Raw genomic sequence first — 455,300 nt, 5'->3', positions numbered from 1 at the left:
TGCCGGCCCGGCCGGTGCGGCCGATACGGTGCACATAGTCCTCGGCCACGTTGGGCAGCTCGAAGTTGACCACATGGGGTAACTCCTCGATGTCCAGGCCGCGGGCGGCGATGTCGGTGGCTACCAGTACCTGAAGGTCACCGGTCTTGAAGGCGGCCAGTGCCTTGGTGCGAGCCGTTTGGCTCTTGTTGCCGTGAATCGCCATGGCCGGGATGTCCTGCTTGGACAGCTGTTCGGCCAGGCGGTTGGCGCCGTGCTTGGTGCGGGTGAACACCAGCACCTGCTGCCAGTCATGCCGGGTAATCAGGTGGGCGAGCAGTTCGCGCTTCTTCTCGCGGTCGACACGGTAGATCGCCTGGTCGACGAGCTCGGCGGTGGTGTTGCGACGTGCCACCTCGATCATCGCCGGGTCGTCGAGCAGCTTGCCGGCCAGCGCCTGGATCTCGTTGGAGAAGGTGGCCGAGAACAGCAGGTTCTGGCGTTTCTCAGGTAGTGCACGCAGGATCTTCTTGATGTCGTGGATGAAGCCCATGTCGAGCATGCGGTCGGCTTCGTCCAGTACCAGTATCTCGACCTTCGAGAGGTCCACGTGCTTCTGCTGGTGCAGGTCGAGCAGGCGACCGGGAGTGGCCACCAGCACGTCCAGCCCGGCCCGGATGGCATCCACCTGAGGCTGCTGGCCGACCCCGCCGAAGATCACGTGTGACTTAAGCGTCAGGTGACGACCATAGTCGGCCACGCTTTCGCCCACCTGGGCGGCGAGTTCGCGGGTCGGGGTCAGCACCAGGGCGCGGACCTGGCGCTTGGCCGGACGAGGGCCCTCGGCCAGGCGCTGCAGCATCGGCAGGGTGAAGCCGGCGGTCTTGCCGGTCCCGGTCTGGGCACTGGCCAGCAGATCGCCGCCCTTTAGAACGGCGGGAATCGCCTTGAGCTGGATCGGGGTCGGGGTGGTGTAGCCCTGTGCCTCGACGGCACGGAGCAGTTCGGCACGCAGGCCGAGGTTGGAAAAGGTCATGCGGTCTCCGCGGAGACGCCTCGGTCGCGCCATGTCGCGTTGCGACACGGTCAGTCCCTGGCCAAGGCGTGTAAAAGGAATCTGGCGCGGCAGGAGGGACCATCGATCGCCGCGGCGCTCATTATGCCACAGCGCCCGGCTCAACGCAGCCGTTTGATTTCCTCGGCGATCTCCTCGGCCACCATGTCCCAGCCGCGGCCCAGTGCGCGCACCATCGCAGGATAGCCGTCTCGTGTCAGAGGGACCTCGACCGCAAAGGGCGACAGGACCAGGAGCTCACCCTGGGCATCGCGTAGCTGCCACTGGCCCGCCACGACGGCCTGGCCGTCGTGACGTCCATGGAAGCGGTCTACTTCCAGCTGCAGGGTGGTGGCGTCATCCCTGCGTCCGCCCGCGTCTTCGCTCGTTACGCGGGTGTCCGGCAGGCGAGCGGCCAGGCGCTCGCGCAGGCTGCGCTCCAGCTGAAGCCCGAGGGGCTCGGCCCACTGGTGCTGGCTGGCTTCGTTGAGGGTGATGTCGTCGAGCTGCAGGACCAGGCCATCGACTTCCAGGAACCGGGCCAGCCGGAGTTGGTTGACGACCAGTCGCTGGGTGGCTTCTGCCCCGGCGATGCGTGCGGAGGCCGCCATGGCGTCGCCGGGCAGCGTGTAACGGGTGGCCGTCGGGCCGACGGCGGCACAGCCGGTCAGCCACAGTATCGCCAGGGTGGCGGCCAGTCCTTTGGTCGCTTTCATGGTGGGCTTCCTTGCGGGCTTGCGGTCGGCGCCCTGGGCTGAGGATCCTCGGCGTCCAGGCGGTCGAAGATCAGGGCACTGGGGTTGTCGCGCAGGGTGCGTGCGGTGGGCTGGAGGTCACGCAGCAGGTGCTCTAGCTGTTGCAGGGTCGAGGTGAAGTCGCGGTAGGCGCGGGAATCCGGCGACAGCCCCTCCAGGGTCGAGCGCAGCTCCTTCAGGCTCGTGTTGAGGGTGCCGGGAAGTTCGCGCATGCCGGGGTCCTCGACCAGCGAACGAACGCTGGTGGTGAGCTCATGCACTTCGCCGAGCATGGCCTGCGACGCAGTCAGGTTGCGATCGAGCCCAGCCAGCAGCGGTTCGAGCTCCAATCCATTGAGCTTGTCGAGCAGGGCCGTCACCTGGGCCTCGATCTGGGCGAAGCCGCTCGAGGTGGTGGGAAAGACGGTGCGCTCGGCAAAGGTCTCCGCGACGTACTCGCCTGCCTGGTCGGGCTGGAAGTTGAGGTCGACGAACAGCGCTCCAGTGATAAGGCTGCCGCTCTTCAGCGCGGCCTTCAGGCCCATATCGAAGAGCCCCTCAAAGCGCGTTCGCCACTCCTCGATTTCCAGGTCCTCGGGGGCGATGCCCAGGCGCTGGGGTTCGATTCGGATCAAGATCGGGATGGCGAAGTTGTTACGGGAGTCCGGTTGGGGGGCGGTGAAGTTCCAGGGTACCGCCGCCACGGTGCCGACGCGAACGCCACGGAACTCCACCGGGGCACCTCGGGAAAGGCCGCGCACGGTGTCGTCTACCAGCAGCACGTATTCCAGATAGCGACTGAAGGTGCCCTGACGGGCGCTTTCCTCGTCCGGGTAAAGGTTGAAGGTGCTGTCCGCCTGCACGGGCTTGCCGCGTGGCAGGTCATCGGGCGCGCCAAAGGTGACCCCCCCGCCAAGCAGGGTCTCCAGGGAGTCGATGTTGATCAGGAAGCCCTCGGAGTTCAGGCGCATGTCGAAGCCGCTGGCCGCCCAGAAGCGAGTGCTGTCGGTGACCAGGTCATGGTAGGGGCTCTCGATGAAGATGCGGTGGTGCATGCGTCGGGTGGCGCCATCGAAACTGGCCTCCTCGACTCGGCCGACGATGAGGCCCAGGTAGGTGACTGGGTCTCCGACGCTTGGCGAGTTGCCCAACTGGCTGACCAGATTGATGCGTAGCCCCTCGGCCCCGGCCGGGGAGACCGGGGGCTGGTCGCTGATCTCGAACTCCCTTGAATCGATCCCGCTCTGTCCCGGCTCAAGCTGGATGTAGGCACCGGAAAGAACCGTTCCCAGGCCGCTGATGCCCTCGCGGCCGATACGCGGCCTGACCACCCAGAATCGACTGTCCTCGACCAGCATGTCGTCGGTATCGGGGCTCATGCGAGCGGTGATCACTGCCCGGGAGATATCTTCCGACAGGCTGACCCGCTCGACCCTTCCCACCTCGACATTGCGAGTCTTGATCAGGGTGCTGCCCGCCTCGATGCCTTCCGCACTGTCCGTGACCAGGGTGATCTCCGGTCCTCGGCTGCGGTAGTTGTCGAAGACCAGCCAGGCGCCGATCAGGATCGCCACGATGGGTACGATCCATATCGGCGATAGCCGGGCCTGTGACGTGGTTCGGGCGCGGTGTGTGTCCCGTTCGGTCGCGTCGGTCATGGCGGACTTCCTTGTGTGAGGCCGGCCTCACGTGGCAGCGGTGTATCCCACATCAGCCTGGGGTCGAAGGTCATGGCGGCGAGCATCGTGCTGACCACCATGGCCCCGAAGGCCAAGGCGGCGGGCCCCGGCGCGATCGACATCAGGTTGCCGGCCCGAATCAGTGCCACCAGGATGGCCACCACGAAGATATCGACCATCGACCACCGGCCGATAAATTCAGTCAAACGGAATAGCCGGGTGCGCGACAGCGCAAAGTGCTTGTTGGCACGGGGCGCCACCAGGCACAGCCAGGCCAGGGCCAGTAGCTTGCCCACCGGCACGATGACGCTGGCGACAAAGATCACCATCGCCACCGGCCAGGAGCCCATCTCGATCAGTTCGACGATGCCGCCGATGATGGTGGACGGGCTGCTGCTTCCCAGGCTGGTGGTGGTCATGATCGGGTAGAGGTTGGCCGGCAGGTACATCACGGCGGCAGCCGCCAGCAGCGCCCAGGTGCGCTGAAGGCTGTTGGGCAGACGTGCATGCAGGCTCTCGTTGCAACGCCGGCAGCGGCCATGACCATCGGCATCCAGGCGGTTGACCAGGCCGCAGGTGGCGCATCCGGCCAGTCCCTGTGGTGCAGCGGACTCGCCGGTCTGCGAGCCTTCAGGGGCCAGGGGCTCGCCGGCCAGGGAGAACCACATCCAGTCGGCGTCCAGTGACTGGGTGGTGAGCAGCAGCAGCAGGGCGAAGATGCAGAAGGCCCAGAAGGAGATGCCCAGCCCGACCTCGGCCATGCCGGCGATCTTGATCAGGCTCACCAGGGCCCCGATGATGAAGACGTCGGCCATCATCCAGGGGTGCAGATGCGAGAGTGACCTTGCAATGCCGCGGCTGGCCGGCAGCGGGGCGCCGCGCAGCAGCCCGGCCTGCAGCCATATCACGCTCACCAGGTAGACGGCAGGCAGCACTCCGATGGTCAGGATCACGGCGATGGCCACCAGGGGCTGCTGGAAGCCGATCAGGGTGGTGGCGGTCTGTGTGAGGTCGATGCGGTTGCCGAATCCCCCGATGCTGAAGCTGATGAAGGGGAAGGAGACGGCCAGCGCCAGGGAGACCAGCGCCGCCAGCGCCAGCGCCAAGCTGCGCTGTGCCGGGCGGTGGTGGCGGCTGGCAAGGGTATGGCCGCAACGTGGGCACTCGGCCTTCTCGCCGGCGTGCAAGGGGGGCAGCGCCACTACCCAGTCGCATTCATGGCAGGCCCGCAGCCGTCGCCGCGAGGTGCGAGTCTCCGGCGGCGAGCGATCCACCAATGGTTCGCCCCGAAGCAGGGTAGGGGCGCGTAGGGCAGGCCTGGGCACCGCGATGTCATCTCCTTGATGTCGGGACTGGGCCGAAAGGCAGTGTGGCACGTTGACGCAAGGCACACCATATACAAACATGCGGGCCTGAATGTTCCCGAGGAGACGATATGATAGTGCCTGCGATGGCAGTGGTGGCAGGCCTGGTCCTGCTGGTGTGGAGCGCCGAACGCTTCGTCGACGGGGCGGCTGCGACCTCTGCCCGACTGGGGCTTTCGCCACTGCTGATCGGCATGCTGGTGATCGGCTTCGGTACGTCGGCCCCCGAACTGGTGGTTTCCGTTCTGGCGTCCAGCCAGGGCAATCCCGGCCTGGCATTGGGCAATGCCTACGGCTCCAATATCGCCAACATCGGCCTGATCCTCGGCCTGGTGGCGCTCATCTCGCCGCTGGCCGTGCATTCGAGCGTGGTGCGTCGTGAGCTGCCGGTGCTGGGGGGCGTGACCCTGCTATCCGCCCTGCTGCTCTGGGGAGGCGTGATCGAACGGCTGGAGGCGGTCCTGTTGCTTGTGCTGCTGGCCGCGTTCATCGGTTATAGCGTCTTCCTGGGGCTTCGCAATGGCACTGACGCTCTGGGGCCCGAGGCCGAGGAGAGCCTGCGTGTCCATCCCATGTCGCTGAAGGCCGGGCTCGTCTGGACGGGGGTTGGCCTGTTGTTGCTGGTCATCAGCTCGCGCATCCTGGTCTGGGGAGCGGTGGCCATCGCCCAGGGATTCGGCGTCAGTGACCTGGTGATCGGCCTGACGGTAGTGGCCGTGGGCACCTCGCTGCCGGAGCTGGCCTCGTCGATCAGTGCCCTGCGCCGCCACGAGCACGACCTGGTGCTCGGCAATGTCGTGGGCTCGAATCTCTTCAATACCCTGGGGGTGGTGGGCCTGGCCGGGGTGATCGCGCCCATCGAGGCTGGTCGCGAGGTGCTGCTGCGCGACTGGAGCCTGATGGCCGCCATGACGGTGATGCTGTCGGTCTTCGCCATGGGCTGGCGTGGCCGTGAGGGTCGCATCAACCGCACCGAGGGTGCCGTGCTGCTGGCGATGTTCATCGGCTACACCGCCTACATGGTCAGCATGGTGGTCCGGGCGGCAGGCTGAGCCGCCGCGACCTGAACCGCTGCGACAATGCGACACGTGACGCCCGCCCGGAGTCGACTGACGGCGGGTATCCTCCGGTCGTAATATTCTCAACGGTTTTTCCTGGTCCATCCGCCGGGTATTGATCGCTGCCTGACCCTTCGCGATGGACGGCTTTGCACGACTGACCAGGTTGTTTCAGGATGAGACCAACGACTCCCCGACGAGGTGTGCCATGCGTGACTTTCTCAGACGCCTGCCCAAGGCCGAACTTCACCTGCACATCGAGGGCACGCTGGAGCCCGAGCTGATGTTCTCTCTGGCCGAGCGCAACGGGATCAGTTTGCCCTTCGCCTCGGTGGAGGAGGTCCGCGAGGCCTTTGACTTCAACGACCTGCAGTCCTTCCTCGACCTCTACTACCAGGGCATGAGCGTGTTGTGCACCGCGAAGGACTTCCATGATCTGGCCATGGACTATTTCCGCCGGGCCAACGCCGAGGGGGTCGTGCATGTGGAGATGCACTTCGATCCCCAGGCCCATCTGGCCCGTGGTGTCGAGCTGCCGGTCGTGATGGAAGGGCTCTCCCTGGCACGCCGCCGGGCGCAGCGCGAGCTTGGCATGTCCACGGCGCTGATCATGGCCTTCCTGCGCGACCGCCCGGCCGAGGAGGCCATGGAGGTGATGGAGAGCGCGGCTCCCTACTGGGAGATGCTCGATGCCGTGGGCCTGGACAGCGCCGAGCAGGGCAACCCGCCTGCGAAGTTCGTCGAGGTGTTCGAGCGGGCACGCGAGCTCGGGATTCCTCGGGTCGCCCACGCAGGGGAGGAGGGCCCCCCCGCATACATCCGCGAGGCGCTGGACCTGCTGGACGTCTGTCGCATCGACCATGGCGTGCGCTGCCTGGAGGACCCGGCCCTGGTGGCCCGCCTGCGCGACGAGGGCGTGGTGCTCACCGTTTGCCCGCTCTCCAACGTGCGCCTGCGAGTGATCGAGCGCATGGCCGACCACCCGCTGCCGCAGCTGCTCGACGCCGGCCTACGCCTGACCCTCAACTCCGACGATCCGGCCTACTTCGGTGGTGGCATGCTGGCCAATTTCGAGGCCTGCGCCGAAGCCTTCGGCTGGTCGAGGGAGGTCTTCGTCCAACTGGCCGGTACGGCCATCGAATCTGCCTTCATGAGCGACGATCGCCGTCTCGCACTGCATCGTCAACTGGCCCAGGCGGTCTGAGGGCCCCTGGTTCGTCCTGCTGTCATCTGCCGGCGGTAGCGACGTGCCGAGGCCTGTTCCCTGGCCGAGGCCCTGATGATGCCCCTGCGGGCATCAGGCCTTAAGTTCCTGCAAAAGAGCTATATCAGCGTTCACGAAGCGGATGATCAGGGGGAATCGTGCTTGAGTCTCAAGCCCCGTTTCCTGCTGCTGGCTGTCTGGAGCGCCTTCCAGCGCACGGTGCTGGGCATCATCGAGCAGCGGGGCGAGCGCGTCGCGGCCATCCAGGTCCAGTACGACACTGCTCTCGCCTTGCGACGAATCGACCCTTGCCCTGGTCGCCTAACGGCTGCGGTGCGGGGTGGCGGCGATCGAGGTTCAAGGGGTTCCGGTGACCGTCAGTGCAGTAGCCTGCCTGGCCGTTGCCGGGGAAAGCCTCGATGACATCCTCAAGCGGGCCAATGTGGCGCTCTACGAGGCCAAGGCCGAAGGCCGCAACCTGGCCCGGATCTCCGTCTGACCTCCCGACTTCACGCCCGGCGGTGTACTCTGCGTCCCGCCGCCCAGGTCTCGGCCACCGTTCGGTCGTCGCCGAGCATCATCATCGCGAAGAGGGTCTCGGCCAGGCTCCGACTGCGCGCCGTGCGCCTCGCCATCAGCGGGGTGGCGGCCGGGTCGAGCACAACGAGATCCGCCTCCATGCCCGTAGCGAGCCGGCCGATCCGTTCGTCCAGCGACAGCGCCCTGGCATTGCCCAGGGTCAGCCCGTAGAAGCCCTGCCATGCGGTGAGCGGCTGGCCGCGCAGCTGGCCGACCTGGTAGGCGGCCTTGAGCGTGGCCAGTCCCGAGAGGTCGGTGCCGCCGCCGACATCGCTGGCATAGCTGATGGCGAGTCCGGCCTCGCGGGCGGCGAGGCGGTCGAACAGGCCGCTGCCCAGGAAAAGGTTGGAGCTGGGGCAGAAGGCCAGGTTGGCCCTCCGCGCCGCCAGGCGTCCCCGCATCTCCTGGTCGAGGTGGATGCCGTGGGCGAAGGTGCTGCGAGGCCCCACCAGCCCCGACTGTTCGTAGACCTCGAGGTAGTCGCGGCTCCCCGGGAATAGCTCGGCCACCCAGTCGAGCTCGTCGGTGGTCTCGGCGAGATGTGTCTGCAGCCAGAGGCTCGGGTCGTTGCGCACCAGCCCCCCGGTCGCATCGAGCTGTGCCCGGGTAGAGGTGGGGGCGAAGCGGGGCGTCAGGCTATAGCCGAGCCGGCCCTTGCCGTGCCAGTCGCCGATCAGTCGCTCGGTATCGCGGATGCCGCCGTGGGTGTCGTCACAGAGCGCGTCGGGCGCATGGCGGTCCATCAGTACCTTGCCGGCGAGCATGCGCAGGTCGCGTTGGCCGCAGGCCGTGAAGAAGGCGTCCACCGAGACCGGGTGGCTGGAGCAGAACACCTGAGCGGTCGTGGTGCCGACCCGCAGCATCTCGTCTAGGAAGGCATTCGACAGGGCCCGGGCATGCTCATGGACGGCGAAGCGACACTCCTGTGGGAAGGTGTAATCGTTGAGCCAGTCCAGCAGCCGACGTCCGTATGACGCCATGATCTCCAGCTGAACATAGTGCACATGGCTGTCGATGAAGCCCGGAGTGATCACTTTTCCCCGATGATCGATCACCTCGATGCCCTCGGGCAGCTTCGGGAACAGGCGCTCGAAGCGGTCCAGGGCACGGATGCGACCGTCCTCGATCCATAGTGCGCCATCCGTGATATGGCGCACGCTGCCTGCGGCGGGGGTGTCATCCTCGCCGGGATCGGCATCGAAGCTCAGCAGGTCGGCGCGCAGTACGCGCGAATCGTTCATGGTCGTCTCGTCAAGGCTTGTCAGGTCTTTTGTATGAGTATCCCGGCAGCGCTGCCTTCAGCGCGATTGGCTCCGGGGCTATCGCTTTAGAGCTATCGCTTTAGAGCTATCGCTTTGCAAGCTTGGCTCCTAGGTGGCATTGGCGGTGATGATACGTCTCAGCTCGGCCGGGTCGAGCCCTCGCCGATCGCCTCTCGCGGGCGACACCACCAGCGGCAGCAGCTCGGCGATGGCGGCGATGGCGATGGCATAGGGTGTCTTGTCGCCGCCCCTGGTCGCTTCCCCCCCGTTCGTTTCACTTCTGTTCGTTTCACCCCCTGGGCCGAGCGTCATGCCGATGGGGCAGCGCACCGCGTCGAGGGCCTCCTCGGCATGGCCGGCATCGTGCAGCCGCCGGCGGAAGCCGGCCCACTTGCTGCGCGAACCGATCAGCCCGAGGGACGCCGTGTCGCCGCGGGTGAGCAGGGCATCCACCAGGGCCAGGTCCTCACCGTGGTCATGGGTCAGCACCAGAGCATGGGCCCCGGGCGGCAGTGCCGCCACGGCCGCGGCCGGGTCCGCCGAGGGGTGGCACTCGAGGCGCGGTTGCCCGGCCGCCCAGTCGTGGAAGATGCCCGTCCGGCTGTCGTGCCACAGTACCCGCCAGGGCAGCGGGGCGGCCATGCGCACCAGGGCCTGGCCCACGTGTCCCGCACCGAAGACGGCCAGCGTCATGGCACTGCCCGGGAAGATCTCGAGCAGCACATTGACGAAGCCGCCGCAGCACTGGCCGCTGCGTCCGCCCAGGGAAAAGGCCTCCAGGCTCATGCCGGCCTTGGCGGTTCCATCAGTTCCTGCCAGGCGCTGTCGTGCGGCCTTGATCGTCTGCCACTCGAAGGTGCCGCCGCCCAGGGTATCGAACACCTCATCCGCCGTGATCACCATGCGTGCGCCGGGCTCCCGGGGCGTGGAACCGGCGCTGGTGACCTGGGTCGCCAGCGCATGGGGCACGCCGTCGCGCTGCAGGCGATGCAGGGCGGCGTGCCAGCGCTCGGTCCCGAGATCGTGGCTGTCCATCAGGCGTCTCCTGCGTTCGACACCCTGGCGCGCAGCGCCTTGGCGGCCATCAGCACGCGCTCGGGGGTGGCCGGGGTGTCGAGGCGCGGAGCCTCGCGATAGTCGACCAGGCTCGAGAGGGCGTCGCGCAAGGCTGACCACACCGAGATGCCTAGCATGAAGGGCGGCTCGCCCACCGCCTTCGAGCGGTAGATGCTGGCCATGGAATTGGGATGGCCCTCGAGCAGCGCCACATTGAACACCGCCGGCAGGTCGCCATAGGTGGGGATCTTGTAGGTGGCCGGGCCATCGGAGGTCAGCCGACCTGCGTCGTCCCACCGGAGTTCCTCGCTGGTGAGCCAGCCCATGCCCTGGATGAAGCCGCCTTCCACCTGGCCGATGTCGATGGCGGGGTTCAGGGAGTCACCCACGTCATGCAGGATGTCCACGCGGTCCACCTGGTACTCCCCCGTGAGGGTGTCGACGCTGACCTCGGATACGGCCGCGCCATGGGCGAAATAGTAGAAGGGTCTGCCCTGCCCGGTCACGCGGTCGTAGTGGATCAGCGGGGTGGCGTAGAAGCCCTTCTCGGACAGCGAGATCCGATCGAGATAGGCGGCCTGGACCAGCTCACCCCAGGGGATGCGACGCTCGCTCTCGCCCTCTTTGGACACCAGTTCGCCGTCGGCGAGGTTCATGCCTTCGTGATCCAGGTGGTAGGCCTCGGCGGCGAAGTCGAACAGACGCGCCTTGAGTCTCAGGCAGGCGTCGCGGGCGGCCATGCCGTTCAGGTCGGCGCCGCTGGAGGCGGCGGTGGGCGAGGTGTTGGGCACCTTGTCGGTGCGCGTGGCGGTGATGCGCACCGTCTCGATGTCCAGCGACAGTTCCCGGGCCACCACCTGGCAGATCTTGGTGTGCAGGCCCTGACCCATCTCGGTGCCACCGTGGTTGATCATCACGCTGCCGTCGGTATAGACGTGCAGCAGGGCGCCGGCCTGGTTGAGGTGTCGGGCGGTGAAGGAGATGCCGAACTTCACCGGAGTCAGCGCAAGGCCCCGCCTGATGATCGGGCTCGTCGCATTGAACTCGGTGATCGCCCGGCGTCTCGTCCAATAGTCGCTGTCGGCCTCGAGCCGTTCGACAACATGGTGCAGCAGGGCGACCTGCTCCACGGTCTGGCCATAGTGTGTGATGTCCCGACGGGTCGTGTCTCGGACCTCGCGGTAGAGGTTGCGCTTGCGGATCGTCAGCGGATCCTCGCCGAGGCGCCGAGCGATGTCGTCCATGGCCGGCTCGATCACCATCATGCCCTGAGGACCGCCGAAACCGCGAAAGGCGGTGTTGGAGGCGGTGTTTGTGCGCGCCCGCTTCCCGGTCACCCGCACCTCGCCCAGCGAGTAGGCATTGTCGGCGTGGAACATGGCGCGGTCGACGATGGCGTCGGACAGGTCCGGGGAGTAGCCGCAGTCCCCGATCAGCGTGAGGTCGCCGCCCTGGATCACCCCCTGGGCGTCCACGCCCAGACGGTATCGGTTGTGGAAGGGGTGTCGCTTGCCGGTGGCTCGCATGTCATCCCCGCGCGGCAGACGCAGGCGGGCAGCGCGACCGGTGCGTCGGGCGATCAATGCGGCGATGCAGGCCCAGGGCGATGCCTGGGTCTCCTTGCCGCCGAATCCGCCGCCCATGCGGCGCACTTCCACCATCACCGCGTTGAAGGGAACGCCGAGGACCTCGGCGACCAGTTTCTGGGTCTCGCTGGGGTGCTGGTTGGAGGTATGAACGACCACGCCCTCGTCCTCGGTGGGCATGACCAGGCAGGCCTGGCCCTCGAGGTAGAAGTGCTCCTGGCCGCCGACGAACTGCTCGCCCTCGATGACATGTGCGGCACCCCTCAGGGCCTGTTGCCAGTCGCCGCTCTGCTGAACGTGGGTCGGTCGAACGAAGACCTCACTCTCGGCCGCGGCCACCGGGTCGAGGCAAGCCGGCTGCTCCTCGATCCGGGCGATCTCCCGAATGACCGAGGGGCGGGTGGCCTTACGCGCCGCCTGCTGGCTCTCGGCGGCCACGGCGAACATCACCTGGCCGGCGTAGCTGATCTCGTCCTCGACGAAGATCGGATCGCCGGGGAAGACCGGGCCGATGTCGGTTTGGCCCGGAACATCGGCGAAGCCCACCACGTCCACCACGCCGGGCAGGGCGCGGACCCTGTCCAGGTCAAGGCTGGTCAGGCGGCCGCAGGCGACCGGCGAGAGTCCCAGCGCCACATGCAGGGCATCGGCGGGTGCGGGGATATCGTCGATATAGGCGGCGCCCCCCGTGACATGCTTGACCGCGCTTTCATGGGCCTGTGCCTGACCCGCGATGCCACGGGGCGAGGGCGTCACGACCTCACGGGCCAGGGGACCATCCCCCTGGATTCGGCCCTGCTGCTGCCCTCTGGCTATGGCCTGAGCCCTTGAGGTGGAAGAGACGTCAGTGAGCGAACGCATGGAGCATCACCTGCGGGTCGAGGTCGTGCATTGACGGGTCCTTTGTCGCCCTTGGTTGGTCTGTGCGACACGCTACCAGGCGCAGGCGTTCCAGCAGGTTGGCGGCCCCGAGCCGGCGATACTGGTCGCTGCCGCGCACGTCACTCATGGGCTGGAAGTCCCGGGACAGTGCCCGTCGCGCGGCCTGGAAGGCGGCAGTCGTCGGGGCCTGTCCCTCCAGGGCGGCCTCGGCGGCCCTGGCCCGAGTGGGTGTCGCCGCCATGCCGCCGAAGGCGAGGCGCACGTCCCGCAGCATGCCACCTTCGACCCGCCAGGCGAAGGCGCCGAGTAACGCGGAGATGTCATCCTCCCGGCGTTTCGAGAGCTTCCAGACCTTGAGGTGCCGGCCTGTCTCGGCACGCGGCAGGAAGATTGCACGGATCACCTCGCCTTCGCCAAGGGCGGTTTGCTTGTAGTCGAGGAAGAAGTCGTCAAGGGGCAATTCGCGATCGCCCTCGGGGCCGCAGAGCCAAAGCCGAGACGCCAGGGCCAGCAGTACCGGCGGGGTGTCGCCGATGGGCGAGGCATTGGCGATGTTGCCGCCCAGGGTGCCCCGGTTGCGTACCTGAGCCGAGCCCAGGCGATGCAGCAGGTGGGCAAAGGCCTCGTGGTGCTCCTCGAGGAGTGGCTCGAGTCGTGAGTAGGTCACGGCGGCCCCGACCCACCAGCCCGCGCGGCCGTCTGCCAGGATCGTCTCCTCGATGGCAGTGAGCTCGGCGACGCGAGTGACGTCGACCAGCCGCGAGAAGTGCTCCAGGCGTTGCGTTACCTCCAGCCAGAGGTCGGTGGCGCCGGCGACGATCGGCACATCGGGATGGCGGCGGCGCAGCTCGATCAACTCGTCGAGGGTCCGGGGCTGGGCGAAGGGGGCCTCCTCAGCGGGTCTCGCGGCGAGCCCCGTCCTGCTAATGACAGGGGTAGCGGCATCCAGCCACGCCGGGCGTTGCTCGGTGTACTCGCCCATGGAGAGGGCGGCGTCACGGATGGGCCGGTAGCCGGTGCAGCGGCAGAGGTTGCCTCCCAGTGCCGCTTCCAGTCGCCGCGGCGAGAAGGGCGCCGGGCGTTCGTCGCCGGCCCCTCGCTGTGCTTCATGCAGGGTGAACAGCGACATCACGACCCCCGGGGTACAGAAGCCGCACTGGCTGGCGTGGCACTCGACCATCGCCGCCTGGGCGGGGTGAAGCGATTCGCCCCGGGCGAGGCCCTCCACGGTGACGAGCTGTCGCCCCTGGAGCTGATGGGCGGGCATGATGCAAGCATTGGCGCTGTGGTAATGCACGCGGCCGTCGGACCGAGTCTCCCCGATGGCGACGGTGCAGGCGCCGCAGTCACCTGAGGCGCAGCCCTCCTTGGTGCCTGTCTGGCCCAGCGTCACGCGCAGGAGCTCGAGCACGCTGGTGTCGGGCGAGACGTCGCAGTGGCGGGGCTGCCCGTTGAGCAGGAAATCGATCATCGCCTTGTCTCTGTCTGTCGGTGGACGTGTCGCTGGAGATGCGTGGGCGACTCGCCGGCATCAGGCGATCCGATGTATTGACCATTCGGTCAGGATATTGAAAGATTGGTTCAGATTTCTGTGCATTGCAAGCCCGTTTGCACCCGTTACGGGGGTGGGGCACTATCCTTGGCTTTTACCCACTTGGGTGCAGCGGACAAGGTGCAGCGGCCAGGGCGCAGTGAGGGTGTCGATGACAGAGCGGAGTGCGCCCGTGGACAAGAGGGCGAAGGTGCGGGGCGAGACCAGTGGCGTGACGCGACGGCGTAACGAGCAGGAGATCCTGGTCGCGGCCGAACGGGTCTTCGCCCGCCATGGCTATCGGGGAGCGAGCCTGCAGGCCATCGCCGAGCAGGCCGACCTGCCCAAGTCCAACGTGCTCTACTACATGGGCTCCAAGCGTGGCCTCTATGTGCGCCTGCTGGAACGGATGATGGAGCGCTGGAACGCGCTACTCGATGACATCTCCGTGGAGGATGATCCAGCGGAGGTCCTCGAGGCCTTCATTCGCAGCAAGATGCAGCTCTCCCGCCGGCATCCAGAGGGCTCTCGCCTGTTTGCCGCCGAGATCCTCGGCGGCGCCCCCTTCCTTCATGAATACCTGCGCGGCGAGCTGCGCGACTGGGTCCAGGCCCGGGCGCGGATCCTCGAGCAGTGGTCCGAGCGCGGGCTGATGGATCCCGTCGATCCGGTGTGGCTGATCTTCCTGATCTGGTCGGCCACCCAGCACTACGCCGACTTCGAGGCGCAGGTGCTGGGCATCACCGGCCGTGACGAGCTCACCGATGCCGATGTCGAGGAGATCACCGCCTTCCTCACCCGGGTGATCCTCAAGGGGTGCGGGGTGAGTCCTTCTCGATGAACAACCTACCCATCGAATCCCGACTGTCGGCGATCCACGAGGCCCTGGACTCTCATGTCAGGGCGCTGCTGGTGGCCGAGCCCGGTGCCGGCAAGACCACCCGAGTCCCCCTCGCACTGCTCGATGCCCCCTGGTGTCGCGAAGGCCGGCTGCTGCTGCTGGAGCCTCGCCGCGTGGCGGCGCGCCTGGCGGCCGGCTTCATGGCCGAGTCCCTCGGCGAGAAGGTGGGCGAGACGGTGGGCTACCGGATGCGCGGCGAGAGCCGGGTCGGGCCGACCACCCTCCTCGAGGTCGTCACCCAGGGCGTACTGACCCGCATGCTCCAGGAGGACCCCATGCTCGAGGGGGTCTCCGGGGTTATCTTCGATGAGTTCCACGAGCGCAGCCTGGAGGCCGACCTTGGACTTGCCCTGACCCTCGATGCGCAGCAGGGCCTGCGTGACGACCTGCGCCTGCTGGTGATGTCGGCAACCCTGGACGTCGATGCCCTGCTGGGGGTGCTCGGGGAGACCACTCCGCTGATCGACTGCCCGGGGCGCAGCTTTCCCGTCGAGACCCGTTATCGTCCGCTGCGCCTACGCGAGGACATTGCCCGCCAGCAGGCCGTGGCGGTGCTAGAGGCGCTGGATGACGGCGAGGTGGGCGAAGACGAGTCAGGCGATGCCTTGGTGATCCTCCCCGGGGTGGGCGAGATCCGCCGCCTGGCCCGCGAACTGGCGGGGCGGGCCCCAGGGCTCGCCGTCATGGAGCTCCATGGCCGCCTGCCGCTGGATGCCCAGCGGCGCGCCCTGCGACCAGATCCGAAGGGCCGGCGCCGGGTGGTGCTTGCCACCGCCATCGCCGAGTCCAGCGTGACCGTGGACGGTGTGCGCCTGGTGATCGACGCCGGCCAGGAGCGGGTGCCGGTCTTCCAGGCACGCACCGGTCTTACCCGGCTGGAGACCCGACGGGTCAACCGGGCCAGCGCCGACCAGCGCCGCGGGCGTGCCGGCCGCCAAGGTCCGGGGCGCTGCGTGCGCCTGTGGGCCGAGGAGCAGCCGCTGATCCCCCACGGCGAGCCGGAGATCCGCCAGGCGGACCTGGCGCCATTGGCCTTCGAGCTGGCGCGCTGGGGCATCAGTGACCCGGATGAGCTCGCCTGGGTGACGCCGCCTCCTGCTGCGGCGCTGGCGGCTGGGCGTGACCTGCTGATCCGTCTCGGCGTGCTGGATGCGGCCTTCCATCTCACCGCGCTGGGCCGTGCCTGCGTGCGCTGGCCGACCCATCCCCGCCTCTCCGTCATGCTGGAGCGGTCCGCCGAGCTCGAGGCCCGGCCGCTGGCCTGCGCGCTGGTGGCCGCCCTGGAGGGGCGCGACCTCGACCAGGAACGGGATCTGGAGCGGGCGCTGGCCGCTCGGCTGTCCGACCCGCGGGAGCATCGCCAGTGGCATCAGGAGGCTCGACGCCTGGCCCGGATCGCCGGTGACGGCCTGGACAAGGGGAGCCTGGACAAGAGGGGCGTCGAGGTGACGAGCCTGGCGCCGCTGGGCGAGCTGTTGGCACTGGCCTACCCGGAGCGCATCGGGCAGCGACGCGAACCCGGTCGCTTCCGCCTGGCGGGCGGGACCCTCGCCACGCTGCCCGAGTCCCATCCCCTGGCTCATGCCTCCCTGCTGGTGGCCGCCGAGCTCGACGGCGAAGCGAGCGGTGCCCGCATCTTCCGCGCTGTGGCGCTCTCCTCCGAGCGACTCGAGGCGCTCTACCCGGAGACCCGCGAGTGGCGCTCAAGCCTCGAGTGGTCCGACGCCCAGGGCCGGATGATCGGTGAACAGGTGCGGGGGCTCGACGCCGTGGTGCTCGAGCGCCTTCCGCTCGGCCGGTTGCCGCCGGAGGCGGTGCGCGCGGCGTTGCTGGCGGCCCTGCGGCGGCGTGGATGGCTGCCCTTCGACGACGAGGCCGAGCAGTTGTGTGGTCGGGTGGCGCTTCTGCGAAGAGAGCTGGGCGAGACGTGGCCGGACTGGTCGACGTCGGCCCTGCTCGAGGACCTGGAGCAGTGGCTCGCGCCCTACCTCGACGGTGTGAGCCGCCTCGAGGCGGTGGAGAAGCTGCCGCTTTCACGCATACTGCTGGACTCGCTGGACTGGCCCCTTCGCGCACGCCTCGAAGAGCTGGCGCCACCGCGCCTGGCGGTGCCCAGTGGTGCACACCATCGGCTGGATTATACGCCCTGCATGTCGGGCAAGCCGCCGGTGCTGGCGGTCAAGTTGCAGGAATGCTTCGGCTGGCGGGCATCGCCGCGCGTGGTGGAGGGGCGCGTACCGGTATTGCTGCACCTGCTCTCGCCGGCACGCCGGCCGTTGCAGGTCACAGGCGACCTCGAAAGCTTCTGGGCCAACGGCTACCCGGAGGTGCGCCGCGAGATGCGTGGCCGCTACCCCAAGCACCCCTGGCCGGAGGATCCCTTCTCCGCCGAGGCGACCGCACGAACCAAGCGACGGGGCTGAGCGTCGCTCTCGGCGTTCCTCGGTACGGTGCCGTCGGTCTTCAGGGCCATCGGCCGTTTAGCCATTCACAGACCCGTGGGGACGGTTCGAGGACTGCCGAGATGGCACAATGGCACCATGTCACCCAGCCAGGAGACTCGTGATGACAACAGCCCAGGCGTGTCCTTGCGGCAGCGGCAAGACCCTGGCCGACTGCTGTGACCGCTATCATCGTGGCGAGGCGGCCCACACGCCCGAGACGCTGATGCGCTCGCGCTACAGCGCCTTCGTCCTGAACCTCACCGACTACCTGCGCGAGACCTGGGCCGCCGGGAGCCGGCCAGATAGCCTGCCGCCGGACGAGACCACACGCTGGGTGCGTCTGGATATCCTCGATCACGGCGAACAGGACGACACGGGTTGGGTGCAGTTCCGGGCCACCTTCCTTGAAGGACGCCGCTGGGGCGTGCTGGAGGAGGCGTCACGCTTCGTGCGCGAAGGGGGGCGCTGGTTCTACCTCGACGGCCGCCCAACGGTGACCCGGCTCAAGCCCGGCCGGAATGCGCCTTGCCCCTGCGGCAGCGGGCGCAAGTTCAAGAGCTGCTGCGGCGCGGGTTAGCGCCGGTTGGCCGCAGGGCGGAGTAGCCCTTACACTGCCCGGCCAGGGCCCGCCCCAGCAAGGCCCATTCATCCCGTTTTACGCTCCCGGTAGTGATCCCATGGCCCAGACACTCTCGAAACGCATCAACAAGTATATCCGCGAGAGCGGGATGTGCTCACGGCGGGATGCGGACCGCTACATCGAGCAGGGCAATGTCTTCATCGACGGCCAGCGCGCCACCCCCGGCGATCAGGTCTTCCCGGGCAGCGTAGTCAAGGTCAACGGCCAGTTGGTGGAACCCCTGGAGGAAGAGGACCTGGTGTTCATCGCGCTCAACAAGCCGGTCGGGATCGTCAGCACCACGGAGTCCAGCGAGAAGGCCAATATCGTAGATTTCATCAAGCATGGGGCCCGCATCTTCCCCATCGGCCGCCTGGACAAGGACTCTCAGGGGCTGATCTTTCTGACCAACAACGGCGACCTGGTCAACCGGATACTGCGGGCGAGCAACCACCACGAGAAGGAGTACCGGGTCACCGTCAACAGGCCCATCACCGATGAGTTCATCGCCGGGATGGGAGGCGGCGTGCGGATACTCGGGGAAACCACCAAGCCGTGCCCGGTGGTGAAGGAGTCTCGGTTCGTGTTCAACATCACCCTGGTGCAGGGGTTGAACCGCCAGATCCGTCGCATGTGCGAGGTGTTCGGCTTCGATGTGGTCAAGCTCGAGCGCATCCGCATCATGAACGTGTCGCTCAAGGGTCTGGCGACGGGTGACTGGCGCGACCTGACGGAAGCCGAGGTGGCGACTATCATGGCCCAGACCGAGCATTCGACCTCCGAGGCGCAGGAAAGCGATCGCCAGTCGAGCAGCACGAACAAGCCAGCCGCCAAGAAGACTGGTGCCCAGAAGCCAGGAGTAAAGAAGCCAGGAGTAAAGAAGCCAGGAGTAAAGAAGGTAGGAGAAAAGAAGGCAGGAGTTAAGAAGCCCGGCGGAAAGAAGGCCGGCAAGCGCGGTGCCACTGCCAAGGGGACTGGCGCTAAAGGGAATGGCGCGAAGCCTGCCGCCAGGAAGGCGCCGACCGGAAAGTCCGCCCGTCAGGTGAAAGGCGGCAAGTCCTCTCCCTCAACGAACCGGCGCCAGAAACCTGGTAATGCGGCGCGCAAGGCCCGGGGCAGGAAGTAGGTTCCGCGCCACCAGGAGGCAGCATGAACGATCAACGACTCCAGAGCCCCGCCGCGGCGCGCAATCGCCAACCGATCCTGGACGTGCTCATGGCGGTGCTGCCGAGCGATGCTCGGGTGTTGGAGATCGCCAGCGGCAGCGGAGAGCATGCCGTCACCTTTGCCGGCGCGATGCCGGGCTGGTCGTGGCAGCCCAGCGACCCGAATCCCCATGCGCGCCGCTCGATCGAGGCGTGGCGCGAGCATGCCGGCCTTGCCAACCTGCACCCACCCATGGCGGTGGATGTGACTGCCGTCTGCCCGGCCGGGCCCCATGACGCCGTGGTCGCGATCAACCTGCTGCATATCTCGCCCTGGGAGGTCACCGAGGCCCTGCTGAGCTGTGCCGGGGGGCAATTATCCGGCGGCGGAGTGCTCTTTCTCTATGGACCCTTCAAGCGCAAAGGCCGCCATACGGCGCCCAGCAATGCGTCCTTCGATGCCGACCTGAGACAGCGCGACCCCCGCTTCGGCATCCGTGACCTCGATGCGGTCGTGGAGGAGGCCGCTCGGTGCGGCCTCCTCCTCGAACGGCTCGTGGACATGCCCGCCAACAACCTCAGCGTGGTCTTTCGCCGGGCATAGCAGCGGCCCGTGATACCGGCGTTATTCGGGTATCTCGCCCGGCACCCGATATTGCACGCCTTCGGCCTGGCGTTCCTCCCGGGTCTTCGTGTCGTCCTCGGTGGGCACGCCCCAGACGGTTTCCCGGCGACCATCCTCCCAGGTGTAGGTGGTGCAGCCGGCCAGCAGGGTCATGGCGAGCGTGCTGGCGATGAGGGAGAGCGTTAGCGTTCGAGGCATCGTGGGTTCCTTTTGCAGCGTGACCTAGCCTGAGAGGCCGATCAGTATCGGGACATAGACCACCAGCAGCAATACCGTGATCAGCCCCAGCAGATAGGGGAGGATGGCACGGGTGATGCGCTCCAGCGGCAGTTGCGTCACCGAGGAGGCCACATAGAGGTTGATCGCCACCGGTGGGGTGATCATGCCGATGGCCAGGCCCACCACGATGATCAGACCGAAGTGGATCGGATCGATGCCCAACTGGGTGACCAGCGGCAGCAGTACCGGTGTGAGGATGATCAGGGCACTGGCCGTCTCGATGAACACACCGGTGAGCAGGATCACCGCCACGACCAGCAGCATGATCACGTAGGGATCGGTGGAGATCGACAGTACTGCCTCGGCGATGGCACCAGGAACCTGCCAACTGGAGAGCGTCCAGCTGAGCACCGCCGAAGTGGCGATCACGAGCATGATCACCGAGGTGGTGATCGCCGAGCGGATCAGGATGCGATAGACATCGGCAAGGCTAAGGTCTCGGTAGACGAACAGCGACACCAGCAGCGCGTAGTTGACCGCCACCACTGCGGCTTCACTGGGCGTGAAGATACCCGAAAAGATACCGCCGAGGATGATTACCGGCGTCGCGAGCCCCCAACTGGCGCTCTTCAGGGTGCGCCAGATGGTCGCCGCCGAGAAGGCCGTGCCGCGCGGATAGTTGCGCCGGTAGGCCTGGACGATGGCAATGGTCGCGAGGCCCACCCCCATGGCGAGCCCGGGCAGGAAACCGCTGAGGAACAGCTGGGAGACCGACTGCTGGGCGATCACCGCATAGATGATCATCGGCACCGAGGGCGGGATCACCACCCCGATGGTGCCGCTGGCGGCGATCAGGCTGGCCGCCGAGGCAGGCTCGTAGCCCTTCTTGCGCAGCTCCGGTACCAGGGTGGAACCCACGGCGGCGGTGGTCGCGGCCCCGGAGCCGGAGATGGCGGCGAAGAACATTCCCGCCAGGACCGAGACGATGGAGAGCCCGCCCTTCAGGAAGCCAAACAGTGCATCGGCGAAGTCGACCAGCTTCTCGCTGACCTTGCCCTGGGCCATCAGGTCGCCGGCCAGGATGAACATGGGCACTGCCACCAGGGCGAAGGAGTTGATGCCTTGGAACATCTGCTGGGTGACCACCATCAGCGGCACGCCCTGGGCATTCAGGGCCAGCAGGGTGCTGGCGCCGATGGCCAGGGCGACCGGCACGCCGATCAGCATGAAGACGAAGAATAGAACGAAGAGCAGGGCGGTCATGCCGGAGGCTCCTCGGGGGTATGGGGGGCGGGTTCACCGGTGGCGTTGCCCTTGATGATCAGGCCGACCAGGTCGACGAAGGCGTACCAGGCCATCAGGGCGGCGCTGACCGGGATCACGGCGTAGACCCAGGTCATGGAGAGGCGCAGCGACGCGGACTTCTGGAAGCTCTGCACCTGCATGTACTGGTAGCCGATGACCACCAGGGAGACCATGAAGCCCAGGACCACGAGCACCGCGGTGATGCGGATGATTCGCTGCAGCCGGCCGGGCAGGGCCTCAACCAGGAAGGTCACGGCGATATGGCGGCCACGCTGGAAGGCCAGCGTGGCGCCGAGGAAGGTGATCCAGACCAGCAGGAAGCGTGCCACTTCCTCGGTCCAGCCCACCGCATTGAAGAATACTCGCGAGACGATCTGCAGCGTGATCACGCCGATCAACGCCGCCATGCCCGTGAAGACCACGGGGCGAAGGGCGGCGTCGATGACATTCTCGATGCGTTGCAGGGCCGTCAGCACAGACAGGGGTAGACCCGACAATTACTTCAGCGCCTCCTGGATGCGTGGCAGGTAGTCGCCGAACTGTTCGCCGTACTGCGTGTAGACCGGGGCCACGGCTTCCTGGAAGGCCGCAATGTCGGGCTCCGAGACGATCTCCATGCCGGCCTCGCGCAGCGCCGCCAGCTGTTCGGACTCCATCTCTGCGTTGACACGCCGCTCGTGCTCGGAGGCCTCCTGGGCGGCATCGACCAGCACCGCCTGGGCGGCCTCGGGCAGTTGGCTCCAGGCCGGCATGCCCATCACGAAGATCGCCGGCGCATAGGTGTGCCGCGACAGCGTCATGTGGTCCTGGTTTTCATAGAGCTTGAAGGAGTGAATGACGTTGACCGGGTTCTCCTGACCGTCGATGGTGCCCTGCTGCATGGCGGTCAGCGCCTCGGTCCAGGCCATGGGGATGGCGTTGGCGCCCAACTCGCGGAAGGTGTCGACGTAGACCGGGTTCTCCATGACGCGGATGCGCAGCCCCTCGATGTCCTCAGGCGAGGTCACCGCACGCTCACTATTGGTCAGGTTGCGGAATCCCCGCTCGGCATAGGCCAGGCCCTTGAGATTGACCTCGGAGAGCTTGTCGAGGAGCTCCTGGCCGATCGGGCCGTCCAGCACCTCGTAGGCGGCCTCACGCGAGGGGAACAGGAAGGGCAGTTCGAACACCGCCATTTCCTCGACGAAGTTGGCCACCGGGCCGTTGGTGATCACGCCCATGTCCACGGTGCCGATCTGCATGCCTTCCAGGAGGGTGCGCTCGTCTCCCAGGGTGGCATTAGGGTAGAGCTCGATGTCGACCTTACCTTCGGTGCGTTGCTCCACCAGCGTCTCGAACTTCTCGGCGGCGATGTGGAAACCGTCCTGCTCGTTGACCACGTGGGCCAGTCGCAGGGTGACCGGATCCATGTCGGTGAACTCGGAGGCGCTGGCCCCGGCGGCCATGGCCAGTGAGACAGAGAGTGCCAGCGTGCTGCGTGCAAAACCTTTCATTATCGTTTTTCCCCAATTGTGTCAATTGCTTGGTGAGGATGCCCGAGGCCCGTGCGGGGGTCAAATGGCTCTCATGCCCGGCTCACAGCAGCCGATACATCACATGGGCATCCACCGGGCCCAGTACGGAGTGGCGGAAGGCGCGGGGCAGGGTGCCGATGATCTCGAAGCCGTGCTGCTGCCACAGCCGGATGGCGGTCTCGTTGCTTTCCACCACCAGGTTGTACTGCATGGCAACGAAACCCAGCTGCCGGGCCAGGGTCAGGGAGTGGTCACACATCTCGCCGGCGATGCCCTGGCCGCGGGCATTCTCTGCCACCATATAGCCACAGTTGGCGACATGATCGCCGGGGCCAGGCTGATTGGGCTTGAGGGCGTAGGACCCGGTGATGCGGCCCTCATCGTCCACGGCCACGCGCACCGCCCGCGGCAGCTCGATCCACAGACGGTGTGCATCCTGCTCGCTGATGTCGCGGGGCACGGCATAGGTCTCGCCGGCGCGGAACACCGGTTCGAGAATGGCCCAGAGGCCATACCAGTCGTCAGGCTGATAGGGGCGGATGCGGATCATTCGGGAATGGCTCCTTGCCGAGAGGGAGTCATGGGTCGCGGATGTGGGCTCAGGGGTCGATGGCCCCAGCCGTCACGAGGATTCCCTTCACTGGTTAGATCAGTGAGTCATGATAAAGGGAATTCTGGCTGGGTCATACTAACTGGGGGTCATACGAACTCAGGGTCATCCGTCCTGACGGTGGTCGCCTCACCCTCCCCGGGAACCATCACGGCGAACTCGCCGCCCCCGAGGTGACGGACCGAGTGGCCCTCACGGGTTCGGAAGGAGGGCAGGCCGCCTCGCGTGGTGCCGGCGTGCTGCAGATCGGAGAGGTCGCGGACGCTGAGGAACATGTCGATGAAGTACTCGTTGCCGGCCTCATCGAAGGCCAGGATGGTTTTTTCGTGCTCGGACACGGGCATGACCTCTCTTTGAGTTTCCTGACGATCAGTCTAGGCGGCGAGCCCCGGTTTTCGCGAGGGTCGTATCACCCGGTGGGCACCGGGTATCCTTATCAGCATCTGAACTCAGGAATGTTCCAGCTCGTCCGCATGATGTCGGCACCAGGCATGGTATTCCGTGTCGGGCAGGTCCGCTGTGTAGTGAAACCCCTGAGCCTGGTCACAACCCAGCTGGCACAGGACCGCGGCCTCCTCGCGGGTCTCCACGTCCTCCGCCGTCACTTGCAGGTCCAGGGCGTGGCCGACATCGATCATGCCTGATGTTTGCCATATCGGTGATCTTCGCCTCCACCAACGCGGTTGCGCTGCTGGCCAGGGCCGATCGCGATATGCACAATTCAAGATCCTGATCGAGAGCCACCTCGTTGCCGAGACCCGAAGAGTCATCGATGCGGCCGATGGCTATCTGGGTGGCGAAAGACTGATGTCGCAGATGGAACAGCCAGCTCGCAAGCCCACCCAGCAACAGATATAAGCCAATTCTCAGCGATTAGTTGGAGGTGTTCTGCTCGCTGCCAAGGACCGCATGCTGGGGCATGAACGCCACCATGATACCCGCGGCGAGGGCCGTGAGGGGGGCATGAAGGGGCCTAATAAGGGGAGATTCGGGCCTCACACCTTCTAGGGCGGCACATATCGACCCGCGATGATTCGATATATGCTGCACGTTCTAAGGCATTGGCAAGATGACCACAATTGGAGTGACCCCAGACATCATGGACACGGCACAACCCGCTATTGATACTCGCCGGGCGATCGAGCATTTCGACGCGACACTGGAGCGCTTCCGGCAGGTCCGCATGACCGAGCCCAAGGCCTCCAGCGACGGAGTACTGGAAGCGGCCAGGATCGTCATGACGACGCGCGAGGGGCTCGATGCGCTCTACGCCCGCGTTGCCGACGTGGAGGCGGCGGGGGTCTTCACCGGCCGGGACTGGGCGCAACCGGCCATCCTGCAGCCGGTGTTGGCGGTACGTTCATTACGTCAAAGCAAGGCAGAGATCACGGTCATCGAAGCGCTCAGTGAGCTTCGTCTGCTGGCGGTGGCATCAGGTGACTACTTTCATCCGGGTATTTCCGCCGAACAGGCCAGGAATTTCCTGACCCAGGTGATGGCGCTGAACCTGGACCTGCTGTCCGGACAGATGAGCGAGGCGGACCGCGAGCGACCCCAAGCGTTGGGTGCCATCGTACAGTCGCTGTATCAATACCTGCTTGCCCGTCTGGGCTACGAGAGCATTCTCGCCAGTCTGGTCAACGAGGTCAGGCGCCTGCTGTCGCAACGCCCGATCCAGACCAACAGCATCAAGGAAATGATCAGCCAGATTGCCAAGTGCCTCTTCGATCCGGACATCGAAACCGCCGGTACGGAGGGTGCGGCGCGTCTGGTCAGCGCGCTATTCGGGCCGACCAAGGGCTGCCGTGAGGATCCCGGCGTGACGACATATGTCGAGCGTCTGTCGGCCATGGACCGAGACGCGCTGGCCGAGGAGGCCAGCGGCTTCTCACGAGCGATGCATGAAACGGGTCTGGTATCGGCGTATCACGCGGTTTTCCTGCGTCACCTGCGCGGCCGCTTTGACGATTTGATCCCTGAAGCCCTGGGACTGAGCATGACGGGCATCGATGCCCTGCAATGTTACAGCGCACTGGTCTACCGGCTGATCGATGAGGCTATTTTTCCGGCAACCAGCCAGGCGGTCTATGGGTTGGTCATGCTGCTCGAGCGTGGCACTCTCTTTACGTCACCGGTCGCAGCCGGTCTATGGCGGCAAATCGAACTGAAGTTGTCCGTCTCGACCTCGCAAACCTTGAGAGAGGTCTTTGGCGACGCGCATCCTCCACGGGTCTTCCTGCTCGCCGGTGTGCTGAGCATCCTGGGCCTGCCACTAGGCGTCGGGCAGGGCAACAACCCCACCTGTCAATCGGTGATCGGCCTGTCCATGTGGGCCGAGAATGACGCGGATTACCTGTTGCAGCTCGTGGCCTGGGCCGCGCGTGACGATGAGGTCCTCACGCGGTTCGAGGGCCAGCGGATCTCGTCCAAGGGGTTGGAGTCAGGCCTTGCCAAAGAGCCCCCGCTGGATGTCGATGCCGTTTCCCTGATCCTGGTGCCGCATCTTGATCGCATCTACATGGAAATGGGCCGCCTGTGCGGTGATCGTGATGATGACCTGCACCGCTGGATCAACCCAGAGTTCTACGGCTGGTGGGTGGGCCATGGCTTCCGGGTGGTGGTCGACATGCAGACCGGAAAGCTCGACGACTACGCGGGCTTCATTCGACAGTTCTATGCCAGTTACCATCCCTATTACAACGGCCATATGCCGGTGATCCACCCTCAACCTGCCGGCATTGCCGTCACCGATAGCGGGGGACGCTATGTCGGCCGACACGCCATCACCATACTGCGTGTGGCGCTGGACGCCGAGGGCGAGATGCGCGTCTACTTCTACAATCCCAACAACGACAGCGGCCAGGACTGGGGCCAGGGCATCGTCTGCTCGATTCAGGGGAATGATGAGCTGAACGGGGAGGCGTCTCTACCTATTGCCGAATTTGCCTCGCGGCTCTACGTATTTCACCACGATCCGCTGGAGCTCGGCGACGTGGAGGCCGTTCCCGCTGAGGAAGTGGCTCGCGTGATGGAGCTTGGACGTACCAGCTGGGCGGTGAATAGTTAATGTAACTGATTTCGACCTGTCTATATATCTCAACCCTTCGTTTACTTTGGAAAAAGGAGAACCGTATGATTCTACGACTTGCCGATGATAGAGGTTATGGAGATCATGGTTGGCTGCGCTCTCGACACACCTTCTCATTCGCCGACTATGTCGACCCCGATCACATGGGGTTCAGGAAACTTCGTGTCATCAACGAAGACCGTGTCAAGGGCGGCACTGGCTTTGGGGCCCACCCGCATCGGAATATGGAGATCCTTTCCTATGTGCTCGAGGGCTCCATGGCCCACAAGGACAGCATGGATAATGGGGCGGTCGTGCGCCCAGGTGATGTACAGCGAATGTCGGCCGGCACAGGCGTAGTGCACAGTGAGTTCAATAACTCATCCAGTGAGGAACTCCACTTCCTTCAGATCTGGATCGAGCCGCTGAAGCTCGGCATCCCCCCCAGTTACGAACAGAAGACATTCCCTGCGCAGGAGAAACAGGGGCATTGGTGTCTGGTCGTTTCCCATGAGGGGCGTGACGGCTCTGTCAGCGTGAACCAGGACATGAACCTCTATGCAGGGCGATTCGATGCCGGCGAACAGGCGGAGACGCCGGCCGTGCGCCATGCCTGGCTGCAGATGGCACGTGGCGAGGCTATGGTCAACGGCCAGCGGTTGTCGGCCGGGGATGCCGCCGCCTTTCAGCCGGGTGAATCCATCGAAGTGGAAGGCATTGAAGGGTCAGAGATTCTGCTGTTTGACCTTGCATAGTTAGGTAGCTAACAAAAAAACCGCCACTCGGAATGATCCCTAAGTGGCGGTTTTTCTTTAAGTCTCTGGTCGGAGCGACAGGATTCGAACCTGCGACCTTTGCAACCCCATTGCAACGCGCTACCAAGCTGCGCCACGCTCCGACGTCGTTTTCGGGTTGGTTTGGCCGTCTATCCCGGCCCCCGAGAACGAGGCGTATACTAGCGCGTCCCGTGGCAAATGAAAAGTCCCTTTTGCGCTTTCTTTTCAATTGCTTGGCTGGCCGATTCGGCAAGGCCCCAGGATCTCGCAGCTTCTGTCACACTATCACTAACGAGGGCCTGCTCCAGAGAGCCGTGCCGCATGGAGGAGAGTGACGATGCCGTTGATCATGGGGATGAGCATGCTGCTGGCATGTCAGTTCGCAGGCGAGATGGTGGCGAAGGGGCTTACGCTGCCGATACCGGGACCGGTTATAGGCATGGTGATCCTGCTGGTGGCGCTGTTGATCCATGGCAAGGTGCCGTCAAGCCTGCGTCTGGCGGGGGAGGGGTTGCTGCGCTATCTGACGCTACTTTTCGTGCCTGCCGGGGTAGGGCTGATGGTGCATTTCGAGCTGATCGGGGCGGATCTCTGGGCGATTGCGGTGACACTGCTGGTGTCCACGGCCATTACCCTCGGGGTGACGGCCTGGGTGCTGGAGCGGTTGCAGAGGCGTGTTGTCATGCACCTCGGCGGCGCGGAGGATGACACATGAATGTCGCATCCTTTGACCAGCTGTGGGTCTACCTCTCGGGCAATCCGCTGCTTTCTCTGCTGGTGACCCTGCTGGTTTTCATCCTGGCGGTACGGATCAATGAGGCCGTGGGTGGCACCGCGCTGCTGCATCCGGTCACGCTGTCCATCGCGATGCTGATTTCCCTGCTGCTGCTGGTGGACATGGACTATTCCACCTACTTCGAGGGGGCTCAGTTCATCCACTTCCTGCTGGGACCGGCCACGGTGGCGCTGGCGATTCCGCTCTACGACCACCGCGAACGAGTTCGCCGCTTGCTGTGGCCGTTGTTGCTCGCTTGCGGGGTAGGGGTCCTGACGGCCGTGGGCTCCACCCTGGGGTTGGCCACGTTCCTCGGGGCGGACACCAAGACACTGTTGTCGCTGGCTCCACGCTCGGTGACATCGCCGATCGCCATGGGGATCGCCGAGCAGATCGGCGGGATCCCCTCGCTTGCAGCCGGCCTGGTTCTGCTGACCGGCTCTATCGGCTGCGCCCTGGGCCCATGGATCTTCCGTCTATTGAGGATAAAGGATCCTGCGGTGCAGGGCTTCACCCTGGGGCTTTCGGCCCACGGTTTCGGTACCGCTCACGCCTTCGCTCGCATTGGAGCCGTGGCTGGCGCCTTTTCGGGGCTGGCCATGGGGCTGGCGGGCCTGGTGACGGCCTTCCTGTTGCCGCTGATCACTGGGATCCTCGGCCTCGGCTGAATCGACCTTTCGCCTGTCTGGGGCATAGCACGTCTCGGCCATTTCCTGCATGAGACGAAATGACCGGGAAGGCATTGCTGCCTTCCCGGTCGTGTCTGCACTGTCATGGTATGCAGGGCTTAGAGTTGGCCAGTCGAGATCGGCTCAGATCTCTTCCCAGACGTTGCGGCGAAACTCAAGGGACAGCTCCGCGGCCTTCTGCATGCGCTCCATCTGTGCCTCGCTGATCTCCGACATGATGGCCTGGTAACGCTCGTTCATCTCGGCCGGAGTCTGCGGAGTTGCGCCATCGAAGGACTTGGCGAGTCTCTGTCCGCTCTCCGCGAGCGTCTTGAGGAACTCTGCCTCGAACTGCAGGGCATCGGCCATGCTTTGCATCCAGGCCAGCTGCATTCGTGCCATCGGCGTGGCTCCCTGGCTCAAGTGCTTCTGCCACCACTCCATCATGGGTTCTGTAGCGGCCAGGGCGGGATGAGTCGCGGTCTGCTTGGGCTTGGTCATGTTAGGTGTCCTCCAGAATCCAGAATGGTCGGCATCAAAATGCCCGCCTGCACTTCGAGTATAGAAGGTGACTGGAGGATTTCGCGTTGCAGCGAAGTCGAGTCCGTCATTTTTCTCGTCCCGTTAAATAGGTCAGTGAAGAATTCACTGACCTCTACCACTTGCTGGAGTAGGGTCGGGACATCATCATGGCCAAGAGGAATGCGAGATGTGGCGAGCGATCAAGTCGGTATTGGCAGCTTTTCTGGGTGTGCAGAAGGAGGAGCGCCGGCGAGAGGATTTCGAGTCAGAGCGCCCCGGGACCTTCATCGCGGCGGGGGTGATCATGGGGGTGGTGTTCGTGTTGCTGGTGGCCTTCGTGGCGGTGATGGCGTCTCGTTGATCCCTTGAGCGTTGACGACCGCGTTTACCGCTCTATCCAGGTACGCGTGACGAACCGTCGCACTATTGTATACTCCGGCAACCGCTAGCTAATACAACAATGAAATGAGGAGGCGCCGATGCGCACGCTGCTCGTGTGGATGGCGGGAGGTCTCGCCTCCGCAGCCCTGACCCCGATTGCGCTGGCAAGTGGTTGGAACATGCCGGAAGGCGTCACGGCAGTCAGTCGAGATATCTACTCCCTTCACATGATCATCTTCTGGATCTGCGTGATCATCGGGGTGCTCGTCTTCGGTGCGATGTTCTATTCGCTCTTCCGCTACCGTCATTCGCGTGGTGCCAAGTCGGCTACCTTCCACGAACACACCACCGTGGAGGTCATCTGGACGACGATCCCGTTGCTGATCCTGGTGGCCATGGCAGTGCCCGCCACGGCCACTCTCAAGACCATGTATGACGCTTCGGAAGCCGACCTGGACATCATGGTCACCGGTCAGCAGTGGCGCTGGCGCTATGAGTACCTGGGGGAGGGAGTGGCCTTCACGTCCAACCTGGGTACGCCGCTTGAGCAGATAAGCGGCAACAGCGAGAAGGGTGAAAACTATCTGCTCGAGGTGGATGAGCCTCTGGTGTTGCCGGTAGGCCAGAAGGTGCGTCTGCTGCTGACGTCGGATGACGTCATCCACTCCTGGTGGGTGCCGGAACTCGCCGTCAAGCAGGATGCCATTCCCGGTTTCGTCAACGAGAACTGGGTGCGCATCGAGGAGCCTGGCATCTATCGCGGACAGTGCGCTGAACTCTGCGGCAGGAACCATGGCTTCATGCCGGTGGTGGTCGAGGCCGTCGAGCAGGAACAGTTCGATGAGTGGATGGCCGGCCGCAAGGAAGCGGCTCAGCAGGAGGCCATGAGCGCCGATCGCGAATGGGGCCTGGATGAGCTGATGTCCCGCGGCGAGCAGGTCTATGGGGCGGTATGTGCCGCCTGCCACCAGCCGGATGGCAGCGGCAACATGCCCGCTTTCCCCGCCCTGGCGGGTAACCAGGTACTGTTGGATGAGCCCGAGCGACACATCACCACCGTGATCGATGGTGTTGCAGGATCCGCCATGCCGGCGTTCCGCAACACTCTCAGCCCGGTGGAGATTGCCGCTGTGGTTACCTACGAGCGCAACGCCTGGGGCAACGAGGCCGGCGACAGCGTGCAACCGTCGGAAATTGCCGAGCGTATCGCCGGCCAGGGCGAATGACCTGTCTTTCCGCTTCTCTTTCGTGATTGCCAACAGGGAGATTTCCGATGGCTTCCCACCTGCCACCTAAGCCGACCCCGCAGCACAGCACGGCCACCGCCGGTGGCATGGCCGATTCCGGGCATGCCCGGCCGCGTGGCATGATGCGCTGGCTGCTGACTACCAACCACAAGGAGATCGGGACTCTTTACCTGCTCTTCTCTCTGACCATGTTCTTCATCGGCGGCATCTTCGCCCTGGTGGTGCGTGCCGAGCTCTTCCAGCCAGGTCTCCAGTTGGTGCAGCCCGAGTTCTTCAACCAGATGACCACCATGCACGGTTTGATCATGGTGTTCGGTGCGATCATGCCGGCCTTCGTCGGTCTGGCCAACTGGATGGTGCCGTTGCAGATCGGTGCGCCGGACATGGCCTTGCCACGTCTCAATAACTTCAGCTTCTGGCTGCTGCCGGTGGCGTTCCTGCTGCTGCTCTCGACCCTGCTGATGCCGGGCGGCGGACCCAATTTCGGCTGGACCTTCTACGCGCCGCTCTCGACGACCTACGCGCCGCCCTCCACCAGCTTCTTCATACTGTCGCTGCACCTTGCTGGCATCAGTTCGATCCTGGGCGCCATCAACATCATCGCGACCATCCTCAACCTGCGGGCGCCGGGGATGCGCCTGATGGACATGCCGCTGTTCGTCTGGACCTGGCTGATCACCGCCTTCCTTCTGATCGCGGTGATGCCGGTGCTTGCCGGTGTGATCACCATGATGCTGATGGACATCAACTTCGGGACCAGTTTCTTCAATGCCGCCGGCGGCGGTGACCCGGTCCTCTTCCAGCATCTGTTCTGGTTCTTCGGGCATCCCGAGGTCTACATCATGATCCTGCCGGCCTTCGGCATCGTTTCGGCGATCATCCCGACCTTCTCCCGCAAGCGCCTGTTCGGTTACGCGTCCATGGTCTACGCCACGGCGGCCATCGCGATCCTCTCCTTCATGGTCTGGGCACACCACATGTTCATCGTGGGGCTACCATTGGTCGCAGAGCTGTTCTTCATGTACACCACCATGCTGATAGCCGTGCCCACCGGCGTGAAGGTGTTCAACTGGATCGCGACGATGTTTAGGGGCTCGATCAGCTTTGAACCGCCCATGCTGTTCGCCCTGGCCTTCGTGGTGCAGTTCACCGTCGGCGGCTTCTCCGGGCTGATGCTGGCGATCGCACCCGCCGATTTCCAGTATCACGACACCTATTTCGTGGTGGCGCACTTCCACTATGTGCTGGTTCCCGGCGCGCTCTTCGCGATTCTCGCCGGCGCCTACTACTGGCTGCCCAAGTGGACCGGCCACTACCCGTCGGTGCGCCTGTCGCAGTGGCACTTCTGGTTGTCGGTGATCGGCGTGAATCTGACCTTCTTCCCGATGCACTTCTCGGGCCTGGCCGGCATGCCGCGACGCATTCCCGACTATGCGTTGCAGTTTGTCGACTTCAACATGGCCTCGAGCATCGGCGGCTTCCTGTTCGGCATCTCCCAGCTGCTCTTCGTGCTGGTGATCATCAAGTGCGTGCGTGGTGGCGAGAAGGCGCCCGCCAAGGCCTGGGAGGGCGCTGAAGATCTCGAGTGGAGCGTGCCCAGCCCGGCGCCGCTACACACCTTCGAGACTCCCCCGGAGTTTCATCCCCAGCAGCACTGAGTGAGGCCCGTCAGGGCAAAGGAGGCAGGCATGAGCAGTCGCGACGAGCACGCCACGGGGCAGGAAGGGGTGCGTCGGACCGTGACACGCACCCTGGTGGTGCTCGCCGGGATGTTTGCCTTCGCCTTCGCCCTGGTACCGCTCTACGACGTCTTTTGCGATTTGACCGGCCTCAACGGCAAGACCAGCGCTCGGGCACAGTCGCTGGTCGACCAGGAGGTCGATGCCTCGCGGATGGTCACGGTGCAGTTCATCACCCGCGGCAGCCAGGGGCTGCCCTGGCATCTCGAGGTGGATACTCGTCAGGTGCGGCTGCATCCAGGGCAACGTGAGGAGGTGTTCTTCAGCTTCCGCAACAATGGTGAGGAGACGACCCGCGCACGTGCCGTACCCAGCGTCTCGCCGTCAGAGGCATCTCTGCATCTGCGCAAGTTGACTTGCTTCTGCTTCCAGGAGCAGCAGCTGGCGGCCGGTGAAGGGCTGAAGGCTCCGCTGGTGTTCCAGTTGACCCGAGACCTGCCACCCGACATCAAGACGGTGACCCTGGTCTACACCCTCTACCCCGTTCAGCCGGCGCAGGCAGAGGTATCGCTGCATGAGCCGATCACAGAAGGAGACAGCGCATGAGTGGTGGCAGCTACTACGTTCCCGAGACCAGCAAATGGCCCATTCTGGGGTCGCTCTCGTTGGGCGCGATGATGGTCGGGGCAGGCACCCTTCTGGTGCATGGCCTGGCGGGGATGCCGTTGATGGTGATCGGCCTGTTGTCTATCCTCGCGGTGATGACCCTGTGGTTTCGCGACGTCATCCGGGAATCGCGCAAAGGCCTCTATGACGCCCAGATGGATCGTTCCTTCCGATGGGGAATGGGCTGGTTCATCTTCTCGGAAGTGATGTTCTTTGCCGCCTTCTTTGGTGCCCTCTATTATGTCCGAACCTTTGCGTTGCCGTGGCTCGATGGGGAGGGTGCGAAGGGCGTGGCGGCCCTGCTGTGGCCCGACTTCACCGCTTCCTGGCCGCTGATGAACCCACCGGATGCGGCCATCGAGGGTCCCCAACAGACCTTCAGCCCCTGGCATCTGCCGCTGGTCAACACCCTGATCCTCGTGACCTCGAGCATTACCCTGACCATCGCCCACGAGGGCCTCAAGGAGGGCTTCCGCGACAGCACCCGTTTCTGGCTCACCGTCACGGTGCTGCTGGGGCTCTGTTTCATCACCGTTCAGGGGTTCGAGTATTACGAGGCGTATGCCCATTACGGCATTACCCTGCAGGCCGGCATCTACGGGGCCACTTTCTTCCTGCTTACCGGCTTCCACGGCCTGCACGTGATCATCGGTACCATCATCCTGGCGGCATTGCTGTGGCGCGTTCGTCAGGGGCACTTCACGGCCGATGATCACTTCGCCTTCGAGGCGGGGGCATGGTACTGGCACTTCGTCGATGTGGTATGGATCGGCCTGTTCACATTCGTCTATGTCTTCTGACAGCTCGTCTTCTGACTGCTTGTCTTCGGACTTCTTGCCAGCTGACATCTTGTGTTCGGTTTCCGGGTCATCTGCATTCGCGGCGTCTGATAGGGCTCAGTTGCCGAGATCGCCGATGTAGAAGCCGAAGACAAGCAGGGCCAGCAGCAGCGCCGCCAGGCCCACGCGCAGCTTGAGCGAGACCAGGACACGACGGGAACGTCCACCGTCCTTGATCAGGAAGCCGGCGCCGGCGGCCAGGCTGATCACCATGGCGAGAAAGACTAGGGCAATCAAGATCTTGAGAAACATTCACGGCTCCATTAAAGCGTCGGTATCGGATGGGCATCGTCGTCCTGCCATGGCGCGACGGTTCGGATGGTGGGGGTTCTGGTCCTGCCTGGTGGTGCTGGGCATTGCCCTTGGACTATGGCAGTGGGAGCGTGCCGCCGACAAGCGGGATTACCTGGCCCGACTGGAGGCTGCACCGCGGCTGGAAGCGCCGTCCGAGCCCCCCCCGCTCGGCTCCCGCCTGGTCCTGAGGGGTGAATATCTCGCCGGGGAGACGCTGTTTCTGGACAACCGTACCCATGAGGGGCGCCTCGGTGTTGCGCCTCTTACCCCCTTCCGTGATCTTCAGGGCCGGCTCTGGCTCATCCAACGAGGCTTCCTGGCGACGGGCCCGAGTCGTGACGACCCCAGTGTCGACACGCCCGAGGGCGTGGTGATGCTCGAGGGTCGCTGGCAGGCGACCGGCGACTCGGCCCCGCTGTTCGGCCCCAACCACGAGGGAAATCGTCTGCAGCGCATCGATCCTTCTGCCTGGTCCCTGGGCCAGGGCTTTGCACAAGCAGGCTGGCTTCACCTCGAGCAGGGGCCGGGCCATCTAGAATCCTGGTGGCAGCCAAGCGTCGTGCCTCCGGAACGCCACCTGGGCTATGCCCTGCAGTGGTGGGGGCTTGCCCTGGCCGCTCTGGTGATCATGCTGGTGGGCGCGCGGAGCCAGGCGCGTGATCCCGGCCCGCTATCAACCTCTCACAAGGCTATCAAGGAGAGTCCTCGATGACCCACGTCGCACGCCAGCGCCTGAAACTGATGGCCTTCTTCGCGATCTTCGCCCTGCCGGTCGCCGTGGCATGGGGAATGGTGGAATGGCGCATCGGTATTCCCGAAGCCCGCACCGCCCACGGCGAACTGCAGCCCTCGCTGCCCGTGCTGGCCCAGTGGCCGCTGACGGCGGTGGAGAAGGACGGCGAAGGCGACTGGCTGCTGGCGTTCGACTGTCCCCAGGCCTGTGCAGAGGATGCCGATCGCTGGTGGCGCCTGCATCGCGCGCTGGGGCGTGAGGCCGACCGGGTCAGCCGCCTGCGTATCGGTGGTGGCGGTAAGCCGCTGCCCGGTGCCGCCCTGGCACAGTGGACGTCCTCTCCCGAATGGCGCTCTCCTCATCGCCTGTGGATCCTGGATCCCGATGGACTTCCGGTGCTCGGCTACGAGCAGGAAGTGGCGGCGTCCGATGTCCTGGACGACCTGCGACGCCTGCTGCGCATGAACCCCGAGCCCCCCTTGGCTAAGTATGACCAGGCCTCTAGCGTGGTGGGAGGCGACGCCGATGGCCAGTAGCGGGCAGGCACCAGGACAAGATGGCCGCTATCGCTGGCTGGTGAGGTTGAGCTTGGTGGGAGTGGTCTTCACTGCCCTGGTGGTGCTGGTGGGGGCCTGGACGCGGCTGGTGGATGCGGGCCTCGGCTGCCCCGACTGGCCGGGGTGCTACGGTGCCCTGGTCGTTCCGGATGCCGAGCGTGCCCTGGCCCATTCGCCGGAAGTGCCATTGGAGTCCACCAAGGCCTGGATGGAGATGATCCATCGCTATCTGGCCTCCACCCTGGGGCTGCTGGTCATCGGCCTGGTCGTGCTGGGTGCTCGTTGGCGCCGCGAGGCGGGGTATCCTTGGCGTATCAGTCTGGCACTGCTGGCCGTGATCCTGATCCAGGGTGCCTTCGGGGCCTTCACGGTGACGCTCAAGCTGTGGCCCCAGGTGGTTACCCTGCACCTGCTGGGCGGGCTCAGCGTGATGGTGTTCTTCCTGTGGTTGCATCTTCGCCTGCGCCGTTTCAGGCCCGGGCAGGGTGAGCTGACATCCCGTCGGAACCTCACGCCGCTTTGGGGCCTAGCCCTGCTGCTGCTGGTCGGTCAGCTGGCGCTGGGTGGCTGGACCTCGAGCAACTATGCCGGGATCGCCTGTCAGGGCTTTCCCACCTGCAATGGCCAGTGGTGGCCGACCATGGACTGGAGTGAGGGCTTTCATCTGACCCAGACGGTGGGGCCCAACTACCTGCATGGCCAGTTGCATGCCGAGGCCCGCAGTGCCATTCAGGTCGGTCATCGGCTGGGGGCCATGGTGCTGGGCATCAGCCTGCTGCTGCTGGCCATGCGTTACCGGGGAGCGACCGGCATGCGGCCCTGGCTGATGCTGGTGGTCGGTGCCTACGGCGCGCAGCTCGTGTTGGGCATCGCTAATGTGCTGGCATGGCTGCCGCTTTGGCTGGCCCTGCTGCATACTGCCGGGGCGATGGCGCTGGTGGCGGCAATGACCCTGGCGCTGTGGCACTGGCGCTGGTCGACGGTGGAGTCGACCAACTACACGACGGTCACGGGCGTATCTGCAACGAAGGAGGAGTTGGTTCATGTCTGAGGTCATGATGGAGCGTGCGACGGTCGGCCACCTTGCCGGCTGGGGCTGGCGCGACCTCTACACGCTGTGCAAGCCCCGTGTCGTGATGGTGATGCTGGTCTGCACCCTGGTCGGCATGCTGTTGGCGGCGCCGGTCCCAGGCGCGCAGGCCGTGTTCTTCGGACTGATCGGAATCGGACTGGCGGCCGGTGGGGCCGCGGCCTTCAACCATGTCGTCGACCGCCGCCTGGATGCCATGATGCTGCGCACCTCGGGCCGGCCGCTGGCCACCCAGCGCATGCCCACCGCGCTGGCGTTGGGATGGGCGATGCTGCTCTCGGTGTGTGGCATCGGGCTGCTGGCCTGGCAGGTCAACCTGCTGACGGCCTGGCTGACTCTCGGCTCATTGATCGGCTATGCGCTGATCTATACCGCCTTCCTCAAGCATGCCACGCCGCAGAACATCGTCATCGGTGGTGTGGCGGGGGCGGCGCCACCGTTGCTGGGCTGGACGGCGGTCACCGGACAGCTGGGGCCCGAGCCGCTGCTGCTGATGCTGATCATCTTCGCCTGGACACCACCTCATTTCTGGGCGTTGGCGATCCACAAGCGGGACGAATATGCCCGAGCCGGCGTGCCCATGCTCCCGGTCACCCATGGCGAAGCCTTTACCAGGCTACAGGTCTGGCTCTACGGCTGGCTGACGGTGGCGGTAACGCTATTGCCTTTCACCATCGGCATGAGCGGGGCGCTCTACCTCGTCGGGGTGATGGCCCTCAACGTCCGTTTCATGGTCTGGAACTGGCGGGTCTGGCGAGGCCATGACCCGAACGCTCCTCTGGCGGCCTTCTGGTTCTCCATCCGCTATGTTCTGGGCGTCTTCGGCGTACTGTTGCTCGATCACTATGCGACTGCCTGGATGCTCGCCACCTGAGTCCGTCGAGTCTCTCGGCCCGTGACGCGATTGATATCAGCCCGGCCATATGGCCGGGCTGATGTCATTTCCGGGGCTCTTCGAAAGCGGAATCTCTCACCAGAAGGTGATGATCAGGAAGTAGGCCATCAGGGTCACCACTAACGTGCTGATCAGGTTGAGCACGAAGCCAGCCTGGATCATCGACTGAATCTTCATGCGACCGGTGGCGAAGACGATGGCATTCGGCGGGGTGGCCACCGGCATCATGAAGGCGCAACTGGCCGCGATGGCCGCAGGGACCGTGATCAGCACGGGGGAGATGTCCATCGACATCGCCAGCGCGCCGAGCAGCGGCAGGAAGGCCGCAGCGGTGGCGGTGTTGGAGGTTACCTCGGTGAGGAAGATGATCACCAGTACCACCACGCCGACCATCGCCAGCAGCGGAAAGGTAGCGAAGATGCCGAGCTGCTGTGCGATCCATTCCGCGAGGCCCGAGCGGCTGATGGAGCCGGCCAGCGCCAGGCCGCCCCCGAACAGCAACAAGATGCCCCAGGGGAGCTCACGGGCGGACTCCCAGTCCATCAGGCGGGCCCCGTCGTGACGGCCGGCGTTCAACAGGAACAGGGCGATGCCGGCGATGATGGCGATGCCCGTGTCGGAGAGCCAGGCGATCCCGGCGTCATTGAGCAGCGGGCGCAGCATCCAGGTCAGCGCCGCCAGCAGGAAAATCACGCCCACGCGGCGCTCGGGAGCGCTGATTCGGCCCAGTTTCTCCAGTTCATCCCGTACCATACCGGTGCTGTCCTCGCCGGTATTCAGGTCGAAGCCGCGACGGGTCAGCCACCACCAGGCGCTGACCATCATGACGACGCTGATCGGCAGGCCGATGACCATCCACTGGGCGAAACCGAGGTCGATGCCCCGGTCCTCGGCCAGGTAGCCGGCCAACAGGGCATTGGGCGGGGTGCCAATCAGGGTCGCCACGCCGCCGATGCTGGCGGAGTAGGCGATGGCCAGCAGCAGTGCCGTGGCGTAGCGGTTCAGCTCCTCCGGGTCGCCGTCATCCAGCAGGCTAATCACTGACATGCCGATGGGCAGCATCATGATTGCGGTGGCGGTATTGGAGACCCACATGCTGAGAAAGCCGGTGGCCAGCATGAAGCCGCCGATCTGGCGGCGAGGCTGGTGGCCGACCAGGCGCAGGACGTGCAGGGCGATTCGCCGGTGCAGGTCCCAGCGCTGCATGGCGATGCCGAGCAGGAAGCCACCAAGGAAGAGGTAGATGATCGGATTGGCATAGCTGGCCGCCGTCTCCTTCATGTCGCCGATGCCCAGCGCCGGCACCAACGCCAGCGGCAGCAATGAGGTGACAGGGATCGGAATGGCCTCGGTGGACCACCAAGTCGCCATCAGCAGCGCCAGGCCCACGCAGGCCCAGGCCGGTTCGGACATCCCGTTTGGCGCCGGCAGCACGAGGGTTATCAGTACCCAGAACGGCCCCAGCCACAGGCCGATTCGTGCGGATCGGGCAGGTCCCGGGGGCGTGTCGTTGGACTGATCGGTGGTGGGCATCAGCACTCCTTGCTCAATGGGTGATGGTGATACGTTATGCGAGGTCTAGCCTGTCTGCCGAAGGCTTCAGGACTTGATGCCACTGTCCGCCCGGGGCCGTCAAGATGGTTATTTCGGGAGCGACCCGGCGGCGTGTAGAATGTCGCCTCTGACATACACCCACATGGATACGCCCATGACCGATACTCTGGCATTGATTCTTGTCGGCTTGGGGCTGGCCATCATCGCCGGTCTCGGAGCCTATGCCTTCAAGCTCTGGAAGGAAGTCCAGCGACGCCAGGACTTTCAGAAAAACGAGCTGCGGCGCGCCCATGACAACTGTCTGGAGAATCTCGAGCTGGTGGCGTCGGCGCTGGCGCAGGAGCAGGTCGATATCACCGAAGGAGCCTGGCGCTGCAAGGTGCTGCTGGAGATTCTCGATCAGAACCTGACCCAGCGTCCCGACTTCCAGGCCTTCGAAGAGGTCCATCGCCGTACCCGACATCTACATACCCATTCCGCCCGCAAGGCCTTGAGTCCCCGTGAGCGAATGCAGGAGGATCGCGAGCGTCTGGTGGTCGAGGATGAGATGCGTGAGCCAGTGTTGAAGGCGGCGACGGCGGTGATCGAGTTTCGTCGCGGCTGGCCGGATAGCCTGCATTGACGTCCTTGTCCTGACGCTGTTCGAAGGGGAGGGGAAGAACACCAAATTCTGCATGCCGAGTCCTCTTTCGATTGCATCCTTGCGGGCTCTGCTGCAAGATGTTACGTCACGCACATCGCTGATATGTGGTCGGGTCCTCGACCTGACTGGCCGAGAAGGCACTTGCGTGCTTTCTTGAAAGATGAAGGACGCGGTTCGGGGGCCGCTTCCTTCGGGTCATACCTCGGAACCCGTTGTCGATGGCAGCAGCGAGCTGTCATTACAGGATGAAGTCACGAAGGAAGGAGTTTTACATGAAAATATCAACGACTGGATTGTTGCTCGGTTCAGCTCTGGTGGTCGGTCTGTCCGGCTGTGCCAGTTCCGCGTCCCAATCCGGCGCTGGTTCCAGTGCCTCAGGGGATGCCTGGTACCAGACGCCTTTCGTCTGCGGCCTGGCCGGTGGACTGATCGGCGGCGGCATCGGCTATGGCACTAGCGGTGAATCTGACGAGGACCAGGGAGGCGCGATCGGGGCCACCGTAGGGGCGACCATCGGTGCCATGCTGTGTGCCGACACCTCTCCGGCCCCGGCGCCGCTCGACACCGACGGTGATGGCGTCATCGATGCCAACGACCAGTGCCCGGGGACTCCGGCCGGCGTAGCCGTGGATGCCGTGGGCTGTCCGCTGGACAGTGACGGCGATGGCGTGCCGGACTATCAGGATCAGTGTCCGGGTACCCCGGCCGGTGCCGTGGTCAACGCCCTGGGCTGCGAGGAAGACCTGGTGCTGCGTGACGTCAACTTCGAGTTCGACTCCGCGACCCTGACCATGGGTGCCGAGAACATTCTCGATGGCGTGGCCGAGAAGCTGCTCGCCAACAAGAACGTCCGCGTACGCATCGAGGGTCACACCGACTCCATGGGTAGCGACGCCTACAACCAGCAGCTGTCCCAGGAGCGCGCGGATTCCGTCGCCACCTACCTGGCCGGTGAGGGCGTCTCGGCTGATCGCATGCGCACCATCGGCTATGGCGAGTCCCAGCCGGTGGCCAGCAATGAGACCGACGCCGGCCGTGCCCAGAACCGTCGCGTGGAGCTGGGCGAGTGGGAGTGATCCTGCCCTGACCCGACCCACCGCCCCGGCAACGCCCGGGGCGTGACGGAAGAACGACAGAAGGCGCCTTCGGGCGCCTTCTGTCGTCTCGGCCCTTTATTGCTTCTTCTTCCCAGCCGTGGCGCCGAAGGGGGCGCTTCTGCTAGGCTATTCGGCTTTCAGACCACGACCATTCTTCTGGCGACACGTGATCCCTGGTATGGATCACCACTGCGCACAAGGAACCCTTCATGCCCATCGTGACCCTGCCGGACGGCAGTCAGAGAACCTTCGACGACCCTCTCACCGTGATGCAGCTGGCCGAGAGCATCGGTCCCGGTCTCGCCAAGGCCTGTGTGGCCGGCAAGATCGATGGCGTCCAGGTGGATGCCGCCGATGTCATCGACCATGACGCCGAGGTGGCGATCCTCACCGCCCGTGACCCGGAAGGCCTTGAGATCATCCGCCACTCCTGTGCCCACCTGATCGGCCACGCCATCAAGCAGCTCTATCCCCAGGCGAAGATGGCCATCGGTCCGGTGATCGACGACGGCTTCTACTACGACGTCGACTTCGGGCGCTCGGTGACGCCGGACGACCTCGAGGCCATCGAGGCGCGCATGAAGGCTCTGATCGACCACGAGTACGACGTGGTGCGCGAGTATGTCGACCGCGATCACGCCATGCTCCAGTTCCTGCATCGGGACGAGCCCTACAAGCAGGAGATCGTCCGCGGGATTCCCGAGGGAGAGACCATCCGTCTCTACCACCATGAGGAATACCTCGACATGTGCCGGGGGCCTCATGTACCCAATACCCGGCATCTCAAGGCGTTCAAGCTGACCAAGCTGGCCGGGGCCTATTGGCGCGGCAATGCCGAGAACCCCATGCTGACTCGCATCTACGGAACGGCATGGGGCGACAAGAAGCAGCTCAAGGCCTATCTCATGCGCCTCGAGGAGGCCGAGAAGCGCGATCACCGCAAGCTGGCCAAGAAGATGGACCTCTTCCATCTCCAGGAGGAGGCGCCGGGGATGGTCTTCTGGCACCCCAACGGCTGGACGATCTACCAGGCGCTCGAGCAGTACATGCGTCGGATTCAGATCGAGCATGGCTATCAGGAGATCAAGACCCCCCAGGTGGTCGACCTCTCGCTTTGGAAGGCATCGGGGCACTGGGGGCATTACAGCGAGCTGATGTTCACCACCGAGTCGGAGAAGCGCGAGTACGCGGTCAAGCCGATGAACTGCCCCTGCCACGTGCAGGTGTTCAATCAGGGCCTGAAGAGCTACCGTGACCTGCCGCTGCGCCTGGCCGAGTTCGGCAGTTGCCATCGCAACGAGCCTTCCGGCTCGCTGCACGGCCTGATGCGAGTGCGCGGCTTCACCCAGGACGATGCCCATATCTTCTGTACCGAAGGGCAGATCCAGTCAGAGGCTGAGGCCTTCATCGCCCTGACTCTGCAGGTCTACAAGGAGCTCGGTTTTGAGGATGTGGAGCTCAAGCTCTCCACCCGTCCCGAGGGCTTCATGGGCAAGCCGGAACTCTGGGATCGCGCCGAGGCTGGCCTCGAGGCGGCGCTGGATGCCACCGGCCTCGACTGGGATCTGCAGCCGGGAGAGGGCGCCTTCTACGGGCCCAAGATCGAGTTCTCCCTGCGCGATTGCCTCAATCGGGTGTGGCAGTGTGGTACCCTGCAGCTCGACTTCAACCTGCCGGGCCGCCTGGGTGCCCAGTTCGTCGATGAGGACGGCGTGCGCAAGACGCCGGTGATGCTGCATCGGGCGATCCTTGGATCCTTCGAGCGCTTCCTGGGCATCCTGATCGAGCACTATGCCGGCGCCATGCCCCTGTGGCTGGCGCCACAGCAGGCGGTGGTCATGACCATCACCGATGCCCAGCGCGATTATGCCGTGTCGCTGGTCCAGCGGCTGCAGAAAGTCGGTCTTCGCGTCAAGTCGGACTTGAGGAACGAGAAGATCGGCTTTAAAATCCGGGAGCATACGTTGCAGAAGGTCCCCTATCTCCTGGTGGTGGGAGATAAGGAAGTCGAGTCCGACTCGGTGGCCCTGCGCACCCGCAGCGGCGAGAATCTCGGGACGATGACGGTTGATGCCTTCATCGAGAGGATTCAGACCGAAGGGCAATAGCGACATCTTCCAAGCGATAGTGGAGACGAAACCATCAAGCGAAGCAACCCCAGAGGGCGCGTTCAGGATAAGCGCCCCCCGATGAACGAGCGCATTACCGAGGATCAGGTTCGCCTGATCGATAGCGACGGCGAGCAATTGGGCGTCGTGCCCACCAGCGATGCGCTGGAGCGAGCCGAAACCGCCGGTATGGACCTCGTGCAGATTTCCAACGCCGATCCCATCGTCTGCAAGATCATGGATTACGGCAAGTTCGTCTTCGAGCAGAAGAAGCAGAAGTCTGCTCAGAAGAAGAAGACAAAGCAGATCCAGGTCAAGGAAGTCAAGTTCCGGCCTGGCACCGACGAGGGTGACTATCAGGTCAAGATGAAGAACCTGGTGCGATTCCTCGAAGGTGGCGACAAGGGCAAGGTCACCCTGCGTTTCCGCGGTCGCGAAATGGCACACCAGGACATCGGTCGCAAGCTGATGGAACGGATCGCCGCCGATCTCGATGAGATCGGGACCGTGGAGTCCTTCCCCAAGATGGAAGGGCGTCAGATGATCATGATCATTGCCCCCAAGAAGAAGTGATTCGACGGCCCGTCAAACGGTCGGAAGGCCTCGATGCCCTCCGATGGCCCCGAATTTTCTAAAAAAACCTCGAGCGGAGTTATTCTCATGCCGAAGATCAAGAGCAACAGCGGCGCTGCCAAGCGCTTCAAGAAGACGGCCAACGGCTTCAAGCACAAGCAGTCGTTTCGTAGCCACATCCTGACCAAGAAGTCCACCAAGCGGAAGCGTCAGTTGCGTGGGATGAAGCAGATCCACGATGCCGACAAGCAGCTCGTTCAGCGCATGCTGCCGACCCTGTAACTCCCCGGGTGAACCCCTCTAACGTCAGGAGAAAGCCATGACTCGTGTCAAGCGTGGTGTCGTCGCACGTCGTCGTCACAAGAAGATTCTCAAGCAGGCAAAGGGTTACTACGGTGCCCGTTCACGCGTCTTCCGCGTGGCCAAGCAAGCCGTCATCAAGGCCGGTCAGTACGCCTATCGTGACCGTCGCCAGCGCAAGCGCCAGTTCCGCGCCCTGTGGATCCAGCGCATCAACGCCGGTGCCCGTCAGCATGGTCTGTCCTACAGCCGCTTCGTCGGTGGCCTGAAGAAGGCCGGTATCGAGATCGACCGCAAGGTGCTGGCCGATCTGGCCGTTCACGAGAAGGCTGCCTTCGCCGCCATCGTCGAGAAGGCCAAGGCTGCCCAGTAAGGGAGTCGACCCTGGCCGATGGGCGGCACGCGCCGTGTCACTTGGCCATGATCGTCGCAGGGGAAGAGCAGCCGCTCTTCCCCTGTTTTTTTGAAAGACGTCTTTGAAAGACTTCGGAGCTCAACGGATGGACCACCTTCCCACTCTGGTTGCCGAGGCCCGCGATGCCATCCACGCAGCCGACAGCCTGGCCGCACTGGACGAGTTGCGCGTACGCTATCTCGGCAAGAAGGGCGAGATCACCGCACTGCTCAAGGGGCTCGGCAAGCTGCCCGCCGAGGAGCGCCCGGCCGCCGGTGAGCGGATAAACGAGGCCAAACAGGCGCTGAGCCAGGAACTGGATGAGCGCCGCCAGGCGCTGGAGAAGGCGTCCCTCGAGGCTCGCCTGGCCGCCGAGCGCCTCGACGTTACCCTGCCCGGGCGCGGCCAGCCCAGCGGTGGCCTGCATCCGGTGACCCTGACCCTGGAACGCATCGAGAGCCTCTTCACGCGAATCGGCTATGACGTGGCGGTTGGCCCCGAGATCGAGGACGACTACCACAACTTCGAGGCCCTCAACATTCCCGCTCACCACCCGGCGAGGGGCATGGCCGACACCTTCTACTTCGATGCCACCCGGCTGTTGCGCACCCACACCTCGCCGGTACAGGTGCGGACCATGAAGACCTCCGAACCGCCTATTCGCATCGTCTGTCCCGGCCGCGTGTACCGCAGCGATTCCGACCTGACCCATACGCCGATGTTCCACCAGGTCGAGGGTCTGCTGGTCGATGAAGATGTCAGCTTCGCCGACCTCAAGGGCACCATTCAGGATTTCCTGCATGCCTTCTTCGAGCGCGATGACCTTTCGGTTCGCTTCCGCCCCTCCTATTTCCCCTTCACGGAGCCCTCGGCGGAAGTCGATATCGAGTGCGTGATGTGCAGCGGCGAGGGGTGCCGGGTCTGCTCGCACAGCGGCTGGCTTGAGGTGATGGGCTGCGGCATGGTGCACCCCGAGGTGTTCCGCCATTCCGGCATCGATACCGAGCGCTTTACCGGCTTCGCCTTCGGCATGGGCGCCGAGCGCCTGGCCATGCTGCGCTATGGCGTCAACGACCTGCGGTTGTTCTTCGACAACGACCTGCGCTTCCTGCGCCAGTTCGCCTGATCGCCCACCGGATAAGCAGAACACAGGAATTGTCATGAAATTTTCCGAACAGTGGCTGCGTGACTGGGTCTCGCCGGCACTCTCCACCCAGGCACTTGCGGACCAGATCACCATGGCCGGTCTCGAGGTCGACGCCGTGGAACCCGTGGCGGCGACGTTCAGTGACGTGGTGGTCGCCGAAGTGGTGGAACTGGCGCCGCACCCGGATGCCGACAAGCTGAATGTCTGCCAGGTCGATGACGGCAGCGGCGAGCCGGTGCAGGTTGTCTGTGGCGCGCCCAACGTGGCCGCAGGCCAGAAGGTGCCGTTCGCTCGGGTCGGTGCCGTGCTTCCGGGTGACTTCACGATCAAGAAGGCTAAGCTGCGCGGCGTGGAATCTCGCGGCATGATCTGCTCCGCCTCGGAGCTCGGCCTCGCGGAGGAGACCTCCGCCGGCATCCTCGTGTTGCCGGTCGATGCGCCGGTGGGCCGGGTCTTCCGCGACTTCATGGGGCTTGATGACCACACCATCGAGGTCGACCTCACCCCCAATCGTGGCGACTGCCTGAGCCTCAAGGGCCTGGCCCGCGAGGTCGGTGTGCTCAACCGCCTGGCGGTCGAGGAGCCTTCGGTCGCTGCGGTGGCGCCTGTCCATGACGAAACATTCCCGGTGCGCGTCGAGAACACCGAGCGCTGTCCGCGCTACATCGGCCGCCTCATCAAGGGGGTCGATGTCAGCGCCGAGACCCCGTTGTGGATGGTGGAACGGCTGCGTCGCAGCGGCATCCGCTCCATCGATCCGGTGGTGGATGTCACCAACTACGTGATGCTCGAGCTCGGTCAGCCGCTGCATGCCTTCGACCGCGCGAACCTTAATGGCAGCGTGGTCGTGCGCCTGGCGCGAGAAGGCGAGCGTCTGGTATTGCTCGATGGCCAGGAGATCACCCTGGATGGTGACACCCTGGTGATCGCCGACGAGCGTGGCCCGCTGGCCATCGCCGGCATCATGGGCGGCGAGCAGTCGGGGGTGAGCGTCGAGACCCGTGACATCTTCCTCGAGTCGGCCTTCTTCTCGCCGCTGGCCGTGGCTGGCCAGGGCCGCCGATACGGCCTGCATACCGATGCCTCCCATCGCTTCGAGCGGGGTGTCGACCCAGAGCTCGCTCGCGATGCCGCCGAGCGTGCCACCGCACTGTTGCTGGGGATCACCGGTGGCGAGCCGGGTCCGCTGGTCGAAGTGGCAAGCGAGTCGCACCTGCCCGGTGCGCGGGAGGCGATCCTGAGAGCGGCTCGACTCGAGCAGGCACTGGGCAAGTCACTGCCCGCGGACGAGGTCACCGAGATCCTCGAACGCCTGGGCCTCGTCGTCGAGGCCGACGGAGAGGGCTGGACGGTGAAGGTACCGAGCTGGCGCTTCGATATCGCCATCGAGGAGGACCTCATCGAGGAGGTGGCGCGCATCCATGGCTACAATCGCCTTCCGGTGCGGCGCCCTCAGCTTCGCCTGGCCCTCCGCCCCGCCCACGAGGCCCATACGCCGCTTGGGCGTCTGCGTCGCCAGATGGTAGCCCGCGGCTACCAGGAGGCCGTGACCTATAGCTTCGTCGCCCCGGAGCTGCAGCAGGTGCTGCATCCCGAGGCCGTATCCCCCATGCTCGCCAATCCCATCTCTAGCGACCTGTCGGTGATGCGTGCGAGCCTGTTCCCCGGGCTGGTGCGGGCGCTCACCCATAACCTGAATCGTCAGCAGAGCCGCGTGCGACTGTTCGAGACCGGCCTGGTGTTCCGGGGTGAGCTTGACCACCTGCAGCAGATCCCGATGCTCGGGGCACTGGTCTGCGGGCCCCGCGAGCCCGAGGGCTGGGCCGGCGACAAGGCACCCGTCGATTTCTTCGACCTCAAGGGCGACCTCGAGAGTCTGCTGGCCCTGGGTGAGCCCGAGGCCTGGCGGTTCGAACCGGGTGAGCATCCGGCCCTGCACCCCGGCCAGTGTGCGCGCATCCTGCATCGGGGTGAGGAGGCCGGCTGGATCGGCACCCTGCACCCGGGGGTGCGTGCCAAGCTTGGCCTCAAGGTCGACGCGCTGCTCTTCGAGGTGCGGCTCGATGCGCTCACCCAGGGAGAGGTGCCGGCCTTCACGCCTCTGTCGCGTCATCCCGAGGTGCGTCGCGACCTGGCCTTCCTGGTTGACGAGGCGCTGCCGGTACAGTCCCTGCTCGATACCATCCGATCCCAGGCTGGCGAGTGGCTGGTGGAATCGCACCTGTTCGATGTCTACCAGGGCAAGGGCGTGTCTGAAGGGCACAAGAGCGTGGCCCTGGGCTTGACCTGGCAGCATCCTTCGCGCACGCTTAATGACGAGGAAATCAATCAGTTGGTTGATGCTATCGTCGCGGAGTCACGGCAGCACCTGGGTGCGGAGCTGCGTGCATGACGACTTCGAACATGGTGGCTGCGCGCAGTGGAGTGGCGCGCGTGAGCGCCGAGCAGCTCGACGATCGGCAGGACCGGCGCCATGAGGATGACAACATGGGTGCGTTGACCAAGGCGGAACTGGCCGAACATCTGCACGCCGAGCTTGGCCTGTCCAAGCGCGAGGCCAAGTACATGGTGGAAGCCTTCTTCGAGGAGATTCGTGGCTGTTTGCGCGAGAACGAGCAGGTCAAGCTGTCCGGCTTCGGCAACTTCGACCTGCGTGACAAGCGCGAACGTCCCGGTCGCAATCCCAAGACCGGAGAGGAGATTCCCATCTCCGCCCGCCGCGTGGTCACCTTCCGGCCTGGTCAGAAGCTCAAGTGCCAGGTCGAGGGCCATGACGGCGAGGTGCACTGAGACCTCTTCATCGCTTCGAAAGGCGCATCGCTTTGAAAGACGCCACTCCCGGGAGTGGCGTCTTCTCGTTGGATCGTCAGTCGGCGAGGCGTCAGACGCCGTTGCCGCCCTCCAGTACCCAGGTGATCACCACTTTCAGCACGTAGCCCAGCATCCCGGCGCCCAGCACCACGAACAGCATGATGGTGCCGAAGCGACCGGCTCGGGACTTCTTTGCCAGGTCCCAGATGATGAAGCACATGAAGAGGATCAGCCCACCGATCATGATCGGGGTGATCCATGTCTCGAAGGTGTGCCGCATGGTATCTCCCTGCAGAAATGGTGAAATCCCGACTATTATACTCGGACTCCTCCTTCTCGGCAGCCTTCCCGACGTGGCCCCATGCCGCACCTTCGTGTTAATATCCGACTGAAATTTTCAGGTAAATCCATGACATGCCCATGCTCAAGATATTCGTAGGCACCATGTATGGCGGTGCCCTGGACGTCGCCGAACAGGTCAAGCCGCTTTTCGAGGAGGCCGGCTACGAGGTGGCCATCTTCGATCAGCCCACCCTCGACGATCTCGTCGGCTCACCCACCGACCTGGCGCTGTTCTGCGTCTCCACTACCGGAAGCGGGGACCTGCCCGGCAACATCGTGCCCTTCGCCCGGGAGCTCGAGGAGCAGAGCCCCGGCCTGCCCGAGCTCCGCTACGGCCTGATCGCACTCGGCGACAGCTCCTACGGCGAAACCTTCTGCGGTGCCGGGCGCCAGCTCGACGAACTGCTCGAGGGGCAGGGTGCTCGCCGGCTCGGTGAGCGACTCGAGGTGGATGCCATGGAGACCTTCATGGCCGACGATGAGGCCCTTCCCTGGGTCGAGGAGTGGATCGACGCCCAGCAGTTGAAGGTGGCCTGAGATGGGGGCCACGCCGACCGCGGAACGCCTGAGCCTGCTGCTGGGGCTCGGCGTGATGATGCTGGCGACCCTGCCGCGCTACCTCGTTGCGGGTCTCGAGACCCGCCTGTCGCTGATGCTGATGGCGATCGCGGTCGTCGCGATCGTGACGCTGCTGCAGTGGCGGCTGCTGGAGCGGGAGGCCCGCTTGCGCCTTCCCCGTCTGATGCGCCGACTGGCCCTGTGCCTGGCGGCGGGTGTGGTCGTCATGACGGTCTGGCATGCCCTGACCAGTGACTTCTTCGGCTGGGAATTGCTGGCCTCCCACGGAGCCACCCTGGGCCTGCTGCTGCATGCGCTCTGGCTCTGGTGGCGACCCGCCAGCGTCTAGCGGGGCAGTCAACGAACCGATCAGGCAGCTTGAGGTAGACGAATCCCCACTTGTTCTGACTCGACTCCAGTGGGGTTTTCCTTGTGTACGGCCCTTCACGTCAGGTCTTCAAAGGACAACATGCTGCTTGGCGCTTGGCGCTAGCCCAGCGTATAGCAAGGCACGTAATCACCGGCGAGCTTCATGCGGCCCTGATCGACGAAGGAGGCCAGCAGCTCGTCCAGGCGTGCCATCAGCTCGGCTTCGGCGTGCAGCCGGAAGGGGCCGTGGGCCTCGATGGCCCGGATGCCCTTTTCCTTGACGTTGCCGGCGACGATGCCCGAGAACGCCCGACGCAGGTTGGCGGCCAGTTCATGTACCGGTTGGTCCCGGTGCAGCGCCAGGCCTGCCATGGCCTCGTGGGTGGGCTCGAAAGGCTCCTGGAAGTCTCGTGCCACAGTCAGGCGCCAGTTGTAATAGAAGGCATCCTGACGGCTACGGCGATATTCGGTGACCATATCGATGTTCTTGCGCATGGTGCGGGCCACCTCGACGGGGTCTGCGATGATGATGCGGTAGTGGCGGCGCACCTCCTCGCCCAGGGTGTAGACCAGGAACTCGTCGATGCGCTTGAAGTAGTCGGCGGAATTCGCCGGTCCGGTGAAGATCACCGGCAGCTCCATGTCGGTGTTGTCCGGATGCAGCAGGATCCCCAGCAGATAGAGAATCTCCTCGGCGGTTCCCACGCCGCCCGGGAAGACGATGATGCCATGTCCCAGGCGTACGAAAGCCTCCAGGCGCTTCTCGATGTCGGGCATTACAACCAGCTCGTTGACGATCGGGTTGGGCGCCTCGGCGGCGATGATGCCGGGCTCGGAGACACCCAGGTAGCGCCCCTCGCTGCGTCGCTGCTTGGCATGGGCCACATTGGCGCCCTTCATGGGGCCCTTCATGGCGCCCGGCCCGCACCCGGTGCAGATGTCCAGCTCGCGCAGGCCCAGGTGATAGCCTACTGCCTTGGTGTAGTCGTATTCCTCGCGGGAAATCGCGTGACCACCCCAGCACACCACCAGGCTCGGGTCCCGGCCAGGCTTGAGGGTTCCGGCCTTGCGCAGGATGTGGAACACGGCATTGGTGGTGCCTTCGGCGGTTTGCAGGTCGAAGCGATGGCGGGTCTGGATCTCGTTGTAGACATAGACGATATCTCGCAGCACCGCGGAGAGGTGCTCGCGGATGCCGCGGATCATCCTGCCGTCGACAAAGGCCTCGGCGGGGGCGTTGGTGATCCGCAGGCGCACGCCACGGTCCTGCTGCAGAACCTCGATGTCGAAGTCCCGATAGGTCTCCAGCAGGGCCACGCCATCGTCGGTGGGATTTCCGCAGTTCAGTACCGCCAGAGAGCAGTTGCGCAGCAGGTCATGAAGTCCGCTGCGGGAGGTGTCGTGCAGACGTTCTACCTCCTGCTGGGAGAGGATCTCGAGACTGCCTTCCGGCGAGATGGTGGTGGAGATGGTGTCAGGCATCCGTGGCGTTCCCTGTCGTCATGGCCGCAATGGTAGTTTCGCGATGCTACCACGCTGGCCGGCGGGCGGGCATCGCTGCGGCGCCGGCGTCCAGCTGATAGAATCATCGGTGCCCGGCCACAGCCCTCGACGTGACACCCCATGTTCAACGCCCGCTACTTCCGCACCTTCATCACACTGGTCGAGACCGGCAGTTTCACTCGCACCGCCCGGCGCCTCGAGATGACGCAGCCCGGGGTCAGCCAGCATGTCCGCAAGCTCGAGCAATACCTCGGCAAGTCGCTGCTCGATCGCCAGGGCCGGCGGTTCGTGCTCACCGAGGCCGGTCGTCGCGCCTACGACTATGCGCTCAAGCTGTTCGCCGAGCATGAGCAGTTCCGCCATTCCCTGGACAACGACAGCTTGGACAGAGGCGAATGTCGCCTGGCCTCTCCGGGCAGCGTCGGGTTGATGCTCTATCCCTTCATCCTCGGGCAGCAGCAGATGCAGCCGGGTCTCACCGTCAGCTATAGCTTCGCCTTCAACAACGAGATCGTCGCCGATGTGCTGGCCGGTCGCCATGACCTGGGGATCGTCACCGAGCCCGTGCGCCACCCTGACCTGGACTGCGAGGCCTGGCACCAGGAGCCGCTGTGCCTGGTGGTGCCGGCGGACTTCGCCGGCAACCGGTTGACCGACCTGATGGGCATCGGGGTGGTTCGCTATGCCGGCGGTGACGACCATGTCGGGGTCCTGCTGCGTGCCAATTACCCGGATTTTCGCTCCATCAGCCACTTCACGCGCCAGGGGTTCACCAACGAGGTGAGCATGGTGCTGGATGCGGTGGCCCGAGGGCTCGGCTTCGCTGTGGTTTCGCGGGTAGTGCTGGAGACCTCGCCCTGGCAGCGCCAGGTCAAGGCGCTCTCCCTCCCGCGGCCGGCCCATGAGTTCCTGTTCCTGGTCACGCGCAGCGGTGCGCAAATGCCGCGACGCTATGTGCGGCTTCTCGACGGCTACCGCGAGCAACGCCGACATGAGCGGTTCGGCTATGGGGAAACGACAGGGGAAACGACAGCAGATTCGACAGGGAAGAGGCTTGGGTAGACGACCGGAGTCTGAACGGTAAAGGCCCCGCCTGCGCAGGGCCTTGCTCAACCGATGGCGCCTGGTCGCCGGCGCCCGTCACGCGTTTTCAGTCACGGCTCTCAATCACGATATTCGTCGATGCTCGGGCAGGAGCAGATCAGCTGCCGGTCGCCGAAGACGTTGTCTACCCGGTTGACCGCCGGCCAGTACTTGGCGGCCTTGGTCGCCTCGGAGGGGAAGGCTCCCAGCTCACGGGAGTAGGGGCGGTTCCAGGCCTCGTCCATCAGGTCGGCCATGGTGTGCGGGGCATTGACCAACGGGTTGTCTTCCGCCGGCCAGTCGCCGCGCTGCACCGTCGAGATCTCCTCGCGGATCGCAATCATGGCGTCGCAGAAGCGGTCGAGTTCGTAGCGCGACTCCGACTCGGTAGGCTCGATCATCAGGGTGCCGGGTACCGGGAAGGACATGGTCGGCGCATGGAAGCCATAGTCCATCAGGCGCTTGGCGATGTCCTCCTCACTGATGCCGGACTCGGCCTTGAGGGGGCGGATGTCGATGATGCATTCGTGGGCCACGGTGCCGTTCTCGCCCTTGTAGAGCACCGGATAGTGCTCCGCGAGGCGCCGGGCTATGTAGTTGGCATTGAGGATGGCGAGTTCGGTGGCCTCGCGCAGTCCCCGTGCGCCCATCATCTTGATGTAGGCCCAGGAGATCGGCAGGATCGAGGCCGAGCCGAAGGGCGCGGCCGAGACCGCGCCGCAGCCCGCCTCGACCCCCTCGATAGGCATCACCACGTGGTTGGAGACGAAGGGCGCGAGGTGAGCCTTGACTCCGATCGGGCCCATGCCCGGACCGCCGCCCCCGTGAGGGATGCAGAAGGTCTTGTGCAGGTTGAGATGGCTGACGTCGCCGCCGAAGTCGCCGGGGCGTGTCAGGCCCACCTGGGCGTTCATGTTGGCGCCGTCGATGTACACCTGACCACCGTGGGCATGCACAATCTCGCATACCTCGCTCACGTTGGCCTCGAATACGCCATGGGTGGATGGGTAGGTGATCATGATTGCCGAGAGGTCATCGCGGTAGCGCTCGGCCTTGGTACGTAGGTCCTCGATGTCGATGTTGCCATCGGCGTCGCACTCCACGACCACCACCTTCATTCTCGCCATGGCGGCGGAGGCCGGGTTGGTGCCATGGGCGGAACTCGGGATCAGGCAGACATCGCGGTGCCCTTCGCCCTCGGCCGCCTGGTAGCGGCGGATGGCCACCAGGCCGGCGTACTCTCCCTGAGCGCCGGAATTGGGCTGCATGGAGATATGGTCGTAGCCGGTCACCTCCACCAGGAAGGCGGCCAGCTCGTCGATCATCTGTCGGAAGCCGGCCACCTGGTCGCGGGGCGCGAACGGGTGGATGCGGGCGAATTCCGGCCAGGTGACAGGGATCATCTCGCTGGTGGCGTTGAGCTTCATGGTGCAGGAACCCAGCGGGATCATCGCATGGGCAAGCGACAGGTCCTTGTTCTCCAGGCGCTTGAGGTAGCGCAGCATCTCGGTCTCGCTGCGGTAGCGCTTGAAGGTGGGGTGAGTCAGGAAGTCGGATTCCCGCGCACAGCCGGCCGGGATGCCGGTCAACCCCTCCGCCACCACCTGCTCGTCGAGCTCGCGCACCCCGAGGCCGTGCTCCTCGCCCAACAGCACGTCGAACAGCACGTCCAGATCGTGGGCGGTGGTGGTCTCGTCCAGGCTCAGCCCCACGTCGCCGCCCTCGAAATAGCGCAGGTTCACGTCTTGGGTCATGGCGCGGCCGTGGACCTTGCCGGCATCCACGCCGGTCAGGCGCAGGGTGTCGAACCAGCTGTCGTGGGCCAGGGCCACGCCCTTTTCCTGCAGGCCCGTCGCCAGGATCGTCGTCAGGCGATGGATGCGAGAGGCGATGGTGCGCAGCCCCTCCGCGCCGTGATAGACGGCGTAGAAGCCGGCGATATTGGCCAGCAGCGCCTGGGCGGTGCAGATGTTGGAGGTGGCCTTCTCGCGGCGGATGTGCTGCTCGCGGGTCTGCATGGCCATGCGCAGCGCAGTATTGCCGCGGCTGTCCTTCGACACGCCGATGATGCGCCCCGGGATCGAGCGCTTGAGCTTGTCGGTGGTGGCGAAGAAGGCGGCATGCGGGCCGCCGAAGCCCATCGGCACGCCGAAGCGCTGGCTGTTGCCCACGACCATGTCGGCGCCCAGGGCGCCCGGCTCCTTGAGCAGTACCAGGCCCATGATGTCGGCGACTACACAGGTCATGACCCCTCTCTCGCGGGCAGGTTCGAGCAGCGGTGCCAGGTCGCGCACCAGGCCGCTGCCGCCCGGGTACTGCAGCAGGGCGCCGAAGACGTCATGCTCGGCGAGTTCCTCGGCCGGCGCCACCACCAGTTCGAAGCCGAACCAGGCCGCGCGGGTACGCACCACGTCCAGGGTCTGGGGGAAGACATCCTCGGCGACGAAGAAGGTGTCGCTCTTCGCCTTCTTGTTGGCTCGCCTGCACAGCGCCATGGCCTCGGCGGCGGCGGTGGCCTCGTCGAGCAGCGAGGCATTGGCCAGCTCCATCCCGGTCAGGTCCATCACCATTTGCTGGAAGTTGAGCAGGCCTTCCAGACGCCCCTGGGAGATCTCCGGCTGGTAGGGCGTATAGGCGGTGTACCAGCCCGGGTTCTCCAGCACGTTGCGCTGGATCACCGTCGGCAGGTGGGTGTCGTAGTACCCCTGGCCGATATGGCTGCGGGCCACGCGGTTCTGGCGCGCCAGGCGCTGCAGGTAGTCCAGGGCTTCCGCCTCGCTCCTTGGTGGGTCGAGGTCCAGCTCACGGCCCAGACGGATGCCGGAAGGCACGGTGGCCTCCATCAGTGCGGGGAGGCTCTCCATGTCCAGTTCGGTGAGCATGTCCGACACATCGGCCGCGTTCGGTCCGTTGTGGCGTTGGAGGAAGGCATCGTGAGCGGCCAGATCGGCCAGACGGCGGTTGTCGAAAGCCATGGAACACCCTGTTTGCATGACGGGGCGTCGCCCCGGAATTCAATGAAAAATCGGCCCCGTCGAGACGGGGCCGGGGAGTGGCGCACGTCAGCATCCCGCCGGCAGGGGATGCCGGGGCGGACGAGGTCGCCGCGGCTGGTATCAGTCCTCGGCGGCAGCCACCGCCTGGTAGGCGTCGGCATCCAGTAGCTTTTCCATCGCGGCCTCGTCGTCGAGGCGGACCTTCATGATCCAGCCGTCCTCATAGGGCGACTCGTTGACGGTCTCCGGTGCATCTTCCAGGGCTTCGTTGATCTCGATGATCTCGCCGGCGACCGGTGCATAGAGGTCGGAGGCGGCCTTGACCGATTCGATGACGCCGAATTCGTCGCCGACGGCGAGGGTGCTGCCGATCTCGGGGAGCTCGACGAAGACCACGTCGCCCAGCGCCTCCTGAGCGTGGTCGGTGATGCCGATGGTCACGCTGCCGTCACCGTTGTCGAGGACCCATTCATGGCTTTCGGCATAGCGCAGGTTGGCGGGGATAGTGCTCATCGTGTTTTCCTATACGAAAAAGGTTTTCGGATACGCGAATGCTAACGCCATTGGCGGCATTTGGCGAGTCCTCCCGGCGGGTCGAGTCGCTGGCAACCGTGCCTCGACCCGTTCACAGGGTGGTCGGCCGAGCCCGGTTCGTCCAGTGTCGAGCAGCGGGCCAGCCCCGGCGTCCTCACAGTCTCGGCCGGGGGGCGCCTTCACCCGAGGCTCGCCAGCCGGCGCAGTGAAGAGGCCATGCCGGAACTCCGACGCCTCTTGACGCCTGCCTCCTGTCTCTTGCCCCCCGGCGGCGCCGACAGTAGGCTTCTTGCGTTTCCTATCGGAAACGCGCACCAGGAAGCGGCTCTCCGGTAAGCCTCGATGATGTTTTTGATTTCCGTTGAAGGCAAAGTATGGAATGTCTCCCATCTGATCGCCCTGGCGCCGCTGTCGCCGGCGGTCTTCACAGAGGCCTGTTTCTGCTTTGAAGGTACGTAAATCCCGCCGGACGAGCAGCTGGGCCACGACAAATCCCGAGGGGTGCGTCCGCCGGAGAGCCGGAGAGGGCACTTCTCCTGCGTCGCCCCGAGCCAAGAGTGATAACGACATGAGTGAACTCAAGCATACCCCTCTGCATGCCCTGCACCTGGAGCTGGGGGCCAAGATGGTGCCCTTTGCCGGCTATGACATGCCGGTTCAGTTCCCTCTGGGGGTAAAGCGCGAGCATGAACATACCCGCAATGCCTGCGGGCTCTTCGACGTCTCCCACATGGGGCAGATCCTGCTGAGCGGCCCGAACCCCGCACAGGCCCTGGAGACCCTGGTGCCGGCAGACATCGTCGGCCTGGCCGAGGGCATGCAGCGCTATGCGCTGTTTACCTCGGAGGAGGGCGGCATCCTCGATGACCTGATGGTGGTCAATGCTGGCGATCACCTCTACCTGGTGGTCAATGCCGCCTGCCGGGAACAGGACATCGCCCACCTGCGTCGCGGCCTGGCCGATCACGAAGTGCAGGTGGTCGACCGTGGCCTGCTGGCGCTTCAGGGGCCGGCAGCGGCCGGGGTGATGCAACGGCTCTGTCCCGAGGCCTGCGAGATGGTCTTCATGCAGCACGGGCACTTCACCATCGACGGTATCAACGTCTGGGCCAGCCGCAGCGGCTATACGGGGGAGGACGGCTTCGAGATTTCGGTGGCTGCCGAGGATGCCGAGGCCCTCGCTCGTCGCCTGCTGGCGGAGGAGGAGGTCGAGGCGATCGGCCTGGGGGCGCGGGACTCGCTGCGTCTCGAGGCGGGTCTCTGCCTCTATGGCCATGATATAGACACCGAGACCACGCCGGTGGAAGCGGGGTTGATCTGGGCCATTGGCAAGCCGCGGCGTCACGGCGGCGAGCGGGTCGGAGGCTTCCCCGGTGCTGACCTGATCCTGCACCAGGTGGCCGAGAAGGACCACCGCCGCAAGCGTGTGGGGCTTCTCGGTGAAGGGCGCGCACCCGTCCGCGAGGGCGCCGAGCTGTTCGATGCCGAGGACCGCCGCCTGGGCCACGTGACCTCCGGTGGTTTCGGCCCCAGCGTCGGCCGTCCGGTGGCCATGGGCTATGTGGCTATCGAGGCCACCGAGATCGGTACCACCGTCTATGCCGAGGTGCGTGGCAAGCGCCTGCCGATGACAGTGAGCAAGACACCCTTCGTCACCCCCGGCTACCATCGCGGTTGATGGACTCGTGATCTCGGTGTGTCATCTTATACCGTTATCATGCATTTGCTCAGCAGACGCCGGCCATCCCCGCACGGGGGTGGCCATTTTCTCATGGGCGTGAGAAAGGGCATGAGAAAGAGCGCGAGAATGGTTCTGGTAACGTTTGTGGGAACGGATGCAGGAACGCAGGGTGAGCAACTCAATCCCCGGAAGTCTCCGCCTTCACTAGGCGGAAGGTCAGGCTGATGCGCAGGCCCGGAAGCCGGCGCGGCAGCAGGGCATGCTGCAGTCGGCGCTGAACGCCGGGGCCCATCAGCAGCAGGCTGTCATGGGGCAACCAGGCATTGAAGGCCTCGGCCTCTCTGGTCTTCCAGCGAAAGCGTAGCGGCCGTTCGGCGCCCAGACTCACCGCCGCGATCAGCGGGTCGAGCCCCAGTTCGGGCTCGTCGTCGCTGTGCCAGCCCATGCGCTCCTCACCGTCGGCATAGCGGTTGAGCAGCACGCTGTTGAAATGTGCGGTGATGCCGGCGGCGTCCAGGCGCTCGACCACGGCATCGCGGATGGTCGCCACATCGGGGTGCCAGGCCTCGGGGGTGAAGTCGCGTCCCGAATAACGGTAGCGGGCCTCGGGGCTGCCCATCCAGACCTGATGGCGAGGGATCGGGTGCTCGCGGCCGAAGAGGCGCAGGGTCGGACGCTGCCAGGCGAGATCCTGGGCGAGCCTTGCCAGCGCCTCGGTGGCGACTGGCTCGCCGAGTAGGCCGGTGAACACCGCCAGTGGCGGCGAGTCGAGCAGTGTCTCGGCCGCTTCATCGGTCGTCGTGGGCAGGAAGCCAGGAGACCACACTTACTTGAGCACCCGAACGGGGTCGATGGGCTTGCCCCCGTGGCGCATGTCGAAGAGCAGACGGGGACCACCGTCTCGACTTCCGACTTCGCACACGGGGGTGCCGCGAGTGACCCTGTCGCCGCTGGCCACCAATGGCTTACTGCACAGGGCATAGACGCTCTGCACGTTGTCGGCATGGTGCACGATCACCACCTGACCGAGCTGTCGCATGCTGTCGGCGAAGCGTACCTCCCCATTGGCAACGGCTCGGGCGCGGCTGCCCGGGTCGGTTGCGAGCAGCATGGGCTGCAGGGTGCCGCGACCATCGGTACCGTAAGGACGTGCCACACGGTAGTTGTCGAGCGGCCAGGGCCAGTTGCGTGTGGAGGCGGGCAGGTCACCGGGGTCCGGCAGGCTCCTGCTCGCCGGACGAGCGGCCTTGGGCTGGCTGGACCCTCGGGCCTTGCCAACGCCGCTCGCCTGAAGACCGTGCAGAGGCACCTGGATCAACTGGCCGACCCTGAGATTGGTGGGAACGATGCCGGGATTGGCCGCCTGTATCCGCTCCGCGCGTCCCCGGAAGTGTCGGGCAATGGCGCTGTAGGTGTCGCCGGGACGCACCCGGTAGCGATAGGGGCCGCCGGAGGGGGCCCGTTCGTCGCGCGTGGGCACCATCAGGCGCTGGCCCACGGCCAGTCGCCTGGCATCCACGCCGGGGTTGAACCGCTCCAGGCGGACAAGGGGAACGTCCGCCTGGCGAGCGATCTCCCCCAGGGTGTCGCCCCGCTGGATGGTGATCCATTCGCCGGCGATCCCCCCCGCTCGTCCTGTATCGCCTCCTCGACCGGCGCAGCCTGCCAGCAGCAGTACCACCAGTGTGATCAGCAGCCGGGTCAGCGGAGTGCGTCTAGACGTCGATCCTTGTCCTGCCACAGGGCATTGAGCCATGACTGGAAGCGTTCCTTGTAGTCCGTGTCGTCGTGATAGTCCCCCTCGAGCATCCAGGCGGGCACCTCCCGTCGTCGTGCCTCCAGCACTACCCGGCCTGCTCGGCCGCAGAGGAACCCCCAGAAACTCGGCGCAGGATTCTCGTAGTACAGGGTGACATCCAGGATGCCGTCCAGCCGGTCGCCCAGCAGGCCCAGCACCTGGGCGATGCCGCCGGCACGAGGCCGCAAAAGGTGTCGATAGGGAGCGCCCTGGGCGGCATGCTTGGCAGGCGTGAAGCGAGTGCCTTCGACGAAGTTGTAGATGGCGATAGGCCGTTCTTGGGCGTGTCGGCACATGCGTGCGGTGGCCTCCTGGTCGCGACGTGCCAGTTGGGGGTTGCGCTCGCGCTGCTGGCGGGTAAGGCGACGCAGCATGGGGAATTCCAGGGCCCAGAAGGCCAGACCGACGATGGGCAGCCAGATCAGCTGTCTCTTGACGAAGAAATGCGGCATCGGGATTCGCCTGTGAAAGGCGAAGAAAAGCATGAAGATGTCGATCCAGCTGCGGTGGTTGGAGAGCACCAGCCACCACTGGTCGCGAGACAGCCCGTCGGGCAAGTGCATCTCCAGGTTGGGGCTCAGCCAGCGACGCATCCACCACAGGTTGCTGCCCACCCAGTTGAGTGCCACGGCGTTGAGAGCCATCAGTACCCGGCGGCGCCAACGGCGCCTCGGCGTCACCAGCTTGACCAGAGTGAGCAGGATCAATGGGACACCCCACGTCAGGGTGGCAAGGCTCATCAGCAGGATGCTGACGAGCCCCCGAAGGGTCGACATGCCTGTCTCCTTGGCGGGCTTCATTAGTCGTCCATGCTAATGGATCGGCTGCTGGTTGCCCAATTGCCGGGATCAACGACGCTGTGCCAGTTCGGGGGTGTGGATGGTCTCGGCCAGGACCTTCTGCAGCGCCAGGGCGGCCACCGACAACTCGTGACTGTTCCAGGTCAGCACACCGACGTTATGCTCGATGATCGGGTCCTCCAGTGGCACACAGACTGCCCCGAGTTCCTGCATCTGGGAGATGCACAACGAGGGCACGGCGCTGACCCCCAGGCCGCTGGCGACCATGCGTCCCACGGTGGCTAGCTGGTGGCATTCGAAGGCTGCAGGGAGGGCGACTCCTTGGCTTTCCAGCGCTTGTTCAAGCAGGCGACGCACCATGGAGGGGCGTTGCAACGCGATGAATTCACGGGTCAACAGGGTCGGCCAACCTAACCGTGGTCGCTGGGCCAGGCGGGATTCGGGCGGAACCACGGCGACGAAGCGGTCGCGGAAGAGCGGTGCGAAGGATAGGCTTCCGGTAGCCTCGGGCTCGAACACCAGGCCGAGTTCGACCTGGCGGGCACGCACCATCTCGATCACCTGCTCGTTGATCACGTCATGGACCGTGACATTGACCCTGGGGTGGCGCTGGCGAAAGACTCGCAGTGCCGGAGGCAGCAGGTTGCTGGCGAAGGAAGGCATGGTGGCCACCGACAGGCGACCTAGCTGAAGGGTGAAACGCTGGCGAAGCAGATCCTCTGTGTTGTCCCACTCGGCGATCAGGCGCTTGGCCAGGGGGACCAGCGACTCGCCTTCAGGTGTGAGGCGAACGCTGCGGGTGCTGCGGATCAGCAGGCGGCCGCCAAGGCTCTCTTCGAGCCCCTTGATTGCCAGGCTCAGTGCCGGCTGGGAGAGGTGCATGTGATCGCAGGCCTGGGTGAAGCTCAGCGTCCGGGCCACGGCGAGGAAGGCGCGCAATTGCTTGACGGTCATGGCATGCTACCAAGGTCAAATTGATCAGCAGAACATATCAATCAATAAAAAAAACAAACTTAACAAATATATTGGCAGAGGTAACACTGGCCTGACATCCTGACCACACAACCCTGACAACGCTCACTCACACAACAACACGAGGCGCCACTATGGCTGGATTTGACAAGCGTGTGTATTCCTATGAAGAGGCAATGGACGGCATCGAGAGCGGCATGACCGTGATCGCCGGCGGTTTCGGCCTCTGCGGCATACCCGAAAACCTGATTGCCGAGATCAAGCGACGCGGCGTGAAGGACCTGACGGTATGGTCCAACAACTGTGGCGTCGACGGCTTTGGCCTGGGACTGTTGCTGGAAGACAAGCAGATCAGCCGGATCCATGCCTCCTATGTCGGCGAGAACGCGCTCTTCGAGCGGCAGATGCTCAACGATGAGATCGAGGTGGTGCTGACTCCCCAGGGGACACTGGGCGAGAAGATGCGCGCCGGCGGCGCCGGTATCCCCGCCTTCTATACCGCCACCGGCTACGGCACGCCGATCGGCGAGGGCAAGGAGGTACGAGAGTTCAACGGGCGCCACTATATCCTCGAGGAGTCGGTGGTCGGCGACTTCGCCATCGTCAAGGGCTGGAAGGCCGATCGCTACGGCAACGTCTGTTATCACGACACCGCCCAGAACTTCAACCCGATGGCCGCCACCGCGGGCAAGATCACCGTGGTCGAGGTCGAGGAGATCGTCGAGCCGGGTGAGCTCAAGCCGGACCAGATCCACACGCCGGGCATCTACGTCGACCGCATCATCCAGGGCACCTTCGAGAAGCGCATCGAGAAGCGCACCGTGCGCAAGGGCTGAACGCCCTTCTGCATGTGACGACCGGCGACGCCGCCGGCGCTTCCCTCACCCGCTTCTCCACCGAACACAAGAGGCAACAAGATGGCACTCACTCGCGAACAGATGGCAATGCGCGTGGCGCGCGAACTCGAAGATGGCTTCTACGTCAACCTGGGGATCGGCATACCGACCCTGGTGGCCAACTACATCCCCGACGGCATCGACGTGATGCTGCAATCCGAGAACGGCCTGCTGGGCATGGGGCGCTATCCCACCGAGGACGAAGTCGATCCGGACATGATCAATGCCGGCAAGGAGACCGTCACCGCCCGCCCGGGCGCGGCGATCTTCTCCTCGGCAGAGTCCTTCGCCATGATCCGCGGCGGCCACGTGGACCTGACGGTGCTCGGCGCCTTCGAGGTCGACCAGAACGGCAACATCGCCTCCTGGATGATCCCCGGCAAGCTGATCAAGGGCATGGGCGGCGCCATGGACCTGGTGGCCGGTGCCGAGAACATCATCTGCACCATGACCCACGCCTCCAAGCATGGCGAGTCCAAGCTGCTGGAGTCCTGCAACCTGCCGCTGACCGGCGCCGGCTGCATCAATCGGGTGCTGACCGACCTTGCCTATCTGGAGATCAAGGACGGTGCCTTCCACCTCAAGGAACGTGCTCCGGGCGTCTCCGTGGAGGAGATCCAGTCGCTCACCGCGGGCACGTTGGTCGTGCCTGACCATGTCCCGGAGATGACCTTCGACGAGTGAGCATGGTGTTCAACTCGACGACAACGGCCCGGACCCAGTGTCCGGGCCGTTGTCGTCAGGAGGCAAGGATCGTACTGCCGAAAAACTGACCACGAAGGGCAAAGGCCTCAGGCATCCCGGTTGGGATGGCATTGCTCGGGGCGGTGCATAGCGTTATCCACAGATTCTGTGGATGACCCGGTTCAGGAGAGCTCGCAGCGGGTGTGGTGTGGCAGCAGCAGCTCGGCGGCACGCTCCTGGTTGGCGCTGACCTGCTTCTGGACCAGCGCCAGACCGCCAAGGACGATGCGATGCTCGTCACCCTCGGCGAAGGCCAGGCGTTGCGAACTGGTGGCATAGAAGCGGTAGTCGAGCAGCGGTGAGACGGGGAAGAGACCGTGATGACGGTCGCTGTTGCCCATGAGGCCGGCCTGTTGCAGCTGCTCGTCGAGTGTCTCGATGCCTTGTCCCAGGCGTTGGCAGTCGAAGCCGACGTGATGCACCCGCGGCCCCATCACCGAGAGCCAGCCGGCCAGGGGATGAGCCTGGTGCAGGTCCTGGTAGGTGCTCCAGTCGGGCATTGACCAGGGGCGGCCGTGCAAGAGCATTCCCGGGCTATGGGTGTAATCGGGAGCTGCGCCGGCCACCAGTTGCTGGAGGCATTCGCGAGGCCGGCGCGACAGGGTGCCGAGCTGCAGCTCGGCGAGCAGCATCCAGGCCCCATCGTCCGGCGCGGCGAGCAGGGTGGCGAGCAGGCCGCGGTCGGCCATGGCATAGTGCTGTTGGGGACGATAGCCGATGCGTTTCAGCGCCGGCATCAGGGCATCCTTGGCCCAGGGGCCGTGGTTCAGGGTCAGGATCGCCAGATACTCCGCCGGCGCCTCCACGGGCCATAGCCGCAGTCCTCCGACATCCGGGTGATGGTGGACATAGTCCAGCCACAGCTGCTGGACGAACTCTTCCCTTTGCATCGTGCCGTTTCCCTCCGTCGTGATGCCCTGTGCGCGCCAGTATAGGCAGCGAGGTCGGGGGGGCATTCAACGCGGGAAAGACGTTCCCTCACGATACCGGCGGCCGCCGGCCGCCTCGATTCAGACGATGGCTGACAGCTGGTCGCTGTCGCGCACGTAGCGATCGAACTCCGTGAAGCCACCGACATGGGTCTGGTCGACAAAGATCTGCGGCACGGTGCGCACCGGCTGGCCGATGGTCTGTTCCAGATCGGCCTTGGTGATGCCTTCCTCATGGATGTCGACGTAGCGGTGGCCCTCGATGGCTCCGGCGCTCTCGAGCCTTGCGGCCAGCGCCTTGGCGCGGTCGCAGAAGGGGCAGGCGGGACGGCCGAAGATGACGATGAACATGAAATGACTCCTTGCACGGCGGGGTGCGTGGGAATGGACGATAGGGGGAATCGGGGCGCCATTGTGAAGGAGCGCGCGGTCTTTCTCCAATAGTCGCCTCCTTGTGGGGTGATGGGAGAGCGCTATCGATGAACGTCATCGCTGAGCCTTATCGGTGACCCTCGAAGGCTTTACCTCAGATGTCGATCTCGCCGGCATCGGCCCTGCGCAGCAGGTCGCCGAGCTCGACGTGGACCTCGGGGGCGGTCACCAGCAGGTTTTCTCCGTAGAGATCCTCGGGAATGCCTGCCGGGCCGGGATAGAGGTGACCGGTCCGGGCGCCGGCCTCGCGGGCGATCAGCCAGCCCGCGGCGCAGTCCCAGGGGGATACGCTCTCGTAGTAGGCATCCAGCCGGCCGCAGGCCACGTCGCACAGGTCAAGTGCAGCCGAGCCGTTACGTCTCACGTCCTGGCAATGGGCGAGTACCGCGGTGAGGCGACGCATCAGCGGCGGCCGGCTGTCGCGGCGGTAGGGGAAGCCGGTGCCTACCAGGCAGTTCGTCAGGCTGCCGGTGCGACTGGCACGGATCGGCGCGCCGTTGCACCAGGCTCCCTGGCCATCCAGGGCGGTGAAGGTCTCGCCAAGGAAGGGGGCATGGACGACACCCAGGCGAGTCTTGCCCTGGCTGGCCCAGCCGATGGAGACCGCCACGTGGTTCAGGCCGTGGGCGAAATTGACCGTTCCGTCGATGGGGTCAACCACCCATAGGGCATCCGGAGTCGACAGCGCCGCTCGGTCCGGGGCCAGTTCCTCGCTGAGGCGGGCCTCATCGGCGAAGTGCTGCTGGAGGCGTTCGCTGATCCGGGTGTCAACCTCGACATCGGTATCGGTGACCAGCTCATGGCCATGCTTGTAGCGATGGCCGAAGGTCTGACCCTGCCGGGCCTCGATGATCATCTGGCCGGCCTCCCGGGCGATATCGACGGCGATCTCAAGGCGCTGTGCGGGGGTCATGGCGGCTCCTCGGCATGGACAACGGCCCTTCATGCTAGCAGCTCGCCATGTCCGTGCCGAATGCCCGCGGCGGATAACAGGGTGCGAAGGCCTGGTGCCGAGGATCAAGTGCGGCGGCTATACTGGGCGCCTCGCCGAACCGGAGGACACCATGCAGGCATTGAGTGCCGACCAGTATGCGCGGCTGAGCCGCCTGGCCGAGGCCTGGAACCGCTGTTACCTCAAGGCCGCCAAGGGCCAACCCCAATACAACCCCAGGCTGGGCGTCGATGCCCTCTGCTTTCAGCCCCACATCCTGACGGATGGTCGCAGCGGCCTGCTCGGCGCCCTGGTCACGCCCGTGTCGCTCTCGCTGGCGCTGGTGATCGACGACGAGGCCACCGCGCATTCCGACGAGCAACGCCTGACATTGGCACTGCCCTCCGGTCGCTATCCCTTCACCCGGGAGTGCCTCGGCGAACCGGGCGTCTGGTGGCGCTGCGAGCTGATGGACGACCTGTCCGATCTCGACTCCCTCCAGGCTGCCAGCCGCCTGGCACAGCAACTGATGGAGCGGGTCATGACGCCCGACGAGTCCATGCCCTGAGTCGATGCCCTGAGTGGATGACGCGCTGCGTCATCCGCCTTATGCTGGTGCCGGATAGCGATAACGCCAACCACACCCATCAGGTGCCTGCCGGCGGGGCACGCCGCCTCGTCCCGCAGAACCCTGGATAACCGTACAAGAGGAGTCACGCATGACCGCCAACGCTTCCACCCCCCGCGTCGCCCTGGTCACCGGGACCAGCAGTGGCATCGGGGAGGCCGTGGTCCGCCATTTCTGCGAGTTGGGCCATCAGGTACTGGCCGTGGACTTCAACCCGGCCGGCAAGGAGGTCGCCGAGAAGGCCGGTGCCGCCTTCTTCCAGGCCGACCTGACCGATGGCGAGGCCTGCAAGGCGGCGGTGGCCGAGGCGATCAAGCGCTTCGGTCGCGTGGACATCCTGGTCAACAACGCGGGCATCCAGCACGTCTCGCCCATCGAGACCTTCCCCGAGGAGAAGTGGCGCCAGATCATCGACCTGATGCTCACCGCACCCTTCCTGCTCACCCAGGCGGCCTGGCCGAGCATGCGTGAGAACGGCTGGGGGCGCATCGTCAATATCGCCTCGGTGCACGCCCAGGTGGCCTCGCCGGGCAAGGCCGCCTACATCAGTGCCAAGCACGGCATGATCGGCCTGACCAAGACCGCGGCGCTGGAGGGCGGCGAGCAGGGCATCACCGCCAATGCCATCTGCCCGGCCTATGTGAAGACCGCGATGGTCGAGGGCCAGATCGCCGACCAGGCGAAGATGCACGGCATGCAGGAGCAGGAGGTGATCGAGAAGATCATGCTCAAGAATGCCGCCGTGAAGCGCCTGATCGAGCCCCATGAGGTCGCCGAGCTGGTCGGCTATCTGGCCTCAGACCTAGCCGGTGCCGTCACCGGCGCCAGCTGGAACATGGACCTGGGCTGGACCGCACAGTAATAGCGCCGAGCCACAAGCGCAGAGCTAAAAGCAACCCCCGAGGCCATGACCTCGGGGTTTGCTCTTGTCGGTTGCGACACACGGTCTTGGCCGCTTTAACGCCTCACCGGCCGTTTCTGCAGCTTGCGCTGCAGGGTGCGCCGGTGCATCCCGAGTGCCCGGGCCGTGGCGGAAATGTTGCCATCGTGCTCCTGGAGCACCTTCTGGATATGTTCCCAGGTGATGCGATTGATCGACGGCGGGTTGTCGGCCACTTCCATCTCCGGATCGCCCTTCTCCCGTGACAGGGCGGCGAGCACCTCATCGGCATCGGCTGGCTTGCAGAGGTAGTTCACCGCGCCGAGCTTGATCGCCTCCACCGCGGTGGCGATGCTCGAATAGCCGGTCAGTACCACCACCCGGCACGACGGCACCAGTTCCAGCAGTTCGGGCAGCAGCTTGAGGCCCGATTCGTTCTCCAGCTTGAGATCCAGGGTGGCCAGCTGGGGCTGGTGGCGGCGCGCCAGTGAGAGGGCCTGGGTGACATCATGGGCCACCAGCACCTCGAAGCCGCGGCGAGTCAGTGCCCTGTCCAGCACGTGGCAGAACATCTCGTCATCATCGACGATCAGCAGGCGTTCGGCGGTCTCTTGCATCTCGTCCTCGCAGGGTCAGGGACTCCCGTAGCCGTCAGGTCGAAGGCTGGCTGCGCGGCAGGGTCACCTCGGTCAGGGTGCCGCCGTCGGGATGATTGTACAGGCTGACGCCGCCACCGAAGCGGTTGATGGTGGCATGGGTCAGGAAGAGGCCGATGCCCAGCCCCTTGCTCTTGGTGGAAACGAAGGTCTCGCCCAGCTGGTCGGCGATGGACATCGCCACCCCGGGGCCGTGATCGCGGATGTCGATGATCACCTCGTCGCCATTCCAGTCCAGCCGGATGGTGATGTCATCCGGGTTGGCGTCGGCGGCGTTGTTGAGCAGGTTGGTCAGCGCCTGGTCTAGGGTGGCGTCTACCGCCAGCCAGGGAGGGTCGCGCCGCTCGGCGATCCCCAGGCGGTGACTCACGTCCGGGCGCAGCACCAGCCAGCGCTGCACCACCCCGGCGAGCCAGGCCTGGGCCTCGCGCGACTCGGGTTCGGCCATGCGTCGGCGGTCGGCGTTGTCCACCAGATGCCGCAGCCGCGACTTGCAGGTGTCGACCTGCTGGCGCAGCAGTTCCAGGTCCCGGGTCAGCGCCGGGTCGCCGCCGGCGTCCTCGCGCATCTCGGCGAGCAGCACCGCCATGGTGGAGAGCGGCGTGCCGAGCTCATGGGCGGTCCCCGCTGCCTGAGTGGCCACTGCCAGCACCTGTTCGTTGCGCAGGGCCGCCTCGCGGGTTCGCGACAGCGCCTGGTCACGTCTGCGCAGCGCATGGGCCATCTTGTAGATGAAGAAGGTCACGAGCCCCGCTGAGAGCGCGAAATTCATCCACATGCCCAGCACGTGGAGGCCCAGAGTCGTCTCGCCGAAGCCTTGGGCGAATTGCGGAATCGGCTGATAGCTCACCATCAGGAAGCTGTAGGCGGCCATCGAGGAGGCCGCGACCAGCCAGGCATGTCGCCACGGCAGGGTGGCCGCGGCGATGGTCACCGGGACCAGGTAGTAGTTGATGAAGGGGTTGTGAGAGCCGCCGGTGAAGTAGAACAGCAACGTGAGCCCTGTTACGTCGACCATGAGATGGCCCAGATACTCCTGATGCGTGACCGCCCGGGGACGGCCCAGCCGCCACCAGGTGGCGATGTTGATCGCCCCCATGGTAACGATCACCGCGATCACCGCATGCACCTGCAGCGAGAAGTCCAGCACCTCGATGCCGATGATGATGGCGGCCAGGAAGCCGGTCCAGGTGATGCCGCGCACGATGGTCAACCGCACCAGGTTGCGGTTGGGGGTCGAGAGCGGCAGGGGGAGGGCGGCTTGCATGGCGTCTCCGCGAGGTGAATTGGGGCCGATGATACCCGATTCGAGGCGTCTCCTCGCCGACAAACACCGCCAGATGGCTGTATATTGAAGGTTGTTGATATGCCCGGTGGGACCCAGCACGATGCTCAGACGCCTGCTTCCTCTGTTGATCCTTGCCCTCGGTGTGGCGGCCTTCCTGTGGCTTCGCGCCACCGGACCCGAGACCGCAAGCGTCACCCCCGAGGAGCGCCGCTGGCGGGTAGAGACCCTGTCGGCCAACCTGCGGCCCCATGCCCCCGCCTTGCCGCTCTATGGCGAGATCACCGCTCCCGAGATGCTGACCGTCACCGCCTCCCTGGCAGGAAGGATCGCCGAGCGGCCGGTGCGCGAGGGTCAGAGGGTAGCCCGCGGTGAGAGGTTGGTGGCCCTGGACGAGGCCGACGTGCGCCCACCCCTGGAACAGGCCGAGGCCGAAGTGGCCGATCGCGAGGCCCAGGCGGAGAACGAGCGAGTCCGCCACGAGAGCGACCGCGAGACCCTCGCGCGTGAGCAGGAACTGGTCGACAATGCTCTTCGCCAACTGGAGCGTACCCGCTCGCTGGTGGGCCGCAAGCTGGCCTCCCAGTCCGACCTGGATGCGGCGCGCAACGAGCTAGCCCGCGCCCGCGTGACGGTGGCGACCCGTGAGCGGGCGATCACCGAGCATCCCGCCCGGCTGAGGTCGCTCCAGGCCGGGCTGGCGCGTGCCAGGGCCATGCTGGCCGAGGCCCGCCGCGATGCCGAGCGCAGCCGGGTCGACGCCCCCTTCGATGGCACCGTCACGCGCATCCAGGTGGCCCCGGGGGACCAGGTCGCCGCGCACAGCGAGCTGCTGTCCTTCTATCCCGAGAAAGGCCTGGAGCTGCGCGCGCGTATCCCTCATCGCCATCAAGCCGAGCTGATCAATGCCCTGGCGCGGGGCGAACGGCTCCAGGCTACCAGCGACGGCGGCGCACGCTTCGTGCTCGACGGGCTGGCCGGCGAGGGCGACCCGGCCGGTACCGAGGCGATCTTCCGCCTCGAGGAGGGCGGTGAGGGACTGCGCCCCGGCAGTCTGCTGGCCGTGTCGCTGGCGCGACCGGCGGTGCCCGACAGCCTGGCGGTGCCCTACAGCAGCCTCTACGGCAACGATGCCCTCTACCTGATGGACGATTCGGGCCGCATGCGGCGCCTGGCGGTGACCCACCATGGCGACGTGGTCCGAGCCGACGGGGAACGCTGGGCGCTGGTCACCGGACAGTCGCTTGCCGACGGCGACCGGGTGATCACCACCCACCTGCCGAATGCCATGCGAGGCCTGCGGGTCGAGGTCGGCGATGATGGCAACGACGACGTAAGCGATGGCGTGGATGAGGCGCGCCCATGAGTCGCCGGCGTGGCCTGATCGGCTTCTTCGTCCACCATCGGGTCGCCGCCAACCTGGTCATGCTGATGATGCTGCTCGGCGGGGCGCTGGGCCTGTCGCGCATGAACATCCAGTTCTTCCCCTCCTTCGCCCTGGACGTGGTCAGCGTGCGCACGGTGTGGAGCGGTGCCTCGGCGGAAGACATCGAGCAGGGCATCACCATCCCCCTCGAGCAGCGCCTGCGCAGCATCGATGGCCTCAATCGGATGACATCAACCTCGGCCCAGGGTGTCTCCAGCATCACCCTCGAATTCACCGAGGGCAGCGATCCGATCCTGGCCCTGGACGATGTCCGCCAGCAGGTCGACCAGTTCACCAACCTGCCCTCAGACGTCGAGACGCCGCGGGTCGCCCGGGCGGCCCGCTACGAGCCGGTGGCCCGGCTGCTGGTGCATGGAGAGGTCAGCCACCAGGAGCTTCGTCACCTGGCGAACCGCTACGAGGACCAGCTGTTGCAGCGGGGCATCGACCGGGTGGAGATCAGCGGCCTGCCCGAGCAGCAGATCAGCATCGAGGTCCCGGCGGAGCACCTTCAGGGGCTGCAGCTGAGCCTCGGGGAGATCGCCGAGCGGATCGAGGCGATGTCACGTGACCTGCCGGCGGGCCTGCTCGGCCAGCAGGACAGTACCCGCGAGTTGCGCGCCGTGGAGCAGCGCCGCGATCCGCTGGCCTTCGCCGACCTTCCGGTGATCAGCGGTGAACGGGTGCAGCTGCGCCTGGGCGACATCGCCACCATCCGCCAGGAGGCGCGCGAGTCATCGGTGACCCTAAGCCGCGATGGCCACCCGGCGGTGGAGCTGATGCTGCAGCGAAGCGAGGACGGCAATTCCCTTGCCGCCGCCGACGTGCTCACGCGCTGGCTCGAGGAGACCCGTCCGCAGCTGCCCCCGTCGGTAGAGCTCGAGGTCCACGACGAGACCTGGCAACTGATCGCCGAGCGCATCTGGCTGCTGATCAGCAACGGCCTGGGCGGCCTCGCGCTGGTGCTGCTGCTGCTCTACTTCTTCCTTCCCGCCCGAGTGGCGCTGTGGGTCGCCATCGGGATTCCCACTGCCTTCCTCGCGGCCATGGCGGTGTTCTGGGGGATCGGTGGTTCGATCAACATGATATCGCTGTTCGCGCTGATCATGGCGCTCGGGGTGATCGTCGACGATGCCATCGTGGTGGGCGAGGACGCCGATGCTCATTTCCGCATGGGCGAGCCTGCCCGCCACGCCTCCGAGGGGGCTGCGCGGCGCATGCTCTGGCCGGTGGTCGCCTCGTCGCTGACCACGGTGGCCGCCTTCATGCCGCTGCTGCTGGTGGGCGGGGTGATTGGCAACATCCTCGGCGATATCCCGGTGATCATGATCTGTGTGCTCGTTGCCTCGCTTCTGGAGTGCTTCGTGGTGCTGCCGGCGCACTTGCGCAACGCCTTCGTACCGGGCAAGGCGTCAAGGCTCCACCTGCTGTCGCGGCCCCGCGATCGCTTCGAGGCGGCGTTCGAGCGCTTCCGCGAAGGGCCTTTCCGGCGCTTCTCTGCGCTGACCCTGCGCCACCGCGGCGCCACCCTGGCCTCGGCGCTGGCGGTGGTGCTCTTCACCCTGGGCCTGCTGGTCGGGGGGCGCCTGGAATTCAACTTCTTCCCCACGCCCGAACCCAACATTCTCTACGCCAATGCCAGCTTCGTGTCCGGCACCGACCGCGGCCGCGTCGATGCCCTGCTCACGCGGATGCAGGCTGCCCTGGATGAGACGGAGGAGGCACTGGGCGGAGGCCTCGTCCAGAACGCCGTGACCCGACACGGGGGCACCATCTCCGGCGGCCAGCAGGGGCGTGGCGGGGACAATGTCGGCTCGATGATGGTGGAACTCACCGCCTCCGACGACCGCGACGTGCGCAATGCCGAGTTCATCCGCGTCTGGCGCTCGCGGATGGTCGAGCCGGCGGGCCTGGAGAACCTTTCCATCAACGAGCGGGCCGCGGGGCCGCCCGGCAAGGACGTCAACATCCGGCTGACCGGCGAGTCGGCCGGCGACCTCAAGGCCGCCGCGGTGTCGCTCACCCGCTCGCTGCGTGAGCTGCCCGGTGTGCTCGACACCGAGGACGACATGCCCTGGGGACGCGAGCAGCTGATCTATCGGGTCAACGCCCACGGCGAGGCCCTGGGGCTGACCACCCTCGACCTGGGTCGTCAGCTCAGGGCGGCCTTCGACGGCCGCCTGGTGCAGATCTACCAGGACGGCGCCGACGAGATCGAGGTGCGGGTGCTGCTGCCCCGGGAACAGCGCGAGCGGCTCTCGACCCTGTCGCGACTCAGCGTGCGCGTGCCCGATGGTCGCTTCGTGCCCATCGATCAGGTCATGGCCCTGGATCATCGTCAGGGCTTCGAGGCGCTGCGCCATGCCGATGGTCGCCTGGCAGTGGAGGTCACCGCGGAGCTTGATACCGAGATCACCAACGCCGAACGCGTCCTCGGCGCGATCTCCGCGGAGGTGTTGCCGACGCTGGCCAGCACCCACCGGCTGCGCTACAGCTTCGAGGGGCGCGCCGCCGACCAGCGCGAGACCTTCGCTGACATGCGCACCGGGCTGATGATCGGGCTGGGGTTGATGTACGTGGTGCTGGCCTGGGTCTTCGACTCCTGGAGCCTGCCGTTGATCGTCATGACGATCATTCCGCTGGCGCTGGTCGGGGCCCTGCTGGGGCACTGGGCGCTGGGCCTCAACCTGACCATGCTCTCGCTCTTCGGGCTCTTCGGGCTCTCCGGTATCGTGGTCAACAACGCCATCATTCTGGTGGCCTTCTATCGCCACCAGCGCAACAAGGGGCTGGCCATCGAGACGGCCCTAAATGAGGCGGTGGTGCAGCGGGTACGGGCCGTGCTGCTCACCTCGCTGACCACCATCGGCGGGCTGTTGCCGCTGCTCTTCGAGACCTCGCTTCAGGCGCAGTTCCTGATCCCGATGGCCGTCTCCATCGCCTTCGGCCTGGCCTTCTCGACCCTGCTGGTGCTCGCCGTGATCCCGGTGCTGCTGAGCTACCTCGAGCGTCTTCGCGAGCGGTTCGGGCGTACCGAGCAGGAAGGGCAAGAGGCGCACGCCGGCAACTGACGGGTCGTGAATCGTGCACCGTCGCGGGGAGGGCGGGAGGATGCTCAGCCGTGTTCCACGATGGGGCCAGAGAGCTGGTCGAAATCCGGCTCGATGCCAAGCCCCGAGCGGTCGTTGACGGTCATGGTGCCGTGGCTGACCTCCGGGGCGCCGTGGGCCAGCTGGGTGGTATTGTAGCGGTGCAGGTCGGTGGTGTTGAGCAGGTAAGGCGTGGGCGTGCTGGCTGCCAGTTGGGCATAGGCGGCGGTGGCGATACCGCTGCCCCAGGCGTCCTCGATGGTCATCGGGATCCCGGCTGCGACGCACAGGTCGCGGATGATGCGGGAGGGCGTCAGGCCGCCGAACTTGCTGACCTTCAGCGCGATGGCGTCCATGGCATCGTCGCGCAGCGCCCGTTGCACGTCCGCGATGCTGTTCAGGCTCTCGTCCAGCTTGATGGGGTGGTGCGAGCGCTGGCGAAACGACAGGCACTCCTCATAGCTCGCACAGGGCTGTTCCAGGATCAGGTCGAGATCCGACAGCGCGCGGGAGAATCGTGCCACCTGGTCCCTGCGCCAGGCGCCATTGATGTCGCCCACCCAGACCTCGCCCGGCGGCCGGCCCTCGGCAAGCACCCGCATCATCGCGATGTCGTCCTCCACCTCATGGCCCAGCTTGACCTGGAAGTGCCGGAAGCCCGCTGCGCGGTAGGCGGCAAGGGAATTCGCCATGGCCTCTGGCTCCGCCAGCGGGACGATGCGATGCAGCGGCATGGTCTCCATGAGCCGCCCGCCCAGCAGCACATGCACGGGCAAGCCCGCCGCCTTGCCCAGCAGATCCCAGCAGGCAAGATCGATGGCGGCCTTGGCATAGGCATGGCCATTGAGCGCCTGGTCCATCTTGCGGGCCAGGCGCGTGGTGTGTCGGGGGTCTTCCCCGATCACGTGGGGTGCGAGTTCCTCCAGGCAGGCGGGCAGGCCCCCGGCGAAGGCGGGCATGTAGCTCGGCCCGCAGGGACACACCTCGCCCACGCCGGTCAGCCCCTCATCTGTGTCGAGCACCACCACGGTGCTGGTGAACTGCTGATACGAGCGCCCGCCGGCGAAGGCGTAGGCCGTGCCGTCGTAGTGGAGCTCGCCGGTGTAGGCCGTCAGGTGGGTAATGCGCATGGTGCGTCCTCGCCGCATTGAAAGAACCCCCAGCATAGTCGAGTCCCCGGCAGGCCGTATGGGTCGGGCCGGGGTCTGCCGCGTGCGTTGGCTCCTATCGGGCTGTTCGCCGCGGCGGTCGTGTCGCGCCCCCTGCCACCCGACGACAGTGGGCTAGACTTCCTGGGTAGGCCTCGACGCGTTTTCCGGAGGTGCCCGTCATGACCACCCCCCTTGCCTGTGTGCGGGACCTGGCCATCCGGCTGGAGGGTCGCACGAGCGACCATGATGCGCTGCTCGACCTGGTCGGCGACCGGCCCTTCGTGCTGCTCGGTGAGGCCTCCCACGGCACCGCCGAGTTCTATCGGACGCGCGCGGAGATCACCCGGCGGCTGATCGAGGAGCAGGGCTTCGAGGCGGTGCTGGTGGAGGCCGACTGGCCCGATGCCCTGCGCCTGGACCGCTACGTACGGGGCGGGGGCGAGGACTCCCTCGCCGAGGCCTTCGAGGACTTCCAGCGCTTTCCCCACTGGATGTGGTGCAACCATGAGGTGCGCGACTTCATCGCCTGGCTGCGCCAGTACAACGCCCGCCAGCCCCTGGCGAAGAAGGTGGGCTTCCACGGCATGGACCTCTACAGCCTGCACCGCTCGGCGGAGGCGGTGATCGAGTATCTGGAGGGGGTCGACCCGGAGCAGGCCGAGGTCGCCCGCCGGGGTTACGCCTGCCTCGATCATCGCGGCGACCCCGTTCACTACGGGCGCAACGTGGCCTTCGGCCTGAGTCCCTCCTGCGAGCGGGCGGCCGTGGGGTTGCAGGTCCGGCTGGTGGAGAAGGCCGCGGCGTACCTGGCGGCGGACGGGCGCCGGGCCGTCGATGCGCAGTTCTTCGCCGAGCAGAATGCCCGGGTGGTGGTCAATGCCGAGGCCTACTACCGCGCCATGTTCGGCGCCCGAGTGGATACCTGGAACCTGCGCGACGACCACATGACCGAGACCCTCGCCGAGCTGCACGACCACCTGCGCCGCCAGGGAGGCGAGGGCAGGGTGGTGGTGTGGGCCCACAACTCTCACCTGGGCGATGCCCGAGCCACAGAGATGGGGTGGAGCCAGGGGCAGCACAATGTCGGCCAGCTGGCGCGTCGGCGCTTCGGTGCCGAGCGGGTGCTGCTGGTGGGCTTCACCACGCATACTGGTCATGTCACCGCCGCTCGGGATTGGGACGGGCCGGTCGAGCACCGCTGCGTACACCCTTCACTCCAGGGCAGCATCGAGCGCCTCTTCCACCAGAGCGGACTCGATCGCTTCTTCCTGCCGCTCTTGCCGGGGTGGACCGACCCCCTGCAGGTCTCTCTGCTGGAGCGGGCGATCGGGGTGATCTATCGCCCGGAGACGGAACGGGGCAGTCACTACTTCCAGGCCCGCCTGGCAGAGCAGTTCGATGCCCTCTACCACCTGGACGAGACCACGGCCGTCGAGCCGCTGGAACCGGGGTCAAGCTGGCAGCGCGAGGCCATCCCCGACACCTATCCCTTCGGAGTCTGAACCACGCCCGGCCTCACGGCTAATGGCCGATCACCACCTTGCAGATGTCGGCGAAGCTTCTCGCCTCTGGCATCCCGCGCGGGCCATAACCGATGACACGGCCGATGTCTGCCGCCGAGATCATTCCGCGGATGCGGACTCCCTTGTGTGAGGTGGGCTCGGTCACCAGCATGTGCTGCTCACCGAAGCTCTTCAGCGTCCGGATAAGGTTACCGATGGTCAGCGAGGCCAGGGTTTCCATGGTCAGGGTCGGGGTCTTGTGAAGCGGTGTCTGGATCATGCCGCCACTGACCATCATCTGGCGGGCCTCGTCGACGGGGTGGTCTTCGTTGACGGTCTGCGGTGTGGTGCGCGCCAAGTCGGTGAGCACCATCATGGCCGGGCGCTGGCGGTCGGGGGCGGAGTATCGGGAGGGTTTCTTAAGGGTTTCTTAGGGGTTTCTTAAGGGCGTCTCAAGGACGCCCCCGGGAGACGCCGACCGCGGCGATGCCGGGCATCACGTCCCGGCGTCGGAGGCGCTCTCGGCGGGCACAGACGGCTTCATCGGCGGGTACTCGTCGGCAGTGAGCGTCTCGCGCTCGAGCAGCAGGGTGGCGCCGGTCTCGAGATCCTGGCGACGTCGGGTCAGGGTCTCCCTGGCCAGGGCATAGGCCTCGTCAACCAGCTGGCGCACCGACAGGTCGATTTCGCGGGCGGTGTCCTCGGAGTAGTCGTGGGGCTGGCTGATACCGTAGGTATCGCCCAGGAAGGCCTGGCGATCCTTCTCGTAGACCACCTGGCCGGCGTCGTCGGCCATCCCGAAGCGGGTCGCCATGTCCCGTGCGATCTCGGTGACCTTGGCCAGGTCGTCGGCTGCGCCGGTGGAGATCTCATCGAAGATAAGCTGCTCGGCGGCGCGCCCGCCCATCAGCACGGCCATTCGGTATTTCAGGTCACTGGTCGTCTGCAGGAAGCGGTCCTCTGTGGGCCGCTGGATGGTATAGCCCAGGGCGCCGACGCCGCGGGGGATGATCGACACCTTGTGCACCGGGTCCATGCCTGGCAGGGAGGCGGCCACCATGGCATGCCCCATCTCGTGGTGGGCGACCACCGCGCGCTCATGGGCATTGAGCAGCCGGCTCTTCTTCTCGAGGCCGGCGACGATGCGCTCGATGGCGTTGGTGAAGTCCTCCATGCCGACCGTCTCGCTGTCGCGGCGGGTGGCGAGCAGGGCCGCCTCGTTGACCAGGTTGGCGAGGTCGGCGCCGGTGAAGCCCGGGGTCAGCGAGGCGATGTGGTCGAGGTCCACGTCGGGGCCCAGTGCACGGATCTTGCCGATGTGCACGCGCAGGATCTGCAGCCGTCCCTTGCGCTCGGGGCGGTCCACCAGCACCTGGCGGTCGAAGCGGCCGGCGCGCAGCAGGGCGGGATCGAGGATCTCCGGCCGGTTGGTGGCGGCCAGCAGCACGATGCCCGTGGAGGGGTCGAAGCCGTCGAGCTCGGAGAGCAGTTGGTTGAGCGTCTGCTCCTTCTCGTCCTGGCCCCCCATGGCGCCCGGTCCCCGGGCTCGTCCCAGGGCATCCAACTCGTCAATGAAGATGATGCAGGGCTTGGCCTTGGAGGCCTGCTCGAAGAGGTCGCGGACCCGGGCGGCGCCGACCCCGACGAACATCTCGACGAACTCCGAGCCGGAGATGGAGAAGAAGGGCACGCCGGCCTCACCCGCCACGGCCCGGGCCAGCAGGGTCTTGCCGGTTCCGGGTGGACCGACCAGCAGGATCCCCTTGGGGATATGGGCGCCGAGACGGCCGTAGCGCTCGGGGTCGCGCAGGAAGGCCACGACCTCCTGGAGCTCGTTCTTGGCCTCGTCGACCCCGGCGACATCCTCGAAGGTCACCTTGGTGGACGTCTCGACATAGACCTTGGCCTTGGACTTGCCGATCGACATCATGCCACCGATACCGCCTCCGCCGGTCATGCGGCGGATCAGGAAGGACCAGATGACGAACAGCAGGACCAGCGGGATGAACCACGACAGCAGCACGTTCAGGAAGGGGTTCTTTGGGCGGCCGTCGAAGGTGATGTCGTGCTGTGAAAGACGCTCCGCCAGGTCGGGGTCGACGCGGTTGGTGGTGAAGGCGATACGTCCGTCGGCCTGGGGAGAGGAGTAGGTCCCGGTGAGCCGGTCGTCGGAGACCTCCACCTTGGCGATCCGGCCTTCCTCCAGCAGCTGGGTGAATTCCGAATAGGGGATGGGATCGGTGGTCCGCCAGTTGTGATAGACGTTCTGGAACGTCAGGAAGAGCATCATGGCGATCAACACGTAGACCACGTTGAAGCGATGATTGGGTTCCATGCCGATTTCTCCTGGGGGGGGGCTGGTCCACGGGGGCGGGCGTGGCCGGATGCCATGATGATGGCATCCAGTGTAGGCCAGGCCCCGGCCGGCCGGGGTGCGTCAGGTCAATCACGGGCCCCTCAAAGGGATAGCCTCGGTGAGGCGAGCCGGCCGCTAGCTGTACAATCGCGGAGAAGGGGCCCTTGAAATCGACGCGCCCTCCCGCACCTAGACAGGAGAGCCACGGATACCGCACGCGACGAGAAGGAGATCCCATGAGCACGACCTTGCTGCCCAACCCCGGCCTCGGCACCTTCCGCCTGAAGGGCGATACCCTCAAGCAGGTGATCCACGACGCCCTGGCGATGGGCTATCGACACATCGACACCGCCCAGATGTACGAGAACGAGCAGGACGTGGGGGCCGCCATCGCCGAGAGCGACGTGCCGCGCGAGTCGCTCTTCCTGACCACCAAGGTGTGGCACGACCGGCTCGAGCCCGCATCGCTCAAGGCCAGCGTGCAGGAGAGCCTGGACAGGCTCGGCACCGACTACGTCGACCTGCTGCTGATCCACTGGCCGTCGCCGGAGGATGAGGTGCCCATGGCCGACTACCTGAACGCCCTGCGCGAGGTGCAGCAGGCGGGCCAGGCACGCCATATCGGGGTCTCCAACTTCACCATCGCCCAGGTTGACCAGGCCCTCGATATCCTCGGGCCGGAGGCCCTGCTCACGAACCAGGTCGAGGTCCATCCGTTCCTGCAGAATCGCGACGTGGTGGCGCACTGCCACTCACGCGGCCTGACGGTGACCGGCTACATGCCGCTGGCGGTGGGCAAGGTGATGGAGGATGCGACGCTCAAGCACATCGCCGAGGATCATGGTGTCACACCGGCCCAGGTGGCCCTGGCCTGGACCCGGGCACGCGGCGTGGTGACTATCCCGTCCTCCACCAGGCGTGACCACCTGGCCGGCAACCTCTCCGCTCTGGACCTCACCCTGAGCGAGGACGAGCTGGAGGCCATCGCCGCCCTGGAGCGTGGCGAACGGATCGCCAACCCCGGCTTCGCCCCCGACTGGGACTGATCCCGGCCGGTGTTTTTTTGGGCCGCCCCTTGCGGGCCGGTTCCCTCTTTCTTCGAAGGAGATGTCTTCGAAGGAGATGCTGTCGAAAGGAGATGACATGGCTTCCACCGTATTGATCACTGGCGCCAATCGCGGCGTCGGGCTGGCGCTGGCCCGCCACTACCAACAGGCGGGCTGGCATGTGATCGGCGTCTGTCGCAGCGCCTCCGATGAGCTCGCCGAGGTGGCCAGTCGGGTCATCGATGGCATCGACATCACTCGCGAGGAGGATGTCGCGCGACTCGCCGAGGCGCTGAGGGACCCGCCGCTGGATCTCTTGATCAACAACGCCGGCATGCTTCACGACGAGTCGCTTGGCGAGCTGGATTTCGATGCCATCCGTGCGCAGATGGAGATCAATGCCTATGCCCCGCTGCGGGTGACCGAGGCCCTGTTATCGAGGCTGGACGAGGGCGCGAAGATCGCCAACATCACCAGTCGCATGGGCTCGATCACCGACAACGACTCTGGCGGCCGCTATGGCTACCGCGCCTCCAAGGCGGCGCTGAATGCCTTCGGCAAATCACTGGCCGTGGACCTGGCGCCCCTCGGCATCGCCGTCGCCCAGATCCATCCAGGCTATGTGCAGACCCGCATGGTCAACTTCGGAGGCCTGATCACCCCGGAGGAGGCCGCCGCCGGCATCGCCAGGCGCATCGAGGCGCTGACGCTGGAGACCAGCGGTGGCTTCTGGCACAGCAACGGCGAGACACTTCCCTGGTAAACGCTTGAGTTGATCAGCGCCGGAGATTGTCGATGGGTCCGCGCCGCAGCAGGCGCAGCAGCATCGCCCGGCCCGCCCGCAGCCAGGGATAGAGCCGTGCGGTCCGGCGCGGGGAGGCGAAGAGTCGGGCCATCAACCGGTTGAAGAGGCCGCTGCCCGTGCTCATGAGGGCCAGGTGATGCAGGGCCTCGCTGCCGTGGACCCAGTGCTCGCCGATCCGCAGGGCGAAGCCGTCGTCCAGATCGATGCCGAGTGTGCTCAACTCGCGGCGGGCAGTACTCTCCTGCCTTGCATCGATCAGCTCGAGGTCGCCGACGTCCCGACGCAGCCGATGCAGGCGCACGAACTGCCGGCACATCGGGCACTGGCCGTCATAGACCAGCGTCATGGGGGGCCGTGACCGCTCCTGTGGCGTCATGCCAGGGCCTCCAGGCTGGCGACCTCCAGCCGGAAGTCCCCCTCCCGGCGGTCGGCGATGAGAAAGCCCAGCTGGCGAATCTCCTGCGGCGCGAGCGGCGGGGCGTCGTCCAGCCGTCGGCCCCGGTAGACCGTCTCGAAGTCGCCCCAGGTCAGGTCGAGGGTCTGCCACTCGCCCGAGGTGGCGAAACGGGCGCGGTAGGCCGCGCCATCGGGTAGCCGGTCGGTGCGCAGCCGTAGCTGGTAGGTGCGGCCGTCGCCGCGGACCCGCAGGCGAATCCCTCGGGCTTTGCCAAGCGCCGGGTCGCCGGGCTCGCGGCGCACTGAGGCGAAGCCGCCACCTTGGTCGAGGGAGAGACGCCCGGCAAAGACCCCGAGGCCCTCCTCGGCATGCAGTCCTCCCTTGGAAATGCCGCCCATCACGCCATCGTTGACGGCATGCCAGCGGCCGGCCTCGTCGGCCTCCCCGAAATCGACTCGAAGTGACATGGCGGGTCCTCGCATGGTGGGTGGGTCAGAGGGACAGGATGGCGTGCCTGTCGATCTCTGGCCAGCCTGGAACGGCCATCGGGGGCGCCGCCGGCGCCTGGCAGCTAGACTGGCCAGGTACCGCCGCCGGGGCGGCACGATGCACTCCGTCACCGGCAACCCCTCCCTGACAGCCGAGAGGTGGGCAATGTCCCCTTTACTCACCGCCACTGTCCTGTTCGCGGGCAGGCCCTCGTCCTCGCCGTCGTCGCACCGGCGTCGCCCGTTGGCGATCTGGCTGCTGGCCCTGCTGCTGGCGCTTCCCGTGGCCCCGGTCGCCTCATCGCCCGGCGACGACATGGCCGTGGCGCTGGCGCGGATCACCCGGGAGCAGAGCGCCTGGCTGGCGGCGAGCACCGAGTACCGTGAACCCGACCTGCCGGGGGTCCGCTTCGAGAGCCAGGCCGCGCTGCAGCAGCGCTGCTTCCCGGCCTTCCCCGAAAATCTGGACGTCCGGGTGAGGGGGGCCTACGACCCCGCGGAGGGCAATATCTACCTGGACGACGACCTCGACCTCTCGTCGCCCGTCGAGCTCAGCTACCTGCTCCATGAGCTGGTGCACCATTTCCAGGTCCACAACCGCGAGGACATCAGCGCCCGGGCCCGGGGACGCCTGGAGGGAGAGGCCTATCGGCTGCAGCTGCGCTGGCTCGGGGAGTCGGGAGTCGACGACCCGTGGGGTGCCCTGGGCATCGACGAGAAGACCGTGCAGATCATCGAGCGCAGCACCCGCTAGCCGGCGCTCATGAAGGGTGCCGACGGGCCTCCCGGCGTGTCGGGGTGCAGGCCCCCGGCCTGTCGCGGTATCATGTCGGCCTTTCGCACTCCCATTCGCGTCCCGATCAGGCACCGCATTGATGTCAAACCCCACCCTGGCCCGTGAAGTCGGGCTGCGCAGAACCTTCGCGATCATCTCGCACCCCGACGCCGGCAAGACCACCATCACCGAGAAGATGCTGCTGTTCGGCAACGCCATCCAGCTGGCCGGTTCGGTCAAGAGCAAGCGTGACGACCGCCACGCCACCTCCGACTGGATGAAGATGGAGCAGGAGCGGGGCATCTCGGTGACCACCTCGGTGATGCAGTTCCCCTACGGGGGGCGCATCGTCAACCTGCTCGACACCCCGGGCCACGAGGACTTCTCCGAGGATACCTACCGCACCCTGACCGCGGTGGACTCGGCGCTGATGGTGATCGACGGTGCCAAGGGCGTCGAGGCGCGGACCATCAAGCTGATGGAGGTCTGTCGGCTGCGCACCACGCCCATCCTGACCTTCGTCAACAAGATGGACCGCGACATCCGCGATCCCGTGGAGGTGATGGACGAGGTCGAGGAGGTACTCAACATCCAGTGCGCCCCCATGACCTGGCCGATCGGCATGGGGCGCCACTTCAGGGGCGTCTACCACCTCTACAACGATATCGTCCACCTCTACACCCAGGGGCAGGGCAGTCGCATCCCGGAAGACCGGCACATCGAGGGGCTAGACAACCCCGAGGTGGACGAGGTGCTTGGCGAGGACCAGGCCGAAGAGCTGCGCATGGAGGTCGAGCTGGTGCGCGGTGCCTCCCACGCCTTCGACCGCGAGGCCTACCTGAGCGGCGAGCTGACGCCGGTCTACTTCGGTACCGCCATGGGCAACTTCGGGGTTCGCGAGATGCTCGACGGCTTCGTGGAGTACGCGCCGCCGCCCCAGCCGCGGGAGACCGATACCCGCGTGGTGAAGGCGGATGACGAGCGGTTCACCGGGTTCGTCTTCAAGATCCAGGCCAACATGGACCCGAACCATCGCGATCGCATCGCCTTCCTGCGCGTCTGCTCGGGCAAGTACGAGAAGAACATGAAGATGCGCCATGTGCGCATCGGCAAGGACGTCAAGATCGCCGATGCCTTGACCTTCATGGCCTCGGATCGCTCCCACGTGGAGGAGGCCTGGCCGGGCGACATCATCGGCCTGCACAACCACGGCACCATACAGATCGGCGACACCTTCACCCAGGGCGAGGACATGCGCTTCACCGGCATCCCGCACTTCGCCCCGGAGCTCTTCAAGCGCGTGCGCCTCAAGGACCCGCTGAAGATGAAGGCGCTGCAGAAGGGCCTCCAGCAGCTCTCCGAGGAGGGGGCGACCCAGGTCTTCATGCCGATGGACAACAACGACCTTATCCTCGGCGCCGTGGGCACCTTGCAGTTCGACGTGGTCGCCCATCGTCTCAAGGAGGAGTACAAGGTCGATTGCGTCTACGAGGGCGTGAACGTCAACACCGCGCGCTGGATATACTCCGACGATGCCAAGAAGCTCGAGGAGTTCAAGCGCAAGGCCAGCACCAACCTGGCCATCGACGGGGGCGGCTACCTGACCTATATCGCCCCCACGCGAGTGAACCTGCAGATGACCCAGGAGCGCTGGCCGGAGATCCGCTTCCAGCCGACGCGGGAGCATTGAGCACCAAGCATCGTCCAATAGCGTGACGCAGAGTTGTGACCCATTGAGCGGCGCCGGAGTCGGAACAGCCTTGTCAATCGCGGCTGTTTCGGCGACAGGCCTATGAGGAGGCGCTGTGAACCCGTCCATGGGCGCTACATTTGCCATCCATGGCATATGACCTCCACGCCGGCCTGTCCCCGACGCCGCGGCCAGCTTGCCTCTGCTTCCTGATTCCTAGTAGCGTTTGCCCATGCTCATCGACGCCCACTGCCATCTGGACTTCCCCGACTTCGACGCCGACCGCGAGGCGGTGATCGATCGGGCCAGGGCGGTGGGCGTCACGCGTTTCGTGGTGCCGGGCACTACACGAAAGCGCTGGTCGAATGTGCTGGCGCTGGGTGAACGCGACGACGTCAGCGTATGTCTGGGGCTGCATCCCTATTTCATGGACGCGCACGGCGAAGGCGATCTGGATGCCCTGGCTCAGGCCCTCGATGACCATCCTGAGGTCGTGGCGGTGGGGGAGTGCGGCATCGATGCCCGCTTCGACGAGACCCTCGAGGTCCAGTGGACGCTCTTCGATGCCCAACTGCGCCTGGCCAGGGACAGGGCGCTTCCAGTGGTGATCCACTGCGTGCGAGCTAACGATCAGGTGGCCAAGCGCCTGCGACAGCTCGAGCTGCCGGCGGGTGGGCTGATCCACGCCTTCGCCGGCTCGCCCGAGCAGGCGCGCGTCTTCCTCGATCTCGGCTTCACGCTGGGGCTCGGCGGGGCGGTGACCTTTGACCGGGCCCGGCGCGTGCATCGGGCCGTGACCTCTCTGCCGGACGATGGCTACGTGCTGGAGACCGACAGCCCCGACATGCCGCTGGCAGGCCACCAGGGGGAGCGCAACGAACCTGCGCGGGTCGCCGAGGTGTGCCGCGCGGTGGCCGAGCTTCGCGGCCAGTCGGCACGGCAGGTGGCGGTGGCCAGCACCGCTGCCGCGCGTCGCCTGTTCGGGCTCCCTACTTGACCGCCAGCGCTTCGGGGTCCAGCCGCTCCACCGGGTAGGGCAGCTTCAGCAGCTTGAGCTTCTGGCCGGCGCAGCGCAGGGGCAGGGCGGGCTCCCTGGTGCTCATCACCGCCAGCACCTCGGCCTCGCCGTAGGCATCGAGCTCGGCGCAGAGCACCTCGCCGAGGCGCTTGTCTTCGGCGTCCTCGATGGCGCTGCCGGGTTCCGGCAGCAGGCCGCCGTCGAGCTGGGCGCGCACCAGGCGCTTCTTCACCTGGCCGCGGAAATGGGCGCGGGCGACCACCTCCTGGCCGGTGTAGCAGCCCTTCTTGAAGCTGATGCCGCCCAGCGCCTCCCAATTGATCATCTGCGGCAGGTAGGTGTCGCGCTGGTCGGCATCGAGCCAGGCGAGCCCCGCCTGGATGTCGTGCAGCTGCCAGACGGCGTTGTCCACCGGCGTGGCGTGCTCCCTGAGCCACTGCCAGTCCCCCTCGACCCGGTCGACCGGCAGGCTGACCAGCAGGCGAGGGCGCGGCCCGGGGTGGGCCAGCAGCTGTATTTGCTCATCGCCGGCCTGGTGCCAGGGCCGGGGTGCCGTATGATCGAAGCGCACCTCGGCCAGCGCCGAGGCTTCGCGGCCGATCAGCCCGAGCAGGGCCAGGTCATCGCGCACCTTCAGCTCGACCTTGTAGAAGGCGGCGAACTTCTTCAGGTGCTCGGCCAGGGAGGACACCAGGCTCGCATGCATCACCAGGCGGTAGTGCGCCGGGGCGACGCGCATCAGCTGCGCGTTTGCCAGCACACGTCCCTTGGGAGTGCAGAAGCAGGTCAGCGGCGCGAAGGTACCATCGGCCAGCGACACCTGGGCGCTGGTCTGGCCCTGCAGGAATCGCTCGGCATCGGGACCCTCCACGTCGAGCACCCCGAGGTGGGCGAGGGGCGTCATCACCGTGGCGTCCAGGGCGACACGTGGTGCATCGGCTGTCTCGAACATCATCCGATGGCCGGCCTCCTGCCGTCCGCCGGTGGCAGCGGTCCAATCCATCATCTGCGGGGCTCCTCGTGGTTCGGTGTCGTGCATGATCCTGCCGTCTAGATGCGGGCGATGGGGCGGCATTGCAAGCGCTGCCCGGTGCCCGGGTGTCGTGCTAGACTCGGAGCCTGTTTCCATAGATGGATTCGTCCATCCACGCCATGCCAGGAGGCGTCCATGGCCCAGCAATCACTGAGCTTCGAGGGTGTCGAGAACGCCGATCAGGTCAACCGCATCACCACCGCCCTGATGATGCTCGACGCCGTCGACAGTGTCGAGGTGGGACGCCACGGCGCGGAAGTCGAGGGCCAGGCCCGGCGTGACGCATTGATCAAGGCGGTGAAGGCTCTCAAGCTTGGCATCGAGGTGAAGTGATGAAGAAGACCATTGAAGTCGTCAGTGAACGCAACCATATCTACCGCCAGCGGGTCGAACTCGACGGATTCGAGGATCTGTTCGTCGATGTTCCCGAAGCCTACGGTGGCGAGAACACTGGCCCGGATCCCCACGACTACTTCGACCTTTCCCTGGGCGCCTGCAAGGCGATCACCGCGATGATGTACGCCCGGCGCAAGAAGTGGCCCCTCGAGGGGGTGAGCGTCACGATCAATCGCGACGACAGCCAGGAGCGTCACGGGACCTATCGACTCGAGGTGGTGATGACCTTTCACGGCATCGATGAGCCTGAGCAGCGGGCCCGGCTGGAGGAGATCAGCCACAAGTGCCCTATCCATCGGCTGATGACCACCTCCACCGTGGAGGTGACCACCCGCACCGCCGACCTCAGCGTCAACAACAGCGCCGACGCCTGATTCCGCGCCCGGCGTCGTTTCACTCCCGGGCGCCTTGATGGTGTCCGTTTCGTCAACGGAGCCGCCATGAGCAAGCCCTTTCGTCTGCAGTCCAAGTTCCAGCCCGCCGGCGACCAACCCTCGGCCATCCAGGGCCTGATCGGCGGGCTCGAATCGGGGCTGGCCCACCAGACGCTGCTGGGCGTAACCGGCTCTGGCAAGACCTTCACCATGGCCAACGTGGTCGAGCGCCTGCAGCGGCCGACCATCGTGATGGCGCCCAACAAGACACTGGCGGCGCAGCTCTATGGCGAGTTCAAGTCGTTCTTTCCCGATAACGCCGTCGAGTACTTCGTCTCCTACTACGACTACTACCAGCCCGAGGCCTATGTGCCGTCGTCGGACACCTTCATCGAGAAGGATGCCTCCATCAACGATCACATCGAGCAGATGCGACTCTCGGCCACCAAGGCGCTGCTGGAGCGTCGCGATGCGATCATCGTGGTCTCAGTGTCGGCGATCTACGGCCTGGGTGATCCCGACCAGTACCTGAAGATGCGCCTGCACTTCACCCGCGGCGAACTGATCGATCAGCGCCAGTTACTGCGCCGCCTGGCGGAACTCCAGTACACCCGAAATGACATGGACTTCAAGCGTGGCACCTACCGGGTGCGCGGCGACGTGATCGACATCTTCCCGGCCGATGCCGAGGACGAGGCGGTGCGCGTCGAACTCTTCGATGAAGAGATCGACACCATCAGCCTGTTCGATCCGCTCACCGGCGAGGTGCGGGGCAAGGTGCCGCGCATGACGATCTATCCCAAGTCGCACTATGTGACGCCGCGGGAGACCATCCTCGGCGCCATCGACGAGATCAAGGTGGAACTGGTGGAACGCCTCGACCAGCTCCGCAGGCAGGACAAGCTGGTCGAGGCCCAGCGCCTGGAGCAGCGCACCCTCTACGACATCGAGATGATGCTGGAGCTTGGCTACTGCAACGGCATCGAGAACTACTCGCGATACCTCTCTGGACGCAACCCCGGCGAGCCGCCGCCGACCTTCTTCGACTACCTTCCCAGTGACGCGCTGCTGTTCATCGACGAGTCCCACGTCAGCGTTCCCCAGGTGGGCGGCATGTATAAGGGCGACCGTTCCCGCAAGGAGACCCTGGTGGAATACGGGTTTCGTCTCCCGTCGGCGCTGGACAACCGTCCGATGAAGTTCGACGAGTGGGAGCGAATCTGCCCCCAGACGATCTTCGTCTCCGCCACGCCGGGCCCCTACGAGGCCGAGCATGCCGGTCAGGTGGTCGAGCAGGTCGTGCGCCCGACCGGCCTGCTTGACCCTGAGATCGAGGTGCGACCGGCCTCCACTCAGGTCGACGACCTGCTCTCGGAGATTCGGCTCCGTAGCGAGGTAGAGGAGCGGGTGCTGGTCACCACCCTGACCAAGCGCATGGCCGAGGACCTCACCGAATATCTGGACGAGCATGATGTGCGGGTGCGCTACCTGCATTCCGATATCGACACCGTGGAGCGGGTGGAGATCATCCGTGACCTGCGTCTTGGCAAGTTCGACGTCCTGGTGGGGATCAACCTGCTTCGCGAGGGGCTCGATATCCCAGAGGTCTCACTGGTGGCGATCCTCGATGCCGACAAGGAAGGCTTCCTGCGCAACGAACGTTCGCTGATCCAGACCATGGGACGCGCCGCACGCAATGCACATGGCAAGGCGATCCTCTACGGTGACCGGGTGACCGACTCCATGCGGCGTGCCATGGAGGAGACGGATCGGCGGCGCGGCAAGCAGGTCGAACACAACGAGGCTAACGGCATCACGCCGACCAGCGTGACCCGATCGGTTGCCGATATCCTCGAGGCCGCCCAGGCCCCCGGGAAGAAGGGCAAGGGACGTCGTGGCGAGCGCAAGGTCGCCGAGCGGGAGGCCGTCTACGATCCCGCCGAGATGTCGCCCCAGGAACTGCTGAAGGAGGTCTCCCGGGTCGAGGATTCCATGCACGAGGCGGCACAGAACCTGGAGTTCGAGGAGGCCGCCCGGATGCGTGATCGGTTGCATGAGCTCAAGGACCGTCAACTGCTCCTGGGCACCGCCTGAGGGATCATTGCCATGTCCTGGCAAGGATTGCCGTTTCCGTACACCTTTATACCGTTATCTTTCTTTAAGGCAAAGCAGCAGCACCCGCTTTGGTGGTAGACCTGACGAGGCGTTACGCAGCTGAGGTATACTACCGGCCGTTCGAGCCCACCCATGAAGGAATGCCTTCCAGGGCGGGCATGCCGACAACGCCAAGGAGTCCCTTGCCCATGACCGTGATTCGCCAGGACGACCTGATCCAGAGCGTCGCCGATGCCTTGCAGTACATCTCCTATTACCACCCGAAGGACTTCATCGACGCCATGGCGGAGGCCTACGAGCGGGAAGAGAACCCTGCGGCCAAGGACGCCATCGCCCAGATCCTCATCAACTCGCGGATGTGCGCCTTCGGCAAGCGTCCGATCTGCCAGGACACCGGCATCGTCACGGTCTTCGTCCATGTCGGAATGAACGTGCGCTTCGAGGCCGACATGAGCCTCGACGACATGGTCAACGAGGGCGTTCGCCGTGCCTACCAGCTGCCGGACAACGTGCTGCGCGCCTCGGTGCTGGCCGATCCTGACGGCAAGCGGGCGAACACCAAGGACAACACCCCGGCGGTCATCCATCACAAGCTGGTGCCCGGCGACACCGTCGAGGTGCACGTGGCGGCCAAGGGCGGCGGCAGCGAGGCCAAGTCCAAGTTCGCCATGCTCAACCCGTCGGACAACGTGGTCGACTGGGTCATGGAGCAGCTGCCCAAGATGGGCGCCGGCTGGTGCCCGCCCGGCATGCTGGGCATAGGCATCGGCGGCACCGCCGAGAAGGCCATGGAGCTCGCCAAGGAGGCGCTGCTCGACCCCATCGACATCCAGGACCTGCAGGCGCGCGGCGCCTCCACCCGGGCAGAGGAGCTGCGCCTGGAGCTGTTCGACAAGGTCAATCAGAGCGGTATCGGCGCCCAGGGGCTGGGCGGTCTGACCACGGTGCTGGACATCAAGGTCAAGGACTACCCGACCCATGCCGCCAACAAGCCGGTGGCGATCATCCCCAACTGTGCCGCCACCCGACATGCACACTTCACCCTGGACGGCAGCGGCCCAACGGCACTGCCCGCGCCGAGGCTCGAGGACTGGCCGGAGATCACCCGCGAGGCGGGCGACAACGTCAAGCGCGTCGACCTCGACAGCGTGACCCCCGAGGAGGTCAGGACCTGGCAGCCCGGTGACACTCTGCTGCTCAACGGCAAGCTCCTCACCGGCCGTGACGCCGCCCACAAGCGCATGGTCGACATGATCGCCAAGGGCGAGCCGCTCCCGGTGGACATGAAGGGCCGGTTCATCTATTACGTGGGCCCCGTGGATCCGGTGCGCGACGAGGTCGTCGGTCCGGCCGGCCCGACCACCGCCACACGCATGGACAAGTTCACCCGCACCATGCTGGAGGAGACCGGCCTCTTGGGTATGGTCGGCAAGGCAGAGCGTGGCGAGTCGGCCATCGAGGCGATCCGCGACAATAAGGCGGTCTATCTGATGGCGGTGGGGGGCTCCGCCTACCTGGTCGCCCAGGCGATCAAGAAGGCCCGTGTTGTCGGCTTCGAGGATCTCGGCATGGAGGCCATCTACGAGTTCGAGGTGGAGGACATGCCGGTGACCGTGGCGGTCGACAGCCAGGGCACCTCGGTGCATCAGACCGGCCCCGCCAAGTGGAAGGAGATCATCGCCGAACGCGTCTGACCCCCCACCCCGAATCGCCGATGGTCCCGCCACCTGGTGGGGCCGTCGGCTCTGGGGGTATGCTGAGGATATGCGTTAGGGCATTGCTTTCATGGACGGCCACGCCGTCGTCCCACGGAACGGGAATCCGACCATGACCTCCTGGCTGATCGGCCTGGCGATCTTCCTGACCCACCTGCTGGGTATCCTCTCGGCCGTGCTGGCCCTGATGTCCAGCCGCACCTCCCAGGGTGCCATCGCCTGGATCATCTCGCTCCTGACCATGCCCTACCTGGCGGTGCCGGCCTACTGGATATTCGGTCGACCCCGTTTCTATGGGTATGTGTCGGCCCGTGGCGAGCGTGACAGCGTGTTGCGTCGCCAGTTGCACCGTTATCGTGATCGTTTCGCTCCCTATCTGTCGGCCAGCAATGATGCCGACATCCGTGCCGTGGAGCAGCTTGCCCTCATGCCACTCACTGGCGGCAACCGGGCGGAGCTACTGATCGATGGCAAGGCGACCTTCGAGAGTCTCTTCGCAGGCATCGACGCCGCCACTGAGTACATCCTCATCCAGTTCTTCATCGTGCGTGATGACGCCCTGGGCCTAGAACTCAAGCACCGCTTGCAGCGAGCTTCGGAGAAGGGGGTGCGGGTCTGTTTCCTGTACGACGAGATCGGCTCTCACGGCCTACCCGATCGCTACCTGCGCGACCTGCGCGAGGCCGGCGTGGAGGTGAGCGCCTTCCGCTCTTCGCGGGGACTGAAGCATCGCTTCCAGCTCAATTTTCGCAATCACCGAAAGGTGCTGGTGGTGGACGGGCGTTTGGGCTGGGTAGGTGGCTTCAATGTGGGCACCGAGTACCTGGGACAGAACCCCCGTTTCGGCCACTGGCGCGACACCCACCTCAAGCTCACCGGCCCCAGCGTGCTGGGACTTCAGGAGGCCTTCTGGGAGGACTGGCACTGGGCCACCGGCGAGATGATCTCGCTGACCTGGACGCCCGTGCCGTGCCCTACCGGCAGCCAGAAGGTGGTGATCGTGCCCTCGGGACCGGCCGATCCCCAGGAGACGGCGAGCCTGCTGGTGCAGCATTCCATCCACAGCGCCCATGAGCGACTCTGGGTGACCAGCCCCTACTTCGTGCCCGACCAGGGGGTTCAGGATGCGCTGCGCCTGGCCGCGATGCGCGGGGTGGATGTGAGGATCATGATGCCGGAACGCCCCGATCACCTGCTGATATTTCTCTCTGCCTTCTCCTTCCTGCCCGACATGCTGCGCGCCGGTGTCCGAGTCTATCGCTACCAGCCGGGTTTCCTGCATCAGAAGGTGATGCTGATCGACGATGTCGCCGCCAGCGTCGGCACGGTGAACCTCGACAACCGCTCCTTCCGCCTCAACTTCGAAATCACCGCCGTGGTGCCCGACAGGCAGTTTGCCGGCGAGGTGCGCAGGATGCTCGAGCACGATTTCACCGACTGCCGGCGGGTGACGCTGGAGGAAATCACCCGACGTCCTCTGTGGCGCAAGCTGCTCTCCCGCGCGGCCTATCTGCTCTCGCCGATCCAGTGATGCGGCTTGGGTCCCGCCCGACGCTGGGGTACATTAGCGGGCTTCGAGGGCTCCCCGCTGGGGGGGCATGCATTAGACATCCAGGGGAATTGCTGTGAACCTCGAGACCAAGTGGCTGGAAGACTTCGTTGCCCTGGCAAGCACGCGCAGCTTTTCGGCCTCGGCCCGTCAACGACATGTCACCCAGCCGGCCTTCAGCCGGCGCATTCGCTCCCTGGAGCAGGCCGTCGGCGTGACCCTGGTCGATCGCTCCACTACGCCGGTGGACCTGACCCCGGAAGGACAGCTGTTCCTGGTCACCGCCCGCAACATCGTCGAGCAGCTCAACGAGAGCCTCGGCCACCTGCGTGGCCTGGCCATGGCCAACGAGGCGCTGGATATCGTTGCCGCCCATTCCCTGGCACTGAGTTTCTATCCGCCATGGATCTCCCGACTCCAGCAGGGCCTGGGGGAACTGCCTACTCGGCTGGTGGCCATGAACGTAGGGGAAGCGATCCATGTGCTGCGCGAGGGCAAATGCGACCTGATGCTGGCCTACTACGATCCCTATGCCAGCATGCAGCTCGATGCCGAGGTCTTTCCCTCCTTCTCGATCGGCCAGGTGAACATGCTGCCCGTCTGCCTGCCCGACGAGCAGGGCAGGCCGCGCGTGACCCTGGAAGGTCAGGAATCGATACCCTATCTCGCCTATACCCAGGGTGCCTTCCTGGGCCGCAGCGTGCGGATGCTGCTCAAGAACGACCCGGTGCGCATGCGCCTGCGCACCGTCTACGAGACGGCCATGGCCGAGGGCCTGAAGGGCATGGTGATGCAGGGCATGGGCATGGCCTGGATCCCGGATTTCTGCATTCGCCAGGAACTCAAGGATGGTCGCCTGATCCGCGCCGGCGCCGAGAAGTGGGACGTGCCGCTGGAGATCCGCCTCTACCGCTGCTCGCTGGTGCACAAGCCCGGCGTCGAGAAGCTCTGGCGGCAGATGATGAAGTTGCCGAGGGACTTTCTACAGGCCTGACGGTACCCCCGGTCTCCAGGCCCAACGGGGCGAGCCCGCTAGCGGCCGCCGAAGTCCGCCGGAAGCCCAAGGAAGTCCTGGATGATGAAGAAGTGGTCCTCGAACAGGCTCTCGGGATCCAGCTCGGCCAGGGGGACCCAGCGGGCGTGATCGCCGCCCTTGACCGGCTTGAGCTGGGGGAGCTGCTGCTCGGGTCGCAGGGCGAAGTAGAAGGCCTCGGCCAGCGTTCGTCCCCGCCAACTGCGGTGAGGTTCGTCGAAGAGGCGCTGACCTCGTAGCGAGCCCTTGAGTACCGCTTCCGGCACCTTGAGACGAACCCGTTCCCGCAGCTCCCTCAGACAGGCATCCATCAGGCGTTCATGGGGACTGACGAACCCCCCGGGCAGCGCATAGAGTCCCTTGCCCGGCGCAGCGGTCCGCCTCACCAGCAGCACATGGCCGGATTGCACCACCACGGCGTTGACGGTGACGAAGATGGGCGGATAGGGAGCCTGCGCCCAGGCCTGGCGGTACTGATCGAGCAGGTGCTGCTCCTCGACCAGCTGGCCATAAGGCATCTCCTCCAGGAAGGTCCGGATCCGCGTCACTACCCCGGGGGGCAGGTCATGGGTCGCATGGGTGCTCAAGTAGTCTTCCGCCGAAGCTGCCGAGCGGAACAGTCGCTCACGAATCCGGTTGGCCGAGATGCCTTCCACCAGCGACACACTTACCGACTCCCACTGGGGAAACAGCGAGAGGTAATAGCTGGACTGGCCGCGACTGGCCCCGATCAGGCCGATGCGCGGCAGTCGCGCATGCTCAGGGCTGGCGATGTCACGAACCTTGCGCTGCACGTCGCGGACCCAGACATCGTTGTTGTAGAGGGCGTCGAGCAGCGGCACGACCTTCAACCGGGCGTTGTCCTCCTGCTCGAAGGCACTGCGCAGCATGCGCAGGCGCTCTTCGTAACGCCAGGGGTTTCGCAGCGACCGCGCCTGCCAGGCGGAACCTACCAGCACGATGACCTGGCGAGCTTGCAGCAGGGCCTCGCGGATCACCGCCAGGTGTCCCAGGTGGGGCGGCTGGAAGCGGCCGATGAACACCAGACAATCGAAGTCGACAGGGCTGTCGTCGTCCGGTCTTGCAGTCATGAAGGCTCCTGACGGGCGATGGGGTGGGCCGGGGCCATTATGGTCAGGCCGGGCAGCCGCTGCAATCGCGGCCGCCATCGGCGAGATGACGTCCATTCGGGTATGCTGAAGAAAACGACAGGGACTCGGGGAACAGGGTGATCAAGCCAAACGTGACGACGATCCAGCAAGCGGTGCTGTTCTGGTGGGAGGTGGTGCATGGCGCCGTGAAGCTTTGGCTGGAGCGCAATGCCTTCAGTTACGCCGGTTCGCTGGCCTTCTATACCCTCTTCTCGCTGGCCCCCACGATGATCATCGCGGTCACGGTGATCGGCGTGGTGCTCGGTGAAGAGGCCGCCCAGGGTCAGATCGTCGCCCAGCTCCAGGGCACCATGGGCCATGACGCCGCCGCCGCCATTGAACAGGCGGTCGCCCAGTCGCGCATCGAGGAGTCGGGCGTGCTGCCGACGTTACTCGGGATAGGGGCGCTGCTGGTCGGTGCGACCACCGTGTTTGCCCAGATGCAGTTCTCGCTGAACACCCTCTGGGGTGTCACGGCACGGCCGAGCAGCAACAGTGCGCTCAAGTTCGTCAAGAATCGTCTGCTGTCACTCACCGTAGTGCTGGCCATCGGCTTCATTATGCTGGTGTCGCTGGTGTTAGGGGTGGCGGTACGCGCCTTGCTGAAGGCGGGAGATGACCTACTGCCCTTCGTTGGTCTGCTGACCACCGCCGCCGAGTTCCTGGTGTCGCTGGCGGTGATCGTCGCGCTCTTCGCCACCATCTTCAAGGTGTTGCCGGACGTCGTGCTGCGCTGGAAGGACGTATTGGTCGGCGCCGTGGTCACCGCCGTGCTGTTCGCCATCGGCCGCTGGGTCATCGCCTTCTACCTGGCCTACACGGCCACGGCCTCCACCTATGGCGCGGCCGGGGCGGTGGTGATGATCCTGCTGTGGGTCTACTACAGCTCGCTGATCCTGCTGTTCGGGGTCGCCTTTACCAAGTGCCACCTGCTGGCCCGAGGGCGGAGCGTGGTGCCGCGCAACTCCGCCGTTCTAGTGCGCCACGAGCTGCTCGAGAGCCATGAACCGAAGGTGAACTGAGCGCCGCCATCCCCCATGAGCACAACGATTCCGCCAGCCTCGTCGCGCTCGGTGACGATCCGCCGGTGGTGGTCGACGATGGACGCGGTGACACTCCCTGGTGAGGGTGTTGGCCAGTGCGTGGCGCGAGACTGGTCGCGAAGGCGGCCATGCTGGTAGAAAGGGTATCGATATCGATCGTTGCGACCAGGAGATGGCCATGGACATGTGCTGCGCGAAGGCGCTGGTGACCGGCAAGGTGCAGGGGGTCTGGTACCGCCGGGCGGCCCAGGAGCAGGCCCTCAAGGCTGGGATCACCGGCCATGCGATCAACCTCACGGACGGCCGGGTGGAGGTGCTGATGTGCGGCGAGCGCGAGGCTGTCAAGCGGCTCGCCGAGTGGCTCTGGAAGGGCCCGGACCATGCCCGGGTCACCCACGTGGAATTCGAGGTGATCGAGACCCATGCCCCGGACGACTTCCGTACCGGCTAGCACGAACGGTCGCTCAGGACAGGGCTGTCAGGACAGGGCTATCAGGACAGAGTATCGGCGATCCAGTCGCTGACGGCCGCCCCGTCGACGGACAGGCAGACTTCCACGAGCGGAGTCCGCGACCAGCGTGACTCGATGAAGTCGCGTCCCTCGGGGGCGAAGATGGTCTGGCCCCGGGCATCGCCGGCGGTCGCCACGGTCAGGTGGCCGCGGGCCGTGGTGAAGAGCTCCGGGCGCAGCAGCCAGGCCAGGGCACAGCTGTCATGGGGGCAACAGCCGTCGATGCCGAGGAACTCGCGGTAGAAGTCCCGATAGAAGGCGAAGCTCCCCGCCAGCACCTTGCCAAGCTCGCCCTGGCCGGCCTCGATGCGGGTCATGTGCGCATCGGTGAGCACGCAACGGTGGGTGACGTCCAGGCCCACGAGTGTCAGCGGCCAGCCGGCGGTCAGCACCCGGGATGCGGCGTCCGGGTCGTTGAACATGTTGGCCTCCGCCACCGGGCTGACGTTGCCACCCTCGCGGATCGACCCCCCCATGATCACCACGTGCTTCACCCGGTCGATGATGGTCGGATCGAGTTGAAGGGCCGCGGCCAGGTTGCCTACCGGGCCGACGGCGACAAGGGTGACCTCGCCGGGCCGAGCATTCACGGTGTCGACGATGAACTGCGGTGCGCTCACCGCCTCAGCCTTCCCCTTCACGGGCGGCAGCGTGATGTCACCCAGGCCATTGGCGCCATGGATATGGGCGGGCGGCGGATGGCGATCCTTGACCATCGGTCCCGCGGCACCCTGAGCGACCGGGATATCCCGCCCGGCCAGTTCGGACAGCAGCAGGGCGTTGTGGGTGGCCGTCTCCACGTCGACGTTGCCATAGGTGGTGGTCAGGCCCAGCAGCTCGATCTCGGGATGGCGCAGGGCGATGGCGATGGCCTGGGCGTCGTCGACGCCCGGGTCGGTATCGAAGATGATCGGATGCGACACGGTCGGATTCCTCTAACGGTTCAGCGGGCGATGGGGGCGTCGCGCATGGCGCGCTCGACCTCGTCGCGGTGGGGAATGCTCTCGGCTGCGCCGTCGACCTGGACGCCCAGAGCGGCGGCCGTGGCGGCGAGCGTCAGGCAGTCTGCGACGGGCTGTCCTTCCTGCAGGGCGGTCAGGTAGTAGCCGATGAAGGTGTCACCGGCGGCGGTGGTGTCTCGTGGGGTCACCGCGAGGGCCGGCTGGAAGCGGCGTTCACCACCGCCCTGGAACCAGGCGCCGTCGCCGCCCAGGGTCAGCACGGTGTCGGTCTGCGGAAGTCGTCGGCCCAGGCCCTCGAGCAGCGCCTCGGGGGTGGCGGCCTCGTCGACACCGGCGAGCCAGGCGGCCTCGCCGCGGTTGACGAAGAGCAGCGCGCAGCGTTCGAGGGGAAGGCTCATGACCTCGGCACCCATGGGCGCCGGATTGAAGGCGACGTGGAGGCCTCGCTCCGCGGCCTGCTCCAGCACCTGGGGCAGGGCGTTGGTCTCGTTCTGGGCCAGCAACCAGTCGCCGGGACGCGTCGACGAGAGGCGGGTCTCCAGATCAGCCTCGTCGAAGCCATGGTTCGCCCCGGGAAAGAGGAGGATGGCGTTCTCCCCCTGATCATCCACCTGGATGATGGCATGGCCACTGGGCATCTCCACCAGCGAGATGCCGGCCACGTCCACCCCGGCCTGGCCGAGCAGTTCCCTGGCCCAGGCGTCCTGGCGGTGGAGGCGGCCCCAGTGGCTGACCCGCCCCCCGGCACGAGCCATGGCAAGCGACTGATTCGCGCCCTTGCCTCCGAGCCCTACGCGATAGTCACGGCTTGCCAGGGTCTCGCCGGGGCGAACCAGGTGAGACACGCGATAGAAGTGATCGAGGTTGATGGACCCGAAATTGTGCAGCATGTCGTCCCCCCTCGTCTCAGCCGGCCTGCCAGTGGCTCAGGTTCTCGGCGGTCAGGGTCACGATGCGCTGGCGTGCCTCGGGCGTGATCCAGGCGTTGTGAGGCGTGACGATCAGGTTGAGCGGCTCGTCCAGGGCATCGAGGAGCGGGTGGCCATCACGGGGCGGTTCCACCGGCAGCACGTCGACCCCGAGCCCCCCGAGGTGCCCCTTGCGCAGGGCCTCAAGGGCCGCCTGTTCGTCGATGATCCCGCCCCGGGCACAGTTGACCAGCAGGGTGCCGGGCTTGAGGGAGCCCAGCAGGCTGGCGTCGACCAGGTGGCGAGTCGCCTCGGTGAGCGGGCAGTGCAGGCTGATCACGTCCGCCTCCGGGGCGAGTTCGCGCAGGCCCGGCCGGCTGTCGTGCGCCTCGTTGCCGGGGCGGGCCGCGAAGTCCACGTGCATGCCGAAGGCCTGGGCGAGGCGGGCGACCTTCGAGCCCAATTCACCCTGACCGACGATCACCAGGCGCTTGCCCTCCAGTTGCAGGGTGGTGTGGTCCATCAGGCAGAAGAAGGGGCCCTCGTCCCAGCGTCCATCGGCCACGTCACGCTGATAGCGGGGCAGTCGGGTGGCCAGGGCGAGCATCAGCATCAGGGTGTGCTGGGCCACGCTCGCCGTGCCATAGGCATTGACGTTGCGCACGTCGATGCCCAGGCGCTCGGCGGCGGCCATGTCGATGTTATTGGTGCCGGTGGCCAGCACGCAGATCAGCTTGAGCTCGGGCAGCGCGTCCAGGGTGTCGGCGTCGAGCACCACCTTGTTGACGATGGCGACCTCGGCGCCGGCGAGCCGCTCGATGGCTTGATCGCGGGTGCTCTGGTCATGCACGTCGAGAGCGTCGAGATGCTGGCGGATCGGGGTCAAGTCGATGCCTGGTCCCAGGCTGGCAGCGTCGAGAATGACGGCTTTCATTGGTATTTCCTTGTCGAAGCAGGCGCGTCGGATACAGGACGTGGCAGGGCTGGGCCTGGCACGGCGCGACAGGCTATAATAGCCGGCTTTCGAGGCAGGCTTGGATTATCCGCGGGCCGGCCCTATATCGCACAACGGAAGCGCGACTCGGCGTATACCCTGGCCCGCGCTTGACTCATGGGTAGTGTCAGACCATCGGGAGTGTTCAAACCATGCCCATCTACGAATACGAGTGCAAGGCCTGCGGGCACCGCCTGGAGAAGCTTCAGAAGATCAGTGCCGAGCCACTGACCGACTGCCCGGCCTGCGAGGCGGCCGAGCTCCATCGTCTGGTATCCGCGGCTGGCTTCCGCCTGGCCGGGGGCGGCTGGTACGAAACCGATTTCAAGACCGGCAGCAAGAAGAACCTGGCCGGCGGCAGCGACGCCAGCAAGACCGACGCCAGCAAGACCGGCAGCAGCGAAGGCAGCAAGGCCGCCGCGTCCCCCGGCAAGGACGGAGCGGTCGCCTGAGCCGCTCACGCTGCCTTATTCATCTCTTCACGCAACGGAACAGGATACGACATGCGCAGCCATTATTGCGGCCAGCTCAACGAGACCCTGGTGGACCAGACGGTCAGCCTGTGCGGCTGGGTACATCGCCGCCGTGACCACGGGGGCGTCATCTTCCTCGACATGCGCGATCGCGATGGCATCGCCCAGGTCGTGGTAGACCCCGATACCGCCGAGGCCTTCGCCAATGCCGACCGTGCCCGCAGCGAATTCGTGCTGCGCATCCAGGGCCGGATCCGACTGCGCCCGGAAGGCACCCAGAACCCCAACATGCCCACCGGAATGATCGAGGTGCTGGCCAAGGAAGTCGAGGTCCTCAATACCGCCGCCACGCCCCCGTTCCAGCTCGACGAGCATGGCAAGGTAGGTGAGGAAGTGCGCCTCAAGCATCGCTACATCGACCTGCGTCGCCCGGAGATGATCGACAAGCTGCGCCTTCGCTCGCGCATCTCCCACAACGTGCGCGCCTTCCTCGAAGGACAGGGCTTCCTGGACATCGAGACCCCGATCCTGACCCGTGCCACGCCCGAAGGGGCCCGCGACTACCTGGTGCCGAGTCGCACCCATCCAGGCAGCTTCTTCGCCCTGCCGCAGTCGCCGCAGCTGTTCAAGCAGCTGCTGATGGTGTCCGGGTTCGACCGCTACTACCAGATCGCCAAGTGCTTCCGCGACGAGGACCTGCGTGCCGACCGGCAGCCGGAGTTCACCCAGATCGACATCGAGGCCTCCTTCGTCGAGGAAGAGGACATCATGGGGATCACCGAGTCGATGATCCGCCAGCTCTTCCAGGAGGTTCTGGACGTCGAGCTTCCCGATTTCCCGCGCATGCCCTATGCCGAGGCCATGAACCGCTTCGGTTCCGACAAGCCGGACCTGCGCATCCCACTCGAGCTAACCGACGTCGATGACCTGATGAAGGACGTCGATTTCAAGGTCTTCTCCGGGCCTGCCAATGCCGAGGATGGGCGCGTGGCCGCGCTGATGGTGAAGGGTGGGGCTACCCTGTCGCGCAAGGAGATCGACGAGTACACCAGGTTCGTCGGCATCTACGGTGCTCGCGGCCTGGCATGGATCAAGGTCAACGAGCGGGCGAAGGGCCTCGAGGGCCTGCAGTCACCCATCGTCAAGTTCATGGAAGGCGTGATCGAGCAGCTTCTCGACCGCGTCGGCGCCGAGGATGGCGACATCATCTTCTTCGGCGCGGACAAGGCGCAGATCGTCAACGAGGCCCTGGGCGCGCTGCGCGTGCGTCTCGGTGAGGACCTGGACCTGTATACCGCCGAGTGGTCACCGCTGTGGGTGGTCGACTTCCCGATGTTCGAGGAGGATGGCAACGCCCGCCTGCAGGCGCTGCACCACCCCTTCACCGCACCGTCCTGTGATGTCGAGACCCTCAAGGCCAATCCGGGCTCGGCCCTCTCGCGGGCCTATGACATGGTGCTCAACGGTACCGAGCTCGGCGGTGGCTCGATCCGTATCCACGATCAGGCGATGCAGCAGACCGTGCTCGAGGTGCTGGGCATCGACCAGACGGAGGCCCGCGAGAAGTTCGGCTTCCTGCTGGACGCCCTGCAGTATGGCGCGCCGCCCCATGGTGGTCTGGCGTTCGGCCTCGATCGCCTGGTGATGCTGATGAGCGGCGCCCGGACCATCCGCGAGGTGATCGCCTTCCCGAAGACCCAGAGCGCCTCCTGCCTGTTGACCGAGGCGCCGGGCGAGGTGAGTGCCGATCAGCTCAAGGAACTCAACATCCGCCTGCGCCAGAAGGCCAAGGCGGATACCGCCGGCGAATAGGCATCGCATCCCGAACCAGAACCATCTCACCGGCGCCCCAGGGCGTCGGTGGCGGCTTGACTCCTAGCGAGAAGAGGCGCCGAGGACAGGGCGAAGAGAAGGTCCTACGGCAGGGGTGAGGAGCATTGCTCCGAACGGGCTGACCATGGATGGTCAGCACCGGCCCTGCAAGTGGCGCAGGATGCAAGAACGCCGCCGGGCGTCGGTAGCGCCCAGGGAGGGGTTTACAGCGCCTCCTCGAAGAACTGTCACCAGGAAGCCTCGCGAAGCAGAGGAGATTGTCATGGCAGGACACAGCAAATGGGCCAACATCAAGCATCGCAAGGCGGCCCAGGATGCCAGACGTGGCAAGATATTCAGCAAGCTGATCCGTGAGCTCACGGTGGCGGCCCGCCAGGGCGGTGGCGATCCCGCCGACAATCCGCGCCTGCGCGCCGCCATCGACAAGGCTCTGGGCAGCAACATGACCAAGGACACCATCCAGCGGGCGGTCGATCGCGGTGCCGGCAATGCCGAGGCCGACGAGATGGAGGAGATCGTCTACGAGGGCTACGGGCCGGAAGGCGTGGCCATGCTCGTGGAGTGCATGACCGACAATCGAAACCGCACCGTCTCAGAGGTGAGACATGCCTTCAACAAGCAGGGCGGAAACCTGGGGACCAGCGGTTCGGTGGCCTTCATGTTCCACCACCAGGGACGGCTGCAACTCCCCGATGACGTGACCGAGGAGGCCGCCATGGAGGCGACGCTGGCGGCCGAGCCCGATGACATCCAGGCCCTCGAGGGGGGCGGCCTCGAGGTGGTCACCACGCCGGCGTCCTTCGGCCGGGTGAAGGATGCCCTGGTGGCGGCGGGTATCGAGCCGGTGGCAAGCGATGTCGGCCTGTATCCTGACAGCTACACCTCCGTCGCCGACGTGGAGCTTGCCCACAAGGTGGTCAGGTTGATCGACATGCTCGAGGACCTGGATGATGTCCAGAACGTCTATACCAACGCGGAGTTCGACGACGATGTTCTCGACCAGCTCGACTGAGCCTTGCAGATGCTGATCCTCGGCATCGATCCCGGTTCGCGGATTACCGGCTATGGGGTGCTGGATGTGAGTACCACTACGCCGAGATACGTGTCCAGCGGCTGCATCCGGATCCAGGCCGATGACCTGGCCCAGCGCCTGGCTCAGGTCTATGCCGGCGTCAGCGAACTGATCGCCGTACATGCCCCCGCGGAGTTCGCCATCGAGCAGGTGTTCATGTCGAAGAACGCCGACTCCGCCCTCAAGCTCGGCCAGGCCCGCGGCTCGGCGATCGTCTGTGCCGCCAACCACGGCCTGCCAGTCAGTGAGTACGGCCCGCGGCAGATCAAGCAGGCGGTGACAGGAGGCGGGAACGCCAACAAGGCCCAGGTGCAGCACATGGTGACGGCCATCCTGGGGCTCTCGGCAACGCCCCAGGCCGATGCCGCCGATGCCCTGGCCATCGCTCTCACCCATGCCCACGCGCGGATGGGGTTGCTCAAACATGGCAGCTATGGCGGCCACGCGAGCCGCCGCAAGGGAGGCGGTTGGCGTGATTTCCGCCCCTGAGTCCGTCGCCATGCCGCGACGGAGACTCATTGTCGAACGCTGTTCATGCGGGCTGGCAAGCCGCCCGGGCGAACAGTATAGTGGCTCGATGACGGCCCCTGTTGCCGCGAAGGATACCAACCCAAGGGACAGCGAATTTCCATGATAGGACGCCTGCGAGGCACCCTGATCGAGAAACAGCCACCCTGGCTGGTGGTGGACGTGGCCGGCGTCGGCTATGAACTGGAAGCCTCCATGACCACGCTGGTGGCCATGCCCGGTACCGGCGAGCCGGTGTCGCTGCATACCCACCTGACCATCCGTGACGATGCCCACCTGCTCTACGGCTTCGCCCGCGAGCAGGAGCGTGCGCTCTTCCGGGCCCTGATCAAGGTCAACGGCATCGGCCCCAGGCTGGCCCTGGGCATCCTCTCCGGCATGGACGAAGACGCCTTCGTGCGCTGCGTGATGGACGACGATGCCAAGGCGCTGACCCGACTGCCGGGCGTGGGCAAGAAGACCGCCGAGCGACTGATCATCGAGATGCGCGATCGATTCCCCCACTGGGAACACCGCGGTGCGCTGTCCGTGGGCGCGGGGGGAACGGCGACGGGCGTGCCGTCCGGCGCTAAGGACCCCGTCGTCGACGCGGAGGCTGCCCTGGTCAGCCTGGGTTACAAGCCCGCCGAGGCGGCGCGCATGCTGGCCGGCCTCGAGGACGCCGAATCCACAGAGGCCATGATCAAGGCGGCACTCAGCCGTCGCCTGGCGGAGTGAGCCGATGCCGCAGCAATCCTTCAATCTGACACCGGGTGGTCACCATGCTCGAGACTGATCGCCTGATCGCCGCCGACCCCCGCGAGGGAGAAGGCAGCATCGACCATGCCATTCGCCCCAAGCGGTTGACGGACTACATCGGCCAGCCCCGGGTACGCGAGCAGCTCGACATCTTCATCAGTGCGGCCCGCGGGCGTGAGGAGAGCCTGGACCATACCCTGGTCTTCGGGCCTCCGGGTCTCGGCAAGACCACCCTGGCGAACATCATCGCCGCGGAGATGGAGGTGGGGCTCAAGTCTACCTCCGGTCCGGTGCTGGAGAGGGCCGGCGACCTCGCCGCCATGCTCACCAACCTGCAGCCAGGCGATGTGCTCTTCATCGACGAGATCCACCGGCTGTCGCCGGTGGTCGAGGAGATCCTCTATCCCGCCATGGAGGACTTCCAACTCGACATCGTCATCGGCGAGGGGCCCGCGGCACGCTCGATCAAGCTCGATCTGCCCCCCTTTACCTTGGTGGGGGCGACCACCCGGGCGGGGCTTCTGACCTCGCCGCTTCGCGACCGCTTCGGCATCGTGCAGCGTCTGGAGTTCTACAGCGTCGACGAGCTGACCGAGATCGTCACCCGCTCGGCCCGGCTACTGGGTGTCGAGAGCGACCGAGAGGGAGCCCGTGAGGTAGCCCGCCGTTCCCGGGGCACCCCGCGTATCGCCAACCGGCTGCTGCGCCGCGTGCGCGACTTCGCTCAGGTTCGCGCCGAGGGCCGGGTCAATGCCGAGATCGCCGACCTGGCCCTGAACATGCTGCACGTCGATCACCATGGCCTCGACCACATGGATCGTCGTCTGCTGCTGGCGATGATCGAGAAGTTCGACGGCGGTCCGGTGGGCATCGACTCCCTGGCGGCCGCCATCGGCGAGGAGCGCGATACCATCGAGGACGTGATCGAACCCTACCTGATCCAGCAGGGTCTGATGATGCGCACCGCCCGGGGCCGGGTGGTAACCCGCCAGGCCTGGGAACACTTCGACCTGGCGCCCCACGAGCGGGCGCCCCAATAGCACACTTTCCCTACCTGTCACGACTGACCAAGACCGACGAGGATGCCCGTGAACGACTCCCTGTCCATACCCCACCTGATCATGAACGCCAGCGGCGTCGTGCAGATCGTGATGCTGATCCTGATGATCGGCTCCCTGCTGTCCTGGGTGGTGATCTTCCAGCGCACCTTCGTGATGCGCCGGGCCCGCAAGGCGCACCGTCATTTCGAGGAGCGTTTCTGGTCCGGTGTCGATCTCCACGAGCTCTATCGTGAGACACCGGCCGAGCAGGATGCCCAGGGGTCCGAGCATGTCTTCCGTGCCGGCTTTCGAGAATTCAACCGCCTGCTGGCCAAGACCCGCAGCCCCCAGGCGATCCTCGAGGGCGTCCAGCGCAGCATGCGCGTGGCCTGGTCACGCGAGGAGGATCGGCTCAGCCTGCACCTGGTGTTCCTGGCCACGGTCGCCTCGTCCAGCCCCTACATCGGCCTGTTCGGCACCGTCTGGGGCATCATGGGTTCATTCCAGTCGCTCTCCATGGCGCAGCAGGCCACCCTGGCCACCGTGGCGCCCTGGATCGCCGAGGCGCTGATCGCCACCGCCATGGGCCTGTTCGCGGCCATTCCTGCGGTGATCTTCTACAACCGGCTGTCCGCCGAATCCGGACGACTGCTGGGCAAGTACGAGGACTTCGCCGAGGAGTTCCACTCCATCCTGCACCGCAATCTGCAGGGCCGGACCGATACCGGCGCCGACTGAGGGAGATGCCTTGATGCTGGGACCCTTCAAACGCTCGGGTCGACGCCCGCCCATGGGTGAGATCAACGTCGTGCCCTTCATCGACGTCATGCTGGTGCTGCTGGTGATCTTCATGATCACCGCCCCCATGCTCACCCAGGGCGTGCAGGTCGACCTGCCCCAGGTCACCTCCGAACCCATCGATGACACCGAGGACCGCGATCCCATTGTCGTCTCGGTCGACCGGGACGGCCAGTACTTCATCTCCCTGGGTGGGGACGAGTCGCCGGTCAGCCTGGACGAGGTCAGCGAGCGGGTGATCATCCTGCTGGAGCGCCAGCCGGGCACCCAGGTGATGGTGCGCGGTGATCGCAACGTTCCCTATGGCCAGGTCGTTACCCTGATGAGCACGCTTCAGACGGCAGGAGTGAACAATGTCGGGCTGATCTCGGAACCACCTCCCGGGGACCGTTGAGGAGCGTCCATGGCCAGACATGACCGACGCGTGGGCTATGGCCTGCCGCTGTTGCTCGCCATCGCGCTGCACCTGGCGATCCTGGTGGCCAGCGTGCTGCGCTTTCCGGAGCCTGAGGTCGCGCCTCCGAGCACGAACATCGTCCAGGCGACCCTGGTGAGCACCGAGACCACCACCGACCAGGCCCAGCGCGCCGAGGAGGCGCGGTCTCGGGCGGCGGCCCGGCAGGCCGAGGAGGAGGCCGCGGCACACGCCCAGGAAGACGCGACTCGCCAGGCTGACGCACAGGCCACCGAGGAAGCCGAGCGTCAGCGACAGGCCGAGGCCGACGACCGTGAGGAGGCCCGCCGGAAAGCCGAGGAGCAGGCCGCTCGTCGCGCCGAAGAGGCCGAGCAGCAGGCCCGTGAACGCGAGGCCCAGGCCGAGCGCCGGCAACGGGAAGAAGCCGAGCGCCAGGCGGAGGCGGAGGCTGAACGGAAGCGCCAGGCGGAAGCGGAAGCCGAACGGAAGCGCCAGGCGGAAGCGGAGGCCGAGCGAAAGCGCCAGGCGGAAGCGGAGGCCGAACGGAAGCGCCAGGCGGAAGCGGAGGCCGAACGGAAGCGCCAGGCGGAAGCGGAGGCTGAACGGAAGCGCCAGGCGGAGGCCGCTCGCCGCGCCGCCGAGGCGACAAGCCAGGGGCTGGATCGCGCCATCGAAGGGGAGAGCGACAACGTGGCCAATGCCCGTCAGGCTTCCGAGGCCGCCAACAGCTTCATCAACCTGGTGCGTCGTGCGGTGGAGCAGGCCTGGGTGATACCGGCCAATGTCCCGTCGGGTACCTCCGCCGAGGTCAGGGTGCGATTGGGGCCATCCGGGGAGCTATTCTCGGCTTCCGTTGGTCAGAGCAGTGGTAACAGTGCCTTCGACCGTTCCGCGGTCCAGGCCGTGGAGGCCGCCGCACCCTTCGCCGAGCTTCGCCAGTTGCCGGACGAGGTACAACGCGACTACCGTCAATTCAATCTGCGATTCAGACCCGGGGAAATCCGCTGATGAATGTCCTGAAGACCACCTGGCTGGCCGCCATGCTGATGCTGTTAACCAGCCTGGCGCAGGCCGCCGACCTGACCATCGAGATCACACGCGGCAGCGACAGGGCCACCCCCATCGCGATCGTGCCCCTTGCCGACGCTGACGACCTGCCCCAGGACATCGCGCAGATCGTATCCGATGACCTGGAACGCAGCGGTTATTTCGAGCCGCTGGAACGTCGCGCCATGTTCGATCGTCCCTCCTCGAGTGAGGAGGTTCGTTACGGCGACTGGCGCGCTCTTGATGTTCGCTACCTGGTGGTGGGGCGAGTCAGCCGCGAAGGCGAGAATTACCGGATCCGCTACGAGCTGATGGACGTCAGTGGCCAGAGTCGCCTGCTTGGCGAGACCGTGACCGCCGACCGGCAGGAGCTTCGCGATGCCGCGCACTACATCAGTGATCAGATCTTCGAGGAGATCACCGATATCCGCGGCGCCTTCGCCACTCGCATTGCCTACGTGACCTCCATCGGCGTGGGCGACAGCATCCAGTATGCGCTCCACGTGGCCGATGCCGATGGGCGCAACAGCCAGCAGATCCTCTCTTCCGACGAGCCGATCATGTCGCCGACCTGGTCGCCGGATGGCGGCAAGCTGGCTTATGTCTCCTTCGAGACCGGTCGCCCGGCCATCTACTTCCAGGACATTGCGACTGGCAAGCGAGTGCGCGCCACTTCCTTCGAGGGACTGAACAGCGCCCCGGCCTGGTCGCCGGACGGCCGGCGCCTGGCGATGTCGCTCTCCAAGGATGGCCAGCCCGACATCTACGTGATGGACATCGGTTCACGCAATATCCAACGGATCACCAACAGCTCCAGCATCGAGACCGAACCCGCCTGGTCGCCGGATGGTCGCAGCCTGGTGTTCACCTCGGATCGCAGCGGTGGGCCCCAGATCTACCGCCTCGACCTCGACAGCGGTGAGGAACAACGCATTACCTTCACCGGCAACTACAATGCCCGGGCACGCTTCGCGCCGGATGGCGAGTCGCTCTTCCTGATCCACCGTGGCAACAACGGCTATCAGGTGGCACGTCAGGGCCTGGAAAATGGGCGGCTGGTGGCGCTGACCGACACGCGACAGGATGAATCCCCCAGTGTTGCGCCCAATGGCACCATGGTAATCTTCGCCACCCAGCAGGGAGGTAACGGCGTGCTCGGCGGGGTATCCGCCGATGGTCGTGCCTCCTTCCGGCTGCCGGCGGCACGGGGTGATGTCCGCGAACCCGCGTGGTCACCATTTCTGAACTGATGTCCCCAACAAGGAGTTTCACGATGCAGCTCAAGCCCTATGCCAGAACTCTGGCCATCGCCCTTTCCCTGGCCTTCGTGGCCGGTTGTTCCAGCAAGGGAGGCAGCCAGGACGCAGCCATGGATGGTGCCATGGATGGCGGCATGTCGGGCAGCGATCGCGGCGGCGTCTCGACCGGCACCGTTGACGGTCGCGGTGTCAGTGGCGGCCGTGCCGGCCAGATGGCCGATGCCGACGGTCGCATCCCGGAGAATCGCACCATCTACTTCGAGTACGACAGCGATACCATCCGCAACGAGTTCGAACCGGTGCTGACCGCCCATGCCCGCTTCCTTCGTGCCAACCCCAATGCCACCGTGATGCTGCAGGGCCATACCGATGAACGGGGCACCCGCGAGTACAACCTGGCCTTGGGCGAGCGTCGTGCCGGCGCCGTGAAGCGGTATCTCAACGTGCAGGGCGTCTCTCCCTCCCAGGTCGAGGTACTCAGCTACGGCGAGGAGCGCCCCGCGGCGCGTGGCCAGAATGAGCAGGCCTACGCCCAGAACCGTCGGGTGGTCTTCGCCTACTGAGCCGGACCGACAGGACCAGGGAGAAAGCAATGAGACACGGTCTGAAGCGACTGTGCGGTGCGGGAGCTATGGTGCTCCCGCTGACCGTAGCGGCGCCGGTTGTGGCGCAGCAGCCGGTGATCGAGGACCTGACCCAGAGCAGTGGGGGAAGCGGCTTCTATAGCCAGACGGCGACCCGCGAGGAGGCCGGCGGCAGCCTGGTGATCTTCAATCAGGTCCAGGAGCATCAGGAGGAGATCCGCCAACTGCGTGGGCAGGTGGAGGAACTCCGCCATCAGCTGGAGCAACTGCGCCGCCAGACCCGCCAGCAGTACCTGGACATCGAGGATCGCCTGATGGCGGCGGGTAGCGGTGTTGATCAGGCTGCACCACCCGTGGATGAGGAGAGCGCCCGCGAGGTGGCGGAGGCGCCTTCACCGAGTGGCGACGATGCCCTTACCCAGCAGGCCTACCAGGCCGCCTTCGCCCATGTCCAGGCCCGCGAGTTCGGCCAGGCCATCGCTGCCTTCGAGGCCTTCGTCACCCAGCACCCCGACAGTCGGCTGACCGCCAACGCCTTCTACTGGCTCGGCGAGCTGCATTCGGCAGAGTCGAACCTGGAGGAGGCCGAGGCCGCCTTCCAGCGGGTACTCGATGACTTCCCCGAGAGCAGCAAGGTGCCGGACGCCCTCTACAAGCTCGGCCTGCTCGAGGCTCGCCGCGGGCGGCCGGAAGAGAGCCGGGCACTGCTCGAGCGGGTGCGCGAGGAGCATCCCGACAGCAGCGCCGCCGGACTGGCCGATGACTTCCTGCGCCAGGCGGGTAACTGACGGATCGAGGAACCGAGATGACCTGCAAGATCGACTACCAGCCCGCGGCCGACCTGCTCGACGGTCGGATCATCCTGGTGACCGGTGCCGGTGACGGCATCGGTCGGGCCGCGGCCCTGGCCTTTGCCGCTCATGGCGCCACCGTGATCCTGCTCGGGCGAACCATCGCCAAGCTGGAGAAGGTCTACGACGAGATCGAGGCCGCCGGTGGGCCCCAGCCGGCGATCTTTCCGCTGAACATCGAGGGGGCCACCCTCAAGGACTATCATGAGATGGCCGAGACCCTGGACAAGGAGTTCGGCCGTCTGGACGGCATCCTGCACAACGCTGGCATGCTGGGCCGTATCACGCCCTTCGAGCAGTACAATCCCGAGCTCTGGGAACAGGTCATGCAGGTCAACATCAATGGACCGATCTGGATGACCCAGGCACTGCTGCCGTTGCTGAAGGATTCGGCGGACGCCTCGGTGGTGTTCACCTCGTCAAGCGTAGGCCGTCGTGGACGAGCCTACTGGGGCGCCTATTCGGTATCCAAGTTCGCCACCGAAGGCTTCGTCCAGGTGCTGGCCGACGAGGTCGAGCATATGGGCACCCTGCGCATCAACAGCCTGAACCCCGGTGCGACGCGAACCGCCATGAGAAAGGCCGCCTATCCCGGCGAGGATCACCTGGCCCTGCGGACTCCCGATGAGATCATGCCCTGCTACCTGTGGCTGATGGGCCCGGACAGCAAGGGTCATAACGGCGAGCAGTTCGACGCCCAGCCGCCGAAGCAAGGCTGAACGGTCTGACACCGCGCCCCGGGCTCGTTTGCCCGGGGCGTCACCCTGCTCATCACCGGTCTTTCCTAGTCGTCCAGCAGTGCCGCGACCAGTGCCTCGGCGGTATCGAACCAGAGGTCGGCCGGCCAGCGACGATAGTCGTCTCCTTCCCCGATATAGCCATAGCCCACCGCCACGGCGTGCATGCCGGCTGCCCGGGCCGCCTGGATGTCGCGCAGGTGGTCGCCGATGTACCAGCAGTTGCCGGGTTCCGCCCCCAGGCGTCGCGCCGCCTCGTTAAGGGGCTCGGGATCGGGCTTCTTGACCGGCAGGTCATCGGCGCAGAGCAGCGCGCCGGGACTCAGCCCGAGGGCCGTGACCAGGGGCTCGGCATAGGCCCGGGGCTTGTTGGTGACGATGCCCCAGAGGAGGTCGTGCGCCGTCCACTGGTCCAGCAGCCTATCCAGCGGGGGGAAGACCCGGCTCTCCTCGGCCAGCGCCCGGCCATAGGCCTCGAGCAGGAAGGTTCGGGCCTCGTCGTGGCCCACCGCCTCCTTCTCTAGGCCCAGTGCCAGGGTCACCAGGGCGCTGCCACCATTGGATACCTGAGCCCGGATCACCGGATATGGCAGGGCGGGCAGGCCGTGATGGTCGCGCAGGGCATTGGTGGCCCGGGCCAGGTCCGGCGCGGTGTCCACCAGGGTGCCATCCAGGTCGAAGAGCAGGACCCGGGGCCGCGGGCGAGGCATCACGTCGTCTCTCGGCGACAGTGCATCAGGTAATTGACCGAGACATCGCTTGTCGAGAGGGAATATCGGCGGGTCAAGGGGTGGTACGCCAGCCCGTTCTGTTCACAAAGCTCCAGGCCGGCCTCGCGGCACCAGCCGGCGAGCTCCGATGGCCTGATGAAACGGCTGTAGTCATGGGTGCCTCGGGGCAGCATGCGCAGCAGATACTCGGCACCGAGCACCGCCAGGGCATAGGCCTTGGGGTTGCGATTCAGGGTGGAGAAGAATACCTGGCCACCGGGCTTGACCAGAGACGCGCAGGCACGCACCACGGAGGCTGGGTCGGGCACATGCTCGAGCATCTCCAGGCAGGTGACCACGTCGAACTCGCCGGGGTGCTCCTCGGCCATGTCCTCGGCACTGATGCGCCGATAGTCGAGGGTAATCCCTCGCTCCCGGGCGTGGAGCCGGGCCACGGCCAGCGGGGCCTCGCCGAGGTCGATGCCGGTGACGTCGGCGCCTCGATGGGCCATGGCCTCGGTCAGGATCCCTCCACCGCAGCCCACATCCAGCACTCGGCGCCCGGCAAGCCCCGCCCGGGCATCGATGAAGTCCAGACGCAGTGGATTGATGTCGTGGAGCGGCTTGAACTCGCCGTGCGGATCCCACCAGCGGTCGGCCAGGGCCTCGAACTTGGCGATCTCCGCCTGGTCGACGTTGCCCGCTTCCGGGTGGCTTGCACTCATCTGGTGTCTCCCTGGTCTCGCCCACCCGACACGCTGTCAGGCTGGCCTGGGTTCGGTATCATGCATCATTGTACCCGCTCCCCGGAGGGCATTCCCACGCTTTCCGGAGCCCCCTAACCGTGACAGGGACCGCACCATGATCAACAAGGCCGTTCTTCCCGTTGCCGGGTTCGGCACGCGCTGTCTCCCGGCCTCCAAGGCCATTCCCAAGGAGATGATCACCATCGTCGATCGTCCGGTGATCCAGTATGTCGTCCAGGAGGCCGTGGCGGCAGGCATACGCGATATCGTGCTGGTGACCCATGGCACCAAGGGCGCCATCGAGAATCACTTCGACAAGCACTTCGAGCTGGAGGCGAGCCTCGAGGCCAAGGGCAAGACAGACCTGCTCGAGGAGCTGCGCTCCATCGTGCCCGCCGACGTCAACATCATCAGCGTGCGCCAGCCCGAACCTCTCGGTCTCGGCCACGCCGTGCTCTGCGCCCGCCCGGTGGTGGGAGACAACGAGCCCTTTGCCGTGCTGTTGCCCGACGTGCTGGTGGACGGCGAGGGTCTCGAGGCCAACGATCTGGCCGGCATGATCGCCGCCTTCGAGGCCAGCCACCACAGCCAGTTGATGGTCGAGGAGGTTCCCCATCAACTGGTCTACAAGTACGGTATCGTCGATACCGGTGGCGAGATCCCGGGCCCCGGCGAGTCGCGGCCGATCGCCGGGGTGGTCGAGAAGCCGCACGTGGACGAGGCCCCCTCCGACCTGGCGGTGATCGGCCGCTACATCCTGCCGGGTCGCATCTTCCCGTTGCTGGCCGAGACGCCGCCCGGGTCCGGCAACGAGATCCAGCTCACCGATGCCATCGAGACCCTGCGCCGCGAGGAGGGGGTGGACGCCTTCCGCATGCGCGGCAAGACCTACGACTGCGGCCACCAGCTGGGCTACCTGGAGGCCATTCTCGCCTATGGCCGTCGTCATGCCCGCTATGGTCAGGGCTTCCGCGATCTGCTCAAGCGCTACGCCGAAGAGGAGTGACCTCATGCGGGTACTGATCCACGGCAGCGAGCTGGCCGCGGCCACCGCGGCCGCGGCGCTCTCCTGGGTAGGCCATCGGGTGTCCTGGCTGCCCCATGCGTCGGCCGACTGGCCGACGCTGTCCCGCAGCGGCTGGCTGACCAGCGAGCCTGAGCTCATGCGTCGGCTCGAGGAGGGCATGGCCCATGGCAGCCTGAGTTTGATGACCCCGGGAGAGCCCGACCTGGCGGACGAGCCATTTGACGTGCTGTGGCTCGCCGTCTCCTCCGACCAGCGCCAGGATGCCGCCGAGTGCATCGAACACCTGATGGCCGGCCTCTGTCCCGGGGCCGTGCTGGTCAACAACTCCACCTTCCCGGTGGGCGAGACCGAACTGCTGGAATCGCGCCTGGGCGGCTGCCGGGCGGTGGCCCTGGCGGACCTGCTCGAGGAGGGGCGCGCCTGGGAGACCTTCACCCGTCCCTCGCGCTGGCTGCTCGGCTGCGATGACGACGTGGCGGAGCACCAGGTGCGTGAACTGCTGCGCGCCTTGAACCGTCGGCGCGAGGTGTTCCAGCGTATGCCGAGGCGAGCCGCGGAGCTCACCAAGCTAGCCATCAACGGGATGCTCGCCACCCGCATCAGCTACATGAACGACATCGCCGGGCTGGCCGATATCCTCGGCGTGGACGTGGAATACGTGCGCCAGGGCATGGGGGCCGATTCCCGCATCGGCTACGAGTACCTCTATCCCGGTTGTGGCTTCGGCGGCCCCAACTTTTCCCGCGACCTGATGCGGCTGGCGGACGTCCAGTCGGCCAGCGGGCGTCACTCTGCCCTGCTCGATCAGGTGCTCGACATCAACGAGCACAAGAAAGAGACGCTGTTCCGCAAGCTATGGGCTCACTTCCATGGACGGCTGGAAGGCCGCACCGTAGCCATCTGGGGGGCGGCCTTCAAGCCCGGCACGGCCCGCATCGACCAGGCGCCGGTGCTGACGCTGCTGCGTGCCCTCTGGGCCCAGGGCGTGAGGGTGCGTCTGCACGACCCCGCAGCGATCCCCGCAGTGCTTGCCGAGGTCGGTGAGCACCCGCTGCTCGAGGTATTCCGCCAGGACCCCCTGGCGGCCTGCGAGGGTGCCGATGCGCTGATGCTGGTCACCGAGTGGAAGGCCTACTGGAACCCGGACTGGCCACGGCTTGCCCGCCTGCTTGGCGAGAAGCTGCTGCTCGATGGTCGCAACATCTATGACCCGGCTCATGTCGCTGCCTGCGGCATGCATTACCGGGGTATCGGCCGACGCGCAGACCCATGAAGGGCATCGAGGTGTATCCACGACGCTCCCTTCATGGCACGAAAAAGCGGCCCCGCCATCCGGCGGGGCCGCTTGCATTGTGCATCGGCGCCGGGGCGCCGCATCCTCAGCTGAAGTTCTGGGCGACGAAGTCCCAGTTGAGGACGCTCCAGACATTCTCAAGGTACTTGGGACGCGCGTTGCGGTAGTCGATGTAATAGGCGTGTTCCCACACATCGATGGTCAGCAGCGGGGTCTGGCCATGGGCGATGGGAGTGTCGGCATTGCTGGTGTTGACGATGTCGACACCGCCGTCAGCGGTCTTGATCAACCAGGTCCAGCCGGAACCGAAGTTGCCAGCCGCCTGGGCATTGAAGGTCTCCTTGAACTTGTCGAAGGAGCCAAACTTGGCATTGATGGCGTCGGCCAGTGCACCGGTCGGCTCGCCACCACCGTTGGGAGAGAGGCAGTGCCAGTAGAAGGTATGGTTCCAGACCTGGGCCGCCTGGTTGAACAGGCCGCCGGACGAGGACTTGATGATCTCCTCCAGGGACTTGTCGGCCTCGGCGGTACCGTCGGTCAGCTCGTTGAGCTTGTTCACATAGGTCTGGTGATGCTTGCCGTAGTGATACTCGAGGGTCTCGGCGGAGATATGCGGTTCCAGGGCGTTCTTGTCGTACGGCAGTGCGGGCAATTCGAATGCCATCAAGTCTCTCCTTGTCGTCAGCGGTGTCGATACAGCACCTCAGGGCGCGGCATTGGAACGAGTAAATCCATGCCCCCGTCGGCGTTGACCGGGAGCCGTGCGTTCCGATGACAAAAAACCTTACACTATCAGGACGATGTGTCGGTGCTGTCGCGGCATCATAGCACCCGGCCCGGAGGGCGCCAATTGCGCCGACACCCCACGGGACCGTCGACCCCGGCCAACCACCCCCAGAGAAGGAGTTCATCATGGCAGAGCACCCGGATGACCACCGGCACCCCCGACCGATCGTGCCGGACCCGGATGCCAGTCTGTCGGCATCACGTTGGCGTCAGCCGCCGCCCCCGCGGGTCTGGCCGCTGTGGCTGCTGGTGATACTGCTGATCGCGTTCTGTGCGGCTCTCGCCTGGGCCGGCTGGCAGGAGCGTGCCCGGCTGCAGGCCCAGCTCGCCCGGGTCAGCGGCGAGCTCTCCAACGTGCATGCCCGTTTCGATGCCGAACAGGGCAGGGGTGATGCCCTCAAGACGCTGCAGACCCGCCTTGATGAGCTGGCCAATCTGGAAGCCGAGGTCGATGCGGTCATCGACCAGCGTCTGGCCGAACTGGAGTCGCAGCAGGGGCAGGGGGTGGCATCCATCGAGGCGGCGCTCGAAACCCAGGAGGCACGGGTCGCCTCGCTGGAAGAGCAGGCCGCGACCCGGGACGCCATCCTGAACGCGACCCGCACCTCACTGGACGCCCTGGAGCGCGCGGGTGATGAAGGGCGGGCCGCACTGCGCGAGCAACTGGCCACTATCGACGAGGCCCGAAGCGCGGATGCCGACCTTCTCGAGAACCTGGACGACCTCCGAAGGTCTCAACAATCGCGCCTGGATGCCCTGGAGAATCAAATGTCGGCCCTCGGCGATGAAATTGAAGCCATCGCAGGATCACGCGATGATGCTCAACAACGAATGGAGACGCTGGACAGCCGGCTTGGAGAAATGGCGTCCGGGTTGCGCGAACTGCGTCAGTCACAGCTTGCCTTGAGTGCCCAGATCGAGGTCCTGCGCCAGTGACATCTCGCCAGTCAGGGATCGATGCCAATGGATAATCGTGTGTTCATACGCCTGGCAGCGGCAGCAATGTCTCTCGCTCTTGCCCCAGGCGCCCAGGCCATCGAGTCGACCATCGAGGGGCTGGAAGACGAACTGGCCGAAAACGTGCGCCTCTATCTCGACGAACTGGAGGCAGAGCAGTACAGCCCAGAGCGACTGAAAAGCGAGGTCCTTCGACGCAGCAGCGAGGCGCTGCGGGTCTATGGTTACTACTCGCCAAGCATCAAGACCCGTTTCGATGATCCCGAGGCGCCTTCCGAGGTGATGCTTACCTTCGACCCCGGCGCGCCGGTGCGGATCGAGGTCCTCGATCTCTCCTTGACCGGGGATGCCGCCGGGGACGAACCCTTCATGCAGGCCCTCGACGATTTCCCGCTGTCGGAAGGCGATCACCTGCGCCATGCGCCCTTCGACAGCCTGCGCAGCACCCTGGCCAACCTCGCCCTTGAACGCGGCTACTTCGACTGGAGCTTCACCGACCGGCGCATGGAAGTGAGGCCCTATGCCCAGAGCGCTCGGCTCTACCTGGCGCTGGACAGCGGTCAACGCTTCCGCTTCGGCGAGGTGACGTTTCAGGGTCATCATATCGAGACCAACCGCCTGAGGAACCTGGCGACCTTCACTACCGGGGAGCCTTACCTGGCGAGCAAGGTGGCCAGGTTCAATCAGCGCCTGGGCGAGACCGAGTGGTTCGCCTCGGTGAACGTGCGCCCGCGTCTCGACCGAGAGCTGGCACGACTGGCATTGCCTACTGCCGAGTCGGGCTGGTGGCAGTCGCTTGACCTGAAGGGAAGGGAGCCCGCTTCCCAGGAGCCGCAAATTGGTGCCGAGGCGCTGGTGTCGGCCTCAAGCCTGCAGCGTCCCGCCGTCCCCCAGGTACCGATCGACGTGGTGGTGACGCCTTCGGACAGACACCAGTTCGAGGTCGGCTTGGGTTATGCCACCGACGTGGGGCCACGGATACACCTCTCCTGGGACCAACCCTGGATCAACCGCTATGGTCACGGCCTCGACCATGACCTCTACCTGTCGGGCCCTGAGCAACGATTCACCGGCCTCTATACCATGCCCCTGGCGAATCCGCTGCGCGACAGCTATCGCTTCCAGTACGGCCTTCGCAACAAGGACAGCGAAGACACCAGTACCCTGGAGAGTACCGTCGAGGCCGCCCGCCGCTGGAAGTTCGACAACGATTGGGAGCAGTCCATCTATGTGCGCGGCACCTACGAGGACTTCACCCAGGCAGACCTCTCCAATCAGGTAGTGCTTCTGTACCCCGGCATCAGCTGGGCCCGGACGCGCAAGCGCACTCCCGCGTTCCCCGACTGGGGAGATCGCCAGCGCCTGGCGCTGGAGTATTCCAGTGAAGCCTGGGGCTCGGCGGTCGAGTTCCTGCGCATCACCGGCGACAGCGAATGGATCCGCATGCTGGGCGACGACAACCGCTTCTTCGGCCGGGTTGGCGTCGGCAGCATCACCACCGATGACTTCCGGGACATCCCCCCGTCGCTGCGCTTCTTCACCGGTGGCGATCGCAGCGTGCGGGGCTATGCCTACGAGAGCCTCTCCCCCGAGGACGACGAGGGTCGCCTGCTCGGCGGCGAACAACTGCTCACCGCCAGCCTCGAGGCTCAACGCCGGATCACCGGCAAGTGGTGGGGCGCAACCTTCATCGACACCGGGGATGCCTTTAGCGACTGGGGACCGAGCGATCTCAAGACGGGAGCGGGCCTGGGTGTCCGCTGGATATCGCCGGTAGGCCCCATTCGCCTCGACATCGCCCACCCCTTCGACAATGAGGATGCCTTCCGCATCCACTTCTCCATCGGACCGGAATTCTGAGAGCCAACGTCTTGAGAAAGCGCGCAATGACCTGGGCCCTGGCCCGCCTTCTTATCTTTCTGCCCTTATGGCTGTTTGGTCTGGCGTTGCTGCTGCTGGGCCTGGCGCTGTCGCCCTGGGGCACCGGCGTGCTTCTCGAGCAGGGTGCCAAGCGCGGCTTCTTCGAACTGGGGGCGTACGAGGGTGCTCCCCTGGACCGCCTGGTGCTTCATGACATGCGACTGGACGCGGGGCCTGCCCGGATCGCCGTATCGCGGCTCGAACTGGCCTGGTCGGAAGAATGCGTTCTGCAGGGCAGGCTGTGTCTCGACCGGCTCGCCGTGGAGGGCGCCGATATCCGCCTGGCCGAATCGGATAACCTGCCTGACGCCGGATCCGAGCAGGCCCCTGGTACCCCTCTCGACGAGATCCGCCTGCCGTTCCCGATAGAACTGCGTGAGTTGTCACTGACCGATGTGAACCTGCAGCTCGCCGATGGCACTCAGCTCACCTGGGAGTCATTCACCACGGGCCTCCAGGCCGAGCAGAGCACCCTGACCCTGCTGCCCACGCGACTGACCGGCAGCCGCCTGACCCTGCCCCTCTCGGCGGGCACTCGGCTGGCCCTGAGCGAAGCCGAGCATGAGGGGCCGATGCTCACCGCCGAGGCCATCGACGCGGCCACTGCCGTGCGTTCGTCACTGCCCGCCCAGGCCGCTGCCGACCTGGAGGGAGTCGCCAACCTGGGGCTCGAAGATCAACCGCGTCGCGTGTTGCCCGAGGTGACCCTGCCTCTGGCGGTGGAGGTGCCGGAACTGCTCATCGAGGACTTTGCCGTGGGCGGGGCCTTCGATTACGGCGTGGCACGGCTTGTGCTGCGTCTGAATGCGCGCGGCCAGGAGATCGAGATCGATACCCTGGCGGTCGCGACCCGAGAGGCCGATGCCGAGCTCACGGCCCGGCTGGCACTGCGTGACGACTATCCCCTCGAGGCTTACCTGGCCGCAGACCTCTATCTGCCGGACCGCATGCCGGCCCTCAAGGGCGAGCGCATAGAGTTGACCCTGGCCGGCAGCCTGTCCGACCTCGAGGTCGACTTGACCACGCAAGGGCCGGTCGAGGCTCGGCTGGTGGCTCGGCTCGATGCCCTCGACCCGACCCTGCCCTTCGATTCATCGCTTGAGAGCGACGCCCTGCAGTGGCCGCTGCCCGGTGCCCAAGACGCCGAGCCGCGGGAGGGTGCCGATGTCCCGCAGGGAGACGAGTCGGCGATAGACTCGCCGCCAGCGCCATGGCGAGTCGAGGGCCTCTCGCTGAACCTGGCAGGTAGCCTGGTCGACTACCAGGCGGAGCTGGCCCTTTCCGTCGAAGGGCCGCAGCTACCGTTCACTGATCTTGCCCTCAAGGGCACTGGAAACCTGACTCACTTCAACTGGTCACCGCTGACGATCAACCAGCTTGGAAGTGTGGTTGTCACCCGGGGTCGGATCGACTGGGAGGAAGGCTTGGATGTCGAGGCCACGCTTTCCCTGGACGGGTTCAACCCGGGGAACTTCGTCGAGGGGATTCAGGGTCGCCTGGGTGGCGGCGCCGAGATTGCCTTCACCCAGGATGATCGCGGGTGGCGAGTCGATGTCCCGGCCCTGGATATCCAGGGCGTGCTGGATGATCGGCCCTTGAGCCTCGAGGCGGTGCTGGCTGGCGACAGCGACATGCGCTGGGACATCGACACCCTCGATTTCCGACAGGGCAGTAACCGCGTGAGCGCTGTGGGGTCGGTCAGCCAGCAGGCGCTGGACCTGACTGGTGAGTTGCAACTGTCTGCCATGGAGAGCCTGTATCCGGGCCTCGGCGGCACCCTGACGGGAGCCTTCGTCACACAGGGCAGTCTCGATGCCCCACAACTGGACCTCGACCTGGCCGGGCGTGACCTCGCCTTCGGTGAGAACCGGCTCTCGCGCCTGGACCTGGTGGCGCGCGTCGCCGGCCTTGACGACCCCAAACTGAATGTGGCCCTCGAGGCCACCGATATCGCGGCTGGCGGACAGGAGATATCACAGCTGACGCTGGACCTCGAGGGTCGACAGACGGCGCACCGGCTGAGCCTGGCCATGGGCGGGGGGGCGGGCCTGCCGGTCTCGCGCCTGGCCCTGACCCTGGAGGGTGGCCTGGACACGGCTCGGGAACGCTACCGAGGCACCCTGATGCCGCTGGAGCTTGACAGCGAGTTCGGCGATATCAGCCTGAGTGAGTCACTGGCCTTCGAAGCCAACCTTCTCGGGGGCTCGTCCCGTGTGGCGCCCTTCTGTCTCTCGCGCCGCCAGGGCGGGGAGGTCTGCCTCATCGAGCCGCTGGAGGCCTCGGCCGAGGCCGGACGCGCCTCCCTGGAGATCCGCGACCTGCCCATGGACCTGGTCGACTCCGTGATGCCACCCGGGTGGCGCATCGGCGGCGAGACCGCCGGTACCCTGAGCGCCGGCTGGTCGGCCGGGGGAGCGCGCTGGCGGCTGGCCGCCGACCTCGACAGCCGCGCAGAGGTGACCGGCGAGGACGCCTACGGTCAGCCCTGGACGGTGCCCGGCACCACCCTGGGCCTGACACTGGATGCCAGTGAGGCCAGCGCCGATCTCGACCTGGTGCTGGGCCTGGCCGAAACCGGGGAGCTGCGACTTGCACTGGGCATCATCGACCCGCTGGGCGAGGGCGCCCTGGACGGGAGACTGCGGATCGATGACTTGCGCCTGGCACCCTATCGTCCCCTGGTCGCCGGCCTGGAGTCCCTCAAGGGGGGGCTCGACGGCGATATCCGCATCACCGGCAATCGCCAGGCACCGCGGCTGGACGGCCGTCTCGCACTGGCCCAACTGAGGGCCGCTGGCCTGAATCTGCCCCTGGAGGTCAAGGACGGTGAACTCGTCGTCGAGCTGGCCGGTGACCGGGCCGATCTCGATGGCTTCCTTGCCGCCGAGGAGGGACGCCTGGAGATCGGTGGCAATGCCCGCTGGCCGTCCGGGGGCGGGTGGCAGGCGGCCCTCGATCTGCAGGCCGTCGATGCCCCCCTGCTCGCGATTCTGCCGAGTTTCGGCCGCCTGCGCCTGGCCCCGGACCTGAACATCCGCGCCAATCCTGAGCAGCTACAGGTTCGCGGCACGGTGGAGGTGCCCTGGGCGCGGCTCTCGGTGGGAGACGTCCCTGCCTCCGCCATGACGCCTAGCCCCGATGAAGTGATTATCACCGAGGAGCAGGATCGCCGTGCCGCCGAGGCCGCGTCCCAGGCCACGGCAAGTGACCAACCCGGAGAATCCACGGCCGAGGCCATGGCCAAGGCCGGCATGGCCACCGACATCCAGGTCACCCTGGTCCTGGGACCCGACATGCAACTCCAGGCCTACGGCCTGGAGTCCGGGTTGGAGGGCAACCTCGACGTCCGCCAGCAGAATGGGCCGGTCCAGTTGTTCGGGGATGTTAGCCTGATCGGTGGCCGCTTCCGGGCCTTCGGCCAGGACCTGCTCATCCGGGAGGGGATCCTCTTCTTCAGCGGTCCGCCGGGGCAACCACTGCTCGATTTCGAGGCGATCCGGAACCCCGCCGCCACCCAGGACGAAGTGATCGCCGGTTTGCGGGTGACCGGCTCGGCGGTGACACCGAGCCTGGATATCTTCTCGGAGCCTGCCATGGACGAGGCCAGCGCGCTCTCCTACCTGCTGCGCGGGCGTGCCCCGGACAGCAGCGGTGGCGCCGATGGCGCGTTGACCTCGGCGCTGATCGGCCTGACGCTCGGCAAGACCGGTGGGGCCGTGGGTGCCTTCGGCGAAGCCTTCGGCATCCAGGATCTCAGCCTCGACACCGCCGGAGCAGGCGAGGAAAGCCAGGTGGTGGTCACGGGCAATATCACCGACCGGCTGAGTATCGGCTATGGCGTGGGGGTCTTCTCGCCCATCGCCGAGCTCACCCTGCGTTACCAGCTGTGGCGCAGCCTCTACCTCGAGGCGGTATCAGGGGCCGCCCAGGCGGTGGATCTGGTCTACACCTTCAGCCTGCCGGGGCATCCATCGTCGCCGCGATGAGCGCACGGCATTCCCGTCTGACGTTCCATTCAGGCGATCCACTCAAGCTTTACAGAGACGCGATCATCCAGAACGCGACTGTACAGAGAACATTAAGGGAGCGAACCTCATGCCACTCCATCCCGTCCATGCGCCCGAGGGGCGCGATACCCCGCTGCCGATCGGTGGGACCCATCGGGTCAATGGTCACGCCATGAAGCCCCCCTGGCCCGAGGGGATGCAGGAGATCGTGCTGGGAATGGGCTGTTTCTGGGGCGCCGAACAGCTGTTCTGGCAACTGCCGGGGGTGCATGTCACCGCCGCGGGCTACGCCGGGGGCGTGACCCCGAATCCCACCTACGACGAGACCTGCAGCGGGCGGACCGGCCATGCCGAGGTGGTGCGAGTGGTCTTCGATCCACGGGTCACGGACCTGGAGACCCTCCTGCGGGTCTTCTGGGAGGCCCATGACCCCACACAGGGTAACCGTCAGGGCAACGACATCGGCACCCAGTATCGTTCTATCATCCTGACCACCACCGACGGCCAGCGGCAAGCGGCCGAGAGTAGCCGCGAGGCTTATGGCGAGGCGCTGTCACGCAGCGGGAAGCGGCCCGTCACCACCGAGATCGAGCCGCTGGAGGCCTTCTACTACGCCGAGGAGTATCACCAGCAGTATCTGGAAAAGCATCCCGGTGGCTACTGTGGCCTGAAGGGGACCGGCGTCAGCTGTCCGATCGGCTGATCGGCCGGTCGTAGGGCCAGGTCGCGAGCCCGTCCGGGGCGGCCCAGGCCTCGAGCTGTCGGGCCACCCGGCGGGCTAGCCACGAGGACGGACGCCCGTCGCGCCACTCCACGAACCCGACATGTCCCCCGTGGCGGGTGAGCTCCACCCGCACCGCGGCCGAAGGCGTAGGAAACCGTCCTAACAGCGCCGGCGGCATGAAGGGATCATCGTCGGCGTGCAGCACCAGCATCGGCAGCGACACCCCGGCGAGCAGGGGGCCGGCGGAGGCCCGCCGGTAGTAGTCCTCGGCACCGTCGAAGCCATGTAATGGGGCCGTCACGGCGTCGTCGTAGGCGCGCAGGCTGCCGAGGGATGCAAGCTCCTCCGCCCCGATCGCCAGGGGCAACTCGTCGCGCGCCAGGCGCGGGGACATCTTGCGCTTCAGCGAGGCGAGCAGATGGCGCTCGTAGACCCGGGCGAACCCCTGGCTCAGGGTGTCAGCACAGGCGGCGAGGTCCAGCGGGGCGCTGATAACGATGGCACCGGCCAGATCGAGGCCGTTGCCGCCCTGTTCCGCCACCAGCTTGGCCAGCATGTTGCCGCCCAGGGAGACTCCCGCGGCGACCTTCATGGCATGGGGATAGCGCTGCGACAGCTGGTCGATCAGCCAGCGGGCGTCGGCGGTATCCCCGCTGTGATAGGCGCGGGGCAAGCGGTTCGTATGCTCACCGCAGCCGCGAAAATGCATCAACACGGCGCGCCAGCCGAGCCTGGCGGCGGCATTGAGCAGCGAACGAGCATAGGGCGAGTCGATGGAGCCCTCGAGCCCATGGAAGAGCACCAGGATAGGAGCGTCGGCCCGGGGCGGTGCCGGATGCGCCCAGGCCAGCTCCACGAAATCTCCGTCGGGGAGCTCGAGGATCTCCTGACGCGTCCTGACCGCGGGACGCGGCAGGAACCGTGGCAGGAGGGTCTGCACGTGCCGGTTGGCCAGCCCCGCCGGGGGCCGGAAGTCGGCGGTGTGCCAGGGATCGGCCATGAGGGCAGTCACTCCCCTGGCGTGAGGTTGTCGTGGCCGTCCGCCGTGACGGCCACGTTGTCCTCGATGCGGACGCCGCCATGGTCGGCCAGGCGCTCCACCCTCGGCCAGTCGATGTCGCGGCCCGCGGCCGCCTCCCTGAGCGGGGCGAGCAGCATCGGGATCACGTAGAGCCCGGGTTCCATGGTGACCACCATGCCCGACTCCATCTCGCGGGTCAGGCGCAGGGCGGGGTGCGCCTCGGGCGGTGGCAGCTCGCGACCCGCCTTGTCCATGCGGCCGGCCACGTCGTGGACCTGCAGGCCCAGCGAGTGGCCCAGGCCATGGGGGCAGAAGGCGCGTGTGATACCCAGGGACACGGCGGCCTCGGGGCTGCAGTGCACCAGGCCCTGGTCGGCCAGCAGCTCCCCCAGCGCCTGGTGCATCCCCCGATGCAGGGCGACATAGTCGACACCCGGCATCAGTTGGTCGATCATTCGGCGCTGCAGGGCCGTGACACCGTCGATCAGCGGGGCGAAGGCCGGGTCGGCCTCGGGCCCCGCCCAGCTGCGGGTGATGTCGGCACAGTAGCCGCGATGGCGATGCCCGGCATCGACCAGCAGACTGTGGCGCTGTTCCGGTGCCTGGGTCTCGTAGTGCTGATAGTGCAGCACGCCGCCATGGGCGTTGAGGCCCACGATATTGGCATAGGGCAGGGCGGTCTCCCGCTGACGGGAGGCGCCCAGGTAAGCCAGCTGGATATCGAGCTCGGCCCCGCCGCCGAGGAAGGCCTCCCGCGCTGCTTGGTGGCCGGCCATCGCATGATGGTTGGCCTCGCGCAGGCAGGCGATCTCGTAGTCGCTCTTGCGGATCCGACACTCGTCCAGGGCGCGCACCAGTGCTTGAGGATTGTGATCGGCCCTGAGGCGGGCGGCGAGCGACTCGGGCACGTCCCCGAGCACCGCGAAACGACCGGTGGGCAGGGCGGGCGGGGCGTCGTCGCTTGCCATCTCGATGGCGAAACGTTCGACCCAGGCCTCGTCGGGCAGCCGGGCGGGCAGGTGCCAGAAGTCGTCCGGGGCATGCACCTTGAGCCGGGGGCGGTGCCCGGGCTGAATCAGCAGCCAGCTGCGGGCGAGGTCGGCCTGGCCGGTCCAGTGCATGAAGTGGCCGAAGGCGGCGAAGCTCACCTCCTGGTCGTCGGCGAAATGAGTGCGAGGAGTGCCACTGTAGAGCAGCACGCCGTCGAGGCTCAGTCGCTCGAGAACCTGGGCATAGGCCGCCTCAAGGGCCTCGAGATGGCGATGCTGCAGGGCGTCGAGTGAGTCGGTCATGAAAGGGCGTCCGATGATGGGTCAGGGAACGTATCAGGGTTCGGCGCGGGTTCCGCCAGGGCCTCCCAGAAACCCTCGACGGCGGCCTGGCCATCATCTCGACGGCGATAGAGGCGGATCTCCAGGGGCACCTCCCAGCGGGCATCGCCCGCGCGCACCAGCGTGCCCTCGGCCAGCGCCTCGCGCACGGTACGCTCAGGTAGCCAGCCGAGGCCATAGCCCAGGCAAACCAGTTCGCGGATGTTGCCGCTCTGGATGCTCTCATGGAGCACGCGAAAGCCTGGTGTCCCGGTGAGTCCCTGCAGATGACGGCGCAGGGCCATGTCGATCAGTCCGCGGGAGTGGTAGGCGATCAGCGGCAGGGTGGAGCGCCTGCCGGTCTCCAGCGAAAAGCGTGGCCGGCCGTCGACCTCGGGCAGCGAGACAGGCACCATCCGCTCGCTGCCGAGGCAGCGATGCTCAAGGCCCTCGGTCTCCGGCATGAGATGACCCTCGACCTGCGGCCAGTAAGTGAGCGCCACGTCACACTCGTCACGGGCGAGGGCCTCGAAGTAGTCACTGCACAGCCAGCCTGTGGCTCGCAGATCGGGCGTCAGCGGTGGCGGATAGGCCCAGCCGGAAAGCCACTCGGGCAGGAAGTGTGCCAGCAGGCTCTGTGGGGCCGCCAGGCGCAGCTGCCCGGCCTCTTCCTCGGCCAGATGGGACAGGCGCTGACGGGTCGCATCGATCCGGCGCGTCACCTCCTGGCAGAGACCCAGGAACTCCTCGCCGGACGGCGTCAGCGTCAGCGGCAGGTTCTGGCGGTTGACCAGGGTAGAGCCCATTTCCTCCTCGAGCAGCTTGATGCGACGCGAGAAGGTCGGTTGGGTGACGTTCTGCTCCTCCGCCGCTCGCGAGAAGTGCTGGGTCCGGGCCAGGGCAATGAAGTCTTCCAGCCAGCGCAGTTCCATGTCGCTCCTCGAGCCTGGGTCCGGGGACAAAGCCTGATATTGTGCCACACCCCGGTGGGCGTCAGTCGATCCGGCCTTCCTCCACGGCATGACAGGCCACCTGGCTGCCATCGTCATTGGCAATCATCGCCGGAATCTCCTGACGACAACGCGCATTGGCATGCGGGCAGCGACCATGGAAGACGCAGCCCGACGGCAGGTCGACTGGGGTGGGCACCTCGCCCTGCAGGCGGATATGCTGAGGCCGGTCGTCCTCCAGGCGCGGAATGGCAGACATCAGGGCCTGGGTGTAGGGGTGTCGCGGCCGGGCGAAGAGCGTGGCCGTCGGCGCCACCTCGCAGACCCGACCCAGGTACATCACCGCCACCCGGGTGCCGAAATGCTCGACCACCGCCAGGTCGTGGGTGATGAACAGGTAGGTCAGGTTGCGCTGCTGCTGAGCCTCCATCATCAGGTTGAGGACCTGGGCCTGGATCGACACGTCCAGCGCCGAGATCGGCTCGTCGGCGACGATGAACTCCGGGTCCACCGCGAGTGCCCGGGCGATGGCGATGCGCTGACGCTGACCGCCGGAGAACTCGTGACCATAGCGCGCCCCCCAATCGGCGGCGATGCCCACCGAGGCCATCACCTCGGCGACCTGCTCCCTGACCCTCTGCGGCGACCAGTCCGGGTGGTGTAGGCGAATCGGCTCTTCCAGGGTCTGCTGGATGGTCATGCGCGGGTTCAGTGATGCATAGGGGTTCTGGAAGATCATCTGCATGCGGCGTCGGTAGGGCATGAGTTCCTTGTGGGAGAGGTCGTCGATGCGCTCGCCGTCATAGCGAATCTCGCCGGCGGTGGGATGGAGAAGCCCCATCACGGTGCGTGCGACGGTGGACTTGCCGCAGCCGGACTCGCCGACCACGCAGAGCGCCTCGCCGCGCTGGATGTCCAGATCGACCCCATTGATGGCATGCACGTGCTTCTGTTCACGGACCAGCTTGCCGCCCTTGAACTTGAGCTGCTCGAGGAAATCGCCGGAGAGCGAGAAGCGCTTCTCCACGCCGCGAATTTCCAGCAGCGGCGACGCCGCCTCGGGGGCGATGGCTTGGGCTGTCGAACTCATCAGCGAATCTCCTCGGCCGGAATGCGTTCACGATCGAGCATCTCGGCGACCATGTGGCAGGCGACCCGGCAGTTGCCGGAGGTCACGAAGTCGGGCACATCATCGGTGCAGGCATGGCGGGTCGAGCCGTCGGCACGCTCCATGAAGCCACACCGCGGATGGAAGGCGCAGCCGCTGGGCAGGTTGTCCAGGGACGGCATGCTGCCGGGAATCTGGTTGAGCCGGCTGCCCGGAGTCGCCATCTGCGGCAGCGCGTTGATCAGCCCCTGGGTGTAGGGATGCTGCGGATCGTTGATGATCTCGCGGGTCGGGCCCTGTTCGATCACACGGCCGGCGTACATCACCAGCATGCGCTGGGTGACCTGGCTGACCACGCCCAGGTCGTGGGTGATCAGGATCAGGCCCACGTTGTGCTTCTCGCAGAGCTCGAGCAGCAGCGCCATGATCTCGGCCTGAATGGTCACGTCCAGCGCAGTGGTGGGCTCGTCGGCGATGATGATGTCCGGGTCGAGCAGCAGGGCGATGGCGATGATCACCCGTTGGCGCATCCCCCCGGAGAGCTCGTGGGGATACTGGTCCAGGCGCGCCGAGGGGGAGGGGATCTGCACCTGTTCGAGCTTGCGCAGGGCGATCGCCCGGGCATCCTTGCTTGAGATGCGCCGGTGGGCCTTGAGGCATTCGACCATCTGTTCCCCGATGGTCAGCACCGGGTTCAGGGTCATCATCGGATCCTGGAAGATCATCGACATGCGATGCCCGCGGACATGGCGCAGTGCTCGGTCGCTCATGGCGGTGAGTTCCTGGCCGTCGAAGCGAATGCTGCCGCCTGCGATGTAGCCGGGCTTGGCGATCAGGTTGAGCAGGCTGAAGGCCGCCACCGACTTGCCAGCGCCGGACTCACCCACGATGCCCAAGCGTTCGCCACGCTCCAGGCTGAAGCTGACGTCCCGCAGGGCCTGCACGTCCCCACGGCGCAAGGCAAAGCGCACGTCGAGGTTGGTTACGTCGAGGAGTGCCATGGGAATCAGCCCTTGTAGAGTCGCGGATTTAGGACGTCGCGCAGCCAGTCGCCGAGCAGGTTGATGACCAGCACGAGAATGACCAGCATCGCCCCGGGGATCAGGGTGATCCACCAGGAGCCCGACTGGATGTAGTCGAAGCCCGACTTGATGAGCGAGCCCAGCGACGGGTGGGTTTCCGGCATGCCGAGCCCCAGGAACGACAGCGCCGCCTCGGAGATGATGGCATTGGCCACCTGCACCGTGGAGATGACGAAGATCGGCGACAGGGTGTTGGGCAGGATGTGGCGAAACATGATGCGGCGGCTCGAGAAGCCCATCACCCGGGCGGCATCGACGTACTCCTTGCTGCGCTCGGCCAGCACCGAGGCGCGCACCGTACGCGCGTACTGGGGCCATTCCGCCAGGCCGATGATCAGCACCAGCAGCGGCACCGCGTAGTCACTGTAGGTGGCACTGCCGAAGATCGCCTTGACCAGGGCGCCGACCACGATGGCCACCATCAGGGTGGAAAACGACAGCTGGATGTCGGCCATACGCATCAGGAAGGCGTCGACGCGCCCCCCGAGGTAGCCGGCGAGCAGCCCGAAGCTGACCCCCAGCAGGGCCTGCATGGCCACGGCGCCGAAGCCGATGATCAGCGAGACCCGGGCGCCGTAGAGGATGGTGGAGAGCAGGTCGCGCCCCTGGGCATCGGTGCCCATCAGGTAGGCCGGGTCGCTGCCATCGACCCAGAAGGGCGGCAGCTCAGAGGCGAGGATGTCGATCTGCGCCAGGTCATAAGGATCCATCGGCGCCAGCCACGGGGCCAGCACCGCGACGCCGACCAGGGCGATGAACACCAGCAGGCTGATCTGGGCGATCGGGTCGCGCTTGAAACTGTAGAACAGGTAGGAGCCGTGGAAACGCGACCAGCGGCTCGCCACGGGGGCGCTTGCCATGGAAGAGTTCGTGGTGGTCATGCGGGTTTCCCTGTCAGCTTGACGGTGGGATTGACGAGGCCGTAGATGAGGTCGACCAGGGTATTGGTGATCACGAAGATCAGCCCCACGATCATCAGGTAGGTGACGATCAGCGGCACGTCGGAGCGCTGGATGGCATTGAGGAACATCAGGCCCATGCCCGGCCACTGGAAGACCGTCTCGGTGAGGATGGTGTAGGCCACCAGGGTGCCGATCTGCACGCCCCCCACGGTGATCACCGGCAGCATGGTGTTCTTCAGGGCATGCACGAAGTAGATCCGGCGCAACGGGATGCCCTTGGCCCGGGCGAACTTCACGTACTCGGACTGCAGCACCTCGAGCATCTCGGCGCGGATCAGCCGGATGAACAGCGGCAGCATGATGGAGGCCAGCGAGACCGCCGGCAGCACCAGATAGGTCAGCCCGGTCAGCGAGGCGAAGTTGGTGTCCCAGGTGCCGAAGACAGTGACCGGGTCACCGCGGCCGTAGGCCGGCATGCCGCCCTCGGTGGAGAGCAGCCCATTGAGCCAGGCCCCCCAGCCCGTATCGGCGGGGAAGGGCGAGAAGCTCACGCCGATGGCGAACAACTGGATCAGTACGATGGCGGTGAGGAACACCGGTATCGAGATGCCGATGATCGACACCCCCATGAAGAAGCGCGACAGCCAGGCACGGGGCCGGATGGCGCTGTACACGCCGATCGGTACCGACAGCGCGATGATCAGGAAGGTACTGGCCGCCACCAGCTCGAGGGTCGCCGGCAGGTGGCGCATGATGACCTCGGTGGTCGGCTGGTTGAAGGTGTAGGAATAGCCGAAGTCGAACTGGACGGCGTTGCCCGCGAAGCGCAGGTACTGGACCAGGAAAGGGTCGTTGAGTCCCAGTTCCTCGCGCAGGGCCTCGCGTTCGCTCTCCGGCACCGACTGGCCGACCATCTGCTGGATGGGGTCGCCCAGGTTGTCCTGGATGGCGAAAGCGATGATGCTGATGATGAACATCACCAGCAAGGCATGGTAGAGGCGCTTGATCAGGAAGGCGATCATGGCTGGCGTCCCGTGTGCAACACGCGGTGACGCACTCGCCTGGCGAGCACGTCACAGGGGTCGTGGTTTGGAGTCGCCGGCCCACACGGGGCCGGCGCGAGGCGGGGTTACTCTTCGTTGATGACCAGATCCCCGAGGTAGGGGAAGTTCATCACGTTCAGGATCGGCTCGATGTCGACGTTGGAGGCCGAGGCCCAGGCCAGGTCCTGCCAGTGCAGCGGCACGAAGGCGGCATCGTCGTAGAGCGCCTGCTCGACCTGCTGGAGCATCTCGGCGCGCTTGGCCAGGTCGACCTCGAGGTTGGCCTCGGCCACCAGCTTGTCGAGCTCCGGGTTGCAGTAGTTGCCGGCGTTGTACTGGCCGGCCCCGGTGTCGGCGTCCGGGCAGGCGGTCAGGTACTCGTGGAAGTTCGCGCTGTCCTCGGTATCGGCGTGCCAGCCGATCATCATCATGTCGGCGACGCGATCATCGTACTCGCCCCAGTACTGGGCCTTGGGCAGCGTCTTGAGGTCCACCGTGACATTGATGCGCGCGAGCATGGCAGCGACCGCCTGGGCGATCTTGGCGTCGTTCACGTAGCGATTGTTGGGCGCCATCATGGTGATCTCGAAGCCGTCCTCGAAGCCTGCCTCGGCCATCAGCTGCTTGGCCTTCTCGAGGTCATAGCGCGGCTCGAGACCCTCGACATGACCGGCGTAACCGGCCGGCGAGAACTGGGCCGCCGGGGTGGCGAAGCCCTTCATCAGGCGATCGGCGATACCTTCCTGGTTGACGGCATAGGAGAAGGCCTGACGCACCCGCGGGTCCTGGAAGGCCTCGACACGCTCCTGATTCATGTGGAAGAGGATGATCCGGGTGCCCGACATGGTCACCAGCTGGACGTTCTCGTCCTCGCGCACCCGATCCAGGTCGTTGGGCGGAACAGGCGCGATGAAATCGACATCGCCGGAGAGCAGGGCGGCCACGCGGGTGGCGTTCTCGCTGATCGGGGTCATGACGATGTTGTCGACGTTGCCCGGGGACTCCTCATCCCAGTAGTCGTCGAAGCGCTCGAAGCCGATGCGCACGCCCTGCTGGCGTTCGGTGACAACATAGGGGCCGGTGCCTGAGAGATGGCTCGAGGCATAGGAGTTGCCGTTCTTGACGATCTCGTCCTTGGGGTCACCATCCTCGTCGGTACCGCTGTAAAAGGCGCTGTCCATCGGGAAGACATAGGTCGCGAGGTTCAGCAGCAGCGGGTAGGGCTTGCTGGTCTTGATCTCCACGGTGGTGTCGTCGAGGGCGGTGACGCTCTCGATGGGCTCGAAGATCGCCTTGAAATCGGGGCTTCGCTTCAAGCGCTCGACGGTCCAGACCACGTCGTCGGCGCTGAAGGCGTTGCCGCTGTGAAACTCGACGTCATCACGCAGCGTCATGCGCATGGTGGTGTCGTCCACCTGCTCCCAGCCGGTGGCCAGGCGCGGCTCGAAGGTCAGGTCCTTGTTCCAGCGCACCAGCGGGTCGAAGGTCATATGGGAGAGCTGGAGGATGCCGCCGGAGAGCTGCTCGTGGATGTCCAGCGAGACAGGATCGGCATCATAGGCCATGCGCAGGCTGTTCTCGGCGCTGGCCACGGTGGGCAGCACGGCGGTGGTCATGGCGGCGCCGATCACGCTCGCCAGCAGGGTCTTCTTCAGATTCATGTGGGATTCCATGCCGGGTGGCTTGTTGTTGGTGTGATGACCGATGAGGGCCAGTTAACAAGATAGAGAGCCCGGCGGCCGCTGCCCAATCGAAATTTTGACAGGCACCATGCGCCCTGCGAATGAGGTACGCCTGGCAGTGCCTGGTTCAGTCCCCTGCGGGCACGACACGATCGATGCGATAGAGGGTGGCGACCTGGTCGAGACCGTGGACGCTGCACTCGAGATCGTTGACCAGACCGTCACTTAGCCCATAGACCCAGCCATGAACGGAGAGCGGCTGGCCGCGTTGCCAGGCGCGCTGGATGATCTTGGTACGGCACAGGTTGTTGACCTGGGCCATGACGTTGAGCTCGCACATGCGGTCCACCTGCTCGTCGATAGGCAGCGACTTCAGCTCACCGCGATGGCGACTGTAGAGTTCGCGCACCGAATGCAACCAATAGTCGACCATGCCGCACTCGCCGCCCATGACGGCGGCCCGGACACCACCGCAGCCATAGTGGCCCACCACCATGATGTGACGCACCTTGAGCACGTCCACGGCGAACTGCACCACCGAAAGGGCGTTCATGTCGTTGTGGTGGAGCAGGTTGGCCACATTGCGATGAACGAAAACCTCGCCGGGCGGCAGGTTGATGATCTGGTTGGCCGGCACCCGGGAGTCGGAACAGCCGATCCACAGGTATTTCGGACTCTGTTGGCTGGCCAGGCGTGAAAAGTAGTCCGGATCATCGAGGCACATCTTCTCCGCCCAGGTGCGGTTATTGGCCAGGAGGGTCTCGATCTCATTTTGCATGCAGGCTCCGGAAGGCAAGACTGGAATTTCGGTGCTTTGTTTTAACCCCACGGGGGGGGGCGGTCAAACACTCTCCCGGCGCGTCTCGCTGGCTGGTATGATCCGCCTCGAGATTCACTGCGGGTCGAGCACGGCTCGGCCCTTCGACAGGAGACTTCCGTGTCAGACTTCGACTATGACCTGTTCGTGATCGGAGCAGGCTCCGGCGGCGTCCGTGCCGCCCGCACAGCGGCCGCGACAGGCGCCAGGGTCGCCATCGCCGAGGACCGCTACCTGGGAGGCACCTGCGTCAACGTCGGCTGCGTCCCCAAGAAGCTCTACTCCTTCGCGGCACACTTCCACGAGGCCTTCGAGGATGCCGGCGGTTTCGGCTGGCACCTGCCCGAGGCGCCACGCTTCGACTGGGCGACCCTGCGTGACAACAAGATCGGCGAGATCAAGCGACTCAATGGCATCTACGGTCGGCTGCTGGACGCCGCGGGGGTGCGCCTGATCAACGAACGAGCTCGCGTGGTGGATGCCCACCATGTGGAGGTCGGCGGTGAGACCCTGAGCGCCGAGAAGATCCTGGTGGCCGTCGGCGGGTGGCCCTGGATGCCGGACTTCCCCGGCAACGACCTGGTGGTCCACTCCAATCAGGTCTTCGACCTCGACACCTTTCCCGAACGCTTCCTGGTGCTGGGCGGCGGCTATATCGCCGTGGAGTTCGCCAGCATCTTCAATGGGCTGGGCAGCGAGTCTCATCTGGTCTATCGGGGCGAGCTCTTCCTGCGCGGCTTCGACCAGGAGGTGCGCGAGTTCACCCGAGACGAGATGGCCAAGAAGGGCGTCAACCTGCACTTCGATGCCAATATCGAATCGGTCGAGAAGATCGCGGGCGGCCTGTTGGTGACCCTGACCAATGGCGAAAAGCTCGAAGTGGACGCCGTGCTGACAGCGACCGGTCGACGCCCTCATCTGGAGGGGCTGGGACTCGATGCGCTGGACGTGGCCCTGACCGAGAGCGGCCACCTGGCCGTCAACGATCGCTTCGAGACGTCGGTGCCCTCGATTCTCGCCCTGGGTGACGTGATCGGTGGCCCCGAGCTGACGCCGGTGGCGCTGGCCGAGGCCATGCAACTTGTCAGGCACCATTTCGAACAGTCCGCGCCGGCGGCGCTGGATTATCGCAATATCCCCACGGCGGTGTTCTGCCATCCCAATATCGGCACCGTGGGGCTCTCCGAGGAGCAGGCCCGCCAGGCGTGCGGTGAGATCCGTGTCTACACGGCAGACTTCCGTCCCATGAAGCACACCCTCTCTGGCAGCGCAGAGCGCTGCCTGATGAAGCTGATCGTCGACGATGTAAACGATGTGGTGGTGGGCGCCCACATGGTGGGCGAGGAAGCCGGCGAGGTAATCCAGGGAATCGCCGTGGCCGTGCGTGCAGGACTCACCAAGGCCGATTTCGATGCGACTGTGGGCATCCATCCTACCGGCGCCGAGGAGTTCGTCACGATGCGCGAGCCCACCCGGCGCTGAGGGTTGGGGTTTGGGTATTGGCCATCGCCAGGACGTGTCACGGGCCACCCTCAGGGTGGCCCGTTGCTTTGTGTCCCTGACAGGCGTCGTGACGTCCCCGTTGTCGTCATTCCTCGAAAGTATCTGGGCTATTCTCGGTGAGATTTGATCTATTCTCGAGAGTAGCGGTACTGCTGGAGATCCTGTACTGACTAGTATAATTTTCCATTATGGGGCGGTGGGTACAGGATAATCATGGTTTTGAATTGCCGATAAGCCGCTGTTATAATCCTTCTCAAATTCGCTACAGCGAACCACATACATGAACGCTACCACCGAACACTTCACGCCCTCCGCCGACCTGGCACGCCCCACCGTGGCCGATGCCGTGGTGGGCCACGAGGCGTCGCCGCTGTTCATCCGCAAGCCCAACCCCGATGACGGCTGGGGCATCTACGAGCTGGTCAAGTCCTGCCCCCCGCTGGACGTCAATTCCGCCTATGCCTATCTGCTGTTGGCGACCCAGTTTCGCGATAGCTGCGCCCTGGCCACCAACGAGGAAGGCGAGGTGGTCGGCTTCGTCTCGGGCTACGTGAAGAGCAACGCTCCCGACACCTACTTCCTCTGGCAGGTGGCGGTAGGCGAGAAGGCCCGGGGCACCGGCCTGGCACGTCGCCTGGTGGAAGCCGTGATGAGCCGTCCGGAGATGCTCCAGGTCCACCATCTCGAGACCACCATTACCCCTGATAACCAGGCCTCCTGGGGGCTGTTTCGACGGCTAGCCGACCGCTGGCAGGCACCTCTCAACAGCCGCGAATACTTCTCCACGGACCAGCTCGGCGGCGAGCACGACCCCGAAAATCTCGTGCGCATCGGCCCCTTTCGGACCGATCGCATCTGATCGACCGATTCCTCATGGGTTCTGCTGCCACTTCCGGCGGCAGCCACTCATTCTCCCCCTTGTCAGCCGCGTCAACGCGCCCTGATTCCGTCCCATTGCCAACAGGAGGTCGCACATGCAGACCCAGATCCTCGAACGCATGGAGTCCGACGTTCGGACCTATTCACGCTCCTTTCCCGTGGTCTTCACCAAGGCCCAGAACGCTCGCCTGACCGACGAAGACGGCCGCGAGTACATCGATTTCCTGGCCGGCGCGGGCACCCTGAATTACGGCCACAACAATCCGCACATCAAGAAGGCGCTGCTCGAGTATCTGGCCGAGGACAACATCATCCATGGCCTGGACTTCTGGACCGCCGCCAAACGTGACTACCTCGAGGCGCTCGATGAGGTCGTCCTCAAGCCTCGTGGCCTCGACTACAAGGTCCAGTTTCCCGGGCCGACCGGCACCAACGCCGTCGAGGCGGCCATTCGCCTGGCACGCAACGCCAAGGGTCGCCACAACATCGTGACCTTCACCAACGGTTTCCATGGCGTGACCATGGGGGCCCTGGCCACCACCGGGAACCGCAAGTTCCGCGAGGCCACCGGCGGGGTGCCGACGGTGGGTGGCAGCTTCCTGCCCTTCGATGGCTACATGGGCGACAGTGCCGATACCCTGGACTACTTCGAGAAGCTGCTTGGCGACAAGTCCGGCGGCCTGGACATCCCGGCCGCGGTGATCGTCGAGACCGTGCAGGGCGAGGGCGGCATCAACGTGGCCGGCCTCGAGTGGCTCAAGCGTCTCGAGAAAATCTGCCGCGACCACGACATCCTGCTGATCGCCGACGACATCCAGGCCGGCTGTGGCCGTACCGGCAAGTTCTTCAGCTTCGAGCACGCCGGCATCACCCCGGACATCGTCACCAACTCCAAGTCGCTTTCCGGCCTGGGCCTGCCGTTCTCCCAGGTGCTGATGCGTCCCGAGCTCGACGTCTGGAAGCCGGGTCAGTACAACGGCACCTTCCGCGGCTTCGCGCTGGCCTTCACCACGGCCGCCGCGGCGCTGCGCACTTACTGGAGCGATGATGCCTTCGAGCAGGAGGTGACGCGCAAGGGTGAGGTGGTCGCCAAGCGCTTCCAGAAGATCGCCGGCATGCTCCGTGAGCTGGGCTTCGAGGCCTCCGAGCGCGGCCGTGGCCTGATGCGTGGCATCGACGTGGGCAGCGGCGACATCGCCGACAAGATCACCCACCGTGCCTTCGAGAACGGCCTGATCATCGAGACCAGCGGCCAGGACGGGGAGGTGGTCAAGTGCCTCTGTCCGCTGACCATCACCGACGAAGAGCTGGCCCGCGGCCTCGATATCCTCGAGACAAGCGCACGCGAGGCGCTGAGCTGATACGCTGACGGGGTCGCCTGAAAAAGGGCGACCCTGTCACCTGCCGGCCGAGGGCTCGGCCGGATTACCATTGATATCACTGGAGAGCATTCATGATCGTTCGCAATCTCGAGGAAGCCCGCAAGACCGACCGCCTGGTCAAAGCCGAGAACGGCAACTGGGACAGCACCCGTTTGTCACTGGCCGACGATGGTGGCAACTGCTCCTTCCACATCACCCGGATCTATGAGGGCACCGAGACCCATATCCACTACAAGCATCACTTCGAGGCGGTGTTCTGCATGGAAGGGGAAGGCGAGGTCGAGACCCTGGCCGACGGCAAGATCTGGCCGATCAAGCCGGGCGACATCTACATCCTGGACCAGCACGACGAGCACCTGCTGCGTGCCAGCAAGACCATGCACCTGGCCTGCGTGTTCACCCCGGGCCTGACCGGCAAGGAAATCCATCGCGAGGACGGCTCCTACGCGCCATCCGAGTGATCACGCGATAATCCCTCGGCAGGTTGATCGAATCGACGACCCGACGACGGGATTCTGAGCGCCCCCGGCTCCTCGAGCCGGGGGCGCTTGTGTCAGGGAGACCGGTCGAAGACGATAGTGATCTCGGCGAGGGTGATTCCGAACTTGCTCATGGCAGTGCGGTTGATCAGCCGCCCGTCGGGCTGCAGGTACATCCAGTCGTCCAGGGTGAAGGTGATCTCGCGGCCCGAGACCTCGACGGGCAGCCGATAGCGCATCGTGAAGGCATGGCCGACCTGGCGGGCCTCGACGGGACCCTCGACGTCGTTGGCCCGGCCGAGCCAGGTGGCGTCGTCCTGGCGCTCAAAGGTCCAGACCCGACGGTCCGTCTCGCCGTCCTGGTAAGTGAAGCGCTCGTCCAGGGTAAGGGTATCGCCCTCGAGGGTGCCGTCGATCACCACCGTGAAGCGGCGCTGCACCTCGCCGCTGTAGTCCTGCACCATGCCCCAGGCTCGGGTCCGGCCCTCGAAGTACTCGCCGATGTCCAGGGTTGGCGTGCTGCCCGCATAGCGTTCGATGTCGACGCTGCTGCAGCCGGCGAGCAGCACGGCCAGCAGGATCAGGGAGAGCCGATGACGCCATATCTTGTACATGATCTTTCCAATAGCAGGTTTGTGTACAATATAGGCTAGCCGATCGCCGACGCCGGCGCCATGGCAGCGCTTGGCATTGGTAAAGAGGCATCACCGGCAAATGGCGTCACCGAAAGGGGGCGCCATGACACGACGCCGCCCGGAGGGCCTGGGCCTTCCGGGCGGTGCCGGTCTCATTGCGTGGCATCTCACGCCTCGTGGTCGTGCTCCTCGCCATCCTCGTGCTCGCCACGTCCCTCGGGTGGTCCGCCGCCTTCCTCGTGGTCCTCGCCCTCCTCGTGATCTTCACCGGACTCATGGCCGCCGCCCTTGCCGGCCGGCGGGCCCTTGTCGAAGCCCTCGTCGCGGAAGATGTCCGACTCCGAGGAGTGGCCGCCGCGGGCCTCGCCGGTGCCGGCGCCCTTGCCGAGCCGCTTGCGCTGTCCCTGGCTGCCGCCGCCGTGCTTGCCGCCCGAGCCGTGATCCTCTCCCTCGGCATGTGAGTCGGTATGGTCGGTGTGCTCGGCCAGCAGCAGCGCCTCGCTCGGCACCGGGATAAAGGTATCGGCCTGGGCCAGGCCGGCACCCAGGGCCAGGGGAAGCAGGCTGGCCAGCAGGAGCCGGCGCAGGGCAGGGGGGTGCTGCTCGTTCATGGATGCCTCCTGTCGAGACAGGAGCGGCCCCGCGAGGGGCCGCTTGGGTTGAGTGTCAGGCCAGGGTGCCCGTCACGGAGTCGCCGGCGGCTCGATGGCGAAGTCATGGACGAACTCCAGGACCTGCACGGCGTCGTCGGTCTGCTGGGTGAAGGCATCGATGCCGTTGGTATCATCGTCGATGGTCGGCACCTCATTGAAGACTACCGTGTCGAGGAGGTTGACCTCCTCCGGCCGGTAGATGGTGTTGCCGTCGGCATCGACATCCTCGGTCAGCACCCAGACCGTGATGTCGCCATAGAGGGTGTCACGGACGTTGTCGTCATAGACGTAGCCCACACTCTCATTCTCGACCAGCATGGAGAGTTCGTCGTCGAGGTCGACGAAGCCGGTGAGGTTCATCATCTCGTCGACGGTGACGTCGCCGTACTTGTCGGAGGCGGCCGAGAAGGCGGAGGCGGCCAGCGTCATCACCACGTCGGCGGAAACCGTCATGGAGAAGGTCTCCTCGGGGTCGTCCCCCATGGGGCTGGTGGTGATCGATAGGGTGTAGCTGTCGGCATCCGGTTCGCTGCCGGCGGCCTCGATCAGGGCGACGTAGAGGGCGAAGTTCTCCAGCGGCGAGTCGATGGTGGAGATGGTGTCGTCGTTGATGACCAGCAGGCGCCCGGCTTCATCGGTCATAGAGGCGAGGGTTGCGGCCGTGATGCTCACGCCATCGAGCTTGGAGAGCAGCTCCGCCAGGGAGTGGTCGGTGACGCTTTCCGGCGAGCGGGCCACATTCAGGCGGCCGAACTCCACCGGGATGACGCCCTCCGGCATCTCGTAATCGCCTTCCTCGACCTCCACCAGCTGGGTATAGGAGTCCGGGTTGTCTTCGGTGCAGCCCACTACCAGGCAGGGCTGGATGTTGCCGTTAATGTCGCGGATCGGTGTGCCATCGTCCTCGCGCAGGATAACGACGATATCGCCGTAGTCGCCGCCCTTGCCGCTGGTGGGACCACCGCCGCCACCGGCGTTGTCGGGCTTGCCGCCGCGGTCGGCACCGCCCTGGCCCTTGCCTTCGGGCCGGCCGCCATCATCGTCGCGGAAGACGTCGGACTCCGCCGAGCCGCCCATCTGGCCACGACCCTGGCCGCCCATCTGGCCCTGGCCCTTGCCGCGACCGACGTTTAGCAGGTTGTCATGGTTGCCGCCCTTGCCCTGCTGGGCCTGGGCACTCTGCATGAAGAAGCCGGCATCGGGGAAGACGGCCGTCTCGATCGCGGCGGCGCCCAGCAGCGGAATCACGGCCGCTGCGGTCAGGGTGGCCAGCCGGGTGACGCCGGATGTGTTGCGTGATGTGCTCATGTTAAACCCCCCAAGGGTGAGGCTGATGATGTGCTGCTGTGGGTGCAGCGCTGACGGTGAATGCCAGTCACTTCTAAGGATAGTTTTGGCACCTTTAATTCCATTGACTTGTATCAATATTCGATATGGCGATTAGAAATTTCATACTCCCATGGCGTCCGCCGTGGAAATAACGGTGGGTCGAGGCACTCAGAACTGGTAGCTGACACCCAGCCGCGTCACGTTCTCCTCGTTGTCGAGGCGATCCACGCCGGACCCATAGTCCACCTCCACCTCGTCGAAGCGGGTGTGGGTGTAGTCCATGCGAATACGCAGCTGCTCCTGGATCGGCACCTCGATGCCCCCCCCGACGCGCCACCCCTGTTCCGTCTCGTCGAGGTCGACCTGCTGGTTCCCCCGGGCATAGCGCGTCTCGAAATCCGTCCAGGCGGAGCCGCCGCGCAGATAGAGCAGGGCGCCGCTGTCGATGATGTAGCCGGCCCTCAGGGCCACCCCCAGGCTGGACTTGCGATCCACCGAGTAGTTGCGGCCATTGGGCGTACGTTCGTGGTTCCAGGTGATGTCGCTGGCCTCAGCCTCCAGCTCCGCCGCCAGGTACAGCCGCTGGAAGGTCAGGCCGTAGCCGGCATGGAGGCCGGCAAGGGCGCCGGAATCGCCGAACTGGGCATCGAGTTCCGTGGGCGCGGTGCGCGGGCCCGTGAGGTCGGTCGCGAGGCTGCCGTAGCCCCCCTGGAGGCCAGCGTAGAAGCCGCGATAGGCCTCCGGCGAGACGGCGGCCCGCTCGCTGGCCTGGCGCCAGGGGTGCCACGCCAGGCCGAGGCGCATCAGCGACTCCTCGGTGGCGAAGTCGTCGGTCTCGCCGATGCCGATGTCGATGTCCTCGTAATCGGTGAAGCTGTAGTCCATGCGCAGTCCCAGGGTCGCGGCCAGGGGTGCCTCGAGACCACCGCCCAGGCGGCGACCGTCGAGCCACTCGGTACGATCGTCGGATTCTCCCCCCTCGGCGTAGCGCGTCTCGAAGCGCCCGCGGACAAGCCCGACGCGGCCGTAGACCTCGTTGCCGCCGGCCACCAGGCGGCCCACCCGAAGCCCGAGGCCGAGGTCGTGGTGCTTCTCCACCGAGAACACCCGTCCACCGCCGCGGCGGGCGTGCGTCCATTCGGCGTCGGCCCGGTCGGCCTCAAGCTCCAGCCCGAGCCGCCAGTCGTCCAGGGCCAGGGCATAGCCGGCGAAGAGGCCGAGCGTGGTGTCGGCATCGCGGAAATCGGCCCGCAGGCTGCCGTCCTGGCCGGTGGCGCGCGGCCCGGACTGGGCGGTGCCGACCTCGCCGCTGCCCCCCTGCACCCCGACATAGAGGCCGTCGAGGGCGTCGCTGTCGCGGGCGGCGGCCAGCAGGGCCTCGTCCTCGTAGCCACGGGCCAGCTGGGTGCCGATGTTGACCATCAGGCGGTTGTTGTCGAAGTCTTCGCCGGGCTCGCTGGAGTCTCGCTGCAGGAAGTCGTACTGCATGCCCACGAAGAGGTGTGGGTTGAGGTAGTGCCGCAGACCGAGCCCCAGGCCCAGCAGGTTGTCGTTTCGCTCCACCCGCTGGTAATCATAATCGCCGTAGCTGGCATTCAGATCGAGGGTCAGATCGGGACGCAGGGCGGTCGTCATGCCGCCGCCCAGCACGGTCCGCACGCTGGACGAGGCATTCTCCACGGTGGTCTCCTCGATGGTGCGATCGAGCCGTGCGCTCACCCGGGTGGCCGACCCGGCAGGCTGCCAGGTGAGGTCGGCGCCCAGGTCGTGGGTTCCGACGTCCTCCAGGGCATCCCCGTCGTAGTCCTGTTCCATCCAGCCGACCAGCACCTCGGCCTTGAGCGATGGGGTGGGGCGGGCGATCAGGCCCACGGCCGCGTTGGCGCCCCGGGAGTCGCGGTCGAGGCTGTCGTTGGCAGGCGACAGGTCATAGTCGCGCAGGTCGGCTGCCGCCTGGACGAACGGCTCCAGCGTCTCGGAGACCCGATAGCCGATGCGTGCACCGAAGGTGGTGAGGTCGCGGTCCCGGTCGTCCTGCTCGATGCTGAAACCGCCGTCGGCCTCCACGTCATCGAAATCCAGCGACTCCCAGGTGCCGCCGACGCGGCTGGTGACCCGGCCGAAGCTGTGGTTGACGCCGGCAAAGGCGCCGATGCGGTCGTAGACCGTGGGTTCCTTGCCGTTGACGGCATCCGGCGAAGTACGGGACTCGTGGCCGTGTCCGGTGTTGAGCCCGCCGAAGACGCTGCCGGCGTCGCTGTAGGCGAACCGGCCCTCGGTGCCCACGCGCCAGTCGGTGTAGTTCTCGCTCTGAAACGCGTGATACTTGCCGCGCTCGGCGTTGCCGTAGAGGCGCACCTCGTGGCGATCCCCCTTGCCGACGAGTTCTGCGAAGGGCGAGACCACGGTGATGGTGTCATCCTGGCGATTCTCGCGCTCGGCGAAGATGTTGTCGTCGTACTCGTTACCCACCGTCACGCCGACGTTGTGCGTCCAGTTGCCGTTACCGGAGGTCGCCTGGGCCCGGGCGTTGCTGGCGGCCGATACCGCCAGCACCAGCGGCAGCAGGACGAATCCCATGGGCCGATTCCTTGTCAGCATCAAGATCTCCTTGCGTATTCTCATGGAACCATCGATGTGCGGTCGCAGTGCGCCCGGACGAACCGAACTCAGAATAGTTCATTCCCAAACATGATAAACAAAGATTAGAAGCCCCAGATGGGGATCCGGGCGACTCCTTGACCGGCGTCAAATCCGATTCCCCCATGACTGCGCATAATGTATATTATGTTAAATGGCGTCATGCCCATGCCAGTGAAGCCATAAATTAAACTGTCGCGATGTGTCGACGTTGGACAAGGTTGGCGGACAATCCCTATCATCACGCACCTCTCTCCTGTTCGAGCACTGTTCATGCGTCACTGCCTGCCACTTGCCGGCTACCTCGTTATCGTTTCCCTGCTGTTCGGCGGCTGCACCTTCCTGCCTGACCGTGAGCCATCGCCACCCCCGTTGACCAATGCAGGCTTCGAGGCGCGCATCGCGCAGTTGGAAGCCTCCTTGGTGGCGGACTGCGAATCTCGCCAGGCGTCTCGGCTGAACCGCCAGTTACGTCATCAGGAAACGCTAATTGCCGACGTACGCGAAGTCGGCAGTCTACTGCGACAACTTCGCAGCGATGTCGCCGGGCTCGAGAACAAGGACGATCCTCTTCTCACTGCCGACCAGTGCAGCAACACCTCGCAGACTCGTCTCGACAACAAGGAACTCCTGGGTCGCAGTGAATGGATCGGGTTGCCGGATGTGGGGACCTATCTCAAGGCTCGTATCGACTCGGGTGCCACGACTTCCTCGTTGTCGGCCACCGAGATCACGCGCTTCGAACGAGACGGCGAAAACTGGGTTCGCTTCAAGCTGGGGCTCAACGAAGACGATACCGTAGTAGACAGCGTCCGTGGCCAGTGGATCGAGGCGCCGTTGGAGCGTCGTGTTCGCATCATCCAGGCCTCAGGTGAGGAATCCCGCCCGGTGATCAGCCTGCTGATGAACCTTGGCCCGCTGCGCGAGACGGTGCAGTTCACCCTCAATGACCGGACGCATCTGGACCATCCGGTACTGCTCGGCCGTCGCTTCCTCCTGGACATCGCCATCATCGATGTGGCCGAACAGTACCTCCACCAACGTCCTGAATTTCCGGGTGGGCGTCCGGCAGCGGACGCCGGCGTCGACGAGGCCATCGACACTGATGAATAAACCCAGGATCGAGACCGCCAGCCTGTCTTGATTCACGCCGATTGTCTTGCTCCTTGCCTGCCTACTCCAGGAAGCCCCATGTCACGACTGCCCTTCTACCTGATCGTCGCCCTCTTGCTGGTGTCCGGTATCGCCCTGAGCATTCATCGCCATGTGCAGTTCGAGGTGCCCTGGACCCCGGGCGAGCATCGCCAGGTCTGGGAAATCGAGGCCCAGGTCAACTTCACCGCCGACGGTGGCCCGGCCAAGGTGAACATGGCGCTGCCCTCAAGCCAGCAGGGGTTTCGGATCCTCACCGAGCACACCGCCTCGCCCGGCTATGGGCTGGCCTTCCTGGAGGAGGAAGGTAGCCGTCGAGCAGACTGGTCCACCCGAGAGGCTACCGGCTTCCAGCAGCTCTTCTACAGCGTCCAGGCCCTGGTCGCCCCCGATGCGCGCAACACACAGGTCGAGCCCCCTCCCCTGAGGCGCGACATCCTCTGGGAGTCACCCTACAACACCGCGGCCAGCCAGGTGATCGATCTCGCCTGGGCCCGCAGCGCCGATCATTTCACCTTCGCTCGCGAGCTGATCCATGACTTCACCGACGAGCGTCAGGGCGAGAATGCCCGACTCCTGTTGACCCAGTTCGAACGCACGCCGCTGCTGGTTCGCCTGCTCAACCAGGCCGGCGTGCCGGCCCGTGAGGTCAGCGGCCTGACACTGGACCACGGTCGCCGCCGCCAGAGCCTGACGTCCTGGATACAGGTCTTCGAGGATCAGGAACGGGCCCTCTTCGATCCGCGCAATGGCGCCCAGGGCCGCCCGGACAACCTGCTGCTGTGGGAGTCCGCCGGCCAGGCGTTGCTCGAGGTTCAGGGCGGCACCAACTCCCGGGTCAACTTCTCGATGCTATCGCGCAACCAGCCGGCCGCGGCCGCCGTGCGCAGCCAGCTGGCCGACGACACCCTACTCAACTTCTCGATCCACAGCCTGCCCCTTGAGGATCAGGCGCTGTTCCAGACCATCCTGCTGATCCCCATCGGGGCGCTGGTGGTGGTGCTGCTGCGGGTGCTGGTGGGCATCAAGACCTCGGGGACCTTCATGCCCGTGCTGATCGCGCTGGCCTTCATCCAGACCACCCTGGTCACCGGCCTGGTCGGTTTCCTGCTGGTGGTCGCCGTGGGCCTGGTGATCCGCAACTACCTCTCCTACCTGAACCTGTTGCTGGTGGCGCGAGTGACGGCGGTGATCATCACGGTCATCGCCATCATCTCGGTCTTCTCGGTGCTCTCCTATCGCTTCGGCCTCAACGCCGGCCTGACGATCACCTTCTTCCCGATGATCATCCTCTCCTGGACCATCGAACGGATGTCGATCCTCTGGGAAGAGGAAGGCCCCAAGCAGGTGCTCATCCAGGGCGGGGGTAGCCTGATGACGGCCGTGCTGGCCTACCTGGCCATGAACAATCCCTGGATTCGCCACATCACCTTCAACTTCCTCGGCGTCCAGCTGATCCTCATGGGCCTGATCCTGCTGCTCGGCAACTACACGGGCTACCGCCTGCTCGAGCTGCGCCGTTTCAAGCCGGTCACGGAGGACTGAGGCCATGTGGACGACCCCCGCGCGCCTGCACGCCAAGGGCATCATCGGCATGAACCGGCGCAACATCCGCTACATCGGCCGCTACAACAACCGCCGGCTCTACCCGCTGGTGGATGACAAGCTCAAGACCAAGCTGCTGGCCCAGGAGCACGGCATCACCACGCCGGCATTGATCGGCACCGTGACCACCCAGTTCGGCGTCAAGCACATCCGCGGCATGCTGGCCGGCCACCCCGGCTTCGTGATCAAGCCGGCCAAGGGCAGCGGCGGCAAGGGTATCCTGGTCATCGAGCGGGTCGATGGCGACCATTACATCAAGCCCAGCGGTGCCCGGCTGAGCCTCGGGGACGTGGAGCGCCATGTCTCCAACATCCTCTCGGGGCTCTACTCACTGGGTGGCTCGCCCGACGTGGCCCTGGTCGAGGCGTTGATCAACTTCGACGACTCCTTCGCCGAGTACACCTACGAAGGCGTCCCCGACATACGCGTCATCGTCTTCAAGGGCTATCCGGTGATGGCGATGATGCGCCTCTCCACGGCGGCCTCGGATGGCAAGGCCAACCTGCACCAGGGCGCCGTGGGGGTGGGCATCGACATCGCCAGCGGCACGGCGATCCGCGGCGTGCAGTTCGACCGCACGCGCCATGACCATCCCGACACCGGCCACGAGCTCGCCAGCCTGCATATTCCTGACTGGGAGACCCTGCTGCTGCTGGCCGCCAGCTGCTACGAGATGACGGGTCTCGGTTACCTGGGGGCCGACATGGTGCTCGATCGCGATCATGGCCCCATGCTGCTCGAGCTCAATGCCCGCCCGGGGCTGGCGATCCAGATGGCCAATGGCGAAGGGCTTCGTCCACGACTCGACCTGATCGAACGCCAGCCCGACGGCGTCCCCTCCGAGGAAAGGGTCGCCTTCGCGCAGCGCCACTTCGCCCGGACAAGCGAGCTGCGGGAGCCGGCCTGAGGCGCCCTGACTGGCCCCTCGCCGAACCTCCGCGTAGAATGTGCGCTTCCCCCAGCCACCGTTTCGGGTGCCATGACCGACCCCCGCGACATGATTCGACAGGCCGAGCGCCAGTGCCAGCAGCGCGGCGCGCGCTTCACGACGATCCGCCGCCGGGTACTGGAGCTGGTTGCCACGACACGCGGTGGCCTCAAGGCGTACGAACTTCTCGACCGACTCGCGGCCGAGCACGCCGCGGCGCGTCCGCCAACCGTCTATCGCGCTCTCGAGTTCCTCATCGACCAGGGGCTCGTGCATCGCATCGAGTCGCTCAATGCCTATGTGGCCTGCCCCTGTCCCGAGCATGCCCATGGCTTCCAGCTGCTGATCTGCCGCCACTGCGGTCGCGTCGAGGAGCTGCATCTGGACGAGATCAACGACCACCTGACGCGACGCGCCAGGGAGCTGGGCTTCGAGGTCCAGCGCCAGACCATCGAGCTTCTGGGCCAGTGCGACGCCTGCCGCCAGGCGATCGACTGGCACCGAGCCGCTCCTGCGGAGACCTCATGAGCGAATCCTTCAAGACCCTCGAGCGAGCCCCACGCGACAGCCAGGTGCCCCTGTCCGATATACTCGCGGCCATCGGCTTCAATGCCGACGGCCTGATCCCTGCCATCGCCCAGCAGCACGACAGCGGCGAGGTACTCATGATGGCATGGATGAACCGCGAGGCCCTTGAGCAGACCCTGCGCACCGGCCGCGTCTGCTACTGGTCGCGCTCGCGGGGAAAGCTGTGGCGCAAGGGAGAAAGCTCCGGCCAGCAGCAACGGCTCAAGGCCGCGGCCCTGGACTGCGATGGCGACACCCTGCTGCTGCAGGTAGACCAGACGGGGCCGGCCTGCCACAGCGGGCGGCGAAGCTGCTTCTACGTGGCGCTGGAGGGCGATCAGGCGCGCATCAGCAGCGATCCGCTGATCGATCCCGATACGCTCTATGGCAAGGGCTGAGGTGGCAAGGAGCGAGATGGCAAGCTGCGGGGTGGCTAGCGCCGGCATGAAAAGGGCCGAACCATGACCGGCCCGTCGGCCTGGTGGCGACGCCTGCCAGCCCTTCTGACGCGAGCGCTGGGCCTCGCGATGATCGGCCTGGTGAAGACCTACCAGTTCACGCTGAGCCCCCTGCTGGGGCCGCGCTGCCGCTACTGGCCTAGCTGTTCCGCCTATGCAGTGGAGGCCCTGCGTGTACATGGCCCCTTCAAGGGTGGGCTCTTGGTCATCCGTCGTATTGCTCGCTGCCACCCGGGCTGCGAGGGGGGTATCGATCCAGTGCCGGGCGGACCCAGCGAGGCGCTGTGTCGGGAGGACCCGGAGTTGGACGAGCACTTCCGCTGCCGGTCCGACGACCGGCAGCAGGACGCTCGCTGATCAGGCGACCGCTTCCTGCTCGGCCACCCGGTAGATCCGCTCCAGCATGGCATTCAGACCGTTGCTGCGGGTCGGCGAGAGATGCTTGTCAAGCCCCAGATCCTTGAGGAAGTGCGGGCTGGTGGCGCGGATGTCCTCGGGCCGGCGATCGTTGTAGATGCGCATCAGCATCGCGATCAGCCCGGAGACAATGGCGGCGTCGGAGACCGCATCGAAGTGCAGGGCATCTCCCTCGCGGCGATGGTGCATCCAGACGTTGGACTGGCACCCCTGGATCTTCAGCTCGTCGACCTTCCACTCGTCGGGAAAGGCCGGCAGCTGCTTGCCCATGTCGATGATGTACTGGTAGCGATCCATCCAGTTGTCGAATATCTCGAACTCGTCGAGAAGCTCCTGCTGGGCCTGTTCGGCGGTGGTCTCGGAACTCATGGTGTCTCCTGAAGGCTATGGGCGCCAGTATAACGACTCGCGTCGGCTATCTCGATCATCTCTATCTCACCCCCCTATCTCCACCACCGCTATCTCCACTACCGCGGGGCTCAACCACCTCAGGTCTCGATCATCGCTGGTCGCCGTCACGCCCTGCCCTGGCGCTTCCTTCCCCAAGACCGTGGCGAGCCTGCTGGCGGTGCCACTCCTCGTCCTCGGCGTGCAGGTAGCGGGCCGTGGTGTCAAGCCGCGAATGACGGGCCGTCCCCGCCAGGTAGCGGAGTTCCACGCCGGCCTGTGCCTGGTGCGTCAGGGCCGTATGACGCAGCCAGTGGGGGGTGGCCCGTTGCAGGCGTAACACGGCCTCACGGGCCTCATCGCCCTCCTCCTGCTCGAGCACATCCGCCGCTTCACCGAAGGTCTCGCGAATCAGACGGTAGAGCCGGTTGTCGCCCAGCCCTCGCACCCCGTCAAGGGCTCGCAACAGGGGGCCGTCGTCATCCGGCGAGGGGCGAGACGGCAGCCCCAGACCCTCCCGCCAGGCCTCCAGCAGGGCCAGCATGTCCGGTGGGACCGGGATGCGGGCCGACTTGTCACCCTTCCCGACCACTCGCCACCACCAGCGCCCCTCGCGGCGAACGAAATCGTTCATGCGCGCCGCACTCATCTCGCCGATCCTCGGTGCCAGCAGGTAGGCGAAGCCGAAGACCAGCCGCCGACGCGACTGCTCGAAGATGCGACGCGGCGAGGCGTCCGCCGCCATCGGGCGGTTGAGCCAGGCCCAGAACCAGTCCCACAGGGGTTTTTCGAGGTAGCGCTCGATCCCGCCCTGACGGTTGTCCAGGCGACGCCGCTTGTCACGCATCAGCCGGAAGGGGTTGTGGCCGACCCAGCCCGCCTCCACCAGCCAGGCGAACAGGCCCTGCAGGATCACCAGGCTCTGCCGGCGGCTCGAGGGAGAAAGCGGCCCTCGGAAGGGACGCCAGCGAGGGTCTGCGCGCGGGCGGACCGGGCCGATCCATCGCGCAACGGGGCGCGGGTCGGCCAGGAAGGCCTCGTAGCCATCCAGATCCTCCCGTCTTAGCTCGCCAAGCCCCCTGCCCTGCTCGGCCAGCCACAGCAGCAGCCGCTCCGCTTCGCGACGATAGGCACGCCGAGTCTGGGGGCTCGCCCTGTACTCATCCAGCCATCTCGCCACGGCCTCCGCGTCCGTTCTGGCCGCGATACGCAGGCGCGCCTCACTCGGCGGCAGTTCCAGGGCCTCGAGTGCCGTCGATGTCGCCTTCAGCGCGCTATCGGATGCTGTCGGCCTCATGTTTATGTCCATTTCTGCTCCTTGCTACTTGCTACTTGCTACTTGCTGGTCAGTATCCGTCTTCCCAGTTCTTAAAAGCAAGATAAGCCGCGTAATCTTGATTATATGGCTTATAAGATAAATAATAATACCTGTTATGTAATACGTAATTATCTTCAATATTCCTGCCTGATCGACTAGACTGACGCGACGGAGAAGGCTCCGAAACGCTAATACAAATCGACAGCTAACCCGACAGACAACCATGAGGTGATGGCCATGGCGCGCAGCGGCGTGCGTTACGAGGATGTACAGCGGGCCATCGATACCCTGCTCGAGAAGGATGAGTCCCCGAGCGTACAAAAAGTGCGCGAGGTGCTCGGCACCGGCAGTTTCACCACGATCAGCGAACATCTGCGGGAATGGCGAATACGGCGAGAGGAGAACCGCGACCAGCCTCCGCCCCGGGGCATGCCCGAGGGACTGCAGGAACTGGCCGAAGCGCTGTGGGAGAAGGCCCAGGCTTCTGCCAACGAGGCCCTCGCCCACTATCGACAGGAGGCCGATGGTCGAGTGGAAGCGGCTCGCGACAAGGCCGGCGAGGCATCACGCCGGGCCGAGGATGCCGAGCAGCGCGAATCGGCACTGTCCACCCACCTGGCCCGAACCGAACAGCGCCTCGAGGAACAGAGTGGCGAACTGGCCCGCCGGGAGTCCGAGCGGGAGGCCCTCACCGAACGTGAGACGAAGCTGGTCAGCCGTCAGACGCGGCTCGAGTCACAGCTCGCCAGCCTGCAGCAGGAGAACGAGCGCCAGGCCCGCGAGCAGCAGAAGGCCCTGGCCGAGCAGGCCTCACGTCACCGGGAGCGACTGGCCCGTGAGGAGAAGCGCCACGAGAGCAGCGAGGCCAAGCTGATGGGCCTTCTCGACGAGGCGCGACAGGAGCGCCAGGCCGCCGACAAGGGCCATGCCCAGCGTCATCAGCAGCTGGAGACGCGCCTCGAGCGGGCGCAGAAGCTGGTTCAGGAGGCGCGTGGCGCCCTGGCCGAGGAGGAGAAGCGTCACAGGGAAACCGAATGGGGGCGCCACCAGGCCGAGGAGCGCACCCGCATGCTGCAGCATGAACAGGATCTGCTGCAGGCACGCATCGACGAGCAGAAGCAGCTGCTGGCGGAGCAGGTGCGCCGCCTACGCGACCTGGAGGCTCAGCTCCACCACTGTCTCTGGCAGGTCCCTACCTCACGAGACGGCGTGGAGACCTCCCCAGACGAGAAAGACCCCGCGGATGCGAGGCCTTCGAGGGAGAGTGCAGAGTAGGGTGCAGAGTAGAGTGCTGAGTGGTGCAGATCACGGGAAAACGATGACTCCCCCGAGGAATCGGATCGAGCCTCAGCGGTAGTAGGCGTTGGTGGTGTCCGTATGGTCGGTCACGTCGCGTATGCCGGCGAGTTCCGGTATGCGCTCCAGCAGGGTCTTCTCGACGCCGTCCTTGAGGGTCAGGTCCACTGCCGCGCAGCCCTGGCAGCCGCCGCCGAAGGCCAGGATCGCCACCTGGTCCTCGGTCAGCTCGACCAGCTTGATCTCGCCGCCATGGGAAGCCAGGCCCGGGTTGATCTCGCTGTAGAGGATATAATTGACGCGATCCTCGAGGGGGCTGTCGGCATTGACCTTGGGCATCTTGGCGTTGGGTGCCTTGATGGTCAGCTGGCCGCCCATGCGGTCGGCATTGAAGTCGACCACGGCCTCCTCGAGGAAAGCCAGGCTGTTCTTGTCCAGGTAGACGCGGATCTTCTCGAGCTCCAGCAACTCGTCGCTGGGCTCTTCCTCGCCGGGACGGCAATAGGCCAGGCAGGTCTCGGCATAGGGCGTGCCGGGCTGGGTGATGAAGATGCGCACCGCGATGCCCTCGACGCTCTGCTTCTCGAGCAGTTCGGCGAGGTAGTCCTGGGCGCTGTCGGTGATCTGGATGCTGTCGCTCATGATGCTCTCGCTATCGTGACGCGTCGCGTCGGGAGGGCCGAGGCGACGCATGCTGAAAGTGTGATGCCCTCAATGGTAAGCGACCCGCGCGGCCGACACAATCCCGACTGAATTGCTGGGTTTTAGACTGCCCCCTGCCGCGGCGCGGTGGCTTTTGCTAAGATGTCCGCCTTCCCCGGCGCCCTGCCGATGGCCGAACCCCGGCAGGACGCCCGTCGCCCGCAGCGCATTCATGACACAAGACGCCTCAGGCGCCCCGCTGCCGGCCAGAATCCTGATGCCTCTTCGCTGGAGATTGACCCGACCCATGGCCGCCGTTCCCACTGCCCTGACCGCCTCCCTCCATGACAGCCTCTCGCGTCGCATCCTGATGCTCGACGGCGGCATGGGTACCATGCTGCAGAATGCCCAGCTGTCCGAGGAGGAATTCCGCGGCGAGCGCTTCTCCGACTGGCCGAGCGACCTCAAGGGCAACAACGACCTGCTGGCCCTGACCTGCCCCGACCTCGTGACCCGCATCCATCGCCAGTACCTGGAGGCCGGCGCTGACATCGTCGAGACCAACACCTTCAACAGCACCCGCCTCTCCCAGTCCGACTACGGCATGGAGGCGCTGGTCCCGGAGCTAAATCGCGAGTCGGCGCGCCTGGCCAGGGAGGTCTGCGATGCCGTGGCCGAGGAGACCGGCGTGCCGCGCTTCGTCGCCGGCGTGCTGGGGCCGACCTCTCGCACCGCCTCGCTGTCGCCCGATGTCAACGACCCGTCCAAGCGCAACGTCACCTTCGACGCCCTGCGCGAGAACTACCTCGAGGCAGCCGATGCGCTGATCGAGGGCGGGGCCGACCTGTTCCTGATCGAGACCATCTTCGACACCCTCAACGCCAAGGCCGCGATCTTCGCCCTGGAGGAGCTCTTCGAGGCACGCGGCGAGCGGTGGCCGGTGATGATCTCCGGCACCATCACCGATGCCTCCGGGCGCACCCTGTCGGGTCAGACCACCGAGGCGTTCTGGAACTCTGTGCGTCACGCCCGTCCGCTCTCCATCGGGCTGAACTGCGCCCTGGGCGCCGAGGAACTGCGCCCCTACATCGACGAACTGTCGACCAAGGCCGACACCTTCGTCTCGGCCCACCCTAACGCCGGGCTGCCCAATGAGTTCGGCGAGTACGACCAGACTCCAGAGGAGATGGCGGCCATCGTCGCCGAGTTCGCCCAGAGCGGGCTGGTCAACATCATCGGCGGCTGTTGCGGCTCGACTCCTGAGCACATCGCGGCGATCCATGCCGCCATCCAGGATCTCCCCCCGCGCCGAGTGCCCGAGCGGTCGCGTGCCTGCCGCCTCTCCGGACTCGAGCCCTTCAACATCGAGACCGATTCGCTGTTCGTCAATGTCGGAGAACGCACCAACGTCACCGGCTCGGCGCGGTTCAAGCGCCTGATCGTCGAGGAGGACTTCAACACGGCGCTGGAGGTGGCACTGGAGCAGGTGGAGAACGGCGCTCAGGTCATCGACATCAACATGGACGAGGGGATGCTCGAGTCCGAGGAGGCGATGGTACGCTTCCTCAACCTGATCGCCGGTGAGCCCGACATCGCCCGGGTGCCGATCATGATCGACTCCTCCAAGTGGGAAATCATCGAGGCGGGTCTGAAGTGCGTGCAGGGCAAGGCGGTGGTCAACTCCATCTCCATGAAGGAGGGGGAGGACGCCTTCCGCGAACAGGCCACGGCCTGCCGGCGCTTCGGTGCCGCGGTGGTGGTAATGGCCTTCGACGAGGCGGGCCAGGCGGATACCTTCGCCCGCAAGACCGAGATCTGCCAGCGGGCCTACCGGATCCTCGTGGAGGAGCTGGACTTCCCCCCGGAAGACATCATCTTCGACCCCAACATCTTCGCCATCGCCACGGGCATCGAGGACCACGACAACTACGCCGTGGACTTCATCGAGGCGACGCAGTGGATACGCGAACACCTCCCCCATGCCCTGGTGTCGGGCGGTGTCTCCAACGTCTCCTTCTCCTTCCGGGGCAACAACCCGGTGCGCGAGGCGATCCACTCGGTGTTCCTCTACCACGCCGTCCGGGCCGGGCTGACCATGGGGATCGTCAATGCCGGCCAGCTGGCCGTCTACGATGACCTGCCGGCGGAGCTTCGTGAGGCCGTGGAGGACGTGGTCCTCAACCGCCGCAGCGACTCGACAGAACGCCTGCTCGAACTCGCCGACAAGTACAAGGGGGACGGCAGCGGCCCGGCCAAGAAGGAGGATCTCGAGTGGCGCTCCTGGGAGGTCGAGAAGCGCATCGCGCATTCCCTGGTCAAGGGCATTACCGCCTACATCGAGGAAGACACCGAGCTGGCCCGCCAGCGGGCCGAGCGTCCCATCGAGGTGATCGAGGGGCCGCTGATGGACGGCATGAACGTGGTCGGCGATCTGTTCGGTGCCGGCAAGATGTTCCTGCCCCAGGTGGTCAAGTCGGCCCGGGTCATGAAGCAGGCGGTGGCCTACCTGATCCCCTACATCGAGGCCGAGAAGAGCGCGGACACCAAGGCCAAGGGCAAGATCGTCATGGCCACGGTCAAGGGCGATGTCCACGACATCGGCAAGAACATCGTCGGCGTCGTCCTGCAGTGCAACAACTATGAGGTCATTGACCTGGGCGTGATGGTGCCTGCAGAGAGGATCCTGCAGACGGCCAGAGACATGAACGCCGACATCATCGGCCTCTCCGGCCTGATCACCCCGTCACTTGACGAGATGGTGCACGTGGCCAAGGAGATGCAGCGCCAGGGCTTCAGCCTGCCGCTGCTGATCGGCGGCGCCACTACCTCCAAGGCCCACACGGCGGTGAAGATCGAACCTGGCTACGACCAGCCGGTGATCTACGTCACGGACGCCTCCCGCGCCGTCGGCGTGGCCGGCAAGCTGCTGTCGCCGGCTCTGAAGCCGGCCTATATCGACGAGATTCGCGCCGAGTACGAGACGGTGCGTGAGCGCAACGCCAGGCGCCGGCCCAAGGCCGCCGACCTCACGTACGAGGAGGCGCGGCGCCGCAAGCCGGCCATGGACTGGGAAGCCTACACCCCGCCCCGGCCGGCGGTCACCGGCCTGGAGGTGTTCGACGACTACGACATCGAGGAACTCGTCGAACGCATCGACTGGACCCCCTTCTTCATGAGCTGGCAGCTGGCCGGCAAGTACCCGAAGATTCTCGACGATGACAAGGTCGGCGAGGCCGCGCGCGCCCTCTTCGCCGATGCCCAGGCGATGCTGCGCAAGCTGATCGACGAGAAGCTGGTCCATGCGCGTGGCGTGATCGGTCTGTGGCCGGCCAACAGCGTCGACGACGATGTCATCGAGGTGTATGCCGACGAGTCGCGAGGCGAGGTGATCGAGCGGCTGCATCATATCCGCCAGCAGACCACCAAGAACCGCGATGGCGTCTGCCACAGCCTGGCCGACTTCATCGCCCCCCGGGGTAGCGGCAAGCCGGACTGGATCGGCGGCTTCGCCGTCACCACCGGGCATGGCGTGGAGGCGCTGGCCGAGCACTACAAGGCCGCCGGCGACGATTACAATGCCATCCTGGTCCAGTCGCTCACCGACCGGCTGGCCGAGGCCTTCGCCGAGCGGTTGCATGAGCGGGTACGCAAGGAATTCTGGGGCTATGTGCCGCACGAGACCCTGGACAACGACGCCCTGATTGCCGAGAAGTATCAGGGCATCCGGCCGGCACCGGGTTATCCGGCCTGCCCCGACCACACCGAGAAGGCGACCCTGTTCCGCCTGCTCGAGGCCACCGAGAACGCCGGCCTCGAGCTGACCGAGAACTTCGCCATGTGGCCCGCCGCCGCGGTCGCCGGCTGGTACTTCTCCCATCCTCGGTCAAAGTACTTCTCCACCGGCAAGATCACCCGTGACCAGGTCGAGACGCTGGCCAACCGCAAGGAAATGAGAATCGAGGAGCTCGAGCGCTGGCTCGCACCTGTACTCTCCTACGATCCTGCCTGATACCCCCTGACCCCGCCGGCCTGCGCCGGCGGGGCGATTGGCTTCTCCCTTAGTCCCCACCTTGCCGGAAGACGGATGCTGCCCGAGCCCACCCGCCGCCAGACGATCCTGCGCCTCTCCCTGCCGATCATGGCGGGCATGCTCACCCAAAGCCTGCTCAACCTGATCGATGCTGCCCTGGTGGGCTCGCTAGGCCAGGTGCCCCTGGCCGGCGTGGGGATCGGCGGCTACGCGATGTTCCTGATCACCGCCGTGGTCTTCGGCCTCTCGTCGGGCGTGCAGGCCCAGACGGCGAGGCGCCACGGCGAGGAGGCCTGGGATCAGCGCGCCATGCCGCTCAACGCCGGCCTGGCGATCGCGCTGGCCGTGGCCCTGCCCCTGACCCTGCTTTGCCTGTGGCAGGCGCCGGGCTTGCTGGCACTGATCAATCAGGATCCCGCGGTCAATGCCGTGGCGGTGGAGTACTTTCGCTGGCGGGTCGTGTCCCTGATCCCGGTGGCGATGATCTTCTGTTTCCGCGGCTACTGGAATGGCATCCAGCAGACCGGCGTCTACCTGCGCATCATCCTGGTGATGCATGCCATCAACGTCATCGCGAGCCTCGGCCTGATCTTCGGGCTGGCCGGGCTGCCGGCCATGGGCGCGTCCGGTGCCGGGGCCGGCACCAGCCTCTCGCTCTTCGTGGGACTCGCCATCTGGGCCATGCTCAGCCTGCGTCGCGCCACCGAAAGTGGTTTCCTGGCCGACTGGCCCCGCCGGCTCACTCTGGTCACCACCCTGCGCCTGGCCACGCCACACTCCTTCCAGCAGTTGTGGTTCGCGGCCGGCTATGCCGTGCTGTTCTGGATACTGGGACGCATCGACACCGCCAGTGTGGCGGTGGGCCATGTGCTGGTAAACCTCTCGCTGTTGTTGATCCTCCCCGGCGTGGGGCTCGGCATGGCGGCGATGAGCCTGGTCGGTCAGGCGCTGGGCCGCCAGGCCCATGGAGAGGCCCATCGCTGGGGCTGGGACGTGGTGCGGCTGGCCTGGTGCTGCCTGGCCGCCCTGGGCCTGCCGATGCTGCTGTTCCCCGAGGCAGTGCTGGGCCTCTTCCTGCACGATCCCGCCCTGCTCGACCTGGGTCGGCTGCCGCTGCAGCTGACCGCGCTGATGATCGTGCTGGATGCCGCCGCCCTGGTGTTCGCCCAGGCCCTGCTGGGGGCCGGGGCGAACCGCACCGTGATGACCACGACCCTCACCCTGCAGTGGCTGGTGTTCCTGCCGATGGCCTGGTGGGTCGGCGTGGTGCTCGACCAGGGGCTGCTGGGCATCTGGTGGGTCCAGTTGGGCTACCGGTGCCTCAACTCGGCCTGGTTCGTGCTGATCTGGCAGCGGCGACGCTGGCAGTCACTGGCTCTCTGAGCCAGATCATTCAAGGCTCTCACCCAACGTCCTCACTCAAGGCCATTACTCAAGGCCATTACTCAACACCTTCCCTCGTGGCCTTCCTGCGAGACTCGTCATTCCATTTTGCATATAAACTATAAGCATTTATTCTTTTCTAGAATAACTGCGAGCGGGTAAGGTAGCGCCAGATCCCAATTTTATCGATTCAGGAACGCGCTGCATGTATCGCTATGACTCCCACGACCAGACCCTGGTCGATGAACGCGTCGCCCAGTTTCGCGACCAGATGCGCCGCTATCTCGCCGGACAGCTCGGCGAAGAGGAGTTCCTTCCGCTGCGCCTGCAGAATGGCCTCTATATCCAGCGCTATGCCCCCATGCTGCGCATCGCCATCCCCTACGGCATGCTGGCCTCCTATCAACTGCGCAAGCTGGGCGAAATCGCCGCCCGCTACGACCGCGGCTACGGCCACTTCACCACCCGCACCAACCTGCAACTGAACTGGCCGAAGCTCGAGGACGTACCGGACATCCTGGCCGACCTTGCCAGCGTGCAGATGCATGCCATCCAGACCAGTGGCAACGATATCCGCAACACCACCACCGACCAGTTCTCGGGGGTGGCTGCCGACGAGGAGGTCGATCCACGCCCCTGGTGCGAGCTGATACGCCAGTGGTCGACCTTCCATCCCGAATTCGCCTTCCTGCCGCGCAAGTTCAAGATCGCCGTGACCGGCGCCGCCGAGGATCGTGCCGCCATCCAGGTCCATGATGTCGGGCTTCGACTGTGGCGCGACCGCAACGGTGAGGTGCGTGTCAAGGTGCTTGCCGGAGGAGGCCTGGGCCGCACGCCGATGATCGGCGAGGTGGTGCGCGAGGACCTGCCCTGGCAGCACCTGCTCACCTACCTGGAAGCACTGGTGCGGGTCTACAACCAGTTCGGCCGCCGGGACAACAAGTTCAAGGCCCGGATCAAGATACTGGTCAAGGCGCTGGGCGTCGACGAGTTCAGCCGCCGTGTCGAGGAAGAGTGGGCCCACCTCAAGGATGGTCCTCAGACCCTGAATGACGAGGCCCTCGAGGCCGTGGCCGGTCATTTCGTCGAGCCGCCGCGCCGCGAGGTCCCAGGCGACGCCATCGAGGCCTTTGAACGGCTACGCGGCGAAAACCGGGCCTTCGCCCGCTTCGTCACCAACAATGTCACCGGTCACAAGGTACCCGGCTACAAGGCGGTGACCCTGTCGCTCAAGCGCCGCGAGCACTCTCCGGGCGATGTCACCTCGGAGCAGATGGTCGCGGTGGCGGATCTGGCGGACGAATTCGGCCATGGCGAGCTGCGAGTCACCCACGAGCAGAACCTGGTGCTCACCGATGTGCCGGTGGATCGGATCGAGGACCTCTGGCAGCGGCTGGAGGCCCTCGGCATGGCCAACCCCACTGTGGGCACCCTGGCCGACCTGATCTGCTGCCCCGGCGGCGACTACTGCGGCCTGGCCAACGCCAAGTCGATCCCGGTCGCCCACGCCATCCAGGAGCGCTTCGAGGACCTCGACTTCCTCTACGACCTGGGGCCCCTGGAGCTCAACATCTCCGGCTGCATGAACGCCTGCGGCCATCACCACGTCGGCAACATCGGCATCCTCGGCGTCGACAAGAAGGGCGAGGAGTACTACCAGATCTCGCTGGGTGGCAGCCAGGGCAATGGCGCCTCACTCGGCAAGATCCTTGGCCCCTCCTTCTTCCGCACGGACGTCCCGAACGTGATCGACAAGCTGCTGCAGGTCTATGTCGGCAGTCGCCAGCCCGACGAGACCTTCCTCGACACCTATCGCCGTATCGGCCTCAAACCCTTCAAGGAGCGTGTCTATGCCTGACCAGATCGTCACCCGCCCGCTGATCGTCGACCGCCGCCTGGTCGAGGCCGACTGGAATCGCCACGACGAGGAGACCGTCCCGTCCGAAGGTCCGGCCCTGGTCCGCCTGGATGTCTGGCAGGCGGCCGAACGTCGCGCCGATCTGGCCCCCTGGCTGCCCAGCGACACCGAGCTCACGCCTGAGCTTGCCGCCGAGCTGATGGGGGCCCCAGTTATCGGCATCGACTTCCCGAAGTTCACCGATGGCCGCGGCTACAGTATCGCCCGGTTGCTGCGAGAGCGTCATGGCTACCGCGGCCAGGTCCGGGCCCTCGGCGACGTGCTGATCGACCAGCTTTTCTACCTGTCTCGCTGCGGCTTCAACGCCTTCTCGCTGCGCGAGGACCAGGTCGTCGAGGACGCCCTGAACGCCCTGACGACCTTCAGCCGCGGCTACCAGCCGGGTACCGACGACCCGGAACCCCTGTTCCGTCGTCGCCTGAGGGAACTCACGGGCCGCGCCCGGGAGCCCGCCCTGGCCTGACACAAGCGCCTGACGCAGGTGCCTCTCCGCCCTTACGTACACCGCCGGCCCTCGGGCCGGCGGTGTCGTCTGTCATCGTGTGGAAGCGGGACGGCGATCAGCCACGGCGCTTCTGCTGGCGCTCCCGGTTGTTGGATCTCGCCCGCTCACTCTTGCGCAGCATCACCCAGGTGGCGCCCAGGCCACCATCTGCCTGGCCCGCCGAGACGAAGGCCTGGACCTCGTCGAAGGCCATCAGCCACTTCGCAAGGTAGGAGCGCAGCACGTTCGGCGGACTGTCGATCTCACGCCCCCGGCCATGGACGATCAAGACCGAGCGCAGGTCATGGGCATGGGCCTCGCGGATGAAGGGCGGCAGCAGCCGTCGGCATTCCTCCAACGGTCGACGCAGCAGGTGAAGGCTGGCCTGGACCGGATAGCCTCCGTGGCGAAGGCGCTCCACCACGGCCGTCTGGATGCCGTCCCGATGGAAGCTGATAGGGTCGAAGGGAGGGATCAGGTCGACAAAGTCGTCCGAGAGGAAGTCGCGTCCAGTCTCGGCCGCCGCGCTCTCCCGCCGGGCCAGCTGGGCCTCGCTGGGCTCACTTCGGGCTCGGCCGGGATCGGCCCGATTGGCGGCGTTGCTCAGGGGTCGCACGTCCCCCATCAGTGCCCGGAAATCTTGATCGTTGCGATTCGGCTGGCTCATGGGGGCACCTCCAGAACGTCAAGGGGAGCGTCCATCCTAGCAGAGCCTCCCCGAAGGCTTAAGACGTCGCCTCGAACGTGTCAGGATGATCACCTACCCATGACAAGGAGGTCCCATGCGAACCCGCACCTGGCTCGGTGCTCTGGCCATCGCCTCCCCGATCACCCTGGCCGGCTGGTTGTGGCTGACCATGCTCAGCCCCTGGACCTATGATCGCCCCGACCACCTGGCCCCGATCACGGAGGGCCCCCATCGGGTCTTCGTCTACGGCACCCTGACTCATGCACCGCTCCGCTGGCTAGTCTACGGTCGTGTCGGAGACCCCGAGTCGGCCGTGCTGGAAGGCTTCAGGCAAACCGGGTTGGACCTCGCCCCGGCGCCTTCCTCGCGTGTGGAGGGGCTGCTGCTGAGGGTCGACGCCCGCGAGCTTGCGCGCCTCGATCGGTACGAACGCCTGGGTATCCGCTACGAACGGGTACGCGTCGAGCTGCGCAACGGTCGCACGGCCTGGGTCTACCGACGCCTCCCGGCAGAGGCAGCCGCGGGGATGGAGGAGTGAGGCGGTTGTGGCCTGACGGAGCCGCCTTCTACAATGGCGGCCACCCATCAGGAACCAGGGAGTCTCCATGGCCGGCATCACCCTCTACCACAATCCTCGTTGCTCCAAGTCACGCGAGGCCCTGGCCCTGCTCGAGGAGGCCGGCGCCAAGGTGCGTGTGCGCCGCTACCTGGACGAGCCCCTCGACGCCACCGAGCTCGAGGCACTGATCCAGCGCCTCGAAGGCGACCTACCTACCCTGGTGCGCCGAAACGAGTCCGAGTGGAAACAGCGCGAGGCCGATGCCGACGACCCCCGTCAGGTCGTCGAGGCCCTCCTCGCCCACCCCCGGATCCTGCAGCGCCCCATTGCCGACGATGGCCGTCGCGCCATCATCGGCCGCCCCCCCGAGGCGATCCGGGCGCTGCTCGACTGACCCTCGCCCGCCCGACTCCCCAGGTCACCCAGGAACCCCCATGACCGATAACCACCCTTATGTGCTGATCCTCTTCTATTCCCGTCATGGTGCCACCCGCGCCATGGCCGAGCGGCTCGCCGCCGGTGTCGAGGCGTGCCCGGGCATCGACGCGCGCCTGCGCACGGTGCCGCCGGTATCAACCACCTGCGAGGCCGTCGACCCCGAGATCCCGGATGAAGGCGCGGTCTATGCCACCCTCGATGACCTGCGCCACTGCGCCGGACTGGCCATCGGCAGCCCGACCCGCTTCGGCAACATGGCCGCCCCGCTCAAGTATTTCATCGATAGCACCAGCGAGCTGTGGCTGGGCGGCGCCCTGATCGACAAACCGGCCACCGCCTTCACCTCCACGTCGAGCCTCCATGGCGGCCAGGAGACCACCCTGGTGTCGATGCTGCTGCCTCTACTGCACCACGGCATGGTGTATGCCGGGCTGCCCTATAGCGAGATCGAACTGATGGAGACCACGGCCGGTGGCACGCCCTATGGCGCCACTCACCTGGCCGGCAAGCGCAGCGACCGGCCGCTGGACGAACATGAACGCCGTCTGGCGTTCGCCCAGGGCAAGCGCCTCGCGCGACTCGCCCTGGCCCTTGCGGCCGCGCGCCGGGAGGCCAAATGAGACAGTGGCTGGAGGGACTGGAAACCCGCAAGGGACTCGATCACCTGACCGATGCGTCGCGCCGGCTGGTGCTCGCCAGCTACGGCCTGCTGGTGGCCATGATGGTCTACCGCGGCGCGATCGTCAGCACCGACGGCAACCCCCTGGTGCCGCTGGTGGCCTTCGTGCTGCCGCTGGTGCTCTTCCTGCCGTCGATCCTCGTGCGTCGCGCGCGGGGCCACGCTTGGTTGGCCTTCGTCAGCCTGCTCTACTTCTCTCAAGGCGTGATGGTGGCCACCCTGCCTGGCCAGGGCCTGCGCGGCAGCGCCGAGGCGCTGGTCTCCCTGGCGCTGTTTACCGGCTGCATGGGCTACGCCCGTTTCCGCAGCCGCCAGCTACAGGCCGGCTAGGCGGATGCAGATGGCTTGGCAACGGGGGCGATGGTCCAGCGGAGCTGGACACCATAAGCTTAGTGAAAAATATCCCATGTCCCGGCCATCCGGGGTATTGAGCTCGATCCGACAAGCGGCGACCATGGCACAAAACCAAGGAGAAGGTCATGACGCGTAACATCGCCGATATTCGGCGCGACTATGAAGGTGGCCAGCTCAACGAGTCAGACACACCCGACGAACCCATGGCGCTGTTCGACGAGTGGTTGACCCTGGCGCTGGAAACCGAGGGGGACGACGGCAACGTCATGACGCTGGCCACCGCCGACACCCAGGGCAGGCCCCACGCCCGGATCGTGCTCCTCAAGGGCACCGACGACAAGGGCCTGGTCTTCTTCACCAACTACCACAGCCACAAGGGCAGCGAGCTGACCAACGTGCCCCATGCGGCCCTGGTCTTCTGGTGGCCCGGACTCTCCCGACAGATCCGCGTCGAAGGACGCGTGGAGCAGATCAGCCCTGAGGAATCAGATACCTATTTCGCCAGTCGCCCCCGCGGCAGCCAACTGGGCGCCTGGGTCGCCACCCAGAGCGTGGTAATCCCCGACCGCACCTGGCTCTCGCAGCGCGAGCAGCGCTTCCAGCATGCCTACGAGGGACAGGACATTCCTCGGCCCATCCACTGGGGCGGCTACCGTGTGATTCCCGACATGCTCGAATTCTGGCAGGGTCAGCCGAGCCGACTCCACGACCGCATCCGCTACGAACGGCGCTATGGCAGCTGGAACCGTTTCCGCCTGGCGCCCTGAACGAGACGCTACTGCGCCGAAATGATCACGGCCCTCGCCAATGGCGAGGGCCGTCGTCGTAGCGGGGCCTGGGCCCATCCGGCTAACTCAGTCTGGACGGCTCTCCAGGCGATGCCGCTGCCAATCGCTTTCCGGCTCGTTGAGGCTCATCACGGCATCCACCACCTGCTCCTCCATGTTGTAGCGAAGGCGGAATCCGAGGTGCTTCATCAGGGCGCGCATCGGATGGTTGTCGACCATGACCTTGCCGATCATCTCCAGGGTGCCGACACTTTTGCAGTAGCCGATCATCTTCTTCATCAGCAGGCTGCCGATGCCCAGTCCCTGGAGGTCGTCACGGATGATGACCGAGAACTCGGTGCGGATGTTGTCCGGGTCGTTCCATACCCTGACCACGCCGAGCATTTCCTTGTCGCCACTGTCGCGACGTTGCTCGGCGATGAAGGCCATCTGCCGGTCGTAGTTGATGTGCGAGAGGATCGACAGGTCTCGCTGGGTAAGGTCGGCCTTGTTGTGGAAATAACGGAAGCGGATGCTCTCCTCGGAGAGCTGCTCATGGAAACGGGTGATCAGCGGCGCGTCCTCGGCACGGATCGGCCGCACCTCGACCTCCCAACCATTCTTGAGCGTCACCCACTCTCGCAGTTCCTCGGGATAGGGCATGATGGCGAAGCGCGCAGGGGGGCCGAGGTCCATGGCGAAGTCCACGGCCAGCAGCCCATCGCGGTTGAGCACCAGCGGGTTGAGCTCCAGCCCGCGAAGCTGCGGCAGGTCACTGGACATCTGAGAAAGGGTCACCAGCAACTTGCAGAGCCGTTCCAGGTCGCGTTCGGGATGACTGGAGTGTTCGCGGATCAAGCGGGCGGCGTGGGTGCGTCCCACCACGTCGGCGGCCAGGCTCATGTTGAGTGGCGGCAGCGTCACCTGCCGGTCGGCCAGGATGTTGACCTTGTAACCCCCGATACCGAACACGACCACCGGGCCGAACACCGGATCACGGGTGATGCCGGCACACAGCTGCATGGAGTGCTTGCCCCGCTGCATGGCCTGAAGGCAGTACTCGCGGACCGCGAAGGCAGGAAACTTCTCCTTCACCTTGTCCCCCAGACGGCCCACGGCCTCGGCGACCTGAGACGGATTCTCAAGATCCTGTATCAGGCCGGCGGAGATCTTGTGGGGGTGCTGACGATAGCGAAAGGGGCGGCAGTTGCCTTCATGGACCACCTTCAGGGCCATGGGGCCATCGAAGTCGGTCGCCGCCTCGGCCGCTTCCTCCGGCGTGTGCGGATAGTGGCTGGAGGGCACGGGAACCCCGTAGGCCTCGAGCACCTGGGCCGTCTCGGAATGCGATAGGCACTCTCGACCCTGCTCGCGGGCCTCCTCGATCAACGACCGGCAGCGCTGCCGGATGTCCGCGGTGGTGGCAAAGGGCAGGCTCGGCGGCGTCTCCTGGAGCAGTGCCTGCACGCGCTGATAGTTCACCATGTGCATGAAGGCCTTCACCGCCTTCTCCGGGGAGGTGTAGGTGGGAATGCCCGCCAGGTTGCATTCGTAGCGCGCCGACAGGGCCTCCTCGAGACCCATCCAACTGGTCAGCAGATTGCGCCTGAGCCGCTTGCGAGCGGCGATGATCGCCTGGGCCGTGGTCTTAGACGGGGCCAGTCGCGTCGGGGCATGCACCACCAACACGGCATCCACTCCCGGGTCTACCGCCACGATCTCCAGGGCCTCCACGAGCCGTTCCGGCGTGGCATTGCCGCCCAGATCCACCGGGTTCTCACCGGGCTTGCTCATGTCGAAGTCATCGCGGAAAAGGGCCTCGCGGGTCGCCTCGCTGAAGCTGGCCAGCTTGCCTCCGGCATTGATCAGCTTGTCGATGGCCAGCATCGCCGGCCCGAGGCCATTGGAAACGATGGCCAGGCGGTCTCCTTTCAGGGGCTTCATGCGCGACAGCGTCTCCAGAGCATCGAACAACTCGTCGGAGTCGTCGACCCGCACCACGCCGGCCCGGGCGAAAGCCGCGTGGAATATCTGGTCGCGATTGGCGACACCCGGCGTCGGCGGAAGGCCAGAAATGTCGGACTCCGCGGTGCGACCGCTCTTGATGGCCAGCACCAGTCGATTACGCGAGGCATCGCGCATTGCGGTCATGAAATGCTGGGCGTCCATGATGCGCTCGAGGTGCAGGAGGATCGCCTGGGCAGGCGAAAACTGGTTGATGTAGTCCATCAGGTCGGGTAGCAGGACATCGACGCTGTCACCCACCGTAAGCAGATGAGAGAAGCCGATTCCCCGCCCGGCGGCCCAGTCGATCATGGCGTTGCCGAGCATCCCCGACTGGCCCAGATAGGCCACGCGACCGGCCTTAACCGGTTGGCTGGCATAGGAGGCGTTGAGGTTGCGGCCGGGAACGATCAGGCCCATGCACTCGGGCCCGAGCACACGGATGCCCGACGCCCGGGCGGCGCTGAGCATGCGGCTGCGGATCGAACCCTTTTCGCCGCGATCATCATCGAGATGGGCACCGCCGGACAGCACCAGCGCCGCCTTGACCCCGAAGCGTCCCAGCCTGCCGATCAGCCCGGGCACCGTCTCCACCGGCGAGCAGATCACCGCGAGATCCGGCACCTCGGGAAGATGCGAGACCCGGGTAACGCAGGGCGCCTCGAAGACCGCGTCATAGCCCTTGAGGTTGACCGCCCAGACACTGCCCGTGAAACCGCCCTCCCGTAGGTTGCGGATGACCAGACCGCCCATCGAATAGGGCTTTTCGGAGGCACCGATCACCGCGATGGTGGCGGGTTCGAAGAAATGGCGTAGAAATCGGGTGCTCAAGCCCAGACCCTCCCTGAGCGGGGATTCGCCCCCATCTTGTGTACGACTTTTTGACACTGTCCTGAAAGCCGGTGTCACGATTAAGGTGACTTCAGCCTTTCCGGAGTCAACGCATGATCACCGCCTACATTACCCACCCTCATTGCCAGTTGCACCACATGGGTCCCGAACATCCCGAGAGCCCCCTGCGCCTGGACGCGATCCGCGCGCGACTGATGCTCTCCGGTATCCTGCAGCAGACCATGCAGTCGGATGCCAGGGAGGCAAACGAGGAGCAGCTCGCCAGGGTGCATCCTCTGCGCCATCTCCGCGCCCTGGACAAGTGCGTGCCGGAGCACGGCATCGTCACACTGGACAGTGACACCATGATGAACCCCGACACTCTCAAGGCGGCTAAAGTCGCGGCCGGTGCGGTCGTGCGGGGTGTCGACCAGGTATTTCGCCGCCAGGCAGACAACGTCTTCTGTGCGGTTCGCCCGCCCGGGCACCATGCCGAGGCCACCGACGCCATGGGTTTCTGCTTCTACAACAACGTGGCGGTAGGTGCAGCCCATGCCAGGGCGAAATATGGGGCGCGCCGAATCGCGATCCTCGACTTCGACGTGCACCAGTGCAACGGCACCATCGACATCTTCAAGGATGACCCCGAGGTGCTGGTCTGCACCAGCTTCCAGTTCCCGTTCTACCCCTGGCGCTACCTGCGCAGTGAATGGCAGAACGTGGTCAATACGCCGCTGCCTGCCGGGACCGACAGCGCGGCCTTCCGCCGGGCCATCGAAGACGACTGGCTGCCTGCCCTGCATGCCTTCAAGCCAGAAATCGTGCTGGTCTCGGCAGGCTTCGACGCCCACCGCGAGGATCCCATGGCCGAGCTCTGCCTGGAGGACGAGGATTACCACTGGATCACCCACATGGCGCTGGAGATCGCGGCCCTGTATGCCGATGGCCGCCTGGTATCGGTGCTGGAAGGCGGCTATGACCTGGATTCACTGGGGCGAAGTACGGAGGCACACCTCAAGGCATTGCTCGGGCTGCCATTCAGAGGCTGAATGACATGTTTCCGGGCGGCGGGAAACACGCATCCGCTGACATCTAGCCAAGATGCCCCAAGAAGCCGCAACCAGGCGGCGGCGCAGCATCAGGGTGTGGTAGGCTTGGGGAAACCTCGTTTCCAATAGTGAACAGCGCATGACCGCCACCACCGATCAGGATGCCGCCCTGCGCATTGCCGCCGGCCGCAAGCCCTTCGTCGAACCCCTGCGCCTGGGAGAGCGCCTGAAGGAGATCCGCCTGGCCAACCAGTGGACCCTGGAGGACGTCAGCCAGCGTACCGGCCTCGCCCGCTCCACCCTGTCCAAGATCGAGAACGACCAGACATCCCCCACCTTCACGGCGGTGCAGAAGCTGATCAATGGCCTGGACATCGATCTGCCCCAACTGCTCTCGCCACCCAGGGTCCAGCCTCGCACCATGGGACGTCGCGACCTCACTCGTCGCGGCGATGGAGAGCGCCACCCTACCCCGACCTACGAACACGAGCTGCTCAGCTGCGAGCTCGCCCAGAAGCGCATGATTCCCTTCAAGACCATCGTGCGGGCACGCGACTTCAACGAGTTCAGCGAATGGGTGCGCCATGATGGCGAGGAGTTCCTGATGGTGCTCGACGGCGAGATTCGACTCTACACCGAGTACTACGAACCGCTGACCCTGGCTTGTGGTGACAGCATCTATTTCGACAGCGCCATGGGTCACGCCCTGGTGTCCATCAGCAATGATGACGCCGTCGTGCTGTCGGTCTGCACACGGTGAGATGTCACGCCCTGAGGTTCATGTTCTGAGATTCATGCCCGGGCCCGATCGCCCGGGCGACGCTTAGGCACGGCATCGAGCTCGAGCCGTGCGTCGCCGTGGATAGCCTGGAAGTGGCGGCCCTTGGCCCGGGCGATCAGCAGGACGCCGAAACGCTCGGCCAGCTCCACGCCCTTCTGGGTGACACCCGAACGTGACACCAGCACGCCGATGCCCATCTGGGCCACCTTGAGCACCATCTCCGAGGTGAGTCGCCCGGTGGTGTAGAAGATGTCGGCCTCGCCGCTGTCCGCCTCGGCGAGCCACTGCCGCCCAGCCAGGGTATCCACGGCATTGTGGCGCCCCACGTCCTCGACGAAGTCCAGTACCGCCTCCTGGCGGCACAGCGCGCAGCCATGCACGGCGCCGGCGCTGCGGTAGGTCTCGTTGTACTCCCCCAGGTTGTCCAGCAGCCGGTAGAGCACCGACTGGCACATCACCGTGGCCGGCAGCGGGTTCAGGGCGGCCGAGTCGAGCAGCCGACCGAAGACCGTGCCCTGGCCGCAGCCAGTGGTCACGGTCCGCTGGCCCAGGCGCTCCTCCAGGTCCTCCGGCAGGCGACGAGTCACCACGGCGGCCGCCTCGACCTCCCAGTCCACATGGACCGCCAGCAGGTTCTCGACCTCACCCAGCAGCCCCTGGTTGCGCAGGTACCCCACCACCAGCGCCTCCGGATCGGCGCCGAGGGTCATCAGGGTGACGATCTCGCGCTTGTTCAGGTAGACGGTCAGGGCGCGTTCCGCGGCGATGGCCTGTCGCCGGGCCTCGCCGAACTCGTCGAGCACCTGGATCTCGAGGGTGGCGGGCAAGCGCGCCCGACTCAGGCTGATGTCATGCATCCTCGGCTCCTCGACAGAACGTTGATCATCGATGATGGCATTGTCCATCGGCGGTGTCTTTACTGAGGAAGAGACAAATCCGGAGAGACTCACCCATGGCGTCGATCAGCAGCCATCGCCCCCTCAGCTTCGAGGTCGCAGGCGAACCGCTCGTCATCAAGGGCTTTCCCACGACCCGCTGGCGCGTCGTGGACCTCGCCCCCGGAGAGGCGGGCCCCTGGACATTGGAGCTTCAGCTCTACATGACTGAACGTGCGGCCTACCGGTTCAACCTGACGAGCCGTTCCCCGCGACTCTTCATCCGGGCCGGCGAGGCCGGGGCGACCCCGCGTCCCGATGCCATCACCGCCAGCCAGGAGGTCGCCGCCGGCTGGCTCGATGGCGAGCACCGGGTGCTGGAGGTCAACATGCCGCTAGCGATACAGGCCTGGCTCGAAGCCTATCTCGCCCTGCATGGCGAGGCCCCGGACGAGGGGCGCAAGAAGAAACGGAGGGGTGCCGGGCGTGCCCGGGAGCTCGAGTCATGAGTCGACTGGACCGCTGGTCGCGGCTCAAGCGGGGCGAGTCGCTGGAGGACCCTCCCTCCCCTGCATCCTACCGGAAACACGAGATCGAACAGGAGCCGTCGGCTGCCGATCATGATGACGACTCGGAGAGCTCGGACAAACCCGGCAGCCTCGACCATACCCTGCCCGACCCCGACACCCTCCCCCCGGGCAGTGACATCAAGGCCTACATGGTCTCCGGTGTCAGCGCCGGACTCCGCAAGCGGGCCCTGCGTCGCCTCTTCTCGGCGAACCATTACGGGTTCCGCGACGGCCTCGACGACTACGACGACGACTACCGAGAAAGGCTGAAGCCCCTGGCCAGCGAGGTGGCCGAGCGATTGCGCCACTGGACCCGCCGGCAGGTCGAGGGCGACGACGAGAGGACGGAAGAGGCGCCGTCGGAGGCCGTGGCCGCCCGGGAGCACCACGCCGGCGAGACGATCCCAGATGCACCCGAACGGGCCCCGGACACCGATAGCGCCCAGACAGCGGAGACAGCCGAGACGCGGTCCACGGAACGCCCGGCTGACCATCGAGGCGCGGGGCCGATGTGACGGTCCCGCCCATTGGAACGCCCTATCATGGCGGTAGATTAGTTCTATGTATTAGATCAAGGCAGCGTTTGCGCGCGCCGCGGATTCGACTAAGACTTATCACACAGCACCTGAACAAATGTCCCAACGCATGCAACCTGAACGCGAGGCTGAATGAGCCAGCGAATAGATGTCACGCCGGTGGATGACGACCGCAACCGGCAGGCCAGGGAAGACGCGCGCCGACGCGTGTCCTGGCCGGTCAACTTGAGCCCGGCCCGTGTGACCTATCAGAGCGACGGCCATGCCCTGATCCTGGGCAACGAGCATGATGCACGCCTGGCCGCTCGAGCCCTGCAGGACCGGGGTCTTGCCCCGCCGGCCCTGCTCATCACCGACCCGTTGGACGGCGATCAGGGCGTCGACGACAAGGAAAGCCAGGCCCTGCTGTCCGACACCGCCGGGCTCGCCTGCCAGTCGCTGTCGCGCGCCCAGACACGATCGCTGTCCATCGAGGGCTATCTGGGTCGCTTCTCGGTCAGCCTGCCGGACGACGAGGGGTCGCTGGACCTGGCCCGGGCACTCGGCGAACGCGCTCACTTCGACCTGATCCTCGACCTCGGCGCCACCCCCAGCCTCGCGCTGGAGCTTCCCCCGCCCGGCTATGTCGCCATGTCCTGGCACGCCACGGATCGCGACGAGCACCTCGAGGCGCTGGCCGCCCTGGTGGGAGAATTCGACAAGCCGAGATACTTCCAGATCGACCATGACATCTGCGCCCACGCCGGCAGCGGCAACACCGGCTGTACCCGCTGCCTGGAGGTCTGCCCGGCCGATGCCGTCGCGAGCCACCAGGGCCGCATCGAGTCATGGATCGAGATCGACCCCTTTCGCTGCCACGGGGTGGGCAGCTGCAGCAGCGCCTGCCCCACGGGCGCCATCCAGTTCCGCCTGCCGGAGACCGCCCGCCAGCAGGATACCCTGGTGGCCTGGCTGGCTGCCTACCGCGACGCCGGCGGCACGGCGCCGGTGGTCCGCTTCGCCGAGTCGGAGGACCTGGAAACCGAGGGCGAGGCGGCCGGCCACGTCCTCGATGTCCCCCTGGAGGAACTGGGTGCCGCGGGGCATGATCAGTGGCTGACCGCCCTGGCCGCCGGGGCCGCCGAGGTCCGCATCCAGTGCCGCACAGGCATGCCCGACCGCCTGTCGGCCTTCATCGATGACCAGCTCGTCCAGGCTCGTGTCCTGCTCCAGGCCCTTGGCCACTCACCGGAGCGCATCGGGTGTCTCTCGTCCGGTGACGAGGCGGCCCGCGATGCCCTGCCCATTGAGCCCTCCCTGGCGAGCGCGCCCCCGGTGCTCGAGGCCGATGGCAAGCGCGACCGCCTCAACGTGGTGCTGGCGCATCTGGCGGGGCTGGGAGAGCCCGACGGTCTTCGCCACCGCATGCAGGCCGGCGCCGCCTATGGCGACATCGCGGTGAATCGCGACGCCTGCACCCTCTGCATGGCCTGCGTCTCCAACTGCCCCACGTCGGCCCTGGCCGCCGGCGTGGACACGCCCCTGCTCAGCTTCCGCGAGGCCGACTGCGTTCAGTGCGGCCTATGCGCCGAGGCCTGCCCGGAGGAGGCGATCACCCTGGTTCCCGGCTTCCTGGCCGACGCGACGCGCCACGAGCGGCAGATACGCCACGAGGAGGCCGCCTTCGCGTGCACCCAGTGCGGCAAGCCCTTCGCCACCGTAAGCACCGTCAGGGCCATCAAGACCAAGCTGGCCGACCACCCCTACTTCGCCGGCGATGCGATTGCCCGTCTGGAGATGTGCGAGGACTGCCGCGTCCGGGACGTCTGGCAGGACATGGCCCGCAACCCCGAATCGCAGCTGAGGGTATGACCGCCATGAACGAGTTGAACGAGAGCGATGCGCTGCGGGCCGATGTCTACCGGCTGCTGGCAAGGCTGCTGCGCGAGGCCCCGGACGCCTCGCTGCTGGACTGGCTGGCCGGGCTCGAGGTCGAGCAGGACGGCACCCTGCTCGCCGAGCACTGGGCCTCGCTGGTCGACGCGTCGGGCGAGTCCTCGGTCGAGGACCTGGAGCGGGCCCATTTCCAGCACCTGGTCGGGGTGGTTCAGGGTGACGTCACGCCCTATGCCTCCTGGTACCGCAACGGCGAACTGATGGACGCGGCCCTGGTGGCCCTGCGCCGCGACCTCAAGGCCCTGGGATTCCGGCGCGCCGAGCACAGCCGGGACCCCGAGGATCACCTCGCCGCCCTGGCAGAAGTGATGGCGATGCTGATCGAGGGTCGTTCGCCGGAGGAGGCGCGCTTCTTCATGACACACCTCGCTCCCTGGGCCACGGACTGCCTGGCAGACCTCGGCCGGGTCGATACCCTCTTTCATGCCCGCCTGGGCCGACTCGGCCATGCCTTCATGGAACAGGAATACCGCCGTCTGGAGGCGGAGGCACAGCAGGACCCGGTTCGGATCGTCGAACCCTGACGCCTCCCGGGACAGTCTGATGGCACCACCACAACAACAATGCCCAGCACGGGCCAGACACAGCATGAGACGAGGAGATATCCCCATGCCCAACACACGCAATCCGGAACGCCGGCGCTTTCTCAAGACCCTTGGCGTCGGGACCGCCGCGGCCGGGGCGGCAGCCGCGGTCGGCCATGTCACCCTGGCCCAGGCCGAGGCCAAGCCCGAGGCCCGGGAGGCCGAGCCCTCTCGCGAGTACCGGGAAACGCCCCACATCCGTGCCTTCTACGCCACCCTGCGTGACTGACGGCCCCGAGCCAGGAGAGCGATGCCATGCGCCTGACACCTAAATCCGACACTCCGAGGCCCGGCGGGCTGGGCATTTCCCGCCGCCAGTTCCTCAAGCGCAGCGGGGCCACCACCGGCGGCCTGGCCGCCGCCGGTTTCATGGGCGCGCCCATGATGCAACGCGCCGAGGCCGCCGAGAAGACCGCCTGGTCCGATGCCCCGGTGGAAACAAAACGCACCGTCTGCTCCCACTGCTCGGTGGGCTGTGGCGTTTATGCCGAGGTCCAGGAAGGCGTGTGGACCAAGCAGGAACCGGCCTTCGACCACCCCATCAATCGCGGCGCCCACTGCGCCAAGGGCGCCTCCCTTCGCCAGCATGGCCACTCCAGCCGTCGCCTCAAGTACCCCATGAAGCTGGTCGGGGGGCAGTGGCAGCGGATGAGCTGGGAGGACGCCATCGAAGAGATCGGCAGCAAGGTGCTGGCACTGACGGAACAGCACGGTCCCGACAGCATCTACTGGCTCGGCTCGGCCAAGTTCAACAACGAGCAGGCCTACCTGATGCGCAAGTTCGCCGCCCTGGCCGGTACCAACAATACCGATCATCAGGCGCGGATCTGCCACTCCACCACCGTGGCCGGGGTCGCCAACACCTGGGGTTACGGGGCGATGACCAACTCGCTCAACGACATCCAGAACAGCAGGTCGATCATGTTCATCGGGTCGAATCCCAGCGAGGCACACCCCGTCGCCATGCAGCACATCCTGCTGGCCAAGGAGCGCAGCCAGGCGCAAATCATCGTCGTCGACCCACGCTTCACCCGCACCGCGGCCAAGGCCGACAGCTACGTGAGGATCCGTCCAGGGTCCGACGTCGCCTTCATCTGGGGCCTGCTGTGGCACATCTTCGAGAACGGCTGGGAGAACAGCCAGTACATCGAGGAGCGGGTCTATGCCATGGATCAGGTGCGTGCCGAGGTCGCCACCTTCTCGCCGGACGTGGTGGAGAACATCACCGGCGTGCCGGAGGACGCGATGCGCGACACCGCCCGGCGCCTGGCCGAGAACCGTCCCGGCTGCGTGGTGTGGTGCATGGGCGGCACCCAGCACACCACCGGCAACAACAACACCCGGGCCTACTGCATCCTCGAGCTGGCACTGGGGAACATCGGCACCTCCGGGGGCGGCGCGAACATCTTTCGCGGCCACGACAACGTCCAGGGCGCCACCGACCTGGGCCTGATGTCCCATTCCCTACCGGGCTACTACGGGCTGTCCGAGGGCGCCTGGAAGCACTGGGCACGCGTCTGGGACCTCGACTACGAGTGGCTCAAGGGACGCTTCGACCAGGGCGACTACGTCGACGGTAAGCCGATGTATTCCAGCGGCATCACGGTATCCCGCTGGATCGACGGCGTCCTCGAGCAGGAGGAGGACATCTCCCAGCGCTCCCGCCTCAAGGCGATGTTCTACTGGGGCCACGCGGTCAACTCCCAGACGCGCGGTCCCGAGATGCAGAAGGCCATGAAGCAACTCGAGATGATGGTCATCGTGGACCCCTACCCCACCGTGGCGGGCGTCATGCACGATCGCCAGGACGGTGTCTACCTGCTGCCGGCGGCCACCCAATTCGAGACCTACGGCAGCGTCACCGCCACCAACCGCTCCATCCAGTGGCGCGACAAGGTGATCGACCCGCTGTTCGAGTCCAAGCCCGACCACGAGATCATGTACCTGCTGTCGCGCAGGCTCGGCTTCGCTGACGAGCTGTTCAAGAACATCCAGGTGAACGGTACCGAGCCGCTGATCGAGGACCTCACCCGGGAGTTCAACGCCGGCATGTGGACCGTGGGGTACACCGGCCAGAGTCCCGAGCGCCTGAAGGAGCACCAGCAGAACTGGCACACCTTCAGCTTCCGCGACCTAAAGGCCGAGGGCGGGCCCGCCGACGGCGACTACTACGGCCTGCCCTGGCCCTGCTGGGGGACCGCCGGGATGGGCCACCCCGGCACCCCGATCCTCTACGACACCAGCAAGAAGGTCTCCGAGGGCGGCCTGACCTTCCGCGCACGCTTCGGCATCGAGCACGACGGGGAGAACCTACTGGCCGATGGTTCGTTCAGCGCAGGCTCCGAGCTGGAGGACGGCTACCCCGAGTTCACCGACGCCATGCTCAAGGACCTCGGCTGGTGGGACGACCTGACCGACGCGGAGAAGGCCGAGGCGGAAGGCAAGAACTGGAAGACCGACCTCTCCGGCGGCATCCAGCGCGTGGCGATCGCCCACGAGTGCGCCCCCTTCGGCAATGCCAAGGCGCGCTGCAATGTCTGGACCTTCCCGGACCCCATCCCCAAGCACCGCGAACCGCTCTACACCAGTCGTCGTGACCTGGTGAAGGAGTACCCGACCTGGGACGACGTGGCCTCCCACTACCGCCTGCCCACCCTCTACAGGACCATCCAGGAGAAGGACGTCACCGGGGAATACCCGATCATCCTCACCTCCGGACGCCTGGTGGAGTACGAAGGCGGCGGCGAGGAGACCCGCTCCATGTCCTGGCTGGCCGAACTGCAGCAGGAGATGTTCGTCGAGATCAATCCGGCGCTGGCGAACGACCTGGCAATCGCCGAGGGCGACATGGTGTGGGTCGAGGGCGCCGAAGGCGGCCGAGTGAAGGTCAAGGCCCTGGTCACCCCGCGGGTGGCCCGCGAGGTAGTGTTCATGCCCTTCCACTTCGGTGGCATGTTCCAGGGCGAGAGCCTGCATGACCGTTACCCGGAGGGTACCGCTCCGTACGTGCTCGGCGAGGCGGCCAACACCGCCACCACCTACGGCTATGACTCGGTGACCCAGATGCAGGAAACCAAGTGCACCCTGTGTCGCATCGAGAAGGCAAGCTGAGGAGAACAACATGGCCACGATGAAGTTCATGTGCGACGCCGAGCGCTGCATCGAGTGCAACGGCTGCGTCACTGCCTGCAAGAACGCCAATGAGGTGGAATGGGGTGTCCAGCGCCGCCGCGTGGTGACACTCAACGACGGCGAGCACAGTGAGGTCTCCATTTCGGTGGCCTGCATGCACTGTGACGATGCGCCCTGCATCGCCGTCTGTCCCACCGAGACCCTCTACCAGCGCGATGACGGCATCGTGCTGCACGACAAGGACCTGTGCATCGGCTGCGGCTACTGCCTCTATGCCTGCCCCTTCGGCGCGCCGCAGTTCCCGAAGCAGAACGCCTTCGGCGAGCGCGGCAAGATGGACAAGTGCACCTTCTGCGCCGGCGGGCCGGCGGAGACCCAGGAGGAGGAGTACCAGAAATACGGCGCCAACCGCATCGCCGAGGGCAAGCTGCCGCTGTGTGCCGAGATGTGCTCAACCAAGGCGCTGCTGGCCGGGGATGCCCAGGAGGTGGCCGACATCTTCCGGCAGCGTGTCGTCCAGCGCGGACACAAGGACGGCGGCTGGTCGGGTAACCCCAGGGCCGACGCCGACTCCCTGGCCTATGACGCCACCCGGCAGGGGTAAGGAGGCGATGCCATGAGCATATCGACGATGCGTGCGGGCCCCTCTCGGCTGTTGCTGATGCTAATGCTGGTGGTCCTCCTGGCGAGCCTGGTGCTGGCCCAGACGGCGCTGGCACAGCAGGCCGATCCCGGCAGGGAGGCCGCCTTCGCCGTCCCGGCGGTCGATGCCGACCTCTGGCGACAGGTGAAGTCAGGCGAGACGGGGCCCAACTACCGGGACTCGCGGACCGACAGCACCTACAACCTCATCAACGAGAGCGGCGAGACCTGGCGCCAGATCCGCGACCGCTGGGTCTCCCCGTTCGGCCTGATCGCCGTGCTGGGGATGATCGCGGTGATCGCGCTGTTCTATCTGGTGGTGGGGAGCAAGAAGCTCGACGAGCCCCGTACCGGCCGCAAGCTGTTGCGCTGGTCGCTGGTGATCAGGTCCCTGCACTGGACGGTGGCGACCCTGTTCATCCTGCTGGCCCTTACCGGCCTCAACCTCTCCTATGGCAAGTCGGTGTTCCGTCCGCTGTTCGGCGACGGCGCCTGGGCCGCGATGATGTCGGGCACCAAGCTGATCCACAACTACCTGGGTCCGCTGTTCGGCGTCCTCCTGGTGATCCTGCTGCTGCGCCTGCTCGGCCAGAACCTGCCCAAGGCCCATGACCTGCAGTGGTTCGCCAAGGGCGGCGGCCTGGTCGGCAAGGGGCATCCCGACGCCGGGTTCGCCAACGGCGGCGAGAAGGTCTGGTACTGGCTGCTGGCCACCGCCGGCCTCGCCGTGATCGTGAGCGGTTTCGTGCTGGACTTCCCCAACTACGGGCAGGCACGCGACACCATGCAGTGGGCCAACATCATCCATGCCGTGGGGGCCCTGGGGCTGACCGCCGTGGCCCTGGGCCACATCTACATCGGTACCATAGGCACCGAGGGGTCGCTGGAGGGCATGACCACCGGCTACGTGGACGAGAGCTGGGCCAAGGAGCATCACAACCTTTGGTACGAGGAGGTCAAGGACCAGGCGATCCCCGAGGAGCAGCTGGCCGCCGGCCAGCAGGCCTCCCGGGGCGACGAGCCGGCCCCCCGTTCCAGCTGACCGTTGGCAGGAACCGACCCTTCGACACCGCCTGCGGGCGGTGTCTTTTTGTTAAGCTGATCCGACCGACCGGACAGTCCACGGAGAGCCCGATGCAACATCTCGACGACGCCACACGCACCGAACTCGAGGCGGCCGCGTTTCGCCGCCTGCTCCGCCATCTGGACGAGCACAAGGAGGTCCAGAATATCGACCTGATGATCCTGGCCGACTTCTGCCGCAACTGCCTCTCCAAGTGGCTGGTGGCCGCCGCGGACGAGCGGGGGGTCGAATTCGACTACGACAGCGCCCGGGAGCACGTCTATGGCATGCCCTACGCGGAGTGGAAGGGGAAGTACCAGCAGGAGGCGACCCCCGAGCAGCTCGCGGCCTTCGAGGCGCGTCAGGCCGCCAAGAAGGAGCGCCAGGACGGATGAGCGAGCCGATGATTCCCCTCTCGGTGGCGGTGCTGACCATCTCCGACACCCGAACCGAACAGACCGATCGCAGCGGTCAGGCCCTGGTCGAGCGCCTGACCGCCGCCGGTCACCGCCTGCATGAGAAGCGCATCGTACCCGATGATGTCTATCGCATCCGCGCCGTGGTGGCCGGCTGGATCGCCAACGAGGAGGTCCAGGTGATCCTGACCACCGGCGGCACCGGCTTCACCGGACGCGATTCCTCGCCGGAGGCGATCTCGGTGCTGCTCGACAAGGAGATCGAGGGGTTCGGCGAGCTTTTTCGCCACCTCTCCTGGCAGGAGATCGGCAGCTCCACCGTGCAGAGCCGCTGCCTCGGCGGGCTGGCCAACGCCACCGTGGTGTTCTGCCTGCCCGGCTCCACCGGTGCCTGTCGGACCGGCTGGGACGGCATCCTGGCCGAGCAGCTCGACAGCCGTCACAAGCCATGTAACTTCGCCAACCTCGTCATTCCAGAACGGGGGCAACATGGCTGACATGACCAATCACCGCGACAGGCCGTGTAACTTTCCACACGTTCAGGCCAACCTCGTCATTCCCGAACGAGGGCAGCATGACTGAGCTGAAACCCGTCGAGGTGGCCCTGGCCGCGCTGCTGGAGGACGTTCCCCACACGCCCGCCGAGGACGTCCCCTGCGAGGCGGCAGCGGGGCGCGTGCTCGCCGAGGCCATCCAGGCCCGGCTCGATGTCCCCGCCTTCGACAACAGCGCCATGGACGGATATGCCCTCCACCACCGGGACGCGGGCCGCCGACTGCCCGTCTCCCAGCGCATCGCCGCCGGCTCACCCGCGACACCACTGGCCCCCGGGACCTGCGCACGCATCTTCACGGGCGGTGAACTGCCGCCGGGCGCTGATTGCGTGGTGATGCAGGAACGCGTGACGTTCGAGGACGACGGGGCGCTCATTCCGGCGGAGGTGCCGGCGGGTGACAACGTCCGCCGACGCGGCCGCGACGTGAGGTCCGGCGACGTCCTGCTGCCCGCCGGGGAGCAACTGGAGGCCGCGGCTCTGGGCCACCTGGCCGGCCAGGGCATCACCGAGGTGCGGGTGCGACGTCGGCCACGGGTGGCCCTGCTCTCCACCGGTGACGAGATCGTCGATCCGGGCCAGCCCCTGGCCAGCGGCCAGATCTACAACTCCAACCGCCCGATGCTCAGGCGGCTGCTGGAACGGTTCGGCGCTGAGCTGGTGCGGATCGTCTCGGTGCCGGACGACGCCGCGGGGACCCGGGACATCCTGGCGTCCGCCGCGCTGGAGGCCGACCTGGTGGTCAGTACGGGTGGCGTGAGCGTCGGCGAGGAGGACCACGTGAAGGCGGCGCTCGAGTCACTGGGCCAGCTGGACCTGTGGCGCCTGGCAATCCGCCCCGGCAAGCCGCTGGCCCTGGGCCGCCTACCGGGCCGCGATGGGCGACGCGTCCGCTTCGTGGGCCTGCCCGGCAACCCCGTCTCCTGCTTCGTCGGGGCCTGGCTGTTCCTGCGCCCCCTGCTGGGCGCCCTGCAGGGCTGCCCTGCCCTGGCGAGCCTGCCACGCCTGTCGGCCCGCGCCACCTTCGCGACCCATACCGGCCCGCGCCGCCACTACATGCGTGTGGCACTGGCATTTGGCGAGGATGGCATCGAGGCCCGGGCATTCCGTGACCAGAACTCGGGCGTGCTCTCCTCCTGCGTCAGCGCCGATGCCCTGGCGGTGATCCCCGCCGAGACCCGTGTCGAACCGGGCGATCGCGTCGACTGCCTATGGCTCAGGGTCGATTGAGCGACGCGTGAGAGGGAGTCAGAGGGGCACGCCCAACTCGGCATTGACGGCCGGCCACAGCCGGTCGAAGTCACGCGCGAGTCGGTCGTAGTCCGCCTCCAGCCAGGGCACCAGCTCGCCCAGGCGGTTTGGGCCGCTCAGGCGGCGACCGATGCCCTCGATGGCGCGACAGGTGAAGCCAAAGTCGGCATAGCCGTTGAGCCAGTCCTGTTCCACCAGCACCGGCACCATTCCCGCCAACCGCCCCGGGGCGGGACGGGTCTCCAGTACCCGGTAGCAGCGCTCGACAAGCAGGTGCCTGTCTCCTTGCTCCAGTTGCCGGGCCGCGAAGTGATCCCAGACCAGGTCCAAAGCGATACCGGCGAATCGGCGCTGGGCTAAAGGCGCGCGTGTCAGAACGTCGGCGACCACCGTGTGACCGTCGACGAAGGCATCCACCCGGCGGTGGTGGCGGATGCCGGCTGCCGCCTCGAGCGTCCAGGCCGAGAGGTCGACGCCCTTTACCCCATCGGCAATCAGGTTGCCGTAGAGGAAGTCGTCGTCGCCTCCTCGGGCGAGCCAGCCATGGGCGAGGAAGTTCACAGTTGCTCGGTCACAGACAGTGGGTGGGCTTGGGCAGCCCGGCCAGGCGCGCCGCCACCTTTGCCGGACTGCCGGGGAAGAGTCGCATCAGGTGGATCGAGCGCCCCTTGTCGCTGCCCAGGGCCATACCCACCGCCTTGACCAGGGGGCGCATGGCGGGCGCCACCTCGTAGCGGCCGTAGAAGTCGCGCAACACACGGAGGATCTCCCAGTGTTCCTCGGTCAACGCGATGCCCTCTTCGCCGGCCAGGGCTTCAGCGACATCGGTGGACCACTCCGCCATATCGACGAGATAGCCCTCGGGGTCCAGTGCATAGCGTTGTTCGCCCACTCGAAGATAACGGTATATTTCTGTGGAGGCCATCAGTACCAACTCACCGTTCGTTCGGCTTCCTCGCTCAAGGTCACGAACCCGTCCACATCGATCACCTGCACACTGCCTGCGCACCGACCTAGCAGCCCACGAGATTCAAGGTCTTCCTTGAGGGCAAACAACCGCCCCTCGACGCCCTCGTAATAACGCACCAGATGGGGTAACGCCCCCTGGACACCGTCCTCGATCAGCAGGAGGTAATCGTCCGGCGCCATGCCAGCGAGAGCCTGCTCAAATACCCGACTGGTCGCCGGGGAACGGTTCACCACATGCAACAGCATCCACGCTCTCCTTGCGGCTAGACTAGAAGGTCAACACCAGGCGATGGGCGGACAACACCTCGGCCAGGGCCCCTGCCGCCAAGGGTTCCACATCGAGCATCAACTCGTCTTCCATGAGGCCCAGGCGCGAAAGTGCCTGCTCCTCTACCAGCAGTGACTCGATATCATACATCTCCAGCATCTCGAGAGTCGCGGCCGACCCCTTCTGTCCCAGCGGTCCTGGTTGTTGACCCGCGACCAGCGCCGCCACCCCTTCCCCCATGAACAGCAGGGAGACACTCTGCCCGAAGGCGGCGGCGACCAGGGCAGCGTCCAGCCCTTCCCTCAGCCAGCTGCTGCCATGGGGACCATGGCGCAGGATGACCAGCAGGTCACGGGCAATGTTGTCGTCGTGTAATTGCATCATCGCTCCGTCGCATGTCGAGGTCTCAGGGCCCGAAAGTCACCAGGCGGTCGCAGCGCGTGCCCAGATCGATCAGTTGGCCCAGCCCCGTCAGCTCGAAGGGCGCCTCCACGTTACTCCCACCCTTGCCATGCCTGGCCGCCTCACGCTCGTCGAGCAGGCCTCGGCGAAGGGCCGCGGCGATGCAGACCTGCAGCGATACCTGGTGCTCACGAGAAAGATCGACCCATGCATCCACCAGATGAGGTTCGTCCTGGGGAGGTGCGGCCAGACGGGAGGCATTGTGGACCCCATCATGATAGAAGAATACCGCTTCGAGTCGGTGACCGCGCGCCACCAGGGCACGGGCGAAGCGCAGGGCCGAATGGCTGGCCTGATGACTGTAGGGTGCACCCAACAACAGGATGGCATAGCGCATAGGGCCTCCTGAAAACAACCTGGCCCCGCCGGGTGGCGGGGCCAGGTGAGCCTTAACCAGCGCTTGCGGTCAGTCCTGGCTCATGATGCCCAGGATGGAAAGCAGGCTGATGAAGAGGTTGTAGATCGACACGTAGAGGGTGATGGTGGCGAGGATGTAATTGGTCTCGCCGGCCCGGTGTACGATCTCGCTGGTCTGATAGAGGATGGCCGCGGAAGAGAACAGCACGAAGCCGGCAGACACCATCAGCGACAGAGCGGGGATCTGCAGGAAGATGCCCGCCAGCATGGCCAGAACCAGCACGATGGCACCGGCCATCAGGAAATTGGCCAGGAAGCTGAAATCCTTGCGGGTGATCAGGGCCACCGCCGACAGGCCGACAAAGGTCACGCCGGTCATGCCCAGCGCGGTCATGATCAGTTGAGCGCCGTTGGGCAGGGTCAGGTAGGCGCTGATGATCGGCCCGAGGGTAAAACCCATGAAGCCGGTGAAGGCGAAGGTCGAGAGTAGCCCCATGGCCGAGTTGGCGGTCTTGTGCACCAGGAACATCAGACCGTAGGCTCCGATGAAGAACACCAGGATGTTCATTCGCTCGATACCCATGGCGACCGCGGCGCCGGCCATGACGGCGGAGAACAGCAGTGTCATCGCCAGCAGGCCATAGGTGTTGCGCAGCACCTTGCTGGCGCCTACCGCCTGGGTCTGCTGCCGTGTCGTCTGCGTCTGCGTCTGTTGATAAGCCATTGATCGTAGCTCCCTGTATGGTTGACCTAGGCACTAGACCTAGAATGCCGACAGAAGGTTCCAGACGCAAGCTCCCGATTAGCCAGGCTTCAACGAGACTTCTGCGGTCATTGCATCGGCCAGTACCCGCCGCGCCACCAGGGCTGCAGAGTCACTGACCTCCCCATCCATCTGCTCCAGAGCCTGAAGGTCCATCCAGCGCAACTCGGTGGCATCGTCGGCGGCCGCCTCCACACCACCCTGCCACTCCAGCTGGACCACCACGATGACGAAGTGCATGGTCAGCGAGCCATCGAGGGCATGGTCGAACACGTCGATGGCGGTCAGGATTCGACGTGGAGCGGCCAGCACTCCGGTCTCCTCGAGCAATTCCCTCGCCGCAGCCTGGTGAAGGCTCTCCCCCGCTTCTACCTTGCCGCCGGGCAAGGCCAGCTTGCCGGCATTGGGTGGATTGCGCCGCCTTACCATAAGGATGCGGTCACCCCTGACCACCGCGGCCGATACCGCGGGTATCGGGCGAACGCCGGCGCCAGCTACGATGTCAGGCATGAGAGTCTCCTGAGGTCATCATCTGCCTATTGTGCATCATCCCCTGAGCTAGAGCTAACATCTTGATCCCACACGGCTCTTGACCGGACGGCGAAAACTGGTAATATGCTCAGCCGTAAGCCGGAGGGATGGCAGAGCGGTTGAATGCACCGGTCTTGAAAACCGGCGAAGGTGAGAGCCTTCCCAGGGTTCGAATCCCTGTCCCTCCGCCATTACACGATGAAAACCAGCCTTTTACGGCTGGTTTTTTTCGTTTACCCCCCGCATACCCTCCCAACAGAAAATCTTAGAAACTCTCAAATTGTGCACCATTGCTTGGAGACAGTGCCTCGGCTCCGATATACATGTCTAATGTAAACTAGCGAAGGCAGCGCTGAACTTCGTGCCGTGCTCGAATCGCCTGCCGATCCGGACCGAAGTGCGCCGCATAGCGATGGTTGAACCGCTCAAACTCTGCGGAAAGCTTGTCCTCGGAGACGACCAGGAAACGTCCACGTGTACACATTGGCGTCCAGGCCCGGCAATCTGGTCGCCTTGCTGACCGATCCACCCGAGAAGAATCTGGAAGTCATCTGCGCATCACGTAATTCATGAGACAAGCGCAGATCAATACCGCATCATCTAAAATCAATGCTGCGGATCACGCAATGAACGCGCGGCCCTTATGTGGAGGAACCAAGATGACGAAGTATTTTACCGAAGAGGGTTCTGTCGAGGCGGTCCAAGCCCGGATGGGTGATGACATCAACCCCCGCCTGAAGCAGGTGATGGCCAGCCTGATCACCCATTTGCACTCCTTTGCCAAGGATGTCGAGCTGACCCAGGAAGAATGGGACACGGCCGTGGAGTTCCTGACGAAGACCGGGCAAATCTGCTCGGATGTAAGACAGGAATATATCCTGCTGTCGGATGTTCTGGGCTTTTCCATGCTGGTGGATGCAATCAACAACCGCCGCCCGCCGGGGGCCACCGAAAACACCGTGTATGGCCCTTTCCATGTGCTGAATGCCCCGATCCGTCAGATGGGTGACAATATCAGCCTGGATGGCAAGGGCGAACGCTGCCTTTATGAGGGGCGCGTTATCGACCTGCATGGTGAGCCGATCGAAGGGGCCTGCGTCGATGTCTGGAGCGACAATGCAGATGGGTTCTATGACGTGCAGCAGCCCGATATTCAGCCGCAGTGGAACAACCGCGGGCGGTTCATCACCGGCAAAGACGGGACCTATCGCTTCTATGGGATCAAGCCTGTCAGCTATCCCATTCCCGATGACGGTCCGGTAGGCAAGATGCTGACCGCGCTGGGGCGCCATCCCTACCGCCCTGCCCATATGCATTATCTGGTCACCGCGTCGGGCTATCAGAGGATCGTGACGCATACCTTCGTGGGCGATGATGGGTACATCAACGACGACGCGGTGTTCGGGGTCAAGGAAACTCTGGTCGCGCCGTTCGAACATGTGAATGACGGCGACACGATCTGGCGCTCTCCTTTTGACTTCGTAATGGTCCCGGAGGGGGATACAACCGCCTGATCCGCCGCGGGGCGCGTCCCTCCCGTCGCGCCCCGCCCCGCCCCCCCTTGGAGGCCCTATGCCAAACCTGAAAATCTATGTTGATGAGTCGATCCAAACGGAGCACTACCGACAGGTAGCGGGCGTCTTGCCCGACCTGCGCGACATGTTGTGCCGGGAACTAGCCGTCCCGACGGAGGCCTGCCAGTTGGCGATCGTGACTGTTCTGGGGCTGCCGGATCAGCCTTTAGTCAATGCCGAAATCATGATCCTGCCTAAATCCGACAGAACACCCCAGAAACTGCGCGCAGTCTGTGACCGGATACGCCAAATTCTGTCCGAGGTCAGCGGAGCTCACGTTGCCGTACGGGCGGCCACGCTGGACCCCGAGACCTATATCGCCCTGAAATAGGTCTATAGCACCGGTCACCGCCCGTCCTGCACCTACAAAAGAAAACCAGCCCGTCGTGGCTGGTTTTCGCGTTTCAGGCTCTCGCCCCCGCTAGCGGCCAAGGTCGTCGATGCAGCGTGGGGTTAGCCTTTGCCGACCTTCTGCTGCAACCGTATAAGGACGAACTCGGCGGGCTTCAACGGGGCGAAACCGACCTGCACGACGACCTGGCCCCGGTCGATGTCGACCTGTGTCATGGTGTCACCGAGGCCGCATCGGACGAAATACGCTTCCTTCGCGGTGCCGCCCTGAAAGGCGCCCGCTCGGAACAGGTTATTCATGAACACCTCGATGTTCAGCCGGAGCGAGGACCAGAGTCTCTGGGTATTGGGCTCGAAGACGGACCACTGGATACCGTTGTAGAGGCTCTGTTCGATGAAGATGGTGGTCCGGCGCACCGGCAGGTAGCGCCACTGCGGCTTGGCTCTGGTGGCCAGGGTTCGCGCCCCCCAGATCACCTCCCCGAAGGAGGGAAGGCTTCGTAAGCAATTGACGCCCAGCGGATTGAGCTGCGCCTGATGACCATTCTCGACCTGCTGTTCGAGCCCGGCGACGCCGAGCAGGTCGGCCTCCGCGCCAGCCGGCGCCTTCCAGACGCCGCGACGTACGTCCATACGCGCCCAGATGCCGGCGGCGAAGCCACAGGGCGGAACCCGCAAGGTTCTGGGCATGCGAGGAGAACCCGGCACAGGCTCCGGGGTGAAGAACGGATTGGCTACCTCTACCCAGGGGTAATAGAGCACTCCATAGGAGGAAGTGGGCAGCTTGAGCGCATTGACCTCCGCCGACGTGGTCAGCGCATGACCGGGTGGCGGATCGACAATGACCATCCGGTTACGCATCGACTCGGCGTGGGCGATGGCTGCATCGACGACGGCGTTGCCGGTGCCATCGTCCGCCAGATGCTCATCCGGAAGACAGACAATGCTGACATCCCGGTGTTCCCGCAGCGCCTCGAGTGCCGAGTCGTACTGCGGTGACAAGGCAGGTGCGCCATCGTCGCCCCCCAGCAGCACCACCTCGTTCGGGGTCTCGGCAAGTTTCAGCGCGAGAGACCCGCCACCGGAGCGCTCCGTGCCCCCATGGGCCAGGCCAAGACGCAGGACCGACGCGGCGTCGACAGCGTCACCCGAACCGGTCACCACGACGGCCGAACGGTGAGTCCGCGTGCCGGAGGTCAACACGAGACGTCCCTCCTCAATGGAGGCGGTGAACTCCCGACGAGGATCGCTCCCGCTGGTGACGCCGCCGCGAACCTGGCGCTGAATGGCCTCGGCCACACCTGAGAGACCGTCGCCGTCGCTGAAGGCAGGACCCGCGAAGTTCACCCGCGTCGCCGAACCGTCATCCAGGGAGACGTCGAACGACAAGCCGTTTAGCGTCAAGGCGTCGATACCCGAAAGATCGGCCTCGCTGATACTCACCCCCAGCAGGTGGGGTTCGATGGTCTTCAACTGGATACGTACCAGAGCCGAGTCATCGTTGACGAAGGCCTCGACGAAGTCAGCACGGGTGCCATCCATGGTGAGGTCGACAAAACGCTCTTGCTCCTCATAATCGCCATCCACCAACAGGTCCACCGACAGGGCATGGCGATGCACCCCCTCGCGGACTCCCTGGGAGGCAAGACGCACGCGCAGCCTATTACCCCAGGTGCCAGCGTTGCGAGCGACGAAGCGGACGAGCTGGTCGGACACGGTGGGCGTCGATGGCGCGTCGGGGTGCAGCAGGCATCCCTCAGCGGCGAGCGTGCCACGTGCGAGCCTGATGACATAGGCCACCGACCCACCGTTGAGGAAGTAGGCCCGCACGGCATGGCCCAGGCTGTCGCCATGGGGATCCGACGTGGGCCTGAGCCCACCGTATTCGTTGACGTAGTCGTCCCATCCGAGGAGGCGTGTCGGATGCTGTTCATCGCCACGCACGGCGTAGCCGAGGAAGGCAGCGATTGAGGTACTCGCCCCCTCGATGGCTCGCGTGCCAATGGGAATCTCTTCAACGTGAACGCCGGGGTGACGGAAGGTTGCCATGCCCTCTCTCCCTGAGTTGACCAGGCATTGATACCCTTGCCGCCCGGAGATGCACTCAAGCTAGGTGAAGCTCCCCTGCTTCGCCACATCGCCCTGCTCCTTCACCTCAGGATGAAGCCAGGCGTCGGCGGTTTGCGATCCGTGAGAAACATGAGAACCTTCCCGCAGGCGCCAAGCCCCGATCACTTCTAGAGACATCATCGAGACCGGCATTCACGCCGGCAGCCATCCACGCAGGGCAACCACCCCATGGCACTGAAGGCAAAGATTCACCGGGTCCAGTTGCAGGTCGCCGACATGGACCGGCACTACTACGCGGAGCACGCCATGACCGTGGCGCAGCATCCTTCTGAAACCGAAGAGCGCATGATGGTCAGGCTGCTGGCCTTCGCGCTGAACGCCGACGACGACCTGGCCTTCGGGCGAGGCGTGAGCACCGAGGATGAACCCGACCTCTGGCGCAAGGACCTCACCGGCGCCATCGACCTGTGGATCCAGCTTGGTCAACCCGACGAGAAGAGCATCCGTCGTGCCTGCGGTCGGGCACGACGGGTCATCCTCTATGCCTACAGTGGCCATGGCGCCGCGATCTGGTGGGAGTCACTGGCCGGCAAGCTCGCCGCCCTCGACAACCTGACGGTGGTCGGTATCGCCCCGGAGACGGTGCAGTCACTGGCCGGACTGGCGGCGAAGAACATGAACCTGAACGCCACCCTGCAGGACGGCATGGTCTGGCTCGCCGACCCGGAACAGGCCGTGGAGGTGGCGCTGGAGGTCCTCAAGCAGGCGACCAGGCCGGCGTGAACCTCTGAGGCCATCAGGGCTCGCACTGCCTCAGTAGAGCCTGAGACCCACCTGGGTGATGCGGTTTCCGGCCATCGCGCTGACCACCCAATGAATGCCGTGCCAGTCCACGTCGTCACCCACTACCGGATGCCCCCCAACCCGCAGCGAGACAAACTCGGCCAGCGTCATGTCCTGCTCGCCTGGGCTCAGGGTGAGGCCGTAGGCGTCGGCGATGTCGCGCATGCGGGCCTCGCCCTCGAAGGTGAAGGTCCCGAAGAAGGCTCGCTCGCGCTTGAGCTTGGCATCCCCGTTGAACAGGCGATTCAGGGCCGGCAGGTCATCGGTACGGCCGATCACGCAGATCACGTCCTTGAGTCGCAGCCGGGTGCTGCCCTTGGGGTGCAGCATGACATGCTCGCGGAAAAGCGCCGAGATCAGGGCCCCGGAGGGAAAGCGCAACAGCCTGATCGGCACGTCCTCGAGATCGCGGTTCTCCACCTCGTAGACGAACATCTCGAAGTCGTTCTCCGGCAGGATGCCCAAGGGTCCGCGGCGGTTCGGGGTGACGGTGGGCGGCAGCTCGACCCTCATCCGACGAGCCATCCACGGCAGTGAGCCGCCCTGGATCAGCAGCGACAGCAGCACGACCGCAAAGGCGACGTTGAAATACAGCGAGGCATTCTCCACCCCGCCGATCACCGGGAAGATCGCCAGCACGATGGGGACCGCCCCGCGCAGCCCCACCCAGGCGATGAATCCGATCTCCCGCCAACGGAACTTGAAGAAGGGCTTGACCACGACAAGCACCGCCAGCGGCCTGGCGACGAAGATCAGCGCCAGGGCCACCAGCAGCGCCGGCAACGCATAGTCCATCATCTCGCTGGGCGTAACCAGCAGGCCAAGCACAAGGAAGAGGCCGATCTGGGAGAGCCACGCCAGACCGTCATGCACCGGCAGGATGAAGTTGAGGTGACGACCGGGACGGTTGCCGATCATCACCCCGGCCAGGTAGATCGCCAGGAAACCGCTGCCACCAAGGGCACTGGTCAGGCCGAAGACAAGGAAGCCCAGCCCCAGGGCCAGCAGCGAGTAGAGGCCCGGCGCCAGGTCCAGCCAGCTCAGCAATCGAGCACTCAGCCAGCCGACACCCATGCCGATGAGAATGCCCAGGCCGAACTGCTGAATCAGGAACAGCAGGGTCTCGGTTATCCCGCCGATATCCCCCACCAGTACCTCCACCAGCGTGAGGGTGAGGAAGATCGCCATGGGGTCGTTGGTACCCGACTCGATCTCCAGTGTCGCACCGACCCGCTCGTTGAGGTTGACGCCCCGTCCGCTGAGCATCGAGAACACCGCTGCGGCGTCGGTGGAGCCCACGATGGCGCCCACCAGCAGCCCCTGCACCAGGCCCAGGTCGAAGACCCACATTGCGAACAGCCCCACCAGGCCACTGGTGATGAAGACCCCAAGCGTGGCCAGGGAGAGCGCCGGACGGAAACCGACGCGAAAGGTCTTGAGCCGCGTGCGCAGGCCGCCGTCAAGCAGGATCATGGCCAGCGCCAGATGACCGATCAGAAAGGCCTGCGAATAGTTGTCGAACCGGATGCCGAGCAGCCCTTCCTCCCCGGCGAGCATGCCCAGCCCCAGGAAGATCAGCAGCAGCGGCACTCCGGCCATCGAGGAGAGCCGGCTGGCGAGGATGCTCAGAGCCAGCAGGAAACCGGATAGCAGGAACAGACTATTGATCGAATCCATGGCGTCCTGCCGTGGTTGCGAGAACAGTGAGTATCGCATGCCACGCCGGGCACGGCGATTTCCGTTGGCGGCAATGACTGGTCGTGTCCGATCGGCAGCGGTTAAGCTTGCCCGATACCTCTGGAAGACCCGGTGCCGCGCATGGCAGGAGTCCCGATTCTATGATCCCCCCCCTTCGTCATCGGCGTGACGGCTGGATCGCCCTGCTGGCGATCAACTGCCTGCTGTGGACCGGCCTGGCCGCGGCCGACACCGTGCCATCCAGTCCAGAGTCCTCCGGTAAAGATGAGCAGGCCAGCTCAGAAGCACAGCAAGGCTTCCCGCCACTGGGCACCGAGGTGATGGTGCTGGACCTCGAGGCCCTGGCCGACGAGGCGGCGGCGCGGATTGCCGCCTGGGAAGAGACCCTTCGGCGCTACCGCGAGTCGCCAAGCGGACCCAAGGTCGACACGCCCTCCCTGCCCAGTGTGCCGGCCATTGCTCTGCGCCCGGCCGAGCCCATCGAGCCTCCCCCTGTCACCTCCCTCAGCATGATGCTGGACTGGTATCCCAGCCCCCGCCATGCCGCACTGATCGTTGCCCAGGAGCGGGGGCTGTTTGCCAGCCGCGGGCTGGAGGTGACCCTCTCGACGCCTGCCGATCCGGACGTTCCCATCAAGCTGCTGGCGGCGTCGCGTATCGACCTCGCCCTGGCGCGCCAGCCGCTGCTGCATCTCGAGGTGGATCGCGGCCTGCCCGTGGTTCGCGTCGCCACCCTGATCGCCATGCCGCTTAGCGCCCTGGTGGTGCCCGAGGATGGTGACATCATGACACCGGTAGACCTGGCCGGCTCGCTCATCGGCTATGCCGATGTTGATAGCCGAGACGTGCTGCTCGCGGCACTGCTGAAAGAGGCAAGCATTCGCGATGACGAGGTCGAGACCGAGGAGCTGCACTTCCGTCTAGGTGATGCGCTGCGCGAGGGTCGCGTGGATGGCGTCATCGGTGCCATCCGTCACCTGCTGCCCCGACAGTTGGCAGACGAGGGCCTGGCGACCCGCGTGATGCGTATCGAGGAACTTGTCATCCCGTTGCACGACGGCCTTGTGCTGCTGGCCAACCGTGACCACCTGGGTTCGCAGCGTGACGCTATCCGTAGCCTGGTGTCGGCCCTTGAGGAGGCAGCGGCCTGGATCTCCAACCACCCTGGTGACGCCTGGACGCTGATCGCAACAGCGGAGCCAGCCATCGACACCCCGGTCAACCGTGATGCCTGGGAGCAGGTCCGCTCATTGCTTAACCTGAGCCCCGCAGCCCTGGACCAGGGCCGCTACCGACGCTTCGAGGACTATCTCTTCGAGGCCGGTCTCATCCAGGAGCGCCATCCGGTCTCGCGCCTGGCCATCGACCCCGGCGCGCTCCCCCCGTAAGTGGCTCGCTAAATGTCCCCGCTTGAGCCCCGCTAGCCCTCGACCCTGTCCAGGAAGCCGTTGACCGCGGCCTGGAAGGCCGCGGGTTGCTCGGCATGCAGCCAGTGGCCGGCCTTCAGCGTCTGGATTTCCGCTTGCGGCAGCACCTCGCGAAGAACCGGGAGCATCTCGTCGGTCACGTAGCGAGACTGGTCGCCGCGCAGTACCAGGGTCGGCCCGTCGTAGGCGCCCGCGCCCGCCGGGACACCCATGATGGTCTCGTAGTCACCCTGGATCTCGTCGAGGCCGATCCGCAGCCTCAGGATGCCGGCATCGTCCCGCTCGAGGTTGGTGGCGAGGAACAGGCGCACCGCTGACTCCTCGACATGCTCGGCCAGCAGCGCGTCGGCCTCGCGGCGGTTGGTGGGCTCTCCCGCCTCGACGCACCGCAGGGCGGCGAAGACGTTGTCATGGTCATGTCCGTAAGCCACCGGGGCGATGTCGGCGACGATCAGCGAGGCCGCTCGCGCAGGGGCAAGCCTGGCCAGGCTGATCACCACCTTGCCGCCCATGGAATGTCCCAGCAGATGGGCGCGCTTGACGTCGAGGCGATCCAGCACGGCCAGCAGATCCTCGGCCATGGCGTCGTAGCTCATCCCCGCCACATGCGGTGACTTCCCATGGTTGCGCAGATCCACGGCGATCACCCGATGTCGACGCTGCCACTGCTTGAGATGGGAGCGCCAGTTGTCGGCACTTCCCAGCAGGCCGTGAACGATCACCAGCGGCGTATCGTCACCGCCGGTATCGATGAAGTTGAGATCGGTGGGCATCGAAGCCTCCTTGGCTGCAGGGAATTCAGGGATGAACGCGAGCCTCATCCGGCATCAGGTCGTCGCTGCCGGTCACCGCCACCAGCCGACGGCTGAGCCAGGCCAGCAGCACGCCATACAGGGGCAGGAAGAACGCCAGGCTGATGCCGAGCTTGATCACGTAGTCGACCCAGGCGATCTCCGGCCAGTTGGCAGCCATGAAGGGATCGGGGCTGCGGTGGAAGGCGATGGAGAAGAAGGCGAAGGTATCGGCGAGATTGCCAAGCACCGTGGAGACGGCAGGCGCCACCCACCAGGCCCTGAGAGTGCGCAGCCGATCGAAGACCTGAACGTCCAGCAGTTGGCCCAGCACATAGGCCATGAAGCTCGCCAGGGCGATGCGGGCGACGAACAGGTTCCACTCGCCCAGCGCCTCCAGGCCGGCAAAACCACCGCGCGGAAAGACAACGGAGACGACATAGGACACCACCAGGGCTGGTAGCATCACGCGCCATATGATGGCCCGGGCCGGCTCCTTGCCGAACAGGCGTACCGTGAGATCGGTGGCCAGGAAGATGAAGGGGAAACTGAACGCCCCCCAGGTGGTATGGAAGCCCAGCAGGGTAAACGGCAGTTGCACCAGGTAGTTGCTGGCGGCAATGACCAGGATATGAAAGGCGACCAGCAGCGCCAGGCAGCGGCGGGTCTGGGCGTCGGACAACACGAACATCACAGTATCCTTTTTTGGGGAGGGGTGAGGGAACCCTCGTGGAACGGCACTCGCCCGTCACGAGAACGGGTCGCGCATTATACGACCTGCTCGGCGGGCTGACCATGCGCAGGCCACACCTCATGGCGACGCCCCTGATGACAACGGTATTGAGGACAACAACTCTCACGACAACGCCGCCCACGAGAGGCGGCGTCGAGAGGAGGCTGGCGAAGGGTTATCAGAGCTGGCGAGCCTCGTGGGCGGAGCCGACCGAGCGCTCCTTCATCGCGTCATGGACATCCTGCAGGCTTGCCGGGTCGTCGATGGTCGAGGGCACGCCGAAATCCTGACCGTCGGCGATGTTGCGAAGCAGCTTGCGCAGGATCTTCCCGGAGCGGGTCTTGGGCAGGCGATCAACCACCAGGACCTGCTTGAAGCAGGCGATGGGCCCGATCTTGTCGCGTACCAGGGCGATCAGCTCATTCTCCAGCGCCACCTCGTCGCCATCGAAACCATCCTTGGGGATCACCAGCCCTACCGGCAGCTGCCCCTTGAGGGTGTCGTGGATACCGATCACCGCACATTCGGCCACGGCGGGATGTGCGCCCACCACCTCCTCCATCTCGCCGGTGGACAGGCGATGACCGGCGATATTGATGACGTCATCGGTGCGGCCCATGATGAAGAGATAGCCGTCTTCATCGAAGTAACCGCCGTCACCTGTGAGGTAGTAGCCGGGGAAGGCCGCCATGTAGGCGCTGTGAAAGCGCTGCGGGTCGCGCCATACGCCGGCCAGACAACCCGGCGGCAGAGGCTGCTTGATCACCACGCTGCCCTGCTCCATGGGGCCGGACGACTCGCCGTCGCGGTCGAGTATCTGCACATCGAAGCCGGGGACCGGCACCGTGGCACTGCCGGCCTTGGTGGGCATCGGTTCCAGACCATGAAGGTTGGCGGCGATGGGCCAGCCGGTCTCGGTCTGCCACCAATGGTCGATCACCGGCACATCCATCAGGTCTTCGAGCCAGTGGAAGGTTGGCGGGTCGAGTCGCTCGCCGGCCAGGAACAGCGCCTCGAGGCAGGAGATGTCGTACTGGGCCATCAGCGTGGCGTCGGGATCCTCCTTCTTCATGGCACGGAAGGCGGTGGGCGCGGTGAAGAAGCTCTTGACGCGATACTCGCTGATCAGGCGCCAGAAGGCACCGGCATCCGGCGTCCTTACCGGCTTGCCCTCATAGACCACGGTGGTGCACCCCCGCAGCAGCGGTGCATAGACGATGTAGGAGTGGCCGACCACCCAGCCTACGTCGGAGGCGGAGAAGAAGACGTCGCCGGGATCCACGGCATAGATCGTCTCCATGGAGTAGGCAAGCGCCACGGCATAGCCGCCGGTGTCGCGCACCACACCCTTGGGCTTTCCGGTCGTTCCGGAGGTATAGAGGATGTAGAGCGGATCGCTGCCCTTGACCGGCACGCAAGCGGCGGGTGCGGACTTCTCGATCAAGGCGGACCAGTCATGGTCGATCTCGCCCAGTTCGACGACATGCTGCTCGCGCTGCAAGACCACACAGGCCTCGGGCTTGTAGCTGCTCTGTTCGATGGCCGCATCGATGATCGGCTTGTAGGGAATCACCCGGTCAACCTCGACGCCGCAGGACGCGGCGACCACGACCCGCGGCTCTGCGTCCTCGATGCGAACCGCCAGTTCGTGGGGGGCGAAGCCCCCGAACACCACCGAGTGGACGGCCCCGAGACGGGCACAGGCGTACATGGCGACCAGAGCCTCGGGCACCATGGGCATGTAGATCACCACCCTGTCACCCTTCTCCACGCCCAGATCCTTTAGAGCTCCGGCGAAACGGGCCACCTGGTCGAGCATCTGCGAAAAGGTGAGCGTCCGCTTGCTGTCAGTGACCGGAGAATCCCAGTAAATGGCCGGCTGGTCACCACGCCCCTGCTCGACATGATGGTCCAGGGCGGCATGGCAGATGTTGAGTTCGCCATCCACGAACCAGCGGGCATGATTCGCCTCGTCGTACTCAAGGATGGTAGTGGGTGGGGTGAACCAGGGAATACGCCTGGCCTGTTCGGCCCAGAAGGCCTCGGGTTGATCGATGGAGCGGCGAAATTCGTCTTGGTACATGCTCATCTGCATCCTGTCAGCAATCGAGAGAAGGGGTCTTGATTGTTGACACTGTAGAGCAAGGCAAGCTGCTAAACCTCATACCATCGGCTAATCTTCGACAAAAGAACGAGACCACCCCGCTTTATTGTCAACAACAAGCGACAACCGGTCGGACCCAGGCACATTGATGCATCGCTGATCCGGCGACGGCGACCAGGCTGGGCTATTATTGAGAATAAGCTGATTCAGAATATCGACGAGCAGCCAATGACACCCGCCAGGCGCGGACTCATGGGGATGCATTCAACGGCGCAGGCTCCAGGCTGACCAGAGGCAGGGAGCCAGTGCGGCGGGGAGAGAGATCATGGGCAAGACCAGAGGTGCGGCAGCACGTCTCCTCGAAGGCGGAGAGGCAGACATCGACGAAGCCAGCGCTTTGCTCAAGGCGATGGCCAACGACAATAGATTACGGATCCTCTGCCTGCTGGACGGCAATGAGTTATCGGTGACCGAGCTCAACCAACGGCTCACCCTCAGCCAGTCGGCGCTGTCGCAACATCTCGCGATCCTGCGCCGAGAGAATCTCGTCAGTACCCGCCGCGAATCCCAGACCATCTACTACTCGCTGCAGGGCGATCACGCCAGGAGGCTCATCGAGGCCCTCGACCGACTCGCCCTCGGTGGCAGGCGGTAAGAGCCATCAGCGGTTCTTCCAGAGCCATCAGCGGTGTGGAGATGTGGAGAAGAGCCGTCAGCGTTGAGGAGTAAAAGCCGTCAGCGTTGAGGAGTAAAAGCCATCAGCGTTTCTGCCAGCGCCCGGCGTCGAGCATCTCCAGTCCCCGCTCGACGCTGCGTTCCACGCCACGCGAGACCGCCATGCCCAGACGATCCCCCAACTTCTGCTTCTGCTCCAGTTTCAGGCTTATCACCCGAGCTTCTTGCATGCGCTCCACCAGATAGGCCTCGCTGGTGCCCAGAGCATCCACCAGGCCCCGCCCCAGGGCATCGCTGCCATACCAGATCTCGCCGGTAGCCACCGACTCGATATCCATGCCCGGTCGACGCTCGGCCACATGGCGCTTGAACAGCTCATGGGTGGTCTCGAGATCCTCGATGAACTTGTCGCGCCCCTCCTCCGTGTTCTCGCCGAAGACGGTGAGGGTGCGCTTGTAGCGCCCTGCCGTCAGCAATTCCACGTCGATATCATGGCGCTTGAGCAGGCGATGGAGGTTGGGCAGCTGGGCGACGACCCCGATGGAACCGATCACCGCGAAGGGAGCGGCGCGCAGGTGATCGGCGCCGCAGGCCATCAGGTACCCGCCGCTGGCCGCCACCTTGTCCACGCAGACCGTGGTGGTGAGTCCCGCCTGGCGCAGCCGATCCAGCTCGGCGGCGGCCAGCCCATAGCCATGCACCAGCCCCCCGGCGGACTCCAGGCGCAGCACCATCTCATCGTTCTCGCCGGCCACCTCGAGTACCGCCGAGACCTCCTCGGCCAACCGGCCAGTGGCGCTGGCCTTGAGATCGCCATGGAAGTCGAGTACCCAGACCGTCGGCAACACGTCGCCCTCCCCCTTGCGTCCGTCACGGGTTCGCGCCTTGTCATCTCGCCTGAAGGCCTTGACCAGGCCCTTGCGAGCACCCGGTTGACTGGCCGCCAGTTGCATTCGCCGCCGCCGCAGGTGGCGTGACTCGTTGAGCTCCTCGAGACGCAGCCGAGGGCGATCCCCCGTCTCGCCCCTGAGCTTCACGAACACCGCCACCGCCAGACCGACGACCACCACCAGGGTCAACAGCTGCGCCAGGAACATGCCAAAATCCGTCAGCCACTCGTTCACCGTCCTCTCCTCATCGACTCACCATGCTGCCATCCTGCCCGGCGCCTTCCCCTGGGCACAAGGCCGCTTGATGCAAACAGTTGTTTCAAATACGCTAACGACCGGAACTGCCCCGCCCCTCCTAAAAGGATTCCCGATGTCCGACGCTACCATCGACAAGCTCAAGAGCCGCTTCGACGCCGATGCCGCCAGTGGCATGCGCGAGGTCTTCCAGTTCCATTTCAACGATGCCGGCAGCCACTATCTAGTGGTGGATGATGGCACCCTGGAGGTGCACGAGGGCGAGCACGACGACCCCTCGGTCAGCCTGAGCATGAGCAGCGAGACCCTCAGGGGTGTGATGAGCGGCGAGATAAACGGCATGAACGCCTTCATGACGGGCAAGCTCAAGGCGACAGGCAACGTCATGCTGGCGACACGGCTGACCAGCCTCTTCCCCGGCCACTGATCCACGTTGACGCCCCGCTAGCCGCGGGCCCCGACCTCATTGAGATGGGTCTCGATCAGTGCCCGCGAGATGGAGTAGAGCGGTGGCAACTGGGGCAGGCGTCGCGGGCTGAACCAGGCGGCGTCGGCGATCTCGACCCCATCAATGCGGATACGCCGGCTGGCGGCCTCGGCGAAGAAGCCCAGCATCAGCGAATGGGGAAAGGGCCAAGGCTGGCTCTTGAAATAACTGACCCTCCCCACGCTAAGCCCCACCTCCTCGAAGACCTCGCGGCGCACCGCCTCTTCGGCGGCTTCGCCTGGCTCGATGAAGCCGGCGAGGGTCGAGTAGCGCCCCGGGGGGAAGCGCGGGCTGCGGGCCAGCAGCAGCGCCTCGCCATGGGTCACCAGGGTGATGATGCAGGGCGAGTTGCGCGGATAGTTGCGATGGCCGCACTGCCCGCAATGCATGGCGAATTCGGCGTCCAGACGCGACGCCGGGACTCCGCAACGACCACAGAAGCGATGGTTCTCGAGCCAGGCCGCCACCTGCAGCGCCGTGGCGACCAGCGCGTACCATGACTCCGGCAATCGGCCGAGCCAGTGGCGGGCATCCGGCCAGTCATCGCCCGGCTGCTCCTCCAGCGACAGCGCCACCGGCTCTTCCTGCCACCAGCACAATGGCTGCACTCGGTCGTGCCAGGGCTGGAAGGCCTGCAAGGGGCCGTCATCGCTACCGGGCGCGATGCGCCCCCGGGCCAGACGGATCACCCGCCCGGCCGTCTCCTGACTCGGTAGTTCACGGCGCAGCATCAGTGGCCATCCTCGGCGCCCGGCAGATCGGGATGGGCATCCCAGCGACACTCGCCAGAGGCCTCGCGAATCCGGTCCAGCTTGGCCCGGTGGGCAGCGAGTTCCGCCTCACCGGGACGCACGACTCGCAGTTGCCCCGGGCTGAGGGACAGGCGACGGACGGAAAGCCCCTGCTGATCGCCGGACTGACCCTCCGACGCCGCCGAGGCGTCCAGTGACAAGGCGGTCTGCCCTCCGGTCATCGCCAGGTAGACGTCCGCGAGGATCTCGGCGTCCAGCAGAGCACCGTGGAGCACCCGGTGGCCGTTCTCGATGTCATAGCGCTTGCACAGCGCATCCAGGCTGTTGCGCTGGCCGGGATGCATGTCACGGGCCAGCTTCAGGGTATCGAGGATCCGACAATGATCGGCCACCGGGCCGAGCCGCGACTCACCCCGCTGGGCATCGAGCAGGCCGAACTCGTGGTCCATGAAACCCACGTCGAAGGGCGCATTGTGGATCACCAGCTCGGCCCCTTCGATGAAGGCCCAGAAGGCATCGGCGATTTCGGCGAAAACCGGCTCGTCGGCCACCCGCTCGTTGGTGATGCCGTGAACGCCCACGGCCTCAGCCTCGATATCGCGTTCGGGATTGATGTACTGGTGGTAGGAGTTGCCGGTGAGGCGGCGATTGACCATCTCCACCGCCCCGATCTCGATCAGGCGATGGCCGTCACGGGGGTCGATGCCGGTGGTCTCGGTATCCAGAATGATCTGACGCATGGGGTCTCTCGTCGGCTCCCGGGTAAGCTCGCAGCTCTCGCAGCTAAGGTAGTCGAGTCAGGCCCCGGACGCGGGCCTGGGGCTCATCGATAGCCTGTCCATCATCCTTGCGACTCCTCTTCGCGAAGCGTCCCGACCCGCGTGGCACTACCCAGAGCCGGACCGGCCAGGGGGTTTGACAGGTCGAGCCGAAGGCGCTGCGACTGGGCAAGCTGGGTACGGCGCCGGGCGTGAATCATGTAACTGTCGCCCCACGGCTGGTTGTGGCGCCGGCCGAAGGTCTCAAGCAAGGTGTTGCGCGGCAGGCTGCCGGGCAGATGGAAACCGCAGTAGTCTACCCGGTCGATCTCGAAGTCGACAAACGCAAGCCAGTCTCCCAGACGCCCGGGCGTCCGCCAGCGACCCCGCCAGGGCATGAAGCGCCGGCGGCCCGGCCAGACCCGCGATAGCCCACCGACGCTCAGTGGGGACCAGCCGAAGATGATCAAGCGTCCGTCAGCGGCGGTGACGCGGGCCGCCTCCTGCAGCATGTGATGTGGGTCTGGCACTACCTCCAGCAGGTGATGGATGACCACCAGGCTCAGGCTGTCGTCGGGCAGCGGCAGGGCATCCGGCGGGCTCACCAGGGTCGACTCGTGGTCGGCCATCTCGCGGGTCGGTGACCAGCCCAGTGCATGGCGGATCGGACAGATGTCGCTCAGCATCGGGGCCATGCCCAGTTCCAGGCTGTGCCCGCCGAAGAGGCGCTCGCAGACCGGCCCCAGGCAGGCTCGCTCGGCCCGCCAGTATGCCTGTCCCGCCGGTGAGGACCAGAAGCGCCGTCCATCCCGGACCAGTCTGGCCAGTCCATGGAGATCCCGCGGATTTGACATAGAGACCTCTTCCCTCCACAGTGCCGGGTTTTGCATACCATATCGAAACGATTCGCGGCAGCGTCTGGAAACGCCTGCGTCAAGGACCCTGAGCCCATGTTGAGCGTGACACCGATAACCGCCTTTAGCGACAACTATATATGGCTGCTGCGCCAGGATACGAGCCAGGCAGTCTGCGTGGTGGATCCAGGCGATGCAACGCCAGTCATCGATTGGCTGGAGCGCGAAGGGCTCGACCTGGGCTGCATACTGATCACCCATCATCATCACGACCACACCGGCGGCCTGCGGGAGTTGATCAAACGCTATGCTCCGCGCGTGATAGGCCCGGACAACCCCGAGATCGAGGGGATCGACGAGCGAGTCGGTGACGGTGACGAGGTGAGGGTGATGGGCCGGCTATTCGAGGTGTTCGCCCTGCCCGGCCACACCCTGGATCATATCGGCTTCTTCGCGGCGGGCATCCCGCCGTTGCTGTTCGGCGGCGACGTGCTCTTCAGCGGCGGCTGCGGAAGACTGTTCGAGGGCACCCCTGAGCAGATGTACGGGTCCCTGACTCGCCTCGCGTCGCTGCCGGAAGAGACTCTGGTGTTCGCCGCCCATGAGTACACCCAGGCCAATCTGGCCTTCGCCCGCGCCGCCGACCCGGACAATGCCGATGTCGAGACGGCCGAGCAGGAATGCCGTCAGGCCCGTGAGCTCGACCGACCCACGCTGCCCAGCACCCTGGGCCGTGAACGCCGGATCAACCCTTTCCTGCGCTGTGACTCTACCGGCGTGCGCCAGGCCGCCGCCGCCCATGGCGACACCCACAGCAGCCAGGCGACCTTCACCACGCTTCGCGCGTGGAAGGATGCCTTCTGAATACACCGATGATATACCACTCCTGGCCTTGCTCTTTCGGCCGGACTTCGCATGACCTGGAGATCACCTCTCGATGACCTATTACACCGCACGTCGAAGGATCCTGGGCTTCACCAGCTGTCTCGCCCTGATGGGTTCACTGATGGCCACCGGCAACAGCCAGGCCTCTACGACCCCCCAGAGCGCTTTCAAGGAAGATTCGGCCAGTCAGAAGGCCCCATCCGCATCGTTACCCAGGAGCCAGCACTTCTGGGATGCGCTGGCCCTCGAGCCCCAGAATGCCTGGTCACGGCTCACCGAGGCCTTCCAGTGGCAGGAGGACGCCGACCATCCCCGCGTCCAGCACTGGATCGATCACTATCGCCAGAGCCCGCACAACATCGCCGAGATCACCGAGCGCGCCCGCCCCTGGCTCGCCTGGATCACCGAGCGCGTGAAGGAACGGGGCTTGCCCGGCGAGATCGCCCTGATTCCCTTCATCGAGAGCTCCTTCGACCCCACCGCCCGCAGCCATCGTGGGGCCAGCGGCCTATGGCAGTTCATGCCCGGCACGGGCAACGCCCTGGGACTGCAGCGTGGCGGCGGCTACGATGGTCGCCTCGATGTGGCCCGCTCCACCCACGCCGCCCTGGATTATATCGAGATGCAGGCCGATCAGTGGTACGAGGGTGACATCGAGCTCTCCCTGGCAGCCTACAATGCCGGGGCCGGCAACGTGAACCATGCCCGCAGAGCGGCGCTCGCCCGTGGCGAGGCCGGCAACTACTGGGACCTTCACCTGCCCCAGGAGACCATGGCCTATGTGCCCAAGCTGATCGCGATCTCGGCGATCATCGCCGACCCGGAGCACTACGACGTCGCGCTACCTGAAATCGAGGCCCAGCCGGCCGTCGCCGAGGTCCCGGTGACCCGGCCGCTGGATCTCGCCGAGGCGGCCCGCCTGGCCGGCGTCCCGCGCGCGGCCCTGGAGGACCTCAATCCCGGCCTGCTCGGCAACCGTGCCGATCCTCGTCACGTCAAGCGGCTGCTGGTCCCGGCCGACAGCGCCACTCGCATGGTGGCTCGCCTGCGCAGCGACACTCCCGACCGCTCGACCGCCAACGGCGACGAGGTCTACGTGGTCCGCCGAGGCGACAGCCTCTCGGCGATCGCCTCGCGCCATGCCGTGGCCCTGGCGGACCTGGCACGATGGAATGACATCGAGCAGCCCGACACTTTACAACCGGGGCAGCAACTGACACTTTCCGGTAGTTGATGTCCGGGGCCGCGGCCCCGCCCTGCTACAAGGATGCTGATCGATGCGACATGCTGCCCCTGGCCTGGGCCTTCTGCTGGGTGCGCTGCTCGGCGGACCGGCCCTGGCGGCCACCCCCACCGAGGTGCCAACCGTGCATGGCCTGGCGCTCTACGGCAAACCGAGCCTTCCTGCGGGCTTCACGCACCTGCCCCATGCCGATCCCGACGCCCCGGTGGGCGGAAGCCTGATCCGCTCGGCCATCGGCAGCTTCGACTCTACCAACCCCTTCATCATTCGCGGCACCCCGGCCACCGGGCTGACCGAGATCTACGATACCCTGCTGACCCAGAATCCCGATGAGCCCTTCTCGATGTACGGATTGCTCGCCGAGGGCGTGCGCCTGGACCCCGAGCGCCAGTGGATCGAGTTCGACCTTCATCCCGAGGCGCGCTTCCATGATGGAGAGCCGGTCACCGCAGAAGACGTGATCTTCAGCTTCGAGACCCTTACCGAACGGGGCCAGCCGTTCTATGCCGCCTACTATGCCGACGTGGTCGACATTCGGGCCGTGGACGAGGACACCGTGCACGTCGACCTCGCCGACAGCGAGTCCCGGGAACTGCCGCTGATCCTCGGCCAGCTGCCGATCCTGCCGGCCCACTTCTGGGAGGACCGAGACTTCGAGGCGACCACCCGTGACGCCCTGCTCGGTTCGGGTCCTTACCGCATCGCCACGGTGGATCCGGGACGGCGTATCGTCTACGAGCGGGTGCCGGACTACTGGGGCAAGGATCTCCCGGTGAACCGCGGTCGCCACAACATCGAGCGGCTGGTCTACGATTACTACCGCGACCAGACCGTTGCTCTGGAGGCCTTCAAGGCCGGCAACCTCGACATGCGCATCGAGAGCAGCGCCCGCAACTGGGCCACCGCCTACGACTTCCCGGCCCTGACAGAGGGGCTCGTCAAGCGTCTCGAGGTGGCGGACGGCCAGCCCGCCGGCATGCAGGCCTACGTCATGAACCTGCGGCGCGACAAGTTCCAGGACGTGCGGGTCCGCGAGGCCCTCAATCTGGCGTTCGACTTCGAGTGGCTCAACCGCAACCTCTTCTACGGTGCCTACGAGCGCACGCGAAGCTACTTCGCCAACTCCGGGATGGCCGCCGACGGGTTGCCGAGCGAAGCCGAGCGCCAGATGCTCGAGCCCTATCGGCAGTCCCTGCCCGACGAGGTCTTCTCCTCGCCGTTGCCGATCGAGCACCCGGACGAACTGCGACCTCGGCTGGCCAGGGCGCTGGAGCTGCTCGACGAGGCGGGATACGCGGTGCGCAACGGGGTGATGACCCACCGGGACAGCGGGGCGCCCCTGCGCCTTGAGGTGCTGCTCTACGATACCCAGTTCGAGCGAGTCGTACAGCCGCTGCTGCAGAACCTCGCCAAGCTGGGCATAGAGGGCGACATCCGCATCGTCGACGTCAACCAGTACCTCAACCGTCTGCGTAGCTTCGACTTCGACATGATTGTCGGCAGCTTCCCCCAGTCGGCGAACCCCGGCAACGAGCAGCGTGACTTCTGGACCAGCGAATTCGCTGATGTTCCCCAAAGCCGCAACCTGATCGGGCTCAGCGAGCCGGTGATCGACGACCTGGTCGAGGACCTGATCGCCGCCGACTCCCGGCAGGCACTGGACACGGCCGCCCAGGCGCTTGACCGGGTGCTGCGCTGGGGATTCTACGTGATTCCACAGTGGCACCTGGGGCACACGCGGATTGCCCTGTGGAACAAGTTCGGCTGGCAGGAGCCCTTCCCCGAGTACAACCTCGACCTGCACGCCTGGTGGGTGGACCCCCGACGCGCCGAGGAGATCGAGGACCGCCAGCGCAATCGCTGAGGGCTGTATGGAGTCAGCTGTCGGGGCAAGCCTCTGCGAAGGCTCTGTAAACCCCTCCCTGGAGACTCCATCCCTGGCGAAGGCCCCCCGATCCGCCTCGCCCCGTCAGGACTCGAGACGCTGGCTTGGATATGACTGCTTAAGGATACGCCGTGGCCGCCTACGTTCTGCGCCGCCTGCTGCTCATGATCCCCACCCTGCTGGGCATCATGCTGCTCAACTTCATCATCGTGCAGGCCGCCCCGGGTGGTCCCATCGACCAGGTGCTGGCCCGCTTCCAGGGCCTCTCAAGCCAGGCCAGCACCCGCATGGAAGGTGGCGGTGGAGATGTCACGGCGAGCGGTGAGTCTCGCGGTGCCCGAGGCGTCCCCCCCGCCTTCATCGAGAAGCTCGAGACGCAGTTCGGCTTCGACCAGCCACCCCATGAGCGCTTCCTCGGCATGATCGTCGACTATGCCACCTTCGACTTCGGCGAGAGCTTCTTCCGCGACGAGCAGGTGACCACCCTGATGCTGGAACGCCTGCCCGTATCGATCTCGCTGGGCCTGTGGACCACCCTGGTGGTCTACCTGGTCTCGATCCCGCTTGGCATCCGCAAGGCCCTGCGACACGGCTCCAGGTTCGACGTCTGGAGCTCGGGCCTGGTCATCGTCGGCTATGCCATCCCGGGCTTCCTGTTCGCGATCCTGCTCATCGTGCTGTTCGCCGGCGGCAGCTACTGGGACGTGTTCCCGCTGCGCGGCCTCACGTCGGCCGACTTCGACGAGCTGTCTGCCTGGGGCAAGGTCAAGGATTACCTCTGGCACATCACCCTGCCGGTGATCGCCTCGGCGATCGGCAGCTTCGCCACCCTGACCATGCTGACCAAGAACAGCTTCCTCGACGAGGTGCACAAGCAGTACGTGCTGACCGCCCGCGCGAAGGGTGCAAGTGACCGGCGCGTGCTTTACGGCCATGTGTTCCGCAACGCCATGCTGATCATCATCGCCGGCCTGCCCGCTGCGCTGGTGGGGATCTTCTTCACCGGCTCGCTGCTCATCGAGGTGATCTTCTCCCTCAACGGCCTGGGCCTGCTGGGCTTCGAGGCGGTGATGCAGCGCGACTATCCTGTGATCTTCGGCACCCTCTACCTCTACACCCTGATCGGCCTGGTCCTGAAGCTGGTCTCGGACCTGACCTATGTCTGGGTCGACCCGCGCATCGACTTCGAGACAAGGGAGTCCTGAGTCATGAATGCCCCACGCCCCTCTCGCCTATCGCCGATCACCCGGCGCCGCCTGGCGGTCTTCCGGGACAACCGGAGAGCACGGCTATCGCTGTGGATCTTCGCGGTCCTGTTCCTGGTCAGCCTGGTCGCCGAACTGATCGCCAATGACCGTCCGATCGTCATGCAGTATCAGGGGCAGTGGTACGCGCCGGTGCTGGTGGACTATCCCGATACCGAGTTCGGTGGCTTCCTGCCGAGTCCCGCCGACTATCGTGATCCATTCATCCGTGACGAGATAGACGCCAACGGCTGGATGCTCTGGCCACCGATCCCCTTCTCCTACGAGACCCTGGACATGGCGCTGGACCATCCCGCCCCCTCGCCGCCCACCACCCGTCACTGGCTGGGCACCGACGACCAGGGTCGCGACGTGATGGCTCGGGTCATTTACGGCTTCCGGCTTTCGGTGATCTTCGCGCTGATACTCACGGCCGGATCCATGGTGCTCGGGGTGCTGGCCGGCGGCATCCAGGGCTACTTCGGCGGCAAGGTGGATCTCATCGGCCAGCGCTTCACCGAGATCTGGTCGGGGCTGCCGATGCTCTTCCTGCTGATCATCCTGGCGAGCCTGGTGGAGCCCAACCTTTGGTGGTTGCTGGGCATCATGCTGCTCTTCTCCTGGCTGGGCCTGGTCGACGTGGTGCGCGCCGAGTTCCTGCGCGCCCGCAACCTGGAGTACGTTCGTGCCGCCCGTGCCATGGGCCTTCCCTCACACCTGATCATGTGGCGCCATGTCCTGCCCAACGCCATGGTCGCAACCCTGACCTTCATTCCCTTCCTGTTCACCGGGGCGATCACCACCCTCACCGCCCTGGACTTCCTGGGTTTCGGCCTGCCACCGGGCTCGCCCTCCCTCGGTGAGCTGGTCGCCCAGGGCAAGAACAACCTGCAGGCGCCGTGGCTCGGCATCACCGCCTTCGTGACCCTCTCGGTGATGCTCTCGTTGCTGGTATTCATCGGCGAGGGGCTGCGCGATGCCTTCGATCCCCGCCATATTCAGCATGCCGCCACCCCGAGGACAACGAGCGATGCCTGAGCGCCTGCTGCAACTCGACGACCTGACCATCGCCTTCGACGAAGTCACTGTGGTCGACCGGCTGTCACTTTCGGTGAATCGCGGCGAGACCCTGGCCCTGGTGGGTGAATCCGGTTCGGGGAAATCGGTATCGGCGCTGGGCGCCATGAGCCTGCTGCCCCCCAACGCGCGGATCGAGGGTGGAAGACGACTTGGCGGAACCGACCTCGCCACCCTCTCACCGAGGGGCTGGCGAGGACTGCGCGGCAGCCGGGTGGGCTTCATCTTTCAGGAGCCCATGACCTCGCTGAACCCGTTGCACCCTATCGGCAAGCAGATCGGCGAGACCCTGCGTATGCATCAGGGGCTCACCGGCAAGGCGGCTCGCCACCGCACACTTTCGCTGCTGGAGCAGGTCAAGTTGTCGCGTGCCGAGGAACTGATGGATGCCTGGCCGCACCAGATCTCCGGTGGCCAGCGCCAGCGCGTGATGATCGCCATGGCCATTGCCAACGAACCGGAACTGCTGATCGCCGACGAGCCCACCACGGCGCTGGACGTGACCGTGCAACAGGAGATCCTCGCCCTGCTGGCCGAACTGCGTGACGTCCATGGCATGGGCATGCTCTTCATCACCCATGACCTCAACCTGGTGCGCCGTCATGCCGACCGGATCTGCGTGATGCACCAAGGCCAGGTGGAGGAGACCGGAGCGGTGAGCGAGGTCTTCACCCGCCCCCAGAGCCCCTATACCCGCCTGCTGTTGGATGCCGAGCCGACCGGGCGGCCGGCACCCGTCGTGAACCCGACGCCCCTTCTCGAGGCCCGCGGCGTCGGGGTCCGGTTTCAGCGCCCGAAACGACTGTTTGCAAGGCGCCCGCCGCCCTTCGAGGCCGTCAAGCCCCTGGATCTCCATGTGGCATCGGGAGAGACCCTGGGCATCGTGGGCGAATCCGGCTCGGGCAAGACCACCCTGGCTCTGGCGCTGCTACGTCTGGGCCAGGGTCACGGCGAGATCGACTTCGACGGGGCGCGCCTCGATCGCCTGAACGGAAATGACCTGCGCCGTCAGCGCCGCAGCTTGCAGGTGGTCTTCCAGGATCCCTACGGCTCGCTATCTCCCCGCCTTCCGGTCTTCGATATCGTCAGCGAGGGGTTGCGATTCCACCACCCAGAACTCGCCATGGCGGAGGTCGATCGCCGGGTGCGTGACACCCTGCGCGAGGTCGGCCTGACCGAGGAGTGCGCCTCCCGCTATCCCCACGAGTTCTCCGGCGGTCAGCGTCAACGCATCGCGGTGGCCCGCGCGATCATCCTCGAGCCGCGACTGGTGGTACTCGACGAACCCACCTCGGCGCTGGATCGCAGCGTGCAGAAGCAACTCGTCGAACTGCTGCGGGGCCTCCAGTCCAGACGCGGGCTGAGCTACCTGTTCATCAGCCACGACCTCGCGGTGGTGCGCGCCATGGCCCACCGTGTACTGGTGCTCAAGGACGGCGAGGTGATGGAACAGGGAGATTGCCGACAGGTGCTCGAGCGCCCCACCAGCGACTATACCCGAGCCCTGGTGGCGGCAGCCGGCCTCGCAGAGGTCGACTGACCCTCGCTGTGGCCTCTCGAAAGGCGTTTTCAGCAATGGGCGTTCCTGCAACGGGCGATTGACTGCCGTTTTTCGAGGCACATATTCGGGAATGTGGCCTTCCCTCGCCGAATGGAAAGATAACGGTATAAGTATACTAAAAGACGCCTTTCGCTGTTGCAGACGGACCCCGGTGCCACGGCGGCGGGGTCCCATCTCTCTTGGCAAGGGAACGTTGACAAATAATCCTTTTCGGAAAATTACACTGGGTTACACTGAAATCTTGCCAAATGTCGACGAGACACCATGAGACCCCTCTTCTCGACCCTGCTCGGGACCCTGCTGATCGCCGTGCTGCTCGTCGCTCCCGCCTGCGACGCCAGCATGGCGTTGGACCTCGACGAGGGCTGGGAATACCGATGGGGCGACTCCCCCTTCCTGGCCAACGGCACACCGGTCTGGGTCGCTGAGCCCGGGGACGAGGCCGAGTGGCGACCTATCGCCTTCCCCTCCAATCCGCCCGGTCGCGATGACCACCAGCACGCCTGGTTTCGCATCACGCTGCCCGAGGGCGAATGGCGTGACCCGGTGCTGTACATCTACAGCGTCGACCTGATCACCCAGGTCTGGCTCGGTGACGAGCGGATCTACCAGTACGGTCTCTTCGATGAGAAGGGCGAGGGGCGCTTCGAGGGCTGGCCCTGGCACATGATCCGCCTGCCCGAGAGCTTCACAGGCAAGACCCTCCATTTCCGTGTGTTTTCCGACTACACCGACATCGGCCTGTGGGGGGAGGTCAAACTGATGGAACATATGGACCTGCTGAAATATGTCCTGGAGCGCTCCGCTGCCGACCTGGTGGCCAGTGCCTTCCTGATGCTGCTCGCCCTGCTCGCCTTCGTCTTCGCCGTGATAAAGACCAACCGACAAGGCTTCGTCGCCATCGGGCTCTTTGCCCTGTCATCGGGCATCATGCTGCTCGCCGAGACCCAGGCCAGCCAGTTGCTGCTCGACATTCCCCTGTTGTGGGACTATCTGGCCGCGGCGGGCTACTTCACCCTGCCGGTGGCCATGGGACTGATGCTGGAGCACTGGTTCGCCAAGCGACGTCCGATCCTGTTACGACGCATCTGGCAGTTCCACCTGGGCTACGTGATAGTGGCCCTGGGGCTCGCGATGGCCGGCATCATCGACCTCTCCAGCACCTTCCCTCCCTTCGATGCGGTGCTGTTGGCGAGCCTTGTGCTCATGTTCACCATCATCGTCATGCACCTGGGGGTACTCAATGGCGAACAGAAGCTGATCGTCATCAGCTATGGTCTCTTCGCCCTGCTGCTGGTGGTGGACATGGCCGTGGCACACGGAATGCTCGCCTGGCGCCGGGTCCCGCTGAACGTCGGCGCACTGGGCTTTGCGCTGGTGATCGTGATGATCTCGCTATGGAACTTCCGCCACACCCAGGATGAACTGCAACGCCTGAATCATTCCCTCGAGCGGAAAGTGGCCCAGCGCACCCGGGAGCTCGAGGAGATGATCTTGAAGCTTCAGGGCTTTCCCTACGAGGATGCCCTGACCGGCCTGCACAACCGCCGCTACTTCGACGAGATGCTAGAGCACGAGGGAGCCGTGGCGCGTCGCAACGAAACGCCGCTGACCCTTGCGATGCTCGACATCGACCACTTCAAGCAGTTCAACGACCTCGAGGGTCACGAGGCGGGGGATACTGTGCTGATCGGCATGGGCCGGCTATTGACCCATCACTTCAGGGAGACCGACGCGGTCTGCCGAATGGGGGGTGAGGAATTCGGCATCGTCATGCCGGGCGCGACGACCTCCATGGCCCAGGCTCGTCTCGCCGAACTGATGGACATCCTGAGCCGAACGCGCTTTCGCTATGACGGCCGGGTGCTCGAGACCGTGTCGATCTCCTGCGGCCTCGCCTCCTATCCCGATCATGCCGATGAGCCCATGACGCTGATCGGGTTCGCCGACAAGGCGCTCTATTCGGCCAAGCACCACGGGCGGGCAAGGATCGAGGCCTATTCCTGAGGGCAATCTGGGCCTGAGAGCAATCTCAGCCCGAGAGTAGCCTGAGCCTGAGCACGGCTCAGAACTGCGCCACCTCGGCCTCGGAGAGCTCTCGCCACTCGCCGGGCGCCAGCTCGCCGAGGACCAGGGGGCCGATGGACTCGCGGTGGAGGGCCTCCACATGGTGGCCGACCGCCGCGAACATGCGCTTGACCTGATGATACTTTCCCTCGAAGAGCGTCAGTTCGGCGACTCGCGGTTCACGCATCTCGAGTTCGGCGGGTCGGGTCGGCTTTTCCTCGCCTTCCAGCAGGACCCCTTCGGCGAATCGACTCACGGCATCGGCAAGCGTCACTCCCTCCAACGGCTCGGCGAGGGTGACACGATAGACCTTGCCGCAGCGCCGCTTCGGCGAGGTGACCCGGTGGGACCACTTTCCATCGTCGGTGAGCAGCACCAGCCCGGTGGTGTCGACGTCCAGCCGGCCCACCGTCTGCAACCTTTCCACATGGGGCAGGTCGATCAGTTCGCGCACCAGCGGGTAGAGGCCTCTGCGGGATGTGCATTCGACGCCCGCGGGCTTGTGGAGCATCACGTAGCGCAGGCCGACAAGCGCCAACGGCTCGCCGTTCCAGCTGACCCGACGCTCATCGTCGACCTGGGTGGCGGGGTTCTTGATCACCTCGCCGTCCACCTGCACCTCCTCGCGATGCAGCGCCTTCTTGGCCAGGCTCCGAGTCAGGTCGGTGGTCTCGCAGAGGAAACGGTCCAGACGCATCAGTAGCCCACCCCGTCGGCGAGGCCGAAGTGATCGGCATCTCGCCAGGCAGGGAACTTCTCCCGGAAGTCCTGCAGCTCATCGAGGGAAAGGGTACCCGTCTTGAGGAAGGGCTCGTCACGGGGCTCGTCGATCAGCGCCTCGCCCTTGGCATCCACCAGCATCGAGTCACCGGCGTAAGCAAGCCCCTTGGCATCCTCGCCGACCCGGTTGACGCCGATCACCGGGCAGAGGTTCTCGATGGCCCTGGCCTGCAGCAGCACGCGCCAGGGGTGGCGACGCGGGGCCGGCCAGTTGGCCACGCAGAGCATGGCATCATACTCGAAGTGCTCCTCGGGACCCGGCTTCTGGCGCAGCCAGACGGGAAAGCGCAGGTCATAGCAGACGGTGAGCAGGATGCGGAAGCCCTTCAGTTCGACGATCACACGCTCATGGCCCATGGCATAGCGCTCGTGTTCGCCGGCCATGCGGAAGAGGTGGCGCTTGTCGTAGTGAACCAGGCTGCCGTCAGGCCGCGCCCAGATCAGACGGTTGAAGTAGTCGCCGTCGTCCATCACGGCCACGCTGCCCGTGACCACACAACCGCGTCGGTTAGCCTGCTCCTGCAGCCAGGCCACGGTGCGGCTCTCGGCCATGGGTTCGGCCATCTCACGGGAATTCATGGTGAAGCCCGTGGAGAACATCTCCGGTAACACGATCAGGTCCGTGTCGTCGCCGCCGAGATCGCCCAGGGTCTCCTCGAGCATCCGACAGTTGGCATCGGGGTCTTCCCAGCGCAGATCGCACTGCACCAGGGTGGTTCTCAGTTCGCTCATGGGAAGCTCCATCAAGGTGAAGTGACAAAGCACCAGCCTACCCCAGTGTCGTCTTCGCGTCAGCCGCCCGGCCCATGGCGACCTCCCTGATAGCTTGCTAATATTGGGCCACTTTTTGACCAGAGGCCACCATGTCCCTCTCGCCCGCGTCTCCCCGACATGAAAACGGCCAGGGTGTGGCCTTCGGCCTCACCGCTTATGCGATGTGGGGCTGCTTCCCGCTGTTCTTCGCCCTCTTCCAGGGCGTGCCCGCCTATGAGGTGCTGATCCACCGGGTGATCTGGTCCTGTGCCTTCCTGGCCGTGCTGGTCACCCTGCTCGGCCGCTGGTCGCCCATCCGCCAAGCCCTGGCGGAGCCCAGGCGATTGGGCCGAGTATTGGGCTGCGCCCTGCTGATCGCCCTGAACTGGGGTCTATTCATCTACTCGGTGGAGACGCGACACGTGCTGCAGGCGAGCCTGGGATACTTCATGACCCCGCTGGTCAACGTGGCACTGGGCGTGCTGGTGCTGCAAGAGCGTATGGCGCGCCTGCAGGGAGTGGCTGTGGGACTGGCCGTCCTGGCCATCGCGATCCAGCTGGTCATGCTGGGTGAGCTGCCGTGGATCAGCCTGGGACTAGCCTTCTCGTTCGGCACCTACGGCCTCTTGCGAAAGCAGGTGCCGCTCGACGGCCTATCGGGACTGTTCGTCGAGACCCTGTTGCTGCTGCCCCTGAGCCTCATGGCCCTGGGCTGGCTCGCCCAGTCCGAGCTCTCTCACTTTCTCCAGGATGGCTACATCCCTTTCCTGCTGATCGCGAGCGGTGTGATCACCGCCCTCCCCCTGCTGGCCTTCGCCGGCGCCGCTCGTCGCCTTCGCCTGGCCACGCTGGGGTTCCTGATGTACCTGAACCCGACCATTCAGTTCTTCATCGCCCTGCTGGTCTTCCATGAACCCCTGGAACCGGCAAAGCTGGCCACCTTCGTGCTGATATGGATCGGCCTGGCCCTCTACTCCTGGTCGGCCTGGGATTCCCATGCCCGGACGACGAGATCCCGGATCCCGGCGCGTTGAAACGCCCCTTCCCCGAGGAACCGTCAATCGCGATGAGCATATCGCCCGTCCCTGATCTTTCAGATACCATCGCGCCATGAAGCCCATAAAGCCTGACGCTGGACGCCCCCACCTGCTGCTGGTCGGCGCCGGACATGCCCACCTCCACCTGATTCGACATCGCGAGCGATTCGGGGAAGCCGAAGTCACCCTGGTCGACCCCGGTGGCTTCTGGTATTCGGGGATGGCCAGCGGCCTTCTAGGCGGACGTGACGCTGCCACCGAGGGTCGCCTGGATCCGGCCCGGCTGGCGGCGCGATACGACGTGATGCCGATCCGCGGTCGCCTGGCGAGCATCGATCCACAGGCGAAGGTCGCGCAGCTGGAAGACGGAAGAGAGCTCGATTTCTCGCTGCTCTCCCTGAATCTGGGCTCCATCACTCCTACCCCGGCACGGAGCACGCCGGGCCCTCATGTGTGGTCGGTCAAGCCGTTCGCTCAACTGGCGGCGCTGCGTCACTGCCTTGAAAGGGAATTTTCCCTGGGGCTCACGCCTCGGATGGTCGTCGTGGGGGGCGGAGCCAGCGGCGTGGAGGTCGCCTGCCAGCTCAGCGAGTTGGCCAGGCGCTTCAACGCCCATTCCGATATCCTGTTGGTGACCCGAGGCGAGCAGCTACTGGAGGGGGCTCCGAAGGGCGCCGTACGCTGGTTGATGCACCATCTCTCGCGTCTTGGCATCACGGTCAAGTTCGGCCTCAACGTCTTCGGTCATGCGCAGGGAGGCTTGACCTACACCACCCAGAGCGTCTCCTGGGGCGAGGATAGCCTGCAGTGGCTGGCGGCCGACCATGTCGTGTATGCCACGGGGCTGGTTCCGCCAGAGCTGGTCGAGCGATTGCACCTGCCGCTGATCCCCGGGCGCGGCCTGGCCGTCGAGGATACCCTGCAGAGCCCGGGCTACCCCGACATCTTCGCCATCGGCGACTGTGCGGCCCTGATGCAACATATGCTGCCGCGACTGATCATCCATGACCTCCAGCAGACAGCAGTGCTGCTCGACAACCTCGAGGCACGCCTGTCCGGAAAACCCCTGAGACACTATGTCCCCCAGCAGCTGGCGGTGACCATCCTCGACCTGGGCAGCAAGGGCCTCGCCATCCGAGGCCGACGCTGGTGGGGCGGGCGCCTGGCGGTGACCTTGAAGCGCTGGCTGGACCGCCAGGTCCTTCGCAAGTACCAGGCCTGAACAGACTCGCTGCCGAGACCAGAACGCCCCGCCACCCTGGCTATGCCTGGCTGGCGGCCAGGGCCTGGTCCAGGTCGGCAATGATGTCGTCGACGTGCTCGATGCCGATGGAAAGGCGCACCATGTCCGGACTGACACCGGCCGCCTTGAGCTCCTCCTCATTGAGCTGGCGATGGGTGGTGGCCGCGGGGATCGACGAGCAGGTCTTGGCATCGCCGATGTTGACCAGGCGAAGGATCATGCCCAGGGCGTCATAGAAGCGCGCGCCGGCTTCCAGGCCGCCATGGATACCGAAGCTGAGGATGCCCGAGGCGCGCCCGCCCATGTATCGCTGAGCCAGGGCGTGGTCCTTGTGGCTCGGGAGCCCGGCATACTGCACCCAGGTCACCGCGTCATGACCCTCCAGGTACTCCGCGACCTTGAGGGCGTTGTCGCAGATGCGCTCGATGCGCAGTGAAAGTGTCTCGAGGCCCTGCAACAGGTTCCAGGCCGCCTGGGCGGAGAGCGCCGCGCCCATGTTGCGCAGCGGCACCACCCGCGCGCGGCCGATGAAGGCCGCCTCGCCCAGGTCCCGGGTGTAGCAGACGCCGTGGTAGGAGACGTCGGGTTGGTTGAGCAGCGGGAAGCGGTCGGGGTGCTCGGCCCAGGGGAACTTGCCCGAGTCGACGATCACACCGCCAACGGTGGTACCGTGGCCGCCGATGTACTTGGTGGCGGAATGAATGACGATGTCGGCGCCGTGCTCGATGGGCCGCCACAGGAAGGGAGTGGGCACGGTGTTGTCGACGATCACCGGCACACCATGGCGATGGGCGGCCTCGGCCAGGGCGGCCATGTCCATCACGCTGCCCGAGGGGTTGCCCACGCTCTCGCAGAAGACCGCCTTGGTGCGCGCGTCGATCAGTGACTCGAGGCCGGCGATGTCGTCCTTGTCGGCGAAACGCACCTCGATACCCTGGCGCGGCAGGGTATGGGCAAAGAGGTTGTAGGTGCCGCCGTAGAGCTCACTGATCGAGACGATGTTGTCACCGGCCTCGGCGATGGTCTGGATCGCGTAGGTGATGGCGGCCATGCCCGAGGCCACGGCCAGGCCCGCGATGCCACCCTCGAGTGCCGCCACCCGCTGTTCGAGCACCGCACAGGTGGGGTTCATGATCCGCGAATAGATGTTGCCCTCGACCTTGAGGTCGAAGAGGTCCGCGGCGTGCTGGGCGCTGTCGAAGGAAAACGAGGTGGTCTGGTGGATCGGCACGGCCACGGCATGCTGGTCGTCGGGGGCATAGCCGTGGTGCAGGGCGAGAGTCTCGGGCTTCATGGCGTGTCCTTCTGCGTTGTGATGGGTATTCGCTGTTTCACTAGATGCTAACCAAGCCTGAACGTCGAGACCAATATCGTTTAGTCTGGTATTCATGCCTGCGGGTCCTCTCCCGTCGTCCCTGCCACCGACATGGCGTGTAAGGATGCTCAAGCGCTACCTCCCGATCCTCACCTGGCTGCCTCACTACACGCGCCGGCTGGCCGGCGCGGACCTGCTGGCCGGCGTGATCGTCACCGTGATGGTGATTCCCCAGTCACTGGCCTATGCCCTGCTGGCCGGGCTGCCGGCGGTGGTCGGGCTGTATGCGAGCATCCTGCCCCTGCTGGCCTACACCCTGCTCGGTACCAGCCGCACCCTGGCGGTGGGCCCGGTGGCGATCATCGCCCTGATGACCGGCGCGGCCCTCTCCGGCGTGGCAACGCCCGGAACGCCGGACTACCTGCAGGCCGCGCTCGTGCTATCGATGCTCTCGGGGTTGATGCTCACCGCCATGGGCCTGCTGCGCCTGGGCTTCTTCGCCAACTTCCTGAGCCATCCGGTGATCGCCGGCTTCCTGTCCGCGTCGGCGGTGCTGATCGCCGCCAGCCAGGCCGCCCACCTGCTCGGCATCGAGGCCAGCGGTTTCACCGCCCTGGAACTGGTGGCGAGCCTCGCCGGCCATCTGGAACAGGTCCACTGGCCGACCCTGCTCATTGGCCTCTCCTGCCTGGCCTTCCTTGTCGGCATGCGACGGCTGGGGGAGCGGATGTTCCTGGCGATGAGGATGCCGCAGGGCCTTTCCTCGCTGCTGGCCCGGACCGGACCGGTGATCGCGGTGATCGTGACGACGCTTCTGAGCTGGCGACTGCAACTGGCCGAACACGGCGTGGCGGTTGTCGGCGCCATCCCGGGCGGGCTGCCGCCGCTGACCCTGCCCCCCCTGGATCTGCCGCTGTGGCGAGCGCTGCTGATCCCGGCCCTGCTGATCAGCGTGATCGGCTTCGTCGAATCGATCTCCATGGCCCAGATGCTGGCCGCCAAGCGCCGGGAGCGGATCTCGCCCAACCAGGAGCTGCTGGGGCTGGGAGGCGCCAACCTCGCGGCCGCCTTCTCCGGCGGCATGCCGGTCACCGGGGGACTCTCTCGGACGGTGATCAACTACGAGTCCGGGGCGCGCACCCCCATGGCCGGCCTCTTCGCGGCGCTGGGCATCGGGTCGGTGACGCTGGCAATGACACCGCTGCTTCACCACCTGCCCATCGCCACCCTCGCTGCCACCATCACCGTCTCCATCCTGACGCTGGTGGACATTGCCCTGATGCGCCAGACCTGGCGCTACTCTCGAAGCGACTTCTCGGCAATGGCGGTGACCATCGTCCTGACCCTGGTGGAAGGTGTCGAGGCCGGGATCATCTCGGGGGTGCTGCTCTCCATCGCGCTATTCCTCTACCGGACAAGCCGTCCGCACAGCGTGCTGGTCGGGCGCATCGAGGGGACTGAGCACTTCCGCAGCGTCCAGCGCCACGAGACCGAGACCATCAGCCACGTGGCCATGCTGCGCGTCGACGAGAGCCTCTACTTCGCCAACGCACGTTATCTCGAAGACACCATCTACGCCCTGGTGGCAAACCGCCCCGAACTCGAGCATGTGGTGCTGATCTGCTCGGCGGTCAATCTGATCGATGCCTCGGCACTCGAGAGTCTGGATGCCATCAACGCTCGTCTCGATGACTCTCGGGTCACCCTGCACCTGGCCGAGGTCAAGGGGCCGGTGATGGACAAGCTCAAGCAGAGCGACCTGCTCGACACCCTGACCGGCAGGGTCTTCCTGAGTACCTATGCCGCCTGGTCCGAACTCCGTCACCGTCGTGACTGAGGGCACAGGTGATGCCAAATGGTGTGTCTACCGACCCGGCGGCGGCATGAGTCTCCGGATCACCTCACGGACTGCGGCGAAGCGCTAGACGGCATCCCACTGGCGACTGGCCTCGATGACCGGCAGAATGTCCATGATCCAGGCGTGTTTCCATGTTTTGACGTCTGCAGGCACGATTCACCATAGTGGCGATCATCGTTTACGTTGGCAGTCAGATTCAGGGAAGCCGCGAGTCATGGACACCACATCGAAACAGAACCTCGGCGTCAGTGCCTATCACTGGCTGAAACGCGACATCATCCGCGGTGCCTTCAGCCCCGGCGAGAAGCTGCGGATGACCGGCTTGAAGGAGCGTTACGGGTTGGGCATCGGCCCCCTGCGCGAGGCCCTATCGCAACTGGTGGCCGAGAGCCTGGTGGTGGCCATCAGCCAGCGGGGCTACCGGGTGGCGTCCATGTCGCTGTCGGAACTCGCCGATATCTACGACGCCCGGGCCCAGCTCGAGGGGCTCGTGCTGGAACTGGCCATCCAGCGCGGCGGTGACGACTGGGAGGCCGACATCCTCGCCAAGGCCCATACGCTGGCCAAGGTGACCGAGGTCAACAGCCCCGAGGAACTGCTCGAGGTGTGGGATGCACGCCACAAGGCCTTCCATACCGCCATTGCCGCCGGCTGCAACTCTCCCCACCTGCTGAAGGTCCGCGAGAGCCTCTTCGATCAGGTGGAGCGCTACCGCCACCTATGGCTGCGCGAGACGGTCTTCTCTGCAGAAGCCCTGGAAAGCAAGCGACGCGAGCATGCCGCCCTGGTCGAGGTCATCCTGTCGCGGGACGCCCAGGCAGCCGCCGAGATGATGCGCGAGCACCTGATGACACCGGTGCCGATCATCACCGAGGTCATGAAGGGGCGCGGCCTGGCCTGAGGCAATGGCGAAAGGCGTTCCCCTCGCCCGGCAGAGGCGTCATGATGGTGTCATGCGGCGTCGGGATACTGGACGTCGACCCACTCTCTCAGGAGATCACCACCATGCCCCACCTGCTGCGTTTTTCCCGCGAGATAGAGTCACGCCTCGAGAGAGCAAGCAAACATACCGGCATAACCAAGGCAGAATTGATCGAGCGCCTGGTGCAGGATGGCCTGACCGACCTGGAGGCCCAGTTACTGCTCGAGGATGCCGCATCCCGCACGGAGCGGAGCATCGACCAGTTGCTGCGCGAAAGCGGCCTGGGTGCCTGATGCCTAACGGCGATCCCCCACCGGCCAATGGCCGTATCCCGGCGGGGAGACGCCATCATGGGGCACTCTTCAGGTCGTTCAGTGCCTCGCGGATCGCCTGGATGGCGGCAATCGACTCGGGATTGTCGCCATGCACGCAGAGGGTGTCGGCGTCGAGCACCAGCTCGCTGCCATCACTGGCGGTCAGCGGCTCGCCGCTGGCAATGCGCCGTGCCTGGTCGACGATCACCTCGGTGTCGTGGTGCACCGCCCCGAGTTCGCGCCGCGAGACCAACCGCCCCTCGGGGTCGTAGGCGCGATCGGCAAATGCCTCGAACCACAGGGTGACACCGTGCCGCTGGGCCATCTCACGCGCTGCGGAAGTATCCCGAGTGGCCATGACCATCAGCGGCAGGCGGGCGTCAAAGGCGACCAGGGCGCGCATCACCGCGTCGAGCACCTCCGGTTCGCGCATCATGTCATGATACAGCGCCCCATGAGGCTTCACGTAGCCGACCTCCAGGCCCTCGGCACGGCAGATGGCGGCCAGTGCACCGACCTGGTAGAGCACCAGGTTCTCGACCTCCTCGGCCGAACAGGCCATCGAGCGACGCCCGAAACCCACCATGTCCGGATAGGCCGGATGCGCCCCCACGGTGACCCCATGACGGCTTGCCAGCCGCACGGTGATGCGGATCACGTCGGGGTCTGACGCGTGGAAGCCGCAAGCCACGTTGGCCAGATCCACATGCGGCATCACCTCGTGGTCCAGTCCCATCACCCAGGGACCGAAACTCTCGCCCATGTCGGCATTGAGCAGCAGGGTCTTCATTTCGCGTTCTCCAGAATCAGTTTTTTATAGCAATGATTTGTCAACGTTTTACCGGTAGAACATCGTTGACAATCCACCTCATGGAGGCCAACGCTGCTCCTGAACACTCGCTAGACTCATTCCTCGGCGGTTCGTATCCCGGCAACCTACACCACGCACTGTCGTCCCGAACCGATAACAAGACACCAACACGAGGAACCCCCACATGACTGTCCGTCTTCCCTCCCTTCTCCCGCTGACATCGGCCATGGCCATCGGTTTCAGCCTGGCCACCCTCGGCAGCAGCGCCCAGGCCGCCACCGAGTGGGATATGCCCACGCCCTATGGCGACATGACCTTCCATACCGTCAACATCCGCGAGTTCGCCGATGACGTGCGCGAAACCACCGATGGCGAGTTGGACATCACCGTGCATTCCAACGGTTCGCTGATCGGCCATGCCGAGATCAAGAACTCGGTACGCCGCGGCATCGTGCCCATCGGCGAGCTGATCATGTCACGACTGGCCAACGAGAACCCGATCTTCGAGGTCGACTCGGTCCCCTACCTGGCCGCCAACTACGAGGATGCCTGGACGCTGTGGGAGGCCTCCCGCGAGATCATTGGCGAGGAGCTCGAGAAGCAGGGACTGCGCCTGCTGTTCGCCGTGCCCTGGCCGCCCCAGGGCATCTACACCCAGAAGGAAGTCAACAGCATCGAAGACCTGCGCAATTCGAAGATGCGAGTCTACAACAGCTCAAGCGAGCGCCTGGCGGGACTGGCCAACGCCGTGCCGACCCAGGTCAACAACCCCGACATCCCCACCGCCTTCAGCACCGGCCGCGTCGATGCCATGGTGACCTCTCCGACCACAGGCGCCAACTCCAAGGCCTGGGACTTTCTGAGCCACTTCAACCATGCCCAGCTGTGGCTGCCCAAGAACATGGTGATCGTCAGCGAGAAGGCCTTCTCGCGCCTCGATGAAACGACCCAGCAGGCTGTCATCGAAGCGGCCGGGGCCGCCGAGCAGCGCGGCTGGGACATCAGCCGCCAGGAAACCCAGGAAGCCATAGCGACCCTCGAGGAGAACGGCATCGTCGTCAGCGAGCCTACGCCGGAGCTGGCCGAGGCACTGGAGAAGATCGGCAGCACGATGACCGAGGAATGGGTCGAGCGCGCCGGCTCTCAGGGCGCGCAGATTCTCGAGGCCTACCGCGGCGCAGAGTAAAGGCGTCCGACACTGCCTGAACCCCTGAGCAGAGCGCCGGTTTCGGCCGGCGCTCTCCTCCTTCCTCGCCCAGGGGCTCTATCGAGTCAGGTCTTCTCATGAGTACTCTCCTATAGATTCTCATATGGGCTCTCATGGGTACTCTGACAGGTACTCTCAAAGGTACTTCTCATGCAATTCCGACTCCGCCCGCTGTATGACATCGGGGCCTATGCCGCGGCCTTTTGCCTGTGTCTGATCTGCACCCTGATCACCGCCCAGATCCTCGGCCGGCTTGCCGACATGGTCGCGGCACAGCTGGGCATCGACAGCCTGGGTCTGACCATCCCCGGCCTGGCCGAAATCTCGGGCTTCCTGCTAGTGGGCGCCAGCTTCCTGGGGTTGGCCTACACCTTCGTCAATGGCGGCCATATTCGCGTGACCCTGCTGATCGGCCACCTTCCATCCAGGCTAAGGGTCTTCGTCGAGCTGTGGTGTCTGAGCCTGGCGCTCGTACTGGCAAGCTACCTGGCTTTCTATGAATATCGCCTGCTCGCCGACAGCATCGCCTTCAACGAGACCTCCTACGGGCTCCTGCCGATTCCATTATGGATTCCTCAGAGCGCCATGCTGGCCGGCACCGGCCTGTTCTGCCTGGCGCTGCTCGAAGCCTGGGCTTCCACCCTCGTCATTGCCCTGACTCGGCCTTCGACCTTTCAGGTCGATGAATAGTGGCCACGAATAAGCGCGGAGACTTCCCATGCTCGTCATGATGACCGTATTGCTGGTCGCCCTGCTTCTGCTGCTCGGCAGCGGCGTCTGGGTGGCTTTCTCGTTGATGGGACTGGCCTGGATCGCCATCAGCCAATTCAGCTCCGTTCCCACCGGCGATGTGATGGCCTCGGATATCTGGAGCGCCAGTCATAGCTGGGAGCTCACTGCCCTGCCGATGTTCATCTGGATGGGCGAGATCCTGTTCCGCTCGCGTCTCGCCGAGGACATGTTCAGCGGCCTCTCTCCCTGGATGCAGCGAATCCCGGGACGTCTGCTGCACACCAATGTGGTGGGATGTGGCCTGTTCGCCGCCGTCTCAGGTTCCTCCGCGGCCACCTGCGCCACCATGGGCAAGATGTCGATCCCCGAGCTGACGCGTCGCGGCTATGACGAGACACTGGTCATCGGCACCCTGGCGGGTTCCGCCACCCTGGGCCTGCTGATCCCCCCCTCGATCATCCTGATCGTCTATGCGGTGGCCACCGAACAGTCCATCGCCCGACTGTTCATGGCCGGCGTGCTGCCGGGCGTGATGCTGATCACCCTGTTCATCGGCTATCTGATGCTGTGGTCCTGGCGCTATCCTGACAAGGTGCCGCCGGCCGATGCGCCGATCAGCTTCACGGCCAAGCTGCGGGCGTCCCGGCGACTGATTCCGCTGTTAGCGCTCATCATCGGGGTCATCGGCTCGATCTATGCCGGTGTCGCCTCTCCCACCGAGGCCGCCGCCGTGGGGGTGGTGCTCTCGCTGCTGCTGGCGAGGCTGCAGGGCGCCATGAGCCGCGGCATCTTCATGGAGGCGCTGCTGGGAGCGGTCAAGACCTCGACCATGATCGCCTTCATCCTCGCCGGCGCCTCCTTCCTCACCGCGGCCATGGGCTTCACCGGATTGCCCCGCGAGCTCGCCGCCTGGATTGCCACCCTGGGCCTGTCGCCCTTCATGCTGCTGGCCGTGCTGACGATCTTCTTCATCCTGCTGGGATGCTTTCTCGACGGCATCTCGGTGGTGGTGCTGACCACCTCGATCATGCTGCCGATGGTCCAGGCCGCCGGCATCGACCTGATCTGGTTCGGCGTCTTCCTGGTGATCGTGGTGGAGATGTCGCAGATCACCCCACCGGTGGGGTTCAACCTCTTCGTGCTGCAGGGCATGACGGGACGCAATATCCTCTCGATTGCCTGGGCGGCCATGCCGTTCTTCTTCTTGATGATGCTGGGAGTGGTGCTGATCAGCATCTTCCCGGGTATCGTCACCTGGCTGCCCCAGGCCATGGGTAATGGATAAGTGAATGGATAAATGAATGCATGAGTGAGCAAGGAACCTCTCGTGACCCACGTACGGACACCCCGCGGACCCGTCGTCTCCTCGGAGCACCTCTCGCGCAGCGGCCAGGAGCTCTCGGAGTTCGAATTCGGACTGATCATCGCCGGCCACGCCTTCGAGCGCTGGATGGTGCGCTGCATGACGGCCACCGGCTACCCGCAACTCGGCATGCTCGATGTGCTGGTACTGCACAGCGTGAACCACCGGGAGCGCGCCAAGCGCCAGGCGGACATCTGCCTGGTGCTCAACGTGGAGGACACCCATACGGTGACCTATGCGTTGAAGAAGCTGGCCAGGCTCGGACTGGTGGAGGGCAGGAAGCACGGCAAGGAAATCTTCTTCCAGACCACCGAACTCGGCCGTGAGAGCTGCGGGCGCTATGCCGAGATCCGTGAGACCTGCCTGGTCGACTCCCTGGCCTCGATGGGGATCGAGCGCGAGGAGATGAGCCGACTGGCCGGCATGCTGCGGGCCATGTCGGGGCTCTACGATCAGGCCGCACGCGCCGCCGCCTCGCTGTAACGCTCAGAAGATGTTCGACCGCTCGTACTGTGTCGGCCATGCGACATTCTCTGCCTTGAGCGAGGCGGCGGCGCGCAGCGGCCACACCGGATCGGCCAACAGCGCACGCCCCAGCGCCACCAGGTCAGCCTGGCCATTGGCAATCACCGCCTCGGCGAGATCCGGGCTGTGGATCAGGCCCACCGCGCCGGTGGCCATGCCGGACTCCTGGCGCACCGTCTGGGCGAGCGGGATCTGGTAACCGGGGTGAATCGGTATCTGCTGGCGTGGGTCATTACCCCCGGAGGAGCAGTCGATCAGATCGACCTGACCTCGTTTGCGAAGCCGCGCAGCAAGGTGCACGGTGTCGGCGAGTGTCCAGCCGCCCTCCACCCAGTCGGTGCAGGAGAGCCGCAGAAACAGTGGCAGCTCATCGGGCCACTCTTCCCGCACCACCCCGATCGACTCAAGCAAAAAGCGAATTCGGTTATCGAACGAGCCGCCATAGGCATCCTCACGCCGGTTGCTCAGCGGCGACAGGAACTGGTGGATCAGGTAGCCATGGGCGCCATGCAGCTCCAGTGCCTTGAACCCTGCCTCCCGGGCCCGCCGAGTACTGGACTTGAGGCTCTCCAGTGAGGATTCGATCTGGGACGTGGTCATGGCGGCGGGCACCTGCCAGCCCTCGGCATAGGGCAGCGCGGACGCCGAGACCAGGTCTTCCCAGCCACCCTGCTCCGGACTCAAGGGATGCGAGCCCTCCCAGGGGCGCCCCACCGATGCCTTGCGGCCCGCATGCCCGAGCTGAATGCCCGGCACCGCCCCCTGCCGCTCGACGAAGGTCGCGATTCGCGCCAGCCGATCACGCTGCTCATCGTTCCACAAGCCCAGACAATGTGGCGTGATCCTGCCCCGCGGCTCGACATGTACCGCCTCGGTGAATACCCAGCCCGCACCACCGACGGCTCGCGCCCCAAGGTGCACGAAGTGCCATTCATCGGAGAGCCCGTCATGGCCGGAGTACTGGCACATCGGCGACAGCATGATGCGATTGCGTGCCTTGACCGACCGGAACTGCACCGGACGAAACAGGTAGGGGTTTGGGTCGCGGCGCAGGATGCGACGAGCATTCTCTCCGCCGGAGCGGGAATCGACGACGGTCTCGCGCTGGGTGGGGCTCTTTGCAGAATCTCGGTTGCCCGCATGGGGACGCTCGGACATGGGGACTGACTCCTGTTAAGGGTGGGCGCGACGGTCTTTGGCAGTGAGTGGGCCCGCGTCCGAGGGGCTAAGGCTCGTGCAGCGGAGGCTCGGCGTGCCCGCACTTTGCCAGGGTCCTTCGCACCCGCCGCTGACTGCTCAGGAACAGCATCGCACTCACGCCGATCGAGGCCGCAAGCGCCAGCAGGAAGGTAAGCATGGGCGGTGTGACGCTCGCCAGGAGCGCGGTGACGAGGGCGAAGGCCACCAGGCTCAGCATGCCCTGCTGGGCGGCACCCACGGTGGCACGTGCCACGTCGGGACCATATCGCTGATGCAGGGTCCAGCCGATGGTGAACAGACCGATCGGAAAGCCCACCAGCATCCCCGAGAGCAGCGGGCCGGAGCGGGCGGCCAGGGTGGTGGCGACGCTCACCAGCACGCCCGCCAGCAGGCCTCGCAGCACCAGGTCGAGCCATCCCGAAGTCGCCACGACCCCGGGCTGAGTCAGCCTGAATGCCCGCTTGACGATTTCGGCCAGCAGCAGCATGCCGGCATACAGCAGCAGCGCCACCCAGACACCGCCCGGCAACATCGAGAACAGCAGCGCTGCGGGAATCCAGCACAGCGTGGCCAGCCCCAGGCTGGCCAACGTCCCCATGCGCTGGGCAGTGGCCACGAAACACATGCTGAACAGCAGCGTGGCCACCAGCGCATGCAGGGTGGAGAGTGCGGCCGCCTCGATGAAGTCGGCTGACCGCTCCTGAAGCATGAAGAAATAACCGGGGCCCAGCACGATGGGCGTGCCGGCAAGGATTCCGCCAATTCGCGGGCCCAGCTTGCCAACCGAGATCGACACCCCGACCACCACCAGCGCGGTGGCGATCAGCTTGGCCAGCAGGACGCTCAGCATGGACGCGATGGTAGCAGGTGGATGGCCACGCTAAGGCTGGGTCGGCCGCGGGGCTGAAGACGGGCGGCATCGGCTGAGTTGGCAGGGAGGTTCATGGCGATATCATCGGCGTGGGCCCATCGGGTGAGGCGGTTACCACAGGCTATCGCATCGGGCCCGGGCAAGACAGGTCCGGATGCACGCACTGGCCTGGCCTGGTCCGCGACACCGTGCTAGCCGTTGCGCAGCGCCGATCGGGGGTCGCGGGGATAGAAACGCTCCGGCTGGCGCTCGATATGGGCGAAGAAACGGGTGTCCTTGTAAGGCATTTTCATGAAACCCGAGACCCCGAGACCCTCGATCAGCCCCACCGCATCGAGAATATCCTCGAGCCGTCGACGAAACTCCGCTTCCCGGGAGGGGTCCAGCAGCCGGTAGTGGCTATGGATCTTCAAGTGCTCGGGCAACGCCTCGAAGATGATCATGCCGGTGTGGTGGATGTCGTTGAGAGCTTCCAGTGAGGAAATGATCGGTTCCGGTAGTACCAGGAATTCCTCCGGGTCCGGGCCATCCTCGAAGTAGCTGTGCAATCGCGAACGGTCCTCCAGCTCGGGCACCGCGCTGACCTCGTAATGCAACCACATGCCGGGCGAGACCTCGAAGGGTCTCTCGACGCTCTCGCGATCCAGGTGCAGCGTATCGCGAGCATTGAACAGGCAGCTCTTGAAGATCCCCTGGCGGTGGATCGCCCGGGCCAGCGTCACCATGTTGTTGACCGCCGCGATGAAGGCCTCGCGTCGCCCGGGGTCGTGCAGGTTGAGCGAGGTGTCGATATACACGCCCTCGGCCTCCCAGCGCACCGCCAGCCCGCCGACGACCGGATACTTGCCCAGCCGACTGACCGCGGCAAGGAAGGCCTTCTCGGTCTCGCCCATGTTCTGCATGAAGTTCTTGTAGTAGCGATCGAGCTGGACGTCATTGACGTCGTTGAGGGTCTCGCGGCCGCCCTCCTCGCGCAGGAAAGACTTGCGCGAACTGTAGACGACGGTATCGATCTCCCGCCCGACCGGGTGACTCCAGACCGGCACCAGGGGCGTCTCCCTGGGTGCGGGGAGATCGAGCATGACCAGGCGACCGAGCCTCGGCATCTCGCGGATGAAATGGTCGCCGGCCCTCAGGCGGATACGCGGGTCGGGATCGAGCATGCCGTCGAGCATCCGAGCGAACTCCATGGGCAGTCCCAGCGAGGTGGCAGGGATGGCCCGGTGGCCGAAGCGACAGGACTGGGCCGAGGCCAGGGCATAGAGGGTGGCGGCCGCGCCCTGCTCGTCGAAGCGGGGCGAGGACAGGGCGCCGCCCAACTGCTCCTCGCCGATGAAGTAGACGTCTCCCAGGCGGGCATTGGTCTGCTGAAGGTTATCCGACATCAGCTCCATGACGCTGGTCGCCACGAACTGCTGATCGGCGTCGAGTTGGGCAAACACCGAGGACCCCCAGTCGATCAGCGCGATGCTCTCGTTCTCGGCATCGAAGACCAGATTGGAGGGCTTGATGTCTCCATGCACCACCGGCTTGCCGGCCGGTCCGCGCTCCCGGCGCAGGGTGCGCAGGATATCGGCGAGCTGGTCGGCGATGCGCACCACCAGGCGCGGTGACAGCCTCCCCTCGTGGAGCGAGACCTCCTCCAGGTTGAAGCCCGGGGCCCGCTGCATCACCAGGATCGACTGGCTGCGGACCCGCTGGAAGACGATGAGTTTTGGCACCCTCGGGTGGTCGACCTGCTCCAGCATGAAGGCCTCCTCCTCGAGGCGGTCCTGCAGTTGCTGGGACAGGTTGATCCGGGTGAACTTGAAGACGTACTCCTCGCCGATCCCGGTGAAGCCGGCGAACACGAAGCCATAGGCCCCCTTGCCGATCAGCTCGATGCTCCGATAACCCAGTTGCTCGAGCTGCGCCTGGCACAACGACACCCAGGCCTTCAGCTTGCGGGCGTCGTCGTGGCTGAGCAGGTAGATCGACTGCTCTTCCGGGATGTAGAACTGCTGAAGGGACGCCTGCGTCATTACGTGGGATTCCTTGCACAACCCAGCGGATCAACCGTCGGCAAGCCTTCGTGAGGGCGCTGTAAACCCATCCCTGGGCGCTACCTTTGCCATCCTTGGCAAAGGACCCTCGCTTCGCCTTGCCCCCGGTGCCCGGCATAGCGGGGAGCTGGGAAATGCGCGCTTATCGAAGATGGAGGAGCATCGTCTCAGGTGCCTCCAGGTAGCCCTTCCAGGCGTTACAGAAGCGGGCAATGGTGCCGCCGTCGATCAGCCGGTGATCACCCGCCCAGGTGACGGTCATGATGGCCCGCTTCACGACCTCATCGCTGGCGTCGAAGCGCGGCAGCCACTGGGTCTTGCCGATGGCGACGATGGCGGCCTCCGGGGCATTGATGATGGGGGCCGCATAGGTACCGCCGAGTGCCCCGATGTTGGAGATGCTGATGGTGCCGCCCTGGAGGTCCGCCGAAGCCACCTTGCCCTCTCGGGCCTCGGCGGTCAGGCGCTGGATCTCAACGGCGATCTGCAGCAGGCTCAGCCGTTCCACTCCCTTGACGTTGGGTACCATCAGGCCGGCCTTGCCATCCACGGCCATGCCGATGTTGCACGACGGCAGGTAGTGGATCTCGTCACCCGCGTCGTTGAGCCGGCTATTGAGGATCGGGAAGTCATGGATTGCCAGCGCCATGGCCTTCATGAAGAAGGGCATCAGCGTCAGTCGCGCCTCCCGGGCCTGCGCCTCGGGCTTCAGGCGTTCGCGAAGCGCCAGCAGCTCGGTGACATCGAGCTCCTCGCCGTACTGGAAATGCGGGATCGTTGAGGCCGAGGCCACCATCTTGCGGGCCATGGCGGCCTGGATGCCACGCATCGGCTCTACCCGCACCTCGCCCTCGTCGGCCGGGGTCTTGACGGCATCCCCGGAGAGAGTCGATTCGGCGGTCATCGTCTCGCCGTGCTCCATGAAGGCCTGGATGTCCTCCTTCAGCACCCTGCCATGCTTGCCGGAGCCCGGCACCTGCTCGAGGCGCAGCCCTTCCTCGCGCAACAGGCGTCGCACCGCCGGGCTCGCGGGGACCCGCCCGTGGGGACCCTGCCCGCTCGTCTCGTGACTGGGCTCCCTGCTGGTCTCCCTGCTGCTGGTCTCCCGGGCGGGCTCGCCTGAAGGAGCGGCCGGTGCGGGGCTCGAGACCGCCTCGGGCGCAGGCCCTGGGCTCGACTCGCCCGAGGCCGGGACGGGCTCGCTGGAGGCCTGATCGGCACCTTGAGCTTCATAGGCGAAGAGAGGGGCATGGACCTTGGCGATCTCGCCCTTGGCCACGTAGAGCCTGGTCACCCGACCCGCCTCGGGCGCAGTGATCTCGACCAGCGCCTTGTCGGTCATCACCTCGACGACCGGCTGGTCCTCCTCGATGGCATCACCCTCCTGGACACGCCATTCCACCAATTCGCACTCCACGATACCTTCGCCGATATCGGGCAGCTTGAAATCTGTCATCTTGTCTCTCCTGTCCTGTCCTGAGCCCGGTCGTCAGAAATTCACGCTGGCGCGGATGGCCTCGACGATTTTCAGGTGATCCGGCATGTACTCCTTCTCCAGGGTCAGCGGGAAGGGCGTATCCAGTCCGGTCACCCGGGCGATGGGCGATTCCAGGTACAGGAAGCAGCGCTCCTGGATGGCCGCGGCGATCTCGCCAGCGAAGCCCCCGGTGCGCGGCGCCTCGTGGGTGATGACCAGCCGACCGGTCTTGAACACCGACTCGGCAACGCTGTCCTGATCCCAGGGCAGCAGGGTGCGCAGGTCGATCACCTCGCAGGAGATGCCGTCCTTCTCGGCCAGTTCCACGGCGCGGTCGATCACCTCCATCTGGGCCCCCCAGCCCACCAGGGTCACGTCGGTGCCTTCCTTGGTCACCTCGGCCTCGCCGATGGGCAACTGGTAGTCCTCCTCCGGCACCTCCCCCACGGCGGCCCGATAGAGACGCTTGGGCTCGAAGAAGATCACCGGGTCGGGGTCGCGGATGGACGCCAGCAGCAGGCCCTTGGCCTGATAGGGATCGCGGGGCACCACGATCTTGAGGCCGGGAGTATGGGCGAAATAGGCCTCCGGCGATTGGGAGTGATAGTGTCCGCCGGCGATGCCACCGCCATAGGGAGCGCGAATGGTCAGGCCGCCGACATTGAACAGATCGCCGGAACGGTAACGGAACTTGGCGGTCTCGTTGACGATCTGGTCGAAGGCCGGAAAGATGTAGTCGGCGAACTGGATCTCCGCCACCGGCACCGAGCCCTGGGCGGCCAGGCCGTTGGCGAAGCCGATGATCCCCTGCTCCACCAGCGGCGTGTTGAAGCAGCGCGCGCGTCCGTACTTCTCCTGCAGGTGGCTGGTGGCGCGGAAGACGCCGCCGAAGCTGCCCACGTCCTCCCCGAAGCAGAGCACCTTGTCGTCCTCGCCCATGGCGATGTCCAGGGCGTGGTTGATGGCCTGCAGCATGTTCATGGTCGGCATCTCAGTCCTCTCCCTTGGCCGCGATGTCGTCACCGGCACGCACGTCCGGGTCCAGGGAACTCGCGCCCTTGGGGTACGCCTCCGGGTACTGGCGAATGTGGCGCTTCAGATCGTCAAGCTGGCGCTGCAGCTCCGGGGTGACGTCGGCATAGACATCGGTCACCAGGCTGTACAGGGGCGGCGGCGGTCGCTTCTCGGCCCGTTTCATGGTCTCAAGGACCTCGCGGCGCAGGCTCTCCTGGAGAGCCTTCTCCTCCTCCTCGCTCCACCAGTCCTGGTCGATCAGCCAGCGCTGCATGCGCAGGATGGGGTCCTTCTCGCGCCAGGCCTCCTCCTCCTTCTTCGAGCGGTAGCCTGAAGGGTCGTCCGAGGACGAATGGGCCGCCAGGCGATAGCTCATGGCCTCGATGAGCACCGGCTGGTTGTGCTCCACGGCGATTCGCCGCGCCTCCCGGGTCGCCGAGTAGACCGCCAGGATGTCATTGCCATCGACCCGGATCACGTGCATGCGGTACCCGAAGGCTCGTGGAGCCACGCCGTCGGCGGCGAACTGCTCGATGGACGGGGTCGAGATGGCGTAGCCGTTGTTGCGACAGAAGAAGATCACCGGCACCTCGTGGACCGCCGCCATGTTCAGGGCGGCGTGGAAATCCCCCTCGGAGGCGGCGCCCTCGCCGAAGAAGACAATGGTGCAAAGGCCGTCACCGGCGAGTTTCTGGCCATACGCATAGCCGGTGGCCTGGGGAATCTGGGTCGCCAGTGGCGAGGAGATGGTCATGTAGTGGAGCTTGCGCGACCCGTAGTGGATCGGCATCTGGCGACCCTTGCCGTAATCCAGCTCGTTGCCGAACAACTGGTTCATGAACTCATCGAAGGTGAAGCCGCGATAGACCAAGGCCCCCTGCTCGCGGTACTGGGCCATGATCATGTCGGCGTCGTCGAGGGCCGCCGTAGCGCCGACCACCGCGGCCTCCTCGCCGGTGCACTGCATGTAGAAAGAGAGGCGTCCCTGGCGCTGGGCGGACAGCATCCGCTCGTCGAGCACGCGGGTGGCGACCATGGCGCGGTAGATGGCCAGGGCCTTGCCGTGCTCGAGCTCCGGCGCCTTCGCGCCCTCATGGAGGCTGCCGTCTTGCTTCAGCAGGCGGAAGGTGGGAATGCTGAACTCGTCCCCGGCCAGGAACGTCGGCTCGTGGGTATCCGGTGTTGTCGTCATCGTCGTGATCCTGTGCCCCTTTTGAGGGCAGTGTTGTTCTTAATGTGCCGATCCGCCAGGGGATCTCCCCGGCAGCGGTCAACGCAGCAGGATTGACGTTAACGTAAACTGATGGCACTGGGTAGTCCCAAGCTAGACGAGGCATCAGCGCATCGAGGCCGGCTGCAGCCGCGAGAATAGACTGTCCACGCTGATCGCCAGGAGCCCGATCAACAGCGCCCCCTGAACGACATAGGCGGTATTGCCGTTGACGATGCCGGAGATGATCGGGTCACCGAGGTTGCTCGCCCCCACGGTGGCCCCGATGGCCGCCGTGGCGATGTTGATGGTCACCGAGGTGCGGATCCCCGCCAGGATCACCGGGGCGGCCAGAGGAAGCTCCACCTGTCGAAGAATCTGGCCGCCGTTCATGCCCATGCCGCGGGCCGCCTCGCGAACGGCGGGGTCGATCCCCAGGATGCCCGCCAGGGTGTTGCGCACGATGGGCAATAGCCCGTAGAGCAACAGCGCCACGATGATCGGCAGGGTGCCGAAGCCCAGCACCGGCACGGCCAGCGCCAGCACCGCCACCGGCGGGAAGGTCTGTCCCATGGAGGCTAATTGGCTGACCAGCGGTAGGAAATCGCGGCCCCGTTCACGAGTGACCGCGATGGCGGCACCGACCCCCACCAGGATCGCCAGCACGGCGGCCACGCTCACTACCGAGAGATGCCGCCCCAGCAGGGTCAGGAAATCGGCCCGGGCATAGATCACCTGTCGGCTGTCGGGCTCGATCCAGCGAAACACCCCCTCCAGCTGTGCCATGCCCAGGCAGGCCGCCAGCAGCAGCGCCAGCCAGACCAACGGAGCGGCCCAGCGGCGACACTCAGTCATCGCTGCGCGCTCCCACCAGGCGACGCAGGGACAGCTCGCCCACCGGCTGGTCGTTGTCGTCCACCACGGTGAGCCGTTCGGCGTGACGCCACAGCATCATGGAAAGCGCCTCGCGCAGACTGGCCCGCTGGCCGATCCGCTCACACGCCAGCAGACGCGATCCCAGCGGCAGCATCCGCTGGCTGACCGGCAGCAGTGCCGCCTCCTTCAGGCCGCGATCCTCACCCCCGAGCAGCGATTCGACGAAGCCATCCGCGGGTTCGCGAAGCAGGGTCAGCGGCGACCCCTGCTGCACGATGCGCCCCTGATGCATCACCACCAGGTGATCGGCCAGACGCAGGGCCTCGTCCATGTCATGGGTGACGAACACGATGGTCTTGTGCAGTCGCGACTGCAGCGCACGCAGTTCCTCCTGAAGGGTCTCCCGAGTGAGGGGGTCCAGGGCGCCGAAGGGCTCGTCCATCAGCAGGATCTCGGGGTCCGCTGCCAGCGCCCTGGCCACCCCGACGCGCTGGGCCTGGCCTCCGGAGAGCTGCCGGGGATACTTGCCGGCGAACTCCTCCATGGAGAGTCCCAGCAGGCCCATCAGCTCTTCGACGCGCGCCTGAATACGTTCGGCCGGCCACTTGAGCAGGCGCGGCACCAGGCCGATATTGCGGGCCACTGTCCAATGGGGAAAGAGCCCGGTGCTCTGGATCGCATAGCCCATTCGCCGTCGCAGGGTCTCCTCGCGGAAGGCGCGGATCTGCTGGCCATCGATATGGATCTCGCCTTCGCTGTGCTCGATCAGCCGGTTGATCATCCGCAGCGTGGTCGACTTGCCGCAGCCCGACGTCCCCACCAGCACGCAGAGCTCTCCCCGGGCCACGTTAAGGGAGATATCGTCCACCGCGGTGGAGGCACCAAAACGCTTGGTGACATGGATAAGGTCAATCATTCGGCCCCTCCCGGGCGCAGTCGGTCGGTCAGGGCACCGAGCAGCGCGTCGGCCGCAAGCGCCATGAGCAGGATCGGCAGGGCGCCGAGCAGCACCAGGTCCATGGCGGCCTGCCCGAGCCCCTGAAAGATGAAGGTGCCCAACCCACCAGCCCCGATCAGCGCCGCCACGGCGGTCAGGCCGATGGCCTGAACCGTGGTGATGCGGATGCCCTCGAGGATCACCGGAAGCGCCAGCGGCAAACGCACCTGACGAAACACCTGGGCCCGGCTCATGCCCATGCCGCGCGCGGCGTCGGTCACCCCGGGATCCACCACCTCCAGGGCGATGAAGGTGTTGCGCACCATCGGCAACAGGCTGTAGCCCACCAGCGCCAACAGGGCGGGCGCCCAGCCGATGCCGCTGACCCCCAGCGCCGCCAGCCAGTCGACGTGGGCGGACAGCCAGGCGAGCGGGGCGAGCAGCAGGCCGAACAGCGCGATGCTGGGGATGGTCTGCAGGAAGTTGAGCACGCCGAACCCGATCCGCCGGGCGGCGGGCCAGCGGCGCATGGCCAGGGCCGCGGCCACCCCGATCACAAGGCTCACGCACACCGCCACGCCCACCAGCAGCAGGTGCTCGAGGATGGCGCCCAGGAACTGGTCGCGGCGACCCAGGTACTCCTGCCACAGGGACAGGGGCTCCAGCCAGCGCGTCAGGCAGAACCCGAGCATGACCAGCGGCGGCACCAGCAACGACCAGCCCAACTGCCGCGACACCGCCAGGCGGCTGCGCAGCTCCACCAGCATCATCAGCAGCAGGAACAGCAGCAACCAGACACCGGCACCGATGCCCAGACGCGCGCCCGTCGCGCCCGGATCGACCAGACGGTGGGCCGCCAGGGACAGCCAGAGCGGCAGCGCGGCGAGCATCACCACGACCAGACCCAGGGCGATGCGCAGCCTCATCGGCGACGGCTGCCAGGCCAGTGCCCCTAGCACCAGCAGGGGCAGCGCCAATATCAGGGCGTACCCCCAGCCAAGCACATCCGCCACGCCATGGGCGGTGCCCGGCACGATGCGGTTGGCTGCCACGCTCACCGAGTCGAGTGACAGCCAGACCAGCAGGCCGACCAGAGACAGGCTGAGCAGTACCGTGTTGTGACGGGGGCCATCGGAGGGCAAGGGCGCCTCAGTCGTCCAGTGTGTCGAGGAACTCGGCCGCCACGGTGGCCGGGGCACGCCCGCTCACCGCCACATCACCGTTGAGTCGCTGGAGGGTCTCCTTGTCCAGGGCCTGGAAGACCGGCTCGAGCAGCGACGCGATGGCAGGATATTCGTCGAGCACCGCCTCACGGACCACCGGCGCCGGCTGATAGACCGGCTGGACACCGAGGGTGTCGTCCATGACCACCAGGTCCAGGGCCTGCAGGCCGCCATCGGTGCCATAGGTCATGGCCGCATTGACGCCGCTGGTCTGCTGGGCGGCGGCACGCATGGTCGCCGCGGTATTGCCGCCGGAGAGCACCAGCAGCTCATCCTCGCTGAGCGTAAAACCGTAGGCCTCCTGGAAAGCCGGGAGCGCCTGGGGCGACTCCACGAACTCCGCGCTGGCCGCCAGCTTGAACTCACCTCCGCCGTCGAGGTAGCTCGCCAGGTCCTCGAGGCTCTGCAGGCCGTGCTCGCGGGCCAGCTTGCCCCGCACGCTGATCGCCCAGGTATTGTTGGCCTCGGCCGGCGTCAGCCAGACCAGGCCGTTCTGCTCGCCATCACGCTCACGCACGGTTTCAAGGGCCTTCTCGGCATCGTTCCATACCGGACTGTCGGTCATGTCGAAGAAGAAGGCGCCGTTGCCGGTGTACTCTGGATAGAGGTCGATCTCGCCGGCCAGCAGGGCCTCGCGCACGATGCTGGTGCCGCCGAGTTGCAGGCGGTCCTCGACCTCGATGCCGCCCTGCTCGAGACGCTGCATGATCAGTTGGCCGAGCACCGAGCCTTCGGTGTCGATCTTGGAGGAGACCACCACCGGCTCCTGGGCCTGGGCCGTGGAGATGGCGATGAGCGAAGCAGCGGCAAGCGCCGCGCAATGAGACATGGGGCTGAAAGTCAGCGTACGGTTCATCATGTTCACCGGGTTCCTCGTGAATGTATCCTGAGTATAAGGCCTGTACAGTTTCACTGTCAGACACGGGCCGTCAACGTCGGGACATCGCCATGCCCTTGCCAGAGAGCAGACTCCTCGATCACTGCCGCCATCCGCTGGTCCGCGACCTGGCCTGGATCCTGCTGGCGCCGGACCTCATCGAGATGCCTGGAACGGCTCGCCCATCCCGACGCGAGCTTGGCCTGAACGATGACGACCATCTGGCCGCCTGGCTTGCTGACCGGGAGAGGTCTCCGCAACGCCTGGAGGCCCATATCGCTCCCACGCTGCGCGGGCGGATGGGTCTCTATCATGAGCGGCTCTGGCAGTTCCTGCTCGACGAGGGACCCGCCACATGCCTGCTGGCCCATAACCTGCGCATCTTCCAGGGCAAGCGCACCCTCGGCGAGCTGGATATGCTCTTCTGCCGACGGGACGACCCCCGGCCGGTGCACCTGGAGGTGGCGATCAAGTTCTACCTGGGGCTTTCCGAGGGGCCGGGGGCGGCGGACAGTCAGGCCCGCTGGATCGGGCCGGGCGGTGCCGACAGCCTGCGCGCCAAGCGCGAGCACCTGTTTCATCACCAGTTACGGCTGGCAAGGACGCCGGAGGCTCAGGAAGTCCTGACGCGGCTGCTGTCGTCGGCTTCGCTCACCGGGCTAGACGGGCCAGCGCCGACACCGGCCGTGCGGTTGGCGATGCCCGGTGTGCTCTTCTTTCCATGGCGAACCCACCTGCCCTCGCCTATCGAAACGACCGGCCAGACGCTGAGAGGACAGTGGCTGTATCGATGTGACTGGCAGGCCTTCCAGGCAGACCTGCCCCCCGGCACCCAAGGCGGCTGGCTGCACAAGCCCCACTGGCTCGCCCTGCCTCGTACCGAGACGCTGGAGGAGCTGCCGACACTGGACAGGCGGCTGGCGGCCCATTTCCAGGTCGCCGCCTCTCCGATCCAGCTCGCGCTTCACCATTCCGAGACCGGTTGGCAGCGACTCTTCCTGGTCCCCGACGACTGGCCACGGCAGATTCCACTGCCGCCCTGGCCGCTTCCCTGACCCTCCCGATCCCCGGTCCCCAACGAGGCGCGCCCGCCCCCTGCCGGTCAGGAAGCGGGCGCGCGACGCGGCGGCCAGGGATGAATCCGGCGTCAGATGTGTCCGGCGTCAGTCGCCGGGGTTCTCGAAGACCCAGGTCGTGCCCTCCCGGGCGTCCTTGAGGATGATCCCCAGGGCGGCGAGCTCGTCGCGAATGGCATCGGCCCGGGCGAAGTCCTTGGCCTTCTTGGCCTCGGCACGCTCGTCGATCCTGGCCTGGATCTCGTCTTCCGCAAGCGGCAGGTCACCGGCGCCGCCCTTGAGGAAGGTCGAGGGGTCCTGCTGCAAGAGCCCCAGCACGCCGCCGAGGCGCCGGAGCTCGGCGGCCAGCGCCGGCGCACGGTTCGGTGTCTCCTTCCTGGCACGATTGAGCTCCCGGGCCAGATCGAAGAGCACCGAGAGGGCCTCGGGGGTGTTGAAGTCGTCGTCCATGGCGGCGGCGAAGCGCGCCGCGTGGCCGCCGTCGCCCGACTGATCGAGCGATGCCGCTTCCGTGTCGCCATCGAGCGCAAGCCCTTCAAGGGCATGGTAGAAACGCTCCAGCGACTTGCGGGCCTCGGCCAGCGACTCGGGCGCGTAGTTGATCGGGCTACGATAGTGGCTGGCCACCAGCAGGTAACGCACCACCTCGGGGTCATGGTGCTCGAGGACCTCGCGGATGGTAAAGAAGTTGCCCAGCGACTTGGACATCTTCTCCTGGCTGACCCGCACCGCCCCGGCGTGCATCCAGGTATTGACGTAGCGATGGCCTGTGGCGGCCTCGCTCTGGGCGATCTCGTTCTCGTGGTGCGGGAACATCAGGTCCGGCCCGCCGCCATGGATGTCAAAGGTCTCGCCCAGGCAGCAGGTGGACATCGCCGAGCACTCGATATGCCAGCCGGGCCGCCCCTCGCCCCAAGGCGAGGACCAGCTCGCCTCTCCGGGCTTGGCCGCCTTCCAGAGCACGAAGTCCAGGGGATCCTCCTTGTGCTCATCCACCTCGATGCGTGCACCGGAGCGCATCTCGTCGGGATCACGGTTGCTCAGCGCCCCGTAGCGCTCGAAGCGGCGGACACGGTAGTAGACGTCGCCGTTGTCGGCGGCGTAGGCGAAGCCCTTGTCGATCAGCGTCTCGATCATGGCGATGATCTCGCCGATGTGTCGGGTGGCGCGGGGCTCCTGGTCCGGCGGCAGCACAGAAAGGCGCGCCTCATCCTCGTGCATGGCCTCGATCATGCGTTCGGTGAGCGAGGCGATGGTCTCGCCGTTCTCGTCGGCCCGCTTGAGGATCTTGTCGTCGATATCGGTGACGTTGCGCACGTAGGTCACCTCAAGGCCCCGCGCACGCAGGTAGCGGGTGATGACGTCGAAGGCCACCATCACCCGGGCGTGGCCCAGGTGGCAGTAGTCGTAGACGGTCATGCCGCAGACGTACATGCGAACCTTGCCGGGTTCGAGGGGCGTGAGCGGCTCCTTGCGGCGCGTCAGCGTGTTGTAGATCTGCATGTCAGCGCTCATTCTCAGCCCTTCTTCTTGTCTTGCTCTTTCTCGTCTTGCTCTTTCTTCTGGGCTTCCTGCTTCTGGACCTTGGCCCAGGTGTCCTTCAGCCCCACGGTGCGGTTGAACACCAGTGTCCCGTCGACACAGGCGTGGCGGTCGGCACAGAAGTAGCCCACCCGCTCGAACTGGAAGCGGCTCTCGGGCGTGGCCTCGGCCAGGCTCGGCTCGCCCATGGCCTGCACGGTGACCAGCGACTCGGGATTGAGGTGCTCGAGGAAGTCGGCGTCCTTGTCCTTGTCGGGCTGCTCGACCTGGAAGAGGTTGTCGTAGAGGCGAACCTCCATGGGCACGCCATGCTCGGCGCTGACCCAGTGGATCACGCCCTTCACCTTGCGGCCCTCCGGGTTCTTGCCGAGGGTGTCGAAATCCACTGAGCAGCGCAGCTCCTGGATCTCCCCGGACTCACTCTTCACCACCTCGTCGCAGCGGATCACGTAGCTGTTGCGCAGCCGCACCTCCTTGCCCGGCGCCAGGCGGAAGAACTTCTTGGGCGGCTCCTCCATGAAGTCATCCTGATCGATGAATATCTCCCGGGTGAACGGCACCCGGCGTACCGCCATGTCCTCGCGGGCCGGGTGGCCAGGCACCTCATAGACCTCCTCATGGCCCTCGGGCACATTGGTCAGCACCACCTTTAGGGGCTTGAGCACGGCCATGGCACGCGGCGCGTTGTCCTCGAGGTCCGAACGGATGGCGTGATAGAGCATGGCGATCTCCACCAGTCCGCCGTCGGCGCGGGTCACGCCGATCATGTCGCAGAACTTGCGGATCGAGGCCGGCGTATAGCCACGACGCCGCATCCCGGAGATGGTCGGCAGGCGCGGGTCATCCCAGCCGTCGACGATCCCGTTGTCCACCAGCAGCTTGAGCTTGCGCTTGGAGGTCAGGGTGTAGTTCAGGTTGAGCCGCGCGAACTCGATCTGGCGCGGCGTCACCGGCACCGGCAGGTTGTCCAGGAACCACTCGTAGAGCGGGCGGTGATCCTCGAACTCCAGGGTGCAGATGGAGTGGGTCACCCCCTCGAGGGCATCCGACTGGCCATGGGTGAAGTCGTAGGACGGGTAGATCTTCCACTTGTCGCCGGTCTGGTGGTGGCTGGCGTGGCGGATCCGATAGAGAATCGGGTCGCGCAGATTGATGTTGGGCGAGGCCATGTCGATCCTGGCTCGCAGCACCTTCTCGCCCTCGACGAATTCGCCCACGCGCATGCGATCGAGCAGGTCGAGGTTCTCCTCGACGCCGCGCTCGCGGTAGGGGCTCGGCTTGCCCGGCTCGGTGAGGGTGCCACGGTACTCGCGGATCTCGTCCGGCGAGAGGTCATCGACATAGGCCTTCCCCTCGCGCACCAGGTGCTGCGCCCAGGCATAGAGCTGGTCGAAGTAGTCCGAGGCGAAGCGAACCGGGCCGGCCCACTCGAAGCCAAGCCAGCTCACGTCAGCCTGGATGGCGTCGATGTAGGCCTGCTCTTCCTTGGCCGGGTTGGTGTCGTCGAAACGCAGATGACAGTCGCCACCGAATTGTTCGGCAAGACCGAAGTTCAGACAGATCGACTTGGCATGGCCGATATGCAGGAAGCCGTTGGGCTCCGGCGGGAATCGGGTCACGATCTTTCCGGTCCGCCCGGCCTCGATCTCCTCGCGGATCTGATTGCGGATGAAGTTCGGCGCGCTGGTGGTGTCGGTGGTCATGTCGATGGGGCAACCTCTGGTTGAATCGCGGGCCTGGCTCGGCGCGAGACAGCGTGGATAACACGCCCTCGTCTTCGCGCATCGCAGCAAAACAGCTATTATAGCGCCACGCCCATGGGCAGCGCCAAGGCGCATCCCTCATTGCACTCGTCACAGCGCAAAGGATTGGATCGATGATCGTACTGCAGACCAACTTCGGCGATATCACCATCGCCCTGAACCACGACAAGGCCCCGAAGACCGCCGCCAACTTCGAACAGTACGTGCGCGATGGCTTCTATGACGGCACCCTCTTCCATCGCGTGATCCCGGGGTTCATGGTCCAGGGTGGCGGCTTCGACAGCGACTTCAACCAGAAGCCGACTCGCGACCCGATCGAGAACGAGGCCGACAATGGCCTGACGAACAGCGAAGGCACCCTGGCCATGGCACGCACCCAGGACCCCAACTCGGCCACCGCCCAGTTCTTCATCAACGTCGCCGACAACGATTTCCTCAACCACAGCGGCAAGAACATCCAGGGCTGGGGCTACTGCGTGTTCGGCGAGGTGGTCGAGGGCATGGACGTGGTCGAGAAGATCAAGAATGTCGACACCACCCGTCGCGGCATGCACGCGGACGTACCCGCCGAGGATGTGGTCATCCAGAAGGCCTACGTGAAGGACGAGGCCGGGGCCTGAGCCTCGCCACGCTCGACCCCACGCCCGCCTGAGCCTGAAGACGCCCGGCGGGCGTGATTCGTTTCATCCGCCGATGCGTTTTACCCGCTGACGTGTTCCCTCCTCCAACAGGGCCGACCATGACCTCCCTGCTGATATCCGACCTTCACCTGCACCCCGGTGCCCCCGAGATCACCGAGGGGTTCCTCAACTGGCTCGACACCCGCGCCCGGGGCTGCGATGCCCTCTATATCCTCGGGGATTTCTTCGAGGCGTGGATCGGCGACGACCTGCTCGAGCTGGTCGATCACGACCCCTCGGGCAATGCCGCCATGGCGGCGCGCATCGCCGAAGCCCTGAAGGAACTGGCCGATGCCGGGACCGCCATCTACCTGATGCATGGCAACCGCGACTTCCTGCTGGGCGAGCGCTTCGCCGAGGCCGCCGGCGCCAGGCTGCTGCCGGACCCGAGCGTGGTGACCCTGGGCGACAGGCCGCTGCTGCTGATGCACGGCGACAGCCTGTGCACCCGGGACGAGGCCTACCAGACCTTCCGCGCCCAGGCACGTAACCCCCTATGGCAGGAGCAGGTGCTGTCGATGCCGATCCAGGAGCGTATCGCCCTGGCCAAGCAGTTGCGCGATCAGTCCGGAGAGGCCAACTCCAACAAGGCCGAGGACATCATGGACGTCACTCCCGACGAGGTGGTGCACGTGATGGCCGAGCACGGCGTCGATACCCTGATCCACGGTCATACTCATCGCCCCGCTGTACACGACCTAGAGGTCAACGGACAGCCGGCCAAGCGCCTGGTGTCGGGCGACTGGCAGCCCGGCAAGGGCTGGGAGATCGTCATCGAGGATGGTGGCGAGCCACGGCTGCGGGAGATTCCGCTTGCCTGACGGAGCGAAGGGACCCCACAGGGAGGCGAAGCCAACAATCACCGACTGACAAGGCAGCCCGTCAACCCGAGCTCCAGTGCCGGCGCATCGGGCAGGCTGCCTGCCTCGCCGATCAGCTCAAGTCGTGAGTCCCTTCGCCAAGCCGTGCCGGTCAGGCTGACCGTTCCCTCGGCGCGGTTGTAGAGCTTCCAGCCTTGCGCCGAGCGCAGCACGGCCTTGACCCGCAACCCCGGGGGCAAGTCGCCCAGCAGCACCGTGAGGCGATCCAGGTCGAAGACATCGTCGGGGTGCCATCGCCAGCCCAGGGTGGTGTGCCCCAGCGAGGCGCCCTCCTCGCGAACTGGCCTACCGGGTTCCGGCTCGCAAATCTCGACGTCATCCAACTCCAGGGTCGCCGCCGATGCAGCACGGGCCACCAGGTGGGCGGATGAGCCGGCACTGGAAGCTCTCACATGCAATCGGCTATCCAGCAACAGGGAGATCGGCAGGTCACCATGGGGCGCCTCCCGAACCCAGCGCTTCTGCGGCCAGAAGGCGCCAAGCCAGTCCCTCGCCGCCTGTACCTGCTCGGGCGTCGCCAGGTCAGTCATCGTCAGGGCCACCCCATCGGCCATGGCCAACTGGTCGCGGAAGGTCTCGTGCTCCCGGGCACGCGGATCATCCAGTCGTCGAGGATCGAGCAACGCGATGACATCGCGCACCGCCAGCGCCTCGGCCAGGCCCTCGCCGCGCAGCACATCGAGCAGTCCCGCCGGATGACCGAGCCCCGAGGGCTCGATGATCAGTCGGTCCGGCCGATGACGGTGCAGCAGATTCACCAGCGAGGCCTGCAGCACGACGGCCAACTGGCAACAGAGACATCCCCCGGGCAGCCCCATGACCACCAGATCGTCGCGCTCGGTGAACATCGCCTGGTCGATGCCCACCCGGCCAAACTCGTTGATCACCACGGCCCAGCGCTCGTCAGCGGGCTTCTGCTCGATCAGGCACCGGATCAGGGAGCTCTTGCCGCTGCCCAGGAACCCGGTGACCAGATGCACGGGAATCGTGGAGAGAGGCTCGGGCATGGGGTCAGAGCCGCTCGATCTTGGCCTCGTCGCGCAGCTTGTCGAGCAGGCCCTGAATCGCCGACTGGGCCCGAAGCCTCTCCGCCATGTTGGCCACGAAGGCCTCCACCTGGACGTTAGACTCGCCGGCCTGTACCCGATCCAGGGCGATCAGCACTACACGCTCGCCGTCCACGGCATGCCCGTAGACAGGCGCCTCGCCCTGGGGATGCGGCAGGCGGAAGGCAGCCTGAACCAGCGCATCCGACAAGCTGGTGCCACCCTGGCGGCTGACCGACTCGGCCTGCTGCCAGTCGATTTCCAGGGGCTCGCCGGCGCGCAGGCCCTGGACACGCTCGGCTGCGAGCTCGACCAGCGCCTCGCGGATCTTCGCCTCGCGCACGGCGGCCTCGACCCCGTTGCGCACCTCCGCCAGGGGCAGCGTGGTGGCATCACGATGCTCGGCCACGCGCAACACCAGGCGGCGATCCTCGTCGAGTTCGATCACCTCGCTGTTGTAGCCTTCCTCCAGCACATCGCCGCTGAAGGCCTGCTCCATCACGCCGGGCTCGGACAGCACGCCATCGGTGGCGTCCCGGCCGAGCCAGTCGCTCTGCTGAAGTACCAGTCCCAGCTCATCGGCCACGCTTGCCAGGTCGTCGGCGGCGAAGCTGTCGTCGATCAGGCGCTGGGCACGCTCGTTGAAGGCATCATCGACCTGGTCGATGGCCAGCTCGCGACGCAGCTGGTCGCGGCTCTCCTCGAAGGAGGGACGGTCGAGCTCGGTCACCTTGATCAGGTGCAGGCCGTTGTCGGTCTCGACGATGTCGGAGACCTCGCCCTGACCGAGTGAGAAGGCGGCGTTCTCGAAGGCCTCGCCGAAGAAACCGCGAGAGATCACACCCAGATCGCCACCGGTATCGCTGGTGGAGTCGTCGTCGGAAACCTCAGCGGCCAAGTCGGCAAAATCCTCGCCCTCGGCGAGGCGTGACTGGACCTGCTCGAGGCGTGCCAGGGCCTCCTCGCGGCTGCGCTCGCCACCGAACGTGGCCATGATGTGCGATACGCGCCGATCGGCTCCAGCCGAGCCAGTCTGCCAGGCCTCGCGCAACGCGTCCTCGCTCACCTCGGCCTCATTGGCCATCTCTTGCCGGTCGAGCACCACGTAGTTCACCTTCACCTGCTCGGGGCGGCGGTACTCGGCCTCATGGGCGTCGTAATAGGCCTGCAGATCCTGCTCATCGATCTCGGGCAATGACGCCAGATCCTCCTCCACCAAGGCATGATGCCGGAAGCTGCGGGTCTGGCGCTGGAGGGCGGCGAGGCGCTCGCGCTCCTCTTCCAGGGTAAAGTCACTGGCGGCCAGACCCTGCTGCACCTGCTGGCGCTTCACGTCAACGCTCAACTGCCGGCGGAACGACAGCGGCGTGAAGCCGGCACTGGCCAGACGATTACGGAACAGGTCGCGGTCGAAACGTCCTTGCTGATCCTGGAATTCCGGCAGGGTGACGATCAGCTGGTCAAGCTGCTGCTCGGAGACATGCAGGCCTCCCTCCTCGGCATACTGGATCAGCAGGCGATCGGTGATCAGCATGTCGAGCATCTCTGCTCGCAGGGCACGCTCCTGATCCGGCGGCACCTGACCGCTGCGGATGGCCCGTTGCACCTCGAGTTCGAGCTGCTGCCGGGTAATCGGCTCGCCATTGACCTTGGCGACCTCATCCCCACTGTTGCCGATCAGCCCGACCAGCGATTCCACGCCGAACAGCGCCATGGTCACGACCACGGCACCGATGATGATCTTGGCGCCCCAGCTCCTGGAGCGGTCACGAATACTTTGCAGCATGCAGGCCTCTGCGGATGAAATGAGTCGGGTCGCGCCACATTATACGCATCACCGTGCGTCTGGCGATGCCGGGAATGGTGATGATGGCCGAAAACAAGAACAGGCACACCGCCGGGGCGATGCGCCTGTTATGTGAGCTACCGTCAGTAGAACGACAGGCTGTCGAGCAGCAGGTGCCGTCGACTCAGTTGACGGAATCCTTGAGCGCCTTGCCGGCCTTGAAGCTCGGCACCTTGGCGGCGCTGATCTGGATCGGCTGGCCGGTCTGCGGGTTACGGCCGGTGCGGGCGGCACGTTCCTTCACGGTGAAGGTGCCGAAGCCCACCAGGGAAACACTGTCACCCTTCTTGAGACTGTCGGATACGGTGTCGACCATGGCATCCAGTGCACGGGAAGCGGCCGCCTTGGGAATATCGGCAGACGCAGCAATGGCTTCAATCAGCTCGGATTTGTTCACACTTGACCCCTTGACAATTTTATAAATTGGCTCTAATCGGCGAGACTTTCGGCTGAGTGAACCGATCACAGCATGGCGATAGTTTATAGCAATGCGGTAAAAGGTCTGTCAAGCAACCTTCCTTGCCAAACCCCGCCATACCGGGCTTTTGAGCCCAGTATAGCGAGTAATTATCGTTAGTGCGTACTGATCATTGACGATTTGGAGGCGGATTCTTCCACGTGGGTATCTTCCTTTTTCGGCTCAGGCATTTCGGCCAGGGCTACCTCCAGCACTTCATCTATCCAACCAACCGGCCGGATATCGAGGGCTTCCTTGATGTTGTCCGGGACCTCCTTGAGGTCACGACGGTTCTCCTCGGGTATCAGCACAGTCTTTATACCACCGCGCCTGGCAGCCAGCAATTTCTCCTTTAGCCCGCCGATCGGCATGACCTCGCCACGCAGGTTGACCTCCCCGGTCATGGCCACGTCGCAGCGCACCGGGCGACCCGTGTAGGCCGAGACCATGGCCGTCACCATGGCGATGCCAGCGCTGGGGCCATCCTTGGGCGTGGCGCCCTCGGGCACGTGGATGTGCAGGTCTTCCTTCTCGAACCGCTCGGGGTCGATGCCAAGTGACAGGGCCCGTGCCCGCACCACTGTCTGGGCGGCGCTCACCGATTCCTTCATGACGTCGCCCAGCGAGCCGGTCTTGTTGATACGCCCCTTGCCCGGGGTCAGTACCGACTCGATGGTCAACAGCTCGCCGCCCACCGAAGTCCAGGCCAGGCCGGTCACACGGCCTACCTGGTTCTGCTGATCGGCCAGGCCGTAACTGTAGCGACGCACGCCCGCATAGGATTCGATATCCGCGGCACAGAGCAGCACCGGGGCCTGGGCGCCCTCCTTGCTCTCCTTCTCGATGCGTTCACGCAGTACCTTGCGGCTGACCTTGGCGATCTGACGCTCGAGTTCGCGCACCCCGGCCTCACGACTGTAGTACCGGATCAGTTCGAGTAGCGCATCATCGGCAAAGGACAGCTCATCGTCCTTGAAGCCGTTGGCCTTGAGCTGCTTGGGCACCAGATAACGCCGAGCGATGGCCAGCTTCTCGTCCTCGGTATAGCCCGGCAAGCGGATCACCTCCATGCGATCCAGCAGCGGCCCGGGAATGTTCATCGAATTGGCCGTGCAGATGAACAGGGTCTCGGAGAGATCGTAGTCCAGCTCCAGATAGTGGTCACTGAAGGTGTTGTTCTGTTCCGGGTCCAGCACCTCGAGCAGCGCCGAGGAGGGGTCACCACGGTGGTCCATGCCGATCTTGTCGACCTCGTCCAGCAGGAACAGCGGGTTCTTCACCCCGGCCTTGGCCATGCGCTGGACCATCTTGCCGGGCAGCGAGCCGATATAGGTGCGGCGATGACCGCGGATCTCGGACTCATCGCGCACGCCGCCGAGTGCCAGGCGCACATACTTGCGGTTGGTGGCCCGGGCGATGGACTTTCCCAGCGAGGTCTTGCCCACCCCGGGCGGCCCCACCAGGCAGAGCACCGGTCCCTTGAGCTTCTTGACCCGCTTGTGCACGGCCAGATACTCGAGGATACGTTCCTTGACCTCATCGAGACCGTAGTGATCCTCGTCGAGCACCTTCTGGGCATGCACCAGGTCATGCTTGATGCGGGTGCGCTTCTTCCACGGCACCGCTACCAGCCAGTCCAGATAGGAGCGAACCACCGTGGCCTCGGCGGAGTTCGGCGACATCATCTTCAGCTTGCCCAACTCCTGGACTGCCTTGTCGCGGGCCTCCTTGGGCATCCCGGCTTCCTCGATGGCCTGCTCGTACTTCTCGGCCTCGTCGGGCACGTTCTCGAGCTCGCCCATCTCCTTCTGGATGGCCTTCATCTGCTCGTTGAGGTAGTACTCGCGCTGGGACTTCTCCATCTGGTCCTTGACCCGCGAGCGGATGCGCTTCTCCACCTGCAGCAGGTCGATCTCTGACTCGATGAGGGCCATCAGGTGCTCGATGCGATCGCGCACCCGGTCCATTTCCAGCAGCTGCTGCTTGTCATCGATCTTCAGCGACAGATGGGCGCAGATGGTATCCACCAGTCGGCTGGGATCCTCGATGCCGGAGAGCGAATTGAGCACCTCGTTGGGCACCTTCTTCGACATCTTCACGTACTGCTCGAACTGGTTGAGCAGCACGCGCACCAGCGAGTCCTGCTCGCGCTCGGTCAGGGGCTCGCTCTCGCGCAGGCTCACCTCGGCACGGCTGTAGCCGTCATCGACGGCAACGATCTCGCCGATGTCGGCCCGGGACTCGCCCTCGATCAGCACCTTGACGGTGCCATCGGGCAGCTTGAGCAGTTGCATGATCTCGGCGACAGTACCGATGGAGAACATGTCCTCGCTGTCGGGATCATCCTTGCTGGCCTCGCGCTGGGCCACCAGCAGGACACGCTTGTCGGCCTCCATGGCGGCCTCCAGCGCCTGGATCGACTTCTCGCGGCCGACGAACAGCGGAATGACCATCTGCGGATAGACGACCACGTCTCGCAAAGGCAAAAGGGGCAGACTCAGGGTCTGTTGGGCGTTCTGCTGCATCGCAGACGTTCCTCACACGAAATCGAATGGATACTCAGGGAGTGGGGGCGCGCCGGCTGTATTGCAAGGCAATGGCAGGGCGACGACAAGAGCCTACGCACACAAGAGACGAGAAAACAAAAAAAACGGGAGCGACCCACCCCCGGGGTGCCGGACGGGCACCTCGGGGATGAAAGCCGCTCCCTCATCAGGCGACGGGCGCCCGGCGTGGGTCAGCCGTCAGTGCCGTCGACCCTTGGAGCTTCCTGCTGGGAATAGATCAGCAGCGGCTCGCTCTCGCCGGCGATGACCGAGGCATCGATCACCACCTTGGACACCCCCTCGAGGGAAGGAATCTCGTACATGGTGTCGAGCAGCACCGACTCGAGGATCGAGCGCAGGCCGCGGGCACCGGTCTTGCGTGCCATGGCCTTGCCGGCCACTGCGCGCAGCGCGTCCTCGCGGAAGTCGAGCTCCACACCCTCCATCTCGAACAACCGAGCATACTGCTTGACCAGTGAGTTCTTCGGCTCGGTGAGGATCTGGATCAGGGCATCCTCGGTGAGTTCGGTGAGGGTGGCGATCACCGGCAGGCGACCGACGAACTCGGGAATCAGGCCGAACTTGACCAAGTCCTCGGGCTCGACATCGAGAAGCAGATCACCGATGCCCTTGGCCTCGTCCTTGCTCTTGACCACGGCATTGAAGCCGATACCGCCCTTCTCGGCGCGATCTCGGATCACCTTGTCCAGCCCCGCGAAGGCGCCGCCGACGATGAACAGGATGTTGCCGGTGTCCACCTGCAGGAACTCCTGCTGGGGATGCTTGCGACCGCCCTGTGGAGGCACCGAGGCGGTGGTGCCCTCGATCAGCTTGAGCAGCGCCTGCTGCACGCCCTCGCCCGAGACATCACGGGTGATGGACGGGTTGTCCGACTTGCGCGAGATCTTGTCGATCTCATCGATATAGACGATGCCGCGCTGGGCCTTTTCCACATCGTAGTCGCATTTCTGAAGCAGCTTCTGGATGATGTTTTCGACATCCTCGCCGACATACCCCGCCTCGGTGAGGGTCGTGGCATCGGCGATGGTGAAGGGAACGTTGAGCAGGCGCGCCAGGGTCTCGGCCAGCAGCGTCTTGCCGCTGCCGGTAGGACCGATCAGCAGGATGTTCGACTTGCCGAGTTCGACGTCATCGTCCTTGCTGCCGAAGCGCAGGCGCTTGTAATGGTTGTAGACCGCCACGGACAGCACCATCTTGGCTCGGTCCTGGCCGATCACATAGTCATCGAGGGTGTGACGAATCTCGCGGGGAGCGGGCAGGCGCTCCTCATCGGTCTCGGCATCGGCATCGAGCACCTCCTCGCGAATGATGTCGTTGCACAGGTCGACACACTCATCGCAGATATAGACGGACGGGCCGGCAATCAGCTTGCGCACCTCGTTCTGGTTCTTGCCGCAGAACGAGCAGTAGAGCAGCTTGCCACCTTCGTCCTTGCCTTTGCCGTCGGCCATTCGCGTACCTCTTTCTTGATGACGCCCCGTCCAGTATGGCTCACGGAGCGTCGGGTTCACCACGGCGGTCAAGACCGCCGGAAAACGTCTCAGTGCATGAAGGTCACTCGGGTGAATTTCACGCTATCAGGATGTCGGCCGCTGTTCCAGTACCGCATCGATCAAGCCGTATTCGGCGGCCTGCGGACCATTCATGAAGTTGTCGCGGTCGGTATCCTTGGCGATGGTCTCGATCTCCTGGCCGGTATGGTGCGCCAGGATCTGATTGAGCTTGTCGCGGATGCCGAGGATCTCGCGGGTGTGGATCTCGATGTCCGATGCCTGGCCCTGATAGCCGCCCAACGGCTGATGGATCATCATCCGCGAGTTGGGCAGGCAGTAACGCTTGCCCGCGGCGCCGCCGGCCAGCAGCAGGGCGCCCATGCTCGCCGCCTGGCCGATGCACACGGTGGAGACGTCGGGCTTGATGAACTGCATGGTGTCGTAGATCGACATCCCGGCCGTCACGCCGCCGCCCGGGGAGTTGATGTACAGGTGGATGTCCTTGTCCGGATTCTCGGACTCCAGGAACAGCAGCTGCGCCACCAGCAGGTTGGCCATGTAGTCTTCCACCGGCCCGATCAGGAAGATCACGCGTTCCTTGAGCAGGCGGGAGTAGATGTCGTAGGCCCGCTCGCCGCGCGCGCTCTGCTCGACCACCATGGGCACCAGGCCACCGGCGGATTGAATATCGAACGGGTTGCTCATCTGGTGATGTCCTTGGATCCGATGAATGGAAGCGGAAGATGGAACGCCTGCCTGGCCTGGAAGCCGGGCAGGATGTCCGGGAACGAGGATCAGGCCTTCTCTTCGGCCTCTTCGCCTTCCTCGGCCGCCTCGCCCTGCTGCTGGGCCGCGGCAAGAGCCTCCTGGTAGCCCATCTCCACGTCCTTGACGGTGGCCTGCTCGAGCAGGGCGTCGACTGCCTTCTCCTCGAGGACGGCCGACTGGACCTGAGTCTTCAGCTGATCATTGCCCATGTAGTGGGCCACGACCTGCTCCGGGTCCTGATACTGCTGGGCCAGTTCCTCGACCTTGGCCTTGATCTCGTCGTCGGAGGCCTCGAGCTCCTTGCTCTTGATCACCTCGGCCAGCAGCAGGCCGACCTGAACGCGGCTCCTGGCCTGCTCGCTGAACAGCTCATCGGGCAACTGGGAGACATCGAAGTCCTCGCCGAGGCCGAACTGCTGGGCCGCCTGGCGCTTGAGGCCATCGGTCTCCTGCTGGACCAGCGACTGGGGCACCGGGATGTCGTTGGCCTTCTTGAGCGCCTCGAGCACCTGCTGCTTGACGCGGTTGTCGACGGCCTGGCTCGCCTCGCGAGTCATGTTCTGCTTGACCTCGCTGCGGAACTTGTCCAGATCACCGTCATCGACGCCGAACTTCTTGATGAACTCGGCATCGACCTCGGGCAGGGCCTGCCCCATCACCGCATGGACCTTGACCTTGAAGGTCGCTTCCTGACCGGCCAGCTGTTCGGCCTGGTAGTCGTCGGGGAAGGTGACCTTGAGCTCCTTGTCCTCGCCGGCCTTGGCACCGATGAGCTGCTCCTCGAAGCCGGGGATGAAGCTGCCGGAGCCGATCACCAGTTCGTGACCCTCGGCGCTGCCGCCCTCGAAGGGCTCGTCACCCAGGAAGCCCTGGAAGTCGATCTTCACCTGGTCGCCATCCTCGGCGGCGCGCTCGACCTCTTCCCAGCCGGCGCTCTGCTTGCGCAGGGTGTCGATCATCTCGTCGACGTCGGCCTCGGTCACCTCGACCACAGGACGCTCTACCTCGGCGCCCTCGATGGAGGCCAGCTCGACCTCCGGATAGATCTCGAGGGTGGCGGTGAACTCAAGATCCTTGCCCGACTCGTTGATGGTGGCCTCGATCTGCGGGTATCCCGCCGGGTTGAGCTCGTGCTCGGAGATGGCGCGCACGTAGCGCTCGCGCATCACTTCGCCCACCACCTCGTTGCGCACGTCGTGGCCATAACGCTGACGAATCACCGACATCGGCACCTTGCCCTTGCGAAAGCCATCCAGGCGCACGTTCTTGGCGGCATCCTTGAGACGGGCGGCAACGGCCTCGTCGACCTCGGCGGCCGGCACCTGGACCTTGATGCGGCGTTCAATCTGGGAGGTCGTATCGACGGAAACTTGCATGAAATGTCCTCTACCGACTGGGGGCGTTCTGAAAGCGTGAAATGTTCAAAGGGCTGATTCTAAGAATCCAGCCCGTTACTGGCAAGCGCCGTGCCTGATCAAATGGGGGCTCGACTCCGCATTACAAGGGGGCATGACGTAGTTTTTCCGCAAAGACTGTCACGACGACTGTCGCAAAAGCCATGGCGGGGAGCAGTATCACGAGTGCGATACGATGGCGTCACGACACGAGGCACGAATAGAACAAAGGGGAGAGGGAGCACAGCGAGAAAGACGGGGTGATGCCAAGGGGAGGCAATGGGGTGGATGATGGGGATCGAACCCACGACAACCGGAACCACAATCCGGGGCTCTACCACTGAGCTACATCCACCACTGCCTGGGGTCATGTCGAAATGGGGTGGATGATGGGGATCGAACCCACGACAACCGGAACCACAATCCGGGGCTCTACCACTGAGCTACATCCACCACTACGACACGGGGTCTTGCTGAACGCTTTATCTGCAAGCTCATTCTACGAGCTCTTGCAAAAAGCTTTTGCTGAAAGCTCTGACGATCGGCTCGATCTGCTTGCGGCGGCTCCATGCAAGAAATCATGGCGCGCCCAGCAGGAATCGAACCTGCAACCTACGGCTTAGAAGGCCGTTGCTCTATCCGGTTGAGCTATGGGCGCATTCTACGTATCCGGGCGCCTGACCGCAACCCTGATGGTGAAATACAACTTCCCAATCAACAGGTTGTGGTCGGGGTGGAGGGATTCGAACCCCCGACATCCTGCTCCCAAAGCAGGCGCGCTACCAGACTGCGCTACACCCCGCCGGATCTTGCACGGCCCTGACGTCGCCGCAGAGGCCTCATCAGGCGCTGCGTATTCTACGTAACTTTCCCGGCGGGTCAAGAGAGAACCGCGCCACTGCCGCACCGCGCTTTGCCTCTCGGTCCCGGCATGCGAAAATCCCCTCCTTCTTACACACGGGCCATAAACTCGATCACCACGATCCTGATCAACATGAACCCGATCACCACGAACCAGAGGGAAGCTTGATGACCGCCCAACTGATCGATGGCAAGTCCATTGCCGCCCGAGTCCGCCAGCAGGTCGCCCGCCAGGTCCAGGCGCGCCGCGAGGCCGGAGGGCGCATTCCAGGGCTTGCCGTGGTCCTCGTGGGCGAGGATGCCGCCTCCGCCGTGTATGTGCGCAACAAGCACCGCGCCTGCGAGGAGGCCGGCATCCACTCGTTCAAGTACCAGCTTTCAGCAGACACAAGCCAGCACGAGCTCGAGGCGTTGATCGATGAGCTCAACGCTGATCCCCGCATCGATGGCATCCTGGTGCAGCTGCCGCTTCCCGAGCATCTCGACTCCCGCCCGATCCTGGAGCGCATCCTGCCTCACAAGGATGTCGACGGCTTCCACCCATACAACCTCGGGCGCCTGGCGCAGCGCATGCCGCTGCTGCGCCCCTGCACACCCAAGGGAGTGATGACCCTGCTGCAGCAGAGCGGGCTGCAGGTTCGTGGCCTGGATGCCACCGTGGTCGGCGCCTCCAACATCGTCGGTCGCCCCATGGCACTGGAGCTGATGCTCGCAGGCTGCACCACCACGGTGTGTCACCGATTCACCCAGAACCTCGAGGAACACGTGCGGCGCGCCGACCTGCTGGTGGTGGCGGTCGGCAATCCCGGCCTGGTCAAGGGCGAGTGGATCAAGCCCGGCGCCATCGTCATCGACGTGGGCATCAACCGCCAGTCGGATGGCCGACTGACCGGCGACATCGATTTCGCCCCCGCCTCCGAGCGCGCCAGCTGGATCACCCCGGTGCCCGGCGGCGTCGGCCCCATGACCGTGGCCACCCTGCTCGAGAACACCCTGCAGGCCGCTGACATGCATGACACTGGACAATAACGAGCAAGGGGCAAGGGTATTGAAGGAGCGGTACTCGCACCGCGAAACGCGATCGTTTCGCACAAGGTGCGCCTATTGTCTAATTCCGCTAAAATATTCCGTCCACTTTTTCCGACTCCCGAGGTCTCCCGATGACCGACAAGAAGATGAACGTCGAAAGCTTCAACCTCGACCACACCAAGGTGAAGGCACCCTACATCCGCCTCGCCGACGTCAAGACCGGCGAGCATGGCGACACCATTCACAAGTACGACATGCGTATCTGCCAGCCCAACCAGAACCACATGGACATGCCCGGCCTGCACTCCCTGGAACACCTGATGGCCGAGATGTCCCGCAACCACTCCGACAAGGTCGTCGACATCAGTCCGATGGGCTGCCAGACCGGCTTCTACATCGCGATGATCAACTACGACGACTACGACGGCGTGCTCGACCTGGTCGAGGGCACCCTCAAGGACGTGCTGGAAGCCGACGAGGTGCCCGCCTGCAACGAGATGCAGTGCGGCTGGGCCGCCAGCCATAGCCTGGAGGGCGCCAAGCAGATCGCCCGCGGCTTCCTGGCCAAGCGCGACGAGTGGGCGGACATCTTCGCATGAAGCGCATCGGCATCATCGGCGCCATGGCCCAGGAGGTCGAGCAGCTCGCCTCGCAGCTGGAGGAGCGCCGTACCCGCCACCATGTCGGCTGCACCTTCCACCTCGGCAGGCTGCACGGAGTGGAGGTGGTGATCCTGCAATCCGGCATCGGCAAGGTGAATGCCGCCATCGGCACCACCCTGCTGCTGGACGTCTACCATCCCGAGGCCATCATCAACACCGGCTCCGCCGGCGGCTTCGGCGAGAGGCTCGAGATCGGCGACGTGGTGGTCTCCAGCGAGGTCCGCCACCACGACGTGGATGCCGTGGTCTTCGGCTACGAGCACGGCCAGGTGCCGAACATGCCCGCCGCCTACCTCGCCGATGAGCGCCTGATCAAGGTGGCACGGGAGTGCGTCGAGGCACTGGGCGAGGTCAATGTGGTGGAAGGCCTGATCGCCACCGGCGACGTCTTCATGGCCTGCCCGGAACTGGTCGCCACGACCCGCTCGCGCTTTCCCACCATGCTCGCCGCCGAGATGGAAGCCGCGGCCATCGCCCAGACCTGCCACCTCTACGGCTGTCCCTTCGTGGTGATCCGCGCGCTGTCCGACATTGCCGGCGGCGGCGACAACCACCTCTCCTTCGATCAGTTCCTCGAGAAAGCCGCTGATCATTCCTCCCGCATGGTCACGGCCATGGTCGACCGCCTGGGCTACCAGTGTCGCCAGGCCGAGGCCCTGGAGAACTGAGCCATGGGACGTCGGGCGGCAGGCGGGTGGCGGGGGCTCCTCCTCTGTTTTCCGCTGCTGGGCCTGCCGCTGCTGGTGGCCGGCTGCGCCACGCATCTCTCCACCAGCGATGCGCCCGCCGTCACCCAGTCGGTAGCCCGTCCCGACGTCGACTTCCGGCGCCTGTCGCCGCGGCCCTACACGCCGCCTGACTGGCCGGAGGCCCTCGAGGCCCGCGTCCTGATCCCGGACACCCCGTCCGACGCGCGGCGCCCCGTCGCCCTGCTGGTGCATGGCGGCGGCTGGCAGCGGCGCAGCCCCGATGACATGACCGAGATCGCCGAACGCCTCGCCCGGCGCGGCTACGTGACGATCAACGTCGCCTACCGCTTCGCCCCCGAGTACCGCTTCCCCGCCCAGCTCGAAGATCTCCGGCAGGCCATGGCCTGGATCCACGAGCAGGCCGACGACTGGCGCATCGATACCGAGCGCATCGTCGGCGTCGGCTATTCCAGCGGCGCCCACCTGGTCAGCCTGCTCGCCCTGTCGGACGAGGGAGGCCTGGCCGCCGTGCTGGCCGGCGGGCTGCCCAGTGACCTGCTGAAGTTCGATGACGGCCGCCTGGTGGTCGAGTTCATCGGCGGCACCCGTGCCGAGAAGCCCCGTGCCTATCGACAGGCCTCGCCGATCTACCACGTCCACGCCAGCGCCCCGCCCCACTTCCTCTTCCATGGCCGCTGGGACGGCCTGGTGCCGATGGACCATGCCACCGACTTCCATGCGGCGCTGGTCGCTCAGGGCGTGGAGAGCGAGCTCTACCTGCAGCACTACCGCGGTCACTTCACCAGCTTCCTGTTGCGTGACAGCGCCATCGAGGCCGGCATCGCCTTCCTGGATATGCAGCTAGAAGCGCAGCATCAGGCAAGGCAGTAGCTTCACTCGACGAGCTTCCAGTTCAGTGTCTCGCCCGCGGCGAGCGGCACGATGGTCTGCCCCTCTGCGTAGGGCAGCGACTCGGGCAACTGCCAGGGCTCGCGAACCAGGGTGACGGTCTCGGCGTTGCGCGTCATGTCATAGAAGTCCGGGCCGTGGTGGCTGGCGAACCCTTCCAGACGCTCCAGGGCGCCGGCCTGCTCGAAGGCAGTGGCATAGAGCTCCAGCGCCGCCGGTGCGCTGTAGGCACCGGCACAGCCGCAGGCGCTCTCCTTGTCACCCCGGGCGTGGGGCGCACTGTCGGTCCCCAGGAAGAACCTGGGGCTTCCGGAGGTCGCAGACTCCAGCAGCGCCTGTCGATGACGCTCTCGCTTGAGGATCGGCAGGCAGTAGTAGTGCGGGCGAAAGCCGCCCACAAGCATGTGGTTGCGGTTGAACAGCAGGTGATGGGCGGTGATTGTCGCCGCCACATTGGCAGGCGCGGCGGCCACGAACGCCGCCGCCTCGGCGGTGGTGATATGTTCGAATACCACCTTAAGATCCGGATGCCGGTCCAGCAGCGGTTTCATCACCCGCTCGATGAACACCGCCTCGCGATCGAAGATGTCGATATCGGCGTCGGTCACCTCGCCGTGGACCAGCAGCGGGATGCCCAACCGCGCCATGGCGGCGATGGCCTCGTCGCAGTGGGCGAGATCCGTCACGCCGGACGCAGAGTTGGTGGTCGCCCCGGCCGGATAGAGCTTCACCGCCTGCACCAGGCCACTGGAATGGGCACGCTCGATCTCTTCGGCCGGAGTGTTGTCGGTGAGGTAGAGGGTCATCAACGGCTCGAAACTCGACCCGGCGGGCAGTGCGGCCATGATTCGTTCCCGATAGGCCAGCGCCTGCTCGGTGGTGGTCACCGGCGGCTTGAGGTTGGGCATGATGATCGCGCGGCCCATCTGGCGGGCGCTGGCAGCCACCACGGCCGTGAGGGCCTCGCCATCTCGCAGGTGGAGATGCCAGTCGTCCGGGCGGGTCAGGGTAATCGAATTCACGGCGGGTCCTGTTTCGAAAGTCTGTGCCGCCAGTATATCGCAACACCCTCCTGTTCCGAGGACCACTGCTGTCCAGAAACCACGGCCGGCCCCTTGTCTGCTAACCAGGCCCTTTGTCTGCTAGCATAGCCGCCCCCATTCACCCTCAGTTCCCGGTGCCAGATGCCCACCGCCGACCCCTTACGCTCGCCCCTGCGCGCCGACCTCATGCTGCTGCTGGTCACCCTGCTCGCCGCCACCGGGTGGATCTTCTCCAAGGAGGCCCTGGCGGGCATGCCGCCGCTGCTGTTCATCGGCACGCGTTTTCTGATGGCCGGCGGCATCCTGGCGATCTTCGCCCACGCCAGCCTGCGACGACTCTCCTCCACCGACTGGCGACTCGCGGCCGGGGTGGGCTTGATCTTCAGCGTTGCCGTATCGCTGTGGGTGCTGGGAGTTCACCACTCCAGCCACCTGGGCGAGAGCGCCTTCATCAACAGCCTGGGGATCCTGCTGGTGCCGGTCGTGGCGCGCCTGATGTTCGGCGACCGGCCACCGCGCACCACCTGGATCGCCCTGCCGGTGGCGCTGGTCGGCTTCGCCCTGCTGTCGCTCAACGCGGGATTCAGGATCGAGTCCGGCCAATGGTTGATGGTCAGCGCGGCAGTGGGCTTCTCGCTGCTGATCAACGCCAACTCGCGAGTGGTACGCCGGGTGTCCGCCCTGCCCCTCACCTCCATCCAGCTGGTCGTGGTGGGCCTGGTGCTGACGCTCGTTTCGCTGCCCGTCGAGCCCTGGCCGGCAAGCCTCTCGGCCGCGACGCTGGGCTGGCTTGCCGCCAGCGTCATTTTCGCCAGCACCCTGCGCTTCTTCCTGCAGGTGCATGCCCAGGGGCTAACCACGCCCAGCCATGCCGCGGTGATCCTGATGCTGGAGGCGGTATGGACCGCCCTGATCGCCGCATGGTGGTTCGGCGAGACCATGGCGCTGCTGCAACTGCTGGGCTGCTCGCTGATCTTTGCCGCCCTGTTGATCAACCGCTGGTACTGGGTTCGTCGACTCTTCAAGCGACGCTGAATGCCGTATCATGGCGACAGCCTTCCAGGCGCCCCACTCGTGAGGAAAGCATGCCCAAGGTAAGACACTACGCCGACATCGTCGCCATCCTGGCCGGCCTCATGTGGCTGGTGCTCTTCTGGTCGGTCAGCATCTCGGCACACCTCGGCAGCGTCGAACCGTCTCTGGCCGCACTGCTGATGCTGGGTAGCCTGATCCTGATCAGCTTCGTGCACCGGCCGATCCGGGTGCTGCTGGGCCGTTACCATGTCCGCAAGCGACGCACCGAGATGTGGATGCATATCCTCGCCCTGCCCCTGACCCTGGCCTTCCTGCTGGCCATCGTCATCGACCACCTGATCACACCGATGAACGGCGAGCAGAAGATGCTGCTGTTCAATGCGCTGGCAACGGCCGGCTGGCTGGTGTTCGTCGTCACCCTGCTCGTCAAGCTGCTTTACCATCTGGTCCAGCAGAAGCGCAGGGCGAAGCGATAATCCTCCGCCTCAGAACCGGTCACCCCGGAACGGCGACATATCGATATCGGGCGTCTCTCCATCCATGATCTGGCCAAGCAGGCGACCGGTCGCCGGCCCCAGAGTGAAGCCCTGGTGGCCGTGGCCGAGGGCCAGCCAGAGCCCCTCCTGGCCCGGTGCCGGGCCGATCACCGGTTTCATGTCAGACGTGCAGGGTCGCGCGCCCTTCCAGGGCTCTGCCTCGAGACGCTCGCCCAGCGGGAACAGCCGCCGCGCCATCCGCTCGGCCGCGTCCAGTTGTGCCAGGTGCGGCGGCGCCTCGAGGCGCTCAAGCTCCGCACCGGTGGTCAGCCGGATGCCTGCCTGCATGGGCGCCAGCAGGTAGCCGACCTCGGCATCCATCACCCAGTGGTTGAGCCGGGCCGACCCCGACGTCGCGTAGTGCATGTGATAGCCCCGCTTGACGAACAACGGGATCTCGATCCCAAGAGCGCCAAGCCAGGTGCTGGCCCAGGGCCCCATCGCCATCACCACCTGCTCGGCCCCCAGCGCACCCTCGGCGGTGGCAACGCGCCAGCCACTGCCCTGGCGAGTGATTCCCTTCACCTCGGTCTGGCACAGCCGCCCCCCTTCCGACTCGAAGCTCCTGGCATAGGCCTGGACCAGGGCGCCGGGATCGGACACCGTCCAGGGATCCTGCCAGTGAACGCCCCCCGCCAGTCCTTGGGCGAGGGAAGGCTCCACCGACGCGAGCTCGGCGGCATCCATGGCACGGTGACGCACCCCGAAGCGTTCCTCGTCGGCACGCGCCCTCTCGACCCGCGTCTCCAGTTCGGCGGCCGTGTGATAGACCTCGAGCCAACCTTCACGACGCACCAGCCGCTCGGCGTCGGCGGCCTCGATCATCTGCGCATGGGCCTCGATCGACAGGGCGATCAGCGAGGCATATTGCGGCACGATCTGCCCGTAGCGCCGCGGCGAGGAGTTGTGCCAGTAGCGCAGCAGCGCCCCGGCCGCCTGCAGCATGCCGCCCGGGCGGTAGCGGATGTCCACCTGGCGGTTGGGCAGCACCCGAAGCAGGGTGCCGAGGTCCCGCGGGAAGGGATAGGGCCGCACCGCCTCGCGCTGGATGATGCCGGCATTGCCGAAGGATGTCTCGCGACCGGGTTCTCGGCGGTCGACCAGCGTCACCGAATGCCCGCGCCGGGCCAGATGCCAGGCCACCGACACACCCACTATCCCGGCTCCCAGCACGATGATGTCGCGTGCCATCCTGACCCTCCTGTTGCCATGAATGAACTGGCTATCAACTAACTGGCCATCAATGGCCCTGGCTTGAACGATAAACGGACCCGACATCTCGGGCCCGTTCTCGATCATAACAGTCGTCGGGGAAGCTGGCTCGCGATCAGGGCGATGGCTTCACTGGCGGGCTTCTTCCTCTGCCAGCTTCGCCCGGATGAAGTCGCCATGGCTGACATGCAGCAATTCAGCCAGGCGCCGGATGCGGTGCTCCTCGAGGTGATGCTGTTCGCCATCGGCCAGAGACAGCGACCACATCATGCGCACCAGTTCGTAGCGCTGGCCGTAGTCGAAATGCTGCTTGACCAGGCTGACGAACTGGAAGTGGTCGACGGCCCATTCGGCCTCTTCCCGGGCCAGGCGCATCAGGTCATCGAGGTCAGTTTCCTCCAGGTCAAAGCGCCGTTGCAGCAACTCACGCAGCAGGGCGAGTTCGCTGTCGTCGAAGTGATAGTCGGCGCGCGCCACCTCGAAAAGCAGAGCCGCCGTGGCCAGCTCAAGACTTGGGCCGGCTGCTGATGACGCATCGTCGCCGGCCATGAAGTCGCTGAAGAAGCGCTGAATCGCATCGATCATGATAACTCTCTCCTTGAACTCTCTCCTTGAACTCTCCTTTCAGCTCCCTCTAGAACACCCTTTGGGGGGCTGAGCACTCAGCCGCTGATCTATCGAGGCTGAGACAGCGACTCACCCCGCCCCACCGCGTAGTAAAGCAAGCCGGCGTTCTTCACGATCTCCGGCTCGAAGAGGTTGCGCCCATCGACGACCACCGGCATGGCCAGCTGCTGCTTCAGCCAGGCGAAGTCCAGGGTGCGAAACTCCTTCCATTCGGTGCAGATCACCAGGGCATCGGCACCCTTCACCGCCTGGATGCGGTCGCCCACCAGCACCAGGTCGTCACGCTCACCATAGAGGCGGCGGCATTCCTTCATCGCCTCGGGGTCGTAGGCCTGGACCCTGGCTCCGGCTCCCCACAGCGCCTCCATCAGGGTGCGGCTCGGTGCATCACGCATGTCATCCGTGTTGGGCTTGAAGGCCAGGCCCCACAGCGCGATGGTCTTGCCGGCCAGGTCGCCGTCGAAGGCCTGAGCCAGCTTGGCGAATAGCGTCTGCTTCTGGCGCTGGTTCACCGACTCGACGGCGGTGAGCAGTTCCGCCCGATAGTCCACGTCGGCCGCGGTCCGCGCCAGGGCCTGCACGTCCTTGGGAAAACAGGAACCGCCATAGCCACAGCCCGGATAGATGAACTGATAGCCGATGCGAGGGTCGCTGCCGATGCCGCGACGCACCTGCTCCACGTCGGCCCCCAGCCGCTCGGCCAGGTTGGCGATCTCGCTCATGAAGCTGATCTTGGTCGCGAGCATCGCGTTGGCGGCATACTTGGTCAGCTCGGCGGCCCGCACCTCCATGAACATCAGCTTTTCCTGCCGTCGGATATAGGGGGCATAGCACTCGCGCATCAGCCCCTGCACCCGTTCGGACTCGGTGCCGACGATGATCCGCGCACCGTGAGTGAAGTCCTCGATGGCCGCCCCTTCCTTGAGGAATTCCGGATTGGAGCAGACATCGAAGTCGAGGGCCTCGCCCCGGGCCTGGAGCGTCTTTGTAACCATATCGCGCACTCGGTCCGCCGTGCCGACTGGCACCGTGGACTTGTCGACGATCACCTTGTAATCATCCATGTGGCGGCCGATGGTCTCCGCCACCGTCAGCACGTACTTCAGATCGGCGCTTCCATCCTCGTCCGGGGGCGTGCCCACAGCGATGAACTGCAGGGTCCCGAAGGCCACTGCCTTGGCCGGGTCGGTGGTAAAGGCCAGCCGCCCCGCCGCCACGTTGGCCTGCACCATGCTCTCCAGTCCCGGCTCGAAGATAGGAATCTCGCCGGCCTCCAATCGCGCGATCTTGCCCGCGTCGATGTCCATGCACAGCACGTCATGGCCGACATCGGCCAGGCAGGCGCCAGTCACCAGCCCCACATACCCCGTACCAAAGATGGTGATCTTCATTCCCTGTCTCCCGCTCTGTCCTGTTCATCGGTCCTATTCATGACGCACGCCTTTCAAGTTCGGATGGCCAACGTTGTGGGAGCAGCCGGTTCGACGGCTCGACTCGCATCAGGATCTCCGCGCTGATGGCGGGTCTCACCGTGCTTGCGATCTGGCCACTCGCCCCCCGCTGACTTGCCTGCCCCGTGATGGCTGGCTCAGCAATATAAATAATCAGGTGGCATTTTTACTTTGTACTTCCTCTTCCATCTCAAGAGAAAAAATACCGTAGGGCGTGACGTAACGCCCTTTCTGGCGCTTCTGTTCAAGCATTACACGAGCAGTATCCGTAACCGTCCGTTCCGGATGGTAAATATGGTAAAGGCATGCCCTTCCTCGGGCGGGTCGCGACCGGAGGCCATAGGCCTTCAATCGCCATTCCAGATCCACTTCCTCTCCCCCATAACCTTGGAACTGGGTATCAAAACCATTAATAGCGAGGATATCCTCCCGCCACACCCCAATGTTCGCACCCAGCAAGGCCATGGGACGCCTTGCCCACATTTCGGCAAGTCGCTCGGGGGGCCGAAGAGCAATTTCTGCCCGCTTCAGCCCCCCCGCCACGGCCTGCCATACGAGAAAACCAAAGCTATCGAGTCGTGAAATAGGCGTTTCACGTGCGAGTAGACGCCTAGCCAGTGAAAGCTTCGTATCGACACGGCGCCCCGCCACGAATTGGCCGGGGCGGGCCCAGCGCTTATGGTCTCGCACGAAGTGCACCGCAGGAATGCAGTCATTATCGGTAAGTATCAAATACTCGGCAGATGAAGTCGCTATGGCTTCATTGACAACCCTGGCTTTCCTAAAGCCATCGTCCTCTTGCCAGATATACCGCAACGACAGCCCTTTTTCGCAGTAGTCATCAACCAATTTTCTAATGCGACCATCGGAACCATCATCTGCTATGCACAACGAAAATTCCGAATCGCCTTGTCTCAGGTACCCATCTAGAACCAGTGCCATGGTCTCAGGATTATTGTATGCCGCCATGATCACTTCAATGTTCATTCTTTAACCTTTTAAAAAATATTTAAAAATCAAAAAAATATATCATGCCTCCATGGTATCAAACCGGCCTATTTATCTAGACATTCCTGACTCTAATCGCCACCACCTCCGAACCCTAACAGGTCATAAAACATACCACTGTAGGCGAAGCCCTTGACCCCACATTTGAGTACCTTACAGACATGCCAGCTACCCAACCTCACTTCCGCCTCCTTGAACTCCTCGTGCGAGGATGTCAGCGTCTCGGACGATAGCACCTGTTCCTGGGCGCGCATGATCTTGGATGCAAGGTGCCCACCACATTCTCGCCGATCAGCAACAACTCATAAAGCTTCTCACCGGGCCGAAGGCCGCTGAACACCACCTCGATATCCCCCTTTGGGATGATCCGCGTCCTTCACCTCCAGGCCTTCACCCTGGGCTGGGTCATGGCCGATATCGTGGTTGAGTTCTCCCTGACCGACCCGAACCAGAAGCTATGCTTGCTCATGATCAGTCTCTCTTGGTCGGTCTGATCAGAGCTTGGCGCCCAGTCCGAATTTTGGGGACCACTTCGTCCGCTCAAGAGGCCTGACGCGAATAGGCTTGGTAGCACCCCCACAATACTGCCACCCAGAAGGCGTAGACCATCACACCGCTGTTGTGCGAGAGAAATCCCTGGGTCAAGCTAAAGTCAATATAGCCTACCGGCACCAATGTCCCTGCTGCCGCCAGGGCTCGTAAGGGCATGGAGTCAGACGCGAGCCCTGGCGCAAAAAGAGCGATCGGCACCAGATACAACCCCAGCAAGGCTGCAAGACCGACCAAGCCATGTTTCGCAAGGTGATCGAAAAACTCGCTATGGGCATGGCCGTAGCGTGCCGCTCTGACATGGATCCTGCCTTCATTGGCAAGCTCCTGCATTCCGACATGGTACTGATCATCCCCCCAGCCCAAGAGTGGCTTTTGGAGAAAAAGCATGCCAGCGCCACGCCACATCTCGAAGCGAACCCCTACCGAAGACCCAAGGTTCTCACCCTCCAGATAGTGCCCGAACTCGGACACGGCCCCTCCAACACGCGCCTGGACTCCTGTCTGAGGCGTAAACCAGACTATGCCCACTAAAAGCACCATGGCTACCAGGGCAGAGATGCTACCGGCGATCGAGAACTCCCGACCATAGGCACGATAAAGCACCAGCAGCAATAGTGGCACTCCCACCCAACCACCTCGGCTGCCAGATAACACAGAGGCCAGAATACCGCATAGGGCACCTAGCAGCAGGAGAGCAACCCAGCCAGCACGGTAGCGCTGCATCACGGCCCAGCCCAGCCCCGCTAGACACAGGACACCCATCAGCATGGCGAGGTTACCGAACTGAATGGTCTGAGTCAGGCCGTTTGCACGCCCCATCCCCTCAATCAGCGCCTGCCAAGTGGCAAGCCCACCAGCCCCAATCGCCCCCAAGCCAAACCCGGCCCATAACCAAGTCATGCGAGGGGGGTTGGCCATCACCATCAACAACACTGGCACCGCAAACAGGAAACGCAAGGGTTTGTCGAGCCCACCGATACCTAGCCCATCCACCAAAGCAAACAGCATCATAAGCAGGCCGTAGCCGAGCAGGGTGGCGATTAGAACCACGTCTCGCCTTGAAAGGCCCAATAGCGGTCGGCGATACAGCAAGGCGAGGCTGCCCAACAACAAAAGTGCAGGCCCAATGGAATACCCCGTAGGTGCCACCAGAGCCACAGCGCCCAGAAGAAACCCCGCCGAACTGGTGTAAAGGGTCCAAAAACCAGCCTGATGGCAACAGGAACAACAGTTATCACGGGAGGTCATGGTCGTCATGTCATCAAGTCACCGGGCATCGAAAAAAAACCGGCGCCCTTTAGGCGCCCGTTCGCATGGTACCACTATCAATCTAGTGTTGCCCTTCAGATGGCGCTGTATCGGCTTCCAATGCATCGTGGCCAACATCTGCCAGGCAGGCACCGGTCGCCATCACGACTTGACGCGATGCGTTACGGTACCCTGCAGCTTGTCACCCGCTCGAAAGCCTCGACCATCTGCAGCACCGAGACGCCCTGCCCGGTGCCCAGGTTATAGACATGCGCGCCCGGCGTGGTCAGAATCGCCAGTGACATGATATGCCCCACGGCAAGGTCGACCACATGAAGGTAATAGCGCGCACAGGTGCCATCCTCAGTGGGGTAGTCATTGCCGAAGATGGCGAGCTCCGGCCGTCGCCCTACCGCCAACTAGGCAAGGAACGGCATCAGGTTATCGGGAACTTCCTAGGGATCTTCGCCGATCAGCCCCGATGGATGCGCCCCAACCGGATTGAAGTAGCGCAGCACCACCATCGACCAGCACGCCCGCCCGGCACAGATCGCCAAGCAACTTGTCAACCATGGCTTTGATCGCGCCGCAGGGGTTGGCGGGACGGACACGCGGCAGGCTCTCCACGTAGGGCACCGGGACATCCGGCCCGTAGAACGTGCCCGAGGAGCTGAAGGCCAGCTTTTATGACCGACAACAATGTTCTTCGGAGCGTATCTGATGATCTGGACCCATGAAAACGCTGTCAGAAAGGAAACACCATGGGCGTGAGCAGCAGCACGGCCGCTGAGTAGGTCAGGCTGACCGGTAGGCCAACCCGGAGGAAGTCCCCCATGCTGTAACGACCGGGGGAGTAAACCATCAGGTGGGTCTGGTAGCCGTAGGGGATGAGGAAGCAGGCGCTGGCGCCGTAGGCTACGGCCATGATGAAGGGCATGGGGTCGACGCCGAATGCCTGAGCGGTGGACCAAGCAACAGGAAAGGCCAGCGCCGCGGCAGCGTTGTTGGTTACCGTTTCAGTGAGCAGCAGTGTCAGGAAATAGCAGCCGATGAAGGCGGCATAGACGCCGTGGCCGCTGAACAGCTCCTGCATGCCCCGGGCGAGCAGTGCGGCAGCGCCGGAGTTCTCCAGGCCCTGGGCGATGGCCAGCGCCGAGCCGATGATGACCCATAACTCGAAGGGGAAGCGACGGCGCAGTTCGGCCGGACTGAGCACGCGACCGAGCAGCAACCCGCCCATCAGCAGCAGCAGACCATGAAAGAGTGGCAGTAGCTCGGCGGCGGCGAGGCCGATCACGCTTACAAAGCCGGCCAGGGTGAACCAACTCGCGGGTCGACCGAGCCGGGGGCGCGTAAGACTACCGCTAAGCAGATGAAAGTTGCGGTCGAGGTTGCGGTGTTGGCGGAAGTCGCTGCCTACGGCCATCAGCAGGCAGTCGCCCGTGCGCAGGGGAATTTTACCGAGTTGACCTTCCAGTCGCTTGCCACCGCGGCGAATCCCCACCACCCCGGCATTGAACATGCTGCGAAAGTCCACCTCCTGCAGGGTACGACCCTCCAGTTCCGACTCGTGGGAAACCACCACTTCCACCAGGTTGGTGGCCAGCAGGTTGTCGGCCTGGTGGCCGAACAGTTTGAGCCCCGGAAAACGCTGCAGGGCCTGCACCTTGCTCACCTCGCCGGTGAACACCAGCGTATCCCCTTCGTGCAGGATCTCTTCCGGCCCCACCGGGCTGATCAGCCGACCCTCGCGCTCTATTTCCAGCAGGTAGAGCCCATCCAGGCTGCGCATGCCGTTCGCCTCGATGCTGCGGCCGATCAAATCTGAACCGGGCTGCAAGTCGGCGGCCAGAAAATAGGAGAGCTTGTCGGCGGTCTCCTCGGGCATGTGGTGGGGTAGCGAGCGTGAACTCCACAGCAGCACCACGAAGGTGAGCAGGGCCACCGGGATGCCGACCAGGCTGAACTGGAACATGCCCAGCTCGACGCCTCCGCTGCTCAGGGCGAAGGAGTTCACCACCAGGTTGGTGGAGGTGCCCACTAGGGTGGTCATGCCACCGAGGATGGAGGCATAGGAGAGGGGAATCAGCAGCCGCGAGGGGGCGATACGCGTCTGCCGCGAGATGGCGCCCAGGAAGGCGGCCACCACGGCGGTATTGTTGAGAAAGGCCGACAGCACTGCGCTAGTGCCCATCAGTCGGGCCGTGGCACTACCAGGCCGACCACGCAGCAGTCGCTGGGAGAGCCAGTCCAGCAGAGGGGTGCGCTCCAGTGCCAGCGAGACCAGCAGCAACAGCATGAGGGTGGCCAGGGCCGGGTTGGTGTACTGGCGCAGGAGCGTAGCGGTGTCCACCAGACCGAACAGCAGGTAGGCCCCTGCCAGGCCAGCGAAGGCGATGACCGGTCGTACCCACCCGCTGATCAGCAGGATCAGCAGGCCAGCGATCGAAATCAGTACCGCCCAGGTCATCATGGTTGCTCGTCCTTGAGTGGTCGGGGTTGGAATTCGCGACTTGTGGGATTCTACTGGGCCTTTTATGATAATGTCGACTTAAGGGATGTTTTGTTTTCTCTTATCAATTCATATCCAGTGATTTCAGCTGCTTGGTGATGTATTGGGTACTAAATATTTGTCGCCTGAAATTCTAAATGAACGCCGACTGGAGGTCGTTCGACTGCGCCTGGATGGCCATACCGTGGCTGAGGCCGCCAAGCAGACCGGGCTTTCCGCTCCCACGGTGTCGGCCGCCTGGAAAGCCTTTCGCCAGGGCGGCTGGGAGGCCGTGCCGGTGCGTCAGCGTGGTCGCAAGGCGGGCCAGGGCGAGAGTCTGGATAACCCGGCCCAAGGTGCCTTGATGGCTCTGCTGGTCTCGCAACCCGAAACGCCCACTCCGGCCTGGAGCAGTCGGGCGCTGGCAGATGCATTGGCCAGAGAAGGACACAGGGTGTCGCCGAGAGCGATCGACCACTGGCTTGAGGCGAATGGACTAAAACCATCGCCACTCGCACTGGAAGGCCTGGCACGTAGGCGCTCAACCACGGGCCGATGGTATCGCCAGCAGGTGCAGCCGGTGCTTGAGCAGGTCCACCAGGTCGGGGGCGCGATTTGGCTGGGAGGCGCTCGCGTGGCGGGGCCGGCGAAATCGCTGGATAGCGCCCCCCGCCGCTATCAGCTCTATTTGCACGGCAAGCGCGGCGCTCTTTTTACCCGCTGTCTTCCGACACCGCCCGGGGGGGAGGCATACCTCGAACTGTTTCGGCGCCTGCTCGCTCAGGCAGGCGGAAGCAGGCCAGTGGCGCTGGTGTTTCACGGGGCTTACTTTCGAGCCAGCCCCGAGATCCAGGCCTGGCTCATGCGTTACCCCGAGTTTCACTTGATCAATGTACCGCCTGATTTCGATTTGGGGTCAGACCCCAAACTTCGCTGAGGGGTCTGACCCCAATATTCCCTTTGCATGGAACGACGATGACGACACTTACCCATCTTCAACGGCTCGAGGCCGAGAGCATCCAGATCATGCGCGAGGTGGTCGCAGAGACCGAGAATCCGGTGATGCTCTACTCGGTCGGCAAGGACAGCGCGGTGATGCTGCACCTTGCACGCAAGGCCTTCGCGCCCTCCCCGCCTCCCTTCCCCCTGCTCCATATCGATACTCGCTGGAAGTTCCGCGCCATGTACGAGTTCCGCGACCGCATGGCCGAGGAAATCGGAATGGACCTGATCGTGCATATAAATCCAGAAGGCGTGGAGAAGGACATCAATCCCTTCACCCACGGTTCGGCGATCCATACCGACGTGATGAAGACCGAAGGCCTCAAGCAGGCGCTGAACAAGTACGGCTTCGACGCCGCCTTCGGTGGCGCGCGTCGCGATGAAGAGAAGTCCCGCGCCAAGGAGCGCATCTTCTCCTTTCGCACCGCGGCGCACCGCTGGGACCCGAAGAACCAGCGCCCGGAGCTGTGGAAGCTCTTCAATACGCGCAAGCACAAGGGCGAGTCGATCCGCGTCTTCCCGCTCTCCAACTGGACCGAGCTGGATATCTGGCAGTACATCTACCTGCAGAACATTCCCATCGTGCCCCTCTACTACTCCGCCGAACGCCCGGTTGTGGAGCGCGACGGCGCGCTGATCATGGTCGACGACGAACGCATGCCGCTGGAGCCCGGTGAGGTGCCGATGATGCGCAAGGTGCGCTTCCGCACCCTGGGCTGCTACCCGCTGACCGGCGCCATCGAATCCGAGGCCGACACCCTGCCGGCGATCATCCAGGAGATGTTGCTGACCAAGACCTCCGAGCGTCAGGGCCGGGTGATCGACCACGACAGCGCCGCGTCGATGGAAAAGAAAAAGCAAGAGGGGTACTTCTGATGGCACACGCTTCCGACCTGATCGCCGAGGATATCGCGGGCTACCTCAAGTCCCACGAACACAAGGGCCTGCTGCGCTTTATCACCTGCGGCAGCGTGGATGACGGCAAGAGCACGCTGATCGGCCGCCTGCTGTTCGAGTCCAAGCTGCTGTTCGAGGACCAGCTGGCCGCCATCGAAGCAGATTCGAAGAAGTACGGTACCCAGGGCATCGAGATGGACTTCGCCCTGCTGGTCGATGGCCTGGCTGCCGAACGCGAGCAGGGCATCACCATCGACGTGGCCTACCGCTTCTTCTCTACCGACAAGCGCAAGTTCATCGTCGCCGATACCCCCGGGCACGAGCAGTACACCCGCAACATGGTGACCGGCGCCTCCACCGCCGACGCCGCCATCCTGATGGTCGATGCCCGCTATGGCATCCTCACCCAGACTCGCCGCCACAGCTTTTTGATGTCGCTGATCGGCATGCGCCAGGTGGTGGTCGCCATCAACAAGATGGACCTGGTGGACTACTCGAAAGAGCGCTTCGACGAGATCGTCGAGGAGTACCGGGCCTTCGCTAGGCAGCTGGGACTGGAGTCGATCACCTTCATCCCCATGTCGGCGCTCAAGGGCGACAACGTCATCGAGCACGGCCACCATATGCCCTGGTACCACGGCCCCACCCTGATGGCCTTCCTGGAGACCGTGGAAGTCGACGACGAGCACCTGCAGCGTGACCCCTTCCGCCTGCCGGTGCAGTGGGTCAACCGCCCCAACCTGGACTTCCGCGGCTTCACCGGCATGGTGACCAGCGGCAGGGTCAGGCCCGGCGACGCCATTCGCGTGCAGCCCTCCGGCAAGACCAGCACGGTGTCGCGGATCTACACTTTCGATGGCGACCTGGACGAGGCCGTGGCCGGTCAGTCCATCACCCTGCTGCTGAACGACGAGATCGACATCTCCCGCGGAGACATCATCTCCGGCGTGGAAAAGCCGAGCCAGACCGCCGACCAGTTCGAGACCACCCTGGTGTGGATGCACGACCAGCCGCTGCTGCCCGGCCGCCCCTACCTGATGAAGCTGGGAACCCAGACCGTCTCGGCGACCGTCACCGACATCAAGTACCAGGTGAACGTAAACACCCTGGAGCACACCGCGGCCAAGCAGCTGGACCTCAATGCCATCGGCATCTGCACCCTGAGCCTCAACAGGCCCGTGGCCTTCGATCCCTACCAAGAGAGCCAGGACACCGGCGGTTTCATCCTCATCGACCGCATGACCAACAACACCGTCGGCGCCGGAATGCTGCATTTCGCCCTGCGCCGCAGCCAGAACATCCACATGCAGCACGTGGATATCGACAAGCAGGCGCGCGCCCTCTCCAAGTCCCAGCAGCCCGCGGTGCTGTGGTTCACCGGTCTCTCCGGTGCCGGCAAGTCGACCATCGCCAACCTGGTGGAGAAGAAGCTACACGCCGCCGGCCAGCACACCTACCTGCTGGATGGCGACAACGTGCGCCACGGCCTCAACCGCGATCTCGGCTTCACCGATGCCGATCGCGTCGAGAACATCCGCCGCGTGGGGGAAGTGGCCAAGCTGATGGTCGATGCCGGGCTGATCGTGCTAACCGCCTTCATCTCTCCCTTCCGTAGCGAGCGCCAGCTGGCCCGCGATCTGGTCGAAGACGGCGAGTTCATCGAGATCTTCGTCGACACGCCGCTCGATGTGGCCGAGGAGCGGGACCCCAAGGGGCTCTATCGCAAGGCCCGCCGAGGCGAGCTGAAGAACTTCACCGGCATCGACTCCGCCTACGAGCCGCCCGAAGCCCCGGACCTGCATATCGAGACCCAGAAGATGAGCAGCGACGAGGCCGCCGACGCCATCGTCGAGTTGCTGAGCGAGCGCCAGCTGATTTCTTGAGTTTTTCTGGGAACGGGCGGTTCGATGCCTCCCACCACATCCCATCCCGGCCAAATGTGCCGGGATTCCCCGACAGGGTCCATCACATGCCGATAACTAACCCCGACCTGCTGGAGCAGGTCTTCACCATCGCCAAGGACGCCAGCCGGGCCATCATGGCCGTCTATGCCCGGGACTTTTCCATCGAGGAAAAGGACGACAAGAGCCCGCTGACCGATGCCGACAAGGCCGCCCATGACGTCATCGTCGCGGGGCTCAACGCCCTGCCGGGCAATATCCCGGTGCTCTCTGAGGAGCACACCGAAGGCTTCACTGGTGCGGACGCCGACGGCCGCTACTGGCTGGTCGACCCACTGGATGGCACCAAGGAGTTCATCAAGCGCAACGGCGAGTTCACCGTCAACATCGCGCTGATAGAGCACGGCAAGCCGGTGCTCGGTGTGGTCGTCGCCCCGTCGCTGGAGGTGTCTTATCTCGCCGCCGAGGGCCTGGGCGCCTTCAAGGTGACGCGGCATGAAGGTCAGAGCGACGAGCGCCAGCCGATCAGTGTGGCCGGCAAGCCCGCCGAAGGCACCACCTGGCGCGTGGTGGGCAGCCGCTCCCACCCCAGCCCCGACCTGGCCGAATGGCTTGAGAAGCTGGGAAGCCACAACATGGTGCCCATGGGCAGCTCCTTGAAACTTTGCCTTATCGCCGAAGGCGTGGCGGATGTCTACCCCCGTCTCGGCCCCACCTGCCTGTGGGACACCGGCGCCGCCCAGGCGGTGGTCGAGCAGGCCGGCGGACGAGTGGAGACAATAGAAGGCCAGCCACTCAGCTATGCCACGCCGCAGGAGCACCTCAATCCTCACTTCATCGTCTGGGGCCATCGGTAACCCGCACCAGATAGCAAGAGACCCGGCACCAGGGCCGGGTCTCGCGTCTGAAGGGAATCGGCGTTAGTGCGTCAGCCAGCTCCGAGTCGGCGAGGTCGTGAGGTGACAGGCACCACCTTGCCGCCCGGCTTTACGGGCAGCAGCAGGTCGAACAGCTCGCCGCTGTGAGCGAAACCACTCACCCCCCGTTTAAGGCTCTCGCAGGCGTGCTGGCTATCCAGCCGTTGCTCGGCTTCGTGAAAGGCTTCCAGCAGTTCCAGAAGGGTTTCCGTGGGCAACACATCCTCCCGGGCACGCATGATCTTGGGATGCGAGGTGCCGGTCACGTTGTCACCGATCAACAGTTCTTCAAAGAGCTTCTCGCCGGGGCGCAGGCCCGAGAAGGTGATCTCGATATCACCATCGGGATTAACCTCATCCTTAACCTCCAGGCCGGTCAACTGGATCATTCGCCGTGCCAGATCATAGATTCTGACCGGCTCACCCATGTCGAGCACGAAGACATCCCCGCCCTGCGCCATGGAGCCGGCCTGGATCACCAGCAGTGCCGCCTCGGGGATGGTCATGAAGTAGCGGGTGATCTCGGGATGCGTGACGGTAACCGGCCCGCCTTGTTCTATCTGGCGCCGGAACAACGGCACCACCGAGCCGCTGGACCCCAGGACGTTGCCGAAGCGCACCATGGAGAAGATGGTGCGATGGCCATTCTCCAGGCCATGGCGAGTGGCCAGATCCTGAAGCACCAGTTCGGCCATGCGCTTGGTAGCGCCCATCACGTTGGTGGGGCGTACCGCCTTGTCGGTGGAGATCAACACGCACCGTTCCACGCCGAGTCTGGTCGCAGATTCGGCCACCACCCGGGTGCCGTGAATATTGTTTCGCACCCCCTCCAGCACGTTTTGCTCCACGATCGGCACATGTTTGTAGGCCGCGGCGTGGTAGATGGTGTTCACCCCATAGCGTCGCAGCGTCTCCTCCACTCGCCTCCGATCGCAAACGCTTCCCAACAGGGGATAGATGGGAAACTCGGCGCCCATCTCGCTCTTCAGGGTCTCGAGTTCCTGGTCGATGGTGTAGAGCCCATACTCGCTGATCTCGAAGAGCACCAGCCCCCGAGGGCTTCCACGCATCACCTGACGACACATCTCGCTGCCGATGGACCCCCCGGCGCCGGTCACCATCACCACCCTGTCAAGAATGCTGGCCTCCAGCAGCTCTGACCGGGGCGGCACGGGATCCCGGCCCAGCAGGTCCTCGAGCTCCACCTCCCGCAACTGCTCCAGACTAGCCTCGCCGGAGACGATCTCCAGCATGGAGGGTACCGTCTGCACGTGCACGGGTAGGTCGGTCAGCTTGTCCAGCGTCTGCTTGCGCTGGGCCTTGGTGGCGTTGGGCATGGCGAGCAACACACGACGAATCGCGAGTGTCTCCACCATCTGCTCAGCCTGTTCAGGAGGGTGAACCTTGATTCCCTTGATGGTGCTGCCCCACAGGGCCGGATCGTCATCCAGGAAAGCCGCCACATAGAACTCGCGACCAGTTCCCAACGCCATCGACAACTGAACCCCGGCACCACCGGCACCATAGATGGCCACCGCCTGCTTCTCGGTGTAATGGCGAATCAACCACTGGTAGTAGCTGCGCACCAACAGCCGCGTGCCGCCTACATACACCAGGGTGACCAGGGCGAAGTTGACAGGAACCGAACGGGGGAAGCCCTCCCACTGATAGAAAAAACCCGCTGCCCACATCATGAGTGCCAGCAACAACGACCCCTTCACCACAGCCCACATCGCCTGGGGGCCCATGAAGCGAACCACAGCCCGATAGAGCCCCAAACGGGCGAAGGTGAAGACCCCCACCAAAGGCACCACCAGAAACAGCCACCAGAAGGGCTCGATGTATCGCGCCGGCCACCATTCGGCCAGGCGCAGCGCATAGGCAGACCATAATGCCAGTGGCAGCGCGACAAGATCCGCCAGCACCATGATCAACCGCTTCTTGCCGCGGCTCAGAGAAGTCAGCCTGAGGTGAAGGCTATCGGACCTGTTCATGCATATCTCCCTGAAAACTCTGGCTTGGCCATTTGCTTGGCAACAGACCCGTCGCAGACCGGGGTGATTTAAACCCCATAGAACTCCCGATACCACTTGACGAAGTTGGCGACCCCTTCCTTCACCGGCGTGGCGGGCTTGTAGCCCACGGCCCTCTCCAGCTCGGTGGAATCGGCATAGGTAGCCGGCACGTCGCCGGGCTGAAGCGGCAGCAGGTCCTTGATGGCTTCCTTGCCCAGCGCCTCCTCGATGGCCTCAATATAGGCGCTGAGCTTCACCGGATCATTGTTACCGATGTTGAAGAGCCGGTAGGGCGCATTGCTCGTCGCCGGGTCGGGGTTGTCGCTGTCCCAGTCGGGATTGGGTGCGGCGATATCGTCGCTGGCGCGAATCACCCCTTCCACGATGTCATCGATGTAGGTGAAATCGCGGGTGTGATTGCCGTGGTTGAATACCGGGATCGGCTCACCGGCCAGGGTCTTTCTGGTGAACAGGAACAGCGCCATGTCCGGTCGGCCCCAGGGGCCATAGACGGTGAAGAAGCGCAGGCCGGTAGTGGGCAGCCGATACAGGTGGCTGTAGCTGTGCGCCATAAGCTCGTTGGCCTTCTTGGTGGCGGCATAGAACTGCAGCGGATGATTGACCCCTTCGTGCTCGGAGAACGGCATATTGGTATTGGCGCCGTACACGCTGCTGGTGCTGGCGTAGGTCAGGTGTTCGACCCTGTGATGCCGGCAGGCTTCCAGGATATTGGTGAAGGCCACCAGATTGCTTTGCACATAGGCGTGGGGATTCTCCAGGGAGTAGCGCACCCCGGCCTGGGCGGCCAGATGGATCACCCGATCCGGCTTGTGCGTCTCGAACGCTGCGTTGACTGCCCCCAGGTCGGCAAGCTCGCCGCGCACGAACGCATATTCGCTACCGGTTCGCTCGGCCGTCTCCTCCAGAAGCCTGAGCCGCGCCTCCTTGATGTCGGGGTCGTAGTAGTCATTGACCACGTCGAAGCCGATCACGGTGTCGCCGCGCTCCAGCAGGCGCTTGGCCGTGTGGAAGCCGATGAAACCGGCGTTGCCGGTCACAAGTACATTCATGAACAAATCGCCTTGTTAAAGAAGAACATAAAACGAAGAAAATTTAGAGGGATCAACAATTCAACACACCGATGTCGCATTCAGTGGCAGGCCCGGTTCGAGGTTTCGACTTTAGCGGGCGATGCTTTTCATGGACTAGGCACCATAATCGGAACGACCCGCTACTCTCCCCCTTAAAGAGGTAAGCTGCAGCGCATCCTCCATGGCCGGCCACCGAGGCAAGAACACCACCAAAGCATGCTAGGCATAAACCCTGTATCTATAGGCCCTCAGGGACAAGCCTCGGCCATTACCTTGCGCAGCACCTGGCAGCTCTTGTCAATCTCGGCTTCGGTCAGCGTGGGATGACAAAGAAACATCATGCTTGTCTTGCCCAGTTCACGAGCAACGGGGAGCGGCGTCTCAGGGCGCCATCCGGTTCCATCGAAAGCTTGCTCCAAATAGACTTCCGAGCAGGAGCCAGAAAAGCACGGCACGCCTTGCTCGACTATATGGGCCTGGATACGGTCACGATCCCAGCCATCGGCCAACAGTTCGGGCTCCACGAAAATGTAGCACTTGTAGGCGGCATGCTCGATAAACTCCGGGATCGCCGGCACACGTAGACCACGGCACTCTCTGGTTGCCTGCCAGATTCGCTCGGCATTGGCCCGGCGCGCCGCTGACCAGGCGGGCATGCGCCTGAGTTGGATGCGGCCGATGGCGGACTGCATCTCGGTCAGCCGCCAGTTGGTCCCGAAGCTTTCGTGCAGCCACCGAAACCCCGGAGGATGCTCACGCTGGTAGACCGCCTCCCAGCTCTTGCCGTGGTCCTTGTAGGCCCACATGCGTTTCCAAAGCGGGGTGTCATTGGTGGTCACCATGCCACCTTCGCCGCCGGTGGTCATGATCTTGTCCTGGCAGAACGACCAGCAGCCCACATGGCCGATGCCGCCCACGCTACGCCCGCGGTAGCGGGCGCCGTGGGCCTGGGCGCAATCCTCGATCACAAAGAGGCCATGCTCTTCCGCCAGCGCCATTAGTTCACCCATTTCACAGGGCCAGCCCGCCAGGTGCACGGCGATAATCGCTCGGGTATTGGCGGTGATCTTCTCGGCCACCGTGGTGGCGGTGATGTTCTGGGAGTTGCAATCCACATCGGCAAACACCGGCACCGCCCCTGCGGTGACGATGCAGGAAACTGACGCCATGAATGTCCGAGACGTGACGATCACCTCGTCGCGCCCCCTGCCCTCGCCTTCGCCGATGCCTAGCCCCTTCATGGCCAGGTCCAGCGCCGTGGTGCCGTTTGCCAGGGCAATCGCATACTCGGCACCAGCGAAGGCGGCAAACTCGCGCTCGAACTCACGCCCTTCCTGACCGGTCCAGTAGTTCACCTTGTTGGACAACAGTACGCGTTTCACAGTCTCGGCCTCTTCCTCGGTGAAGGACGGCCAGGGGGAGAAAGGTCCATTCAGCATTCAACCACCAACATTTAACTGATACGTAAGAGCGCAATTCATTACGCGAAGACATGTGCGGGTACACCGACGACAGTCTCACTGTCCGAAACATCACTAACCACTGCAGCGCCGGCTCCAACGGTAACACCTTCCCCGATCTTTACCATCTGTTTCACCGATGCACCGATGCCAATCCAACTAACTTCACCCACTGTAACAAGACCCGCGATCGAAGTACCGGGACACACATGCACACCATCGGCAAGGCAGCAGTCATGATCGATGCTGGCATTGGTATTGACGATGCAGGCTGCTCCCAGCCGACAATCGACTTGGATAACTGCACCGGCAAACACCACGCTGCCCATGCCTAGCTGCACGGTGGGGCTCAGTACCGCGCATGGATGTACGATTGTCGTCAGCTTCGCCCCGGAGTAAGACAACTCACGGGTCTTGTTTAGACGAATGCGGTTGCTGCCGATTCCCACGACGATGCCATCGAACTCATTCCGCTGAGTCATCAAGGCATCGGTATCGCCAACTACAGGCCAAATACCATTCTGAGTGAGCGCCGGCCAGGCATCATCAAAGAACACCACATCTTCCCAGCCGGCAGCCAGTGCAGTATCAGCCACGACCTTGCCGTGCCCACTGGCACCCAGAACGGCCAGCTTCATGGCGTCTGTTCCTCGGCTGCTGGAGAATCGACGCTTTGGGAAGGCGTAGCAGATTCACTTTCAGTAGCACTACCCCTGAAACGCTCCATGGTCGCTTGCCCCTCCGCCGAAATGCCTTCCCTCACGAACACCTTCTTCACAGTAAGCAATAGAATCTTGAGATCCAGCCACAACGAGTGATTGTCGACGTACCAGACATCCAGCTTGAACTTCTCATCCCAGGAAAGCGCATTGCGCCCGTTGACCTGAGCCCAGCCTGTAACACCCGGGCGCACCTCATGGCGACGGTACTGTTCTTCTGAATACAGAGGCAGGTATTCCATCAATAGAGGCCTCGGGCCTACTAGGCTCATCTCGCCCTTGAGCACATTCCATAGCTCAGGCAACTCATCAAGGCTGGTGGCACGAAGGATACTACCGAGGCGTGTCATCCGCTCCTCGTCTGGCAGCGCGTTGCCGTGCTTATCCACGGCATCGAGCATGGTGCGAAACTTGACCATCGCGAAGGGTTTGCCGTGCAGACCAGGCCGGACTTGACGAAATAGTACCGGGGAGCCGAGATTTAAAAGGATGAGCAGGGCAACTGTCAGCAACACAGGAGCCAGTAATATCTGACCACACAGAGCAGCAGTAACATCGATAAAACGTTTTAACATATGAGATAAACAAACTTTAAAAGGGGCAGATGAAAAACTCAGTACAAGCGGTTAATTATTCACATGGGACTTGGCCGGGAGAGAAGGCGTATCTGCGGTGAAGCCTGAACTAGTAGAATAAGGAATCCCCATCGCCTCTAGCAACACCGCATTCACCTTATGCACGTCGTATTTGCTTTCTGCCATCTCGCGGGAACGCTGTCCCATGCTAACTATCAAGCAAGGATTATCAATGAACCGCTGCATGGCCTCGGCCAAGGCATCCACTGATTTCACCGGCACCAGAAAACCGTTATCGCCTTCAACCACCGTTTCTCGGCATCCTGGGGCATTGGTGGTGATAATCGAACGACCCATCGCCATGGCTTCCAGCACGGTGCGCGACGTACCTTCACGATAGCTGGGTAAAACGTATACACAGGCCTCGCAAATTGCAGGGCGTACATCGTTGAGCTGGCCCAGGTACTCGATATGCCCGGCGCCTAGCCATTCTTCTAATTCGACACGGGAAACCGAGTCGGGATTGTCGTCCAGATCCCCCACCAACCGAAAGATGGTTTCCGGATGGTGCTGTCGGACGAGGGCAGCTGCTGCCACGTATTCGCGCACCCCTTTGTCGCCGAGCAAGCGGGCAATCATCAGAAAGACTGGCCTCCCTTGAGGTAATGGGGCCACCGCATAACGTTCCGTATCGATGCCCGAGCCATTGACGAGTTGGGAAGGCACCCGTTCCGGAAGCAGCCCGAGTTCGCGAAACAAGGTGAGGTCATCAGGATTCTGGAAGAACACTAGGTGCGCCCGGCCAATGGCTCGAGCATAGAGCTGGCGGACCAGGGTCAACACAGCTGCCCGTTTACCTGTTGCCTCGCCAGTGAAGGCGTAACCCAGGCCAGTAATCAAGGCGAAACGCCGCGGTACTCGTGCTAACCAGGCCGCCAAGGTAGCGTAGATCACGGGCTTGATGGTGTAGGCCAGCACTGCATCCGGACGCACCTGGCGAAAGAGGCGATAGAATGCAGCCATGGTGGCCATATCTTTACTAGGATTGGTGCCGGTACGCTGCAGGGGGATTTCATGGGCTACCACACCCAAGGCTTCGAGCTGACAACGCGTTACCTCGTCCGACAGGATCCCTGGTGCCGCCGCATGCACTTCCAGTCCCGCCTCCTGAAGGGCACAAATCAATGGCCCGCGAAAATTGATCAGTGACCGAGCGAAACCCGCCACCACGATTATCCGACGAATCGAAGTGGATGACTCATGTTGATCCATACTAGCCCTTATTTCCGGTTCTACCCAGAACGCTGACGAAAATGCTGCACACACCAGTGCAGCGTTTCGCTAATCCCTTCAACGATTGTATGGCTGGGCTCGTAGCCCAGCAGGTAGCGCCACTTGCTAATATCAGCCTGGAAGTGGCGCTCGTGGCCGGGACGGAAGTCACGATAAGTCGGCACCTTAGAATAACTTACCCCTTGCTCGACCAGTTGCGCCTCCGTTACGCCGGTGGGTTTGCCCGAGTCAGGATCACCAATCAGGCGAAAGCCCGACATCGACGCCACGCTCGGCCAACAGCCTCAGCCGCCTCGATGTACTCCTCTACCCCTTTTGTTGCGCAGCAACCGAGCCGCCATGATGACGACCGGCCGTCGCCATATGGACCTCATGGCTTTCCTGCAAGGCCTTCAGGGCGATGGGGAGACGGTGGGAGAGAAAGAAGTCCGGGGAGTTGACCACAAACAACAGCCGGCGCCTGCCAATTTCCTGGATATTCTTCGACTGGCCATTCATAACCTGAGATCCACCGCATCCTTGGGCAACACATACTTCAGGTCGTACAGCACATGCTCGTCCTTTCCCCAGGCGCTGATACCTTCGACACCCAGTTCGTGGAACTCGCGGTGGGCCACGGCGAGAATGATGGCATCGTAGACACCTGCCCGGGGGTGATCGATCGGGCGTAACCCATAGGCCTGCTCGGCCTCGGCCTTGTTCACCTGGGGGTCGTAGACATCCACCGCCACGTTGTAGTCGGCAAGCTCGTCAATAATATCCACCACCCGGGTATTGCGCAGGTCCGGGCAGTTTTCCTTGAAGGTCAGGCCCATCACCAGCACCCGGGCGCCTTCCACATGGATGCGGCGCTTGATCATCTGCTTGACCAGCTGCCCGGCCACATAGGCCCCCATGCCATCATTGATGCGTCGGCCGGAGAGGATCACCTCGGGATGGTAACCCACCTGCTGGGCCTTGTGGGTCAGGTAGTAAGGGTCCACCCCGATACAATGACCGCCCACCAGGCCGGGGCGAAAGGGGAGAAAGTTCCACTTGGTACCCGCGGCTTCCAGCACCTCCTGGGTATCGATACCCAGGCGGTTGAAGATCATCGCCAGTTCGTTGATCAGGGCAATGTTGACGTCACGCTGGGTATTCTCGATTACCTTGGCCGCCTCAGCCACGGCTATGGAGCTGGCCTTGTGGGTGCCCGCGGTGATCACCCGGCGATACAGGCCATCGACGAACTCTGCCACCTCCGGGGTGGAACCCGAGGTCACCTTCTTGATACTGGTGACCCGATGATGCTTGTCGCCCGGGTTGATGCGCTCCGGGCTGTAGCCCGCGAAGAAGTCGCGATTGTAGAGCAACCCAGAGACCCGCTCGATCACCGGGATGCAGTCTTCCTCGGTGGCACCCGGGTAGACGGTGGATTCGAAGATCACCACATCACCCTGGCTCACTACCTGGCCAAGGGTCTCACTGGCCTTGATCAAGGGAGTGAGATCGGGCCGCCGGCTCGAATCAATGGGTGTCGGCACCGTGACGATATACACATTGCACTCTCGCAGTGCTTCCAGTTCGTCAGAAAAGGTTAACTGACTGGCCTGAGCCAGTAGTTCCGGCTCGACTTCCAGGGTGTAGTCGATACCGTCACGCAGCTCGCTGATGCGCTTGGCATCGATGTCGAAGCCTACCGTGGGCAGCAGCTTGCCGAACTCCACCGCCAGGGGCAGGCCGACATAGCCCAAGCCGATTACGCCCAGGCGCACGGTATCCGTTGAGTGCATCAAGAATATTCCTTGCTTGTCGAAGGTGTGACAGGTTATTTGTTTGAGTCTTGCTGTGCTTCCCACCACGCCTGAAACATCAACACACTCCAAAGATGATACTGCCAGTTCTGCTTGCCACTGAGGTGTTCCGCCCACATAGTCCGGATTGGCTCAGGGTGAAAGAAGCCTTCCGACCGGAGTCGGCTTTCATCCAGCAATGCTTCCGCCCACTCTCGCAATGGCCCTCGCAACCAGCTGTCCAGCGGAATTCCGAAGCCCATTTTCGGTCGCTCAATCATTTCCCTGGGTACATGTTTATACAGAACCTGGCGTAACAGCCACTTGCCTTGCCCATCTCTGATTTTAAGATCAAGCGGCATGCGCCACGCCAGTTCGACCACACGATGGTCCAGCATCGGCACACGGGTTTCCAGACTGGTTGCCATGGCTGCACGGTCTACTTTAGTGAGGATGTCATCCGCCATATAGGTTTTCGCATCCATCGCCATCATCGCATGTTCGAGGCAGTCAGTTTCTGGCCAGGCGGACGGGGTTGTGAGCAACGATTCTGGCTCCGTTGCACCAATGACCACCCTGGCCGGATCCGTCCAGTGGCTGGTGAGCTGACGGTAAAAGGCATGGCCATCGGAGAGTGCTAGTACATCGGCCAGTTTGCGGGCTTTTTCGCCTGGAATAGAAAGCTGCAAGCGCGCGGGTAGCACCGGCCTTGCACAGTCAAACAGTTTATCCCACGTGGCCGGCGAAACGCTGCGCAATAAACTCGCTGCCGCACGACGGGTGAACGCCGGCAATCGTTGCACTGGTCCCCACACCTTCCTTGCGGCGATATAACGATTATAGCCACCAAATAATTCGTCGCCCCCATCACCGCTCAAGGCAACCGTGACATGCTGCCTAGCCATTTGGCTAACGAGAAATGTCGGTATCTGCGAACTGTCGCTGAAAGGCTCGCAATACATGCCAGACAGCTTCGGGATTACTGCCAGAGCGTCCTCCGGGCGAACATAAAGCTCTGTGTGCTCCGTACCCAAATGTTCGGCAACGGCCTTTGCGTGAGTTGCTTCATTATAACCACCCTGTTCAAAGCCGATGGTAAAGGTCCGAACCGGCCGCTCGCTCTGCGCCTGCATCAGTGCGACGATGGTGCTGCTATCCACACCACCACTCAGAAACGCCCCCAACGGCACATCCGACAACATCTGCTCACCGATACTGTCCGAAAGCCTGGATTCCACAAGGTCCACAGCGGCCTCAGGGCTACCGGTAAAAGGATTCGCCAGCCCCTGTTCCACAGCATGATTCAGCTGCCAATAGGCTTCAGGCTGTGCATCTTTGGAGCGCGCCACATTACCCTGAAGACGAATCTGCACGAAACACCCCGGCATCAGCTTTTGAATGCCCTGATAAATACTGTAGGGCGCCGGGATGTAGCAATGTCGTAACAGCAACGTCAGGGCGTTGCGGTCGATCTCCGCATTGAACACCGGGTGAGCCTTCAGCGCTTTAAGCTCAGAGCCGAACAGCAATACATCGTCACACCAGCCCCAGTACAAGGGTTTTTCACCCATCCGATCGCGAGCTAGCGTCAGTACCTGCTTTTGCTTATCCCACAAGGCAATGGCAAACATACCCACTGTGGCTTGCAACGTTCGCTCTATACCCCAGGCCGCGAAACAGGCTAACAGGGTTTCTGTATCCGAGTGGCCGCGCCAGACGGGCGCTTTCTCCTCGGCCTGTAATTGGGCGCGCAGCGCCAGATGATTGTATATTTCCCCATTGAAGGCCAGGATATGGCGCTTGCACGCCGACAGCATAGGCTGATTACCAGCCGGCGAGAGGTCGAGTATGGATAAGCGAGTGTGACCAAGAGCTAAACCGGACGATTGATCAATCCAGCAACCGGTATCATCCGGGCCGCGATGATTAATTCGATCACACATCCAGGTGATAACCGGATCAACCGCCACCCCAGAAGCGCCTTGCCAAAAACCGGCAATGCCACACATTAGATAGACTCCGATACGGTCATGGACTGAGCCAATATCCGGGCAAGAACCGGCGCCTGAACCGCCAATGAATACTGGTTCTCAACTGCCAGTCGCCCCGCCCTGCCCAGTTGCAGTCTCTGCTTCGGTGATTCAAGCAGCTTATCCAGTGCAACCTCCCATTCCGCTACATTAGCAGCCAAAAGCCCACACTGGCTCGCAGCAACAATATCGACATTAACGCCTACTGGCGAGGCAATAACGGGAACGCCACATGCCATGTATTGAATTAACTTGTAGCCGCATTTACCTTTTTCCCAGGAGCCATCTGGTAAAGGCATGATACCAATATCCATCTGAGCAATCAGCTCGGCCTCGGATTCCTCACTCCAAGACACAACCTCAACATCAAGGCCCGGGAATTCAGAGGTGATATTGGCTGATGCACCAACCAACAGCAACCGTGCATTATGCTTTTGACACAGCGACGAAAATGCCCAGGCAATGTCAACAACATATCTCTGGGTAGAGGGTGAGCCAATCCAGCCAATCACCGGGCGTACTACCGGCGAAGAGTCTGTCGGGCTATAGCGCGTTGCATCAACCACTGTCGGCACCAGCTCGATGCGAACAGCACCCGACGTTTTCGCCCGACTTGCCAGATAATCATTACCAGCCACGACGCAAGTTGCACAACGCATTACGACATCGATTTTCCGTCCTAAAACCTGGCGCAGCAATGAATTCTCGGACAGGTCGTAGTTATGAAAGATCGCATCATCAAAATCGACTACATAGCGCTTCCCCAAAGAGTCCAACATCCTTTCAGCGATCGCGGGCATATAGGGGAAGATTTCTTTTTCTACCCAAACCAAGTCGTACCTGAAAACACTGAGAAGCACGAACAGCCTGCGTAGATAGAGCCTCATCATGCGCAATGGCGCCCGTTTACCGTGCTGATAAAGCTGATCCAGGTATTGATCGTCAAACAAGCTACTGACGGTGACCTGAAACCCTTCGGTCTCCAAAAAAGGCAGATACTGTAGCAAGCGCAGGCGGGTACTGGCGCCTTTTCTTGAGTATTTTGAAAGAAGGAGAATTTTCATAAATGCTTATGCCACTTACCACGTCTCGTTTCTGAAAAGCCATTTTGGCACCCACGACCACAGCATCCGATATCCCGCCCAGGTCTCCTTCAGCCCCGATAAAGAACACCGTGCCAGAGCCAACGCCGAACGAGCCAAAGGTTCGATGACCAGTGTCGTGAGCAACACTATAAATGCCGCGGGGAAAGCAAAATGTTTAAAAGAATAAAGCAACCGGCTACGCAGCGAATAAAACAGCCGCCTCGCCTTAACCCGATTGGATGTGCCTCCACCGGCATGAAAAGCTTGGGCATCGGCCAGATAGAAACTTTGCCAGCCTTCCTGACGTGCACGGTATGAAAAATCAACCTCCTCGAAATAAACGAAGAAACGTTCATCAAAACACTGCAGTTGCTCAAAAAGACCGCGACGAACGAAAAAGAAAGCACCCATAACCTGATCGACTTGGCGATCAGTCAAATGATCCCATTCCGCCATAGAGTTACCAAGTCGTGGAAAAATACGATCCAGGCCAACCGCATGTGCCAGAAAACCGGTGACCGAAGGGAAACGCGCACAACTGCGGGATACCTTACCGCTCTCCTCAATCAACTGCAGACCGCAGATACCTACCGCCTGGTTAGCCGGCGCTTGCATGAAGTTGACTACCTTGGTCAGCGTCCCCTCGAAGAGCGCCGCATCGGGATTGAGGAACAGCAGATAGTCACTCTCTGCGTGCTCAGCACCAAGGTTGCAGGCCTTACCAAAGCCTAGGTTTTCACCAGCCCGTATCAAGGTGACGTTCGGAACTTCCTCAACTATCTTTTCAGAACCATCTATAGAGCCATTATCGACGACTATTATTTTCTCGACATGATCGGCGCAATATTGGGTAATGGAATCGACGCAGGCTTTAAGTTGCGTGCCTGCGTTCCAGTTTACGATGATGATATCAAGCATTCGCACTCCGTTCGGTCAGGTAGGCGTTGATCAGAGAAACTGGCAGAAAAATCACCCATAGATAATCAAATTTCCCGATGTATGGGTTCGATCCGGACATTATCAGAAAAATCATCATTGCCGTCACCAGCGGTACAAATAGAGCCGCAAATTCTCGGTTCCGACGAGCCAGCAGCATCCCCTTCACCACGACCCAGCCAACGGCAACGGCATAAACCAAAAAGCCCAAAAGACCAACACTTTTCAGCAGGGAGAGGTACCAGAGCTCAAAGGCCCATCCCTGTCGATTTACCGAATCCACCGTTGATCCGAGCCCGATGCCGACCAAAGGCGAACTTTCAAACGCTCGCCACAGCGCACCTGCCTGCTCGAAGCGAATCCTGCTCGAGGCCTCCTGCCCTATGAACGCAGAAACAAACTCCTGCACGAGGAGTATCGGTTGCAGCCCAAGCGCAACTATTATTCCCGCTACAACCAAAGCCGCCGCTACACCCATTCTGATGAGTGCGCCGAGCATCGCAACCGTCCGGAACCGCCGTGTCGAAAGCTGCAGGAAGAACAACGCAAGAAACGGCGTCAGCAGAACGACCAACCAGAACATACGCCGCCCCGAACCCACGGCGACCACGACCATGAGCACCACTAGCAACCAAAGCCACGTCTTCTGCCATCCCCTCAACTCACGCCGGCGCGCCAACAGCAGCGCCACTACGAACGGGAACCCGTACATAACCGTGGTCAGGTTGAAGACCCGGAACTCTATAAATCCATCATAGGCTCCGAATCCGGCATCCTGAAAAGCGAGTATCGGGTAGACAATATCACTCAGGCCCAAAAAACCGGCGGCGAGCACGATCAGTGCCATCGCCGTCGCCAAGCTGATGCCCAGCAACAACGCGGATTCCATCCGCCGGATGACCTGCAGATTATGGGTTAGGCCGATGAACAACAGATACAGCGCGGGCCAGATGAGATAGATCGTTGAGACACGCAAAGCGCCAGGCGCGTCATTGACTATTCCCAACATTATAGCGAATGCACCCACAACCATCGTAGAGAGCCACAGAACGAATACATCCCGATGCACCCGCCAGCGGCTCAACGCAAACGGCGTAGCAATACAAACCAATATTACCAACACCGCCCCACGCTGGAATTGAAAGCTGGTAGGCATTACCAGCATGCCAACGAAGAAAGCCTGGACAGTGAATATCGAGGCGCGCACGGCCACACGAGTCCTCCCGTGTCGTGCGAGACTAGAAAACTCGTGGTGCGGTAACCTTTCAGAAAGAGCGTCCATACTCATTAAGGCTTGTAATCCCACACGTACAAGCGTGCCTGTCGTTCCTCAGCGAACCCTAGGAGCTCACTATTATTACGGTAAGAATATGCGCGAGCAGGATTAATAGAATCGGTAATCCATTTAACTCGATCATCTACCACCGGCAACCCACAAAAGGAGGCTACGTCTTTCAAAATGTTCTCTGGCTCTACCAGCAAATCTTCGTAGCGCACGCGAAACACCCTATCGCTGGAGAGGCTCGCTAATTGATTTCGCGCCTGGGTTTGGTAGGCCTCCCACAAGGAATATCCACCTTCCAAAGACAGGCACCGCGGTGATTCAGAGAACCCCCCACGTTTTGGTCTGAGCCAGGAAATTGGTTTTGCACGTTCATACCTACTCGTCGTTGTTTCAATCGACCGGTTTGCACGAACGCGCAAGCTTTCCGCAACATCCACACCGTGGCGTTCAATGAACACCACACGGGCGTTGGGAAACAGATCAAGCCAGAATGGCAAAGTGAACGTATTGCGCGGGTCTTTCCATCCCCAGGGAGTGGCTTGTGCGGGAATCGAGCGTTGGCTAAAATACCTTTTCATCCCGAGATAACGTGCAGCCCTAGGTGAGCTCATAAGGTCGCTCGCATAGTTCTTTGATGCCGTAAAGACTGGTTCAGCTTCTGGCGTCCAGAGAAAGTCAAGCTGTTCCGGGTTGTCCCAACGTCCACCACATTGCGCCATCAACCAAGTATTTAATTCGAGAAAAAAGAGTGCTTCATTGTTTTCATCTGTTTTCTTGCCAACAAACAAGCCCAGCTGCTCTAGAAGCCGCCCCAGAAGACTAGTTCCGGAACGGTGCATGCCAATAAAAATAACTGGTGATACCCCCACCCTCGCTGCACACATTTACTTCCAAGCCCCTTTTTTTCTGAGAATATCTTTTATATCCACTGTAAAGTTTTTAACTTTTACAGACCAACTATTTTGAGCTGCATATTGAACACGTTTTTCCCTTTTCAACACGCTTGCTTCTGAGAGCGCAGATTTCACTGCATCTGCGAAGCTAACCGGATCTTCTGCAATTGTTATCACATCAGAAAAACTAGAAGCAGGATCGACACCTGTGGAGACTATTGAGTTGCCAGTTGCTAAATACTGATAAATTTTCATCGAATCACCCCCAACAGTAGAAACATCATTTGCTTTTGGCATGATTAAAACATCACATGAAGTTAAAAACCCGGGAACTCTAGAATGATGCAAAGACCCATTGAATGTGAAGTTCTTGTACTTATTAAAGACAGAGAGATGCTTCTCACCAGTAGAATCATAGAAGCCAAAAAAAATGAACTTAACATCGGGAAGCTCCCTCAAACATTCTTCGACCAGCGAGGGATCAAACGTTTTATTAATACTACCAACATAGCCCACAACCTGTTCTTGTTTTATATTTTGGGCTTCATTTTTAGCCTTTTCGTAAGGCGAAAGGTCAACACCATTCGGTACTACTTCTACTGGGACAGGACAAAACCTGGAATAGCGTTTCAAGGACGCACCAGTGGTAATTACTTTATCGGCTTTCGGTAAAATTTCGGAATACAGTGACTCAATAATAATTTTTTTATTGTCATCCTCACAACGTGCTGCGACATCATCAATCAAGTCAAAAGCCAAAAGATCATGCTTAAGACACTGAATTCCTGCCAAAGCCATTAAGGATGGGGGATATACTATCAGAACCTTGGTGCCACCAACACCCCTAAGCTTAAAACGCAACTGGATTTTAATAATAAATGTATTTATTGATCGGAGGATTGGTACATTATTGCTACCTAATGACAAGACGGCAGAAACAAAAATTTTACCTGATGTTTTTATAGGCTTGGTTGATAGGCACTTGAAGATGTGTTGTCTCACATTATCATTAGCTTTTCCAGTCAACAAATTAACAAAACGGATCAAAAAAACTTTAAGGGTCATTTCCTCTATATGGAAAATATTTTCTGTATCTTCATCTACCTCAAGAAAATGCGTAAACACCTCATTTCTTCTGCAGTATACTCCCCAGTCTGACTGGCGCCAAAGCTGTATATATGTGATACCGGGATAATTCATTAGGCCTTTCAACTTTTCAGACATTTAAGTTCATCTTGCAGATCATATTCCACATTGTAACCCAACTTACTCGATAAGCCTGAAACTCTTCTAACAACAAGGCGCACTTCATTATCATCAAACACTTTTCTCCGCCCACCTTCATTTGGCTTTATCGGCTTGCTAACCTGCTATTTTTTTAATGCCATGCTATTTTTTGTGAACTATATTATTATTAATTTACTTATTAATTTCTAATATATAACTTTCGTACTTTAAACTAACAAAGCCTAATACAGACCTCAATGCAGGCTCCGGATTGCCAGTAGAATTCTTATAGTATACAAAATCATTTTTGTTTTCTTTCATTTTTAGAGTCTTTGTATTATTAAAAATCCATCATTCAATACAAAAATCGAGACCCCAAAACCTCCTATAAAGAGAAGCAATGGTATTCAATGGTTTACGGATCATCACAACAAATTTGTTCTTAGTAACGGCTTTCTTAATGACTTTATAGGCATAAAAATGCTTTGGGAATTTCTCCAGAACATAATTTTAGCTCTCAAACTCTGAAAATCAATCCCACTCATTTGCGATTGCCTTCATAACGTGCAAAGAATGAGAGCCAGGCACCATACACTATGTTTCCCAAGGCTATAACTCCCGGAACTAATATTTTTGGCGCCACTTTAAGCGGACTCAGCAGCAGGCACCTGACTATCTTCTGTTTTTCGACTTCTTCGCATTTACCAAGCAGAAACCGCACTAGGCGCAGCAGAAAACCCTCAAAGGAGTCTCTTAGACGTGAATGATGCACTTCGTTTCATCGTCGTCAGAAATCACATGGGTGAATGTCTCATTTCGTCATAAGTAGACGCCCCAATCGGACTGTTTCCAAAACTGTACATACGTAATTCCAATGGGCTTTATGATTATCTAACGCCGAAAATAAAGAACCTATGATAAGGAAAGTCCCAGACACGATATGTTTTAGTCATATTCAGTCTAGGTATTTTCCTGAGCTCACGAACAACAAAGTTGAGATCAAATCCTTTTTTATTTATCTCCCAATAATGTTCGCCATTGAAATCATGCCTTTTCGGACCGGACCATGGCCTTGGCACAAGCATCTGCAGGGCTCCTGTTCTAGGAATATGGACCGAAAGCGGCCAGACTGGCCTAGCGTCTGGGAGGCTTATAATTACCTTACTTCGCGCCACCCGGGCCATTTCCCCAAAAGCCTGCATGCTCTGGTCAAAGGGAATGTGTTCCAACATCTGGAAGGCACAGACCACATCAAAGTCACCGTCTTCAAACGGCATTTCTAAAACGGACGCCACGTGGTCCGGATTCAGCTCTGGGTCGATGTCCAACGTTTCCACCGAAACGCCGAATAGACTAGCCATCGCCTTGAATACACCCGGCCCCGGACCGATCTCGAGAACACGCTCGGGCTTTAGCCTCATGACTTCATCTAGCTGGTGCCACATGCTGGCCCAGCGAGGTTTTGCTACATATTTCGCGAACTCATAATGGGACTTATCAACTTGTTTTTTCATCTTTTCTCCATTGCTTCGCACACAAAAAAATCCAAAGAATCATCGCGCTGTATGCAATGACACCAATGACCGAGAAAAGCGCCACAGCCCAAACATCGCTATCAAACCAATAAACCCCGACTAAAAGACCCACTACCTTCCCTCCAGTACTGAACAACTCATAAATCAACAAGCCACCCTGGATACCCAACACTGGAACCGAAGCCACACTTGGATTATTTATGAAGTTAAACAAAAAGAACAGTGCCAACCACCGCGCATACTCCCCGGCTACAGCCCAGGCTTCACCGAAGACAAAGCTAAAGAGCCAAGGGCCAAACAACATGACCAGACCAAAAGGCACAATACCAATGGCAAGGAGTGCACCGGTTGCTCGGACGATGTGTTGGTGCAAGTTTTCACCATTATGAGCAGCTTCCGTAATGCGCGGATAGAACACATTTTGAACCGCCTTGCCCATGAGTGTGCTGGGCATGCCCATTACCATCTGGCCAACCGTATAAAAGCCTGCTGCCGCTGGCCCGAAAAAAGCCGCGAGCATCAAAACGGGCATGCTCCGAGAGGCGGCGTTAATGAAGTTCTGCGGCGCGCGATAGAAAGGGAAGTCACGATGTCGATGTGCTAATTCCTTCAGGGTAGCCCCCGAAGTTCCCTGCGCTTCGGTGGCGCCAGCTCCGTATCGCCTTCGCGCGCCAATGAACAGCAAAGCGGCGTGCAAGGCAGGGCCGAGCGTGGCGAGCACGATGAGCACTGCGCTTAGTGGATGCAGCCAGCCGATGCCCGTCTTGGCACCGTTCAATATGAGCGATTGGACGATGGCGGAGCGAGCGAGCACGCCGAATTCCTTTTTGCGAATCAGCCATTGTTGTGCGATCTGCATCGAGGCGGCGAAGAGCATCGCCAGCGGGATTAGGAACAAGTAGCCGCCGATGGATTCTGCCCCAAGGGTAACGGACAGCCAGTCGCCTCCAACCCATAGAGCGACGGCTATCATGAGGGAAACCGCCACCGACAGCATGGCGGACAACCGCGCCAAACCAAGTGCGTCGCGGTCATCCTTGGGCAAAACGATGGCAATCGGGTAGGCCAACCCAGCAACTGGTATGGCAACGGCGACGATAGCCATAAAAGTACCGAGCAGGCCAAATATCTCCGGTCCATAGATGCGCGTAACCACGGGGGAAAAGGCCATGGTGATGGCCTGTGCACCGGCCGTGCCAGCGGCGACCATTGCCACGTTGCGCGCAAAGCGGCTTCGCCGTAATCGCACTAGCGCGCGGTGCGGCGATGTGCGCTTGGAATTCATTCGAATTTTCTAGCAACCAAATAAGCGGGGGCTTTGCCGTCCTTGACCGAGATCAGCGGTTCATCCATGACCGGCCAGTTGATCGCCAGCGTGGCGTCGTCCCAGCGGATGCTGACCTCACAGTCGGGGGCGTAAAAATCGGTGCATTTGTACTGGAACTCGGCCACGTCGCTGGCCACCAGAAAGCCGTGAGCGAAACCGGGCGGGATCCAGAGCTGTCGTCGGTTGTCGGCAGACAGGGTTGCGCCCACCCATCGGCCGCAGGTGGGCGAGCTCTTGCGGATGTCCACGGCGACATCGAAGACCTCACCCAGCGTCACGCGCACCAGCTTACCCTGGGGATGCGGCGGCAGCTGATAGTGCAGACCACGCAGGGTGTTTTTTGCCGAGCGGCTGTGGTTGTCCTGCACGAAGGTTACAGGCTGACCAACGGCCGCATCGAATGCCTTCTGATTGAAGCTTTCGTAGAAAAATCCTCGCTCGTCTTCAAATACATGAGGCTCAAGAAGTTTTACGTCTGGAATTCTGGTTTCGGTGATTTTCATAGAGTTAGCTTACTTGGCTGTTTTGACCAGTTTCTTCAGGTAGGCGCCGTAGCTGTTCTTTTTGAGGTTTTCCGCCTCCGCCAGCAGTTGTTCCTCGCCTATGAAGCCCATGCGGTAGGCGATCTCTTCCAGGCAGGCTATTTTCAGGCCCTGGCGTTTCTCAAGCGTTTCAATAAAGCCCGCCGCATCGTGGAGAGAGTCAAACGTACCGGTGTCCAGCCACGCAAAGCCGCGACCCAGCAGTTCCACGTTCAGGTCGCCGCGTTCCAGATAGGCCTGGTTGACCGTGGTGATTTCGAGCTCACCCCGTGCGGATGGCGTGACCGATTTGGCGATGTCGACCACGTCATTGTCGTAGAAGTACAGGCCGGTGACGGCGTAATCGGATTTGGGGTTGGTTGGTTTTTCTTCGATGGAGATGGCGCGTTGGTTGTCGTCGAACTCGACTACGCCAAAGCGCTCAGGGTCGGTCACCTGGTAGCCGAATACGGTGGCGCCCTTGTCCTGTGCGGCGGCAGTCTGCAGGAGCTTGCTCAGGCCCTGACCATAGTAAATATTGTCGCCCAGCACCAGGCACACGCTGTCATCACCAATGAAGTCCTCACCGATGATGAAGGCCTGTGCGAGGCCATCCGGGCTGGGCTGAATCGCATAAGTGAGCAAGATACCGAACTGGCTGCCATCGCCCAGCAAACGCTGGAAGCCTTCGTTATCCTCGGGGGTGGTGATGATCAGGATCTCCTGGATGCCCGTCAGCATCAGCACCGAGAGGGGGTAGTAGACCATCGGCTTGTCGTAGATCGGCAGCAGCTGCTTGGAGATGCCCTTGGTGATCGGGTAGAGGCGTGTGCCGGAGCCGCCAGCGAGGACTATTCCTTTCCTTCGGTGTGAGGAGTGAGGTGTGAGGGGTGAGGTGGTCATGAGGTGCGCCTTGCCGTTAGGTGCTTGTGCCGAAATTGTAAGAGCCGAGGTTCGAGGTTTGAGGGCCAAGAAGCTAGGGGCTAGTTGATTTTCGTGAGAGGGCGATTTATCGCGCGAGATTTTTCTGGGTCAACCCCTCGCGCGGCAGAGCCGCCCTCCCACTAATAAGGTCAACCCCTCGCCGAACCGCCGCAGATCCGGCCTCCCACAAAAACCTGTCTGGTTCCTATCGAAACCTGTCCTGCAGGACACGGGAGACGCCGTCTTGCCATTGAGGCAAAGTCAGGCCGAATGCGTCTTCCAGCTTTGTAGTGTCGAGGCGTGAGTTGAGCGGGCGAGCGGCTGGTGTTGGCCATTCACTGGTGGGGATCGGTGCGATGCGCTCCGGCATGGCCTGGATATCAATACCCTGCCCTTGCAGACATTCGGCGATGAAGGTGGCATAGTCATGCCAGCTGGTCTCGCCGGCGGGTGTCAGATGGTAGAGGCCTTGCTTGGAGGTATCGCCCAGCGCCTGAACGATGGCATGTGCGGTCACGTCCGCGATCAGCTCGGCGCCGGTGGGGGCGCCCACCTGGTCATCGATCACTTGGAGGGCATCACGCTCGCACATCATGCGGGCCATGTTGGCCAGGAAGTTGCCCCCACGGTCGGCATAGACCCAACTGGTGCGAAAGATCAGGTGCCGACAGCCGCTGGACTGGATACGGCGTTCCCCGGCGAGCTTGCTGGCGCCGTAGTGGTTCACTGGGCCGGGGGTGTCGGTTTCCTCCCAGGGGGCATCGCCGCTGCCGTCGAACACGTAGTCAGTCGAGTAGTGCGCCAACAGCGCATCCAGCGCCATGGCCTCTTCCGCCAGAACGGTAGGCGCGTGGGCGTTGATACGCATGGCCGGCTCATGCTCTTCCTCGGCACGGTCCACCGCGGTATAGGCTGCGGCATTGACGATTACATTCGGCTTGAGATCACGCACTGTCGCCCGCAGCCCCTCGAGATCGTCCAGGTCGCCGGTGAGGCCGTTGTGGCCATGACGATCCAGGGCCACGAGTTCACCCAGCGGTGCCAGAGCACGCTGGAGCTCCCAACCTACCTGGCCGTTCTTGCCAAAGAGAAGAATCTTCATGCAGTCGCTCCGGTGCCTAGCCGTTGGCGCTGGTAGCTGCGGTCCTGGACTCGGCGGCACCATTCAAGGTTATCGAGGTACCACTGCACTGTCTTGCGGATACCGCTCTCGAAGGTTTCCTCCGGGGTCCAGCCGAGCTCCTGCTCGATCTTGCCGGCGTCGATGGCGTAGCGCAGGTCGTGGCCGGGGCGGTCGGCCACATGGGTGATTAGGCTGGAAGCTGGTAGCTGGAAGCTGGACGAATCGGGTCTCATCTCGTCCATCAACTCACAGATCGTACGAACAACGTCGATATTACGTTTTTCGTTATGGCCACCGATGTTGTAGGTCTCCCCTACCTCGCCTTCCGTCACCACTTTGTAAAGCGCCCGGGCATGGTCTTCCACATAGAGCCAGTCACGGACCTGCTCGCCCTTGCCGTAGACCGGTAGCGCCTTGCCTTCCAGGGCGTTGAGGATAACCAGCGGGATCAGCTTCTCGGGAAAGTGGTAAGGCCCGTAGTTATTGGAGCAGTTGGTGATCAAGGAGGGCAGGCCGTAGGTGCGCTGCCAGGCACGCACCAGGTGGTCGGAGCTGGCCTTGCTGGCCGAGTAGGGTGAGCTGGGTGTGTAGCTCGTTTGCTCGGTGAACAGGCCTTCAGGCCCTTCCAGATCGCCATACACCTCGTCAGTGGAGATATGGTGGAAGCGGAAGGCGGACTTGCGCTCGGCGTCGAGGCCGTTCCAGTAGGCACGGGCGACTTCCAGCAGGGTGTAGGTACCGACGATATTGGTCTCGATGAACGCCGCCGGTCCGTCGATGGAACGATCTACGTGACTCTCGGCCGCCAGGTGCATCACCGCGTCGGGCTTATGCTCCTGGAAGACGCGCTCGAGTGCCGCCCTGTCGCAGATATCCACCTGCGCGAATGCGTAACGCGGATTGTCGGCGACCTCGGCCAGGGATTCCAGATTGCCAGCATAGGTCAGCTTGTCGACGTTGACTACGCTGTCGGTGGTATTGGCGATGATATGACGAATCACGGCCGAGCCGATAAAACCCGCTCCACCCGTAATAAGAATCTTCATGGTAAGTCCTTCTCGTCCTTACAAGCCTTTGCGAAGAAGATCGACTTTGTCGGTCTTCTCCCAGAGGAAGGCCGTGAAGGTCTCGGTGTGCTCCTGGCCCTGGGTATCGGTCCAGCTATAGGAGTGCTCGAAGGGCTCGCGACCAAAATGGCCGTAGGCCGCCGTCAGCTGATACATGGGATGCAGCAGGTCGAGCATGTGGGTGATGGCGTTGGGTCTCAGGTCGAAATGCTGACGCACCAGCTCGATGATCTTCGCATCCTCCACCTTGCCGGTACCAAAGGTGTTGACGGAGACCGAGGTCGGCTCGGCCACGCCGATGGCGTAGGAGATCTGGATCTCGCACTTTTCCGCCAGGCCGGCGGCGACCAGGTTCTTGGCCACGTAGCGCCCGGCATAGGCGGCGCTGCGGTCGACCTTGGAGGGGTCCTTCCCGGAGAAGGCGCCGCCGCCATGGCGGGCCATGCCGCCGTAGGTATCGACGATGATCTTGCGCCCGGTCAGGCCGCAGTCGCCCACCGGGCCGCCGATCACGAACTTGCCGGTGGGGTTGATGTGGTACTTGGTGGTCGCGGTCAGCCACTCGGCGGGGATCACCTGCTCGATGATCTCGCGCCGGACCATCAGGCGCAGCTCCTCCTGGTCAATCTCCGGGTCGTGCTGGGTGGAGAGCACCACCGCATCCACGGCGCAGGGCCTGCCCGCCGCATCGTAGCGGAAGGTCAGCTGGCTCTTGGCGTCCGGACGCAGCCAGGGCAGCAGGCCATGCCGACGCAGCTCGGCCTGTCGCTCGACCAGCCGGTGGGCATAGTGGATCGGCGCAGGCATGTAGGAGTCGGTCTCGTTGGTGGCGTAGCCGAACATCAGGCCCTGGTCGCCGGCTCCCTGATCCTCGGGCTCGCTGCGATCGACCCCCTGGGCGATGTCCACGCTCTGCTTGCCGATCAGGTTGAGCACGCCACAGGTCGCCCCATCGAAGCCGACGTCCGAGGAGGTATAGCCGATGCCGGTGATCACCTCGCGCACCAGCGTCTCGAGATCGACCCAGGCCGAGGTGGTGATCTCGCCGGCCACGATGGCTACGCCGGTCTTGACCAACGTCTCGCAGGCCACCCGGGCGTGCTTGTCACGGGCGATGATGGCATCGAGCACCGCGTCGGAGATCTGGTCAGCGATCTTGTCCGGATGCCCTTCGGACACGGATTCGGAGGTAAACAGGGAGTATTCGCTCATGATGTTCCAGCAAGGAGGTTATAGGGTAAGTAAAGAGGAAACAGAGTGATTCGAAGCACTGGCCCATGCCTGGAACTCACGATCGGGCACCTACTTGGCGTCATGATCGACGGTGGAAGAGCCGGATTCCCCTGGGCGGCTAAGCATCCTCTTCAGAGAAGCTCTCTCGTACCGCGGCAGCAAACTGGGCAAAGAATGCCATCATCAGGGCCAACATTCCCGCCAGCACAATCGCCAGTGCCATCACTAGGCTACGACTTGTTCCTGAAGGCTTGAGGCCTTGAACGGCCGTCTGTATGGCCTGCCCTTCCTGCAGCTGTTCGAGACTATCCTGAATATTCGCAACACGTCCTGAGTAACTTGCGATGAGTTCCGCTGCTGAAGGACTCGTGGACTCCTTGGCCAGTTCCAGAGATCGCTCTGCACTTTCCAGTTGGCGTTGCATGGAGTCTCGCAAGCGCTCAAAGAAAGCCTGCTGATCCTGCTCAATCCGCGCCAGCACCCGGGAGTGAAAGGATTCGACCAGTGGCGCACTCGCTTCGGTAGCTTGTGACGTCAGCTTCACCAGCAGAGTGTCTTCCAGGTTGCTGACCGCGGTTGTGAACGGGAGCGACGCCAAGCCTTCGTCGTCCAGAAGCTTTCGTGTGACGGCACCGAGATAGAGGTTATTGGCCTTGGCCACTACCGTAACAGGGGGTTCCAGCGCACCATTCTCCCTGTTCTCCGTTGGTGCCTGCTCGGCCACCTGATAGAGGGAAACGTACTCGAAGCTGCGCTCCATCATCAGGACATAAACCAGCGCGCCCATCACGATCACGAAGAAGGTGGCCGCCATCACCTTCCAGCGCTTGATCAGTATCTTGGCAAGATCCACCAGGGAGATTTCATCATCGCTGGCATACCGGGATGCCTGCCCGTCCGGAGCATTGTTCATGTGCTGGAGTCACCTTCTGCCATGTTACGGTCACGCTACCGCCCGGAGGTTGCACCGGGCTTGTCCTCGAACCCTTCAGTCCTTGTCTTGCCGATCCTGGTGGGATCGACAACGCTTTGTTCACTGGGCAGGTATTCTACGCTAGGGCGGATGCCGACTCTAGCATGACGATGGCCATCAGGGGTGTGAGGAAGATACCGACAAGGCGACCCGTCTCCACTGGAAGACAACTTACTCACGGCCTGAATCGTGGGCATCAATGCGGATTGTCGCAGATCGGTTTTGTAGCGTGCCCGCAGGCACAAATGCCAGAGGCTACCGGTAGGCATAGTTGTAGTACCCATAGCCATAGCGGGTAGCGGCCTTGCGCTCCATGGCGTTGAGTATCGCACCCTTGACAGTGACGCCGGCAGTTTCGAGGCGCTGGGCGGCAATCTGCAGTTCCTTTGCCGGGTTCAACTGGAAGCGGACGACCATCAGGCTAGTGCCACACTGCTTGCCGACCAGAGCGGCATCGGTCACGGCCAGCACCGGCGGGGTGTCCAGGATCACCAGGTCGAACTCCCTGCTGGCCTGCTCGAGGAAGGCGGTGAAACTGGCGTTCATCAGCAGTTCGGAGGGGTTGGGCGGTGCCGTGCCACGCGCTACATAGTTCAGGTTCTCAATACCGCTGTCGCGCACCACCTGGCCCCAGTTCTCCTTGCCGGAGAGCAGCTCCGAGAGCCCGCCTTCGCTGCCGCCTGCAAAGGCATGGTGGATATGGCCCTTGCGCATGTCGGCATCCACCACCAGTACCTTCTGCCCACCCAGGGCACAAACGGTAGCCAGGTTGACCGAGACGAAGCTCTTGCCGATTCCGGGGCTCGGCCCGGCGATCATAATGCGATTGTCACCGGCTTCCAGCATGGCGAAATGCAGGTTGGTGCGTAGCCCACGAAGCGCTTCCACGGCTGTATCGGCCGGTGCCCGTTCCGCCAGGATGCCGGTCGCGATATCGTGGCCCTTGCGCTCACGGCGGTGCTTCACTCGCTTGACCAGCTTCTGCTGTTTGTCGGAGAGCGGAACATTGGCGTAAACGGAAAGACCGACCTCCTCGACCTGTTCCGGGGACTCCAACCCGCGGCGCAGCAGGCCCCGCACCAGCACCAGGCCAACTGAGAACATGCCACCCAGCAGGGTCGCCAGCACCACGATCAGCGGCTTCTTGGGCTCCACGGGATTGGGCTGTACCACTGCCTCGTCAAGGATGCGCACGTTGCCCACGGTGCTGGCCTTGGCGATCTTCATCTCCTGGATCTTGTTGCGCAACTGCAGGTAGATCTCCTGATTGAGTTCCACATCGCGAGTACGGCGCAGCACCTGCTGCTGGGTTTCTGGCAGGTTGCCGACACGCTCATTCAACCGCTGACGATCGTTGACCAGCTGCTGCCTCTTGTCCAGCAGGGCCGAGTAGGTCGGGTGCCCGGGGGAGAAGCGACGGGAAATTTCGGCCTCTTTAAACTCCAGTTCGTTGAGCTGGGCCTCGAGATTGACCAGGCGCTCCAGGATCGACCGGGTCTCCAGAGAGAGGTCCACGCTGTCCCGCTCGGTGCGATAGTCATTCAGGGCATTCTCGGCCTCACGAAGCTGCCCGCGGATCTCCGGCTCCTGGGCCTCCAGGAAGTTCAGGCTCTGCTCGGCCTCGGCACTCTGGCGCTGGATGTTCTGGGTCAGGTAGATTTCGCTGATGGCATCCAGGGTGCGCACGGCACGGCTTTCATCGGGATCGGTCAGAGCGAGGTCAAGCAGGCCACTGTCTCTGCCCTGCTGACTGACGCTGAACCGGGAACCCAGATTGTTGATCGCGGCCAGGCGGGAGCGCTTGATGAGGGTGAACTCGGTCCCCGGTGCCGCTTCGATGTCGGCTACCTTCAGCGTCAGCTGGTCGTCCAGGAAGCGGCTGACTTCCCCTACCCGCCCCTGGCCCAGCGGTTCACCGTCCAGGCTCAGCCGATACCGGTCCTGCTCGCCTGCCGTCAAGGTGAAGGCCTGGCCGGTCAGGGACGACGCCACCTGGAAATTTCCGATATCGAGCGTTTCACCGGCCCAGGCGCTGCTCTCGGCGAAGCCGGGGCGCTCGACGCCCAGGCGCACCAGGAGATCGCCGATGACCGGGATACGATTCGGCTGGACCACCACGTCGAGCCGCTCCTGATCCACGGCGCGCCCGAGCACCATCCGCGAGCGCAGGATACCCAGTTGCGCATCGGTACTCGGTTCCTCAACCAGCATGGAGCGCACGTCTTCCAGGGGGCTTGCTCATCCCCGCGCTGTTCTCGACCTGCACCAGCGCATCAGCGCGGTAGATCGGAGTGGCCTGCAGCGCATAAGCGGCGCCGATCACGGCGAAGAGCGCCTTGATGCCGATGATCCACCACTTGTGGTCCAGTAGCAGGCCGAAGAATCAGGTCGGCGTCAGCGAGCATCTCGCTCGTGAGCTGGCGGGCCTGATGATGGTCAAGCAAAAGGCCGTCAGCCTCGGCCAGTTCGCGGGCGGTCGGCTCCACGCCGTGGCCGGCCAGGGCACCCAGGCCGGCGGAGGTGAAGTGCTTGCCGGGAAGCGCGGCGGCCAGCATGGCAGTGGCCACCGGGCTGCGGCAGATGTTGCCATTGCAGACGACCAGGATGTGCTGGAACATCAGAAGTCGTTCCTCAGGTCATTAGCATCCCGGGTGGTGCGAGTGACCTGATAGACGGCGGTGACGGTGGGCAGCAGCTGGCCGATCACGCGGTTCCAACGGCCCAGCGGCGTGGTGGTCACGTAGACGACATCGGTGGGCTCGAGCCGGAACTCGGTACCCAGCACCATGGCGGCGGCGTTACGGACATCCAACTGGTAGACGGTCGCCAGCTTGTCGCGGCGATCCAGCTGGCGGCGGAAGACGAAGATGCCGCTGGCATCGGCCTGGGCCTCATTGAAGCTGCCGGCGCGAGTGAGTGCCTCGGTCAGGCTCATGCGCGAGCGCCCCATGGGCAGAGTCTGAGGCTCACCCACCTCGCCCATCACGAAGACCTGCTGGTTGCCGAGGTCCGGAACATGCAGGACGTCACCATCCCGCAGCAGCAGGTCCTGGCTCAGTTCGCCCTTGTTGAGCATATCGTAGAGAGACAAGGTTCGCGTCTTGCCATCCCGGAGCAGCAGCACGTCGTGCCAGTTAGCCTCTGGCCCCAGCCCACCGGACAGGCTGATGGCATCCAGCACGGTCATGTGCACGTTGGTGATCGGCAGGCGAGATGGCTTAATTCACTTCGCCGGTCACCTGGACCTTCTGCGAATTGAAGGCGGCGAGTTTCACCTCGACCTGAGGCTCGGCGATGAAGGGGTCGAGGCGCTGCGCGATCTCTTCACGCACCTGCGTGACGGTGCGTCCGACCACCTCTACGCGCCCGATGAAGGGATAAAAGATGGTGCCGTCCTGATGGACGGTATTACCGGACTCCTCGGCACTTCGCTCGCTGCCAGAAGGGATTGTCAGCTCCGGGTGGTCATAGACAATGATGCTCAGTATATCCCCCTTGCCGATGCGATAGTCATAGCCTTCGATCTTGTTACGCTACTCTTCGCTCAGTTCACTGAGTCGCTCGACGTCCAGCGCCGAGCGCTGGGCGTTGATCAGCCCCAGGGTGATGGGCTCGATATCAACTAGTTAGTCGACGGGGGCGCTCTCGGTGCGAGACTGAAAGTGGCTTCCCGGTGCGAAAACTCAGCCGGACATTAGGATGGCACTACACATTGCCAGCAGCAGTTTGATAGGCGTTAAATGGCGCATAGGGGAGGCCTGTGAGATTGGATGACCATGACGGTTGAGCACGCTACCGCCCCGAGGTGTCATGGCGCATCCCCGAGGTCCGGCACTGCATGACAACGCGAAACTATATAAAAAAATAAGAAATGCTGCAGAAACGCGGAAGATCATAACAGGTCGTAGGACATAATATCTACGGTCTAAACGCGACCGATTCCTTTTGTACGATATCTCTTATATGCTGTGTCATAGATTTCTTACATTAGCTAAATTCGCCACTGAAAAAAGACCGAATCGACAAGACATCGCCATTCAAAGGACCCACCCTTGGCCCAACCAATACATTAGGGTGGTGTAGTCATTCGTATTGCCCACTGTAAACAACAACCGCTACTGGCCACAGCTGGGCCTGGGCCTCCGGGATGCTGGAGGTACCACCCTGTTCGGCGCCTAATACATGGTGGCCAGCAAGCGCTGGTACGACTTCGACCTCACCCTGGGCCTGGGCTGGGGCTATCTGGGTAACGCCGGAGACGTGGACTCACCGCTGGGCTGGCTGGACGAGCGCTTCGATGACCGCCCGGGGGATGCCGGTGGCGGCCAGGGTGGCGAGTTCGCCCTGAGCCAGCTGTTCCACGGCCCCATGGCGGTTTTCGGCGGCGTTGAATACCAGACCCCCTGGGAGCCGCTGGTGCTGCAGCTGGAGTTCGAGGGTAACGATTACGCCAACGAACCCCAGGACAACGACCAGCCTCTGGATTCCCGCGCCAACCTGGGCGCCCGCTACCGGCTCACCGACACTATCGAGCTGCGCGCCGGCTGGCAGCGCGGCAACACCGCCATGGCCGGGGTGAGCTTCTCCACCAACCTGGCGGGGCTTGCCCAGATGAAGCGCGACCCGCCTCCCCGGCCGCTGGACGCCCCACCCGAGGCGGACTGGCCGGCGGTGGCGAGCCGACTGCAATCCAACGCCGGCATCCGCGTGCGCGAGATCCGCCAGCAGGGTGACGACCTGACCGTGACCGGCGAACCCACTACCTTCCGCAACCTGGCAAAGAGCGAGGCGCGGGCCGGCCGGATCCTAGCCGCCAATGCCGATGAGTCGGTGGTGTCCTTCCGCTACCGCTGGCTGAGCCGCGGGCTGGACCTGCGCGAGGATGTTCACGACCGAGCGGCCTTCACCGCCGCGGCGGCCTCCAGCGAGCGGCAGCACGATCACCTTTATGGACTCTATGCCCACGCCAACCTGGCAGAACCCGGCGGCGAGCTGCTCTACCGAGACGAGCCCCGGCGCTTCAGCTGGCGCGCCGGCCCCGCCATCGAGCAGAACTTCGGTGACCCTGACGGCTACCTTTACCGCCTCTCTGCCTATGCGTCGGGGGAATATACCACCGACGCCAACGGCTGGTTCTCCGGCAGCCTGACCGCAACGCTGGCCGATAACCTCGACGACTACGACTACATCGCCGACTCCGACCTTCCGCGGGTGCGTACCTATATATCGGCGACTACCTGGCCGAGGCGGACTTGGGTATCAGCAACCTGCAATACACCCGTACCGCCCAACTCGGCGAGGACTGGTACGCCATGGGCTACGGCGGCCTGCTGGAAATGATGTATGCCGGCGCGGGCGGCGAGCTCCTATACCGCCCCTTCAACAGTCCGCTGGCCCTGGGGGCGGGTCTGAACTGGGTGCGCCAGCGCGAGTTCGACCAGCAGTTCGGCCTGCGCGACTACGATGTCTGGACCGGCGACCTCAGCGCCTACCTGGAGACGGGCATCGAGGACGTGCTGGCCAAGGTCAGCGTGGGCCGCTACCTCACCGGCGACCTCGGCACTACCCTGGACCTGTCGCGTGAGTTCGACAACGGGGTGCGCGTGGGAGCCTGGGCCACCTTCACAGACGCCGGCGACGCCTTCGGCGAGGGCAGCTTCGACAAGGCGTTCTACCTCTCCATTCCCATGGATGCCTTCTTCGTGCGCTCCAGCCGCAACAGGTCCAACATCGCCTGGCAGCCCCTTACCCGCGACGGCGGCGCCCGCCTCGCCCGGCGCTATCAGCTCTACGACCTCACAGGTGAACGCGATCTCGGGCGCTACTGGGAGGACTACGACAGCGGCTGGGACTAGGTAGCTGAGTCATCACTGAGCGGGCACGGCGTCCAATCACTCACTCGGTCACTCGGTCACTCGGTCACTCGGTCACTCGGTCACTCATTCGACCAAATAGTCTCTGGCCAGTGTCACTTCGATCACCAGCGGCAACAGCCGGGTGGCCTCCTTGCCCGTTATCCAATACCCGCTAGCCTATGACCACAGTGTAGACAGGGTTGGCTTCGAGGAAGAGTCAGCTTCAGGGAGTCGACTTCAGTGAATCGACCCCAGTCCAGCCCACTCAGCAGCTATCGAAGCCGGTCGCCGCTGCCTCGGCCAGCGCCAACTCCCAGCGAGCGCCCTGCCCATCAGCTCAGCGGCGCTTTACATCGACTGTCCGCCCCGTGACACTAGCTGCCTTACATTCCGATACGAATCGGTAATGAGAATACTACGCCCACCGGGTCGCAAGGACAGCCATGACCACCGACACCGCCCCCGACCGCCGACTGATCCAGTGGTTCATCGGCACGACCCTCTTCACCTTCGTGGTGCTGTTGCATATCACCTTCGCCAACGTCGGCGGCACCGGGCTGCGACTGCCCTTCAATGCTACGGTATGGATAGGCTTTGCGCTGATGATGGCGATTGCCATGTGGCCGGCGGCGCGAGGGGTAATTCACTACAGTGCCTTCCACAAGGGTCTGGGCCTGCTGTTGCTGGCCCTCTTGTTGCCCTTCCTTTGGAGCTGGAACGAGGCCTCGCTGATCGCCCTGCCGCGGATGCTGACGGTCACAGCCGGGGCTATACTGCTGCTGGGCATCGCCCAGCTTCCATTGACCCGGCGTGACTGGTGGTGGATCGGCATGGCCATCCTTGCCGGCGCCCTGCTGGAGACCGCCTTCGGCTATGTACAGCTATACCTGCTGGAACCAGGCAACTGGCTAGGCTACGATCCTACCGCGGGACGGCCCTACGGCATCTTCCAGCAGGTCAACGTGATGGCAAGCTTCCTGGTCACTGGCCTGGTAATCTCGGGCTGGCTGATTGGCGAGGCGCGCAATCGCCTGGAAGGGGGCGTCATCCTGCTCGCGCCGCTATTCATGCCCGCGCTGATTTTGGTGATCCAGTCGCGCACCGGCTGGCTGGCCGCGTTGATCGCCGTGCCGCTGGTGATGGTGCATCTCTGGCATCTGGATCGGGCACGTTTCCGCGCCTGGAGTGGTGCCTTGACAGTGGGTTGCGTGCTGGCGGCCATCATCTGGTGGGCGCCCTGGGCCGAAGCAGGCTACACCTCCAAGGCTGTGAGCGCACCCGGCGAACGCCTGCCGGTTTACCTGCACAGCCTGAAGATGATCGCCCAGGAACCTCTGACCGGCTGGGGCTACGGCCGCTTCCAGCACGACTTCCTGCACAGCTTCGCCGACTGGCGCGCCGCCCTTCCGGTCAACCAGCCGGAAATCGTCGAGCCGATCATCACCCAGAACTATGCCCACCCACATAACGAGCTGCTGTACTGGGGCATCGAAGGCGGGCTGCTGCCGGTACTGGCCATTGTCGGCTTCGCCGGCTGGGTATCTTGGCGGTTATGGGCCCATGGGCCTGAGAGAGAGCGGCTGCTCTTTACCGCTCTTCTATTGCCTGTGGCACTGCACGCCATGACCGAGTTTCCCTTCTATCATTCGCTGGTGCATTGGCTAGTGTTTCTATTGCTGTTGGGGTTAGTGGCCAGTAGTAGCTGGCAGACGAAGACCAGAACCAACCGATACACTCTCGGAATTCGAGCGGGGGCCTGGCTGGTGGTGCCCATTGTGTGGATATTCATGGCAAGCCACTTGCAGGCGCTATGGCAGGTCAAGTCCTTTCACGAAGCCAGAGGCCAGAATGCCGGCGCCTTGGCCAGAGTGATAAACCCGCTTGGCATTCCCCAGGACCTCGAGTACCTGGTGATGTTACGGCAACTCTCAACCGGCAGAGCCGAGACATATCGCCAGTGGGCAGAAAATGAAGCCAAGCTGTTACCCAGCGCCGAACTTTATTCGAACTTGATTATAGCCTATGAGATAACAGCACAAAAGGATGTCGATATTCAGCAGCGTTTCAAACATCTATTTCCGCATGTTGCTCAACAGATTGATGAATCAGAGAACACCGAGCTGGCGAGCGAACCCACGAAAACACTCTAACAATAATGAAAAATGGGAAACACCCCCGTTTCGATGGCGAAGACTTATCCCGACTCGACGATCAACCCCGCCAGCTCCAGAAGAGCCAGTGATCCGGCGCGAGCATACGCATACACTCCAACCGCCCCTGGACCCAGAAACGCGGGAAATACCGTATGCGCCCCAACTCCACATTACAGAGTCGGGTCGACTCCACAGAGAGCCCATAAAGGGACCAACCAGCAAACAGCAGGTAGGCCATTACCAGCATACCCGCTGCCCAGAGAAGGGCCGGCCGCGCAGATGCGCTTTGCGACGGAGACAAAGTGGCTGATGGCAGTGAGTTCAGGCCGCGAAATCCGAACACCAACCCGATGACCAGCGCCATCACCAAGCTGCTCAGCGGGATGATATGGCCGCCGGAAAACTGCACATTGACCATCACCCCCACAAAGGCCATCACCAGGCAGGCATACAACGGCTGGTCCGTCTCGGGCATCGACCGAGCGCGCTCAACAATCTTCCAACAGCCAAAGAGCGCCAGCGCCAGAAGCAGCACGGTCAGGGGGATGCCCCACTCGGCGGCGGTATTCAAGAAGAGGTTATGGGCATGGGCAAGGGCCCGGTAACCGTCCTCGATACCATCTCCGGCAAACCCCATGGGGCCGATGCCCAACGGGAAGTTTTCGATGGCGTGCTGCCAGGCCTCTCCCCAAAGCATCAAGCGATCATGGGTCCCGGTAATATCCCGAGAAAAAATGCCAGGTGCCGACAGGCGAAGCGGATTCAACCACCACCAGGCCGCCAGGGCCGGCAGGGCAGAAAGGAACAGCGTGGCCACCGGCCAAAGCGCCTGACGGCGAAAGAGCATCCCGGCTACCAAGATGGCAAGCGTGAGGCTGAGCACGCCCGAGCGCCCCTCGGTCAGGAAGAGCACATACCACCATACGCCCAGGGGCAGCGCCGTAAGGAACGCCACGGCCACGGAAAGCCGCCCCCGCGCCACCACATAGACCAACCCCAGCGGCATGAGGCCCACGGCGATGTCCGAGAAGTGGCGGATATTGGCCAGCCCCGGGGTGGCATCCATCTTGGTAAAGATCGGCCAGTGGAAATTAATGCTGTCCAGGGCAATCAGCGCGTAGACCAGCAGCAGCAGAACCGCCATGCCCCCCGCCAAAAGCCACTGAAACCGCGAAGCGTGACGGACAGACACTGCAACAATAAGGACCAACATGGCGAAGGCTATCCAGTGGGCCAGCTCCAGCAGTGCCACCCAGGGCGCCAGAGACAGCAGCACGGCGGCCAGCACCAACAGGCACGCCACCAGGGCCAGCCAGCGTCCGCCTGGTCTTGAATAAGTCCAGGCACAGGACCTAACCAGCGCAGCCTGCACCCGGCGGCGGTGCCACCAGCCGGCCAGCGCCCAGAGCACCATCAGGGCGCCCATTACTACCCAGCGATGGTAGTTGTAGGGCGTGACAGGCGGCGATACCCAGGACGACCACAGCGTCACCAGGATTATGGCCAGCAGGGCAAGCGGCAACGGCACTACCCTTCTCCCACGAAAAAGGCCGGCAAGCGCCGGCCAAATTCTTCAACAAAACCTTCTTGCCTGATGATAGAGTGATGCCGAATCAGGAACTGGCAAAACCAAGTTCAACTGCTTGGGACGCCACACCCGGTGAGCTCGGATAACCGACAATTGTATCAAGGCTGGTACCTTCTTCACCAAGGACATATTCAATTTCGAAACAAGCGGCAACTGATTCAGTATTGTCACCTGCGTTTGCTCCGTCTTCATCAAAGCTAGTAGCCGTAAAAGAGGAAAAACTACTATATTTGGCCAGAACGATATCGACCTCTGGTATAGCACTACCATCCGCATTCTCAACAGCCGCTGCAGTGGCATAGGACCGTACATCGGAGAGACAGGCGCGTTCCGCTGAACGCCGCGTATAGTCCTGATACCTAGGAATAGCGATGGCCGCCAGGATGCCGATGATCGCCACAACGATCAGCAGCTCGATCAGGGTGAAACCGCCCTGACCGGTCTTCACGAATTTCTGCATACCTTGTTTCTTCATGAGCTTGCCCCTTGCTCGTTTCCGCCGTGACGCGTCTGGCTTCTGCCTTGTTCTCGCCGCCCGTGCGGGATTGCATTGATGGTAAGTTAACCTCAGGGCCCACTATCTTAACGCTGCGGGTCGATACATCGAACCGAACGCTCCTACGAAGGACCCTTGCCCCGCCACCGAGTTCATCGGGTATTAGACCCCCGGTACCAGTTACAATAAATTACGATCTGCAGCTCTGCAAGGGAAATTGAAGCCGAAAGGTGAGTGAGCAGCAGGAATTCCAACCCCGTGCATGAGCCGAGTACCAGCAAAAGGTTGAAATTCCGAGGCTCGTCGCTGGGCGGGGGTCGGCCGAAGAGGCTAGAATCAGAGGTTAGAATCACCAGTGCTAACGAACTCCTGCTTCATCCTGCTGCCACACCATGAGGCACCATGAACGACTACAGCCCCCACTCCCCCGAGACACCCCCGGCCCCAGAGGAGGCTAATACCTCGACCCTGCATGGCGCCGCCCACCGCAGCGGGCTGCGTGGCCTGACCCGCCGCTTCGTGACCGATGGCCTGCTGGGCGAGGCGGCTGCGGCGCGGGCCGAGGTCGAAGCGCGTGAAGCTGAGCTGTCCCTGCTCGAACACCTGATCAAGACGGGCATGCTATCCGCTCGCAAGGCCACGCTCACCGCGGCCTGGGAGTATGGCCTGCCGATCATCGACCTGGACGCCCTGCGCCTGGATAGCCTGCCTCCGGCGCAGGACTACCCGGACAAGATCCTTCGCCGGCTCGGGGTACTGCCGCTGGTACGCCATGGCCACCGGCTCACCGTGGCGGTGCCCTACCCCTCCACGCTGGCCCTGCTCGACGAGTTGCAGTTCGCCACCGGCCTCACGCTGGAGGGAATACTGGCGCCGGTGGATCAGCTCGGCCCGGTTCTTGAGAGCTACCTCGCACGCAGCGAGAAGAGCATGCTCGATGACCTCGATAACGTGGATGACGCGGTGGGTCAGCTGGAGTATGACGAGGGCGTGGTTGATGCCACCGACGAGCAGGCGGCGGTAGCGTCGGCCGGGGATGACGCCCCCATCGTCAAGTTCGTCAACAAGATCCTGCTGGACGCCATCCACCGCGGCGCCTCGGACATCCACTTCGAGCCCTACGAGACCAGCTATCGGGTGCGCTTTCGCATCGACGGCATCCTTCATGACGTCGCCCACCCGCCCTTCGCCATGCGCACGCGCATCTCCGCCCGCCTCAAGGTGATGTCGCGGCTGGATATCTCGGAGCGCCGCCTGCCCCAGGACGGCGCCATCAAGCTGAAACTCTCCTCCACCCGGTCCATCGACTTTCGCGTCAACTCGCTGCCCACAGTATACGGCGAGAAGGTGGTTCTGCGGATCCTCGATCCCAGCTCGGCCCAGATGGGTATCGAGCAGCTGGGCTTCACCCCCGAGCAACGAGCCATCTACGAGGGGGTGCTCGAAGACCCCCAGGGCATGATTCTGGTCACCGGCCCCACCGGCAGCGGCAAGACGGTATCCCTCTATACCGGCATCAATATCCTCAACCAGGTGGAGCGCAACATCTGCACCGCCGAGGACCCGGTGGAGATCAAGGTGCCGGGGGTCAACCAGGTGAACGTGCTGCCCAAGATCGGCCTGACCTTCGCCAGCGCCCTGCGCGCCTTCCTTCGCCAGGATCCGGACGTGGTGATGGTGGGCGAGATCCGCGACCTGGAAACCGCCGAGATCGCCGTCAAGGCCTCCCAGACCGGCCACCTGGTGCTCAGCACCGTGCACACCAACTCGGCGGCGGAAACGTTGACCCGCCTGGCCAACATGGGGGTCGAGCCCTTCAATATCGCCAGTTCCGTGAGTCTGATCATCGCCCAGCGCCTGGCGCGTCGGCTGTGCAAGCACTGCAAGCAGCCGGCGGAGATTCCCCGCGAGGTGCTGCTGCAGCAGGGCTTCACCGAGGATGAGCTGGCCAGTTCCACCATCTACGAGCCGGTAGGCTGCAAGCAGTGTACCCAGGGCTTCAAGGGCCGGGTGGGCATCTACGAGGTGGTGCCAGTTTCTGATGACATGAGCAACCTGATCATGACCCATGGCAACTCCCGGGACTTCGATGTCCAGGCTCGCAAGGAAGGCCATCCGGACCTGCGCCGCAGCGGCATCCTCAAGGTGATGCAGGGGCTGACCAGCCTGGCCGAGGTCAACCGGGTAACGAAGGAGTAGCAAGCGGGCAAACGCAGGGCACCTAATCGCCGTACAAGCATGGGCTCCTTCAAGAAAACCACTATTCGCCGAGCTGGGGCGCTGACAACACAAAGCAGGGACGGGGAACGATCATGGCAAAAAAGCCCACGAGCAAGGCACAGAAGAAGACCAAGCTTTACCGGTGGCGCTGGAGCGGCAAGGGACCCGGCGGGCGCAAGGTGGGCGGCGAGATCATCGCCCCCAGCAAGACGGAAGTGGAGAAGCTCCTTTCCGGCCAGAACATCATGGTCAAGCAGATCCGCCGCAAGAGCGGATTCGGCGGCGGCATGGGCAAGATCAAACCGAAGGACATCATGCTCTTCGCCCGCCAGATGGCCACCATGATCCGCGCCGGCGTACCGGTGCTGCAGGCCTTCCAGGTAGTGGCCGAAAGCCTCAAGAATCCGGCGATGAGCGCGATGGTACAGGAGCTGATGAACGACGTGGCGGCCGGTGCCAGCTTCTCCGAGGCGCTCAGGGAACACCCCGAACATTTCGACCGGCTCTTCGCCAACCTGGTCCAGGCCGGTGAGCAGTCGGGCTCGCTGGACAGCATGCTCGAACGAATCGCCACCTACAAGGAGAAAGTGGAGTCGCTCAAGGGCCGGGTGAAGAAGGCCCTCTGGTACCCAGCGGCGGTCATCGTGGTCGCCTTCGCCGTCACCGCCCTGCTGCTGATCAAGGTGGTGCCGCAGTTCGAGAGCCTCTTCAACGGCTTCGGCGCCGAACTGCCCGCCATGACCCTCATGACCATCGCGCTATCGGAGTTTGCCCAGCAATACTGGTGGTGGGCGGTGCTCGGGGTCGCGGGCTTCATCTATTCCATGCGCACCGGCATGAAGAAGTCCGAGGCCTTCCGCTATCGCATGCATAAACTGTCGCTACGTATCCCGGTGATCGGCGACATCCTCGACAAGTCTGCCGTGTCGCGCTATTCGCGCACGCTCGCCACCACCTTCGGCGCCGGCGTTCCCCTGGTGGAGGCCCTGCAGACCGCCGAGGGTGCGGCCGGTAACATGGTCTACGAACGTGCCATCGCCCAGATCCGCGAGGATGTGTCCACCGGCCAGCAGCTCAACTTCGCCATGCGCCTCACCGAGCAGTTCCCGGCCCTGGCGGTGCAGATGGTGGGGATCGGCGAGGAAGCCGGCTCTCTGGACGCCATGCTCAACCGAGTGGCGGACTACTACGAGGAGGAGGTCGACAACAAGGTCGATACCCTCACCTCACTGCTCGAGCCCTTCATCATCGTCGTTCTCGGTGTGCTGGTTGGCGGCCTGGTGGTCTCGATGTACATGCCGATCTTCGAGCTGGGCAGCGTGATCGGGTAATCGGGTAATCGGGGAAAAGGCATCTCAGTCGTGAATCCATACCGGCGTGCCCGGTATGGCGATCTCGAACAGCGCCAGCAGGTCGTCGTCGCGCAGGCGGATGCAGCCATGGGAGCGTGGCACCCCCATGGGCTCGCTCGGCGGGGTACCGTGCAGGTAGATATAGCGCCGCTGGGAGTCGACGTTGCCGCCGCGGTTGCGACCGGGCTCCAGCCCGCCGAGCCAGAGGATGCGCGTGAGGATCCAGTCGCGCCCCGGGTGTTCGGCGGCCAGCGCCTCGCTGAAGACCTCGCCGGTAGGCCGCCGGCCACGGTAGACGGTCCCCGGCGGGTTCCCCGCCCCAATGGCCGCACGAACATGGTGCCAGCCCAGAGGCGAGGCGCCACTGCCCTCTTCCTGCCCAGTGCCATTGGCGGCCGTGGAGACCCGGCAATGCCACTGCAACTCACGCCCCCTCCATACGCTCAGCCGCTGAGAGCTGACGTCGATCTCCAACCATGAGCCCGTCTCCGGCGGCAGCTCGGTGAGCAAGGGGGTGCGCATCAGACCATCTCGCGCTGAGGTCTCTCACCCTGAATCGGCTCGCGCTGAGCCGTGATGGTGTCGGGCAAGGGTGCATTCATCCCCGCCACCACCACCGGCCGCAGGCGACGCACCAGGTCGCGCATACCGACGTGCTCTCCGTAATCCTTCTCGGCGATGTCGCGCAGGGCATCGAGGCCCGAGAGCGTGAAGATCACCGTGCCCAGCATGAAGTGCAGCCGCCAGAAGCGCTCGGCGTCGGGCAGGTCCGGCGTGGCCAGTCGCACCAGCTCGGTGAAACGGCTGAAGACACTGCCGTATTCATCCTGGATATATCGACGCAGGTGGCCCTGGGCCTGGCTATAAGCGAGCCCCAGCAAGCGCATGAAGACCTTGAGGCTGTTGCGCTCTGCCGGCACCTCGAGCACGCTGCGCGCCATGGTCTCCAGCAGTTCCTCCAGCGGAATGACACCGCCCTCATGGCGAGCCTCGAGCTCATCGAGCGCCGCATGGAAGCGCACAGTGAAGGGGTCGAGATAACGGGCGAACACCGCCTGGATCAGCGACTTCTTCGAGCCGAAATGGTAGTTGACCGCGGCCAAGTTGACCTTGGCCTTGCTGGTGATGTTCCGCAGAGAAGTCTCGGCGAAGCCCCGCTCGGCGAACAGCACCTCGGCGGTGTCGAGGATGCGCGTGACGGTGTCGGGCTGCTGGGCCATGGTCGGCTCCACGTCATTGGAAACAATTGTTTGAATATCTCGCGAGTGTATGACAGCCATGGGCGGGGCTCAATGGTTCAGAACGCATGGTGTTTGAAACGGCGTTTGCTTCCTTGTTTGCCTCCTTGGCCGCTTATCACTTTTACTGGATGGAAAGACATGCTGTATACTTGACCAGACGCGTGACGAGAGCCTCGTCACCCACCGGTCAACGACCCTGGAGGTCCCATGAGCCGCCCCCTCACCGCCCGCCAGCAGAACGTGTTCGATTTCATCGTCAAGACCATGAACGAGCTGGGCTATCCGCCGACCCGGGCGGAGATATCCAGGGCACTGGGTTTCAAGTCGGCCAATGCCGCCGAGGAGCATCTTCGCGCCCTGGAGCGCAAGGGCGCGATCAAGGTCATCCGCGGCACCTCCCGGGGCATTCGACTGCCTGCGCAGGAACCGGAAGCGATGGATGAGGAAACCCTCGAGGAGACGCCTCAGGGCCTGCCGATCATCGGCGAGGTGGCCGCAGGCAGCCCGATCCTTGCCGCCGAGCACATCGACCGCTACTGCCCGCTGCCCCCGGAGTACTTCACCCCGCGTGCCGACTACCTTCTGCGTGTTCGCGGGCTCTCCATGAAGGACGTGGGAATCCTCGAGGGCGACCTGCTGGCGGTGCATCGCACCGAGCGCATCCGCGACGGCCAGATCGTGGTGGCCCGCCTGGAGGACGAGGTCACCGTCAAGCGCTTCCACCGCCAGGGGCATGTGGTCACCCTTGAGGCCGAGAACCCCGACTTTGCCTCCATCGAGGTGGACCTTCGCCACGACCCGCTGGAGATCGAGGGAGTCGGCGTGGGGGTCATCCGTGGTGGCAATGGCCAGGCGCTGGGCTGAAACCCAACCGAGGTTCGCCGCATGACCGAGCGCGTCCGCAAGATCCTCCACGCCGACTGCGACTGCTTCTTCGCCGCGGTGGAGATGCGCGACGACCCGAGCCTGCGCGACATCCCGCTGGCCATCGGCGGCTCGCGGGAACAGCGCGGGGTCATCGCCACCTGCAACTATCCCGCCCGGGTCTTCGGCATCCACTCGGCGATGCCCACCGCACGGGCGCTGCGCCTCTGCCCTCACCTGACCCTGCTGCCCGGCCACTTCGAGAAGTATCGCGAGGTATCGAAGCAGATCCAGGCGGTCTTTCACGAGCTCACGCCTCTGGTGGAACCGCTGTCGCTGGATGAGGCCTTCCTCGACGTGACCGAAGTCGAGGGCTTTCGCGGCAGCGCGACCTGGATGGCCCGCTGGATCAAGGAGGAGTGCCATCGGCGCACCGGCATCACCGTCTCGGTGGGGGCGGCTCCCTCCAAGTTCCTGGCCAAGATCGCCAGCGACTGGGAGAAGCCCGACGGCCTGACGGTGATCCCGCCGCAGCGGGTCGACGCCTTCGTGCGCGACCTGCCGGTGAAGAAGCTTCACGGCGTGGGTCCGGCCACCGGCGCCAGGCTCGATGCCATGGGCATCACCACCTGTGCGCACCTGCGCGAGTTACCCATTGACCGGCTGCTCGATGAGTTTGGGAAGTTCGGCCGCCGGCTCTTCGAACTCGCCCGCGGAATCGATGATCGCCCGGTGCGAGTCGAACGCGAGCGAAAGTCGGTCAGCGTGGAGACCACCTTCGACCGGGACCTGCCCGAACTGGTAACCGCCACCGCTGCACTGAGGCCTCTCTGCGACAAGCTTCAGAGCCGACTCGAGCGACACGGCCACCCGCCACTGGCAGGACTCTTCGTCAAGGTACGCTTCAACGACTTCAGCATCACCACCCTGGAGTGCCGCGGCCTCACCCCCGACCCCGAGAGCTACACCCGCCTGCTTGAACAGGCCTGGGCCCGCGCCCGCCGCCCGGTGCGCCTGCTTGGCGTCGGCGTTCGCCTGGTGCCCGAGGAAGCGAGGCAGCAGCTGGCCCTGCCGCTATAAGCGCCGAGCGCTATCAAGCCATTGTGGGGGGCGTGATTCCACGGCAATGGGCTGCTTTTACCTTGGCCGCTTGACTGCTTATTTAGTATCGATATACCGATGGTCGTTGAAGGTGGCGACCCAGCCGGGATGATAGACCAGCAGGATGCTCATCAGCATGCCGGTGATAAAGGCTTCGCTGGGCATCAGCAACGGCAGGAAGCGGGCGTACTCGAGGGCCTGGCGCAGGGCCTCGGCATCGGAGGCACCCAGGGCCATCAGCCCCACCGCGGCGAGTCCGGCGGAGAGGGTGGCGAGTGCCGAACCGAAGAAGCCGCAGACGAACAGGAAGACCATCAGGTTGTCTGGCAGGCGGCGGTCGACCAGCCGCCAGACCATGCCCGTCACCAGCGCCGGCACCACCCCGGTGACCAGCACGTTCACCCCCAGCAGCGACCAGTCGACACGCCCCAGCAGCACCATGACGATGTTGATGGCGGTGATCGAGAGCAGGGCCAGCGGGGCCTTGAAGACCAGCGTCAAGAGCGCGGTGAACATCAGGTGCAGGGTCAGCCAGTCAACGGCCTGGGCGCGCAGCTGCCAGAACAGCATCACCATGACGGTGGCGGCCAGCCAGCGGTGCTGCAGGGCATGATCATCGATCAGCGCGATCCACGGCCGCCGACTCAGCGCGAGGCCGACGACTGCGAGAGAGATCACTCCGCAAAGCAGCATCAGCCAGGGCGCGAGAACCGGTTCGGCAATCGTCATGAACTCACCTCGTCAGGCGAAGACCACGGTCTTGTTGCCGTGGATCAGCACGCGGTCCTCGAGGTGCCAGCGCAGGCCGCGGGCCAGCACCGCCTTCTCCACGTCGCGCCCGAAGCGCACCAGGTCATCGGGGGTATGGCAGTGGCTGACCCGGTGGATGTCCTGTTCGATGATCGGGCCGGCATCGAGTTCTTCGGTAACGTAGTGGCAGGTGGCTCCGATCAGCTTCACGCCGCGCTGGTGCGCCTGGTGGTAGGGCCGGGCGCCGGCGAATGACGGCAGGAAGCTGTGGTGGATGTTGATCATGCGGCCACGGAAACGCTGACAGAGCTCGGGCGGCATGATCTGCATGTAGCGGGCCAGCACCACGCAGTCGGCGCTTGCGTCATCCACCAGCCGCCGCACTTCCGAGAACGCTGCCGCCTTGTCATCGGCGCTCACCGGAACATGGTGATAGGTGATGCCGTGCCACTCCACCAGACCTCGCATGTCCTCATGGTTGGAGATCACGCAGGCGATGTCGCAGTCGAGCTCGCCGGCCGTCCAGCGGTAAAGCAGGTCCGCCAGGCAGTGGGTTTCACGCGACACCATCAGCACCACCCGGCGACGCTGCCGAGTGTCGGTGAGCGCCCAGGTCATGTCGAACTCGGCGGCGATGGGGGCGAAGGCCTCACGCAGCGCCTCCAGCGGCATGCCCACCGAGTCGGCGAGGATCTCGTAGCGCATGAAGAAGCGGCCGGCCTCCAGGTCGGAATGCTGGCTGGCCTCGGTGATTGAACCGCCGTGCCCGGCGATGAAGTTGGAGACCCTGGCGACGATGCCCAGGCGATCGGGACAGGAAACCACCAGGCGATAGTAGTGTGACATCGAGTGACTCGGGGGTTGCGGGGGTGATTGGGTGCGACAGTGTAGCGAAATTCCCCGGTGGGGTCAGACCCTGACGGCCGCGTTGTGAGGCCCGAAGGGCTTCCCGTATAGTGTTCGTACACTTTTTCAGGCCCACTCGTTCCTCGATGCCACAGCCACGCGTCCAGATCCGTCCACGCCGTCGCCCTCCCCTGCACTTCCTGCCGCTGGGTGGCTGCGGCGAGATCGGCATGAACCTCAGTCTCTATGGTTATGGAGAGAAGGCTCCCGGAAAGAGCGGGCATGGGGAGACTGGACAAGAAGAAGACTGGATCGCCGTGGACTGCGGAATGATGATCCGCCAGGACCTCCCCGACAATCCGCTTCAGGTGCCGGGCCTCTCCACCCTGCAGACGCTTTCGATCCGCCCCCGGGCCCTGATCATCACCCACGGTCACGAGGACCATATCGGCGCTGCCGCCTGGCTGTGGCCCCAATGGGGCTGTCCGATACACGCCACGCCGCTGGCGGCGGGGCTGCTTCGGGCCAAGTTCGTCGAACGTGGCCTGGCCACCGATGCCATCCGGGTGATCGAGCCAGGCGAGGCGCTGGAGACCGGGCCATTCACTCTGCGTTTCCTGCCGACGACCCATTCGATTCCGGAAAGCTGTGCTCTGCTGATCGCTGCGGGGGAGCACCGGGTACTGCACACCGGCGACTGGAAGCTCGACCCCGAGCCGCTGATCGGCCCGCCGATCTCCGCCTCCACCTTTCGCGCCATCGCCCCGGTGGACCTGGTGGTGGGCGACTCCACTAATGCGCCTCTGCCCGGCCATTCGCGCAGCGAGGGTGAGGTCGCCGAGGCCCTGGCACGTGCCATAGAGCGCTGCGAGGGGCGAGTCGTGGTCAGCTGTTTCGCCAGCAACCTGGCCCGGGTACTGGCCATTGGCCGTGCCGCCCGGCGCTGCGGAAGGCGGGTCAGCCTGATGGGACGGTCCATGGAGCGCATGGTGGGCGTTGCACGTCAGCTCGGCTACCTGGATGACATGCCCCCGCTGGTGCCGGTCACGGATCTCGGATACCTGCCGCCCGAGGAGGTGCTGGTGATCGCCACCGGCAGCCAGGGCGAGCCCAGGGCGGCGCTGTCACGCCTCTCCCGCGGGCGTCACTCGCACTTCGAGCTGATGGCCGGCGACACGGTGATCTTCTCGGCCAAGGCGATCCCCGGCAACGAACGACTGATCGAGCGCCTCAAGGGCGGGCTGAAGCACTTCGGCGTGAGCCTCTTCGATGACGAGAATCATCCCGAGTTGCACGCCTCGGGCCACCCGGCCCAGGACGAACTGCGCACCTTCTACGGCTGGGTCAAGCCCCGGCATCTGCTGCCGGTGCATGGGGAGTCTCGTCATCAGCAGGCCCATCAGGCGCTGGCGGAATCCCTCGGCATCCAGGCACCGTTGACTCCGACGAACGGCGATCTGATCCGCCTGGACGCCAACGGCCTTTGCCTTGAGGCTAGCCACCCTCAGCAGCCGCATATCGTCAGCCAGAATGCGGTCGCCGCCCTGCCCGGCCTCGGAGGCGAGGGCATCAACCGCTCCCGTCATGGCAGCCTGCATCTCGCTCTCTCGGTAGCCGCCAGCGACTCTGGCTGGACGCGTATCGGTCGACTGATGCTCGACACCAGCCAGGCGAGCCCCATGGACGAGACGGCCTTCGCCGACTGGCTGGACGACTGCCTGGAAGAGATCGAGGTGGATTCACTGGCGGAATTGCGACTGGCGCTGCAGCCAAGGCTGCTCGGCTGGCTGGCCGATCATCTGCATCGGGTGCCGGAAGTGCACCTGCAGATCCTCGCGGTGGAAGCGGAGATGCTGGGGAAGTAACGCCAGGGGATGGTGGGAGTTCTGATGGATTTCACAAGATCATCACCGCGCCTTCATGGAAAGGCGCGGGATGAATATGGCGTGGGATGAAACGACTCACGCCTTGCTGGCGTTCTTCGGCGGACGTCCGCGCTTGCGCTTGGGTTGTTCGGTCACGAGGTCGTCCAGGGAAAGGCCGGCTTCGTTGATCTGCTCGCGGATCTCAGCCAGCTTTCTGGCCTTCGCGGCATCCTCTTCCTGGCGCTGAACTTCCTCGTCCTTCTTCTGCTCGATGACCTCACCGATGACTTCTGCCAGCTTGTGCAGCTGTTCCTTGCTGAGCTGACGTGCCGCGGCACGAGCCACGTTCTTGTTGCGGGCGATTCGCTCCAGGGATTCGCTGGACATTGGCGTTCTCCATGCCGAATGTTGGAAGGTTGCGGGATGTATTGGCACGTCAAAAGTATATGCGCTTGCGCGACATTGGCAAGAAAAATTGCAGAAGAGTAGAGGGAATAAGCCGGCACAATAATCGCAGTCAGTCACCGAACGATGCGCGGGATTCGATACGGCCCGGACAGATTATCGGGGCAGTAAACGCATCGGGCGACACCTGAGTGTCGCCCGAAAAGCCATGACGCCGTCGCCCACCTTTCTCGGCAAGGGCTCAGCCACCGGTCATGTTCATGAAGCGAACCACCTGAACATCGCCATCGGTGGTGAAATGATGACGCTCCGGCTTGAGCGGCATGGCGCGGACGATGGCAGACTTCAATGCCTCGATATTACCCGGGTAGCGACGCAGGACGGCGCGCAGGTCCACCGAGTGCTCATTGCCGAGGCACAGCAACAGGCGCCCTTCCACGGTGACCCGGACCCGGTTGCAGGTGTCGCAGAAGTTGTGGCTGTGGGGGGAGATGAAACCAACCCGTGTGTCGCTGTCGGGCATCATGAAGTAACGCGACGGGCCCAGCGTGGACTCGGTGGTGGGAATCAGTTCATGGCGGGTCTCGATGCGCTCCTGGACCTCGTCGCTGGAGCAGAAGGTCTCGGCGCGGGAATGGTCGGAAACGTCGCCCAGCGGCATTTCCTCGATGAAGCTGATGTCGAGACCCTCAGCACGAGCGAAGTCCACAAGGTCGATCACCTCGTCGTCGTTGCGTCCCTTGAGGATCACCGCATTGAGCTTGATGCGCTCGAAACCAGCGCCACGGGCGGCACGAATCCCGTTGATGACCTTGTGGAGGTCGCCGGTGCGGGTGAGGCGACGGAAGCGCTCGGGATCCAGGGAATCGAGGCTGATATTGAGCCGCTGAAGACCCCCGTCACGCAAGCGCCCGGCGAACTTCGGCAGGCTCGCGCCATTGGTGGTCATCGCGAAATCACGCAGTCCAGGCAGTGAGCCGATGTCGTTGACCAGGTGGTCGATGTCACGACGCACCAGAGGCTCCCCACCGGTCAGGCGGATCTTTTCCACACCCATCTCGGTGAAGGCTCGGGCCACCATGGCCAGCTCTTCGAGGGTCAACACCTGAGCCCGAGGGAGGAAGGTCATCTCCTCGCTCATGCAGTAGACGCAGCGAAAGTCACAACGATCAGTGACCGAGATGCGTACATAGCGCACACGCCTTCCGAAGTCGTCGATCAGATCATCGGTCATGTAGAGATCTCCCAGCGACGTGCGTCATGATGGTCACCGTCGCGTTCCGAAACCCAGTAATCCCCGGTGGCCGTGTGCTCCTTCTTCCAGAAGGGGGCACGTGTCTTGAGGTAGTCCATGATGAAGTCGCAGGCCTCGAAGGCGGCGCGACGGTGGGCACTGGCAACCACCACCAACACGATAGGATCTGCAGGGGCCAGGCGTCCAATCCGGTGGATCACGGTCACGCCCTGAAGGGGCCAGCGAACTTCCGCTTCCTTGATGATCTCGTCGAGGGCGGCCTCGGTCATTCCCGGGTAGTGCTCCAGGGTCAAGGCCTGAACCTCGGGTCTCTCGTTGAAGTCTCGCACCAGGCCCGTGAAGCTCACCACCGCCCCGATATCACTGCGACCCGTCAGGATCGCGCGCTGTTCATCGCCGACATCGAAGGCGGCTTGCTGCACGCGAATCATCGATCAGCCTCCGGTTACCGGGGGGAAGAAGGCAACCTCATCGTTGTCGGTCAGGGGCGTGGCATCACCTGCCATCACCTGATTGACGGCGCACATCACGCGGCCCTGATCGAGCCCTTCGAAGCGCGGGTCCAGCGCCTTGAGCGCGGTCTTCAACCCGGCCACATCCGAACTCGGCAGTCGATCGAAGGGCACCGAAACGTCGCCGACCCCGAGGCGCTCGCGCAACTCGGCGAGGCACTTGACCTGGATGCCGGGGTCAGCGATGTCACAACGCATCCCAAGCGAGACCTCGCCGGTCGCACCCTCCCCGGTGACGATGGGCGCCGGGGCGCTCTCGATGACGGGGGGTGCCGTCGCGCGGGCCTCCTGGGGTTCGGCACGCCGGTAGTCACCAGACTTGCCGCCGGTCTTGGCGTCCAGGTGGATCTCCCCGATCTCCATGTCCTTGTCCACGGCCTTGCACATGTCGTAGAGGGTCAGGCAGGCCACTGAGACGGCAGTCAGGGCCTCCATCTCCACACCGGTGCGACCGTTTAGACGGCAGGTGGCGCTGACATGCACACAGGCGTCGTTCTCATCGAGCTCGAAGTCGATGGCGACACTGGACAGTGCCAGGGCATGGCAGAGGGGAATCAGTTCGTGGGTCCGCTTGGCGGCCTGAATGCCGGCGATGCGCGCCGTGGCAAGGACATCGCCCTTGGGCAGCCCACCCTCGGCGAGCAGCGAAAGGGTCGCGGGCTGCATGCGGATGAGACCGGAGGCTGTGGCCTCCCGACGACTCTCCGGCTTGTCGGCCACGTCGACCATGTGGGCCTCGCCGCGAGCATTGAGATGGGTCAGGGACGGGTTGGTCAAGGACATGGGGATCAGGGTCTCATGGCAATCGATAAAGAGGTTGGATGCTCACCGTCTCGCCGGGGGCCGCGCCCTCCCGGTCGTCGGCGAGCTCGATCAGGCAGTTGGCCGCCACCATCGAGGAGAGAATGCCGGAGCCCTGGGCGCCGGTGCTCTGCACATGCAGGCGGCCATCGGGGCCAGCGTGGAAGATGCCGCGCAGATAGTCGGTACGACCGAGGCGGCTCTTCATGGCACCGTCGGCGATGGCGGTCAGTCTCTGGGGGGCCCATGCCGCCCTACCCTGCAGTCTAGCCAACAACGGCACCACGAACTGCAGGAAGGTAACCATCACCGCGACAGGATTGCCGGGCAGCCCCAGGAAGGGCACGCCCTGCTCCCCCAGAAAGCCACAGGCCATGGGGCGCCCGGGGCGAATGGCGATGCGCCAGAACGCCAGGCGGCCGACCTTCTCCAGCGCCTCCCGCGTGAAGTCGGCATGGCCCACCGAGACGCCACCGCTGGAGATGACCATGTCGGCCTGCCCGGCGGCGTCGCACAGCGCGGCGATCATGGCCTCTCGGTCGTCGGGCAGGATGCCCATATCCATCAGTTCGGCGCCCTGCTCGGCCAGCAGGCCTGCAAGGGTATAGCGGTTGGCGTCATGGATGCCGGCCGGAGGCAGGGGCTGGCCCGGGGCGATGACCTCGTCGCCGGTGGAGAAGACCGCCACTCGCGGCCGACGATGCACCCACGCATCAACCAGACCCAGGGACGCCAGCAGCCCCAGCTCGGCGGCCCCCAGGCGAGCGCCGGCACGCAGCGCCAGGCGGCCCCGGGGAATGTCCTCCCCTGCCCGACGCACATGCTGGCCGCGCCTGACGCGCTCGGGCTGATGGATCGCCACCCGGTCGCCGTCCTCGTCGAACTGCTCGCGCATGATCACGGTGTCGGACCCCGGCGGCAGCGGCGCCCCGGTGGTGATGCGCACGCACTCGCCAGGCTCCAGGGCAGCGTCGTGAGGCCGGCCCGCCAGCACCTCGCCCACTCGCCGCCAGGCACCAGGCCATTCGCGGGGCAAGTGGTCGTCCTCCGGCCATGCCAGGGCGATGCCGTCCATGGCGGCGTTGGTGTTCTGCGGGACATCGATGGGAGAGATGACGTCCTCGGCCAGCACCCGCCCGTGTAGCTCGGCCAGCGGCACCCGCTCGGCGGGCAGAGGCGACTCGACCAGGCTGGCGAGGCGTTCCCGCGCCTCCTCCACGGGCAGCATCCGCTCACCGAGGTCGAAACACGAAAGGGTCATGCCGTGGCCTCCTCCCGCGGCGCCTGGCAGGCGGGCCAGCGGGCGGGCCACTCGGCCATCCAGTCGGCCAGCGCCGTCGGGTCGTTCAGGTCGAGGGATTCGACACCCGCGGGCAATGTGAGGGCGGTGTCGCTCGCCACGGCCCGCACCCAGGGGTCCTCGGCGACCCTCGGCGACTTGCCCACCTCGGTCCGGTAGAGTTCCAGCTTGGGCAGTGGCCAGGCCTTAAAGCCCTCCACCAGCACGAGGTCGGGGTGTCGGGGACGCACCATGTCGATGAGCTCGGCCAGGTCGGCCTCGCCGCGCCCCGGGGTCTCCATCATCAACGCCACCCTGGCCCGGGACGCCACCACAATGGGTGAGGCACCGGCCTGGCGCAGGCGATGGCTGTCCTTGCCGGGCTGGTCGACATCGAAGGTGTGGTGGGCATGCTTGATCACCGCTACCCGCAGGCCGCGCTCGGCGAGCCTGGGCAGCAGCCGCTCCAGCAGGGTGGTCTTGCCGGTACCGCTCCAGGCGGCGATGCCCAGCAAGGGGAGGTCGTCGTGGAAGCACAGGCTTTTCAGCACAGGCTCGCTCATGGTTTCACTCCCCTGATCGCCAGGGACGCCTCGTTCAGGGTGCGCTCCAGGCGCTGTTTCTCTTCGTCGGTATTGAGGTTGGCGAACGCATCGGGACAGTCGCTGACGTCCACCCGACACCAGGCATGGCGGGCGTACCAGCGGTCGATCTTGCGTTCGCCCTCGGCAAGCGCCTCGGAAAGGTCATCGGCCAGCGAGGTGCGCATCAACGCCACCACGGGGTGCAGGCGTTCGCCATCGAAGGCGACGGCGATGTCGCACTCGCCCTCGTTCTTTCCTTCGTTTTCGCCCTCACTCCTGCCAATACCGGCCACCAGGCGAATCACCAGGTCCTGTGGCAGCGCCGGACTGTCGCAGGGCACCACCACCAGCCAGGGCGTGGTTGCGGCACGCAGGCCGCTGTAGATGCCCATCAGCGGACCCTGGTAGCCATCCTTGGCGTCGGCAATCACGCGATCGGCCAGCGGTGCGTAGGTCTCGGCATTGCGGTTGGCGTTGATCAGCACCTCGGCGACCCGCCCTGCCAGACGCTCGCGGACATGGGCCACCAGGGGACGGCCGGCGAAGGGTTCGAGGCCCTTGTCTCGACCGCCCATTCGGCGACCCTGTCCGCCGGCCAGGATCAGACCGGTGAGGTCATCTCGGGTGATCATGGGCTCTCCTGACGAATCGGTCATGTCTGGATCCATGATGCCTCAGCCCAATGCCGGGTGCCATGCCGGGTGCCATGCCGGGTGCCATGCCGGGCGCGCCCTCACGACCACGATCCTGATGCGGATAATGCGACGACTTATCCCGATGCCGACAAGCAGGTATGATATGTTGAAAATATTCCACGATAGCGGCGAGAGCCGCAGCAAGGACCAGGACATGGACCAAGGCATGAACCACAACAGGGAAGAGCCTTTCGATGTAGGCGCTCGGCTCAAGCAACTGCGTCTGGCACGTGGGCTGTCACAACGCGAGTTGGCCAAGCGGGCGGGGATCACCAACAGCACCGTTTCGCTGGTGGAACAGAACAATGTCAGCCCGTCGGTGAGTTCGCTGAAGAAGATTCTTGACGCCCTGCCGGTCACCATCAGCACCTTCTTTGCCGGCGACGAACCCAGCCAGCCGCAGCCCTTCTATCGGGCGGGGGAACTCACCGAGATCGGCGACGGAAAGCTCTCCTGGCGGCTGGTGGCCGCTCGCCGCCCCGACCGTCGGATGTCGATGATCCACGAGCGCTACCCCCCCGGCTCCGACAGCGGCGAGGAGATGCTGGAGCACGACGGCGAGGAAGGCGGGGTGGTGATCTCGGGCCAGATCGAGATCACGGTGGACGGCGCAGTGGGCGTGCTGGGCGCCGGTGACGCCTACTACTTCGACTCCCGGCTGCCCCACCGCTTCCGCAACATCGGCAATGAAGACTGTGTAATCGTCAGTGCCAACACCCCGCCGACCTTCTCCGATGCGGGGCATGAGCTGCATCACGCCTGAGCGGGATCACTCCTCCTCGGCGCGAGGCAGCACCCAGTTCAGCACGATGCCGACCAGGGCGGCGAGGCTGACGCCCTGCAATGTGAACTGGCCGTTGCCGAACTGCATGCCGCCGATGCCGAACACCAGCACCAGCGAGACCACCACCAGGTTGCGGGGCTCGGTGAGCGGCTTGCCGGCACGCACCAGGGTGTTCATGCCCACCACGGCGATGGAACCGAACAACAGCGTCATGATGCCGCCCATCACCGGCCCCGGGATGGTCTGCAGCACGGCGCCGAGCTTGCCGACGAAGGCCAGGATGATGGCGATGCAGGCCGCGACCACCATGATCCGCGGGTTGAAGGCGCGGGTCAGGGTCACGGCACCGGTGACCTCGGAGTAGGTAGTGTTGGGCGGGCCGCCGAAGATCGCCGCGGCGGATGTCGCCAGGCCATCACCCAGCAGGGTCCGATGCAGGCCGGGCTTCTCCAGGTAGTTCCGGCGCGTCACCGAGCCGATGGCGATCATGTCGCCGATATGCTCCACCGCCGGGGCAATAGCTACCGGAATCATGAACAGGATCGCCGCCCAGTGGAAGCTGGGCGCGGTGAAGGACGGCAACGACAGCCAGGCCGCCTCATGCACCGGTGAGAAATCCACCACTCCCATCAACACCGCCAGCGCATAACCGGTGACGATGCCGCCCATGATCGGGATCAGGCGGATCAGGCCGCGGCCGAAGACCGCCAGCACAAGGGTGACCAGCAGGCTCGTCATGGAGAGGAAGATCGCCGAGCCGTAGCCGATGTTCTCGCTGGTCTCGCCGGTGGCCATGTCAACCGCCACCGGAGCAAGGGCCAGGCCAATCACCATGATCACCGGCCCCACCACCACCGGCGGCAGCAGGCGATGCAGCCAGGCGGTGCCCTTGAGGCGTACGAACTGGGAGATCACCACGTAGACCAGGCCAGCGACCATCAGGCCGCCCAGGGTGGCTGGAATGCCGTAGTTGGCGACCGACCCCTGGATCGGCGCGATGAAGGCGAAGGACGAGGCCAGAAAGACCGGCACGCTGACCCGGGTGACGGCATGGAAGATCAAGGTGCCGACGCCCGCGGTGAAGAGTGCCACGTTGGGGTCGAGGCCGGTGAGCAGTGGCACCAGCACCAGGGCGCCAAAGGCGACGAAGAGCATCTGCGCCCCGGTCAGCAGGGTGCGCGGGAGGGAGTCGGTCGGCGTGGCCGAAGCCGCCGTCGTGTCGGTCATGGTCATGGCTCCTGTGGTCCGAGAGGTCGAATGGCGGGCATTCTACCAGCCAGGCCTCTCCTTTGGGCCCCGGAGGACCAAGGGCCACCGACCCTGTTTCAACACTCCTGGCTAGGCCTCGGGCCTCAGCCCGGCGGACTCGGGTGATGAGGTCGCCAGATATTCCTCCAGCCGTGCCTCGGCCTGGTCATCGAAGAGGATGTCGCAGGCCTCGCGTAGTCCCGGCGAATTACGGATGGTCTGCTCCGGGACGACCAGCGACACCTTGGAGCGGCGCCTCAGGAAATCCTCGAGCCGCGTTACCATCTCGCGGCGCCTGGCCAGTTTCAGCTCGCAGCGCAGGTATTCGGTGCCCTCGATGAGCACCTCCCCCTGGCGCGGATCCTGGCGGATGTCCTCGAGCATCTCCAGTGCCTGGGCCCCGTAGCGACGCCACAGCCGGGTGCTCAGGGGCTCAGAGGCTTCGGAACTCGTCATGGCATCCAGGTCCATCAGCCGCGCCTGGTGCATGAAGGACTCGCGGACCGAGGCATCCGGCTCGCCGTACCAGCGGAAATCCGGATAGGGGATGTCGATGCCGAGGCGACGCACCTCCTCCACGACCTCCTCACCGACGTTGAGGCAGTCGGTCAGCTTGCCGCCGAAGATGCTCAGGTGACGCATCTTGTCATCGATGTCGATGGCGTGCTTGCGCGACAGGTTGAGGAAATCCCGGTCATCCCCGCCGCTGGGCTTCACCGCCAGCGGGCGCACGCCGCAACGGGTCGCGATGATGTCTTCCTTGCCGAGCGGTTTCTTCAGGGCGAGGCGCGTATTGATGTTGTCGAGCACGAAGCGGATATCGTCCTCGGTGGCACCGACCTCGGGCTTCTCGACCCGGGTATCGGTGGTGCCGATGCAGGTGCGAGGCCCCATGGGAATCACGAAGAACAGGCGGCCGTCGTCGGCGAAGAAGGCCAGCACCCGCTTGCTGTCGGTCAACCGCGGCACGATCAGGTGGATGCCCTTGGAGAACACATGATGGTGGTCGGTCTTCTGACCCGAGAGGGTGTTGTGCTGGTCGACCCAGGGGCCGGCGGCATTGATCAGCACCTTCGAGCGAATCTCGAAGGTACGACCATCCATGCTGTCGCGCACCTTGGTCACCCATAGATCGCCCTCGCGGCGGGCCCCCAGGGACTCGACGTAATTGGCCGCCACGGTGCCGAAGTCCAGTGCTCCGCGCACGAAGTTGAAGACGAAACGGGCATCGTTGTCGTGCAGGTAGGCATCGGAATACTCGAAGCCACCCTGTGCATTGTTCGTATCGATGATCGGCTCCCGGGCCTTGATGCCATCGGGGCGCAGGAAATCCGGCATCCGCGTGAAGGCGCTGCCCATCAGCCAATAGAGCCAGGTGCCGGCCCAGGGGTAGAGGGGATGATGGCGGAAGCCCTTGTTGATGGTGGTCAGGAAGCGGATCTCTTGCACCGTGGAGGGATAGCTCTTGATCAGGTGATTGCGGCTCTTGCACAGCTTGCGCACCAGGGCGAAGTCACCGCTCTCCATGTACTTGATGCCGCCCCAAACCAGATTGGACGAGTGCATGCTGGTGCTGCCGGCGAAATCGCCGCGGTCGATGAGCGCCACACTGGCCCCCTTGCCGCTCAACGCAGCGGCGGCGGAGGCGCCATTGATGCCACCCCCGATGACCAGCGCGTCGAAGACCTGCTCGGGGAGCTTGCGGATGTTGTTCTGTCTGAGTTGCATGTCTGGGCCTTTTTTCTAAGCACAGTTTCGAAGGACGGTCTCGAAGAAAAAGACCCCGCTCGGTTCGCACCGGGCGGGGCCCTGGGTCCCGTTCAGGCAACCGGTCACACGTCCTGAAACGGCGCCGGGCGGACCCGGCGCAACGAGGGGCGGGTCAGGCGACCCACCCGTTCATCATTCGCGCGAACCGGCGGCCATCCACTCCTCCATCATCTGGTCGTAGGGAACGGTGGTGCCCTGCGGCATCTCGTTGTCCAGCTTGGCCTTGGGCGAGCCGGGCTGGGAGAGCCAGTACTCGGGGTCCCGCTCCTCGTTCAGGTTGGGGGAATAGGTCGCAAAGACCTTGGCCCGGGCCAGACGCGCCATGATGCTGTCCAGATCGGCGGCCAGGTTGTCGAGACCCTCCTTGGGGGTGATATCGCCGCTGACCGCCGGCGCCAGGTTCTGCCACCACAGCGGGGCCATGCGCGGATAGTCCGGCACGTTGGTGGAGGACGGCGTCCAGTTGGACTCGTTGGGGCTGCGGTAGAACTCCACCAGGCCGCCGAGCTTGGGCGCCATCTCGGTCATCTGCTCTGAGAAGATGTCAGACTCGCGGATAGGCGTGAGGCCGGCCATCAGCTTCTCCAGGGAGACCGTCTTGGCGGTGGTGAACTGGGCGAACAGCCAGGCCGCGGTGCGACGATCCTCCGGGGTGGAGTCGAAGAAGGTCCAGGACCCCACATCCTGATAGCCGACCTTCGAGCCCTCATTCCAGTAGGGGCCGGTGGGCGACGGCGCCATGCGCCACTTGGGATTGCCCTGCTCGTCGGTGACCGGCAGAGCGGGATCGGTCATGTCGGCGGTGAAAGCGGTGTACCAGAACATCTGCTGGGCGATCTGGCCCTGGGCAGGCACCGGCCCCGCCTCGCCGAAGGTCATGCCGCTGGCCTCGGGCGGGGCGTACTTCTCGAGCCAGTCGACCATCTTGGTCACGGCGAAGATCGAGGCCGGAGAGTTTGTGGCACCACCGCGGCTGACGCTCGCGCCCACCGGCTCACTCTTCTCGTTGACGCGGATGCCCCAGTCGTCCACCGGGTTGCCGAACGGAACGCCGGGACTGCCCATGCCGGCCATGGAGAGCCAGGAGTCGTGGAAACGCCAGCCCAGCGACGGGTCGCGACGACCGTAGTCCATGTGACCATAGACCTTGGTGCCATCGATCTCGCCGACGTGCTCGGTGAAGAACTCGGCGATGTCCTCATAGGCGGTCCAGTTGGTCGGCACGCCCAGGTCGTAGCCATAGATGTCACGGAACTGTGCCTGGAGGTCCTCGCGCTGGAACCAGTCGTAGCGGAACCAGTAGAGGTTGGCGAACTGCTGGTCGGGAAGCTGGTAGATGCTGCCATCGGGTCCGGTGCCGTACTGAAGGCCGATGAAATCATCGAGATCCAGGGTCGGCAGGGTGTAATCGGCCCACTCGTTCGCCATGGCATTGGAGATGTTCACGGTGGTGCCGTAGCGGATGTGGGTACCGATGGCATCGGAATCGTTGACGTAGCCGTCGTAGATGTTGCGACCCGACTGCATCTGGGTCTGCATGTTGTTGACCACATCACCCTCGCCGATGATGTTGTGGGTCACATCGATGCCGGTGAGCTCGGCGAAGGCCTCGGCCAGCACGTCACGCTCATAGATGTGCGTGGTCAGGCCCTCCGCCACGGTGTTGATTTCCATGCCGCGAAAGGGCTCGGCGGCCTGGGCAAACCACAGCAGTTCTTCGATCTGCTGGTCGCGCGTCAGGGTCGAGTCCTGGAAGTGTTGATCGACCAGTCGCTCGGCGATGGCTCGAGCATCATGGTTGTCGGCGTGCAGGGAGGTGCTGGCCAGCATGATGCCGGCCGCCACCAGAGAGAGTCGCATTGTTGTCGCTGTCATGTTGACCTCTTCGGTTGTTGTCGTTCGTCCATGAAGCTTATGTTCCATGGCGTGATTCCACGGTGTGGTTCCATGGAGTTGCAGTCAGCCCCAGCGCATCAGGATCAGTAGCCAGAGAAACGATGCACCCAGAGCCAGCCAGATGCTGAGCGGGGTGAACCCCACGACCAGCAGATGGATGTAGGCGGCACAGAGCAGCCCGATGAAGAGACGATCGCCTCTTGTGGTTGCGATCGGCAGGAACCCCTTGCGTTCGATCGTCGGCGAGGCGACCTCCCAGGCCGTCATGCCGACCAGCATGGCGGCGATGACCGCGAAGAAGACCGTAGTGGGCGTGGTCCAGACCATCCATTCCATGTCGTGCCCTCCTCAGGTACGGCCCAGGGCGAAGCCCTTGGCGATGTGATTGCGAACGAAATAGACCACTACGATGCCCGGCAGGATGGTCAGCGTGCCGGCGGCCGCAAGGGTGCCCCAGTCGATGCCGGAGGCCCCTTTGGTCTGGGTCATCACGGAGGCGATGGGCTGGGCACCGGTGGAGGTCAGGGTGCTGGCCAGCAGCAGCTCGACCCAGGAAAACATGAACAGGAAGAACAGGGTCACGCCGATCCCCGAGCTGATCATGGGAATGAAGATCTTCACGAAGAACTTCGGGAAGCTGTAGCCGTCGATGAAGGCGGTCTCGTCGATCTCCTTGGGAACGCCGCTCATGAAGCCCTCGAGGATCCACACGGCCAGCGGGATGTTGAACAGGCAGTGGGCCAGTGCCACGGCGATATGGGTATCGAAGAGTCCCACCGTGTAGTAGAGCTGGAAGTAAGGCAGCAGGAAGACTGCCGGCGGCGCCATCAGGTTGGTCAGCAGCCAGAAGAACAGGTGCTTGTCGCCGATGAACTGGTAGCGGCTGAAGGCATAGGCCGCCGGCAGCGCCACCGCGATGCTGATCAGCATGTTCATCAGCACGTAGGTGATCGAGTTCACGTACCCCATGTACCAGCTGGGCTCGGTGAAGATCTTGGCGTAGTGCTCGAGGGTGAAATTCTCGGGCCACAGGGTCAGTCCACCCAGAATCTCGGTATTGGACTGGAAGGACATGTTGAGCAGCCAGTAGATCGGTAGCAGCACGAAGACGATGTAGGCCGTCATCAGACCCCGACGGCGCCACTGACGGGAGGCCGGGCGCGCCTGGCGGCGACGACGGTTATCGGCGGCCGCGGCACGCTGGCGCACGGCATCGGGGGTCGTGGGCAACGAGTCACTCATCTCAGGCCTCCTTGTGGTTGTCGTCTTTCTGCATGTTCATGATCGCGGTGTAGAAGACCCAGGTGACCAGCAGGATGATGAGGAAGTAGATCAGCGAGAACGCGGCCGAAGGCCCCAGGTCCTGCTGACCGATGGCCATGGTCGTCAGCGATTGGCTCAGGAAGGTCGTGGAACTGCCGGGCCCCCCGCCGGTCAACACGAAGGGCTCGGCGTAGATCATGAAGGAATGCATGAAGCGCAGCAGCACGCCGATCACCAGCACGTTGGTGAGCTTGGGCAACTGGATGAAGCGGAACACGGCCCACCGGGAGGCACGGTCGATGCGCGCCGCCTGGTAATAGGCATCGGGAATCGATCGCAGGCCGCTGTAGCAGAGCAGCGCGATCAGCGGCGTCCAGTGCCAGACATCCATCAGGACGATGGTCGCCCAGGCATCCACCGGACTCGCCGTGATGTTGTAGCCATAGCCCAGCTCTCTCAGGCTCCAGCCCATCAGGCCGATGTCGCCTCGGGTGAAGATCTGCCAGATGCTGCCCACCACGTTCCAGGGGATCAGCAGCGGCATGGTCACCAGGATCAGCACGGCGGAAGCCTGCCAGCCCTTCTTGGGCATGATCAGCGCGATACCGATGCCCAGCGGTACCTCGATGGCCAGCACCGTCAGCGAGAAGGCGAACTGACGCAGCACGGCCGCCTGCAGGGCCGGGTCGTTGAGCATCTCCTTGAACCACTCGGTGCCCGTGAAGAAGCGCGTGTTGGCATCGAAGACATCCTGCACCGAGTAGTTGACCACGGTCATCAGCGGGATGACCGCGGAGAAGGCCACCAGCAGCAGCATGGGCAGGATCAGCCACCATGCCCGGTTGTTGTAGACTTTATTCATGGTCGAACTCCACGCGGTACTCGTCGACGTAAAGGCCCAGCCGGTCGTCGGGAAAGCGCAACCAGGCACGGCCCTCTGGCGTCGGCTGGTCTTCCTCGATACGCGCCTTGAGTGAGATCCCGCCCAGTGTCAGGTAGACGATCGAGTAGGTGCCCAGGTCCTGGGAGTGTTGCACCGTGGCCTCCATGGCCCCGTCGACGGGCTCTATGTGCACCTCGATAAACTCGGGGCGGATGCCGAGCTTGATGTTGGTGGAGCGCGCTCCGGCCACGGCGTCGTGAACGCCCTTCCCGACCTCGAGCATGGTCTTGCCGGCCATCACGCGACCGTCGCGTATCGCGACCTCGAGGAAGTTCATGCCGGGGCTGCCGATGAAGTAGCCAACGAAGGTGTGGTTGGGCGCCTCGAACAGCTCACGGGGGGTGCCGAACTGCACCACCTGGCCCTCGTACATCACGGCGATCTTGTCGGCGAAGGTAGAGGCCTCGAGCTGGTCATGGGTCACATAGACCATGGTGATCTCGAAGCGCTGGTGGATCTCCTTGAGCTTGCGACGAAGCTTCCACTTGAGCTGAGGGTCGATGACGGTGAGTGGCTCATCGAAGAGGATGGCCGAGACATCTTCCCTGACCAGCCCCCTGCCCATGGAGACCTTCTGCTTCTCGTCGGCAGTGAGGTTCTTGGCCTTGCGCTTCAGCTGAGCCGTGAGCTCCAGCACCTCGGCAACCTCCATCACGCGCTCATGGACCTTGTCGGCGGGGGTCTTCACGTTGCGCAGCGGGAAGGCCAGGTTGTCGTAGACCGTCATGGTGTCGTAGATGACGGGAAACTGGAAAACCTGAGCGATGTTGCGCTCCTCGGGAGGCAGGGCATTGACCCGCTCACCGTCGAAGAGCACATCACCGCTGGAAGGCTCCAGCAGACCGGAAATGATGTTGAGCAGTGTCGACTTGCCGCAGCCCGAGGGTCCGAGCAGTGCATAGGCCCCGCCCTGGTGCCAGACGTGATCCATCTCGCGGATGGCATAGTCCTCGGGCGATGCCGGGTTGGGGAGGTAGGTGTGGGCCAGCGACTTCAGGGTAATCTCTGCCATGTCACGCGCCCCCCAGGTGAGTCGGAATATGCACCACGGCGCCCTGACGATCGAAGGCATATACCTTGTGAGTCGGGAAATAGAGGGTCACGGGGGCATCAACATCGAACTCGTGGACGCCCTCCAGATGCAACGTCATGTGAAAGAGATCGTTGTGCACATGCAGGAAGGTCTCGGAGCCACTGATCTCCGCCAGGTCGACGGTCATCTTCACCTCGATATCATCCTTCGCCTGGGGCTTGAGCGAGATATGCGATGCGCGTACGCCGAAGCGGTACTCCCCCGGTGCCAGGGAACGCAGGTCGTCGTTGATCGGAAAATGCAGTGACTGGTCGAAGGTCACCTCGGACCCGGAAATGATTCCCTTGACGATATTGATCGGCGGCTCGGAGAACATCTCCGCGGTCAGGATGTCACCCGGACGGTGGTAGACATCCTCGGTGCGTCCGTATTGCAGCAGACGCCCCTCATGGAGCACGGCGGTGTTGCCGCCAAGCGCCATCGCTTCGGCAGGTTCGGTGGTCGCGTAGACGGCGATGCAGTTGCGCTCACTGAAAACGCTGCGAAGCTCGTCGCGAAACTCCTCCCGGAGCTTGTAATCCAGGTTCACCAGCGGCTCGTCGAAGAGCACGACGTCGGCATCCTTGACCAACGCCCGCCCCATGGCGGTGCGCTGCTGCTGGCCGCCGGAGAGCTCCAGCGGCAGGCGGTCGAGCAGATGTTCGATGTGCAACATCTCGGCAACCTCCCGCACACGCCGGTCGATCTCCGCACGACTGACCTTGGCCAGCTTCAGGGGAGAGGCGATGTTGTCGTAGACGGAGAGGGCCGGATAGTTGATGAACTGCTGGTAGACCATGGAGACGTTGCGCTTGCGCACGGAGCGTCCGGTGACGTCTTCACCGTCCATCAGGATGCGCCCGCGGGTGGGGACATCCAGCCCAGCCATGAGGCGCATCAGAGTGGTCTTGCCCGACAGAGTCCGCCCCAGCAGGACGTTGAATGAGCCGGGCTCAAGCTGCAGGTTCACGTCCGAGATGTGACTGGCGCCACCGACCACATGGTCGATGTTTTCTAGGATCAGGGACATATGAATCTCGATGTGTCGTTGTTATGTGGCGAGTACGGGGACTGCTCGCTACAACGTAGCCGAGATTCACTTTCAAACACAAATGTCGCCAACCGAAAACACTGACGACCCGTCATCCCACGGCTGCTAATATCAACCAAACTATTGTTATTGTTATATTTAATCAAGCATTAAACTTTTGTCTAATGATCGACAGGCTGAGCGGAGAAAAGCCGTTGAGGACCATTGATGTTGCAAAATGATCACAAACGAACATCAAGCAACACGACGAGGGGGCGGCCGATGGCCGGGAGCCGGAGGATGACGTCTTGTCCAGCCACGGGCACTCTCAGGGGCGAGCCCGCGAGTGCCGGATGGGGGAGTGGTGAAGGGGGTTGAGCGGGCGCGGGTCAGCGGGTGCCGAAGATCTTGTCGCCGGCGTCGCCAAGGCCGGGGACGATATAGCCGTTCTCGTCGAGATGGTCGTCGACCGCCGCCGTGTAGAGCTCGATCTCCGGATAGGCCTCCTGGACCCGCTTGATGCCCTCGGGCGCCGCTACCAGCACGATCACCTTCATCTGCTTGCAGCCACGTTCACGCAGCATGTCCAGCGTCGCCACCATGGTGCCGCCGGTGGCCAGCATCGGATCGATGACGATGGCCATGCGCTCGTCCAGGTCCTTGGCGAACTTGGCGAAGTAAGGCACCGGCTCCAGGGTCTCCTCGTCGCGGTACAGCCCGACCACGCTGACCCGGGCACTGGGAATCAGGTCGGTGACGCCGTCGAGCATCCCCAGCCCCGCGCGCAGGATCGGCACGATGGTGACCTTCTTGCCCTTGAGCAGCTGCACCGGGATCGGCTCGCCGCTCCAGCCCTCGATCTCCTGGGTCTCGAGTTCGAGGTCGCTGGTCGCCTCGTAGGTGAGCAGCTTGGCCAGCTCGCCGGCCAGTTCGCGGAAGCTCTTGGTGCTGATGCCGGCTTCGCGCATCAGGCCAACCTTGTGCTGGACCAGGGGATGCTGAATGGCGTGGACGCTCATGGGGAGACCTCTTCGACGGCGATGGAGGGATGGCGATGATCGTCTGATGGACGACGGCGACAAATTGCGAGCCATTCTAAACGGATCCGGCGTCGGGGTTAAGGCTGGGCGAGCGACCGCAGCCATTATCATGCAGGGCGCCGGAAACAGGTCGAAGAGGAGGTCCTGCGACACTGATGGCGTCGGTAGCGCCCAGGGACGGGTTTACAGCGCCTCCTCGCGGCCTGTTTCCGGGTCAGCCCTGAGTTGGATGGGACACTGGCGCCTCCGGCAACTGCCAGTCGATGGGGTCGCGTCCATGCTCGACGAGGAAGGCATTGGCCCGGGAGAAGTGATGGTTGCCGAAGAATCCGCGATGGGCCGAGAGCGGCGAGGGGTGCGGGGACTCCAGCACCAGATGGCGCGACGTGTCGATCAGGGACTTCTTCTGGCGTGCCGGGCTGCCCCACAGCAGGAAGACCGAGGGAGCGGCATGCTCGCTAACCGTAATGATGGCCCGGTCGGTGAAGGTCTCCCAGCCCTTGCCGCGGTGGGAGCCGGCATTGCCCTGCTCTACCGTCAGCGAGGTGTTGAGCAGGAGCACGCCCTGGCGCGCCCAGGCCTCCAGGTTACCGTGATCCACCGGACGACAACCCAGGTCGCTTGCCAGCTCCTTGTAGATGTTGGAAAGCGACGGTGGCACCCGCACGCCGGGGCGTACCGAGAAACACAGGCCATGGGCCTGGTCCGGGCCGTGGTAGGGATCCTGGCCGAGGATCACCACCTTGACCCGGTCCAGCGGCGTCAGCTCGAAGGCGCGAAACCAGTCGGACGAATGCGGGTAGATCACCTTCCTGGCCGCCTTCTCGGTGGCCAGGAAGTCACGCAACGACTGCATGTAGGGTGACGAGAACTCGTCGCCCAGCCACTGCTGCCAGCTGTCGGGAAGGGGGCAGGTCATGGCTCAGCGCTTGGCCTGCTCGACCAGCGGCTCGACATAGGCGACACCCATGTCCCAGGGAAACTGGATCCAGCAATCCTGGGCCACCTCGGTGAGGTACTGGTCCACCAGCGGCTTGCCCTCGGGCTTGGCATAGACGGTGACGAAGTGGGCCCTGGGCAGCATCTCGCGCACCGCCCTGGCGGTGCGGCCAGTATCGACCAGATCATCGACCAGCAGCCAGCCCTCGCCGTCGTGGTCGACACCCTTCATGACCTCTAGGCCGCCCTGGTCCATGTGGTCATAGCTCTTGATGCAGACGGTATCGATCACCCGGACATCCAGCTCACGGGCGATCAGCGCGGCGGGAATCAGGCCCCCACGGGTGATGGCGACGATGCCCTTGAAGTCGCGCTCGACCAGCCGATGGCAGAGCTCGCGCACGTCGCGATGCAGCTGATCCCAGGAGACGGTGAAGTGCCGGTGATAGCGATGGCTGCTCATGGCGATCACTCGTCCTCGGTGAAGGAGCAGACCGCGAAGACCCCGTACCCCGCGTCGCGAATGCGCTGCGAGCCGCCAAGGTCCGGCAGGTCTACGATGGTGGCGGTTTCCACCACCTGCCCACCGCTGCGGGTGATCAGCTTGGCCGCCGCGAGCATGGTGCCGCCGGTGGCGACGAGGTCGTCGACGAGCAGGATGCGGTCACCCTCGTGGAAGGCGTCGGAATGCAGCTCCACCTCGGCCTCGCCGTACTCCAGCGTATAGGTCTCACTGATGGTGCGGAACGGCAGCTTGCCCTTCTTGCGCACCGGCACGAAGCTGCAACCCAGCTCATAGGCGAGCGGTGCACCGATGATGAAGCCCCGGGCGTCGATGGCAGCGATGGCGTCGAGGTCCATCTCCTGGTAACGGTGCACGAAGCTGTCGACCAGCTTGCGGAAGGCCGCACTGTTCTGCAGCAACGGGGTGATGTCGCGGAAGTTGACCCCCGGCTGAGGCCAGTCGGGGACGGTGCGGATCACGGACTTGATGTAGTCGCCGTAGATGCTCATCGGGTGAAATCTCGGTGAGTGAATGCAGTCAGCATGGATCAGGTGAGGAACAGGAACTTGGCCACGAACAGCAGCGCCAGCACGATCACCGCTGGGTTCAGGTCCTTGAACCGCCCGGAGAGCGTCTTGATGGCGGCATAACTGATGAAGCCCAGCGCGATCCCCTCGGCAATGGAGAAGGTCAGCGGCATTGCCAGGGCCGCGATAAGCACCGGTGCGGCATCGGTCGGGTCGTCCCAGTTGGCGTGGGCCAGGCTCCCGGCCATCAGCACCGCCACGTAGAGCAGCGCCCCGGCGGTCGCGTAGACCGGGATGGAACCCGCCAACGGTGCGAAGAACAGGCTGACCAGGAACAGCATCGCCACGACCACGGCGGTGAGGCCGGTGCGCCCGCCGGAGACGATGCCGGCCGTGGACTCAATGTAGCTGGTGGTCGTGGAGGTGCCGAGCATCGCACCGGCCATGGAGGCACTGCTGTCGGACATCATGGCACGACCGAGGCGCGGCAGCTTGCCGTTCTCGTCCAGCAGCCCCCCCTTGTGGGCCACCCCCACCAGGGTCCCGGAGGTATCGAACAGGTCGACGAACAGGAAGGCGAAGATCACGCTCAGCATCGCCACGTCCAGGGCCCCGGCCAGGTCGAGGGCCATGAAGGTGGGCGCGATGGAGGGCGGCATTGACACCAGTCCGCCGAATTCATTGTGGCCGAAGAGGATCGACAGTGCGGTGACCCCGAGAATGCCGATCATCACCGCACCGGTGACCCGGAGGTAGGCCAGCGCGGTGATCACGAAGAAGCCCAGCAGGGCATAGAGAGCCGAGGGCTGGGAGAGGTCCCCCAGGGCCACGAAGGTGGCCGGATTGGCCACCACGATTCCGGCATTCTTGAGGGCGATCATCGCCAGGAAGAGGCCGATGCCCGCGGCGATTCCCAGGCGCAGCGAAAACGGGATCGAGTGGATGATCCATTCGCGAACCTTGAAGACGCTGAGCAGGAAGAAGATGAAACCCGAGAAGAAGACCGCGCCAAGCGCCGCCTCCCAGGTGTAGCCCATCCCGAGCACCACGCCGTAGGTGAAGAAGGCGTTGAGGCCCATGCCGGGGGCCTGGGCGATGGGATAGTTGGCCCAGAGGCCCATGATCAGGCAGCCCACCGCCGCGGCCAGGCAGGTGGCGACGAACACCGCCCCGTAATCCATGCCCGTCTCGGAGAGAATGCTGGGATTGACGAAGATGATGTAGGCCATGGTCAGGAAGGTGGTAATGCCTGCAATGACCTCGGTCTTCACATCGGTCTGGTGTTCGGCGAGCTTGAAATGGTTGTCGATCAGGCGTTTCAACATGGTTATCGTTCCTGCGCGCGTGGACGTTGAGATGGTCCTGAGTATGCGAGAAAGGCAGCGAGAAAAGTCGCCTATGGTACCCAAGACCTCGGCGTGTTGCGACACGACCGGATGCCCATGGGCAGCACGGCCTCAACTAGTTAAGCAACTTGCGGGCCATTCACTACCCGACCGACCAACGCAGACGTGACGCAACGGTCAACTCTTCCGTTGCGGCGTCACCCGCCTATCGCCTCGAGCACCCGCTCCACCGTCTCGACGATGGCCTGGGTCTGGGGATCCACCTCGATATTGACGAGGTCGCCGGGCGCACGATCCACGAGGACCGTCCTGGCCAGCGTCTCGGGGATCAGGTCGACGCAGAAGCGGGGGCCATGTGTGGCCGTGGCCGGGCGTGTCTCGCCGATGGTCAGGCTGATGCCGTCGACGCCGATATAGCCCTTGTCGAACAGGAAGCGACCCAGCGCAGGGGGCAGCTCGAACCAGAGGCGCCGATTATTGGGCGCCTCGTCGAGTTCGACCAGTTCGGCCATGGCCATGATGTGACCCGACATGGCATGACCGCCGATCTCGTCTCCGAAGCGCGCCGCCCGCTCGATGTTGACGCGATCCCCCTCCTTCAGTGCACCGAGATTGGTCACGCGCAGGGTCTCGCGCATCAGATCGAAGCTGACACGTTCGCCGTCGATGGCGGTCACGGTCAGGCAGACCCCGTTGTGGGCCACCGAGGCGCCCAGCACCAGCCCCTCGCACAGCCCGGCCGGCAGCGCCAGCACATGGGTGCGGAAGGCCTCGGCCTCCTGGATGGCCACCACCTCGGCGGTGCCTTGAACGATGCCTGTGAACATGTACGCTCCTCGTGCGAGTCGGCCTCGGACGGGCCGCGGAATCCGCCAGTCTAGGAAACCGAGGAGTGGACGTCCATGGCATCCCGCCTCTACTTGCATGTCAGCCCTCCTAGGCAGCGCCCTCTCCTCGCCGGATGCAAGGATCACCATCCACAGCCAGCATGGCAGCAAATATCACCATGAATATGGCGTATAGATAGAGACATGACCCGGCTTCCTTGACATGTCAGCATTCGAAACCTAGAGTGGCCCGCTAAATTTTTGAGGGTGCCGATTTGTACCCGGATTGCGGGCGCCGAAGCCGTGGACCACCTCCCGAGGCAACCCGCGGCGTGAAGTGCAGCTAAAAGGGTGTGTCCAGCGTTGATGGCCACCCGCCAGGGTGGCCTTTTTTACGTGCCTGACCCACTGCCAAGCCCGCCCGGCCGGCGCCCCACCGGCGGCCAGCCTGTCTTCGCTCGTCACGCATATCCATCTTTCCCTACCTGACGATCAGAGATTCATGTGTCTGGGGCCAGCCGCTGTGCCGGGTCCCTTTCGTTCTAGGAGCCGACATGACACCGGACTACCCCCTGCTCGCTCGCCAGCTCGGCGCGCTGCTCGACACCCGCGACTGGCTGACCAACAGCGCCCAGACCTGCGCCTTCCTCATGCAGGAACTCCCCGGGATCAACTGGGCCGGCTTCTATCTGCAGCGCCAGCCGGAGCTGCTGTGCCTGGGCCCCTTCCAGGGCAAGCCGGCCTGCCATCCCATCCCGTTCAACAAGGGCGTCTGCGGTGCCGCGGCCCGCACCCGCGAGTCCCAGCGCGTGGACGACGTGCATGCCATCGCCGACCACATCGCCTGCGATGCGGATTCACGGGCCGAGCTGGTGGTACCGATCCTGGCGGGAGACCGGCTGTGGGGCGTGCTGGACCTGGACAGCCCGACACAGGGACGCTTCAGCGATGCCGACCGACTGGGTATCGAGAGGCTGGTCGCCGTGTTCATGGAGCGCACCGACCTGGCATGAAAAACGCCCCGCAGCCGATGGCTGCGGGGCGTTCTCTGATCTGGTAGGACCAGGCGGATTTGAACCGCCGACCTCCACGATGTCAACGTGGCGCTCTAACCAACTGAGCTATGGTCCTGAAGACGTCGCCTCGGGCAATGCTGGTAGGACCAGGCGGATTTGAACCGCCGACCTCCACGATGTCAACGTGGCGCTCTAACCAACTGAGCTATGGTCCTGCATGCTGATATCGGCATGACTTCGCCGTGGCAACGGATGCGTATTCTACTCAAGAGCCGGTAAAATGCAAGCGTGAAATCACCCTTCAAGTCCAGCGAATCAGCAGCTTGCCGGCCCTATCCACGAAGTTCTCCATGACGTTATCAACGACGCTGCATGCGCTACATTTCGGCTACTGGGTACGAACACGCTCGACCGCCTCCTTCCAGCCTGCATAGAGGCGTTCGCGCTCGACTTCCTCCATCTGGGGAGTGAAGCGTCGCTCACAGCGCCACATCTCGGCGATCTCATCGAGGTCGCGATACCAGCCAAGCCGCAGACCCGCCAGGTAGGCGGCACCCAGAGCCGTCGTCTCCAGCACGGTGGGGCGATCCACCTGAACGCCGAGCATGTCGGCAAGAAACTGCATCACCCAGTTGTTGGCCACCATGCCGCCGTCGACCCTCAGGATACCCGGCGACGCCGCCATGTCGTCGTCCATGCAGACCTGCAGATCGCGGGTCTGGTAGCAGACCGCCTGCAGGCCGGCGGCCACGATCTCGGCGATGCCGGTATCGCGGGTCAGGCCGAAGATGGCACCGCGCGCCTTGGGGTCCCAGTGCGGCGCCCCCAGGCCGGTGAAGGCCGGCACCAGATAGACGCTGTGTCCGCTGCGCGTCTGACGGGCCAGCGCTTCCGTCTCGGCAGCATCGGCGAACAACTGGAGGCCGTCGCGAAGCCACTGCACCGTGGCCCCCGCGACGAAGATGCTGCCCTCCATGGCGTAAGTGGGCTTCCCGTTCAGCCGATAGGCTACCGTGGTCAGCAGCCTGTTGCGTGACACCTCGGCCACATCGCCAGTGTTCACGATCATGAAGCAACCGGTGCCGTAGGTGCTCTTGCCCATCCCGGGAGCAAAGCAGGCCTGCCCCACCAGCGCCGCCTGCTGGTCACCGGCCACCCCGGCGATGGCCAACTCGCCGCCCAGCCAGCGGGCATCGACGTGACCGAAATCGTCGCTGGAGTCCTTGACCTCGGGAAGCAGGCTCGCCGGGATGTCGAACAGGGCGAGCAACTGCTCATCCCAACGCTGGTCGTGGATGTTGAAGAGCGCGGTGCGAGAGGCATTGGTGGCGTCGGTGGCATGCACCCGCCCCCCGGTGAGCCGCCAGATCAGGAAACTGTCCACGGTGCCAAAGGCCAGTTCACCCCGCTCGGCGCGCTCCCGGGCGCCGGGTACCTCATCGAGCAACCAGGCCAGCTTGGTCGCCGAGAAGTAGGGATCGATCAGCAGGCCGGTGCGGGCCTGGACGTCTTCCAGGTGACCGGCCTCGCGAAGCCGCCGGCACGCCTCATCGGTTCGGCGGTCCTGCCAGACGATGGCGTTGTGCAGGGCCTCGCCGGTCGCCCGGTCCCACAGCACGGTGGTCTCGCGCTGATTGGTGATCCCGACGCCGGCAATCTCTTCCATTTCGACTCCGGTCGTGGCGATCACTTCACGACAGGTGGCGAGCACCGTGTCCCAGATGTCCTCCGGGTCATGCTCGATCCAGCCATCATGGGGAAAGTGCTGGGGGAATTCTCTCTGCGCCGTGCCGATGCTGTGCCCGTCACGGTCGAAGAGAATGGCGCGGGAACTGGTGGTGCCCTGGTCGATGGCCAGAATATATGAAGCCATAGCAAGCATCCTGTTGTGGTTGTCGTGGCGTGCCAATTTCGCTTTTTAACGCTAATGTTCGTTTATGATCATAAAGACTACTCCAGCCAGACGCCCCGCTCAAATGCCCCTACGCGGGGCAGGGTACGACTTTGGCCGTAGAAGGACGGATGCCCCGAGGCCTGCATGCGCGTTCACGATGGCATAGAATCAGGGCAGCCAAGGAGACATCATGAACCAGCAGCAACGCCAGGATGCCATCATCGAGATGGTGCGCCGCCAGGGCTATGCCAGCATCGAGCAGCTCACCGAGCACTTCTCGGTCACGCCCCAGACCATTCGTCGAGACCTCAACACCCTCTCTGCTGAAGGGCGCATTCGCCGCATCCATGGTGGCGCGGGGCTGGAGTCGAGCACCGTCAATACTTCCTACTCGACCCGCAAGACCCTCAACCTGGAGGCCAAGCAGCGCATCGCGGCCCTGCTCGCCCGCCATGTGCCCCATCATTCGTCACTGTTCATCAACATCGGCACCAGCAACGAGGTGATCGCCGAGGCACTGCTCGACCACCAGGGCCTCGAGGTGATTACCAACAACCTCAATGTGGCGGCGATCCTGCAGCACAAGGAAGACTTCAACGTGATCATCGCCGGCGGCCAGGTCCGTTCGAGGGACGGCGGCATCATCGGCGAGGCCACCATCGACTTCATCAACCAGTTCAAGGTCGACTACGGGATCATTGGTATCAGCGGCATCGACGAGGACGGTTCCCTGCTGGAGTTCGACTATCAGGAAGTGCGAGTGGCCCAGGCCATCCTCCGCAATTCCCGCAAGGTCTTCCTGGCCACCGACCACTCCAAGTTCCAACGCAACCCCGTGGTCCGACAGGGCAACCTGGCCCAGCTCGACGCCCTGTTCACCGACCGCGCGCCCCCCGAGGCGATCGTACACCTGCTGCAGCAGCACGACGTCGCCCTGCACATTGCCTGAAGTCCACCGGAGGCCTTCCCGCTGATGCCCTTCTGCTCGCCCCGTGCTCGTCGCCTGCTGGCCTATCTCAGCTTGCCCATCTGACTCACCCCTCTGACTCACCTTCTCACTCACCCCTCTCACCCACCCCTGCCTTGCCCCTCCTCATGGCGCGACCGCTTCGCTCGCTTGCTTGATGTTCGGTTTGTTTTCATCTATTTTCGTTTGCAAACATTACCGAATGTCCGGCACCACGCCGGACGGGAGACCCCATGAGCAAAAGGCCAGACGAGATACTCGACCTCTTCGTGATCGGCGGCGGCATCAACGGCGCCGGCATCGCCAACGATGCCGCCGGGCGGGGCCTGTCGGTCGGGCTCTGCGAGCAGGGGGATCTTGCCGGTGCGACCTCCTCGGCCAGCAGCAAGCTGATCCACGGCGGGCTGCGCTATCTGGAGCATCACGAGTTCCGGCTGGTGAGAGAGGCCCTGCGCGAGCGAGAGGTGCTGATGGCCAAGGCCCCGCACATCATCTGGCCGCTGCGCTTCATCCTGCCCCATCAACCCCACCTGCGTCCGGCCTGGATGCTGCGTGCCGGGCTGTTCCTCTATGACTACCTGGGCAAGCGCAGGAAGCTTCCGTCCTCCAGAGGCATCCGGCTGGGGGCTCGGCTGGGGCTCGTCCCCACCATCACCCGGGGCTTCGAATACTCGGACTGCTGGGTGGATGACGCCCGACTGGTGGTACTCAATGCCGTTCAGGCCCGTGATCGCGGCGCCGAGATCCTGGTCCGCACACGCTGCACCGATGCCCGGGAACTCGACGGCATCTGGGAGATCACCCTGGAGGACATCGATAGCGGCCAACGCATGACGCGCCGCTGCAGGACCCTGGTCAATGCCGCCGGTCCCTGGGTGGAAGGGGTGGTGCGTGGCCAGGCTCATCGCCACTCCCGCTATGGCGTGCGCCTGATCCAGGGCAGCCACCTGATCGTTCCGCGCCTGAATCACGACGACCGGGCCTATATCCTACAGAACACCGACGGGCGTATCGTCTTCGTGCTGCCCTATGAGGAGGATTTCAGCCTGGTCGGCACCACCGACCGGCGCTTCAAGGGGGACCCCTCGCGAATCGAGGCAACACAGGAGGAGATCGACTACCTGCTCTCGGTGGTCAATGCCCATTTCCGTACCCAACTGTCCAGCGAGGCCGTGATTCGCACCTTCTCCGGGGTGCGGCCGCTGTGTGACGACGAGTCAACGGACCCCTCCGCCATGACCCGCGACTATACGCTGGACCTGGATGCCCGTGGCGCGCCGCTGCTGTCGGTCTTCGGCGGCAAGATCACCACCTACCGCAAGCTGGCCGAGGCCGCCCTGGACGAGCTGTCGCCCCACCTTCCCGACATGCGCCCCCCCTGGACAGACGAGGCGCTCCTGCCGGGCGGCGACATCGGAGACCACGCCGCCTTCGAGGCACAACTGCTCGAGGAATACCCGTACCTGGATGCGGCCCAGGCCCGGCGATTCGCCCGGACCTACGGCTCGCTATGCCGGGAATTCCTGGATGGCAGGGACTCACAGGCGTCGTTGGGTCAGACCTTCGGGGCCGGACTGACCGCCGCCGAGGTCGACTACCTGGTCGAGCAGGAGTGGGCACGCGATGTAGAGGACATCCTGTGGCGGCGTACCAAGCTGGCCTTGCGGCTCACCTCCGCCGAGCACCTGCGTCTGGCCGATTATCTCAAGGCAGCCCTCGACGCCCGGTCGAACAGGCCGTTCACCCACACGCCGCAGACGGAACGGGACAGTGCATCAGCCCGGCCACACCCTCGCCAACTTGCCTGACGGGCCGAATCACAGGGCGGTAATACTGGCCGGTGTCAGGGGCTCACGCTCGCGGTGGCGGCTAAGCTCGTACCCCTCCAGGGCGGCCAGCAGGATCTGCAGCGGGTCGCCGTGACTGACCAGCAGGATCGTCTCGTCCCGATGGCGACGCTCGAGGCCGTCGATCACCTGACCCATCCGGGCCGCCACCTCGACCACGCTCTCGACACCGCCATGGCGATGCGCCGGGTCCCGTGCATCCTGCGCCCAGACCTCCGGATAGCGGTCGTCACGCTCCCCCTCGAAGCACCCGAAGTGTCGCTCCCGCAGGCGTGGCTCGACGGTGAGCGCCAGGCCAAAATGTCGTGCGACACACTCGGCGGTCTCGGTGGTACGACGGAAGTCGGAATGGAGGATCCGCTCCGGTCTCGGCCAGTGCCAGTCTGCCAGCAGCGTATCGAGCTGGGCTCGGCCCCGGGAAGAGAGGCCGAAACCTGACAGGCCGCGTTCCGGCGAGCTGATGATCCGCCCTTCCTGGTTGGCCTGGCTGTGACCGTGACGCATCAGCAGGTAGCGGTTGCGCCAGCGGCCGGAGGCGGGGGGGAAAGTGTTTGACATGGTTTTGTCACAAACTCTAGATTGGAAGGGTTATTCGGAATCATTCATCGCCGGCAGGTGATGTCGATATCCGAAAATGCGCCACTATACGGAAACCCCACAACAATAATCATGAGGCACGCCATGATCCATCCTACAGCCCGCTCATCCAGGCTCCCGCTCGCCCCCCTCGCCCTCTCCTCGCTGCTGCCACTGGCCATGCTGGCGGCCAGCCCGGCGCTGGCCCAGGAAGACTGCGAACGCGGCGCCCTGGCTGCCATCTACTGCGACGAGAACGGCGACATGGTCGCCGACCGTCCGACTGACGAGAGCGAATGGCTCAACCCCGACACCCTGATCTTCGCCTACACCCCGGTCGAGGATCCGGCCATCTATTCAGACATCTGGCAACCCTTCATCGATCACCTCGAGGAGGTCACCGGCCGCGACGTGCGCTTCTTCGCCGTCCAGTCCAACTCGGCCCAGGTCGAGGCCATGCGCAGCGGCCGCCTGCACATCGCCGGCTTCTCCACCGGCCCGACGCCCTTCGCCGTCAACCTGGCCGGCGCGGTCCCGTTCGCGCTGATGGGCTCGGACGACGGACGCTTCGGCTATACCCTCCAGCTCTACACCCATGTCGATTCCGGCATCGACGACATGGAGGACCTCAAGGGCAAGCGGGTCGCCCACACCTCGCCAACGTCCAACTCCGGCAACCAGGCCCCGCGCGCCCTCTTCCCGGAGATGGGCATCGTCCCCGACGAGGACTACGAGGTGGTCTACTCCGGCAGCCACGACCAGTCCATGCTCGGCGTGGTAGCCCAGGACTATGACGCCGCCCCGGTGGCCTCGGAAGTGGTCGAGCGCATGGCAGCCCGCGGCCTGTATGACCCGGAGGACGTCAAGATCATCTACGAGTCCGACAGCTTCCCGACGACCTCCTACAATTACGCCTATAACCTGCATCCGGACCTGGTCGAAAAGATCGAGGAAGCCTTCTTCAGCTTCGACTTCGCGAGTACCGAGCTGGGCGAGGAGTTCGAAGGGGTCGAGAAGTTCATCCCCATCAACTACAAGGACAACTGGAAGGTCATCCGCACCATCCAGAATGCCAACGGGGTCGAGTACACTCCCGACAACCTCCAGTAACCCTCGCGAGACAGCGGCGCCGGCCTTCCCGGAAGGCCGGCGCCTTCGTCTTGACGACCTATTCCCGACGGGACCCCCGATGCTAGAGATATCCAACCTCATCAAGCGCTACGGTCGCGACGAGCCGGTGCTCAAGGGGCTCGACCTGACCGTGGAAGGCAACAGCGTCATCTCCATCGTCGGTGCCTCCGGCGCCGGCAAGAGCACCATGCTGCGCTGCATAAACCGACTGGTGGAGCCCACCTCGGGCTCGATCAAGCTCAACGGCACCGAACTGGTGACCCTGCGTCATGCCGAGCTGCGCCGCGCCCGGCGAAAGATCGGCATGGTCTTCCAGGGCTTCAACCTGATCGACCGCCTCACCGTGATGGAGAACGTGCTGGCAGGACGGCTCGGCTTCGTCAACCTGTTCCAGGCCATCACCCGCCGCTATCCGGCCTCGGACATCGAGCGCGCCTTCGTGCTGATGGAGCGCGTGGGGATCGCCCACTATGCCAACAAGCGCGCCGATGAGCTCTCCGGCGGCGAGCGCCAGCGCGTCGGCGTGGTGCGGGCGCTGATGCAGGAGCCCGAGGTGCTGCTCGCCGACGAACCCACGGCCTCGCTGGACCCGCGCACCTCCGAGCAGATCATGGTGCTGCTGCAGAGCCTGGCGAGCGAACTGTCGCTGCCGGTGCTGATCAACATCCACAACGTGGCGCAGGCCAGGACCTATACCGACCGTATCGTCGGACTGCGCCACGGCACGATGATCTTCGACGGCACCCCGGCCGATTTCGACAAGGACGCCCTGGAGGCCATCTACGGCGGCATCGAGGCGCCCGAGGACGAGCCGATCCCGCCCGCCGGGCAGGAGGTGAGCGATGGCCAGGACTGACAACGGCGAGGCGGCCGTCACCCGCACCTGGCGCAAGCCTCCCTTCATCGCCAACCCGCTGTTGCGTTACGGCCTGCTGGTGGTGCTGGCGGCCTACCTGGTCTGGGCCTTCGGCAGCCTGCCCTTCAACTGGGAGCGCATCAGCGAGGGGCTACCCCGGGCGGCGCGCATCTTCGGCGGCGGCTTTCCGCCCACCCTGTCGCGCTTCGATCTGCTGATCACCGGCTTCACCGAGAGCCTGCAGATCGCCATCCTGGCAACGATGCTGGGGGTCCTGCTGTCGGTGCCCTTCGCGGTGATGGCGGCGCGCAACGTCGCGCCACTGCCGATCTACCTGCTGGGCCGCGCGGTGATCATCATCTCGCGCAGCTTCCACCCGGTCATCGTCGCCATCCTGTTCGTTGCGGCGGTGGGCTTCGGCCCGCTGGCCGGGATCCTGACCCTGACCCTCTACTCCATCGGCTTTGTCGGCAAGCTGCTGGCCGAGGAGATCGAGGAGATCGACTGGGGCCAGGTGGAGGCCATGCGCTCCACCGGGGCCGGCTACCTGGCGACGCTGTACTATGCCGTCTTCCCGCAGATCCTGCCTCGCCAGGTGGGGCTTTCCATGTATCAGCTCGACAGCAACCTGCGAGCCTCCGCGGTGGTGGGCATTGTCGGCGCCGGCGGTATCGGCAGCACTCTGATGAATGCCTTCGGGCGCTACGACTATGACTTTGCCTTCGCGATCCTGCTGGTGATCATCGCGGTGATCCTGGTCAGCGAAGGCGTCAGCGGCTGGGTGAGGAAGAAGATATGGTAGATGATGCCGACCTGTTGGCCGATCGCGTATGGCGGCGGCACAACCCCAAGGAGCAGCTGATCCGTTACGGCGTGATGCTGGTGACGCTGATGGTGGTCGTCTGGGCGGTGCGCGACATCGACATCTTCTGGCCCTGGGTGTGGGATGCGCCCAACCAGATATCGAGCCTGGGGGCGCGCATGTGGCCGCCCGACCCGAGCCGGCTCGGCGAGATCATCGATGCCATGATCGAGACGGTGCATATCGCCACCCTGGCAACGATGCTGACCGTCTTCATCGCCCTGCCGGTTTCCTACATCGCCGCCCAGAACACCACGCCCAACCGCGCCTGCCTGTGGCTGGGGCGCTTCATCCTGGTCTCCAGCCGCTCGGTGAACACCATCATCTGGGCGCTGCTTTTCGTGGCGATCTTCGGCCCCGGTGTGCTGGCGGGGATACTGGCCATCATGTTCCGCTCGGTGGGCTTCATCGGCAAGCTGATGGGCGAAGCCATCGAGGAGATCGACCGCCGTCCGGTGGAGGCCATGGAGGCCACCGGCGCCTCCAAGGCCAAGGTGATCGCCTATGCCGTGGTGCCACAGGTGATGCCGGCCTTCTTCGCCATCGTCATCCTGCGCTGGGACATCAACATCCGCGAGTCCACGGTACTGGGACTGGTGGGCGCCGGCGGTATCGGGGTGATCCTGCAGGGCTCCATCGACACCTTCGCCTGGCCTACCGTGGCGACCATTCTGATCGCCATCATCGCGCTGGTGCTGGTCGGCGAGGCCCTGACCGGCCTGCTGCGCCGCAAGGCGCTCTAGCACCGATACTGTTTGAGCACTACTCCGGCATCCCGCCCCGCGTCAGCGCGGCGGGGTCGAGCAAGCGCTCGAGCTCCACGCGGGACAGGTTGGTCTGCTCCTCGGCCACCTCGATGATCGGCCGCCCCTCCTGGTAGGCGTGCTTGGCGATGGCCGCCGCCGCGTCATAGCCGATCGCCGAGTTCAGCGCCGTGACCAGGATGGGATTGCGCGCCAGCGGCCCCTCGAGGTGGTCGTGACGCACCTTGAAGGTGGCGATGGCCCGATCGGCCAGCAGCTTGCTGGTATTGGTCATCAGGGTGATCGATGTCAGCAGGTTGCTGGCCACCAATGGCAGCATGACATTTAGCTGGAAGTTGCCGCTCTGGCCGGCCACCGTGACCGCCATGTCGAGCCCGATCACCTGAGCAGCCGCCTGGGCGGCGGACTCGGGAATCACCGGATTGACCTTGCCCGGCATGATAGAGCTGCCGGGCTGCAGGGCCTCTAGCTCGATCTCGCCGAGCCCGGCCAACGGGCCGGAATTCATCCAGCGCAGGTCGTTGGCGATCTTCATGATCACGCAGGCCAGTCCACGGAGCTGTCCCGACAGCTCCACCGCGGCGTCCTGGGAGGCGAGGCTTGCGAAGAAGCTGTCATTAGGCGAGAACGACAGCCCCGTCTGCTCGCTCAGCTCACGCGCCATGCGAGCGGCGAATTCCGGATGGGCGTTGATGCCGGTGCCCACCGCGGTGCCGCCCTGAGCGAGGCGGCAGAGCCTGATCAGAGCACTGTCGAGCCGCTCGATGGCCTGCCCCACCTGGCTCGACCAGCCCCCCAGCTCCTGGCTCATGCGCAGCGGCATGGCATCCATCAGATGGGTCCGGCCGGTCTTGACCACGTCGTCGAGCTCGGCGGCCCGCGTGTCGATGGTCCCGCGCAGTTGCTTAAGGGCGGGTCGCAGCTCGCCGGTCACCGCCAGCGCCGCCGAGAGGTGGATCGCGGTCGGGATGACGTCGTTACTCGACTGCCCCATGTTGACGTGGTCATTAGCTCCGACCTCCACGCCATCGCGGCTGGCTCGCCTGGCGATCACCTCGTTGACGTTCATGTTGCTCGAGGTGCCCGAGCCGGTCTGGAACACGTCCACCGGGAACTGGTCGTCGAGATGCCCCTCGAGGATCGCCTCGGCGGCGGCAACGATCTCCCGGGACCGGTGGTCGTCCAGTAGGCCCAGTTCCCGGTTGACGCGGGCCGCCGCCAGCTTGATACGGGCGATGGCATGGATGAAGGCCGTCGGCATGGGCTGGCCGGAAACGGGGAAGTTGTTCACGGCCCGCTGGGTCTGGGCGCCATAGAGGGCTTCTCTCGGCACCTCCAGCTCGCCCATGCTGTCCCGCTCGATGCGATGGTCGCTCATGTATGGTCCTCCTCTGACGAGCTTCCTGTCATGCTCTGCCCTTATAGGCTTTAAAGATGGTGGCGATGGCGACACGGTGCAAGGACATCGCCCCCTTGCACGCCCCTCTTGATCCTTGTTTCCAGGGCCCGACGCGCCGGCACAACTTTCTTGTTCTTGCATGTTGCAACGCACAAAGCTCTCTGCTATTGTGCACTGCAGCAGAGACCCAGAAGGCATCGGCTGTCCGCCACGGCCTTCGAATTTACCCGAAACCCCTGGAGGGAATCACGATGCAAAACTTCGACACCAAGCAGTTCACCGATCAGTTCGAATCCATGCTCCTCGGCCCGGCTCGCGCCTACGCCGCCCTGTCCGTGGACTACAGCGAGAAGCTGGTCAACGCCCAGCTCGACGCCAGCAAGGCCTATACCGACACCGGCATGGCTCAGCTGCGCAGCCTGATGAACGTCAAGGATGCCGAGGGCCTTAAGTCCTACATGGAAGGCCAGCAGAAGGTCGCCAAGGACCTGACAGAGCGCCTGAAGGGCGACGCCGAGAAGGTCGTCTCCCTGCAGCAGGACTTCGTCCAGCAGAGCCAGAAGCTGACCGAAGAGAACGTCAAGCAGGCAACCGACACGGCCACCAAGGCCGCCAAGTAAGCCTGACAGCGTCGGCCCTGCCGACGCCGGGTTGACCAGCACTCTGGTCAGTCAGCAAGGGGCCGCCGATCGATGATCGGCGGCCCTTTTGCGTTATGCTCCCGGGTCACGATGTCCCATCCATCCATCCTTCCGGGAGAGCTGACATGACACGCTGGATCCTTCTGGCCCTGCTGGGGCTCTCGCTGGCAGGGTGCCAGATCATCGAGCCTCGTTATCCCGCCGGGAAAAGCGAGCGCATCGAGGTGATCGATCGGGGGGCGTCGGCACCCGGCGAGACCAAAGGTGCCGATCGTCCCTTCACTCGTTCTACCACTCGTTATTCAACAAGCGGGCGTGTTGCCCGCCAGGTGGCCTTTCCCGCCGCCGAGTATGCCGCCCTGGAGAAGCGCGGCACCGCCATGATCAGCGGACGTCTGCTCATGGGTGGCCGCCCGATGGCGAACCGCCCCGTCTCGGTGGCACCGGTGACCACCTACTCCGCCGAAGCCGCTGAACAGGCCCTTGCAGGCCGCGCCGTGGAGTCTGCCGATCCCCGCGCCCGTGAATACACTCACACCACCCGCACCGACGGCAATGGCACCTTCCGCCTCGATGGCCTGCCCGCCGGCGATTTCTATGTCTCGAGCAGCGGACAGGACCCCGTCAGCGGCAAGACACAGGTGATCATCCGCCAGGTCAGCCTGGGGAATGGCCAGTCACGCAGCATCGAGCTCAGTCGCTGAAGGAAGGTGATGCGTTCACCAGCCCAGCGCCTGCTTGACGAAGGGAATGGTCAGCTTGCGCTTGGCGGACAGCGAGGCGCGATCCAGGGCCTCCAGGGTCGTGAAGAGCGCATCCAGACGCCGCGGCCCGCGATGCAGGATGTAGCGGGCCACCTCGTCGGGCAGTTGCATGCCGCGTGCCCTCGCGCGCAGTTGTAGCGCGGCCAGGCGTCCGACGTCGTCGAGCCCCTGCAGCTGGAAGGTCATGCCCCAGGTGAGGCGCGAGGCCAGGTCCGGCAGTTTCACCGAAAGCTGTCGTGGCGGGGCGTCTGCGGCGATCACCAGGCGCTTTCCTGCATCACGCAGACGGTTGAAGGCATGGAACAGCGCCTCCTCCCAGCGCTTCCGCCCGACGACCCGTTCGAGGTCATCGATCGCCACCAGGTCCAGACGCTCGATCTCCTCGAGCATCATCGGCGGAAAGTGGCCGAGCTCCGCCAGAGGCAGATAGAGCGAGCGGCCGTCACGATCAGAGGCCTCATGGCAGGCGGCCTGTAACAGGTGACTGCGGCCCGTGCCGGACGCGCCCCACACATAGAGGAAGGGCTCGCCGTCATCGTCGAGCTGGTGCACGAGCCGGTCGACAAGGGTCGCGTTCGGGCCGGGGTGAAAGTTGGCGAAGGTGGCGTCATCGCGCAGCCCCACGCCCAGCGGCAACTGCGCGGGTGCTCGACTCATGGCGACTCCTCGTCGTGGGTACGTTGGCGTCCGGCATCATACAGGCTGCTGTTTTTATAATGCGCATGGAGATAACGCAACACCACCATCACCATGGCGGCCACGGGCAGCGCCAGCAGCACGCCGGTGAAGCCGAACAGCTGCCCCCCGGCAAGCACGGCAAAGATCACGGCCACCGGATGCAGGCCGATCTTGTTGCCAAGCAGCTTGGGCTGCAGCACCACGCTCTCGACAAGCTGGCCGAAACCGAACACGGTCGCGACACCGAGCAAGATCAGCCAGTCGCTGAACTGGAAGAAGGCCACCACGCCGGCCACGGAAATGCCCACGATCACCCCGAGATAGGGCACGATGCTGGCAAGGCCGGCGAGCAGGCCGATCAGCAGGCCGAAACGCACGCCCAGCAGGGTCAGCCCCACCGCATAGATCACCCCCAGGCAGAGCATGACGATCAGCTGACCACGCAGGAAGGCGGAGAGCACCTCGTCGCACTCACCGGCCAGGCGAACCGCGGCGGGTTCCCAGCTGCGCGGGAGCGAAACACGCACCTTGGCGACCAGGATGTCCCAGTCGAGCAGCAGATAGAAGGTGACCACCGGGATCAGCGCCAGGTTGGCGACCCAGGCCGCCACCGCCAGGCCTGATCGCGATACCTGGGCCAGCAGGCCGGCGGCGAAGGTACCGGTCTCCTTCCAGTTGTCGACGAACGCCTTGCGCATCTGGTCGATGTCGGTGGAGAGGTCCAGCCCGGTCAGCGACTGGACGCCCGGCACCACGGTCTGCTGCACCCAGCTGAGCACCGCCGGCAGCGACTCGATCAGCTGGCCGAGCTGCCGGCCGAGGATCGGCACCACCACCAGCAGGGTCAGCACGATGACCAGGGTCAGCAGCAGGAACACCAGCGAGACCGCCAGGCGACGCGACAGACCATGCACCTCGAGCCGGTCGGCCAGGGGATCGCCCAGATAGGCCAGGACCATGCTGACGAAAAAGGGCATCAGCACCGGTTCAATGCTGATCAGGAACCATAGCCCCACCGCCGCCACTGCGGCGGCTATCCACCACTGTCTGCGCATTCCCTCCTCCCTGTGTCGACTTGGCCGGCAGGCTGCCAGCCGTGCGTCGTGATGCTACAATCCGTTCCCCGAACCTGACCGTCGCGCGTCGCCTGGCGACGGGCATCGCGACCGCCATTCTCATACAGGAAGCGTCATGACCGATTCCACCAATCGCCCGACCGGGGCCTCGCTCAGCTACAAGGACGCCGGCGTCGACATCGATGCCGGCAATGCCCTGGTCGACCGCATCAAGGACGTCGCCAAGCGCACCACCCGTCCCGAAGTGATGGGCGGCCTTGGCGGTTTCGGTGCCCTGTGCGAGCTGCCGGCCGGTTACCGGGAGCCGGTGCTGGTCTCCGGCACCGACGGCGTCGGCACCAAGCTGCGCCTGGCCATGGACCTCGGCCGCCATGACACCATCGGCATCGACCTGGTGGCGATGTGCGTCAACGACCTGATCGTGGCCGGCGCGGAACCCCTGCTCTTCCTCGACTACTATGCCACGGGCAAGCTGGACGTGGATATCGCCGCCGACGTGGTCACCGGTATCGGCGAGGGCTGCGAACGGGCGGGCTGTGCCCTGGTGGGCGGCGAGACCGCCGAGATGCCCGGCATGTATGAAGGCAGCGACTATGACCTCGCCGGCTTCTGCGTGGGGGTGGTCGAGAAGTCCGAGATCCTCGACGGCAAGAAGGTCGGCGAGGGCGATGTGCTGCTGGGCCTGGCCTCCTCCGGCCCCCACTCCAACGGCTACTCGCTGATCCGCAAGATCCTCGAGATCAGCGAGGCGCCGCTGGACACCGCCATCGACGGCAAGTCGCTGGGCGATGCACTGCTCGCACCGACCCGCATCTACGTCAAGCCCCTGCTGTCGTTGATCAAGGAGACCGAGATTCCGGTGCATGCCCTATCGCACATCACCGGCGGCGGCCTCACCGAGAACATCCCCCGCGTGCTGCCCGAGACCCTGGCCGCGCGCATCGACGCCGCGAGCTGGACACGTCCGGCGATCTTCGACTGGCTGCAGGAAAAGGGCAACGTCGATGAAAACGAGATGCATCGGGTGCTCAACTGCGGCATCGGCATGGTGATCGTGGTGCCGGCAGAGAAGGCCGACCAGGCCCGTGCCCACTTGCAGGCCCAGGGCGAGACGGTGCACCGCATCGGGATCATCACCGCCCGAGGCGACGCCGACGAGCCGGTCCAGCTGGAGAACCTGAAGGCATGAGCGGGACCGACTACCAGAGCGATACCTTGAACGCCTTCACCCCCGAACCCAGCGAGGCCCGGCGGGTGGTGGTGCTGATCTCCGGCAGCGGCAGCAATCTCCAGGCGCTGATCGATGCCCAGGCGCATGACGCCCTGGGTGGCGAGATCGTCGCGGTGATCTCCAACCAGCCGGATGCCTATGGCCTGAAGCGCGCCCGGGACGCCGGGATCGATGCCGTGGCCCTGCCCCATCGCGAGTACGACAGCCGCGAGGCCTACGACGGTGCCCTGATCAAGGTGATCGAGCGCCATGAGCCCGACCTGATCGTGCTGGCCGGCTTCATGCGCATCCTCACGCCGCGCTTCGTCAACCGCTTCCTGGGCAGGATGCTCAACATCCACCCCTCGCTGCTTCCCGCCTATACCGGGCTGCACACCCATGCCCGCGCGCTGGCCGACGGCGTGACCGAACACGGCTGCAGCATCCACTTCGTCACCGAGGAACTGGATGGCGGCCCGGTGGCCCTGCAGGCCGAAGTGGCCGTGGTCGAGGACGAGACGGAAGAGAGCCTCCAGGCGAAGGTCCAGGCTCGGGAGCACCTGATCTACCCGATCGCCGTGCGCTGGTTCCTCGAGGGACGCCTGCAGCTCAAGGGCGACGGGGCCAGCATGGACGGTGTCGCACTGCCACCGACCGGCATGCGACTCTCCCACCAGGATGCCGCCGAGGAGCTCGACGAGGACGTCGAGGAGTAAGCGGGCCAAGCGGCCAAGCGTGTTGATTTATCTCGTGCAAAAGAAAACCCCGAAGGCCTCGGCCTCCGGGGTTTTCTTGTAGCTCGGTGCTTGTAGCTCGGCGCTGTCAGGTACGCGGGAGGGTCACCCCGCGCTGCCCCATGTACTTGCCCCCGCGGTCCTTGTAGGAGGTCTCGCAGACCTCGTCGGACTCCAGGAACAGCATCTGTGCCACGCCCTCGTTGGCGTAGATCCGGGCCGGCAGGTTGGTGGTATTGGAGAACTCCAGAGTCACGTGTCCTTCCCACTCTGGCTCCAGCGGCGTCACGTTGACGATGATGCCGCAGCGGGCATAGGTGGACTTGCCCAGGCAGATGGTCAGCACGCTGCGCGGGATGCGGAAGTACTCCACGGTGCGAGCCAGGGCGAAGGAGTTGGGCGGGATCACGCAGGCATCGCCCTTGATGTCGACGAAGCTCTTCTCGTCGAAGGCCTTGGGGTCCACCACCGCGGAGTGGATGTTGGTGAACACCTTGAACTCATCGGCGCAGCGCACGTCGTAGCCGTAGCTGGACGTCCCGTAGGAGATCACCCGCCGCTCGTTCACGTAGCGCACCTGATCGGGCTCGAAGGGCTCGATCATGCCTTCCCGCTCGGCCATGCGGCGGATCCATTTGTCGGATTTGATGCTCATCGACACGTCCTGATGCTGTCTGTAGGAAAAAACGGCGAAGGAAAACCGGGGCCACATCATAGCGGCCCCGGAAGGGAAGGTCACGGCAACTCGGTCTCGCCAGGCATCGATGCTGTCCCGGCCAGTCGACAGGCCCGCGTCCCCGGCCCCACGCCATGCGCCGCCGTGACGGTCCCGTCAGTCGCCGAATGAGATCTCCGGCCCATCGGGCTGCTGGCCTCTGATCTGCTCGACCACCTGTCGGGCCATGTCGCGGAAGGTGGTGGTCACCTCGCTCTGTGGCTCGGCCACCACGGTGGGCCGACCGCCATCCACCTGCTCACGGATCGCCATGGTCAGAGGCAGACGGCCGAGCACGCGGGTCTCGTACTCCTCGGCGATGCGCTCGCCGCCGCCCTCACCGAAGATCGGCTCACTGTGGCCGCAGTGGGAGCAGAGGTGCAGGCTCATGTTTTCGACCACACCGAGCACCGGTACATTCACCTTGCGGAACATCTCGATGCCCTTGCGGGCATCGAGCAGCGCGATGTCCTGGGGGGTGGTGACGATCACCGCGCCATCCACCGGCACCTTCTGGGCCAGGGTCAGCTGGATATCGCCGGTCCCCGGCGGCATGTCGATGAACAGGTAGTCCAGGTCGCCCCAGGCCGTCTGCGTGAGCATCTGCTGGAAGGCACCGGCCACCATGGGGCCACGCCACACCATGGGCTCACGGATGTCGGCCAGGAAGGCCATGGACATGGCCTGGATGCCGTGGACCTCGAGCGGCTTGAAGCGATTCTCACCGGCGGACTGGGGACGCACCCCCTCCCCCACCCCGAGCATCTGAGCCTGACTGGGACCGTAGATGTCGGCATCCAGGATACCGACCCGATAGCCCTCGGCGGCCATGGCCAGCGCCAGGTTGACGGTGACGGTGGACTTGCCCACCCCACCCTTGCCGGATGCCACGGCGACGATATGCTTGACCCCTTCGATCACGAATCACTCCTTATGCGGTTGGGGCTGCCACGCAAGTGGCATGAGCGGCCAGTATACCCGTCGGGTCGCCCTGCCATGCAATGCCCGCCTATCGAAGCCTGTCCATCAATGCCCGGGAACGAGAACGGCGAGCCAGAGGCTCGCCGTTGGACGGATGCGACGACTGCTCAGGCTGGCTCAGTCGGAGTTGGCATCCTGAGAGGCCTCGGACTTGGCTTCGGACTCAGGCTGGGCGTTACCATCTTCATTGCCCGCTGACTGCACGCTCTCCTCCAGACCGGCGAGCTCGTTGCGCCAGGTCTCTAACTGTCCGTCAAGGCGCTCCAACTGGGTCTGACGAGACTCGATCTGAGACTCGATCGCGGCCACTTCCTCGCGGCCGACCTTGATGGCGACTTCCAGGTCCTTGAAGGTCTCGCGGGCCTGGTCGACGGCTGAGCGGGCTTCCTGAAGCTCGCCCTTGGTCGTCTCGAGGGCCTGACTCGCCTCGCTGAGGCTGGCCTCGAGCCCTTCGACCTCCTGTTGCAGGGCATCGCGCTCCTGCTGCAGGGCAGCGCGCTCCTGCTGCAGGCTTGCAAGCTCATCGTTCACCCCTGCGAGGCTCTCCTCGGCGGCGGCGATTTCCTGCTGGAGACCCTCAAGCTGGGCATTGGCATCGTCACGCGCGGCAACCGCGTCGCTACGCTCCTGCTCGGCCTTCTGGCGGGCCTCCCCGGCGGCCTGACGTGCCTCCTCGGCTTCCTGACGGGAAGCCTGGGCCTCGTCGCGCGCCTGGACGGCCTGCTGGCGTGCCTCTTCAGTGGTGGCAAGTTCCTGCTTGGCGGCATCGAGCTCTGCCTGGCGGGCCTCCAGGTCAGTCTGTGCGGACGCCACTGACGCCTGGGCCACTTCCAGCTCGGTGCGCGCCACATCGATCTCGGCCCGGATGCTCTCCAGCTCGGCCTCGGAAGCCTGCAGCTGCTCCTCGAGCTCGCTGCGACGTGACTCGAGGTCATCGATGTTGCCGGCCTCGCTCTGCAGCTCCTCGACGCGACCGGAAAGTGTCGCATTCTCGGCCTGGGCGTTATCGAGTTGCTCGCGAAGCGAATCCAGTGCCTCGTTGCTGGAACTGACACTCGACTGGGCCATCAGCGCCCAGATGATCGCAACCACCGCCACGGCCGACAGGCCCTTGACGCGGTTGTCCTTGAAAAGATCGCTCATCGACGAATCTGCCATCGGCGGATCCCCCTGGGTGGTTGAATGTCTGTCGTCGGCCACAGAGACCGATCGTCATGGTCACGACTTCCAGCATACACACCCGACAAGTGACCGCCACCCATTCATCGACGACGCCTTCAACGTCAGGGCTCGACCTTGCCGCGCAACGCCTTGTGCCGGCCACGCTTCTTCTTGCTGTCCAGCCGACGCCTCTTGGCGCCCTTGCTGGGCCGGGTAGCGATGCGTTTCTTCGGCGCGTACATCACACTCTTGATCAGCGCCTTGAGTCGTGCAAGCGCCTCGGCACGATTGCGCTCCTGGGTACGGTGACCCTGCGCCTTGATGATCACCACCCCGTCACGGGTGATGCGTTGATCGCCAAGCGTCAGCAGCTTCTCCTTGAAGCCCTCGGGCAGGCTGGAGGCCTTTATGTCGAAGCGCAGATGAATGGCCGTGGCGACCTTGTTGACGTTCTGACCGCCGGCACCCTGGGCGCGCACCGCCTGCATCTCGATCTCGTGGTCGGGAATGGTCACCTGGCGAGAGAGTTCCAGCATGCTGTCTGCCTTTTGGTGGAAAGTGGATCCGGGCCTGACACCTCCGGACACGGGGTCGATCAGCTGGCCAGCCAGATCCGGTGCCTTGCCCCCTTGCCGGGACGGTGGGCTCGCACGGTGACCTCCTCGACCAGCAGACCGAGACGTTGCAGTCGATCGGTGAAGGCCGGATCAGGTCCCGCCGACCAGACCGCCAGCACCCCGTCGGGACGCAACGCTTCCTGGGAGGTCGCGAGCCCCCTGGGCGAATAGAGACGGTCGTTTTCCCGACGCGTCAGCCCCTCGGGGCCGTTGTCCACGTCGAGCATGATGGCATCGAAGCCGCCGGGCTCTGAGCGCAACAGTTCGCCGACGTCTCCCAGGCTGACACGCGTCCGCGGGTCATCCAGAGGATAGCCGGCGGCCGCCCCGAGGGGGCCGCGATTCCACTCCACCACGCCCGGGACCAGCTCGGCGACGACTACCTCGGCGTCCTCGCCAAGGGCCGCCAGCGCCGCCGCGAGAGTGAAGCCCATGCCCAGGCCACCGACCAGCACGCGCACGCCACTGCGCCCGGCGAGGGGCCGGCAGGCCAGTTCACCCAGGGCGTCCTCAGAACCGTGCAGGCGCGTGTTCATCAGCTCACCCGGTGCGCCGGCGATGCGGATGGAGAACTCGTCATTGCGCTGCAGCAACCGCAGCTCGGTGCCCTGACCGGGGATGCTCGCCGTGCCGATCACTTCAAATTTGGCCATGGTGTCTCGCTGCCCAAGGGGCTGGTCCAGCCTGGATGGTGGTGCCGAAAGCGCGCATTATGCCCGCAGCGACAACGACTTGCCATGTGCAGACCCGCGAAAAGGAACCTATACCATGGACACGGACCTGGGCTCGAGGCCGGCATCATTCCTGCTTGTGGGCCAGCGCCATGAGATAGAGCGCCAGCGCGAGGGCCAGCACCGACAGCGCCAGGTAGATGGCTTCCAGCGGCGAATCGAAGTTGATCCCTACCACGGCACGAAAGAACTCGATGATCACGGCGAGAATTACCACCCGGGCGATCTTGTCCTTGAGCTGATCGAGCGAGTGAACGTTGAAGGGATGGTTCGGATCACGCCCCTCGACAGGCTCGAGACGAGAGACGAAGAGCTTGTAGACGCCCATCCCGAAGATCATCAGCACCAGGGCGATCAGGTAGATGTCCACGGCCACGATGATGTCGGTGACCACGCTCTTGTGAATATCCGGCCCTCCGGTGGTGTAGTACCGCCAGGTATCTCCCAGCACCGCAAGCATGTCGAGACTGGCGATCAGGAAGAGCACAAGGGCGCCCAGCAGGGCCGGCACAACGGCCAGAAGAACCATCAGGCGCGAACTCCAGAGAAAGGCCTCGAAGCGTCGCTCGAGTTGGCCGCGTATCGCATTGCGCTCGGGCCGGGAATCCGGTTGCATGACAGGCTCCTGTTTCATGGTGATCTATGACAGACCATCGGCTGACGGGCTATCGTCATCGGGCGTTGACCCACTCGCGCAGGATACGCTTATGATGATGCAGGCACACTGGCACGGCAGCCCCGATGACATCACCATCCGAAGCGTCCCGACATCCGATCCTCACCCTGCTGCCGCTGATGCTGCACTTCATGTGGCGAGTGCTGTGCGCCTTCCTGCGCAACCGAGGCATTCTGCTGGCCGGCGGCGTGGGCTACAACATCCTGCTCTCCATCGTGCCGCTGTTCGCCCTGATGGTCGTGCTGCTGGCCGGGGTGGTCGATCAGCAGCACCTGCTCGAAGTGTTGTCCATCCAGGCCCGCCATCTGGCCCCCGCCCACGCGGAGATACTGCTCGATGCCGTGCGCACTTTGCTCGATTCCCGCGATGTCATCGGCATCCTGGGCTTTCCCGTGCTGCTGCTGTTCAGCTCCTTCGCCTTTCGCATGCTCGAGGACGCCCTGGCGATCATCTTCCATGCGGCCGACACCCACCATCCGGGTCGCAGCATCTGGGTCTCGGTGGCATTACCCTATGCCTTCATGCTGGTGCTGGGGGCAGGCCTGCTGGCCCTGACCCTACTGGTCAGCGTGGTCAGTTCGGTGAATTCGCTTTGGCTGGCACTCTTCGAGCGTGATCTCCCCCTGGCCGGCCTGTCCGGGCCGATGCTCAACCTGACCAGCTTCCTCGGCGTATTCCTGCTGTTCAGCGCCATCTACAAGGTGCTGCCGGTGGTCAGGATCGCCCTGCGCCGCGCCTTAGTGGGAGGCTTCGTGGCCGCCCTGCTGTGGGAGGGCGTGCGCCTGCTGCTGGTGTTCTATTTCGCCAACATCTCCCTGGTGAATGCGGTCTATGGGTCGCTGGCGACCCTGGTCGTGGTGCTGCTGAGCCTGGAGGTGGGAGCCATCATCCTGCTGCTCGGGGCCCAGGTAATCGCCGAACTGGAGCGCAACGCCCGCCTTGGCCTGGCCTGGCACATCGACCCGCGCCACCAGGCGGTGACCCATGTGGATTGACGCCCACAGCACCGGTCGATGCTCAGAAGATGGAGAGCCATCAGCTTCAGAACTCAGCTTCAGAAAAGAGCCATCAGCTTCAGAAAAGAGCCATCAGCCGTCATAAATGGGCCTTCAGCGATCAGAATGTAGAAAGTCCGGTGGCCTCCATGATCCGATAACGCAGCCGCTGCCAGGTCGAGGCGTCGTCATGGGCGGCAAAGGGCTCGCTGGTAACCCGCTGCGGAGTCGATTGCCAGCGACGCTCGAAGAAGGCCGACGCGTCTTGCAGGGCCGGCGTGTCGGCGGGTCCCACCAGTCTCACGCTGGTCTCCAGGTTGAGGTCGTCCAGGTTGCGCCGGGTGAAGTTGGCCGAACCCAGGATCATCTCGCCCTCGCCACCGGCCGCGGCGGGTCGGCGCAACAGCAGCTTGCTGTGGCACTGCTCCCCTTGGGTGGCGCACCAGCGCATCGGCACGCCGGCGGCGTGGAGCTCGTGGGCCACCGGCCGATTGGGAATGCCGCCCTTCTGTAGCCCGAAGGCGTCGCGATTGGGGTCGAGCAGCACGCGCAGTGCCACCCCTCGCCGCTGGGCCGCTACCAGTGCCTCGATCACCTCCCGATGCGACAGGTAGAAGACGGCGACATCGAGCCGGTCACCCGAACCGCTTGCCTGGATGGCCGCGAGCAGGGCCTCGCGGATGGCCCCCTCGGTCAGCACCTGTACTCTCGACTCCTCAACAGATCCTCTCTCGACAGACGCTCCCTCGACAGAGCCCTCCTCGACCGTTGGCTCCGGGCCGGTGGAGGACCTTGGGCCTGGCAGGCTCACGCCCGACCAGCCGGCCACCGGGCGCTCCGAGGCCAGCAGGTCCAGGGCCGCCGCGCCTTCGAAGCGCAGCGCCACGTTGCCATGCAGGCTGCTGGCGTCATGGGGATTGGCCGAGGTGATCAGTCCCGCCCAGCCATCCCCCCGATCCACGATTAGGGTCTTGCGATGATTGGCGTTGAAGTTGAGCAGGGCCATGTAGCTTCGCAGCGTCACCTTCCCCGGCCCCAGGGCATTGGGCAACCAGCCACCGTCACTGTGGTTGCCGAGCCAGCGCGGCCCCAGATGCCAGGCCCCCGACCAGAGCGGATTGGAGGCGCGCAATCGGGTGATGTCCGTGACCACCACCGTGACGCCGGCCTCACGCAACCTTGCAAGGTGCGCAAGCTCATGACCGCCGTAAAGGGTATTGAGCGGGTCGGTGATGACCACGGCATTGAGGACGGGATACCGCTTCTTCTGATCGACCAGGGCATCGGTGATCTCGGCCGACAGCGGCCGGAAATCCTGACCGTCGGCGCCGCCCGCGAAGTCGTTGAACAGGAAGATATCCAGCACGACCAGGCGCTTCGCCTGGCCGATCATCGCCATGACCTCGTCGAAGATTTGGCGGCGGGCTCGGCGCTCCCCCGAGGGGGTGTACCAGGTCTCGTCGGCGAGGAAACTCACGTCGACGGCGGGACGTTCAGGAAAGGTCCGACCGAGTCCTTCAGGCAGCGGCTTGTAGCGCTGCCAGGCGCCCATGCCGGCCCAGGCGACCAGCAACGCCATCATGATCCAGGGCCACATTCGCCGCCTCCCTCGCCCGGGTCTCTGCTTGCCGTCCATGACATCTGCATCCGTCATGCTACCCATCGCGGGTAACCTCAACGGCCAGCATAGCGAGAGGTCGTGCAAAAAGCAGTGCACCCGGCCAAGGCCGGGTGCACGCCGAGCCGAGACAGGGCAGTTCAGCCCAGTCGGCGCAGTCGACGGCGGCGCAGGACGAGGCGCGCCAGCCCAGCCAGGGAAGCCATTCCCAGGGCGGCAATGCCGAGCACGGCCAGCATCGACGGGCTGCCGGTATGGGCATGCACCGAGGGGGCACCATGGCCCGAGTGCGCCAGCACGACGGAGGCCGGCAGCAGCATCGTGGCGCAGAGGACAACGCAGCGAAGGGTCTTGGAAGAACGAAGGGTCATGGGGTGATCTCCTGGGAGTGGCGGATCATGATCAGGCTGAAACAGGGTCAGGCTTATAACAGATCAGGCTAATAACAGGTCAGGCTCACGGGCATCAAGCGGTGGCGGTGCCCGCCGCGACACGGCGCTCCGGAAGCATGCCGCGGTCGAGGATGAAGGCGATGATCTCTTCCAGGCCGACGCCGTCATAGAGGTTGGTGAAGACGAAGGGACGCTCCCCGCGCATCTTCCTCGAATCGCGTTCCATGACCTCGAGCGAAGCATGGACCTGTTCGGCGATATCCATCTTGTTGATGATCAGCAGATCGGACTTGGTGATGCCCGGCCCCCCCTTGCGCGGAATCTTGTCGCCGGCGGAGACATCGATCACGTAGAGGGTCAGGTCGGAAAGTTCCGGGCTGAAGGTGGCCGAAAGGTTGTCGCCACCAGACTCCACCAGCACCAGTTCGAGGGCCGGATGAAGCGCCTGAAGCTCGTCGATGGCCGCGAGGTTCATGGAGGCATCCTCGCGAATGGCCGTATGCGGGCAACCGCCGGTCTCCACCCCGAGGATGCGATCCGCCGGCAGGGCCTCGTGCTTGAGCAGGAAGTCGGCATCTTCCCGGGTATAGATGTCGTTGGTGACCACGGCGATGTCGTAGTGGTCTCGCAGGGCGAGGCAGAGCTGCTTGAGCAGGGCCGTCTTGCCGGAGCCCACCGGGCCGCCGACGCCGATACGCAGGCAATGGGTCATGATGTCTCTCCTAGCTTCTGAACAGTCGTGAGTACTGGGTCTCGTGCAGGGCACTGGCCATGGCCAGGCCGGGCAGCACCGGCCCCAGGGCGTCATCCTCGAGCCCCAGCGCCTCGTCCACCGCCGCCACCAGCGCTGGGCGCAATCGCTCCACCAGGCGCTGGGCGGCAGTATGGCCCAGCGGCAGGGCCTTGCAGGCCACGGCCAGCTGGTTCTCCAGCCAGGCCCAGGCGAAGCCCAGCAGCGCCTGGCGCGTCGGCACGCCGCGGGCATGGGCCGTCCAGGCGAAGACCGTCACATAGCCGGCATTGGTCGGCAGCGCCGGTGCTTCGCTCGAGGGACCACCGGGCAGCAGCGACAGGCTACCCAGCAGCCGCATGAGGGCGGCGCCCAGGCGGCTATCCTCGGCGGCAAGCTCAGCGGTCTCGCGGTTGGCCGCGAGCCACTCATCCCACTCGGAGATGGCCTCGCTATCCGCCTCGTCCCAGGCCCGTATCAGACGCGCCAGGACTGGCAGCTCACACCGCGTCAGGCCGTCTTCCAGCACCCCCTCGAGCCACTTGCCGAGGCTCGCCTCGTCGGACACCCAGCCCAGCTCGAAGGCAGTCTCGAGCCCCTGGGAGAAGGCGAAGGCCCCGATGGGCAGGGCCGGGCTGACCAGTTGCAGCAACCCCAGCAGTGCCAGGTCATCGTCCCGGGCCGCCGTCGCCGGCCCCTCAGTGGGCATGATCATGGGCATGGCCGTGGTGATGATGGTGGTGGTCCTCCCCGGCCTGGGCGTTGGCCTGAGCATGGGAGTAAGCGCCGGGCTCAGGGTCGAAGGGCGCCTGATGGTGCTCGAGGCTCGCCCCGAGCCGCTCGGCCAGGGCCTCGAGCACATGATCCGGCGGGAAGCGCACGAAGCCGCCCTGTCCGTCCTCCCCCAGCGCAAGTTGCACGTGACGGTTGCCCAGGTGATAGGCGAGCCGCGCCAGGGGCAGCCCTGCCCCGGTGCGTGCGGTAACCACCGGCTCCACGGCGGCCCTTATGCGGACCACCTCGCCCCCCTCGGCGCGCAGCCCCTCGCCGTCACGCAGCACCGGGCCACGGTCGAGGAACAGGCCCATGGCCTGCCCGCCATCGCTTGTGGCCTTGAGCCGGCCCAGTACGCGCTGCTCGTAGGGCAGCGTCAGGGTATCGGTGGCCTGGTTCGCCTCGATGGGGCCCAGGCGTTCAATCAATCTCAGCATTGGCATCGTCTCTGGAACTTGTCCATGGCTCAGAACAGGTGATAGCGCTGGGCCAGCGGCAGCTCGGTGGCCGGTTCGCAGGTCAGAAGCTCACCATCGCAGTGCACCTCGTAGGTCTGCGGGTCCACCGTCAACTGGGGACAGGCGTCGTTGAGCTTCATGTCAGTCTTGCGCACCCCACGCACATCCCGGCAGGCACTGAGCGGACTGTGCAGGCCGAGACGGTCCCCGATGCCGGCCTCCAGAGCCGCCTGGCTGACGAAGGTCAGGCGGGTCTGGCTCGCCGCTCGGCCGAAGGAGCCGAACATGGGGCGGTAGTGCACCGGTTGGGGAGTGGGAATCGAAGCGTTGGGGTCGCCCATGGGCGCCGCGGCGATCATGCCCCCCTTGAGGATCAGCGCCGGCTTGGTGCCGAAGAAGGCCGGCTTCCAGAGCACCAGGTCGGCCAGCTTGCCCACCTCGACGGAACCCACCTCATGCGCGATGCCATGGGTGATGGCAGGATTGATGGTGTACTTGGCGATGTAGCGCCTGGCGCGGAGATTATCGGCACCCAGGGCCTCGTCCTCGGGTAGCAGTCCGCGCTGAACCTTCATCTTGTGGGCGGTCTGCCAGGTCCGGCAGACCACCTCGCCTACCCGCCCCATGGCCTGGGAGTCTGAGGCGATCATCGAGATCACGCCCAGGTCCTGCAGGATATCCTCGGCGGCAATGGTCTCGCGTCGTATGCGTGAATCGGCAAAGGCCACGTCTTCGGGAATGTTGGGGTCCAGATGGTGACACACCATCAGCATGTCGAGGTGCTCGTCGATGGTGTTAACGGTATAAGGCCGAGTCGGATTGGTCGAGGACGGCAGCACGTAAGGCTTCGAGCAGGCGGTGAGGATATCCGGCGCATGGCCGCCCCCGGCCCCCTCGGTATGATAGGTGTGGATGCCGCGTTCCTTGAAGGCAGCCAGGGTGTCCTCGACGAAGCCCGACTCGTTCAGGGTGTCGGTGTGGATCGCCACCTGGACATCGTAGCGATCGGCGACGCTCAGGCAGTTGTCGATGGCCGCCGGCGTGGTCCCCCAGTCCTCATGAAGCTTGAGGCCCATGGCACCGGCCTGAAGCTGGGCCTCCAGTGCCTCGGGCAGGCTGGCGTTGCCCTTGCCGAGAAAGCCGATGTTCATGGGCATGTCGTCCACGGCCTGGAGCATCTTGCCGATATGCCACTCCCCGGGGGTGCAGGTGGTGGCGTTGGAGCCAGTGGCAGGCCCCGTGCCCCCGCCCAGCATGGTGGTGACACCGCTCATCAGGGCCTCCTCCACCAGCTGCGGGCAGATGAAGTGGATGTGGGCATCGAGGCCGCCGGCGGTGAGGATCTTGCCCTCTCCGGCGATGATCTCGGTGCCGGGGCCGATGACGATCTCCACATCCGGTTGGGTGTCCGGGTTGCCGGCCTTGCCGATGGCGGCAATGCGACCGGCCTGGAGCCCCACGTCGGCCTTGACGATGCCCCACCAGTCGAGTATCAGCGCGTTGGTGATCACGGTGTCCATCACCGTCTCGTCGTGACGCTGGCTCTGCCCCATGCCGTCGCGGATCACCTTGCCGCCGCCGAACTTCACCTCCTCACCGTAGTGAGTGGCATCTCGCTCCACCTCGATCCACAGGTCGGTGTCGCCAAGGCGCACCCGGTCACCCACCGTGGGACCATACATGTCGGCATAGGCCTGTCGGCTGATCTTCATGGCTGACCTCCCTGATTCGCGGCATCGAGGCTGCCCATGACGTCCCCATGGAAGCCGTAAATATGACGCTCTCCGGCATAGGGGATCAGCGTCACCTCTCGCACCTGGCCCGGTTCGAAACGGATCGCCGTGCCGGCGGCCACCGCCAGGCGGTAGCCCCGCGAACGCTCTCGGTCGAAGGTCAGGGCCGGGTTGGCCTCGGCGAAGTGATAGTGGGAACCGACCTGGATCGGCCGGTCGCCGGTATTGGCCACTTCGATGGTGATGGGCTCGCGGCCCGCGCAGAGCTCGATCTCACCGTCCTGCAGCTGGTACTGGCCTGGAATCATCAGCACTCCCCTCCTGTAATGTTGAAAACTGCGCGAGCGGTGGTCAGGCAAGGCGGCGAGCATCAAAAAATGGATCGGACTCGCGCCCGAGTTTACGTTTTGTAAATGAGCATTTTTTGTTGCGACGCCAACACAGCATGACCGAGCGCAGCCAGTTTTCAGACGATAGGCGTATGAACGGTGACCAGTTTGGTCCCGTCCGGGAAGGTGGCCTCGACCTGCACCTCGTCGACCATCTCGGCCACCCCTTCCATGACGTCATCACGGCTCAGTATCTCGCGCCCGTAGCTCATGAGGTCCGCGACGCTTCTCCCGTCGCGGGCGCCCTCCATGATCTCGAAGCTGATCAACGCGACCGCCTCGGGGTAGTTGAGCTTGAGGCCACGATCACGCCGCCGCTCGGCCAGTTGCGCTGCCGAGAAGAGCAGCAGCTTGTCCTTGTCTCTGGGAGTCAGTTCCATGGCAACCTCTCGTCTTTGAATATTCGCGACACGGCATCCACATCGCTTGCAGGAGCAGAGCTCCCACGGCGATTTCTAGGTCAGCCAGATGCGCGGAGTATGGGCCGGCAGGCCAATCAACCGCGGCCGCAGGATCTCCCAGGCCTGACGACACAGGTGCCAGGCCTCGTTGCGTTCATTGCCAAGGTAGCGCAGCAGCAGGACTCCATGTCGCACCGTCACCGCCCATCGCGGGGTCATCGGCAGGTTGTCGCGCAGCGCGTCCACGGCACCCGGCTCGTCCTCGAGCCCCACGGCCCAGAGCGTGGCCTGGACGGTGGCACCGCCCTGCCCCCATCGGCCTGAAAAACGGGGATGGCCGGGGTCCAGCGGTTGACGCTCGATCCACAGCGGCCGGCCGTTGCGGGTCAGATGGAAGCGCTGCTCGATGCATCCGCTGGCGAAGGGCAGCGCGCTCGCCGGGCGGCCCAGGGCCATTACCTCCCAGCCGAGGCAGCGTGACGTCTCCGACAGGGAAATGGTGGTTCGTTGCTCGCCCCTTGAGCCGTCGAAGGCGAGGGTTTCCTGGGGCAGCCACTCGAGGACACCCTCCGCGGCGACATCGAGGTGCGTATGCTGCTGCCAGGCGACGCCGTGGCTATCGGCCCGGTAGAGCTTGTTGGCGGCCGGGGTGGTCAGCAGCGCATGGGCGCCGGCGCCGACCCGCGCGGTGACGGTCAGGGCGTCACCGCTGACCAGCCCGCCCGGCGGATGCAGAAGGTAGACGTGGCAGGCCCCTTGACGGCCCTCGGGGTGGAAAGGGCGCTGGACCCGCAGCGGCCCGAGATGACGAGCTCTCGTCATGCGGGTCACGCCGTCACGGGGCTCGAAGGCCAGGTCCAGGGAGGCCGCCCAGTGGCGCCCGGCATCGAAGCGGTGCCCCGAGGCCTGCGCTGGCGTGAGTGTCGGGAAGGCCGTCATGGCATAGCGCCCTGTCAGGAAGGTGGTAACTCCCCTGTCAGGGCAAGGGCTGTACCAGAACGGTGAGGACCAGAGTTACTTCACTGCTTTCAATGGCTTACATTAGCCAAAAAGAAACAACATTACCCCTATTACGCACCATATAGGTGCAATAAGAAGGGGCTCATGCACCAAGGCCGGGAATGCCTGCGGGCAACCATTCCGAACTGGTGCATGCGCGGAGGGCTACGCCAAGGCGTCGTGGCTGGCCAGCATAATCTGATGAAATCGGCTAGACCGTCAGGTGCTCGCGGATCAAGGCATCGGAGAGATCGCCGATCTTGCCGCGGGCCACGGGACGCCCTCGGTCCATGATGACGAAGCGATCGGCATACTTGCGGGCGAAGGGCAGCTTCTGCTCCACCAGCAGCACGCTGAGGCCATCCTCGCGCATCAACCGGCGAATCACCTCGCCGATCTGGGTCACGATGTTGGGCTGGATGCCCTCCCCCGGCTCATCGAGTATCAGCAACCTAGGCTCGAGGACCAGGGCACGACCGATGGCGAGCTGCTGCTGCTGTCCGCCCGAGAGATCACCGCCGCGACGATGCTTCATTTCCTCGAGTACCGGGAAGAGTTCATAGACTCGCGCAGGAATCCGGGTCAGGCCATCCCCGCGAGCGGCCAGGCCGGTACGCAGGTTCTCCTCCACGGTGAGCAGCGGGAATATCTGGCGTCCCTGAGGCACATAACCGATACCCAGCCGAGAACGCTCCTCCACCCGTTTGCCGGTCAGGTCGATGCCATCGGCGTAGCGAATGCTGCCGGAGGCCACCGCCACCTCGCCCATGATCGACTTCATCAGGGTGGTCTTGCCCACCCCGTTGCGCCCCATCACGCAGGTGCACTGCCCCGTCGGCACCTCGAGGTCCAGGTCCCAGAGGGTGTGGCTCTCGCCGTAGAACTGATTGAGCGTCTCGATGGTCAGCATCAGGCGGCGTCCTCCTCGGGGTCGGCGCCCAGGTAGACCTCGACGACCTTGGGATCATTGGAGACCTGGTCCATGCTGCCCTCGGCAAGCACGCTACCCTGGTGCAGCACCGTCACCGTGCGAGCTATGGAGCGCACGAAGCCCATGTCGTGTTCGACCACCACCACGGACTGCTTGCCCTTGCCGGCGAGGCCCGTAAGCAGCTCGGCGGTGCGCTCCATCTCCTGCTCGGTCATACCGGCCACCGGCTCGTCGACCAGCAGCAACCGAGGACGCTGCATGAGCAGCATGCCGATCTCCAGCCACTGTTTCTGGCCGTGAGAGAGGACGCCCGACGGTCGATGCCGAAGCTCGGTGAGCCCGATGGTCGTCAGCACCTCCTCGATCCGGTCGCGGATCTCGCCGGTCATGCGCGCGGTGAGCGTGGGCAGGATGCTCTTGTCGGCCGTCATGGCAAGTTCCAGGTTCTCGAACACCGTCAGTGCCTCGAACACCGTGGGTTTCTGGAACTTGCGCCCGATACCGAGGCTGGCGATCTCCGGCTCGTTCATGGCCAGCAGGTTGTGGCGGCTGCCGAACCAGACCGAGCCCCTGTCGGGTCGCGTCTTGCCGGTGATGATGTCCATCATGGTGGTCTTGCCGGCGCCGTTGGGGCCGATGATGCAGCGCAACTCGCCATCGTCGACGGTCAGGTTGAGATCATTGATCGCCTTGAAGCCGTCGAAGCTGACGGTGACCCCATCCAGATAGAGGATCGGGCCGTGGCGAACATCTACCGGAGAGGACGCCGGCACCAGGAAGTCGAAGACCCGGTCACGATCGGCCAGAGAATGCAGGAAGTTCATGCGGAGGCCTCCCGGGGCTCAGTGGATTCAGGCGATGGCGGCGGCGTCTGGCGACGGCGCAGGCGGTAGGCCAGCAGGCCTGCGATGCCCTTGGGCAACAGCACCGTGACCAGCACGAACATCCCCCCCAGGGCAAATAGCCAGGCATCCGGCATCACCCCGGTGAACACCGTCTTGGCATAGTTGACGAGTATCGCGCCGATGACCGCGCCGTAGAGGGTGGCGCGCCCGCCCAGCGCGACCCATAGCACGATCTCGATGGAGAAGATCGGCGAGAATTCGCTGGGGTTGATGATGCCGACCTGGGGCACATAGAGCGCCCCGGCGACCCCGGCCAGCATGGCCGAGACCACGAAGATGAACAGCTGGAAGCGCTCGACCCTATAGCCGAGGAAGCGGGTGCGCGCCTCGGCATCACGAGTGGCCACACTGACCCTGCCGAGCTTGCTGGCAACGATGGCTCGACACAGTACGTAACCCACTGCCAGGGCCACGCCGGTGGCCAGGAACAGGCCCAACCGGGTGGCGTCGCTGCGCAGGTCGAAGCCCAGCAGCTCCTTGAAGTCCGTCAGGCCGTTGTTGCCGCCGAAGCCCATCTCGTTGCGGAAGAAGGCCAGCATCAGGGCGAAGGTCAATGCCTGGGTGATGATCGAGAGATAAACCCCGGTGACCCGCGACCGGAAGGCCAGGAAGCCGAACACAAGAGCCAGCAACCCCGGTGCCACCAGCACCATCAGGAAGGCGAACCATGCCATGTCGAAGCCCAGCCAGTACCAGGGCAAGGCATCCCAGTCGAGAAAGACCATGAAATCCAGCAGCAGCGGATCGCCATAGACCCCGCGATCGCCGATCTGGCGCATCAGGTACATCCCCATGGCGTAGCCGCCCACGGCGAAGAAGGCGCCATGCCCAAGGCTCAGTATCCCCAGATAGCCCCATACCAGGTCCACGGCCACGGCCAGCAGCGCGTAGCTCAGGTACTTGCCGAGCAGGGTCACGGTATAGGTCGAGACATGCAGCGGATGCTCCGCCGGCAGGGCAAGATTGAGAAGCGTCACGGTAGCCAGGACCGTGAGCAGGATACCCAGGAATATCTGTGTCGCACGTTCACGGAACGGCCTGGTGAGCCACGAACTCGAGTAATCCATGAATCAGCCCTCCGCGGCCCGGCCCTTCTGCGGAAAGAGTCCGCGGGGGCGCTTCTGGATGAACAGGATGATGAACACGAGCACGAGGATCTTGGCCAGCACGGCACCAGCCCAGGGCTCGAGGACCTGGTTGATCACGCCCAGTGACAGCCCCGCCACCAGGGTGCCCCAGAGGTTGCCCACCCCACCGAACACCACCACCATGAAGGAGTCGATGATGTAATTCTGGCCCAGGTTGGGCCCGACGTTGGTCAACTGGGAGAGTGCCACACCGGCAAGCCCCGCTACCCCCGACCCGAGGGCGAAGGTCATGATGTCTACCCGGGTCGCCCGGATGCCCATGGAGCGCGCCATGGCGCGGTTCTGGGTCACCGCCCTCACCTCCAGGCCCAGGCGGGTGCGACGCATCACCAACATCAGCCCGGCGAATACCAGCATCGCGAAGCCCAGCACATAGAGGCGGTTGAGGGTCAGCGACAGTCCTTCGTTGATCATCAGCGAGCCACTCATCCATTCCGGGGTGACCACGGTGCGATTGAGCGGTGAGATGGCGGTGCGAACCAGCTGCTGTAGGATCAGACTGACGCCGAAGGTGGCCAGCAGGGTCTCCAGCGGGCGGCCCTTGAGGAACTGGATGACCCCACGCTCGATGGCGATCCCGGCGAGTGCCGCCACCATGAAACCGGCGGGGATCGACAGAATCAGGGCCAGGCCGGGCTGGCCGGGAAGCAGCTGCTGCATCGCCCAGGTGGTATAGGCGCCGAGCATCATCAGCTCGCCGTGGGCCATGTTGATGACCCCCATCACACCGAAGGTGATGGCAAGGCCAATGGCTGCCAGCACCAGCACCGAACCCAGCGACAGGCCGAAGTAGAGGGTCTCCAGGCCACGATTTAGTCGGAGCTTCTGCTCGATGTCGGCGAGCGCTGCCTCGGCGGCCCCGGAAAGCTCGGGGTCGTCGCTGCGCGCCGCCGCATTGAGGGCAGCGCGAGCCTGGCTGTTGAGACTGCCCGACAGGCTGGCGACCGCATCCACACTACCCTGCTCGAGACGATGAATCGCCAGCCCCTGCTCCAGCAGGCGACTGACCTCGGCATCCGCTTCGGCCTCGAGCATGCCCTGCAAGGGGGCCACCATGGCCTCGTCGACCTGCCCCAGCAGGTCGCGGGCGGCCTCGCGACGAGCGCCTACATCATCCACCCGCAGGTCAAGCACCGCCAGGACACTCTCCAACTGGCCACGCAGTGCATTGTTGATGCCGATACGGTCGAGCTCACGGCGCGACATCTCGCCGAGCGCCTCTCCGGTCAGGGCATCGACCACGGGCCAATCCCGGCCCCGGTTCTCAAGCACCACGACGAAGCGACCGCTCTCCTTTTGACGCTGCAGCTTGCCGCCGAGCAGGGCTTCCAGCCAGCCGCGGCTGCGCTCGTCGCCGCTGTCGATGATGGCCTCGATGGCCCCACCCATCTGGGCATAGGAGGCCGCATCGAGAGACTCCAGCAGGGGCTGGCCGGTGTCATCCTGGGCCTGGGCGACCAGCGGAAGGCAGGCCAGCAGGCAAAGGGCCAGCAGCCACCTGAGACGGGGGGGGATCTTCATGGACGTGTCCTGTGAATGATCGTCGAGTGGCGTGTCAAAAACACCGGGCCGATCGTCGGCCCGGTGGGTCTTTCAGCTTGGCTCCGAGAAGGAACGCCTGTGCTGCGAAGGCGGCCTGTTACTCGGCCTCGCTGCCACCGCAACTTCCGTTGACGACGTTGTAGTTACCGCAGCGCATCGGAGCACGCCAGTCGCTGATCAGGTCCTTCGAACCCTCAAGGTAGTCGGACCATGCATCGCCGGCCACGGTGGAGGGGGTTTCCCAGACGATGGAGAACTGGCCGTTGTCCTGGATCTCGCCGATCAGAACGGGCTTGGTGATGTGATGGTTGGGCATCATCGCCGCATAGCCACCGGTGAGGTTGGGTACGGTAACGCCGATGATGGCGTCCTTGACCTCGTCGACCTCGGTGGTGCCGGCCTTGCGGACCGCCTCGGCCCACATGTTGAAGCCGATGTAATGGGCTTCCATGGGGTCGTTGGTCACTGCCATATCATCGCCGGTGTACTCGATCCAGGAGTCGATGAAGTCATAGTTGGTGTCCGTATCGACACTCATGAAGTAGTTCCAGGCAGCGAGGTGCCCGACCAGCGGCGCGGTGTCGAGGCCCGTGAGCTCCTGCTCCCCGACCGAAAAGGCCACGACCGGGATGTCGGCGGCGTCGATGCCCTGGTTACCCAGCTCACGATAGAAGGGCACGTTGGCGTCGCCATTGATGGTGGAGACCACCGCGGTCTTCTTGCCTTCGCTGCCGAACGTCTTGATCTCGGAGACGATGTTCTGCCAGTCGGAATGACCGAACGGCGTGTAGTTGACCATGATGTCCGCATCGACCACGCCATGACTCTTGAGGTAGGCCTCGAGGATCTTGTTGGTGGTGCGCGGATAGACATAGTCAGTACCGGCCAGCACCCAGCGCTCGACGCCTACCTCGTTCATCAGGTAGTTGACGGCAGGGATCGCCTGCTGGTTGGGCGCCGCCCCGGTGTAGAAGACGTTCTCGGAGGATTCCTCACCCTCGTACTGCACCGGATAGAAGAGCAAGCCGTTGAGCTCCTCGACCACCGGTAGCACCGACTTGCGCGACACCGAGGTCCAGTTGCCGAAGATCACGTCGACCTCCTGCTGGGACAACAGCTCGCGAGCCTTCTCGGCGAACAGCGGCCAGTCGGAGGCCGGGTCGACCACGACGGCTTCCAGCTGTCGACCGAGCAGGCCGCCCTGGGCGTTCTGCTGCTCGATGAGCATCTCTACTGTGTCCTTGAGCACCGTCTCGCTGATGGCCATGGTGCCGGAGAGCGAGTGAAGGATACCGACCTTGATCGGATCCTCCTGGGCCATGGCGGGTGCAGCCACCCCCAGGCTCAGGAGGGATGCGGCCAGCCAGCGGGGAGAGCGGAAAGCGGATGACGGGATCATGAGATCTCCTAGCGATCAATGTTCTTGTTGATGATTAGTCCAGCGCAGGAGGACATCGCAGGAATGCCTCGTACATGTAACCGCAAGGGATGTGCCACTTCGGCGGGATGTCGATTTTTACTTTTTTAATCAGCCTATTGGACGCACATCACAAGAAGGGGGAATCCGCCGCCAGGCCATATTCTGGTGCAGGCGCGTCACCGCCCCGCTCCACGATCGCCCGCCATACTGGTGCAGCGCACCACTATGGCGCATAGCGATCAACAAGAAGACGGGGGCGCCGGCCAGGCCGACGCCCCCGCGGGGCAGACAGGAAGCGAGATGGCTAGTCGCCTTCCGGATTGCCCGTACCGGTCGTTACCTTCATTCGGCTGCGAAGGATGGGACCAACAACGTACGGCAGGATCAGTCCCAGACCGGCGAATACCCACAGGCCGATGGCCAGCCCACTGTCCCACAGGATGGTCCAGTCGCCATCGGATATGTCCATGGCATGGCGCAGGTTCTTCTCCATCTCAGGACCCAGCAGCAGCCCGAGGATGACCGGCACCAGCGGGATCTCCAGCTTGCGCAGCACATACCCCCCCACACCGAAGGCCACCATGAAATAGAGGTCAAAGGTGGTGTTGCTGATCGAGTAGATCCCCACGAAGGCGATCATGGTGACGACCGGCAACAGGTACATCGGCGGCACCGAGAGCAGCTTCACGAAGATGCCGACCAGTGGAATGTTGAGCACCAGCAGCAGGAAGTTGCCGATCAGCAGCGCCGCGATCACCCCCCATACGACGTCGGCGTGTTGGGTGAACATCAGCGGCCCCGGCGTGATGTTGAGCGAAATCAACAACGCCAGCAGCACGGCCGTGGTCCCGCTGCCCGGGACGCCGAGGGTCAACATGGGCACCAGCGCACCGCTGGAAGCGCCGTTGTTACCGGCCTCGGGCCCGGCCACCCCACGCGGGTCGCCCTGGCCGAAATAGCCCTTCTTGCCGACCACCTTCTTCTCGAGGGTATAGCCGATGAAGCTGCCAAGCGAAGCGCCGGCACCGGGCAAGACCCCGGCAATGAAGCCCAGCACCCCGCCGCGCAGGCTCGATGGCAGGATGTGGCGGATGTCGGCCCAGGAGAGCTTGAGCTTGTTGACGACCATCTTCTCCTTGCCACCGCCGGCGCGCTCCTCGATGAAGAACAGCAGCTCCGAAATGGCAAATAGCCCGACGATGGCGATGATGAAGTCCACCCCCTCGTAGAGCTCCAGAACACCGAAGGTGAAGCGCTGCACGCCAGTGTTGTCGATGCCCATGGTGGCGATCATCAGGCCGATGGCCGCGGCCACTATCGTCTTCATCGGGTTCTTGCCGGTGATGCCGCCAAGGGTGGCGAAGGCCAGCAGGAAAAGCGCGAAATACTCCGCGGGACCGAAGGTCAAGGCGAAGTCGGCCAACAACGGCGCCAGCAGGATCAGGCCGATGGTGGCCACCAGGCTGCCGATGAACGAGGCCACCGCGGAGATTGCCAGGGCCTCCGCCGCCTTGCCCTGCTGGGCCATGGGGTAGCCATCGAGGCAGGTCATCATGGCGGGTTCATCGCCGGGAATGTTGAGCAGGATCGACGAGATGCGCCCGCCGTACATGGCACCGGCATAGACCGCGGTGAGCATGATCAGGGCGGTCTCGGGGGCGAGGCCCAGAGTAAACGCCAGAGGGATCAGGATCGCCACCCCGTTGGCCGGACCCAGGCCCGGCAGCGCACCGATCAGGGTGCCCAGGAAGGCGCCCATCAGGGCGAACATCAGGTTGTGCGGCGCTAAAGCGACGCCGAAGCCGTCGATCAGATAGCCGAGGGTCTCCATCAGTTCACCTCCAGGAACGAGAGCAGGCCCAGCGGCAGCGCGAGGTCCAGGGCGAAGTTGAATACCAGGTAGACCACCAGGCCGGAGACCGCGCCGGTGAGGTAGGCACGCAGCGGCTGCGCGCCCATGCGCCAGCACAAGGTGCCGACGGCCAGGGCCGTGCTGAGGATGAAACCAAGCGGCTGCAGCAGCATGGCGTAGAGCACCAGCACCACCACGGAGATCACCAGCTCGATGCCCGTTCGGCTCCAGGGCCAGGCATTATCCGGGTCGGGCCTGACGATCAGGTAGAGGCTGGACAGGGCCAGCACCACCGAAAGCAGCAGCGGGAAGGTCTCGGGACCAACGGCCTCGCTGCCACCGAAGGGTTCGGGGAGTTGAGTGGCGCCCCAGCCGTACGCGACGGCCAGGGCGATCATCATCACTCCAAAGATGCGATCATTGAAGGTCATTACTGAATCAGCCCGATGTCCTTGGAAAGCTGCTCGATATCAACGATCTGGTCGGTCACGAAGCTCTCGAACTCACCGGCGCTCATGTGGAAGGGCATCAGGCCATTGTTGGTCATGACGTCCTGCCACTCCTGGCTTTCGTAGATGGTGTCCATGGCATCCACCCAGTACTGCTTGGCATCATCGGAGATGTCGGCGGGCATGTAGAAGCCGCGCCAGTTGGGGCCGATGGCATCGATGCCCTGCTCCATTGCAGTGGGGATATCGCCAAACTTGCCAGGCAGGCGCTCCTCGGAGAGCACGGCCAGCACGCGCAGATCACCGGATTCCATGAAGCCCTGGGCCTCGGAGATGTCGCCGGTGAAGGCGTCGACGTGCCCGCCGACCACCTGAGTCATGGCCTCGCCGCCGTTGTTGTAGGACAGGTAGGCGATGCGAGGCAGGTTCTCGACGCCAGCCGCCTGGGCGGCGATCAGCACCTTGAGATGATCCCAACCGCCCTTGGCACTGCCACCGGCGAACTTGATGCTGCGCGGGTCCTCCTTGAGGGCCTCCATCATCTCGGGGAGATCATCGATCTCGGAGTCATCAGACACGGCGATGACACCATAGTCCGCGCCCAGGGCACCGATCCAGTTGACCATGTCGGCAGTCATGCCCGGAAACTGGCCCTGGGCCAGACGCGTGGTGGTGGCCGTGGAAGCCGCCACCAGCAGCTGGTCGTCACCCGCGCGCTTGCTGACGGTATGCGCATAGGCCACACCACCGCCGGCACCGGCCATGTTGATGGTCTGGACGTTTCCGGGTACCAGGTCGAGGTCCTGCAGTACCTTGCCTACGCTACGGCAGGTGAAGTCCCAGCCGCCGCCCGGATCGGCGGGCGCGAGGCACTCCACCTTGCCCTCGGGCTCGAAGGCGAAGGCAGAGGCTGCGGTGGTGGCGAGGACGGTGATCGCTACCAGTTGGACGGGTCGCTTGAGATTCATGGCGGGCGTTCCTCCTGACATCAGGCTTATGTGATGCTTGTGTGATGATTGGCTTGCGGAACCTGTCATCCTTCCTTACAATTCTGTAAGGCAGAACATCGTTCCTCAGGATGGAAAACTAGGCTCCGCGTCGAGGGACGTCAACGCCCGGGCGCTCGATTGCGACCAAAGTTCAACGCCGTCAAGGCTCGATACCACCCAGATTCGACACACCAGCTCTCACCACCAGGGCGACATACAGAACGGAGGCTCGATCCGCGATGGCACAGGACCGCGTCGAGGCCGTGGAGCGGGCACTGACGGTGCTCGAGGCCTTCGACTCCCCGCAGGAACACTTCACCCTGGCCGAGCTGGCCAAGGCCACCGGCTACTACAAGAGCACCCTGCTGCGGCTGCTGGGGTCGCTGGCCCGCTTCGACTACGTCCAGCGCGACGACCACGGGCACTGGCACCTCGGCCATGCCCCGGTGCGCCTGGCCCGCCGGAATCTCCCTGGCCGGCATCTGGCGACCCGGATCCAGCCCCTGTTGGCCCGTCTGGCGGCAGACACCGGCGAGACCGCCACCCTGCTCGAAGTGCAAGATGGCATGGCAGAGTGTCGACTCGTCGCGCTGCCCGAGACCTCGCTGCGCCATGACCTGCAGCCGGGCGACCGCTGGGCAGTGATGGATGACCACGACCCCCGGCCGGTGCTGCCTGGCGGGGCCATGGTGTGCGAAGCGCTGCCCGGTGACGCTCTCGAGTCTCCGATGTGGCTTGCCCTGTCGGGACCCGCCGGACGCCTGGATACTCGACGAGCCAAGGCGGCTCTGGTGGATGCCGTGGCCAGGCTGGTAGCCGGCCCAGGGGGGAGCTTCCGGGAGACGAGCCCATGACGCTGCTGCTGGTAGAAGACGATATCCTGCTGGCCGAGACCCTGGTCGATACCCTTGGACTCGAGGGCCATGACGTCTGCCATCTTGCCGACGGTGAAGCGGCACGGGAGCGACTCTCGGAAACGGGACATGATACCGCGCTGGTGCTGCTCGACCTCAATCTTCCGGGCTGCAGTGGACTGGACGTGCTCCAGGCCCTGCGTCGCCACGATCGGGACACGCCCGTGCTGATTCTCACCGCCCGCGGCGCCGTGGAGGACCGGGTGCGTGGGCTCGATCTGGGCGCCGACGACTATCTCGCCAAGCCCTTCGCCCTCGACGAGCTCGAGGCCCGGGTGCGCGCCCTGCTCCGGCGCCGCAGTCCGACGACGGAGCTGACGGTCGGCGCCCTGGTGCTGGACACCCGGCAACAGCGCTTCACGCTCGAGGGGGAGATCCTTGCCCTACCCCCTAGAGAGCAGCGCCTGCTCGCCTGCCTGATGCAGCATGCCGGCGAGCCGGTGGACAAGGCCCGCCTCGCCGAGGAGGCCTTCCAGGGAGATGCCATGGGGGACAACGCCATCGAGGTCTATGTCCACCGGCTGCGCAAGCGGCTCGGCAGCACCGGCCCGGCCTTGCGCACGGTGCGTGGCCTGGGCTACCTGCTGGAGGCCATGTGAAGCGCGGCGACAGCCTCTATCGCCGCCTGCTGGCCTGGCTTCTGCTGCCCCTGCTGATACTGGGCAGCCTGATCCTGCTGCAGGCCTGGATCGAGGCGCGGCGCACCGCAGACCGCGCCTTCGACCGGTTGCTCGAGGCCGCCTCGCTGGCCATCGCCGAACAGGTTCAGTGGCAGGACGAACGCCTGTGGCTCGACCTGCCGCCGGCCGCCCTGGACATGCTGGCCACCGATGCCGAGGAGCGGGTGTTCTACAGCCTGGTCGACAGCCGCGGGCACACGATCACCGGTAATGCCGATCTGCCGGGGGATACACGACAGGATGGCTCCGACGACGACACCCTGCTCTACCGCGACATTTCCTGGCAGGGCCTGTCGCTGCGCCAGGGGGTTAGACGCACGCGACTGGAGGACTGGCAACTTCGGGAACCCTTCGAGGTGCGTGTCGCCCACAGCCGCGAGGGGCGCGATGCCCTGGCCGCCGAGCTTTGGCGGGGCAACCTTACGATGATCCTGGCCATGGCTGCGCTGGCGATCGTGGCGCTGCTGCTGTCGATCCGAGCGGCACTGGCCCCGCTGACCCGCCTGCGACGCGCGATCCGCCGCCGCGACCCCCGCACCCTCGCGCCCCTGGAACTGCAACTGCCCCGCGAGCTCGCCGAGCTGCGCGATACCGTCAACGAGCTGCTCGCCAGGATGCGCCGGGTGCGCGCCAACCAGGAGCGCTTCATTGGCGACGCCTCGCACCAGCTGCGCACGCCGTTGTCGGGACTGTCGGCACGGGCCGAGCTCGCCCTGCGCCAGGACGACCCGGCCCGCTGGCGGGAGGCGCTGGTCGCCATGCAGGCCACCAGCACCCGCACCGCGCGCCTGGCGATGCAATTGCTGTCACTGACCCGGCTGGCCAACCCCGAATACCGACCCGAACTCGCGCCGCTGGACCTCAACGCCATCGCCCGGGAAGCGGTACGTGAACACTGGTCGGCCTGCCACCGGGTGGGAGTCGACCTGGGAGTAGAGACGGCCGCAACCCAGGTCGAGATCCAGGGCATCGACTGGCAGCTCGCCGAGGCGATCGGCAACCTGATCGACAATGCCTGTCGCTACGGGGCTTGCCACGTCACGGTGAAGGTCGAGGAGCAACCGCCGAGCCTGGCCGTCGAGGACGATGGCCCGGGGATTCCCGCGGAACGGCGGCGGCTGATGCTGCGTCCCTTCCACCGCGATCATGAAGACCTCGAGGGGTCCGGCCTGGGCCTTGCCATCGTCGACGGTATCGCCCGCGCTCACGGGGCACGCCTCACGCTCTCCGAAGGGCCGGGAAGTCGTGGGCTGCGCGTGGCCCTGTTTTTTCCTGGAGACACTCGATGACGTCCCTGAACAGGTTCGCCAGGCGCTGCCTGCTGCTGCTCGTTCTTTCGGCACCTGCCGCCTTCGCCGACGAGACGCTGCTCTACCCTGCCATTCCCGGTAGTGGACCGGCCTCTGCGTTGGTGATCCATGGCGCCCTGGACCTGCCACAGATTCGACCGCTACTGGAAGCCTTTCACCGCGACCACCCCCGCATCGAGCTCCGCTACCGCAACCTCACGACCCTGGCCCTGCATGAGCGGTTCCTCAAGGCACCCTCGGAGGCCGATGTGCTGCTCTCCTCGGCCATGCCCTGGCAGTATCGTCTGGCCAATGATGGCCATGCACGATCGCTGGAGACACTCGAGGCACAGCGCTGGCCGGCCTGGGCCCGCTGGCGACGCGAGCTCTTCGCGATCACCTTCGAGCCCATCGTGATGGTGGTGAACGAGACAGTCATCGAGCGGTTCGGCGAGATCCGCAGTCACGCCGACCTGCTGGCGTTGCTGGAACGACATGGCGAGGCGCTGGCTGGTCGCGTGGTGACCTATGACCCGGCCACCAGTGGCGCAGGCTATACCTATGCCATCGAGGAGTCGCGGCTCTCGCCCCGCTACTGGGAGCTGGTGGCGGCACTGGGCCGGACCGAGGCCGACCTGGCGGGCACGACCGGGGAGATGCTGGAGGGGTTGATCGAGGAACGCTATCTGGTGGGCTACAACCTGCTGGGGAGCTATGCCCGGAACCGCCTGGTCGACCAGCCGCACCTGCGGATCGTGGTGCCCGAGGACTATGCGCTGGTGACCCAGCGCCTGGCGCTGATGCCCCGCCTGGCGCCCCATCCCGAGGCGGCGGAGCGCTTCCTTGGCTTTCTGATCAGCGAGACGGGGCAGGCGGTGCTGGCTCGAGATACCACGCTGGGCGCGATCCATCCCTCGCTAAAGGGCCCGGGCACGGCAGCATCACTGCGACGGCAACGGGGCGAAGCGCTGAGACCGATCACCCTGGGCCCCGGCTTGCTGGCGACCCTGGACGACCTGAAGCGACAGGCGCTGCTGACGCGCTGGCGACGAGAATTCACGCGGCAGGAAGGCCGCTGAGCCATCGCTCGCGGTCAGCTCATTGAACGAAGGATATCTCTACCGGCACGGTTCCCCGCTTGAGCATGCCCAGTTCCTTGGCGGCACGCTTGGACAGGTCGATGATGCGCCCCTTGACATAGGGTCCGCGGTCATTGATCAGGACCTCGACCTCGCGGCCGTTGTCCTCTCGGGAGACCAGGACCCTGGTGCCGAACGGCAGGGTGGGATGGGCCGCCGTGAGGGCCTGCTGGTTGAAGGGCTCGCCACTGGCCGTGGTGCGTCCCTGGAAGCGATCGCTGTAGTAGGACGCGACGCCCTGTTGGGTGCTTGCCTTCTTTCCGTGGGCCTGCGCTTTCCCGGCACAGCCGGTCATCAGCAGTCCAGCTAGGCAGCAGGCCAGAATCAGTCGGGAACGTGTCCCCATGCTGTCACCTCGACGTAAAGTCTTGCGCCGACTCGCGGATCCAGCGATGAGGCGCCCTAATCGGTCGTTGGCGGCGAGGGATGTTTGCCTTGAAGCCAACCCGAACTGTTGGCCAGTTCCTGATCGAACCAGGCCAGCCGATCATGCAATGTCACCACACTACCGACGATGATCAGGGTCGGCGGGCGGATAGTAACCACTTCGCCAGTCGGTGGCAAGTTTGCCAGTGTCCCGACATGCACCCGCTGCCTGGCCGTTGTGCCCTGCTCGATCAGTGCCACGGGTGTATCGGGGGCCAGTCCGTGGACCTGCAACTGTTCGCCGATCAGAGACAGGCTGCCCAGCCCCATGTAGAAGACCAGGGTCTGGCCGGGACCGGCCAGCGTCGGCCAGTCCAGATCGCTGCTGCCGTTACGCAGGTGGCCGGTGACGAAGCGCACCGACTGGGCATGATCGCGGTGTGTCAGCGGAATCCCGGCATAGGCCGCACAGCCCGAGGCCGCGGTGATGCCGGGCACCACTTCTACCATGATGCCCGCCTCGACCAGCGTCTCGAGTTCCTCGCCGCCGCGGCCGAAGATGAACGGATCGCCCCCCTTGAGCCGCACCACGCGCTTGCCCGCCCTGGCCCAGTCGACCAGGGCCTGGTTGATGCCGTCCTGGGGAACGCTGTGTCGCGATCGCTCCTTGCCGACATAGAACCGACTGGCCTCGGGCCCCGCCAGGGCCAGGATCTCGTCGCTGACCAAGCGGTCGTGCAGGATCACCTCGGCGGCCTGGAGGCGTCGCAATGCCTTGACCGTGAGCAGTTCCGGATCTCCCGGGCCGGCCCCGACGAGACTCACACAGCCCGACGGAAAGACGGAACCCAACGGCAGCGTCAGCGCCGCATCGGGCCGACCATCATGTCGCGCGGGACCGGTCTTCATATTCCATTTACTCCAATAATCAACTCCATCTTATGCGCCATGGTAATTAACAGCCGCAATGGATACCACTACTGCTTCGGCACAAGACGATCACCGATGGGATAACCGCTACCACCACAGGAAGCATCGCCCCTGCTGGACGGGGGGCGAGGCGGGAACTTTCGGAACATCCCGCCGCGGCGAACTCCTTGAAATACACGACTCAAGGAAGCTGGTCTATGCTGATTTCCAACAGAAAAAATAGCGCGGAACCGCGCGGAGCGCGTTAGTGAGCCTGATAGCCCAACAAGGGACAAGGAAGGAGGACTCCATGACCAGCGACCCCCGTATCGGCCCGATTGCCCTGCCCGATTCCCGAGCCCGATGGGTAGTCGAACGGCTCCTCGACGGTTCAGGCGTGACACTCAACGGTGACTACCCGCAGGATATCCGCGTACTGCATCCCGACTTCTTCTCACGAATACTGCGCCACGGAACCCTGGGGCTCGGTGAATCCTACATGGATGGCTGGTGGGAATGTGAACGTATCGACCAGATGGCCTCCCGGATGCTGCTGCATGGACTGGGTCAACATGCCCGCACACCGTCGGAAAGGCTCATGTACCGGCTGCAGGCAGGGTTCCTCAATCTGCAGAGCAGGACCCGGGCCTATCGGGTCGGCGAGGTCCACTATGATCTGGGCAATGACCTCTTCGAACGCATGCTCGATGACACCATGTGCTACTCCTGCGCCTACTGGAAGGATGCCGATGATCTCGCCGGTGCGCAGCGGGCCAAGCTCGAGCTTGCCTGTCAAAAGCTTGACCTGAAGCCAGGCATGAAGGTCCTCGACATCGGCTGCGGCTGGGGCAGCTTCGCCGAACATGCGGCCAGACACCATGGCGTGAGCGTCACCGGCATCACCATATCCAGAGAGCAGGCTGACCTGGCCAGGGAGCGCTGCGCCGGGTTGCCGGTGGATATCCTGCTGCAGGATTACCGTGACCTCGATGGCCTCTATGATCGCATCGTGTCCATCGGCATGTTCGAGCACGTGGGGCACCGCAATTACGGCACCTATTTCGAGACCGTGAAGCGCCTCATGCCAATGGACGGCCTCTTCCTGCTCCATACCATCGGCGCCAACCGCTCCGAGATCACGGCGGACCCCTGGATCCACCGCTACATCTTCCCCAACGGCGTACTGCCCTCGGCCATGCACATCGCTCGAGCCAGTGAGGATCACCTGATGATGGAGGACTGGCAGAACTTCGGCCTGGACTACGACAGGACGCTGATGGCCTGGCTGGCAAACGTCGACACCCACTGGCAGGAGATAGCCCCGCGTTACAACGAGCGCACCCGCCGAATGTTCCGCTATTACCTCTCGGTCTGCGCCGGGGCCTTCCGCGCCCGCCATCTCCAGCTCTGGCAGGTGGTCTTCTCCCGTGGGCGCGCCGCTCGTTACGATGCCCCGCGTTAAGGCCCGGTCGCTGGAGGTCATGCTCGGTCATGGACATGTCCCTTCCCTGCCCATGTCATTCATGACCGGGATGCCCGAAGTACCGTGACATCGCCTGCCAGGTAGGCGGACGAGGGGCGGCTGCGGACGTTATACTGGAAGGATCCTCAGTGAATCTTCGATGACTCGGCAGGGAGTGCCCCATGATCCAGCAGACGCTCGAACAGGTCTTCGGCTATGACGACTTCCGCCCCGGCCAGCGTCCGGTCATCGAGGCCATCATGGCCGGACGCTCGGCGGCGGCCATCTTCCCTACCGGTTCCGGCAAGTCGCTCTGCTATCAGTTGCCTGCCCTGCACCTGCCCCAGCTGACCCTGGTGATCTCCCCGCTGCTGGCCCTGATGCAGGACCAGTTGGCATTCCTGGCACGCCACGGCATCGCGGCCGCAAGCCTCGATTCCGGGCAGAGCCGCGAGGAAGCGGTGGCGGTGATGGAGGGCGTCAAGCGCGGAGACATCCGCGTCTTGATGGTCTCGGTGGAGCGCCTCAAGAACGAGCGCTTCCGTGCCTTCATCCGCCGCGTGCCGATCTCGCTGATGGTGGTGGACGAGGCGCACTGTATCTCCGAATGGGGGCACAACTTCCGGCCGGACTACCTCAAGCTCCCTGCCTACCGCCGGGAGTTTTCCATCCCGCAGGTACTGCTGCTCACCGCGACGGCCACACCAAGGGTCATCGATGACATGCGCAGCCGCTTCGACATCGTCCGGTATGATGTCACCGGCACCGGTTTCTATCGCGCCAACCTCGACCTGCATGTCTCGCCGGTGCCCGCCACCGAACGTCCGCGCCGCCTGGTGGAGTGGCTGCGGCCGAGGTTCGCACAGGCGCCGCCCCAGCCGACCATCGTCTACGTCACCCTGCAGCAGACAGCCGAGCGTCTGGCCGCCTACCTGGAAAAGGCCGGCCTGCCGGCGACCGCCTATCACGCCGGGCTCGATGGAGATCGACGCGACGCGATCCAGCGAGACTTCATGGCGGGTCACACGCCATGCATCGTTGCCACCATCGCCTTCGGCATGGGCATCGACAAGGCCGACATCCGCAACGTGGTGCATTTCGACCTGCCGAAGTCCATCGAGAACTACAGCCAGGAGATCGGCCGCGCCGGCAGGGACGGTCTTCCCTCGAGCTGCCTGATGCTGGCCGGGCGCGACCATCTCGAAGTGCTGGAGAACTTCGTCTACGGCGATACGCCGGAGCATCACGGCATTGGCCGGGTGATCGATGAGCTGCAAGGCGCCGGCCGCGAGTGGGAGCTGATGCTCAACACCCTGTCGCGGCTCAGCAATATCCGTCCCCTGCCGCTCAAGACCCTTCTCGTGCAACTCGAGCTGCGCGGCATCATTGCCCCTCGCTACAGCTATTTTGCCGACTACCGTTTCAGGCTGGCGGGCGACCCCGAGACGCTGGTGGAACGCTTCCAGGGCGAACGCCGCGCCTTCGTCCAGGCGATTCTTGAGGCCTCCAGCCGTGCCCGCACCTGGTACACGCTGGACTTCGCCGCGCTGGAGGCACTGGGTGAGGAGCGGGGGCTCGATACCAGACGCGGCAGGATCATCACCGCGCTGGAGTACTTCGTCGAGAAGGGCTGGATGACGCTGGAGAGCAAGCAGATGACCGAGGTCTACGAGGTGCTCGCGCCCAACGCTGACCCCGTGGCGCTGACCGATGAGCTTTGCGCCTATTTTCGCGACAAGGAGCGCGCGGAGATCGACCGCCTGCAGGCCATGCTGGCGCTCTTCGAGAGCGACGGTTGCCTCAGCCGGAAACTGGCCGACTGGTTCGGCGACGCCCGTGCGCCCGAACGCTGCGGACACTGCTCGGCCTGTCGTGGGCAGGTGGCCCACCTGCCGCCCTCCCCGCCAGCCACCCCCCTCTCGAGCCAGGATATCGAGGCCCTGTGCGCCCCCCTAATGCAACGCCTCGCCGAGGCCGGCGAGGGCCATCCCGCGACGCCGGACCTGCTCACGCGCTTCCTGTGCGGCATCACTGTCCCGCTCTTCACCCCCTTGAAGGCCCGGCAACTGGATGGCTTTGCGGCTCTGGAAGGCTACCCCTATGGTGAGGTGCGCGAGAGGGTCGCTGAGCGCCTGGCCGCCTGAGTGTGGCGGGTCATCCTGTGGCCGCTTGACGAGGAGCTTGACCACCCGATCACCCTGCGCGACTCTTCCGGGCAGGGTTTCCCGTGACAGTGCGAGCCCGTGACGCGGGTGACCTTCCCGACGACCAGGAGGCACCATGAGCCAGCTTTCCGAGCAGCCCTGCGAGGCCTGCCACTGGGACGCTCCCCACGTGACAGAAACCGAGATCGAGCAGTACCGGACAGAGATCCCCGAGTGGCAGATCGTCGACCGGAATGGCATCATGCAGCTTCAACGAACCTTCACGTTCAAGAATTTCGTGCAGGCCCTCGACTTCACCCAGCGAGTCGGCGAGATCGCCGAACAAGCCGATCACCATCCCGCGATACTCACGGAGTACGGCAAGGTGACCGTGTCCTGGTGGTCGCACAAGATCAAGGGCCTGCACAAGAACGACTTCATTCTTGCCGCCAGAACTGACGAGGTAGCGACATAAATGTTCGAGCACATTGAGCGGGTTCCCGGGGACGCCATCCTCGGTCTCATCGAGGCCTTCAAGAAGGACACCAACCCTCAGAAGGTCGATCTCGGCGTGGGCGTCTACAAGGACGACCAGGGCAATACTCCGGTAATGCGCGCCGTCAAGGAAGCCGAGGCCCTGCTGCTCAAGAACGAGACCACCAAGACCTACATCGGCTCCCATGGCGCGCCGGCGTATGGCGAGGTGGTGCTGCCCATGGTGCTGGGCGAGGGCTCGCCGGTGCTGGAGGCCAAGCGCGCCAGTGCCACCCAGTCACCCGGCGGCACCGGTGCCCTGCGCCTGGCGGCGGATTTCATCGCCAAGGAGCTGCCCGGCAAGGACATCTGGGTCTCCGACCCGACCTGGCCGAACCACCTGGGTATCTTTCCGGCTGCCGGACTGACACTGCAAAAGTACCCCTATGTCGATGCCGAGAACCGGCTGGACTTCGACGGCATGCTGGGGGCTCTCAAGCAGATCCCGGAAGGCGACGTGGTGCTGCTGCACGCCTGCTGCCACAATCCCACCGGCTTCGACCTGTCCCGCGAGCAGTGGCAGCAGGTGCTGGAGGTCCTCCGCGAGCGCAGCCTTCTGCCGCTGATCGACTTCGCCTACCAGGGCTTCGGCGAGGGCCTCGACGAGGACGCCTACGGGGTGCGCCTGCTGGCCGAGAACCTCGACGAGGTGATCATCACCAGCTCCTGCTCCAAGAACTTCGGCATCTACTGCGAGCGCACCGGCTGCCTGATCCTGGTGGCGAAGAACGAGGAGCAGATGGAGAACGTCCGCTCCCAGATCGCCATCGTCGCTCGGGAGAACTACTCCAACCCGCCGGCCCACGGCGGCTCCATCGTCAGCGAGATCCTGCATTCCGCCGAGCTGGCCGCCACCTGGCGCGAGGAGCTCACCGAGATGCGCGATCGCATCAATACGCTGCGTCGTGACTTCGTCGAGGCCTTGAAGCCCTATGACCTGGACCAGAAGTACGCCTGCGTGGCGGAGCAGCGCGGCATGTTCTCCTACACCGGCCTGACGCCCGAGCAGGTCGACCGCCTGCGTGACGAGTTCGGCATCTACATGGTGCGCTCCGGCCGCGCCAACGTGGCTGGCTTCTCCCACAAGAACCTGCCCTACCTGGCCAAGGCGATCGCCGCGGTCAACTGATCCGGTCATCCCTGGAAACGACAATGCCCGGGCCACTGGCCCGGGCATTGTCATTTCCGGCAGGGTGTATCAGGCCGCGTAGCGGGAGACATCCAGTCCGCTGGGGTCGATGGTCGGCGCCTTGCCGCTCATCAAATCGGCCAGCAGCTGGCCGCTGCCGCAGCTCATGGTCCAGCCCAGGGTACCGTGACCGGTGTTGAGCCACAGGTTGTCGACCCCGGTTGCCCCGATGATCGGCGTGGAGTCCGGCGTCATGGGACGAAGACCAGTCCAGAATTCTGCCCTGGCCACGTCACCCCCCTCGGGGAAGACGTCGCGCACCACCATGCCGATGGGGGCCCGGCGCTTCTCCAGCAGGCTCAGGTCGTAGGAGGCAAGCTCAGCGGTGCCGCCAACCCGGATGCGATCATCGAAGCGCGAGATCGCCACCTTGAAGGTCTCGTCCATCACCGTGGACTGGGGGTCACCGCCGTCGTCGGTGACCGGCTCCCCGGCCAAATGCCGGCTCGACGCCGGCGATCTCGTCGGCGTCGAGCAACTTGTGGCGCACCCCGCACTGCGCCAGGACCTTCATGTCCTTGGCCACCGCCTCGACCTGGCTCTCATGGCGGAACAACTGCAGGAGACCGCGCTGACGGTCCTCGTAGCGGATGACGGTCTCGTCGCGCAGGGCATTGATGCAGGCCCGGCTGTGCTCGGCCATGCGCACCATGCGCTCCTTGTTGAACGTGTAGCGCTCGGGGTGGCAATTGCCGAGCATCTGCATCATGAAGCGCGCCATGCTCGGATCCATCCTGGGCTGTATCTTGAGGAGGCATGCTCCTGAAACATCCACTTCACGGCCTTGCGGGGAATGCCCGGCGCGGCCCAGGGAGAGGAGAACCCGAAGGAGACCTGGCCCGCATTGCCGTAGCTGGTTTCCAGCGCCGGTGACGGCTGGCGGTCCACCACCGTGACCTCGTGGCCCTGGCGGGCCAGGTAATAGGCGCTGGTGACGCCGACGACGCCACTGCCGAGAATCAGTACCTCCATGGGGTTCCCCTTCTGCCGCGTGGCAGGATCAACGAGGCCGGCAGTGTAGGGGAAGATTCATAGAGCTTTCGTCCGAAATATGAACCATGAATAAATCATAGAATTGTTTTTATAAATTTTTATATACAGTCTTTCCAATAAATACAGATTTTTTAGAAAGTCCCCCTAGGAGGGGTAGGACGATTGCCTGCGGGGGCTTTCCAGGATCCTTCGCAGCACCTGCCAAGCCGCCAGGCCCGCCAGCAGGTTTCCGATCGCCGCTCCCATCGCCAGGCCGACCAGGTCGCCAAGCCAGGCTCCGGTCCAGAGACACGGCAAGTAGAAGACGAACAGCCGGCCGGCAGACATCAACATGGCACGCAGCGGCCAACCCAGGGCGTTGCCGGCCGACACCACGATCATGCAGACACCCAGCGCTGCGTAGCTCGGCAGCAGGAAGCGGATCAGCGTCGCCAGATCGTCGCGAACCTCGGGATTACCGGAGAGCAGTAGGGCCAGCCAGGGTGATACCTGGGCCAGGAGGATCCCCAGCGACAGCTGCCAGACCACCACCACCCTGAGCGCCAGCCGCATCAGTCGGTGAACCTGGTCCCAATCGCCCGCACCGTAGCAACGACCCAGCCAGGGCGGCAGCGACATCGTCATGGCCAGCACCACCATCAGAGAGAGGGTCTCCAGGCGACTGGCCAGCCCCCAGGCCGCCACCTGGGCCTCGCCCAGGGAGGCGACCACCGAAATGGCCAGCATGGCGGCCAGGGGCGGCATCAGTTGGCTGACCATGGCCGGGCCGGCGATGCCGGCGAAGGGCACCAGCGAGCGCTGAACCTCCCCGGCCAGCCCCTCGACCGCCAGCCAGTCCTTGCCGCCCAGGCGCCTTCCCACCAGCAGCAGGCCGGTACCGAAAGCGATGGAGGTCGCCCAGGCCGCTCCCGGCAGGCCCAGTCCCTCCCAGGAACCGACACCGAATATCAGCAGCGGGTCGAGCATCAGATTCAACAGGCTGGTGATCACCATCATCTTGCCCGGTAGCCAGGTGTCGCCGTGTGCCCTGAACAGGCTGTAGACGAAGTAGAGCACCGCTCCGAGCCAGGCGGCCAGCAGTTGGGGGGCCCAATAATGGCGGATCAGCTCCCGAGTCGTCTCGTCGGCCCCCAGCAGGCCGAAAACCGGTTCCTGGATGGCCCACAGAAGCAGCACAAGCAGCGCGATGGTGGCGGTCCCGACCACCAGCACCAGGCTGCCCAGCCGACGCGCCCGAGCGGTCTCATCCGCCCCCAGGGCGCGCGAGATCAACGCCGCGATGGCGATACCCATACCCACCTGGATGCCGATGACCAGAAAGGACAACGGGAAGGTGAATGACTGGGCGGCCAGCGGAGCCGTACCCAGCCGAGCGATGAAGGCACTGTCCACCAGTTGGAAGCCGAGCAGCGACAGCACGCCGATGGCCATGGGCCAGGTCTGGCGCCACAGGGTGAGGCCGAGGGAAGTGCGGGATGCGTCGTGAGGATTCACACAGGCTCCAGGATCGAACGGAGCCTGGCATTCTACGCCATGGCGGCGCCGGACTCAGCCAGAGAGTCCCGGGTGCCCCGCCACCAGTCCGGCCAGGATGCGTTCTACTTCCTCGGCAGGCATGGGGCGGAAGAAGTAGAACCCCTGGACCAGATCGCAGCGCATCTCCTGGACCAGCGTCAGCTGCTCGCGGTTTTCTACCCCTTCGGCCACCACCTCTAGTCCCAGACGATGGCCTATAAAGATCGCAGCCTCCATGATGGCGCGATCCTCGGGCTGGTCCGGGGCATCCCGAACGAAAGCGCGGTCAATCTTCAGCGCCGTGACCGGGAAGTGCTTGAGGTAACTCAGCGATGAATAGCCGGTCCCGAAATCATCGATGGCAATGCGGAACCCCAGGTGATGGAGCCGGCGCAACCCCTCAAGAATCCTGTCGTCGGCTTCAATCAGCACGTTCTCGGTGAGTTCAATGCCAATATGCCGCGGACCGAGGTCATGCCGTGCCAGGCAGGCCTCGAAGCGCTCGAAGATATCGGGCCGGCTCATCTGTCGACCGGAGAAATTGATATCGATGCGCTCCAGTGGCAGGCCGGCGTCTCGCCATTGCGCCCGCTGACGACACGCGGTTTCCATGATCCAGTCACCGAGACGGTGGATCAGTTCAGAACGTTCGGCGAGGGGAATGAACTCGGCAGGAGAGATCGGCGGGCCTTCCTCAGGCTGCCAGCGAAGCAGCGCCTCGAGGTTCTCGATGTGTCCGCTGGCGGCCGATACCTGAGGCTGGTAATTCAGCGAAAGCTCTTCGCTGTTCAGTGCCTTCGCCAGCCGATCGACGAGGCGATGCTGGTGCAGCAGCTCGTCATGGAGCTTCTGGTCGAAGAACCACACACTCCCGCGACCATCAAGCTTGGCACGGTTCTTGGCCACATCGGCATTGCGTATCAGCTCCCGCGCCGTATCGCCATTATCGGGATATATGCTGACGCCCAGGCAGGCCGTCACCAGGCGTCGTGACCCATCCATCACGAAGGGAGCACGTAGAACCTGCTGAACCTTCCGGACCAGTTGCGGGAGCACATCTTCACGCTGGAACCCCGGGAAGGCGATCACGAACTCGTCGCTTGAGAGCCGTGACATCAAGTCAGAACCACGCTTCGTCCGATGCAGGCGCCGAGTCAATTCAACGAGCAGCCGGTCGCCCTGCTCGTAACCAAGAGCATCATTGATCTCCACGAAACGATCAATATCCAGGTAGACCAGCACCAGGCCACCGTCCTGTCGCCGACAGTCGGCGATGGCCTCGTCGAGCTGTGACTCGAAGGTCTGCCGATTCGGCAAGTGGGTCAGCGCGTCGAAGCGCGTGGCGAAATCCAGTTCGCGATGGGCGCGTTTCTGATCCGAGAGGTCCACATCGACGCAGAACATCAGAGGGTCGTCGGTGTGCTCGTTCAGCATCACGTGATGCGAGAAGACCGACACCATCTCGCCACTCTTGTGCTGGAGATCCAGTTCATCGGCCGGGATCTCGACGCCCTTCTCCATCCAGGCCCGATGCGCCTGTATCACGGGGTCGCGCATCGGCCCCGGGATGATCAGTTCTTCCAGAAGTTGGCCCTGAGCCTCTTCTCGACCATAGCCATAGAGCCGTGTACTGGCTTCGTTCCAGTAGATCACTCGGCGATCGCGGTCGTAGCCCTGAACGGCTACCTTGGGCAGGCTTTCCAGCAGGGCACGGAAACGTTGCTCGCTTTCCAGATACTGGCGACGAACGAGTTCCACATCGTCAGAGAGTGCTGTCTCCCGAACGACGGACCATTTCACCCTGACCTGCTGCCACCTGCGTAGCAGCCATTGCCGGAAGCGGGTTTCACGACCGCTCATTCGTCCCCTCATCATCGCAAGGCGATACCGCTGATCGAGCTCAGGCCGGATAACCCGAGACGGCATCGAGAACCGATATCCTACACGCCGATGTAAGCAATCTCCTACAAATGATGTCACATCCTGGACGTTGCATTCAGTCTTTTAAACGTAGTCGTTAAGCCTGTTGACATGAGTAGTTTCGTACATTTTTTGACATTTAGTCGTAAATCTTCTCATTTTCAGAAGGTTGTCCGGACTCTTCCGGCAACTCACGGGCAATGATGCCCGCTTCGCATTGGAGAAGAAATCATGAAACTCGATACCCTCAAGTATGGCTTCGATCCCGCCACCATGCCTCTCGACCCCGTTGCCGACTACTGGACCCCAGAGGTCACCCGCACACTCGAGCAGCAGGACTGGGCCCAGACCGAAGTGCGCTCACGCGTGGACCTCGAGGCATGGCAGGCATTCACCAATGACTTGCCCCGGGACCCCTATGTCAATCGCCGCTGGAAGCGCATGTCCTGGCTAACGCTGGATGAACGGGGCGATGTCTTCGACATGGGGACTTGCCCGATGGCCCAGGGAGGCGCCTTCAATGATGCCGAGAGCATGGCGGATCGCCTTCGCTACTACGATCCCCTGACCTCGGAGTTCATGGCCCGGCCGGACGTGAAAGCCTTCGTGCGTGCCTGGGCCAGGCTCTGGAACCTGCGGCCGAACGAGCCCATCCTCATGCAGATCACCGGCGTTCGCGGCGAAGGGATGGTAGACCCCCTGCAGGGCCAGGGGATTCATGCCGATGGCTGCAAGGCGCTGAGCGTCATGGTGCTGAACCGCAAAAACGTGGTAGGCGCCGAGAATCACCTTTATGCCGACAAGGCAGGAAGCCTACCCCTCGTCGACATGACCCTCGACCCAGGGGATATCCTGCATCTGCGTGATGACCGCCTGTACCATAGTGTGGATGCCGTCTCTCAGGAAGATGAGACCGAGCCCTTCGAACGCTTCATCATCATCATCAACAGCCGATTCGTGGATGAGTTCCAGAACCGCATCCTGCGCCGGCACTTCCCCGATGCGGTCCTCAACGAGACTGCTTGATATCCACCACGATTCTCACTACTAACCCTGAAGTAAAAACGACCCCCCCGGAGCCTCTCCGGGGGGGTGTCAGGGTGCCTGCTGAATTCAGCGCGGCGATCTATACTGTCGGAACAGCCTGAAATTACTGGCGAGTACCCTCGAAGGTGACGTATAGCTCGAGCTCACGCATGACCTCGGGGAAGTTGCTCATGTCGATACCAAAGTCTGCCAGGGTCAGGGTGGTGGAACCCTCGAAACCGGCACGATAGCCCCCCCAGGGATCCTCGCCTTCACCCAGCAGGGTGACAGGCATATCGATCGTATTGGTCTCGCCGTGCAGCGTCAGCTCGCCGGTCAGGATGCCTTCGTTCTCGCCCATCGGCTCGAAGCCGGTGGAGTTGAAGGTAGCAGTCGGGTACTCGCCAACAGCCAGGAAGTCTTCACTCTTGAAGTGCTTGTCGCGCTCGGCATGGTTGGTGTCGAGGCTCGCCACATCGACCTCCACGCTAGCGGACGATGCCTCCAGATTCTCGGGATCGTAGCTGAAGCTTCCGGAAAACTCCTCGAAACTACCGAGGATGTAGGAAAAGCCCAGGTGATTGATCTTGAACTGCACGAAGGCATGCTGGCCGTCGGTATCGATGGCGTAGTCGGCGGCCTGGGCCTGGGAAATGGGCACCAGGGCGGCGGCGGCCAGGGCAGTGGTGAAGCCAGTCTTCTTGATCATGGTATCTCCTTGCGGATCGTCGCGGGGGAAGGATCGCCTCAGGGGCGACGAGAGTGGTTCGGGTCGACCATACGAACCACGACATCGTTGCGATCGACTCGATGATGTTTCAGGGCCGCCAGGGCATGAACGGCCGACAGCAGGAGCAACATCAGGGCACTGTACCAGTGCACCTGGCCAGCCAGGGTGGCCTGGTCAGGCAGGTCGCTGACCAGCGCCGGGACCTCGAAGGCATCGAACACCTCGATACCCTGGCCCCCGGCGGTGGAGATCAGGTAGCCACTGACCAGCACCACGAACATCAGCACATAGAGCCCGATGTGCCCCAGGTGGGCGGACAGGCGCTCCAGACGTTGCCCCCTTGCCACCGGGGTCGGCTGGACGAGCCTCCACGCCATGCGCAGGACGATGGCAAACAGCAGCAACATGCCGACAGAGCGATGCCACCAGGGGCCCAGGTTGTACCAGCTGTCATAGTACCCGAGCCCCGTCATCCACCAGCCCAGCGCGAAGAGGCCGATGATGGCCAGGGCGCTGACCCAATGCAGCAGGATACTGACCAGGCCCCAGCCACGATGGGTGTTCTTCCACATGGTTTCTGTTGCCTCCGAGCGTGTCATCTTCGAAGGACAGCATACGCCACGGCACTATCGTCATCAGCGAATAAACCCGAACACATCATTCGGAAAAACCACATGCCGCCCGCCACGACGGACGTGACGGGCGGCATGTGAACTACTGGTGCGCTGCGGCTCACAGGGTGTCAGTCTCGCTCGGCCAGCACCTCGAGCAGCAACCGAGCCGTGGAGGCACTGGAGGCCGGATTCTGGCCGGTGATCAGGAGGCCGTCGCGCACCTGGAAGGGCGCGAAATCGTCGCTGCTGCGCTCGTAGCGACCGCCCTTCTCCTTGAGGGCATCCTCGAGCAGGTGCGGCACGACCCCGGTGAGGCCCACGGCCTCCTCCTCGCTGTTGGCGAAGCCGGTGACCTTGCGCCCCTTGACCAGCGGCTCGCCCTCGGGGGTCCTGGCCTCGAGGAGCACCGTGGGCGCGTGGCAGACGGAGGCCACCGGACGCTCGGCGGCCAGGAAGGCCTCGATCAGGCGCCGGGAATCGGCATCGCCGGTCAGATCCCACAGGGGACCGTGTCCGCCGGGATAGAAGATCGCATCGAAGTCACCGACCTCGACCTCACTGAGCTTGCGGGTCTCGGCGAGCTGCGCCTTGGCCTGGTCGTCCGCCTCGAAGCGCCGTGTTTCCTCGGTGAGGGCCTCCTCGGCCTGGGAGTTGGGGTCCACCGGCGGCTGGCCCCCCTTGGGTGAGGCCAGGGTGATCTCGGCCCCGGCGTCCTTGAAGACATAGTAGGGGGCGGCGAACTCCTCGAGCCAGAAGCCGGTCTGGTGGCCGGTATCCCCCATGCGGTCATGGGACGTCAGTACCATCAGGATCTTCATCGTTGCCCTCCTCGGGCATGAGTGAATGCGTACACAGATGAGATGGAGACGCGGGACAGGAGTTCAAGGGCAGAGGAAGGCCTCGAGCGACAAGCGCCTGCCTAGAAGGGCAGGCGCTCGTGTCGGACGGAAGGCGTGGCCCTAATAGGGCCTGTCGGTACCGGCAATCACACCAGGGCGTCGAGCCCCCGGGCCAGGTCGGCGCGGATGTCTTCCATGGCCTCCAGGCCGACTGCCACGCGGATCAGCCCCTCGGTGATCCCGGCGGCATCCTTTTGCTCCTCCGAGAGACGACCATGGGTGGTGGTGCCGGGATGAGTAATGGTGGTCTTGACGTCACCCAGGTTGCCGGTGATGGAGATCATCCGTGTGGCGTCGATCACCGACCAGGCCGCCTCGAGACCTCCCTTCAGCTCGAATCCGAGCACTGCACCGAAGCCCTGCTGCTGACGGCTGGCGAGCTCGTGCTGTGGGTGGCCGTCCAGACCGCTGTAGTGGACCCGGGCCACCGCGGGATGGCCCTCCAGCCACTCGGCGAGGATTCGGGCGTTGTCGCAATGGGCGCGCATGCGCAGGTGGAGTGTCTCGAGACCCTTGGTGAAGATCCAGGCATTGAAGGGGCTCAGGCAGGGCCCGCAGGTACGCACCACGCCGAACACTTCCTCGAGTTCCTTGTCTCGACCCACCACGGCACCGCCGATCGCCCTGCCCTGTCCGTCCAGGTATTTGGTGGCGGAGTGGATGACCAGGTCGGCACCCAGTGCCAGGGGCCTCTGCAGCGCCGGCGTCAGGAAGCAGTTGTCGATGGCCAGCAGCGCATCGTGACGATGGGCGATCCTGGCCAGGGCCGCGATGTCCACCACCTCGGAAAGCGGGTTCGAGGGAGTCTCGGCGAACAGCAAGGCCGTCGCCGGGCCGATGGCCTCCTCCCAGGCCTCGAGGTTCGACAGCTCCACGTAGCGGGTGGTGATGCCGAACTTGCCCAGGTACTTGTCAAACAGGCTGACCGTTGAGCCAAACAGCGATCGGGATGCGACGATCTCGTCGCCGGACGACAACAGGGCCAGGGCCGTGGCCATGATCGCGGCCATGCCTGAGCTCGTGGCCACACAACGCTCGCCCCCTTCCATGGCCGCCAGGCGCTGCTCGAAGGTGCGCACGGTGGGATTGGTGAAGCGCGAGTAGATATTGCCCGGCTCCTCGCCGCTGAACTTGGCCGCCGCCTCGGCGGCGCTGCCATAGACGAAGCTCGAGGTCGTGAAGATCGGCTCGCCGTGTTCCTGCTCGTGGGTGCGCTGGTGGCCGGCACGAATGGCCAGGGTCTCGAGCTCCCACTCCAGCGCTGGTGTGTGATCCTGCTGCATGACGGGCCCCTTCAGTCCTCGATGTCGTCTTCCTGGTTGTGCATCCCCACCAGGGCATGGTCGCCGGCGCTGCGCTGCTGTTTGGCATCATCGCTGCGCGAGGCCTCCAGGTCCGCCAGGTAGCGGTCGTCGATGTCACCGGTCACGTACTGACCGTCGAACACCGAGCAGTCGAAGCCATCGAGATTGGGGTTCACATCTCGACAGGCCTCCTTGAGGTCATCGAGGTCCTGGTAGAAGATCCGGTCGGCACCGATCAGCTCGCCCACCTCTTCCTCGCTGCGGCCATGGGCGATCAGCTCGCTGGCCGCCGGCATGTCGATGCCGTAGACGTTGGGATAGCGCACCGGCGGGGCGGCAGACGCAAAGTAAACCTTGCGGGCGCCTGCCTCCCGGGCCATCTGGATGATCTGCTTGCAGGTGGTCCCGCGCACGATGGAGTCGTCCACCAGCAGCACGTTCTTGTCCTTGAACTCGACGCCGATGGCGTTGAGCTTCTGGCGGACCGACTTCTTGCGCTGAGTCTGGCCCGGCATGATGAAGGTCCGCCCGATGTAGCGGTTCTTCATGAAGCCCTCGCGATAGGTCACGCCGAGGTGCTGGGCGAGTTCCAGGGCCGAAGTCCTTGATGTATCGGGAATCGGGATGACCACGTCGATATCATGCTGCGGCCACTCGTTCTGGATACGGTCACCGAGCTTGCGGCCCATCTGCATGCGGGTGCCATAGACGTAGGCACCATCGAGGATGGAGTCGGGTCGCGCCAGGTAGACATGCTCGAAGATGCAGGAGAACAGCCGAGGATCATCGGCACATGACTGGGTATGGATGGTCCCGCTCATGTCGACGAAGATCGCCTCGCCCGGGTCCAGGTCACGGTGCAGATCGAAGCCACCTACGTCGAGTGCCACCGACTCGGAGGCGATCATCACCTCCTGCCCCTGTCCCTCATCCCGGGTGCCGAACACCACCGGGCGGATCCCGTAGGGATCACGGAAGGCCACGAGGCCGACGCCATTGATGATGGCCACCGCGGCATAGGCTCCCCGGCAGCGGCGATGGACGCGGCGCACCGCGTCGAAGATGTCGCCGGGCTCCAGGTGCAGCCCCTGCTTGCCGAGTTCATGGGCGAAGACATTGAGCAGCACCTCGGAGTCGGAGCTGGTGTTGATATGGCGCAGATCGGAGGAAAACAGTTCCTGCTTGAGCTGGTCGGAATTGGTCAGATTGCCGTTATGCGCCAGGGTGATGCCGTAGGGCGAGTTGACGTAGAAAGGCTGGGATTCCGCCTCGCTGGAGGAACCGGCGGTGGGATAGCGCACATGGCCGATGCCAAGGTTGCCCTTGAGGCGGGCCATGTGGCGAGTGTGGAAGACGTCCCGCACCAGGCCGTTGCTCTTGCGCAACAGGAACCGGCCGTCATGCCAGGTCATCATGCCGGCGGCATCCTGTCCGCGATGCTGGAGAACCGTCAGGGCGTCATAGATGCCCTGGTTCACCGCTTGCTTGGCCATCAGGCCCACGATACCGCACATACCACATTACCTCGCTTGCCTGGAACTTGCTTTAATGGAGTAGGGACCGGGCCATGGCGACCGTCCCGGATTCGCTTGTCAGGGAGTCGTCGCCTCATCGGGACTTTCCGGCGTGGCCTCGGCGGGCGACGCCTGCTGTGCACCCGGAAGCGAAAGCTCGTCCAGCGACGGCGGCTCGGGCAGGCGACCTTCCCAGGCCTCAAGCTGGCTCACCGCCAAGTCGCGAAGCTGTTCGAAGGTCGGTCTCAGTTGGGCCTCCTGCCATGCCTGAAGCTGCACCAGTGGCGTCAGGCTCAGCAAGATGGTCGCCAGGACCAGTATTGCCGCCCCCTTGGCCATGCCGAAGGCGGCGCCGGTCACCCGGTTCAGGAACCCCATCCCTACCCATTCCACGGCAGCATGCACCATGCGGATGATGATGCCGCAGAGCAGGACCACCGCGAAGATCACCAGCACGAAGGCCAGCACCAGACGACCATCGGCATTGTCGATGATCCCGGACAACAGCTCCGCCACGGGTTCCGCCAACAGCCGCGCCGCCAGCAGGGCGATGATCCAGGCGGCCAGCCCCAGGGCCTCTCGAACCAGCCCGCGCAGGAAGCCGGCAAGGCCCATCACCACCAGCAGCGTCAGGAAGGCCCAATCGATCCAGGTCAGTGCCATGATCAATTGTCCGCCCGCACCAGCAGGCCCTGGAGGTTGTCCCTGGACTTGAGTTCACCCATCACTCTCTCTCCCTCCCGGGAGGTGGCGAAGGGGCCGACGTAAACGGTGGTCAGGCCGTTGTCACGGACACGACTGTAGACGGGCAGGCCCCGCTCGGCGAGATTCGACTCCAGTCGCCGGGCATTGGACGACTCACCGAAGCTGCCCACCTGCACCGCCCATTCACCCTCGGGGACGGCGTCGATCAACTCGTTTCGCTGCTGTTCCTGCTGACCGGCCAGACGCTGGTCGGCGGCGCGCGCCAGTTCGGCGATGGGATCCACGGCCGGCTCGTCGCCAGGCTCTGACGCCGCGGACGCGCGCGTGCTCTCCGGCGATGTCGATTCGGTATCGACCACGGGCTCGGCGTCCGGCGCCATCGTCTCCTCCCCTGAGGCGGGAGGAGACGATGCTGCTGCGGGAGACTGAACCTGACCAAGGCTTGCCGGCGGTTCAGGGTCGGGCAGATCGCGACGCTGAACCTCGACCGGTTGTTCGATGGTCATCACCGGCTGGGGCCGCTCGCCGCGAGGCGCCGGCTCATCGAACAGCATCGGGATGAAGATCACCGCCAGGGCAATCAGGATCACGGCTCCACTGAGACGTTCTCGCATTCCGTATTTCATCTTGCTCCCTCGATGCGCGTGGCTTCCTCTGCAGTCTGATCCGATGCCTGTTCGGCTGCCAGCTGCCACTCCAGCACGGCGGCGACGGTCAAGAAGGAACCGCAGACCAGTACGCGATCCTCGGGCTCGAGCCGGGCCGACAGCCAAGCGGCCGCCTCGGCGGGCGAATCCCCGCGGCACCACACTTGAGCATCCTGGAGTGCCAGGCGATGGGCCAGATCATCCGCCCCACGGGGCCGTGCACCCCCGAGGCTCACCGGCACCCAGGCATCCACTACCGGTGCCAGGGCGGCGATCACACCATCCGCATCCTTGTCACCGAGCATGCCGATCAGGCCGAAGGTGCGTCCCGAGCAGGGGCGTGCCGCGATTCCTCGCGCCAGGTAAGCCGCGGCATGGGGATTATGACCGACATCCAGGCACCATTGCCCCCGCCACTGCATGCGCCCGGGCAGCCGAACCGTCGACAAGGCGCGGCGGCAAGCACCCTCCTCCAGCGCCACATCAACCAGCGCCAGGGCCTGCAGGGCGCTGGCGGCATTGTCCAGCGGCAGGCCGGGATCGGGCAGTCCATCAAGATCGATGGCGAGACCGCCGCCATCCTGCCCGGACCAGCGCCAGCCCTCGCCCTCTCCCTGGCACAGGAAGGCCTCACCCAGTGCCACCACCCTGGCCCCCTGTTGGTCGGCCACCGCCCTGACACTGGACGGAAGCCTCGTACTGCCCAGCACCGCGGGACGGCGGGGTCGCAGGATACCGGCCTTCTCGCGTCCGATGCCCTCGAGGTCGGTACCGAGGAAGGCGGCATGATCATGGGCCACGGTGGTGATCACCGCGACGTCCGGGTCGATGATATTGACGGCATCCAGGCGCCCACCAAGCCCCACCTCGAGGATCGCCAGGGCGGGTCGACTCAGGGCGATCGCCCTTAGCGCACCCAGGGTCCCCACCTCGAAGTAGGTCAGGCTGATCGGCTCACCGACGAGCCGCGCCGACTCCACGGCTTCGAAGCCGGCGATCAGCGTGGCGTCATCGGCCTGCCGGCCGTCCAGGCGCAGGCGCTCGTTGTAGCGAAGCAGATGCGGGGAGGTATAGGCCGCGGTGGAGAGGCCATGGGCCAGGGCCAGCGCCTCGATCATGGCCACGGTCGATCCCTTGCCGTTGGTACCGGCGACCGTGATGATGCGGGGGGCCAACGGCTCCTCGAGAAGCCCCATGCGACGTGCAACCTCGGCCACGCGTTCGAGGCCGAGGTCGATGCCGACCGGATGGGCCGCTTCGAGCCGGGCCAGCCAGCCAGGAAGCGTATCGGGAAGGGCGTGGTCGCTCATGCCGATCGGTCAGCGCGGCGGGTCGGAACGTTCGCCGTACTGCTCGGCGTCGCTTCCCGCACTCCACTGGACGTCCTTATCGGACGCCATCTCCTGCACCTCCTCCTGTTCGGCCTGCTCGGCCGCCTGGACCAGGTCCGGCTCGTCGGTGACGGTCTCCTGACCGACCATGGGCCAATGGGTCAGCTTGCGCAGCACCCCCCCCAATCGAGCGCGAATCTCGCCTCGATGGACGATCATGTCCACGGTGCCATGCTCGAGCAGGAACTCGCTGCGCTGGAAGCCCTCCGGCAGCTGCTCGCGAACCGTCTGCTCGATGACCCGCGGGCCCGCAAAGCCGATCAGCGCATTGGGCTCGGCCACGTTGAGGTCCCCGAGCATCGCCAGCGACGCCGAGACGCCACCGAACACCGGGTCGGTGAGCACCGAGATATAGGGAACGCCGGCCTGCTTGAGCTTCTCCAGGGCCGCCGATGTCTTGGCCATCTGCATCAGCGAGAACAGCGCCTCCTGCATCCGCGCGCCGCCGGAGGCGGAGAAGCAGATCAGCGGGATGCCCTCCTCCAGGGCGACGGTGGCGGCACGCACGAACTTCTCCCCCACCACGGCCCCCATGGAGCCGCCCATGAAGGTGAATTCGAAGGCCACGACCACCACGGGCAGTCCCTCGAGGGAACCACGCATGGCGATCAACGCATCGTTCTCGCCGGTCTCCTTCTGGGCCGCCGCCAGGCGATCCTTGTACTTCTTTGAGTCGCGAAACTTGAGGCGATCCAGCGGTTCGAGCCTGGTCGCGATCTCCTCGCGCCCTTCCCTGTCAAGGAACCAGTCGAGTCTCTTGCGAGCCGTCAGGCGCAGGTGATGGTCACACTTGGGGCAGACGTTATGGTGCTTTTCCAGTTCGGGGAGATAGAGTACCGCCTCGCACTTGGGACACTTGCGCCACAGGCCGTCGGGGACGCTCGCCCGGCGATCCTTGCGCTGGATGCGGCCCACCGAGGGCACGATCTTGTCTAGCCAGCTCATGTCAGAAACACTTCCGTATAGGCTGATGCCCCGGGATGAACCAGAGGCAGGGTCGATTCGTTGGCGATGGGATCAGGCGTCCAGCGCCTGGCGCATCTCCCCCAGGACCGCCTTGAGGGCGGCGGGGATCGCCTCGGGTTGTTCGGCGTTCTCGGCGATGCGGCTGACAAGGGCCGAGCCGACGATCACACCATCGGCCACCTTGCCCACTTCCGCCGCCGAGGCGCCATCGCGAATACCGAAGCCCACGCACAGCGGCAGGTCGGTCATCTCGCGCAGCGGCGCCAGGTGCTCGGCCACGTCCTCGGCATTGAGTATCGCCGAGCCGGTAACGCCCTTCAGCGAAACATAGTAGAGATAGCCCTCGCCATGGGCGCATATTGTAGCGGCCCGGGCACGGGAGGTGGTAGGGGCGACCAGAAAGATCGAGGCAAGACCACGGGCCTTGAGCAGCGGTCCCACCTCGTCGGCCTCCTCCGGCGGCATGTCGACGATCAGCACGCCGTCGACGCCGGCCTCGGCGGCCTGATCGGCGAAGGCCTCGAGGCCGATGCGCTCCACCGGGTTGAGATAGCCCATCAGCACCACCGGGGTCTCGCTGTCGGTCCGGCGAAACTCGGCCACCATCTCGAACAGATGGGAAAGCCGCACGTGGTGCCGGAGGGCCCGCTCGCAGGCCTTCTGGATCACCGGGCCGTCGGCCATGGGATCCGAGAACGGCACGCCCAGCTCGATGATATCGGCCCCCGCCGCCACCAGGGCGTGCATGAAGCCGACGGTGTACTGGGGTGCCGGATCACCGGCAGTGATGAAGGGAATCAGTGCGCGACGGCCCTGGGCCTTGAGCGCGGAGAAGCGTTGGTCGATACGATTCATGGTCTGCGCCGTCATCTAGAATTCGATCCCGTCGATCTTTGCCACCGTCATGATGTCCTTGTCGCCCCGACCGGAGAGGTTGATCACGATGTTCTGATCGGGACGCATGGTGGGAGCCAGCACCTTTGCATAGGCCAGGGCATGGGCGGTCTCCAGCGCCGGCATGATGCCCTCGACGCGGGTCAGCTCGCGAAACGCCTCAAGGACCTCGGTGTCGTTGGCGGCCACGTAGTTGACCCGCCCCACGTCCTTCCACAGGGCGTGCTCGGGGCCGACGCCCGGATAGTCCAGACCAGCCGAGATCGAGTGGGTATCGGAGACCTGCCCTCCCTCGTCGGACATCAAGTAGGTGCGATTGCCATGCAGCACGCCGCGGGGAGCGCCGGAGGCCAGGGGCGCGGCATGGCGCCCGGTCTCGACGCCATCGCCCCCGGCCTCGACGCCGTACATGGCGACGTCATCGTCCTCGACGAAGGGGTAGAAGAGGCCCATGGCGTTGGAGCCGCCGCCCACGCAGGCGATCAGCGCATCGGGCAACTGGCCGAACTCCTCGAAGGACTGACGGCGCGCCTCGCGGCCGGCCACCGAGTTGAAATCGCGCACCAGCATCGGGTAGGGATGCGGTCCCGCCACGGTGCCGATGATGTAGAAAGTGTCATCGACGTTGGTCACCCAGTCGCGCAGCGCCTCATTCATTGCATCCTTGAGGGTACGGGTGCCGGACTCCACCGGGATGACGTTGGCCCCCAGCAGGCGCATGCGGTAGACGTTGAGCTTCTGGCGCTGCACGTCCGCGGCGCCCATGTAGACCTCGCACTCCAGGCCCAGGCGCGCCGCCACGGTAGCCGTGGCCACACCATGCTGGCCGGCGCCGGTCTCGGCGATCACCCGTGGCTTGCCACTCTTCTTGGCCAGCAGCGCCTGGCCGATGGTGTTGTTCACCTTGTGGGCGCCAGTGTGGTTGAGGTCCTCGCGCTTGAGCCAGATCTGTGCCCCACCGAGCTGCTTCGACCATCGCTCCGCATGATAGAGCGGTGACGGGCGGCCCACGAAATGGGCCAGGTCATAGTCGAATTCCGCCTGGAAGGCCGGGTCATCACGAAGACTCAGGTAGGTCTTCTCCAGCTCATCCAGGGCGAAGCTCAGGGTCTCCGAGACGAACCGTCCGCCATAGGCGCCAAAATGGCCGCGGGCATCCGGCAGTCGGGTCAGGTCACTGAACTTGCTCACGAAAGACACCTCATAGGGTCGCCAGAAGGGGTGTAGGAGAAACAGGGTTATATGATTGGTTCAAGGGTCGGAACGTTGATCATCGGCCCAGCGCACGGCCCGCAGGAAAGCCGCCATGCGGGCGGTTTCCTTGACGCCGGGCGCGGCCTCTATGCCACCGGAGACATCCACCGCGAAGGGGCGAACGGCCGCTATCGCCTCGCCCACATTATCCGGCGTCAGGCCTCCGGCGAGGATAACAGGTTTTACCAGGCTTGCGGGGATTCGCGACCAGTCGAAGGTCTCCCCCGTGCCGCCCGGCACGCCCGGGCGATAGGCATCGAGCAGCAGAGCCCGAGCGCCCCGATAGGTCTCGGCGGCGGCGTGAAGGTCCAGACCATCACGCATGCGCAGCGCCTTGATCCAGGCACGCCCCGCCGCCGCGCAGGTGGCGGGGGACTCGTCGCCGTGGAACTGCAGCAGATCAAGGTGCGCGACACAGCGATCGACCAGCGCCGGTGACGGGTCGACAAAGAGCCCCACCCGGGTGACGAAGGCCGGGATCCGGGCACTCAGCTCGGCAAGCCTCTCCGGATCAATGGCGCGACCGCTTCCCGGCCAGAGCACGAAGCCCAGGGCATCGGCGCCAGCCGCTACGGCGGCGTCGACGTCCTCCTCGCGGGTGAGGCCGCAGAACTTGACGCGGGTACGAGTCGGAATCGGCATGATGGCATCGGTCTCCGGGTATGTCAGGAACTCAATCGTGAAGCAGGTGACGCTCCCACCGGGAGGCGCCGGCCAGGGGACGGCTACGCATCGGCGGCCACAGGTCCCCCGCGGCGAAACTCGACCATCGGGCAATCGGGCAGGGCCCGCTCGCCGGTCCACTCGCCAAGGAAGGCCAGCAGGTTGGGTCCCAGCGGTTCCCGGGGAAGCCCCCATCGCTCGTCATAAAGCGAGTCGACGAAGTGCAGGCCACAGGCCGGGGCGGTCACGTCCGCCAGGGAACGGTCCTTGAGGGCCATGAGCTCGGTCAGGTAGCTGTCACCCTGCTCACCCCGCCCCACCGTCACAAGAGCGCCGACGATATTGCGGATCATATGGTGCAGGAAGGCGTTGCCCTGGACATCGATGACCACCAGGGGGCCATGGCGATGCACCTCGATGAAATGGAGGCGACGCCAGGGGGTCTTCGACTGACAGCCGGCGGCCCGGAAGCTCGAGAAGTCATGTTCGCCCACCAGGGCCTGAGCGGCCCGGTGCATGGCATCGGCATCCAGGGGATCGCGGCACCAGGTGGCGTTGGCCCGCTCCAGCACCGGCCGGCTCGGCTGGTTGAGGATCACGTAGCGGTAGCGCCGCGCCAGGGCCTTGAAGCGGGAATGGAAGTCGTCGGGGACCGGCTTGACCCAGCGCACCGCGACATCCCGGGGCAGGTTGGCGTTGACGCCGAACACCCAGGCCTTCTCGGAGCGAGGGACCGGCGGGTCGAAATGGATGATCTGTCGGGTCGCATGCACGCCGGAGTCAGTGCGCCCACTGGCGTGGACGGTGATCGGCTGGCCCGCGGCCACCTTAGCGAGCGCGGCTTCCAGGGCGGCCTGCACCGAGGGAGAATGCTTGAGACGCTGCCAGCCGCAGTAGCCACTGCCGTCATACTCCACCCCCATGGCCAGGCGGCCAGTGAGGGGGTGGCGTTCATCGAGATATCTGAAAAGGGTCATTCGGCCTCATGGCGAGTGTTGGTCAAGCCATTCGCGGGCCTCCCTCCTGACATCCGGATCGTTGGACTCATCGATCAGGCTTTCGAGGAGTGCCCGGGCCTGGCCGGACTCGCCGGCATCCAGTAGGCGCCGCGCCTCTGCCAGTGTCGAGGTGGAGGAAGCCGCCGCGGAAAAGTGAGCATTATCCCCCGAGAGCGGCGGGAAGGCCACCTCCTCGACGTCCCAGTCCTCGGGTACATCACGACCGGACCTGAACCTGGACGCCGGGGTTGTCTCACCCGCATCGGCAGTGTCGCCGGCATCTCCGGTCTCCGACGGCGTGAAGTCCACACTGGGCTGCATGGGCGTCTCCTCGCGAGGAGCAGATTTCTCCTCCAGGGCCGGCGGAAGATAGTCGATGAAGTTGCTTCCGTCTTCGGACTGGGTCGTCTCATGCGCCGATCGTGATGGTTCATCGGCAGCCGACTCCGGCGGCGTCTCATCTTCCGGCCCAGGGGCGGCGAGAGGATCGGCCGGCGAATCGGGGCCCGACTCGATATCGGGAGGACGATAACCCTCCAGGGGGCCGGATGGTTCGTCGTCGATCGATGGCTCGCCGTCAACTGCCTGCGGAGTCGGTTCATCCGACGGGCCACCGAGAGGATCAGGCCGCGCATCGGCCGGCGACTCGGGAGGAGAATCCAGTTCGGGAGGACGATAACCGGCCAGGGGGTCGGACAGCTCGTCGTCGATCGATGGCTCGCCGTCAACTGCCTGCGGAGTCGGTTCATCCGACTGGCCGCCGGCCGAATCCTCACGGGAAGGCTCCATGGGCTTCGCCTGCGGCGGCCCATCCCGACCGGAATCAAGGGGAGGCTCCGGCCGGACATCATCCGGCGTCTCGGGACCGGACTCCGGCTCGGGAGGGCGATAACCGGGAGGTGGCACAGACGGTTCGTCGTCGATGGATGGCGCATCCGGAGTGGCTTTCGGGGCCGGATCAGCCGATAGACGGTCTGACGGATACTCGCGGGAAGGCTCCCTGTCACTGTCGGAAGCACCCCCATCGCTGGTCTCGTCTGGATCCTCGTGAAGGTCCTCGTGAAGATCGAACCGACGGGGCGGCAACTCGTCGGCGACGGGGAAGACGGCCCGCTCGGGAAGGGGATGAGCCGGACCCTCAGGCGGCTTCTCGGAACCCGTCGGCGGCTCGGCATCGGTCGTCGAGGAACGCTTCTGATGGCGCGTCATCAGCTGCGCCACCTCGGCCTGGATATCCGGGTCATCGCCGTCGCGCAACTGCTCGGCCTGCCGCTCCGCGGCAGCGTGATCTCCCTGCTCAAGCTGCACCCGAAGCAGCTTGAGTCTAAGGTCGTCGCGGCCGGGTTCTCTGGCAAGGCTTGATTCAAGCAGTTCGCGCGCCTGATCGTAACGCCCGTAGGCGATGAAGATATCGGCCTCGTTGATGGCCTCGGCCTCGGGCATGGAGGCACGCACCGACGACTTCTGACCCTCGTCGCGAACGTCGGCCCTCTCGGTCGTACCGACAGCATCCGGCATCACCACACCGCTGGCCGTAGGATCCAGGGGCTGCGCCTCGTTGAACACCGGTGCTGGCGCCTGCTCCCGACGGCGACGGCTGCGCAACAGGGCCCATAGCGCCAGCAGGGCCGCCAGTCCGGCACCACCCAGCATCAGGTTGCGGTCGATCGCACCCTGGTAGAGGGCGCCCCACCAAGGCGTCTGCTGGGTAGGCGGCGGCTGGCTACCGGGCGCCACCACGCCGCCAGTGCCCGCGGCATCGACACCGCTTCCCCCGGCAGTCAGGCTGGCCAGCTGGTCACGCAGGGCGTCCAGCTCCTCACGCAGATCACCGAGCTCGGTCTGAAGCTCATCACGCTCGTTACGCACCGCCTCCAGCACCTCCCGGTTGTCCAGCGAGCGTTCCTCGAGGCGCAGCAGCCGCTCGTCCTCGGTGAGCTCGCCGGCCCCCTGAATCGATGCCAGCACCTCGGGATCGATGAACGGGCCTTCTCCACCAGTGCCAGGCGCGAGCGCCAGGGAAAGGAACGTGCCCTGCCCATCCTCTGCCGGAGCCGATGAAGCCTCCCCCTGCACGACCGACAGGCTCTCTGCCGATGACAGCCCCTCCTCGGTGGCCACCTCGGCATCGCTGAGAAGTGTCAGCCGCTGTCCGGGCTCGCCGGGAACTTCCCGCTCGCTGGCCACTTCGGCCGTCGCCGGCTCGGACGAGGCGGCGTCGGGGCTTCCCACAGGCGCAACCTCCTGGTCCTCTGTGCTGGCCACCGCCGACACAGGGGCGGTGGCGCCGAGTGGCACGCGCGCCGGCGCCCCGTTCCCTCGATTGGCCCAGGCCTGGTTCATGGCCTGGACGAGGCGGTCCGCCTCAGCAGAGGTGCGCGCCGCAATGACATCACGAGAAGGCACCACCAGAGTAAAACCGGCGCGCATAGCGTTGATGTTGCCGGATGAGAAGACCTGCGGGTTGGCTTCGACCAGGGCCAGCATCATCTGATTAATGCTGATGCCGCTATCCGGCCGCAGCCGGCCGGCAACGGCCCAGAGGGTGTCGCCGCTGCGCACCCAGGCAGGATCGCCCGAACCGGCCGCGACCGATGTACGGGCCACGGCACGAGAGGCAGGCTCCGGGGACGACGCAGACGAGCGCGGGATGGCCGTGGCCTCCCGAGTCGCCCTGGGAGATCCACTGACCAGGGCCGGGAGCCGATCATAATCCGGCGGATCGAGCAGCAGGGTCACCTCCCGGAGTTGCTGTCCTCCGGGCCAGTCGAAACGCAGTAACAGGTCGATCCAGGGTTCGCGAACGGCACGCTCGGTGGTCAGGTCGAGCATCAGGCGCCCCTGACGCCGGGTCACGTCCATCTTAACGCTGGCCGCGAGCGGCGTGCGCGGGAGTCCTGCCGCCGCGAAGGCCCCGTCATCGGCCACGGAGACATTGAGCAGGTCAGCCTGCAGTCCGGCACTGTCCGTCAGTGGAATGCTGGCCCTCAACGGCGAACTGAGCGTCGAGTTCACCTCGGCCTCCCCCAGGCCGAGGGCCAGCACCAGGGGGCTGGCGGCGGAGAGAGAAAGCAGCATGGCAAATGTCAGCTTGCGTTTCATCGGGTTCCCTTGCGTCGTTGCTCCACGCCACCTCAAGCCGGGCGACGGAATGGTCATATATTCTTGATAGTCATGAAGACTGTGTAACACATTCTACGTAATGACGCGCCCTACCCGTCCATCAACGGGCATCATACCTTCAACATAAGACATTGATCGCGGCACGCGCGAATCCCCCCTCACTAACGAAAAACGGGGTACCTCTCCTGGGAGACACCCCGCTCGCCTTCGCTCGCGACTTGATCTACAAATCTTGCAGCGACTACTGCTCCCTCAGGACCTTGAGCATGCGCTTGAGTGGTTCGGCGGCACCCCACAGCAGCTGGTCACCGACACTGAAGGCGGATAGATACTCGCCCCCCATGGCCAGCTTGCGCAGACGCCCCACGGGTACGTTCAGTGTGCCGGTGGCGGCCGCCGGAGTGAGGCCGTCGATGGTGGCATCCTTGTCGTTGGCGATGACACGGACCCACTCGTTGTGCCTGGCCAGGCGATCCTCGATCTCGTCGATCGGGACGTCCTTCTTCAACTTGATGGTGAAGGCCTGGCTATGGGAGCGCATGGCACCGATGCGCACACAGAGCCCATCAATGGGGATCGGATTGTCCTGGAGACCGAGGATCTTGTTGGTTTCCACCGACCCCTTCCACTCCTCCTTGCTCTGTCCGTTCTCCATGGGCTTGTCGATCCAGGGCAGAAGGCTACCGGCCAGCGGTGCACCGAAGTTGTCGGTGGGGAAGTCTCCGCTGCGCATGGCCGCCGTCACCTTGCGATCGATGTCGAGAATGGCGCTGGCCGGATCGGCAAGCTCACTGGCCACGCTGTCACGCAGGCCGCCCATCTGGTTGAGCAGTTCGCGCATGTGCTTGGCGCCGGAACCGGAAGCGGCCTGGTAGGTCATGGAGGTCATCCACTCGATCAGGTCGGCCTCGAAGAGGCCGCCCAGCCCCATCAGCATGAGGCTGACGGTGCAGTTGCCACCGACGAAGGTCCTGGCGCCCTTGGCCAGCTGGGCATCGATGACGTGACGGTTGACCGGGTCGAGGACGATGGTCGCCTCGTTGGCCATGCGCAGGGTACTGGCGGCATCGATCCAATAACCCTTCCAGCCACCCTGGCGGAGGTCGGCGTAGACCTTCTCGGTGTAGTCGCCGCCCTGGCAGGTGACGACCACGTCCAGCGCCTTGAGGGCCTCGAGGTCGAAGGCATCCTTGAGCGGAGGAACATCGACGCCGACATCGGGTCCTGCCTGGCCGACCTGGGAGGTGGTGAAGAAGATCGGCTCGATGCCCTTGAAATCCCCGTCATCGAGCATCCGCTGCATCAGCACGGAACCGACCATGCCACGCCAACCGACAAAACCGACTTTCAACATGTGAAGCCCTCCAAGATCGAATGTGCGGAACATTATACATGAGCCGGCCCCGCCTGGCAGGCGGGGCCGGTGGTGGTCGTTGCTGGCCGCGGCGGCCGGGCTGGCGCGCTGCGACCTCTCGCGACTAGAGGGCCTCGAAGGCCTCCAGCACGGCATCGCCCATCTCGGCGGTCGAGACGGTGCGGGTTCCCTCGGCGGCAATGTCGGCCGTCCGCAGGCCGTCGTCCAGCACCTTGCCCACCGCCGCCTCGATCCGCGCGGCCAGGGCCGGCTCGTCCAGGGAATAGCGCAGCATCATGGCCACCGAGAGGATGGTTGCCAGCGGGTTGGCGATGCCCTGGCCGGCGATATCCGGCGCGCTGCCATGGCAGGGTTCATACATGCCCTGCCCGCTCTCGTTGAGCGAGGCCGAAGGCAGCATGCCGATGGAACCGGTCAGCATCGCAGCGGCATCGGAGAGGATGTCACCGAACATGTTGCCGGTGACCATGACGTCGAATTGCTTGGGCGCGCGGACCAGCTGCATGGCGGCGTTGTCGACGTACATGTGGGAGAGCTCGACATCCGGGTATTCCGGCGCCAGGCGCTCCATCACCTCTCGCCACAGGATGGTGACCTCAAGCACGTTGGCCTTGTCCACCGAGCAGAGCTTCTTGCCTCGCTTCTGCGCCATCTCGAAGGCCACACGACCGATGCGCTCGATCTCGCTCTCGGAATAGACGTAGGTGTTGAAACCCACCCGCTCGCCGCCGCGCTCCTCGATGCCGCGGGGCTGGCCGAAATAGATGCCGCCGGTCAGCTCGCGGACGATCATGATGTCGAGCCCGGCCACCAGCTCGGGCTTGAGGCTGGAGGCAGCGGCCAGTTGGGGATAGGTGATAGCCGGGCGCAGGTTGCCGAACAGGCCGAGATGCTTGCGCACGCCGAGCAGCCCCTTCTCGGGGCGCTTGCTGAGATCCTCGATGCGATCCCATTTCGGGCCGCCCACCGCGCCGAGCAGGATGGCGCGGGCCGCCCTGGCCTTCTCCAGGGTCTCGGCCGGCAGCGGCTCGCCGTGCACATCATAGGCGGCACCACCCAGCAGGGCCTCCTCCACCTCGACGTCCAGGCCGCGGGCCTGGCAGGCGGCCAGGATACGGCTGGCCTGGGCGGTGATCTCGGGGCCGATGCCGTCACCCGGTAGTACCAGAATCTTCTGTGTCATTGTGTCGTCCTTGTGTCATCACAGCCAGGGGATGTGGCCATGCCGAGGGCAGGCTGAAGAGGAGGTCCTGCGCCAGGGGTGAGAAGCACTGCTTCGAACGGGCTGGCCAAGGATGGCCAGCACTGGTCCTGCAAGCGGAGCAGGACGCGAGAGCGAAGCAGGGCGTCGGTAGCGCCCAGGGACGGGTTTACAGCGCCTCCTCGCAAGCCTGCCCGCGGCGATAATGCCACCGCGGGCTGCGCTGCAGATGGTTAGCAGGCCTCAGGCCTGAGCGGGGTCTCGGAACAGCCAGGGCCGCGCGGCGCGATGCTTCGCCTCGAAGGCGCGAATGGCGTCCTCGTCCTTCAGGGTGATGCCGATATCATCGAGCCCTTCGAGCAGGCAGTGCTTGCGAAACGCGTCCACCTCGAACTCGATGACTTCGCCCGACGGTGTGATCACCTGCTGTTGCTCGAGGTCCACGTCGAGTCGATAGCCCTCGTTGGCCTCGACCTCGGCGAAAAGGCGGTCGATGGTTTCCTCGGACAGGGGGACCAGCAGCAGGCCGTTCTTGAAGGCATTGTTGTAGAAGATGTCGGCAAAGCTTGGCGCGATCACCACCCGGAAGCCAAAATCCTCCAGCGCCCAGGGGGCATGCTCGCGAGAGCTGCCGCATCCGAAGTTGCGACGAGTCAGCAGCACGCTCGCGCCCTGGTAGCGGGACTGGTTGAGCACGAAGTCGGGGTTCTTCGGGCGCTTGGAGACATCCTGACCGGGCTGGCCCTCATCGAGGTAGCGCAACTCGTCGAAGAGGTTGACGCCAAACCCGGTGCGCTTGATCGACTTCAGGAACTGCTTGGGGATGATCAGGTCGGTGTCGACGTTGGCCCGATCGAGCGGGGCGACGAGGCCTTCCGTGCGTACGAACTTGTTCATGGTTCAGGCCTCCTGGGCAGCGGATGAGGCGTCGAACGGTCGGACGTCGACATTCCTTACATCAACAAAGTGACCGGCGATCGCCGCGGCGGCGGCCATCGCCGGGCTGACGAGGTGGGTGCGTCCACCGAAGCCCTGGCGCCCCTCGAAGTTGCGATTCGAGGTCGAGGCGCAGTGTTCTCCGGCGCCGAGCTTGTCGGCGTTCATGGCCAGGCACATGGAGCAGCCGGGTTCTCGCCACTCGAAGCCCGCCTCGAGGAACACCTTGTCGAGACCCTCTGCTTCTGCCTGACGCTTCACCAGACCCGAACCCGGTACGATCATGGCGAGCTTGATGGAGTCGGCGACCTTCTTGCCACGGGCCACCTTGGCCGCCTCGCGCAGGTCCTCGATGCGCGAATTGGTGCAGGAGCCGATGAACACCTTGTCGAGGTGGATGTCGGTGATCTTCTGCCTGGGCGAGAGCCCCATGTACTCGAGCGCCCGAGTGTAACCGCGCTGCATGGTCTCGTCGGCGGCATCGACCGGGTCCGGGACTTCACCGGAGATGCCTGTGACCATCTCTGGGCTGGTGCCCCAGGAGACTTGCGGCTCGATCTCGGCGGCATCCAGGGTCACCACCTTGTCGAAGACGGCGTCGGCGTCGGAGACCAGGTCGCGCCAGTCCGCCACGGCGGCGTCCCACTGTGCACCCGTGGGGGCATAGTGGCGATCGCGCAGGTAATCGATGGTGGTGTCGTCCACGGCGATCAGGCCGACCCGGGCACCGGCCTCGATGGCCATGTTGCACACCGTCATACGCCCTTCCATGGAGAGGTCGCGAATGGCGCTGCCGGCGAACTCGATGGCACAGCCGGTACCGCCCGCGGTGCCGATGTGGCCGATGATCGCCAGCACGATGTCCTTGGAGGTGACGCCGGTACCGAGCGTGCCCTCGACGCGCACCTGCATGTTCTTCATCTTCTGGGCGAGCAGGCACTGGGTGGCCAGCGCATGCTCCACCTCGGAGGTGCCGATGCCATGGGCAAGCGCGGCGAAGGCACCGTGGGTGGCGGTGTGGGAGTCACCGCAGACCACGGTCATGCCCGGCAGTGTCGCGCCCTGCTCCGGGCCCACCACGTGGACGATGCCCTGACGCGGATCGTTGATCTTGAACTCCTCGATGCCGAACTCGACGCAGTTGTCATCCAGGGTCTGCACCTGGATCAGCGACACCGGGTCCTTGATGCCGGCATTCCCCTCGGCTCGCTCCTTGATGGTAGTGGGCACGTTGTGGTCCGGCGTCGCCAGATTGGCATCGAGGCGCCACGGCTTGCGGCCCGCCAGGCGCAGGCCCTCAAAGGCCTGGGGCGAGGTCACCTCGTGGAGCAGTTGACGGTCGATGTAGATCAGCGCGGTGCCGTCACCACGCTCCTTGACGAGGTGCTGAGACCACAGTTTGTCGTAGAGTGTCTGGCCTGCCATATCGTTCTCCCGGGCCTTGGGCCCTTGGTGTCCGGTCTCTCGTTGTTACTTGTGGCGCGGCTGCTCGCCGTTGGCCGTCGTGAGAACAGTCTCCTGCTCCTCGCTCATAAAATCAATTCATGTTATTTATGGATTGGATTCCAAAAAGGAATTCCATTCATCGCCCGGAGAACCCGACCATGGACACCCAGAGCCTACAGGCCTTCCTGGCCGTGGCGGACAGTGGCAGTTTCTCCCGCGCCGCCGAGCAGCTGCACCTGACCCAGCCGGCGGTCAGCAAGCGCATCGCGGTACTCGAAGGACAGACCGATGCCCGGCTGTTCGACCGCATCGGCCGCCGGGTGACCCTCACCGAGGCCGGGCGGGTGCTGCTCCCCCGGGCCCGGCAGATCCTGGTGATGGTGGATGACAGCCGCCGTGCGCTGGGCAACCTGGATGGCAGCGTAGTCGGCAGCCTTACGCTTGCCACCAGCCACCATATCGGCCTGCACCGGCTGCCGCCCCTGCTCAAGTCATATACCCGAGAACACACCGGTGTGCGACTGGACCTGCACTTCCTGGATTCCGAACAGGCCTATCAGGGGGTACTGGACGGCGAGCTCGAGATCGCCGTGGTGACCCTAGCCCCGCATCCGGCTCCACAGCTCGAGGTGGTGCCGGTCTGGGTCGACCGCCTGTGTTTTGTCTGCGCCCCCGATCATCCCCTCGCCGGTTACCGCCGGCTGGCGCTAAAGGAGCTGTGCGCCTTCGATGCGGTCTTGCCAGGCCCACTGACCTTCACTCGCGGCCTGATCGAGTCACGCTTCTCATCGGCCGGGCTCGACCTGCCCGTGACGCTATCCACCAACTATCTGGAGACACTGAAGATGATGACGGCCATCGGCCTGGGTTGGAGCCTGCTGCCCGAGCGACTGGTAGCGGACGACCTGCACGTGCTCGAGGTGGATCACCCACCGATCCACCGCCCGCTGGGCTATCTCGTCCACCGCAGCCGCACCCTCTCCAATGCCGCTCGGGCGATGATCGCGCAACTCGATGACGCCCGCGAGCCGGCCGCCAGGGAATGGCGCTGAGCTGTCCGGCCGGAGCACATGGCGACGCAACTCGAGGCGTCAGGCCGCACGCTCCCATGGAATGCGACGGGACAGCCTCAAGGCAAATTGTTTAGACTGCTTACAATTCTCCCTGGGAACCCCATTCAGTGTCCGACACCACCGTTGCCACACTCATCCCTCGTCATGCCCCGGCCGGCGGCCTGATCCTTGCCGGCCTCATCCTGCAGGTCCTGACGTTCACCGGCCTCTCCCTGCCGAATCATCTGGTGGGCTACTGCCTGTGGCTGGCGACGGCCATGCTGTGGCGGGATATTCCCCGCCGCACCCGACGCCAGGCCGGCCTGCTCGCCATGATCGGGCTGACGCTGCTGGTGCTGGCTCAGGTCTGGCACGGGGCCAGGATTGATTGGCCGGGCATCCTCGACGGCAACACCTATGTGGTCGCCATGCTGGTGGGAGTCAGCTTCATCGGCTTGATAGGGAACCTGCGGGGCCGGTCACGCTCGCCGGGCAAGGCCCTGACCGGCACCCGCGGCATGCTTGGCACCTGGCTGGGCGTCCACTTGCTCGGGTCGATCCTGAACCTCTCCACGGTCTTCATGGTGGGCGATCGCCTGGAGCGGCGCGGCCCGCTCTCCATGCCCCAGTTGCTGGGCCTCAACCGCGGACTCTCCAGCGCCGCCCTCTGGTCGCCCTTCTTCGCCTCCATGGGGGTGGTGATGACCCTGGCGCCCGAGATGCGCTACACCAACATCCTCGCCTTCGGGCTACCGCTGGCCATGGCCTCGGGGATGCTGACGGTCGGCGAGCTGTCGCGGCGCTTCGAGCTCACCGACACCTCCGGCTTCTCGCTGTCACCGCGAAGCCTGCTGATGCCGGTGAGCATGGCGGGCCTGGTGATGCTCTTCCACTACGGCCTGACGCCGCGGCTGTCCATCGTCAGCATCATCACCTTCCTGCTGCCCGCCGTGGCACTGCTGTCCAACCTGCCTCGGGGAATGAACTGGACACGAGAGCGGGTCCATCGGCACACCATCACCCGGCTGCCAGCGATGCGCGGCGAGATCTCGCTGTTCCTCTGCGCGGGACTGCTGACCATGGGTCTCTCGACCTTCATCGGCGCCGCCACCGGCAATGACTGGACGCTCTTTGCACGCTTTGGCCCTCTGGAGGCCTCGGCCAGCTTCCTGGCTATCGTGATCAGTGCCGCGGCAGGCCTGCATCCCATCATCGGCGTCTCGGTACTCGCCTCGATGATCGATCTCGATGGTGGGCGCCAGACGCTGTTTGCCTTCGTGGCCCTTGCCTCCTGGGCGGTGGGCACCAGCGTCGGACCCTTGTCGGGGATCAACCTCTCACTGCAGGGGCGCTACGGGGTCAGTGCCTCAGGGATGATGCGCGAGAACCTGGGCTATGCCACGGCCATGACCGGACTCGTCCTGGTCGCCATCCTAGTGATGGATCACCTGCTTTAAGGCGATGACGCCGGCAGTCAGGTACCGCCGCCACTGGTGGATCACTCGGGGGCGCGCACGAAGTAGCGATGGCCGCACTGGTGGCAAGGCTCGATGCGGGCGACCCCCTCGAGTTCGACGATGGCGTCACAGTGAATGCAGGCCATGCGACCGGGCGCGGCCATCTCGCCGGCGACGTAGTCGGCGCGCGAAGCCTCCAGATCGTCCTCGAGCTGTTCCCGCTCGATCACGCTGCGGTCGGCGATGGAGAGCAGGGAGTCGACCACCTTGCGAGACAGCATGGACAGATCGATGCCCAGCCAGGCGGCAACACCCTCGCCACCGGCCGCCAGGTAGCGACGCATCTCCTTGAGATCACGCTCGACCCAGGCGCGCAGCAGGGAGAGCTCGTCCTTGGTGAATTCCTCCAGATCGGCCTCGAACTCCACCGCATCATCGAGATCCTGCTGCAGGTTCTCCCAGGTCAGCTCGTCGGCCCCCTCGCGCAGGCGCTCGAGCATGCGCTCATAGCCCTCGCGCAGGCGGTGATCATGGTGCGGATCCTTTTGCTCGTTCATGGTGCTGTCCTCGTATCGCGATTTGGGCTTTCGGGTCGGACGGTGCTGCCCATAGCCGCCGCCCGCCGTGCTGGGGTATCCTAACCGTTCGCCAGTTATTCCATTTAGACGACATCCCGCCGGACATTCAATGGTTTCGCGCCGCGCCGGCGCCCGACCTTGACGCCGGACAAGGGCTGCTGACATGCGCGGTGCCGAGGCGCTGCGCTCGACTTGCAAGGTACCCGAAGACAGCGATGGACGCACAGTACAAGCCCCACGAAACCGAACGCGACGCCCAGCAGTTCTGGGACAAGAACCAGTGCTTCAAGGCGGTGGAAGACGCCAACCGTGAGAAGTTCTACTGCCTGTCGATGTTCCCCTACCCCAGCGGCAAGCTACACATGGGGCATGTGCGCAACTACACCATCGGCGACGTGGTCTCCCGCTACCAGCGGATGCAGGGCAGGAACGTCATGCAGCCCATGGGCTGGGACGCCTTCGGCATGCCGGCGGAGAACGCCGCCATCCAGAATCGGGTACCACCCGGCAAATGGACCTACGACAACATCGACTACATGCGTCGTCAGTTGAAGGCGCTGGGCTTCGCCTATGACTGGAGCCGCGAGTTCGCCACCTGCGATGTCGACTACTACCGCTGGGAACAGTGGTTCTTCACCAAGCTCATCGAGAAGGGCCTGGTCTACAAGAAGATGTCCACGGTCAACTGGGACCCGGTCGACAAGACGGTGCTGGCCAACGAGCAGGTGATCGAGGGGCGCGGCTGGCGTTCCGGTGCACTGGTGGAGCGCAAGGATATCCCGCTGTGGTTCCTCAAGATCACCGACTACGCCGAGGAGCTGCTGGCCGACCTGGATGAGATCGACTGGCCCGAGCAGGTCAAGACCATGCAGCGCAACTGGATCGGCAAGTCGCGCGGCGTGGAGCTCAGCTTTCAAATAACATCCGCTGAGGAAACCGCCGCCGAGCCGCTCTCGGTCTACACCACCCGTCCCGACACCCTGATGGGTGTGACCTATGTCGCCGTGGCCGCCGGCCACCCGTTGGCCAGGCAGGCCGCCGAGGGCGACCCTGAGCTCGCCGCCTTCGTCGAGGAGTGCTCCCACGGCGGCACCTCCGAGGCCGAGCTCGCCACCATGGAGAAGAAGGGCATGCCGACCGGCCACCTGGCCGTGCATCCCCTGACGGGGCGCGAGGTACCGGTCTATGTGGCCAACTTCGTGCTGATGGAGTACGGCACCGGAGCGGTGATGGCGGTGCCCGGCCACGACCAGCGCGACTGGGAGTTCGCGACCAGGTACAGCCTGCCCATCGAGGCGGTGATCGCCGATGCGAACGGCCAGGCTCCGGACCTCTCCGAGGGCGCCCACGACGACTACGGTACGGTAATCAATTCCGGCGAATTCGATGGCCTGGACTTCCAGGCCGCCTTCGATGCCATCGCCAAGCGGCTCAGCGAGCTAGGCTGCGGCGAGGTGAAGACCAACTTCCGACTGCGCGACTGGGGGGTGGCTCGCCAGCGGTACTGGGGGGCGCCGATCCCGGTCAAGTACGGCCCCGAGGGGCAGACGGTGCCGCTCACCGACGAGGAGCTGCCGGTCGCCCTGCCCATGGAGGTCACGGTCGACGCCACCGGTTCGCCGCTCAAGCGCATGCCGGAATTCTCCGACCTCGGCGATGGCTGGACCCGCGAGACCGATACCTTCGACACCTTCATGGAGTCGTCCTGGTACTACGCCCGCTTCTGTTGCGCCGACAACATGGAGGCGATGCTCGATGAGAGAGCCAACTACTGGCTGCCGGTGGATCTCTACATCGGTGGCATCGAGCACGCCATCCTGCACCTGCTGTATGCGCGCTTCTTCAACAAGCTGATGCGCGACTTCGGCCTGGTGGAGACCGACGAGCCCTTCCAGCGACTGCTCACCCAGGGCATGGTCATCGCAGAGACCTTCTACCGACCTGCCGAGAATGGCGGCAAGGAGTGGTTCAACCCGGCCGACGTGGAGGTCAAGCGCGACGAAAAGGGCCGCCCGGTCAGCGCTGTGCTGGCCGCTGATGGCCAGCCCGTGGAGATGGGCGGCATCGAGAAGATGTCCAAGTCCAAGAACAACGGCGTAGACCCGCAATCCATGATCGACCGTTTCGGTGCCGACACTGTGCGCCTGTTCATGATGTTCGCCGCGCCGCCCGAGCAGTCCCTGGAGTGGTCCGACTCCGGCGTCGAGGGCGCCAGCCGCTTCCTCAAGCGCCTTTGGCGCCTGGTCAGCGAGCACCTGGAGGCCGGCACGCCCGGCACCCTCGACGCCCAGGCACTGACCCAGCCCCAGCGCGAGCTGCGACGCAAGACCCACGAGACGATCGGCAAGGCCGGTGACGACATCGGCCGGCGCACGACCTTCAACACGGCCATCGCCGCGGTGATGGAACTGACCAACGCGCTCTCGAAGTTCGAGGACACCTCGCCACATGGCCTGGCCGTGGCGCGTGAGGCGGTGGAGGCCTGCGTGCTGCTGCTCGCGCCGATCACGCCCCACGCCTGCCATTCCCTGTGGCAAGAGCTTGGCCACGACGAGCCGGCGATCGATGCCCCCTGGCCGCGGGTGGACGAGTCGGCCCTGGCGCGGGACACCATCGAGCTGGTGGTGCAGGTCAACGGCAAGTTGCGGGCCCGCATCGAGGCACCCGCCGACGCTGAGAAGGATGCCATCGAGGCCCAGGCCCTCGCTGCCGAGAACGTCCAGCGTCATACCGAGGGCAAGACCATCCGCAAGGTGATCGTCGTGCCCGGCAAGCTCGTAAATATCGTGGTGGGCTGACCGCCCTACCCCCTTCATCGCGTCAGACGGGAGACTGGCCCATGCAGCGCCGACACCTTCTGCGAATCGGCCTCGCCGCCGGCGCCTCGCTGGCGCTGACCGGCTGTGGCTTTCACCTGCGAGGCCTCGACCAGCCGTTGGTCGACATCGATGCCCTGTCCCTCGAGGGTCCGGATACTGAACTGGCCCGCCTGGTCACCCGTCGACTCGAGGGTTCCGGCACCCGGGTTCAGGAGGAGGCAAGCCGTGTGCTCAACCTGGGGGTCGAAGCGTTTCGGGAACGCCGCATGGGAGCGCTCGATAGCGGACCCCGAGAGCTGGAGCTGTCCCTTGAGGTGCCCTTCTCCGTGCAGCGACGTGCCGACGGCGCCTACCTGCTCGACCAGCAGCGACTCGAGGTCAGCGAGAGCCTGACCGTCAACGACGACGAACTGCTGACCCAGGATGACCTTCTCGATGCCGCTCGCGAACGACTGCGTGATGAGGCCGTGCGCCGGCTGATGGACCGATTGCGGGCGCTAGAACCGTCGTGAAGGGACTGTTGTGAAGGGACTGTCGTGAAGATATTCGCCGACAAGCTCGAGGCTGCGCTGGTCCGGAAACTACCCCCCGTGGTGATCGTCGCCGGCGAGGAGCCGCTGCAGCACATGGAGGCCTGCGACGCCGTTCGCCGGGCGGCCCGCCAGGGGGGAGTCGAGGAGCGTGAGATCCTCGACGTCGAGGCCAACTTCGCTTGGGGACGCCTGACCGAGGCCGCCGCCAGCCTGTCGCTGTTCGCCACGCGCAGGCTCATCGAGGTGCGTCTCGGCAACAGCAAGCCAGGCCAGGAAGGGGGAAAGGCGCTGCGTGAGTATGCCGAGTCACTCCAGAACAGCGACGACATCCTGCTGCTCTCCGCCGGCAAGCTCGACTATCGCGAGCAGAAGAGCGCCTGGTTCAAGGCTCTGGACAAGGCTGGGCTCTTCGTCCCGGTCTGGCCGGTGGATCCCTCGCGCCTGGGGTACTGGCTGCGCGACCGGGCCGGCCGCCACGGCCTCTCCCTCGACCTCGATGCCGCTCGCCTGCTCGGTGAACGCACCGAGGGCAACCTGCTGGCCGCCGACCAGGAGCTGCAGAAGCTCGCCCTTCAGCTCCCCGCAGGCGCGAGGGTCGGTCCAAGGGAGGTCGCTGGCGGTGTCGAGGACAGCGCACGCTTTGATGTCTTCACCCTGATGGACGCCTGCCTGAAGGGCGAACGAGCCCGGGTCACCCGTATCATGGCCGGCCTTCGCGGCGAGGGGGTCGAAGCGCCCATCGTGCTCTGGGCCCTGGCCCGGGAGCTGCGCATTCTGCTCTCCCTTCACCAGCACCTGGATCAGGGACAGAGCCTGGATCATGCCTGCAAGGCCCAGAAGCCTGCGATCTTCGAGAAGCGGCGTCCCGCCTATCAGCAGGCCATCGCACGGCTGCCATTGAAGCGGCTGCACAAGTTGCTGCTGTTCGCCCAGCGCCTGGACCTGGCCATCAAGGGAGGCAGCAAGGTGCCGCTGTGGGATGGCCTCCATGACCTGGCGCTGACGCTGGCTGGCGGTCGCGGCCTGTTGGCAGAACTCCCCTCCTCCTACCGAATCGACCAAGGCGCCGGGTAGCCCAGCGTCAGCGCGAGCTGAATTCGGGGCCCTCGCCGTGGGAGCGATGCAAGCATTGCTCCTACAAGGGCATGAAATTTCAAATCATTCCGTCCTATACTGGACGTGCATCGCATTCTGCCGGCCTGCATGGAGGCAGCTCCGGCGGAGCCTGGAGCCGGAAGCCCAACCCAAGAAAAGGAACATCAAGATGATGAAGAAGATCTGCCGTTACCTCAGCCCGCTGCTGATCGCCGCCCTGGTGCTGGGCAGCCTGCCTGTCGCCGCCGCCCCGGCCAGTTCTGGGAGTGGTCTGGTCACCACCCAGGATGCCCTGAATGCCGAGCGTACCCGGGGAGATCATGAGCGCATCCACGCCATCCTCGCCCGTGACGATGTCCAGGAACAGCTCGTCGCTCAAGGAGTCGATCCCGCAGAGGTGGAAGCTAGGGTAGCCGCCCTCTCCGATGCCGAAGCTGCCCAGATGGCCGACCAGCTCGAGCAGCTCCCCGCCGGCGCCAGCGTGGTCGGCGCCCTGTTCGCCGTCTTCGTGATCCTGCTGGTCACCGACATCCTCGGCCTGACCAACGTCTTCCCGTTCACCCGTTGAACGAGGTGGTAGCATGACACCCAACCGCTTGCGGCATCTCGCTAGCGCTGCAACCGAGAGCGCCCGCCTTGCGGGCGCTCTCGCGTTGGCCATGCTGCTGCTCGTGATGGCCGGCTGCGCGTCCACTCCCCGGCTGGCCGATACGACCCGCAGCGAGCTTCCCAGCCGGGCCCAGCTCGCGGACGTACCCTTTTATGGCCAGCGTGACTATCAGTGCGGTCCCGCCTCGCTGGCCATGGTGCTCGATGCCTCCGGCACGCCCGTCGCCGTCGACACCCTGATTCCCCAGGTCTTCATTCCCGGCCGAGAGGGCAGTGTGCAGCCCGAGATGCTTGGCACCGTGCGTCGCCATGGCCGCATTCCCTTCCTGATCGAGGGCTCTCTGGATGCCCTGATCACCGAGATCGACGCCGGCCATCCGGTGGTGGTGATGCAGAACCTCTCGCTGCCGGCCTGGCCGCTCTGGCACTACGCCGTGGCGATCGGTTTCGATCTTGATGAAAATGAGATGATCCTGCACAGCGGCATGGAACCCGAGCGCCTGGAGTCCTTCAAGCGCTTCGATGCTACCTGGGCCCGCAGCGATCGCTGGGCCTTCGTTGCACTCGCCCCGGGAGAGCTGCCGGCCGGCAACTACGCCAGCGGCAACCTTGATGCCATCGCCGAGTTCGAACGCGTACAGGGAGAACGCGCCGCGATTCCCGCCTGGGAGGCACTGGTGGCCAGGCATCGAGACTTCGCCATGGGTCATTTTGCATTGGGCAACGCCCGTCACGCCACGGGCGACACCCGGGGAGCCATGGCCGCCTTCGAGGACGCCGCGACGCAGGACCCCGGCCTCGCCGCCGCATGGCTCAACCTGGGACTGCTGCATGGTGACCTTGAGCAAGCCGACGAGGCCCGAACGGCGCTTGAGCAAGCCGCATCTCTCCCCGGGCCCTGGCAAGACCAGGCCCGAAAGGCCCTCGATGACCTGAAGACGGGAGTCTAGCGATGGCCTACGACATCGTGCTTAAACGGATCTACCAGCCGGTTGATGTCGAGGATGGTGTCCGGGTGCTGGTCGATCGCCTCTGGCCACGCGGCAAGCGCCGCGAGAGTCTCGCACTGACGGACTGGTACCGGGATGCATCTCCCTCGCCGGCACTGCGCCGGCAATTCCATCTGGAAGAGATCAGTGCGGAAGTCTTCGCCGTTCGCTACCGAGGAGAATTGCGTGATGCCCCGGACAGCCTGATCCCGCTGATGCGCCATGCCCGGCGGGGACGGCTGACGCTGCTCTCGGCCGCGCGGGACCTGGAGAGGTCACACCTGCCACGGCTGCGCCAGGCGCTTTTCCAGGCGCTGCATGAGGAGGACGCAGAGGACCGCGAGCCGGCCTCCTCACCCTGCTTTTCCCATCAGATCAGGAACAGCTCGATACCCGGCCCCTGAGGGGCCCTTTCCTGCCTGTCGAAGTGGGTTCTGCTTCCTCGTCAATCTTCTACCCGTATCCGGCCAAGGCTGAAGTCGCCGCCATGATTGGCGAACACGAAGCCCTGGAAGCGCTCACGAAAGCTCGTGTCCCGTGCCCGAATGACTCGACGTCCATCGACGCTGATGCGCATCTCGCCATCCGCGTCGCGGCTCCAGACCAGGGTATGGAAGCTGCCATCCTCGAGATTGAGGGAAGCATCGCTGGTGGCGATCAGATCGCTCCTGCTGCTGGTCAGCCTCATCAGGCTAAGTCCGGGGCGTGAACCGGGGTGATAGACCAACCGGTATCCGCCGCCCGGACGATCACCCTGGTAGACGCCCATTTCGAGACTGCCTTCCCTCTCTCTGGAGGCCAGGTCCACTTCCATCTGAAAGACGTTGCGGATCGGCGACGCGACGAAGATCCTGGCGGTTTCCGTCTCTGTCGCCGCGGCCTCGGGCCGTATATTGCCAGTCTGCTCGAGGATCATTTGCAACATGGCCAGGCCGATGTCTTCGGGCCTGTCGGAGCGCAGGCTGGGTGCCGCAGATGCATTCTCGTCGACAATCTCCACCACGCTTCGCAAGCCATCCCGATCGATGTCGAAGCGCCCACTGAGCACCGTCCAGGCGGGGTTTCGACGATAGTCACCATCACCGAAATCGTCCTGCAGGGCCACCCGGGGCGAGTCCTCGGTCGCGCTCGATGCCGCCGGCTCGGTGGCTACCGCCACTTCCTGTCGCTCCGTCTGGCGCAGGCGTATCAGCAGGTCGGATGTTGCATAGCCGTTGCTGGCAATGCCCGCGTCGGACTGGTACTGGCGTATCGCATTCCGGGTGCGTGTCCCCATCAGCCCGTCCACGGGGCCCGCATCGTAGCCGAGACGATTGAGCTCGCGCTGTATCTCGGCCACCCCCTGCCGATCCGACAGGGTCTCGATGTCGGGCCGCGCTGCTGGTGCCACCTGGGCAGCTGATGCCTGCTCCGGCTGCCAGGCACGCGCCACCCGCTGGGCCTCGGCGATCTGCTGCGTCGTCATCCGTTGGGCGATCGCATCCCGGGCGTCGGCCGCATGCCGATGGCCGTGCGAGGCCGCCAGGTTGTACCACTTGTGCGCTTCGACGAAATCCTGGGGAGTGCCGTTGCCGGCTTCGTGCATGCGCCCCAGCATGTACTGGGCATCGGCGTCCTTGCCTCGGGCGAGCTCTCGGAATTCCTGGATGGCGTCTCGGTATTGCTGTTGCTCGTAGTTACGCATGGCGCCGGCATAATCGGCGCTGGCCGTGGTGATATAACCGAACATGAGGAGTGCGAGTACCAATCCCTTCCTGATCATGGTGATGTCTCCAAATCCAGTGGACATATCATCCAGACCGGTTATCTGGACGCTATCGTCCAGACTGTACCCGTCGTACTGAGCAAGCAAGTACTGTCTGCGCCGCGGAGATGGGCGCTGCCGTCACCAGGGCATGATGCTGTGGGGGGAATGGTACTAGGGGTTTCAGGGTGCCAGGGCGAACAATTCATCGACACCATGGGCAACAATGAGGCTTGGAGAACATCGCGGGAGACTGGCGTCCGAGGCGTATTGCCACCGAGGGCGCGTTGCGCACCGACGATGGACACCAGTCTCTTTGAGCGGTCAACGGCGGGTCGCGTCGTACCCCAGATCGGCTCCGCGGCTCTCGTCACTGCGACGACGCGCGCTGCCATGCTTGCGGTTCTCTTCCTCACAGACCTCGTCCTTGCCACCGCAGACCTCGCATCCTTCCTTGAGCCCGAGCTGGTTGAGGCCACCGCAGCTACCGGCGATTGGCTTGCGCCCCATGATCACGCCGACGGCCATGGCGGCCATGATCAACAGCATGAAGGCGAATACCACCAGGTAAAGGGTCATTGTAACGCTCCTCGATAACGGTAAAGGTCGTCCATCCTGCCCGTATGACAACACGACGGCCGTTGGGATCCATTTAGCTTGATATCAGGCAGCAGAACCGAAGGGGCCGGCCTCTCGGCCGGCCCGGGTTGCCGTGTATCGAGCGAGATCAGCCGCCGAAATCGTCCAGCAGGATGTTCTCTGGCTCGACGCCCAGATCGATCAGCAGCTTGATCACCGAGGCGTTCATCATGGGCGGCCCGCACATGTAGTACTCGCAGTCCTCAGGGGCCGGATGGTCCTTGAGATAGTTCTCGAAGAGAACGTTATGGATGAAGCCGGTCGGCCCTTCCCAGTTATCCTCCGGCTGCGGGTCGGAGAGCGCCAGGTGCCACTCGAAGTTGGGGAACTCCTCGGCCAGCTGGTCATACTCGTCGTTGTAGAAGGTCTCGCGCCAGGAGCGAGCCCCGTACCAGAAGCTGATCTTTCTGTCGCTCTTGATCCGCTTGAGCTGGTCGAAGATGTGGCTGCGCATCGGCGCCATGCCGGCACCGCCACCGATGAAGATCATCTCGGCATCGCTGTCCTTGGCGAAGAACTCGCCGAACGGCCCCATCACGGTGACCTTGTCGCCCGGCTTCAGTGCGAAGACGTAGGTGGACATCAGGCCCGGAGGATGGCTCGAGTTGGGCGGCGGTGTGGCGATACGGATGTTGAACTTGAGGATTCCCTTCTCTTCCGGGTAGTTCGCCATGGAGTAGGCCCGGATGATTTCCTCATCGTTCTTGTGGGAGATGTCGAACAGGCCGAATTTCTCCCAATCACCGCGATACTCTTCTTCGATGTCGAAGTCGGAGAACTTGATGTCATAGGGCGGCGCCACCAGCTGCACGTAGCCGCCGGCACGGAAGCCCACTTCCTCACCCTCCGGGAGCTTGAGGTTGAGCTCCTTGATGAAGGTGGCGACGTTGGGATTCTCGATGACCTCGCATTCCCACTGCTTGACGCCGAAGACCTCCTCCGGGACCTCAATCTTCATGTCCTGCTTCACGGGCACCTGGCAGGAGAGGCGCCAGCCCTCCTTCTTCTCGCCCAGGGTGAAATGGGACTCCTCGGTGGGAAGGATCGAGCCACCACCCTCCTCGACCCGGCACTTGCACTGGGCACAGGAGCCGCCGCCACCGCAGGCGGAGGAGAGGAAGATGCCGTTGGCCGCCAGGGTATTGAGCAGCTTGCCCCCAGCCTGGGTGGTAAGGGTGTGCTCGGGGTCACCGTTGACCTCGATGGTCACATCCCCGGTACTGACAAGCTTGCTGCGGGCGGCCAGGATCACCGCCGTCAGACCGATGATGATCACGGTGAACATGACCACACCGAGCAAGATGACTGTTGTATCAACCATGTCGGTTTCCTATTGCTTGCGTTGCCAGGTCACCGGCGGCGCTGACGCCGCCGGAAGAACACGAGCCGTCTCAGAGCTGGATGCCGGAGAAGGACATGAAGCCCAGTGACATCAGGCCCACCGTGATGAAGGTGATGCCCAAGCCCTGAAGCGAGGCGGGCACGTCGCTGTACTTGAGCTTCTCGCGAATACCGGCCAGCGCCGTGATGGCGAGCGCCCAGCCGGTACCCGCACCCAGACCGTAGACCACAGACTCACCGAAGTTGTAGCTGCGCTCGACCATGAACAGCACACCCCCGAGGATGGCGCAGTTCACGGTGATCAGCGGCAGGAATACACCCAGGGCGTTGTAGAGCGCCGGCACGTACTTGTCGAGGAACATCTCCATGATCTGCACCAGGGCGGCGATGACGCCGATGTAGGAAAGCAGACCCAGGAAGGAGAGGTCGATGTTCTCGGCACCACTGATGCCGGTCCATGTCAGGGCGCCCTCCTTGAGCAGGAAGGTATAGACCAGGTTGTTCACCGGCACGGTGACGGTCAGCACCACGATGACGGCGATGCCCAAGCCGATGGCCGAAGAGACCTTCTTGGATACTGCAAGGAAGGTGCACATGCCCAGGAAGAAGGCCAGGGCCATGTTCTCGACGAAAACCGAGGCAACGAACAGGCTGAGATAGTGTTCCATGTTACACGGCCTCCTTCGGCTGGGTGTTGGCCTTCATAGTGAACTCGTTCTCCTCGATCTGTTCCGGGTTGACGGCGCGCAGCACCCAGATCATCAGGCCAATGATGAAGAACGCCGAGGGCGGCAGCAGCAGCAGGCCATTGGGCACGTACCAGCCACCGTTCTGCACGGTCTCGAACACGGTGATGCCGAAGACGCTGCCCGAACCGAGCAGCTCACGGAAGAAGCTCACGACCATCAGGATGAAACCGTAGCCCAGCCCGTTGCCAATACCGTCGAGGAAGCTCAGCATCGGCGGGTTCTGCATGGCAAAACCCTCGGCACGCCCCATCACGATGCAGTTGGTGATGATCAGCCCCACGAACACCGAGAGCTGCTTGGACATCTCGTAGGCATAGGCCTTGAGGATCTGATCCACCACGATGACCAGCGAGGCGATGATGGTCATCTGCACGATGATGCGGATGGCAGAGGGGATCTGGTGACGCAGCAACGAGACGAACAGGTTCGAGAACGCCGTCACGAAGATCACCGCCAGGGACATGACCAATGAAACGCTCATGCTGCTGGTCACCGCCAGCGCCGAGCAGATGCCCAGGATCTGCAGGGCGATGGGGTTATTCTTGAAGATAGGCGTCGTCAGAACGCCCTTGTAAGTCGGTGCGGACATGATCAGGCTCCTTCAGTGTCGTCGGACGCGGTGGCAGCACCCTGTACGTCGGACTGGGCCAGACCCTCACGGAACTTGGCCAGGTACTCGCCGAAGCCCGCAGGGCTGAGCCAGAACTGCAACATGTTGGATACCCCATTGCTGGTCAGTGACGCACCGGACAAGGCATCCACCTCGGTCTCGCTGCTGGCACCGCCCTTCACCAGCTGGATGGCCGGCTGCGCACTATCTTCTGCACCAAAGATCTCCTTGCCCTCCCACTGAGCCTTCCAGCGGGGATTGTCCACCTCACCGCCCAGGCCAGGTGTCTCGGAATGCGAGTAGAAGGTGATGCCGTTGATGGTGTTGCCGTCACCCTGCACGGAAAGATATCCGCGCATCAAGCCCCACAGCCCCTGTCCCCGGATCGGCAGGATGAGCTGCCGAGGATCATCTGGATCGCCCACCAGGAAGACGGTGCTGTAGTTCTCCATGCGAGACAGGCCGGCGATGTCCTTCTCTCCGGACAACGTGCGGGACTGCGCAGGATCCTTGGCCGCCTGGAAGCTGTCGTAGCTCTGAGGGTCGTATTCGCTGGAATACTCACCGCTATTCAAGTCGACGACACGCGGCGTGATCTGCTCGCTGTAGGCCTTCTCGATATCCATGCCCTCCTGATAGAGGTCGGCAACGACCAGGATGTTCGACTTGCGGTCGAGCTCCTGGTTGAGTTGCTGCTTGGAGCGCAGTGCCACTGCAGCGGTGGAGACGATGATCGAACACACGATACAAAGTGCGAACGCCACCGTCAGTATCTTCTTGGTGGAGTTATTGCTCTGTGCCATCAGGCAGTCTCCTCGGCCGGCACACCGGTGCGCTGCATTCGGCGCTTGATGTTGGCCTGTACAAAGAAGTGATCGATCAGCGGGGCGAACAGGTTGGCGAACAGGATCGCCAGCATGATGCCTTCGGGGAACGCAGGATTCACGACACGGATCAACACGGTCATGACACCGATGAGGGCACCGAAGATCAGGCGACCCTGATTGGTCATGGAGGCAGAGACCGGGTCGGTGGCCATGAAGACCATGCCGAAGGCGAAACCGCCCACCACCAGGTGCCAGTACCAGGGCATGGCAAACATCGGATTGGTCTCGGAACCCATCAGGTTGAACAATGTACTGGTCGCCACCATGCCCAGGAACACGCCTAGCATGATCCGCCATGAGGCGATTCTGGTCCAGAGCAGTGCCACCGCACCGATCAGGATCGCCAGGGTCGAGACCTCACCCACCGAGCCGGGGATGAATCCGAGGAAGGCATCCCACCAACCGAACTGGCTGGAGAGCGCCGCCATGCCGTCCTGGAAGGCAATGGAGAGTGCCGTCGCACCGGTGAAGCCATCGGCCGCCACCCACACCGAATCACCCGAGATCTGTGCCGGATAGGCGAAATAGAGGAAGGCACGGCCAGTCAGCGCCGGGTTGAGAAAGTTCTTGCCGGTACCGCCGAAGATCTCCTTGCCGATCACCACGCCGAAGGTGATGCCGAGCGCCACCTGCCATAGCGGGATGGTGGCCGGCAGGATCAGGGCGAAGAGCACGGAGGTAACGAAGAAGCCCTCGTTGACCTCATGGCCCCGCTTGATGGCGAACAGCACCTCCCAGAAGCCGCCCACCACAAAGGTGACCAGATAGATGGGCAGGAAATACGTCGCGCCGAGCACCAGGTTGGCCCAGAGACTGCCGGGGTCATGGCCGGTGGTCAGGGTCGTGACAATGGCCTCACGCAGGCCCGTCGGGGCACCGAAGCCATCGGCGATCGCCAGGTTGGCCTGCCAGCCGGCGTTCCACATGCCGAAGAACATCGCCGGGAAGGTGCACAGCCAGACGGTAATCATGATGCGCTTGAGGTCGATCCCGTCGCGCACATGCGCCGTGGTCTTGGCCACGCTCGGCGGCGTGTAGAAGATGGTATCCACCGCCTCATAGAGGGGATAGAACTTCTCGTACTTGCCACCCTTGTGGAAGTGTGGCTCGAGATTGTCGAGTGTCTGTCGGATTGCCATCATCACACCTCTTTCTCGATCATGGTGAGGTTGTCACGCAGGATGGGACCGTACTCGTACTTGCCGGGGCACACGTAGGTGCACAGCGCCAGGTCCTCTTCGTCCAGCTCCAGGCAACCCAGTGACATGCCCGTCTCGATGTCCCCAACGATCAGCGTACGCAGCAGCTGGGTGGGCAGGATGTCCAGCGGCATCACTTCCTCATAGGCTCCTACCGGCACCATGGCGCGCTCGGAGCCATTGGTAGAGGTGGTCGGCGCATAGTTGCGCAGGCCCTTGATCTTGGAGAGGTAGATGCCGAGAACGGAATGGCGGTTTGCGCCAGTGGACATCCAGCCCATGAAGATGCGCTTGTTGCCTTCCTCGATGAGGCTGATCTGATGGTGGAAGCGCCCCACGTAGCAGAGACTCCCCTCGGCGGTGAAGCCAGAGAACACCGAACCGGAAATCACGCGGGTATCGTCGGGGTCGATGACTTCACCGGCGAGCAGTTCCTCGGTGCTGGCCCCGAGGCGAGTGCGCAGCAGGCGGGGATTCTCGGCGCGCGGGCCGCCCAATGCGATCACGCGCTTGACGTCCAGCTTGCCCTCGGCGAACAGCTTGCCGAAGGCGATGACATCCTGGTAGCCGATGTGCCAGACGCGCTTGTGGAGGGCAACGGGCGAGAGATGATGGATGTGCGTACCCACCAGGCCAGCGGGGTGCGGACCGGCGAAGGTCTCCTGCTGCACGCCCTCGACGTCACCACCCGGGACACGAGCATCCGGTGCGGTGCAGAGGAAGACCCGGCCTTCGGTCAGGCGAGCCAGCACCTTCAGTCCGTCCTCGAAGGCATCGGCCTGCTCGTTGATGATCGCGGCAGGGTCGGCGGCCAGCGGATGAGTATCGATGGCAGTGACGAAGATATCGGTCGGCGTACTATCGATGGCCGGTGTGCGCGAGAAGGGACGCGTGCGCAGGGCCGTCCACAGGCCCGAGTCGACCAGTTGGTCGACCACGGCCTGACGCTCGAGGCCCTCCAGCTTGTCGCGACCATGGGCGGTAAATTCGACCGCCTCCTCGGTCTCGTCGACCTTGATCACCACCGACAGCAGCTTGCGCTTCTCACCACGGTTGATGGCCACGACTTCACCGGCCGCAGGTGCCGTGAAACGCACACCGTCGATCTTCTTGTCGGTGAAGAGCAGCTGGCCCAGCTTGACCCTGTCCCCCTCACGGACCTCCATGGTCGGCTTCATGCCGACGTAGTCGGTGCCCAGGACGGCCACATGGCGCACCGGCCGCGCATCCTCGATACGCTCCTCCGGTGCCCCCGTGATGGGGAGATCCAGGCCTTTCTTGACTTCGATCATAGTCTCGCCCAGTTGATGGATCGGATAGATGAAGAAAGGGGTTCGAATGGATTCGAATGCTTCTGTTTTCAGTACGTTACCAGACGGGCCCGAGGCTTGCTCGAACCACCCCGAAAAATCCATCGTATTATAAAGACAAGCGAAAGGGATGACCACCTGACCTAAGGTCGCAAGATCCAACGGCACTAAGGGAGACATGGTCACGGGCAGTGGAATCAACGTGAGATGTCGCTCACTCAGCCATTTTCGGGTCGGCATCGCGCCGCCATCGCCTCGGCCAGAAAAAGGCAGGACCCCACCGGCCGAGTTGGCCGGAGGGGGCCAGGGAGAGAGACATGGCCGCCCATCAATGGACGGCTGGCTCTGCCATCAGGGCCCGGCCATCAGGACCCGGCCATCAAGACTGAGCGCGAGGCAGCTTGAGGAAGTGCACGTTGGAGACATGCTGGAGGATGCGGACCACCTGACAGCTGTAGCCGAACTCGTTGTCGTACCAGACATAGAGGACGGCATTCTTGCCGTTGGCGATGGTCGCCTTGGCATCGACGATACCTGCGTGACGGTTGCCGACGAAGTCGGTGGAGACCACCTCTGGCGAGTCGACGAAGTCGATCTGCTTCTGGTAGGGAGAGTCGAGCGACATGCGACGCAGGAAATTGTTGAGCGTCCCTGCGTCGGTGTCCCTCTCCAGGCGCAGGTTGAGGATCGCCATGGAGACGTTGGGCGTCGGCACGCGGATGGCGTTGCCGGTCAGCTTGCCGTCGAACTCCGGCAGCGCCTTGGCGACGGCCTTGGCGGCACCGGTTTCGGTAATCACCATGTTGAGCGGGGCACTGCGACCGCGACGATCCCCCTTGTGGTAGTTGTCGATCAGGTTCTGGTCGTTGGTGTAGGAATGGACGGTCTCCACATGACCATGCTCGACGCCGAACTCGTCGTTCAGCACCTTGAGGACGGGCACGATGGCATTGGTGGTGCATGATGCCGCGGAGATGATGCGATCCTCGGCACTGATGGCCAGGTGGTTGATGCCATAGACGATGTTCTTGACGTCACCCTTGCCCGGCGCCGTCAGCAGCACCTTGGCCACGCCCTTGCACGCCAGATGCTGGCCCAGGCCCTCCTCGTCGCGCCAGATGCCGGTATTGTCGACCACCACGGCGTTGTCGATGCCATAGGCGGTGTAGTCGACCTCGGCCGGCGAGTCGGCATAGATCACCTTGATGACGTTGCCGTTGGCGATCAGGGTCCGCGACTCGACGTCGATGCTGATGGTGCCGTTGAACGGGCCATGGACCGAGTCGCGGCGCAGCAGGCTGGCGCGCTTCTCCAGGTCCTTGGCGATGTCGCCTCGACCACGCACCACGATGGCGCGCAGACGCAGAAGGTTGCCACCACCGGCTTTCTCGACCAGCACCCGCGCCAGGATACGACCGATGCGCCCGAAGCCATAGAGCACCACGTCCTTGGGCTCGCCAGTGCCGGCATTCGGATCATGGGCGTCGACGATCTCGCTGAGCTCATCTCGCAGGAAGGCCTGAGCATCAGTGCCGCCACGCCGCTTGAAGGCCACGCCCAGCTTGCCCACGTCGACGTGGGCCGGCCCCAGGTTCAGGTCCATCATGGCCTGGACCAGCGGAAAGGTATCCTGCACGGAAAGCTCGGTTCCCTCGGCCTTGCGCACGAATCGGTGATCCTTGAGGATGCGGATCACGCTGCGATTGAACAGCGACCGTCCGAACATGGTCACCACCACGTTGTTGCGACGGTAGAGGCTCCCGATCATCGGGATCATCTGCTCGGCGATCGCCTGGTTGTCGTGCCATTGATGGAAGACGGTATCGAGGGATTGCTGACTCACGGCTGGCCTCTCCTGGGTGAGAATAGTGAGGAAAATGCTGAGGCATTATCCGGGGCGGCGTCTCCCGGGGCAATCGCAGGATGGTCGCAGCCGCTGTAGGGGTTTTACAGGAATCTGCCCTTGACTACAGGACTGCGCCGGGGCTGGTATGATGCCCTTACCTTCGCAAGCCGCTCACGAACACGGTTGGGTAACCGAACAGCATGCCGAATTTCTCCCCGCTCGACCCGCCTCGCCCCCAGGGCCTGCGCGACATCCTCTACTGGCAGACCCCGGCGGGCAGCGCCACCGCCCTGGCCCTGGCACACCTTGCAGAAGACGCGCCGCTGCTGGTGATTACCCCCGATACCGCCACGGCTCAGCGACTGGAGAGTGACCTGGGCTTCTATGGCCGACTTCCGGTCATGCCCTTTCCCGACTGGGAGACCCTGCCCTACGACAGCTTCTCGCCACATCAGGACATCGTCTCGGCGCGCCTTCGCACCCTTAGGCGCCTCCAGGACGGCGAGCATGGGATCGTGCTGGCCGCCATCAACACCCTGATGCAGCGCCTGCCACCGGTGGATTATATCGCCGGACGCGTGATGACGCTGGAAACGGGCCAGATACTGGATCGCGAGGGATTTCGGAGCGCGCTCTCACGGGCCGGCTACCGGTCCGTGGAGACGGTCTTCGAACCCGGCGAGTATGCCCTGCGCGGGGCGTTGATCGACCTTTTCCCCATGGGCGCCGAATCTCCGCTGCGTATCGACCTCTTCGATGACGAGGTCGACACCCTGCGCCACTTCGACCCGGAGACCCAACGCAGCCAGGATCGGGTCGAGCGTGTGGAATTGCTCCCTGCTCACGAATACTCCCTGTCACGATCGGCCATTGCCTGCTTCCGCGAGGGTTTCGAGACCCTGTTCGATGTCGACCCTCGACAGTGCCCTCTCTATGTCGATGCCCTCAAGGGCATTCCCTCCCCCGGCCTGGAGCAGTACCTGCCGCTGTTCTTCGAGCAGACGGCCACTCTGTTCGAGCACCTGGCCGAGGGGACTCGGGTGGCCATGTTACCTGGCGTGTTCGAGGCGGCAGAGCACCATTGGGAAGCCATCGAGGGTCGTTTCGAGAACCTCGGCGTCGACCCCAGCCGCCCGCTGTTGCCCCCGCATCGGGCGTTCGTGCCGGTGGCCGAGGTATTCGGTGATATCAAGCGCCATCCACGGGTGGCCCTGACCGGCGATGCCGAACACCGGCATGCCAAGATGCCCGCCTGCCAGCCCCCGCCGACGGTGTCGGTGAATGCCCGGGCGAAACGGCCACTGGCTGACTTGACGGCCTTCCTCGACGACCACCCCGACACCCGGGTGCTCTTCGTGGCCGAGTCCCGTGGCCGGCGAGAGGCCCTGGAGGAGACCCTGGCGCCGCTGCGGCTCGCGCTGGGTCATGTAGAGGACTTTCCGGCCTTCCTCGCAAGCGAGTCGCGCCTGGCCATCACCGAGGGCGAGATCGATGCTGGGCTGTGGCTGACCGACCCCGACCTGGCGGTAATCAGCGAGACCGAACTCTTCGGGGAAGTGGTCCGCCAGAGTCGCCGCCGGGAGAAGGCGACCGATGACGGTGAGCTGGCCATCCGCCATCTCTCGGAACTGCGCCCCGGTGTCCCGGTGGTCCATCAGGCCCACGGTGTGGGCCGCTACCTGGGGCTAGAGACCCTGGAAGCGGGCGGACAGGCCGCCGAATTCGTGACTCTGGAATACGCCGAGGGCGCGCGCCTCTATGTGCCCGTGGACAGCCTGCACCTGATCTCTCGCTACGCCGGCACCGACGACGAACTGGCCCCGCTGCACCGGCTGGGTTCCGACCAGTGGGAGAAGGCACGCCGCCGCGCAGCCGAGAAGATCCGCGACACGGCCGCCGAGTTGCTCGACATCTACGCCCGCCGTGAGGCCCGGGAGGGCTTCGCCTGTGCACCGCCCGACGCGGAGTACGCCCGCTTCGCCGCCAGCTTTCCCTTCGAGGAGACACCCGACCAGCGCGCCGCCATCCAGGCCGTGATCGGCGACATGACGGCACCGCGTCCCATGGACCGTGTGGTCTGCGGCGACGTGGGCTTCGGCAAGACCGAGGTCGCCATGCGGGCCGCCTTCCTGGCGGTACACGCCTCTCGTCAGGTGGTTGTGCTGGTACCCACCACGCTGCTCGCCCGCCAGCACTACGAGAACTTCCGCGACCGCTTCGCCGACACCGCCGTGAATATCGAACTGATCTCGCGCTTCACCGCCGGCAAGGGGCAGGCCGCCTCCCTGAAACGCATCGAGGAGGGCCAGGCGGACATCGTTATCGGCACCCACAAGCTGCTCGCAAAGAGCATGAAGCTTCCCAGGATGGGCCTTCTGATCATCGACGAGGAGCATCGCTTCGGGGTGGCCCAGAAGGAGCGCCTCAAGAGCCTGCGCGCCGAGGTGGACATCCTGACCATGACCGCCACCCCTATCCCGCGGACATTGAACATGGCCATGAGCGGCATCCGCGACCTGTCGATCATCGCCACCCCGCCGGCCAGGCGTCTGTCGGTGAAGACCTTTGTCCAACAGCGTGACGAGGCGGTGATCAAGGAGGCGATCCTGCGCGAGATCCTCCGCGGCGGCCAGGTCTATTTCCTGCACAACGAGGTCAAGACCATCGAGACCGCCGCCGAGAAGGTCCGCGAGCTGGTGCCGGAAGCCCGAGTCGGGGTTGCCCATGGCCAGTTGCCGGAGCGCTCCCTGGAACGGGTCATGTCCAACTTCTATCACAAGCGCTTCAACGTTCTGGTCTGCTCCACCATCATCGAGACCGGCATCGACGTGCCCAGCGCCAACACCATCGTCATCGAGCGCGCGGACAAGTTCGGCCTTGCCCAGCTGCACCAGCTTCGCGGCCGTGTCGGGCGCAGCCACCACCAGGCCTATGCCTACCTGCTAGCCCCGCCCCCTCGGGCCATGAGCAAGGACGCCGTCAAGCGACTGGAAGCCATCGCCGGTGCCGAGGATCTGGGGGCAGGCTTTACCCTGGCCAGCCACGACATGGAGATCCGCGGGGCGGGCGAGCTGCTGGGCGAGGAACAGAGCGGCCAGATGGAAGCCATCGGCTACGGCCTCTACATGCAGATGCTCGACCGTGCGGTGAAGGCGATCCGCGAGGGACGCACACCCAACATCGAGGCTCCGCTGGACCAGGGGGTCGAGGTCAGTCTCAACCTGCCTGCGCTGATCCCCGACGACTACCTTCACGACGTCCAGCAGCGTCTGGTGATGTACAAGCGTATCGCCAGTGCTGCCGATGAAGGCGAGATCAAGGAGCTGAAGGTGGAGATGATCGATCGCTTCGGCCTGCTTCCGGCGCCGGTCAAGACCCTGCTGCGCCAGACTCGGCTGCGTCTGCGTGCAGAACGCCTGGGCATCAACCGCCTGGAGGCCGGCCCCGAGAAGGGACGGGTGATCTTCGGCCCCCAGACCGCCATCGACCCCCTGGTGCTGGTGGATCTGATCCAGCAGGCCCCCGAACGCTATCGCCTCGACGGCGCCGACACACTGCGCTTCGAGGCGGCCATGGAGAAGGAGGAGGCACGCTTCCAGGCGGTGGAACGACTTCTCGACACTCTCAATCGCAAGACCGAAGCGGCCTGATCGCCGCGCCAACGGCTGAGGTGCCAACGCTTATCCACCTCTCCCGTCTGGCGGACACCCACCCGGACGGGTGATACTAAGGTACAGGGGTGCCCAGGACGGGCCCACCGCAGCCCCAGACGACCGGCAACCACGGGAACATGACTCGATGAAACACTTCCCTCTGTTCGGGCGCGCCGCCCGATTTACCATTTCGCTGGGCCTCATCGCCGCCCTGGCCGCTCCACTGCAAGCCAATTCCGACGACTGGCCTCGTGGCCACTACCCCCTCCCCGAGGAGGGAGACCTCGTCGGGGAGGTCTATACCATCGTCACCGACAGCGGCGACACCCTGATCGACATCGGTCATGAACACGGCATCGGCTACGAGGAGATGGTCCGCGCCAACCCCGACATCAGCATCTGGGCCCCTTTCGAGGGCACCGAGGTAGTGATTCCTGGCCGCTTCATCCTCCCCGAGGGGCCCCGCGAAGGCCTGGTAGTCAACGTGGCAGAGATGCGCATCTACTACTATCCCCCCGCTGCGCAAGGCGAGACGCCCCGAGTCGAGACCTACCCCATCGCTGTGGGGCGCATGGACTGGAAGACCCCACTGGGCAGCACCCGGATCACCCAGAAGGTGAAGGACCCGGCCTGGTACCCGCCGTCGTCGATCATCAAGGAACATGCCGAAGATGGCCGGATACTGCCGAGAGTGGTGCCGCCTGGGCCGGACAACCCGCTGGGCAAGTTCAAGATGCGCCTGGGCATCCCCGGCTACCTCATCCACGGCACCAACAAGCCCGAGGGCGTCGGCATGCGCGTCACCCATGGCTGCATCCGCATGCTGCCGGAAGACATCGAGGATCTCTTCCCGCGCCTGTCGGTGGGTACAGAGGTCAAGCTGATCAACGAGACCCTCAAGCTCGGCTGGGCGGACGGCACCCTGCATGTCCAGGCCTACCCCTACCTCGACGAGGAGGACGGCACCAGCATCCAGCGCATTACAGAGGCACTCTACAAGGTCGACACGGCGATCAGTGGCCTCGACTACCCCGTGGACTATGCTCTCCTGCGACAGGTCGTTGAGGTACCGCGCGGCATGCCCATGCCTCTGGAGGTCACCGTCCCTGAGCCAGCCCCCGAGACCCTCTGGGACCGCCTGGAGCTGATCGCGGCCGACACTGCCGTCCGCCAGAAACGTCAGGCCAAGCGAGGCTGATCCACCAGCTTGCTGGCCTAATCACCCAGCAAGTCGGGGCGTCAAACCGTACGCTTCCACAAAAGGGCATTGCCCATCGTCATGTTGTGGGAGCGACATTTCTGTAGCGACGAAGAAGGCGCGCCGGCGCGAAGCAAGTCGAGTCGTGGAACCGGTCGCTCCCACTGGCTTCATTGCCCCCTCCAGGATTCGAGCACCTACAGATGTGGATGTTCGCACCTACAGATGCCTATACCAACGACAGGGGCCTCGCCGTGATCGGCGAGGCCCCTGTATGAAGGTTCTGCTACCGCCCTACCGGACGGCATAGAACGATCACTTGCGCATGGAACGCTCGAACATGCGGTTCATCTCTTCGCGGTTCTGCTCGGACATCTGCAGGGCCGCGCGAGCGTCGCGCTGAGCCTGGTTGGCGGTGTTCTGTGCCTGGACAGCAATGCTGCGTGCTTCGGCAGCGTCAGCCTGGGCAGACTCGGCAGTCATGCGGACTTCGTCCAGAGCGCCGGTGGACGCACAACCGGCCAGGATGGCCAGAGATGCAGCAGCGGCGGTCAGCTTGAGGGTAGTCTTCAGAGTCATGGTGTTCTCCTTGGTCTTCCTTGGGTACTGCGTTGGTGTTGCCTGAGTATCAGGCTTCCTGCAGAAGCAGGTCTACATGCAGCGACTTCTGCTGCGAAGCAGAGGTATCGAACGCTGTTTTATATCACGTTACAACGTCTATACATAGCTTAGAACGTTCCTTGCGCAAGTAAAGCCTAACGAATCACGACACGTGTGCCAATGTCGATTAATGACGACAGGCGCTCGACCTGCGGATCGGTCACCGCCACGCATCCGTCGGTCCAGTGAAACCGCTGATGGATGTCGGGATCCCCCTCGCCGAGCCCGTGAATGCCGATGAAACCACCGAGAACCGTATCCTGTGGAGGGTAGCCATGACGACGGTAGTAGGAGAAGTAGTCGTCATAATCCTGCTGACTGTAGACCCCGGAATCCAGGGCCATGCGAGCATGGGTCGGTGTGGGATAGTCCAGACCGATGAAGATGTGGAACTTGCTCTGCCGGTTGAAGCGATTGACCCGGAACTCACCCAACGGTGTAGCCCGGCCACCTCGCTGACGCTGGGGCTTGGCCCCCCCGCGCCCCAGCGATACCGGTTCGAAACGCTCCAGCAGCATGTTGCCTTGATAGACCTTGAGGCTTGCCTCGCTGTCCTCGACGAGCACCCAGCGCTCGCGGTCATGGCGAGGAACGATAGCTCGGGAAAGGATGTTATCCATCATGCTGGCGGAGGACCCGGACGAGGCCAGCAGCAACAGGGGGGAACTCAGCGCCAGCAGGCCGAAGCGGCGACGGGACAGGTGATTCATCGACGACATCTCTGGGGCATGCATGAAATGAAAGACCTCAATACCGCCGATGTTATACCGCATTGCGCCGGCGCTGTCAGGAGAGGCGCCGATAGGGGTCGGCCGTAGACGACTATCAGGGTCTCGCCGCCCTCCGCACGACGTGAAAAGACCTTTGCCGACATCGCCCTATCCTAAATATACCTCGAGTCAGTAATCCTCGAGCCGCTGAATGTCACGGGCAATGCGCCGCACCTCGGCCTCGTGGCCGCTGGCGAGCGAGGCGAAGAAATCACGCTCCCCCTCAACCGATGACCGATCGACACGGTAAGCGTAGAGATCCTGCAGCGTCCTGTGCATGGTCAGTGCCGTCACCAGCACATCCTGCACACTGTCGCCCGCCATGTTATCGGCCAGGCGGTCGAGGGTGGGGGCATGGGGAAAGTCGGCCGGATCATCGAACCAGGTCTCGAGGACCTTGTGATGACCACCGTCCTCCTCGAGATAATCGGCCAGATCGACCTGCATCTTCCGCTCGTGTTCGGCCAGGTACTCAAGCGCCATGCGTACCCGGTCACTCACGCCTCCGGACGCCAGCTGGTCGTATTGTTCGGCAAGCCCGCGATGGTAGTCGGCCGCCCAGGCGACCAGTTCCTTGACCTGATGAAAACGCATGAGCGGCTCCTCGCTTCGACGCCCTGACCCAGACGGGTCGACCCTCCCTTAAGCCTAGCCAAGCCGCCGGCCTAACGCTTGATGCGTGTCAATCAACCCAGGGTTAGGCCAGCGCCAGGCGGTCGACAGTCATACCATGGCGGCCGGTTCAGTTGAACAGGCCCTGACTGCGCAGGTAGTCGTCATAGCTGCCGCTGAAGTCGGTGACCCCGTCACCGCTCATGTCGAGGATACGGGTGGCCAGAGACGAGACGAACTCACGGTCATGGCTGACGAAGATCAGCGTGCCCGGGTAGTTGGCAAGCGCCAGGTTGAGCGCCTCGATGGACTCCATGTCCAGGTGATTGGTGGGCTCGTCCATCAGCAGCACGTTGGGCTGCGTCAGTGCCAGCTTTCCGAACAGCATGCGACCCTGCTCGCCACCGGAAATCACCTTGACCGACTTGCCGATGTCATCGCTGGAAAAAAGCATCCGTCCCAGGGCACCTCGCACTTCCTGCTCCCCCCCCTGGGTCCACTGGGCCATCCACTCGAACAGCGTGGCCTGATTGGCGAAGTCGTCGCCATGGTCCTGGGCAAAGACGCCGAGTTCGGCGCTGTCGGTCCAGCGCACCGCTCCAGCATCGGGATGGATCTCGCCCGCCAGGGTCTTGAGCAGGGTCGTCTTGCCGATGCCGTTGGGACCGATGATGGCGATGCGCTCGCCGGCCTCCACGGTCATCGAGAGGCGCTCGAAGAGGGGCGCGTCCTCATCGAACCCCTTGGTGATTGCCTCCACGTTGACCGCGTTACGATGGATCTTCTTGGCCTGCTCGAAGCGGATGAAGGGGCTGACCCGGCTGGAGGGCTTGATGTCCTCGAGCTTGATCTTGTCGATCTGCCGCGCTCGTGACGTGGCCTGCTTGGCCTTGGAGGCATTGGCCGAGAAACGGCTGACGAAGGCCTGAAGCTCGGCGATCTGCGCCTTCTTCTTGGCATTGTCGGCGTGCTGTCGCTCACGGGCCGCCGTGGCGGCCGTCATGTAGTCGTCGTAGTTCCCGGGAAACAGCGTGATCTCGCCGTAGTCCAGGTCGGCCATGTGCGTGCAGACGCTGTTCAGGAAGTGGCGGTCATGGGAAATGATGATCATGGTGCTGTCGCGGGCGGTCAGCATGTCCTCCAGCCAGCGGATCGTGTTGATGTCCAGATGGTTGGTGGGCTCATCGAGCAGCAGCACGTCGGGGTCGGCGAAGAGCGCCTGGGCCAGCAGCACGCGCAGCTTCCAGCCCGGCGCGATCTCGCTCATGGGCCCCCCATGCTGGTGGAGGGGGATGCCCAGCCCAAGCAGCAACTCGCCGGCCCGAGATTCGGCGGTATAACCGTCGAGTTCGGCGAAGCGCACCTCCAGGTCGGCCACGGCCATGCCATCCTCCTCGCTCATCTCTGATAGCGAGTAGATGCGCTCGCGCTCGGCCGCGACCTGCCAGAGTTCATGGTTGCCCATGATCACGGTATCGATGACCCGCTCGTCCTCGAAAGCGAACTGGTCCTGGCGCAGCTTGCCGAGCCGGTCGCCCGACTCCACCATCACCTGCCCCGAGGACGGTTCCAGGTCCCCGCCGAGGATCTTCATGAAGGTGGACTTGCCGCAACCGTTGGCGCCGATCAGGCCGTAGCGATGACCATTGCCGAACTTGATGGAGACATTCTCGAACAGCGGCCTGGCGCCGAACTGCATGGTGATATTGGCGGTGGAGATCAATGAAGCGTCCAGTCAGTGCGTGAAGGGGGCGAGATTGTACCGGTTATCGTCCCCGCTCACATCCTGGCCCGCACCGACTAGAGCAGCAGGCCCCCTGCAATGGGCACGAAGCGGTTCGCGGCACGGATCAAGGAATCGGCGGTGAGTCGCTCCACGCCGACAACATCCACCGTCACGCCATGGCGCTCGCGCATCCGCTCCACCAGCAGGTCGAAGTCGCCGTCGCCCGAAACCAGCACCACCCGATCGACCAGGGGCGCGGCCTCCATGGCATCCAGGGCGATGCCCACATCCCAGTCGCCCTTGGCGGAGCCGTCGCTGCGCTGGATATAGGGCTTGAGCTTCACCTCGAAGCCGATGCCCCGCAGGATGTCCTGGAACTGACGCTGGCGGGGGTCTCCTCGGTCGATCGCATACGCATTGGCCAGGCGCACCTCACAGTCGGTGGCGAAGCGAGCCCAGAAGGCATGGTAGTTGAAGTGCCGACCGAAGGCCTGGCGCGTGGTGTAGTAGACGTTCTGCACGTCGACCAGGAGCGCGACGCGCTCCTTGGAGGATTCTCGAGGCGCCGTTACCACTCCTCGCTGGTCTCGCGCAGCGAGGCGATCTCGCGCTTGGCCTCGCGCACGCAGTCGCTCAGCTCGTCCGCCAGTGACGCGGCACCACCCACGGCAATCAATCCCGGGTTGCCGCTGCGACGGCGGGCCACCCCGTCACTGCCATGCAGTGCATCGAGTCTGGCAATCAACCCGGAAAGCCAACTCTCGGGCCGGGCAGCCAGTTCGCGCAGCCGATGAAGCTCGGCAATGCCGGCCCCTTGCGGGCCGAGCATTTCACGCCAGTCGTGGCGCTCGAGATGAGCGTGCTCGGTGACCTCACGCAGCAGCGACTCGAGGGTCAGCTCGAGCAATGCCAGGCTCCCCTCTTCCGCCGCCATGCGACGCGCCTCGGCATGCTCGTCGTCACCGGAGGAAAGGCCGAGCAGCAGCTCGGCCTGGTAGAGCAACTGGTTGGTACGTGATCGCGGGGTCACTTGCGCTTGTCCTCCACCTGCCACTTTCCGCCGTCGAAGGTCGCCTTCCAGCCGGTGGCCTTGCCATCCTCATCAGTCATCACGAACTGTTCCTTGGCCTTGCGAGAGAAGCGGATCTGAGCCGGTCGGCCATCAGGATCCTCGCTGGGGGCGGTCAGGATGTAGCGGTACTTCTCGGGCAACTCCTCGGCGTGCGCCTTGAGTTCCTTGACCAATGGCGGGCGAGTCTCGCGGTTCTTGGGGAACTTGCTGGCCGCCAGAAACAGCCCGCTGGCGCCATCTCGCAACACGTAATGATCATCGACCTTCTGGCACTCGAGCTCTGGCATGGGGATGGGGTCCATCTTGGGCGGCGCCGCCTCGCCACTGCGCAACAGCTTGCGGGTATTCTTGCACTCACTGCTGGTGCAACCGAAATACTTGCCGAAGCGACCCGTCTTGAGCTGCATTTCGCTGCCACACTTGTCGCATTCGATGGTCGGCCCGTCATACCCCTTGATACGGAACTTGCCCTTCTCGATCTCGTAACCGTCGCAATCCGGGCTGTTGCCGCAGATGTGCAGCTTGCGCGTCTCGTCGATCAGATAGCTGTCCATGGCCGTACCGCACGTGGGGCAGCGGTGCTTGGCACGCAGCGCATCGGTCTCGGCGTCCTCTCCGGCATCGGCAGCCACCGCCTCGTCGCCAGGCAGCAGGTCGATGGTGGTCTTGCAGCGTTCCTTGGGCGGCAGGTTGTAGCCCGAACAGCCCAGGAAGACCCCGGTGGACGCGGTGCGAATCTGCATCTTGCGTCCGCAACTCGGACAGTCGATGTCAGTAGGCACCGGCTGGTTGGGGCGCATGCCCTCCTCGCTCTCGGCTACTGCGAGCTCCTTGTGAAACTCGCCGTAGAAAGTATCGAGAAGTTCCTGCCAGTTGCGCTCACCCTCTGCGACCTCGTCGAGCCGATCCTCCATGCGCGCGGTGAAGGAAAAGTCCATCAGGTCGGGGAAGGACTCCTTGAGCCGCTCCGTGACGATGTCACCCAGCTTCTCGGCATAGAAGCGCCGATTTTCCAGCTTGACGTAGCCGCGGTCCTGAATGGTGGAAATGATCGCGGCGTAGGTAGAGGGCCTGCCGATACCTCGCTTCTCCAGCTCCTTGACCAGGCTTGCCTCGGTATAGCGGGGGGGCGGCTTGGTGAAGTGCTGCTGCGGGTCGAGACTCTCGAGGGTCATGGGCGTGCCTTCGGTGAGGTCCGGCAAGGACTGATCCTCATCCTTGCGACCCATCGGCTTCATTACCCGGGTATAACCGTCGAACTTCAGCACCCGCCCCTTGGCACGAAGCTCGAACCCATCGACTTCGACGGTCAGGGTGCTGGAGAGGTACTCGGCGGGAGTCATCTGGCAGGCCACGAACTGGCGCCAGATCAGTTCGTAGAGGCGCTCGGCATCTCGCTCCATGCCGGCAAGGTCGGTCGCGCGACGACCGACGTCGGAGGGGCGGATCGCCTCGTGTGCCTCCTGGGCACCCTCCTTGCTGGAGTAACGGTTGGGCGCCTCGGGCAGGTAGCGCGCGCCGAACTCCTCACCGATGAACTCGCGCACGTTATCCACCGCATCTTTCGAGAGGTTGGTGGAGTCGGTACGCATGTAAGTGATGTAACCGGCCTCGTAGAGGCGCTGGGCCAGGGTCATGGTCTTCTTCACCGAGTAGCCCAACCGGCCGCTGGCCGCCTGCTGGAGCGTCGAGGTGATGAAGGGGGCGTTGGGCTTGGACCGAGTGGGCTTGTCCTCCCTCGCGGTGATCGCGAGATTTGCCTTCCTGAGTGCCGCGATGCGCTCCAGGGTCTCGGCCTCGGAGGTGGGCCGGAAGGCCTTGCCATCCTGGCGAGCCAATTCGAACCGCACCGATGACTGGTCGTCGCCTTGCGGACGCAGGTCGGCATGGACGTCCCAGAACTCCTCGGGGATGAAGGCGTGGATCTCGCGTTCACGCTCGGCGATCAGCCGAGTGGCGACCGACTGCACCCGGCCGGCGGAGAGGCCGCGGGCAATCTTGGCCCACAGCAGAGGCGAGAGCATGAAACCCACCACCCGGTCGAGGAAGCGACGCGCCTGCTGGGCCTCGACACGCGGAATGTTCAAGTTACCGGGATCCTTGAAAGCCTCCTGGATGGCGTTCTTGGTGATCTCGTTGAACACCACCCGCCGATAACGGGCCTCGTCGCCGCCGATGGTCTCACGCAGGTGCCAGGCGATGGCCTCCCCCTCGCGATCAAGGTCGGTGGCGAGATAGACCGCATCGGCCTTCTCGGCGAGCTTCTTGAGCTCAGCCACCACCTTCTCCTTGCCTGGCAGGATCTCGTAATGTGCCTTCCAGCCATGTTCCGGGTCGATGCCCATGCGCCGGATCAACTGGTCATGGGCCTTGCGCCGGCGATGCTCCGCCTTCTCTTCCGGAGACATCTTGCGGGTCGCCGCCGCCTGTCGAGCACGCTCCTTGGGGTCCGAGGCCGCCTTGCCCGAGCCGCTGGTCGGCAGGTCACGGATGTGCCCCACGCTAGACTTCACGATGAAGTCGTTGCCGAGATACTTGTTGATCGTCTTCGCCTTGGCCGGCGACTCGACGATGACCAGTGACTTGCCCATAGTGCTCCAGTGTGCTGATGGCGCCAGCTCGACGGCTCGCGCCAGACCGAATCGGCCCGCCCTCTATGGCGGGTGAAAAATGCGAATACCCTACCCCAGCGACTGACTTCACGCCAGTCACCCCATGACGAGGGGCACCTTGAACCTAGACCTACTGGTACCCGGACGACAAGCCAAGAACGCCGCCGACTTCAACGACAACGCCCCCACCGAGGATCGGCGGGGGCGTTCAGTCACTGCCTGAAACGGTCAGGTCTTGCCGGGCTTGCGCGGCGTCGAGCGCCGCGCTGTTCCGCGACTCGACGGCTTGCGCTTGCCACTGGCCTTGGCCTGAGTGGTCGTCGACGCTTTCTCGGCAGCCTCCGGCGACTGAACAGCCTGAGTCTCGGCTGCCTGAGTCTCGGCTGCCTGAGTCTCGGCGGGCTGAGTCTCGCTGACCTGAGTCTCGCTGACCTGAGCCTCGCTGACCTGAGCCTCGCTGGTCTGAGCCTCGCTGGTCTGAGCCTCGCTGACCTGAGCCTCGCTGACCAGAGCCTCGCTGGTCTGAGTCTCGGCGGCCGACTCGTTGGCGGGCTCGGCTACCAGAGCCTCGGAGGCCGCTGAAACCGGCTCGCCCACGGCCTCTGCCGGGACGTCACCCTCTACTGAGGCCGACAATGGCTCGGCGGCGGGGAGCGCCTCCATCAGCGCTTCCACCTCGCGACGGGCAATCTCATCGGCCTGGGCCTGACCGGCAACCCTGGCCTCGGCATCACGCCGTGCATCCTGCTCGTCCTGTGGCGTTCGCTGAATGGCCTGGTTGAACAGCCCCTTGATGCGCTCGAAGCGGTCCGCTGCATGCTCGCTGAGCTCACCACTGGCCGCCAGCACATGCTCGATATGTGCCAGGTGAGCGTCGATCTGTTCCGCACTCTCTCCCTGCAGCAGGGTCGGCAGGCTCTCGAGTGCCGCCTCGCGATCCTGTTTGAGGATGAAGAACTGCTCACGCAGCAGTTGCTTGAAATCGGCCAGCTGGATACCGGGCTCGAGTTCGGCACGCGAAGCCCGCAGCCGCTTGAAGTTGCGCTCATCGGTGGCCGGTGCCCCGCCGAGGACATAGATCACCGAACGCATGACCGCCTCGTGACTGCCGCCCTCGGCGATATGCGCATTGACCTCGGCCCGGCGACGCTCGATGAAGCGGCGATGCTCCGGCTCGGCCCCCGGACGACGGCGGTGCACATGAGCGTCACCGCCCAGGCCGACCATGGCCTGCAGCATCGGCTGGCCGTAGAAGTCCAGGAAGAAGCGCTCGCTGCTGCTGTCACGCAGGTCGCGCCAAGCGTTGAGGCTGCGGGTAACCTGATCAGACAGGATGCCCTCCACGGCCCGGAAGACATTGTCCTCGTGGACCGGATGGCGTTCGGAACGCACCTTGTCGGCCAGCACCGGCACGGCGGTCATCAACGGGTTGCGGTCGGACAGAAGGCGATAGCCCAGGCGACTGGGGTGCATGCGTCGCATCAACTTCGCCGACTCCGGGGTGGCCAGGGCCTGAATCCAGGGTTGCACGAACTGCCGGTAGAGCCCCAGGTTGATCTCGGAAACCCGCGCCACCGTGGCGAAGCGGGTGTCGTCCTCCGGCCGATGCTGGACTTCCCGATCGAGTTCCTTGATGGTGCGCGGCGTGAATTCCAGCAGATAGTCACGCTCGATCAGTTCGGCATCCTTGCGCTCGGCCGCACTGGAGACCGTGGTCTCGTAGAGGCCCGGCGGCAGGACGTCGATATAATCCATGTTGGCGGTGAACTCGGTGTGCTCCTTTCTGGACACGCTGCCGGACACGAAGATGCCCAGGTGGCCCGTGGTGTCATGCAGGCAATAGACGATGGTCTGTTCATTGGCGATGATGTCCTCGACCCCCTCGTAGAGGTCGCGTACCCAGCCCAAGGCCTGGGGCGGCGGCGTGATATCGTCACCACGCGAGCAGAACACCACTACCGGGGAGCGTACGTTACGCAGGTCGATGCGACGACCGTCGGAAGTCACCAGTTGGGAGGTGGAGAGGCGGTTGCCAATGAAGAGGTTGTCGACGATGTACTGGATCTCGTCTCCCCCCAGCACCACATGACCGCCCCACCAGCGTTCGAACTCCAGGTAACGATCGGCCTCGCTGTCGACTCGCGAGTAGAGCTGGTACTGCTTGCTCCACCAGGTGTTGGCCGGATTCAGTCGCTCGAAGTTCTGCACCAGCCAGGCACCGTCGAACAAGCCGGCCCCCAGGTCGCTGAATAGCGAGGTCATCCAGCTGCCGCCGGCCAGGCCACCGGTATAACGCATCGGTGCCTTGCCGCGTTCACCGGACCAGTAGGAGAGCGGCGAGCCTGCGATCAGAAGCGGACCAAACAGGTCGGGTTCGAGGGCGGCGGCCATCATGATCTGCCAGCCGGCCTGACAGTTGCCGACCACCATGGGCTTCTCGGAGGTCTCGGGATGACGCTCGATGACGTGGCGCAGGAAGGCGACCTCGGCCTCCACCACATCCTCGACGGTCTGTCCCGGGACCGGATAGGGCAGGAAGCCGATGAAGTAGCAGGGGTGACCGGCGCGCAGGGCTACGCCGATCTCGCTGTCGGGCTTGAACCCGCCGATGCCCGGGCCGTGGCCGGCACGGGGGTCAACCACCACGAAGGGGCGGGCCTGCAGGTCGATCTCTACCCCCTCGGGAGGCAGGATGCGCAGTAATTCGTAGTTCACCGGACGCGACAGTTCGCGGCCATCCATCAGCACCTCGGCATCGAAGCCGAGCACATTGGGCTTGGTCTTCTCGATGTGCTCGAGATACTGGTTGCCACGCTGGCGCATGACGTCCATGTAGAGAACGCTGCGCTCCAGCGTATCTCGCCAGTAGTCACAGGCCGCGCGTCCGAAACCGAACGGATCCATGAAGGGCAGCACGCTGGCTGCGGGAGTCGGTATCAGGGAATTCATTATCAGCTCCAGGGTTGCTCGGTACCGGGACAACCATGGCACCTATGCATGAAGAACGGGCTTTGCTGCATTGCAATATAGCGCATCAGGACCAGCGCTGCGAGCATCTTGTGCAATAGCCCTCAGCCAACTTAAAGGCAACCGTGCTGCGCCTCGCTCTGGTATAGAGCCCTCAGCACGCCCTGTCGTGCTGATGGGATAGCCCGTCTCAGGGAAAGCGCCGCGCCCTTGCTGACATGGCCCCAAACACGGCGTGAGGCTGTGCCATGCCATCGAGCGGGGCACCAATCTCGAGCGGGGCACCAAGCAGGAAGGCGCCAACGAAGTGGTCAAGCACAGGCCCGATGCCGAGCCATGGCGTCAACTGCCTGGCGGAGGCATCCTGCCGATCGACACCACGAGGGCTGGGGGTCACGTCAGGGCCGGGGTCAAGGCCCGCGCGGGCCAGGTGTCCAGAGTGGCGTTCCATATGGTAGTTTATCAGCTTGAGAAACACGTATCATTCGACGTGCCAGGCGGCCTGAAAACGCCGATCGACGCGCGCCCGGCGGACCCGCAGCGGCGCCGTCGTTGTGCAGGCCACCGGCGAGCAGAGAGGCTCACAGCTATGAGCGACACCCCCTCCAAACGCGTCTCTAGCGGCGAAAAGTACCGCAACGACCATGGCACGGCCGCCATCAAGGACGGCATGAAAGTGCGCAGGCACGTCGAGGACGGCGGCGCCACAGGTCGCAAGCCGAAGTGGCTGCGAGCCCAGATTCCCGGGGGCGAACGCTTCGAGGCGGTCAAGAAGAACGTGGACGCCCACCGGCTCAGCACCGTCTGTGCCGAATCGCACTGCCCCAACCAGGGGGAATGCTGGAGTAACGGTACCGCCACCATCATGCTGATGGGCTCGGTGTGCACCCGTGCCTGCCGCTTCTGTGCCGTGGATACCGGCAACCCCCGTGGCTGGCTGGACGCCGAGGAACCGGAGAACACCGCCCGGTCCGTGGAACTGATGGGTCTGCGCTATATCGTGCTGACCTCGGTGGATCGTGACGACCTGCCCGACGGGGGCGCCACCCACTATGCCGACTGCATCCGGGCCATCAAGGCACGCACCCCCGAGGTGGTCGTCGAGGCGCTGACCCCGGACTTCGACGCCGAGCCCTCGGCGATCGAGCGGGTCGTCGACTCGGGCCTCGAGGTCTTCGCCCAGAACGTCGAGACCGTGGAACGGCTGACCGGGCGGGTGCGCGATCCGCGGGCCGGCTACCGAAAGACGCTGGACGTGCTGGCCCATGCCAAGCGCCATCGCCCCGGGGTCATCACCAAGACCAGCCTGATGCTGGGCCTCGGCGAGACAGAGGAGGAGATTCTGGCGACCTTCGACGACCTGCGCGCCATCGGCGTGGACATCGTCACCCTCGGACAGTACCTGCGCCCCACGCGCAACCACCTGCCGGTGGAGCGCTGGGTCACCCCGGAGGAGTTCGAGCGCTATCGCGTGCTGGGCCTGGAAAAAGGCTTCATGGAAGTACCGTCCGGTCCGCTGGTGCGCTCCAGCTACAGGGCCGACCGGGTGTTCGAGAAGAACAACCTGGGGCTTGCCGCACCCGCCGAGGTACCCGGCCAGGAGACCGACCCGAACCGCATCGACGCCGTCAACGTCGGTTAGGCGCCGAGCGAACAGCAGGACGTCTCTGCAACCTCTGGTGTCAACGCAAAGCCCCCGCTGGATGCTTGATCCAGCGGGGGCTTGTTATAGCTCAGCACCTGCAGCCCATCACAGGTCAGCTTGGCGGCTCGGCGCTTTTAACTCACGCCCAAGCTCCCGCGCCAGGCAATCCGCCAGTCGCTCCCCCACCGCCTCGACGCCGGGGCAGTCATCGACCAGGTCGGCGAGTCGCGTCATGGCCATGCCGGCATAGCCGCAGGGATTGATCCGCGAGAAAGGCGAGAGATCACCATCGACGTTGATCGCCACGCCATGGAAGCTGGCACCTCGCCGGATGCGAAGCCCCAGGGAGGCGATCTTGGCCTCTCCCACGTAGACACCGGGTGCATCCGGTCGGGCGAGCGCAACGACCCCATGGTCAGCCAGTAGCGCAATCACCGCCTGCTCCAGTGCGCTCACCAGATCGCGAACCCCCAGTCGTGCTCGTCGCACATCCAGCAGAGGATAAAGCACTACCTGACCGGGCCCATGGTAGGTCACCTGTCCGCCACGGTCGGTGGCCACCACCGGGATGTCACCGGGCATCAGCAGGTGCTCGGGCTTGCCGGCCTGCCCCTGGGTGAAGACCGGATCATGCTCTACCAGCCAGAACTGGTCAGGCGTCGCGGCATCACGGCCGTCGGTCAGGGCCCGCATGGCCTGCCAGACGGGGGTGTAGGTCCTGCGCCCCAGGCGATGCAACTCGATCGGCGCCGTGCTGTCGCGTGTCATCACACCACCATGTGCACGCGGCCGGTGGCCTTCAGTTCTTCGAAGAGGGCCTTGAGCTGGACCTCTCCCGTGGCGCGAATCGTCAGCCGCACCGACTGGAAGCGGCCATTGCGGCTCGGGACCACCCGGATACCCGCGGCGTCGAAGCCCGAGTCATGTCGTGTGACGATCTGGCAGACGGTGGCGGCAAAGTCATCGGCGGCATCGCCGACGACCTTGATCGGATAGTCACAGGGGAAGGTGATCTTCGGCGACCTGCCGCCCGCCCGAGGACCGGGCTTGCGGAGGTCGCGCAGGGAATTGTCGTTCATGCGCGCGTCCGGGTGGAAAGGAGAGTATCCACCCATTCTACTCAACGCATCGACGGCGACCAACCGGCGACTCCGCGCATGCGGCCTGCAGGGCTCGGCCCTCGGGCGAGCCGACCCGGGAGTGCCATCGCTCCGGTCAGTCGAACCAGCCACCGATCAGGTTGGTGAAGAAACGCTTCACCTGATCGAACAGCCTCTTGAAGAAGCCGCCTTCCTCGATACTCTCCAGGGCGACCAGCGCTCGCTCGCCGACCACCTCTTCGCCCTGTCGCACCTCCATGGTGCCCACTCGGTCGCCTGCGGCAATGGGCGCGGTCAGGTCAGCCTGGATGTCGAGCCGAGCGGTGAGCTCGTCATTACGGGCCCGCGGCACCGTCATGACCACGTTGCTGTCGACGCCGACGCGCAGCTCGTTCTTGTCGCCGCCCCAGACCCGCGGCGCATTGAGCACGGCGCCCGCATCGTAGAGCTTCAGGGTCTCGAAGTAGCGAAAGCCGTAGCTCAGCAGCTTCTGGGATTCCTGGGCGCGGGCCTCATCCGAGGCGGTGCCCATGACCACGGAGATCAGCCGCATGTCATCACGCTCGGCAGACGCTACCAGGCAGTAGCCGGCGGCCTCGGTCCAGCCGGTCTTCAGGCCATCGACGCTGGCGTCCCGCCACAGCAGGCGGTTGCGGTTAGGCTGGTCGATGCCACCGTAGGAGAACTCCTTCTGGCGATAGATCCGATAGTGATCCGGGTAGTCGTTGATGATGTGCTGGGAGAGCAGGGCCAGGTCATGGGCCGAGGAATAGTGATTGTCGTTGGGCAGCCCGGTGGCGTTGATGAAATTGGTGTTGCGCATGCCCAGGCGGGTCGCGTGCTGGTTCATCAGGTCGGCGAAGGGCCGCTCGCCGCCGGCCAGGTATTCCGCCATGGCCACGCTGGCATCGTTGCCGGAGACGATGATGATGCCATGCAGCAGTTCGCTGACCGGCACCTGCTCGCCGACCTCGATGAACATCTTCGACCCCCCCGTTCGCCAGGCCTTCTCGCTGACCGGCACCAGGTCACCCGGGCTGATGTTGCCCTGATCCAGCTCACGCTCCGCCAGGTAGGCGGTCATCAGCTTGGTCAGGCTGGCCGGTGGAAGGCGCTCGTCGGCATTATGCTCGGCCAGCACACGGCCGCTGTCGGCATCCATCAGGATCCAGGAGCTGGCGGCCAGCTGCGGGGGGGAGGGAATCATGGTCTGCGGCGCAGGAATCACCTGAGCCGTGGCCTGTGACACGACCATCAGCAGGCTGAGCAGTAGCGGCGGCACTAACCGGCGGCGGAGGAAAGGCGTAAATCTCATGGCAAGGGTTCTCATCGGGTGCATCGCAGGGTTTTTCGGTAAGGGGATGCCGACTCAGTTGGCATCGTTGACGATGAAGGCCTGGGCAAAGCCTGCCCGCCGCAACAGTTCGCGGACCGGTTCCACCTGGCCCGCTGGATCCAGCGGGCCGACCTGGACACGGTATAGCCCTGTGGCGCTGGCCACGCGCACGGGCCGGGCGATCTCCTCCTCGAGGCGGGACTGAAGTGCCCGGGCCCCTTCCGCGGAGCCCAGAGCGGCCACCTGCAGGAAGACACCCCCTGGGTCGGCGGGTTCACCAGAGGCATCCGCTGCGGCATCCTCAGCCACGAGCGGTCGGGGCGAATCGGCCCTCTCGGGAGAGACGCTCCCCGCCGGGCGCGTGGTCTTGCCGTGCTCGGCCAGCCAGCGGTCCACGTCGATGGCCTCCACCCTCACCCGGCCCGTCCCCCGCTCCAGGATGCCCAGGCGGGCGGCCGCCGCATAGGAAAGGTCGATCTCCCGCTCGCTGTGGAAGGGGCCGCGATCATTGACCCTGACGATCGCCGAGCGGCCGTTGTCGAGACTGGTGACGCGAACGAAGCTGGGCAACGGCAAGGAACGATGAGCGGCGCTCATCTTGTACATGTCGTAGATCTCGCCGTTGGACGTCGCGTAACCGTGGAACTTCTCTCCATACCAGGAGGCACGTCCATTGCGACGATACCCATCGGCAACCGCCATGACCTCGTAGCGTTTGCCCCATACCTCGTAGGGGGACTTGTTGCCGCCCCGGGATAGCGGCTCGCGCTGCGGCACCGCGTCGGGCACCCGTGCGACGTCGGGAGGGTCCTCGGGGTAGGCATCCCCGGACAGCGCATAACGCTCTCCGCCTGCCGCATCCGTCGAGGCCGACCCGACCGCCTCGCCGGTGACGGGCCGCGGGCCGCCACCGCTCCCCATACAGCCGGCCAGCAGTAGCAGCAGGCTCAGGGCCACCAGGGTGCGTTTCATGAGGCCTCCTCCGGGGTCGTGTCCGCGGCCTCGAGCCCGTGTGGCTCGCGGCCGCGGGCCGCGGCGCTCGCCTCGGCAAGTTCGGTCACCGCCATGGCGTAGAGATGACTGTGGTTGTAGCGCGTGATCACGTAGAAATTGTTCTCGCCCAGCACGTAGCGCCACGTGCCTTCCCCCTCCTCCAGCGCCACCGGCAGCAGGAGATGATCGTCGGCCATCGCGTCCGGAACCTCGAGACCCGCCGCGGCGATCTGAGCTGCCGGCACGGCCGGCGGACGCGCGGCGCGATTGAACTCGATACCCTCGGGCGGCGCGGCGGGTCCCTCGGCCTCATGATAGAGGGGCTCTCCCGGACGCCAGCCGTGTTCGGCGAAGTAGTTGGCCACGCTGCCGATGGCATCCACTGGATTGTCCCAGAGATCGCGCAGGCCATCGTCGTCGAAGTCCACCGCATAGGCACGGTAGCTGGTCGGGATGAACTGCGGATAACCCATGGCACCGGCGTAGGAGCCCGTCAAGCTGCCAGGCGCTCGCTGCTGGTCAAAGGCGATCTCGAGGAAGGCGGCAAGCTCACCACGGAAGAAGCGCCCTCGGCTCGGGTGATGGAAGGCCAGGGTCGACAGGGAGTCCAGGACACGGTGACGACCGGTCACATCGCCGTAGCGGGTCTCGACGCCGAGTATGGCGGCGATCACCTCCGCCGGGACGCCATATTCGGCAAGGGCCCTGTCGAAGGCGGCCTCGTGGGCCTCGATGAAGGCCACCCCATTGGCGATGCGCGGGGCGTCAAGGAAGATGGCGCGATACTCGTGCCAGGTCAGGCGCCGTTCGGCGGCCCCTTTCATCGCATCCAGCACCGGCTGGCGGAACTCGGCCTCGGCCAGGGCGGCCTCGAGCCAGTCGCGGTCGATCCCCCGCTCGGCGAGCTCGTCCACCAGCTTTCGCGCCTCGGCGTGACGCTGCGGGTCGAACTCGGCCGCCGGCAGGCTGGAGGCGCCACATGACAGCAGCAGCCCCGCCAGCGCGGCCATCCAGCGGTTTCCCTGTGGTAACGACACCGTCATCGCAGCTCTCCCTGAGTCGTGTCGGCTGCCTAGCGCGGCAACAGGCGGCGGTGGGCATTCACGGCCATGAGAATACCGAAACCCGCCATCAAGGTCACGCTGGAGGTGCCCCCATAGCTGACCAGCGGCAACGGGACGCCGACCACCGGCAGTATCCCGCTGACCATGCCCACGTTGACGAAGACATAGATGAAGAAGGTCAGGATGATGCTCCCCGCCACCAGCCGACCGAAGGTCTCCTGGGCGGCCCCGGCAAGCCACAGCCCGCGCCCGACGATCAGCAGGTAGATCAGCAGGAATGCCAGCATCCCCACCAGCCCGAACTCCTCGCCCAGCACTGCCACGATGAAGTCGGTATGGCGCTCGGGAAGGAACTCCAGCTGGGACTGGGTCCCCTCCAGCCATCCCTTGCCCCAGAAACCGCCGCTACCGATGGCGGTAGTCGACTGAATGATGTTCCAGCCCGCCCCCAGAGGGTCGCTCTCGGGGTCGAGGAAGGTCAGCACGCGCTGGCGCTGGTAGTCGTGCAGGTTCATCCACAGCAACGGCAGCGCGGCCGCAGCCAACACACCGCAGAACAGGATGAAGCGCCAGGAGAGGCCGGCCAGCACCACCACGAGAACCCCCGCCGTCGCCACCAACAGGGAGGTCCCCAGGTCCGGCTGCCGGGCGATCAGCGCCACGGGCAGGCCGATGATCACCGCACACACGAAGAGGTCGCGGAAGCGTGGAGGCAGGACCTGACGGCTCAACCAGGCAGCCACCATCATCGGCATGGCCAGTTTCATCAACTCCGAGGGCTGGAAGCGGATCACCCCGGGGATCACCAGCCAGCGCTGGGCGCCCATGCCCATGTCACCGATCAGCTCCACCGCCACCAGCATGGCCAGCCCCGCCAGGTATACCAGTGGCGTCCAGCGCAGCAGGGTCGTGGGAGAAAGTTGGGCGAGCCCCATCATCACCGCCAGGGCCACGCCGAAGCGGATGCCCTGGGCGATGACCACCGAAAGTTGCTGGCCGCTGGCGCTGAAGAGCACCACCAGGCCCGCCAGCATCAGCACCAGCAGCATGCCGAGCAACCAGGGATCGATGTGAATGCGCTCCCAGAGGCTGCGGCGTCGCGAGATGCCGCTCAACGAGGGTTTCACTGGGTGGCCGCGCAGACCACGTGTCAGCTCATTCCAGATCATCGGTCAATCCCCCGCCACGCGGTCATCCTCACGTTCGAGCACCTCGCGCACTTCCTCGGGTTCCGGAGCCTCGTCCTCGAGCAGCCAGGCATCGGTCATCGCCTTGGCCAGGTGCGCCGCATGGGTACTGCCGCCACCGGCATTCTCGACGATCACCGCCACGGCGATCTCGGGCTCTTCCACCGGCGCAAAGGCCATGAACAACGCATGATCGCGCAGACGCTCCTTGAGCTCGTCGGCGTTGTATTTCTCGTTCTGGCCTAGAGAGAAGACCTGGGCGGTGCCGGACTTGCCCGCCATCCGGTACTCGATGTCGCGGCCGATCCGGCGCGCCGTCCCCTCGCGCCCCGACACCACCTTTTCCATCCCAGAAAAGACATTATCCCACCATCCCCCGTTGCCGAGATCGATGTCCGGGGGAGTATCCGGCAGGGCGACCGGCACCTCCTGCTCGCCGATGCGATGTGCCAGGCGAGGCTTTACCCACTTGCCGCGGTTGGCCAGCACCGCTGTGGCTGTCGCCAGCTGCAGCGGGGTCACCTGCAGGTAGCCCTGGCCGATGCCCACGGAAAGGGTCTCGCCGGGATACCAGGGCTGGTTGAAGCGCCCACGCTTCCAGGCACGAGAGGGCATCAGCGCATCGCTCTGGCCGTAGACATCATGGGCGGCCCGCTCGCCGAAGCCGAAGGCCGTCAGGCTCTCATGGATGCGATCGATCCCGAGATCGTGGGCCAGGGAATAGAAATAAGTGTTGTTGGAGACGGTGATGGCCCGCTCCAGATCGACCCGACCATGCCCCCAGCGCAACCAGTTGCGGTAGCGCCGCGAGTCATTGGGCAACTGGAAGTAACCGGGATCGTAGATCACCTTGCTCGGCGTGATCATGCCCTCCTTGAGGCCGGTGATGGCCATGAACGGCTTGATCGTCGAGCCCGGCGGATAGTGGCCCCGGATGGCACGATTGTAGAGCGGCAGGTCGAGGTTCTCCTGCAGTGAACGATAGGAGGCGACATCGATACCGGTGACGAACTGGTTGCTGTCGAACCCTGGCACCGAGGCCAGGGCAAGAATCTCGCCGGTGGACGGGGCGATGGCCACGATGGAACCTCGGCGCCCATCGAGAAGTTCCACGGCGAGTTTCTGGAGCTTGATGTCCAGGGTCAGGGTCAGGTCGAGTCCCGGTACCGGGTCGGTGTGACCGAGCTCACGCAGCACCCTCCCGCGAGCATTGGATTCTACCTTGCGAAGCCCCGCCTGACCGTGCAGCTCGTCCTCGTAGAAGCGCTCCACCCCGGTCTTGCCGATGAAGTGGGTGCCGGCATAGTTGCCCGAATCCAGTCCCGCCAGCTCCTCGGCATTGATCCGGCCCACGTACCCCAGGGCATGCACCATGGTCTCGGCATCGGGATAGTAGCGCAGCAGTTGGGCCTCGACCTCGACGCCGGGCAGGCGATGGCGGTTGACCGCCAGACGGGCGATCTGCGACTCATCGAGATCGCTCATCAGAAGCGCCGGCTGGAAGGGCCGCTGGCGTTGGCGTGAACGGACCCGGAAGGCCTCGGCTTCTTCTTTGGGGAGCTCCAGCAGGTCGACCAGCAGGGCCAGGGTAGCGTCCAGGTCATCGACCCGTTCACGCACCAGGGTCAGGTTGTAGGTGGGGCGGTTCTCGGCCAGCAGCACCCCGTGACGATCATAGATCAGGCCCCGGGTGGGCGGCAGCGGTTCCACCCTCACCCGGTTCTTCTCGGAACGCGTGCTGTAGACCTCGTGCTGCACCACCTGCAGGTAGAACAGTCGTCCGCCCAGGAGTCCTGTCAGGGAGACCACCACCAGCACGGCCAGCAGCGAGCGCATCCGGAACACGCGTAGCTCCTGTTCCGGGTTCTTCAGGGTATCGCGGCGGCGGCGCATGCTCGTTGATGACCTCGGATGATGGAGCGGAAGAGCCTTCGGCGGAACTCGATGAAAGAGCCTTCGGCGATGATGGAGAATAACGTCTTCAGCGGATGCTCGAGAACAAAACCTTCAGCGGTGATAGGGGTGGCCGACCAGCAGGGTCCACGCCCGATAGAGCTGCTCGGCGAGCAGGATGCGCACCAGCGGGTGCGGCAGGGTCAGCGGAGAGAGCGACCAGCGCTGGTCGGCACGGGACGAGAGCGAGGGCTCCAGACCATCGGGGCCTCCCACCAGCAACACAACGTCACGCCCTTCGAGGCGCCAGGCTTCGGCCTCGCTGGCCAGCTGCTCGGTGCTCCAGGCCTTGCCGCCGACCTCGAGGGCGACGAGGCGCTCGCTCCCCTTGAGGCGGGCACGAATGCGCTCGCCCTCCAGGGCCATGGCCCTTGCCACGTCGGCATTCTTGCCCCGTTGTCCCGGCGCGATTTCCTCCACCTCCAGGGCGAAATCGCGGGGCAGTCGCTTGCGATACTCCTCGACACCGCGATTCACCCAGTCGGGCATCTTCGTACCCACCGCCAGCAGGCGGATTCTCATGAACGGTGCTCGGCCCGGGACTCGGCATCGCTTGGCATGTCGGCCCAGAGCCGCTCGAGATCGTAGAGCAGGCGAGTCTCGGGGAGCATCACGTGAACCACCAAGTTCCCGAGATCGACCAGCACCCAATCGGTGCCGTTCTCGCCCTCGACGCCCAGCGGCGCCATGCCCTGATCCTTGGCCGCCTGGACCACATGGTTGGCTAGCGCCGCCACATGGCGAGAGGAGGTGCCGGTGGCGACCACCATCCTGTCGGTCACACTGGTCAGTCGTGAAACATCCAGGACGACGATGTCCTGGGCCTTGAGGTCCTCCAGCGCATCAGTCACCAGAGTCTTGAGTGCGTCGATATGCATAACCCTTCGTATCTGCCCTTCGTCAGCGGGAAATCGTTGAACCATTGTACCGGCTCGACGCGCCGCTGGGCAGCACTCAGCCATGCCGGTAGAGTCCTCGCGACAGGATACGTGCCTCCACCGCCTCGGGTAGCAGATAACGCACGCTCAGCCCAGCCGCCAGACGGCGTCGCACCTCGGTAGCCGAGATGGCCATGCGCGAGGGCAACCGCAGGCGCAGCAGCCGGCCGGCCGGATGGGCCATCAGCGCCTCGCCATCCTCGACCTCGCGCCCGACCAGCAACTCGCGGAGTGCCGCCGGCAGGGTCGCGTCGTGGTCCGGGCGGTCGATCACCACCACGTGGGCCAGTTCGAAGAGGCGTTCGGGCTCGTGCCAGTCGGCCAGGCGCAGGAAGGCGTCGTGCCCCAGCGCCATCACCAGGCGCGCCTCGCGCCCCTGCTCGCGGCGCAGCGAGGCAAGGGTATCGGCACTGTAGGAGGGGCCATCACGCTCGAGTTCCCGGGGATCGGCCACCAGCCCCGGAGTATCGCCTATCCCTAGACTCAGCAGCGCCAGGCGTTCGGCGGCCGACACCCGGGGCTCTCCCCGCAGCGGCGGCATGGCCGCTGGCACCATGTGCACACGATCCAGCACCAGCGCCTCGAGGAGCTCCACCGCACTGCGCAGATGGCCCAGGTGAACCGGGTCGAAGGTACCGCCCAGCATGGCCAGACGGGGCGGGACCGATGGATCGATGCCGCCCCGGACGGGCAGACCCGGCTCATTCACTCGCGCACCTGGCCGTCACCGAGCACCACATACTTGCGGGTGGTCAGTCCCTCGAGCCCCACGGGTCCGCGGGCATGCAGGCGATCGGTAGAGATGCCGATCTCCGCCCCCAGCCCGTACTCGAAGCCATCGGCAAAACGGGTGGAAGCGTTGACCATCACCGAACTGGAATCTACCTCGGCCAGGAAGCGTCGTGCCAGGCCGTAGGACTCAGTGACGATCGCATCGGTGTGGCGCGAGCCGTAGCGCTCGATGTGGGCCATGGCGGCATCGATGCCATCCACCACTCTGATCGACAGCACCGGTGCGAGATACTCCTCCTGCCAGTCTGCCTCGGTGGCCTCGGTGATATCGCCGAGGATCGCCCGCGTCCGTTCGCAACCGCGCAGCTCGACCCGGTGCTCGTCATAGGCGTGAGAAAGCCTCGGCAGCAGCGTGCCCGCCACCGTTGCATCGACCAGCAGGGTCTCCATGGTGTTGCAGGTGCCATAACGGTGGGTCTTGGCGTTGACCGCGATGGCCAGGGCCTTGTCGAGGTCCGCACTGGCATCGACATAGACATGGCAGACACCATCGAGGTGCTTGATCACCGGCACCCGGGCCTCTCGGGTGATGCGCTCGATCAGCGACTTGCCGCCGCGCGGAATGATCACGTCGACATATTCCGGCATGCTGATCAGGCGCCCCACGGCGGCGCGGTCGGTGGTAGCCACGACCTGCACAGCACCCTCGGGCAGGCCGGCCCGGGCGAGCCCGGCACGGATGCAGGCGGCGATGGCGGCGTTGGAATCCCGCGCCTCGGAGCCGCCACGAAGGATGGCCGCGTTGCCCGACTTCAGGCAGAGACTCGCCGCCTCCATGGTGACGTTGGGGCGCGACTCGTAGATGATGCCGATGACGCCGAGGGGGACGCGCATCTGGCCGACCTGGATACCGCTGGGCCGCGAGCGCAGACCATCGATCTCGCCGACCGGATCCGGCAGGGCGGCCACCTGGGCGAGCCCCTCGATCATGGCATCCAGTCGCGCGTCATCGAGGGCCAGGC

At 64.5% G+C, this 455,300-nt stretch carries 429 protein-coding genes, 8 tRNA genes and 2 pseudogenes (2 of these 439 running past the window's edge); 184 read left to right on the top strand and 255 right to left on the bottom strand.

Annotated features, from left to right (window positions below; translation table 11 throughout):
* The 4 genes from ABE960_RS08725 to ABE960_RS08710 all read right to left on the bottom strand — a co-directional run.
* Positions 1-1,015: the 5' portion of a DEAD/DEAH box helicase gene (locus ABE960_RS08725; RefSeq protein WP_349761857.1), read on the bottom strand. 293 nt of this gene lie to the left of the window's left edge; 1,015 of the gene's 1,308 nt are visible here — the first part of the coding sequence; it begins with the start codon at positions 1,013-1,015; its stop codon lies off the left edge, out of view.
* A gap of 140 nt (positions 1,016-1,155) precedes the next feature.
* Positions 1,156-1,749, bottom strand: coding sequence for a PqiC family protein (locus ABE960_RS08720; protein WP_349761856.1), 594 nt, complete (start codon positions 1,747-1,749; stop codon positions 1,156-1,158).
* Positions 1,746-3,425, bottom strand: a complete 1,680-nt coding sequence (gene pqiB / locus ABE960_RS08715) for an intermembrane transport protein PqiB (RefSeq protein ID WP_349761855.1) — start codon at positions 3,423-3,425, stop codon at positions 1,746-1,748. The genes ABE960_RS08720 and pqiB overlap by 4 nt, the downstream gene beginning before the upstream one ends.
* Positions 3,422-4,771 carry a PqiA/YebS family transporter subunit gene (locus ABE960_RS08710; protein WP_349761854.1) on the bottom strand — a complete coding sequence of 450 codons (1,350 nt, stop codon included), beginning with the start codon at positions 4,769-4,771 and terminating at the stop codon, positions 3,422-3,424. Before ABE960_RS08710 ends, pqiB begins: the two co-directional genes overlap by 4 nt.
* Positions 4,772-4,881: 110 nt before the next feature.
* Here ABE960_RS08710 and ABE960_RS08705 point away from each other — a divergent pair, with 110 nt between their 5' ends.
* From ABE960_RS08705 to ABE960_RS08695, 3 genes are all read left to right on the top strand, one after another.
* Positions 4,882-5,862 (top strand): calcium/sodium antiporter, encoded by a 981-nt coding sequence (locus ABE960_RS08705; protein WP_349761853.1) that lies wholly within the window; start codon positions 4,882-4,884, stop codon positions 5,860-5,862.
* Between the two features lie 214 nt (positions 5,863-6,076).
* A complete protein-coding gene (locus tag ABE960_RS08700; protein ID WP_349761852.1) occupies positions 6,077-7,072 on the top strand; it encodes an adenosine deaminase in 996 nt (331 codons plus the stop codon).
* A gap of 370 nt (positions 7,073-7,442) precedes the next feature.
* Entirely contained in the window at positions 7,443-7,571 is a 129-nt protein-coding gene (locus ABE960_RS08695; protein WP_349761851.1) for a nucleotidyl cyclase domain-containing protein, read from the top strand.
* A gap of 10 nt (positions 7,572-7,581) precedes the next feature.
* Here the strand turns inward: ABE960_RS08695 and guaD are convergent, their stop codons facing one another.
* The 4 genes from guaD to xdhA form a co-directional block, all read right to left on the bottom strand.
* Positions 7,582-8,892, bottom strand: coding sequence for a guanine deaminase (guaD, locus tag ABE960_RS08690; RefSeq protein WP_349761850.1), 1,311 nt, complete (start codon positions 8,890-8,892; stop codon positions 7,582-7,584).
* A 129-nt stretch (positions 8,893-9,021) separates the two neighbouring features.
* The gene (xdhC, locus tag ABE960_RS08685; RefSeq protein WP_349761849.1) at positions 9,022-9,948 is read right to left on the bottom strand and encodes a xanthine dehydrogenase accessory protein XdhC; all 927 of its coding nucleotides are present in this window, start codon (positions 9,946-9,948) and stop codon (positions 9,022-9,024) included.
* Positions 9,948-12,416 carry a xanthine dehydrogenase molybdopterin binding subunit gene (xdhB, locus tag ABE960_RS08680; RefSeq protein ID WP_349761848.1) on the bottom strand — a complete coding sequence of 823 codons (2,469 nt, stop codon included), beginning with the start codon at positions 12,414-12,416 and terminating at the stop codon, positions 9,948-9,950. The genes xdhC and xdhB overlap by 1 nt, the downstream gene beginning before the upstream one ends.
* Complete coding sequence (gene xdhA, locus ABE960_RS08675) at positions 12,400-13,908, bottom strand: xanthine dehydrogenase small subunit (protein WP_349761847.1); 1,509 nt, start codon at positions 13,906-13,908, stop codon at positions 12,400-12,402. Before xdhA ends, xdhB begins: the two co-directional genes overlap by 17 nt.
* A gap of 253 nt (positions 13,909-14,161) precedes the next feature.
* Between xdhA and ABE960_RS08670 the strand changes: the two genes are divergently transcribed.
* The 5 genes from ABE960_RS08670 to ABE960_RS08650 all read left to right on the top strand — a co-directional run bounded on the left by ABE960_RS08670 (position 14,162) and on the right by ABE960_RS08650 (position 19,681).
* Positions 14,162-14,809, top strand: a complete 648-nt coding sequence (locus tag ABE960_RS08670; RefSeq protein ID WP_349761846.1) for a TetR/AcrR family transcriptional regulator — start codon at positions 14,162-14,164, stop codon at positions 14,807-14,809.
* Positions 14,806-17,292 (top strand): ATP-dependent helicase HrpB, encoded by a 2,487-nt coding sequence (gene hrpB / locus ABE960_RS08665; protein WP_349761845.1) that lies wholly within the window; start codon positions 14,806-14,808, stop codon positions 17,290-17,292. Before ABE960_RS08670 ends, hrpB begins: the two co-directional genes overlap by 4 nt.
* A gap of 142 nt (positions 17,293-17,434) precedes the next feature.
* On the top strand, positions 17,435-17,890 hold the full coding sequence (locus tag ABE960_RS08660) for a YchJ family protein (RefSeq protein WP_349761844.1): 456 nt from the start codon (positions 17,435-17,437) through the stop codon (positions 17,888-17,890).
* 100 nt (positions 17,891-17,990) lie between these two features.
* Positions 17,991-19,058: a 23S rRNA pseudouridine(2604) synthase RluF gene (rluF, locus tag ABE960_RS08655; protein ID WP_349761843.1), complete on the top strand. Its 1,068-nt coding sequence runs from the start codon at positions 17,991-17,993 to the stop codon at positions 19,056-19,058.
* Between the two features lie 23 nt (positions 19,059-19,081).
* On the top strand, positions 19,082-19,681 hold the full coding sequence (locus ABE960_RS08650) for a DUF938 domain-containing protein (protein ID WP_349761842.1): 600 nt from the start codon (positions 19,082-19,084) through the stop codon (positions 19,679-19,681).
* A 21-nt stretch (positions 19,682-19,702) separates the two neighbouring features.
* Here the strand turns inward: ABE960_RS08650 and ABE960_RS08645 are convergent, their stop codons facing one another.
* From ABE960_RS08645 to ABE960_RS08615, 7 genes are all read right to left on the bottom strand, one after another.
* Entirely contained in the window at positions 19,703-19,900 is a 198-nt protein-coding gene (locus ABE960_RS08645) for a hypothetical protein (protein WP_349761841.1), read from the bottom strand.
* Positions 19,901-19,924: 24 nt separating this feature from the next.
* Positions 19,925-21,184, bottom strand: coding sequence for a TRAP transporter large permease (locus ABE960_RS08640; protein WP_349761840.1), 1,260 nt, complete (start codon positions 21,182-21,184; stop codon positions 19,925-19,927).
* Positions 21,181-21,723 carry a TRAP transporter small permease gene (locus ABE960_RS08635; RefSeq protein ID WP_349761839.1) on the bottom strand — a complete coding sequence of 181 codons (543 nt, stop codon included), beginning with the start codon at positions 21,721-21,723 and terminating at the stop codon, positions 21,181-21,183. The genes ABE960_RS08640 and ABE960_RS08635 overlap by 4 nt, the downstream gene beginning before the upstream one ends.
* Positions 21,724-22,719: a TRAP transporter substrate-binding protein gene (locus ABE960_RS08630; RefSeq protein ID WP_349761838.1), complete on the bottom strand. Its 996-nt coding sequence runs from the start codon at positions 22,717-22,719 to the stop codon at positions 21,724-21,726.
* Positions 22,720-22,801: 82 nt separating this feature from the next.
* The gene (locus tag ABE960_RS08625; protein WP_349761837.1) at positions 22,802-23,290 is read right to left on the bottom strand and encodes a GNAT family N-acetyltransferase; all 489 of its coding nucleotides are present in this window, start codon (positions 23,288-23,290) and stop codon (positions 22,802-22,804) included.
* A 149-nt stretch (positions 23,291-23,439) separates the two neighbouring features.
* Entirely contained in the window at positions 23,440-23,694 is a 255-nt protein-coding gene (locus tag ABE960_RS08620; RefSeq protein ID WP_349761836.1) for a hypothetical protein, read from the bottom strand.
* Between the two features lie 105 nt (positions 23,695-23,799).
* On the bottom strand, positions 23,800-23,988 hold the full coding sequence (locus tag ABE960_RS08615; RefSeq protein ID WP_349761835.1) for an EAL domain-containing protein: 189 nt from the start codon (positions 23,986-23,988) through the stop codon (positions 23,800-23,802).
* A 431-nt stretch (positions 23,989-24,419) separates the two neighbouring features.
* On the opposite strand from ABE960_RS08615, the gene ABE960_RS08610 reads away from it, so the two are divergent.
* Together ABE960_RS08610 and ABE960_RS08605 are read left to right on the top strand one after the other, a co-directional pair.
* Positions 24,420-26,417 carry a hypothetical protein gene (locus tag ABE960_RS08610; RefSeq protein WP_349761834.1) on the top strand — a complete coding sequence of 666 codons (1,998 nt, stop codon included), beginning with the start codon at positions 24,420-24,422 and terminating at the stop codon, positions 26,415-26,417.
* 65 nt (positions 26,418-26,482) lie between these two features.
* Positions 26,483-27,172, top strand: coding sequence for a pirin family protein (locus ABE960_RS08605; RefSeq protein ID WP_349761833.1), 690 nt, complete (start codon positions 26,483-26,485; stop codon positions 27,170-27,172).
* Between the two features lie 66 nt (positions 27,173-27,238).
* On the opposite strand, the gene ABE960_RS08600 is transcribed toward ABE960_RS08605, so the two are convergent.
* Positions 27,239-27,315, bottom strand: a tRNA-Pro gene (locus tag ABE960_RS08600).
* 215 nt (positions 27,316-27,530) lie between these two features.
* Here ABE960_RS08600 and ABE960_RS08595 point away from each other — a divergent pair.
* Positions 27,531-27,908, top strand: coding sequence for a CidA/LrgA family protein (locus ABE960_RS08595; RefSeq protein ID WP_349761832.1), 378 nt, complete (start codon positions 27,531-27,533; stop codon positions 27,906-27,908).
* The gene (locus ABE960_RS08590) at positions 27,905-28,636 is read left to right on the top strand and encodes an LrgB family protein (RefSeq protein ID WP_349761831.1); all 732 of its coding nucleotides are present in this window, start codon (positions 27,905-27,907) and stop codon (positions 28,634-28,636) included. Before ABE960_RS08595 ends, ABE960_RS08590 begins: the two co-directional genes overlap by 4 nt.
* Positions 28,637-28,780: 144 nt before the next feature.
* Here ABE960_RS08590 and ABE960_RS08585 read toward each other — a convergent pair whose 3' ends face one another.
* Positions 28,781-29,137 carry a hypothetical protein gene (locus tag ABE960_RS08585; RefSeq protein ID WP_349761830.1) on the bottom strand — a complete coding sequence of 119 codons (357 nt, stop codon included), beginning with the start codon at positions 29,135-29,137 and terminating at the stop codon, positions 28,781-28,783.
* A gap of 208 nt (positions 29,138-29,345) precedes the next feature.
* On the opposite strand from ABE960_RS08585, the gene ABE960_RS08580 reads away from it, so the two are divergent.
* The 5 genes from ABE960_RS08580 to ABE960_RS08560 all read left to right on the top strand — a co-directional run bounded on the left by ABE960_RS08580 (position 29,346) and on the right by ABE960_RS08560 (position 33,931).
* On the top strand, positions 29,346-29,519 hold the full coding sequence (locus tag ABE960_RS08580) for a DUF2970 domain-containing protein (RefSeq protein ID WP_349761829.1): 174 nt from the start codon (positions 29,346-29,348) through the stop codon (positions 29,517-29,519).
* Between the two features lie 118 nt (positions 29,520-29,637).
* A complete protein-coding gene (gene coxB / locus ABE960_RS08575) occupies positions 29,638-30,765 on the top strand; it encodes a cytochrome c oxidase subunit II (protein WP_349761828.1) in 1,128 nt (375 codons plus the stop codon).
* A gap of 47 nt (positions 30,766-30,812) precedes the next feature.
* Positions 30,813-32,444, top strand: a complete 1,632-nt coding sequence (gene ctaD / locus ABE960_RS08570; RefSeq protein WP_349761827.1) for a cytochrome c oxidase subunit I — start codon at positions 30,813-30,815, stop codon at positions 32,442-32,444.
* 30 nt (positions 32,445-32,474) lie between these two features.
* Positions 32,475-33,071 carry a cytochrome c oxidase assembly protein gene (locus ABE960_RS08565; RefSeq protein ID WP_349761826.1) on the top strand — a complete coding sequence of 199 codons (597 nt, stop codon included), beginning with the start codon at positions 32,475-32,477 and terminating at the stop codon, positions 33,069-33,071.
* Complete coding sequence (locus ABE960_RS08560; RefSeq protein WP_349761825.1) at positions 33,068-33,931, top strand: cytochrome c oxidase subunit 3; 864 nt, start codon at positions 33,068-33,070, stop codon at positions 33,929-33,931. Before ABE960_RS08565 ends, ABE960_RS08560 begins: the two co-directional genes overlap by 4 nt.
* Positions 33,932-34,027: 96 nt before the next feature.
* Here ABE960_RS08560 and ABE960_RS08555 read toward each other — a convergent pair whose 3' ends face one another.
* Positions 34,028-34,222, bottom strand: a complete 195-nt coding sequence (locus ABE960_RS08555; RefSeq protein WP_349761824.1) for a DUF2909 family protein — start codon at positions 34,220-34,222, stop codon at positions 34,028-34,030.
* A 49-nt stretch (positions 34,223-34,271) separates the two neighbouring features.
* On the opposite strand from ABE960_RS08555, the gene ABE960_RS08550 reads away from it, so the two are divergent.
* The 4 genes from ABE960_RS08550 to cyoE are packed head-to-tail and all read left to right on the top strand — an operon-like array spanning position 34,272 to position 37,518.
* A complete protein-coding gene (locus ABE960_RS08550) occupies positions 34,272-34,976 on the top strand; it encodes an SURF1 family protein (RefSeq protein WP_349761823.1) in 705 nt (234 codons plus the stop codon).
* Positions 34,973-35,533 carry a redox-active disulfide-containing membrane protein gene (locus tag ABE960_RS08545; protein WP_349761822.1) on the top strand — a complete coding sequence of 187 codons (561 nt, stop codon included), beginning with the start codon at positions 34,973-34,975 and terminating at the stop codon, positions 35,531-35,533. Before ABE960_RS08550 ends, ABE960_RS08545 begins: the two co-directional genes overlap by 4 nt.
* Positions 35,523-36,605, top strand: coding sequence for a COX15/CtaA family protein (locus ABE960_RS08540; RefSeq protein ID WP_349761821.1), 1,083 nt, complete (start codon positions 35,523-35,525; stop codon positions 36,603-36,605). Before ABE960_RS08545 ends, ABE960_RS08540 begins: the two co-directional genes overlap by 11 nt.
* The gene (gene cyoE / locus ABE960_RS08535) at positions 36,598-37,518 is read left to right on the top strand and encodes a heme o synthase (protein WP_349761820.1); all 921 of its coding nucleotides are present in this window, start codon (positions 36,598-36,600) and stop codon (positions 37,516-37,518) included. The genes ABE960_RS08540 and cyoE overlap by 8 nt, the downstream gene beginning before the upstream one ends.
* Before the next feature lie 96 nt (positions 37,519-37,614).
* On the opposite strand, the gene ABE960_RS08530 is transcribed toward cyoE, so the two are convergent.
* The gene (locus ABE960_RS08530; protein WP_349761819.1) at positions 37,615-39,072 is read right to left on the bottom strand and encodes an SLC13 family permease; all 1,458 of its coding nucleotides are present in this window, start codon (positions 39,070-39,072) and stop codon (positions 37,615-37,617) included.
* A 175-nt stretch (positions 39,073-39,247) separates the two neighbouring features.
* Between ABE960_RS08530 and ABE960_RS08525 the strand changes: the two genes are divergently transcribed.
* The 9 genes from ABE960_RS08525 to ihfA all read left to right on the top strand — a co-directional run bounded on the left by ABE960_RS08525 (position 39,248) and on the right by ihfA (position 48,145).
* Positions 39,248-39,715 (top strand): DUF2489 domain-containing protein, encoded by a 468-nt coding sequence (locus ABE960_RS08525; protein ID WP_349761818.1) that lies wholly within the window; start codon positions 39,248-39,250, stop codon positions 39,713-39,715.
* Positions 39,716-40,008: 293 nt separating this feature from the next.
* A complete protein-coding gene (locus ABE960_RS08520; RefSeq protein ID WP_349761817.1) occupies positions 40,009-40,812 on the top strand; it encodes an OmpA family protein in 804 nt (267 codons plus the stop codon).
* Between the two features lie 230 nt (positions 40,813-41,042).
* On the top strand, positions 41,043-42,941 hold the full coding sequence (gene thrS / locus ABE960_RS08515; RefSeq protein WP_349761816.1) for a threonine--tRNA ligase: 1,899 nt from the start codon (positions 41,043-41,045) through the stop codon (positions 42,939-42,941).
* Between the two features lie 33 nt (positions 42,942-42,974).
* Complete coding sequence (gene infC / locus ABE960_RS08510; RefSeq protein WP_349761930.1) at positions 42,975-43,514, top strand: translation initiation factor IF-3; 540 nt, start codon at positions 42,975-42,977, stop codon at positions 43,512-43,514.
* 87 nt (positions 43,515-43,601) lie between these two features.
* Positions 43,602-43,796, top strand: a complete 195-nt coding sequence (gene rpmI / locus ABE960_RS08505; protein WP_071946361.1) for a 50S ribosomal protein L35 — start codon at positions 43,602-43,604, stop codon at positions 43,794-43,796.
* Positions 43,797-43,833: 37 nt separating this feature from the next.
* Complete coding sequence (gene rplT / locus ABE960_RS08500; protein WP_021817421.1) at positions 43,834-44,187, top strand: 50S ribosomal protein L20; 354 nt, start codon at positions 43,834-43,836, stop codon at positions 44,185-44,187.
* Between the two features lie 127 nt (positions 44,188-44,314).
* Positions 44,315-45,334, top strand: coding sequence for a phenylalanine--tRNA ligase subunit alpha (gene pheS, locus ABE960_RS08495; protein WP_349761815.1), 1,020 nt, complete (start codon positions 44,315-44,317; stop codon positions 45,332-45,334).
* Between the two features lie 34 nt (positions 45,335-45,368).
* Positions 45,369-47,747 carry a phenylalanine--tRNA ligase subunit beta gene (gene pheT / locus ABE960_RS08490; protein WP_349761814.1) on the top strand — a complete coding sequence of 793 codons (2,379 nt, stop codon included), beginning with the start codon at positions 45,369-45,371 and terminating at the stop codon, positions 47,745-47,747.
* Complete coding sequence (ihfA, locus tag ABE960_RS08485) at positions 47,744-48,145, top strand: integration host factor subunit alpha (protein WP_349761813.1); 402 nt, start codon at positions 47,744-47,746, stop codon at positions 48,143-48,145. Before pheT ends, ihfA begins: the two co-directional genes overlap by 4 nt.
* A 91-nt stretch (positions 48,146-48,236) precedes the next feature.
* Here the strand turns inward: ihfA and ABE960_RS08480 are convergent, their stop codons facing one another.
* Complete coding sequence (locus ABE960_RS08480) at positions 48,237-48,446, bottom strand: DUF2788 domain-containing protein (RefSeq protein ID WP_349761812.1); 210 nt, start codon at positions 48,444-48,446, stop codon at positions 48,237-48,239.
* A 134-nt stretch (positions 48,447-48,580) separates the two neighbouring features.
* On the opposite strand from ABE960_RS08480, the gene ABE960_RS08475 reads away from it, so the two are divergent.
* Together ABE960_RS08475 and ABE960_RS08470 are read left to right on the top strand one after the other, a co-directional pair.
* Positions 48,581-49,045, top strand: a complete 465-nt coding sequence (locus ABE960_RS08475) for a flavodoxin (RefSeq protein WP_349761811.1) — start codon at positions 48,581-48,583, stop codon at positions 49,043-49,045.
* 1 nt (position 49,046) lies between these two features.
* On the top strand, positions 49,047-49,415 hold the full coding sequence (locus tag ABE960_RS08470) for a hypothetical protein (RefSeq protein ID WP_349761810.1): 369 nt from the start codon (positions 49,047-49,049) through the stop codon (positions 49,413-49,415).
* A 140-nt stretch (positions 49,416-49,555) separates the two neighbouring features.
* On the opposite strand, the gene ppnN is transcribed toward ABE960_RS08470, so the two are convergent.
* Entirely contained in the window at positions 49,556-50,917 is a 1,362-nt protein-coding gene (gene ppnN, locus ABE960_RS08465) for a nucleotide 5'-monophosphate nucleosidase PpnN (RefSeq protein WP_349761809.1), read from the bottom strand.
* Between the two features lie 141 nt (positions 50,918-51,058).
* On the opposite strand from ppnN, the gene ABE960_RS08460 reads away from it, so the two are divergent.
* Positions 51,059-52,000, top strand: a complete 942-nt coding sequence (locus ABE960_RS08460) for a LysR family transcriptional regulator (RefSeq protein WP_349761808.1) — start codon at positions 51,059-51,061, stop codon at positions 51,998-52,000.
* 101 nt (positions 52,001-52,101) lie between these two features.
* On the opposite strand, the gene gcvP is transcribed toward ABE960_RS08460, so the two are convergent.
* The gene (gene gcvP / locus ABE960_RS08455; RefSeq protein ID WP_349761807.1) at positions 52,102-54,996 is read right to left on the bottom strand and encodes an aminomethyl-transferring glycine dehydrogenase; all 2,895 of its coding nucleotides are present in this window, start codon (positions 54,994-54,996) and stop codon (positions 52,102-52,104) included.
* 141 nt (positions 54,997-55,137) lie between these two features.
* Positions 55,138-55,530: a glycine cleavage system protein GcvH gene (gene gcvH / locus ABE960_RS08450; protein ID WP_349761806.1), complete on the bottom strand. Its 393-nt coding sequence runs from the start codon at positions 55,528-55,530 to the stop codon at positions 55,138-55,140.
* Between the two features lie 589 nt (positions 55,531-56,119).
* Here gcvH and gcvT point away from each other — a divergent pair.
* Entirely contained in the window at positions 56,120-57,229 is a 1,110-nt protein-coding gene (gcvT, locus tag ABE960_RS08445) for a glycine cleavage system aminomethyltransferase GcvT (RefSeq protein ID WP_349761805.1), read from the top strand.
* Between the two features lie 181 nt (positions 57,230-57,410).
* Here gcvT and ABE960_RS08440 read toward each other — a convergent pair whose 3' ends face one another.
* From ABE960_RS08440 to ABE960_RS08425, 4 genes are all read right to left on the bottom strand, one after another.
* Complete coding sequence (locus ABE960_RS08440; protein WP_349761804.1) at positions 57,411-58,058, bottom strand: alpha-ketoglutarate-dependent dioxygenase AlkB family protein; 648 nt, start codon at positions 58,056-58,058, stop codon at positions 57,411-57,413.
* Positions 58,059-58,988 (bottom strand): LysM peptidoglycan-binding domain-containing protein, encoded by a 930-nt coding sequence (locus tag ABE960_RS08435; RefSeq protein ID WP_349761803.1) that lies wholly within the window; start codon positions 58,986-58,988, stop codon positions 58,059-58,061.
* A complete protein-coding gene (yihG, locus tag ABE960_RS08430; protein ID WP_349761802.1) occupies positions 58,934-59,806 on the bottom strand; it encodes a 1-acylglycerol-3-phosphate O-acyltransferase, YihG family in 873 nt (290 codons plus the stop codon). Before yihG ends, ABE960_RS08435 begins: the two co-directional genes overlap by 55 nt.
* A gap of 72 nt (positions 59,807-59,878) precedes the next feature.
* The gene (locus tag ABE960_RS08425; RefSeq protein WP_349761801.1) at positions 59,879-60,784 is read right to left on the bottom strand and encodes a LysR substrate-binding domain-containing protein; all 906 of its coding nucleotides are present in this window, start codon (positions 60,782-60,784) and stop codon (positions 59,879-59,881) included.
* Between the two features lie 152 nt (positions 60,785-60,936).
* Here ABE960_RS08425 and ABE960_RS08420 point away from each other — a divergent pair, with 152 nt between their 5' ends.
* Together ABE960_RS08420 and ABE960_RS08415 are read left to right on the top strand one after the other, a co-directional pair.
* Positions 60,937-61,638, top strand: a complete 702-nt coding sequence (locus ABE960_RS08420) for a CoA transferase subunit A (protein WP_349761800.1) — start codon at positions 60,937-60,939, stop codon at positions 61,636-61,638.
* Between the two features lie 81 nt (positions 61,639-61,719).
* A complete protein-coding gene (locus ABE960_RS08415) occupies positions 61,720-62,382 on the top strand; it encodes a CoA transferase subunit B (protein ID WP_349761799.1) in 663 nt (220 codons plus the stop codon).
* 182 nt (positions 62,383-62,564) lie between these two features.
* Here ABE960_RS08415 and ABE960_RS08410 read toward each other — a convergent pair whose 3' ends face one another.
* The 3 genes from ABE960_RS08410 to ABE960_RS08400 all read right to left on the bottom strand — a co-directional run bounded on the left by ABE960_RS08410 (position 62,565) and on the right by ABE960_RS08400 (position 64,716).
* A complete protein-coding gene (locus tag ABE960_RS08410) occupies positions 62,565-63,332 on the bottom strand; it encodes a VOC family protein (protein WP_349761798.1) in 768 nt (255 codons plus the stop codon).
* Positions 63,333-63,452: 120 nt separating this feature from the next.
* The gene (locus ABE960_RS08405; RefSeq protein ID WP_349761797.1) at positions 63,453-63,722 is read right to left on the bottom strand and encodes a GrxA family glutaredoxin; all 270 of its coding nucleotides are present in this window, start codon (positions 63,720-63,722) and stop codon (positions 63,453-63,455) included.
* Between the two features lie 175 nt (positions 63,723-63,897).
* The gene (locus tag ABE960_RS08400) at positions 63,898-64,716 is read right to left on the bottom strand and encodes an inositol monophosphatase family protein (protein WP_349761796.1); all 819 of its coding nucleotides are present in this window, start codon (positions 64,714-64,716) and stop codon (positions 63,898-63,900) included.
* A 94-nt stretch (positions 64,717-64,810) separates the two neighbouring features.
* Between ABE960_RS08400 and hybE the strand changes: the two genes are divergently transcribed.
* Together hybE and ABE960_RS08390 are read left to right on the top strand one after the other, a co-directional pair.
* Positions 64,811-65,302 (top strand): [NiFe]-hydrogenase assembly chaperone HybE, encoded by a 492-nt coding sequence (gene hybE / locus ABE960_RS08395; RefSeq protein ID WP_349761795.1) that lies wholly within the window; start codon positions 64,811-64,813, stop codon positions 65,300-65,302.
* A 151-nt stretch (positions 65,303-65,453) separates the two neighbouring features.
* Positions 65,454-66,224, top strand: a complete 771-nt coding sequence (locus tag ABE960_RS08390) for a 3-hydroxybutyrate dehydrogenase (protein ID WP_349761794.1) — start codon at positions 65,454-65,456, stop codon at positions 66,222-66,224.
* Positions 66,225-66,319: 95 nt separating this feature from the next.
* On the opposite strand, the gene ABE960_RS08385 is transcribed toward ABE960_RS08390, so the two are convergent.
* Together ABE960_RS08385 and ABE960_RS08380 are read right to left on the bottom strand one after the other, a co-directional pair.
* Positions 66,320-66,859 carry a response regulator transcription factor gene (locus ABE960_RS08385; protein ID WP_349761793.1) on the bottom strand — a complete coding sequence of 180 codons (540 nt, stop codon included), beginning with the start codon at positions 66,857-66,859 and terminating at the stop codon, positions 66,320-66,322.
* Between the two features lie 34 nt (positions 66,860-66,893).
* Positions 66,894-68,165: an ATP-binding protein gene (locus ABE960_RS08380; RefSeq protein ID WP_349761792.1), complete on the bottom strand. Its 1,272-nt coding sequence runs from the start codon at positions 68,163-68,165 to the stop codon at positions 66,894-66,896.
* Between the two features lie 121 nt (positions 68,166-68,286).
* On the opposite strand from ABE960_RS08380, the gene ABE960_RS08375 reads away from it, so the two are divergent.
* Together ABE960_RS08375 and ABE960_RS08370 are read left to right on the top strand one after the other, a co-directional pair.
* A complete protein-coding gene (locus ABE960_RS08375) occupies positions 68,287-69,549 on the top strand; it encodes an efflux RND transporter periplasmic adaptor subunit (protein ID WP_349761791.1) in 1,263 nt (420 codons plus the stop codon).
* The gene (locus tag ABE960_RS08370) at positions 69,546-72,680 is read left to right on the top strand and encodes an efflux RND transporter permease subunit (RefSeq protein ID WP_349761790.1); all 3,135 of its coding nucleotides are present in this window, start codon (positions 69,546-69,548) and stop codon (positions 72,678-72,680) included. The genes ABE960_RS08375 and ABE960_RS08370 overlap by 4 nt, the downstream gene beginning before the upstream one ends.
* A gap of 44 nt (positions 72,681-72,724) precedes the next feature.
* On the opposite strand, the gene ABE960_RS08365 is transcribed toward ABE960_RS08370, so the two are convergent.
* The gene (locus tag ABE960_RS08365) at positions 72,725-73,828 is read right to left on the bottom strand and encodes a mandelate racemase/muconate lactonizing enzyme family protein (RefSeq protein WP_349761789.1); all 1,104 of its coding nucleotides are present in this window, start codon (positions 73,826-73,828) and stop codon (positions 72,725-72,727) included.
* A gap of 200 nt (positions 73,829-74,028) precedes the next feature.
* On the opposite strand from ABE960_RS08365, the gene ABE960_RS08360 reads away from it, so the two are divergent.
* Positions 74,029-75,351, top strand: a complete 1,323-nt coding sequence (locus tag ABE960_RS08360) for an erythromycin esterase family protein (protein WP_349761788.1) — start codon at positions 74,029-74,031, stop codon at positions 75,349-75,351.
* A gap of 19 nt (positions 75,352-75,370) precedes the next feature.
* Here ABE960_RS08360 and ABE960_RS08355 read toward each other — a convergent pair whose 3' ends face one another.
* Positions 75,371-75,727, bottom strand: coding sequence for a CBS domain-containing protein (locus ABE960_RS08355; RefSeq protein WP_349761787.1), 357 nt, complete (start codon positions 75,725-75,727; stop codon positions 75,371-75,373).
* A gap of 120 nt (positions 75,728-75,847) precedes the next feature.
* A complete protein-coding gene (gene ftsH / locus ABE960_RS08350) occupies positions 75,848-77,686 on the bottom strand; it encodes an ATP-dependent zinc metalloprotease FtsH (protein ID WP_349761786.1) in 1,839 nt (612 codons plus the stop codon).
* A gap of 257 nt (positions 77,687-77,943) precedes the next feature.
* On the opposite strand from ftsH, the gene dkgB reads away from it, so the two are divergent.
* Positions 77,944-78,753: a 2,5-didehydrogluconate reductase DkgB gene (gene dkgB / locus ABE960_RS08345; RefSeq protein WP_349761785.1), complete on the top strand. Its 810-nt coding sequence runs from the start codon at positions 77,944-77,946 to the stop codon at positions 78,751-78,753.
* A 97-nt stretch (positions 78,754-78,850) separates the two neighbouring features.
* Entirely contained in the window at positions 78,851-79,516 is a 666-nt protein-coding gene (locus ABE960_RS08340; RefSeq protein WP_349761784.1) for an SDR family oxidoreductase, read from the top strand.
* 13 nt (positions 79,517-79,529) lie between these two features.
* Here ABE960_RS08340 and ABE960_RS08335 read toward each other — a convergent pair whose 3' ends face one another.
* Positions 79,530-79,934, bottom strand: a complete 405-nt coding sequence (locus ABE960_RS08335; RefSeq protein WP_349761783.1) for a DCC1-like thiol-disulfide oxidoreductase family protein — start codon at positions 79,932-79,934, stop codon at positions 79,530-79,532.
* Positions 79,931-80,422, bottom strand: a complete 492-nt coding sequence (locus ABE960_RS08330) for a CIA30 family protein (protein ID WP_349761782.1) — start codon at positions 80,420-80,422, stop codon at positions 79,931-79,933. Before ABE960_RS08330 ends, ABE960_RS08335 begins: the two co-directional genes overlap by 4 nt.
* Before the next feature lie 187 nt (positions 80,423-80,609).
* On the opposite strand from ABE960_RS08330, the gene ABE960_RS08325 reads away from it, so the two are divergent.
* From ABE960_RS08325 to ABE960_RS08315, 3 genes are all read left to right on the top strand, one after another.
* A complete protein-coding gene (locus tag ABE960_RS08325) occupies positions 80,610-81,197 on the top strand; it encodes a DUF6647 family protein (RefSeq protein WP_349761781.1) in 588 nt (195 codons plus the stop codon).
* Positions 81,198-81,318: 121 nt separating this feature from the next.
* Positions 81,319-82,908, top strand: coding sequence for a peptide chain release factor 3 (locus ABE960_RS08320; protein ID WP_349761780.1), 1,590 nt, complete (start codon positions 81,319-81,321; stop codon positions 82,906-82,908).
* Between the two features lie 232 nt (positions 82,909-83,140).
* Positions 83,141-83,905 (top strand): TatD family hydrolase, encoded by a 765-nt coding sequence (locus ABE960_RS08315; RefSeq protein WP_349761779.1) that lies wholly within the window; start codon positions 83,141-83,143, stop codon positions 83,903-83,905.
* On the opposite strand, the gene ygfZ is transcribed toward ABE960_RS08315, so the two are convergent.
* Entirely contained in the window at positions 83,898-84,932 is a 1,035-nt protein-coding gene (gene ygfZ, locus ABE960_RS08310; RefSeq protein ID WP_349761778.1) for a CAF17-like 4Fe-4S cluster assembly/insertion protein YgfZ, read from the bottom strand. The genes ABE960_RS08315 and ygfZ overlap by 8 nt on opposite strands.
* Before the next feature lie 162 nt (positions 84,933-85,094).
* Here ygfZ and ABE960_RS08305 point away from each other — a divergent pair, with 162 nt between their 5' ends.
* The 6 genes from ABE960_RS08305 (at position 85,095) to ABE960_RS08280 (ending at position 92,102) form a co-directional block, all read left to right on the top strand.
* The gene (locus ABE960_RS08305; protein ID WP_349761777.1) at positions 85,095-85,292 is read left to right on the top strand and encodes a hypothetical protein; all 198 of its coding nucleotides are present in this window, start codon (positions 85,095-85,097) and stop codon (positions 85,290-85,292) included.
* Positions 85,292-85,729, top strand: a complete 438-nt coding sequence (locus ABE960_RS08300) for an OsmC family protein (protein WP_349761776.1) — start codon at positions 85,292-85,294, stop codon at positions 85,727-85,729. Before ABE960_RS08305 ends, ABE960_RS08300 begins: the two co-directional genes overlap by 1 nt.
* A 66-nt stretch (positions 85,730-85,795) precedes the next feature.
* Positions 85,796-87,823: an excinuclease ABC subunit UvrB gene (gene uvrB / locus ABE960_RS08295; protein WP_349761775.1), complete on the top strand. Its 2,028-nt coding sequence runs from the start codon at positions 85,796-85,798 to the stop codon at positions 87,821-87,823.
* A 209-nt stretch (positions 87,824-88,032) separates the two neighbouring features.
* A complete protein-coding gene (locus tag ABE960_RS08290) occupies positions 88,033-89,538 on the top strand; it encodes a fumarate hydratase (RefSeq protein WP_349761774.1) in 1,506 nt (501 codons plus the stop codon).
* A gap of 133 nt (positions 89,539-89,671) precedes the next feature.
* Positions 89,672-91,090, top strand: a complete 1,419-nt coding sequence (cls, locus tag ABE960_RS08285; RefSeq protein WP_349761773.1) for a cardiolipin synthase — start codon at positions 89,672-89,674, stop codon at positions 91,088-91,090.
* Between the two features lie 94 nt (positions 91,091-91,184).
* Positions 91,185-92,102 (top strand): LysR substrate-binding domain-containing protein, encoded by a 918-nt coding sequence (locus ABE960_RS08280; protein WP_349761772.1) that lies wholly within the window; start codon positions 91,185-91,187, stop codon positions 92,100-92,102.
* A 38-nt stretch (positions 92,103-92,140) separates the two neighbouring features.
* On the opposite strand, the gene ABE960_RS08275 is transcribed toward ABE960_RS08280, so the two are convergent.
* Complete coding sequence (locus ABE960_RS08275) at positions 92,141-93,232, bottom strand: bifunctional nicotinamide-nucleotide adenylyltransferase/Nudix hydroxylase (protein WP_349761771.1); 1,092 nt, start codon at positions 93,230-93,232, stop codon at positions 92,141-92,143.
* Positions 93,233-93,369: 137 nt separating this feature from the next.
* On the opposite strand from ABE960_RS08275, the gene ABE960_RS08270 reads away from it, so the two are divergent.
* Both ABE960_RS08270 and ABE960_RS08265 read left to right on the top strand, forming a co-directional pair.
* Positions 93,370-94,314: a YihY/virulence factor BrkB family protein gene (locus tag ABE960_RS08270; protein WP_349761770.1), complete on the top strand. Its 945-nt coding sequence runs from the start codon at positions 93,370-93,372 to the stop codon at positions 94,312-94,314.
* Positions 94,315-94,513: 199 nt separating this feature from the next.
* Positions 94,514-94,786, top strand: coding sequence for an acylphosphatase (locus ABE960_RS08265; protein ID WP_349761769.1), 273 nt, complete (start codon positions 94,514-94,516; stop codon positions 94,784-94,786).
* Between the two features lie 41 nt (positions 94,787-94,827).
* Here the strand turns inward: ABE960_RS08265 and ABE960_RS08260 are convergent, their stop codons facing one another.
* From ABE960_RS08260 to ABE960_RS08250, 3 genes are read right to left on the bottom strand one after another with little or no spacing between them, the layout of a single operon-like run.
* Positions 94,828-95,769 carry a nucleoside hydrolase gene (locus ABE960_RS08260; RefSeq protein WP_349761768.1) on the bottom strand — a complete coding sequence of 314 codons (942 nt, stop codon included), beginning with the start codon at positions 95,767-95,769 and terminating at the stop codon, positions 94,828-94,830.
* 20 nt (positions 95,770-95,789) lie between these two features.
* Positions 95,790-96,698: a ribokinase gene (locus ABE960_RS08255; RefSeq protein ID WP_349761767.1), complete on the bottom strand. Its 909-nt coding sequence runs from the start codon at positions 96,696-96,698 to the stop codon at positions 95,790-95,792.
* Positions 96,699-96,714: 16 nt separating this feature from the next.
* Complete coding sequence (locus ABE960_RS08250) at positions 96,715-97,650, bottom strand: D-2-hydroxyacid dehydrogenase (RefSeq protein ID WP_349761766.1); 936 nt, start codon at positions 97,648-97,650, stop codon at positions 96,715-96,717.
* A 212-nt stretch (positions 97,651-97,862) separates the two neighbouring features.
* Here ABE960_RS08250 and ABE960_RS08245 point away from each other — a divergent pair, with 212 nt between their 5' ends.
* The 13 genes from ABE960_RS08245 to ABE960_RS08185 all read left to right on the top strand — a co-directional run bounded on the left by ABE960_RS08245 (position 97,863) and on the right by ABE960_RS08185 (position 109,067).
* Complete coding sequence (locus tag ABE960_RS08245) at positions 97,863-98,162, top strand: FmdB family zinc ribbon protein (RefSeq protein ID WP_349761765.1); 300 nt, start codon at positions 97,863-97,865, stop codon at positions 98,160-98,162.
* Between the two features lie 51 nt (positions 98,163-98,213).
* On the top strand, positions 98,214-99,995 hold the full coding sequence (gene aspS / locus ABE960_RS08240; protein WP_349761764.1) for an aspartate--tRNA ligase: 1,782 nt from the start codon (positions 98,214-98,216) through the stop codon (positions 99,993-99,995).
* Positions 99,996-100,278: 283 nt separating this feature from the next.
* On the top strand, positions 100,279-101,028 hold the full coding sequence (locus tag ABE960_RS08235; protein ID WP_349761763.1) for a YebC/PmpR family DNA-binding transcriptional regulator: 750 nt from the start codon (positions 100,279-100,281) through the stop codon (positions 101,026-101,028).
* Between the two features lie 9 nt (positions 101,029-101,037).
* Positions 101,038-101,577 (top strand): crossover junction endodeoxyribonuclease RuvC, encoded by a 540-nt coding sequence (gene ruvC, locus ABE960_RS08230; protein ID WP_349761929.1) that lies wholly within the window; start codon positions 101,038-101,040, stop codon positions 101,575-101,577.
* Positions 101,578-101,718: 141 nt separating this feature from the next.
* Positions 101,719-102,333 carry a Holliday junction branch migration protein RuvA gene (gene ruvA / locus ABE960_RS08225; RefSeq protein WP_349761762.1) on the top strand — a complete coding sequence of 205 codons (615 nt, stop codon included), beginning with the start codon at positions 101,719-101,721 and terminating at the stop codon, positions 102,331-102,333.
* A 44-nt stretch (positions 102,334-102,377) separates the two neighbouring features.
* A complete protein-coding gene (gene ruvB, locus ABE960_RS08220) occupies positions 102,378-103,394 on the top strand; it encodes a Holliday junction branch migration DNA helicase RuvB (RefSeq protein ID WP_349761761.1) in 1,017 nt (338 codons plus the stop codon).
* A 48-nt stretch (positions 103,395-103,442) separates the two neighbouring features.
* On the top strand, positions 103,443-104,132 hold the full coding sequence (gene tolQ / locus ABE960_RS08215) for a protein TolQ (protein ID WP_349761760.1): 690 nt from the start codon (positions 103,443-103,445) through the stop codon (positions 104,130-104,132).
* 13 nt (positions 104,133-104,145) lie between these two features.
* Entirely contained in the window at positions 104,146-104,586 is a 441-nt protein-coding gene (gene tolR / locus ABE960_RS08210) for a protein TolR (RefSeq protein ID WP_349761759.1), read from the top strand.
* A 9-nt stretch (positions 104,587-104,595) separates the two neighbouring features.
* Positions 104,596-105,615, top strand: coding sequence for a cell envelope integrity protein TolA (gene tolA / locus ABE960_RS08205; protein WP_349761758.1), 1,020 nt, complete (start codon positions 104,596-104,598; stop codon positions 105,613-105,615).
* A complete protein-coding gene (gene tolB, locus ABE960_RS08200; protein ID WP_349761757.1) occupies positions 105,615-106,904 on the top strand; it encodes a Tol-Pal system beta propeller repeat protein TolB in 1,290 nt (429 codons plus the stop codon). The genes tolA and tolB overlap by 1 nt, the downstream gene beginning before the upstream one ends.
* A gap of 23 nt (positions 106,905-106,927) precedes the next feature.
* Complete coding sequence (pal, locus tag ABE960_RS08195) at positions 106,928-107,476, top strand: peptidoglycan-associated lipoprotein Pal (RefSeq protein WP_349761756.1); 549 nt, start codon at positions 106,928-106,930, stop codon at positions 107,474-107,476.
* Between the two features lie 29 nt (positions 107,477-107,505).
* The gene (gene ybgF / locus ABE960_RS08190; protein WP_349761755.1) at positions 107,506-108,285 is read left to right on the top strand and encodes a tol-pal system protein YbgF; all 780 of its coding nucleotides are present in this window, start codon (positions 107,506-107,508) and stop codon (positions 108,283-108,285) included.
* Positions 108,286-108,302: 17 nt separating this feature from the next.
* Positions 108,303-109,067, top strand: a complete 765-nt coding sequence (locus ABE960_RS08185) for a YciK family oxidoreductase (protein WP_349761754.1) — start codon at positions 108,303-108,305, stop codon at positions 109,065-109,067.
* A 65-nt stretch (positions 109,068-109,132) separates the two neighbouring features.
* On the opposite strand, the gene ABE960_RS08180 is transcribed toward ABE960_RS08185, so the two are convergent.
* Both ABE960_RS08180 and ubiG read right to left on the bottom strand, forming a co-directional pair.
* A complete protein-coding gene (locus tag ABE960_RS08180; protein ID WP_349761753.1) occupies positions 109,133-109,795 on the bottom strand; it encodes an HAD-IA family hydrolase in 663 nt (220 codons plus the stop codon).
* Positions 109,795-110,520 carry a bifunctional 2-polyprenyl-6-hydroxyphenol methylase/3-demethylubiquinol 3-O-methyltransferase UbiG gene (ubiG, locus tag ABE960_RS08175; protein ID WP_349761752.1) on the bottom strand — a complete coding sequence of 242 codons (726 nt, stop codon included), beginning with the start codon at positions 110,518-110,520 and terminating at the stop codon, positions 109,795-109,797. Before ubiG ends, ABE960_RS08180 begins: the two co-directional genes overlap by 1 nt.
* 136 nt (positions 110,521-110,656) lie before the next feature.
* On the opposite strand from ubiG, the gene galU reads away from it, so the two are divergent.
* Together galU and ABE960_RS08165 are read left to right on the top strand one after the other, a co-directional pair.
* A complete protein-coding gene (gene galU / locus ABE960_RS08170; protein ID WP_349761751.1) occupies positions 110,657-111,547 on the top strand; it encodes a UTP--glucose-1-phosphate uridylyltransferase GalU in 891 nt (296 codons plus the stop codon).
* A gap of 4 nt (positions 111,548-111,551) precedes the next feature.
* Entirely contained in the window at positions 111,552-112,841 is a 1,290-nt protein-coding gene (locus tag ABE960_RS08165) for a UDP binding domain-containing protein (protein WP_349761750.1), read from the top strand.
* A gap of 106 nt (positions 112,842-112,947) precedes the next feature.
* Here ABE960_RS08165 and ABE960_RS08160 read toward each other — a convergent pair whose 3' ends face one another.
* The gene (locus ABE960_RS08160; protein WP_349761749.1) at positions 112,948-113,526 is read right to left on the bottom strand and encodes a superoxide dismutase; all 579 of its coding nucleotides are present in this window, start codon (positions 113,524-113,526) and stop codon (positions 112,948-112,950) included.
* 248 nt (positions 113,527-113,774) lie between these two features.
* Here ABE960_RS08160 and ABE960_RS08155 point away from each other — a divergent pair, with 248 nt between their 5' ends.
* The 4 genes from ABE960_RS08155 to msrA all read left to right on the top strand — a co-directional run bounded on the left by ABE960_RS08155 (position 113,775) and on the right by msrA (position 121,235).
* Entirely contained in the window at positions 113,775-114,584 is an 810-nt protein-coding gene (locus tag ABE960_RS08155) for a hypothetical protein (protein WP_349761748.1), read from the top strand.
* Between the two features lie 66 nt (positions 114,585-114,650).
* On the top strand, positions 114,651-116,465 hold the full coding sequence (gene tamA, locus ABE960_RS08150; RefSeq protein WP_349761747.1) for an autotransporter assembly complex protein TamA: 1,815 nt from the start codon (positions 114,651-114,653) through the stop codon (positions 116,463-116,465).
* 26 nt (positions 116,466-116,491) lie between these two features.
* Positions 116,492-120,511 (top strand): autotransporter assembly complex protein TamB, encoded by a 4,020-nt coding sequence (gene tamB, locus ABE960_RS08145; protein ID WP_349761746.1) that lies wholly within the window; start codon positions 116,492-116,494, stop codon positions 120,509-120,511.
* Positions 120,512-120,620: 109 nt separating this feature from the next.
* Positions 120,621-121,235 carry a peptide-methionine (S)-S-oxide reductase MsrA gene (gene msrA, locus ABE960_RS08140; RefSeq protein ID WP_349761745.1) on the top strand — a complete coding sequence of 205 codons (615 nt, stop codon included), beginning with the start codon at positions 120,621-120,623 and terminating at the stop codon, positions 121,233-121,235.
* Here msrA and ABE960_RS08135 read toward each other — a convergent pair.
* The 9 genes from ABE960_RS08135 to can all read right to left on the bottom strand — a co-directional run bounded on the left by ABE960_RS08135 (position 121,216) and on the right by can (position 131,132).
* A complete protein-coding gene (locus ABE960_RS08135) occupies positions 121,216-122,256 on the bottom strand; it encodes a hydrolase (protein ID WP_349761744.1) in 1,041 nt (346 codons plus the stop codon). The genes msrA and ABE960_RS08135 overlap by 20 nt on opposite strands.
* A gap of 8 nt (positions 122,257-122,264) precedes the next feature.
* The gene (gene pepQ, locus ABE960_RS08130) at positions 122,265-123,569 is read right to left on the bottom strand and encodes a Xaa-Pro dipeptidase (protein ID WP_349761743.1); all 1,305 of its coding nucleotides are present in this window, start codon (positions 123,567-123,569) and stop codon (positions 122,265-122,267) included.
* A complete protein-coding gene (locus ABE960_RS08125; RefSeq protein ID WP_349761742.1) occupies positions 123,566-124,519 on the bottom strand; it encodes a LysR family transcriptional regulator in 954 nt (317 codons plus the stop codon). The genes pepQ and ABE960_RS08125 overlap by 4 nt, the downstream gene beginning before the upstream one ends.
* A gap of 61 nt (positions 124,520-124,580) precedes the next feature.
* Entirely contained in the window at positions 124,581-125,627 is a 1,047-nt protein-coding gene (locus tag ABE960_RS08120) for an ABC transporter ATP-binding protein (RefSeq protein WP_349761741.1), read from the bottom strand.
* The gene (locus ABE960_RS08115) at positions 125,627-126,646 is read right to left on the bottom strand and encodes an ABC transporter ATP-binding protein (protein WP_349761740.1); all 1,020 of its coding nucleotides are present in this window, start codon (positions 126,644-126,646) and stop codon (positions 125,627-125,629) included. Before ABE960_RS08115 ends, ABE960_RS08120 begins: the two co-directional genes overlap by 1 nt.
* A gap of 5 nt (positions 126,647-126,651) precedes the next feature.
* Positions 126,652-127,608 carry an ABC transporter permease gene (locus ABE960_RS08110; RefSeq protein ID WP_349761739.1) on the bottom strand — a complete coding sequence of 319 codons (957 nt, stop codon included), beginning with the start codon at positions 127,606-127,608 and terminating at the stop codon, positions 126,652-126,654.
* Complete coding sequence (locus ABE960_RS08105) at positions 127,605-128,651, bottom strand: ABC transporter permease (RefSeq protein ID WP_349761738.1); 1,047 nt, start codon at positions 128,649-128,651, stop codon at positions 127,605-127,607. The genes ABE960_RS08110 and ABE960_RS08105 overlap by 4 nt, the downstream gene beginning before the upstream one ends.
* 107 nt (positions 128,652-128,758) lie before the next feature.
* Positions 128,759-130,333, bottom strand: coding sequence for an ABC transporter substrate-binding protein (locus ABE960_RS08100; protein WP_349761737.1), 1,575 nt, complete (start codon positions 130,331-130,333; stop codon positions 128,759-128,761).
* Between the two features lie 148 nt (positions 130,334-130,481).
* Positions 130,482-131,132 (bottom strand): carbonate dehydratase, encoded by a 651-nt coding sequence (gene can / locus ABE960_RS08095; protein WP_349761736.1) that lies wholly within the window; start codon positions 131,130-131,132, stop codon positions 130,482-130,484.
* 159 nt (positions 131,133-131,291) lie between these two features.
* Between can and gorA the strand changes: the two genes are divergently transcribed.
* The 4 genes from gorA (at position 131,292) to ABE960_RS08075 (ending at position 135,396) form a co-directional block, all read left to right on the top strand.
* Entirely contained in the window at positions 131,292-132,653 is a 1,362-nt protein-coding gene (gene gorA, locus ABE960_RS08090; RefSeq protein WP_349761735.1) for a glutathione-disulfide reductase, read from the top strand.
* A gap of 301 nt (positions 132,654-132,954) precedes the next feature.
* Positions 132,955-133,533, top strand: coding sequence for a diaminobutyrate acetyltransferase (ectA, locus tag ABE960_RS08085; RefSeq protein WP_349761734.1), 579 nt, complete (start codon positions 132,955-132,957; stop codon positions 133,531-133,533).
* A gap of 115 nt (positions 133,534-133,648) precedes the next feature.
* Positions 133,649-134,914 carry a diaminobutyrate--2-oxoglutarate transaminase gene (ectB, locus tag ABE960_RS08080; protein WP_349761733.1) on the top strand — a complete coding sequence of 422 codons (1,266 nt, stop codon included), beginning with the start codon at positions 133,649-133,651 and terminating at the stop codon, positions 134,912-134,914.
* A gap of 92 nt (positions 134,915-135,006) precedes the next feature.
* Positions 135,007-135,396, top strand: a complete 390-nt coding sequence (locus tag ABE960_RS08075) for an ectoine synthase (protein ID WP_349761732.1) — start codon at positions 135,007-135,009, stop codon at positions 135,394-135,396.
* 92 nt (positions 135,397-135,488) lie between these two features.
* Here the strand turns inward: ABE960_RS08075 and ABE960_RS08070 are convergent, their stop codons facing one another.
* The 4 genes from ABE960_RS08070 to ABE960_RS08055 form a co-directional block, all read right to left on the bottom strand.
* Complete coding sequence (locus tag ABE960_RS08070) at positions 135,489-136,028, bottom strand: DUF3833 domain-containing protein (RefSeq protein ID WP_349761731.1); 540 nt, start codon at positions 136,026-136,028, stop codon at positions 135,489-135,491.
* A gap of 188 nt (positions 136,029-136,216) precedes the next feature.
* Positions 136,217-136,660, bottom strand: a complete 444-nt coding sequence (locus ABE960_RS08065; protein WP_349761730.1) for a hypothetical protein — start codon at positions 136,658-136,660, stop codon at positions 136,217-136,219.
* 72 nt (positions 136,661-136,732) lie between these two features.
* A complete protein-coding gene (locus tag ABE960_RS08060; protein ID WP_349761729.1) occupies positions 136,733-138,010 on the bottom strand; it encodes a hypothetical protein in 1,278 nt (425 codons plus the stop codon).
* Positions 138,011-138,199: 189 nt separating this feature from the next.
* Entirely contained in the window at positions 138,200-140,611 is a 2,412-nt protein-coding gene (locus ABE960_RS08055) for an outer membrane beta-barrel protein (RefSeq protein WP_349761728.1), read from the bottom strand.
* A 333-nt stretch (positions 140,612-140,944) separates the two neighbouring features.
* Here ABE960_RS08055 and ABE960_RS08050 point away from each other — a divergent pair, with 333 nt between their 5' ends.
* The 6 genes from ABE960_RS08050 (at position 140,945) to yidD (ending at position 145,738) form a co-directional block, all read left to right on the top strand.
* On the top strand, positions 140,945-141,784 hold the full coding sequence (locus ABE960_RS08050) for an ATP-dependent zinc protease family protein (protein WP_349761727.1): 840 nt from the start codon (positions 140,945-140,947) through the stop codon (positions 141,782-141,784).
* 78 nt (positions 141,785-141,862) lie between these two features.
* Positions 141,863-143,368 (top strand): inactive transglutaminase family protein, encoded by a 1,506-nt coding sequence (locus ABE960_RS08045; protein WP_349761726.1) that lies wholly within the window; start codon positions 141,863-141,865, stop codon positions 143,366-143,368.
* A 4-nt stretch (positions 143,369-143,372) separates the two neighbouring features.
* Positions 143,373-144,335, top strand: a complete 963-nt coding sequence (locus tag ABE960_RS08040; protein WP_349761725.1) for an alpha-L-glutamate ligase-like protein — start codon at positions 143,373-143,375, stop codon at positions 144,333-144,335.
* 72 nt (positions 144,336-144,407) lie between these two features.
* A complete protein-coding gene (locus tag ABE960_RS08035; protein WP_349761724.1) occupies positions 144,408-144,884 on the top strand; it encodes a Fur family transcriptional regulator in 477 nt (158 codons plus the stop codon).
* Positions 144,881-145,321, top strand: coding sequence for a phosphoribosyl-AMP cyclohydrolase (gene hisI / locus ABE960_RS08030; RefSeq protein WP_349761723.1), 441 nt, complete (start codon positions 144,881-144,883; stop codon positions 145,319-145,321). Before ABE960_RS08035 ends, hisI begins: the two co-directional genes overlap by 4 nt.
* A 63-nt stretch (positions 145,322-145,384) precedes the next feature.
* Positions 145,385-145,738 (top strand): membrane protein insertion efficiency factor YidD, encoded by a 354-nt coding sequence (gene yidD / locus ABE960_RS08025; RefSeq protein WP_432765355.1) that lies wholly within the window; start codon positions 145,385-145,387, stop codon positions 145,736-145,738.
* On the opposite strand, the gene ABE960_RS08020 is transcribed toward yidD, so the two are convergent.
* Positions 145,739-146,167: a SufE family protein gene (locus ABE960_RS08020; RefSeq protein WP_349761722.1), complete on the bottom strand. Its 429-nt coding sequence runs from the start codon at positions 146,165-146,167 to the stop codon at positions 145,739-145,741. It abuts the gene before it with no gap.
* Between the two features lie 130 nt (positions 146,168-146,297).
* A complete protein-coding gene (locus tag ABE960_RS08015; protein ID WP_349761721.1) occupies positions 146,298-147,482 on the bottom strand; it encodes a tyrosine-type recombinase/integrase in 1,185 nt (394 codons plus the stop codon).
* Between the two features lie 258 nt (positions 147,483-147,740).
* Between ABE960_RS08015 and ABE960_RS08010 the strand changes: the two genes are divergently transcribed.
* A complete protein-coding gene (locus tag ABE960_RS08010) occupies positions 147,741-148,778 on the top strand; it encodes a DNA-binding protein (protein ID WP_349761720.1) in 1,038 nt (345 codons plus the stop codon).
* Between the two features lie 72 nt (positions 148,779-148,850).
* On the opposite strand, the gene nfuA is transcribed toward ABE960_RS08010, so the two are convergent.
* Complete coding sequence (gene nfuA / locus ABE960_RS08005; protein WP_349761719.1) at positions 148,851-149,441, bottom strand: Fe-S biogenesis protein NfuA; 591 nt, start codon at positions 149,439-149,441, stop codon at positions 148,851-148,853.
* 307 nt (positions 149,442-149,748) lie between these two features.
* Here nfuA and metH point away from each other — a divergent pair, with 307 nt between their 5' ends.
* From metH to ABE960_RS07985, 4 genes are all read left to right on the top strand, one after another.
* Positions 149,749-153,450 carry a methionine synthase gene (gene metH, locus ABE960_RS08000; protein WP_349761718.1) on the top strand — a complete coding sequence of 1,234 codons (3,702 nt, stop codon included), beginning with the start codon at positions 149,749-149,751 and terminating at the stop codon, positions 153,448-153,450.
* 75 nt (positions 153,451-153,525) lie between these two features.
* Complete coding sequence (locus ABE960_RS07995; protein ID WP_349761717.1) at positions 153,526-154,854, top strand: MATE family efflux transporter; 1,329 nt, start codon at positions 153,526-153,528, stop codon at positions 154,852-154,854.
* A gap of 205 nt (positions 154,855-155,059) precedes the next feature.
* Positions 155,060-156,712, top strand: coding sequence for a nitrite/sulfite reductase (locus tag ABE960_RS07990; protein ID WP_349761716.1), 1,653 nt, complete (start codon positions 155,060-155,062; stop codon positions 156,710-156,712).
* Positions 156,705-157,235: a DUF934 domain-containing protein gene (locus ABE960_RS07985; RefSeq protein ID WP_349761715.1), complete on the top strand. Its 531-nt coding sequence runs from the start codon at positions 156,705-156,707 to the stop codon at positions 157,233-157,235. The genes ABE960_RS07990 and ABE960_RS07985 overlap by 8 nt, the downstream gene beginning before the upstream one ends.
* A 97-nt stretch (positions 157,236-157,332) precedes the next feature.
* On the opposite strand, the gene smrA is transcribed toward ABE960_RS07985, so the two are convergent.
* Positions 157,333-157,923 carry a DNA endonuclease SmrA gene (smrA, locus tag ABE960_RS07980; RefSeq protein ID WP_349761714.1) on the bottom strand — a complete coding sequence of 197 codons (591 nt, stop codon included), beginning with the start codon at positions 157,921-157,923 and terminating at the stop codon, positions 157,333-157,335.
* 115 nt (positions 157,924-158,038) lie between these two features.
* On the opposite strand from smrA, the gene ABE960_RS07975 reads away from it, so the two are divergent.
* The 5 genes from ABE960_RS07975 to pdxH all read left to right on the top strand — a co-directional run bounded on the left by ABE960_RS07975 (position 158,039) and on the right by pdxH (position 160,741).
* The gene (locus tag ABE960_RS07975) at positions 158,039-158,482 is read left to right on the top strand and encodes a gamma-glutamylcyclotransferase family protein (RefSeq protein ID WP_349761713.1); all 444 of its coding nucleotides are present in this window, start codon (positions 158,039-158,041) and stop codon (positions 158,480-158,482) included.
* A 67-nt stretch (positions 158,483-158,549) separates the two neighbouring features.
* Complete coding sequence (locus ABE960_RS07970) at positions 158,550-158,897, top strand: ArsC/Spx/MgsR family protein (RefSeq protein ID WP_349761712.1); 348 nt, start codon at positions 158,550-158,552, stop codon at positions 158,895-158,897.
* 40 nt (positions 158,898-158,937) lie between these two features.
* Entirely contained in the window at positions 158,938-159,561 is a 624-nt protein-coding gene (gene wrbA / locus ABE960_RS07965) for an NAD(P)H:quinone oxidoreductase (protein WP_349761711.1), read from the top strand.
* Positions 159,558-159,950 (top strand): DUF2069 domain-containing protein, encoded by a 393-nt coding sequence (locus ABE960_RS07960; RefSeq protein WP_349761710.1) that lies wholly within the window; start codon positions 159,558-159,560, stop codon positions 159,948-159,950. The genes wrbA and ABE960_RS07960 overlap by 4 nt, the downstream gene beginning before the upstream one ends.
* A gap of 149 nt (positions 159,951-160,099) precedes the next feature.
* The gene (pdxH, locus tag ABE960_RS07955; RefSeq protein ID WP_349761709.1) at positions 160,100-160,741 is read left to right on the top strand and encodes a pyridoxamine 5'-phosphate oxidase; all 642 of its coding nucleotides are present in this window, start codon (positions 160,100-160,102) and stop codon (positions 160,739-160,741) included.
* Between the two features lie 87 nt (positions 160,742-160,828).
* Here the strand turns inward: pdxH and ABE960_RS07950 are convergent, their stop codons facing one another.
* Positions 160,829-163,576, bottom strand: coding sequence for a bifunctional acetate--CoA ligase family protein/GNAT family N-acetyltransferase (locus ABE960_RS07950; RefSeq protein ID WP_349761708.1), 2,748 nt, complete (start codon positions 163,574-163,576; stop codon positions 160,829-160,831).
* A 113-nt stretch (positions 163,577-163,689) separates the two neighbouring features.
* Between ABE960_RS07950 and ABE960_RS07945 the strand changes: the two genes are divergently transcribed.
* Entirely contained in the window at positions 163,690-164,625 is a 936-nt protein-coding gene (locus ABE960_RS07945; protein WP_349761707.1) for a histone deacetylase family protein, read from the top strand.
* Positions 164,626-164,764: 139 nt separating this feature from the next.
* On the top strand, positions 164,765-165,385 hold the full coding sequence (locus ABE960_RS07940; RefSeq protein ID WP_349761706.1) for a helix-turn-helix domain-containing protein: 621 nt from the start codon (positions 164,765-164,767) through the stop codon (positions 165,383-165,385).
* Positions 165,386-165,417: 32 nt separating this feature from the next.
* On the opposite strand, the gene ABE960_RS07935 is transcribed toward ABE960_RS07940, so the two are convergent.
* Positions 165,418-166,263 (bottom strand): formate dehydrogenase accessory sulfurtransferase FdhD, encoded by an 846-nt coding sequence (locus tag ABE960_RS07935; RefSeq protein WP_349761705.1) that lies wholly within the window; start codon positions 166,261-166,263, stop codon positions 165,418-165,420.
* A gap of 95 nt (positions 166,264-166,358) precedes the next feature.
* Between ABE960_RS07935 and ABE960_RS07930 the strand changes: the two genes are divergently transcribed.
* The 11 genes from ABE960_RS07930 to ABE960_RS07880 all read left to right on the top strand — a co-directional run bounded on the left by ABE960_RS07930 (position 166,359) and on the right by ABE960_RS07880 (position 176,941).
* The gene (locus tag ABE960_RS07930) at positions 166,359-166,790 is read left to right on the top strand and encodes a DUF3305 domain-containing protein (protein WP_349761704.1); all 432 of its coding nucleotides are present in this window, start codon (positions 166,359-166,361) and stop codon (positions 166,788-166,790) included.
* Positions 166,787-167,365 (top strand): DUF3306 domain-containing protein, encoded by a 579-nt coding sequence (locus tag ABE960_RS07925; RefSeq protein WP_349761703.1) that lies wholly within the window; start codon positions 166,787-166,789, stop codon positions 167,363-167,365. The genes ABE960_RS07930 and ABE960_RS07925 overlap by 4 nt, the downstream gene beginning before the upstream one ends.
* A 153-nt stretch (positions 167,366-167,518) precedes the next feature.
* Positions 167,519-169,237, top strand: a complete 1,719-nt coding sequence (locus ABE960_RS07920; RefSeq protein WP_349761702.1) for a 4Fe-4S dicluster domain-containing protein — start codon at positions 167,519-167,521, stop codon at positions 169,235-169,237.
* Between the two features lie 5 nt (positions 169,238-169,242).
* On the top strand, positions 169,243-169,845 hold the full coding sequence (locus tag ABE960_RS07915) for a TorD/DmsD family molecular chaperone (RefSeq protein ID WP_349761701.1): 603 nt from the start codon (positions 169,243-169,245) through the stop codon (positions 169,843-169,845).
* Between the two features lie 85 nt (positions 169,846-169,930).
* Entirely contained in the window at positions 169,931-170,134 is a 204-nt protein-coding gene (locus tag ABE960_RS07910; protein WP_071946126.1) for a twin-arginine translocation signal domain-containing protein, read from the top strand.
* 26 nt (positions 170,135-170,160) lie between these two features.
* Positions 170,161-173,016, top strand: a complete 2,856-nt coding sequence (locus ABE960_RS07905; RefSeq protein WP_349761700.1) for a molybdopterin-dependent oxidoreductase — start codon at positions 170,161-170,163, stop codon at positions 173,014-173,016.
* A gap of 10 nt (positions 173,017-173,026) precedes the next feature.
* Positions 173,027-173,641, top strand: a complete 615-nt coding sequence (gene fdh3B / locus ABE960_RS07900; RefSeq protein ID WP_349761699.1) for a formate dehydrogenase FDH3 subunit beta — start codon at positions 173,027-173,029, stop codon at positions 173,639-173,641.
* A 12-nt stretch (positions 173,642-173,653) separates the two neighbouring features.
* Positions 173,654-174,721 (top strand): formate dehydrogenase subunit gamma, encoded by a 1,068-nt coding sequence (locus ABE960_RS07895; protein ID WP_349761698.1) that lies wholly within the window; start codon positions 173,654-173,656, stop codon positions 174,719-174,721.
* A 92-nt stretch (positions 174,722-174,813) separates the two neighbouring features.
* Positions 174,814-175,137 carry a DUF1244 domain-containing protein gene (locus ABE960_RS07890; protein ID WP_349761697.1) on the top strand — a complete coding sequence of 108 codons (324 nt, stop codon included), beginning with the start codon at positions 174,814-174,816 and terminating at the stop codon, positions 175,135-175,137.
* Entirely contained in the window at positions 175,134-175,655 is a 522-nt protein-coding gene (moaB, locus tag ABE960_RS07885; protein ID WP_349761696.1) for a molybdenum cofactor biosynthesis protein B, read from the top strand. The genes ABE960_RS07890 and moaB overlap by 4 nt, the downstream gene beginning before the upstream one ends.
* Before the next feature lie 77 nt (positions 175,656-175,732).
* Positions 175,733-176,941, top strand: a complete 1,209-nt coding sequence (locus tag ABE960_RS07880; protein WP_349761695.1) for a molybdopterin molybdotransferase MoeA — start codon at positions 175,733-175,735, stop codon at positions 176,939-176,941.
* 18 nt (positions 176,942-176,959) lie between these two features.
* On the opposite strand, the gene ABE960_RS07875 is transcribed toward ABE960_RS07880, so the two are convergent.
* From ABE960_RS07875 to ABE960_RS07845, 7 genes are all read right to left on the bottom strand, one after another.
* Complete coding sequence (locus tag ABE960_RS07875) at positions 176,960-177,523, bottom strand: acyl carrier protein phosphodiesterase (protein WP_349761694.1); 564 nt, start codon at positions 177,521-177,523, stop codon at positions 176,960-176,962.
* 10 nt (positions 177,524-177,533) lie between these two features.
* A complete protein-coding gene (locus ABE960_RS07870; protein WP_349761693.1) occupies positions 177,534-177,887 on the bottom strand; it encodes a TusE/DsrC/DsvC family sulfur relay protein in 354 nt (117 codons plus the stop codon).
* On the bottom strand, positions 177,887-178,177 hold the full coding sequence (tusB, locus tag ABE960_RS07865; RefSeq protein ID WP_349761692.1) for a sulfurtransferase complex subunit TusB: 291 nt from the start codon (positions 178,175-178,177) through the stop codon (positions 177,887-177,889). The genes ABE960_RS07870 and tusB overlap by 1 nt, the downstream gene beginning before the upstream one ends.
* A 22-nt stretch (positions 178,178-178,199) precedes the next feature.
* Complete coding sequence (gene tusC, locus ABE960_RS07860; RefSeq protein WP_349761691.1) at positions 178,200-178,580, bottom strand: sulfurtransferase complex subunit TusC; 381 nt, start codon at positions 178,578-178,580, stop codon at positions 178,200-178,202.
* Between the two features lie 25 nt (positions 178,581-178,605).
* Positions 178,606-178,998: a sulfurtransferase complex subunit TusD gene (gene tusD, locus ABE960_RS07855; protein ID WP_349761690.1), complete on the bottom strand. Its 393-nt coding sequence runs from the start codon at positions 178,996-178,998 to the stop codon at positions 178,606-178,608.
* 69 nt (positions 178,999-179,067) lie between these two features.
* Positions 179,068-179,742: a Bax inhibitor-1/YccA family protein gene (locus tag ABE960_RS07850; protein WP_349761689.1), complete on the bottom strand. Its 675-nt coding sequence runs from the start codon at positions 179,740-179,742 to the stop codon at positions 179,068-179,070.
* A 78-nt stretch (positions 179,743-179,820) separates the two neighbouring features.
* Positions 179,821-180,291: an NUDIX hydrolase gene (locus ABE960_RS07845; RefSeq protein WP_349761688.1), complete on the bottom strand. Its 471-nt coding sequence runs from the start codon at positions 180,289-180,291 to the stop codon at positions 179,821-179,823.
* A 122-nt stretch (positions 180,292-180,413) separates the two neighbouring features.
* Between ABE960_RS07845 and ABE960_RS07840 the strand changes: the two genes are divergently transcribed.
* The 3 genes from ABE960_RS07840 (at position 180,414) to ABE960_RS07830 (ending at position 182,217) form a co-directional block, all read left to right on the top strand.
* Positions 180,414-180,503: transfer RNA gene (locus ABE960_RS07840), tRNA-Ser, on the top strand.
* Between the two features lie 468 nt (positions 180,504-180,971).
* The gene (locus ABE960_RS07835; protein ID WP_349761687.1) at positions 180,972-181,826 is read left to right on the top strand and encodes a dioxygenase family protein; all 855 of its coding nucleotides are present in this window, start codon (positions 180,972-180,974) and stop codon (positions 181,824-181,826) included.
* Positions 181,827-181,884: 58 nt separating this feature from the next.
* Positions 181,885-182,217, top strand: a complete 333-nt coding sequence (locus ABE960_RS07830; RefSeq protein WP_349761686.1) for a hypothetical protein — start codon at positions 181,885-181,887, stop codon at positions 182,215-182,217.
* Between the two features lie 122 nt (positions 182,218-182,339).
* Here ABE960_RS07830 and ABE960_RS07825 read toward each other — a convergent pair whose 3' ends face one another.
* Entirely contained in the window at positions 182,340-184,286 is a 1,947-nt protein-coding gene (locus tag ABE960_RS07825; RefSeq protein ID WP_349761685.1) for a phage tail sheath subtilisin-like domain-containing protein, read from the bottom strand.
* 249 nt (positions 184,287-184,535) lie between these two features.
* Between ABE960_RS07825 and ABE960_RS07820 the strand changes: the two genes are divergently transcribed.
* Positions 184,536-185,090, top strand: a complete 555-nt coding sequence (locus tag ABE960_RS07820; protein ID WP_349761684.1) for a YaeQ family protein — start codon at positions 184,536-184,538, stop codon at positions 185,088-185,090.
* Positions 185,091-185,120: 30 nt separating this feature from the next.
* Here ABE960_RS07820 and ABE960_RS07815 read toward each other — a convergent pair whose 3' ends face one another.
* On the bottom strand, positions 185,121-186,827 hold the full coding sequence (locus ABE960_RS07815; protein ID WP_349761683.1) for a potassium/proton antiporter: 1,707 nt from the start codon (positions 186,825-186,827) through the stop codon (positions 185,121-185,123).
* A gap of 161 nt (positions 186,828-186,988) precedes the next feature.
* On the opposite strand from ABE960_RS07815, the gene ABE960_RS07810 reads away from it, so the two are divergent.
* Positions 186,989-188,236, top strand: coding sequence for an ABC transporter substrate-binding protein (locus tag ABE960_RS07810; protein ID WP_349761682.1), 1,248 nt, complete (start codon positions 186,989-186,991; stop codon positions 188,234-188,236).
* 32 nt (positions 188,237-188,268) lie between these two features.
* Here ABE960_RS07810 and ABE960_RS07805 read toward each other — a convergent pair whose 3' ends face one another.
* The 3 genes from ABE960_RS07805 to ABE960_RS07795 all read right to left on the bottom strand — a co-directional run bounded on the left by ABE960_RS07805 (position 188,269) and on the right by ABE960_RS07795 (position 191,888).
* Positions 188,269-189,048, bottom strand: coding sequence for an alpha/beta fold hydrolase (locus ABE960_RS07805; protein WP_349761681.1), 780 nt, complete (start codon positions 189,046-189,048; stop codon positions 188,269-188,271).
* Between the two features lie 25 nt (positions 189,049-189,073).
* Positions 189,074-189,757, bottom strand: coding sequence for a 7-cyano-7-deazaguanine/7-aminomethyl-7-deazaguanine transporter (locus ABE960_RS07800; protein WP_349761680.1), 684 nt, complete (start codon positions 189,755-189,757; stop codon positions 189,074-189,076).
* A 220-nt stretch (positions 189,758-189,977) separates the two neighbouring features.
* Positions 189,978-191,888, bottom strand: a complete 1,911-nt coding sequence (locus tag ABE960_RS07795; protein ID WP_349761679.1) for a propionyl-CoA synthetase — start codon at positions 191,886-191,888, stop codon at positions 189,978-189,980.
* Positions 191,889-192,228: 340 nt separating this feature from the next.
* On the opposite strand from ABE960_RS07795, the gene ABE960_RS07790 reads away from it, so the two are divergent.
* A complete protein-coding gene (locus ABE960_RS07790) occupies positions 192,229-192,558 on the top strand; it encodes an ArsR/SmtB family transcription factor (protein ID WP_349761678.1) in 330 nt (109 codons plus the stop codon).
* 103 nt (positions 192,559-192,661) lie between these two features.
* Here ABE960_RS07790 and sohB read toward each other — a convergent pair whose 3' ends face one another.
* The gene (gene sohB / locus ABE960_RS07785) at positions 192,662-193,702 is read right to left on the bottom strand and encodes a protease SohB (protein ID WP_349761677.1); all 1,041 of its coding nucleotides are present in this window, start codon (positions 193,700-193,702) and stop codon (positions 192,662-192,664) included.
* Between the two features lie 136 nt (positions 193,703-193,838).
* On the opposite strand from sohB, the gene ABE960_RS07780 reads away from it, so the two are divergent.
* The gene (locus tag ABE960_RS07780) at positions 193,839-194,150 is read left to right on the top strand and encodes an SCP2 sterol-binding domain-containing protein (RefSeq protein ID WP_349761676.1); all 312 of its coding nucleotides are present in this window, start codon (positions 193,839-193,841) and stop codon (positions 194,148-194,150) included.
* A gap of 17 nt (positions 194,151-194,167) precedes the next feature.
* Here ABE960_RS07780 and nudC read toward each other — a convergent pair whose 3' ends face one another.
* From nudC to ABE960_RS07765, 3 genes are all read right to left on the bottom strand, one after another.
* Positions 194,168-194,941 carry an NAD(+) diphosphatase gene (gene nudC / locus ABE960_RS07775; protein ID WP_349761675.1) on the bottom strand — a complete coding sequence of 258 codons (774 nt, stop codon included), beginning with the start codon at positions 194,939-194,941 and terminating at the stop codon, positions 194,168-194,170.
* On the bottom strand, positions 194,941-195,702 hold the full coding sequence (gene dnaQ / locus ABE960_RS07770; RefSeq protein WP_349761674.1) for a DNA polymerase III subunit epsilon: 762 nt from the start codon (positions 195,700-195,702) through the stop codon (positions 194,941-194,943). The genes nudC and dnaQ overlap by 1 nt, the downstream gene beginning before the upstream one ends.
* Before the next feature lie 101 nt (positions 195,703-195,803).
* Positions 195,804-196,574 carry a class I SAM-dependent methyltransferase gene (locus ABE960_RS07765; RefSeq protein ID WP_349761673.1) on the bottom strand — a complete coding sequence of 257 codons (771 nt, stop codon included), beginning with the start codon at positions 196,572-196,574 and terminating at the stop codon, positions 195,804-195,806.
* 96 nt (positions 196,575-196,670) lie between these two features.
* On the opposite strand from ABE960_RS07765, the gene gloB reads away from it, so the two are divergent.
* The 7 genes from gloB to ABE960_RS07730 all read left to right on the top strand — a co-directional run bounded on the left by gloB (position 196,671) and on the right by ABE960_RS07730 (position 206,476).
* Complete coding sequence (gloB, locus tag ABE960_RS07760) at positions 196,671-197,438, top strand: hydroxyacylglutathione hydrolase (protein ID WP_349761672.1); 768 nt, start codon at positions 196,671-196,673, stop codon at positions 197,436-197,438.
* A 73-nt stretch (positions 197,439-197,511) separates the two neighbouring features.
* Positions 197,512-198,693 (top strand): transglycosylase SLT domain-containing protein, encoded by a 1,182-nt coding sequence (locus ABE960_RS07755; protein ID WP_349761671.1) that lies wholly within the window; start codon positions 197,512-197,514, stop codon positions 198,691-198,693.
* A 43-nt stretch (positions 198,694-198,736) separates the two neighbouring features.
* A complete protein-coding gene (locus tag ABE960_RS07750) occupies positions 198,737-200,566 on the top strand; it encodes an extracellular solute-binding protein (protein WP_349761670.1) in 1,830 nt (609 codons plus the stop codon).
* 152 nt (positions 200,567-200,718) lie between these two features.
* Positions 200,719-201,792: a microcin C ABC transporter permease YejB gene (locus tag ABE960_RS07745; RefSeq protein ID WP_349761669.1), complete on the top strand. Its 1,074-nt coding sequence runs from the start codon at positions 200,719-200,721 to the stop codon at positions 201,790-201,792.
* 3 nt (positions 201,793-201,795) lie between these two features.
* The gene (locus ABE960_RS07740) at positions 201,796-202,869 is read left to right on the top strand and encodes an ABC transporter permease (RefSeq protein ID WP_349761668.1); all 1,074 of its coding nucleotides are present in this window, start codon (positions 201,796-201,798) and stop codon (positions 202,867-202,869) included.
* Positions 202,862-204,448: an ABC transporter ATP-binding protein gene (locus tag ABE960_RS07735; RefSeq protein ID WP_349761667.1), complete on the top strand. Its 1,587-nt coding sequence runs from the start codon at positions 202,862-202,864 to the stop codon at positions 204,446-204,448. Before ABE960_RS07740 ends, ABE960_RS07735 begins: the two co-directional genes overlap by 8 nt.
* A 285-nt stretch (positions 204,449-204,733) precedes the next feature.
* Positions 204,734-206,476, top strand: coding sequence for a sensor domain-containing diguanylate cyclase (locus ABE960_RS07730; protein WP_349761666.1), 1,743 nt, complete (start codon positions 204,734-204,736; stop codon positions 206,474-206,476).
* Between the two features lie 58 nt (positions 206,477-206,534).
* Here the strand turns inward: ABE960_RS07730 and ABE960_RS07725 are convergent, their stop codons facing one another.
* Both ABE960_RS07725 and ABE960_RS07720 read right to left on the bottom strand, forming a co-directional pair.
* Positions 206,535-207,233, bottom strand: coding sequence for a pseudouridine synthase (locus ABE960_RS07725; protein ID WP_349761665.1), 699 nt, complete (start codon positions 207,231-207,233; stop codon positions 206,535-206,537).
* Positions 207,233-208,048 carry an amidohydrolase gene (locus ABE960_RS07720; RefSeq protein ID WP_349761664.1) on the bottom strand — a complete coding sequence of 272 codons (816 nt, stop codon included), beginning with the start codon at positions 208,046-208,048 and terminating at the stop codon, positions 207,233-207,235. Before ABE960_RS07720 ends, ABE960_RS07725 begins: the two co-directional genes overlap by 1 nt.
* A gap of 131 nt (positions 208,049-208,179) precedes the next feature.
* Here ABE960_RS07720 and rarD point away from each other — a divergent pair, with 131 nt between their 5' ends.
* Positions 208,180-209,103, top strand: coding sequence for an EamA family transporter RarD (gene rarD, locus ABE960_RS07715; protein WP_349761663.1), 924 nt, complete (start codon positions 208,180-208,182; stop codon positions 209,101-209,103).
* A 76-nt stretch (positions 209,104-209,179) separates the two neighbouring features.
* Complete coding sequence (locus tag ABE960_RS07710) at positions 209,180-210,328, top strand: NAD(P)/FAD-dependent oxidoreductase (RefSeq protein WP_349761662.1); 1,149 nt, start codon at positions 209,180-209,182, stop codon at positions 210,326-210,328.
* 40 nt (positions 210,329-210,368) lie between these two features.
* On the opposite strand, the gene ABE960_RS07705 is transcribed toward ABE960_RS07710, so the two are convergent.
* Positions 210,369-211,643 (bottom strand): O-acetylhomoserine aminocarboxypropyltransferase/cysteine synthase family protein, encoded by a 1,275-nt coding sequence (locus ABE960_RS07705; protein ID WP_349761661.1) that lies wholly within the window; start codon positions 211,641-211,643, stop codon positions 210,369-210,371.
* Between the two features lie 145 nt (positions 211,644-211,788).
* Here ABE960_RS07705 and ABE960_RS07700 point away from each other — a divergent pair, with 145 nt between their 5' ends.
* The 3 genes from ABE960_RS07700 to ABE960_RS07690 all read left to right on the top strand — a co-directional run bounded on the left by ABE960_RS07700 (position 211,789) and on the right by ABE960_RS07690 (position 214,737).
* Positions 211,789-213,501 (top strand): SulP family inorganic anion transporter, encoded by a 1,713-nt coding sequence (locus ABE960_RS07700; protein ID WP_349761660.1) that lies wholly within the window; start codon positions 211,789-211,791, stop codon positions 213,499-213,501.
* Between the two features lie 235 nt (positions 213,502-213,736).
* Complete coding sequence (gene csiR, locus ABE960_RS07695) at positions 213,737-214,423, top strand: DNA-binding transcriptional regulator CsiR (protein ID WP_349761659.1); 687 nt, start codon at positions 213,737-213,739, stop codon at positions 214,421-214,423.
* A 41-nt stretch (positions 214,424-214,464) separates the two neighbouring features.
* A complete protein-coding gene (locus tag ABE960_RS07690; protein ID WP_349761658.1) occupies positions 214,465-214,737 on the top strand; it encodes a hypothetical protein in 273 nt (90 codons plus the stop codon).
* 55 nt (positions 214,738-214,792) lie between these two features.
* Here ABE960_RS07690 and ABE960_RS07685 read toward each other — a convergent pair whose 3' ends face one another.
* Complete coding sequence (locus ABE960_RS07685) at positions 214,793-215,548, bottom strand: 5-oxoprolinase subunit PxpA (RefSeq protein WP_349761657.1); 756 nt, start codon at positions 215,546-215,548, stop codon at positions 214,793-214,795.
* Positions 215,549-215,753: 205 nt separating this feature from the next.
* On the opposite strand from ABE960_RS07685, the gene ABE960_RS07680 reads away from it, so the two are divergent.
* The 4 genes from ABE960_RS07680 to ABE960_RS07665 all read left to right on the top strand — a co-directional run bounded on the left by ABE960_RS07680 (position 215,754) and on the right by ABE960_RS07665 (position 219,354).
* The gene (locus ABE960_RS07680) at positions 215,754-216,755 is read left to right on the top strand and encodes a TRAP transporter substrate-binding protein (RefSeq protein ID WP_349761656.1); all 1,002 of its coding nucleotides are present in this window, start codon (positions 215,754-215,756) and stop codon (positions 216,753-216,755) included.
* A gap of 171 nt (positions 216,756-216,926) precedes the next feature.
* Positions 216,927-217,466, top strand: a complete 540-nt coding sequence (locus ABE960_RS07675) for a TRAP transporter small permease (RefSeq protein WP_349761655.1) — start codon at positions 216,927-216,929, stop codon at positions 217,464-217,466.
* 28 nt (positions 217,467-217,494) lie between these two features.
* A complete protein-coding gene (locus ABE960_RS07670) occupies positions 217,495-218,793 on the top strand; it encodes a TRAP transporter large permease (protein WP_349761654.1) in 1,299 nt (432 codons plus the stop codon).
* Positions 218,794-218,835: 42 nt separating this feature from the next.
* Positions 218,836-219,354: a winged helix DNA-binding protein gene (locus ABE960_RS07665; protein WP_349761653.1), complete on the top strand. Its 519-nt coding sequence runs from the start codon at positions 218,836-218,838 to the stop codon at positions 219,352-219,354.
* Positions 219,355-219,357: 3 nt separating this feature from the next.
* On the opposite strand, the gene ABE960_RS07660 is transcribed toward ABE960_RS07665, so the two are convergent.
* From ABE960_RS07660 to osmF, 10 genes are all read right to left on the bottom strand, one after another.
* Positions 219,358-220,554: an NADH:flavin oxidoreductase/NADH oxidase gene (locus ABE960_RS07660; protein ID WP_349761652.1), complete on the bottom strand. Its 1,197-nt coding sequence runs from the start codon at positions 220,552-220,554 to the stop codon at positions 219,358-219,360.
* A gap of 67 nt (positions 220,555-220,621) precedes the next feature.
* The gene (locus ABE960_RS07655) at positions 220,622-221,446 is read right to left on the bottom strand and encodes a hypothetical protein (RefSeq protein WP_349761651.1); all 825 of its coding nucleotides are present in this window, start codon (positions 221,444-221,446) and stop codon (positions 220,622-220,624) included.
* A 212-nt stretch (positions 221,447-221,658) separates the two neighbouring features.
* Positions 221,659-223,488 carry a protein kinase domain-containing protein gene (locus ABE960_RS07650; RefSeq protein WP_349761650.1) on the bottom strand — a complete coding sequence of 610 codons (1,830 nt, stop codon included), beginning with the start codon at positions 223,486-223,488 and terminating at the stop codon, positions 221,659-221,661.
* Between the two features lie 163 nt (positions 223,489-223,651).
* Positions 223,652-224,965 carry a 2-oxo acid dehydrogenase subunit E2 gene (locus ABE960_RS07645; RefSeq protein WP_349761649.1) on the bottom strand — a complete coding sequence of 438 codons (1,314 nt, stop codon included), beginning with the start codon at positions 224,963-224,965 and terminating at the stop codon, positions 223,652-223,654.
* A 33-nt stretch (positions 224,966-224,998) separates the two neighbouring features.
* The gene (locus ABE960_RS07640) at positions 224,999-225,976 is read right to left on the bottom strand and encodes an alpha-ketoacid dehydrogenase subunit beta (RefSeq protein WP_349761648.1); all 978 of its coding nucleotides are present in this window, start codon (positions 225,974-225,976) and stop codon (positions 224,999-225,001) included.
* A 1-nt stretch (position 225,977) separates the two neighbouring features.
* Complete coding sequence (locus ABE960_RS07635; RefSeq protein WP_349761647.1) at positions 225,978-227,192, bottom strand: thiamine pyrophosphate-dependent dehydrogenase E1 component subunit alpha; 1,215 nt, start codon at positions 227,190-227,192, stop codon at positions 225,978-225,980.
* Positions 227,193-227,336: 144 nt separating this feature from the next.
* A complete protein-coding gene (locus tag ABE960_RS07630; protein WP_349761646.1) occupies positions 227,337-228,065 on the bottom strand; it encodes an ABC transporter permease in 729 nt (242 codons plus the stop codon).
* Positions 228,058-229,002: an ABC transporter ATP-binding protein gene (locus ABE960_RS07625; RefSeq protein WP_349761645.1), complete on the bottom strand. Its 945-nt coding sequence runs from the start codon at positions 229,000-229,002 to the stop codon at positions 228,058-228,060. Before ABE960_RS07625 ends, ABE960_RS07630 begins: the two co-directional genes overlap by 8 nt.
* Entirely contained in the window at positions 228,999-230,165 is a 1,167-nt protein-coding gene (locus tag ABE960_RS07620; RefSeq protein WP_349761644.1) for an ABC transporter permease, read from the bottom strand. The genes ABE960_RS07625 and ABE960_RS07620 overlap by 4 nt, the downstream gene beginning before the upstream one ends.
* Before the next feature lie 7 nt (positions 230,166-230,172).
* Positions 230,173-231,075: a glycine betaine ABC transporter substrate-binding protein OsmF gene (osmF, locus tag ABE960_RS07615; protein WP_349761927.1), complete on the bottom strand. Its 903-nt coding sequence runs from the start codon at positions 231,073-231,075 to the stop codon at positions 230,173-230,175.
* A 119-nt stretch (positions 231,076-231,194) separates the two neighbouring features.
* Here osmF and ABE960_RS07610 point away from each other — a divergent pair, with 119 nt between their 5' ends.
* Positions 231,195-232,178 carry a DUF1853 family protein gene (locus tag ABE960_RS07610; RefSeq protein WP_349761643.1) on the top strand — a complete coding sequence of 328 codons (984 nt, stop codon included), beginning with the start codon at positions 231,195-231,197 and terminating at the stop codon, positions 232,176-232,178.
* A gap of 108 nt (positions 232,179-232,286) precedes the next feature.
* Here the strand turns inward: ABE960_RS07610 and cysS are convergent, their stop codons facing one another.
* Both cysS and ABE960_RS07600 read right to left on the bottom strand, forming a co-directional pair.
* The gene (gene cysS / locus ABE960_RS07605) at positions 232,287-233,702 is read right to left on the bottom strand and encodes a cysteine--tRNA ligase (protein ID WP_349761642.1); all 1,416 of its coding nucleotides are present in this window, start codon (positions 233,700-233,702) and stop codon (positions 232,287-232,289) included.
* Positions 233,703-233,716: 14 nt separating this feature from the next.
* The gene (locus ABE960_RS07600; protein ID WP_349761641.1) at positions 233,717-235,444 is read right to left on the bottom strand and encodes a glutamine--tRNA ligase/YqeY domain fusion protein; all 1,728 of its coding nucleotides are present in this window, start codon (positions 235,442-235,444) and stop codon (positions 233,717-233,719) included.
* Between the two features lie 173 nt (positions 235,445-235,617).
* Between ABE960_RS07600 and ABE960_RS07595 the strand changes: the two genes are divergently transcribed.
* Together ABE960_RS07595 and ABE960_RS07590 are read left to right on the top strand one after the other, a co-directional pair.
* Entirely contained in the window at positions 235,618-236,124 is a 507-nt protein-coding gene (locus tag ABE960_RS07595; RefSeq protein WP_349761640.1) for a peptidylprolyl isomerase, read from the top strand.
* A gap of 119 nt (positions 236,125-236,243) precedes the next feature.
* Positions 236,244-237,005, top strand: coding sequence for a UDP-2,3-diacylglucosamine diphosphatase (locus ABE960_RS07590; RefSeq protein WP_349761639.1), 762 nt, complete (start codon positions 236,244-236,246; stop codon positions 237,003-237,005).
* Between the two features lie 38 nt (positions 237,006-237,043).
* Here the strand turns inward: ABE960_RS07590 and ABE960_RS07585 are convergent, their stop codons facing one another.
* The 11 genes from ABE960_RS07585 to ABE960_RS07535 all read right to left on the bottom strand — a co-directional run bounded on the left by ABE960_RS07585 (position 237,044) and on the right by ABE960_RS07535 (position 247,438).
* Positions 237,044-238,072 carry a CobW family GTP-binding protein gene (locus ABE960_RS07585; protein WP_349761638.1) on the bottom strand — a complete coding sequence of 343 codons (1,029 nt, stop codon included), beginning with the start codon at positions 238,070-238,072 and terminating at the stop codon, positions 237,044-237,046.
* A 4-nt stretch (positions 238,073-238,076) separates the two neighbouring features.
* Positions 238,077-239,897 (bottom strand): SurA N-terminal domain-containing protein, encoded by a 1,821-nt coding sequence (locus tag ABE960_RS07580; protein WP_349761637.1) that lies wholly within the window; start codon positions 239,895-239,897, stop codon positions 238,077-238,079.
* A 184-nt stretch (positions 239,898-240,081) separates the two neighbouring features.
* Complete coding sequence (locus ABE960_RS07575) at positions 240,082-240,381, bottom strand: HU family DNA-binding protein (protein WP_349761926.1); 300 nt, start codon at positions 240,379-240,381, stop codon at positions 240,082-240,084.
* 149 nt (positions 240,382-240,530) lie between these two features.
* Positions 240,531-242,939, bottom strand: coding sequence for an endopeptidase La (gene lon / locus ABE960_RS07570; protein WP_349761636.1), 2,409 nt, complete (start codon positions 242,937-242,939; stop codon positions 240,531-240,533).
* Positions 242,940-243,151: 212 nt separating this feature from the next.
* Positions 243,152-244,432: an ATP-dependent Clp protease ATP-binding subunit ClpX gene (gene clpX, locus ABE960_RS07565; RefSeq protein ID WP_349761635.1), complete on the bottom strand. Its 1,281-nt coding sequence runs from the start codon at positions 244,430-244,432 to the stop codon at positions 243,152-243,154.
* 126 nt (positions 244,433-244,558) lie between these two features.
* The gene (gene clpP, locus ABE960_RS07560; protein ID WP_071945950.1) at positions 244,559-245,179 is read right to left on the bottom strand and encodes an ATP-dependent Clp endopeptidase proteolytic subunit ClpP; all 621 of its coding nucleotides are present in this window, start codon (positions 245,177-245,179) and stop codon (positions 244,559-244,561) included.
* A gap of 89 nt (positions 245,180-245,268) precedes the next feature.
* Positions 245,269-246,618 (bottom strand): trigger factor, encoded by a 1,350-nt coding sequence (gene tig / locus ABE960_RS07555; protein WP_349761634.1) that lies wholly within the window; start codon positions 246,616-246,618, stop codon positions 245,269-245,271.
* 298 nt (positions 246,619-246,916) lie between these two features.
* A tRNA-His gene (locus ABE960_RS07550) sits at positions 246,917-246,991 on the bottom strand.
* 23 nt (positions 246,992-247,014) lie between these two features.
* Positions 247,015-247,089: transfer RNA gene (locus ABE960_RS07545), tRNA-His, on the bottom strand.
* A 128-nt stretch (positions 247,090-247,217) separates the two neighbouring features.
* Positions 247,218-247,294 (bottom strand) — tRNA-Arg (locus ABE960_RS07540).
* Positions 247,295-247,361: 67 nt separating this feature from the next.
* Positions 247,362-247,438 (bottom strand) — tRNA-Pro (locus ABE960_RS07535).
* A gap of 227 nt (positions 247,439-247,665) precedes the next feature.
* On the opposite strand from ABE960_RS07535, the gene folD reads away from it, so the two are divergent.
* The 4 genes from folD (at position 247,666) to ABE960_RS07515 (ending at position 250,768) form a co-directional block, all read left to right on the top strand.
* Positions 247,666-248,526 (top strand): bifunctional methylenetetrahydrofolate dehydrogenase/methenyltetrahydrofolate cyclohydrolase FolD, encoded by an 861-nt coding sequence (folD, locus tag ABE960_RS07530; protein ID WP_349761633.1) that lies wholly within the window; start codon positions 247,666-247,668, stop codon positions 248,524-248,526.
* 131 nt (positions 248,527-248,657) lie between these two features.
* Positions 248,658-249,125, top strand: coding sequence for an S-ribosylhomocysteine lyase (locus tag ABE960_RS07525; protein ID WP_349761632.1), 468 nt, complete (start codon positions 248,658-248,660; stop codon positions 249,123-249,125).
* Entirely contained in the window at positions 249,122-249,856 is a 735-nt protein-coding gene (gene mtnN / locus ABE960_RS07520; protein WP_349761631.1) for a 5'-methylthioadenosine/S-adenosylhomocysteine nucleosidase, read from the top strand. The genes ABE960_RS07525 and mtnN overlap by 4 nt, the downstream gene beginning before the upstream one ends.
* Before the next feature lie 3 nt (positions 249,857-249,859).
* A complete protein-coding gene (locus ABE960_RS07515) occupies positions 249,860-250,768 on the top strand; it encodes an alpha/beta hydrolase fold domain-containing protein (RefSeq protein WP_349761630.1) in 909 nt (302 codons plus the stop codon).
* Between the two features lie 2 nt (positions 250,769-250,770).
* Here the strand turns inward: ABE960_RS07515 and pyrC are convergent, their stop codons facing one another.
* Complete coding sequence (pyrC, locus tag ABE960_RS07510; protein ID WP_349761629.1) at positions 250,771-251,808, bottom strand: dihydroorotase; 1,038 nt, start codon at positions 251,806-251,808, stop codon at positions 250,771-250,773.
* Between the two features lie 162 nt (positions 251,809-251,970).
* Here pyrC and ABE960_RS07505 point away from each other — a divergent pair, with 162 nt between their 5' ends.
* Complete coding sequence (locus ABE960_RS07505) at positions 251,971-252,864, top strand: DMT family transporter (protein ID WP_349761628.1); 894 nt, start codon at positions 251,971-251,973, stop codon at positions 252,862-252,864.
* Between the two features lie 50 nt (positions 252,865-252,914).
* Complete coding sequence (locus ABE960_RS07500; protein WP_349761627.1) at positions 252,915-253,340, top strand: hypothetical protein; 426 nt, start codon at positions 252,915-252,917, stop codon at positions 253,338-253,340.
* A gap of 9 nt (positions 253,341-253,349) precedes the next feature.
* On the opposite strand, the gene ABE960_RS07495 is transcribed toward ABE960_RS07500, so the two are convergent.
* The 8 genes from ABE960_RS07495 to ABE960_RS07460 form a co-directional block, all read right to left on the bottom strand.
* Positions 253,350-254,591 (bottom strand): NAD(P)/FAD-dependent oxidoreductase, encoded by a 1,242-nt coding sequence (locus ABE960_RS07495; protein WP_349761626.1) that lies wholly within the window; start codon positions 254,589-254,591, stop codon positions 253,350-253,352.
* A gap of 150 nt (positions 254,592-254,741) precedes the next feature.
* Positions 254,742-255,197 (bottom strand): tellurite resistance TerB family protein, encoded by a 456-nt coding sequence (locus ABE960_RS07490; protein WP_349761625.1) that lies wholly within the window; start codon positions 255,195-255,197, stop codon positions 254,742-254,744.
* Positions 255,198-255,286: 89 nt separating this feature from the next.
* A complete protein-coding gene (locus ABE960_RS07485; RefSeq protein ID WP_349761624.1) occupies positions 255,287-256,630 on the bottom strand; it encodes a UDP-glucose dehydrogenase family protein in 1,344 nt (447 codons plus the stop codon).
* Positions 256,631-256,843: 213 nt separating this feature from the next.
* The gene (locus ABE960_RS07480; protein WP_349761623.1) at positions 256,844-257,677 is read right to left on the bottom strand and encodes a glycosyltransferase; all 834 of its coding nucleotides are present in this window, start codon (positions 257,675-257,677) and stop codon (positions 256,844-256,846) included.
* Between the two features lie 235 nt (positions 257,678-257,912).
* Complete coding sequence (locus tag ABE960_RS07475; protein WP_349761925.1) at positions 257,913-258,038, bottom strand: hypothetical protein; 126 nt, start codon at positions 258,036-258,038, stop codon at positions 257,913-257,915.
* A gap of 200 nt (positions 258,039-258,238) precedes the next feature.
* The gene (locus ABE960_RS07470) at positions 258,239-259,507 is read right to left on the bottom strand and encodes an O-antigen ligase family protein (RefSeq protein ID WP_349761622.1); all 1,269 of its coding nucleotides are present in this window, start codon (positions 259,505-259,507) and stop codon (positions 258,239-258,241) included.
* Between the two features lie 173 nt (positions 259,508-259,680).
* Positions 259,681-259,803, bottom strand: coding sequence for a hypothetical protein (locus ABE960_RS07465; RefSeq protein WP_349761621.1), 123 nt, complete (start codon positions 259,801-259,803; stop codon positions 259,681-259,683).
* A gap of 440 nt (positions 259,804-260,243) precedes the next feature.
* Positions 260,244-261,971 carry an SLC13 family permease gene (locus tag ABE960_RS07460; RefSeq protein ID WP_349761620.1) on the bottom strand — a complete coding sequence of 576 codons (1,728 nt, stop codon included), beginning with the start codon at positions 261,969-261,971 and terminating at the stop codon, positions 260,244-260,246.
* A 223-nt stretch (positions 261,972-262,194) separates the two neighbouring features.
* Here ABE960_RS07460 and ABE960_RS07455 point away from each other — a divergent pair, with 223 nt between their 5' ends.
* From ABE960_RS07455 to cysQ, 4 genes are all read left to right on the top strand, one after another.
* Positions 262,195-262,926: a hypothetical protein gene (locus ABE960_RS07455; RefSeq protein WP_349761619.1), complete on the top strand. Its 732-nt coding sequence runs from the start codon at positions 262,195-262,197 to the stop codon at positions 262,924-262,926.
* 38 nt (positions 262,927-262,964) lie between these two features.
* Entirely contained in the window at positions 262,965-263,867 is a 903-nt protein-coding gene (gene cysD, locus ABE960_RS07450; protein ID WP_349761618.1) for a sulfate adenylyltransferase subunit CysD, read from the top strand.
* A complete protein-coding gene (gene cysN / locus ABE960_RS07445) occupies positions 263,867-265,771 on the top strand; it encodes a sulfate adenylyltransferase subunit CysN (protein WP_349761617.1) in 1,905 nt (634 codons plus the stop codon). Before cysD ends, cysN begins: the two co-directional genes overlap by 1 nt.
* Before the next feature lie 86 nt (positions 265,772-265,857).
* A complete protein-coding gene (gene cysQ / locus ABE960_RS07440) occupies positions 265,858-266,646 on the top strand; it encodes a 3'(2'),5'-bisphosphate nucleotidase CysQ (RefSeq protein WP_349761616.1) in 789 nt (262 codons plus the stop codon).
* 71 nt (positions 266,647-266,717) lie between these two features.
* Here cysQ and ABE960_RS07435 read toward each other — a convergent pair whose 3' ends face one another.
* From ABE960_RS07435 to ABE960_RS07305, 27 genes are all read right to left on the bottom strand, one after another.
* Positions 266,718-268,700: a polysaccharide biosynthesis protein gene (locus ABE960_RS07435; protein ID WP_349761615.1), complete on the bottom strand. Its 1,983-nt coding sequence runs from the start codon at positions 268,698-268,700 to the stop codon at positions 266,718-266,720.
* Positions 268,701-268,768: 68 nt separating this feature from the next.
* Positions 268,769-269,791 carry an NAD-dependent epimerase gene (locus ABE960_RS07430; protein ID WP_349761614.1) on the bottom strand — a complete coding sequence of 341 codons (1,023 nt, stop codon included), beginning with the start codon at positions 269,789-269,791 and terminating at the stop codon, positions 268,769-268,771.
* Positions 269,792-270,060: 269 nt separating this feature from the next.
* Positions 270,061-271,251 carry a DegT/DnrJ/EryC1/StrS family aminotransferase gene (locus ABE960_RS07425; protein WP_349761613.1) on the bottom strand — a complete coding sequence of 397 codons (1,191 nt, stop codon included), beginning with the start codon at positions 271,249-271,251 and terminating at the stop codon, positions 270,061-270,063.
* Positions 271,252-271,292: 41 nt separating this feature from the next.
* Entirely contained in the window at positions 271,293-271,910 is a 618-nt protein-coding gene (locus ABE960_RS07420) for an acetyltransferase (RefSeq protein WP_349761612.1), read from the bottom strand.
* Positions 271,907-272,566: a sugar transferase gene (locus tag ABE960_RS07415; protein ID WP_349761611.1), complete on the bottom strand. Its 660-nt coding sequence runs from the start codon at positions 272,564-272,566 to the stop codon at positions 271,907-271,909. The genes ABE960_RS07420 and ABE960_RS07415 overlap by 4 nt, the downstream gene beginning before the upstream one ends.
* A 51-nt stretch (positions 272,567-272,617) precedes the next feature.
* Positions 272,618-273,838, bottom strand: a complete 1,221-nt coding sequence (locus ABE960_RS07410; RefSeq protein ID WP_349761610.1) for a glycosyltransferase family 4 protein — start codon at positions 273,836-273,838, stop codon at positions 272,618-272,620.
* Positions 273,839-273,858: 20 nt separating this feature from the next.
* Positions 273,859-274,119: a Rossmann-fold NAD(P)-binding domain-containing protein gene (locus ABE960_RS07405; protein ID WP_349761609.1), complete on the bottom strand. Its 261-nt coding sequence runs from the start codon at positions 274,117-274,119 to the stop codon at positions 273,859-273,861.
* 46 nt (positions 274,120-274,165) lie between these two features.
* Positions 274,166-274,357, bottom strand: coding sequence for a hypothetical protein (locus ABE960_RS07400; RefSeq protein ID WP_349761608.1), 192 nt, complete (start codon positions 274,355-274,357; stop codon positions 274,166-274,168).
* Positions 274,354-275,631 (bottom strand): Vi polysaccharide biosynthesis UDP-N-acetylglucosamine C-6 dehydrogenase TviB, encoded by a 1,278-nt coding sequence (tviB, locus tag ABE960_RS07395; protein WP_349761924.1) that lies wholly within the window; start codon positions 275,629-275,631, stop codon positions 274,354-274,356. Before tviB ends, ABE960_RS07400 begins: the two co-directional genes overlap by 4 nt.
* A gap of 35 nt (positions 275,632-275,666) precedes the next feature.
* On the bottom strand, positions 275,667-277,640 hold the full coding sequence (gene asnB / locus ABE960_RS07390; RefSeq protein WP_349761607.1) for an asparagine synthase (glutamine-hydrolyzing): 1,974 nt from the start codon (positions 277,638-277,640) through the stop codon (positions 275,667-275,669).
* Positions 277,640-278,725, bottom strand: coding sequence for a glycosyltransferase family 4 protein (locus ABE960_RS07385; protein ID WP_349761606.1), 1,086 nt, complete (start codon positions 278,723-278,725; stop codon positions 277,640-277,642). The genes asnB and ABE960_RS07385 overlap by 1 nt, the downstream gene beginning before the upstream one ends.
* Positions 278,726-278,740: 15 nt before the next feature.
* Positions 278,741-279,664, bottom strand: coding sequence for a glycosyltransferase family 2 protein (locus tag ABE960_RS07380; RefSeq protein WP_349761605.1), 924 nt, complete (start codon positions 279,662-279,664; stop codon positions 278,741-278,743).
* On the bottom strand, positions 279,657-280,895 hold the full coding sequence (locus tag ABE960_RS07375) for a hypothetical protein (protein WP_349761604.1): 1,239 nt from the start codon (positions 280,893-280,895) through the stop codon (positions 279,657-279,659). The genes ABE960_RS07380 and ABE960_RS07375 overlap by 8 nt, the downstream gene beginning before the upstream one ends.
* Positions 280,896-280,969: 74 nt before the next feature.
* Positions 280,970-281,836 carry a sulfotransferase gene (locus ABE960_RS07370; RefSeq protein ID WP_349761603.1) on the bottom strand — a complete coding sequence of 289 codons (867 nt, stop codon included), beginning with the start codon at positions 281,834-281,836 and terminating at the stop codon, positions 280,970-280,972.
* A 15-nt stretch (positions 281,837-281,851) separates the two neighbouring features.
* The gene (locus ABE960_RS07365) at positions 281,852-283,084 is read right to left on the bottom strand and encodes a glycosyltransferase family protein (protein ID WP_349761602.1); all 1,233 of its coding nucleotides are present in this window, start codon (positions 283,082-283,084) and stop codon (positions 281,852-281,854) included.
* A gap of 890 nt (positions 283,085-283,974) precedes the next feature.
* Positions 283,975-284,601 (bottom strand): class I SAM-dependent methyltransferase, encoded by a 627-nt coding sequence (locus ABE960_RS07360; RefSeq protein WP_349761601.1) that lies wholly within the window; start codon positions 284,599-284,601, stop codon positions 283,975-283,977.
* On the bottom strand, positions 284,585-285,907 hold the full coding sequence (locus tag ABE960_RS07355) for a lipopolysaccharide biosynthesis protein (protein WP_349761599.1): 1,323 nt from the start codon (positions 285,905-285,907) through the stop codon (positions 284,585-284,587). The genes ABE960_RS07360 and ABE960_RS07355 overlap by 17 nt, the downstream gene beginning before the upstream one ends.
* Positions 285,904-286,452: a dTDP-4-dehydrorhamnose 3,5-epimerase gene (gene rfbC, locus ABE960_RS07350; RefSeq protein WP_349761598.1), complete on the bottom strand. Its 549-nt coding sequence runs from the start codon at positions 286,450-286,452 to the stop codon at positions 285,904-285,906. Before rfbC ends, ABE960_RS07355 begins: the two co-directional genes overlap by 4 nt.
* Before the next feature lie 9 nt (positions 286,453-286,461).
* Positions 286,462-287,373: a glucose-1-phosphate thymidylyltransferase RfbA gene (gene rfbA / locus ABE960_RS07345; protein ID WP_349761597.1), complete on the bottom strand. Its 912-nt coding sequence runs from the start codon at positions 287,371-287,373 to the stop codon at positions 286,462-286,464.
* A gap of 226 nt (positions 287,374-287,599) precedes the next feature.
* Positions 287,600-288,496: a dTDP-4-dehydrorhamnose reductase gene (rfbD, locus tag ABE960_RS07340; protein ID WP_349761596.1), complete on the bottom strand. Its 897-nt coding sequence runs from the start codon at positions 288,494-288,496 to the stop codon at positions 287,600-287,602.
* Positions 288,493-289,563 carry a dTDP-glucose 4,6-dehydratase gene (rfbB, locus tag ABE960_RS07335; RefSeq protein WP_349761595.1) on the bottom strand — a complete coding sequence of 357 codons (1,071 nt, stop codon included), beginning with the start codon at positions 289,561-289,563 and terminating at the stop codon, positions 288,493-288,495. The genes rfbD and rfbB overlap by 4 nt, the downstream gene beginning before the upstream one ends.
* An 18-nt stretch (positions 289,564-289,581) precedes the next feature.
* Complete coding sequence (gene metK, locus ABE960_RS07330) at positions 289,582-290,796, bottom strand: methionine adenosyltransferase (protein WP_349761594.1); 1,215 nt, start codon at positions 290,794-290,796, stop codon at positions 289,582-289,584.
* 139 nt (positions 290,797-290,935) lie between these two features.
* The gene (locus ABE960_RS07325; protein ID WP_349761593.1) at positions 290,936-291,730 is read right to left on the bottom strand and encodes a GumC domain-containing protein; all 795 of its coding nucleotides are present in this window, start codon (positions 291,728-291,730) and stop codon (positions 290,936-290,938) included.
* Between the two features lie 315 nt (positions 291,731-292,045).
* A complete protein-coding gene (locus ABE960_RS07320; protein WP_349761592.1) occupies positions 292,046-294,001 on the bottom strand; it encodes a polysaccharide biosynthesis tyrosine autokinase in 1,956 nt (651 codons plus the stop codon).
* On the bottom strand, positions 293,991-294,113 hold the full coding sequence (locus tag ABE960_RS07315) for a hypothetical protein (RefSeq protein ID WP_349761591.1): 123 nt from the start codon (positions 294,111-294,113) through the stop codon (positions 293,991-293,993). Before ABE960_RS07315 ends, ABE960_RS07320 begins: the two co-directional genes overlap by 11 nt.
* The gene (locus tag ABE960_RS07310) at positions 294,064-294,408 is read right to left on the bottom strand and encodes an arsenate reductase/protein-tyrosine-phosphatase family protein (RefSeq protein WP_349761590.1); all 345 of its coding nucleotides are present in this window, start codon (positions 294,406-294,408) and stop codon (positions 294,064-294,066) included. The genes ABE960_RS07315 and ABE960_RS07310 overlap by 50 nt, the downstream gene beginning before the upstream one ends.
* On the bottom strand, positions 294,408-294,977 hold the full coding sequence (locus ABE960_RS07305; RefSeq protein WP_349761589.1) for an SLBB domain-containing protein: 570 nt from the start codon (positions 294,975-294,977) through the stop codon (positions 294,408-294,410). Before ABE960_RS07305 ends, ABE960_RS07310 begins: the two co-directional genes overlap by 1 nt.
* On the opposite strand from ABE960_RS07305, the gene ABE960_RS14875 reads away from it, so the two are divergent.
* From ABE960_RS14875 to ABE960_RS07285, 4 genes are all read left to right on the top strand, one after another.
* On the top strand, positions 294,958-295,416 hold the full coding sequence (locus tag ABE960_RS14875) for a hypothetical protein (protein WP_432765354.1): 459 nt from the start codon (positions 294,958-294,960) through the stop codon (positions 295,414-295,416). The genes ABE960_RS07305 and ABE960_RS14875 overlap by 20 nt on opposite strands.
* A gap of 556 nt (positions 295,417-295,972) precedes the next feature.
* Entirely contained in the window at positions 295,973-297,130 is a 1,158-nt protein-coding gene (locus ABE960_RS07295; RefSeq protein ID WP_349761588.1) for a YjbH domain-containing protein, read from the top strand.
* Positions 297,043-297,645, top strand: a complete 603-nt coding sequence (locus tag ABE960_RS07290; RefSeq protein ID WP_349761587.1) for a YjbH domain-containing protein — start codon at positions 297,043-297,045, stop codon at positions 297,643-297,645. The genes ABE960_RS07295 and ABE960_RS07290 overlap by 88 nt, the downstream gene beginning before the upstream one ends.
* A gap of 521 nt (positions 297,646-298,166) precedes the next feature.
* Complete coding sequence (locus ABE960_RS07285) at positions 298,167-299,795, top strand: PglL family O-oligosaccharyltransferase (RefSeq protein ID WP_349761586.1); 1,629 nt, start codon at positions 298,167-298,169, stop codon at positions 299,793-299,795.
* Between the two features lie 61 nt (positions 299,796-299,856).
* Here ABE960_RS07285 and ABE960_RS07280 read toward each other — a convergent pair whose 3' ends face one another.
* Positions 299,857-301,326, bottom strand: coding sequence for an O-antigen ligase family protein (locus ABE960_RS07280; RefSeq protein ID WP_349761585.1), 1,470 nt, complete (start codon positions 301,324-301,326; stop codon positions 299,857-299,859).
* A gap of 85 nt (positions 301,327-301,411) precedes the next feature.
* Positions 301,412-301,861 (bottom strand): pilin, encoded by a 450-nt coding sequence (locus ABE960_RS07275; protein WP_349761584.1) that lies wholly within the window; start codon positions 301,859-301,861, stop codon positions 301,412-301,414.
* A gap of 423 nt (positions 301,862-302,284) precedes the next feature.
* Here ABE960_RS07275 and pilB point away from each other — a divergent pair, with 423 nt between their 5' ends.
* The gene (gene pilB / locus ABE960_RS07270; RefSeq protein WP_349761583.1) at positions 302,285-304,081 is read left to right on the top strand and encodes a type IV-A pilus assembly ATPase PilB; all 1,797 of its coding nucleotides are present in this window, start codon (positions 302,285-302,287) and stop codon (positions 304,079-304,081) included.
* Positions 304,082-304,194: 113 nt separating this feature from the next.
* Entirely contained in the window at positions 304,195-305,433 is a 1,239-nt protein-coding gene (locus tag ABE960_RS07265) for a type II secretion system F family protein (RefSeq protein ID WP_349761582.1), read from the top strand.
* A gap of 24 nt (positions 305,434-305,457) precedes the next feature.
* Here the strand turns inward: ABE960_RS07265 and ABE960_RS07260 are convergent, their stop codons facing one another.
* Together ABE960_RS07260 and ABE960_RS07255 are read right to left on the bottom strand one after the other, a co-directional pair.
* Complete coding sequence (locus ABE960_RS07260) at positions 305,458-305,976, bottom strand: L,D-transpeptidase family protein (protein WP_349761581.1); 519 nt, start codon at positions 305,974-305,976, stop codon at positions 305,458-305,460.
* Positions 305,976-306,674: a TetR/AcrR family transcriptional regulator gene (locus ABE960_RS07255; RefSeq protein ID WP_349761580.1), complete on the bottom strand. Its 699-nt coding sequence runs from the start codon at positions 306,672-306,674 to the stop codon at positions 305,976-305,978. The genes ABE960_RS07260 and ABE960_RS07255 overlap by 1 nt, the downstream gene beginning before the upstream one ends.
* 228 nt (positions 306,675-306,902) lie before the next feature.
* Here ABE960_RS07255 and lexA point away from each other — a divergent pair, with 228 nt between their 5' ends.
* Positions 306,903-307,559: a transcriptional repressor LexA gene (gene lexA, locus ABE960_RS07250; protein ID WP_349761579.1), complete on the top strand. Its 657-nt coding sequence runs from the start codon at positions 306,903-306,905 to the stop codon at positions 307,557-307,559.
* Between the two features lie 21 nt (positions 307,560-307,580).
* Positions 307,581-308,639 (top strand): DNA polymerase IV, encoded by a 1,059-nt coding sequence (dinB, locus tag ABE960_RS07245; RefSeq protein ID WP_349761578.1) that lies wholly within the window; start codon positions 307,581-307,583, stop codon positions 308,637-308,639.
* 78 nt (positions 308,640-308,717) lie between these two features.
* Here the strand turns inward: dinB and ABE960_RS07240 are convergent, their stop codons facing one another.
* Together ABE960_RS07240 and purU are read right to left on the bottom strand one after the other, a co-directional pair.
* Entirely contained in the window at positions 308,718-309,389 is a 672-nt protein-coding gene (locus ABE960_RS07240) for an energy-coupling factor ABC transporter permease (protein WP_349761577.1), read from the bottom strand.
* 12 nt (positions 309,390-309,401) lie between these two features.
* A complete protein-coding gene (gene purU / locus ABE960_RS07235) occupies positions 309,402-310,256 on the bottom strand; it encodes a formyltetrahydrofolate deformylase (protein WP_349761576.1) in 855 nt (284 codons plus the stop codon).
* 230 nt (positions 310,257-310,486) lie between these two features.
* On the opposite strand from purU, the gene ABE960_RS07230 reads away from it, so the two are divergent.
* Entirely contained in the window at positions 310,487-312,121 is a 1,635-nt protein-coding gene (locus ABE960_RS07230; protein ID WP_432765360.1) for a ribonuclease J, read from the top strand.
* A 96-nt stretch (positions 312,122-312,217) separates the two neighbouring features.
* Here ABE960_RS07230 and ABE960_RS07225 read toward each other — a convergent pair whose 3' ends face one another.
* From ABE960_RS07225 to mobA, 7 genes are all read right to left on the bottom strand, one after another.
* A complete protein-coding gene (locus ABE960_RS07225; RefSeq protein WP_349761574.1) occupies positions 312,218-312,508 on the bottom strand; it encodes an H-NS family histone-like protein in 291 nt (96 codons plus the stop codon).
* 259 nt (positions 312,509-312,767) lie between these two features.
* Positions 312,768-313,760: a GTP 3',8-cyclase MoaA gene (gene moaA / locus ABE960_RS07220; RefSeq protein WP_349761573.1), complete on the bottom strand. Its 993-nt coding sequence runs from the start codon at positions 313,758-313,760 to the stop codon at positions 312,768-312,770.
* Positions 313,757-314,212, bottom strand: coding sequence for a molybdopterin synthase catalytic subunit MoaE (gene moaE, locus ABE960_RS07215; RefSeq protein WP_349761572.1), 456 nt, complete (start codon positions 314,210-314,212; stop codon positions 313,757-313,759). The genes moaA and moaE overlap by 4 nt, the downstream gene beginning before the upstream one ends.
* 3 nt (positions 314,213-314,215) lie before the next feature.
* Positions 314,216-315,076, bottom strand: a complete 861-nt coding sequence (moaC, locus tag ABE960_RS07210; RefSeq protein ID WP_349761571.1) for a cyclic pyranopterin monophosphate synthase MoaC — start codon at positions 315,074-315,076, stop codon at positions 314,216-314,218.
* A gap of 13 nt (positions 315,077-315,089) precedes the next feature.
* Positions 315,090-316,355 (bottom strand): molybdopterin molybdotransferase MoeA, encoded by a 1,266-nt coding sequence (gene moeA, locus ABE960_RS07205; RefSeq protein WP_349761570.1) that lies wholly within the window; start codon positions 316,353-316,355, stop codon positions 315,090-315,092.
* Positions 316,352-316,936: a molybdopterin-guanine dinucleotide biosynthesis protein B gene (gene mobB, locus ABE960_RS07200; RefSeq protein WP_349761569.1), complete on the bottom strand. Its 585-nt coding sequence runs from the start codon at positions 316,934-316,936 to the stop codon at positions 316,352-316,354. Before mobB ends, moeA begins: the two co-directional genes overlap by 4 nt.
* Positions 316,933-317,589, bottom strand: coding sequence for a molybdenum cofactor guanylyltransferase MobA (gene mobA / locus ABE960_RS07195; protein ID WP_349761568.1), 657 nt, complete (start codon positions 317,587-317,589; stop codon positions 316,933-316,935). Before mobA ends, mobB begins: the two co-directional genes overlap by 4 nt.
* Before the next feature lie 229 nt (positions 317,590-317,818).
* Here mobA and ABE960_RS07190 point away from each other — a divergent pair, with 229 nt between their 5' ends.
* Complete coding sequence (locus ABE960_RS07190) at positions 317,819-318,415, top strand: cupin domain-containing protein (protein WP_349761922.1); 597 nt, start codon at positions 317,819-317,821, stop codon at positions 318,413-318,415.
* Positions 318,416-318,421: 6 nt separating this feature from the next.
* Here ABE960_RS07190 and ABE960_RS07185 read toward each other — a convergent pair whose 3' ends face one another.
* The 14 genes from ABE960_RS07185 to ABE960_RS07120 all read right to left on the bottom strand — a co-directional run bounded on the left by ABE960_RS07185 (position 318,422) and on the right by ABE960_RS07120 (position 332,842).
* The gene (locus ABE960_RS07185; RefSeq protein ID WP_349761567.1) at positions 318,422-319,663 is read right to left on the bottom strand and encodes a uracil-xanthine permease family protein; all 1,242 of its coding nucleotides are present in this window, start codon (positions 319,661-319,663) and stop codon (positions 318,422-318,424) included.
* Positions 319,664-319,774: 111 nt separating this feature from the next.
* On the bottom strand, positions 319,775-321,412 hold the full coding sequence (locus tag ABE960_RS07180) for a glycerol-3-phosphate dehydrogenase/oxidase (RefSeq protein ID WP_349761566.1): 1,638 nt from the start codon (positions 321,410-321,412) through the stop codon (positions 319,775-319,777).
* A 174-nt stretch (positions 321,413-321,586) separates the two neighbouring features.
* Positions 321,587-323,329 (bottom strand): ABC transporter substrate-binding protein, encoded by a 1,743-nt coding sequence (locus ABE960_RS07175; RefSeq protein WP_349761565.1) that lies wholly within the window; start codon positions 323,327-323,329, stop codon positions 321,587-321,589.
* 84 nt (positions 323,330-323,413) lie between these two features.
* Positions 323,414-323,686, bottom strand: a complete 273-nt coding sequence (locus ABE960_RS07170) for a DUF2160 domain-containing protein (protein WP_349761564.1) — start codon at positions 323,684-323,686, stop codon at positions 323,414-323,416.
* A gap of 12 nt (positions 323,687-323,698) precedes the next feature.
* Positions 323,699-324,592 carry a carbohydrate ABC transporter permease gene (locus tag ABE960_RS07165; RefSeq protein WP_125925581.1) on the bottom strand — a complete coding sequence of 298 codons (894 nt, stop codon included), beginning with the start codon at positions 324,590-324,592 and terminating at the stop codon, positions 323,699-323,701.
* A 1-nt stretch (position 324,593) separates the two neighbouring features.
* Positions 324,594-325,475 carry a carbohydrate ABC transporter permease gene (locus tag ABE960_RS07160; RefSeq protein WP_349761563.1) on the bottom strand — a complete coding sequence of 294 codons (882 nt, stop codon included), beginning with the start codon at positions 325,473-325,475 and terminating at the stop codon, positions 324,594-324,596.
* Positions 325,468-326,568: an ABC transporter ATP-binding protein gene (locus tag ABE960_RS07155; protein ID WP_349761562.1), complete on the bottom strand. Its 1,101-nt coding sequence runs from the start codon at positions 326,566-326,568 to the stop codon at positions 325,468-325,470. The genes ABE960_RS07160 and ABE960_RS07155 overlap by 8 nt, the downstream gene beginning before the upstream one ends.
* Position 326,569: 1 nt before the next feature.
* Positions 326,570-327,658: an ABC transporter ATP-binding protein gene (locus ABE960_RS07150; RefSeq protein ID WP_349761561.1), complete on the bottom strand. Its 1,089-nt coding sequence runs from the start codon at positions 327,656-327,658 to the stop codon at positions 326,570-326,572.
* Positions 327,659-328,047: 389 nt separating this feature from the next.
* On the bottom strand, positions 328,048-328,677 hold the full coding sequence (gene upp, locus ABE960_RS07145; RefSeq protein WP_349761560.1) for a uracil phosphoribosyltransferase: 630 nt from the start codon (positions 328,675-328,677) through the stop codon (positions 328,048-328,050).
* A 235-nt stretch (positions 328,678-328,912) separates the two neighbouring features.
* The gene (gene ung / locus ABE960_RS07140) at positions 328,913-329,617 is read right to left on the bottom strand and encodes a uracil-DNA glycosylase (RefSeq protein WP_349761558.1); all 705 of its coding nucleotides are present in this window, start codon (positions 329,615-329,617) and stop codon (positions 328,913-328,915) included.
* Between the two features lie 3 nt (positions 329,618-329,620).
* The gene (gene gpt / locus ABE960_RS07135; protein WP_349761557.1) at positions 329,621-330,100 is read right to left on the bottom strand and encodes a xanthine phosphoribosyltransferase; all 480 of its coding nucleotides are present in this window, start codon (positions 330,098-330,100) and stop codon (positions 329,621-329,623) included.
* 5 nt (positions 330,101-330,105) lie between these two features.
* Positions 330,106-330,651, bottom strand: coding sequence for an adenine phosphoribosyltransferase (locus ABE960_RS07130; protein WP_349761556.1), 546 nt, complete (start codon positions 330,649-330,651; stop codon positions 330,106-330,108).
* Between the two features lie 38 nt (positions 330,652-330,689).
* The gene (locus tag ABE960_RS07125) at positions 330,690-331,994 is read right to left on the bottom strand and encodes an NCS2 family permease (protein ID WP_349761555.1); all 1,305 of its coding nucleotides are present in this window, start codon (positions 331,992-331,994) and stop codon (positions 330,690-330,692) included.
* A gap of 218 nt (positions 331,995-332,212) precedes the next feature.
* A complete protein-coding gene (locus ABE960_RS07120; protein WP_349761554.1) occupies positions 332,213-332,842 on the bottom strand; it encodes a riboflavin synthase subunit alpha in 630 nt (209 codons plus the stop codon).
* A gap of 554 nt (positions 332,843-333,396) precedes the next feature.
* Between ABE960_RS07120 and ABE960_RS07115 the strand changes: the two genes are divergently transcribed.
* The gene (locus tag ABE960_RS07115; RefSeq protein ID WP_349761553.1) at positions 333,397-333,855 is read left to right on the top strand and encodes a GAF domain-containing protein; all 459 of its coding nucleotides are present in this window, start codon (positions 333,397-333,399) and stop codon (positions 333,853-333,855) included.
* Positions 333,856-333,896: 41 nt separating this feature from the next.
* Here ABE960_RS07115 and ABE960_RS07110 read toward each other — a convergent pair.
* The 3 genes from ABE960_RS07110 to glpK form a co-directional block, all read right to left on the bottom strand.
* Positions 333,897-333,973: transfer RNA gene (locus tag ABE960_RS07110), tRNA-Val, on the bottom strand.
* A 23-nt stretch (positions 333,974-333,996) separates the two neighbouring features.
* A tRNA-Val gene (locus tag ABE960_RS07105) sits at positions 333,997-334,073 on the bottom strand.
* Positions 334,074-334,246: 173 nt separating this feature from the next.
* The gene (glpK, locus tag ABE960_RS07100; protein WP_349761552.1) at positions 334,247-335,731 is read right to left on the bottom strand and encodes a glycerol kinase GlpK; all 1,485 of its coding nucleotides are present in this window, start codon (positions 335,729-335,731) and stop codon (positions 334,247-334,249) included.
* Positions 335,732-335,942: 211 nt separating this feature from the next.
* On the opposite strand from glpK, the gene ABE960_RS07095 reads away from it, so the two are divergent.
* Together ABE960_RS07095 and glpD are read left to right on the top strand one after the other, a co-directional pair.
* Positions 335,943-336,701, top strand: coding sequence for a DeoR/GlpR family transcriptional regulator (locus tag ABE960_RS07095; protein WP_349761551.1), 759 nt, complete (start codon positions 335,943-335,945; stop codon positions 336,699-336,701).
* A 251-nt stretch (positions 336,702-336,952) separates the two neighbouring features.
* Positions 336,953-338,527: a glycerol-3-phosphate dehydrogenase gene (gene glpD / locus ABE960_RS07090; protein WP_349761550.1), complete on the top strand. Its 1,575-nt coding sequence runs from the start codon at positions 336,953-336,955 to the stop codon at positions 338,525-338,527.
* A gap of 9 nt (positions 338,528-338,536) precedes the next feature.
* Here glpD and ABE960_RS07085 read toward each other — a convergent pair whose 3' ends face one another.
* Positions 338,537-339,124, bottom strand: coding sequence for a histidine phosphatase family protein (locus tag ABE960_RS07085; protein ID WP_349761549.1), 588 nt, complete (start codon positions 339,122-339,124; stop codon positions 338,537-338,539).
* Positions 339,125-339,247: 123 nt separating this feature from the next.
* Between ABE960_RS07085 and phnD the strand changes: the two genes are divergently transcribed.
* From phnD to phnE (ABE960_RS07065), 4 genes are all read left to right on the top strand, one after another.
* Positions 339,248-340,252 carry a phosphate/phosphite/phosphonate ABC transporter substrate-binding protein gene (gene phnD, locus ABE960_RS07080; RefSeq protein ID WP_349761548.1) on the top strand — a complete coding sequence of 335 codons (1,005 nt, stop codon included), beginning with the start codon at positions 339,248-339,250 and terminating at the stop codon, positions 340,250-340,252.
* 79 nt (positions 340,253-340,331) lie between these two features.
* The gene (phnC, locus tag ABE960_RS07075) at positions 340,332-341,129 is read left to right on the top strand and encodes a phosphonate ABC transporter ATP-binding protein (RefSeq protein WP_349761547.1); all 798 of its coding nucleotides are present in this window, start codon (positions 340,332-340,334) and stop codon (positions 341,127-341,129) included.
* Positions 341,116-341,931, top strand: a complete 816-nt coding sequence (gene phnE, locus ABE960_RS07070) for a phosphonate ABC transporter, permease protein PhnE (RefSeq protein ID WP_349761546.1) — start codon at positions 341,116-341,118, stop codon at positions 341,929-341,931. The genes phnC and phnE (ABE960_RS07070) overlap by 14 nt, the downstream gene beginning before the upstream one ends.
* Positions 341,925-342,734, top strand: a complete 810-nt coding sequence (gene phnE / locus ABE960_RS07065; protein ID WP_349761545.1) for a phosphonate ABC transporter, permease protein PhnE — start codon at positions 341,925-341,927, stop codon at positions 342,732-342,734. The genes phnE (ABE960_RS07070) and phnE (ABE960_RS07065) overlap by 7 nt, the downstream gene beginning before the upstream one ends.
* Positions 342,735-342,753: 19 nt before the next feature.
* Here phnE (ABE960_RS07065) and ABE960_RS07060 read toward each other — a convergent pair whose 3' ends face one another.
* A complete protein-coding gene (locus ABE960_RS07060) occupies positions 342,754-344,133 on the bottom strand; it encodes a class II fumarate hydratase (protein ID WP_349761544.1) in 1,380 nt (459 codons plus the stop codon).
* A gap of 272 nt (positions 344,134-344,405) precedes the next feature.
* Between ABE960_RS07060 and ABE960_RS07055 the strand changes: the two genes are divergently transcribed.
* Both ABE960_RS07055 and ABE960_RS07050 read left to right on the top strand, forming a co-directional pair.
* On the top strand, positions 344,406-344,774 hold the full coding sequence (locus tag ABE960_RS07055) for a phasin family protein (RefSeq protein WP_349761543.1): 369 nt from the start codon (positions 344,406-344,408) through the stop codon (positions 344,772-344,774).
* Positions 344,775-344,920: 146 nt separating this feature from the next.
* On the top strand, positions 344,921-345,499 hold the full coding sequence (locus ABE960_RS07050) for a carboxypeptidase-like regulatory domain-containing protein (RefSeq protein ID WP_349761542.1): 579 nt from the start codon (positions 344,921-344,923) through the stop codon (positions 345,497-345,499).
* Between the two features lie 15 nt (positions 345,500-345,514).
* On the opposite strand, the gene hda is transcribed toward ABE960_RS07050, so the two are convergent.
* Positions 345,515-346,216, bottom strand: a complete 702-nt coding sequence (gene hda, locus ABE960_RS07045; protein WP_349761541.1) for a DnaA regulatory inactivator Hda — start codon at positions 346,214-346,216, stop codon at positions 345,515-345,517.
* Entirely contained in the window at positions 346,213-347,292 is a 1,080-nt protein-coding gene (locus ABE960_RS07040) for an AI-2E family transporter (RefSeq protein ID WP_349761540.1), read from the bottom strand. The genes hda and ABE960_RS07040 overlap by 4 nt, the downstream gene beginning before the upstream one ends.
* Positions 347,293-347,428: 136 nt before the next feature.
* Here ABE960_RS07040 and purM point away from each other — a divergent pair, with 136 nt between their 5' ends.
* Together purM and purN are read left to right on the top strand one after the other, a co-directional pair.
* Positions 347,429-348,502: a phosphoribosylformylglycinamidine cyclo-ligase gene (gene purM / locus ABE960_RS07035; RefSeq protein WP_349761539.1), complete on the top strand. Its 1,074-nt coding sequence runs from the start codon at positions 347,429-347,431 to the stop codon at positions 348,500-348,502.
* Complete coding sequence (gene purN / locus ABE960_RS07030) at positions 348,499-349,239, top strand: phosphoribosylglycinamide formyltransferase (protein ID WP_349761538.1); 741 nt, start codon at positions 348,499-348,501, stop codon at positions 349,237-349,239. The genes purM and purN overlap by 4 nt, the downstream gene beginning before the upstream one ends.
* A 106-nt stretch (positions 349,240-349,345) precedes the next feature.
* Here purN and dcd read toward each other — a convergent pair whose 3' ends face one another.
* From dcd to ABE960_RS07000, 6 genes are all read right to left on the bottom strand, one after another.
* Complete coding sequence (dcd, locus tag ABE960_RS07025) at positions 349,346-349,912, bottom strand: dCTP deaminase (RefSeq protein ID WP_349761537.1); 567 nt, start codon at positions 349,910-349,912, stop codon at positions 349,346-349,348.
* A gap of 177 nt (positions 349,913-350,089) precedes the next feature.
* Positions 350,090-350,890 carry an iron-sulfur cluster carrier protein ApbC gene (apbC, locus tag ABE960_RS07020; RefSeq protein ID WP_349761921.1) on the bottom strand — a complete coding sequence of 267 codons (801 nt, stop codon included), beginning with the start codon at positions 350,888-350,890 and terminating at the stop codon, positions 350,090-350,092.
* A 180-nt stretch (positions 350,891-351,070) separates the two neighbouring features.
* Entirely contained in the window at positions 351,071-352,096 is a 1,026-nt protein-coding gene (locus ABE960_RS07015) for a coiled-coil domain-containing protein (protein WP_349761536.1), read from the bottom strand.
* Between the two features lie 140 nt (positions 352,097-352,236).
* On the bottom strand, positions 352,237-352,650 hold the full coding sequence (arfB, locus tag ABE960_RS07010) for an alternative ribosome rescue aminoacyl-tRNA hydrolase ArfB (protein ID WP_349761535.1): 414 nt from the start codon (positions 352,648-352,650) through the stop codon (positions 352,237-352,239).
* A gap of 59 nt (positions 352,651-352,709) precedes the next feature.
* On the bottom strand, positions 352,710-353,384 hold the full coding sequence (locus ABE960_RS07005) for a polyamine aminopropyltransferase (protein WP_349761534.1): 675 nt from the start codon (positions 353,382-353,384) through the stop codon (positions 352,710-352,712).
* A gap of 145 nt (positions 353,385-353,529) precedes the next feature.
* Positions 353,530-354,078 (bottom strand): YqhA family protein, encoded by a 549-nt coding sequence (locus tag ABE960_RS07000; RefSeq protein WP_349761533.1) that lies wholly within the window; start codon positions 354,076-354,078, stop codon positions 353,530-353,532.
* Positions 354,079-354,203: 125 nt separating this feature from the next.
* On the opposite strand from ABE960_RS07000, the gene ABE960_RS06995 reads away from it, so the two are divergent.
* Positions 354,204-355,133, top strand: coding sequence for a YihY/virulence factor BrkB family protein (locus ABE960_RS06995; RefSeq protein ID WP_349761532.1), 930 nt, complete (start codon positions 354,204-354,206; stop codon positions 355,131-355,133).
* A gap of 121 nt (positions 355,134-355,254) precedes the next feature.
* Here the strand turns inward: ABE960_RS06995 and ABE960_RS06990 are convergent, their stop codons facing one another.
* From ABE960_RS06990 to ABE960_RS06910, 17 genes are all read right to left on the bottom strand, one after another.
* Positions 355,255-356,730, bottom strand: a complete 1,476-nt coding sequence (locus ABE960_RS06990; protein ID WP_349761531.1) for a phospholipase D family protein — start codon at positions 356,728-356,730, stop codon at positions 355,255-355,257.
* Between the two features lie 161 nt (positions 356,731-356,891).
* Positions 356,892-357,122, bottom strand: coding sequence for a hypothetical protein (locus ABE960_RS06985; RefSeq protein WP_349761530.1), 231 nt, complete (start codon positions 357,120-357,122; stop codon positions 356,892-356,894).
* 94 nt (positions 357,123-357,216) lie between these two features.
* A complete protein-coding gene (ureG, locus tag ABE960_RS06980) occupies positions 357,217-357,855 on the bottom strand; it encodes an urease accessory protein UreG (RefSeq protein WP_349761529.1) in 639 nt (212 codons plus the stop codon).
* 10 nt (positions 357,856-357,865) lie between these two features.
* Entirely contained in the window at positions 357,866-358,582 is a 717-nt protein-coding gene (locus ABE960_RS06975; RefSeq protein ID WP_349761920.1) for an urease accessory protein UreF, read from the bottom strand.
* Positions 358,572-359,084, bottom strand: a complete 513-nt coding sequence (ureE, locus tag ABE960_RS06970) for an urease accessory protein UreE (RefSeq protein WP_349761528.1) — start codon at positions 359,082-359,084, stop codon at positions 358,572-358,574. The genes ABE960_RS06975 and ureE overlap by 11 nt, the downstream gene beginning before the upstream one ends.
* Positions 359,085-359,113: 29 nt before the next feature.
* The gene (gene ureC / locus ABE960_RS06965; protein WP_349761527.1) at positions 359,114-360,817 is read right to left on the bottom strand and encodes an urease subunit alpha; all 1,704 of its coding nucleotides are present in this window, start codon (positions 360,815-360,817) and stop codon (positions 359,114-359,116) included.
* On the bottom strand, positions 360,814-361,146 hold the full coding sequence (locus ABE960_RS06960) for an urease subunit beta (protein ID WP_349761919.1): 333 nt from the start codon (positions 361,144-361,146) through the stop codon (positions 360,814-360,816). The genes ureC and ABE960_RS06960 overlap by 4 nt, the downstream gene beginning before the upstream one ends.
* Before the next feature lie 158 nt (positions 361,147-361,304).
* Entirely contained in the window at positions 361,305-361,607 is a 303-nt protein-coding gene (locus ABE960_RS06955; RefSeq protein ID WP_349761526.1) for an urease subunit gamma, read from the bottom strand.
* A gap of 75 nt (positions 361,608-361,682) precedes the next feature.
* Positions 361,683-362,567, bottom strand: a complete 885-nt coding sequence (locus tag ABE960_RS06950) for an urease accessory protein UreD (RefSeq protein ID WP_349761525.1) — start codon at positions 362,565-362,567, stop codon at positions 361,683-361,685.
* Positions 362,568-362,838: 271 nt separating this feature from the next.
* Entirely contained in the window at positions 362,839-363,537 is a 699-nt protein-coding gene (gene urtE / locus ABE960_RS06945) for an urea ABC transporter ATP-binding subunit UrtE (RefSeq protein WP_349761524.1), read from the bottom strand.
* Complete coding sequence (gene urtD, locus ABE960_RS06940) at positions 363,537-364,382, bottom strand: urea ABC transporter ATP-binding protein UrtD (RefSeq protein WP_349761523.1); 846 nt, start codon at positions 364,380-364,382, stop codon at positions 363,537-363,539. Before urtD ends, urtE begins: the two co-directional genes overlap by 1 nt.
* Positions 364,379-365,530, bottom strand: coding sequence for an urea ABC transporter permease subunit UrtC (gene urtC / locus ABE960_RS06935; protein ID WP_349761522.1), 1,152 nt, complete (start codon positions 365,528-365,530; stop codon positions 364,379-364,381). The genes urtD and urtC overlap by 4 nt, the downstream gene beginning before the upstream one ends.
* Before the next feature lie 3 nt (positions 365,531-365,533).
* Positions 365,534-367,132, bottom strand: a complete 1,599-nt coding sequence (gene urtB / locus ABE960_RS06930; RefSeq protein ID WP_349761521.1) for an urea ABC transporter permease subunit UrtB — start codon at positions 367,130-367,132, stop codon at positions 365,534-365,536.
* 118 nt (positions 367,133-367,250) lie between these two features.
* Positions 367,251-368,552 (bottom strand): urea ABC transporter substrate-binding protein, encoded by a 1,302-nt coding sequence (urtA, locus tag ABE960_RS06925; protein ID WP_349761520.1) that lies wholly within the window; start codon positions 368,550-368,552, stop codon positions 367,251-367,253.
* 325 nt (positions 368,553-368,877) lie between these two features.
* Positions 368,878-370,404, bottom strand: coding sequence for a tripartite tricarboxylate transporter permease (locus ABE960_RS06920; protein ID WP_349761519.1), 1,527 nt, complete (start codon positions 370,402-370,404; stop codon positions 368,878-368,880).
* Positions 370,404-370,856, bottom strand: a complete 453-nt coding sequence (locus ABE960_RS06915; protein WP_349761518.1) for a tripartite tricarboxylate transporter TctB family protein — start codon at positions 370,854-370,856, stop codon at positions 370,404-370,406. The genes ABE960_RS06920 and ABE960_RS06915 overlap by 1 nt, the downstream gene beginning before the upstream one ends.
* The gene (locus ABE960_RS06910; protein ID WP_349761517.1) at positions 370,856-371,842 is read right to left on the bottom strand and encodes a Bug family tripartite tricarboxylate transporter substrate binding protein; all 987 of its coding nucleotides are present in this window, start codon (positions 371,840-371,842) and stop codon (positions 370,856-370,858) included. The genes ABE960_RS06915 and ABE960_RS06910 overlap by 1 nt, the downstream gene beginning before the upstream one ends.
* A gap of 260 nt (positions 371,843-372,102) precedes the next feature.
* Between ABE960_RS06910 and ABE960_RS06905 the strand changes: the two genes are divergently transcribed.
* The 4 genes from ABE960_RS06905 to ABE960_RS06890 are packed head-to-tail and all read left to right on the top strand — an operon-like array spanning position 372,103 to position 375,825.
* The gene (locus tag ABE960_RS06905) at positions 372,103-372,717 is read left to right on the top strand and encodes a helix-turn-helix domain-containing protein (protein ID WP_349761516.1); all 615 of its coding nucleotides are present in this window, start codon (positions 372,103-372,105) and stop codon (positions 372,715-372,717) included.
* On the top strand, positions 372,714-373,376 hold the full coding sequence (locus tag ABE960_RS06900) for a response regulator transcription factor (protein WP_349761515.1): 663 nt from the start codon (positions 372,714-372,716) through the stop codon (positions 373,374-373,376). The genes ABE960_RS06905 and ABE960_RS06900 overlap by 4 nt, the downstream gene beginning before the upstream one ends.
* Positions 373,373-374,746 carry a sensor histidine kinase gene (locus ABE960_RS06895; RefSeq protein WP_349761514.1) on the top strand — a complete coding sequence of 458 codons (1,374 nt, stop codon included), beginning with the start codon at positions 373,373-373,375 and terminating at the stop codon, positions 374,744-374,746. The genes ABE960_RS06900 and ABE960_RS06895 overlap by 4 nt, the downstream gene beginning before the upstream one ends.
* The gene (locus ABE960_RS06890) at positions 374,743-375,825 is read left to right on the top strand and encodes an ABC transporter substrate-binding protein (RefSeq protein WP_349761513.1); all 1,083 of its coding nucleotides are present in this window, start codon (positions 374,743-374,745) and stop codon (positions 375,823-375,825) included. Before ABE960_RS06895 ends, ABE960_RS06890 begins: the two co-directional genes overlap by 4 nt.
* 19 nt (positions 375,826-375,844) lie before the next feature.
* On the opposite strand, the gene ABE960_RS06885 is transcribed toward ABE960_RS06890, so the two are convergent.
* Together ABE960_RS06885 and cobA are read right to left on the bottom strand one after the other, a co-directional pair.
* Positions 375,845-376,231, bottom strand: coding sequence for a septal ring lytic transglycosylase RlpA family protein (locus ABE960_RS06885; protein ID WP_432765353.1), 387 nt, complete (start codon positions 376,229-376,231; stop codon positions 375,845-375,847).
* Between the two features lie 56 nt (positions 376,232-376,287).
* Positions 376,288-377,160: a uroporphyrinogen-III C-methyltransferase gene (cobA, locus tag ABE960_RS06880; protein WP_349761512.1), complete on the bottom strand. Its 873-nt coding sequence runs from the start codon at positions 377,158-377,160 to the stop codon at positions 376,288-376,290.
* Positions 377,161-377,470: 310 nt separating this feature from the next.
* Here cobA and cfa point away from each other — a divergent pair, with 310 nt between their 5' ends.
* The 4 genes from cfa to ABE960_RS06860 all read left to right on the top strand — a co-directional run bounded on the left by cfa (position 377,471) and on the right by ABE960_RS06860 (position 382,429).
* Entirely contained in the window at positions 377,471-378,622 is a 1,152-nt protein-coding gene (cfa, locus tag ABE960_RS06875) for a cyclopropane fatty acyl phospholipid synthase (RefSeq protein WP_349761511.1), read from the top strand.
* Positions 378,623-378,804: 182 nt separating this feature from the next.
* Positions 378,805-380,766: a RecQ family ATP-dependent DNA helicase gene (locus tag ABE960_RS06870; protein ID WP_349761510.1), complete on the top strand. Its 1,962-nt coding sequence runs from the start codon at positions 378,805-378,807 to the stop codon at positions 380,764-380,766.
* 136 nt (positions 380,767-380,902) lie between these two features.
* Positions 380,903-381,241 (top strand): 4a-hydroxytetrahydrobiopterin dehydratase, encoded by a 339-nt coding sequence (locus tag ABE960_RS06865; RefSeq protein WP_349761509.1) that lies wholly within the window; start codon positions 380,903-380,905, stop codon positions 381,239-381,241.
* Positions 381,242-382,429, top strand: coding sequence for an amino acid aminotransferase (locus ABE960_RS06860; protein WP_349761508.1), 1,188 nt, complete (start codon positions 381,242-381,244; stop codon positions 382,427-382,429). It abuts the gene before it with no gap.
* A gap of 69 nt (positions 382,430-382,498) precedes the next feature.
* Here ABE960_RS06860 and ABE960_RS14870 read toward each other — a convergent pair whose 3' ends face one another.
* The 5 genes from ABE960_RS14870 to ABE960_RS06845 all read right to left on the bottom strand — a co-directional run bounded on the left by ABE960_RS14870 (position 382,499) and on the right by ABE960_RS06845 (position 386,857).
* Entirely contained in the window at positions 382,499-382,927 is a 429-nt protein-coding gene (locus tag ABE960_RS14870; protein WP_432765352.1) for an FAD-dependent oxidoreductase, read from the bottom strand.
* Positions 382,893-383,210, bottom strand: coding sequence for an FAD-dependent oxidoreductase (locus tag ABE960_RS14865; protein ID WP_432765351.1), 318 nt, complete (start codon positions 383,208-383,210; stop codon positions 382,893-382,895). The genes ABE960_RS14870 and ABE960_RS14865 overlap by 35 nt, the downstream gene beginning before the upstream one ends.
* On the bottom strand, positions 383,195-383,518 hold the full coding sequence (locus ABE960_RS14860; RefSeq protein ID WP_432765359.1) for an FAD-dependent oxidoreductase: 324 nt from the start codon (positions 383,516-383,518) through the stop codon (positions 383,195-383,197). The genes ABE960_RS14865 and ABE960_RS14860 overlap by 16 nt, the downstream gene beginning before the upstream one ends.
* A gap of 108 nt (positions 383,519-383,626) precedes the next feature.
* Positions 383,627-384,913 (bottom strand): MATE family efflux transporter, encoded by a 1,287-nt coding sequence (locus tag ABE960_RS06850; protein ID WP_349761917.1) that lies wholly within the window; start codon positions 384,911-384,913, stop codon positions 383,627-383,629.
* A gap of 117 nt (positions 384,914-385,030) precedes the next feature.
* On the bottom strand, positions 385,031-386,857 hold the full coding sequence (locus ABE960_RS06845; protein WP_349761507.1) for a putative bifunctional diguanylate cyclase/phosphodiesterase: 1,827 nt from the start codon (positions 386,855-386,857) through the stop codon (positions 385,031-385,033).
* 291 nt (positions 386,858-387,148) lie between these two features.
* Between ABE960_RS06845 and ABE960_RS06840 the strand changes: the two genes are divergently transcribed.
* Positions 387,149-387,943 (top strand): 2OG-Fe dioxygenase family protein, encoded by a 795-nt coding sequence (locus ABE960_RS06840; RefSeq protein ID WP_349761506.1) that lies wholly within the window; start codon positions 387,149-387,151, stop codon positions 387,941-387,943.
* A gap of 124 nt (positions 387,944-388,067) precedes the next feature.
* Here the strand turns inward: ABE960_RS06840 and ABE960_RS06835 are convergent, their stop codons facing one another.
* The 18 genes from ABE960_RS06835 to leuC form a co-directional block, all read right to left on the bottom strand.
* Positions 388,068-388,652 (bottom strand): YceI family protein, encoded by a 585-nt coding sequence (locus tag ABE960_RS06835; RefSeq protein WP_349761505.1) that lies wholly within the window; start codon positions 388,650-388,652, stop codon positions 388,068-388,070.
* Positions 388,653-388,690: 38 nt separating this feature from the next.
* Positions 388,691-389,245, bottom strand: a complete 555-nt coding sequence (locus tag ABE960_RS06830) for a cytochrome b (RefSeq protein ID WP_349761504.1) — start codon at positions 389,243-389,245, stop codon at positions 388,691-388,693.
* 170 nt (positions 389,246-389,415) lie between these two features.
* A complete protein-coding gene (locus tag ABE960_RS06825) occupies positions 389,416-390,105 on the bottom strand; it encodes a type 1 glutamine amidotransferase domain-containing protein (protein WP_349761503.1) in 690 nt (229 codons plus the stop codon).
* A 167-nt stretch (positions 390,106-390,272) separates the two neighbouring features.
* Complete coding sequence (locus ABE960_RS06820) at positions 390,273-391,469, bottom strand: O-succinylhomoserine sulfhydrylase (RefSeq protein ID WP_349761502.1); 1,197 nt, start codon at positions 391,467-391,469, stop codon at positions 390,273-390,275.
* An 11-nt stretch (positions 391,470-391,480) separates the two neighbouring features.
* Positions 391,481-393,004 (bottom strand): amidophosphoribosyltransferase, encoded by a 1,524-nt coding sequence (gene purF / locus ABE960_RS06815; protein WP_349761501.1) that lies wholly within the window; start codon positions 393,002-393,004, stop codon positions 391,481-391,483.
* 78 nt (positions 393,005-393,082) lie between these two features.
* Complete coding sequence (locus ABE960_RS06810) at positions 393,083-393,667, bottom strand: CvpA family protein (RefSeq protein ID WP_349761500.1); 585 nt, start codon at positions 393,665-393,667, stop codon at positions 393,083-393,085.
* A 2-nt stretch (positions 393,668-393,669) separates the two neighbouring features.
* Positions 393,670-394,323, bottom strand: a complete 654-nt coding sequence (locus tag ABE960_RS06805) for an SPOR domain-containing protein (protein ID WP_349761499.1) — start codon at positions 394,321-394,323, stop codon at positions 393,670-393,672.
* Positions 394,324-394,331: 8 nt separating this feature from the next.
* Positions 394,332-395,666, bottom strand: coding sequence for a bifunctional tetrahydrofolate synthase/dihydrofolate synthase (folC, locus tag ABE960_RS06800; protein ID WP_349761498.1), 1,335 nt, complete (start codon positions 395,664-395,666; stop codon positions 394,332-394,334).
* A 9-nt stretch (positions 395,667-395,675) separates the two neighbouring features.
* Positions 395,676-396,692: an acetyl-CoA carboxylase, carboxyltransferase subunit beta gene (gene accD, locus ABE960_RS06795; RefSeq protein ID WP_349761497.1), complete on the bottom strand. Its 1,017-nt coding sequence runs from the start codon at positions 396,690-396,692 to the stop codon at positions 395,676-395,678.
* A 72-nt stretch (positions 396,693-396,764) separates the two neighbouring features.
* A complete protein-coding gene (gene trpA, locus ABE960_RS06790) occupies positions 396,765-397,568 on the bottom strand; it encodes a tryptophan synthase subunit alpha (protein ID WP_349761496.1) in 804 nt (267 codons plus the stop codon).
* 15 nt (positions 397,569-397,583) lie between these two features.
* Positions 397,584-398,798, bottom strand: a complete 1,215-nt coding sequence (gene trpB, locus ABE960_RS06785; RefSeq protein WP_349761495.1) for a tryptophan synthase subunit beta — start codon at positions 398,796-398,798, stop codon at positions 397,584-397,586.
* A gap of 60 nt (positions 398,799-398,858) precedes the next feature.
* Positions 398,859-399,503 (bottom strand): phosphoribosylanthranilate isomerase, encoded by a 645-nt coding sequence (locus ABE960_RS06780; protein WP_349761494.1) that lies wholly within the window; start codon positions 399,501-399,503, stop codon positions 398,859-398,861.
* A gap of 83 nt (positions 399,504-399,586) precedes the next feature.
* Positions 399,587-400,501, bottom strand: a complete 915-nt coding sequence (gene truA, locus ABE960_RS06775) for a tRNA pseudouridine(38-40) synthase TruA (RefSeq protein ID WP_349761493.1) — start codon at positions 400,499-400,501, stop codon at positions 399,587-399,589.
* Between the two features lie 6 nt (positions 400,502-400,507).
* Complete coding sequence (locus ABE960_RS06770; RefSeq protein ID WP_349761492.1) at positions 400,508-403,624, bottom strand: FimV/HubP family polar landmark protein; 3,117 nt, start codon at positions 403,622-403,624, stop codon at positions 400,508-400,510.
* Between the two features lie 262 nt (positions 403,625-403,886).
* On the bottom strand, positions 403,887-404,999 hold the full coding sequence (gene asd, locus ABE960_RS06765; protein ID WP_349761491.1) for an aspartate-semialdehyde dehydrogenase: 1,113 nt from the start codon (positions 404,997-404,999) through the stop codon (positions 403,887-403,889).
* Positions 405,000-405,123: 124 nt separating this feature from the next.
* A complete protein-coding gene (gene leuB, locus ABE960_RS06760) occupies positions 405,124-406,203 on the bottom strand; it encodes a 3-isopropylmalate dehydrogenase (RefSeq protein ID WP_349761490.1) in 1,080 nt (359 codons plus the stop codon).
* 261 nt (positions 406,204-406,464) lie between these two features.
* Entirely contained in the window at positions 406,465-407,118 is a 654-nt protein-coding gene (gene leuD, locus ABE960_RS06755; protein WP_349761489.1) for a 3-isopropylmalate dehydratase small subunit, read from the bottom strand.
* Positions 407,119-407,121: 3 nt separating this feature from the next.
* Entirely contained in the window at positions 407,122-408,582 is a 1,461-nt protein-coding gene (leuC, locus tag ABE960_RS06750) for a 3-isopropylmalate dehydratase large subunit (protein WP_349761488.1), read from the bottom strand.
* A 179-nt stretch (positions 408,583-408,761) separates the two neighbouring features.
* On the opposite strand from leuC, the gene ABE960_RS06745 reads away from it, so the two are divergent.
* A complete protein-coding gene (locus ABE960_RS06745; protein ID WP_349761487.1) occupies positions 408,762-409,655 on the top strand; it encodes a LysR family transcriptional regulator in 894 nt (297 codons plus the stop codon).
* A 128-nt stretch (positions 409,656-409,783) separates the two neighbouring features.
* Positions 409,784-411,112: a hypothetical protein gene (locus tag ABE960_RS06740; RefSeq protein WP_349761486.1), complete on the top strand. Its 1,329-nt coding sequence runs from the start codon at positions 409,784-409,786 to the stop codon at positions 411,110-411,112.
* A 41-nt stretch (positions 411,113-411,153) separates the two neighbouring features.
* Here the strand turns inward: ABE960_RS06740 and ABE960_RS06735 are convergent, their stop codons facing one another.
* Positions 411,154-411,669, bottom strand: a complete 516-nt coding sequence (locus tag ABE960_RS06735) for a zinc ribbon-containing protein (protein WP_349761485.1) — start codon at positions 411,667-411,669, stop codon at positions 411,154-411,156.
* A 236-nt stretch (positions 411,670-411,905) separates the two neighbouring features.
* Here ABE960_RS06735 and leuS point away from each other — a divergent pair, with 236 nt between their 5' ends.
* The 6 genes from leuS to ABE960_RS06705 all read left to right on the top strand — a co-directional run bounded on the left by leuS (position 411,906) and on the right by ABE960_RS06705 (position 418,139).
* Complete coding sequence (leuS, locus tag ABE960_RS06730) at positions 411,906-414,488, top strand: leucine--tRNA ligase (RefSeq protein WP_349761484.1); 2,583 nt, start codon at positions 411,906-411,908, stop codon at positions 414,486-414,488.
* 41 nt (positions 414,489-414,529) lie between these two features.
* Entirely contained in the window at positions 414,530-415,021 is a 492-nt protein-coding gene (locus ABE960_RS06725) for an LPS-assembly lipoprotein LptE (RefSeq protein ID WP_349761483.1), read from the top strand.
* Between the two features lie 24 nt (positions 415,022-415,045).
* A complete protein-coding gene (gene holA, locus ABE960_RS06720; RefSeq protein ID WP_349761482.1) occupies positions 415,046-416,116 on the top strand; it encodes a DNA polymerase III subunit delta in 1,071 nt (356 codons plus the stop codon).
* 193 nt (positions 416,117-416,309) lie between these two features.
* The gene (locus tag ABE960_RS06715; protein ID WP_349761916.1) at positions 416,310-416,705 is read left to right on the top strand and encodes a PA2779 family protein; all 396 of its coding nucleotides are present in this window, start codon (positions 416,310-416,312) and stop codon (positions 416,703-416,705) included.
* Positions 416,706-416,718: 13 nt separating this feature from the next.
* On the top strand, positions 416,719-417,696 hold the full coding sequence (locus tag ABE960_RS06710) for a PA2778 family cysteine peptidase (RefSeq protein WP_349761481.1): 978 nt from the start codon (positions 416,719-416,721) through the stop codon (positions 417,694-417,696).
* 2 nt (positions 417,697-417,698) lie between these two features.
* A complete protein-coding gene (locus tag ABE960_RS06705) occupies positions 417,699-418,139 on the top strand; it encodes a DUF488 domain-containing protein (protein WP_349761480.1) in 441 nt (146 codons plus the stop codon).
* A 41-nt stretch (positions 418,140-418,180) separates the two neighbouring features.
* Here the strand turns inward: ABE960_RS06705 and ABE960_RS06700 are convergent, their stop codons facing one another.
* The 9 genes from ABE960_RS06700 to ABE960_RS06660 form a co-directional block, all read right to left on the bottom strand.
* Entirely contained in the window at positions 418,181-419,497 is a 1,317-nt protein-coding gene (locus tag ABE960_RS06700) for a peptidoglycan-binding protein (RefSeq protein WP_349761479.1), read from the bottom strand.
* A 306-nt stretch (positions 419,498-419,803) separates the two neighbouring features.
* Positions 419,804-420,058 (bottom strand): (Na+)-NQR maturation NqrM, encoded by a 255-nt coding sequence (nqrM, locus tag ABE960_RS06695; protein ID WP_349761478.1) that lies wholly within the window; start codon positions 420,056-420,058, stop codon positions 419,804-419,806.
* A gap of 148 nt (positions 420,059-420,206) precedes the next feature.
* Entirely contained in the window at positions 420,207-421,439 is a 1,233-nt protein-coding gene (nqrF, locus tag ABE960_RS06690; protein WP_349761477.1) for an NADH:ubiquinone reductase (Na(+)-transporting) subunit F, read from the bottom strand.
* A gap of 70 nt (positions 421,440-421,509) precedes the next feature.
* Positions 421,510-422,127 carry an NADH:ubiquinone reductase (Na(+)-transporting) subunit E gene (nqrE, locus tag ABE960_RS06685; RefSeq protein ID WP_071945613.1) on the bottom strand — a complete coding sequence of 206 codons (618 nt, stop codon included), beginning with the start codon at positions 422,125-422,127 and terminating at the stop codon, positions 421,510-421,512.
* A gap of 1 nt (position 422,128) precedes the next feature.
* Complete coding sequence (locus tag ABE960_RS06680; RefSeq protein WP_349761476.1) at positions 422,129-422,797, bottom strand: NADH:ubiquinone reductase (Na(+)-transporting) subunit D; 669 nt, start codon at positions 422,795-422,797, stop codon at positions 422,129-422,131.
* Between the two features lie 2 nt (positions 422,798-422,799).
* The gene (locus ABE960_RS06675; protein ID WP_349761475.1) at positions 422,800-423,621 is read right to left on the bottom strand and encodes a Na(+)-translocating NADH-quinone reductase subunit C; all 822 of its coding nucleotides are present in this window, start codon (positions 423,619-423,621) and stop codon (positions 422,800-422,802) included.
* Complete coding sequence (locus ABE960_RS06670) at positions 423,621-424,847, bottom strand: NADH:ubiquinone reductase (Na(+)-transporting) subunit B (protein ID WP_349761474.1); 1,227 nt, start codon at positions 424,845-424,847, stop codon at positions 423,621-423,623. Before ABE960_RS06670 ends, ABE960_RS06675 begins: the two co-directional genes overlap by 1 nt.
* Entirely contained in the window at positions 424,847-426,196 is a 1,350-nt protein-coding gene (locus ABE960_RS06665) for a Na(+)-translocating NADH-quinone reductase subunit A (RefSeq protein ID WP_349761473.1), read from the bottom strand. The genes ABE960_RS06670 and ABE960_RS06665 overlap by 1 nt, the downstream gene beginning before the upstream one ends.
* Before the next feature lie 397 nt (positions 426,197-426,593).
* On the bottom strand, positions 426,594-428,057 hold the full coding sequence (locus ABE960_RS06660; RefSeq protein WP_349761472.1) for a glyceraldehyde-3-phosphate dehydrogenase: 1,464 nt from the start codon (positions 428,055-428,057) through the stop codon (positions 426,594-426,596).
* A 203-nt stretch (positions 428,058-428,260) separates the two neighbouring features.
* Here ABE960_RS06660 and mfd point away from each other — a divergent pair, with 203 nt between their 5' ends.
* Together mfd and ABE960_RS06650 are read left to right on the top strand one after the other, a co-directional pair.
* Complete coding sequence (mfd, locus tag ABE960_RS06655) at positions 428,261-431,710, top strand: transcription-repair coupling factor (RefSeq protein ID WP_349761471.1); 3,450 nt, start codon at positions 428,261-428,263, stop codon at positions 431,708-431,710.
* A gap of 148 nt (positions 431,711-431,858) precedes the next feature.
* On the top strand, positions 431,859-432,911 hold the full coding sequence (locus ABE960_RS06650) for a L,D-transpeptidase family protein (RefSeq protein WP_349761470.1): 1,053 nt from the start codon (positions 431,859-431,861) through the stop codon (positions 432,909-432,911).
* Between the two features lie 315 nt (positions 432,912-433,226).
* On the opposite strand, the gene ABE960_RS06645 is transcribed toward ABE960_RS06650, so the two are convergent.
* From ABE960_RS06645 to ABE960_RS06610, 9 genes and pseudogenes are all read right to left on the bottom strand, one after another.
* Entirely contained in the window at positions 433,227-433,490 is a 264-nt protein-coding gene (locus ABE960_RS06645; RefSeq protein ID WP_349761469.1) for an Lpp/OprI family alanine-zipper lipoprotein, read from the bottom strand.
* Between the two features lie 176 nt (positions 433,491-433,666).
* Entirely contained in the window at positions 433,667-434,281 is a 615-nt protein-coding gene (locus tag ABE960_RS06640; RefSeq protein WP_349761468.1) for a L,D-transpeptidase family protein, read from the bottom strand.
* 189 nt (positions 434,282-434,470) lie between these two features.
* On the bottom strand, positions 434,471-434,935 hold the full coding sequence (locus tag ABE960_RS06635) for a 2-hydroxyacyl-CoA dehydratase (protein ID WP_349761467.1): 465 nt from the start codon (positions 434,933-434,935) through the stop codon (positions 434,471-434,473).
* A 148-nt stretch (positions 434,936-435,083) separates the two neighbouring features.
* Entirely contained in the window at positions 435,084-436,676 is a 1,593-nt protein-coding gene (locus ABE960_RS06630; protein ID WP_349761466.1) for an ABC-F family ATPase, read from the bottom strand.
* 77 nt (positions 436,677-436,753) lie between these two features.
* Positions 436,754-437,254: a LabA-like NYN domain-containing protein gene (locus tag ABE960_RS06625; protein ID WP_349761465.1), complete on the bottom strand. Its 501-nt coding sequence runs from the start codon at positions 437,252-437,254 to the stop codon at positions 436,754-436,756.
* Complete coding sequence (locus ABE960_RS06620; protein ID WP_349761464.1) at positions 437,248-437,709, bottom strand: DUF6586 family protein; 462 nt, start codon at positions 437,707-437,709, stop codon at positions 437,248-437,250. The genes ABE960_RS06625 and ABE960_RS06620 overlap by 7 nt, the downstream gene beginning before the upstream one ends.
* Complete coding sequence (topA, locus tag ABE960_RS06615; RefSeq protein ID WP_349761463.1) at positions 437,706-440,342, bottom strand: type I DNA topoisomerase; 2,637 nt, start codon at positions 440,340-440,342, stop codon at positions 437,706-437,708. Before topA ends, ABE960_RS06620 begins: the two co-directional genes overlap by 4 nt.
* Before the next feature lie 233 nt (positions 440,343-440,575).
* Positions 440,576-440,818, bottom strand: a pseudogene (locus tag ABE960_RS14855) (hypothetical protein); the annotation flags it as partial.
* A gap of 316 nt (positions 440,819-441,134) precedes the next feature.
* A pseudogene (locus ABE960_RS06610) lies at positions 441,135-443,312 on the bottom strand (DUF3141 domain-containing protein); the annotation flags it as partial.
* A 607-nt stretch (positions 443,313-443,919) separates the two neighbouring features.
* Between ABE960_RS06610 and lipA the strand changes: the two are divergent.
* A complete protein-coding gene (gene lipA / locus ABE960_RS06605; RefSeq protein ID WP_349761461.1) occupies positions 443,920-444,972 on the top strand; it encodes a lipoyl synthase in 1,053 nt (350 codons plus the stop codon).
* 108 nt (positions 444,973-445,080) lie between these two features.
* Here the strand turns inward: lipA and lipB are convergent, their stop codons facing one another.
* From lipB to ABE960_RS06550, 11 genes are all read right to left on the bottom strand, one after another.
* The gene (gene lipB, locus ABE960_RS06600; RefSeq protein ID WP_349761460.1) at positions 445,081-445,743 is read right to left on the bottom strand and encodes a lipoyl(octanoyl) transferase LipB; all 663 of its coding nucleotides are present in this window, start codon (positions 445,741-445,743) and stop codon (positions 445,081-445,083) included.
* A complete protein-coding gene (locus tag ABE960_RS06595) occupies positions 445,743-446,054 on the bottom strand; it encodes an HP0495 family protein (protein WP_349761459.1) in 312 nt (103 codons plus the stop codon). The genes lipB and ABE960_RS06595 overlap by 1 nt, the downstream gene beginning before the upstream one ends.
* A gap of 136 nt (positions 446,055-446,190) precedes the next feature.
* Positions 446,191-447,330, bottom strand: a complete 1,140-nt coding sequence (locus ABE960_RS06590) for a D-alanyl-D-alanine carboxypeptidase family protein (RefSeq protein WP_432765358.1) — start codon at positions 447,328-447,330, stop codon at positions 446,191-446,193.
* Between the two features lie 114 nt (positions 447,331-447,444).
* Positions 447,445-448,383 carry a septal ring lytic transglycosylase RlpA family protein gene (locus tag ABE960_RS06585; protein WP_349761457.1) on the bottom strand — a complete coding sequence of 313 codons (939 nt, stop codon included), beginning with the start codon at positions 448,381-448,383 and terminating at the stop codon, positions 447,445-447,447.
* Positions 448,380-449,447, bottom strand: coding sequence for a lytic murein transglycosylase B (mltB, locus tag ABE960_RS06580; protein WP_349761456.1), 1,068 nt, complete (start codon positions 449,445-449,447; stop codon positions 448,380-448,382). The genes ABE960_RS06585 and mltB overlap by 4 nt, the downstream gene beginning before the upstream one ends.
* Before the next feature lie 29 nt (positions 449,448-449,476).
* Positions 449,477-450,637 carry a rod shape-determining protein RodA gene (gene rodA, locus ABE960_RS06575; protein ID WP_349761455.1) on the bottom strand — a complete coding sequence of 387 codons (1,161 nt, stop codon included), beginning with the start codon at positions 450,635-450,637 and terminating at the stop codon, positions 449,477-449,479.
* A 3-nt stretch (positions 450,638-450,640) separates the two neighbouring features.
* Positions 450,641-452,548, bottom strand: a complete 1,908-nt coding sequence (gene mrdA / locus ABE960_RS06570) for a penicillin-binding protein 2 (protein ID WP_349761454.1) — start codon at positions 452,546-452,548, stop codon at positions 450,641-450,643.
* Positions 452,549-452,662: 114 nt separating this feature from the next.
* Complete coding sequence (rlmH, locus tag ABE960_RS06565; protein ID WP_349761453.1) at positions 452,663-453,130, bottom strand: 23S rRNA (pseudouridine(1915)-N(3))-methyltransferase RlmH; 468 nt, start codon at positions 453,128-453,130, stop codon at positions 452,663-452,665.
* Complete coding sequence (rsfS, locus tag ABE960_RS06560; RefSeq protein WP_349761452.1) at positions 453,127-453,486, bottom strand: ribosome silencing factor; 360 nt, start codon at positions 453,484-453,486, stop codon at positions 453,127-453,129. The genes rlmH and rsfS overlap by 4 nt, the downstream gene beginning before the upstream one ends.
* A gap of 76 nt (positions 453,487-453,562) precedes the next feature.
* Positions 453,563-454,192, bottom strand: coding sequence for a nicotinate-nucleotide adenylyltransferase (gene nadD / locus ABE960_RS06555; protein ID WP_349761915.1), 630 nt, complete (start codon positions 454,190-454,192; stop codon positions 453,563-453,565).
* A gap of 59 nt (positions 454,193-454,251) precedes the next feature.
* Positions 454,252-455,300: the 3' portion of a glutamate-5-semialdehyde dehydrogenase gene (locus ABE960_RS06550; RefSeq protein WP_349761451.1), read on the bottom strand. The gene runs 259 nt beyond the window's last position; the window shows 1,049 of its 1,308 coding nt (coding positions 260-1,308); its start codon lies beyond the right edge, outside the window; its stop codon occupies positions 454,252-454,254.

Source organism: Halomonas aquatica, from assembly GCF_040196335.1.
Taxonomy (GTDB): Bacteria; Pseudomonadota; Gammaproteobacteria; order Pseudomonadales; family Halomonadaceae; genus Halomonas; species Halomonas aquatica.
This window is presented reverse-complemented; position numbering and strand designations above follow the sequence as displayed.

Coding starts and splice junctions, on each gene's coding strand:
- ABE960_RS08720 (WP_349761856.1), bottom strand. CDS start 1,749: ATGAAAGCGACCAAAGGACTGGCCGCCACCCTGGCGATACTGTGGCTG.
- pqiB (WP_349761855.1), bottom strand. CDS start 3,425: ATGACCGACGCGACCGAACGGGACACACACCGCGCCCGAACCACGTCA.
- ABE960_RS08705 (WP_349761853.1), top strand. CDS start 4,882: ATGATAGTGCCTGCGATGGCAGTGGTGGCAGGCCTGGTCCTGCTGGTG.
- ABE960_RS08700 (WP_349761852.1), top strand. CDS start 6,077: ATGCGTGACTTTCTCAGACGCCTGCCCAAGGCCGAACTTCACCTGCAC.
- guaD (WP_349761850.1), bottom strand. CDS start 8,892: ATGAACGATTCGCGCGTACTGCGCGCCGACCTGCTGAGCTTCGATGCC.
- xdhC (WP_349761849.1), bottom strand. CDS start 9,948: ATGGACAGCCACGATCTCGGGACCGAGCGCTGGCACGCCGCCCTGCAT.
- xdhB (WP_349761848.1), bottom strand. CDS start 12,416: ATGCGTTCGCTCACTGACGTCTCTTCCACCTCAAGGGCTCAGGCCATA.
- xdhA (WP_349761847.1), bottom strand. CDS start 13,908: ATGATCGATTTCCTGCTCAACGGGCAGCCCCGCCACTGCGACGTCTCG.
- hrpB (WP_349761845.1), top strand. CDS start 14,806: ATGAACAACCTACCCATCGAATCCCGACTGTCGGCGATCCACGAGGCC.
- ABE960_RS08660 (WP_349761844.1), top strand. CDS start 17,435: ATGACAACAGCCCAGGCGTGTCCTTGCGGCAGCGGCAAGACCCTGGCC.
- rluF (WP_349761843.1), top strand. CDS start 17,991: ATGGCCCAGACACTCTCGAAACGCATCAACAAGTATATCCGCGAGAGC.
- ABE960_RS08650 (WP_349761842.1), top strand. CDS start 19,082: ATGAACGATCAACGACTCCAGAGCCCCGCCGCGGCGCGCAATCGCCAA.
- ABE960_RS08645 (WP_349761841.1), bottom strand. CDS start 19,900: ATGCCTCGAACGCTAACGCTCTCCCTCATCGCCAGCACGCTCGCCATG.
- ABE960_RS08640 (WP_349761840.1), bottom strand. CDS start 21,184: ATGACCGCCCTGCTCTTCGTTCTATTCTTCGTCTTCATGCTGATCGGC.
- ABE960_RS08630 (WP_349761838.1), bottom strand. CDS start 22,719: ATGAAAGGTTTTGCACGCAGCACGCTGGCACTCTCTGTCTCACTGGCC.
- ABE960_RS08625 (WP_349761837.1), bottom strand. CDS start 23,290: ATGATCCGCATCCGCCCCTATCAGCCTGACGACTGGTATGGCCTCTGG.
- ABE960_RS08620 (WP_349761836.1), bottom strand. CDS start 23,694: ATGCCCGTGTCCGAGCACGAAAAAACCATCCTGGCCTTCGATGAGGCC.
- ABE960_RS08615 (WP_349761835.1), bottom strand. CDS start 23,988: ATGATCGATGTCGGCCACGCCCTGGACCTGCAAGTGACGGCGGAGGAC.
- ABE960_RS08610 (WP_349761834.1), top strand. CDS start 24,420: ATGACCACAATTGGAGTGACCCCAGACATCATGGACACGGCACAACCC.
- ABE960_RS08605 (WP_349761833.1), top strand. CDS start 26,483: ATGATTCTACGACTTGCCGATGATAGAGGTTATGGAGATCATGGTTGG.
- ABE960_RS08595 (WP_349761832.1), top strand. CDS start 27,531: ATGCCGTTGATCATGGGGATGAGCATGCTGCTGGCATGTCAGTTCGCA.
- ABE960_RS08590 (WP_349761831.1), top strand. CDS start 27,905: ATGAATGTCGCATCCTTTGACCAGCTGTGGGTCTACCTCTCGGGCAAT.
- ABE960_RS08585 (WP_349761830.1), bottom strand. CDS start 29,137: ATGACCAAGCCCAAGCAGACCGCGACTCATCCCGCCCTGGCCGCTACA.
- ABE960_RS08580 (WP_349761829.1), top strand. CDS start 29,346: ATGTGGCGAGCGATCAAGTCGGTATTGGCAGCTTTTCTGGGTGTGCAG.
- coxB (WP_349761828.1), top strand. CDS start 29,638: ATGCGCACGCTGCTCGTGTGGATGGCGGGAGGTCTCGCCTCCGCAGCC.
- ctaD (WP_349761827.1), top strand. CDS start 30,813: ATGGCTTCCCACCTGCCACCTAAGCCGACCCCGCAGCACAGCACGGCC.
- ABE960_RS08565 (WP_349761826.1), top strand. CDS start 32,475: ATGAGCAGTCGCGACGAGCACGCCACGGGGCAGGAAGGGGTGCGTCGG.
- ABE960_RS08560 (WP_349761825.1), top strand. CDS start 33,068: ATGAGTGGTGGCAGCTACTACGTTCCCGAGACCAGCAAATGGCCCATT.
- ABE960_RS08555 (WP_349761824.1), bottom strand. CDS start 34,222: ATGTTTCTCAAGATCTTGATTGCCCTAGTCTTTCTCGCCATGGTGATC.
- ABE960_RS08550 (WP_349761823.1), top strand. CDS start 34,272: ATGGCGCGACGGTTCGGATGGTGGGGGTTCTGGTCCTGCCTGGTGGTG.
- ABE960_RS08545 (WP_349761822.1), top strand. CDS start 34,973: ATGACCCACGTCGCACGCCAGCGCCTGAAACTGATGGCCTTCTTCGCG.
- ABE960_RS08540 (WP_349761821.1), top strand. CDS start 35,523: ATGGCCAGTAGCGGGCAGGCACCAGGACAAGATGGCCGCTATCGCTGG.
- cyoE (WP_349761820.1), top strand. CDS start 36,598: ATGTCTGAGGTCATGATGGAGCGTGCGACGGTCGGCCACCTTGCCGGC.
- ABE960_RS08530 (WP_349761819.1), bottom strand. CDS start 39,072: ATGCCCACCACCGATCAGTCCAACGACACGCCCCCGGGACCTGCCCGA.
- ABE960_RS08525 (WP_349761818.1), top strand. CDS start 39,248: ATGACCGATACTCTGGCATTGATTCTTGTCGGCTTGGGGCTGGCCATC.
- ABE960_RS08520 (WP_349761817.1), top strand. CDS start 40,009: ATGAAAATATCAACGACTGGATTGTTGCTCGGTTCAGCTCTGGTGGTC.
- thrS (WP_349761816.1), top strand. CDS start 41,043: ATGCCCATCGTGACCCTGCCGGACGGCAGTCAGAGAACCTTCGACGAC.
- rpmI (WP_071946361.1), top strand. CDS start 43,602: ATGCCGAAGATCAAGAGCAACAGCGGCGCTGCCAAGCGCTTCAAGAAG.
- rplT (WP_021817421.1), top strand. CDS start 43,834: ATGACTCGTGTCAAGCGTGGTGTCGTCGCACGTCGTCGTCACAAGAAG.
- pheS (WP_349761815.1), top strand. CDS start 44,315: ATGGACCACCTTCCCACTCTGGTTGCCGAGGCCCGCGATGCCATCCAC.
- pheT (WP_349761814.1), top strand. CDS start 45,369: ATGAAATTTTCCGAACAGTGGCTGCGTGACTGGGTCTCGCCGGCACTC.
- ihfA (WP_349761813.1), top strand. CDS start 47,744: ATGACGACTTCGAACATGGTGGCTGCGCGCAGTGGAGTGGCGCGCGTG.
- ABE960_RS08480 (WP_349761812.1), bottom strand. CDS start 48,446: ATGCGGCACACCTTCGAGACATGGATCACCCCGATCATGATCGGTGGG.
- ABE960_RS08475 (WP_349761811.1), top strand. CDS start 48,581: ATGCCCATGCTCAAGATATTCGTAGGCACCATGTATGGCGGTGCCCTG.
- ABE960_RS08470 (WP_349761810.1), top strand. CDS start 49,047: ATGGGGGCCACGCCGACCGCGGAACGCCTGAGCCTGCTGCTGGGGCTC.
- ppnN (WP_349761809.1), bottom strand. CDS start 50,917: ATGCCTGACACCATCTCCACCACCATCTCGCCGGAAGGCAGTCTCGAG.
- ABE960_RS08460 (WP_349761808.1), top strand. CDS start 51,059: ATGTTCAACGCCCGCTACTTCCGCACCTTCATCACACTGGTCGAGACC.
- gcvP (WP_349761807.1), bottom strand. CDS start 54,996: ATGGCTTTCGACAACCGCCGTCTGGCCGATCTGGCCGCTCACGATGCC.
- gcvH (WP_349761806.1), bottom strand. CDS start 55,530: ATGAGCACTATCCCCGCCAACCTGCGCTATGCCGAAAGCCATGAATGG.
- gcvT (WP_349761805.1), top strand. CDS start 56,120: ATGAGTGAACTCAAGCATACCCCTCTGCATGCCCTGCACCTGGAGCTG.
- ABE960_RS08435 (WP_349761803.1), bottom strand. CDS start 58,988: ATGGCTCAATGCCCTGTGGCAGGACAAGGATCGACGTCTAGACGCACT.
- yihG (WP_349761802.1), bottom strand. CDS start 59,806: ATGTCGACCCTTCGGGGGCTCGTCAGCATCCTGCTGATGAGCCTTGCC.
- ABE960_RS08425 (WP_349761801.1), bottom strand. CDS start 60,784: ATGACCGTCAAGCAATTGCGCGCCTTCCTCGCCGTGGCCCGGACGCTG.
- ABE960_RS08420 (WP_349761800.1), top strand. CDS start 60,937: ATGGCTGGATTTGACAAGCGTGTGTATTCCTATGAAGAGGCAATGGAC.
- ABE960_RS08415 (WP_349761799.1), top strand. CDS start 61,720: ATGGCACTCACTCGCGAACAGATGGCAATGCGCGTGGCGCGCGAACTC.
- ABE960_RS08410 (WP_349761798.1), bottom strand. CDS start 63,332: ATGCAAAGGGAAGAGTTCGTCCAGCAGCTGTGGCTGGACTATGTCCAC.
- ABE960_RS08405 (WP_349761797.1), bottom strand. CDS start 63,722: ATGTTCATCGTCATCTTCGGCCGTCCCGCCTGCCCCTTCTGCGACCGC.
- ABE960_RS08400 (WP_349761796.1), bottom strand. CDS start 64,716: ATGACCCCCGCACAGCGCCTTGAGATCGCCGTCGATATCGCCCGGGAG.
- ABE960_RS08390 (WP_349761794.1), top strand. CDS start 65,454: ATGACCGCCAACGCTTCCACCCCCCGCGTCGCCCTGGTCACCGGGACC.
- ABE960_RS08385 (WP_349761793.1), bottom strand. CDS start 66,859: ATGCAAGAGACCGCCGAACGCCTGCTGATCGTCGATGATGACGAGATG.
- ABE960_RS08380 (WP_349761792.1), bottom strand. CDS start 68,165: ATGCAAGCCGCCCTCCCCCTGCCGCTCTCGACCCCCAACCGCAACCTG.
- ABE960_RS08375 (WP_349761791.1), top strand. CDS start 68,287: ATGCTCAGACGCCTGCTTCCTCTGTTGATCCTTGCCCTCGGTGTGGCG.
- ABE960_RS08370 (WP_349761790.1), top strand. CDS start 69,546: ATGAGTCGCCGGCGTGGCCTGATCGGCTTCTTCGTCCACCATCGGGTC.
- ABE960_RS08365 (WP_349761789.1), bottom strand. CDS start 73,828: ATGCGCATTACCCACCTGACGGCCTACACCGGCGAGCTCCACTACGAC.
- ABE960_RS08360 (WP_349761788.1), top strand. CDS start 74,029: ATGACCACCCCCCTTGCCTGTGTGCGGGACCTGGCCATCCGGCTGGAG.
- ABE960_RS08355 (WP_349761787.1), bottom strand. CDS start 75,727: ATGATGGTGCTCACCGACTTGGCGCGCACCACACCGCAGACCGTCAAC.
- ftsH (WP_349761786.1), bottom strand. CDS start 77,686: ATGGAACCCAATCATCGCTTCAACGTGGTCTACGTGTTGATCGCCATG.
- dkgB (WP_349761785.1), top strand. CDS start 77,944: ATGAGCACGACCTTGCTGCCCAACCCCGGCCTCGGCACCTTCCGCCTG.
- ABE960_RS08340 (WP_349761784.1), top strand. CDS start 78,851: ATGGCTTCCACCGTATTGATCACTGGCGCCAATCGCGGCGTCGGGCTG.
- ABE960_RS08335 (WP_349761783.1), bottom strand. CDS start 79,934: ATGACGCCACAGGAGCGGTCACGGCCCCCCATGACGCTGGTCTATGAC.
- ABE960_RS08330 (WP_349761782.1), bottom strand. CDS start 80,422: ATGTCACTTCGAGTCGATTTCGGGGAGGCCGACGAGGCCGGCCGCTGG.
- ABE960_RS08325 (WP_349761781.1), top strand. CDS start 80,610: ATGTCCCCTTTACTCACCGCCACTGTCCTGTTCGCGGGCAGGCCCTCG.
- ABE960_RS08320 (WP_349761780.1), top strand. CDS start 81,319: ATGTCAAACCCCACCCTGGCCCGTGAAGTCGGGCTGCGCAGAACCTTC.
- ABE960_RS08315 (WP_349761779.1), top strand. CDS start 83,141: ATGCTCATCGACGCCCACTGCCATCTGGACTTCCCCGACTTCGACGCC.
- ygfZ (WP_349761778.1), bottom strand. CDS start 84,932: ATGATGGATTGGACCGCTGCCACCGGCGGACGGCAGGAGGCCGGCCAT.
- ABE960_RS08305 (WP_349761777.1), top strand. CDS start 85,095: ATGGCCCAGCAATCACTGAGCTTCGAGGGTGTCGAGAACGCCGATCAG.
- ABE960_RS08300 (WP_349761776.1), top strand. CDS start 85,292: ATGAAGAAGACCATTGAAGTCGTCAGTGAACGCAACCATATCTACCGC.
- uvrB (WP_349761775.1), top strand. CDS start 85,796: ATGAGCAAGCCCTTTCGTCTGCAGTCCAAGTTCCAGCCCGCCGGCGAC.
- ABE960_RS08290 (WP_349761774.1), top strand. CDS start 88,033: ATGACCGTGATTCGCCAGGACGACCTGATCCAGAGCGTCGCCGATGCC.
- cls (WP_349761773.1), top strand. CDS start 89,672: ATGACCTCCTGGCTGATCGGCCTGGCGATCTTCCTGACCCACCTGCTG.
- ABE960_RS08275 (WP_349761771.1), bottom strand. CDS start 93,232: ATGACTGCAAGACCGGACGACGACAGCCCTGTCGACTTCGATTGTCTG.
- ABE960_RS08265 (WP_349761769.1), top strand. CDS start 94,514: ATGGACATGTGCTGCGCGAAGGCGCTGGTGACCGGCAAGGTGCAGGGG.
- ABE960_RS08255 (WP_349761767.1), bottom strand. CDS start 96,698: ATGCTGCACAATTTCGGGTCCATCAACCTCGATCACTTCTATCGCGTG.
- ABE960_RS08250 (WP_349761766.1), bottom strand. CDS start 97,650: ATGAAAGCCGTCATTCTCGACGCTGCCAGCCTGGGACCAGGCATCGAC.
- ABE960_RS08245 (WP_349761765.1), top strand. CDS start 97,863: ATGCCCATCTACGAATACGAGTGCAAGGCCTGCGGGCACCGCCTGGAG.
- aspS (WP_349761764.1), top strand. CDS start 98,214: ATGCGCAGCCATTATTGCGGCCAGCTCAACGAGACCCTGGTGGACCAG.
- ABE960_RS08235 (WP_349761763.1), top strand. CDS start 100,279: ATGGCAGGACACAGCAAATGGGCCAACATCAAGCATCGCAAGGCGGCC.
- ruvC (WP_349761929.1), top strand. CDS start 101,038: ATGCTGATCCTCGGCATCGATCCCGGTTCGCGGATTACCGGCTATGGG.
- ruvA (WP_349761762.1), top strand. CDS start 101,719: ATGATAGGACGCCTGCGAGGCACCCTGATCGAGAAACAGCCACCCTGG.
- ruvB (WP_349761761.1), top strand. CDS start 102,378: ATGCTCGAGACTGATCGCCTGATCGCCGCCGACCCCCGCGAGGGAGAA.
- tolR (WP_349761759.1), top strand. CDS start 104,146: ATGCTGGGACCCTTCAAACGCTCGGGTCGACGCCCGCCCATGGGTGAG.
- tolA (WP_349761758.1), top strand. CDS start 104,596: ATGGCCAGACATGACCGACGCGTGGGCTATGGCCTGCCGCTGTTGCTC.
- tolB (WP_349761757.1), top strand. CDS start 105,615: ATGAATGTCCTGAAGACCACCTGGCTGGCCGCCATGCTGATGCTGTTA.
- pal (WP_349761756.1), top strand. CDS start 106,928: ATGCAGCTCAAGCCCTATGCCAGAACTCTGGCCATCGCCCTTTCCCTG.
- ybgF (WP_349761755.1), top strand. CDS start 107,506: ATGAGACACGGTCTGAAGCGACTGTGCGGTGCGGGAGCTATGGTGCTC.
- ABE960_RS08185 (WP_349761754.1), top strand. CDS start 108,303: ATGACCTGCAAGATCGACTACCAGCCCGCGGCCGACCTGCTCGACGGT.
- ABE960_RS08180 (WP_349761753.1), bottom strand. CDS start 109,795: ATGCCTCGCCCGCGGCCCCGGGTCCTGCTCTTCGACCTGGATGGCACC.
- ubiG (WP_349761752.1), bottom strand. CDS start 110,520: ATGAGTGCAAGCCACCCGGAAGCGGGCAACGTCGACCAGGCGGAGATC.
- galU (WP_349761751.1), top strand. CDS start 110,657: ATGATCAACAAGGCCGTTCTTCCCGTTGCCGGGTTCGGCACGCGCTGT.
- ABE960_RS08165 (WP_349761750.1), top strand. CDS start 111,552: ATGCGGGTACTGATCCACGGCAGCGAGCTGGCCGCGGCCACCGCGGCC.
- ABE960_RS08160 (WP_349761749.1), bottom strand. CDS start 113,526: ATGGCATTCGAATTGCCCGCACTGCCGTACGACAAGAACGCCCTGGAA.
- ABE960_RS08155 (WP_349761748.1), top strand. CDS start 113,775: ATGGCAGAGCACCCGGATGACCACCGGCACCCCCGACCGATCGTGCCG.
- tamA (WP_349761747.1), top strand. CDS start 114,651: ATGTCTCTCGCTCTTGCCCCAGGCGCCCAGGCCATCGAGTCGACCATC.
- tamB (WP_349761746.1), top strand. CDS start 116,492: ATGACCTGGGCCCTGGCCCGCCTTCTTATCTTTCTGCCCTTATGGCTG.
- msrA (WP_349761745.1), top strand. CDS start 120,621: ATGCCACTCCATCCCGTCCATGCGCCCGAGGGGCGCGATACCCCGCTG.
- ABE960_RS08135 (WP_349761744.1), bottom strand. CDS start 122,256: ATGGCCGATCCCTGGCACACCGCCGACTTCCGGCCCCCGGCGGGGCTG.
- pepQ (WP_349761743.1), bottom strand. CDS start 123,569: ATGACCGACTCACTCGACGCCCTGCAGCATCGCCATCTCGAGGCCCTT.
- ABE960_RS08125 (WP_349761742.1), bottom strand. CDS start 124,519: ATGGAACTGCGCTGGCTGGAAGACTTCATTGCCCTGGCCCGGACCCAG.
- ABE960_RS08120 (WP_349761741.1), bottom strand. CDS start 125,627: ATGAGTTCGACAGCCCAAGCCATCGCCCCCGAGGCGGCGTCGCCGCTG.
- ABE960_RS08115 (WP_349761740.1), bottom strand. CDS start 126,646: ATGGCACTCCTCGACGTAACCAACCTCGACGTGCGCTTTGCCTTGCGC.
- ABE960_RS08110 (WP_349761739.1), bottom strand. CDS start 127,608: ATGACCACCACGAACTCTTCCATGGCAAGCGCCCCCGTGGCGAGCCGC.
- ABE960_RS08105 (WP_349761738.1), bottom strand. CDS start 128,651: ATGATCGCCTTCCTGATCAAGCGCCTCTACCATGCCTTGCTGGTGATG.
- ABE960_RS08100 (WP_349761737.1), bottom strand. CDS start 130,333: ATGAATCTGAAGAAGACCCTGCTGGCGAGCGTGATCGGCGCCGCCATG.
- can (WP_349761736.1), bottom strand. CDS start 131,132: ATGCAAAATGAGATCGAGACCCTCCTGGCCAATAACCGCACCTGGGCG.
- ectA (WP_349761734.1), top strand. CDS start 132,955: ATGAACGCTACCACCGAACACTTCACGCCCTCCGCCGACCTGGCACGC.
- ectB (WP_349761733.1), top strand. CDS start 133,649: ATGCAGACCCAGATCCTCGAACGCATGGAGTCCGACGTTCGGACCTAT.
- ABE960_RS08075 (WP_349761732.1), top strand. CDS start 135,007: ATGATCGTTCGCAATCTCGAGGAAGCCCGCAAGACCGACCGCCTGGTC.
- ABE960_RS08070 (WP_349761731.1), bottom strand. CDS start 136,028: ATGTACAAGATATGGCGTCATCGGCTCTCCCTGATCCTGCTGGCCGTG.
- ABE960_RS08065 (WP_349761730.1), bottom strand. CDS start 136,660: ATGAACGAGCAGCACCCCCCTGCCCTGCGCCGGCTCCTGCTGGCCAGC.
- ABE960_RS08060 (WP_349761729.1), bottom strand. CDS start 138,010: ATGAGCACATCACGCAACACATCCGGCGTCACCCGGCTGGCCACCCTG.
- ABE960_RS08055 (WP_349761728.1), bottom strand. CDS start 140,611: ATGGGATTCGTCCTGCTGCCGCTGGTGCTGGCGGTATCGGCCGCCAGC.
- ABE960_RS08050 (WP_349761727.1), top strand. CDS start 140,945: ATGCGTCACTGCCTGCCACTTGCCGGCTACCTCGTTATCGTTTCCCTG.
- ABE960_RS08045 (WP_349761726.1), top strand. CDS start 141,863: ATGTCACGACTGCCCTTCTACCTGATCGTCGCCCTCTTGCTGGTGTCC.
- ABE960_RS08040 (WP_349761725.1), top strand. CDS start 143,373: ATGTGGACGACCCCCGCGCGCCTGCACGCCAAGGGCATCATCGGCATG.
- ABE960_RS08035 (WP_349761724.1), top strand. CDS start 144,408: ATGACCGACCCCCGCGACATGATTCGACAGGCCGAGCGCCAGTGCCAG.
- hisI (WP_349761723.1), top strand. CDS start 144,881: ATGAGCGAATCCTTCAAGACCCTCGAGCGAGCCCCACGCGACAGCCAG.
- yidD (WP_432765355.1), top strand. CDS start 145,385: ATGACCGGCCCGTCGGCCTGGTGGCGACGCCTGCCAGCCCTTCTGACG.
- ABE960_RS08020 (WP_349761722.1), bottom strand. CDS start 146,167: ATGAGTTCCGAGACCACCGCCGAACAGGCCCAGCAGGAGCTTCTCGAC.
- ABE960_RS08015 (WP_349761721.1), bottom strand. CDS start 147,482: ATGAGGCCGACAGCATCCGATAGCGCGCTGAAGGCGACATCGACGGCA.
- ABE960_RS08010 (WP_349761720.1), top strand. CDS start 147,741: ATGGCGCGCAGCGGCGTGCGTTACGAGGATGTACAGCGGGCCATCGAT.
- nfuA (WP_349761719.1), bottom strand. CDS start 149,441: ATGAGCGACAGCATCCAGATCACCGACAGCGCCCAGGACTACCTCGCC.
- metH (WP_349761718.1), top strand. CDS start 149,749: ATGGCCGCCGTTCCCACTGCCCTGACCGCCTCCCTCCATGACAGCCTC.
- ABE960_RS07995 (WP_349761717.1), top strand. CDS start 153,526: ATGCTGCCCGAGCCCACCCGCCGCCAGACGATCCTGCGCCTCTCCCTG.
- ABE960_RS07990 (WP_349761716.1), top strand. CDS start 155,060: ATGTATCGCTATGACTCCCACGACCAGACCCTGGTCGATGAACGCGTC.
- ABE960_RS07985 (WP_349761715.1), top strand. CDS start 156,705: ATGCCTGACCAGATCGTCACCCGCCCGCTGATCGTCGACCGCCGCCTG.
- smrA (WP_349761714.1), bottom strand. CDS start 157,923: ATGAGCCAGCCGAATCGCAACGATCAAGATTTCCGGGCACTGATGGGG.
- ABE960_RS07975 (WP_349761713.1), top strand. CDS start 158,039: ATGCGAACCCGCACCTGGCTCGGTGCTCTGGCCATCGCCTCCCCGATC.
- ABE960_RS07970 (WP_349761712.1), top strand. CDS start 158,550: ATGGCCGGCATCACCCTCTACCACAATCCTCGTTGCTCCAAGTCACGC.
- wrbA (WP_349761711.1), top strand. CDS start 158,938: ATGACCGATAACCACCCTTATGTGCTGATCCTCTTCTATTCCCGTCAT.
- ABE960_RS07960 (WP_349761710.1), top strand. CDS start 159,558: ATGAGACAGTGGCTGGAGGGACTGGAAACCCGCAAGGGACTCGATCAC.
- pdxH (WP_349761709.1), top strand. CDS start 160,100: ATGACGCGTAACATCGCCGATATTCGGCGCGACTATGAAGGTGGCCAG.
- ABE960_RS07945 (WP_349761707.1), top strand. CDS start 163,690: ATGATCACCGCCTACATTACCCACCCTCATTGCCAGTTGCACCACATG.
- ABE960_RS07940 (WP_349761706.1), top strand. CDS start 164,765: ATGACCGCCACCACCGATCAGGATGCCGCCCTGCGCATTGCCGCCGGC.
- ABE960_RS07935 (WP_349761705.1), bottom strand. CDS start 166,263: ATGCATGACATCAGCCTGAGTCGGGCGCGCTTGCCCGCCACCCTCGAG.
- ABE960_RS07930 (WP_349761704.1), top strand. CDS start 166,359: ATGGCGTCGATCAGCAGCCATCGCCCCCTCAGCTTCGAGGTCGCAGGC.
- ABE960_RS07925 (WP_349761703.1), top strand. CDS start 166,787: ATGAGTCGACTGGACCGCTGGTCGCGGCTCAAGCGGGGCGAGTCGCTG.
- ABE960_RS07920 (WP_349761702.1), top strand. CDS start 167,519: ATGAGCCAGCGAATAGATGTCACGCCGGTGGATGACGACCGCAACCGG.
- ABE960_RS07915 (WP_349761701.1), top strand. CDS start 169,243: ATGAACGAGTTGAACGAGAGCGATGCGCTGCGGGCCGATGTCTACCGG.
- ABE960_RS07910 (WP_071946126.1), top strand. CDS start 169,931: ATGCCCAACACACGCAATCCGGAACGCCGGCGCTTTCTCAAGACCCTT.
- ABE960_RS07905 (WP_349761700.1), top strand. CDS start 170,161: ATGCGCCTGACACCTAAATCCGACACTCCGAGGCCCGGCGGGCTGGGC.
- fdh3B (WP_349761699.1), top strand. CDS start 173,027: ATGGCCACGATGAAGTTCATGTGCGACGCCGAGCGCTGCATCGAGTGC.
- ABE960_RS07895 (WP_349761698.1), top strand. CDS start 173,654: ATGAGCATATCGACGATGCGTGCGGGCCCCTCTCGGCTGTTGCTGATG.
- ABE960_RS07890 (WP_349761697.1), top strand. CDS start 174,814: ATGCAACATCTCGACGACGCCACACGCACCGAACTCGAGGCGGCCGCG.
- moaB (WP_349761696.1), top strand. CDS start 175,134: ATGAGCGAGCCGATGATTCCCCTCTCGGTGGCGGTGCTGACCATCTCC.
- ABE960_RS07880 (WP_349761695.1), top strand. CDS start 175,733: ATGACTGAGCTGAAACCCGTCGAGGTGGCCCTGGCCGCGCTGCTGGAG.
- ABE960_RS07870 (WP_349761693.1), bottom strand. CDS start 177,887: ATGGCCTCCACAGAAATATACCGTTATCTTCGAGTGGGCGAACAACGC.
- tusB (WP_349761692.1), bottom strand. CDS start 178,177: ATGCTGTTGCATGTGGTGAACCGTTCCCCGGCGACCAGTCGGGTATTT.
- tusC (WP_349761691.1), bottom strand. CDS start 178,580: ATGCAATTACACGACGACAACATTGCCCGTGACCTGCTGGTCATCCTG.
- tusD (WP_349761690.1), bottom strand. CDS start 178,998: ATGCGCTATGCCATCCTGTTGTTGGGTGCACCCTACAGTCATCAGGCC.
- ABE960_RS07850 (WP_349761689.1), bottom strand. CDS start 179,742: ATGGCTTATCAACAGACGCAGACGCAGACGACACGGCAGCAGACCCAG.
- ABE960_RS07845 (WP_349761688.1), bottom strand. CDS start 180,291: ATGCCTGACATCGTAGCTGGCGCCGGCGTTCGCCCGATACCCGCGGTA.
- ABE960_RS07835 (WP_349761687.1), top strand. CDS start 180,972: ATGACGAAGTATTTTACCGAAGAGGGTTCTGTCGAGGCGGTCCAAGCC.
- ABE960_RS07830 (WP_349761686.1), top strand. CDS start 181,885: ATGCCAAACCTGAAAATCTATGTTGATGAGTCGATCCAAACGGAGCAC.
- ABE960_RS07825 (WP_349761685.1), bottom strand. CDS start 184,286: ATGGCAACCTTCCGTCACCCCGGCGTTCACGTTGAAGAGATTCCCATT.
- ABE960_RS07820 (WP_349761684.1), top strand. CDS start 184,536: ATGGCACTGAAGGCAAAGATTCACCGGGTCCAGTTGCAGGTCGCCGAC.
- ABE960_RS07815 (WP_349761683.1), bottom strand. CDS start 186,827: ATGGATTCGATCAATAGTCTGTTCCTGCTATCCGGTTTCCTGCTGGCT.
- ABE960_RS07810 (WP_349761682.1), top strand. CDS start 186,989: ATGATCCCCCCCCTTCGTCATCGGCGTGACGGCTGGATCGCCCTGCTG.
- ABE960_RS07805 (WP_349761681.1), bottom strand. CDS start 189,048: ATGCCCACCGATCTCAACTTCATCGATACCGGCGGTGACGATACGCCG.
- ABE960_RS07800 (WP_349761680.1), bottom strand. CDS start 189,757: ATGTTCGTGTTGTCCGACGCCCAGACCCGCCGCTGCCTGGCGCTGCTG.
- ABE960_RS07795 (WP_349761679.1), bottom strand. CDS start 191,888: ATGAGCATGTACCAAGACGAATTTCGCCGCTCCATCGATCAACCCGAG.
- ABE960_RS07790 (WP_349761678.1), top strand. CDS start 192,229: ATGGGCAAGACCAGAGGTGCGGCAGCACGTCTCCTCGAAGGCGGAGAG.
- ABE960_RS07780 (WP_349761676.1), top strand. CDS start 193,839: ATGTCCGACGCTACCATCGACAAGCTCAAGAGCCGCTTCGACGCCGAT.
- nudC (WP_349761675.1), bottom strand. CDS start 194,941: ATGCTGCGCCGTGAACTACCGAGTCAGGAGACGGCCGGGCGGGTGATC.
- dnaQ (WP_349761674.1), bottom strand. CDS start 195,702: ATGCGTCAGATCATTCTGGATACCGAGACCACCGGCATCGACCCCCGT.
- ABE960_RS07765 (WP_349761673.1), bottom strand. CDS start 196,574: ATGTCAAATCCGCGGGATCTCCATGGACTGGCCAGACTGGTCCGGGAT.
- gloB (WP_349761672.1), top strand. CDS start 196,671: ATGTTGAGCGTGACACCGATAACCGCCTTTAGCGACAACTATATATGG.
- ABE960_RS07755 (WP_349761671.1), top strand. CDS start 197,512: ATGACCTATTACACCGCACGTCGAAGGATCCTGGGCTTCACCAGCTGT.
- ABE960_RS07750 (WP_349761670.1), top strand. CDS start 198,737: ATGCGACATGCTGCCCCTGGCCTGGGCCTTCTGCTGGGTGCGCTGCTC.
- ABE960_RS07740 (WP_349761668.1), top strand. CDS start 201,796: ATGAATGCCCCACGCCCCTCTCGCCTATCGCCGATCACCCGGCGCCGC.
- ABE960_RS07735 (WP_349761667.1), top strand. CDS start 202,862: ATGCCTGAGCGCCTGCTGCAACTCGACGACCTGACCATCGCCTTCGAC.
- ABE960_RS07730 (WP_349761666.1), top strand. CDS start 204,734: ATGAGACCCCTCTTCTCGACCCTGCTCGGGACCCTGCTGATCGCCGTG.
- ABE960_RS07725 (WP_349761665.1), bottom strand. CDS start 207,233: ATGCGTCTGGACCGTTTCCTCTGCGAGACCACCGACCTGACTCGGAGC.
- ABE960_RS07720 (WP_349761664.1), bottom strand. CDS start 208,048: ATGAGCGAACTGAGAACCACCCTGGTGCAGTGCGATCTGCGCTGGGAA.
- rarD (WP_349761663.1), top strand. CDS start 208,180: ATGTCCCTCTCGCCCGCGTCTCCCCGACATGAAAACGGCCAGGGTGTG.
- ABE960_RS07710 (WP_349761662.1), top strand. CDS start 209,180: ATGAAGCCCATAAAGCCTGACGCTGGACGCCCCCACCTGCTGCTGGTC.
- ABE960_RS07705 (WP_349761661.1), bottom strand. CDS start 211,643: ATGAAGCCCGAGACTCTCGCCCTGCACCACGGCTATGCCCCCGACGAC.
- ABE960_RS07700 (WP_349761660.1), top strand. CDS start 211,789: ATGCTCAAGCGCTACCTCCCGATCCTCACCTGGCTGCCTCACTACACG.
- csiR (WP_349761659.1), top strand. CDS start 213,737: ATGGACACCACATCGAAACAGAACCTCGGCGTCAGTGCCTATCACTGG.
- ABE960_RS07690 (WP_349761658.1), top strand. CDS start 214,465: ATGATGGTGTCATGCGGCGTCGGGATACTGGACGTCGACCCACTCTCT.
- ABE960_RS07685 (WP_349761657.1), bottom strand. CDS start 215,548: ATGAAGACCCTGCTGCTCAATGCCGACATGGGCGAGAGTTTCGGTCCC.
- ABE960_RS07680 (WP_349761656.1), top strand. CDS start 215,754: ATGACTGTCCGTCTTCCCTCCCTTCTCCCGCTGACATCGGCCATGGCC.
- ABE960_RS07675 (WP_349761655.1), top strand. CDS start 216,927: ATGCAATTCCGACTCCGCCCGCTGTATGACATCGGGGCCTATGCCGCG.
- ABE960_RS07670 (WP_349761654.1), top strand. CDS start 217,495: ATGCTCGTCATGATGACCGTATTGCTGGTCGCCCTGCTTCTGCTGCTC.
- ABE960_RS07660 (WP_349761652.1), bottom strand. CDS start 220,554: ATGTCCGAGCGTCCCCATGCGGGCAACCGAGATTCTGCAAAGAGCCCC.
- ABE960_RS07655 (WP_349761651.1), bottom strand. CDS start 221,446: ATGCTGAGCGTCCTGCTGGCCAAGCTGATCGCCACCGCGCTGGTGGTG.
- ABE960_RS07650 (WP_349761650.1), bottom strand. CDS start 223,488: ATGACGCAGGCGTCCCTTCAGCAGTTCTACATCCCGGAAGAGCAGTCG.
- ABE960_RS07645 (WP_349761649.1), bottom strand. CDS start 224,965: ATGACAGATTTCAAGCTGCCCGATATCGGCGAAGGTATCGTGGAGTGC.
- ABE960_RS07640 (WP_349761648.1), bottom strand. CDS start 225,976: ATGCCGACCATGAACATGCTGCAGGCCATCAACCACGCCCTGGACATC.
- ABE960_RS07635 (WP_349761647.1), bottom strand. CDS start 227,192: ATGACGACAACACCGGATACCCACGAGCCGACGTTCCTGGCCGGGGAC.
- ABE960_RS07630 (WP_349761646.1), bottom strand. CDS start 228,065: ATGACTGAGTGTCGCCGCTGGGCCGCTCCGTTGGTCTGGCTGGCGCTG.
- ABE960_RS07625 (WP_349761645.1), bottom strand. CDS start 229,002: ATGATTGACCTTATCCATGTCACCAAGCGTTTTGGTGCCTCCACCGCG.
- osmF (WP_349761927.1), bottom strand. CDS start 231,075: ATGTCTCATTGCGCGGCGCTTGCCGCTGCTTCGCTCATCGCCATCTCC.
- ABE960_RS07610 (WP_349761643.1), top strand. CDS start 231,195: ATGCCCTTGCCAGAGAGCAGACTCCTCGATCACTGCCGCCATCCGCTG.
- cysS (WP_349761642.1), bottom strand. CDS start 233,702: ATGCAGATCTACAACACGCTGACGCGCCGCAAGGAGCCGCTCACGCCC.
- ABE960_RS07600 (WP_349761641.1), bottom strand. CDS start 235,444: ATGACCACCGACACCACCAGCGCGCCGAACTTCATCCGCAATCAGATC.
- ABE960_RS07595 (WP_349761640.1), top strand. CDS start 235,618: ATGATCGTACTGCAGACCAACTTCGGCGATATCACCATCGCCCTGAAC.
- ABE960_RS07590 (WP_349761639.1), top strand. CDS start 236,244: ATGACCTCCCTGCTGATATCCGACCTTCACCTGCACCCCGGTGCCCCC.
- ABE960_RS07585 (WP_349761638.1), bottom strand. CDS start 238,072: ATGCCCGAGCCTCTCTCCACGATTCCCGTGCATCTGGTCACCGGGTTC.
- ABE960_RS07580 (WP_349761637.1), bottom strand. CDS start 239,897: ATGCTGCAAAGTATTCGTGACCGCTCCAGGAGCTGGGGCGCCAAGATC.
- lon (WP_349761636.1), bottom strand. CDS start 242,939: ATGCAGCAGAACGCCCAACAGACCCTGAGTCTGCCCCTTTTGCCTTTG.
- clpX (WP_349761635.1), bottom strand. CDS start 244,432: ATGGCCGACGGCAAAGGCAAGGACGAAGGTGGCAAGCTGCTCTACTGC.
- clpP (WP_071945950.1), bottom strand. CDS start 245,179: ATGAGCAACCCGTTCGATATTCAATCCGCCGGTGGCCTGGTGCCCATG.
- tig (WP_349761634.1), bottom strand. CDS start 246,618: ATGCAAGTTTCCGTCGATACGACCTCCCAGATTGAACGCCGCATCAAG.
- folD (WP_349761633.1), top strand. CDS start 247,666: ATGACCGCCCAACTGATCGATGGCAAGTCCATTGCCGCCCGAGTCCGC.
- ABE960_RS07525 (WP_349761632.1), top strand. CDS start 248,658: ATGACCGACAAGAAGATGAACGTCGAAAGCTTCAACCTCGACCACACC.
- mtnN (WP_349761631.1), top strand. CDS start 249,122: ATGAAGCGCATCGGCATCATCGGCGCCATGGCCCAGGAGGTCGAGCAG.
- ABE960_RS07515 (WP_349761630.1), top strand. CDS start 249,860: ATGGGACGTCGGGCGGCAGGCGGGTGGCGGGGGCTCCTCCTCTGTTTT.
- ABE960_RS07505 (WP_349761628.1), top strand. CDS start 251,971: ATGCCCACCGCCGACCCCTTACGCTCGCCCCTGCGCGCCGACCTCATG.
- ABE960_RS07500 (WP_349761627.1), top strand. CDS start 252,915: ATGCCCAAGGTAAGACACTACGCCGACATCGTCGCCATCCTGGCCGGC.
- ABE960_RS07495 (WP_349761626.1), bottom strand. CDS start 254,591: ATGGCACGCGACATCATCGTGCTGGGAGCCGGGATAGTGGGTGTGTCG.
- ABE960_RS07490 (WP_349761625.1), bottom strand. CDS start 255,197: ATGATCGATGCGATTCAGCGCTTCTTCAGCGACTTCATGGCCGGCGAC.
- ABE960_RS07485 (WP_349761624.1), bottom strand. CDS start 256,630: ATGAAGATCACCATCTTTGGTACGGGGTATGTGGGGCTGGTGACTGGC.
- ABE960_RS07480 (WP_349761623.1), bottom strand. CDS start 257,677: ATGAACATTGAAGTGATCATGGCGGCATACAATAATCCTGAGACCATG.
- ABE960_RS07470 (WP_349761622.1), bottom strand. CDS start 259,507: ATGACGACCATGACCTCCCGTGATAACTGTTGTTCCTGTTGCCATCAG.
- ABE960_RS07465 (WP_349761621.1), bottom strand. CDS start 259,803: ATGTCACTGGCGATTCTGACCACGCCGGGCGCGCATGTCTATAACCTG.
- ABE960_RS07460 (WP_349761620.1), bottom strand. CDS start 261,971: ATGATGACCTGGGCGGTACTGATTTCGATCGCTGGCCTGCTGATCCTG.
- cysD (WP_349761618.1), top strand. CDS start 262,965: ATGACGACACTTACCCATCTTCAACGGCTCGAGGCCGAGAGCATCCAG.
- cysN (WP_349761617.1), top strand. CDS start 263,867: ATGGCACACGCTTCCGACCTGATCGCCGAGGATATCGCGGGCTACCTC.
- cysQ (WP_349761616.1), top strand. CDS start 265,858: ATGCCGATAACTAACCCCGACCTGCTGGAGCAGGTCTTCACCATCGCC.
- ABE960_RS07435 (WP_349761615.1), bottom strand. CDS start 268,700: ATGAACAGGTCCGATAGCCTTCACCTCAGGCTGACTTCTCTGAGCCGC.
- ABE960_RS07430 (WP_349761614.1), bottom strand. CDS start 269,791: ATGAATGTACTTGTGACCGGCAACGCCGGTTTCATCGGCTTCCACACG.
- ABE960_RS07425 (WP_349761613.1), bottom strand. CDS start 271,251: ATGCTGAATGGACCTTTCTCCCCCTGGCCGTCCTTCACCGAGGAAGAG.
- ABE960_RS07420 (WP_349761612.1), bottom strand. CDS start 271,910: ATGAAGCTGGCCGTTCTGGGTGCCAGTGGGCACGGCAAGGTCGTGGCT.
- ABE960_RS07415 (WP_349761611.1), bottom strand. CDS start 272,566: ATGTTAAAACGTTTTATCGATGTTACTGCTGCTCTGTGTGGTCAGATA.
- ABE960_RS07410 (WP_349761610.1), bottom strand. CDS start 273,838: ATGGATCAACATGAGTCATCCACTTCGATTCGTCGGATAATCGTGGTG.
- ABE960_RS07405 (WP_349761609.1), bottom strand. CDS start 274,119: ATGTCGGGCTTTCGCCTGATTGGTGATCCTGACTCGGGCAAACCCACC.
- ABE960_RS07400 (WP_349761608.1), bottom strand. CDS start 274,357: ATGAATGGCCAGTCGAAGAATATCCAGGAAATTGGCAGGCGCCGGCTG.
- tviB (WP_349761924.1), bottom strand. CDS start 275,631: ATGCACTCAACGGATACCGTGCGCCTGGGCGTAATCGGCTTGGGCTAT.
- asnB (WP_349761607.1), bottom strand. CDS start 277,640: ATGTGTGGCATTGCCGGTTTTTGGCAAGGCGCTTCTGGGGTGGCGGTT.
- ABE960_RS07385 (WP_349761606.1), bottom strand. CDS start 278,725: ATGAAAATTCTCCTTCTTTCAAAATACTCAAGAAAAGGCGCCAGTACC.
- ABE960_RS07380 (WP_349761605.1), bottom strand. CDS start 279,664: ATGCTTGATATCATCATCGTAAACTGGAACGCAGGCACGCAACTTAAA.
- ABE960_RS07365 (WP_349761602.1), bottom strand. CDS start 283,084: ATGTCTGAAAAGTTGAAAGGCCTAATGAATTATCCCGGTATCACATAT.
- ABE960_RS07360 (WP_349761601.1), bottom strand. CDS start 284,601: ATGAAAAAACAAGTTGATAAGTCCCATTATGAGTTCGCGAAATATGTA.
- ABE960_RS07355 (WP_349761599.1), bottom strand. CDS start 285,907: ATGAATTCCAAGCGCACATCGCCGCACCGCGCGCTAGTGCGATTACGG.
- rfbC (WP_349761598.1), bottom strand. CDS start 286,452: ATGAAAATCACCGAAACCAGAATTCCAGACGTAAAACTTCTTGAGCCT.
- rfbA (WP_349761597.1), bottom strand. CDS start 287,373: ATGACCACCTCACCCCTCACACCTCACTCCTCACACCGAAGGAAAGGA.
- rfbD (WP_349761596.1), bottom strand. CDS start 288,496: ATGAAGATTCTTCTCTTTGGCAAGAACGGCCAGGTAGGTTGGGAGCTC.
- rfbB (WP_349761595.1), bottom strand. CDS start 289,563: ATGAAGATTCTTATTACGGGTGGAGCGGGTTTTATCGGCTCGGCCGTG.
- metK (WP_349761594.1), bottom strand. CDS start 290,796: ATGAGCGAATACTCCCTGTTTACCTCCGAATCCGTGTCCGAAGGGCAT.
- ABE960_RS07325 (WP_349761593.1), bottom strand. CDS start 291,730: ATGAACAATGCTCCGGACGGGCAGGCATCCCGGTATGCCAGCGATGAT.
- ABE960_RS07320 (WP_349761592.1), bottom strand. CDS start 294,001: ATGCTGGTTGAGGAACCGAGTACCGATGCGCAACTGGGTATCCTGCGC.
- ABE960_RS07310 (WP_349761590.1), bottom strand. CDS start 294,408: ATGTTCCAGCACATCCTGGTCGTCTGCAATGGCAACATCTGCCGCAGC.
- ABE960_RS14875 (WP_432765354.1), top strand. CDS start 294,958: ATGGCATCCAGCACGGTCATGTGCACGTTGGTGATCGGCAGGCGAGAT.
- ABE960_RS07305 (WP_349761589.1), bottom strand. CDS start 294,977: ATGACCGTGCTGGATGCCATCAGCCTGTCCGGTGGGCTGGGGCCAGAG.
- ABE960_RS07295 (WP_349761588.1), top strand. CDS start 295,973: ATGGTGGCCAGCAAGCGCTGGTACGACTTCGACCTCACCCTGGGCCTG.
- ABE960_RS07275 (WP_349761584.1), bottom strand. CDS start 301,861: ATGAAGAAACAAGGTATGCAGAAATTCGTGAAGACCGGTCAGGGCGGT.
- pilB (WP_349761583.1), top strand. CDS start 302,285: ATGAACGACTACAGCCCCCACTCCCCCGAGACACCCCCGGCCCCAGAG.
- ABE960_RS07265 (WP_349761582.1), top strand. CDS start 304,195: ATGGCAAAAAAGCCCACGAGCAAGGCACAGAAGAAGACCAAGCTTTAC.
- ABE960_RS07260 (WP_349761581.1), bottom strand. CDS start 305,976: ATGCGCACCCCCTTGCTCACCGAGCTGCCGCCGGAGACGGGCTCATGG.
- ABE960_RS07255 (WP_349761580.1), bottom strand. CDS start 306,674: ATGGCCCAGCAGCCCGACACCGTCACGCGCATCCTCGACACCGCCGAG.
- lexA (WP_349761579.1), top strand. CDS start 306,903: ATGAGCCGCCCCCTCACCGCCCGCCAGCAGAACGTGTTCGATTTCATC.
- dinB (WP_349761578.1), top strand. CDS start 307,581: ATGACCGAGCGCGTCCGCAAGATCCTCCACGCCGACTGCGACTGCTTC.
- ABE960_RS07240 (WP_349761577.1), bottom strand. CDS start 309,389: ATGACGATTGCCGAACCGGTTCTCGCGCCCTGGCTGATGCTGCTTTGC.
- purU (WP_349761576.1), bottom strand. CDS start 310,256: ATGTCACACTACTATCGCCTGGTGGTTTCCTGTCCCGATCGCCTGGGC.
- ABE960_RS07230 (WP_432765360.1), top strand. CDS start 310,487: ATGAACCTCAGTCTCTATGGTTATGGAGAGAAGGCTCCCGGAAAGAGC.
- ABE960_RS07225 (WP_349761574.1), bottom strand. CDS start 312,508: ATGTCCAGCGAATCCCTGGAGCGAATCGCCCGCAACAAGAACGTGGCT.
- moaA (WP_349761573.1), bottom strand. CDS start 313,760: ATGACCGATGATCTGATCGACGACTTCGGAAGGCGTGTGCGCTATGTA.
- moaE (WP_349761572.1), bottom strand. CDS start 314,212: ATGATTCGCGTGCAGCAAGCCGCCTTCGATGTCGGCGATGAACAGCGC.
- moaC (WP_349761571.1), bottom strand. CDS start 315,076: ATGTCCTTGACCAACCCGTCCCTGACCCATCTCAATGCTCGCGGCGAG.
- moeA (WP_349761570.1), bottom strand. CDS start 316,355: ATGACCCTTTCGTGTTTCGACCTCGGTGAGCGGATGCTGCCCGTGGAG.
- mobB (WP_349761569.1), bottom strand. CDS start 316,936: ATGAGCGAGCCTGTGCTGAAAAGCCTGTGCTTCCACGACGACCTCCCC.
- mobA (WP_349761568.1), bottom strand. CDS start 317,589: ATGATCACCCGAGATGACCTCACCGGTCTGATCCTGGCCGGCGGACAG.
- ABE960_RS07190 (WP_349761922.1), top strand. CDS start 317,819: ATGAACCACAACAGGGAAGAGCCTTTCGATGTAGGCGCTCGGCTCAAG.
- ABE960_RS07185 (WP_349761567.1), bottom strand. CDS start 319,663: ATGACCGACACGACGGCGGCTTCGGCCACGCCGACCGACTCCCTCCCG.
- ABE960_RS07180 (WP_349761566.1), bottom strand. CDS start 321,412: ATGCAACTCAGACAGAACAACATCCGCAAGCTCCCCGAGCAGGTCTTC.
- ABE960_RS07175 (WP_349761565.1), bottom strand. CDS start 323,329: ATGACAGCGACAACAATGCGACTCTCTCTGGTGGCGGCCGGCATCATG.
- ABE960_RS07170 (WP_349761564.1), bottom strand. CDS start 323,686: ATGGAATGGATGGTCTGGACCACGCCCACTACGGTCTTCTTCGCGGTC.
- ABE960_RS07165 (WP_125925581.1), bottom strand. CDS start 324,592: ATGAGTGACTCGTTGCCCACGACCCCCGATGCCGTGCGCCAGCGTGCC.
- ABE960_RS07160 (WP_349761563.1), bottom strand. CDS start 325,475: ATGAATAAAGTCTACAACAACCGGGCATGGTGGCTGATCCTGCCCATG.
- ABE960_RS07155 (WP_349761562.1), bottom strand. CDS start 326,568: ATGGCAGAGATTACCCTGAAGTCGCTGGCCCACACCTACCTCCCCAAC.
- ABE960_RS07150 (WP_349761561.1), bottom strand. CDS start 327,658: ATGTCCCTGATCCTAGAAAACATCGACCATGTGGTCGGTGGCGCCAGT.
- upp (WP_349761560.1), bottom strand. CDS start 328,677: ATGAGCGTCCACGCCATTCAGCATCCCCTGGTCCAGCACAAGGTTGGC.
- ung (WP_349761558.1), bottom strand. CDS start 329,617: ATGACCTGCCCCCTTCCCGACAGCTGGCAGCAGTGGCTGGGCGACGAG.
- gpt (WP_349761557.1), bottom strand. CDS start 330,100: ATGAGCAGCCATCGCTATCACCGGCACTTCACCGTCTCCTGGGATCAG.
- ABE960_RS07130 (WP_349761556.1), bottom strand. CDS start 330,651: ATGAGCATCTACGGCGACTACATCAAGTCCGTGATCCGCACCGTCCCC.
- ABE960_RS07125 (WP_349761555.1), bottom strand. CDS start 331,994: ATGTTGAAACGCCTGATCGACAACCATTTCAAGCTCGCCGAACACCAG.
- ABE960_RS07120 (WP_349761554.1), bottom strand. CDS start 332,842: ATGTTCACAGGCATCGTTCAAGGCACCGCCGAGGTGGTGGCCATCCAG.
- ABE960_RS07115 (WP_349761553.1), top strand. CDS start 333,397: ATGACACCGGACTACCCCCTGCTCGCTCGCCAGCTCGGCGCGCTGCTC.
- glpK (WP_349761552.1), bottom strand. CDS start 335,731: ATGGCTTCATATATTCTGGCCATCGACCAGGGCACCACCAGTTCCCGC.
- ABE960_RS07095 (WP_349761551.1), top strand. CDS start 335,943: ATGAACCAGCAGCAACGCCAGGATGCCATCATCGAGATGGTGCGCCGC.
- glpD (WP_349761550.1), top strand. CDS start 336,953: ATGAGCAAAAGGCCAGACGAGATACTCGACCTCTTCGTGATCGGCGGC.
- ABE960_RS07085 (WP_349761549.1), bottom strand. CDS start 339,124: ATGTCAAACACTTTCCCCCCCGCCTCCGGCCGCTGGCGCAACCGCTAC.
- phnD (WP_349761548.1), top strand. CDS start 339,248: ATGATCCATCCTACAGCCCGCTCATCCAGGCTCCCGCTCGCCCCCCTC.
- phnC (WP_349761547.1), top strand. CDS start 340,332: ATGCTAGAGATATCCAACCTCATCAAGCGCTACGGTCGCGACGAGCCG.
- phnE (WP_349761546.1), top strand. CDS start 341,116: ATGGCCAGGACTGACAACGGCGAGGCGGCCGTCACCCGCACCTGGCGC.
- phnE (WP_349761545.1), top strand. CDS start 341,925: ATGGTAGATGATGCCGACCTGTTGGCCGATCGCGTATGGCGGCGGCAC.
- ABE960_RS07060 (WP_349761544.1), bottom strand. CDS start 344,133: ATGAGCGACCATCGCATCGAGCGGGACAGCATGGGCGAGCTGGAGGTG.
- ABE960_RS07055 (WP_349761543.1), top strand. CDS start 344,406: ATGCAAAACTTCGACACCAAGCAGTTCACCGATCAGTTCGAATCCATG.
- ABE960_RS07050 (WP_349761542.1), top strand. CDS start 344,921: ATGACACGCTGGATCCTTCTGGCCCTGCTGGGGCTCTCGCTGGCAGGG.
- hda (WP_349761541.1), bottom strand. CDS start 346,216: ATGAGTCGAGCACCCGCGCAGTTGCCGCTGGGCGTGGGGCTGCGCGAT.
- ABE960_RS07040 (WP_349761540.1), bottom strand. CDS start 347,292: ATGCGCAGACAGTGGTGGATAGCCGCCGCAGTGGCGGCGGTGGGGCTA.
- purM (WP_349761539.1), top strand. CDS start 347,429: ATGACCGATTCCACCAATCGCCCGACCGGGGCCTCGCTCAGCTACAAG.
- purN (WP_349761538.1), top strand. CDS start 348,499: ATGAGCGGGACCGACTACCAGAGCGATACCTTGAACGCCTTCACCCCC.
- dcd (WP_349761537.1), bottom strand. CDS start 349,912: ATGAGCATCAAATCCGACAAATGGATCCGCCGCATGGCCGAGCGGGAA.
- ABE960_RS07015 (WP_349761536.1), bottom strand. CDS start 352,096: ATGAGCGATCTTTTCAAGGACAACCGCGTCAAGGGCCTGTCGGCCGTG.
- arfB (WP_349761535.1), bottom strand. CDS start 352,650: ATGCTGGAACTCTCTCGCCAGGTGACCATTCCCGACCACGAGATCGAG.
- ABE960_RS07005 (WP_349761534.1), bottom strand. CDS start 353,384: ATGGCCAAATTTGAAGTGATCGGCACGGCGAGCATCCCCGGTCAGGGC.
- ABE960_RS07000 (WP_349761533.1), bottom strand. CDS start 354,078: ATGCAACCGGATTCCCGGCCCGAGCGCAATGCGATACGCGGCCAACTC.
- ABE960_RS06995 (WP_349761532.1), top strand. CDS start 354,204: ATGACATCACCATCCGAAGCGTCCCGACATCCGATCCTCACCCTGCTG.
- ABE960_RS06990 (WP_349761531.1), bottom strand. CDS start 356,730: ATGTGGCCCTGGATCATGATGGCGTTGCTGGTCGCCTGGGCCGGCATG.
- ABE960_RS06985 (WP_349761530.1), bottom strand. CDS start 357,122: ATGACCCTTCGTTCTTCCAAGACCCTTCGCTGCGTTGTCCTCTGCGCC.
- ureG (WP_349761529.1), bottom strand. CDS start 357,855: ATGACCCATTGCCTGCGTATCGGCGTCGGCGGCCCGGTGGGCTCCGGC.
- ABE960_RS06975 (WP_349761920.1), bottom strand. CDS start 358,582: ATGCCCACTGAGGGGCCGGCGACGGCGGCCCGGGACGATGACCTGGCA.
- ureE (WP_349761528.1), bottom strand. CDS start 359,084: ATGCTGAGATTGATTGAACGCCTGGGCCCCATCGAGGCGAACCAGGCC.
- ureC (WP_349761527.1), bottom strand. CDS start 360,817: ATGAAGATCAGCCGACAGGCCTATGCCGACATGTATGGTCCCACGGTG.
- ABE960_RS06960 (WP_349761919.1), bottom strand. CDS start 361,146: ATGATTCCAGGCCAGTACCAGCTGCAGGACGGTGAGATCGAGCTCTGC.
- ABE960_RS06955 (WP_349761526.1), bottom strand. CDS start 361,607: ATGGAACTGACTCCCAGAGACAAGGACAAGCTGCTGCTCTTCTCGGCA.
- ABE960_RS06950 (WP_349761525.1), bottom strand. CDS start 362,567: ATGACGGCCTTCCCGACACTCACGCCAGCGCAGGCCTCGGGGCACCGC.
- urtE (WP_349761524.1), bottom strand. CDS start 363,537: ATGCTGACCATCGAGACGCTCAATCAGTTCTACGGCGAGAGCCACACC.
- urtD (WP_349761523.1), bottom strand. CDS start 364,382: ATGAACTTCCTGCATTCTCTGGCCGATCGTGACCGGGTCTTCGACTTC.
- urtC (WP_349761522.1), bottom strand. CDS start 365,530: ATGGATTACTCGAGTTCGTGGCTCACCAGGCCGTTCCGTGAACGTGCG.
- urtB (WP_349761521.1), bottom strand. CDS start 367,132: ATGAAGATCCCCCCCCGTCTCAGGTGGCTGCTGGCCCTTTGCCTGCTG.
- urtA (WP_349761520.1), bottom strand. CDS start 368,552: ATGATCCCGTCATCCGCTTTCCGCTCTCCCCGCTGGCTGGCCGCATCC.
- ABE960_RS06920 (WP_349761519.1), bottom strand. CDS start 370,404: ATGGAGACCCTCGGCTATCTGATCGACGGCTTCGGCGTCGCTTTAGCG.
- ABE960_RS06915 (WP_349761518.1), bottom strand. CDS start 370,856: ATGACCTTCAATGATCGCATCTTTGGAGTGATGATGATCGCCCTGGCC.
- ABE960_RS06910 (WP_349761517.1), bottom strand. CDS start 371,842: ATGAATCTCAAGCGACCCGTCCAACTGGTAGCGATCACCGTCCTCGCC.
- ABE960_RS06905 (WP_349761516.1), top strand. CDS start 372,103: ATGGCACAGGACCGCGTCGAGGCCGTGGAGCGGGCACTGACGGTGCTC.
- ABE960_RS06900 (WP_349761515.1), top strand. CDS start 372,714: ATGACGCTGCTGCTGGTAGAAGACGATATCCTGCTGGCCGAGACCCTG.
- ABE960_RS06890 (WP_349761513.1), top strand. CDS start 374,743: ATGACGTCCCTGAACAGGTTCGCCAGGCGCTGCCTGCTGCTGCTCGTT.
- ABE960_RS06885 (WP_432765353.1), bottom strand. CDS start 376,231: ATGGGGACACGTTCCCGACTGATTCTGGCCTGCTGCCTAGCTGGACTG.
- cobA (WP_349761512.1), bottom strand. CDS start 377,160: ATGAAGACCGGTCCCGCGCGACATGATGGTCGGCCCGATGCGGCGCTG.
- cfa (WP_349761511.1), top strand. CDS start 377,471: ATGACCAGCGACCCCCGTATCGGCCCGATTGCCCTGCCCGATTCCCGA.
- ABE960_RS06870 (WP_349761510.1), top strand. CDS start 378,805: ATGATCCAGCAGACGCTCGAACAGGTCTTCGGCTATGACGACTTCCGC.
- ABE960_RS06865 (WP_349761509.1), top strand. CDS start 380,903: ATGAGCCAGCTTTCCGAGCAGCCCTGCGAGGCCTGCCACTGGGACGCT.
- ABE960_RS06860 (WP_349761508.1), top strand. CDS start 381,242: ATGTTCGAGCACATTGAGCGGGTTCCCGGGGACGCCATCCTCGGTCTC.
- ABE960_RS14865 (WP_432765351.1), bottom strand. CDS start 383,210: ATGGCGCGCTTCATGATGCAGATGCTCGGCAATTGCCACCCCGAGCGC.
- ABE960_RS06850 (WP_349761917.1), bottom strand. CDS start 384,913: ATGGCCATCGGCGTGCTGTCGCTGCTCGGCTTCCAACTGGTGGACAGT.
- ABE960_RS06845 (WP_349761507.1), bottom strand. CDS start 386,857: ATGAGCGGTCGTGAAACCCGCTTCCGGCAATGGCTGCTACGCAGGTGG.
- ABE960_RS06840 (WP_349761506.1), top strand. CDS start 387,149: ATGAAACTCGATACCCTCAAGTATGGCTTCGATCCCGCCACCATGCCT.
- ABE960_RS06835 (WP_349761505.1), bottom strand. CDS start 388,652: ATGATCAAGAAGACTGGCTTCACCACTGCCCTGGCCGCCGCCGCCCTG.
- ABE960_RS06830 (WP_349761504.1), bottom strand. CDS start 389,245: ATGTGGAAGAACACCCATCGTGGCTGGGGCCTGGTCAGTATCCTGCTG.
- ABE960_RS06825 (WP_349761503.1), bottom strand. CDS start 390,105: ATGAAGATCCTGATGGTACTGACGTCCCATGACCGCATGGGGGATACC.
- ABE960_RS06820 (WP_349761502.1), bottom strand. CDS start 391,469: ATGCAGCAGGATCACACACCAGCGCTGGAGTGGGAGCTCGAGACCCTG.
- purF (WP_349761501.1), bottom strand. CDS start 393,004: ATGTGCGGTATCGTGGGCCTGATGGCCAAGCAAGCGGTGAACCAGGGC.
- ABE960_RS06810 (WP_349761500.1), bottom strand. CDS start 393,667: ATGGCACTGACCTGGATCGATTGGGCCTTCCTGACGCTGCTGGTGGTG.
- ABE960_RS06805 (WP_349761499.1), bottom strand. CDS start 394,323: ATGCGAGAACGTCTCAGTGGAGCCGTGATCCTGATTGCCCTGGCGGTG.
- folC (WP_349761498.1), bottom strand. CDS start 395,666: ATGAGCGACCACGCCCTTCCCGATACGCTTCCTGGCTGGCTGGCCCGG.
- accD (WP_349761497.1), bottom strand. CDS start 396,692: ATGAGCTGGCTAGACAAGATCGTGCCCTCGGTGGGCCGCATCCAGCGC.
- trpA (WP_349761496.1), bottom strand. CDS start 397,568: ATGAATCGTATCGACCAACGCTTCTCCGCGCTCAAGGCCCAGGGCCGT.
- ABE960_RS06780 (WP_349761494.1), bottom strand. CDS start 399,503: ATGCCGATTCCGACTCGTACCCGCGTCAAGTTCTGCGGCCTCACCCGC.
- truA (WP_349761493.1), bottom strand. CDS start 400,501: ATGACCCTTTTCAGATATCTCGATGAACGCCACCCCCTCACTGGCCGC.
- ABE960_RS06770 (WP_349761492.1), bottom strand. CDS start 403,624: ATGAAACGCAAGCTGACATTTGCCATGCTGCTTTCTCTCTCCGCCGCC.
- asd (WP_349761491.1), bottom strand. CDS start 404,999: ATGTTGAAAGTCGGTTTTGTCGGTTGGCGTGGCATGGTCGGTTCCGTG.
- leuB (WP_349761490.1), bottom strand. CDS start 406,203: ATGACACAGAAGATTCTGGTACTACCGGGTGACGGCATCGGCCCCGAG.
- leuD (WP_349761489.1), bottom strand. CDS start 407,118: ATGAACAAGTTCGTACGCACGGAAGGCCTCGTCGCCCCGCTCGATCGG.
- leuC (WP_349761488.1), bottom strand. CDS start 408,582: ATGGCAGGCCAGACACTCTACGACAAACTGTGGTCTCAGCACCTCGTC.
- ABE960_RS06745 (WP_349761487.1), top strand. CDS start 408,762: ATGGACACCCAGAGCCTACAGGCCTTCCTGGCCGTGGCGGACAGTGGC.
- ABE960_RS06735 (WP_349761485.1), bottom strand. CDS start 411,669: ATGAACGAGCAAAAGGATCCGCACCATGATCACCGCCTGCGCGAGGGC.
- leuS (WP_349761484.1), top strand. CDS start 411,906: ATGGACGCACAGTACAAGCCCCACGAAACCGAACGCGACGCCCAGCAG.
- ABE960_RS06725 (WP_349761483.1), top strand. CDS start 414,530: ATGCAGCGCCGACACCTTCTGCGAATCGGCCTCGCCGCCGGCGCCTCG.
- ABE960_RS06715 (WP_349761916.1), top strand. CDS start 416,310: ATGAAGAAGATCTGCCGTTACCTCAGCCCGCTGCTGATCGCCGCCCTG.
- ABE960_RS06710 (WP_349761481.1), top strand. CDS start 416,719: ATGACACCCAACCGCTTGCGGCATCTCGCTAGCGCTGCAACCGAGAGC.
- ABE960_RS06705 (WP_349761480.1), top strand. CDS start 417,699: ATGGCCTACGACATCGTGCTTAAACGGATCTACCAGCCGGTTGATGTC.
- ABE960_RS06700 (WP_349761479.1), bottom strand. CDS start 419,497: ATGATCAGGAAGGGATTGGTACTCGCACTCCTCATGTTCGGTTATATC.
- nqrM (WP_349761478.1), bottom strand. CDS start 420,058: ATGACCCTTTACCTGGTGGTATTCGCCTTCATGCTGTTGATCATGGCC.
- nqrF (WP_349761477.1), bottom strand. CDS start 421,439: ATGGTTGATACAACAGTCATCTTGCTCGGTGTGGTCATGTTCACCGTG.
- nqrE (WP_071945613.1), bottom strand. CDS start 422,127: ATGGAACACTATCTCAGCCTGTTCGTTGCCTCGGTTTTCGTCGAGAAC.
- ABE960_RS06680 (WP_349761476.1), bottom strand. CDS start 422,797: ATGTCCGCACCGACTTACAAGGGCGTTCTGACGACGCCTATCTTCAAG.
- ABE960_RS06675 (WP_349761475.1), bottom strand. CDS start 423,621: ATGGCACAGAGCAATAACTCCACCAAGAAGATACTGACGGTGGCGTTC.
- ABE960_RS06670 (WP_349761474.1), bottom strand. CDS start 424,847: ATGATGGCAATCCGACAGACACTCGACAATCTCGAGCCACACTTCCAC.
- ABE960_RS06665 (WP_349761473.1), bottom strand. CDS start 426,196: ATGATCGAAGTCAAGAAAGGCCTGGATCTCCCCATCACGGGGGCACCG.
- mfd (WP_349761471.1), top strand. CDS start 428,261: ATGCCGAATTTCTCCCCGCTCGACCCGCCTCGCCCCCAGGGCCTGCGC.
- ABE960_RS06650 (WP_349761470.1), top strand. CDS start 431,859: ATGAAACACTTCCCTCTGTTCGGGCGCGCCGCCCGATTTACCATTTCG.
- ABE960_RS06645 (WP_349761469.1), bottom strand. CDS start 433,490: ATGACTCTGAAGACTACCCTCAAGCTGACCGCCGCTGCTGCATCTCTG.
- ABE960_RS06640 (WP_349761468.1), bottom strand. CDS start 434,281: ATGAATCACCTGTCCCGTCGCCGCTTCGGCCTGCTGGCGCTGAGTTCC.
- ABE960_RS06635 (WP_349761467.1), bottom strand. CDS start 434,935: ATGCGTTTTCATCAGGTCAAGGAACTGGTCGCCTGGGCGGCCGACTAC.
- topA (WP_349761463.1), bottom strand. CDS start 440,342: ATGGGCAAGTCACTGGTCATCGTCGAGTCGCCGGCCAAGGCGAAGACG.
- lipA (WP_349761461.1), top strand. CDS start 443,920: ATGAGCGACACCCCCTCCAAACGCGTCTCTAGCGGCGAAAAGTACCGC.
- lipB (WP_349761460.1), bottom strand. CDS start 445,743: ATGACACGCGACAGCACGGCGCCGATCGAGTTGCATCGCCTGGGGCGC.
- ABE960_RS06595 (WP_349761459.1), bottom strand. CDS start 446,054: ATGAACGACAATTCCCTGCGCGACCTCCGCAAGCCCGGTCCTCGGGCG.
- ABE960_RS06590 (WP_432765358.1), bottom strand. CDS start 447,330: ATGGTCGTGTCACAGGCCACGGCTCAGGTGATTCCTGCGCCGCAGACC.
- ABE960_RS06585 (WP_349761457.1), bottom strand. CDS start 448,383: ATGAAACGCACCCTGGTGGCCCTGAGCCTGCTGCTACTGCTGGCCGGC.
- mltB (WP_349761456.1), bottom strand. CDS start 449,447: ATGACGGTGTCGTTACCACAGGGAAACCGCTGGATGGCCGCGCTGGCG.
- rodA (WP_349761455.1), bottom strand. CDS start 450,637: ATGATCTGGAATGAGCTGACACGTGGTCTGCGCGGCCACCCAGTGAAA.
- mrdA (WP_349761454.1), bottom strand. CDS start 452,548: ATGCGCCGCCGCCGCGATACCCTGAAGAACCCGGAACAGGAGCTACGC.
- rlmH (WP_349761453.1), bottom strand. CDS start 453,130: ATGAGAATCCGCCTGCTGGCGGTGGGTACGAAGATGCCCGACTGGGTG.
- rsfS (WP_349761452.1), bottom strand. CDS start 453,486: ATGCATATCGACGCACTCAAGACTCTGGTGACTGATGCGCTGGAGGAC.
- nadD (WP_349761915.1), bottom strand. CDS start 454,192: ATGCTGGGCGGTACCTTCGACCCGGTTCACCTGGGCCATCTGCGCAGT.